The sequence below is a fragment of the Chryseobacterium sp. BGA-UO-ETr-SB22 genome, from assembly GCF_059567885.1.
The window spans coordinates 115,344-576,716 of the sequence record NZ_JCAQOV010000004.1 but is presented as its reverse complement, the minus strand read 5'-3'; the positions used below and the strand labels follow the sequence as shown (position 1 = coordinate 576,716).

Below are 461,373 nucleotides of genomic sequence, written 5' to 3'. Positions count from 1 at the left end.
AATGTGGAAAGAACAGTTTCCATTGAAAATCAGGAAATTTCTTTGAACGTTGACCTTAAAGAACAGATCAGCGAAATTGATGCAGTAGTCGTTTCTGCAGGCTCTATTGAAGCAAGCGATAAGAAAAGAGCAACAGCACTGCTTTCCCCAATTGATATTTATACCACTGCAGGAGCAGACGGGCAGATTTCTTCAGCCTTGACTTACCTTCCGGGAGTACAGAAAGTAGGGGGAACTGAAGGGCTGTTCATCCGTGGAGGGACAGGTACGGAATCTAAAATTTTTATGGATGGAAGTCTTATCAATAATTATTTTTCTAATTCTGTTCCGGGAATTGCAGGGAGAGATCAGTTCAATACTTCTCTTTTCAAAGGAAATATATTTTCGAGCGGCGGTTATTCTGCGCTGTACGGACAGGCTCTTTCAGGCGCTTTGATGCTGGAAAGTGTTGATCTGCCGGATGAAAGTTCTTACAGTTTAGGAATTTCACCTATTTTCCTGAGCGCTGGATTTCAGAAACTTGGAGACAATAAAAACTATTCTTATGGAGCTACAGCCGGGTATTCTCTTCTAACTTTGATGCAGAAAGCCTTGAATTTTAATACCGATTTTATTGAAGCTCCACAAGGTCTTAATGGAGATCTGAATTTCAGATTTAAAACAAAGTCAGGAGGCTTTTTCAAATATTACGGAATGTTCAACACCAATAAAATGGGAGTAAGATCAGAAAGCCTTGAGCCCGGATATGATTTCAGTCTGGTAAAGCTTAACGGTAAAAATACATTTCATAACCTCTCTTTTAAACAGAAATTTGGAAAATACCTTTTGAATGTAGGAGGTTCATACTCTTACAACAGATCCGATCTTCATTTTTCTACAGAAACCAATGATATTGAATCCAACAGGAATCAGCTTCTTACAGATGGGAACTATTTAAATTTCAAAGCTGTTCTTGAAAGAAAAATCAACAAAATCAGTGCTCTGAGAGGAGGATTTGAGTTGAATAATACGGATGAAAACCTGAACTTTGAAGCAGTGCAGAAGCATTATAAAGATTTGATCTCTTCCGCTTTTCTTGAAACAGATCTGGGATTTAGCAATGCTTTATCAGCGAAAATAGGAGTAAGGGCTGAGCATTCTTCCTTTTTAGGAAAGAGTAATATTGCCCCCCGTTTTGCCATTGCATACCGTTTGGCAAAAGACTGGACGACTTCCTTAGCCTATGGTCTTTTCTATCAGAATCCTGAAAGTAAATACATCAATGGCCCTGCAGATCTTGGTTTCCAGCAGTCTCAGCATTATATTTTTCAGGTTCAGAGAGCTTCGGAAGGGAGAACGCTGCGTTTTGAAGCATTTTATAAAAAATATGACCAGCTGATTAAAACATTTAATGTTAACCAGAATAAAGAGCAAAATCAACAGACTCAGTCCGCATTAAATAATAGTGGATACGGCTATGCAAAAGGGGTAGAATTTTTCTGGAGAGACAATAAAAAAACGTTTGAAAATATTGATTACTGGATCAGTTACTCCTATCTGGATTCCAAAAGAGATTTTCTTAATTATCCGGTCAGCCTGCAGCCAAGTTTTGCCGCTGAACACACCCTTTCTGCAGTGGCAAAAAGATTTATTCCGGAATGGAAGCTTGGGGTAAACTTATCATATACCTATGCAAAGGGACGTCCTTATTACGACATTGCCTCTACTTTTGAAAATGGAAAAGCAGTGAATTATACAAGAAATGAAGGGAGATTAAAAGATTATAATGCTTTGAATTTCAGTATCAATTATCTTCCTAATATCGGTAAAAAAGATGCGAAAGCTTTTCCGGTATTTGTATTGAGCGTCAGCAATATTTTAGGGTCAAAAAATGTATATGGCTATAATTTCTCTTCGGACGGATCCAGAAGTTCTGCTGTGGTGCCACCTGTCAATACTTTTGTGTTCATAGGAGCATTTATAAGCTTTGGAGTAGATAAAACGGATGATGCCATCAACAATAATTTATAAAAAACATATCTTAGGACAAACAAATAGACTAACTTTTAAAATTTAATATTATGAAAAAATACCTTTTAAGCTTTGCTTTAGCTTTTGTGAGCTTAATAGCTTTTGCACAGGCAGATTACGACAAAATAATGGCCGAAAAAATAGGAAGAATTGAAGCCTGCAAAACAGCAGAGGATTTCCAGACTCTGGCCAATGATTTCCAGAGAATTGGGAGTAAGGAAAGCACAAAATGGCTTCCGGCATACTATGCGGCATTTTCTTATATCCAGAAAGGAAGAACCTTGATGAGAGACGGAAAAATGCAGGAACTGGATGCTATCGCAGATCAGGCTGAAAAACAGCTTTCAATGGCACAGAACCTTGCCGGAGCAGATAATGCAGAAATTCACCTGTTGAGAAAAATGTCTTATTCCCTGAGAATGATGGTAAATCCGGCACAACGTTATATGACTGATGGTGCCAGAGCTGCTGAAGAACTTACTGCTGCAGAAAAATTAGAGCCGGCAAATCCAAGAATCGCCCTTATCAAAGCAGAGGATGTTTATTTTACTCCTGAACAGTATGGAGGCAGCAAAACCAAAGGATTGGAAATGTTCAAAGATACACAGGCAAAATTTAAGGCCTACAAACCTAAAACAGCTTTAGATCCTAACTGGGGAAAAGGAGAAGCCGATTATTTCCTTAGCCTTCCTGCAGAAAAAGCAAAATAGATCTCCCGATCTACTTTTCGCATAGCAATCAACCTTCATTCGTGAAGGTTTTTTTAATACCGTTCAGGGAAGAAAATCAGCCCTTCGGTAAGAATTAATTTTTGATACCTTTAATAAAAACTAATTTTGAGTCAATAAAGCAGATCATGAAACGTAAATACTTTAGAATATTACTTTGGACGTCATTAGGAACCACATTGTTTTTCTTTTTGTTTTTTAATAATGAAAAGACTTTGCAGAATTTTCTGATCACACTGCTTCTTTCTACCATGTATTCTTTTGTACTGGGATTTGGAAACGGATTCATCAATGAATTCCTGAATAAGAAATTCCCCTGGTCAGAAACAACGCGTACAAGAGCGGTCTTAAGTATTGTTTCCATCATCATCGGGAACTTTATTCTGGTCTATTTCTGTAATTATATGAACTATGTTGTGATTCAGAAAACGGCTACCATACAAGAGTTCTTCTCTGCAAAATATGGAGTAACCAATTGGTTTATGATCAATATTGCTCTTCTGATTTCTGCTTTCCTTCATGCAAAAAGCTTCATGGAAGAACTGAAAAAGACTTCCAGAAAAGAAGTGGTAGAGCAGAAGCTTATTGCCAAATCAGCAAATGCACAGTTTGAAAGCTTAAAGAATCAGCTGGATCCTCATTTTCTTTTCAATTCTCTGAATGTTTTAAGTTCACTGATCGATGAAAATCCACGCCAGGCTCAGAAGTTTACTGCTTCAATGTCAAAGATTTATCGCTATGTACTTGAACAGAAAGATAAAGAACTGGTAACAGTGGAAGATGAAATAGAATTTGCAAAAACCTATTGTGACCTTTTGAAAACAAGGTTTGAAAGCAGTGTAGATTTTACTTTTGATGTTGCCAAAGAAGACTACCAGAAATATGTTGTTCCACTGTCTTTGCAGCTGCTGTTGGAAAACTGTATCAAGCATAATTTCGCGACATCATCAAAACCTTTGACCATTAGAATTTTTTCAGACGGAAACACACTTTGCATTGAAAACAACTTACAGGTAAGAGAGCAGATTAAAGAAAGTTCAGGAATTGGTCTTTCAAATATCGTACAGCGTTATTCTCTGCTTACCGATCGAAATGTCTTCATAGAAAAATCTGAAGATCATTTTAAAGTAAAACTACCAATGCTTTTGGCTAAGCCGCATATTTCCAGTGCAAAACCTGAAGATGATTCTGTAGCTTACAAGCGTGCGCAAAAGAGGGTAAAAGAAATTAAAGGATTCTATATGAATCTTATTTCTTACTGCACCGTATGCTCCTTTTTAATCTTTATCAATCTTTTTACAAGCAGCAGAAATCATTGGTTTTGGTTTCCGGTACTGGGATGGGGAATTGGGGTTGCTTCCCATGCTTTTCAGGTGTTTGGAGTAGGAGAATCATGGCAGGAAAAGAAGATTCGTGAAATTATGAACAAACAAAAAAAATAAAGCGATGGAAAGATTTGACGAAAATGATATTGAATACCAACGTGCAAGAAGACAGGTAGAAAGATTAAGAGGATTTTACGGGCATTTATTCGCCTATATCGCAGTGAACGCAATGATTGTTGTGTATAATTGTATGAACCTGAAACCTGGTGAAAGTTATTTTCAGTTTAAAAACTTTTTTACAGCCACTTTCTGGGGAATAGGACTTGCAGCACACGCTCTCACTGTTTTTTTACCCCGAGTTAATTTTATCAGGAAATGGGAAGATAAGAAAGTTAAAGAACTGATGAATAAACAGAAAGATCAGTAAAGGAATTACCAATTTTTAATCAAAACACTTTTAACCTTAAAAACTAATTATAAATGAACACTTTATCAACTTTGTTCTACATTTCAATGGGAGCTTGGTTTGTCACTGAATTTCTTTACAAAAACATGCTGAAATCCAGTAAAGAGGATCAAAAGAACAAAGATAAATCAACCTTGAATATTCTATGGCTTGCCATCCCTTTTTCTATAATGAGTTCGATATTCATATCTTATAATACTCATTTTATGATTGTTGATGGAAGCTGGATTCTTTATCTTGGAGAGCTTTTTATTTTTATCGGGATTATTTTCAGATACATGATCATCAGATCATTGGGGAAATATTTTACGGTAGATGTTACCATCAGACAGGATCATAAAATCAAAAAGGAAGGATTTTATAAATACCTGAGACATCCTTCTTACGCCTTCTCTCTGCTCACCTCTCTTGGGCTTGGTTTGTATCTGAATAACTGGCTGTCATTAGTCTTTGCTTTTGTACCTCCGTTTTTAGCTTTTGTCTACAGGATTAAGATCGAAGAGCAGGCCTTGATAGAACAGTTCGGGGATGAATATCTTGAATACAGAAAAAGTACAAAGAAACTGATCCCGTTTATCTATTAATTACCCCTTTTTACGATTCGGATAGCATAATATACCATTCGGTAATATAAAATTGATTTGAAGCCTTTTCCTGACCTACCTTTGATTCAAGAAAAAAACAAATTAACCTTTTAAAACAAAATATTATGGAAATTTTACCAAATAAAGAGACCATTGCTTACAGAAAAGCTTCAAGAAGAGTAAAAGAATTAAAAGAGTTTTATGGAAACCTTACTTCTTATTGTATCATTATTCCATTTTTAGCACTATTGAACCTTATGACAGCTCCCGGGCACTTATGGTTTTTTTGGCCGGCGCTGGGTTGGGGAATAGGACTTGCGTTTCATGCAATAAGTGTATTTGGAATTGGAAAAAACTGGGAAGAAAAAAAAATAAAAGAACTGATGGAGAAAGATGAAAAAGGGAAAATAAAAACATTCTAAACAATAATCATAACTAAAAAATTATACGATCATGGACTACGAAACTGCTTCTACAAGAACAAACAGCATTAGAAAATTCTATAAAAGCCTTTTTATATTTGCGATTTTTGCTGCTCTTATCATTCCTGATGATATTTTTGGCGAAAAGATTAATTTTCGATTGTTTGACAGATATACGATCCTTGCAATCTGGGGATTCATTATTCTTATAAAAGCCGCAAAACTATTTCTTTTTGATTCCGAATGGGAAAGGAATATGATTGAAAAGGAGCTTGAAAAAGAGAAAAAGCCAATAAAATATTAAAATATGTCCGCTTTTATCTAACTTTATTTCCTAAAATCTAAAACCAAAATTAAAGCTCAATGATCAAAACTGTCATTATAGAAGATGAAAAACCTGCTTCAAGGAAATTAGAACGTATGCTGAGCAATTTTCCTGAAATTGAGATTGTTGCGAAAATAGAATCAGTAGAAGAAGGAGTGGCCTGGTTTTCTGAAAATGAACATCCGCAACTGATCTTTTCTGATATTGTTTTAGGTGACGGGCTGTCTTTCGATATCTTTGAAAAAATTCCGACAAAAGGATTCATCATCTATACCACAGCTTTTGATCAGTATACTTTGAAAGCGTTTAAGCTGAACAGCATTGATTATCTTTTAAAACCCATTCTTGATGAAGATCTGGAAGGAGCGGTGGAGAAGTTTAAATCTTTTATTCCTGCCAATGATACCAATGGCTCTCAGGATATCAAGCAGCTGATCAGAAAAGAGAAATCTACACTGTCCAGGGTTCTGGTAAAAATAGGGTATAACCTTAAAATTATCCAGACTCAGGAAATAAGCTGTTTTTTCAGTGAAAATAAAATCGTCTATCTTCAGACGGAAGACCGGACCTATCCATCAGATTTTACGCTTGATGAGCTGGAAGATGTTCTGGATGAGAAAAAGTTTTTCCGCGTAAACAGACAGTTTATTGTAAGTTCAGATTATATTAAAAATATCCATACATCGCCTTACTATAAAGTGGATATGGAGTTTCAGCCTGAAGAAGAAATTACGGTAAGCAGAGACCGCGTCAAAGATTTCAAAGATTGGCTGGTCAGTTGATAAACAAGGAAGAATTTTAGCTTCCTCATCATACAAAAACAAACACCATGGATCTTATATTATTGATTTTTAAACTGTTCCTTTCCCTTTTTTATACCTGAAACAGGAATAATCAGGAGTTGTAAAAGTTACTTGCAGATTGTACAAACTGGTGAAAAGCTTCTGTAACTTCTTTCTTATGCTTGTGAGCAAGAGGAAACGGAACCATATGGGAATATTCATATGGGAAATCTCGGATTTCTACATCTACATTTATATTCCTGTAGCCTCCGCGTAAAGTATTCAATGCTTCCATTGGAGGGGCAACAGTGTCTTTTTCCAATACATACGCTTTTATCTGGGACTGTATTTGATGAATTCTTTCTTCCCTTTCCTTTTGAAAATAATTGTAGCGGAGCATTTTTTTGAACCAGCTTTCCTGCGGATGCAGATCTTCATTCTGATAATGTTTCAGACGGGTATCTGATTTAAAATCAGAGCTCAGGAGTTCAGTGAAGACAGACTGCATTTTAATGGTTGCCTGTGTATCCATGATGTATTTGGATATTGGAAACATCCGATCAATAGTCATTCCACCACAAAAACAGAAAACCTTAGACTGTGTAAAGTAATGGTTGGGATCTGCCATTTTAATAATCATTGAAAGAAAAGATCCAATAGAATATCCAAATAAATCCAGATCAGCTTCCGGGGAAATCCCTGTTATTTTATCGTTTTTAATGTCTTTTACTACTTCAGTAATGTCGGAATAAGTCTGCAGCCCGGACCAGAAAATCCTTTGCGGATGTGCTTCCAGCCTTGAACTTATTGCAGCATTTACATAGGAGAAATTCATGTTTTCCGGATATTTTTTCTTCCTGAAACGAACCACTTCCATCATGTGATGGCGGTCACTCCAGATAGGCTCTGCACGATCCATATGAAAAGCAATAGGAAACAGAATAATGGCTTTCTGTGTTCTTTGGGCCAGTTCATATGCCCATGGCAGATATTTGTCCCATTTCTTTTCATTCAGGCCATGAAAGAAAAAGATACATCCTTTAGCCGTTTCTATATCTGTGTTTTTCAGGATATAATAGGTAAATCTGTTATTGCATTCAATATCGAAATCCTTGATATCTACAGCGGGCTGACCGTAAAGCAGATAGCTTTTTTCGTTAATTTCAAGTGGTTGTCCATGTTTGCTGCAATGTTGATGTTCTGAGCCGTAAAGCAGATCAGAAACCTTCGATTCAAAAGGAACAGATTCAATGGTTACGTTCAACTCTTTTATTTCAACCCTTTCTTTTCCGGAATCAAAATGACTTTTCAAAACTTCATACAATTCATAATATTCCATAGCAAGACAATTGAGGGATTAGTATTTAGAACTATCAATTTAGATAATTATTGCAGTAATCTGTTGATTTTTAAGGGTTAAATGTATTCTTGGCATAAGACAAAATATACCCCGGAATAAGATTATTCCGGGGTAATAGATATATAAATTGATAAGGATGTTTATTCTTCTGTGTCAGCTTTTTTACCATATTTCTGTAGGGTAACTGCTGTAAGGACGATCATGATAAGACATAAGGTGAGATCAGCTTTTTCGGGATGAAAGATTTCCTGGTAGATATTATATCCTACAAGCATTGAGACGAAAAAGATAAGAGCGTTATTGGCGGACGCATATTGGTTTTTAATCGTTGTTTTCATAATGATGTTTTTTATTGTTATTTATCCAGTAAGTATGACAATTCAAAATACGTTACAACAATTTTATTTTTTTATTTCAGATTTGGTATCTATCTGTAATCAATCCTGTTAGATTCAGTGTCTTCAAGTTGTTTAAGAATGGATTCTGGAATTTCATCGCTGTCAATGGGTAAGCTGATAGAGTCTGAAATAAAGTTTTTTCTGTCTGCTTTCCGGAAGATTTCAAACAAGGCTATCGGTTCCTGATTGAAACTTATACAGGTGCTTATGAAGTGGATTTCGTGGAGTTTATAGTCCGGGTTCTTAAGCTTTTCTTTAATATCTTTTATTCTTGAAATAAAATGCCGCTGACGGATAAAAGTATTGCTGTTCATGATGATAAAAACATAGTCGGAATAAGCCGTTACTTTACCAAAATACTTATGCTTGTCGCCCCCGCTTCGTTCAATAAAATACTCACCGGTTGTCTCCGACTTATAAATTTCCATTGCTGAGCGCCATATGCGGTCTTCTTTTGCCATTAAAGGATTGTCAGGTAGATTTCTGTTATAAGAATACCAACAGCCCACTAAACGGTCTAAAAGAGTCGTATTCAGATTTACATTATTCATATCAATCCTCAGGTCATTAAAGTTGAACGATTCCGTAGTGGAATTGATGAAATCTATATAATTGGAGTAGCCCAGAACTTTTACAATAAGACTCAGTTTGGCGAGGTTGGGTCTGCTCAGAACTGCACTTTCATTCTGTCTGAATTTTTTCAGTTTATTGATAATCAGATGCTCATACAGGTAATTGGTTCCCAGAAGATCCGGATCTTTTTTAATTTCTTTCTCTGAATGATCACTGATAATGAGGTCGTTGAGTTCTGCGCTGATGTAAGACCATTCGGTTTTGGTGACATCTTCCCAATGATTTTTCTTCAAAAAATGACGGCTTAAGAAGTTCATGAGCTTCTCAAGATGCAGTATATCTTCCTTTTTCATCTGTTTATTTTTTATGGTCAGATTAATGTTAGTTTATAAGACTAATTTAAGATTTTAATCAAACCAAAAAAGACTTTTGAGAGATTTTTATATTTTAAAATCCATTGATATTTGAATAGAAAAACAAAATTTAAAACAATGGAAACAAGAATGTTATTAAAAGACGAATCTCTCTGGAACCGAATACAGGGATTTTCTCTGGATGCTCCCGGCGCAGCTTTTCCTTTTTCAAAAAAACTGGCAAAAGAAGAAAGCTGGAGCCTTGATTTTGCAAAAAAAGCAATTGAGGAATATAAAAAGTTTGTCTATCTCTGCTGTATTCTTCCCAACGGGGCTTCTCCCAGTGAAATAGTAGATAAAGTGTGGCATATGCATCTGATCTATACCCAGAATTATTGGGAAGAATTCTGTCCGAATATTTTAAAAAGAGTGCTTCATCATCATCCTTCTCAAGGTGGAAATACAGAGAGAGTGAAACATGAAAATTGGTTTGAGGATACAATGTCAGGTTACAGGAATGTATTTCAGCAGGAAGCACCTGAAGAAATCTGGAAAGGAGAGAGGAAAAAATCTAAACTAAGGATCTGGATGAGAAAAATGGCTTTTTTTGCTCCGATCTTTATTTTACTGCTGCTGTTCTCTTGTTCAGAAGGAGGTGGTTTCACTGGATTGCTGGTCACAGCAGTGGTTTTTGCCATTGTTTTTATTTTGGGAACAATAACATCAATCATAGGAGGAAGTGACGTTTCTGATCCTAATAGAAAAGATAAGCAAAGCAGTGATGGAGGAGGAGGAAGCTGTGGAGGATCCAGCTGCAGCGGAGGAAGTAGTTGTGGTGGCGGCTGCGGTGGTTGTGGTGGATAAAAAAACAATCAACATGAAAAAACTAATCATTCATTCAATTCCCACTGTAGTAAGCTTTATATGGCTTTTCGCAGTATGTCAGACATTCAATCCTCTTATTCTTAAAGGGCCTGATTTCCTGAAGTTTTATCTCATCCTGGTTCTCGGATTCTATGCTTCAATCTTTATTTTAAATTCTTTGAGGGAACCCCTTTCGAAAACTACATTTTATTTCACAGGCTTTATTTTTTTATTGGGAATTATAAAACTGATAAGAGGAATCATATTGGGAAAACCAGTAGGATTTCTGAGTATGATTTTAATTCTGGAATGTATTGTGGCAGTGTTTCTTATCATGAGCCATGTCAACAAGAAAACGAAGTAATTGTTTCATAAAAAACAAACCCGAAACAAAACTGTTCCGGGCTTTATAATAAGGTATTGAGATCAAATCTCTTACTTTTTTTCTTTTATGGGCTTGTAACCATATTTTCGAACCATAATGGAGGTGATCACCACTAAAATGAGACTGATGCCGATATTCGAGCTTTCCGGATGTACAATTGCCTGATAAAGGTTATACCCAAAAACAGCAGATACAACTGAGATCAGGATATTGTTTACATAAGCATATTGGTTTCTTGTCGTTGTTTTCATAGTAGTTTTTTTATTGTTATTTACTCAGTAAGTAAGACAACTTAAAAAACGTTACAGAAAAATTTAAAAAAATATTTTCTTTTAAAAAAACTTCAGCATCTTCAAATCCATACTCCGATATTTCCGAAACATGAACTTCGAATCCCTTACGCAATTACACCACTTCCGATAAGTTCCTCATCAATATACCATGAAGCAAACTGTCCTTCTGCAATAGCAGACTGAAGTTCATCAAACTCAATATATAATGCATTTTCAAACTGATACAGGGTTGCTTTCTGTAAAGACTGTCTGTATCTGAATCTGGACATTACTTCCATAGATTCACCATTCTGAAGTTTCATGTCTTCACGTACCCAATGCAATTCAGAATTATCAATTTTCAGTGCTTTTTTGTGAAGTCCAGGGAAGTGGCTTCCTTCTCCTACGAAAATGATATTGTTTTCCATCTCTCTGGAGACAATAAAACAGCTTTCTTTGTGCCCGCCTATTCCAAGGCCTTTGCTTTGTCCGATCGTAAAAAACTGGGCTCCCTGATGTTTCCCGATTACTTTTCCGTCAGATTTTTTATAATCGATTTTTCTTGATAAAAACTCAAGCTCTTCTTCTTTAGAAGCGAGTTCCGGTTTTTCTTCAGAAAATAAGGGTGAATCTTTAAAAATTTCTACGATTTCTCCTTCGTTAGGTTTTAATTGCTGCTGTAAAAACTGTGGCAGGCTTACTTTCCCGATAAAACATAATCCCTGAGAATCTTTTTTATCTGCAGTTACCAATCCGATCTCTTTTGCGATTTCTCTTACCTGAGGTTTTGTAAGTTCTCCGATAGGGAATAACGCTTTTGAAAGTTGATCCTGACTTAGCTGACAAAGGAAATAAGACTGGTCTTTATTGTTGTCTTTTCCGGCAAGAAGGTGGAAAATTTCTTTCCCGTTTTCATCAAAAGTAGAATCTACCCTTGCATAATGGCCTGTTGCCACCTTATCTGCTCCTAATGACATTGCGGTCTTCATAAAAACATCGAATTTTACTTCTCTGTTACACAATACATCCGGGTTGGGAGTTCTTCCTTTTTGATATTCTGCAAACATATAGTCCACAATACGTTCCTTGTAAAGGTCACTCATGTCTATCACCTGGAAAGGAATTCCAAGCTTCTGTGCCACCATAAGGGCATCATTACTGTCCTCAATCCAGGGACATTCATCTTCCAGAGTTACGGAAGCATCGTTCCAGTTTCTCATAAACAAAGCCACTACTTCATGGCCTTGCTGCTGCAGTAAATACGCTGCAACACTAGAATCTACACCTCCGGAGAGGCCTACTACTATTTTCATTGTATTTCAATTTTACGAAACTCTTAACGGGAGTTCTTAGTTTGATGCGGCAAAAATACAACTAAATATATTCGTAAAAAAACCATAATTTTAAACATTGATAAAAACGATAGTAGTACTAAATCCTATCATAAGGCACCATAACAAGTGATAGGAGTGTGCAAATATCATCAAAACAAAAAATATCTACATATGAAAAAGAGTATTATTTCAATGATGCTGATCATCTCAGGTTTAGCATTTTCCCAGGTTTCAGTGGGCACCCAGCCACAGGAAAGCAGCAAATGGACGTTTGGAGGAGGAATCGGATTAGGATTCGGGAGTAACAGTGCTTTTAATCTGTCTGCTTCACCAAGAGTGGGATACAGACTTACGGATGATCTTGAAGCAGGGGTTGTGGGAAGTGTATCCTGGCAGACTTCCGATTATTATAAATCTACCATGTTTGGAGTAGGTCCGTTTGTCAATTATTATTTTGCCAGATCATTTTATGTGGGAGCAAACTATCAGCACTATTTTGTTGATTACAAGGATAAAAACTTTGATTATAAATACAATACAGAAGAAAACGCGTTGTATCTTGGAGGAGGATATATGCAGAGAATCGGGAATAATTCTTTTATGCAGTTCGGATTAATGTATAATGTGCTTTGGAAGCAAAATTCAAGTGTATTTTCAAGCGGTCTGATCCCGAATATCGGATTTGTGGTGGGACTTTAATCTTGTGATTGTGTCAACCAGGAACAGTCTTTAGCCAAAACTTATAAAAACAAAAAGCCCCGGGAAATTTCCCGGGGCTTTTCTATTGAAATTAAATTATTTATTCAATTATGATTGAGAAGATTTCTCAGCAGCAGATTTTTTCGTTTTCTGCGTTTTTCCAATCAATCCGTCTTTAGCCTCATTAAGGTCAAGAACTACGGTTTCTCCTTCATTCAATTGCTTGTTTACCAGCATTTCTGCCAATAAGTCTTCAATATATTTCTGGATGGCACGTTTCAATGGTCTTGCACCGAAATCTTTATCCCATCCTTTTTCAGAAATGAAGTTTTTAGCATCTTCAGTTAAGTCAACTTTATATCCTAATTTTTCAAGTCTGCCATACAATTTGTTTAGTTCAATATCAATGATTTTCTTGATATCATCCTGAACAAGAGAGTTGAAGATCACAATGTCATCAATTCTGTTTAAGAATTCAGGAGCAAATGCTTTCTTAAGAGCACTTTCAATAGTACTTCTTGCTCTTGTATCTGAACTTGTCTTTTTAGCTGAAGTTCCGAATCCTACACCATCTCCAAAGTCTTTAAGATCTCTGGTTCCGATATTGGACGTAAGAATGATAATCGTATTTCTGAAGTCGATTTTTCTGCCTAAGCTGTCTGTAACGTGTCCTTCATCAAGAATCTGTAACAGAATATTGAATACATCAGGGTGAGCTTTTTCAATCTCATCCAAAAGAACCACAGCATAAGGTTTTCTTCTTACCGCTTCAGTCAGCTGACCACCTTCTTCGTATCCTACATATCCCGGAGGCGCACCTACCAATCTTGAAACTGCGAATTTCTCCATGTATTCACTCATGTCAATTCTGATCAGAGATTCATCGGATTCAAAGAGTTCTCTTGCCATTACTTTAGCCAGCTCGGTTTTACCAACCCCGGTTGTTCCAAGGAAAATAAATGTACCGATAGGACGGTTTGGATCTTTAAGACCTGCTCTGTTTCTTTGAATTGCTTTCACAACCTTTTTCACAGCATCTTCCTGACCAATTACTTTTCCGTTCAGTTTTTCATCCATCTGGGCAAGTTTGTCCAGCTCGTTCTTACCAACTTTTGTTACAGGAACTCCACTCATCATAGAAACCACTTCCGCTACATTTTCTTCCGTTACGGTTTCTTTTTTCTCTTTTACATCTTTATCCCATTTTTCCTGAGCAACATTCAGTTCCATCTGAAGACGTTCCTCTTCATCTTTAAGCTTTCTTGCCTCAAGATAATCCTGAGCTTTTACAGCTTTCTGCTTCATTTCTTTAATCTCTTCGATCTTCTTTTCAAAATCAATGATTTCGGTAGGAACTTTCATGTTTTTGATGTAAACACGTGATCCGGCTTCATCCATTGCATCAATCGCTTTGTCCGGTAAGAAACGGTCTGTAATATATCTTGATGTCAGATTAACACACGCCAGAATCGCTTCCGGAGTATACACTACATTATGGTGCTCTTCATACTTATCTTTGATCTGGTTCAGAATCTGAATAGTTTCATCAATAGAAGTAGGCTCCACCATTACTTTCTGGAATCTTCTTTCTAAAGCACCATCTTTTTCTATATACTGACGGTATTCATCCAGAGTTGTTGCCCCGATGCATTGAATTTCACCTCTTGCCAAGGCAGGTTTGAACATATTGGAAGCATCTAAACTTCCTGTAGAACTTCCTGCTCCTACAATCGTATGAAGCTCATCAATAAATAAGATGACATCTCTGTTTTTTTCCAGTTCCGTCATGATGGCCTTCATTCTTTCTTCAAACTGACCACGGTATTTAGTTCCGGCAACTAAACTTGCCAGGTCTAAAGTGATCACTCGTTTTCCGTAAAGAACTCTAGACACTTTTTTCTGTTGAATTCTTAATGCTAAACCTTCAGCAATGGCAGATTTACCAACTCCCGGTTCTCCGATAAGAAGAGGGTTGTTTTTCTTTCTACGGGATAAGATCTGAGAAACTCTCTCAATTTCTTTTTCACGGCCGATTACCGGGTCTAATTTTCCATCTCTGGCCAAAGAAGTAAGGTCTCTACCAAAGTTATCCAAAGTAGGCGTTTTACTTTTTGCAGAACCTAGATTTCCTGTAGGCTTTCTCATCTGCTCAAATTCTTCTCTCTCATCATCATCATCATAAGCACTCATCTGTGGAGACTGGCCAGAATTTTTAAGCATAGTCTGGTATTCTCTTGAAACTCCTTCATAATCGATGTCGTAAGCTCCCAGAATATTTGAAGTAGGGTCCTCATATTTATAAAGAATACCTAAAAGCAGGTGAACGGTATTAATTTCATTGCTCTTATATTGTCGGCATTCTAGCTCCGCACGCTTAATGGCATGATCCGCCATCTTGGTGAAAGAAATATTGGTAACCTCTTCAGAAATAGGATTTAGACTTGCTGTATTTAAAGTTTCAATTTTTCTTCTGATTTGTGTTAAATCCGCATTAAGGTTTTGAAGGATTTCTTTTGCAGAGTTTTCCGTTTTTATAATACCTAAAAGTAGATGTTCTGTATTAAGAAATTCACTTTTCAGCCTTTTAGCTTCGCTTTTGCTTTGTTTGAACACCTGGCTCAAACCTTGTGAAAACTTATAATCCATAATATATCTCATTAGAACAAAGGCAACATTACCTTTTATTCATTATCTAAATTACAAATATTTTACCAAAAATCAATTAATGACTTTATGGCAGTAAAAAATTTTATTATCTTATTGAAAATGATTAAGTTTGTTATCCTTAAAAATTTCTCATGAGCCCCGAATCTACTACTTATATCGGATATTCTGCCTCAGTTTTTATCGTGCTGAGTTTCATACTGAAAGATGTAAGAAAAATTAGAATTGTCAATATGATTGGCTGTTTTTGTTTTGTCATTTATGGCTTTTTTAGCGGGCCGTTATGGCCGGTTATCATTCCAAACGGATTGATCTGCCTTATCCAGATCTATCATTTAATACTAGGCAAGAAAAAGGAATGAGGAAAAAAGTAATCACTTCAGCTTTTAGCAGCCTGTATACGGACCAGCGAATAGAAAAGGTGTGTAAAACCCTTTTTGATAATGGATATCCAATAGAACTTATAGGAAATGACTGGGAAGGAAATGAGAAAATGGAGCGTCCTTATCCTTTTTCCAGAATAGAATTGACGTCAAAAAGTCTAAAGACTGCCTATTTTGAATTCAACTGGAAGCTGTATAAGGAGCTAAAGAAAAAAGCTGACAAAGATACTATCCTTCATGCCAATGACATAGATGCACTTCTGCCAAATTATCTCATTGCCAAAAAACTTAATATCCCGTTGGTCTTTGACAGTCATGAAATTTTCACAGAAATGCCATCAGTACAAAACAGGTTTTCACAGAAATTCTGGAGGGTGCTGGAAAGAAAACTAGTTCCTCATGTGAAATTGATGATGACAGAAAGTGAAAGCTACGCCGAATGGTTTCACGAAAAATACAATGTCAACCCAGTAGTTGTCAGAAATATTCCGAGAAAAATTCTTTCTGCTCCTGAAATTCCGGAAAATCATCCTAAAATTATTCTGTATCAGGGAGCGATTAACCAGTCCAGAGGAATTGAAAAAATGATTGTTGCCATGCATCATATTAAAGGCGCTGTTCTTAAAATTGCTGGTGACGGACCGAAGAAAAAAATATATGAAGAACTTGTCATTCAGGAAAAACTGCAGGACAAAGTTTTTTTCCTTGGTAAACTGAAACCGGAAAATCTTAGGGAAATAACGAAAACAGCAGATGTAGGATTTAGTCTTGAAGAGAATAACGGAGTCAGTTATTATTATTCACTTCCCAACAAGGTTTGTGATTATATTCAGTCCAGAGTACCGCTTGTTATGATCAATTTTCCGGAGATGCAGCGTATAAAAAATCAGTTTAATGTAGGAGAGATCATTACAGATCATCAGCCTGAAACGATTGAAAAAGCAATTAATCTGGTTCTCGAAAGAGGAAGACTGTACTATCAGAGTGAACTTAATAAAGCTGCAGATGTATTTTGCTGGGAGAATGAGGAAACAAAAATTCTTCAGCTTTTTGAAAAAGCATCCCGGTAATAAATTTTACAAAATTGGTTATCTTTGCAAAAGTAATTTGATTAAAAATGACCATTAAAGAAAAACAGCAGGAAATAATCGACGAGTTCGCTTTTCTTGAAGATTGGGAGCAAAAGTATGAGTACATCATTGATCTTGGAAAAGAACTGAAAGGCTTGCCGGAAGAGAGTAAAACTGAAGAAAACCTGATTAAAGGCTGCCAGAGTAAAGTTTGGATTGATGCTGAATTTAAAGATGGGAAACTTTTCTTTAATGCAGATTCTGACGGTATTTTACCCAAAGGAATCGTTTCTCTTTTAGTAAGTATTTACAGTGGACATTCTACTCAGGAAATTCTGGATTCTGATTTTGATTTTATTGCTGAAATAGGATTACAGGAGTTTCTTTCGCCATCCAGAGCAAATGGACTGATGGCAATGACCAAACAAATCAAGTTTTATGCAGTTGCCTATCAACTGAAATCATAGCCGTGACAAAAATTTTAGCATATCGTTTTTCCGCATTCGGAGATGTTGCGATGACTGTGCCTGTTTTCAGAGAATTTCTGGAGCAGAACCCCGGTGTGGAAATTATTATGGTCTCCAGGAAGAATTTTGAAGCGTTGTTTGCGGGAGTTCCTAATGTGACTTTTAAAGGAATTGATCTTGATGATTATAAAGGCCTCTTTGGATTGAGAAAACTGAGCAATGAACTGATCAGGGAATTTAATCCGAATTGTATTGCTAATCTTCATGACGTAATCCGGACCAAGGTTTTAGACAGAATATATAGAAGAAAAGGACTTAAAGTTTTCAAAATAGATAAAGGTAAAGAGGAGAAAGAACATCTTACGGATGTATGGAACCTTGAGAAAGTACAGTTAGAGAAAACGGTGGAGCGTTATGCTGATGTATTCCGGAAAATGGGATTCAAAGTTGAGCTATCCCATCAGCTCAAACGGACTTCAGAACATCAATCAGGAATTGGGTTTGCTCCTTTTGCCCAACATAAGGGAAAGATGCTTCCTCTGGAAAAATCCTATGAACTGGTGAGAATTCTGGCTCAGAAACATACGGTGTATTTCTTTGGAGGCGGTAAAACAGAAACAGAAACCCTTGAAAGATGGGAAAGAGAGATTCCTAATACGAAAAATCTTTCCGGAAAACTAAACCTTACCGAAGAGCTCAATCATATTGCCGGGCTGGAACTGATGATTTCCATGGATTCTGCGAATATGCACCTTGCAAGTCTTGTAGGAACGAGGTGTGTTTCGATTTGGGGAGCTACTCATCCCTATGCCGGATTTTTAGGATTCGGGCAGAGTGAAGAAGATGTGGTTCAGGTAAAAGACCTTACCTGCAGGCCGTGTTCTGTTTTTGGGGATAAAGAGTGCTATAGAGGAGACTGGGCTTGTCTTGAGGAATTCAATATTCAGAAAGTGATAGACCGGGTTAATTTTTAAAAATAATCTTGACGATCTGTTCGGCTTTAGCATGATCCGAATGTGTTTTTTCTAAGATTTCCTTTCTCTTTTCATTGTCATCATAGTTTTTTTCAGCTGAGGTAATAATCTGTTGGCGAATTTCGCCCATATTGGCCCCATACAAGCATAAATTTGTCAAAACGGGGTCATCTGTAATATTTCCATTAATAATCACAAAACGGCTGTTGTAAAGAGTGTTGAAAAGCTTCACTTTGGTTCCTGAATTCTGATAAGAGATCAGAATATTGGCATGAGCATTTTCCAGAAGATGATGAAGGTTTTCTGTGGTCAGGATAGGAGTGAGGCTAATGTTTTCAACCGCTGAAATTTTTCTTTTAATATCTTCACTGGCACGGTCGGAGGCAACAACAAGCTTATACTGTGGAAGGGTTTTGAATAAATCAATAGTCTCAATCAGGGCTTTTTTGTTATCAGCAGTGGTAAGGTCTCCATGAAAAAGAAAATAATCTCCTTTTTTATCCAGCTGCTTTACCGATTGATTGCCATGGAAAATATGAATCAGCCGTGCATTTTTTGAATGCGTCTCTACTTCATCATATTCCTTTTCAGACAGACATAATACAGCATCAAACTTCTTTAAAAGCTTTTTTTGATATCCTTTATGCTTTAAGGATTCAATTCTGTACACAATCTTTTTGAATATGTTTTTTTCTGATGATGAAAGACCTTTATAATACTCTGTTTCGTTGTTATGATAACGGAGGTATAGTTGGTGTCCGCTATCCTTCAGAAACCTGATGATATGTGCTGTCTGCAGTCCTTCGAATAATATCGGAGCATTGATCTTTTCCAGGTTTTTAAGAAGTACATCAGAATCTCGTATTGCAGCTGCGAAAGGAATTCCTGAGAAATAGAGGAGTGGATTCTTTTTCTTTTCATAAAAAAAGACATTTTCTGTGATTTCTTCTATTTCCTGATCAATTGTTTCAGGAACCTGATCAACAAAACAGTGAAGGTGGATTTTTATTCCCAGGTCAGATAAAGCCCTGATCTTATAATACACATCAATGATCCCGCCATAAGAAGGAGGGTAGGGATAGTTGAATGATATGATATGGAGTTCCTTCACGTAGGATAAAATTCAAATGCAGGCAAAGATAAGGAAAAGTGAATGAGAAGCTTTGTGATTTGCTTAGGAAACAATCTCTCAAGAATTGAGAGATTGTTGTTTTATTAATTAATAATATATTTAAATATAGGATTATTTTAAGATCTTATAAGATGTATAATCTTTAATGGTTTTTAGCTCATAAACTTCTTCTTTATCAGCATCTATAATCCTGATATTATCTAAAGGAACATTTTGGCAATGGATGAAACTAATGAATTGCCATGCATTAAATTTACCTTTAACTATAATATCAAAACCTTTTTCTGTTTCTAAAGAACTATACCATTCCCACTCTCTTATTTTTTGGAATTTATATATGGATAAATCAATATCTTTTAACAGCTCATCATATTTATAGTCATCATCACTCAGTTGCTTGATTTTGCTTACAATTCCCTGTGGAAGCCGTTTTTCCCATTTTGGATCTTCATAGTGAAGAGTTTTATTATTTAAGAATATTAATACAGCATTCTTGAAGTTATCTAATACCTCTTTAGCATTGGCTATATTTCTTACCCTAACAATCTGATAACCTTTTAAAGGTTTTTCACCTTTTACATTAAGTTGTATGTTTCCTTCCTCTGTCATCATTTTGTTTAGAAATATTAATTACTTTATTTTAAGATCTTATAAGAAGTATAATCTTTTATGGTTTTTAACTCATAAAATTCTTGCTTATCAGCATCTATAATCCTGATATCTTCTAAAGGAACATTTTGGCAATGGATAAAATTAATGAATTTCCAACTATTAAATTTGCCTTTAACAATAATATCAAATCCCTTTTCTACTTCTATTGAGCTGTACCATTCCCAATCTCTAAGTCTTTGATAATCATCGATATTTGAATTGACGCTGTACAAAAATTCATCATATTTCTTATCATTATCATCCAATTGTTTTATCTTGTTTACTATACCTTGCGGTAATAATTGTTCCCATTTAGGATCTTCATCACTTAAGGTCTTATTTTTTAATATTGTTAGAACTGCATTCTTAAAATTGTCTAATACCTCTTTTGAGTGGGCTATATTTCTCACTCTAACAATCTGATAGCCTTTTAAAGGTTTCTCTCCTTTTGTGTTATACCGTATGTTGTCTGATTCTGTTATCATTTTATCATTGTAGTTAGAGAGTCTTATGGCTGAAAACCATTCTCTACTGTAATTCAAGAATGGTTTTGTTTAGAAATATTAAGTTATTTATTTTAAGATCTTATAAGAAGTATAGTCTTTTATGGTTTTTAACTCATAAAATTCTTGTTTATCAGCATCTATAATCCTGATATCTTCTAAAGGAACATTTTGACAATGGATAAAACTGATGAACATAGCATTAAAATCACCTTTTACAATAATATCAAATCCTTTTTCTGTTTCTAAAGAACTATACCATTCCCATTTTTTAATTTCTTGAAAGTTATAGATAGTCATATCTATATCATCCAATAGCTCATCATATTTATAATCAACATCATTTAATTGCTTGATTTTGCTTACAATGCCTTGTGGGAGTAATTCATTCCATTTAGGGTCTTCATAATGAAGGGTTTTATTTTTCAAGAATGTTAGCACAGCCTTTTTAAAATTCTCTAAAACTTCTTTAGCGTTAGCTATATTTCTTACTCTAACTATCTGATAGTCTTTTAAGGGCTTTTCTCCTTTTGTGTTATATTGTATGTTTTCTGATTCTATTATCATTTTATTTTTACAGTTAGAGTGTCTATGATTGAAAGCCATTCTCTACGATAATTCAAGAATGGTTCTGTTTAGAAATATTAAATTATTTTATTTTAAAATCTTGTAAGAAGTATAATCCTTGATAGTTTTTAGCTCATAAAACTCTTGTTTATCAGCATCAATAATCCTGATATCATCTAAAGGAACATTTTGACAATGGATGAAACTAATGAACTGCCCAGCATTGAACTTTCCTTTAACTATAATATCAAAGCCTTTTTCTGTTTCTAAAGAACTATACCATTCCCATCTTCTGATATCTTTATCAAGAAAATTATCAACACTTGAATGGACTCTATATAAAAGTTCATCGTATTTGTAGTCATCATCACTTAATTGTTTTAGCTTGTTTACAATTCCCTGTGGTAGTAGTTGCTCCCACTTAGGGTCTTCATCACTTAAGTTCTTATTTTTTAAAATTGTTAGAACAGCCTCCTTAAAATTGATCAATACCTCTTTAGCATTGTTTATATTTCTTACTCTCACAATTTGATAACCCTTTAAAGGCTTTTCACCTTTTACATTAAGTTTTATGTTTCCTTCCTCTGTCATCATTTTGTTTTATAGTTAAAAAATATTCTAAACAAAACCATTCTTGAAGTATCGTAAAGAATGGTTTTGTTTAGAAATATTAATTACTTTATTTTAATATCTTATAAGAAGTATAATCTTTAATGGTTTTTAACTCATAAAATTCTTGCTTATCAGCATCAATAATCCTGATATCATCTAAAGGAACATTTTGGCAATGGATAAAATTGATAAATTGATGAGCATTGAACCATCCTTTTACAATAATATCGAATCCTTTTTCTGTCTCTAAAGAACTATACCACTCCCAATCTTTTATATCTTGAAATTTATAGACACTTGTGCTTAGCCTATATAAAAGTTCATCGTATTTGTAGTCATCATCACTTAATTGTTTTAGCTTGTTTACAATTCCCTGTGGTAGTAGTTGCTCCCACTTAGGGTCTTCATCACTTAAGTTCTTATTTTTTAAAATTGTTAAAACTGCATTCTTAAAATTATCTAATACTTCTTTTGAATGAGCTACATTTCTCACTCTAACTATCTGATAGCCTTTTAAAGGTTTTTCCCCTTTTGTATTATATTGTATGTTTCCTGCCTCTGTCATTGTTTTATTTTTTAATAATTACTGCTCTTTCTTTAAATATTCTTTTAAAATCTTCAATATTCATTTTGTATGAAGCACCTTGATTCATAGGTAAGGGGTCACGTAAAAATACTTTACCATCTTCCACTTTCTCCAGTACTACTGCATGTCCTTTAAAATGTTCTGTGCCAATACTCACAACTGCTTTATCTCCGTCTTCTAATTTTTCTAATAACTTTGATAACTTAATATCTTTTTCAGCAATAGCTGTTACCTGATCTTCCAATCTTTTGAAATATAGAGCCTCAGGGATATCTAAAATTGAAGCCCCATTAGTATCAGTTTTTAATGCTCTTGCCAATTCATCTTCTAATAGTAAAATACCCTTGTCATGTAATGTCATTCTCAAAGAAGTAGCAGCACAAGTATAGTCTGTAGATTGTCCAAAGACCTTAGCTTCACTTAAAAATCGCTCTATCTTAATTCCTGCATTCTCAGCAAAAGACTTAGTTGCATCACCGCCTCCTTTTTGAAGTTTTCTTCCTTTGATTATTACTTCCTCTATATCATGGATTTCATCAGCCAGTTCCTCTGCTTTAGCACCATTCTTAGCACCTTGTAATAATTCTTCAATGAATCTGGTAAAGCCGGCAAACCCTTTAGCACAAGCCTTTCCAAATCTAATAATAAATCTTGAAAGAAAAGCCAGTAAATCTGTAATTCCTAATGTAGCCACAGAAACAGTTTCCCTTGCCAGAACCTTTAATAAACTTGCTGCTTTTTGTACATAAGTAGTTCCTTTTACTACATTCCCTGCGCCTTCTGTAAAAATGAGAAGGAGAATGTTTATAAGAAGTTCAAAAGCAAAAATACCTATGTAAAAAGCTACCGTATATCGTGAAATGTCCCCAAAGTATTCTTTCATTTTATCCAATACTCCTTCCATGTCAGATTTTGAAATATTTCCACTGGCTTTAAAAAGGTCTTTGACTCCTTGTAAGAATTTAGGTACATTCTCTGTTACCCAATCCAAGACATCTTCTGCTTTTTCCATTAAATCTCTTCTTTCAAGATACTGTTGATAAGAAAAAGCAGTTATGGGCTGTAAAAGAAATTCTAAAATATAAAGTAAGCATTGGATAAGGCTGATCAATCCATTATTAACACCACAATAGAAGGCATTAGCTAATTTAAGAACCTCTACCCCCTGTTTTACCAATTCACTAAGATCATCTGTTACATTGGTAAGAAAGGATCTAATATCAGTAATAACTCCTGTAATTTTATTAATCAATTTTTTAAAAGCATCAGGAAGGTGGTCTATAGAAGCATCCTTAACTTTATTAGCTGCCTGTTTCACCATAGCCCATACCTTTGAAAAAGCAACTTCTGCTCCCTGAACAAAAGGATTGTCACCTAAGCTCTCAAAGAACTGTGCAGCTTTATTTATATTAACAGGAACTGCAACACCTCCTATAATAGGGATTAATGGAGAATAATCTTTAGCCTGAGGATTATAATTCTTCTCTGTAGGCTTAAAAACTTCCAGCTTTTCAGCACACCATCCAATGGCATCAGCAGGAATAGAAGAAATATTTCCTATAATCTCTTCAAACCTTCTGTCTCCTGTATAAAACTGATATTCTCTCATTAAAGCCTGATGAACAAGGGTAGCATCTATTTTATCCTTCTCAAAAGTATAAGCTAGCTGTGTCAAGTAGGCAGCTTCATCTTCCATAGAGGTAATATTCCTAAAAAACTGACCATTTACATTGGAAGGTAATGGTTCTGGAAATCTCTTAAAGAGCTGTACAAAGTAATCTCCCATCTTGGCAATGTAAAAATCACCAGAGAAGTTTGATTTGTTAGGATTAGGTTTCTCATAGAACAGAAATAAAGCCTGTTTCTTCCTTGCATTACCCTTATAGCTTCCGTATACCTGTGAACCTGTTTCACAAGGAAGAACTTCTGCATAATACTCATATCCCTTTTCTCCTTTTTCATTGACACCTGTTGAAGAAAAAACAGATACAGGATTGTCGGTAAGATAGGAATATCCTAAAGGAGTATTTCTATAATCATGGAATGGACTTCTGTAATCAGGAGAGTTATCTTTGTTGATTATATGATCACCCAAAGCATTTTTATCTCCTACAAATCCCTTGTTTAAATCTTCTATGGAAATGACTTTATATCCTGGAAGGTCACCTTCCCAATCATCGTCAAATTCTTTTTTCATAAGCTGTATTTTAGCAATTAATAATTGTTTTTAATGTTACTAAAGCAAAGCTAATTCTTACTCACGCCAGAACTTGACGTGTTAAATTATAAATGAATTTTAGATGAAAAGTAATCCGATCTCAAGCTTATTGGTTAACTGATAGCTAAGAAAATCTATACTCACAATATTGTAAATTACTATGATAGAGTAGAAGGATATAAAATAAAAAATCTCCCAGTTTCCTGAGAGATTTTTGTGGGCCCTGAGGGATTCGAACCCCCGACCCTCTGGGTGTAAACCAGATGCTCTGAACCAACTGAGCTAAGAGCCCTGAAATTTTTTGAAAGGCTTCAGTATCCTTTTTGTGGGCCCTGAGGGATTCGAACCCCCGACCCTCTGGGTGTAAACCAGATGCTCTGAACCAACTGAGCTAAGAGCCCCTATAACTTGTTTCCTCGTTTAGAGTGGTGCAAATATACAACTTATTCAGATATCTCCAAATTTTTTTCTAAAAAATCTCCAACAACAAAGTTACTTCCGCCAATAAAAATCATTTCTTCGTTTGTACATCGTTCTTTTGCAGATAGATATGCTTCTTGTACAGAATCAAAAATTTTATAAAAAATTTTCGCCTCCTGAAGCAGATTTTCGTAATCTTCCGGGTGTCTTCCCCTGTTGACGGATGGTTTTGCAAAATAAAACTCAGAATTTTCAGGAAGTAATTTCATCACATCATCTATTTTTTTGTCATTCACAAACCCCAAAATGATATGTTTGTGCCTGTCAATTGAACGTAGTTGTGAAAAAACATACTCCAAACCTGCCTGATTGTGTCCTGTATCACAAATTGTAAGCGGTTCTTTTGAAAATTCAAACCAACGGCCAATGAATCCTGTATTCTGATGAACATGGAGCAGGCCGTTTGCAAGATCTTTGTCGGAAATAGATACTTCCAGTTTTCTTAATTCTTCTACCGCAGCCAATACCACTCTGAGATTCTTTTTCTGATAATTTCCCTTCAGATCAGAGTCGAGATCAGTCTCAATAAAAGTTGCGTCTATAAACGGGGCATTTTCTTTTGCTGCTTTCTCTCTGATAATATTTTTGACTATTTCATTTTCATCACCAGAGATTACAGGAATGCTGTTTTTAATAATTCCTGCTTTTTCTGCAGCAATTTCCTCAATGGTATCTCCCAGAATATTCTGATGATCCAGCTGAACATTCGTAATAGCAGAAATCAAAGGTTGAATAATATTGGTAGAATCCAGTCTTCCTCCCAACCCAACTTCAATAATGGCAAAATCTACCTGCTGCTGATAAAAATATTCAAAAGCCATAATCGTAGTAAACTCAAAAAAAGAAGGTCGGATATCTTCCGGAAGCGTTCTTAATTTTTGAATAAACTCAAAGACAAATTCTTTATTACAGTTTTTTCCATCAACCTTAATGCGTTCTGTAAAGTCTATCAGATGCGGAGAATTGTATAATCCCGTTTTATAGCCAGCTTCCTGAAGAACGGATGCCAGCATATTGCTGGAAGAGCCCTTTCCGTTAGTTCCGCCGATATGGATACATTTTATTTTATCCTGCGGATTTCCAAAGAAAGCACAAAGCTTTGTAATATTGTCAAGCCCGGGTTTATAAGCCTTCTGTCCATCTATCTGATAGTTGGGCATCTGTACGAAAAGCCAGTCGATAGCTTCCTGGTATTGTTCATTTGTCATGGTACAAAATTCCCAAAAGTTTTCTTAAAAAAAAATATAATTTTTCAATCTGTAACTTTTTTATATTTAATTCGTCTAATATTGAAAAATCTTAATATGAAGTCGCTGTGATTTGCAAGGTACAATACTGATGAAAATAACACGATTCCATATGACCATTAAAAACAAATAAACATCTACATAATATGAAAAAAGTTTGGATCATCGTTTTTGGATTAGGATATCTGGGTTTGAGCGCTCAGAAGAAATGGTCCTTAAAAGAATGTGTAAGCTATGCAGTGGAGCATAATCTTCAGGTTATCCAAAATCAGTATAACAAACAGTCACAGGACGCCAATCTTAAAATTGCGAAAAAAGGATATTTACCATCCGTTTCTGCAAGCTTGGGGAACACGGTAAGTTTTGGACAAACATCATTTGGTACGGGGAGTTTGAGAAACGATAGATTCAGTAATAATGCCAGTCTTGGAGCTGATGTTTTGGTGTATAATAATGGCAGACTCGAAAAGACCGTTAGAAAAAGCCAGTTTGATCTGGAGGCAAGCCTTTATGATATAGAAACCATTAAAAATGACATCTCATTACAAATTGCCCAGCAGTACTTAACCACACTCTTGAATAAAGAAATTGTAAAAATATCTGAAAGTGCTGTAAGTAACGCTCAAAAACAATTTGACCGAGCCAAAATAACAACAAACGTCGGAACAACAGCACAAACTGTTTTAGCAGAGGCAGAAGCAGCTTTGGCAAGAGAAAAGCAAAATTTAAAAACGGCTGAAGTAAATGTAGGACGTAGTTTGTTTGCTCTTGTTCAACTTTTGCAGCTGTCTGACTATAAGGATTTTGACGTAGATGATGTATCCGTTCCGGATCAGCTGGCACCAGAGCTAAAATCGGTTGATGAAGTTCTGTCTATAGCCTATGAGTCTCAACCTCAGATAAAGGCAGCTGTAAGCAGAATCAATTCGGCAGAGGCGCAAACAGAGGTTTCCAAAACAGCATTTTGGCCTACCATAACAGCAAACGTAGGGATAGGAACTTTCTATAATAATCTTTTAAATACAGATAATATAGGAAATGAATTTGTGTATGTGAAGGAAAAAGGATTTTTCCAGCAGTATAAGGATAACTTCGGGCAGCAGGCCGGCCTTTCTGTAAATATTCCTATTTTCAATAAGGGAATCACAAAACTTCAGGTAGAGCAGTCTAAAATAAATGAAAATATTGCCAAAAATACCCTAGAGCAGAAGAAGCAGACCGTAAGACAGAATGTACAGAAAGCTCAGTTTGATGCAGATGCCAATTATGAAAATTACCTGGCAGCTGTGGAAGCTGAAAAAAGTTCTAAGCTGGCTCTTGAATTTGCTGACAAAAGTTATGCTGCTGGTAGAACAACCATTTACGATGTGAATGTCGCAAGAAATAATTATGCAAATGCACAGGGATCAGTAGCGCAGGCAAAATATAATTATCTTTTTAGTGTTAAACTACTGAACTTCTATGCAGGAATTCCATTAAGTTTGTAAAATGCCTATTCAATCATTAGAAAAATATTTACCTAAAAACAATACTCTTAAATATTTAAGAATCTGGTTTTCAGATTACTATATTCATATAAAAGTTACAAGAAACAGGAATTCAAAACTGGGAGATTACAGAAGGCTTCCGGACAATTCTCATGAAATTACGGTAAACTCTACGCTTACCCCGCAGCTTTTTTTCTTTGTGCTAACCCATGAACTGGCACACTTGATTGCATTTGAAAAATATGGACGAAGAATCTCTCCTCATGGCAATGAATGGAAAGAAACTTTCAGAAATATGCTCCTTGAAAGCCTTGAAATTTATGATGAAGAGTTGAAACCTATCATCGTAAAGTTTTCAAAATCACCCAAAGCAAATTTCATGGCAAGCCCTGATCTGGTAAGATATTTCCATACTGAGAAACAAGATGATACTCTTCATTTTATCGAAGAACTTCAGAAGGGTGAGTTTTTTATATACCGTAACGAAAAGTATTTATTAGAAGGTCTAGTTAAAAAAAACTATCTTTGTAAGAACCTGGCTACTGGAAGGAAGTATTCTTTCAAGCCATTAGCTAGGGTAGAAAAATGTAGCTAAGAATGTTAAAATCAGATAGATACTGCGTTATAATGGCGGGAGGAATCGGGAGCCGGTTCTGGCCGATGAGCACGCAGAAATTTCCAAAACAGTTTCAGGATATTTTAGGTACCGGGCGTACTATGATTCAGCAGACCTATGACAGAATCAGCAAGGTAATTCCTAAAGAACAAATATTCGTGATTACGAATAAGGAATATGTGGCTCTTTCCCATCAGCAGCTTCCGGAGATTCCTGAAGAAAACATTGTGGGTGAACCACTTATGAAGAATACGGCTGCTTGTAACCTGTATATGGCCAACAAGATTGCTGAGATCAATCCAGATGCAACAATGATTGTGCTTCCGGCAGATCACCTGATCCTTAAAGAGGATGTATTTTTGGAAAAAGTGGGGCTGGCATTTGAGGTAGCTTCAAAACATGATTATCTGGTAACATTAGGAATTACTCCAACAAGACCTGATACGGGCTATGGCTACATTCAGTTTGTAGAAAAGAAAGGGTCCGAATATTTTAAGGTTAAAACATTCACAGAAAAGCCGATTCTTGAAATTGCTCAAAGTTTCTTAGAAAGTGGCGATTTCCTTTGGAATGCAGGTATTTTTATATGGAATGTAAAAAGTATTCACCATGCTTTTGATCTTTATCTTCCGGAGATGATGCAGCATTTTATGGCTTGTGAATACAATTCAGAAAAAGAAAACAGCTGTATTGAAACCATTTATCCAAAGGTTCAGAAAATCTCTATTGATAACGGAATTTTAGAAAAAGCAAAGAATGTGTATGTGATTCCATCAGACTTAGGATGGAGTGATTTGGGAACCTGGACATCTGTGTACGAAAATACAGAAAAAGATAAAGAAGGAAATGCGGTGAAATTAAAGCACTTACTTTCCTATAATTCAAAAGGAAATATTATCCGTTTAAGAAACAATAACAAGGCGGTAATCATTGACGGCCTTGAAAACTACATTGTTGTAGATACAGATAAAGCGCTTCTTATCTGCCCGCGAGATAACGACCAGCTTATAAAAGATTATGTTCTTGACTTAAAGAACTTTAAGAAAGGAGATAAGTTTATGTAATATTTGGTATATTTTCTGCTGATTTTTATATTATGATTAAAGCTGCAACCCGATTTACAATTCTTACATTTTTACTTTTGGGAATCTTAGGATATTCTCAGGAGAAGAAAAAATTTTCAAGCATTCCGAATATTTTACAGCAGGTAAACCCAGGTAATAGGGTAGACTCATGGGTATTGGTATACAACAGCTATGGAAAAGGTGAGGAAATAAAGATTTCGGGTAAGGTAAATTATACCCCTCAGTTCTCTGGATTCAACCTTTTTCCCAGTGAAGACAGCTTTTATTATATTGCTTATTCGGAAGGAGGTAAAGTAAATTATGTTACCGATGTTGAAGGACTTAAGAAATTTATAGACCGGATTGATAATGCTCAGGAAGCCGCTGTAATGCTGGCTGCTGAAGGATATATGGTGGATGAGGAATTCAAGGATCTTGCGGGTAATTATCATGAAGACAAATCGAATTATTATCTGGACCTTGGAAAACTGACCTCAAAGGAGTGTCCTTACCAGAAAACACATTATACGGTAACTGTAAATAAATCAACAGGTACTGTAAGCAATGTGAAGGACAATGGAACCTATATTGAGCTTTATAATAAAAAGTGTACTAATAACCCGAGACTTTTAAAAATCGAAAAAAAAGAAGAACCAAAGAAAGATGAGCCTAAAAAAACACCCAAGCGCAAATAATACTTATGAGACAGAGCGATTAATACTTCGTCCAATGTCTCGTGAAGACAGAGATTTTATCTTTGAGCTTTATAACAGACCTAAATTTATTCAACATATCGGCAACCGCAATGTTAATACTATTGAAGATGCTGAAAATTATATCCTGAACAGATTTGCTCCACAGATTGAAAGACTGGGATTTGGAAACTATCTTTTAGTAACTAAAGAAGGGAATGAAAAAGTAGGAGCGGTAGGAATCTTTGAAAGAGAAGGGCTTGATATCGTGGATATAGGATATTCTCTATTGGAAGAGTTTGAAGGAAAAGGATATGCTTTTGAAGCTGCTCAGAAGGTCAAATCCATTGGGATGGATGAGTTTGGGCTATCAAAAATATCAGCTATTATTTCAAAAGATAATGTTTCTTCCCAAAATCTGATCGAAAAATTGGGATTAAAGTTTAAAAAGCATGTGACTCTTCCCGGAGAGACCGAAGAATTAAACTATTACGAAACAGAATAATAAATCCATAAAAAAATCTTTTCACAAATAACACAATTATGTATCTGTCTTATTTGTGAAAAGATTTGTGATATCTGTGTTTTAAAAAAAAAAATTATCCTTCCAGAATCTGCTCAGCAGCAGTCTTTGAAGTCACTTTCTCAATCACTCTTGTACAAATACCATTTTCATCAAAAATAAAAGTGGTTCTTACAATTCCCATATAGGTTTTTCCAAACGTTTTTTTCTCCTGCCATACCCCGAATTTTTCAATGATACTGCGGTTTTCGTCCGCAATAAGATCATAAGGGAAAGCAAATTTACTATGAAAATTTTTCTGTTTTTTTACAGAATCACCACTTATTCCCAGTAACTGAAATCCGGCTTTTTTAAGCTTCGTATAGTTATCACTCAGGTTACAGGCTTCCACGGTACAGGTTGGCGTACTTGCTTGTGGATAAAAGAAAACCACGAGTTTTTTTCCAATTAATTTTGATGAGGTTACTGTTTCTCCGTCCTGATTGAGTTCTTCAAATTCAGGTAATTTATCTCCAACTTTCAGCATAATGATTTAATTTTGTTCAAATTTAAGCGTTACATGACAAAAAAACAAAGAGCTCAGCTCGTTCAGATAGAACTGGAAAAATTATATCCTACAACGCCTATTCCGTTAGATCACACCGATCCGTATACATTGATGGTTGCAGTGGCACTTTCTGCACAAACCACAGATAAAAAGGTAAACCAGGTTACGCCTGATCTTTTTGCAGTAGCAGGAACGCCGCAAAGAATGGCTAAGTTGGAAGAATTTGAAATCAAAGAACTGATCAAAGAAATAGGATTATCCAATACGAAAGCCAAAAACTTAAAAAGAATGGCCGAACTTTTATTGGAAAGACATAACGGTATTGTTCCCCAGACTTATGAAGAATTGGAAGCCCTTCCGGGTGTAGGACACAAAACGGCTTCGGTTGTAATGAGTCAGGGCTTCGGATTTCCCGCTTTTCCTGTGGATACACACATTCACCGTCTGATGACGCAGTGGAAACTTACCTCCGGAAAAAATGTGGTAGAAACTGAACGTGATGCAAAGAGTTTATTTCCTGAAGAAGTATGGAATAAGCTTCATCTTCAGATTATTTTCTACGGAAGAGAATATTCTCCGGCAAGAGGAAAAGGAGAGAAGGATTTTATTACGAAAATGATGTTTGAAAAATAACCTATTCTAACTTAACGCTAAGTTCGCCAGGGTTTTGTGAAAAATGATATCAAAATAGTTCGCAAGGGCACTTTGTTCAGCCAAGACAAGGGTGTCCTTGCTAAGTAAAACGCCCTTGCGAACTAAAATAAAACGCAAGAACTACTTTGTTATCGTTGCGCTTATTTTAGTTTTTTTATAGGTAATGGATTTAAATATCCAGTAATCTTCTGTGATAATTGATCTGTCCCAAATGATAATCCAGATGGGCAATCAGGTGGATCAGGAAGTAATCTGTGGTCATTTTATTTTCAAAAACAACAAGAGGATATTCTTTTTTCAGGTCGTCTTCCGATAATTGAGAAAGAGTAGAATTTATCATTGTTGCAGTTGCTTCTATTTTTTCAATAAGTTCGGTTCTTGGAATGTTTTTTAAGGAAAATTCCAGGTCACGTTGTCTCACATATCCTGTATTTCCAAGATGTGTTCCTATAAAATGGTTGAGATTTCCAACCAGATGAAGGACCAGATTTCCCGCAGAATTCGCGATACTTTTATCGATTATCCAAAGATTTTCTTCGCTTTGATAGGCTTCTATCTCTGTTTTTAATTTATTTAAATCTCTGTTGTAAAGAGAGATCAGGCTTTCTGTAATCATATCAATTTTGTTGTATTGTAGTTTTAAAATATCCTCTGAAGTGTTTATAAACCAAACTGTCAATCCGGCATTTGTAGTCTATGAATCCATAAATGCTATCATTTTTTTTGAATATATTGGTGTTTAGAATCAGTTTCTGTTCTGAAACTTTTGATTTTATGAATTTTTTTTCACCTTTTAAGGTTTTAGGATCAATATCTTTTATATAAAACTGATTATTGAAGACTTTTACTAGAACGCCATTTCCAAAATATCCATTATCGTTGTTTAGCAAGATATTTAAAGTGTCGTTCTGATATTGAGCTTTACACTTATAATCTTCAAACAGAAATGATCCTTTAAGAAGTCCGTCATAATAAAATGCTTTCTGAATAATGTAAGCTGTTCTTGTTTTACTTTCAATAATTTCACTGTTATATAATTTCAGCTCAGGATACTTTGACAGGAGCTGAATGGTATCATAAGTGGATAATCTTTTGTCAACAATAAAATTTTCAAAATTTTGATCCTTTTGACAGCTTAAAGCGGTCAAAAAAATAAGCATAAAAAACAAAAATAGTTTCATATGAAACTATTTTTGTTTTTGAGCCCAAAGCTCCATTTTTCTGTTAAGAACATCCAATGGAAGGCATCCCTGGCTTAATACTTCATCGTGGAAGCTTGCCAGATTGAATTTCTTTCCTAGTTCTTTTTGGTATTTTTCTCTAAGCTCACGGATTCTTAATGACCCTATTTTGTAGCCTAAAGCCTGTCCCGGCATTGCCATATATCTTTCTACTTCCGCTGTGGCAGATCCCTCATCATAAGAAATGTTGCTTAGGAAATATTTGATGGCTTCTTCTCTTGACATTTTTCCTGTGTGAAGTCCAGTGTCTACTACAAGCCGTACTGCTCTCAGCATCTGATCACTCAGATATCCCATTTTCTGGTAAGGATCAGTATATAAACCGAATTCAGGGCCTAATGTTTCACAATAATGTGCCCATCCTTCACCATAGGCTCCGAACCATCCGAATCTCATAAATTTAGGAAGTTTTGTGTTTTCCTGCTGCAGAGAAACCTGGTAATGATGTCCTGGGATGGCTTCATGAAGGAAAAGAGATTCCATTCCTGAAGTAACATTGAATTTTGTAGGATCAGGGAGTGGAACATAAAATATACCCGCTCTTTTACCGTCAGGAGTTCCCGGAATGTACTCTGCGCTGGCACTAGCCTCTCTGAATTTTTCTGTCTGTCTGATTTCAAACTTTGTTTTCGGAGTAACGTTAAACATCGTTTTAAGCTTCGGAGTAATCTTCGTCAGAATACCATTGAAGGCATTTAAAACTTCCTTAGAGGTTTTATAAGGCATCGCTTTTGGATCCGTTTTCACAAAAGTGATAAACTCTTCCAGAGTTCCGTTAAAACCTACCTGCTGCTTTACTTTTTCCATTTCTGCACGAAGCATGGCTACCTGCTGTAATCCAATCTTATTGATCTCTTCAGGAGATTTCTTAGTCGTTGTCCAGCTTTTTACATAATAGCTGTAAATTTCGTTGCCGTTGGGAAGACTGTTGTATCCGTCAGTATCTCTTGCTTTTGGAAGATAATCTTTTTCTAAAAAGACACCCATTTTAGTATAGGCAGGAATAATTTTTTTCATGATAGCTTCTTTATAAAGTGCTGAAAACTTGTCTTTCTGATCCTGCGTGAAGCTTTTTGGGAAGTTCCTTACTGGCCCGTAGAAAATATTCTTTTCCATATCGGCAGTTGTGATTTCCTCTGCTTTCATCTGAGGTATCATTTTAATAACCAGTTTTTTAGGAAGCACTATTTTATTACTAATTCCGTCACGGAAGTTGTCTGCTGCTGCATCCATCCATTCCGGAAATTTTTCCATTCTTTTTAGCCAGTCACTGTAATCTTTTTCAGTTTTGAAAGGCTGGCTGCCCTGTCCGCTCCCGTACAATGGAAAAGTAAGCGGAAGACCTCCGAATTGTGTGAAAGGAATATATTCCGGGTGATAGGCATAGGCTTCAATTTTATCTTTTAAAGTATAATCCAGCACATCATACACCACTTTATCTTCGTCAGTAAGAGCTTTGTAATCTACATGCTCCAGTTGTTTCTGTACAGAATTATAGAAAGCGATTTCTCCTGAGATAAAATCTTTATCAATGTTGATAGGAAGCTGGTCGTTGTATCTTGTATCCCCCTGAGAAGTAGCATCTAAAGGGTATAGCTTAAGGTACTGCTCATAATAGTTGGAAGCAATAGAATCCAGGTTGCTAGGCGTTACTTTGGTAAGAGGAGAGTCCGTTTTTTTGCATGAAGCAAGACCAATCATCAACCCTAATCCCAGAATACCTTTTGATAAAATATTTTTCATTTTCAGAATCTTTATGAAAACAAAAGTAAGTATTATTGGGATATTCAGTATTATTGTATAAGCCGATTTTAAAAAATTATTTTCAAAATACTTTCAACTTTGAATCAATTTTTTATCTTTGTCTAAAACGTTTAACAATCATATTATTACAGTTCTTTTTTAAGAAAAAATGAAAGGGATTTTAAAAATTTACCATCCGGAGGAGACGCTAAAATACAATATCAGAAATACTTATTGTAAAGCGGTCTACAGCAATCAACAACATTTTTTAGAGGTTGAAGTTATTACGGATGACAGTTTGGATCACGTAGACGATGATTCACTACAGTACAAGTTTCCGCAGCTTTCACTTGAAGTTTTCGATTTGCCTATTGAATCGACGGAAATAGAAGGAAAAACAATCAAAATCAATGACTCTGATGAAGAAACCTACACAGAAGTAGATCTTTTCGATGACGAAGATGCTTATATCTACGACAACGAGCTTCTTTTCGAAAGAAATGAAGAGGGAGAGCTTCAGGTCATCTGGAAGGGCACCATTGATGATTTCTATACCGGATCTGATACACCGATTCCTTTTAGATTAAAATGCGAATTCAAGCAGGATGATATTGAGGTAGACGAGGATTAACAGAAGCCTTGTTCCTTTTTTACTATCGAATTTCTTTTCAAAATTATTTTTTGGAAAGAAATTTGCTATCGGTAAATAATAACAAATTTTAAGTTGTTTTTAAGCAATTTTTAAGAGTTCAATTCATAATATTCTATTACATTTGTCGTTGAAACTTTAATAAAATTCACATTTAATGCTGTTAACGGAACTTTCTCAGATTTTATTTGCACAAATCGCTACACCTGCAGTTGCTGCAGACAACTTAGAGTTCTCATTCTGGAAAATCATGTTCCATGGGGGTGCATTCGCTAAAATAGTGATGGCCATTGTGTTGCTGTTGGGGATATTTTCTCTCTATCTGTTTTTTGAAAGATTCTTCTTTATCAAAAGGCTGACTTCAAAAACGGATTCCAACTTCATGAACAATATTGAAGACTTTATCAAAGCAGGAAAAATAGAGGCTGCAGCTGATTATTGCAAAACACAGAATTCTCCGGAAGGACGAATTTTAGAAAAAGGAATTTCAAGATTGGGACGTCCTGTTTCTGATATTGTAAGTGCTATGGAATCACAGGCCCAGGTAGAGGTTGCCAATATGGAGAAAAACCTGAACCTTCTGGCGGTAGTACCGAGTATTGCACCAATGTTGGGACTTTTGGGTACGGTAATCGGGATGATTATTGCTTTCTTTAATTTATCCCACGCTACAGGATCTTTCTCTCCGAAAACACTTTCAGAAGGTATTTATACCGCGTTGGGACAGACCGCTGTCGGTTTGGCAGTAGCAATTCCTGCAAATTTCTGTTACAATATTCTATTGACAAGAATAGATAAATTTGTACTGAAGGCTCAGAATATGTCAGGAGAATTTTTAGACCTTATCAACAAACCTTTATAAATCTTTCTTACGATGAAAATTCAGAGAAGAAATAAAGCAAACCCGGAATTCAGCTTAGCAGCGATGACAGACGTCATCCTATTGATGCTGATATTCTTTATGATCACATCTTCTGCGGCCAATCAGAGCGCCATTGATGTGAATCTGCCGAAAGCCGGAGCTGTTGACGATACTATACCCAATCCAGTGACAGTAAGCATCAAGCCGGATGGCTCATTCTTTGTGGATGACAATCCTGCCGGTAAAGGGGAACTGGAAAAGATTATTGTAGATAAATTAGCCGGGCAGACCAATAAGTCTTTCACAATCAGAGCCGACGAAAATACGTTGCATAAAGATGTTGTTTTTGTAATGGAAATTGCTGAAAAATATAAGTTTAACATTGCGATTGCAACCGTTAAAGATAAATAACAAATCCGGATTTCCGGAAAGAATTACCTGTTAAGATGAGAAGCTATACAGCAAACAAAAACGAAGAAAACAAAGATAGGATAAAGAGCGCTCTGCTTTCTGTTCTTATCTGGGCTGCTATTTTGCTTTTTGTTTTTTTGTATAAACTAAAACCTGAGATTGACAAAGATCCTGAAGTGGTTACTACCATGTTGGTGAACTTCGGGGACAATAGAAATGGGAAAGGTATTGAAGAACCTGCTGAGCAGCCGGGAAGTCTTGCTGCAGCTACTGAAGAAGTGACCCCTGAACCTGCAGAAACCCCTGTTCCGGAAACAAAAACCATTGTAAAACCAGAACCGGCTCCTACCCCTGAACCCAAAAAAGTAGAGACAAAGGAGAAGGTCATCACAGGAAATTCAAAAGCAACAGTTCCTAAAAAGGAAGATTCAAAAAAAGCTGAGAAAAAAGAAGCAACAAGTACCAGCGCTTCTAAAAATACCAAAAAATCCGGAGCAGCAACAGCCAATTCAAAAACAGGAAATGGAGATGGAAAAGGAAATGCCGCCATTGGAAACCTGATCAAAGGAAGAGGCACAAAAGCGGGAAGCCAGGGAACAGGAGAGGGCATAGGAAATGCAGGAGATCCCTTAGGTGGAGACGGAAACGGTGATAGTAAAGTAGGAATCGACAGAAAACTGACGGGTTATATTCCGGGGACAATGGGAAGAGGAGGAGCGCAGCCATCTCACAGCTGTACAGCAAGCGGATCAATTACCATTGCTTATACTGTAGATAAAGCAGGAAATGTGGTGTCTGCAAGAAGATTAGGAGGTGTTTCAGATCCTTGTGTATCATCTACCTCAGTAGCCTGGGTGAAGAAATATGTAAAGGCAGAGAAAGCCAGTACTTCTTCTACCGGAACTTATAAAATTACATTCTAAAAATACAAAAGCACTTTATTCAAGTGCTTTTTTTAATTCGTTGATTCTATTGATGATCGGAAGGGCAAAAATACCGCTGGTCTGAAGATACAGCTCGTAGAAAGTCTTTGCTTTATCCTGAAAATCTTTGTTATGCTCATGTCTGCTGTTAAAGTAGAACAGATTTCCCAGCATTTCGTAATAGTCTTTGTGATCTCTTTCCTGTCTTTCATTGACAATGGCAATCATTTCTTCCTTGGTTTTAGAAGAAACTTCTGTGAAGCTCATCTTGAAAATGTCTCTCATCAAGGTATCAAAATCCAGTTCTTTCTGCATTAAACTTTCTTCGGGTTTATCCAGGATCAGTTTTTCCAAAGCCTGGGTTAATTGACGAATAAGTCGTAAGGTAAATTCTTTATCTGTAATCATAATGGGGTATTTTGTTGCTAGTTGCTGGTTTGGATTAGGTTCGCCAGCTTAATTGGACATATTTTATAAAGTTATTGATTTTTCCTCCTAAGAGTTTATATTGCTCTGATTTTTCTTTAAAATCTGAGTGTAATTCCGGATAAAGCCTGGTTATTTTTGATAGATGACATATTGTTTCGTCGCAACTTGCTTGAGAGTAAGTGAGAAATCTAATAAAATCACCTTTATAGCTATTTCTTCCGTATCCCTCTGCAATATTTGTAACAATTGAATCGGCTGATCGTCTCAATTGGCTGCCCAATTCATATAATTCGTAGTGAGGTAGTTTGAGTGACAATTTATGTGTTTCAATAAACAATTCAAAAGCAATATTATAAATGTCAAGTTTTTCGTAGCTCATTAATATCTTTTTTCACGGTTAAAAAAACTAGAAACCAGCAACCAGCAACTCTTTTATTAAGCAAAGAACAAATAAGCTAATGCAATTGCAGTAATAACACCGACTAAATCGGCAAGAAGCATAGCGATTACCGTATATCTTGTATTCTTAACGGCTACGGCGCCAAAATAGACTGCAATCACGTAAAATGTCGTATCTGAACTTCCCTGAAGTACAGCGGCTAATTTCCCCTGAAAACTATCAGCTCCAAACGTTGTCATTGTGTCTACCATCATTCCTCTTGCTCCTGAACCGGATAAAGGCTTGATTAAAGCTGTCGGAAGTCCGTCTACAAATCTTGGATCCATATTGGCAACATTAGCAACCCATTTCATTCCATCAATGATCACATCAAAAACACCAGAAGTTCTTAATAGTGAAATAGCAATCAGCATCCCAACCAGGTAAGGAATAATCTTGACACAGGTAGTGAAGCCTTCTTTTGCTCCTTCAATAAAGGCATCAAAAACGTTGATTTTCTTGTAAAGGGCTCCAAGTACAATAGCAAGGAAAATGAAAAGAATTAAACCATTGCTTAATACTTTGCTGAAATCATCCAGCTGATCTTTGCTCAGCTGTACAAGATAGACTACCAATAAGGCAATCACTGCTGAAATTCCCCCTACATAAGCGATAACTACAGGGCGAAGCAGATTAATCTTCTGATAAAGAGAAACGATGATCATTGCTGCCAATGTAGCCGCAAAAGTAGCAATCATACAAGGCAGGAAAATATCTGTAGGCGTTTTAGAGCCCATAGATGCTCTGATGGCAATAATGGATACGGGAATCAAAGTCATACCTCCGGCATGGAGACACAGAAACATAATCTGTGAATTACTGGCTGTATCTTTATTAGGATTTAAAGACTGGAGACTTTCCATGGCTTTTAATCCAAAAGGAGTTGCTGCATTATCCAGCCCCAGAAGGTTGGCACTGAAATTCATCAGCATATGTCCAAATGCAGGATGGTTTTTGGGGATATCAGGAAATAATTTCGAGAAGAAAGGCTGAATCAGACGGCTTAAAAGGTTGATACCTCCTGCTTTTTCTGCAATACTCATAAATCCCATGAATAAGGTCATGATTCCGATGAGACCAATACAGATCTTCACGGCAGTTTCTGACGTTCCAATCACTCCATCAGCTTCCTGAACACGGTAAACGTTTACATTTTGTTTTAAAGAATCTGTTTTATAATGAATTCTGCTGTCCGCAAAATCATTCTTTTTCATCAGGCTGTCTCTGATAACAGGAGAGAGGCTGTTCATCGGTTGAGATACAACCTTCACAGTATCACCACCTTTACCTACCACCATATCATTGAAAATGGTTTTATAGTGACCTGAAGAAACGTATTTTATACTGGCAATGGCAATGGCAATGATAATGAAAGCCGACCAAATTCTGCTGAGAACCATTTGATTGATTTAATTGTTTAAACTTATCAAAAATACTTTAAACCACAAAAATAACTAAAGTCTTTTGTTATTCTGATGTGAAATAGAATTAATGATGGTTTCAGACCTTAGACCATTTTAACGCAATGTCCGCAAAGGTTTCTAAAATGATGTTTTTTGTTAGCACTAAGCAAAGAGAACTTAAATAAGAGAACATCGCTGAATGAAATGCCATTGCGAACAAAAAATATACACTAAGTTTTTAGATTTTCCTTGCGCTCCCTAGCGTTTAAAACTAAAATGATTTACTCCTTCAGGTAAACAAGATGCCCTTCAAAATCATCATCAAGATTCTTCAGAACTTTAGCTTCATCCATTTTTTTGACCAAAGCCTCTACAAAAAAGCTTTTTTCAAAAAACTGACGGTGAATACCCGGAAGAAGTTCCATGAAATAATCCATTCCGATTTTATTGTTATGAAGATCCATTTTTGTTTCCAGGGGCTCATTCGGGAATAGTTCTTCATGCATATCTGTTATTCTTTTGCAAAAATCCAGCGCTTTTTTAGGAGAAGATACTTTGCAGCAGTACATCATGATGAAGCAGCACCACAGAGCATGTCTGAAAGCATTTCCAATTCCGTTGTTGGAGGCTGTCTCAGGGAATTTTGTCTGGGCAATGGTAAACGCTTTTACGGTGGCATGAAAGCTTAGCAGGGCAAAAAGAGGATGGGGAAGGATAAGTGATAAAAGACGTATAATCTTTTTGAAACTCATGCTCCGGATGGTATTGAAAAATATCTTAAAAGTCCTCATAAATAAAAATCTCTCCCTAATTAGAGAGAGATTGTATTGTTTTTGTTACAGATATTATGCGTTTACAGCTAATAAATTAACTGTTTTTGCTACAGTATCCTGAATTTCAGTTCTTTTTACGATGAAATCTACAAATCCTTTTTCCTGTAAGAATTCTGATGTCTGGAATCCTTCCGGTAAGTCTCTACCAATCGTTTCACGGATTACTCTTGGTCCCGCAAAACCGATCAATGCTCCCGGCTCTGCCATGATGATATCAGCAGTCATTGCGAAAGAAGCTGTGATTCCTCCAAATGTAGGGTCACAAAGATAAGCGATATATAAAAGTCCTGCTTCAGAAAGCTGAGCCAGCTTAGCCTGAACTTTTGCCAACTGCATCAAAGAGTAAGTGGCTTCCTGCATTCTTGCTCCTCCGGACTGACAGATAATCATATACGGAAGTTTGTGCTTGATACAGTAATCTACTGCTCTTCTGATCTTTTCTCCCATTACAGAACCTAAAGATCCACCAATGAAAGCAAAATCCATACAAGAAACTACCATTTCAGTTCCTTTTACAGTTCCCACAGCATTTCTGATAGAGTCAGTAAGCTTCGTTTTCGCTTTTACTTCTTTCAAACGGTCTTTGTAAGGCTTTGTATCTTTGAAGTTTAAGATATCAATACTTTCAACGTTAGCATCCATTTCGGTAAATTTACCACCGTCAAAAAGGATGTCAAAAAATTCCGCACTTCCTATTCTTACATGAAATCCGTCTTCAGGAGAAACATAGTTATTTCTCTTTAGTTCATCATGTTCCACAACTTTTCCTGATGGAGTCTGATGCCAAAGGCCTTTGGGAACGTCCTTTTTTTCATCAGTAGAAGTGGTAATGTTTTTTGCTTTTCTTTTAAACCAGTCGAATGCCATTTTTGCTTGTATTAATGTATAAATGTAAAATGTACCAATGTAAATGTATTTCTTATGAATACGTTTTACATCGGTACAAATGTACAGTTCTTATTTTAAAGTATTTACGTTATTTAAATCTTCAAATGCTTTTACCAATCTTGTAGAGAATGTTTCCTCACCTTTTCTTACCCAAACTCTTGGGTCATAGAATTTCTTGTTAGGTTTTTCTTCTCCTTCAGGATTTCCGATTTGAGCTCTTAAATAATCAATATTATTTACCATATAATCTCTAACGCCTTCTGTATATGCAAACTGAAGGTCAGTATCGATATTCATTTTGATAACTCCGTAGTCGATAGCTTCTCTGATCTCCTCTAAAGTAGATCCTGAACCCCCATGGAATACAAAGTTGATAGGTTTAGCAGCCGTTCCGAATTTCTCCTGAACATATTTCTGAGAATTGTCAAGGATTTTCGGAGTTAGAACTACGTTTCCTGGCTTGTAAACTCCGTGTACGTTACCAAAAGCAGCAGCAATGGTAAAGTTATCAGAAATAGCTTTTAATTTTTCATATGTGTAAGCTATGTCTTCAGGCTGAGTATATAATTTAGAGTTATCAACGTCTGAGTTGTCAACACCATCTTCTTCTCCACCAGTAACTCCGATTTCTACTTCAAGAGTCATCTGAAGCTTAGCCATTCTTTCGAAATACTGAGCCGAAATCTCAAGGTTTTCTTCCAAAGATTCTTCAGAAAGATCTAGCATGTGAGAAGAGTAAAGAGATTTTCCTGTCTGCTTGAAGAATTCTTCGTTAGCATCCATCAATCCGTCGATCCAAGGAAGTAATTTCTTTGCACAGTGGTCTGTGTGTAGAATTACAGTTGCTCCGTAAGCTTCTGCAAGGGCGTGGATATGTTTTGCACCAGCGATAGATCCTAAGATTGCAGCCTTTTGTCCGTCATTGTTTAATCCTTTCCCTGCGTTGAAAGCAGCTCCACCATTTGAAAACTGAATAATTACAGGAGAGTTCAATTTCGCTGCAGTTTCCATCACAGCGTTTACGTTGCTTGATCCAATTACGTTTACTGCAGGTAATGCAAACTTGTTTTCTTTAGCATACTGAAAGATATCAGTAACTAACTGACCTGTGGCAACTCCTGCCGGAAAAATTCTGCTCATGTTTTACTTTTTATTATAAATTTATTAGGTGTTTTAATTTCGTGTAAAGGTAATCATTTTTAAGAAATTACTAATTTCTTTTATCTCTTCCCCAAAGTAGCTTCTGACGGATCGTCTCATAGAAACTTAAACTGTTGGGCTGTACCAGAAGAAGCTGGAAACCTGCCTTTTTAATGATAATTTCCTTATCAGTTTCTATATGGATCAGTCGGGAGTCTAAAGAAAGAGAGTATTGAGGTACACGGCTTTCCACCCTGAATTTTATTTCTACTTTATCGTTCACCACTAAAGGTCTCACATTCAGATTGTGAGGGGCAATAGGAGTGATGACGAAATTTTCGTTGTTTGGAGAAATGATAGGGCCTCCACAGCTCAATGAATAAGCGGTAGAACCGGTAGGAGTGGAGATGATAACACCATCACCCCAGAATACATTCAGAAACTCATCATTGATATAAGAGTCTACTGTAATCATTGATGTGGTTTCTTTTCTGGAAACCGTAACATCGTTCAGGGCATAAGGAAAAAATCCCTCCAGATTGGGAGAAACAACTTCAATAACCGAACGGCGGCTCGTCTTTACATCTCCTTTTAAGATGGAATCAAGCTCTTTAAAAGCTTCTTCTTTGGTGAAAAAAGCCAAAAATCCAAGTCTTCCGGTATTCACTCCCACAACAGGAATTTCAAGATCTTCAATGAAGGTTAAAGAATTTACAATCGTTCCGTCTCCACCGAAAGTGAAAAACAGATCAACTTCCTTATCAATAAGATCCTGCTTACAGTTGAAGGTTTCGAAAATTTTTGAGAACTGAAGTGCTTCAGCCATTTCATCATACAGAACAGATTTTACATCTCTGGCTTCAAGTTCAGAGATAAACTTGCTTAAATATAAAAAAGTATCAAGATCTTTTTTCTGAGAATATATGGCTGCCTTCATGTTATATTTCTATGAATTTTTGTAAAAAACCAAATCGGTCTTTAAACAGATCGGATTTCTCATCAGAATAGTATTTTTCAACAATTCTGTAGTCATACCGGTCAAAAGTTGAGTCTATCGAGGCCAGGTTTTCATTGCTGATCTTTATTGTTATTTGGACCACTTCTTCAGACATAAAGCTTATAAACCCTCCATAAAACTTCGAGTTGTTGCTTTCTACGATGTTGGTAATTTCCGTCATAGAATATTTTCTGGCAGGAGTTTCTACAGTAAGAATAGCTCCTGTTTCCGAAAATAAAGGATATCGGGAAAGGTCCTGAAAAACATCTTCACAGGTAATATACCCCAGATATTTTTCATTTTTATTAATCACCGGGATCACATTGCTGCTGAAGGTATAAAACAGACGGATACTGTCCATAATATTGCTGTCCTCCAGAATAGCAAACCGTTCAATCTGGTGCTCAAGATCTTTCAAAGTTCCCCCATCTTCTTCATATAAGAAGTCCACTGCAAGAGCTCCGTAAAAATGATGGGATTTTTTGATAAAAACATGGGAATATCCAAAATCCTCCAACATATTTCTGGCTGACTCTATGGAGTCAGACAGGCTAAAACATGGAAAGTCTTTTGAGATATAGTCCTTGATAAACATTGTGCTAATTTATAAAAAATTAAATGAAACTTTTTCTGAAAACCCGACTTTTTTTAAGCTGAAACAAAAAAAATGCCACTAAAATTTGATTGTAAAGAAAAAAAAAGTACCTTTGTCGCCTTTCATTTTTACTTTTTATTAGATTTATTTCAAACTGCACTGTCTACTAAGGACATATGCAGTTTTTTTATTTTAACGCTTTTGCAAACTCCCACATCACAATTCCGGCACATACACTTACATTCAGAGAATGCTTTGTTCCAAGCTGTGGAATTTCTAAAAATACATCAACATTAGGGAGAACTTCATCACTGATTCCTTCCACTTCGTTTCCTAAAATCAAGGCGTATTTTTTTGATCTGTCAATCGTAAAATCGGTAATAAGCTTGCTGCCGGTCGTCTGCTCAATTCCGATGATTTCATATCCTTTGCTTTTCAAATCAGCAATAGCGGCGTTCGTGTCTGCTTCATGAGACCAGTCTACACTTTCTGTAGCGCCCAGCGCTGCTTTATGGATCTCACGGTGAGGCGGCTGCGGTGTAATTCCGCAAAGAATGATTTTTTCAATTAAAAAGGCATCTGCCGTTCTGAAAGCTGCACCTACATTGTGCATGCTTCTGATATTATCTAAAATGATGACCAACGGAATTTTTTCAACCTTCTTAAATGTTTCTACATCTATTCTGTTAAGTTCTTCCAGTTTTAGTTTCTGTACCAATTGTATTATTTTGTTGAGATTAATTTTCCGTCTTTATAGACCTCTGTTTTTTCTATGCTTCCGTCTTCACGGTAATGAACCCTGTTGCCGTTTCTCTTATCGTTGGCAAGCTCAGTTTCACGCTGTAGTTTTCCTGATGGATAAAATACTTTCCATTTTCCGGTAGCCAGGCCGTTGTCATACTGCCCGATGTCTTTCACAGATTTTCCGTCTTCATGGAAGGTTTTGCTTTCCCCTTGTAATTTATTGAATTTATAATTGGAAATTTCAGTGATCTTACCTGCGGGAGAAAAAAATGTAGCGGTGAGGCTGTTATCATAAATATTCTTGTCTCCGTTTCTGAAAGCTTCTTTGGATGTAAGCACTCCATTTTTATCAAAATAAGACCATTCTTTTACTTTGAATCCTTTTTTGTATTCTCCTTTAGACTGTATTTTTCCGTTATCATAATAAAAAACAGCATCTCCGTCCCACTTTCCTTTTTCCCATTCTACTGTGTTTTTTATCTGTCCGTTGTCATAAAACTCTTTGCAGGATCCTTCCTGTAATCCGTCTTTATATCCACATGGTTTCTGTGCCATCACAATGACAGAAGTGGAGAAAAGGAATAGAAAAACGTACTTCATAGCTATTTTTATTTCAAAAATAGTAAAATACTTATATTTGACTCAAAAATATACTATGAAAAAATTATTCACATTATTCATTCTGATGTATGGGTTTGTGTATCTGAGCGCACAAAACACCTATTATCCGCAGGTTTTTTTTGATAAAAAGATGGCCAGAGATATGCTTGGATTCGGGAATTCTACGATTGAAGGAGTTGCTTCTACCAAACAAAAAACAGCATTAGGAATTAAACCTCTGCTTGGAGAGAAGCATTATGCAAAAGAAGGAACTGTAGTGATGCTTTTCCCGGTGACTCCTTATTTTGAAGAGTTTTATGATATGAGAAGGAAATATGAAAACAAAAAGACCACTGTATATATGTCTGAAGAGGCTTTTAAATATAGAGTAGAGGCTTTAACGGATAATCGCGGAAGGTTCAAATTCGAAAAACTGAAGCCAGGTAAATATTATCTTGAAACAATTGTGAATTTTACGGCAACGGCAAGCTATCAACAACAGACAGGAACTTCAAATACCTATAATGGATATGGAAACTATCTGTATTCTAACCCAATCTACAGCACATTTTTCTACGGATATTCTGCTGCAAACAGAGAAAGTAAATTTGTCGAAATAAAACAGGACGGTGAACTCAAAGAAATCAAGCTTTAAAAGCTTGATTTTTTATTTTCTGTTCATAATCTGATGTACATTTTTTTCGATATTCTGTGCTAATGTTTCCATAGGGATATCATTCTCATCATTATTGAAAGGGTCTTCAATCTCTTCTGCAATAAGCTCAAGGCTCATCAGTACATAATATACAAAAACAGTAAGCGGAATCATGAAAAGGCCAATGGTGATAACATAAGCAATGGGTAAAGCAAAAACGTACAGAATAATAAATTTCTTGATGAATGAAGAATAGGAATAAGGGATCGGAGTGTTTTTAATCCTCTCACAGCCTCCGCATACATCCAGAAATCCTGACAGCTGAGTATCTAAATACAGCATTTCAATTTCTGAAATTTTACCTTCTTTTTTCAATAAATTCAATTTATGAGTCAGCAGAATAACAATTTCGCTCGGACCATGGTTTTTCAAAGAATTTTCTATTTCAGAATAATCTTCATCCAAAGCGAGTCTTGTGGATTCCTTAGAAAGATGTTTGGCTAAAAAATGAGGGAAATACTTTAAATATCTTGCAATCTGCTCAGCATCCTGACGGTTGTCCCCAAGAATGGTATTGATTTTTATGGCAAAATTTCGGGTGTCATTGACCAGTTTTCCCCAAAGCTTTCGGCCTTCCCACCATCTGTCATAGGCAGTGTTGGTCCTGAAAACCAATAAAAGTGAAAGTACAAAACCCAACAGAGAATGAATCATTCCCACGTTACTGATTCCTGATTTTGAGGTAAGGTGCAGATATTCTACTTCCAGGTACTGAATTCCCCAGGAATAGAGTCCTATTAGAACCATACTTGGGAAAAGGATTTTCAGTGTATCACTTTTGTGTAAACTGAAAAGAATTCTAAGGAAATGTTTGGTATTGTAGACTCTCATAAATTCACTTGTTACCACAAATATAATTTTTTTCACTCAGTTCCGGCTGATGAAAACTTGTGAGATCTAATTTTGGAGGGCTCTTTTTTTAATTTTTGCAGGTTTCAAAAAAAGACTATTTTTATTTCGCATTAAATACAAAATACATGATCCTCGAAAACGTAGATACTGTAAATGATATCAGTAAAGAAGATTTTCAGAAGAATTATTTTAAAAAGCAGAAACCTCTTTTAATCAAGAATTTTGCGAGTCGATGGGATGCTTTCGACAAATGGAATCTGGCCTATATTCGTGAAAAAGCGGGAGATCAGGAGGTTCCGTTGTATGACAACAAGCCTGCGGATGCGACCAAAAGTTCTGATGCTCCGGTAGCCCAAATGAAAATGAAGGAATACATTGATACCATAAAAAAAAGGTCTTCAGATTTGCGCATTTTTTTCTATATCATTACAGACAGACTTCCTGAGCTGCTGAAAAATTTCACCTATCCGGATTTGGGAATAAAATTTTTTAAAAGACTTCCGACATTATTTTTTGGAGGGAGTGAAGCTCATGTTTTAATGCATTATGATGTGGATTTGGGTGATTTTATGCATATCCACTTTGAAGGAAAGAAAAGAATCCTTTTGTTTGATCAGAAACAGTCTCCGTTTTTATATAAAGTCCCTTTATCTGTTCATACAGTTTATGAGTTAGATTATGAAAACCCTGATTATGAAAGGTTTCCGGCTTTACAATATGCCAAAGGGTACGAAATTTTTATGGAACATGGGGATGCTCTCTTTATTCCAGGGGCTTTCTGGCACTTCAATAGATACCTGGAGCCTGGTTTTTCACTTTCATTACGAGCGCTTCCCAATAAACCGAATGTCTTTGCCAATATGCTGTATCATGTCTTCATTATGAGATACACGGATAAGCTCATGAGAAAATTATTCAAAGCCAAATGGGTAAACTACAAGCAAAAATGGGCCTATAAGAAAAGTTCTGAGGCTTTGGAGAAACACCTTAGAACAGGAAGATAAAAATTACATCTTAGATAATTTTAACGCAAAGAAGCAAGTTTTAGTTTTATTGCTGCTAAGAGCCCGTAAAGATGTTTCACTCAGCGAAGAAGCTTTCAATTGCTAAATGGAATGCCTTTGCGAACGAAAAATAAGGTGAGTTAATTCATTTTCTTTGCTTCTTAGCTTTAGATTTTGAATCAATTTATTTATTGATAAGCCCAAAGATTGTGGCATCCACAAATTTTCCTTTTTCAAAAAAATAATCTTTCAACGTTCCTTCTTTGCTGAAATTTAATGAAGACAGCAGCTTTTCAGAAGAAATATTGGAAGGATCAATGAATGCGTCTACCCGGTGAAGCCTCATAGTTTCAAATCCGTAAGTCAGGATAGGAAGAATGGCTTCTTTCATATAAGATTGCTGCCAGAATTTTGGATTGAGCTCGTAGCCGATTTCGGCTCTGAAATGTTCCCGGTACCAATTGTGGTAGCCGCAGGTGCCGATCACTTTCTTTTCAGATTTCAGTTCAAGCGCCCATCGGAATCCTTTTCCTTTTTCAAATTCACTGTTAAAGTGCTGAATAATGCGCCGTGAGTCCTCTTCTGTTTTGAAAGTCTCCAGATCATAATATTCCATGACTTCATCCAGAGAAAAATACTCGAACAAGTCTTGGGTATCATTGAAAGTAAGCTGACGTAAAATAAGCCTTTCAGTCTCTAAAACAGGAAATTCCATGAATGATGTGATTTGATGGTGAAAATACGATTAATTACTGATAAAGAAAAGTATAGAAGATTAACCCCTAAACAATTCTCTTACCCTGAATTTATTTTTCTAAATTTGGGGCTCATTTTTTACTATGGCAAAAGCAGCGAAGAAAGAAACCCCATTAATGACGCAGTACAATACCATCAAGGCGAAATACCCTGATGCGCTATTATTATTCAGGGTTGGGGATTTTTATGAAACTTTTGGGCAGGATGCTGTCAGAACTTCTCAGATTCTGGGTATTGTGCTTACTAAAAGAGCCAATGGTGATGGGCATATAGAGCTGGCCGGATTTCCACATCACTCTGTAGATTCTTATCTTCCAAAATTGGTAAGGGCAGGTATGAGAGTAGCGATCTGTGATCAGCTTGAAGATCCTAAAATGGTAAAGGGTATTGTGAAAAGAGGTGTTACTGAATTGGTTACGCCGGGAGTTACCTTCAATGATCAGGTATTAAATTCCAAAAAGAACAATTTCCTTCTTTCTTTACATAAAGAAAAAGAGAAATATGGAATTGCCCTTGTAGATATCTCTACAGGAGAATTTCTGGTAAGTGAAGGAAACCTGGAGAAGCTATTGCACATTGTCAATACTTTTGATCCCAGCGAGATTATTTACCAGAGAAGTGTGCAGATTCCGGAGCAGATTAAGAATAAAAATGCCTTCAAACTGGAAGACTGGGCTTTTCAATATAATTTTGCCTACGAGAAATTAACGAATCATTTTAAAACCAATTCTTTAAAAGGATTTGGGGTAGAAAATCTTCCCTTGGCTATTACAGCAGCAGGAGCCATTTTTGCCTATCTGGTAGAAGATACCCATCATAATCTGCTTGCCCATATTACCAAACTTCAGATCATTCCACAGGAAGATTATCTGATGATGGATAATTTTACCCTTAGAAACCTGGAAATTGTTTATCCAAGCAATCCACAGGGGAAATCTCTGCTGGATATCATTGATAAAACCTCTACTCCGATGGGAGGAAGGCTTTTGAGAAGAAGAATCATTCTTCCTTTAAAATCAGTGGACGAGATCATGAGAAGACTTTCTCTGATTGATTTCTTAAACGAAAAAGATACTCTTAAATACGAAATTTGCCAGCTTTTGAAATCGATTTCTGACCTGGACCGATTGATGGGCAAACTGGCCGCAGAGAAAATTTCACCTAAAGAACTGGGATATCTTCGCCAAAGTTTAATTAATATTCATACAATCAAAGCTTTATTGCATCCTCATGCAGATGTGCTGGCGTGGCTGGAACCCTTGTTTGACCTTGAAGAATTGATTAAGTTTCTGCAAAATCATCTTAATGAAGAACTTCCGGTAAGTATTGCCAAAGGAAATGTCATTAAAGAAGGAGTTTCTGAAGAGCTGGACAGATTGAGAAATCTACAGAGCAAAGGGCGTGGATTCCTGGACGAAATGTGCCAGAGAGAGATTGAAAGAACAGGTATTACAAGCCTTAAAATTGATTTTAATAATGTTTTCGGATACTATATTGAAGTTCGAAATACTCATAAAGATAAAGTTCCGGATGACTGGGTAAGAAAGCAGACCTTAGTGAATGCGGAGAGATATATTACTGAAGAATTAAAGGAATACGAAAGCCAGATTCTGGGTGCCGAAGAAAAAATAGGGGTTCTGGAAACCTCGCTGTACAGAAACTTATGTGCAGAAACAATGATTTATATTGATCAGATTCAAGGGAACTCCAATATCATTGCTCAGCTTGATGTGGCTTCCGGATTATCTGAACTGGCTGTTTCTGAAAGCTATACAAGACCTGTTTTGAATGACGGTTATGCTATCGATTTAAAAGAAGCCAGACACCCGATCATTGAGAATGCACTTCCTCTTGGGGAAAAATATATTCCGAATGATATATTTCTGGATAAAGATTCTCAGCAGATTATCATGGTGACAGGGCCGAACATGGCCGGTAAATCTGCCATTCTGCGTCAGACGGCTATTGTATGTCTTTTGGCTCAGATCGGAAGTTTTGTACCTGCAAAACATGCTGAAATCGGATTACTGGATAAGATCTTTACAAGGGTAGGAGCTACAGACAATATTTCTGCAGGAGAATCTACTTTCATGGTAGAAATGAACGAGGCTGCTAATATTTTGAATAATATTTCAGAACGAAGCCTGATTCTGCTGGATGAAATCGGCCGTGGAACTTCTACTTACGACGGGGTTTCTATTGCATGGGCAATTGCAGAATATCTTCATCAACATCCTACGCAGGCTAAAACCTTATTTGCAACACATTACCATGAGCTGAATGAAATGACGGTTAATTTTGAAAGGGTAAAAAATTTCCATGTTTCTATTCAGGAAAATAAAGGAAATATCATCTTTCTTAGAAAACTGGTTCCCGGGGGAAGTGAACATAGTTTCGGTATCCATGTTGCAAAACTGGCGGGAATGCCTTCTAAAGTGGTCAACAGAGCCAATGAAATTCTTAAAACACTTGAAGCGAGCAGAACTCAGGGCAGTGGAAGCACTTCTGAGAATATCAAAAGAGTGACAGAGGAAAATATGCAGCTCTCTTTCTTCCAGCTGGATGATCCCGTTCTGGAAAATATCCGCGAAGAACTGACAAAAATAGATATCAACACGCTGACACCTATTGAAGCTTTAATGAAGCTGAATTCGATAAAAAAAATGATTGGAGGTTAATCCAATCATTTTTATTTAACAATATTCTGTAAGATTAACAGCAAAATCCATCCTGCATGCCAGGAACTCCGGAGCGTTCTTCTCCTGTGTGCGGATCTGTACAGCTTATTACTCTTGGGCAGATAGGTCTGTTGGCTCCGCCGCTGATCTCTTTTAGCTCACTTTTGTTAAGCTTTCTTTTTTGATTTTTTGAATTTTTCATAGTAATTTGAATTTGGTAAAAGCGAATTTACATAATATTTTTATTGATTCAAAATATTGTTATTCAAATTGTTAAGTTATGTTTTTGATAATGGCCTTATCATTCCTGAAGAAGCTGCATTCCATAAAAAAAGATTGAGGGGCTGCCTCAATCCTTTTTAATTTATCTGATAAGTTTGCTGATATTAGCAGCAAAATCCATTTTTGTCACCAGCACCAAGCTGCCAATCTTCAAATTCTCCCATGCGGCAGAATCCATCAAAGCATAATCTTCCGCTTCCTTTAATATCTTTCAATTCACTTTTTGTCAATTTTCTTTTTTGAATGTTTGATTTTCTCATGATAATCTTAGTTTTGATTTGATTTTTCTTGAAATTTTTTGATTAGCAACAGAATCCGTCTTTTCCTACAAGACCCGGAACCATTTCTCCTGAATCAGGATGTGTACAGAACCCTCGAAGACATCTTGGAGGAAGTGCTCCACCATTAATTTCTTTTAGTTCGCTTTTGTAAAGCTTTCTCTTTTGAATGTTTTGTTTTTTCATGGTAAATTTAGTTTTTGATTCTACTCAAATATACAAAATCATTCATATAATTCTACTGGTTGTGAAAAAATTAACATATCTGTGTATGGAAAATAAAAAGAGCGCTTTAAGCGCTCAGTGTTTTATAAATGATTGTATTCGTATAAATTAACATCAGTGGAACCTGTAGGTGTATTTCCTGTTTTATCATAATAGCTTCGGATTTCTTTTGTAGGATAGCCGCTGGCATTGTATTCAAAATTAGATTTGAATATTGTCCATTCAGTTCCGGTTCCATTATTATAACTGACGATGTGATTGTAGCTTAATGTATTGTGAGCAGATCCGCTTTCATCTTCATTATCAACAATCTTTAGGTATCCGGTTATATTTTTTAAAGGAGCATTTTTTGTATCATATACTACTGTTTTTAAGGTAGAAGTTGCTGTTTCAGTAGTATTATTTTGAGTTCTTGAAAGAGTACCGGTCCAGCTGCTCATAGAGCCATCAGCATTTAGTACAGCATTTCTTGTTTCATTTCTTGTTGATGCTGAAGTAGATGCAGTATAAAGTATTTTTACATTATTATTGGCTTGATAAGTATAGTTGGATTCTGAACTCCACTGTCCGCCGAAATCAATTCCGTTAATTGTCTTTTTTGATAATCTGCCATTTCCGTCGTAGGTAAATTTAGTAGTAAGAGAGGTATTTGAGCCATTAACTACAGATTGTGTGATAAGATCACCAGAATATATAAATGTAGTTACACTTCCTTCGGTAAGATTTTTGATCTGAGAAATTTTTGAACCGTTATAGGTAAACGTTAAGACATCTCCGTCCATCGTCATTTTCGTTACTAAAACCGGATTGTTATCATTGTTGTTCCCGTTGTTGTTAGATGAATCATCATCATTGTTACTGCTAGAGCATGATGCCAAAAAGAAAATTGGCAGAAGCAAATAAGTTTTTTTCATGGTTTTAAGTTTAAGGCTGTAAAAGTATTAAAAAAATGTATTGGTGATAAAAATAAGTTGTTCATTTGTAGATAATTTATGAAATAAGAAAAAGTCATTTTTTATATATTTTTGAATTGTAGTGTTTTATGGTTTTGAATATGAAGAATTTAATAAAGATATTAGCAGTATTTATATTTTGTACGGTTTGTAAAGCCCAGCAGACTGATGTTTCTGTGATAAAATATGAAGATCTGGAAAAGCGGATTCAGCAGGAACAAGATAAATTATTGGTTGTAAACTTTTGGTCAACAACCTGTGGGCCATGCGTAAAAGAACTTCCTCATTTTATGGAAGTGAATGCTGAGTTTACGGATAATCAGAAATTTAAAATGATTTTAGTTTCACTGGACAGGCTGGCAGATAAAGAAAGAGTATTGAAATTCGTTAAAAATAAAAACCTTACCGCTGAGGTTCTCTTACTGGATGATATCAAAAGAATGAATACCTGGATTCCAAAGTTTGAAAAAGACTGGGATGGGAATATTCCGGTAACGCTGTTCTATAAAAACGGGGTGAAATTTCACTTCAATGATGGTGAAATGAGTAAAGCAGACCTTGAAAAAACAATTAAAGAAAATCTACAATAAATAATCGATTATGAAAAACCTGAAAATTTTAATGACCGCATTCATCGTTGGACTGGGATTACTGAGTTTTACAACGAAAGATCATGATAAAAACAAAAGTCATAAAGAAAATATTGCTGCTAAAGGCTATGAAGTAGGGGATGAAGCTGCTGATTTTAAGCTTAAAAATATTGATGGCAAAATGGTTTCTTTAAGCGATTTTAAGAGTGCAAAAGGATTCATTGTGGTATTTACATGCAATCACTGCCCATACGCCAAGAAATATGAAGACAGGATTATTGAGCTGGATAAAAAATACAAAGCTCAGGGATATCCGGTTATCGCAATCAATCCTAATGATCCTAATGTACAGCCGGAAGACGGTTACCAGCAGATGATCGAAAGAGCAAAGCAAAAGGGGTTTACTTTTCCGTATCTGGTAGATGAAGGGCAGAAAATTTATCCGCAGTATGGAGCAACAAAGACACCTCATGTTTTTGTTCTTAAGAAAGAAAACGGGAAGAATATCGTGAAATATATCGGTGCTATTGACAATAATTATGATAACCCGAATGACGTATCCGAATATTATGCTCAGGATGCTGTAAATGCTCTGATAAAAGGTGAATCGGTAAAAATGACTAAAACAGTAGCCATAGGATGTACAATTAAAGTAAAGAAATAATATATTTGCTTATATATAATAGATCGGTGTTCCTTGAATACCGATTTTTTATGCCTAATCCCTTTTGAAATGAAATTACAATTCAGCCTGAAATATCTTCTTCTGACCCTATTTATTTTTCTTATAGAAGTATTGATAGCCACCAAACTGAGTCATGTTTTCTTCGTAAGAGCTTATCTCGGGGATGTTATTGTGGTGATGCTTCTTTACACTTTCGTAAAGAGTTTTGTAAAGGTAAATAATGAAAAACTGATTCTGGGGATTCTTATTTTTTCCTTTCTGATAGAATTTGCTCAGTACTTCCATATTGCAGAAAAATTAGGCTTCCGTCCTGGAAGCCTGATGTATATTGTTATCGGAAATTCTTTTTCATGGATTGATAACCTGTGCTATGCTGTAGGATGTCTGCTGCTTTATCTTTTCGTAAGGATGACAAAAAGTGAAAACTTAACCTCAACCCCTAATCCCTAACAGCTGCAACCTAATCCCTATTGTTTATCTCCCAAAACTATCATATTTATCCTCTGCATACTTGGTAAAACGGTTCAGTAAAGCTACATTTTCCTTTTCCATAGGAGAAAGATCATTATCTACATTGCTGGAAACCGGGATGTACCAGTCTGTTTGTTCAAAGAAATTTCTATAGGTTTCTTTTTTGAAAGAGTAGCCATGTCTTGCAAATACGGAATTTTTGATGATCTCAAGATCAAGTTTTCTTAAGTTTTTAAGATCTTTTTCCGTCAGTTTCTGCTTGGAGGCATTCAGTTTGAATATGGCTTCTGAAGCGACACGGTTTTTGGATGTTTTATAGCTTTCTGTCTTGCCTGTTTCTTCATCCTTGTACTTTTCTGTGAATTCTTTAGGATTGGACCAGTCTACCAGGTCAGAATCTTTATCCAGCATAAAGTTGGGATTATACACAAACTCTTTTTTAGTAAGCTTGAGTGTTTTGGAAGGAGCTTTGACTGCTGTTTTGTTAAAGACATTCCATTTTCCGGTTAAGCTGTCTCCTTTCAGTTTTACTTCAAACCTTCCGTCAGTTTTGTCATTTCCCGGTTCATCCAGAACAAAAGACGCTGAAGCCTCATTGAAAATCCCTCTGAATGGACGTTGATTGCCATTCACAATACTTTGTCCGTAAACGCTGTCCTTGGTGATTCTGTTGATCTTTAAAGAAATTCTTTTATAATTATCAACGTCATATTCCGAACCATCTGTTTCGTCAACGACCTTTTCCATTCCGGCAAATTCTCCGGTATAGATTCCGTAATATTCTTTGTGAACTTCAGGAATAACAACAGAATCTTTTTTTGCAGTCAGAGAATCTTTCCCCGATTCATTGGTCTTTCCCTCTTTTTTACAGCTTGCCAAAGAAACTGCCAGTAAAGAAATCAATGTGTAATTTACAATTTTCATATATGTTTTTTTGTGATTAAATATTCAATAATAAGGATATTGGGAATCCAGCCCAGCCATGCAATGATCTGATAAACATCCATAGGATTGGGATGAAATAAATATACAATAATAACTTTCCACATTCTCAGGGTAATCGCAGATAGTGTAAAAGCAAAACTGCGCCACATCCATTGTTTGTGTTCTTTAAACTTCTTTTGTCTTGCCAGCTGATACGCTTTAAACGTTGAAAACCACCATAAAAAGCCCAAAATAATAAACGAAATCTTTGATAAAAGACCTCCATTGGCGAATATCCCCATATAAATTCCTGAAGGTGCAGCGAAGATCAGAATGAGAAAAATATACACTTTTCCCATATTCCGGTGGAAGTTTTTTACTCCAAAATCTTTTCTCAGTATAGCTAAAAACCCTGAGAGAAGAACAAAAATACTCGTATAAACGTGAGTATAGAAAAATGTGAGATATTCAGGTCTTTCTACCACTTCCGTCTGCTTAATCATCAGAAAACTGGCTTCAGGATTAAAAGGAATATATTCTAACGTAATCTTTAGCATCAGCCAAAAGAAGTATCCAAATCCTATGACGAGAAGGATTTTAAAAAGGATAGATGTATTTCTTTTAGCAGAGAGCATTTAATTATTCAAAATTGATAGTGAAAGGGACAGTAAACCAAATCAATGCAGGATGTCCTTTGTACTCTCCGGGAGTCCATTTGGTTTTCATAGATTTCATTGCTCTTTCCACTTCATGATTAAGAGATTCATTTTCTCCTGTTACAATAATAGTTTCTATATCACCTTTAGCGCTGACTGAGAACTTTGCGTTGGAATGGGCTTTACCTTTTGGTCCCTTTATTCGGTTAGAATTAATTTTTTGACTTACATCCCGCATGAATGCAGAAATTCCACCAGGATATTCTGCCTGCTTACTTTGTTCAGACTTATATTCATCTCTGGAATGATCTTCGGTAGGTTGTGTTTGGGCGAAAGTGAGCCCAAATCCAAGACATAAAATGAATGCTAGTACTTTTTTCATGATTATAGGTGTTCAGTTTATTTATTTTCAAAGAAGTCTATGACTAGTTCATTGAACAATTCCGGTTTTTCTTCAGGAACATAATGATTTGCATTTGGGATAATAGCTAATTGTCCTTTTGGGATAGATTCTGCGATTTTTACCGTATGCTCTGTTTTTATAAGATCATTATCACCAGCAATGATCAATGATGGGCACTGAATTTTATTCAGGTCTTTATACTTCCATTGAGGATACTTCAAATCCAGATTGAGAAGATCAATAAAGATGTCATTTTTATGGTCTTTATTCTCTTTAGTAAGATTCACGAGCATTTCTTTCATGGATTTTAAATCATTATCTTTGACTCCTTCCGGAAATATATTGGCTCCTGAGCATGCTATTTTGTCTACCATCTCCGGATATTTCATTGCCATAGAGAGCGCGAGGATTCCTCCGTCACTCCAGCCAAGAATTTTTGTTTTTTTGATGTTCAGCTTCTCTAAAAACTGCTTGAGATCTTCTGTCTGAATATCAAAAGTAAGTTCTTTCGTTTTGTCATACGTAGATCTTCCCCGTTCACGGCAATCGACAATGATTACTTTATATTTTTTAGCAAATATATCTTTTTGATTCATAAAGGCACTGATGGATTGGCCATTGCCATGAAGCATAAGAACTGGTTCACCTTCTCCATAGACTTCATAGTATAATTTGATACCATTAACGTCCATAAATTTTCCTTCCGGCATTGTTCCAATAATACCACGACCTTTAATCAACAAAGATTTGTTGCCACTGAATGGTTTGTAATCTGAAGTTTCAATTGTAAAATGTTTTACGTGCTTTATTTTCTGAGAACGGATTCCTTCAAACCAACCATTTGAAGATGCAATCTCTTTTTCAAAACCTGAGTTTTCCAGCGGAATTTCAGTCCATTTTTTTGACTTTCCATCATTGAGTTCCAGCTTAAAATTGTCAAAATAAAAATCCCCGTTGCTTTGTGCAAAAGCTCCGATATTCATGGTCTTCGCAGATGGACTGATAGTGCCTTTTATTTCGTAGGTTTTCCATTCATGGGTTACTTGGATTCCATAATATTGATTTTCAAAGAAACTGGTAGACTCATCTTTATTATCTATTCTGCACCATAACCCACAATTGGAACCATTATCCTCATTATCTTTTCTGATTTTTGCGGTGATACGGAAGTTCCAATTCTGTTTATTCTCTATATTGACAGCTTGCGTGAATGAAGTCCAGTCAGAGACAATCGTTTTTTCCTGGCTGTATCCTAAACAGAACAAGAGTAGAAGAAAGAACCCGAATTTTTTTTTCATGTATTTAGTTTTTATTAAAAGTAATATTTTTTTATAAGCTGTTGAGATCCTGTGCAATCAGCCATCCTTCACTCCAGCAAGCCTGGAAATTGAACCCACCTGTCACGGCATCTATATTGAGAACTTCTCCGGCAATATAGAAATTAGGAAGAAGTTTTGAAGACATGTTTTTGAAGTTAATTTCCTTTAAATCAACCCCTCCAGCTGTCACGAATTCATCTTTAAAAGTTGATTTTCCAGTTACCTGAAACTTCTTTTTGCAAAGATTTTCAAGAATTTTCTCCATTTCCTTTCCGGAAATATTAGCCACCTGTTTGTTGAGGTCAACTTTTGAAATATCTAAAATCTTCTGCCAGAACCTGTTGGTAATATCAAAAATCTTAGACTGCCCAATAGTCTTTTTAGGATTACTTTGTTTAAAGTTATTGAAGAGTTCTTCTGCTTCATCCATTTCTATGGAGATAAAATTAACTTCAATTTCAAAGTTATATTTTAGTTTTGCAAGACTTATGGCTTCCCATGCAGAAATTTTCAAAACAGCAGGTCCGGAAAGTCCCCAGTGGGTAATAAGCAGCGGTCCACTCTCCTCAGTTTTTAGTTTTGGAATAGAAATTCCTGCGTTTTCAAAGCTTGTTCCCGGAAGATCTTTTAGCAATTCATCTTTAATATTGAAAGTAAAGAGGGAAGGAACAAGATCTACAATCTTATGTCCCAGATTTTCAACCATTTTTAAAGACTTTGGAGAGCTTCCCGTTGTATACACGATATAATCTGCCTCAAAATCCCCGGAATTGGTTTTTACGATATATTTTTCATCCTGCTTTTCAATCTCTTTTACCGTACATTTTGTTCTTACGGAGACATTTTTCTTTTGGGTCTCATTCAGAAAAGTATTGATGATCGTCTGAGAAGAGTTGCTTTCAGGAAAAGTTCTGTTGTCATTTTCAATTTTCAAGGGAACATTACGCTGATCAAACCATTCCATCGTGTCACCAGGCTGAAATTTGCTGAAAACACTTAGCAGTTCCTTGTTTCCACGAGGATAAAACTGAACAAGCTCTCTGGGGTCAAAGCATGCGTGAGTCACATTACAACGTCCGCCTCCGGAAATTTTAACTTTCTGAAGGACATCTGAGTTCTGTTCTAAAATCGTAATTGTATATTTCTTTTCGTCAAGATTGGATGCACAGAAAAAGCCTGCAGCACCGCCTCCGATAATAATGATCTGTTTCATGTATATGTAATCCTATGCGGAAGATTATTTTTTCAAAAGTACAATTTTTATAAACCATCTTATTTGAGTATTTTTGAAGATTATAATTTTAACGAGACCAAAAACGATTTTCAAATGATTTTCTACCATAAATTTGAAGTGCGATGGAGCGATCTTGATGCTAATAAGCACTTAGCCAATTCATCCTATGTACAATATTGTGCGCAAGCCAGAATGGCTTTTATGACTAAAGAGAAAATGGGAGTTACCCAGCTAAGCAGATGGGGAATAGGTCCTGTAATCCTGCATGAAAGATATTCTTTCTTCAAAGAAATCTATGCAGATCAAATTGTCATTGTAAGTGTGGAAATAGACGGATGTGCAGAAGATTCTTCTATCTACCGTTTCGTACACAAATTCTATACACCGGATGGAATGCACTGTGCGACTGCAGAAGCTACAGGAGTATGGATTGATATGATGCTTAGAAAAATGACCACTCCGCCGGATGATGTAGTGGAAGCAATGAATAAGTATAAAAGTCCGGAAACGGTTGTATTATCGAAAGAAGATTTCAAAAAATTTCCTTTTCACCCACACAATATCGACCCGGCAGAAATTAATATATAAATGATGAATGATGATTGGTCAATGACAGCGATGAAATATTGTATTCTTGATGCATCAATTATCATTTATTAATGATCACTTATAAACAGAAATTATGTTTGAAGATAAATCACAGGAGCTGACGCCCATTTCAAAATTAGGAGAATTCGGTCTTATTAAACATTTGACAGAACATTTTCTGCTATCCAATGAATCTTCAGAACTTGGAGTAGGAGATGATGCAGCAGTAATCAATCCTGATAACAAAAAAGTAGTTCTTACTACAGACGTACTGGCAGAAGGAGTACACTTTAATCTGGGATATGTACCCTTGAAGCATTTAGGATATAAAGCGGTGGTGGTAAACCTTAGCGATATTGCAGCAATGAATGCAACACCTACACAGATATTGGTTTCCCTTGCAGTTTCCAACCGTTTTCCGGTGGAAGCTTTAGAAGAAATCTATTCCGGAATTCAGGCTGCCTGCGGAAGATACAAAGTGGATTTGATAGGAGGAGATACAACAAGTTCCAATTCAGGGCTGGTAATGAGCATTACTGCTGTAGGAATTGAAAATGATGAAAATATCGTCAAAAGAAGCGGAGCAAAACCTAATGATCTTCTTGTGGTAACAGGAGATTTGGGTGGAGCTTATATGGGATTACAGATTCTTGAAAGAGAGCATGCTGTATATCTTGCAGATCCAAACATGCAGCCGGAAATGGAAGGCTACGACTATATCCTGGAAAGACAACTGAAACCTGAAGCAAGAACAGACGTTAAAACGATTCTGGAAGAACTGGATATAAAACCAACTTCTATGATTGATATTTCTGATGGGCTGGCTTCTGAAATTCTTCACCTTTCTGACCAGTCAAAAGTAGGATTCAGATTGTATGAAGAAAAAGTACCATTGGATAATCTTACCATCTCTACCGCGGATGAAATGAACCTGAATCCGGTAATGACTGCTTTAAGCGGAGGTGAAGATTATGAACTTCTGTTCACGATTTCACCAGATGATTTTGATAAAATTAAAAATCACCCGGATTTTACCATTATAGGACATGCTGTAGAAAAAGAAGAAGGAAACTTTATGGTAGCAAGAGGGTCTAACCAGCTGGTAGCGCTGACTGCTCAAGGTTGGGATGCCTTTTTAAACCAATAAAACCGAAAAATTATATTTAATTTTAAATATTGTAAGAAAACCGCAGCACTTTTTTTGCTGTGGTTTTTGTTTATAGCTAATTATTTTACAACAGAGTAATGATTACAGCAGAAAAAGAAATCCCGGTTCACCATCTCACTTCTGAAGAATTTCAGATGAGTACTTTGAGTGCTGCAGGCCCAGAGAACTTTCATGATGTTCACCGGCATAATTTTTTTGAAATTATCTGGTTCAGAGAAGTCTTTGAAAACAGCCGTTTAGAACTGGATTTTGAAAGCTATAAACTGGAAAATAATCAAATCTGTATCATTGCACCAGGGCAGGCATTCAATATGAAACTGGAAGGAGAGGAAGGATATGCAATGGCAATAAGCAGAGAAATTTTCAATGAAGCCTGTGATATAGAATCGGTACTCACAGGAGGAGAGCTTCCCTTTTTTTTAAATCCCAAAAATGAAAAAACCTGCAGTACGATTATAGCACTCATTGAGCAGGAATATAAAGCGACATCAAGAACGGAACTTTTAAAGGCATACCTGAAAGCTTTTTGTATCATCATTGGGGAGCAAATTCACAGCCAGCAACCTTTATTGAATGACCGTCAACGCATTCAGGAACTGGTGGGACTTATTGAGAGGCATTATATAGTACATAAAGAAACAGGTTTCTACGCTGATCAATTGAAGATAAGCACACATCATCTTAATGATATTGTACGTCTTTTGAGAGGGACAACAGTAAAAAAAATGATTTCCCAGCGTCTTATCCTGGAAGCGAAAAGAGAACTTAGTTTTGGTGCTTTAACAGTGAAAGAGATTGCTTTTAAATTGGGTTTTAGTGACGCTTCCTACTTTTCACGCTTTTTCAAAAAACATACAAACCAGAATCCTGATGGGTTTAGACCTGGAAAAAGCTAATCCTCAGAATGTTCCTTTAAAATATTCATAATGGCTATAGTTAACAAGCGAAATCTTCAGTTTGTGCTATCCTTCCTTCAGTTCTTTTATTGAAAAATAAAGCTTTTTACATCAACTTTGCAGCTGAAAAACCGCCTGTGAAGGCTTATATTATTTATGAAGAAGAATTTGAATATTGTAGTGTTTATTTTAGCACTGCTCAACACATTGGAGTCGCTAAGTATAGATCTTTATCTTCCTGCTTTCCCAAGTATGGCTAAAATCTTTAATACCGATATCGGTCATATCCAGATCTCCATTTCGGTGTTCTTTGCCGGGTTTGCTTTCGGACAATTACTATGGGGACCTTTATCAGATAAAAAAGGAAGAAAACCCATGCTGTATTGCGGGCTTTTACTTTTTATTATAGGAGCTACAGCCATCTATTTTACCTCAGATATTTATGTTTTATGGGGCATGCGTTTTCTGCATGCGTTCGGTGGAAGTGCCGGAATTGTTATTGGTAGAGCGATCATTATTGATCTTTATGATAAACAGAAATCGGTAACGATCTTTTCCCAGCAGTCTCAGATCAGTGGGATAGCTCCCATTGTAGCACCGTTATTGGGAAGTGTTTTCCTTAAATTCTGGGGCTGGAACAGTTCTTTCGCCTTTTTATGCATCATGGGACTGATTACATTTTTTATGGTATACAAATATGTACCGGAAACCAATGCCAGAATCAATCTTTCTGATGAGGAACTGATGGATGAGAAAGGATTAAAAGACCAGCTGAAAATGATCCTTTCCAACAAAGATTTTATCAACAGTACAATGGTAGGGAGCCTTGCTTTTGCGTCACTGATTATTTACATTTCAAATGCACCATTCTTATTTATGGAAATCCATGGTTTCTCAAGCACTGTGTTCAGTTTTATATTTGCTTTTAACTCACTGGCTTTGATAACAGCGGCTTATATTACTCCTAAACTGATCAAAAGAATAAGCAATTCAACCCTTTTATTTACAGCAACGATTGTGTTGCTGGTGGTATGTTCCCTTCATATTCTGGTTGCTGCTGAAAACGTTTCTGTAGCTCTGGAAATTGCAATGCTTTATCTGTCGTTACTGGCTATTGGTATTTTGTTTCCTATTACATCCGCTCACGCGCTGTCTCCATTTAAAGAAGGAAGAGGAACAGCAGCGGCTTTACTTGGATTCATGCAGTTGATGGTTACCTTCTTAATATCGGGACTGATTGGGCTTTTGGAAGCAGACTCTATCCTCCCGATGGTAATAACACGTTCTGCAATGGCATTAATCGCGGTTTGGTTCGGATACCGAATTTTTAAGACTCAAAAAGCAGCAGCTTAGGAAACCTGTTCTCCAGAATATTGGAAAACTAATCCTCCTATTTGATCCTGTTGTCATACAATCCGGACACTTAATCAAGTAATTTTTGTAAAAAATAACCAAAGGGCTCTCTTTGCATAAAATTTAAAATATGAAAAGAACCCTTTCGACGGTTTTATGTTGTTTATTGCCATTAGGATACTGGGTAAATGCACAATCCGGGATTTCTGCAGAGCTGAAAACAGAATATATTCCGGGCTCAAACTATATCCGTCCAGAAGACAGCACAAAAACGAATTCTAAAAGTGATTTTAAAAGGATAGATCTTAACCTGAGTATTCCGTTATCCGTAAAAAAGGATACCGATGGGAAGGTAAGATCGTGGTCTATGCTACTCAGCGGATCTTATGCAAAGATGAGCCACAAAAATTATGAAACCCAGTTATTTCCGAATGAGATGCTGAATGCGCAGGTCGGAATACAGCATATGAGACCTTTGGGCAAAAAGTGGAGTATGATGATGAATGCATCTGTGGGAGTGTATACAGACCTTGAAAGAGTCAATTTTGATGATGTACTGGGGCAGGGAGGAATTTTGTTTATCAGACATTTTAACCCCAATCTTTCATTAGGAGGAGGGCCGGTGCTTACTACGGCGTTTGGAGTTCCTATGATTTTACCATGGATCTATTTTGACTGGAAGACCAACGGAAAAATTAAATTCAATATCAATTTCCCTCAAGGCATGGAAGCCGGTTATATGTTTTCAGAAAAATTTGCTTTAAAAGCTGTTGTAGATCTCAATGGGATGACGGTAGAGAGAAATGTAGGCGGAAAATCTATGCTTCTGGGTTATCAGCAGATCACTGCTGGGCTCAGACCTGAATTGAAAATCAATGATAAACTTACGTTACGTGTAACAGGTGGAACGGCAATACTGAGAAGTTTCAGCGAAAATGACAGGAAAATCAGTAGCATCTTCAGAGACAAAAAAGTAGCAGATCCAAGATTTGCCAGTACATTCTATGCTGCAGTATCACTGCGCTGGAATCTGCCATAAAAATAAGAAAGGGAAGGCTTGTAAAGATATTTTACGCCTTCCCTTTTTTGATACGTTATTTCTTCTTTACTTACTGATCAGTTTCTTATATACCACCTGATTAAGCAATTCCTCTTTTCGGGTACGGGAAATGGGAAGCTCAATTTTATTAATGAAAAGCCTTCCTCCCGAAATCATATCAATATGGGTGATATTGATGAGGAAAGATTTATGGATCCTGAAAAAATGATCTGAAGGAAGAGATTCCTCAATCGCTTTCATCGTCTGATGAATAATCAGCGACTTATCTTTAAAATGAAGCTTGGTGTAATTCTGCATACTTTCAATGTATAGGATATCTACCCAGGAAACCTTAATAAAGGAGTCAGACTGCCTCACATACAGAAAAGGATCATCCAGAGGGGTATTCTTTTTCAATTTTTCACTGATGATAAACTGTTGCTGTGCCTTATTTACCGCCTGATAAAAACGGTTAAAAGCAATAGGTTTTAAAAGATAATCTGCTACCTGCAGACGAAATCCCTCCAAAGCATATTCAGAATAGGCTGTGGTAAGAATACATAACGGTGGGTTTTCCAGCTGTTCCAGAAATTCCAGACCGGTAAGATAAGGCATATTGATATCCAGGAAAAGAAGATCTATTTCACTCTCCTTTACTTTGGCGTCTGCTTCCAATGCGGTGGCACAGGTTCCTTCAACTGATAAAAAATCAATTTGATCAGCCAGTTCTTTAAGATGGAATCTTGCAAGAGGTTCATCATCTATAATCAGGCATTTCATTTTAGGAATATTAGAGCTCATGATGGTCAGATAAAGTTAAAATTAAAGTTATTTTGAAAATATGATGATCTGATTCAATTTTTAGATCATGAGAGTCGGGATATTGCAACTTTAAACGTTTTTTTACATTCTGAAGGCCAATTCCGCCCGCTCCGTCTTTCTTTTTGTAGGTAGCCATATCGGAATAGGAATTTTCAACATAGAAATAAAGATTGTTGTCTTTTTCTTTGCAGGAGATTTTCACATATCCTTTATGCCCGGGAAGCCTGCAGACATATTTAAAGGCATTTTCGATAAAAGGCACCAATAGCAGAGGAGCAATATAAGCTTTCCTGTTATTAATTTCCCAGGAAGCTTTTACATCCAGTTCATTTCCCCATCTCAGTTTTTCTACCTCAACAAGATTTTGAAGATACTCAATCTCTTTATCCAAAGGAACTAATGGTTGATTACAATGATACAGCTGGTATCGTAGAATATCTGAAAATTTCATCAGTAAAAAATCAGCAAGCTGTGTGTCTGTTTTCATCAGAATATGAATATGGTTCAGGATATTGAATACCACATGAGGGTTGATCTGATCCTGCAAAAGTTTAAGCTGGTTTTCCAGATGGGCTTGCTGAAGAAGAATATGATCACGCTCTATCCTTCCATGTTCTTTATAAAATTTTATACCACATGCTGCTCCGTTGATCAAAAATGAAGCAGGCAAGGACATATAAAAGCCTTTCCACAAAAAAGGAAGCTGGTCTGGGAAATTCGGTGGAAGCTCATTTTTTGGAGCCACTTCAAGATAAGTGAAAATAAAAGCGAAGATAAGGCTCAACATGAAAATAACGATTACAGCCTGTATCAGAAACTGTTTCATCTTTTTTTCCCGTAAAGCTTTCGGAAGAAGCTTATTGGTTAAAAAATGAGTGAATGTAAATGAAGAAACCGCAATAATAACGGCTTGGATCATAGCAATATATTGCTCAGTGGTAGTCTGAAAATTACACCACAGTACAATAGCCAGAACAAGCCAGAAACTAAAAGTAAATAGATATTCTTTAAAGGCAAAAGATTTTGTCATGGAACTTGAAATAAGTTGATAAAAAAATTAGAAACTGCAGGGAAAACAGTTTCTAATAGGTAAAGATAATTTAAGTTTTTTAGAACAGGAAATAACCTATTCCCAGGGAAAAACTATGGGGTTTGGACTTAAATTCTTTACTGATGCCTGAAAGACCTGTTTCATACCTAAGATCTACCGTGAAGTTTTTATAATCTACCCCAATACCTCCTGTAATTCCAATATTGGATTTGTCAAACTTTTTAAAACCTTCCTGCAAAGCCTTAGAGGAAGATAAATTATTATTAAAGGCATAGCTGTAAACACCTCCTGCGAATGCTCTTACATTAAAATCATCAGTTTTAATGAATTTATATCCTACCACTACAGGAATATCAATAGCGTTCCATGAAAGTTTTGAAGAGCTTCCGTCTTGGGAGGTGTATGATGTCTTCCTTTTGTTGAACAGAGCTTCTCCCTGTACATACAACCTTCCGATGTCCATTCTTGTCATTACTCCTGCCTGATAACCGAATCCATATTTCCCTTCCAAAGAAGACTCTGTTGAGGTTTTTGTAAAGTTTGCCCCTCCCTTGACCCCAATGTGAAAAGCGGGAGTCTGCTGTGCTTTAGTTTCTATACTGCAAAAAATGCATAATAACAATGCACTTAGCGCTAAAAATTGCTGCTTCATAAATTAATTGTTGTTAAAAATCTGATGCAAAACAACAATGATCAAGGCAGAAATGAAATTTTATTTGATGAATGGCAGAAATGCTTTGACAAGGATCTGTTTTCGGGTGAAAATAAAAATCGGAAGTATCTCTACTTCCGATTTTCTATCATTAAAATGGTTGTTCTTCACATCTGGAAGGAGGATTACATCCGCCGCCGCCTGGATTTCCACCACCTCCTACGGCGATGCATTGTCCGGGATTTTCGTTTTCATACATTTCGCATGCATATCCCCAGGCACATTGGCAATCGTCCTGACAATTATAAGAGTTGCCTCCCATATGACAGCCGTCTATTCCGCTGCCCAGAATTGTAGATAAGTCTTTTCTCAAAAGTTTTTTGATTTTTTTCATAGTTAAGTTGGTGTTAAATGTTATCGTTTATAAATTGTACATCTTTGTAAATATAATGAAAAGTATTAAATAGTTGTAGGTTAATTATATGTTTGGGTATTTTTTATGTAAAAAAACCACTATTTAAGTGGTTTTGTATTAATGTATAAATATTATGTTTTAGAAACTAAAATCCTTTTGATACAGCATATATTCTTTTTTGAAAAGAGGGATCGTTCCTTCATATCTTAGAGGAGCTATTCCAAAACCATAAAACATATCAGCCTGGATTTTGCCTTTTACAGAAAACACGCCTTTTCTTTCAGGAATAAATGTCAATCCTAAAGACGAAAGGGCAGAAGCTCTTCCTCTTAATCCGGAATTGGCAATAGGAATAGAAATAAACATCAGTCCTACAGCTCCTTTTGCTTCTAAGCCTGCTTCAGCAGATAAGTTCCCTTCTGCACTGGTGATGGCAGGTTCTGATTTCTTTTGAAGATTAATATTAATCGCCGGATTTTTGCTTACAAGAAAGTTGGCATTTCCCTCAAGATCCAAAAGTTGTGCCTGTACTTTCCCTGTAGCCTGTACTCCAAGGAAAGGACCAGCAGAAAGAGTAGGACTTAAAATCAGTCCTGTAGGCCCTAAAACGATTGGAACAATAGGTATATTTAGATAGTCTGTAGTGCTTGCCGTATAGCCCAGACTTCCCACAATACTCGCAGTGCTCTGAAGCTTGATATCATCCATAATGAGGTTAACATAGAAGTTGGATAAGTGTCCCCATGAGAATGTGATATTATAATCAATCTTTGGTGTGAATCCTCCTTGTACATTTACAGTGGATGTTCCTGCTGAAGAGAGAGGAAACGAAAAGGTTTTATTGAAATTATAACGGTTGAAGGTAATTAATTTCTGGTTTTGAAGGTTTTTCGCTTCAATAGAAAGTATCTTTTGGTTGATTTGTTCAGAGACCATACCTTCTACAGGGATGTAATTAACCATTCTTCCATCAATATTAACGGGAGCTTTACCGGATGGGTCATATACTCCGCTTAACGTTCCGCTATAGATAAATTCTTCAAGTTTTGCGCTGGAGGTTTGTACGGTAAACTGATTATTTGCTTTAGAAACAAAGCTTACTTTTGAAAGAATTGTGTTCACCTGATCACCTTCTATTTTAGTACCTACAATTACGGTTCCTACCGAAATACTGTCTGTTTGCGGGGTCATACGGCTAAATGTAATTTCCCTGTCATTATGAACGGAAATTGCATTGACAGATTCATCATTCAGAATAATAACATTCTTCTGTAAAGTAAGATTTCCCAAAGTTTTCATTTGAACAGACTCTGCAGGTTTTTCAACAGGAGCATCCGCCGGATCATCCTGAGAACAAGACGTTAAAAGAAACAAACAGAAAATAGAAAAAAGAAGAGAAAAATAAAACTTTCTGTTGATTTTGAAGAAATTAGATTTCATTTTCATAAGCAGTGATTTTAAGTTTTTCTCTAATTTAGGTGAATTATTTAAAGCTTACAAAAGAATCATGTTAAATTAGTGTCAATAACATAATGATTTTCAATGAGATTTAGATGTTCCTCACGATGATGTTTCTGAAATATGGAAAAGAAAAACCCGCTCTCATTGGAACGGGTTCATTATATTATTTTTTAAAAGTTAATACTAAAGGAATAGAAACGTTTGATGACACTGGTTTTCCTTTGTCTTCAGCCGGTTTCCACTTGCCTTTATCTTTTATGCGGTAAAAAGCCGCTTCAATAAATGCATTCACATCTTCATTATTTCCTTTTACATTAGGATCCAGAGCATTTCCTTTAGAGTCAACTACAAAAGTTATTGTTGCTTTGTAGGCATCCGGAGAAAAGTTTAAAAAACCAAGATCAACAGCTTCATATAAGGCCTTTTGGAAGGCTGCTTTGCCTTTATCATACTCGGCTTCTTTAGTGACTTTTGTTTTTACAGGAGGATCTGCAGCGATCATTTTCTGATCCTCAAGAGAAGCTTTATCTAAAGCGTCTTTGTAAGCTGCTATTTTCTCTTCTGTCAAAAGCCATTCTTTCTTCGTTTTTAAATCATTAGGCTTAGGATATTTGTTATACAGAGCCGTTTTCTTTCTTTCATAGCGGGAATCTGCCCTTTGAAATTCAGAAATCTGGGCACTGCCGAAAATAAAAGTGAAAATGAGTGCTGATGCTAAGACCTTTTTCATGATTTATTAAGCTTTTACAATATTAATAATTACTTCAGTTGCTTTTTCCATACTTTCCAAAGCTACATATTCGTAGGGTCCGTGGAAGTTGATTCCTCCTGCGAAAATATTAGGACATGGAAGTCCCATATAAGAGAGCTGGGCACCGTCTGTTCCTCCTCTGATCGCTTTGATCTTAGGCTCGATACCTGCTTCAGTCATTGCTTTTGCAGCAAGATCTACAATGTGCATTTTACCTTCAAACTGCTGCTTCATGTTTCTGTATTGCTCTTTGATCTCCACTTCAGCAGTTCCTTCGCCGTGCTTTTGGTTGAATTCAGCTACTTTTCCTTCCATGAATTTCTTTCTGGTTTCAAATTTATCTGCATCATGATCACGGATAATGTATTGAAGTTTAGCCTCAGAAATATCTGCTGTAATATCCATTAAATGATAGAATCCATCAAAACCTTTTGTTGTTGAAGGCGTTTCATTAGCAGGAAGCATTTGAGCAAATTCAGCCGCTAAAAGAGCCGCATTGATCATTTTTCCGTAAGCATAACCAGGGTGAACGCTCAATCCGTGGATTTTTACTACAGCTCCTGCTGCGTTGAAGTTTTCATACTCCAATTCTCCAACTTCTCCACCATCCATTGTATAAGCCCATTCTGCACCAAATTTAGCAACGTCAAATTTATGCGCTCCTCTTCCGATCTCTTCATCCGGAGTAAATCCTATAGCAATTCTTCCATGCTTAATTTCTGGATGGGCGATAAGATATTCCGCAGCCGTCACAATCTCTGCACAACCCGCTTTATCATCAGCACCAAGAAGCGTATTTCCGTCAGTAGTAATTAACGTTTTACCGATATATTTTTTTAAACTTTCAAATCTTGAAGGAGACAGTGTGAATCCTGTCGCCTGGTTCAGAAGAAGATCATTTCCATCATAATTTTCCCAAACTTGAGGTTTTACATTTTCCCCGCTGAAGTCCGGTGAAGTATCATAGTGTGAAATAAATCCGATGGTAGGTCTGTCATCATTTTCAAGGTTAGAAGGAACATACCCCATAATATAACCATGCTCATCAATTGAAACATTTTCCAGGCCGATTGTTTTCAGCTCTTCAGTGATGTAATTGGCAATATCCCACTGGCGGGGAGTAGAAGGTGTTGTTTCACTCTCTGCATCGCTGGTTGAATATATTTTTACATAGCTAAGAAAACGGTTCAGTAATTTTTCTTTCCACAATGGGTTGAATTCTATTGTACTCATCAGATATCATAAATTTTAACAAAGTTAGCAAATTTGATGCTCAGAATATGTTATTTGCGACTTAATATCAATTATTGAAATTATAAATCAGATATAAATCTTTGAAAATCAAAATAGTGTTAGCTTTGTATGTACAGTATACCAAGTAGTTTAGTTTTATTATATTTGAGAAAATCAAAAAGTAACAATGTTTCTTACCGAATGTCCTAGAGATGCCATGCAGGGATGGGGAGAGTTTATCCCTACCGATAAAAAAATAGATTATATCAACTCCTTGATGGATGTTGGCTTTGATGTATTGGATTGTCTGAGTTTTGTTTCTCCGAAAGCAATTCCACAGATGGCTGATTCTGATGAGGTAGCCGAAAATATCGATAAATCTCGTTCCAAAACGAAAGTTTCCGCGATTATCGGCAATTACAGAGGTGCTGAAAAAGCACTGAAACACCAATCGGTTGATATTCTGGGTTTTCCGTTTTCTATTTCCGAAACTTTTCAGCACAGAAATACCAATAAAAGTCAGGAAGAAGCTTTTGATGAAATTATTAAAATGCTGGAACTGACAAAAAGTGAGGGAAAACAGCTTAACATATATTTTTCCATGGCTTTTGGAAATCCATATGGCGAAATGTGGAAGTGGGAAGATGTAGACCATTGGGCACAGCGATTTTCAGATATCGGAGTGAAAGATATTTTATTGTCTGATACTACAGGAGTAGCAACTCCGGAAACGATTGCTCTTTTGTTTGAAAAAATACCTTCAAAATATCCTGAAATCAACTTTGGAGGGCACTTTCATAACCGTTATGAAGATTCTTATTCAAAATTAAAAGCAGCTTATGATAAAGGCTGCAGAAGATTCGACAGCGCGATCAAAGGTATCGGAGGATGCCCTATGGCTAAAGATGATCTTGTAGGAAATATGCCTACAGAGCAGGTTATCAACTTTATGAGCGTTGAAAAAGCAGAGCATAAACTGAATCTCCTGAACTTTGAAAGTTCTTACAATAAAGCGAAGGATATTTTTCATTTTTAAGATATGAAGAGTTTATTTGCATTGCTGTTTCTTTTTTTAAGTTTTGTAATAAATGCTCAATTAAAAGAAGTAAAACAATTGAAATCGATAGAAAAAAAATATGATTCTATTTTGATTTCATATCAAAAAAAAGCTAAAGACTCATTGTCATATCTTAAAAAGAGCGATAGAAATGAGATTATGGCAAAAGAAGAGGGTAGAATTTATCAAATGAAAAAAGAAGATGAATACGCCCAATTAAAAAAAATAAAAGAAGAAGAACAAGAGTTGGTAAAATTGAATTTGCCGGAAAAACATATAAAGTGTGATGAAGGAGCTGGTATTCAAATGCCTGATCTTCTGATAAAACCAAAATACAAGCCTACTGTTTCAAGAACCACTAAGCAAACTTCAAAAGGAGATAATAGTGAATTAACAACTGTTGTTACCTTTAGTGTTAGTGCTGATGGATATATTAAAAAAGTAAATGCTGTTGGGAATGATGATGATTTTAATAAGCAGTCGGAGTTAACACTTTATAAAATTGAAAAAATGACACCCAGATGTATAGGAGGTATCTCTAGAGCTACAATCTATAAATTGCCGGTAAGAATGACTTTTAATAATTAATTCTATTCTATGATTTCTCCAATAATCTTATCATCCGAACTCAAAAATATTCCAGCAGAAAACCTCATCATTCTTGATGCAAGAACAGGAAAAGAAGTAAAGCAGAACTATCTTGAAAGACATATTAAAGGAGCAAGGTTCATTGATCTGGATAAAGATCTGGCTGAGATAGGAGAGGATGCCGCTTTTGGGGGAAGACACCCGCTTCCTTCAGTAGAAAAATTTGCTGAAACACTTTCCGGTCTTGGAATCGATGATAATTCTCACATCATAGTGTATGATGATAAAAATGCTTCTAATGCTGCGGCAAGAGCCTGGTGGATGCTAAGATCTTTCGGGTTTGAAAAGGTACAGGTTCTGGATGGGGGAATGCAGGCTGCAGAAAAGAATGGGCTGGAATTTTCTTCAGGAGAAGAAATATTTGACAAAGCTTCTTTAATAAAAAAGGATCAGTGGCTTCTTCCTGTTTCCGGCTTGGAAATTGTTGAAAATGAGCTGATAAACAATTCCTCTACGGTCATTGATGTAAGAGATTCCTATCGCTATAAAGGTGAATCTGAACCTATTGATCTGGTTGCAGGCCATATTCCGGGAGCAATTAATATTCCTTTTTCTGAAAATCTTGATGAAAACGGAAATTTCCTGAGCCCGGAAATTTTAAAAGAAAAATACAGCCAGTTATTAGAGAGTAAACCTGAGCATCTGATCATTCACTGTGGTTCAGGTGTTACTGCATGTCATACTATCTTAGCTCTGGATTATGCAGGATTCCCGATGCCGGCTCTCTATGTAGGTTCATGGAGTGAGTGGAGCAGGAGAGAAGGAAAAGAAATAGCAAAAGAAAATTAAATAAAAAAAAGGATGTCTATCAGGCATCCTTTTCTTGTATGGTACAGTATTGTGTTCAGTTGTACTTACTTTTTATTTAAGTGAAGCAGTGAAATAATGATAAATCCTATCCCAGTAATAAAAGGAGGCTGTGCTTTCATCTGCGCTCCTAAATAAAGCATATATATTCCAAGGAAAGCAAGAGCTATTACGGCAATTTTCTTTGTCATTATATCCTGAATGTTTTATAGCATTCCCAGCTCAAACTTCGCCTCTTCGCTCATCATATCCTTATTCCAGCTCGGTTCGAAAGTAAGCTCTAAATCTACACTATTCACAAGCTCTACTTCAGCCACTTTATCTTTTACTTCCTGAGGAAGCGTTTCTGCAACAGGACAGTTGGGAGTAGTAAGGGTCATTATAATTTTTACGTCAGCATCATCGGAGATCTGAACATCGTAAATAAGCCCTAATTCGTAAATATCTACCGGAATTTCGGGGTCATATACGGTTTTCAGCACACCAATGATTTCCTCACCAATGTCAGCAATTTGATCGTCTGTAAATTTCATTTTTTAATCTAGATTGATATTCCTTTTCAACAAATCTTCCTGACGCATGCGCCGGAAAATATTTGCCAAAGTTAAGACATCTTTTTCACAATAGTCTACAATTCTCTGCAAGTCTTTCTCTATGTAGTAAATTGATGAAACCATTGAGCCGTCAATATCATCTTTCGGAGTAGGAATACCAAAGACATGAGCCAATAATTCTAATGATACAAAACTTTTATAATCCCCAAACTTCCACAGTTCCATAGTGTCTATATGAGGAATTTCCCAGGGTTTCTTACCAAACATTTGAAAAGGAGCCGGGGGCTGCATGCCATTGATAAGGTATCGTCTGGCAATCCATGGGAAATCAAATTCCTTTCCATTATGAGCACAAAGAATGACATTGTAAAGTCTTGGGCTGTTGAAGATTTCTCCAAACTCCTGAAGCATTTTTTTCTCATCATGCCCGGAAAAACTTTTTATTTTCAGCGTTTCATTCTTTTCAATCATCCCGATGGTAATGCAGATGATTTTTCCAAACTCGGCCATAATACCGGCACGTTCATAAAACTCTTCTGCCGAGATCTCTTCTTTTCTCTGAAACCGGGTTTTCTTGTCCCACAGATATTGCTCTGTTTCAGATAAGTCGTCCCAGGATCCCGACTGCGGAACGGTCTCAATATCAAGGAATAAAACTCTTTCTAAGGGTATGTTCTGTATCATATGTGTTTTTATTTGCTGTCTATCCTACCTGCATTCCGTTTTTTGTAGGCAATGAAGGGGTTAAAAGAGTAACATCTTTTTGATCTTCACCATATAATCCCAGCACCAGGCACTCACTGAAGAAGTTGGCAATCTGCTTTTTAGGGAAATTCACTACTGCCAAAATCTGTTTTCCGATAAGTTCTTCTTTTTCATAAAGAGAAGTAATCTGTGCGGATGATTTTCTGATTCCTAAATCTCCAAAGTCTATTTCCAGTTGATAAGATGGATTTCTGGCCTTTTCAAAATCATTTACTGAAAGGATTGTTCCACATCTGATATCTATTTTTTCAAAATCTGCCCAGGTGATGTCTGGTTTTACTGTCATGCTAATTCGTTGATTAAATGTTCTACTTCTGTTTTCTGTTCTGCATATTTTTGTTGTAGTTCTGAACCTTCACCCATTCTTTTGTAATATTCCAACGCTTTTCCGCCGAAGAATTTTTTATGAAAATCTGAAACCTCCGGAATCTGCGGAAATACTTTGTGAAAAAGCATCTCATAATAGGCCTGAAATTCTCTTTCATTTTTGTCTTCAATGACATGCCCTGGAGCTTTCTGTCTTACATGAAGCATTTCGTGAGCCACCATATTAAGGACAAGGTTAAGGTCGAAATCAAATAAATTTCTCGGAATCATTACTGTTTGCGGCCCTCCCAGCTCACCTTCTGCAGTAAGAAGCATCGAGGTGGGAGAAAGTTCTTCCCTGAATCCAAATCCTGCAAAATTTTCATGCTCAAGATCAAAAGAATGAATCAGGTATTTTGCTGCATCCAAAATCTGATCGTGTTCTTTATAGGCTTCAAGGTGTAAATTGATCTGCTCGAAATTCATCTGAAATATGTTTTAAACAAATGTATTAAAATATTGAGAATACTATGACGGATTAGTTAAAAATGCTTTAAAATTGGAGTGGTCTTAAGATAAAAACTAAAAAGCCCACCCCGAAAGGCAGGCTATAGATTTAAGCTAAAAAAAATAAATTAAGGATGTTCATTTCTAGCTCTGATGACCAGATTTACTAAATCTGAGCCGCCACTTGCAAAATTATCGCTTGGATTATGCGCGCTTTGAGTAGCAACAGCATACGGAGAGCCGTCCCAATATCCCCAAAAAGGACCTCCGCTTTGTCCAGGCCAGATATCTGCTTTGTGGCTCATGCTTTCGTTGTCATCAGCACTCCAGAAATCTCCATCCAGTGCGATACCTGTTTGGTAGGTTGGTCTTTGAGTTCCTGTAAGATCTCCCGGATATCCTGCGTGAGTCCAGTAAGCACCTCCATCCCATGAATCGGAATAGGATTTTGAACCCAGCCATCCCGTGCTGTTTCCGATAGGTCTGTCTAACACAATCACTACATAATCGTATTGTATCTCTGTTGAATCAATAGATGGGCCTGCCACTTTATACTTGTAATAAGTCAATGTACCCCAGGCAGTTCCGTAAGGAGCGCTTCCGTTATAATACATTGGAGTGAACTTCAGCCATCCTGTTGTGTTATTAGGCTGCCAGTCAACAATATGAGAACAGGTAAGAAGATGTCTTGGACCGATCATTACACCGCTTCCTGAGCCTAAAGAACTTTCCACTCTGCCAACACATCTCCATGGATAGGCGGTAGAATTATATACTTTTCTCTGATCTGCTCCAAAAATAGTTCTTGCATTTTCCGGAGTCAGGAAAGAGTCTCTGTCAATGAATTTTGGTTTACGGTCTCTTTTCGGTTCCAGTTTTGGATTGTATTCAAAATCAGCATGGTTAGGATAGAAATGATCGGTTTCCAGCGATCGGATTTCAGCTGTTTTTTCATCCATAGGCATTCCTATTGTTTTCATCCCTTTCGGAAAAGATCTTCCGTTGATGGTTTCCATGGCGGGAGCCTGGCTGAATAATTTTTCAATAGCTGCTGGTTTTTCAGTTGATTTTGCTTTAACAGTTCTAAGTCTTAAAACTTCTTCGGCTGTCATTGGGTTGTTGTTTTCAATTTTTGACATGATTATTATTTTTAATCTGGTATATTCCTACTCTTTTAATGGCTTTTCGGATTCCGCCGGTAATAATTATATGATTAAGTGAATATTTTCTGTGAAAATTCTGCGGTGATGCTTTCAGTCTGGTTGATCTGAGCTGCTCCCATAGCTGCCAATGCAATAGCAACCTGTTTATCAAGCGTTTTTCTAACAATACTGCCGTTGGTAGCGCGTAATATTTTGCAGAAATGATAAGTGAAATAGCCTCGTATCTGCCCACTGATATTACCTTCCATGGATACCTGATTGTCTTTCGCAGCAGCCCATAAAGTATGATTCATTCCGGCAACAGGGATAAGAGCTTTAGTGAGTACCGGTGATGTTTTAGCATTTTTAGAAGATTCCATTTCACTGGCATAAGTCAGATAAAATTCATCTTCGAGCATGGGCGGAATATAACGGGCGGTTTCGTTGAGAAGATCTGCTTCCAGTCCCAGATCCATTTTTCGGGTTCCAGTTCCGGAATAACAGCAGTCGAAGATAACTTCCATATTGACTCCCGCTTTAAGCTTGCTGAGAACTGTTTTAAAATCATCATCACGAATGACACCAGTGTTTGCGTAATCGTGCGGACAAATAGCTTCATCCAGACCATCCAGTTCCAGATCAGATCCAATATTAGCCACTCTGGTTCCGTGCCCCGAATAATAAAAAACGAGGGAATCTCCTTTTACACTTGTACTGATCAGAGTCTTCAGATAGTTCAATATATTCGCTCTTGTTGCATTTTGATTGGTCAGAATTTTAATCTTTGCCGGACTAAAACCACAAATAACCAATGTGTTTGCCATATCTCTTGCGTCATTTACACAACCATTAAGATCTGGTCCTCCGTATCCGATGGGTGCATAATCATTAATACCTACGATAAGTGCTTTTTTCATTGTATTAGTTTTAAAAATATTCCCTACTCTGTTCCGGCTTTTCGGGTTCTGCCTTTCTGTATTTTTTTCTATGACAAAATTCTATTATTCTGCAGGACGAAAACAGAGGAGAAAACCGTATTTTGAAAAAGGAAAAACACCTTTTAGTTTGTTTATGAGTATGTTATGAATTAAAAATCCGGCAGCTTTGCAAGCTGCCGGATACGTAAGTGTGATGTAAAGATATCTGTTTTTAGATCAGAAGTAAGAGGAATAATTGAGATAAAAAATCAACACAGATCGTGTTTCAGTGCAAAAAGTACCAGACCTGCTCTGTTTTTTATATCCAGTTTTACAAAAACTGAATCTCTGTATCCATCTATTGTTTTGGGACTCAGGCACATCTTATCTGCAATTTCTTTATAGGTAAGTTCACTGCATGCCCACTTTATAAACTCTTTCTCTCTGTCTTTCAACTCCGAAAGCAGGGAGGCATTTTTTATTTCTTCTGTTTTTACTTTCAATAATTTCTGAGCCACAAAATCAGTATAAAAACTACCTTTTTCAAATACGGTATCTATGGCCTGGAAGAGGATAGAAGGCTGCATGTCTTTCAGTAAATATCCTTTAGCACCTGCCTTCAGCATTCTGATGAGAACTTTTTCATCATCATCCATTGTCAGGGCAATGACTTTGATGTCGGGATAATGTTCGGTAAGCCATTCTGTAGTTTCTATACCGTTTTTATAAGGCATATTAACATCCATCAGTACTACGGCGGGTAATTCAGAAGCTTTTTCCACACCTGCAATAAATTCTTCTCCGTTGGGATGATTCATAATTACCCGATATTGAGTGTTTTCTGTGATCATATTCTCCAATGCTTTGGAGATTAAAGTATGATCATCAACGATCGCTATGGGAATAGTTTTCATAATAAATTTTTGTGATAGGTTATCAATGTTTGTGTTCCTTTATTTAGTTCTGAGTGTATAGACAATTCGGCATGAATCAGTTTTGCTCTCAGCTCCATGTTTTTTAATCCTGAGCCATCCTGAATACTGCTGGTATCAAAGCCTCTTCCGTTATCGGAAATACTGATGTGCAATTTTTCACAGTCATCTTCCATTTGTATGGAAACATTTTTGGCTTTGGAATGTTTCAGAATATTGTTGATACTTTCCTGGATAATTCTGAAAAGGATCAGACCATGTTTTGGTGAAATATCAATATCCTGCTTCTGGGTAATAAATTCTATTTTTAATAATTTCAGTTTTTTGATCCGCTGAACTTCTCTTTCTATAGATTCTGCCAATCCGAAGTGAATGATCTGTTCAGTAATCAATGTTTTAGAAAGGTTTCTTATATCCTGTATGCATTCACCCAATAGCTCATTGAGCTCTATCAGATCTTCTTTTTCATTGTTTTTTAATTTGGTAATCAGTTGGTTTTGCCGCAGCCGTACCACGGAAAGTTTTTGCCCCAGATCATCATGTAATTCCTGTCCGATGTAGTTCAGGGTCTGCTCCTTCATTTCTACCTGTGAGGTGGCGAGTTCCTTTTCAAAACGCAGATCTTTTTCCTTTTGCTCTATCACCAGTGTTGTTTTTTTCTTGATGAAGACCGTATAGATGAAGATCATTGTCAAAACAATGATGAATAAGGTAATGGTAAAGATGATGACCAAATTATTTTCTTCCATATCTAAGAAGTATTTATCTGATTTTCTCCTGTTTGTTCCCAATCAAACCCCATATGAGTATGCTGTTACTGATCAGATTCAGCATAAATAAAATGAAGAAATAAATACTCTCCGAAACAGTGGTTCTGAAAAAAAGGATCGGGATACTTCCGATAAAAAAGATCAGCAAAGCCACTGAAATCCAGAAAGGCAGATAATTATTAATTCCCAATATCTTATCTGAATTAAAAGTTTGGTACAGGAACAAAATAATAGAAAATAACAACAGAAGAATATCTACATACAGCATATTAAAAGAAAAATGATGAAGCAGATCATCTTCTATGTAAAACATGAGAGCAATATTAAGGACAAAAAGAATCAGGATGAAGGCCTGGATCTTTTTGAGCACCGGAACATACAATAATTGGTAATAATAAAATAAGTACAAAAAGAATACAATCATCAAAAAACCAATTACATAAAATAGGTCCGTAGGCAGTCTGGTCAGGTCGAAGTAGAAATAACAGAAAATATCAATCAGGGAAAACAACAGATATCCAATAATAAAAAATAAATTTTCCTTTCCGGTTTTTCTATATTTTATGACCATTAAAAGCATCACTATGATGGATAGGATCATCGATATCTGTTTCCCTGTTTCAATATTCCAGTTCATAATTTTGTGTTTTTAAGGCATTGTTCCTGACAAGGTTTTTGGAGGAGGTGCAAGATTGGTCATGTTCATAGATTCTATGGATGGTACATCTGTATTTTCCTCCGTGCTGGCTGATCTGGACATTGCCTTGTCTCTTTCTCTTTTTTGAGCGGTAGGCACTAGAAATATGGTTTGATAGCCTGCGTATTCAGGTTTTGCCATTCTGTTTTTAGGATGATTCATCGGGTATTTTCCCATATAAATTCTAATTCCTGGATTTTTTAATTTCTGTTTTTTGGCATTTTCTTTTACATACTTAATGTATCCTTCCATGTCTTCCAGTGAAAACCAGTACCATCGGGAATCAGGTTCACCATTTCTGTACTTCATGAGAATTTCATGATTCGTTCTGGTGTATTCATCAAAAAGGACCCTGCCTTCACGGTAGCTGATCAGTTTCTTTTTATAACTGTTACTAACGGGTTCTTTAGGGGGTTCAGAGCAACGGGTGCAGCTTAACAGACAGAGAGTTAGAATGAAGGCTGCACAGAGCAAACTTAAAGTCTTAGTAAAAAAGGAAGTTTTCATTTTTATGGTTTTAATTTTATGTAACAAAATTAGCTAACGGCACAACTATAAAAAAGGGTGAAAACACTGTTTTTATCCTTTACTAAATTTACGGCTTTTTGATATTCAGACCAGTATGAATTGTTGATTTATTTTTATTTTCAAGAAGAGATATTAATTATGAATGTTAAAATGATAATGTGTATTTGAGTCCGGAACTGGGTATAAAAAACAGGGCCGGAAATCTCTTCCCGGTCCTGTCAAACAAGATTAAGTGTAAAATTTAGCCTTTAAAGGCAAAAAGGATAATTCAAATTGTGTTCAGATTTTTATTGATCTTAATCTATATTGAGTGGAATTGATAGTAATGGTACTTTATTTTTGTAAGCCATAATAGCTGTTTTACTGCGGTGGAAAAGAGATTCTACAAGATTGTATTTGTAGGGAACCATCGTAAGCAGATCCGGATTTGTCAGTCTGATTTCCTCCTCAATAGCCTTGATGACCTCGATGGATTGAATCATTTTAAAACTGTATTTGATATCATCCAGATCATATCCGGAATTCAGGTCAACATCATGAATAACCTCAGCAAAATCTTCCAGCCTTTCACTTACATTGAAAACCTCAACTTCAGCATTAAATTCATTAATGAAATAATAAATATCATTCATTGCAGTCCAGGTCATACTTTTATGGGTATCATAGGCAAAAAGAATTTTCCTGATTCCTGCATATTCTATATGAGCCGGAACTATTAATATCGGTTTTTTTATTCTGTGGATAGCCCTTGTTACACTGTTGCCCAAAAGCTTTTGTTCAAGCGTTTTTTCTGCCATTCCCATGACAATAAAATCACATCCGTGGATCTGCATACAGTTTTCAAGCTCTTCAATGAAATTACCGGAAGCCAGATGATAGTTGGTTTCTATAGTATAGAGTGTTGCAAGCTCAGCTGCCTTGTCTTCCAGTTTTTTCTGATTTTTAAGCGTCTGGGTATAGAAAAAGTCTGCTGAGGCCTGGGCATTCAAAGCATGAATAGAAACGGTTTGCAGGTTAAAAAGTATGATTGTATATTTATTTTCTTTAGCCATAGATGCTGCATAATGAGTGGCATTTTCAGCTTCGTGAGAAAAATCTGTGCAGACAATTATTGTTTTCATTGTACCGGATTTAATACTGCAAAACTATCATAGACAAGGGTTGTCTTATCATAAAAATAGGGTGACGTTGCATAAAATGATGATGAAATGTCTTTTTCAGGTGATGAACCGTAACATCCATTTGAACACTTCTATTTTACGTTTCAGGGACGGTTTTGGCGGTCTCGTCTAAAATAGAGAATACTCATATAAAATCTATTTCTATATTTACATTCACAAAGTCCCAGATATGAATAGGATTTCTACCATCAGGAAAAATATAGTACGGAATAAGAAGATTCTTTCCACCATGAAAAGAAGGCTCGTGATTTGGGCAGTAGCAGTAGTTACCTTCTGTGTTTTTTCCTACCTTATTGACCCGTTTGATCCCGTTTGGAAGGGATATCTGGTTGCTCCGCTGCAGATGATTCTGGAAGATGCTTCATGGATTATCTTTTTTTCTATCATCATTTCAGAGGTCAGTATATTTATTGACAGAACGCTCAATAAACTGCTTCCCTGGAGAGACAGAACCGTAAAACGATTGTTTATTCAGTGCTTGCTGCAGATTGTGGGAAGTGTGATGATTGTTATTATTATCAATGCAATTGTAGACTGTACCTCAGTAACATTACCCGAGATGGATTCCCGTAGAGAGTATACACTTCTGGGACAGTGGATTGCAACCAATATTGTAATATCATTGATTATCAGTGCATTTAATACCGTGGATTATTTACTTGAAAACTGGAAAAAAACAGCAGTAGAAGCCGCACAGCATAAACTGAGGGCTTCCAAACATAAACAGGCTGCTATGGCAGCAGAGCTGCAGGCACTTAAACTGCAGATAGATCCCCATTTTATATTCAATAACCTAAGTGTATTGTCAGAACTTATCCTGGAAGATCAGCAGCTGGGCTATGACTATTCGGAGAAGTTTGCAAGGGTATACCGATACTTGCTGGTGAACTCCAAAAAAGACATCATTGCAGTAGAAGAGGAACTGAAATTTTTAGAATCCTATATCTTTCTGATTGAAAAAAGAATTGGTGAAGGAGTAGTCTTTAAGATTGATATTCAGGAAGAATTTAGATCCAGATTTACACTTCCACTGTCTTTACAGCTGTTGGTGGAAAACGCCATTAAACATAACCAGACCTCAAAGGTAAACCCTCTTGAAATAGAGGTATATACAAATCCCGAAGGAGAGCTGGTGGTTTCCAATACATTTCTGCCCCTGATCAATAAGCCGGATTCCTCCGGAGTAGGGCTTACCAATATCGTTGCACGGTACGAAATTTTAGGATATCCTAAGCCCGTGATTGAAAAAACTGAAGATAAATTTATTGTAAAACTTCCATTGATATGAAGATTAATAAAATTTTAATAGTTGAGGATGAAAGACCCAATGCTGATAGGTTGAAAAGACTGTTGCTGAAGTTAAGACCCCATATCGAAATTCTGTCTGTAGAAGACTCAATTATCTCAACGGTACATTGGCTGGAAAATAATGTGGTTCCGGATATTATTATGATGGATGTGCGGTTGGCAGATGGGCTCAGCTTTGAAATATTTAACAAGCATGAGATCAAAAGTGCCGTCATATTCACTACAGCATACGATGAATATGCAGTACAGGCCTTTAAATACAACAGTGTAGATTACCTTCTGAAACCTATTGAAGAAGAAGAGCTGGATGCTGCTTTAAAACGCTACGAAACCTTTATGGAATCCGTTCCTGTTTTGGGAACAGCAATCGAGGGGCTGCTGAATTATATCCAGCCGAAGGATTACAGAAAACGGTTTCTTATTGCCCACAGAGATGGATATAAAACGGTTCTTGCTGAAGATATTTTATACTTTTATACCGAATTGGGAATCAGCAAAGCCATGTTGAATACCGGAGTGGTAGAAAATGTTCCGCAAACCTTGGAAGAACTTGAAAAACAGTTAGATCCTAAATTTTTCTTCAGAGCCAACAGACAATTTATTATTCACATCAATTCAGTGAAACAGATTTTTAATCACTTTAACGGAAAATTGAAGCTGGAATTGAGAAAACAGCCTGATGTGGAAGTAATCGTAAGCCGGGAAAAAGCTTCCGTTTTTAAATCCTGGATGGATTATTGATTATTAGCTGACAAAATAATATAGAGTACATGAAGTTGCCTTTTCAGGGGCAACTTTTATTTTTCTATAAGATTCGGCATGATAAAAAATGATCTCCTCAAATTTTATGAGGAGATCAGAAGTATACATGTAAAAAGCGGATCAGGAAATTTACTTTTTATGATTTAGCCTTTTAGCAATCTAGCTTTACAAAGGAATAGCATAACCCAAAGAAACAGTAAAACCTCTGTTTTTCACATCAACTCCTTTTTCATCAGAAATATTGCTTAATCCCAAATTATATCTTCCATCGATAATCATTTTACCAGGACCGGCCGGAATTGCTATACCAGCACCCATTTGTACACCGAAATCTATAGTCTTGGTTTTCCCATAAGCCAACTTTATTTTATCACTTTTCCCCATCAGGAAGCCAATAGAAGGACCTGCATTCACATATACCGGACCAAAACTGTATTTAGCCAATACCGGAACCTCTATATAATTGAAATTGTAAGTCTCGTTTCCAAAGCTGTTTTTAAACTTGGTTCCCTTGCTGATAAAGTTCACCTCTGGCTGTATGGAAAAATTCTTTACGCCTGTCTGTATATTGACCCCTAAACCTGCCTGGAAGGATACTTTGGATTTTTCTCCATTCACATTTTTAATAGACTGGTTGGCAAAATTGATTCCCGCTTTAGGAATCAGTTCTATGCCGGAATCTTTTTTCGTTTCTTTTGTCTGTTGTGCCTGTACTCCCAAACCGAATACAAGAGCTGTGATTGCTAAAAATTTTTTCATTTGATAAAAATTTAAATTAATAACTTATTTTTTGTTGTATTGATACTGCGAAATTATGTCCGTAAATGTCCTGAAACGAGAGTTTTAAATGTGAACCGTATAAATTTGAATCTCAGCCGTACTTTTGAAATATTCAACCGGAAAAGAGGTTTTTTTATCATTTTTATATGCTGAAAAGCATGTTTTCTTTTCATTTTTGGTATCATACGCTTCACCTGCGATTAATTACGCTTCACCAGATTTCTGCATGAATATCCTTATTATATGAAGTTATTTTGCTCCTGTAAAATTTAAAAACTCATGTTATGAATTACAGAAAAGGATATCTGGTACTTTCACTTACAGCTGCAGCGATATTGTCCTCATGCGGTTCCGGGAATGGCCAGGAAAATGCCCAGCAGATGCAGCAGGCACTGCCTACAGATTTTATCCAGGTGAAATCCGGAGATGCAGATGTCTCTACGGGATACCCGGGCAGTATAGAAGGGCAGGACAATGTAGATATTAAAGCACAGGTGACAGGTTATCTGGAAGCCGTATATATCAAAGAAGGACAGTATGTAAGCAAAGGACAGACCCTTTTCAGAATAAACCCATCAGTATATAATGAGCAGGTAAATACCAATGAAGCGGCTTTGAAATCAGCTATGGCGGCACAGGAAACAGCCAAGCTTGAAGTAGAAAAACTGAAGCCTCTTGTAGAAGGAAAAGTAGTTTCTGATATGCAGTTGAAAACCGCTCAGGCAAGCTATAGAGCAGCTTCGGCACAGGTTGCGCAGGCACAGTCTTCTTTAGGATCATCAAAAATTAACGCCAATTTTGCTTACATCAAAGCTCCTGTGAGCGGATATATAGGAAGAATTCCAAATAGAGTTGGAAACCTTATCAGTCCATCAGATGCAGCTCCATTAACAACGCTTTCAAGCATAAACAGTGTGAATGTGTATTTCTCCATGAATGAAGCTGATTTTATTGCCCACAGCAAAGCTTCAGGATCGGGAAATAACGCAGAAAATGTAGAGCTTATCCTTGCAGACGGTTCTACTTATTCTCTTAAAGGAAAACTTGAAAATGCCAGTGGAAACTTCGACAGAAATACAGGGAGTATTCAAATGAAAGCTGTTTTCCAGAATCCTGATCAATTATTGAGAGCAGGAGGGACAGCAAGAGTGATGATTCACAACGCATTGAATGGTGTTGTCAAACTTCCGAAAACATCTGTGAAAGATATTCAGGACAGATTCTTTGTCTATAAACTGAATGGCAAAGACAAAGTGAAAATGACCCAGATTACCGTTTCAGGAAGCACCTCTCAGGATTACTTTATCAAAGAAGGAGTAAATGCCGGAGATAAGATTGCCATCAACAGAATTGATGCCCTTACAGACGGAGCACAGGTTGTTGCGACAACAGTTCCTTTGAAATAGTTGTATAACCATTCTTAGAAAATTCAAAAATGTTAAAAAAGATAATAGACCGTCCGGTACTGGCGACGGTAATATCCCTTATTATTGTCATTTTAGGGATAATAGGATTAAACCAGCTGGCGGTGACCAGATTCCCGGATATTTCTCCTCCTACCATCACCGTTTCAGGATCTTATCCGGGAGGAAACAGTGAAACGGTGATCCGTTCCGTGGTAACTCCGCTGGAAGAACAGATCAATGGAGTGGAAGATATGGAGTACATGAAATCTTCTGCAAGTAATGATGGTACATTCTCTATCTCCATTATATTCAAGCAAGGAGTGAATGCCGATCAGGCAGCTGTAAATGTGCAAAACAGAGTACAGCAGGCCACCCCGATACTTCCACAGGAGGTGGTGAGAATGGGGTTGACCACCTCCAAACAGCAAAACAGTATGGTGTTGATTTTCAATATCTATACGGAAGACAACAAACAATATGATGAGACCTTCCTTCAAAATTATGCAAATATTAACCTTATTCCGCAGGTCAAAAGGGTAAAAGGAGTAGGACAGGCCATGGTATTCGGGTTGAAAGATTATTCCATGAGAATATGGCTTAACCCTCAGAAAATGTCATCTTATGGCCTTGAACCTGCAGATGTTTCCAGAGCAATTGCAGACCACAGTTTAGAATCTGCTCCTGGTAAACTTGGGGAAGAATCAGATGCTGCGTTGGAGTACGTCATCAGATATAAAGGAAAGAAAAACAAACCGGAACAATATGAAAATATTATTGTTAAAAATACCGGAAGCCAGGTAATCAGGCTTAAAGATGTAGCCCGTGTGGAATTTGGAGCTATTTCAAATACAGGAGATAACCTTTCCAATGGGAAAAATGCGGTTACGGTAGCGATTATGCAAACCACGGGATCCAATGCCAATCAGATTGAAATAGGAGTCAATAAAGCTCTTGATCAATTATCAAAATCATTCCCTCCGGGTATCAAATACACGAGTGTAATGAGTACCAAAGAAAGATTAGATGAAGCTACAGGACAGGTGAAATCTACTTTGATAGAAGCATTTATACTGGTATTTATCGTAGTATTTATTTTCTTACAGGATTTCAGATCTACCATTATTCCGGCAATAGCAGTTCCGGTAGCAATTATTGGTACTTTCTTCTTCCTTCTGGTCTTAGGATTTACCATCAATGTACTTACCCTTTTTGCCCTTGTATTGGCCATCGGTATTGTTGTAGATGATGCCATTGTAGTGGTGGAAGCCGTTCACAGTAATATGGAAGGAACTAATCTTTCCGGAAGAGAGGCTACTCACAAAGCGATGAGTGAGATCACAGGAGCTGTTATTTCTATTACCTTGGTAATGTCGGCAGTATTTATACCAATCGGGTTTATGTCCGGATCAGCAGGATTATTCTATAAGCAGTTTGCCTATACATTGGCCATCGCTATTATTATTTCGGCTGTGAATGCATTGACTTTAACTCCAGCTTTATGTGCTGTATTTTTGAAAAATAACCACGCAGGAGAAGGTAAAAAACCGAAAGGATTCGGACAGAGATTTGCGGTAGCATTCAATGCAGGGTTCGGTAATATGACCAACCGCTATGCGAAAGGAGTTCGTTTTTTAATCGGGCGAAAATGGATTGCAGGTGGATTGGTTGTCGCTATCATTGGTGTCGCAGGTTGGCTGATGTCAAGCACTCCTAAAAGTTTTGTGCCGATGGAAGATGATGGATTCTTCATGTACACCTTAAGTATGCCTCCCGGAACAGCATTGACAAAAACTACCGAAGTTTCCAATAAGATCAATGAAATCTTAAAAGGAGTAGATGCAGTGAAGGAAAACACTTCCATTACAGGATACAACCTGCTTAGCAACAGTGCAGGACCGGCTTACGCCATGGGGTTTGTTAAACTAAAACCTAAAAAAGAAAGAGGCGAAGTTCAGGATATTCAGGCGGTTGTAGATATGGCTAATGAAAAGTTGGGAGTCATCAAGGAAGGAAGTGTAATGACCTTCAGAATGCCTCCGGTAGAAGGATATGGTATGACAAATGATGCAGAAATCGTACTTCAGGACCGTATGGGAAGAGATCCTCAGGTTCTTAAAGCTAAAGCAGATGAATTGATTGGTCAGCTGATGCAGGTTCCAGAAGTAGGATTTGCCTATACCATGTTCAGAGCAGACTATCCTCAGATGGAGCTTGAAGTGAATGAAGATAAGGCAAAACAACTGGGAGTAAGTATTTCAAACTTGCTGGGAACGGTTCAGACCTATTTCTCAGGAGACCAGTCTCAGAATTTCTCAAGATTCGGGAAGTTTTACAGAGTAAATATTAAAGCTGAAGGGGTTTTTAGAATGGATGAGCAGGCCTTCAATGATATATTCGTAAAGAATGAAAAAGGAGATATGGTACCCGTAAATACACTTATTACTTTGAAAAAAGTCTACGGCCCGGAATCCGTTCAGCGTTATAACCTTTACAACTCATTAAATATCAACGTATCTCCAAAACCAGGAGTAAGTAACGGAGAATTGATGGGTAAACTAGAAAAGACTTTAAGCAAATTACCTTCTGACTACAGTTACGAATGGACAGGATTGAGTTTGGAAGAGAAATCAGCAGGAAATCAGACGATTGCCATCTTCGGGTTATGTTTACTTTTCGTATATCTTTTGTTGGCAGCTCAATATGAAAGTTATATCCTTCCTCTGGCAGTAATGCTTTCTATCCCAACAGGAATTGTAGGAGCGTTCCTAGGAATAAAAGCGATTGGTTTGGATAACAATATTTATGTACAGGTAGGATTGATCATGCTTATCGGTTTATTAGCCAAAAATGCCATCCTTATCGTTGAATTTGCCATCCAAAGGAGAAAAGCAGGACTTTCAATTCTGGATTCTGCGCTGGAAGGAGCAAAAGCCAGGCTGCGACCAATTATTATGACCTCATTGGCTTTTATTGTAGGAATGATTCCACTGATGATTTCTTCAGGAGGTATGGCTTCAGGAAACAAATCTATCAGTACAAGTGCTGCAATGGGAATGCTGAGTGGAGTGGTTTTAGGGGTTTTTGTAATTCCTGTACTCTACATGTTCTTTCAGTATCTGGACGAGAAATTCTCTACCAAGAAGAAGTATAACACGATAGAAAATCAATTGACAAATGAGAATATTTAATATAAAGAATTTCCTTATTTCAGGTGCAATGGCATCACTTCTGATGTCTTGTGCCGTAGGGAAAAAATATACAAGAACAGATCTTCAGGTTCCCGAAACGTACAAAGAATCTGTACAGGTAACAGGAGATACAGTGGTGCTGCCATGGAAGACCTTTTTCAAAGATCCTAAACTGATTGGGTTAATAGACAAAGCCCTTTCCAGAAATAATGAAGTGAATGTTGCCCTGAAAAATATAGAACAGCTGGATCTCGTTTATAAGCAGGCCAAATTGTCTTTGATGCCCACGTTGGACCTCAGTGCAGGAGCCAACAGAAGCTGGGCTTCCAAAAATACCCTTAACGGTTCTCTTAATGAACAGTTTGTAGGGACAAAATATATGGATGACTTTAGTGCTGCCCTAAGACTTTCCTGGGAAATAGACATCTGGGGAAAAGCTAAAATGCAGAAAGAATCTGCCGCTGCAGAATATTTTGGACAGAAAGAAAACCTGAATGCGATAAAAAGCAGAATTGTTGTACAAGTTGCGCAGGCTTACTATAATCTTATAAGTCTTGATGAGCAGCTGAAAATAGCTGAGCAGAATATTGAGCTGAGTAACAATACCCTTACAATGATGAATCTGCAGTTTACCGCAGGGCAGATTAATTCGTTGGCCGTTCAGCAGTCAGAAGCGCAAAAGAAAACAGCAGAACTGTTGATTCCTTTGGCAAAACAGAATATTTCCATTCAGGAAAATGCATTGAGTATTCTTTGTGGGGAATATCCTGCGAAGATAGAAAGAGAAGGAAACCTTAAAACAATGATTCCTGAAAATAATCTGTCAGAAGGATTACCGGCACAATTGCTGAGCCGCAGACCGGATCTGAAGGTTGCAGAATTTAACGTTATTAGTCTGAATTCAAAAACCGGGTTGGCAAAAGCAGCTATGTATCCGAGTATCAGTTTAAGCCCGCAGATAGGAGTAAACTCCAATAAGTTCAGCTCATGGTTTGATATTCCAGGATCCATTACCAAAGCCATTGCTGCAAATCTGGCCGCCCCGATTTTCCAGAAAAAGCAACTGAAAACAGCTTATGAAACCGCTTTGATTGAGCAGGAAAAAGCAGCCATCAACTTTAAACAATCTGTAATGACTGCCGTTGGAGAAGTATCCGATGCCATGGCCAGGTCTAAAGGCTCTTCAGAAAGACTGCTGCTTTTAGACCAGAGAACAGCTATTCTTGATAAAGGAATTAATGATGCCCTGAAACTGTATAAAAGTGGTATGGCAACCTATCTTGAAGTGATTACTGCTCAGAACAACAAACTTCAGAATGACCTGGAAGCCATTAATGTAACCCTTGAAAGATTAAATGCTGAAGTAGATTTGTACCGATCACTTGGTGGAGGAGTACAATAAAATGGAAAAGGATAAATAATAAAAGGAAGCTAGATTCACGTAGCTTCCTTTTTTGTTATTTCTGAGGCTAAATACAGTTTCGTTTTTACATCAGGTCCGAAATTTGCAGAAGAGTGGTGGAATTTTATATTCATTAAATCAGTTGTTTATGAAAAATCTTGCATCTTTTTTTCAAAATAGATGCAAGATTTTTGAAAAATGAGATTTATATAGATGAGTACTCGAAAATAATTAATGTTTAACGAAAAAAGTAATGCAATGAAAAGATTGACAGTACCCCGATTTTTTATAACAGTTTTAATGGTTTTGGTAGGATTTACGCTATCCTCTTGTAATGATAATGACGGACCGGATATTCCACCTGTGAAAATGGAAGACTTAAAAGGAAACTATAAAGGTAAGCTGGTTATTGTACAGGGAAATAGCAAAAGAGAAGGAGTAAAAGAGTTTAAAGTAAAAAAAGACACCATCTCATTTGCTGAGTTTCCAATAGAAGAAATTGTAAAGACTGTGGTGAAAAACCCTGCAAAAGCAGAAGCCGCATTGAAATCAATGGCAAAAGTGAAGTATGACCTTAAGTATGCTGCCGTAATTAATACAGCAAATAATGTGATAGAACTTACTTTAACTCCAAAAACTATGGAACTTCAGATTCCTGTAGACGGAGTGAATAAAAAGACTGTTGTAGAATTTGTATCTAAGCAAAAAGGATATTATGTAGGATTGGATCAGACACTTAGATATGCTATCACAGCAGAAAAAATTACAGTAGACGGTACATTGGTTACTCCTTACCAGGTGATTGACTATAACTTCCCGTTCTGTATAAAAAATTAATTAATAGATATTATCATCAATGGATTGCGCTTTATTATTAAGATGCAATCTATTTTTGCTTGACAGTTTTAAAATATCCCACTGGGTACGGCCGCAGCATTATATGGAAGAAAGTAAAGAACAGATTTTGGTAAAGCACCTTCTGAAGAAGGAGGAAGCTGCCTGGAAAGAGCTTTTTGGAGCTTATTCCGGAAATCTGACCTATGTCTGCTCCCGTTATGTGGCTGAGAAAGAAGATGTACATGATGTGCTTCAAAACAGTTTTATCAAAATGTTCCGTTCGATAGAGTCTTTTGAGTACAGAGGAAGTGGTTCTTTGAAAGCCTGGATGACCCGTATTACTGTCAATGAATCTTTGAAGCATATCAAACAGAAAGGGGATTTTAAATCTGCGGTGGAAGTAGATGATCTTCCTGATGTTCCTGATGAAGAAGAACCGGATTTTGAAGAGATCCCGCGTGATGATATTATGATGATGATAAAATCTCTTCCTGAAGGGTACAGAACTGTTTTCAACCTGTTTGTATTTGAGAAAAAAAGCCATAAGGAGATTGCCGGACTGCTGGGAATTGCAGAAAATTCTTCTGCATCTCAGTTTCACCGTGCAAAAGGACTGCTTGTTCAGAAAATAAAAGAATTTAAAATGTCAAAAAAAGCACAATATGAATAATGAATGGCTAAATAACCTGCGAAGCAGAATGGATGACCATGAAGAGGACGTTCCGGAAGGATTGTGGGATGACATCAAAGGTGAACTATTCTCCGGGGAAGAGAGCAACAGCATTCCCGGGTTTATTCCTGAAATTCATGAAGGTGGAGCAGACAAGAAAGAAAAAGGATTCAGTAAAGGACAAAAACCCTTATTCTATCGTCTCGGAGGTGTTGCTGCTGCCATTGCATTGCTCTTTTTGCTGACGAAAATACTGCCACAGGATCATACAGACAAAACTCTGTCTCAGAAACCTGCAGATGTGAAAAAAGAAAAAGAAAAAAAATCTTTAAAACCTCTGGAAATTGATCCTGTATCAGGAAATGAAGTGACATCAGAGACAGTGCCTTTTTTAGCTGAAAATAGATCGAATACAGACGCTCCGAAGAAAACGCAGACACAGAAATATTTTAATACTGAAGGAAAAAATGAAGTAGGGAATAATCAGAATATTCAGGAAATCATCAAACCGCCGGCTGTTGTGGAATTATTTCATCAGGAAAGCAGGATCGCTCAGAAAGTATCTCATGCTGATGATACAGTAAAAGAAACGGTCATAGAGAAGACTTCTGATGAGGTTCTTTTCAAACAGGAAGAATTGAAAGAAGTATATGCTGAGAATACAAAACATACTGCTGCAAAATCCCGTGACAAAAAATCCTGGATGTTGAGTATGCTTACAGGAAATGTTGCCTCCAACTCTGCAGAACAGCAGTTTCCGGGGTATGCTTCCATCACTGGAAAAGCAATGAATGTTGAACAGGTATGGAGTACTTCCGAGTACCATGATGATCCTCTGACTGCCGTATTACTGGCGAATCAAAGTCAGCCGGTAGAAGCAAGGATCAGACATAAAGTACCGGTTACGTTCGGATTATCCCTTTATTATAATTTAGGAAAAAGATGGGGAATAGGAACGGGACTGAATTATACCAAACTGGCTTCTGAACTGCATTCAGGTACCGAGAACAATTATATTAAAGGAGATCAGACGGTTCATTACATAGGAATTCCTGTCCAGGTCAACTATAATCTCATTCAGAAAGGACGGTTTACAGGATATATTACAGGAGGGGCACTCGTTGAAAAACCAGTGTCGGGAAGTGTTACAACAACCTATGTGGTGAATGATGAAATAAAAGATAGTTCAAAAGAACGTCTTGATCATAAGCCATTACAGTTTTCTGTTAACACTGCAGTAGGATTTCAGCTGAAGGTCATAGACAAAGTTGGAATTTATGCAGAGCCAGGGATAGGATATCATTTCAAGGAAGAAAATGCTCCTAATACCCTTTATAAAGAAAAACCGCTTCATTTTAATATGAAATTCGGGATCAGAGTGCTGTTGGATTGATGTAGAGGATTTTTAGTCTAAAAATCACACTTAATAATCTATATATGAAAACAAAACTAATTTTTTTAGTGGTTTTATTATTCAGCATTATGAATATAAAAGCACAGTGTACCCCTACAATTACCAGCCCAAGGCTTAACCAGCAATATTCTGGAACCATCTTATTCTGTAATACGGAAGACGAAATACTTTCCACTATACAGACTTACACCAGTTATCAATGGTACAAGCAGGAATGGACCTGGCAGACACCCAACAACAACCCTTGGGTAGCCATTCAGGGAGCTACATCGCAACATTTGACTGTTAATGGAAGTGAGCAGCTGAATTATTTTAAAGTTAAAGTTACAGAAGGAGACTGCACAGCAGAAAGTCCGGCTGTATTAGCAGACGGATTTGTATATGGCCTTCCAGCTATGATGACAACCTATACTCCTGGAACGTATCAGGAAAATGGAGGAGTAGTGAGTGTATGCAATGGTGCTTCTGTACAATTTGATAATATTTTTCCTGTAGTATATGGCAAACATATCTGGTTCAGATGTGTACCCAGCAGCAATCCTCCGGTGGCAGGAGAACCTTGCATCATCCCTGGAGTGATAGGAGATACTTATGTGGCGACAAGTTCCGGAAAATATGGGTTTTATGCCTGTACAGAATATTGCCCGGACGAATGTCAGATGCTGGCTACATTTGCATTTGTTGAGCTAAATTTCGGGGATTGGGATTTTTGTACCAATTTGGGAACAGGAGAGACGAAGAGTAAAGATAATAATCTGAAAATCTATCCCAATCCTACAGCCCAGCATCTTTATATAGGAAAAGAATCAGACAAAATTTATAAGGAAGTAATCATTATAGATATGTCCGGAAAGCTTGTCCTAAAGAAAAATGACCATCAGTATAATCAGGCGATTGATGTAAGCCAGTTGGTACCAGGGAACTATATCATTGTTTCTAAAAGCGCAGATGGAAAAGAATATAAAAATAGATTTATAAAGAAATAAGATTATATAGTCTGAATATGTTAAAATATTGATTGTGGGAAGGAAGATTGGATGTTAGAAGAGGGATGTTCCTTGTCTTGAAGAAGAACTAGAGTAATTTATTTTAATACTTTACGCTCAATAGATAAAGTTTCATCCTTGTTAATCTATGACGGTCATAATTACCCCAAAAGGAACCCTCTCTTTCCGGCATCCGGCTTCCTGACTCACATTTGGTCATTTTATCCAAAATTCAGATGAAATAATTTCTTTCGTTAGTTTTTAATAATGGTTGGATCGGTACAAATCTTTTTGTGCCGATTTTTTTATTTCATCACCAGTGGAACCTTTTCTGTACTAAACTTTCCATGGGAAATTTTAATATGATTTCTTCTTAAAGAATCCAGATCGGAAGGAGTCAGCTGTTCTTTGATAATTGTGCTGTCAAAGTCTACCACAATTTGAATAAAATATTTCCTTCCTTTTTTTGATAGGATAATAAAAACTTATATCAGGAACCTGATTGGCCAAAAGAATGGAAAAGATACCCGAAGAGCTGTCAGCTTAGGTTTTGTGTATACCCTTTGCTGGCTAACTTCTGTCTTTTGGATCTATAGGGTGACTATTTTCTAGCGGTATGTTTTACTTTTCATATGACTTTTTTCATACATAGAGAATTTAGTAGCATAATGTTTTTATATTTATATCTGAATGTGAAGCTGTTATGATTTTATAAGAAATTTATAAATCAATCAATTTTAATTATAATTAGAACAATTAAAAATAAAACTCTTTTTCCTTTGGGAATTAACAAGTGAACCTTTAATTTTGCTATTTGTAATAATTATAAATAATGAAATTGTATCAGCGTATTTTTATTTTTCTCATTTTTACCCTTACAATTTCCCTCATTAAAGCACAGGATGCTGGTTTTATGGTTCAGGGAGTTGTACAGGATCATACAATGAAGGGATTAAACGGAGTAAATGTTTTTGTTGAAAACACAAAAATAAAAACAAAAACCGATCAAAACGGAAATTTCAAGATTAGTTACAAGAAAGGAGAAGCTACATTAGTATTCAGCCTGGATGGCTATAAAAAACTCAAAAAGAAAATAAATTTCGGTAGCGAAGAATCTCCATTAAATATCCAGTTAGCAGAGGATCATGCGGCTGTACAAGAAGTTGTAGTACACGGTAAAGGTAAAGTAAAAGCACTGCAAGACGGTGCTTTTACTGTTAATGCTATCGATGTTGCTAAATTAGCCAATACCACGGCAGATCTTAATCAGGTTCTGAACAGAACGACAGGGATTAAAGTCCGTCAACAGGGAGGTATAGGTTCCGATTATAACTTCTCTATCAACGGAATGTCTGGTAAAGCCGTGAAATTCTTTATAGATGGCGTTCCTCTGGAAATGCTTGGAAAAGGAGTGGATCTGAGTACATTGCCTGTAAATATGGCAGACCGTGTTGAGATTTATAAAGGAGTAGTTCCTATCCATTTAAGTACAGATGCAATGGGTGGAGCGGTCAATATTATTACTCCGTCAAGCAGCAAAAATTACCTGGATGCAAGTATAAGTCTAGGTTCTTTTAATACTCAGCGTATCAATTTGAACGGACAGTTTAAAGATGATAAAACAGGAATTATCATGCGTATCAACAGTTTTTATAACCATTCGGATAATAATTATCTGATGAAAGATATGAAAATCTGGAATGCTGCTAAAAACGAATACGAACTAAAAGACCTGAAACGTTTTAATGACAGATATCAATCTGTTTTTGGAATGGCTGAAGTAGGATTAGAAAACAAAAGCTGGGCAGATTCTTTCTTTGTGGGAATGTCACAATCCGTTTTTGATAAACAGATCCAGACCGGTTCCAATCAGGAAGTAGTATATGGCGGGGTAAAGCAAAACGGAGAGGCTCATAATTACTTTATGAAGTATAAAAAAACAGGTCTGTTCAATGATCATCTGGATGTGAATGTATATGCAGGTTTCTCAAAAAGCGTTCAGAAAGCAACAGATACCCTTATGCGTAAATACAGCTGGGATAATACCTTTGAGCCATCTGCTACAAGTGAAAAAGGAGGAAGAACTATCATCATGCAACATGAAGACCGTCTTTACTCACAGGTAGGAGCCACTTATAAAATAGTTGAGCATCACAAGCTTATCTTCAATTATGTTCTCGACTATCTTAAGAATACCACATTCAATCAACTTGAAGAGGAAAAAAAGAATGTACCTCCGGCGAAGATGACCAAACAGATCTTGTCTATGGCTTATCAACAGGAGTTTTTCAATAAACATTGGACTAATATTTTCTTTGCTAAATATTACCAGGTAGGACTTCAAAAAATGGTATTCGACCCAGTGACCAGAACTGATAATCCGGCAAAAGATCATTTTAGCAGTTGGGGCTACGGCTTCGCTACCACAGTGAAAATTACAAAAGGATTGGGAATAAAAGGATCCTTTGAACGTTCTTATCGTTTGGTAGAACCACAGGAAATTTTCGGAGACGGGGTTGCTGTAACCAGTAATATGAATCTGAAACCTGAAACCAGTAATAATGTAAACGTAGGTTTGTACTATGGTCACCATTGGGGGCAGCATGCTTTCCGTATAGAAGGAGCAGGATACATTCGGGATACAAAGGATTTTATTTATACCGTTCCTAATTTATATAACAGTACTTTCAAATATGAAAACCTGTCTAATATCTTTACACGCGGACTAGAGGGAGAGATAAGTTACCAATACAAAAGACTCCTGAACGTGTTAATGAATGTGAGCTACAACAAAGCTTATGACAATACAAAATTTGCCAACAACAGTGAAGATGTTGTTTCGGCTACTTATAAAAAAGATGTTCCCAACCAGCCTTGGTTATTTGGAAATGTAAATGTAAGTCTTGGTAAAGACGATTGGTTTCAGAAAGACAGCAGGATAGAGCTTTACTACGGTCTGCAGATGACAGAATGGTTCTACAAAAACTGGAAATCCTATGGAAATCCAAAAAACATTCCGATTATCCCAAGACAAACCCTTCACAACATAGGTATAAGCTATTCCATGAAGAACGGGAGATATAATTTGGCATTCGATGTAAGCAACGTTGGGGATGCACTGGCTTATGACAACTTCAAACTTCAGAAGCAGGGACGTGCTTTCTATTTAAAATTCAGATACCTACTTAAGTAAAAGATCATGACACAATATTTCAAAAACAGTATATTTTTAATACTTGCATGTTTAACCATTTTTAGCTGCGAACGAGAACCTGGTTTCAGTGACTCTGAAAGTGGTGAGAAAGACTATAAATATTTTTTACTTTCCGCTCTCGGAAGCTGGCCCAATACGGTACATTATATGACAGCCACCAACGACCTTACAAAAGGTGAAATGGATATTACCAAAGAAGGGGATGAAATTAATTCCAAAGGAACTTACTCCTATATTGTAAAAAATGGTTTTATCTACAATTATAAAACCGATCAGGGTATTTTCAAAAAATTTAAATATACACAGGATAGACTGACGACTGTAAAAGAAGTGCCTTATACCTACATCAGTGATATTGCCAGCTATGTTTGGATAGATGATCATACTTTGGTTATTGTAGGAGATACAGGGGATGGCCAGCATATCCGCTATACTGTTTTCAATGCTGCTGACCTTAGTATTGTCCGTCAGGGTGAGATCGAAGGATTTCAGCCTTTCCCAAGTGCTTATAACTTTTATTCGCTGGGTGCTATGACCTATATGGATGGACAGATCTATTTGCAGTATAGCTTCCGTGATGGTAAATGGCTCACTCCTGAATATTACAATTTTGCTGTAATAGATTATAAAACCTTCAAAGTAAAAAATTCTATAACAGATAACCGAAGTTCTGGTGTAGCCAATGGCTCTCCCTATTTCAAAACGACTTTTACAAAAGATAAAGAAGCTTTTTATTATACATGTTTTCCACGTGCAGGAGCAGGAACAAGCGATATTTACCTTTTCAGGGCTCTAAAAGGGGAAACTTCGCCTGATGCAGGATATCAGATCAATCTTACCAATATTGTTGGGAACAAGCCTCTGGAAACAGTTATCGATTATATTGGTAACAATAAAATGGTTGTCCTGTACCGCGATCCGGCATTAGGAGGTAGCTACAATGGTCGATATGCTATTATAAATATAGAAACCAAGCAGTTGGTAAGGGTCTTGGACGAACTACCAGGGGATGAGCCTTACGAACAAGGTATGTTTGTCCAAAATAACAAATTATACATCGCTGTAAATACCAATAAAGGAGGAAACTATGTTTGGATTTATGATCAGCAAACGGATAAAGTAACTAAAGGAATGAAACTTCCCAATAGTATTTCAGGATTTGCACGTTTTGATAAATTATATGACTAATTAAAGCATATAAATTTCATAGAATATTTGTTTGATTAAAAACCGGGTCTCAAAAATTTTTGAGACCCGGTTTTTGTTAAATGATTACAGATTATTGCAAGCTGTCTGAGAACTTTTATTTCTATAACTTGGTCTTTATTAAAGCTTATAATTGAATGAAAGCGTTACCACTCTGCTGTCTAAATTGTATTTTTGTCGGGTGGTAGAGCTGAAGTTATTTCCTGTTACACGGTAATTATTGGTCTTTAATAAGTCTGTCACAGCAAGTTTTAAGGTTGCTTTATCCTTTAATAATGTTTTAGAAATCCCAAGTGTCAGGTCAAAATAAGCATCGCGGATAAACAAACCAATATTAGATTTCGAAAAATACTGCCCATTAGCCTCTGCTTTCAATCCTTTTGCAATACTAAAACTATTTTGTGCGTTCAACGTAAATGCCAGTTGTGAACTGTTGACCGAGTAATTCTGATAATCGCCTTTATATTCATTGTTGAATACATTCAGCATAGAAGTAAGCGACCACCATTTAAAAAGCTTTGTAGTAGCCGTAATATTGGCACCATATACATAAGATTTGTTTAGATTGTCCTGAGTTTTTACAAGAATTCCTGTGTCTGGCTGATAGTTGTATACTTCCGTCATTACATCGTTTGTGACACTAAAATAGGCTGATGCAATAATGTATTTGCCCCAGGTATACCCCAATTCTGTTGCGTGAGTAAATTCCGGATTCAGATTCGGGTTTCCTTGCCAGTAGTTAAAAGGATCATCATAAAAACGAAACGGATTCAAATCAAAGTGACTCGGTCTGTTGATTCTTTTACTGTATGAGGCATAAAATCCATGCTGATCATTCATCTGGTATTTGATGGATGCACTTGGAAAAAGGTTTGTATAATCTCTTTTTCGTTGTTCCTGAGAAGTTTTCTGGTTGATATCCGTATGGGTTATTTCTGTTCTTAGCCCCAGCTGGAATGTCCATTTCGTCAGATTAAGCTTGTAGTTGGCATACAATGCATGTATCTGCTCTTTGTATGCATATTCATTACTTGCTTTATCATCATTGATCCATTCGTCTCCTTGTTGTATAAAATACTCCGAAGGGTTGTTATTAGACTTTATAGTAGATTTCAAACCTGTTTCCAGATTATGAATTTCACTAAAAGGCAGGGTAAAGTCTACCTTAGCATTGAAAACTTTCAAACGGGAAGCAATACTGCCTTTTCTATTGTTGAATTTCTCTGTTCCCAGATTCACCAGTGCATCTGAAATCTGATTCTGACGGGATAAGAAACGAGAAGTTTCGTATTCCAAATCCACATCTACCTTATAATCCTTATCATTGAAGATGTGTGTCCCCTTTAAATTATAGGTATAATCATACCAGCTTTCCTTGCTTTTATTATCTGAGAGTACATGAGCAAACAGGTTATCTATTGGCTGAAATATTCTGTTTTCCCCTTTAGAAAAATCTTCATATCTCCCTATTTTAGCATCAAATAAAGCACCAATAGTTGTTTTGTCACTAAAAGCATAATCAGCACCAAACTTAAAGTTATTAGAAGTTAAAGGCTCATTGGTCATGGAGTTCTGATTTGTTCTCCGGGTCATTTGCTGAGGTTGCTTTTCATCGAAGAAAATCTGACTAAAGTCCCGTTTTTCTTCCTCACCACGAAAAGTATAGCTGTAATCTCCGTGTAGAGAGAGCTTGTTATGCGTATAGTTCAGGCTCAATCCTGTATTTACTCTGTTTTTGCGGCCTCTTCCTCCGTTCACATAATAGTTGCCACTCAGCCCTTCCGATGAACTTTTTTTCAGAACAATATTAATGATGCCGGCATTTCCCGCAGCATCGTATTTAGAGGAAGGATTAGCAATTATTTCAATATTTTTTACCAGTGTGGAATTGGTGGAGCGCAACAGGTTGGCAAGTTCCTTTGCGGAGAGCGAGCTCAGTTTACCATTAATCATCACACTTACTCCTTTTTTGCCACGCAATGAGAGTTCTCCTTCTTGCGAAACTACCACACCTGGCGTTTTGCCAAGCAATTCCAAAACTGTGGTACCATCAGATAACACACTATTTTCTACATTAAAAATCATTTTATCAGCTTTTTGCTGAAAAACGGCCTTGCTCCCTTTTACTACAATGCCACTGATCTCTGAGATTTTATCTGTCTGTAAAGAATCGTTTTGATTTTCAGTCTGTCCGTAGGCATTCAGGCTCGCCATTAAAGGGAGCCATATATAGTGTTTCTTCATGATAATAGATTTAGGTTGTTGGTTTTTTTTTATTTTTTCTGCCCCACCAGATCATAAATCCGGTTATGGGCAATGAGGCACAGAATAAACTCATGATAAAGGCAAGAATTTTTCCGGGCATTCCAAAAAAAGCTCCCACATGAAGATCATAGGTAGCATCTGTAGCTCTTTCAGCCATAGGTTTATCTCCGTGGGGATGGTTAAATAGAAGTTTCCCGGAGTGCTCATCGAAAATCATCATCGAAGACTCGGCATAAGTGAACTCTTTATCCTTGATCCAGATGCTTAAATTATCGTGTTTGTGATCTGCTTCAGTATGGTCTTCCAAATCAATTCCAAAAGAATAAGCTTTTGGATAATGAGTTTTTACCTGTTCTATGATACGGTCTATAGTTGTTACAGTCTCCACGGATTCCGGAGCGGTTGTTTTATATTGACTATAATCTGGGGTAGTAGAGGAAAAGCCATTGAGTAATGCATAAACCCACACTTGGGTAATACGAAACGAATACATAATACCTGTGATGGCTACAACAATCGCAAGAAAAGAGGCATAAAACCCAAGAATATTGTGTACATCGTAATTTTTACGTCGCCAGCCTTTTACCTTCTCCCAACGGAACCATAGACGCTGTTGACGCATTTTTTTATTCTTCGGCCACCATAGGATAATTCCAGTAATCAGCATTATGACAAAGATGATGGTAGCTACTCCTACGATAGTACCGCCAATTTTATTGCTTAGAAGCAGCGAGCGGTGCAGAGTCATACAGATAAAGAAAGGATTATTTTTTACATCATATATGGCGAGTACCTTCCCGGTGTATTGGTTTACATAAACGTTTTTATAAACAATAAAGGTATTGAAGTGATTCCAACCCTCTTCATTAACTTTAATCAGTCCGAACTGATAAGAGCGTGCAGGATCTATAGGAATGGTGACTTCATCTGTTTTTACGATTTCATTTTTCAGTTGGGCGTTCACAATATCTTTTAATTCGCGTATAGGAATGGGCTTTTTATGCTGAATATCTTTTTCCCCATGAAAAGTATTTTCTTTACGAAGGGCAGCGGTAATATCTTCATTGAAAACAAAAAATGCACCTGACAAAGAAACTACTAGTACAATGATTCCTGAAAGCAGTCCGAGCCATAAATGAGCTTTCAGAATATATTTTTTGAAGGATCCTTTGGATTTTTTATTACCGGTCTGCTGCATTTTATATCTATTTAGTCTTATTAAAAATAAATAAGCTACAAATATAACTTTATTTATACCAATTCTAAACAGTAATATGGCTTTATTTCTCCTTTAAAACCTGATTTTTATTAGGATGTATGCTATCTGAACAGCATGAAAACCTTTAGTTTTAAAGAACCTATCTCAATGCTCTTTTATTAATATCTTTTTAAATATACTTATTTCTATAGAAAATCATTCGTTTAACTATCAGGTTTTCAAAATATTATATTGTTTACTTTTACTTCAAAAACACACCATGCTGATCAAAATTTATGGAAGTGCCATTCATGGAGTGGCTGCACAGACAATAACAATTGAAGTGAATGTAGATACCGGAGGAGTAGGATACCATCTTGTGGGTCTTCCCGATAATGCCATTAAAGAAAGTGGTTATAGAATCTCTGCGGCACTCAAGAATGTAGGATATAAAATTCCCGGAAAGAAAATCACCATCAATATGGCTCCGGCAGATCTCAGAAAAGAAGGTTCTGCCTATGATCTGAGTATTGCGATTGGTATTTTAGTGGCTTCGGATCAGATTTTGGCAGAGGAAGTTGGGAATTATATTATCATGGGTGAGCTTTCTCTTGATGGAAGTCTGCAACCTATCAAGGGAGTTTTGCCTATTGCTATTCAGGGTAGGGAAGAGGGTTTTAAAGGAATTATTCTTCCTAAGCAGAATGCCAGAGAAGCCGCCATTGTAAATGATCTTGAAGTATATGGAGTAGAAAATATAAGAGAAGTAATTGATTTTTTTAATGAAGGAAAACCTCTTGAAAGGCTTATTCTGGATACCAGGAAAGAATTTCATGAAAAGATCAGCGATTTTCCTTTCGATTTCTCCGAAGTGAAGGGTCAGGAAACAGCCAAAAGAGCCATGGAAGTAGCTGCAGCAGGCGGACACAATATTATTCTTATCGGCCCTCCGGGAAGTGGGAAAACCATGCTGGCTAAAAGAGTGCCCAGTATTTTACCTCCATTGACTTTGAAGGAAGCTTTAGAAACAACAAAAATTCATTCCGTAGCCGGGAAAATAGGAACTGAGTCTTCATTGATGACCGTTCGCCCCTTCAGATCCCCGCATCATACAATTTCAGATGTAGCCTTAGTCGGTGGTGGAAGCTATCCACAGCCAGGTGAGATTTCCCTTGCCCATAACGGCGTATTGTTTCTTGATGAAATGCCCGAATTTAAAAGAACAGTCCTGGAAGTGATGAGACAGCCTCTGGAAGACCGTGAAGTGACGATTTCAAGAGCCAGATTTACAGTGAATTATCCTGCAAGCTTTATGCTGGTAGCCTCTATGAATCCCAGCCCAAGCGGATTCTTCCCTGATGATCCTAACAACACCTCATCTGTTTATGAAATGCAGCGGTACATGAATAAGCTTTCAGGACCGCTTTTGGACAGGATTGATATTCATATTGAAGTACAGAAAGTAGAGTTTGAACAGCTTTCTGAAAAAAGAAAAGGAGAAAAAAGCAAAGACATCAGAAATCGTGTACTGAAAGCCAGAGATATTCAGAATAAAAGATACCAAAGCCTCAATATCAGTAGTAATGCGCAAATAGGACCTAAAGAAATTGAGGCCTTTTGTGAATTGGATGAAACCTCTTTCGGGCTTATCAAATTAGCGATGGAAAAACTTAATCTTTCGGCAAGAGCTTATGACAGAATCCTGAAAGTAGCCCGAACAATTGCTGACCTTGAAGAATCTGAGAATATTTTGTCTCACCATATTTCCGAAGCCATACAATACAGAAGTCTGGATCGTGAATTCTGGAATGGATGATCATTCCATATATGTGTTTATAAAGAAACAAACAAAAGTAGTAGTGCTTTTTTAAATCATAACAGATTAGAATTCAGTCTTTTTATTATTTCATTTCTTTTACAATATCAATTTCAGGATGTGGTAGATGATCGTAATTATGTAACACATAGATTAATTTATTATGTTAAGTTTGATTACCCAATCATTAAAAATATTACATTATGAAAATAAAATCTTCAAGCACGAGGTGATGATCGTTTTAACTTTCAGAAGAATAGGTTAAACATATTCTTCCCTCTTTTCGATTGCAATAAATAACGTTTAAGTGTTGTTTACGTTTAGCTCATTGAGTAGATCGTTTCAAGCTTCTGTATCATTCGGTTTTTCCAAAACTACAATAAAAACACATTTAGTAAGTAAACTGTGGCTATCTCGTATGCCCTTTTATTTCTGCTTTGATAGTTTAAAGCGAAACTTACTGATGATAGAAGCTCACGATTACAAAATTTTTAACCAAATTACATTATTACTATGTCAAACACAATTCCCTCATTAGAAGCTTTATCCATAGGTACAGCTGTATTACTGTCATCCGAAGACAGAGAAAAACTTTTAAACGGATTCAATAAAACCGACTGGGGCTATGATCATGAAGAAACATTAGAATCTCTTTTCCGAAAACAGGCACTCCTTCACCCCAATAAAACAGCCGTTGTTTTTCAGGATCAGGAAATTACGTACAGTGATTTAGATCAGAGAAGTACCCAGGTTGCCAATCTATTATTGAGCCGGGGAATCCAAGAAGGAAAATATGTTCCTGTCTGGCTGGATCGTTCTGTAGAATGGATTGTTGCTGTTCTTGGTGTGATCAAAACAGGTGCAGCATATGTTCCTATAGACCCCGCTTATCCTGCTAAAAGAGTAGAATTTATTCTTTCAGATACTGCTGCTGATATGATCATTACCAATCAAAATCTTAAAGATCTTTTATCCGAAAATGAAATAAGAAAAGTTTTTGATCTGAGCAATATGGAAAATCTTAATCATTTACCTTCAGATGATTTGGAAATTAAAATTAATGAGAAGAGCCTGGCATATACAATTTATACTTCAGGATCTACCGGAAAACCGAAAGGGGTAATGGTAAGCCATCAGGCTATCCAGCATTTGGTAACCTGGCATAATCATTATTTTCATGTAGATCACAGCTCAAAACTGACTCTTGTAGCAGGACTGGCATTTGATATATCCGTATGGGAAACCTGGTCAGCCCTTACTTCCGGTGCCACTCTTTTTATAGCAGATAATGAAGATAGAACAGATGCGCATGCATTGGTAGATTATTATAGGAGAAATCAGATTACACACGGTTTTGTACCCGCTGTTCTGGCTCCCCCGGTCGTTCATTGTAGCCGGAATTATAATGATCTAAAATTGAAATATCTCTTTACCGGAGGTGAAAAACTGAAACCTGTGCTTACTACGGAATTAAGCTACGAACTGATAGATTATTACGGACCTACGGAATGTACTGTATTTACAACATTTAAAAAAGTAAAAGATATCAATGGAGAATATGTCTCCTCAATAGGGAGGCCTATTGCCAATGCAAAAGCCTATATTTTAGGTGAGAATAAGGAACTGCTGCCCGTAGGAGCTGTGGGAGAACTATGTATTGGTGGAAATGTTTTAGCAGATGGATATCTTAATAATAAAGAACTTACAGATTCTAAATTTATCGCTAATCCATTCAGGGAAACAGAAAAATTGTATCGCACCGGAGATCTGGCCAAATGGAAACCGGACGGCGATATTGAATTTCTGGGAAGAATAGATAATCAGGTGAAAATTCGTGGATTCCGTGTTGAATTAGGAGAAATAGAACGCACTATGATTCACCAGCAAGACATCAAAGAAGCCGTAGTCATTAGCAGAGATGCAGAAGGAAGTAGTAAATATCTGATTGCTTTTATCGTTTCAAAACCTGAAACTGAGAAAGATATTTCATCAGTTAGGAATGCATTGAAAGAAGAGCTTCCAGGTTATATGATTCCTGCCCAGATTATTTTTATAGATAAAATTCCGTTAACGGCAAATGGGAAAACAGATACTCAGGCTTTAAAAGACCTGGCAGATAAAGAGGCAAAAGAATTGATTTCATTGGAGCCGCCAACTAGTGAGACAGAACGGATTGCTGTTGATGTCTGGTCTTCAGTATTGGAACGTCCAGTTATTAATATTACAGATAATTTCTTTGATATTGGTGGAAACTCCCTGTTGGTAGCAACCGTGGCCGTGGCATTACAAAGAAAGCTGGATATAAAAGTATATCTGCGGGATATTTATCAGTTTCCGGTATTGCAGGAGCTCTCGGAAGCTCTTATAACCAGATCCAGAGAAACAAGAGAAGCTGTTCCAATGGAAGATGTAGAGCCTTATGTTGCCTTACAGAAAGATGTTTATCTCGCTCCCGGAACTATTTTTGCAGGTGGATTTGATCCTAAACAAGTAGAAAATCCAACCACAATATTTTTAACAGGAGTTACCGGATTTGTAGGAATTCACCTTTTGCAGGAGCTTTTGGATACTACAAATGCTGATATTTACTGCCTTGTAAGAGCTCAGGATCCATTTCATGCGATGGAAAAGATAGACAGATGCTTTAAACAATATCATATTCCTCAAAAAGAAGAACAGAAATCGAGAATTATTCCGATCATTGGAGATCTGGCATTACCTGCATTGGGATTGTCCGATGAAATATTCACAAAACTGGCAAAACAAACCGATCTGATTTACCATTCCGGAAGTTCAGTAAACTTCATTGAACCCTATTCTTACATGAAAGCTCCAAATGTAGAGGGATTAAGAGAAATTATCAAATTGGCAGGGGCAGAAAGGACGAAATGCCTTGCTTTATTATCCACCATTTCGGTATACAGCTGGGGACACGTGTTTACTGGAAAAACAGTGATGCTGGAGTCCGACGATATTGAACAGAACTTAATGTCTGTAAGCAAAGATATTGGCTATGTAAGAAGCAAATGGGTAATGGAAGCAGTGGCAGATCTGGCCGCAAAAGAAGGGCTGCCATTGATTACTTATCGTCTTGGATATGCCATGTGCCACAGCGAAACAGGTGCAAGTGCTTCCTATCAATGGTGGTCCGGATTGGTGAAAAACTGTATAGAATTCAAATCTTATCCAGCATTGACTGAGCTTAGAGAAGGTCTTATCACAGTAGATTATATGACGAAATCTATGGCTCATATCACCAAAAATAAAGAGGCGATAGGAAAAAAATTCAACCTGATTGCCCGCCCGGAAACCAATCTTACGCTGGAAGGATTTTTCGAACTTATGAAAAAGTATTATCCTTTTACCCTGAAAGATCTTCCTTATAAAGAATGGAGAAAACAGTGGGAAGATGACAGTAAAAACCGTTTGTATCCGCTGACGAGTCTTTTCAGAGACAATATGCATGAAGGTTTATCTACTGTTGAGCTTTATCAGAATACCTACATATGGGATTGTTCCAACGTGATTCAGTTTCTGGAAGGCTCGGATATTCAGGAACCTGTATTTGATAAAAAAGTACTGGATTCTTATTTGACATACCTTGGAATTCCGGTTGAATAGCATTTGATCATTGAAAGAGCCCTAACAGATTCTGCTTGGGCTTTTTAATTTTTGTTGAATACATACGTCAAGTTTTGTCGTAATGCCGAATGATATTTGTGCCAAGGGAAAAAGAGAGATTGTTTCTCAGTTTTTTTTAATTACCGAAAAGCAAATAATAATAAATGAGTAACATAATTGTTTTGTCTAAAGATTTTGCAGCCAATGAAAGTGCAGTGGTAGATATTAAATCCTTGGGATTTATAAATCCATTGTGGGCTCTTATATTTCAAAATAAAACCGGCCAGTCTGCAAAGTTTCTCTGGCAGGGAGATATAATCCATACTATAGAGAAAGCTGGATATTTTAAAGAAATAACCAATGATTTAGGAGTGAAAGTGAGTCATTATGATGGGTTCATAACAGTTACCAATGGAGGGGGAAATCAACACCTGGAAGGAGAATTAAAAATATAAGAAGACTATCATCCATTCCCGGGATCATGATAATTTTATAATTAAAAAGGTCAGACAATATTGATGAATGTCTGACCTTATTTTTAACGTAGATTAATTCACGGTTACTTTAATCACATTCTGAGCGGCTGGAACCGGATATTGAGTTCCAACTTTAGAAATAACCATATTTTCACTTTGTGGAGTTCCTCCAAATAACGCCTGGTGATTTCCTGCCCCCGGATACTGATCAACACCTGTACCTGAATCAAAAAGCATTGTTTTTGAAGTGAAATCACCTTTGGTATTTGCATCAATATTCTGTTCATTAGCATAAAACCAGTCATTGGAAAATCCGAACATCGTTGCATAAGCTATTTTATCTCCAGGATCTGCATTGAAATTTGTTGTCACTTTATTTCCCGGTGTTACCGGAGCATTACCTGCAATGTAAACCCCTTTTACATTCGGTAAAGATTTCAGGCTGTTTTGAAGTTTCGTTACATTTCCGAACTGTGCAATGTCTTTTAATCCCATTCCGCTGTCTGTTTTTCCCAATTCATAAATAGGATTTTTATCACCACGGTAAATGACTACCAATGTAGGAGAAAGCCCTGTCATAATGCCTGTATTGGCATTAAGCTTGGTCATCATTTTACTGATATTCCCCATTTGAGCAATATCCGTAATTTCTGGATTTGAGAGTGCATTAGGTGTAAAAAACGGGGCATTATTTAGCAATTGAGAACCGTTATAGTTTGATACGGCCCATACTCCGGGAGAAAAAGGAGTTTCGTTGGCAGTTCCTGCAGACGTATTGGTAATAGTAAGGGTGAATTCTGAAGTTACATCATTGTAAGCCAGACTGAGTTTCATAAGCTGAGATGCGTTCACATTGGGAACCTGCATGATGGGTTTGCTTTCTGTCTGCCCAGACGTATTATCTTTGGTTCCGTTGTCCCATAATAATACACTGGAAGAAACGTCTCCTGTTATCGCATTTCCATTGGAGTCAAACAATTTAATTCCCGGCTGTTGCGAAGCAAAAAACCAGTCTTTTGAAGCTCCATACATTGTTGAAAACATCAGGGCCTGCGTTTTTCCTGCATTGAATTTAAAAGAAACAGATTGTCCGGGCATAATGATGGGAGGCGTTCCGGTTCCCTGGAAACTTCCGCTTTGTACAAAATCCTTAGGAGTTACAACGTTTTCTACAGTGATTGTCCGTTGAAAAGACATATTCATCATACCGTCATCCGAATCATTGCATGAAGAAAGTGTAAATGCAGCTGAAGTAACGGCTGCTAAAACTGTGGTTCTGAAAATAGACTTGTTCATAAAGTATTTTTTATAGTTATAAATGATATTTGTAACTATAGTCGGTGACTTTTGGAAAGCCTGACAAAAAAATATTTTATTAATTCACTTTCTTTTCAATGCATGATATAATAAGCTGCATATCCTTAAGTGTAAAATGTAAGACAGCTAGCTTATATTCCCTTTTTCCCATCCAAAATCATCTGAATCATTTTTATCTTTCTGTTTTCTCTTGTTTCAGGTTTCTTGGCCTCTTCTATCCAACGGATATATTCTTTTTTGTGAGTGTAACTCATTTTGTCAAATAAATCTTTCGCTTCCGGATTTTCATTAAAAACAACGGTGATGTCATCCGCAATAGCAACCACTCTTTCCTCTTTGTCTTCAGTAAGAGAAACGGAGATCTCATCACCAAAGGTTTTACCAAGCTGTTTTCTGACCTCTTGAGTAAGGCCTAAAATATGACAGTCAGATTTCATTTTGACAAGGCTTCCGCGGTATTTCACATTGCCATCAAATAGAGCGTTAATTTTTACCTGTCCTTTTTTATTAAACAGCTCTTCTGTAGAAAAAGGAAATTCTACAAACGCAGCATTCATCTCTCCGTTTTGCTGAATGATAGCAGAAAATTTGATTGTTTGAGGATCCATAATGAAAGATTTTAATAGTCAAAAATAAAAAAACCGTGAAAGTAAATTTCACGGTTTGAAAAATAAATCAATTAAGATTATTTTTTATTGATTTTCTTAGGTGTTGTTGTAGTACCTGAGTTTTTAGTTTTTGTATCAGCTGGAGTGTTTTCTCCTCTTACAAGCTTCAATTCGTCAACAATTCTTCTTGCACCAGCAAACTTATCAATTGTCCAAAGAACGAAACGAACGTCTACGTTGATTGTTTTCTGCCATTCCTGCTCGAATACAATATCACCGCTTAATGCCTCACTGTTACCATCGAAAGCAATACCGATAAGGTTTCCGTCTCCATCAATTACTGGAGAACCAGAGTTACCTCCTGTAATATCATTGTTAGAAAGGAAGTTTACAGGCATATAACCCGCTGCATCAGCATACTGTCCGAAATCTTTAAGGTTGTAAAGATCAATCACTCTTTGAGGAAGATCAAACTCTTCATCACCTTTCTTGTATTTTCCAACAAGACCGGTCATGTCTGTATAATAGTTATCAGTAACACCGAAATAGTTTCTGTCATTTCTGATAGGTAATTTATCTACAGTACCATAAGTTAATCTCATGGTAGAGTTAGCATCCGGATAGAATTTTTTCTCAGGCATAGCCTTCATAAGACCTGCTAAAAACAAACGGTTATTTTTCGCAAAATTATCATCTATTTTTACAAATCTCTCAGTGCTTATTTTTTGATCAGCAACGATACCGTTAGCTGCTTTCCAAAGCGGATCAGCATCAAGTTTTAATGCATCTGGATTTAACAAGAAGTTCGTTGCAGAAGTCTTGTTAGCAAAGATTGAAGAATACGCTAAATTAGAAACTGTTTTAGCATCTAATCCTAAAATAGTAGCAGAAGCAACATCAGGATTTTTAACTCTTGCCTGGTAAAGACTTGTCATAGCTGCAAGCATTTCACCTTCTAAAGATGGATTGAAGTTTTCATAAGCAGCTTTGATCGCCGCTTCAGTTTTAGCTTTCATTGTAAGTCTTCCCTGCATATCCTGAGCAGCATAAGCTTTCAGTACAGAACCTACCTGCATAGCAAGGGTAATGTATTTTGCATTTCTTGAAAATTGTGAAGCATAGTTTCTTTCAACGTTTCTATCAGAAACTTGCTTGTAATATATCCCAATGTCTTCTAAAACACCGTTGTATACATCGTTTCCTGGCATTGCAGCCCATTTGTTGTAAGTTTCCTCAATCTTTTGTTTGTCAGAAATGGTTCCGTTTTTCTCTACGGCATCAATAGTACCTTGTCTGTTTTTCCAGTAGTTAGCTACAGAAGCATATTGAGAAGCATAGTTAAGCTGAGTTGCTTTATCCTTGTCCATATACTTTTTCATTACATCCATGGCAAGTTTAGAAGCCTCAACCCAAGCCGGGTAATCTTTAGTTACCATTTGCTGAATTCCGTAAGAAGTCAGGTAACGGTTTGTTCTTCCAGGGTAACCTAAGATCATTGAGAAATCACCAGGCTTGATTCCTTTAAGAGAAACCGGAAGGAAATGCTTAGGCTTCAAAGGAGTGTTGCTAGGAGAATATTCAGCAGGGTTTCCTGCAGCATCAGCATATACTCTGAAAACCGTGAAATCCGCTGTATGTCTTGGCCATTCCCAGTTATCCGTATCTCCTCCGAATTTTCCTAATGATGAAGGTGGAGCACCTACCAATCTGATGTCTTTATAATCCTGATATACGAAATAGTAGAATTCATTTCCGTTGAAGAAATCTCTTACTACTACAGTATATTTCCCGTTCTCAGAGTTTTCTGTCTGGATAGCTTTTGTTTCAGCATCAATAACAGCTTTTCTTTCTGCTCCGGTCATATTGTTGTTTAGTTTAGAAGTGATTCTCTGCGTAGCATCGTCCATTCTCACTAAAAATCTTACATAAAGATCTTTTGCATTGAATTCGTCTTTCTGTTTCATTGCCCAGAAACCGTTCTTCAAATAATCTTTTTCTGGTGTAGAAGCCGCAGCAACAGCACCATAACCACAGTGGTGATTCGTAAAAATAAGTCCTTTATCAGAAACAATTTCACCTGTACAGAAACCACCGAAACTTACGATAGCATCTTTTAAGCTTGAATTGTTTACAGAATAAATTTCTTCAGGCGTAAGGTGTAGACCCTCTTTTTGCATATCAACACCGTTAAGTCTTTTGATGAGCATTAGCAGCCACATCCCCTCATCCGCCCTCATCTGAGCAAAGCCCAGTAAGAAAGTGAATAGTAGAAATAGTCTTTTCATTTTATAAAATAATTTTTGTGTCGCTAATTTACTAATTTTTACGAGATTCTGTCCCGGATTGGTATGAAAATGGGATGATAGTCCGAATGAAAAAGATACTCTTATCAATTTTTGCAGTTTTACTTTTAGGACTTGTTTTGAATTGTTCCGCAGTGCCGGATAAAAATCCTTCCCTTCAAAGGCAGTGGATGCTGGTTTCCTTCGATGGTTTTTCAAAAGAGCAGCTCATTGCGAATAAAGCAGAAATTAATCTGACAGCCAGTATCGTTGACGGTAAAATTCAGGGGAATGCCTATATGGGATGCAACCAAATATCTTTTGTTTCTGAATTTAAAAAAGGAGGAAAAGTGAAAATTTCAAATGGAATAAGTACTATGAAAGCATGTCAGGATATGAATCTTGAAACCTCTTTTCAGAAGAAGTTTGAAACGATGACAAAATATTCGGTAGAAGGGCATTTCCTTACCTTAAATGATGGTAATGGAAATTCAATGAAATTTGTAGCAGCTGATTGGGATTAATTATGCATTCATACAATATAAATAAAAGTCCGCTTTGCAGCGGACTTCTTGGTTTGAAAAATCTAGTTTGGTTATCAGCTTTTTGAGGTTATTAGCCTTTGAGAGTCATTAGTTTTTTGGAATTGTTTTTTTTATTTCTTCCAGGGTTGCTGTATTAGGCAGCCCGGTAACTGTCATTTTTGTGTTCCTAGAATTTATAGTATTATGATATGCCTGTCTGTTGGGGATTGTTTTTTTTATTTCTTCAAGACTTGCTGTATTGGGAAGTAATTTTCCTGAATTGTCAGCTGCCTTTGGTTTGGATTCTTGTTTTTTAACAGTAAGACTATGATCAGAAGGTAATCCGGTATTTACAGTTTTCTTTTCGTCTCTTTCCTTTGCTTCCTGCATTAGGATCGCCTGTTGTTCTTTGGCCTGTTTTACAACCAGTGCCTGATCTTCCATCGGAACAGCCTGCTTATTTTCTTGAGCATAAATAATAGTGCTTAAAAATAATAACGGGATAATATATGCTATTTTCATGACGGTTTATTTTATGTTGACTAATACTTGAATTTTTCCGATCTCTTTTTGGTCATAATCCTGAAGTGCTTTTCCGATTACTTGTCCTATTCTTACCTTTTTGATATCCGCTTTCATGGCAACGCCTGCTTTGGATGAAGTTACCAAAAGGTCTCCTCGTTTTATTTTTCCGTTCTCAAGACATACTTTGGTAGGAATTACCCCAATGACACCCATGGGTGCTTTATCGGAAATATCAGTATCAATATGTTCTTCCGTAAGTAGTACACCCGGTTTGGTAGCGTATACACCTGCAACAAGACTGGAATAAGGTGTTGAAGATTTTTCAACAGTTCTGTCTGCGGTGGTTGAGATGACCAGAATATCACCCGGTTCATACTGAGAAATACTTCCGTCTACATCAAAGACTTCTGCAACGTCAGCACCGCTGTTTTGAGTTCCTCCGTTAAAAAATCCACGTCCAGCTGAATTGATTCTTGCCACATTCACCGTGCCCGGATTTCCGGATTTAAATAGAGCGATAGAACCGGTGCTGTGAGTTTCTACTGTAAGGGGCGGGTTGGTATTAGAAGTATTGAAATTAACAAATCTTGCAGCCCGGCCATTCCCGAAATTAGGAACCCAGGCAAAAATGGCATTTCCTGTTCCATCTGCCGTTGTTTCCACTCCGTCTCCGGTATTCGAGGCATTGGCGGTGATCCCATTTCCATTTCCATCTGCAATAGCGACTAATGCTGGTCCATTTCCGGCAGGATTAGAAGCGTGGAACAGACCTGCATACCCTCCGGTTCCTGAAGATATCGCATAGATTCCTGCAGTACCGAAATTAGCAAACTGTGAATTTACTTCAGCTTTTATGGCTGGGGAAGTTCCTGTAGTTCGGTCTACTTTAAAATTCCCTGCAATACCGTTTCCAATAGTGGTTGATGTTATAACATCACTAGTATTATTATCATTGAATATTTCAAATCTTGCGGCACGTCCGGTAGCAAAAGAAGGAACCCATGCATAAAGCGCATTTCCGGCTCCATCAATGTTGGTTTCCACTCCGTTACCATCTTTTCCTGCATTGGCAGTAATGGCGTTACCGTTACCATCTGTCAGGGCAATCAATGAAGCTCCGTTTCCGGCAGGATTGGAAGCGTAGAATAATCCTGCACGTCCTCCTGTTCCTGAAGAAATTCCAAAAATACCTGCTGCACCAAAGTTTCCGAAAATAGTGTTTACTTCCCCTCTTACTGCTGCACCGACACTATTGGTGTTGTCAACTAGAAAAGAGGCTGCATTTCCCTGTGTGTTGTCCGGAATATTTCCGTTTCCATTCGTTTCTACCTCAAAAGTATTTCCTGTAGTATTTGTCTGGTTAAAATTTTCAAATCGTCCGGCACGGCCTGTACTGTTATTTAAACCTACTTGTCCATAAACACCTATACCGGTTCCGGATGTGTTGGTAGCAACAAATCCTCTTACTCCATATCCTCCCCCGTCATTACGGCCTACTACAGCTCCGGCAATATCACTGGTTGTTCTACCAACGATGGCTTCACCAGCTCCGGTATTATCACCAACAATACCTGCAGAAGACTGAGAAGAGGTGGAGCCATGTACCCCAAATCCTGCTGCAGTAGAACTTCTTACTCCGGCTCCGTTTCCTGAGGTCGTAACATTTACAACCGTACCATTTCCTACACTGGATGCATTAAGAGCAACATTATTATTCGCGTTATTGAGGATTGCAATACTTGCAGGGATTCCATTATTACTGGTAGCATTAAGACCTGTTCCTGTATTACTGTTTGCATATACTCCATAACCATTTCCTGTGGCATTTCCGTAGACTCCTAAGCCGCTAGGTGTTGTGCCGTAAACTCCCCATCCGCTTCCGGCCTGGCTTCCGTATACACCTACTCCCAGTCCGCCGGTTCCGTTATTAATCCCGCGAACTGCTGAAGAAAATCCTCCGGGAGCTGTATTGGTGACGATTCCTCTTACTGCTGCAATATTGGACGTAGTCGTGCTGTTATTGCCTTCTAAAGATGTTCCATCCCCATCATTGGTTAATGAAAATAAAGTAGAAGCATTATTGACAGTCGTGGTATAAGGAATTGTAAAGCTTCCGCCACCTCCGCCTGCAGATTTGGCATACATAGCATAAGGAACACTTAGCAGCTGGCTGGTTCCTACTATAGTATAGCTGGTTCCTCCGGCAGGGTCAGTTTCTGTTTTTAAGTAATAGCTCCCTGCAGGCCAGTCGATGGTGGCAAATGTTCCTGTAAGTACAGTTCCTGTTCCTATTTCAAGGCTGATAAGTCCGTTGGCATTGGTATTTCCGGTGAGTCTTTCTGAATAGACTGCGGCGCCGGCAGGAGATCCCTGCAATACGCTGACTCTTACGGCTATAGCTTGATTGACTAAGAGTTGTCCGGAACCGTTTCTCATGACAGCCTGGTAGCTCATTTTTTCCGGAGCCTGAGAAAGTCCCATAAAGAAACCGGTCAGGATCCAAAACAATAATAATATTTTTTTCATGGCATTTTATTTTTTGATGATTTTAAATGTTTTAATATTTTCTCCATTTTGAGTAATCCTGATGATATACATCGCAGATGGAAGTGAGGAGAAATTAAGCTCAGATTTTGATTGTGAAATCTTATCTTTTTTTACCAGCTTACCTTGGGCATCGAATAACTGATACTCTGATCCTTTAAAATTATTTGAGGTGAAATCCAGATACAAATAATCTCTGAAAGGATTAGGGTAAAGCAAAATGCCTGTGAGTTCAGAAGAAGTTTCAAGGGAAGTAAGAGTGATAATTTCGTAAGGCTGTTGAACGCCTTCGAGAACCTGTCCTGTTCCTTTTTCAAGGTAGGTCGTCTGGCCTACACTGTAAGAAACAAAACCATTAGCTGCTGAAGCATCCAGTCCGGTTGCCAAAACTGCAGATTGTGCGTGCAGTATGGGGACAGAAAAGACAGACAGAATAATACAATAAATAGATATTCTTTCCATGGATAACAGTTTTTGGTGATTAATAGATGTGTTTTTTAAGGGAATTTTGGGAAGACTAAATTACCACCTATCTCAATTGAATGGTGGGAAAATAGACCAACGGCAGAAATAATCGACCAATGGCGTTTTGTGAATTATTATTGGGGTTTATTTAACCTTTTAAGGATTGAAAAAAGAAAGATTATCCTTATAGGTTCGTCCGATGGGGAGCTTGATGTGATGAGCCAGTTCTATTTCGTGGCAGTTTTTTCCACGGATGAGGTGGCGCGGTACTGCATAGCTTCTGTGTATTCTAACAAAAGAATCAAAAAAGTTTTTTTGCAGGAGATTGCCCAGAGAATTTAAAATACAGTGATTTTTTTCAAGAGTAATGATCCTTGTATAGTCTTTCAGGGCTTCCAGATACAGGATGTCTTTCATTTTGATTTGAAAAATGTTTCCACCTTCTTTTATTTTAATGCAGTTTTCTCCTACCATGGCATCATAGCATTTGCACTTCTCTTTTACTTCAAAAAAATCGAAAAGTCTTTCCATAGAATAATGAAAACGTTCTGCAGTAAGTGGCTTGGTAATAAAATCTAAAGTGTTTGTTTCAAAAACTCCGGCAGCCAGTTCCGGATGTGAGCTTACAAAAATACAGGCCGGGATTTTATGGGCCAGCTTCCGGAATTCGAGTCCGCACATTCCCCGTAAATTAGTTTCAGTGATCAGAAGGTCTGTGGGGAGATCAAGATAGGGAATCGCCTTTTCTGCAGAATCAAAAGAGGCAACAATCTCAATGTTTTGGTATTGTTTGATATAATGCTGAAGAACCAGTCTGTCCAGTTCATCATCATCAATAATCATACATCTAATATGGGTAATCATGATATTCCGGAGATTAGTTTTAGTTTAAATATTTAATAATCAGAAATTTATTACATAAAGTTATTGATTTTTTGTAAAACTTTCATCAGTAAACTTAAATTTATATTAAAATATGTTATTAAATAAAAATTGATTTTGTTTTTTTTCTGAAAAATATTAACTTGTAAAAATCATAAACATAGATAGAACTTAATGTTAGAAAAGAAAGAACATAACTATGAGAAAGCGGTCTTGGTGGGTGTTATTACCCAGAACCAGGACGAAGAAAAACTGACAGAGTATTTAGATGAACTTGAGTTTTTAGCTTTCACAGCCGGAGCAACCGTACAAAAGCGTTTTACCCAAAAACTGACTCAGCCGGATTCCAAAACCTTTATCGGAAGTGGAAAAGCAATTGAGATAAAAGAATATGTAAAAGAAAACGAGATAGGAACTGTAATTTTCGATGACGAGCTTTCTCCTTCCCAGCTTAAAAACCTGGAAAGAGATATGGAGGTTAAGATTTTGGACCGTACCAATCTTATTCTTGATATTTTTGCCCAGAGAGCTCAGACTTCTTATGCGAGAACTCAGGTAGAACTGGCACAATATCAATATCTTTTACCGCGATTGACGAGAATGTGGACCCACCTTGAACGTCAGAAAGGGGGAATTGGAATGAGAGGTCCTGGGGAAACGGAAATTGAAACTGACCGTCGTATTATCCGTGACAGAATTACATTACTGAAAGAAAAATTGAAGACCATTGATAAGCAGATGGCAACCCAGCGTAATAACCGTGGGAAAGTAGTTCGTGCCGCTTTGGTAGGATACACCAATGTTGGAAAATCTACTTTGATGAATTCTATTTCAAAATCTGAGGTTTTTGCAGAAAATAAACTATTTGCCACTCTGGATACCACAGTAAGAAAAGTGGTGATCGGAAACTTACCGTTCCTGCTTACAGATACGGTAGGATTTATCAGAAAATTGCCTACTCAGCTGGTAGAATCATTCAAATCTACTTTGGATGAGGTTCGTGAAGCTGATCTTTTGATTCATGTAGTGGATATTTCGCACGAGAGTTTTGAAGATCACATAGAATCTGTAAATCATATTTTGATGGAAATCAATGCCCATCAGAAACCGATGATTATGATTTTTAATAAGATTGACGATTTCAGTTATGAGAAAAAGGATGAAGACGATCTTACCCCTTCAACCCGTAAAAATATTTCTCTGGAAGAGTGGACGAAAACATGGATGGGAAAATCAAAGTATCCAACTGTTTTCATTTCTGCTTTAACGAAGGAAAACTTCCCGGAAATGAAGAAAATGATTTACGATGAGGTGATGAAGATTCATATTTCCAGATTCCCATACAATGATTTCCTTTTCGAATATTTCGATAACGACGAGGAAGAAGAAAGCAACAATTAATGAAATATCACTTTTTCCTTTTATTCATCATGTTTTCGGTTTTTGGTTTCAGCCAGAAATCAAAACTTGATTTAAAAGCTGTTGAGAAAAGTCTCAAAAATTCTGATTCTCCCTACAATTATGAGAAGCTTATTTTTAAATTTAAGGGATATCCAAAGTCTTTGGACAGTATAGAGTCACAATATCTTTACTATGGAAGAAATTTCAGGAAAGATAAAGTAAGCACGTCAGATGATAGCTTTAAAAGCCTTGCTGAAGCCTTTAAGCAGAACAATTTTGCAGACTGTATCAAGCAGGGGAAAGCTTTGTATGATAAAGATCCTACGAACCTGGATGTTTTGCTGATCCTTCTCAGAGCCTATGATTCTGTGAAGGATGGCAGCAATTTTATACATCACCTGAATCAGTTTCGTTCGCTTACGGAAGGAATAAAAGTCTCAGGAGACGGAAAATCTGAAAAAACAGCCTATATCGTCAATTCTGTAGGAGATGAATACATTCTTCTGAACATTCTGAATATAGGTAAGGATTATACGAGAAGCTCAAAACCCGCTAAAGACGGTATGTTTGATGTTTGGGAAAAAGAAGGGCAGCAGCTCTATATTAAAATACTCTATTTAGAACTCACCAATTAATCATAAAATAAGAAACACTTAGTGGAATTATATTATTCATTTTCAGCATTAATCGTATTAGCATCAATATTTGCATATCTCAATTACAGGTTTTTAAAACTTCCAAGTACCATCGGAATTATGGTGATCGCCATTGTGGTATCTATTTTTCTGGTAATGTTTGGAGAAACAGTACTTCCGAGAACTTTCGGACATCTTCATAATCTGATGGACAGTATCGACTTTACAGAGGTTTTGATGGGGGCTATGCTTAATTTTCTTCTTTTTGCAGGAGGAATTCATATTAATATTAATGACCTGAAAGAACAGTTCAGACCTGTAGTGATATTTTCCACGGTGGGAGTTGTGATCTCTACCTTTGTGGTAGGTTTTGGAATGTTTTATTTACTGCCTTATGTAGGTGTTAAACTTCCTTTCATCTACTGTCTTGTCTTTGGAGCATTAATTTCGCCTACCGATCCGGTGGCGGTTCTGAGTGTTCTGAAACAGGCTAAGGTGTCCAAATCACTGGAAACAAAAGTAGCCGGAGAATCTCTTTTCAATGATGGTATGGCGGTTGTGGTCTTTACAGTAATTTTGCAGCTTGCCGTTGGAAAAGAAGTGGATCTGGGAGTTGAAACCATCGGATTACTTTTGCTTAAAGAAGCGGGAGGAGGCCTTCTATTGGGAGTTCTGCTAGGATGGGTTACTTCGAGATTGATGCGTGAAGTGGATGATTATATTATCTCGGTATTAGTAACACTTTCTGTAGTGATGGGCGGTTATCTTATTGCAAGACAAATGCATATTTCCGGGCCGCTGACTATGGTCGCAGCAGGATTGTTTATGGGAAACTTCAACAGAAGCTTTAAAATGAAATCTGTCACTCAGGATTATCTGATCAAATTCTGGGAACTGATTGATGAAATTCTGAATGCCGTATTATTCCTGTTCATTGGTTTTGAACTTTTGATGATCAAAGACCTTAAGCACTTCATGATTCCTGGATTACTGGCAATCATTGTGGTTCTGCTGGCAAGATTTATTTCAATCTGGGGACCTACGAAATTTACTTCTTTGAGAAAAAGTTTCAGTCCGCAGACGGTAAAAGTTCTGGTTTGGGGAGGAATCCGTGGTGGAGTTTCCATTGCATTGGCGATGTCTATTCCTAAAAGTGAATACAGTGAGATTATTTTAAGTATTACCTACTGTGTTGTCGTATTCTCAATCATTGTTCAGGGGCTTACCATTGCCAAAGTGGCCAACCCTAATAAGATTGCAAAAGAAGAGGAAGAACAGGAGAGTATTGCCCTGGAAGAGAAAGCGTAAATTATAAATAGAAGTCATTTCGGATATGAGTATTGTTAAAGAAATACAGGAATCACTGGCTGTTTTATCCATCCCTGAAAAGGCAGAATTCTTTCCAAGGTTTTTCAAAACGGGAAAAGGAGAATATGGGGAAGGGGATTTGTTTCTGGGCGTAAAAGTCCCGGATCAGCGGTCTGTTGCCAAAGAATATTATCCGAAAATAAATTTAGAAGAACTCAGTACATTACTCTCTTCCAAATACCACGAACATAGACTGACAGCGCTTTTTATGCTGATTTCAAAGTTTGAAAAAACAAAAGATAAAGCTGTAAAAGAAGAAGTGATTGCATTTTATCTTCATCATCTTCCTCATGTCAACAATTGGGATCTGGTAGATTCAAGCTGTTATAAAATTCTGGGCAGGTATGCTTTTGAAAATCAGAAAGAAAACCTTCTCAGAGAGCTTTCGGAATCTGAAGAAATGTGGCATAAGAGAATAGCCGTTGTGGGGACAATGCATTATATAAAAAAGGGGTCATTTGATCTTACTAAGGAATTCGTTACCCGAAATCTGAAGCATCCTCACGATCTGATGCATAAAGCAAACGGATGGCTGTTACGCGAAATGGGGAATAAGAATGAAAGCGAATTGATCAGCTATCTGAATTTATATTACAAAGAAATGCCCAGAACCTGCCTTCGGTATGCTATTGAAAAGCTGGACGAAGATCTTCGTCAGGATTATCTGAAAGGACGTATTTAAAAAATAGTATACGGAATCGTACCGTATTTTCCCCTAAAAAAGTACCGGGAAACAGCTATTTATGGCCAAAAAATCAAAGATTGTAAGGATGTAAGGTCAGAATTGAGTAATTTTGTGCTTTTAAACCCAATCATGAAAAATTTTCTCAGATTATTTCTTTTATGTGTCCCTTTGCTGTTCCTGACAAGCTGTTTCGACATTCTTGATAAAGTGAATGTAAAGGCTGACGGTACAGGAGAGTATACGATTATTTTGAATGGCAGCAAAAGCAAGACAAGGCTGGCTTCAATCTCCAAAATGGAAACTATCAATGGTAAAAAAGTTCCCAAAAAGGCTGATATTGAAAACAAAATCAATGAAGCAGCAAAAATTTTCAAAGGAACTCCCGGAATCAGCAATGTGAAAACATCCATGGATTTTGATAATTATATCATCAAACTGAGCTGTAATTTCAAAAAAATTGAAAACATCAATGCCGGACTGGAAAAACTTAAAGCTCAGAACATATTGGGTAAAATGATTCCTACCCAAATTTACAGTCAGAATCTTACAAAAAAGACATTGACAAGAAATAAAGTCAATACATTCAAAACAGATTATGACAAGATGAGCAAGGCAGATAAGGAAGTTTTTAATGATGCCAGATATACTTCCATCATGCAGTTCGAGAGTACGGTGAAATCACAAACAAACAATACTTATGTGCTTTCTCCCAATAAAAAAGCACTCAAACTGGAGGCTGATATTCTGGATTTGATTCTTCAGAAAAAACAAATACAAAACACAATCCTTTTCCAATAAATTTCTAAACTATAGTCATGAAATCTATCTTATTAAAAACACAAAAAATTATTTTTGTACTCTTTGGTTTTACACTGGTTTTTGCCCAGAATAGTATGAAAATCCCTACGGATGCCGTATTTTATATGGAAGTCAACGGGAAACAGCTTAATAACAAAATCAACTGGAATAAACTGAATCCTTTGCTGCATGAGCTGAGTAAAAAGAGTAAAGAAGCCCTTTCGTGGACAGATTATTCAAAAACCGGAATCAAGTACGACGCCGTTCAATACCATTATGCAAGCTTTAATGACTCTATTAAGGCTTACAATACTCATTTTATCATTGATAATAAGGAGAAATTTCAGGAATTCATTAATTCTGTCAAGAAAAAAGGACAGGAAGTTTCTAATAAAAAGAACTATTCTTACGTAGATATTGATGATGATATTTTTGTTGCCTGGAACGGAAGCCGCGCAGTTCTTAGGATGATAAGCTATACCAAACCTTATAAGGATCTATGGACTACAGAAGCTGTTGCAGACAGTACAGCGGTTGCGGTTGACAGCGTTGCAGTAGATGCCGGAGATAGCGCTTATACTGATGAGCCGGAAAAGCCTTTTAATTATAAAGAGGAAATCAAAAGCCTTAAAGATGATATTAAGTATCTGAAAGAAAGCATTAAAGATAATAATAACGAGATCGCAAGAATTCAGAAAGATATCAAGTATCTGCAGAAACACCACCAGTATCCTGCAGAGAAAGAAAGTGCCGAAAACTCTGAAAACGGGGAAGAAATGCCTGAAGCAGCGTATGACGAGGAAGAAGAGACATCTTACAAGAAAGAACAGGATTCTATCCGCAGAGAAAACTTTAAGATCGTTAAAAAGAATGCTGAAGATCATTTTGACCAATACTTCAGTTCAAACCTTGAAATTGAAGTTCCTAAAGAAATGCTGTCATTCAGAGATTCTAATTCTGATGTTTTTGTCTACACTGACTACGGGAGAATTGTGAATGAAGGAATCTATGGCAAGATGACGAAATTCTATAGTTATGGACAGTTCTTTAAGAATATGTACAACTCCAACTACTCTTACAATCTGTATTTTGATAAAGATAAAGTAAGACTTGTTAATAATTATCAACATAAAAACGCTGATATTCAAAAGAATATCTCAGCTATTTATAAAGGAAAGAAAAATAAAAAGCTGCTGGAACTGATCAATGAAAAAAGCGTTGGATACTATGCAATGAACGTGAATGGTGCCAAATGCTTTGATATGATGTACAGCCTGCTTCAGGATTCCGGAGAAAATGAGTACAAAAAAGAAATGGAACTCATTATGGAAACCATGAAAATTGTCCTGGATGAAGAAGCCATTACCAGAATAGCACCAGGAAACGGAATTTTTGTTTTGAATGAATTAAAATCTAAAAAAGTAGAATACACCGATTACGAATACGATGCTGATTTCAACGAAAAAGAAGTAAAGAAAACCAAAGATATTGCTGTTCCTAACTTTACTTTTGCATTTGCAACAGAAAATGAGGGTTACTGGAACCGTATTTTTGATTTATTGACTACCAATAAAAAACTGGCTAAGAGATTCTCTAAAAAAGGGAACCTTTACACCTTTAAAGATGAAAAGGATGGAGGATATATTGATCAGCTGTTCTTTACAGTAAAGGATGGGGTTGTATATCTGATGAGCTCTGCTGACAATATCTTATCCGTAAACCAGTCTGATATTTCCAGAAAATGGGCAAAAGATTCTGCAAAATATCCTTTATCAGGAAGATTGGATATCCAAAAGCTTTTAACAGGTTTAGATAAAGAATTCAAGAGCCCTAAAGAGAGAAAAGCCCTGGATGCGATCAGAAAAAATGTAGGGGAATTATATTATAAAACAGAGGTGAAAGGAGAAAGCATTCAGACTGAAATGAATTATAATATTAAAGATTCTTCAGAAAATAGTTTAATGTATTTCTTTGATGTATTCGATCAGGTTTTTAAAACAAAAGAAACAGAAGAGAAGCCACAAATTTTATAGATGAATAAAAAGAAGATTATTGTCCCGTTATTTTTATTGCTCGCAGTTGCAGTATATTTTGTGGTTTTTCATAAAAATAAGAACCTCAGATATATTCCTGAAAACGCAGATGCGGTAGTTTTAATTGATATTAAAAAAATAACGGGACAGTATCTCTTCAGCCTGGCAACACATCCTTCACATTGGTCAGGAAACAAGTCTAAAGGCAAAAGTGCAGGCTCACTGAAAGATTCAGGAATCAGAATTCCGGATTTCCTGCAGATTTTCCATATTAAAGACACAAAGCTTTCCGAATGGTACAGTGTTTTAGAGCTTAAAGATTCTCAAAAGTTCATTGCTTTTTTAAAAAAACAGAACTTTGTAGATAAAGGAAACAACCGTTTTCAGAAGGATCAGATGTTTATCATGATCAATGGAGATCATTGTATTGCTGGAACCTCAGATCTGGCTTTTGAAAACATTCAAAAAAAACTTCTTCAGACTTCTGAAACTCCTGTTTGGGATGCCGATAAGCTGATTCATAATACATCAGGGAGTATTTCTTTCATTTCAGGACAGAAAATTCAAAATTTTTCTATTGAGTTAAATGATGATGAAATTGAAATAAAAAACAATTCAACTCCGGAAATTCTTAGTTCTATTGCTTCTAAACTCCAGACGGGAAATCACTTCCTGGAAATGGAACTGGACAAAGAAAATATCAGAAAATTTTCCCATCTTTTCAATAAAAGTATAGCAGATTCCTCACAGGCTGTTTACTTGAAAGCAACCGCGGATATTGAACAGGTCAATGACACGATTATCAGTTATGAATATGATGATAATTTCAATGAAGTTGAAAAAAAGGCCTTTCAAAAAATAACGCAGCCTAATTATATTATTGATATTCAAAGTAATGATTCAAAAAAAACCTTGGAGTATTTCCAGTCTAAAAAATGGGTCAACAGTGAAAATCAATTTACAGCAATTCCTTTCCAACCCAATACAATCAGTCAGAATAACAGTGGAGTGGTAATACACTCAACCAGAAAGCCAATATCACTTTCACCACGTTCAAAAGAAAACTACATCTTTATCAGAAACAGTGCTCTGCTGTATTCTTCTCTGAAAACGCTGGGAAATGCTGAAAAAAGAATCATTTCAAACATAGATTATGTGTTGTATGGAAATAAATCACAGGATTATTGGGTAAAAATAAAAGCAAAAAACGGAGAATTACCCTTAATTTTACGGTGGTAACTTTAGAAACCGAATAAATTATTCATTAATGGCTCCATCTGACATCGCATTGCTCAAAACCTTTACTCATTATTTTTTGCATCTCGTTTTTCCGGTCTTTATTGCATTGATTTTTTATCGTAAAAACTGGAAGAAGGCTTATTTTATTCTTCTTGCTACGATGCTGGTAGATCTGGACCATCTTTTTGCTAATCCTATTTTTGATCCGTCAAGAGGAAGTATAGGTTTTCACTTCTTACATTCTTATTATGCCATTGCGGTGTATTTTTTGATGCTGTTCTTTAAAGGAAATATCAGAATTATAGGAATTGGACTTCTGTTTCATATGTTGACAGATTATCAGGACTTTAACTTCTGGCCTCATTAAAATATCATTAATATTTTCTTTTGATATTGAAATTTTCATAGATTTTTTGTATTTTGTAGTCACTTTATGAGACCTAAAGAATTTTTACATTATACCTATATTTTTCCTCTTCTTGCAGTAGGGTACTACTTTTCTGGACTGATGGGAGCGGGAGTGCTTTATGATATTCTTGCGGGAATTTTATTGATTGGAAGTGTTTTATCAGCAGTACACCATGCAGAAGTAGTGGCTCATAAAGTAGGGGAGCCTTTCGGAACCATTATTCTTGCTCTTTGTATCACCATTATTGAAGTCGCGCTTATCATCTCACTGATGGTGGCCGGCGGAGATCAGGCGATCACGCTGGCCAGAGATACGGTTTTTGCCGCTGTAATGCTTATTCTTAACGGAATTCTGGGAATATGTATTCTTGTAGGTGGTGTTAAATATCATGAGCAGTTCTTTGCAAGAACTTCAGCAACTACTTATCTGGTGAGTATTGTTTCAATCCTTGTACTTACCCTTGTTCTTCCCAATTTTACTTCAAGTGTCAACGGACCTTTCTATAACGAAGCTCAGCTTATCTTTATATCCATTGCCTGTCTTGTCATTTACGGGATTTTCCTGATGGTACAGACCGTTCGTCATAGAAGCTACTTTATCGTTCCAGATGAACATCCGGATGAACATTATATCCCCTCATTGGCAAAAACGCTTATCAGCTTTGGTTTTCTGGTGGTTTGCCTTGTTATTGTAGTGCTTATGGCAAAAGGATTATCTGATACAATAGAAGGTATGGTACAAAGTCTGGGAGCTCCAAAATCTTTGGTAGGGGTCATTATTGCAGCCGTTGTTCTTCTTCCTGAAGGAGTAGCCGCAATCCGGGCTGCAAGAGCCAATCAGATACAGTCCAGCTTAAATCTGGCATTAGGTTCTGCACTGGCAAGTATCGGATTAACGATTCCTGCAGTGTCAGCAGTGTGTATCATGTATGATATTCCACTGGTACTTGGTTTGGATAAAAAAGATATTATTCTGCTTTCTTTATCTGTATTTATCGTAATGCTTTCATTAAGCCGTGGTAAAACAAATGTTCTTTATGGGACCGTTTTATTAGTCAACCTGGCAGCATACATCTTTACGGTAATCGTTCCTTAAATAAGAAGGAAGCCTGATTAAAATAGATACTCAGCATCTCGCGTCCAGTATCCCGTAACTTACTAAAGTCTTCTCGCCAATTCCATCTTGAAAGCCATTAGTTTTGCTATATTTTCGGATTTGTAGATGGCCATATCTGCGTTTTCTCCTACGAAGTTTTCTTCAATGGTGGTACGCCAAAGCTCAAGCCATCGGTCAAAATGTTTCTGTTCCATGGCCTGTATTTCATTAATGGGGAAATGAACGCCCATTGGATTTCCTTTATAAGACATCTGCCCGAAAAGAATAGATTCCCAGAAAGAATACATTTTAGGAAGATGTTTATCCCAATCTACTTTAGCGACATCATTAAAGAAGAATCCTATGGTTTCATCCTTAATGACCTTTGTATAAAATGCGTTAACGAGGTGTTCAATATCTTCTCTTGATTCAAGCTTTTTCATAGCTCAAAGTTAGTATAAATCATGTAAACAATTCCAGTCGGTCAATTGATAAATTTCATATAAACAGCATTTTAGAGAAAAGCACAAGATAAGAAGAAAAAAATTAGGAAAAATTAAAATTTGATTAATTCGCAAAAAAATGGCTTTAAAGAACCTGAGTTTTGGTAAATTCAACTATTAAACACTAAAAAATTATTAAAATGATTAAAAAAATCAATTCTTTTTGGTTTCTCTTATTGATGCTTTCGGTATCATGTTCAAGAGATGAAGTGAATGTAATGAATGATGATTCAGAAAAGGTAAATTCTTCTGAAGTAAAGAAAGTACAGCTGACAGAAGCTGAGATGCTGCAGAAAGGCTGGAAAATTGTAGATGAGTTTAAACTGTCAGATAATAATCTGGGTGTAAACAGATCGGCTAATGAAGAGCGCGAAATCCCTTTCAAGGCTAACCATTTGAAAGATATGGGATATGATATCAGCTTTTCTGGTGAAAAAACGAGGTTAAAAAATGTTTTTGCCTACGCTGGCCAGGTTCCGGATGGAATTATATTTAATCCTGATCTTTCTGTAGATGGAGATACCCGGAATACAGCTCCCAATCCGAATGTTTCTATTGTTTTAGGCACCCCTCAGGTAACAATAAAAACTGACGGAGTAGATTTACCGGATAATGCTTATACTACGGAGGCTATTAATAACGGAGACCGTGAAAGCGAAATTACAGTGTCTTATTCTTACAAAAAAGGATATTCAACTTCGTGGAAACGTACGGTCTCAGGGTCATTTGAGGTAGCGGCTTCCGTATCTGTTGATATTCCGCTGGTTGCAAAAGCTTCAGCAAGCACAAAAGTTGTGGTGGGAGGAGATACAACGGAAGGTACAGAGAATTCTGAAGAAATTACAGAAACCAGTACCTACAAGACTATTGTTCCGGCGCACTCTAAAAAGACCATTTCTATCCTTACGAAATTAAAAGGATCTTCTGTAGAATACTTTGTCCCTATGAAGCTGAATGGAAGATTGCAGGCCAACTTTCCTTCTCCGGTCAATGGTCATTATTACTGGGCTTTTCCTATCGAAAATTTCCCTGATTTTCTTTCTACTATACATGGAGAATCCGGGACAGTGAAATCGGTCAGCAATGTAAGTGTTACGGTGATGGAATCTCCTGCACAAACTATATAAAACCATTTTAGTAAATATTGTACAAACAGCAGAGGTTCAAAATCTTCTGCTGTTTTTGTAGGTGTTATTTTAAGTAAAAACATCATAAAAGGGTATGGAAAAAAATCTGTTATCCGAATGATTACTAAAAAACATAACTTTGCTTTTTTAAATAATATAAAACAGAGGAAAAGAGTTGATCATTATCAGCGTATTTGCAAAGGAAAATCATAATATAACACAGTCAAAATGATTAAAAAATGACAGGAGGATTCAGAAAAAAGATCCGTCAGAAAAACGCGGAGAACAGTGGATTCGGAACGAATGCCTCCGGAAGATTTATCAACAAAGACGGCCTTCCGAATGTTCAAAGAAGAGGGGTGAATGTTTTTAACAGGTTAAGCTGGTACCATACCATGCTGAATCTTTCCTCGTTTCGCTTTATTTCTTATCTGGTCATAGCTTATATTCTGATCAATCTTGTTTTTGCAATGATCTATTATCTGATTGGTGTAGAGCATCTTACCGGAATAGATAAAAGTGATCCGTTGAATGAATTTATTGACGTTTTTTTCTTTAGCTCTCAAACATTTACAACCGTAGGATATGGAAGAATAGCACCTGTGGGGTTTTTGGCAAGTCTTGTAGCTACTTTTGAGGCTTTTCTGGGATTGCTTACCTTTGCCATTGCAACGGGACTTTTTTACGGAAGATTTTCAAGGCCGAGAGCATATTTGCGATTTTCTGATATAGCAGTTATTGCCCCTTTTCAGGAATCCTCAGCATTAATGTTCAGGCTGGCTCCGTATAAGAATAATGCATTGACGGATGCAGACGTAATTGTATCTGTCGCCATTGAAGTGATAGAAAATGGGGTTGCAAAAAGTAATTTTTACAGGCTTAATATTCAGATGAGTAAGATTAATACGCTGGCTCTTAACTGGACTGTAGTGCATAAAATAGATGAAAACTCTCCGTTTTATGGCTTTTCAGAAGAGGATTTTAAAAATACTGATCTCGAGCTTATTGTGCAGGTACGTGCATTTGATGAAGTATTTTCCAATACAGTGGTCCAGCGGTCATCCTATACCACCAGAGAAATTGTATACGGGGCTAAATTTGTTCCGATGTATTATCCTAACAAAGAAAATCTCTCGACAGTTCTGGACCTGGATAAAATAAATGAATATAAGAAAGAAGATCTTCCGGATTCAACGGGAAATAATGAATAAATGGATTTAGATTTTTATAAAAAACAAGCAATACAAAAGCAGAAGGAACACAAGAAATTTCTGGACGGATTAAAGAAAAAACCGCCCAAAAACCTTGATTATGTGGTACAGGAAACCCACGATGAAGTTTTTGATGAAATAGACTGTTTACAATGTGCCAATTGCTGCAAAACAACCGGTCCTTTGTATACAGAAAAGGATATTGAGCGTATTGCCAAGCATCTCCGTATGAAGTCTGCAGATTTTGAAGCCAAGTTCTTAAGAGTAGATGAAGACAATGATAAAGTACTGCAGAATCTTCCCTGCTATTTCCTGAATAGTGATAATACCTGTTCTATCTATGAAGTAAGGCCCAAAGCCTGCCGGGAATATCCTCATACAGACCGGAAAAAGATCTACCAGATTAATGATCTGATGCTGAAAAATACAGTGATCTGTCCGGCCGCCTTTGAATTTGTAGAAAAAATGATGAAGAACATAGCGAAGTAGGTTTCACGGATAGAGCTTGGGAGAAGGAAGTTGTTATACCAAAGAAATGATGGTTCAACTGTGATAAACTTCAAGCTTCAAGCTTCGTTCCTCCAGCCAAATTCGTTAGAATTATTTTTTGCAAATTCCTCTTAAATAATTATAAAGTACGTTAAATAAGCTTATTGCATATAATTTTATAAATGATGCCTCGTTTAAGTTAAACAATCATTTAAATATTACATTATGAAAAAGTTATTTTTAACGGCAGCGTTTACATTAGTCGGAGTAATCGCAGTATCAGCACAATCAACACCACAAAAGCCAGCCGATACTTCTACTAATAACCCAACGACAACTCAAACACAACAACCGAATACACAGACTACAAGTCCTTCGGATTCCAAGACTCAACAGGAAAAATCACCTGCTACCACAATGGAAACTGCTCCTGCAACTGACCCAACTGTAAGTACAACACCTACAGATGCGACTAAACCTGCAGATGCACCTAAAGAAGAAAAGAAAGACAAAAAGAAGAAAAAGTAAAGTACTTTAGCAAACACTAGTTGGAATCCTGAAATCTTGTATTTCAGGATTTTTTCTGTTCAATTTCCTCTACTTTGAACTGAACAATCTTATTGACCAACTCTAACGGAAGGTCATCTGAAATAGGAAACTGTACAGCTCCTTTGGAAAATGTATATTTTCTTTCCTCAAAATCTTTTTCAAAATTACGGATCCCTTCCGCCCCGGGATAAAAGCCAATGTGTTTTTTATACGCGGCAAAATAAACCAAAGGTTTTCCTTTATACCTGAAAGCTGGCATCTGATATCCAATATACTCTTCCAAGTCAGGAACCTGTGAATGGATGGCTTGTCTCAAGTCAAGCAGTTTTTGCTGTACTTCTATTGGGAACAGAAGAATATATTCATCAATATTTTTAAAAGTGTTTATCATGATATAAAAATAAAAAAAGCGCTGCATATAGCAGCGCTTTCTCCTTTCACTTTTTACTTTTTTCCCATTATCCCGGGAACAGGCTATATCAAAAAAGGTCGGGAATTTTTCCCAACCTTTATTTTTTCTGTTACACAACTCCTTGAGCCAACATTGCTTCTGCTACTTTTACGAAGCCGGCAATATTTGCACCTTTTACGTAGTTTACATAACCGTCTTCGTCTTTTCCGTAGTCTCTACAAGCTTTGTGGATACCGATCATGATTTCCTTTAATCTTGCATCAACTTCTTCAGAAGTCCAGTTAAGACGGATAGAGTTCTGAGTCATTTCTAATCCTGATGTAGCAACACCTCCAGCGTTGGAAGCTTTACCAGGAGAGAATAATACTTTATTGTCTAAGAAATAGTTGATTGCATCTAATGTAGAAGGCATATTAGCCGCTTCAGTTACACAAACACATCCGTTTTCAACTAGTTTTCTTGCATCATCTAAATCTAATTCGTTTTGAGTTGCAGAAGGGAAAGCAACATCACACTTAATATCCCAAGGACGTTTTCCAGCGTGGAATTCAGCAGATGGATATTTTTTAGCATAATCTTCAGCTCTGTTGTTTCCTGAAGATCTAAGTTCTAATAAATAATCGATCTTTTCTCCGCTGATACCATCTTTATCGTAGATGTATCCGTCAGGACCAGAGATAGTTACTACTTTAGCGCCTAATTCAGTTGCTTTTTTGATAACTCCCCAAGCTACGTTTCCGAAACCTGATACCGTTACTGTTTTACCTTCGAAGTTCTGTCCGATAGTCTTAAGCATCTGCTCAGCAAAGTATACTACACCGTATCCTGTAGCTTCAGGACGGATTAATGAACCTCCATAAGCAAGACCTTTTCCTGTAAGAACTCCGGTAAACTCATTTCTGATTTTCTTGTACTGTCCGAATAAATATCCGATTTCTCTTGCTCCAACGCCAATGTCTCCTGCAGGTACATCTGTTTCAGGACCAATGTGCTTGCACAATTCTGTCATGAAAGCCTGGCAGAAACGCATTACTTCCATATCAGATTTTCCTTGCGGATCGAAATCTGAACCTCCTTTACCACCTCCCATTGGAAGAGTTGTCAAAGAGTTTTTGAACACTTGTTCGAAAGCTAAGAACTTAAGAACTGATAAGTTTACAGTAGGGTGGAAACGGATTCCTCCTTTGTATGGTCCAATAGCAGAGTTCATCTGAATTCTGAAACCTCTGTTAACCTGAATTTCTCCTTTATCATCAACCCATGGAACTCTGAAAATAATAATTCTTTCAGCTTCAGCCATTCTTTCAAGCAGCTTCATTCCGGTGTATTCTTTTTTAGTAGCAATGAATGGAATTACGGTTACGGCAACTTCTTTTACAGCCTGTAAGAACTCCGGTTCGTTAGGATTTTTTGCTTCAATTTTTGCAATAAACTCTTGGATTTTCTGGTCAATATTATATTGTTCCATATATTAAGGTTGAATATTATTGTCAACAAATTTAATTTTTTTTTCAAGATTCACAACACTGTATTTCAACATTGTTAAAAATTAAATAATAATGTTTCGTAATATTATTAAATTGATAATTTGTGTTCAAATTTTATTAAAAATGAAATGTTATGTGTGAAATAATGCAATATTAAGAAATCGTTAAATCTTAAATTACGATAAATTGCCTCCCGGAAAATGATTTTACTTTCCCTAAAAGTTCCAATTCCAAAATTATTGGCAATATTTTGTGAGTGGGAACCTCAATCTTCTGAGCCAGATCATCCAAAGAAATCTGAGGTTGGTCTTTAATAGATTGGTATATTAAATTCTGATTATCAGATAATTGTATTGTAGTCTCACTATAAGGAAATAACTCTTCAATTTTTTCTTTAGGACCATTAAATCCCAGCATGCTGATAAGATCTTTTAGGGTAGAAATGGCTGTCGCTTTGTTATGGAAAATCAGCTGATTACATCCCTGACTGCAGATATCTGTAATTTTTCCGGGAAGGGCGAAGACGTCACGATTATAATCATTGGCAAAAGCGGCTGTACTTACAGAGCCTCCTCCAAAAGCGGTTTCCACTACAATAGTTGCCGGAGATATTCCCGCCACAATTCTGTTTCTCTGGATAAAGTTTTCCCGGTCCGGTTTTTTAGAAGAAGTGAATTCTGTAATTAATGCACCTCCTTCTTGAAGGATTTTCTCAGAAAGTTTCCTGTTTTTTGCCGGATATAAATATTGAAAACCATGTGCAAGGACTGCTACGGTTGGTTTCTGATGACGAATAGACTGCTCATGAACCTCTTTGTCAACTCCCAGAGCGAGACCACTTACTGATACATACTTTGAAGATTGTGAAGTTTCAAAAAAATCTTCAATAAACTGCCTGCCATAAGACGTCATATTTCTGGTTCCAACAATGCTTACTTTTGAAACAGCATCTTCAATATTCCCTTTTTGATAAAGAATAGCGGGTGCATCATTGCATTCATTGAGGAGGAGAGAGGTTTCACTAAGATGTTTTAGCCTGATTTGAATATTATTCTTTTCACAAAAATTTAACTCTTCTTCTGCGAATTTCAAATGATTGTTATTTCCAATATCTGAAACTGTTTTTTGCCCTATGCCTTCCAGTTTTTTATATTCTTTCTTTGCTCTTTTCCATGCTTCCTGAGCACTTCCAAAAGTACGGACAAGTTTATGAAAATGAATGTCGCCAATCTGGCTGCACTCGCGGAGGGCGATTGCGTAAAGGTATTCTTCGGAAATCATGTGTGTTTTTTTTCAAATGTAGTGAAAATAAGTTTTTATCTCTTCCTCAATTGATCCAAATGATCCCAGATATCATCTCTTTTTTTGTAAGGAAGTTCCATAAAATCTTCGGGATGATTTTCCTTGTATTCCTGCCACAATTTATCATCTTTTTCACTATAATAATTAGGGAATTCCCAAATGAATTTTTTCTTCTTTTCCCCAACATTTTTAAAAGCAAAGGCAATAATACTTCCAACTACAGCTCCGGAAAGATGGGCCTGCCACGAAATTTTACTTGGTTCCTGCATATTATAGAACAGCTCTTCCGGCAGCATTCCCCAGACTAAACTTCCATAATACAGCACAACAAGCATTGAAATAGTCAGAAGTTTTGTATTCCATTTGAATACCCCGCTGAAGAAAAGGAAGAACGCAAGTACATAGACTACACCACTGGCTCCTATTGTACATGTATACATATATTCGCCGGAAAGAATGTCGATAGGAGGAAGAAGCCATACCAAAAGGCCTGTTGCCAGCCAGCCGATAATAAAAACTTTGTTTGCTACCAAAGGGTAAAACTGATAGAGCAAAAACATAAGTGCAGCTATCGGAATAGAGTTTCCTATAATATGATCTATATTTCCATGCAAAAGAGGAGAGGTAATTATACCGAGAAGCCCTTCAGGCAAAAGCGGAATAATCGCTCCAAAGCAGCTTTGGAAAAAGCCCTGCATTTGTAAAAAATACCCGAGCCACATCGCAGAAAGCATCAGCAATGGGTATATAATCGCTCTTTTGGAAATTGCATTTTTAAACATGATGATTTTACGTCAAATCAAAAGCCAATGGTAAATTTCGGAAAATTTGTCGATGAATCAATTTCTACTCACCTGATTTTAAGACAAAAGGTATCAAATATTTTTCAGACTTATTATTTTGGCATTGATTTTATAGAGATATCTTATTGTTAGGTAATTAAACTTTAATGAAACAGGATTCTTTAAAGCTGAATTTGCCTTTAAAAAAAATTATATTAATACTTTTGCAGTGAAAATTATTTGAGTAATGAAGAAGTTTTTATTGATTCTTTCCTTTTTTATAGGGATTTATGCAAGTGCACAAGAAGAATTGAAGAAAGATTCGGTTGTGGTGGACACAGTAAAATACTGGTCAGTGATTGGAAAAAACACATTAATGATCAACCAGGCTGCCTTTTCAAACTGGGTAGGAGGGGGAGCCAACAACGTAGGATGGCTTGCCGGGATCAATTATAACCTGACGTATGAAAAAGACAACGATCTGTGGGAGAATATCATTATTCTGGGGTATGGACAGAATGATACCAAAGGATTGGGAATAAGGAAAACCCAGGATGTTATCAATGTTTCTACCAACTACGGACGGAAATTTTCAAAAAGCTGGTATTTCTCTGGTGGAGCAGGGCTGCAGTCCCAGTTTGCTGCAGGGTATGAAGATGGGAATAATCCTGAGGCAAAGAAAATATCGAATTTTATGGCACCAGGTTACGTGAATGTCGGTATGGGTATCACGTACAGACCTAATGATGATCTTACAGTCACTTTACGTCCTACCAACGCCAGATGGACTTTTGTATTGGATAAAGATCTTCAGACGGCAGGAAGTTATGGTTTGAAAAGTGATGGTGATTCTTCATTATTACAGTTTGGTTTTCTGGGAACGGCAATTTATAAGCTGAAAATAATGGAAGATATTTATTTAACGAATACTGCTTCTGTCTTTTCAAATTATCTTGACCGTCCGGATAGACTGGTTCTTGCGTATGGAGCACTATTGAACCTGAAAGTAAACAAGTATATCTCATCCAATGTGACATTAGATTTATTGTACGATCACAATCAGATCGAAAAAACACAGATGAAACAAACCCTTGGAATCGGATTCGCTTATACCATAGATAATGGTGTGAAACGTTCTGAACGTAAGGACAGTCAATGGTGGATTAAAAAATAGTATAGAATACATCAATTTTAATAGAAAAACGCTTCAGAAATGAGGCGTTTTTTTGTTTTTAAAATACTGTGGTTTTAAGTTGGTTTAAGTTTGTGACATAATATGGGGTAGTTTAAATAGTTTGTTTTCATTGTATTATAAGCGAAAAATCAACTATATTCAATTCATTTTAAAGTGAATTTTATTTAGACGTAGATTATTATTTATACATTTGTAAAAATCATTATTATGAAAAAACTTTTATTGATCAGTTCCATTTCTTTTGGAGCGATGGCTTTGGCGCAAGAAACTAAAACAGATGCTCCGGCAGCAGACACTGTTAAAGCCTGGTCTATTCAGGGACAAAACACATTAATGCTTAACCAGGCGGCCTTTTCAAACTGGGTAGGAGGTGGAGCCAACAATGTAGGATGGCTTGCTGGTGTCAATTACAACCTGACGTATGAAAAAGGGAAAGATCTTTGGGAAAATATCATTATTCTGGGCTATGGACAGAATAATACCCAGGGAACAGGAGTGAGAAAAACTCAGGATGTGATTAATCTTTCTACAAACTATGGTAGAAAATTTGCTGAAAGCTGGTATTTCTCTACAGGAGCCGGTCTTCAGACTCAGTTTGCTCCGGGATATGAAGATGGCAATAATCCTGATGCTAAAAAGATTTCCAATTTTATGGCTCCCGGATATGTAAATGTGGGTGCAGGGGTTACTTACCGTCCTAATGATAATCTGACCGTGACTTTACGTCCGGCGAACGCAAGATGGACTTTTGTGTTAGATAAGGATCTTCAAACCGCAGGAACTTACGGCCTTAAAAATGATGGTGATTCATCGCTTTTCCAGTTCGGTTTCCTCGGGACTGCTATTTATAAGATCAAGATCATGGAGAATATTAACCTGACCAATACAGCGTCTGTATTTTCTAATTATCTGGATCATCCGGATAGATTGGTATTGGCTTATGGAGCGATCTTAAATATGAAGATCAATAAATATATTTCATCCAATATTACCCTGGATCTGCTGTATGACCATAATCAGATCTGGAAAACACAGCTGAAGCAGACATTGGGAGTAGGTCTGGCTTACAATTTTGATAATGGTAAGAAACGTTCAGATAATAAGGATAACCAAGGCTGGTTAAAAAAATAAACAGAAATAACATCTGTAAGAAATATAAAAGCACTTCAAAAAGAAGTGCTTTTGCGTATCAATATATATAAGTCTTAGAATTCTATATCTACTTCTAGTTTCTCAGCCAATAGCTTTGAAATTTTCTCTTTTAGAGGTTCTATATCAATGTTCTGCATGGCATCATTTGCGAAAGCATATAAAAGCAATGCCTGAGCTTCTTTTTTAGAGATTCCTCTTGCTCTCAGGTAGAATAAAGCATCTTCATTCAGCTGTCCTACTGTACATCCGTGAGAACATTTTACATCATCTGCAAAGATTTCCAACTGAGGCTTTGTATCAATGCTTGCTCCTTCACTTAGCAACACGTTGTTGTTTTGCTGATAAGCGTTTGTTTTCTGAGCGATTTTATCTACAAAAACTTTTCCATTGAAAACTCCGTGGGCATTGCCATCGAAGATTCCTTTATAGTTCTGATAACTTTCACAGTTCGGGAAGTTATGGTGAACTGCCGTATGGTGGTCTACCAGCTGATCTTTCCCGATGATGGTGATTCCGTTCATGAATGAATTGATGTTGGATCCATTATGAATAAAATCAAGGTTGTTTCTTACCAGTTTACCTCCGAAAGTGAATGTATTTACAGTTGTTAAGCTGTCTTTCTCCTGTCTTGCGAACGTATTGTCGATAAGATATGTTGTGTTGTTGTCATTCTGAAGCTTGTGCCAGTCAGCCTTTGCATTAGGATATGTAAAGATCTCTGTTACAGAGTTTGTCAATACATAAGTGCTGTCAAAATTATGGTGGCTTTCAATCACTTCTACTTTTGCGCCTTCTTCTACGATCAAAAGGTTTCTTGTATTGTAGAATGTATTTTCTTCCTGATTCTGAGAAATATAAAAAATGTGGATTGGTTTTTCAATCACTACATTTTTAGGAACTTTTAAAAAGAAACCGTATTTGCAGTAGGCAAGGTTTAAGTTCGTAAAAGCTTGTTCCTTAGAAGCAATGCTGTTGAAATACTTTTCAAAAACTTCTTTATGCTTTGCATCATTCAGTGCATAGTTGAATGAAAGGAACTCTACATTTTCAATAGAAACTTTTGAAAGTTCTTTGTGAAGTTTACCATTTACAAAAACAATCCAATCAAAATTTTCTTCACCAAGGTGCAGTTCATCAAACTGTTCTTTAGTGATATTGTGGCTCTCTTTCGGGAAGAAGTTGTAGCTTTTTTCCGTGATTTCCTTTAGATTGGTATATTTATATTCTTCGTCTTTTTTTGTCGGAAAACCAACGCTTTGAAACCTTTGAAGAGCTGCTTTTCTGCTGTCATCCAAAAATCGGTGACGAAGACTCTCCAAAAATTCATTATGGTTCTCTATAATTTGTTCTTTTAATGCCATTACTGGTATATCTGTGGTTTGCACCATTTTTTCTTTTTTTATTAACTAAAATATTGTTATTCCGAGGAATAGGGAACCCAATTTTTAATAGTAGAGATTTTTATTTTCCCGTGATTTCAAGAATGACTGCGAAAAAAGTAATCTCTGAAATAATATATTTTCTTCTTAGTTAAGAAGCCAGTCGTAACCTTTTTCTTCAAGTTCTAACGCTAAAGATTTATCACCGGTTTTGATGATTTTTCCATCCGCTAAAACGTGAACGAAGTCAGGTTGAATATAGTTAAGCAATCTCTGATAGTGAGTAATCAAAAGAACTGCATTTCCTTCATTTTTAAAGTGATTTACCCCATCTGCTACGATTCTTAAAGCATCGATATCCAATCCGGAGTCGGTCTCATCAAGAATAGCCAGTTTAGGATTAAGCATCATCATCTGGAAGATCTCGTTTCTTTTCTTTTCACCTCCGGAGAATCCTTCGTTCAGTGATCTTGAAAGGAAGTCTTTCTTGATGCCTAGTTTTTCAGATTTTTCACGGATTAATGCAAGCATTTCTTTTGCCGGCATTTCTCCCAATCCGTTTGCTTTTCTTGTCTCGTTTAAAGCAGCTTTGATAAAGTTCGTTACAGAAACTCCCGGAATTTCCACTGGATACTGGAAAGAAAGGAAAATTCCTTTGTGAGCTCTATCTTCAGGAGCGTCTTCAATGATGTCTTCTCCCTGGAAAAGAATCTCTCCACCAGTCACTTCGTAATCTTCTTTTCCAGCGATTACAGAAGATAGGGTAGATTTCCCAGCTCCGTTCGGCCCCATGATAGCGTGAACTTCGCCTGGCTTTATTTCAAGATTAATACCTTTTAATATTTCTGCGCCATCTTCAATTTTGGCGTGAAGGTCTTTAATTTGTAACATTCTTGCTAACTTTTGCTTTTATAATTGTGTGAGCTTCTTCTCTGTAAGTATAATAATACCTATTATCTGCAGTATTCTCAACAGACGAAGAGAAGCTTTTTATATTTTATGTTTGTCATAATCCTCTGTGAAGATTAGAACTTATATTTCCGTATGTAACGGTTTTTGATCTGATAAAAACGCTGAAAACCTTGCCATTAATCAGTTTGTTTGTATCTAATAGATCTTTTTTTAAGGATTATCCTACTGAACCTTCCAGTGAAATTTCCAACAATTTCTGTGCTTCAATAGCGAATTCCATAGGAAGCTTGTTTAAAACTTCTTTACTGAAACCATTTACGATCAAAGCAATGGCTCTTTCTGTATCAATACCTCTTTGGTTACAGTAGAAAATCTGATCTTCCCCAATTTTTGAAGTCGTTGCCTCGTGCTCTAACTGTGCAGTAGGATCTTTGATTTCAATGTAAGGGAAAGTGTGAGCTCCACATTCATTACCCATCAATAAGGAGTCACATTGAGAGAAGTTTCTTGCTCCTTTTGCTGAAGGCATTACTTTCACCTGTCCTCTGTATGAGTTTTGAGATTTTCCTGCAGAAATACCTTTTGAAATAATCGTTGATTTGGTATTCTTTCCAATGTGGATCATTTTCGTTCCTGTATCTGCATACTGGTGGTTGTTGGTTACCGCAATAGAGTAGAACTCTCCGATAGAATTGTCACCTTTCAGAATACAAGAAGGATACTTCCATGTTACTGCTGAACCTGTTTCTACCTGTGTCCATGAGATTTTTGCATTTCTTTCGCAAAGTCCTCTTTTCGTTACAAAGTTGAATACACCTCCTTTACCTTCTTCATTACCCGGATACCAGTTCTGAACGGTAGAATATTTAATTTCGGCTCCATCTAAAGCAATAAGTTCCACTACCGCAGCGTGAAGCTGGTTTTCGTCTCTTGACGGTGCTGTACAGCCTTCAAGATAAGAAACGTAACTTCCCTCATCAGCTACAAGAAGGGTTCTTTCAAACTGTCCTGTTCCTGCCTGGTTGATACGGAAATACGTGGAAAGTTCCATTGGGCATTTTACGCCTTTAGGAATATAACAGAAACTTCCGTCAGAGAATACTGCGGAATTCAATGCTGCATAAAAATTATCTCCTCTTGGAACTACTTTTCCAAGATATTTTCTTACCAGATCTGGGTGATTTTTAATAGCCTCAGAAATTGAACAGAAAATAATTCCTTTCTCTGCCAATGTATCCTGGAAAGTGGTTTTCACAGAAATTGAGTCCATTACGATATCTACAGCAACTCCTGAAAGTCTTTTCTGCTCTTCAATATTGATCCCTAATTTTGCAAATGTTTTCAATAATTCAGGATCTACCTCGTCAAGACTTGCCAGTTCAGGCTTTACTTTAGGAGCAGCATAATAACGGATTGCTTGAAAATCTGGTTTTTCATACTTGATATTCGCCCAGTTAGGCTCTACCATTTTCAACCAGATTTTGAAAGATTCCAGTCGCCATTCGGTCATCCATTCCGGCTCTTCTTTTTTAGCAGAGATGGCACGGACGATATCCTCATTTAAACCGATCGGGAAGTCTTCATAATCAATCTTCGTTTCCCAACCGAATTCATATTTTTTATTTTCTAGATCGACTCTTAGATCGTCTTCTGTATATTTACTCATTATTTTTTTTTAGATTTTAGATTTTAGATTTCAAAATTCAGAATGATTCTGAGGTCTGAAGTCTAGGATCTAAGGCCTTTTCTCTAAAGACTAAATGATTCTCCACATCCACATGTTCTGGATGCATTCGGGTTGTTAAATACAAACCCTTTTCCGTTCAATCCTCCTGAATACTCAAGAGTTGTTCCAGCCAAATAAAGGATGGATTTCTTATCTATAATAATTTTGATGTTATTATCTTCAAATATCTGATCCGTGTCTGTTTTTTGGTTATCAAACTTTAAAACATACTCTAAACCAGAGCATCCGCCGCTTTTCACCCCTACTCTTATATAATCTTCAGCAGGGTTAAAACCATCTTCAGTCATCAACTGGATAGCTTTCTCCTTTGCATAGTCTGATACTTTTATCATTGTATTTATTTAGAATGATTTAATGATGCAAAAATACGAACTAATTTCCGCAATCTCAAATCGAAGATATCTATTTTAATGATTCTGATATTAATAGCGATCTTGAAGGGGGTGATTTATGTTAAAATTAGATAAATTTCTTATCCTGATGTGAAGATTTTACTTCTGATTTTAACCTTGAATCGTATTTTCTATCTATAAAGAAAATTGGTAATGGGACAAAAAATAATATTTTTTTTTGTATTGTTTTTCACCGTAGTGTCTTACGGACAGACTACAAGATATGTTTATGAAACGCTTGTAAACCCAGATTCTATTAATCTGGTAAGTATGAAAAGTGAAAGAACTTTTCTGGATGTTAAGGGAGAGCGGTCATTATTCATCAGCGAAAATAAACTGAAAAGAGACTCTCTTTTTACTTCTCTAAGATCAGAAGTAAAAGAAAATGATAAAAAAGAAGAAAAAGATTTTTCAAAGTTGGAAGGAAAGAAACATTTTGAACCTACTTTTTTTGAATATTTTATTTCTAAAAGTATTCCGGACCAGAAAGTATATTATTATGAAAGAGCGGCCGGAAAACAGATTTACTATCAGGAAGACAGACCTGTAAAATGGGAAGTGACAAATATTATTGAGAAGCAAAATGGATATTCTGCCCAAAAAGCAGTTACAGAGTTTGGAGGAAGGATCTGGACGGCATGGTTCACAAAAGAGATTCCTCTATCTGACGGACCTTATAAGTTTTCTGGATTACCGGGGTTGATTGTGAAGCTGGAAGATGATAAAGGAGATTACAAATTTGATCTTGCTCAAAAAATTATCATTAAAAATGCTTTTGAAGAACAGATAAGCTCTGATGCTAAACAAAGTACAAGAGTTAATTTCCATGGAGATAAAGCTGCTCTGGAACTGGAGTTTGGTAAAAATAGAAAAGCGATGGCTGGAAATAACGGAGGCGGAAATATGAATTTCGGAGGTGGAAAACATGGTGGCGGCATGGGCGGTGGAATGAACGGAGGAGGAATGAGGGGCGGAGGCCACGGAGGTGGCGGAATGCACAGAGGCGGAATGGATGGTGGAAATCAGGGTTCTCCTATGTTACAAAGTTCGTCTGTAGAAAGTCCTTCCTTTACTAATACAGTCCAAAACCCAATTGAGTTAAAATAAATAAAAAAATATAAATGAAAAAATTAGGTATTATCGCATTGGCACTCTTTATACAGAATGTTTCTGCACAGGCAAACAGGTTTGTGTATCAGGTGACTATGAAACCTGATGCAGAAAATAAAACAGACATTAAGACAGAAAATGCTTATCTGGACATTTCTCCGGAAAAATCTGTGTTTTATTCTGAAAACAGGATCAAAAGAGACTCTGTCATGCAAAAAGCATTTCAAGGTGGAGGCGGAAGAGGAAGTATCAACAGAGATCAGATGGAAGGTTTGAGAACGAATATCAATTATTCTGTAGAAAAAGATAAAACAAACCAAAAGACTTACTTTAAAGACAGAATTGGCAGAGATATCTATTCGTATGAAGAAGACCGACCTCTGAACTGGAAAATTGAATCAGAAACAAGAAAAATAGGAGAGTATAAAGTTCAGAAGGCTGAAACTGATTTTGGAGGAAGAAAATGGACTGCCTGGTTTACAACAGATCTTCCTTATCAGGATGGGCCTTACAAGTTTGGAGGGCTTCCGGGGCTGATCGTAAAAGTAGAAGATGAGAAAGGTGAATATTCTTTTGATTTAATGAAAAATTATAAAATTGCTGAGTTCCCGACTTTGAACCAGTTTGGAAATACTTTAAAAGTGAAAAGAGCAGATTATTTAAAACAGCAGCAAAAGTTTAAAACTGATCCCATGTCATTCATGAATCAAAGTGGTGGACAAGGTGGGTTTGCGACTACAATGAGAGTAGGCGGCGGCGGAAGAGGCCCTGGAGGCGGTGGAGGAAATCAGAGCCCTGCCGATATGAGAAAAAGAATGGAAGAAAGGGTAAAGGAAGAAGCCAAGAAAAATTCTAATCCTATTGAATTACAATAAATAAAAAATGCGGTCTTAAAGTAAGACCGCATTTTTATTTTGTATCATCTTGATTCTGATAAACTATTTTAATAGCTGGTTGAAAGTATCACCCTGTCTGATATCTCCGGTGTTATAGCCTTTCATAAACCATTCTTTACGTTGTGCAGACGATCCGTGAGTAAAGCTTTCCTGATTGACATATCCCTGGCCTCTTTTCTGAATGTTATCGTCTCCAACGGCTTCTGCAGCATCTATGGCAGACTCAATGTCTCCAGATTCCAGTATATGTTTGGTGTCATTGGTCCTTTTCGCCCAAACTCCGGCATAGAAATCAGCCTGTAATTCTGTAGCCACGGATACTCTGTTCATCTGTTCTTCAGAATATCTTCCGCTCCTTCTTAATTGATCCACTTTTTGAGTGGTTCCTAAAAGAGTCTGAACATGATGTCCTACTTCGTGGGCAAGAACATAAGCTACCGTAAATTCCGTTACTTTAGCTCCGAATTTTTGCTGAAGCTCACCGAAAAAACTCATATCCATATAGACTTTCTGATCTGCTGGACAATAGAAGGGCCCCATGGCAGCCTGAGCTGTACCACATGCTGAAGAAGTTGTATTTTCAAAAAGAACAATACCCGGATCAGTATAAGTCATCCCATTTTCTTTGAAAATCTGGGTCCAGGTCTGGCTATTCCATGCATCCATCATTTTTACCATTTCCCCGATCTGTTTTTCACCAGTTGTAAGTTCTCTTTGTTCTCCGGAATTTCCTGAAGACTGCATACTGCCAGAATTCAGAATACCGGATGGATCACCTCCCAAAAAGAACACGATAGCTGCTATAATTAAAGTTCCAAGTCCTCCGCCTACGATCATACCTCCATTTCCACCTCCGGAACCACGGCGGTCATCAACGTTTCCGCCTCTGTCGTCTGTCCATTTCATAGTAATAAATTTATTCGTTAATTTAAATATTTTAAGCCAAACTATAAGCGAAAAATATCTAGATCTTTATCTGTTAAGTTGTTTCGTTTTTAACCAGTAGGATGTAGATTGATATGCTGATACGGCATCATCTACCAATTTCTGGTCTGTATTTTTTAAGAGTTTCTCGTTGTAATAGAGTTTAAATGCCGGAGCTAAATCACTTTTTTCCAGTTCTAAAGAATATTGTTTTGCCTTTTTTACCGGTGAAATAATGGTAAGACGGCCGTCTTTTACAAGTCCTAAATCCTGGTACGTTGCAATATAGGCCTTAGGCTGGAATTCTTTTTTGAAGACATCCTGACCCAAAAACTTAGATTGGTAGCTGAAGTTCAATAGTCCTAAAACGGTTGGCATTACATCGATCTGGGACATCAGTGCATCAAACTTTTGAGGCTGAATAAACCCTTCTGAAAATACCATTGCAGGGATTCTGTATTTATCCATTGGAAGTTCAGTTTTTCCGGCACTCGAAGCACAGTGGTCTGCAATGATAACGAAAACAGTGTTTTTATACCAGTCTTGTTTCTTAGCCATATCAAAGAACAGTTTAAGAGAGTAATCGGTATATTTTACACCACCTTCACGGGATTTTGCAGTTCCTGGAATATTTATTCTTCCGTCAGGATAAGTAAATGGTCTGTGATTGGAAACCGTCATCCAGTGATTGAAAAATGGTTTTCCTGATTTTGCTTCAGCATTCATTACCTGAATAGCTTTTTTAGCCATATCTTCATCAGCAACTCCCCAAACATTGGCAAAAGTGATTTCTTCAGGTTTAAAGTTATTTCGGTCTACAATTCCGTAGCCGTTTCCGCTAAAGAAGTCCTGCATATTATCAAAATAGCTGTAACCACCATATAAAAACTTAACATCATACCCTTTGGATTTAAATACATTTCCGGTTGTGAATTTGTTTTTATTGTCATCTCTTTTGATGATACTTTCTCCCGCTGTAGGAGGAATACACAATGTTAAAGCTTCCAGTCCGCGTACCGTTCTGTTTCCGGTAGCATACAGATTGGTAAACATCAGTGATTTTTCGGCAAGGCTGTCCAGGAATGGCGTTATTTTTTGTGTATTTCCATAGTGTTCCATGAAGTCGGCAGAAAGACTTTCAATGGAGATCAATACTACATTTTTATTGGTTTCAGGCTGTTCAGCAACGATATTTCTTGATAATGTCTGCTGTGGATACTGGCTAAGGAAATTCTTTTCGGCCTGCTGCTGATTGATCTGGGAATAAAACTGGAAGTAATCCAGCTCATTATGAGTAAAGGCCCAATAGAACTTCGGAAGTCCGTTGGCTTCAATTTCGTCAGCAAAAACATTATCTGATTTGATCTGCATTAAAGATGGTATTGCCAGCATACTAAGAGCGCAAAGGACGATAAAACTACCCAGAAGAACCATTTTTTGTTTAAAATCCGGAAGTTCAAGCAGCTCATCTTTCGTTTTCTTATAAATGAACCATGTGATGGTAAGTGTAACGATCATTATCCCGGAAAACAATGGAACAACAGGATAACTTTCCATAATATTCCCAATGACTTCATTGGTATAGATAAGATAATCTACTGCAATAAAATTATAACGAACTCCGAATTCATTGTAAAAGAAGTATTCACTTACTCCGTTGAAAATAATCAGAAGAACATATAATAATAATGTGATGAAATATAGGGTGTTACGAATCTTTATTCTTTGTGTAGGAAGGAAGAGCATCAGTCCGAAGAAAAGAGTCTTTATACCTACAAAAGCAAGGGCCACTTCTGTTACAGAACCTCCATATTGCTTGAAAATGTTGTTGGGAATAAGCCAGATATAGAGTAAGAATAAAACCAGTGCTCCAAAGATAATGTAGCCATAAGGTTTTTTATATTTTGAATTGGAAAGGAAGAGAAAGTAAAGCGCGAGAATAACACTGGCAAGCATGAATACAAAAATATCATTCACCAGGCCTATTAACAGGACTTTTATAACTTCGAAAAATCCAAAACTAGCGGTAGTAATAGGATGAAAAAAGAATACTGTTCTTATTATCAATGAAATAATAAGATAGAAAACTCCTAAATAGAGGAACGGTTTTATTTTTCTTAAAAACATGTATTTACTGTCTATATTAGTTTCACAAAGATAGTTTTTGTACTTTACTTTTGATGGAAAAAAACAAAAACATCCTGTTTATTAATAAGATTTTAGATTTAAAATTGTACCAATAAAAAAGGACTATTAAAAAATAGTCCCTTTGTGTTGGTTATGGTTGATTTTCGGTTAAGAATGTCCGAAACCTATATTTCCTTTTTTATCAGATAATTTCTTTTTGAAATCAATCATTCTTAAAGCTGTAATGGCTGCTTCTACCCCTTTGTTTCCAAGGTCACCCCCGCTTCTTGCGATAGACTGCTCCTTTGTATCATCTGTCAATACACAGAAAATGGTAGGCGTATCAGTCATAATGTTGCAGTCTTTTATTCCCTGTGCTACTGCAGAACATACGTAGTCAAAATGAGGCGTTTCTCCACGGATTACACATCCGATAGAAATTACTGCGTCATATTTTCTCTCTTTGCAAAGCTGCATGCTTGCATAGTTGAGTTCAAAAGCTCCGGGAACAGGGAAAAGTTTGATATTTTCAGGTTTTACCCCTTCTTTTTCAAGAATTTCCAAAGCTGCATCACGAAGATTGTACGTTACAAAATCATTCCACTCAGAAAAAACAATGCCGATAGAAAAATCTTCGGCATTAGTTATATGAAGTGGCTTGTAATCGGAAAGATTAACTGTTGCCATTTTTTAGTAATATTTAGTCATTTCAATATAAGAATCAGACATTCCGTTGTCGTAGTCCTGATATTTCTCATCAATTGCAGAGAAGTATTTTTTAGCTTCTGCATTTTTCTTTAACCCTAAAGCAACAATACCTGCTTTTCTTGTAAAATAGTATGCTGTGTAAGGATCATCAGAAGCTGTTGCTGCTTTGTCTAATAAAGCCAGAGCTTCATCATTTTTGTTAAGACCTGATTTTGCATCTGCCATAGCTCCGAATTTCATTGCTACTAAAGTTTTGTTGTCAGATGAAAATTGATCTAAAAGATCATAAGCTTCCTGGAATTTTCCTTCTTTGAACTTCAGTAAACCAGCGTTATAAGATGAAAGCTTACCGATTTTAGTAGAAGAATATTCGTTATATGTACCTACAAAACCTGGGTTGGCTGCAGATTTTCCTCCCAAAGCATCTTTATCTTTGCCTTCAGTAAGGCTTTTCTGAGCAGAAAGGAAACTTTTCACAGCTTCAACGTTCTTTGGAGCAACTACAAATTGCTTGTAAGCGAAGAATCCTAAAACGGCTAAAATTAATGCTCCAAATACAAAACCTAGAGGTTTTGAATATTTTTCAACAAATCTTTCAGTGTTTAAAGCTTCTCTGTCAAGGTCTTTAAAGAACTCAACCGTTTCTTTACCTTCTTGCTCGTTCTGAGCACTCTTTCCCAATTTTGCCATAAGTTTTTAAAAATTGAAATGCAAATTTAATTGTTTCTGAGAGATTTACAAAATACTTTGTGAGTATTATTGATGAAATTTTGTGAATTGTTAATGGTGAATGATGAATTTATTAAAAAAAGATGCTTCGGCAAGCTCAGCATGGCACTTCTAATTTCACAGTAAATTATTAGTATTGTCATGCTGAGCTTGCCGAAGCATATATGTTTTAACTTTAATATCCTAAAATATGATACACTTCTGCACCAAATTTTTTCAGCTTTTCATCACCATTCAAGCCTTTTAAGCCAATCAGGAAACTGAATTGGGCAACTGTTGCTCCCTGTTTTTCTACCAATTTGGCTGCTGCTTCAGTAGTTCCTCCTGTTGCTAAAAGATCATCATGAATCAAAACTCTTTGTCCCGGCTTTATCTGCCCTTCACGGGTTTCAATAATGGCACTTCCATATTCCAGGTCATATTTTTCTGAAATGATAGGGGGAGGAAGCTTTCCGGCTTTTCTGATTAAAATGAATGGAACTTCCAGTGCTACAGCAATAGCGATTCCGAACAAATAACCACGGCTTTCAATTCCGCAGACTGCATCTACTTTCCCTTTACTGAAGGCTGCAAGATCTGCAATCACGTCTTCATAAAGTTTCGGATCTAAAAAGATGGGTGAAATATCTTTAAACTGTATTCCCGGAATCGGAAAATCAGGGATATTTTCAATTGTTTCTTCTAAATTTTTGATCAGTTCTGCTGAAGCCATTTATTAATTGATTTTATAGCTGGAAATTTTCCAGTCTCCGTTTACATTTTTAAGCCCAAATGTTACTTTTAAAGAAGTTGTTTTACCACTTTTATCTGTTACATCATAGGTCGCATTTACGCTAGCACTGTTGGTTGTAGCACCGCTTGTTGTAATATTCTTTACGCTCACATTTTTCACAGATCCGAAACCTGAAGTAGGATTTGAGAAAGACTCATAGCTTCCCCAGTTTGGATTGCTGGCTGTTTCGTATGCCGCTTTTAAGTTCTGTGAACTTACACTGTTCAAAAATTTGCTTACTGTATTCTTAGGATCTGCGGTTGGCTGTTTTGGAGCTGCTGGTGTAGCTGGAGTAGCTGTCGCAGGATCTGTAGTTGTTCCAGTGGTAGCAGATGGGTTATTTGGATCTATTACAGCATTTGGTTGTTCTGGTACAGCTGTTGTATCGGTTTTAGGAATGGCAGGAACTTTCAGAGCTGCCGCATTCACATCAAGACCGATTTTTGACATTTTGAAGGTTTTCGCTGTCGTTTTTACAGAAACCGTGATATCGATTTTGTTGTCGATAACCTTTGCTGCCGGAATGGAAGAGAACTTCAGGTTGAATCCTTTGAAGTTATTATCCTGCATCAGGTTTTTGGCTGTAGCAAGTCTTACTCCATTACTGAAGACTTCCAATGTAGCTTCCAGACCTGCACCAGTAAAGGCTACGGGTTTTCCAGCCGCATCCACAAGTCTTGGAACGATCTGAATTGCAGTAGGTGCTCCAGATCCATCATCTCCTGTAGGGTTTGTTATAAGGGTTAATGAGCCGGCCTTAACGTCGTTAGGGTCACTTTCTTTGGCTTTATCATCGCCGAAAATATTCATTTCTCCAAGTGATGGTGGGGCAGTGCTGGCCCATTCTATTCCGTTTTTTTGTGCAACTTCGTCTGCAAGTGCCATGACTTCAGGAACTTTTTTCCCGTTGATCAATTTACCAAGAGCTTTCAATTCATTGATATCACCATCTGCCTCTACGCCAAATGTTTTAAGGATATAAAGAGCTTCATTAAACTTAATCTGCTTAATGGTAGGTAAACTGGAAGTCATATCATTGATACTTGACTGCAGTGTTTTAGTATTCGTAGCATCTACATGATCTTTCTTACATGCTGTAAAAAGCAACAGACTGAAAACAAGTAGAAAAGAAAACTTTTTCATTTTTATTTGGTTTGTTGCAAATTTAATAAAACCTTTATTAATACTGGATTTTATTTTTTACTTTATGTTTTTTGCTTATTTATTACTTTTTTATAGGAATGGATGCTGTTCTTTTAATTTTAGAATTCAATATTGGTATTTGTACTATTGAAAGTGATCATGAAAAGGATTCTTATTATTTTTTATTTGTTTGCTCTTTTAAATCATCCTTGAAAAAGGTGCTGAAAATAGTCTGCATGTTGGGAAATGAAGAATCCTGCCAGTAGGATGTTTTGTAATTGCTGTTGTCTTTATCAAACTTCACTTTCTCAATATCATTATCATTGCTGAAGTTAAGTTCTGTGGGATAAAAATTAGTATAAACTGCTATCTGATTGTAATTCGGTTCGCTTTTATGTTTCAATTTTATAAAAACAAGTTCATTGTACTCCAGGAAATCTTTCAGCGTTTTTTCTGAGCCTTTTTCGAAGGACATATTTAGGATTGTTCTTATGTCATAAAATCTATATCCAAAGAATGAAAATTCTTTATCCTGCAGGGCACCGCCAGTCACTTCAATCTGATCTTTGCGGTCGCCTTTTAATTCTTTAATGATATTTTTTGTTGTTTTATATTCTTCAGGATTTCCTACGTTTTTGAGTTTTGGAAGCTGAAGAGAGTTGCCATAATCCCATGATGAAGTTTCTTTTTTCTCATTTTTAGATTCTGCCAATCTGAAAATTCTGTACTGTTCAACATTTGTACTTTTCAGCTTTTTGGATTTATTATCAAAAATGTAGGTTACAATTCCGTCAGCATAGCTGTTCAGTTTATTGTTTACCGTTACATAGGCATTAAAATTTCCCTTGATGAAAATATATTTGGCTGGTTTGCTATTTTTAATAACAACGGTTTCAATTTCTTTTACCTGGTCGTTTATTTTAATGACTGGCTGATCAAAATCGGAATAGGATAGGGTGGCGACCGGAAAATTATTATAGACCAGCTGAAATTTTTCCTGAGCAGGAGACAGTGACTGCTTGTCAATCTTGCCATCAATATCAGAGTAGGCAAGTATGCTTCCGTCTTTGCCAAATACAGAAACTCTGGGAAGAGGATTATTACTTTTTTCAGAAACGAAAGTTATGACCTGTGCATTCGTAAATACGGAAAGCAGACAGAACAGAAGGTATAGAAGATGAGTTTTTTTCATAGCAGTATTTTGGTTTCGGTGTTAATAATAAAACAGACTTTTATATAAAGACGGGAAAAGTAGAAAATGGTTGCCTGAAAATTCTTATTTGCGTCATTGCATAAAAAAAGACTGATTGTTTAACAATCAGTCTTTTATAATTTTATTTTGTTACAAGTCCTTAGAAAGGATACTCATAAATTTCAGATTCGTGTAGGTATGGGTTTCCTGTAGGAATCAACTTCAGTTTAGATAAAGCTGAAAGTACAGTAAACATAAATAGTCCAGCTACGAATAGAACTGCTCCCAGAATTAATAAGAATACTTCAGGAGTGTTCCAGTATGGTCCTACCGTTCCCGGCATTACCATGTTGAAGTAATCTAAAAGGTGTCCTAAGATAACGATTACAGCCATTGTGGTAACCACTTTGTAGTTTCTCTTGATGCTGCTGCTTACTAATACCAATAGTGGTAATAAGAAGTTTACAATCAGCATTGGTAAAAACGTAGTACCATAGTGCTGGAATCTACCGAAGAAGTAGTTAACCTCTTCCGGAACGTTTGCATACCAGTAAAGCATGAACTGAGCGAACCATGTATATGTCCAAAGCATACTTGTAGCGAAAAGGAAAACTCCTAAATCGTGTAAGTGGTTGTCATTGAACTGTGGTAAGAAACCATTTTTCTTAAGATAAACACTTAATAAAATGATTACAGCAATACCACTTGAAAGGCAGCTAACCATTGAATACCAGATATACATTGTAGAATACCAGTGAGGGTCAATAGACATCAACCAGTCCCAAGCCCAAGCTGCAGAAGCAAATCCGAAGAATGCGATATATCCTACTGCCCATCTGTAAAGCATTTGATACTCTACTTTAGACTTAGTTTCATCTACTTTTTTAGACTGAGCTTTTAATTTCCAAGCAAAGAAAGAAGCACCAATCACGTAGATTAAAGTTCTTATTGCATAGAAAGGAATATTTAAGAATCTTTTCTTTTCAAATAGGATCACATCAAAATGTGCAGATTCCGGGTTTGTCAATTCAGGGTCCATCCAGTGGAATAAGTGACCATTATGAGTGATGTTCAAGATCATCATGATAACCAGAATTGCCCCACCGTAAGGAATATAAGAAGCAATAGCTTCCATTACTCTTGTGATGATAATAGGCCATCCTGCGTGAGCTGCGTGCTGAATACAGTAGAAGAACAGTACAGCGCAACTTACTCCAAAGAAAAAGACAGCTACAAAGTGCAGCGATGCTAATGGCTGGTTGTGAATCTGAAGCTCAGCATGCTCTAAATGAGCTGCGTGATCCTGTGGTCCAACCATTTCACTTGAGTGTGTAGGAGCATCATGACCAGAAGCATGAACAGCTTCCATCATTTGTTCTATTTTCTCAGTAGAAATTCCTTTGTTCATAAAGAAACCAATACCGAAAAGAACTAAACCTACAACAAGAAGTATTATAGAAGTTGATTTTAATTTTGGTGAAAAACTATACATTTCTTTTCTTATTTTTTAGTTTCGGTAGTCGTTTCAGTTGTTGCTGGTGCCGCCGCTGTAGCTGCTGCCGGTGCTGCTGCTCCTTTCTTGAAAGCACTCATCACATACAATGCTACTCTCCATCTGTCTCCTGCGTTCAGTTGTCCCGCATAAGATCCCATTGCATTTCTACCGTTTGTTAATACATAATGAACAGATCCTACAGTAATTTCTCTGTCTGCATAGTTGGGTACTCCAGAGAATGCCCCACTTTGTACGATAGGTCCTTGTCCATCACCTCCTGTTCCGTGACATGCCGCACAAGTGTGATCAAACAATATTTTTCCTCTTTCAATATCCTTAGCTGCATTAGCCGGATTTAGAGGAGATACTGTAAGTTTTTTGGAAGCGTCATACCCAGCGTTGTACTCGTCAACATTCTTAGGTAGTAAGCTTTCTTCAAAAACTCCATCTTTATTTTGAGAAACTGATCCTTCTACTGGAGCAAGACCTGTCGCGCCACTATTTTTAACAAAAGCAGGAATTTCATTTTCATGATCTGAATAAGCATCCTGTGCTTTCATCAATGGATCATAAGCTACCGGAAAATACATGTCCGGGAAATATACCAACGGAGTATTCTCCTTTGGTCCACAAGAGTTAAGTAAAACCGTTGTTAAACCTAAAACTGCTGTAATTTTTAATACATTCTTTTTCATTTTAAGCGTCTTTAACAGTTATTTCTTCAACTCCAGTTTCAATAAGCAACTGTTTTACAGATTCTACATCTTCAGTTACAAATTCCATCATGAATTTATCATCAGTAGTTCTTGGATCTGGGTTCTGAGCTGGAGCTCCCGGATACATTTTGTTTCTAACCAAGAAAGTTAAAGACATCATGTGAGCAGCACAGAATACCATTAATTCGAACATTGGAACTACGAATGCCGGCATGTTGTGTGCCCAGTCAAAAGCTGGTTTACCACCAATATTCTGAGGCCAGTCATGATTCATCACATACCAAGTTACAGTAGCACCGATAGTAACACCGTAAAGAGCATATAAAAATGCGGCATCAGAAATTCTAGTTTTCTTTAACCCTAAAGCCTTGTCTAGTCCGTGAACCGGAAACGGAGTATATACTTCGTTTATAGCGATTCCTTTATCGTTGAATGCTTTAACGCCGTTCATTAAATCGTCGTCGTCAGCATAAAGTCCGTATACAATTTTAGTGGTGCTCATCTCCTTCTTTTGCTTTATAAGTTTCACCTGAAATTTTCAGAATCGATTTTAATTCAGCCTGTGCAATTACAGGGAATGTTCTTGCGTATAGTAAGAATAATACAGAGAAGAATCCGATAGTTCCCAAATATACACCCACATCAATGATCGTTGGCTTAAACATTGTCCATGATCCTGGTAAGTAGTCTCTTGAAAGGTTGATAACGATAATATCAAAACGCTCAAACCACATACCGATGTTGATGATCAATGCAACAATGAATGTCCAGATAATGTTCGTTCTAAGTCTTTTGAACCAGAAAGAAGCAGGAACCACAAGGTTACAGATGATCAATGACCAGAATGCCCACCAGTAAGGTCCTACAGCAGCACCTGGAGAAAGATATGTGAAATCTTCAAATCTAGATCCTGAGTACCATCCGATGAAATATTCAGTAGCATAAGCTACGGTTACCATACCACCAGTAAGAACGATTACGATGTTCATAATTTCGATATGATACATTGTAATATATTCTTCTAAGTGACAAACTTTTCTTGCAATTAACAATAGTGTCTGTACCATTGCAAATCCTGAGAAGATCGCACCAGCTACGAAGTAAGGAGGGTAGATTGTTGAGTGCCATCCTTTAATAACTGAAGTTGCGAAGTCAAAAGATACGGTAGTGTGTACTGAGAATACAAGTGGAGTTGCCAAACCTGCAAGAACCAAAGAAAGTTCTTCGAATCTTTGCCAGTGTTTTGCTTTACCACCCCAACCGAATGCTAGGAATGTATAAATTTTCTTAGTCCAAGGGGTTTTAGCTCTATCTCTGATCATTGCAAAGTCAGGGATAAGTCCCATGAACCAGAATACAGTTGATACTGAGAAATACGTTGAGATCGCAAATACGTCCCAAAGTAGAGGAGAGTTGAAGTTCCCCCAAAGAGAACCGAATTGGTTTGGTAAAGGGAATACCCAGTATCCAACCCAAACTCTACCCATGTGAATTACAGGGAAGATTGCAGCCTGTACAACCGCAAAGATCGTCATCGCCTCTGCAGATCTGTTTACAGACATTCTCCATCTCTGTCTAAATAATAATAATACTGCTGAGATTAGGGTTCCGGCGTGACCGATACCTACCCACCATACAAAGTTGGTGATATCCCAACCCCAGTTAATAGTTCTGTTAAGCCCCCATGCTCCAATACCTGTCCCGATAGTGTACGCAATACAGCCGAATCCATAGAGGAATAGAACTAGTGCAGCATATAGTGAGATCCACCATAATTTACCTGCTCTTTCTTCGATAGGTCGTGCGATATCTTCCGTAATATCGTGATAAGTTTTGTGACCAATAATTAGAGGTTCCCTTATCGGAGCTTCGTAATGTCCTGACATTTTTTACCTATTTATTATTTAAACTTTATTTTTCTACTCTGTTTCTTACTTTAGTGTGATAGAACACGTTTGGCTTTGTTCCGATCTCCTCTAGTAAATAATATCTTCTGTTAGAAGCATACTGCTCTCTAATTGAAGAATCTTTATCATTCATGTCTCCAAATGTCATTGCTCCTGTAGAACAAGCTTTAGAACAAGCAGTCTGGAATTCTCCATCCTTCACTTTTCTTCCCTCTTTCTTAGCCTCAAGAATAGTATTCTGAGTCATTTGGATACACATTGAACATTTCTCCATTACCCCTCTAGTTCTTACAACTACATCCGGGTTAAGTACCATTCTTCCTAAATCGTTGTTCATGTTGAAATCGAACTTTTCATTTAGGTTATAAGTAAACCAGTTGAAACGTCTTACTTTGTACGGACAGTTGTTTGCACAATATCTTGTCCCGATACATCTGTTGTAAGCCATATGGTTTTGACCCTGCTTACCGTGTGAAGTAGCCGCTACCGGGCATACAGTTTCACATGGAGCGTGGTTACAGTGCTGACACATTACAGGTTGGAAGATTACATCCGGGTTGTCTGCAGGGTGGTTTAATGCACCTCCGTCTCCGAAAGCAGTACCATACAATTCAGGTACAGCCATTCCTTCTTTCAATCCTTCGTATACTTCTACTTTCTGTCTTGAAGAATAATAACGGTCAATTCTTAACCAGTACATATCTCTAGACATTCTTACCTCTTCTTTACCTACTACAGGAACGTTGTTCTCTGCCTGGCAAGCAATAATACATGCTCCACAACCAGTACAAGAGTTCAAGTCGATAGATAAGTTGAAGTGAGGACCATCTGTATCATCGAAAGCATCCCAAAGGTCGATTTTTCTCGCTGGAAGTGCTCCACTGATCGTGTGGTATTCCAAAGGCTTATTCCATCCTTTGTGTTCATCATCAAAAGCAACGTTAATGAATTCAGCTAAAGGAACTTCCTTCGCGATCTCATAACGACCCATTAATGTATTTTGAAGCTGGATACCTGCAAATTCGTGATCTTCTCCTGTCTTCTCGATTTTAACACCTGAAAGAGCTAAGTTAGAACCATCAAATAAAGGATAAGCATTTACCCCTGTATCTGCAGTTGCTCCTGAGTTTTTCTTACCATAACCAAGTGCAAGACCTACAGATCCTTCAGCTTGTCCTGGCTGTACGAATACAGGAACGTTTTCTATTTTTACTCCGTTTACAGTAAGGTTTACAATAGAACCATCTAACTGCATTCTCGCATTAAGATCGTTGTCAATTGCAAACTTCTCTGCATCTTTCGGAGAAATTGTAAGGTAGTTATCCCAAGACATTCTAGTAATTGGGTCAGGTAATTCTTGCAACCAAGGGTTGTTTGACTGAGTACCATCTCCCATTGAAGTCTTAGTATATAATACTAATTCTAATTCAGAAGCTTTGAAGTTTCCTAATTCAGCAACCGCTTGTGCAGCGTTTCCGCCTGCGTAAGATAAAGTTGCTGCGTTTGTAGAAGCGTTGATACCATTATACAATGCTTTGTTGAAAGAAGTACCACCTAAAAGTGAAGCTGAGCTTGCTTTTAAATAATCGTAGTAGTTGTTTGCTGCATTGTTTTTACCATTCTTCCAAACCAATAGAGATTCTTCAATCTGTCTAGATTTGTAGATTTTCTGGATCGTAGGCTGCATCAATGAATATACTCCTGTCTGTGGTTCGATATCTCCCCAAGACTCTAGCCAGTTAGCTACAGGAATTACAGCTTTCGCTGCTTTGTACATTTCATTTTTCTTATCTGCTACAGCAACTACATAAGGAACTTTTGATAAAGATTTTTTGAAATCTTCTCCTTTTGGATGAGAGTAGATAGGGTCTACGTTGTTGGTAACTAATACACCAACTTGTCCACCATTTACCCATCCCAGGAATTCCTGGTATTTAGCACCGTTAAATTCTTTAAGGAAGTTTGCTTTACCAGTGAAAGCTACTGAACCTAATTTTTGGTTGATTAAGTGTGCTAAAACCTGTGCTCCTTTAGAACCGTCAGCGAAAACAACCGCTTTGCTTCCTTTTGCTTTCAATTCGTTAGCAATTTCAGTGGCAGTCTTATCAGAAGTCCCTGCACCTACAATTGCATTGTAAACTTCAACTAACGTTTTGTTTACAGCACTTGGTTTTAATCTATATCTTGAGTCAGCATTAGCACCAGTTAATGACAAGTTAGATTCCACTTGGATGTGTCTCAACATGCTTGCTCCTGGTTTTCTAGCTGCTGCATAAGAAGTTTCTAAGCTTGAAGCATTATAGTCTCCTAAGAAATCAGCCTGGAAAGCAACTACCAATTCAGAACCCTTAAGGTCATAAACAGGTAATGCTCTTTGTCCGAATACTTCCTGAGCTGCATCTAATCCTGCAGAATAAGGGAAAGCATCATAAGTTACTAATTCAGCTGTAGGATATTTAGCTTTGAATTCAGCAAATAACTTTTTGAAAGTTGGTGAAGCAAAAGAGTGTGATAAAACCACAATCTTTTTGCCAGACGCTTTAGCTTCTTCCAAACCTTTAATAACAAAACTGTCTACTTTATCGAAAGTTTCATCTTTACCGTCTAGTTTAGGCTGCTTTACTTTATCATTATCATAAAGAGAAAGTACACTTGCCTGAGCTCTTGCATTAGTTTTACCTAAATCACCACCAGCTGGGTTTGGTTCAATTTTGATAGGTCTCCCTTCACGGGTTTTTACTAAAACACTAGCAAAGTCGAAACCGTCAAAATATGTTGAAGCGTAATAATTAGGGACTCCCGGAATAATGTCATGCGGCTTTACCACATAAGGAATCGTTTTGATTACCGGAGCTTCGCAGGCAGCTAATGTAACTGCTGCTGTAGAGAATCCTAATAATTTCAGGAAATCTCTTCTTGAAGTACTAGATCCGTTTTTCTCAGCATCTCCAAGGAAATCTTCTACCGGAATTTCTTCCTGAAACTCTTTCTGAGCCAGCTTATTATTCAAAGCTGGATCTTTAAGTTCATGAATACTTCTGAATTGTATTTTGTTTGAAGCCATTTATACTTCTAATTTTTTAGTTATTAATAATGACATTTACCACACTCAAGACCTCCAATTGCATCTACAGTAATCTTACCTCCATCTTGTGGATATTGTTTTTTCAACTTGTCATGTAGATTTTTGAAGTACTCTTTATTATAACCGTTGTTCATATCAACTTCAGTCGTTCTGTGGCACTCGATACACCATCCCATAGTAAAGTCGTTAGCCATTTGAACAACATTCATTGTATCAATTTTACCATGACAAGCTTTACATACAACATCAATTTTGTTGGTAGGATTCTTTTTGTTGAAAGAATTGATGATCGCTTGTTCTCCAGCAATTACGTGCTGAGAGTGGTTGAAGTAAACGAAATCTGGCATGTTGTGGATTCTTGTCCATTCAACCGGCTGTGTTTTTCCTGTGTACTGTTGTTTTGCAGGATCCCAACCTGTTGCAGCGTAGATCTTCTGGATTTCTCCGTCATAGAATGCCTTATCTTTTCCTGGCTCCATGTAGTGATCTGCGTTGTATTCAGAAATTGTTCTGTGACAGTTCATACAAACGTTCATAGAAGGAATTTCAGATACCTTTCCGTATTTAGCACTAGAGTGGCATAGCTGACAATCAATTTTCTGTTCTCCAGCGTGAATTTTGTGAGAGAAGTAGATAGGCTGCTCAGGTTTGTACCCTTTGTAAACCCCAATCCACATCAACCAGTTCCATACTCCATAGGCAGCTAAAATAGCAAGAATTGCTAACAGCCCTTTCCCAATGTAGTGGAACTTCTCATACATTTCACTGAAAGAACGAACTCTTGATTCGTTGAGTCCAGCTAAGTCTTCAGATTGACCCAGTTTTACCAATTGTCTTAGTTTTACCAAGATCCAAACTAGTAATCCTGCGATCGCTAAAAGTGAAATGATAACAACGTTTGTCGTAGTTTTGTCTGCAGGTGCTGCCGCAGTAGCGTCAGTTGCAGGGGTTGCTTCCGGCTTTTTCTCTTCCGGAGCAGGAGGATTAGTAGTGAAAGCTAAAATGTCGTCAATATCCTTATCTGTAAGATTAGGAAACTGCAACATCTCAGTTTTATTATACTTTTCAAAAATTTCATTGGCGTATTTATCCCCAGAAGCTCTCAGAGCTTTGTTGTCTTTGATCCACTTGTGAAGCCAATCTTTGTCTACACCGCCTTCTGTCTTTACACGTTCTACAACCCCTTTTAATGGAGGTCCAATAACTTGTTTGTCCAGCGCGTGACATGCAGTACAATTCGCTTTGAAAAGTTTCTCTCCGTTTTTAGGATCGCCGTCTTGCCCGTAAAATGAAGCACTGGTTGATAGCAATAATCCTATTGCGATCAACGTTTTTTTATAATGCTTTCTCCAACTAATCATTTAAATTATCTTATGTTAGTAAAATATTGAACATATCAATCCCGCAAAAATAATATTTTTAACAGGAATTTAACGGTATAAGGAAAGGGGAAAATATCATTTACGTTTAATTTGTATTGATTCTAAATAACTCTGTTTGGTATAGTTTTTTAATTTGTATAAATTTGCGAAAACAAGTTTAAATGAAAAATTTGATTAAAATATTTTCGATATTATCATTATTTGGTTTTTATAATATTGAGGCACAGCAGGTTGTTAAAAAAGACACTCTTTCAGGAACAGAGCTTGTTATGACAATGGACTCCAAAATAAATGCTGCTTTGGAAGGAGTGGAAGGAAAATGTGCGAAAGTTACTCCTACAAATTTTCCTAAAGATTCCGGATCCAATGATATTGGAATTTCTACAGGGATAAGTACAAAGCCTCCTAAAATCTTTGTGCCGAACAGAGAACTTACCAATGCTGAAATTTGTAAGAAAAATCCTAGAATTTTAGGGTTTAAGATTCAAATTACAACGGTAAAAAGTAACGAAGAAGCTAATGAAGTAAAGTCTTATTTCAGAAAAAGATTCCCTAACCTGAAAGTGGAAACGGATGCTTCTTTAAGACCTAACTATAAGATTTTAGCTGGAAGTTATTTCACTAAACAAAGTGCAGCGAGCGACCTTTCTAAAATCAGAGAGTATTTCAAATCTGCTGTAGCAGTACAGTACAGAATTTTCTGTGCGGAAGCAAAATAGAAGTGATTCATTTCAACATAAAAACAAAAAAGCTGAGAAATATTCTCAGCTTTTTTTATTGGTAATACGTTTCCATAAACCAGAAAAATTCTGTCATTCGAAATAGGTTGTTGAGTAGCAGATAGACAAATAGTAAAACCACAGTTAATGTTAAAACTGACAATATTTTCGGGGATGATCTGTAAGCATAAAAAAGCCATCCCAAAAGTAGTGGATATACGAAAACAAAATGTCCTCCGTAGATAGAGGAAGTATGAAGCCCGAACCTCATCACACAATGGATCACAATATCAACGAAAAAAGAAATGGCAATAACCTGAACCCATTTGTTTTTGAAATTTTTAAAATAACTCCAAACGAGCAGGATCATTAAAATTGCTGTAAAAATGTAAGGAAAAGCAGATGAATAAAGGTCCATATAAAGCCCTTTAAAGTCAAATCCCTTCATATTATGTTTATCTGAAATAATGAATCCCGGGAAAAGAATGTTGCCTCCGAAAAAGAATGAAAGAATCATATCCCAGGTGGGCATTGATTCTACATTAGAGAATTTTTCATATTGCTGATTGGTTTTGGAAAAGATATTCTGATATTTAAAATCAATTCTGTTTAAATAAAGCAGCACAAAGCAAATGGCAGCAACAGCTACTCTAAGCACTGCATTTCCGAATTTTCTCCAGTCTTTGAAAAGATTTTTTTCAAAAAGTAGGGGAATGAAAACCTTTACAAAATTGGTAATAGTAAGTCCTCCGATCGTAATTCCGGCAAGCGAAAGAGCGACAGCTGGTGTTTTTTCCTCCTTTCTAAGTTTTATTGCTGCATAGTAATTGTATAATGAGAGTAAAAATAGAGTGTAGGTAAAGTTTTCCGGAGTAAAGGACAATATAATATTGGTTGAAAAAGCTCCAAAAAATAAAATAATTAAAACACTCAACCATAGCGGAAGACAGATAATGTTCTTTAGATATTTGAAAACCTGAACGATGTTTAAGCTGATGATAATATTGCTAAGCCATGCCAATGTAAGCCTGAAGTTTGCATCCATTTTTCCCCCTGAAATAAATAATGAAAATTCTCTTACCCAGTTGAAAAAATAGTAGGATAGAGGGTGTCTTTCAAAACTTCCCCCAGTCATAAGGATAGATTTGTTATCAAAACTGAAATAAGCATCCCAAGGAATTCTGCTGTCAAATATAATCCTGTAATGAAGGGCGATATATGAGCCTAAAATTCCATAGCAGATTATAAAAAAGAGAAAAACTGCCAGCTCAGTGTAAGTGGAAGGAAAAATCAGTTTAAAGAAATTGATGATTTTTGTTTTAATAAAAGACACGTGTAGGATTTTTTGCAAAAGTAAAATAAAAAAACCACCAAAAGTTGGTGGTTGTAGAAGTTTGTATAAACGGTATTATTGTTTGATTACTTTTTCTGTAGTAGAAGTTCCGTCAGAGAAGTCTATTTTTAATAGATAGTTTCCTTTTGGAAGGGAAGAGATGTCTATTCTTTCGGAAGTGCTATTGAGTAAAGATTTTCCGCTGATATCAATTACTGTGGCAGATTTGATTTTTTTATCTGTTTTGATATTAATTTCTCCTTTTGTTGGATTTGGATAAACGTCAGTGATACCTTTTGCTTTAGCAATTGTTTCTTGTGTAGATAATGTAGCACTTGATAAAACCTGTACATCATCTATTGAAAGACTATCTGCATCATTGGCAACATAGTGGAATCTGAATTTAACATTTGCCTGTCCGGCATATGGTGTTAAACTAACTGTAATTGCCAATGTTTCATAATCAACAAATACTCCATAGTCTTCTTCAACCCATACTTGATTCCATACAGTTCCTCCGTCTGTGGAAACCTCTACTTTTAAATCTCCGTTAGGATTGGGATCAACCATGTATTCGTATCCTATTTTGGCATTAAACTTAAGTACCGGATTGGTTGTTCCGACTAAGCTGAAAGAAGGACTTGTTAAATGAGCGTCCTGTGCCTGTGCAATCCATCCAATACCTGCCGATTTTCCTCCATTAATATTAAATGTGAGCTGTCCGGATGCATTGAAGATGATTGTTGTAAAACCCCAAGGTCTGGATGCTACATTGGTGCCTGTTGTCCATCCCGTAGGGGGAAATGTTGTACCTTGGAAAGTCTCTGAGAGAATTTGCGCATTCCCAAATATAAAAGAGACTAAGAACATGAGTAGTAATTTTGTTTTCATTTTTTTTGGTTTTAAAGTTGTTAGTAAATGTAATAAAAAAATGAAAATAATTACTTGTTTTTGTGTTATTTGTGAATATTTCTTATTTAAGAACTACAGGAAAGTGTAGAACATCCTGCAGTATCATCATAACCAGATGGTCTTTTAATAGAGAACTCAGGGTATATTTCCTGATAGGGAAATTCTAAAGCTTTGGTGAGTTTCTCCAGCATTTCTTTTTTACCGTTACTGATCTCTTCAATGCATTCGTAAAGAAGATAATTTCTCAGGATAAATTTTGGGTTTGTTTTTTGCATAATGGCTAATGAAGCCTCTCTTGAAATAGAATTTAAATCTAGCCTCGCTTCATAATTCTTAATAAAATCTCTAAGTTTTTCCTGCATTTTTTCATTCAAAACGATATAAGAAACATCTTTAAAATGCTCTTTGATATCCGTATCTTGAGTTATTTTTTCCAGCTGAGTGAAAAACAGGGTGTAGTCTAGCTGAAGCTCCTGCATTAATCCCTGCCAGTTAGTGAAAAAATCCTCATCTTCTTTTTGAAGCTTATCAAATCCAAATTTTTTACAAAGCATTTGATCATGAGCTTCCCAAAAAGAAGTTCCAAAATTATTTAAGGTATCTTCTAAAAATTTTTCATCTTTAATTAAGGGATGAAGTGCATTAGCAAGCTGCCAAAGATTCCATTGGGCAATCTGTCCCTGCTTTCCGAACGCATATCTTCTTCCGGGCAGGTCTGTGGTATTGGGGGTGAAATTCAAATCATATTCATCCATCATAGAATAAGGTCCGTAGTCAATAGTTAATCCCAGAACAGACATATTATCAGTATTCATAACTCCATGTACAAATCCTACTCTGAACCATTCAACCATTAAGTTTGCAGTACGCGTACAGATATTTTCAAAGAAGTCTCTGTATTTCTGATTGTCAGATGATGTTATTTCAGGAAAATAATTTTCAATGGTAAAATCAGCAAGTTCCTGCAGGCTGTCGTACTCTCTTTGAGCTGACATTAGTTCAAAGTGTCCGAAGCGGAGGAAACTTTCAGCAGTTCTGATAACTACTGCACCTTTTTCAAGTTGAGGATTTCCACTGTACATAATATCGCGCATTACATCTTCACCGGTAAAAGCGAGACTAAGTGCTCTTGTTGTAGGAACGCCTAAATGATGCATAGCTTCACTCATCAGATATTCCCGTACAGAAGATCTTAATACGGCTCGTCCGTCAGCATGTCTGGAATAGGGGGTAGCTCCGGCACCTTTCCATTGAACTTCTGTCTTTTTTCCAGCTTCGTTTGTAATCTCACCTGCGAGGATTGCTCTTCCATCTCCGAGCTGTCCTGCCCAGTTTCCAAACTGATGTCCTGCATAAGCTGTAGCATATGTTTTAACGTTTTCGGGAAGGTTGTTTCCAACCAGAAAGTCCAGATCTTTATCTTCAAATTTCCCTAATCCTATTTCTTCTGATAAAATTTCATTAAAAGCAATCAGTTCAGGCTGATCAAAGCCAGCGGGTTTGATAGTGGCGAATAAAACCTTTGGAGTATTTCTCTGCATTGCGTTGTTGGAAAAATCACCTGGAAAATTCTCAATAAAAGGTTGTCTGATACGTTCGATATTCATAGGTCAAAGGTATTAATTATAAAAGAAAAGACCTTCCAAATAATTGAAAGGTCTTGTGTATTTCTAAAAGAGAATTTATTTATTGAAATCTACTTCATCATTAGAATGAAGGTTTTCATTGATGTTGTCCTCTTTCTTTTCTGTAGGTTTTTTAGGAGTAGGATCTGCCGGTCTTGGATTTTTGATCTCATCAATCGTCTGAAGACTTCCATCATCTCCATATCCTCCGCTTAAGCCTTTAAGGTTTGAACAGCCGTCTTTCCAATCAGAAGGTTTTACAAACTTATCATCAGGAGTAACTCCTAAGCTTTTGTCTGCCCATACTTTCTTCATGAAGATTGCCCATATTGGCAATGCCATTTTTGCCCCCTGACCTTCACCGGTTCCAAAGAAGTGAGTGGCTCTGTCTTCCCATCCAACCCATGCTCCGGTTGCTAATTTTGGTGTGATTCCCATAAACCATCCATCGGAGTTGTTCTGAGTTGTTCCTGTTTTAGCAGCAATTTCTACTGCTTTTGAAATTCCTCTTCTTCCAAGCTCTCCGGAAGCGGTTCCGTATTGTGCAACACCTTTCATCAGTTCGATCATGGTGTAAGCATACATTGGGTTCATTACCTCTTTTGGCTCTACATTTACTTCTTTGATAACTCTACCATTGGCATCTTCAATTCTCCAGATCATTTCCGGTTTATTGTGGTTACCATAGTTGGCAAAAGTACTGTAAGCTCCTAACATTTCATAAATAGTAATGTCTGATGAACCTAAAGCAATTGTATTGTTTCTTGGAATATCTTCTGTTACTCCCAGATCTCTTGCAGTCTGGATTACAGCATCTACTCCTGTCATTTCAATAAGTCTTGCAGCAACAGGGTTTTGAGAGTGTGCCAATGCATCTTTTAAAGTAAGCATTCCTCCTCTTCCCGGTACATGCCATCCGTTATGATCGTAAGTTCCGTTAGAAACAGCAGAACAAGGTGTCATTCCCAGTTTCATGATAGCTGTTGCATACACGAAAGGCTTGAAGGTAGATCCTACCTGTCTCTTACCTTGTTTGATGTGGTCATATTGGAAGTGCTGCCAGTCAATACCTCCTACCCATGCTTTGATCTCTCCGGTTCCAGGAACCATAGACATCAGACCTGCCTGTGCAATTTGTTTGTGGTATCTGATAGAATCCCAAGGAGACATCTCTACTTCTTCTTCACCGTTCCATGTGAATCTTGAAGTTTTGATAGGTTTCTTGAATTCCATCATGATGGAGTCTTCCGGCATTCCGTCAGCTTTTAACAGCTTGTATCGGCCTGTTCTTTTCATTGCCTGAAGCATCACATCTTTGATCTGTTTGTCATTAAGATAGTAGAAAGGTCTGTTCTTTCTTCCTCTTTGTTCTGCATCAAATCTTTTCTGAAGATCCGTTAAGTGTTCCCTGATTGCTTCTTCTGCATACTTCTGCATTTTAGAATCAAGAGTAACATATATTTTTAAACCGTCTTTGTAAAGGTTAAGTTTTTTACCGGTTTCTTTTTCATGAGTTTCAAGATACTTATCAATCTCTTTTCTCAGATAGAATTTGTAATAAGCTGAATATCCGTCAGTAATGCTTTTGATAGGGTGGAAGTCTACTTCTATTGGAGTGTTGGCTGCTTTTTCATAGGTAGCAGCATCAATGTATCCGGTTTTCTGCATCTGATCCAATACAACATTCCTTCTTTCTTTTGCCTTTTCAGGATATCTGTAAGGGTTGTTTTTTCTTGGGTTTTCGAGCATTGCTACAAAAGTTGCAGCTTCAGGTAATGTAAGCTCCGAAGTCTTTTTGTTAAAATAAACTCTGGAAGCCATTTCAACACCGTTAGCATTGAAAAGAAAATCAAACTTATTGAAATAAAGAGTAACAATCTCTTCTTTGGTATATCTTTTCTCAAGGCTTACTGCAACAACCCATTCTTTTAATTTCTGGAATGCTCTTTCAAACTTATTTTGAGATGCATTTCCTGTGAAAAGAAGTTTTGCCAGCTGTTGGGTGATTGTAGAACCACCACCACGTCCACCACCATATGCTACGGCTCTGGCAATAGAATACAAGTCGATTCCTGAATGTTCTTTGAAACGCTCATCTTCTTTAGCCTGAAGGGCATAAATAAGGTAAGGAGGAAGATCCTTATAAACAATGGGCTGTGTTTTTTCCTTTTCGAATTTACCCAACATAACCCCGTCTGAAGAAATGATTTCAGAAGCGACAAAGATGTCAGGGTTTTCAAGTTCTTTTACATCAGGCATTTCCCCAAGGAATCCTTGAGAAACCGCAAAGAAAAGTCCCGAAATTCCCAGAACTACCGCAATGAGTCCAATCCAAATAAATGAAACCCATTTTTTCCAGGAGGTATCTTTCTTTTTTTTGGGAGGCAGAGGAAATGTTTTCCCCTTATTTCCTGCATTTTTTTTGTTTTCTTCCATTTATGGTTACGGTTTAGCCGTTTCTATTTTTATCCCAATATCCTCAATTCCTGAAAGGTTATCGTTTCTCATCGCCTGGGTCAGGCCGATTTCGTATTTTCCTTTTACCGGAAATTGATAATTCCATTTATACTGAAACAAAGTTTCCTTTGTATCACCAAAGCCTGTACCAAGCCATTCTCCATTTGGTTTTGCCAGTACATAATTCAAGGTGTCTGTTTCCTTTTTTTTAGTCTGGAGATTGGTGAAATTCACAATAAACCTGATATTGCTGTAAGGATAATCACTATTATTCCTTACAACAAATATAATATTTTTAGGATTCTGCGGATCTGAAATTTCAAGATTAAATTTTTGCTCATTTTTCTTATTCCATTTGTTATCAACGGAATTCATGATGACATCTCCTCCTGAGGAAGAGTTACAGCTAAAGAAAAGGATAAGGGAAAATAATCCTAAAATTTTATGCATTATTATCTTTTTTTGGAGGATATTTCTTTTTAAATTTCTTCTTGTTCGGGTTGTTTTGTGGCTTATTATCAGCATCAGAACTACCCTCTACTTTCTCCGCAGGTGCTTTTTGCTGAGGATGTTGTTTTTGAGGTCTGGGCTGATTTCCAGGCTGAGCATTAGGGTTTTCAGGCTTTTCAGATCTTTCCGGTCTGTCTTGTCTTTCCGGTCTGTTTCTTTTCTGCCCTTGCGGCTGCCCTTGTTGTCCCTGTTGGTGGTTGCCTTGCTTGTTCTGATTGTTTCTGTTTCTGTTGTTACTTCTGTTTTTCTTTTCAAAACGATCCACACTGTTTTCCTGGATCAAATCAATATTTTGAGCAGAAGGTTCAGGTTGTTTCAAGTCTTCCAGAGGAAGTATCTTTTCTCCTCTTTTATTTTTTGAAATCAGTTTTTTAACAAGATCAATGTCGAAATCATACCAGGCAATGGAGCTGTCTACATAAGCAAACCACATTTTCTTTTTGAAAACATCAATTTTAATACAAAATGCTTTTCCTTTCTCTGTTTCTAAAGTAGTTGAAGAAGAAGGGAAATTGCTTAATGCATCCAAATAGCTGTCAAGCTCGTAGTTAAGACAGCACTTAAGCTTACCACATTGTCCGGCCAGTTTCTGAGGATTAATACTCAATTGCTGATATCTTGCCACATTGGTGTTTACAGATCTGAAATCTGTAAGCCATGTAGAACAGCAAAGTTCACGCCCACAAGATCCGATTCCACCTACTTTTGCAGCTTCCTGTCTGAAACCGATCTGTTTCATATCAATTTTAGTACGGAATGCTCCGGCGTATTCTTTGATTAACTGTCTGAAATCCACTCGGTTTTCAGCGGTGTAATAAAAGGTTATTTTTGAAGAGTCCCCCTGATATTCCACATCGGTAACTTTCATTTCAAGGCCTATTCTTTGGGCAATTTTTCTTGCTTCAAGCTTTACACCATCTTCTTTTTTTCTTGCTTCCTGCCATACCTCAAGATCTTTTTGGTTGGCCTGTCTGTATATTTTGAGTGCCAATTCTTCAGAAAATTTTTTCTTTTTCATCTGAATCTTTACTAATTCTCCCGTAAGGCTTACAACGCCTACATCGTGTCCCGGACTTGATTCTACTGTAATTACGCTACCAATATGTAAAGGAATATTATTTACATTTTTATAAAACGATTTTCTGTCATTTTTAAATCTAACTTCTACAAAATCACACCTGTTAGGTGCCGGATTGTTGATGTCAGAAAGCCAGTCAAAAACACTTAATTTATAACTATTCCCGCAGGTATTTACACTTTCACAGCCATTTGCGGTTTTTTTAGGGCCGCAAGAATGTGCAGAATCGCCGGATGTTTTACATCCACAACTCATATTACTATTATTTATAATCTGCAAATTTATGTATTTTTATCTTTATGCAATTCTAAAATACTTAAATAACCTGAATTCGGGACAAAACATTGATGTATTTTAAGTAAGAATAGAAGCGGGAGACTGAAAGAAGCTTGTTCTAAAGGAAATTTTTAATGAAAAGATTTTTCAACTTTAACATTTATTATCATTTGATACCCTGTTCTGAAATTTTGAGGTAAGATAACTTTAAAGTTAAACAATTGTTTAATGTTAAACACTTAAATATGGATTGTTTAAAAATATTCTTAAATGTTTAATAATGAAAATTTTGAGTTTTGTTTATATGAAGGTGTTATTTTAAACATAGTTTTCTTTTGAGATATTGTTTAAAATATTAGCAAATATTAACAGACGTATTCAAAATAATTTTATATTTGGCTTATATAATAATAGTCTATGAAAAAAATATTAGTATCAACTGCTTTATTGGCGGGAGTTCTATCTTACGCAGGAGGCTTCAGAGTTTCCCTGCAAGGGGTAAAACAATTGGCAATGGCGCATACTAGTGCTCATGCCGAAGACGCGAGTGTGACATTCTTTAACCCTGCGGGTATGTCATTTATCCCTTCCAAGCTGAGTGTAGTGGCAGGAGGGTTTGGTGCAAGTAATAAAGTTACTTTTCAAAACTTCAATACTTTACAAAGCGCAGAAACGGATAACCCTATAGGGACTCCTTTCTATGCGGCGATTACTTATAGACCAATAGAGAAACTTACCGTAGGTCTTAGTGTTACAACACCTTTTGGAAGTACAATAAAATGGCCTGAAAACTGGGAAGGTAAAGAATTGGTTCAGAAAATGGAACTGAAAAGTTTCTATTTCCAGCCAATGGTCTCTGTGAAACTGGCTCCTTGGGTATCTTTTGGTGCTAGCTATATCTACGCAAGAGGAAAGGTAGATTGGGACAAAGCGGTAACACAGTTCGACGGGAAAGTTAATATTAATGATGAAAATGCAACCGGACACGGATACGGATTTGGTTTCTATTTCAGACCTGACCCGAAATTGGACGTGAGTATTGCCTACCGTTCAGCAATAGATATGAAAGCTAAAAGTGGAACGGCTACATTCCAGTTTCCGTCACAATCTGTTTATACACAGCTAAAACTGAATGCAGCAGGACAAGATGGTTTCTCAGCAGTTCTTCCATTGGTTGAAGAATATACAATCGGTTTAACCTATAAAGTGACACCGAAATGGCTGGTTTCTGCAGACTTTAACTACCATGGATGGGAAAGATATAGCAAACTTACTTTAGATTTCGAGAATGCTCCTATTGGAAATAATCCATCGGATCCTACTATTCTTACCAATCCTAAGAACTTCAGAAATTCCAAGACATTCAGATTGGGAACTCAGTATGCGTTCACTGATATGATCTACGGACGTTTGGGAGCTTATTATGACGAAGCACCTTATACAACAGATAATTTTATTCCGGAAACACCTTCATATGATACTTATGTAGTTACAGGTGGGGTAGGATTTAAACTGAAGCATTTCGGGATTGATGTTGCCGGAGGATATGCAATGCCTCAGTACAGAACGGTAAATAATGTTAATATAGGGCTTAACGGACAGTCAAAAGCAACAGCTTTCTACTTTGGTCTAGGTTTCTCTTATAATCCATTTTAATTTTAGAAGACTATGAAAAAAATTATAATATCGACAATTGCAGTTTCTGCACTTCTTTTTACAGTAACAAGCTGTAATACGGATTTCGATACGGATGTGAAAGATATCCAGGTAACAAAAGGTGACGCAGACTTTACAAAATATATTTCTTTAGGAAACTCTCTTACTTCAGGATATCGTGATGGTGCTCTTTATAGCAGTGGCCAAAATGAATCTTATCCAAGTATGATTGCTGCACAGATGAAACTTGCAGGTGGAGGAGACTTTAAACAACCGTTGATGCCTAATGATACCGGAGGGTTTACTAATTTATTTAACCCAACAACAGGAGATTTTGCAGGTAAGTATGTGCTAAGTGTTGTAAATGGTGCTTTAACTCCAGGTCCAACAGCTCCTGGAGGTGCACTTGACAATATTTCTTCAGGAGGTCCTTACCAGAATATGGGGGTTCCAGGGGCAAGAGTAGCTCATTTATTGGCACCGGGATACGGAAATCCGGCCGGATTAGTTGCTAATCCAGCTACTGCTAACCCATATTTCGTAAGATTTGCATCATCCACATCAACTTCTGTATTAGAAGATGCGTTGAAGCAGGATCCTACTTTTATTTCTTTATGGATAGGAAATAATGATGTGTTATTGTATGCCACCTCAGGGGGAGCTGATCCAAATGTTCCGATTACTCCTGTAGATGGAGCAATAGGAGTAGGATTCAGTAATACCTATGCTTATTTAGTCGATAAATTATTTCCTGCCGGTACAAAAAGAAAAGGAGTTATTGCTAACATTCCAACCGTTACCAATGTTCCTTACTTTACAAGAGTTCCTGCTATGCCTCTTACAGGATTGACAGATGCTCAGGTAACTCAGCTTAATACAGGATATGCTCAATATAATGCAGGATTACTTCAGGCTAAAACATTGGGAGCAATCAACGATGCGGAATATCAGAGAAGGTTAATTAAATTCACTGCTGGGGCAGCTGTAAATGGCGCTGTAATTGCAGACAAAGATTTGTCAACAGTTCCAGGGCTTCCGAAATACAGACAAACTACAGCTAAAGATTTAATTCTTTTGCCGGCAAGTAAAGTTCTTACCCCACAGGCTGGAGGAGGTACTTCGGTTCCTTTAGAAGATAAACTGGTGCTTACTGAAACTGAAACGGCAAAAGTACTTACCGCAACTGCTGGTTATAATGCCGCTATTAAAAAAGCAGCAGCTGATAAAGGTCTTGCTTTTGTAGATATGGATGCTAAAATGTTGGAATTGAATTCTAAATCAGGAATTGTTTGGGATGGGGTGAAATATACTGCAGCATTCGTTACAGGAGGATCTTTCTCACTTGATGGAGTTCACCTTACTGGTAGAGGATATGGTATTGTTGCTAATGAATTTATTAAGTCTATCAATACTAAATATAAATCTACACTTCCACAGGTAGATCCGAACAAATATTCAGGAGTTAAGTTCCCTTAATAATTGATAAAATAAAAACTTAGAAACCACAGGAGTAATTCTTGTGGTTTTTTTTTAAATTTGCAAAATCTTTTAAAAAGTAAAAATGGCCGATCAGTTAAGTTATCTATTTTGTACAAGAACCAGCAGGGACTTGGCAGAGAAAATTGCCCAGAATTATGGGAAAGAATTAGGGAAAATCAACTTTCAGGAGTTCAGCGACGGGGAATTTGAACCTGTTTTGGACGAATCTGTAAGAGGAGGAAGAGTTTTCCTAATCGGATCTACATTCCCTCCTGCAGACAATCTTTTAGAACTTCTTCTAATGATTGATGCAGCAAAAAGAGCTTCTGCAAAGAGCATTACCGTTGTAATTCCTTACTTCGGACTTGCCAGACAGGACAGAAAAGACAAACCAAGAGCGCCGATCGGTGCTAAGCTGGTTGCTAACCTTCTTACAGCAGCAGGAGCAACAAGAGTGATGACAATGGACCTTCACGCAGATCAGATTCAAGGGTTCTTCGAAATTCCGGTAGATCATTTGTATGCTTCCAGTATTTTCGTAGATTATATCAGATCTTTAAATCTTGATAATCTTACCATTGCTTCTCCGGATATGGGAGGTGCAAAAAGAGCTAAAAACTATGCAGGCCACTTAGGTGCTGAAGTAGTAATTGCTTATAAGGAAAGAAAAAAAGCAAATGTTGTAGAAGAAATGTTCCTTATTGGGGATGTGACAGGTAAAAACGTAATCCTTATTGATGATATGATTGATACTGCTGGAACACTTTGCAAAGCAGCAGATATCTTGATTGAAAAAGGAGCGAAAACAGTAAGAGCTATGGCAACTCACGGAGTGCTTTCAGGTAAAGCTTACGATAATATTGAGAACTCACAACTATTGGAAGTTATTGTAACTGACTCAATTCCTGTTAAAAATAATTTGTCATCTAAAATAAAAGTGCTATCTTGCGCCCCGTTATTTGCTGATGTTATGACTATGGTTCATGAGCACAAATCAATTAGCAGCAAGTTTGTTATTTAATTGGTTTTAAGCAAATTACAAATTAAATCAGAATAATTTTTTAAATTTTTATAAATGAAATCTATTACAATTCAAGGTACAAAAAGAGAAAACGTGGGCAAAAAGTCTACAAAAGCTTTACGTGATGCTGAATTAGTTCCTTGTGTTGTTTATGGAGGTGAAGCACCTTTAAACTTCTCTGCTGAAGAGAGAGCTTTTAAAGGATTAGTATACACTCCTGAAGCACACACGGTATCTATTGAAGTTGACGGAAAAACAATTCCAGCTGTTCTTCAAGATATTCAGTTTCACCCAATTACTGACAAAATTCTTCACGTAGACTTCTTCCAATTATCTGACGATAAGCCAGTAGTTATGGAGGTTCCTGTAAGAATTACTGGACGTTCAAAAGGTGTTGTAGCTGGTGGTGTTTTACGTCAGTCTTTCAGAAAGCTAAAAGTAAAAGCTATTCCTGCTAACTTGCCAGATGAGATCGTTGTAGATGTTACTCCATTAAGAATTGGTAACAAACTTTACATCGGTGGTATCAAAGCAGAAGGATATTCTTTCATGCACCCGGACAATGCAGTAGTAGTTGCTGTTAAGATGTCTAGAAATGCAATGAAAGGTGGTGCAGCAATGGAAGATGATGAGGATGAAGAAGAAGTTGCAACTGAAGAAGGAGCAGCTCCAGCAGAAGAAACTGCAGCAGAATAAGAATTGCTTATTTAAACAATATAAAACCCGTCATTTTTTGACGGGTTTTTTTGTGCAGTACTAAAAGCCCAATAAGAAGATTCCTTTTTACTAAATAGTCTTATCTGCTTTTTTTACTATACGCCATCGAATATTTCTATCAACTGATAACGATCAGCGGTTAGCCCTATGCTTCCTTTCGGAAAAAAAGCCGTAAATTTGAAGTGTTCTAAATAAGAACATCTTAATTTAAAAAATAAATAAATGTTTGACATTCAGGAAATAAGAAGCCAATTTTCTATATTGGACAGGGAAGTGAATGGTAAACCATTGGTTTACTTGGATAATGCAGCTACATCTCAAAAGCCAAATTCAGTTTTAGAAGTCTGTCACGCATATTATACAGAACTTAATGCCAATGTTCACAGAGGGATTCATACTTTAAGCCAGCTGGCAACAGAAGAAATGGAGCTTTCAAGAAGGAAGATCCAGAAATTCATCAATGCTGAACATGATTTTGAAGTAATTTTTACAAAAGGAACAACAGAAGGGTTGAACCTCATCGCTTATATTTTAACACAGAAACTGCAGAAAGATGATGAAATCATTATTTCATATCTGGAGCATCATTCTAATATTGTTCCGTGGCAGATGCTTTGTGAAAGAACCGGAGCAAAACTTCGTGTGATTCCTATTGATGAAAACGGAATTCTTCAGATGGATCACTTTGATCAGTTTTTAAATGAAAAGACAAAGGTTGTTTCTGTAAACCAGGTTTCTAATGCACTGGGAATTGTAAATCCTATTGAGGAAATTATCGAAAAAACAAGAAAGAATACTGATGCGTATGTTGTAATCGATGGTGCTCAGTCTGCTCCGCATTTCAATATAGACGTGCAGAAGCTGGATTGTGATTTCTTTGTGTTCTCTGGTCATAAAATGTATGCTCCAATGGGAACAGGTATCCTATATGGAAAACGTGAAATATTAGAAGCCTTACCACCATTTCATGGAGGAGGAGAAATGATTGCAACATGTTCTTTTGAAGGAACTACTTATGCAGGTCTTCCGTTTAAATATGAAGCGGGAACACCCAATGTAGGAGGAAATATTGCTTTAGGAGCTGCTGTTGATTTTATGAACAAAGTAGGACATACCAATATTCAAAATCATGAAAATGCTTTATTGGAATATGCACAAAGACAGCTGTTGGAAATAGAAGGAATTAAAATCTATGGTGAAAAGGCAAAGAGAACCGGGGTTGTGTCCTTTAATCTTGAAGGAGTGGGGATTGCTTCTGATGTAGGAATGATCCTTGATAAAATGGGAATTGCTGTAAGAACGGGACACCACTGTACACAGCCTATCATGAACTTCTTTAATATTGCAGGAACGGTAAGAGCAAGTTTTGCTGTTTATAATACTTTCGAGGAAATTGATATTCTGGTAGAAGGAGTGAAGAAGGCACAACGAATGTTGAGCTAATTAATTCTTTATCATATAAAATAAAAAGCAGCCGTTGAGCTGCTTTTTTTATTACTCCCATGGAATACAATAACATCGACCATCAATAATGACCTGATAATATCCGATAGCACATTCAAGGCAGATTTCTCCACCTGCCATAATGCTTTTCATCTTGTCTTTGTTTAATTTTTTCATTTGATGTAATTTGGAGATTAGATTTAAAGATATAACTAATATATGAAAGAATAATTTTTTTTATGTTAGTTTTTATAATATATTGATTTTCATATTTAATTATGTTTTATAATAAATTATTTACTAATTTTATACAAACATCAAATATTTTATTATGAAAAAATTATTTATCCTCTTTTTATCCATTTATGGAATATGTGATGCCCAGGTCTTTTCCGAAAACTTCAATGGTAATGGTTTGCCAACCGGATGGACGGTAGAAAATCCGGATACAGCTTTTAATTGGAGTGTGGGTGCACAAAGTGGTTTTGCCAGCTTTCCCGACGGGGCAGCTTTTTTTGATGATGATGATGCAGGTCCAACCGGATTAAATTCAAATGCCAGGTTGGTTTCTCCAGTGATCAATCTTACCGGGTTCGTAAATCCTAAGCTTTCATTTAATTATGCCAATAAAATTTATGATCTTGACTCTACTTTAAAAGTTGAAGTGTTCAATGGGACCTCCTGGGTTCAGGTTTTCACCTTTTCGGGTGATGCAGGCGTTTGGGATATTGATTTTAATACCTTATCATATGTGGTAACGTCTTATGCTTCGGCGGCAAATATAGATTTAACACCCTATGTGAATGCAGCTTTTAAGCTAAGGTTTGTATATGATGACCTCGGAGACTATTCGTTCGGTGTGGTGGTAGATAATTTGACTATTACAAACGGAGCTGCTTTGGCGACATCAGAAGTTTCACATTCAGCTAATATAGAGATGTACCCCAATCCGGTAAAAGATAATATTCATATTAAACTGGATTCCCGAAATAAAATAGAAAAAGTCAGTATTGTAGATATGTCCGGGAAGCTTGTAAAAACTTTTGATAAAGCATCAGATTCATATGATTTATCAGATATTCCCAAAGGGGCTTATATCATAACAATTACAAATAATGATAAAGAAGTGATAAGGAAGAAGATAATAAAGGAATAGACTTAAGAATAAAATAATAAACGATTAATTGCAAAAAGCCCTTATAGAATTTCCTATAAGGGCTTTTTTATATTTTTAAAAGAAATAATCTTATAAATTCGGTTTCCAGTCAACGACTGCTCTGATGAATGCTTCAGCATTTTCTACAGGAACATTAGGTAAAATTCCGTGACCTAGATTCGCAATATATCTGTCTTTTCCAAAGCGGTTGATCATTTCATTCACCATTTTCTTGATGGTCTCAGGAGTAGAATGAAGTCTTGCAGGATCAAAGTTACCCTGTAAAGTCATCGTATGATTGGTAAGTGTTCTTGCGAATTCCGGCTTAATAGTCCAGTCTACACCAAGAGCGGAAGCTTTAGACATCGTCATATCTTCCAATGCGAACCAACATCCTTTTCCAAATACAACCACATGGGTAAGCGGGCTTAAAGCCTCAACAATCTGGTTGATGTACTGCCATGAGAATTCCTGATAATCCGTAGGAGAAAGCATTCCTCCCCATGAATCAAAAATCTGTACAGCAGAAACTCCTTTTTCTACTTTTCTCTTTAGATAAGCAATCGTAGTATCTGTAATTTTCTGTAATAATAAATGAGCCGCCTCAGGCTGTTGGAAACAGAAAGACTTTGCAATATCAAACGCTTTACTTCCTTTTCCTTCTACACAATAACAAAGGATTGTCCATGGAGAACCTGCAAAACCGATCAATGGAACATCATTGTCCAGTTTCAGAAGAGTAAGTTCAATAGCATCAAAAACGTAGCCTAAAGTATCATTTACATCCGGAGTTTCAATATTCTGAACCTGTTCCATTGTTCTGATAGGAGTATCTAACCATGGCCCTACGGATTCTTTCATTTTGAAATCAATACCCATTGCCTGTGGAACTACCAGGATATCAGAAAACAGAATCGCTGCATCCAAAGGAAATCTGCGGATAGGCTGTAATGTAATCTCAGCCGCAAGTTCAGGGGTCTGACATCTTGTAAAGAAATCATATTGATCTCTCAAAGCAATGAATTCCGGCAGATATCTTCCAGCCTGCCTCATCATCCAGACAGGAGGTCTTTCAACGGTTTCTCCGCGAAGTGCTTTTAAATATAGGTCGTTTTTTATCATAATCTATTTAAACTAATATTACCGGCAATATTTCGGTAACGGATATTCTAAATTCTACTTCTGATTTCTCTTCTTATCAGTTCAAAGATCGAAGTCAGAGTATTTTCTTCAGAAGTGAAAATTTCTTCCTGCGTATAATTTCTTAGCTCACTGGAAGTGGTTTCGCCAATTGAAAAAAGGGTCATGCCTTCCAGAGAATTTCGCCTTGCAAAACTACGAACTCCGCTCGGACTAAAAAATACTGCAGCATGATATTTTTCATTTATTAAAGGATGAGTTTCCTCAGTATTGTATATCGTAACTTTTTTGTACTTAATGTTTTGTAAAGGAAGCTCTTGATCCAGGACATTTATAGCAAGGTTGCCGCAGAAATGAAGAAACTGTTCATGCTGGCATTTTCCAATGATGAACCTTGAAAGCGTTTCAGCATTTTTCAAAACCTTAAATGTTCCGAAGCCATGTTTTCTTAGCTCCCTCTTCGTTTTTTCACCAACACAATAGATCTTGTTGTAATTTTTCGCTGTAAAATCCTCATTAGGTTTAAACCTGTTTTTAAAAAATGAAATGACTCCATTGGCACTGGTGAAAATCAAAGAGTAATTTTTCAGATCAAAAGGACTGATCATAATAGGCTTGGTCTTAATTACCTCAACACAGTCAGCCAAAGTATCCTCTCCTAATTCTTTGGATAGTATTGTCTGGTCTATATTTTTGGTAAATAAGATTTTCATGTCTGTACAATTAAGAAGATGAAAAGGGCAGTGAAAGAAATTGACAATCTGATAGGTTAGATCTGGCTTTTGATTTCTGCCATTAATTCTTTTCCTCCGTTTTCAAGAACGATTTTTGCAAACTTTTCTCCAAAATTTTCTGTTGGAGTATACACAAAGTTTTCGTCTACAGAAATGCAGTTTTTCCCATCCAAAGAGCAAAGAGCTGCTTTGAAGCGGATCTGATCTCCGATGATTTCGGCAAAAGCTCCGATAGGAGCAGTACAGCCGCCTTCCAAAGTACTTAAGAAGTTTCTTTCAATCTCTACACAGATTTGGGTAGGATTGTGGTTGATTTCACGTAGAATCTCGTTGATCTCCGGTTTGTCAGTATGTCCCGCTACGGAAATTACCCCTTGTGATGGAGCAGGAATCATGAATGGAATCATCTCGTAATCAATTTCCATTTTCATTCTTTTGATTCCGGCCAATGATAGAATAGTTGCATCAAAATTTCCGTCTTCCAGTTTTTGAAGTCTGGTTTGAATGTTTCCACGGATATCCGAAAAATCAGTATTCGGATAATTTCTCAGCCAGAAAGCTCTTCTTCTCAAACTACTGGTTGCCAGTTTAAGCTCATGAAATTCTTTATTCCTTGCAGATTCTTTTCTGATCAGAATGTCCTGTGGATAGTCTCTTTCCAGATAAGCGATCATCTCAATATTTTGAGGCAATTGAGTAGGAACATCTTTTAAAGAATGTACGGCAATATCAATTTCGTCATTCAATAAGGCAATATCAAGGTCTCTTGTGAAAACCCCGGTGATTCCTAAAGAATATAAAGGTTGATTGAGATTCTTATCACCAGAAGAAATGATAGGAACAATCTCCGTTAAATAATTGTTGTTCTGAAGGTGCCTTGCAACCTCTCTAGCCTGCCAAAGTGCAAGTGCGGAATTTCTTGTTCCGATTCTAATGCTTTTCATTGAATTCGTTGTTTGGTTGTTCAACTAATATTTCGTGCATTAATTTACTAATTTCTTCGGCTTTCAAAGGATTATCGATGATGTATTTTGCAAAACGGTTGGTGATTTTCTGTATCATTTTGTCAGAAAGTTCCATGTCCGTGATGTTTATGTATTTATTCTTTTTATAAAAATTATGCATTTCATTGCGTTCCATGTTCTTTAAAACGGCTTTGAAATGATGGATATTTGGTGCCAGCTTTCTCTTTTTTTCCCATTCAATAAAGTCTTTCATCAGTTCCTTGATGATTTTTTCAGCTTTTGGGATTTCTCTTTCACGCTGTTGAATCGTTTCCTGGATCTGTTTTGAAAGCTCATCCACATCAATCAATGTTACGTTTTTATTTTCGGTAACATTCTTTTCAACGTTATGAGGAATAGAAAGATCAATGATCAGTGTTTCTTTTCCGTTCGGGAAATGAGACTGGTTGACAATAGGATGTTTGGCTCCTGTTGCCACAATAAGAATATCAGTGTTTTTTAATTCCTGGTCAAAATCAGAATAATCAACGTGAGGAATATTATATTTCTGGGAAATCTTTTCAGCTTTCTCCTGAGTTCTGTTTGCAATTTTAATTTTCGGCTGGAAGACATGCTTTACCAGATTTTCAACAGTATTCTGCCCAATTTCACCTACTCCTAAAAGAAGGATGTTCTTTTCAGCAATTCTTTTCTGACTGTTTAAAATATAATGAACTGCTGCATAGGAAACAGAGGCGGCCCCATTGGAAATACCGGTTTCATTTTTTATTCTTTTCGAGATCTGAATAGCAGCATTGATGGCTCTTTCAAGATAAGGATTAGAATTTTGTCTCTCTTTTTTGAAACGGCTGTATGCTTTTTTGATCTGTCCGATAATTTCAAAATCTCCGATAATCTGACTTTCAAGTCCGGCAGCAACTCTGAAAAGATGGATCAGTGCTTCCTCCTTGGTGAGAATATTGGCAAACTGAAGGAAATCCGTAAGATGTACTCCAATGGTTTTGCAATACTCTTCAGCCACTAAAAGGTAATTGGGAGAAGTGGTATAAATTTCGGTCCTGTTACAGGTGGAAACCACAAATGCATCCCCAAGATCTTCCTGGTGGACCCTGGAAACAAAGTTTTTGATGTTTTCATCAAAGAATGCAAACTTTCCTCTCGTTTCTACGTCGGCTTTCTCGTAGCTTATAGAAAGCACGGCGAAATTTGACGTTCGATGAATGTTGGAATACTGTAACATAAGCAGTCGCAAATTTACGCTTTTTTTAATTAATCACTCTCAGATAGTGTATATGATAATTATCGTAAAAAACTATAAGATGATAAAAAATGAAAGGCTGGATTGTTGAAAAATATGAATTTACTTCTAGATGGAGGTTTGCTAAATTCTACATTGATTATTTTGCTAATTATTTTTTCAGAAAAATCAATAAATCTTATAAATGTAAAGCAGAGTTGCTTAGAAGTCCATTTTTCTCCTCTTTATCTGCCTTTTTGCACTGTATCTATTTCGCTTTTTCACCCTTTTAACAACCCATTAATTTTAGTTTAACTCAAAGTCTGTAATTATCTAAACTGAAAGTTAATAAAGAATTATAAATTTTAATAAAATTTTAACCAAATTAAGTTGGTGGGAAATTTCTTTAGTAGTGTTTAATTTATATCTTTGTAAACTTAAAATCAGAAGAAAAATATGAGTTTATTTGATATGTTTACGCAAGAAATTGCGATAGACCTTGGAACTGCTAATACCCTAATCATCCATAATAATAAAATTGTTATAGATCAACCTTCAATTGTTGCAATTGAACGTTCATCGGGTAAGCCGATTGCCGTCGGAGAGCAGGCCAAGCATATGCAGGGTAAAACTCACGAGGATATCAAGACAATCCGTCCTTTGAAGGATGGGGTTATTGCCGATTTCCACGCTTCTGAACACATGATTAAGGAATTTATCAAAAAAATTCCAGGAATCAAAGGTAAATTCATACAGCCAGCATTACGAATTGTAATCTGCATCCCTTCTGGTATCACTGAAGTTGAAAAAAGAGCGGTAAGAGACTCTGCTCAGAAAGTAAACGCAAAAGAAGTAAGATTGATCTATGAGCCAATGGCAGCTGCAATTGGAGTAGGGATTGATGTACAGAAGCCTGAAGGAAACATGATCATCGATATAGGTGGAGGTACTACGGAAATTGCTGTAGTAGCTTTAGGAGGTATCGTATGTGATAAATCTGTGAAGATTGCAGGGGATGTATTTACCAATGACATTGCTTATTATCTGAGAACTCACCATAACCTTTATATCGGGGAAAGAACAGCTGAAAGAATCAAAATTGAAGTAGGTTCTGCAGTAGAAGATCTTGATGTAGACATCGAAGATATCCCGGTACAAGGTAGAGACCTTATTACAGGTAAGCCTAAAGAAATTATGGTTGGATATAAAGAGATTGCCCGTGCATTAGACAAATCGATCATCAGAATTGAAGATGCTGTAATGGAAACTCTTTCTCTTACGCCACCGGAACTGGCAGCTGATATTTACAAAACAGGTATTTATCTTGCCGGAGGAGGAGCGTTGCTAAGAGGTCTTGCGGACAGAATCCACAAAAAGACAGGTCTTCCTGTATTTGTTGCGGAAGATCCGTTGAGAGCTGTAGTTCGCGGAACAGGTATTGCCCTTAAGAATATGGATAAGTTCAATTTCTTAATTAAATAATTTTAACTTTTTACGACTTTATATCTGAATGGGATTTTTGCTGAGATTATTTTCGAAGAATACTCTTTTCGTCTTCTTTATATTTCTGCAAATTATTGCTCTGGTTTTGATATTCTCCAGAAATGCCATGCAGAAATCCTGGATAGCGGGGCAAACTGCTGCGTTTAATTCCTGGGTTTCCGGATATATTGATGAAGGAGTTTCTTATCTGAAACTAAAACAGATCAACGAAGATCTTGTGGTTCAGAATAAAGCCCTTATGACTGAACTCTACGGAAAAGACGGATCAAAGAATCCTGTTTTCAAAAGAGTTCATGATACCATTGGTGGTGGGCAGATTTATACTTTTGTTGATGGAGAAATTGTTTTTAACAGTATCAACAGGAGAAATAACTATTTTACAATCAACCGTGGCCGAAGAGACGGTGTCTTTCCTCAGATGGGAGTGATGGCGCCAAGAGGTATTGCGGGAATTGTAATCAATTCTACAGACAGTTATGCATTAGTTCAATCGGTCTTAAGTGTAAACAAGATCAGAATTAATGCAGCACTCAAAAACTCAGGATATTTCGGTACTTTAACATGGAATGGTGATAACTCCAGGGTGATGCACCTTGCGGATATTCCAAAATATGTTGCATTGAAAGTGGGAGATACTGTCGTTACAGACGGTAAATCTGCAATCTTCCCTAAAGGAGTGACGATAGGTACCATTGCGGGATATTCTGTAGACAATAAAACCGGCTTTTGGGATATCTCCGTGGAGCTGAGTGAAAAAATGGGAGCGTTGAACAAAGTGTATGTAGTGAAGAATCTTAAGAAAGCAGAAGTGCAGAAGATTCAGGACACTATGCAGGCTGTAATAAAAAAAGAAAATGATTAGCAGGACTTTATTTACTGATATATTGATCATTATTTTTCTTGTGGCATTACAGATATTTGTATTGAACAGGATTATGCTTTTCGGGAAATATACTCCGGTATTATATCCTGTATTTGTCATGTTCTATCCTTTTTTCAGAAATAAATTTCAGTTCCTGGCATTAAGCTTTTTAATAGGACTGTCTATTGACGGTTTTCTTTATTCATGGGGGATCAATGCATTTGCGACAACGCTGATTGCTTATTTCAGAACGTTGATCTTCAGGACTTCTACTGATACGTCTACGGACTTTTTCTCTTTTCAGTCCCTTCAGTGGGCACAGTTTTTACTGTTTTTATTTTCTAGTATTTTCCTGCACCAGCTTTTAGTGCAGTATATAGAATTCTTTAAGTTTAGCAGATTTTTCGAAATATTGTTTAATGTGTTGGTGACTAGTGTAATTTCATTTATATTTATAGTCATTTACGCACTAATATTTAAAATCAAACAAAAAGTTTGAACACACGTTATTTTAAAATTTTTTCCATCCTCGTTGTCATCGCCCTTATTTTTGTGGCGAGGCTTGCGTATTTACAGTTGTTTACAGACCGTTATGCATTAAATGCAGCAAATACTTCTATTAAAACCGAATATGTCATTCCACAGCGTGGAGTTATTTTTGACAGAAATGGTAAAATCATGGTAGGAAACCAGCCTGCTTATGAAGTCTCTTTTACGCAGGCGTTGATGAAGCCGGATTTTGATACTCTGGGTTTCTGCAGCCTGATGAAAATTACCAAGGCTGATTTCATCAAAAGAATTGCTGTTATCAAAAAGGAAAAATATTATTCCAAACTGACTCCGATGACTTTTTTGAAGGACCTCAGCAGGGAAGATATTGCAAGAGTTCAGGAAATTATTTTTAAATATCCTGCTTTTACAATTGTACAGCGTCCACAGCGTCAATATGAAGTGTCCACATCAGGAAACCTTCTGGGATATACCAGTGAAGTAAATGAGAGAGAGATCAAAAAAGATTCTATTTACTATTTACCTGGAGACTTTATCGGAAAAACAGGAGTGGAGAAATCTTATGAAATAGAACTGCGTGGGGTAAAAGGAATTAAATATATCCAAAAAGATATCAGGCTCCGTAATATAGGATCTTATAAAAACGGAACATTAGATAAAGACGTTATTACAGGTAAAGATATTACCTTGACTATTGATTATGATCTTCAGAGAACAGCTGAAGAAATGCTTGTAAACAAACACGGTGCAATTGTAGCTCTAGATCCTAATAACGGGGAAGTACTGGTTGCTGCTACCGGACCGGATATTGATCCGAATCTCTTTACAGGACCTAATAAATCAAAAAATTTATATGCTCTTTCAAGAGATACTCTTTACGAAAATAAACCCACTTTTGATCGTTCTTTACAGGCGGGATATCCTCCGGGATCAACATTCAAATTGTTGACTGCACTGGCTGCTATGCAGATGGGAGTAATGGATGAAAAGACAATTTTCCCTTGTGGAGGTGGATTTTTCTATAAAGGAAAAAGAATTAAAGGCCATGGTGGAGCAGATCCGCTGATTCCTTCAATTCAGGTTTCCAGTAACTGTTTTTTTACCTATGCATTTATTGCAATCATCAAAAAATATCCGGGAAATCCTTCAAAAGGTGTTGATGAATGGAAAAAAATCATGAGCAGCTTTGGAGTTGGTGAGTTTTTAAATAATGATTTTGCCGTGGGGGCAAAGGGACGAATTCCTTCCGGAGATTTTTACGAGAAAAGGTTTAAAGCCATCATGAAAGCAAGCGGTTCCAAAAGAACTGATTTTAAGAATTGGGATGAGATGTCAACAGGTGCTATTTATAATGGAATGGGGCAGGGAGATGTTTTGGTAACCCCTATTCAGTTGGCAAATTATGTAGGTGCTATTGCTAACAAAGGATGGTATTATACCCCTCATATCGTTAAAGCAATTGATGGAAAGCCAAACCCTGATCCAAGATTTAAGGTTAAACATAAAACATTAGTTGATCCAAGGCATTTTGAACCCGTTTTAAAAGGGATGGAAGCTGTGGTTTTAAGAGGAACTGCAAGAGGATTGAAATCCAATGACTTTACACAATTAGCCAAAACAGGAACAGCGCAGGTTCCGCAGGGAAAAGATAATTCTATCTTTGTACTGATTGCTCCTGCTGATAAGCCTAAAATTGTGGTGGTTGCAGTTATGGAGCATGCCGGATTTGGTGCTACATGGGCTGGCCCGGCTTGTACAGTAATTGCAGAAAAATATATTACAGGTGATCTGAAACGTGAGAATCTTTATAAAAAGATGATTACTTCCAGCTTTATGCCGGAATATAAGAGACAATGGGTTATTGACCTTAAACGTAAAGGGTTGTATGTTGATCCTAAACCGGATTCAATTAAGCAAAAAAGAATAAAGGACAGTCTGGATCTTGTTAAACAACAAAAAGCCAAGCTGCAAAAGAAAATAGAAGAGGAGAATAAAAAGAATAACACTGCTAAAAAAACTGTCAAGCAATGAAATGGACTGAAGGAATAGATAAACTGGGCCTTGGGCTGTACTTCCTGCTTTGCATTTTTGCCATTGCAAATATTTATAGTGTTGACCAAAAACTTGGGGAGAAACAATTGGTCTTTTTCTGTATTTCACTATTTGTGGGACTGATCATATTTTTCAGCAGAAGTAAGTTCTTTGAAAATATGGCCGGGATTATTTACATTGGTGGAGTCTTATTACTTATCGGACTTTTTCCCTTTGGAAAAGAAATCCTGGGACAGAAGAACTGGTATAAATTTGGAAGTTTTACCATGCAGCCCGTAGAATTTGCGAAGATAGGAACAGCGCTGATGCTTGCCAACTATGTTTCCGGACCTGATTTTAATCTTAAAAACAGAAAGTCTCTATGGACTACTTTAGCCATTATTGGTGTTCCGGCGGCGGTTGTTCTTGCTATTCCGGATGTAGGTTCCATGCTTGTGTTTATTGCATTTTTCATTGCTTTATATAGAGAAGGGCTGAGCGGTCTTTTGTTTGGAGTAGGATTTCTTTTTGCCGGAGTTTTTCTGATTTCGTTGGCTGTTCCTCCTGTTTATGTTGCTGTGGCTGTTCTGGTGATTGCCGGAATTCTGATAGCGATGAATTATCATAGAATGTCCTGGGATGTCATTTCTATTTCAGGAATTTCAGGATCCATTCTTTTACTGTGCGGGCTGGCTTTTGCCTCTCCTTATATTTTAGAAAAACTTCCTAAACACCAGAGAGAAAGAATTGATGTTCTTTATAAAGGTGAAAAGGCATTTAGAGATACTTCAGGATACAACTTATTATATTCCAAAACAGCTATCGGATCCGGTGGGCTTTGGGGGAAAGGATATCGTGAAGGGTCAGTTACCCAAGGGAAATTTGTACCAGAGCAGGAAACCGATTATATCTTTTGTACAGTAGGAGAAGAATGGGGCTTTTTAGGAAGTGCAATTCTTATCTTGTGTTATATGGTCTTTATCGGAAGAATATACTATCTGGCAGAAAGGCAGAAGTCTACTTTTAACCGGGTCTTCGGATATTGTTTTGCCTCGATTCTGCTGATGCACTTTTCGATCAATTTAGGGATGGTTATGGGGCTTTTCCCTACAGTTGGGATTCCTCTTCCGTACTTCAGTTATGGAGGAAGTTCTTTATTGGCCTTCTCTATGATGACTTTTATTTTCTTTAAACTTAATTATTCAGATAAAAACAGCTTAGTGTAATGGTCTTTTAGATCAAAAAGACAGCTGCAAAAGCTAAAGTTTATTCTTGTTGACCAATCTGCCTGAGGGTGGAGTATACCGCCATCAATAAATCATACCATATGAAAGAATCTTATTTCCTTGATCAGGATTTTGAAAATACTGACTTTTCTCAATTGGAAAAAGGAGAGTACGAAAACTGTACTTTCCGAAACTGTAATTTTGAATATGCAAATCTTTCCGGATTCAGCTTTACAGACTGTGAATTTATAGAATGTAACCTCAGCATGACCAAGCTTGTGAAAACGGCTTTTCATGATGTGATTTTTAAAGGTTGTAAAATGTTTGGGCTTCAGTTCAGTGATTGTAATGCATTCGGGCTGTCTTTTACATTTGATGGATGTGCTTTGAATAATTCTGTTTTCTATCAGACATCCATTAAGAAAACGGTTTTCAAAAATTCCAGGTTAATTGAGGTAGATTTCACCGAGTGTGATGCGTCTAATGCTGTCTTTAGCAACTGCGACCTGTCAGGCGCTGTTTTCGATGCTGCAAACCTTGAAAAAGCAGATTTCAGGACTTCGGTCAACTATTCAATAGATCCGGCTTTAAACAGGCTTAAAAAGGCCATGTTTTCTCTTTCTGAAATATATGGACTGTTGTATAAATTGGATATTGAAATTGATAAGAACAGCTAATGTCCGTAATAGGGTATTGATTACTGTAAAAATATAAACATTGATTCAATTGGTTCTTGCTGAAACTTACTACAAATAATATACATAAAAAAGCCATCAGAATTCTGATGGCTTCATTATTTAAATCAATTATTTATAAAATTAAAAATTTGCTGGTGTAGCGGGAGTAGTTGCTGCTAAGTTGTTGTAGTTTTCTCCTTCTTCGTTGATTACTCTTTTAGCGAATCTGAACTTAGGTCCCCAATAAGAATCATTCAGTGAAGAAATCATTACTCCTTTTGATGTTGCTGCGTGGATAAACTTGATCTCACCCTCTTCAGTAACACTTTCTACAATACCTACGTGAGAAATTCTTCTTCCATGAGAAAAGAAAATCAAATCTCCTTTCTGTAGTTCTCCTTTTTCAATTCTCTCTCCTTCCTGAGCCTGAGATGCTGCTACTCTAGGTAAGCTAAGCCCTGCTGCAGCTCCGAATACAGAAAGAACAAAAGCTGAACAATCTATACCGTTTCTTGTAGTTCCTCCATATCTGTAAGGAGTTCCAAGGTATGTTTCAGCTTCTTCAAGGATACCGTCAATGGTTTTATTATGTTTGATTGCTTTTGCAATCTCAGAATTCTTAACTGCTTTTTTAGCACTAGCGATAGATGCAGCCTTTTCAGCCAGGAAAGAGTCGATAAGTTTCTGCTTATCCTGCTCCATTCTTTTGTTATCTATAGAGGCTAGTTTGGCATCTGTTTTGTATTCTTTTGTGTAAGTTGCTGGTTGTGAAACCACATAATTTGTAGCACACGATTGCAATGAAACTGTAGTAACTAGAGCAACTAAATAAAACAAAACTCTTTTCTTCATATATATTTGATTATCCGTGTTAAAAAGGAATATTTATTTTCAAAAGCAATACAAAAGTAGAGATTCCGAGCAAAAGACCCCTGATATGATAATTGTCAGGATCTTATTTTAACACATTTTAACATATAATTTACATATGTTAAAGAAAAATAAACCGCAACGGCCTATTTTTGGTAAGTGTGCGGTTTTTTTTATTAAGATTCTTTAACAAACTAAATCGATTTTCTTCTATATATAAGGGTTTGTAATTTAAAGCCCTCATTTTCAAAGGTGTTAATAAAACAAAAAAATTCCCCGGAAAACCGAGGAATTTAAACTAATATGAACTTTACAGGTGTTATTTTGTGAACAACATTTCTCTGTATTTTGTCATCGGCCAAAGCTCATCATCTACCATCATTTCCAATGCATCAGAAGCATCTCTGATAGGATCAAATAGTGGTTTTACTTTGCTGCAGTATTCTTCTGCCTGCTTTTGGCTGTTTGATATGCTTTTTGCCGCTTCTCTGGCTTTAATAAGATCTTCCACACCAAGTTTAATTTTTGAAACATTTTCAGAAATGCTTGTAATTAAACTCATCTGCTCTTTTGCTAAAGATTTGAATTCTTTATCACCAAAGATCTCTTTAAGGCCTTTCACGTTTTCAATTAATCTGTTCTGATAATTTAAGGCAGAAGGAATGATGTGGTTTCTTGCGATATCACTTAACACTCTTGCTTCAATATCAATAACGGTAGAATATTTTTCTAATTTAATTTCGTTTCTCGCCTCAACTTCTCTGTGGTTGAAAATTCCCATCTCTTCATATAGATCTAAGAATTTCTTATCCATTTCTTGCTTTAATGCTTCCGGAGTTGTTTTAAGGTTGTTTAATCCTCTTTTCTTAGCTTCTTTTGCCCAGTCATCAGAATATCCGTCACCTTCAAACATAATGCTTTTACACTGCTTGATGTATTCTCTTAATACATTAAAGATCGCTTCGTCTTTCTTAAGACCGGTTTCAATTAAAGCATCAACTTCTTTCTTGAAATCATTAAGCTGTTTTGCTGCTATGGTATTCATTACCGTCATAGATTCTGCGCAGTTTGCAGAAGAACCTACCGCTCTGATCTCAAATTTATTTCCTGTAAATGCAAATGGAGAAGTTCTGTTTCTATCTGTGTTATCTAACAAGATTTCAGGAATTTTTCCAACTACGTTTAATTTTAATTCTGTTTTCTCCTCAGGAGATAATTTCCCGTTAGTTACTTTTTCAAGTTCTTCTAAAACGCTGAACAGCTGACTTCCGATAAATACGGAAATAATTGCTGGCGGCGCTTCATTAGCACCAAGTCTGTGGTCATTACTTGCAGAAGCAATACTTGCTCTTAAAAGATCTGCGTATTCGTGAACCGCTTTAATCGTGTTAACAAAGAACGTTAAGAACTGTAAGTTTTTCTTTGGGTTTCTTCCTGGGCTTAGAAGGTTTTCACCTGTATCAGTAGCTAAAGACCAGTTATTGTGCTTTCCGCTTCCGTTTACTCCTGCGAATGGTTTTTCGTGGAACAAAATATGGAAATGGTGTTTGTGAGCTACTCTTGCCATGATGTCCATCAACAAAGAGTTGTGGTCTACAGCAACGTTTACTTCTTCAAACATTGGAGCAAGCTCAAATTGGTTTGGAGCAACCTCGTTATGTCTTGTTGTTGCAGGGATACCCAATTTCATACATTCAATTTCCAACTCTTTCATGAAGTTCATTACTCTTGTAGGAATAGAACCGAAATAGTGGTCATCTAATTGTTGTCCTTTTGCAGGAGAGTGTCCAAGTAATGTCTTACCTGTTAACACAAGGTCAGGACGAGATTGGTATAAAGCTGAATCTACAAGGAAATATTCCTGTTCCCAGCCTAAAGTAGGGGTTACTTTTGTAACATTTTTGTCAAAATACTGCATTACGTTAGTTGCAGCTTCGTCTACAGCGCTCAAAGCTCTTAAAAGAGGTGCTTTGTAATCTAAAGTTTCTCCTGTATAAGAAATAAAGATAGATGGGATACACAATGTAGTTCCCATGATGAAAGCAGGAGATGTAGGATCCCAAGCAGTATATCCTCTCGCTTCAAAAGTATTTCTGATACCTCCGTTAGGGAATGATGAAGCATCAGGTTCTTGTTGGATCAATAAGTTTCCACTGAATCTTTCAATAGCTCTTCCTCCTTCAATAGGTGTGAAGAATGAATCATGTTTTTCCGCAGTCGTTCCTGTTAAAGGCTGAAACCAGTGTGTATAATGTGTTACGCCTTTGCTCATTGCCCAGTCTTTCATTGCTACAGCTACCTGATCAGCAATATGTCTCTGGATTTTAGTTCCTTTCTTTACAGCATCCATAATAGAGCTGAATGCTTCCTTTGTTAAATATTCTCTCATTGTCTCTTCTGAGAAAACATTTGTACAGAATAATTCTGAAAGTTTTGCAGGAATCTCAACAGAGTTATCTTTTCTGAAGTCCTTAAATGGTAGAGTTTCTAATGCTTTGAATCTTAAGGTTGACATGTTTGGGTGATTTTTGATAGGGCAAATTTACAAAAAAAATGAATCCAAAACATTTTAACCCTAAAAATTTTAGGGGTGTTTTGAAATTTCATATAATTTAAACAGGTGTTTGGGTGTTTTTTGATGGGGTAGTTTTGTTTTTTATGGTTAAAAGTTGACATTCGCAGGCTTGAAAAACCAAGGACATTACCTTTAACTGTACAAAAAAGAAGATACAGTCCGATATAGAAATAGAATTGTATAGCATTAAAATTACAATTATTTTAAACTAATTCCTGATTTTTTTTCTGAAATAAATAAAAAGATGGATGTAGAAACAGAAAATGAATAGGAGAAAGGCTAAAATAATATGACAATAAGCATCAGATAAAATAATAATATGATTCAGAATACTCCAAAATAAACCTGCTTATCCCTAGGTTTTAAACAACTTATTAAAAGATAGTTAAAATAAGTTGAGTGGAGATTTTGTATATTTGTGTGAAATTTATTTTATGACAAATTCTAGAGCAAGAGAAACAACGGAGGCTATTGAAAGACTATACATCTCTATGAGACACTTATTTTATAGAGGGTTTTTCAAGCCAGGAGGAGTTTCAGGAGAGAGCATCAGAAGCTTGCTGAAGACAATCAACCCAGAAATTTATGGTACCATGAATATTCCAAGTAAATTGGAGCTTGACGGGTTGATGTATGTTTTAGACAGACTTCCGGAAGGAATTGAGGAATGCGCTTTTATTCATCTTACATCAGATGAAGGGTTTGATAAAGGAAGTTTCGAACCTATTGTTCCAAAGAAAAGAAGAAGAAACTGTTATAGAATAGACGAACACCAGATGAATATTGAAGTTCTTTTGGGACGTTCCGAAATTTATGACATTCTTACCCACCTTACATTCCTGTTTATAGAAGCTGATAAAATCCGTAACCTGGCATTTATCCAGGATGAAAACTGGAAGCCGACACGCGCCTTTAAGATTATTGAAGAGGTTGTGAAGGGTGAAAAGAAATTCAGCAGAAAAGAAAAGGAGGTGGCACTTATTCATCTTTCTTCTTTAATAGGAAGATCTTTTGATGAAACGTTAAGAGCTTACAATACTTTCGGTGATGATCATAATCCTGACCGTTTATTCAAAATCATCTATAACTTAGGAAAAGTAAGTCTTGAGGATGCCAAAAGCAGCAGAGAAAGAGAAATTCATTTCAGTTCTATATTGAAGGAAAGAGTAGGGCACCATTATTTTGGTGAAAAATGGGCGAATAAAGTGAAAGAAGTCTTATTTGAAAATAATCTTCATATGAGACCTTTGCATATTATTTCTGCCAATATGCACTCTGTGAAAAATATGCTGTATGCCAATAACGCTCTTAAAAAGAAACAGCATCATGAGATCGACTATAAGTTATACGAAGACATCTCCAATAAAAAAGAACTTCGTGACAAAGTATTAAAATATGCTTTGGATGAAGGGATGATCCATATTGCTGATAAAAGTGGGAGTAATATCGATGTTCAGATCATTGACCTCAGCAAAACAGATCTAAAGAACACACCATTTGCTGACAGTAAGTTTACAGGAGATGATGTGATCATGGTATTCGATTATGCTTTCGGAGAGCAGGCTTTTGAGGTGATGGACGAGCTTTTGAGACCTTTTGAGCATAAGGGAGAAATCTATATGATGAAAGTGAAATCTGTCTCTATTATGGGTAAAGCAGGAATTCTGACAGGAGAAAAGGGAGATATTATGATTCCTACTTCTCATATTTTTGAAGGAACTGCAGATAACTATCCATTTGAGAATGCCTTGAAGCTGGAAGATTTCGAAGACGATGAATTGAAAGCTTTTGAAGGTCCAATGATTACTGTTCTGGGAACTTCACTGCAAAACAGAGATATCTTATCCTACTTTATGAACACTTCATGGAAAGCGATTGGTCTTGAAATGGAAGGAGCTCATTATCAGAAAGCCATTCAGGTAGCCTCGAAGATCAGACATCACATTTCACCGGATCTGTTTGTAATGTACGCTTACTATGCTTCAGATAATCCGCTGGAAACAGGAAGTACATTGTCTTCAGGAGGGCTGGGTCTTACAGGAGTAAAACCAACCTATCTGATCACTTTAAGAATCCTTGAAAAGATTCTAAGAAACAATAAGAAAGAAGTTTCTGCTAAAAAATAATGGTAATTTAATTATTATAATATGAGCCTCAAATGTAAAATACATTTGAGGTTTTTTTTAATATGAATGACAGAATGTGTTGCTTGCTATTGAAAAGCTATTCTCCCTTCATCAATGGTGTCAAAATAATTACTCAGAGATAAAATACGGTCTTTATTTACAGGATTAATATATCGTAGAAACATTTGTTCGGTACTGTGTCCGGTGGCTTCCATCAGAAGCGGTGTCGGTATTTTTCCATAAAAGTTAGTAGCAAAGCTCCTTCTTCCTATGTGACTCGAGAGGGTTTCCCATTTTTCTGATTGTACTTCTCTGCTTCTGTACCCGATTCTTTTTCTGGATCTTAACGATTCATTCAGGTGGGCTAGTTTTGCAATTTCTTTAATGGATCTGTTATATTGTTGGATATCCATTATTTTAGGAAAGTGATTTTCGTTCTTTTCAATGATATGTAGTACTTTAGGATGTAGGGGCAGAAAAATTTCTTTTTTTGTTTTCTGCTGTGCAAAGGAAAGGCAGGTCTTTCCTTCTATAATTTGTACTTGCCGCATATTGAAACGTATAAAATCTGAAAAGCGCTGGCCTGTATAACAGCTGATAAGCAGCCAGTCTTTTGCAGCTTGTAGTTCTTTTGGAACATTCGTTTTCTGTATTTTGATGATCTCCTTTTCTGTAAGAGTTACCACTTCTTTCTTTTGCTTTTCCCTGCGCAGCTCCAGTTCTCTTACACGAGTTCTTATGCCTTTTCTTTCTACAAAATTTAAAATAGTTTTGATAAAATGAATGGTGCGGTAGATTGTATTTTCACTATATTCTTCTTTCTTTCCAAAAATCATGAAATCACTTATGAAATCAGAGTCAACATTTTCAATATAAATAAATTTACATGAGAATCCTTCAAAACGTTCCAGGAGACGAAAGAAAACTTTATATCTTTTATAAGTGGAGTGGCAGATGAGATCCTTTTTGCTGTCAATATACCATTGCATGTAATAAAGGAGTGTGTTTTCCTGTGGTAGATCTTCCATTCCTGTACATATTTCTTTTATTTTAAATGCTATTTTGCGTCGGAGAACTTTTTTATAATCAGTTTCTTGATGATCAATATATGCGGTTATTTTCTTTTTTATACAATCCAGTTTTGTGTTAAGGAGTTTATTTTTTTTCAAATAAATATTATTGGGGCGTTGTTTTTCTTTGTCCCAGTTTTCTTCAGAAATAGTAAGCTGGGTAAGGAAATTGTATATTTTGTTCTGTTGGTTATCAGTAATTCTAAGGTTGATGTTTTTTTGTGAATTGCTGTTTTTAGATAAGAAAAATTGGAATGTCATTCTGCCGAGTTTAACGATTACTACAGGCTAAGTTAAAACAAAAAAAGTAGTCCTCTTTAGACTACTTTTTCAATGCAAATATAAACTTTTTTTTGAGAATCCCAATAATTTAAAAACCTGTTTTCTAGTTTGTTGTAAGTGTTTTATTTTATTGATTTATTATTTATGCGTTAAAAAAACACAACAAAAGACCTATATTGGTGTTAATTCTTCATTGCGAAGTTATTGATTTGTAAATCAATGGGTTAAATAATAGTCTAAAGAGGACTATTATTTAATGATATGATGAAAAACATTCTGATGAAAGAAAGTTTGTTTCCAATAGCATACCGTAGATGCGGTATGTCTATTGGCTTTTTTCTGCAGTTCATCTCTGTGTTTTTATTCTCTCAAACTTTTAATAAAAATAATCCGGTAGTAAGCATACAGAATGGTGTTATTTTTTATACAGCACATGACTTTTCCGGCGAAATTAAAGATCTAAGTATTCGGGAAACAAAAATCGATACCGGCAAAGCTAAAATTTATATTGCAAAAGATGTCAATATATATGGCGTAGAACATTTTGGAAATTCAACATTTAATAAAGAAAAGACGATTGCTTGCAGATCAGAAAAAAGAAAAGCTGATGTAAAGCCAAAAGATCAAAAAGCAAAACTTTATAAGGATGAGAAAAAAACTATTGCTACTTCTTTTATAAGTTCCTCAGAAAACAGTCGTACATTCTTTGTGTTGTCCGAAAGTTATCTGGGATTTGCCGTATTAAATAATAATCCTGTTATCCAAAAATTTCAGATCGTATATGAAGATTTATATGTGCCTGCATACTCTGTTACTAAGGAAGCTATCATCATATTTTCAGCCCATTCATCTTCTCTTGTAAAAGAAGAAGTGCTGGCTCATTATTCCAGGCCACCACCTTTCATTATGTTTTTTACTGTTTAAGCCTTTACAATTCCTATCAAATTTAAAAATCATGAAAAGGGAAGTAAAGGATTTCTAAGATAACAATATTCGAGTTTAAAAAACGCAAAAAATATAATTAGTTTAAAATATATATTATGAAAAACAAGTATTTATTAATTTTATTCGTGATGCTATTTCAAGTAGCAAATAGCCAGGTCGGAATCGGAACAACAGCACCCAGAGGCGCATTAGATATTAATAAACCAACCACCTATAATATGGGCTTGGTATTGCCTACCAATGCGTCTACCGGAAATATTATAAACCCTCAGGGAGGAAATGTAGCAGAAGGAACAATTATTTATGACAGCAGTATGAAATGTGTAAAAGTATTTAACGGCACAGCATGGTCAAACTGTTTATGTGATGCTTGTTCTACTACTCCTACTATAGCGGCGGACTGTACTCAAAGCGGCTTTCAGGGTATTTATACAGGAGGTGTAGCATTATCTGGAGCCACATTTTCTGTAACACTTACCAATAACTCCTTTTCCACGGCTACGATTGGCTTTCAGGCCAGCGACCTTACTTTAAGTGGTGTAACCGGAGTAACTGTTGCTTCTGTAACCCCTGCATCGGCTACTCTTAACGCAGGGCAATCACAAGTAATTACTTACAACTTAAGCGGAACCCCTTCCGCATCCGGAACCTTAACGGGAGCATGGGCTAAGTTAAATTTAAGCTGTTCAAACTCTGTAGCTGTTCGAAAAACAGTTCGTTTTGCCTATTGGTCTACCTATGCAATAGGAAGTGCTGAACAGGCTGCGTACAATTCGCAACTGAGCAATGCTGCTAATTATGGAACTGCCGGAACATATACAGGTAATTTCAATGGGTTTACTTTTACAAATATCACCTCTACTTTATCAGGGCTTACAGTGGCAAACTTATTAAGTAACTATGATGTTATAAGTACAGGATTCGCCAATATGACGGCTGCTGATGCTGCTAAAATTAAAGGATTTGTAGATGGAGGAGGAGTTGCAATCATCCTTTTTGATTCTGGTGTTGGAACCGGTCTGTTTAATGCATTCGGAGGTACAGGTGCTGTAGGTGCTGGTGTGGCAACTGCAACAACCAATATCAATGCGATCAACAATGGAATATTTGGGAATACAACAAATACTCTGATAACAGGTCAGGGAACATATGGTGCGGTCACGACTGCTCAATTGCCTGCAGGATATACGCTTTTGGCTGCTAATGGAGCTGCTCCTCAAATATTTGTTGCTGGAAATCAAGGGAAAGCTATTTTCTTCTGGGATGAAGGGACTTTCAGAGATACCTCAGTGGCAGGTACTGTGATTGACACTCAACAAGAGAGATTCTTGCATAATATCATGGCTTATGCATTAGGTAAAGCTGGGTTTTAATCTGTAAATCAGGTTTTGAATTTTGATGCAGTGCTTCTTTCTTTAATATGATGAAAAGAATATTGAAAATTGAAGGCTGCATCTTTTTAATAATCTAAAAAGCTGTACAATGACAAATTTTAAGGAAATACATATAGGAAAGATGATTGAAAAAAGAATTACAGAATGTGGAACGGACATATCCCGTATCTGTAGCTTTATGAAATGTTCAAAGGAAGAAATAAACAAGATGTATGAAGCCGAAAGTTTAGATGCTGAGGTTCTACTCCGTTGGAGCAAGCTTTTGGAATACGATTTTTTTAGAATTTATACACAGCATCTGATATTATATGCCCCGCCCTCTTCTGAAAAGAGCAACCACAAAAAGACATCCCTTCCTCAATTCAGGAAGAATATTTACACTAGAGAAATCATAGATTTTGTCCTTGAGCTTATTGAAAGTGGAAAGAAAACAAAATTTCAGGTAATAGACGATTACAGAATACCTAAAACAACCCTTTACAAATGGATAGAAAAATATAGAAAAACAACAAATATTTAAGCTTAAGCCTAAAAAATTACTATGAAAAAATCTACTATCAATTATCAGCAAATCTTCATGGATATTCTTGACGCCAAATATCCTGAGAAAAAAGCAGCGTGTCTTCCTTTACTGCAAAAAGAAAATCTATCAGAAATAGATATCATAACGCTTAATCAGAAAATATTTGGAAAAGCAGATAAAAAGATAGAAAATCTTAATCAGAAACACCGCTCTTATGGTAAATCTGCGATTCTGAAAATACTGGACTTTCAAAAAAAGAATAATATGAATAACCTTGAGCTGGCGAGTTATTTTAACCTTAGCAGAAATACAATCACAAAGTGGAAGAAAATTTTCTACGTAACAAATTCGTAAATAATCAGTATTATGATTTCATAAGAGTATTGAATGCTGTCACCATGATTCCCCAATACAAATGTCAGTTTTCTAAAAGCTGACATTTTTTTGATATCTACAAAGTCTATGGATCTTAGAAATTATTATCCAATTACTTATCTTTAGAAAAATAAATAGCTTGCCCATGAGTTCAGTGTCAGAATTATCAAAAAGATTCAGAGAAGTCCTGCTTGATGGTCTCTGGATTGCCAATACCAATTTTAAAGACCAGCTTTCAGATGTTACCTGGGAACAGGCGGTGAAGAAGATAGATTCTTTAAATACCATTGCTATGCTCACTTTTCATATCGATTATTATATTGCAGGCATTGTCAATGTTTTTGAAGGCGGTGGTCTCGAGATCAAAGACAAATTCAGTTTTGATCTTCCTCCCATAGAGTCTCAAAAACAATGGGAAGATTTGTTGAATAAACTTTGGTCAGATTCTGAAAATTTTGCAATGTTGCTGGAACAGATGCCAGATGCTAAACTTGATGAGGTTTTTGTAGATGAAAAATACGGAACTTACCAAAGAAATATTGACGGAATGATTGAGCATTGCTACTATCATCTGGGACAGATTACTTTAATCAAAAAACTGTTGAAAAATAAGTAGAAACGCCAATTATCATACTATCAAAATCACCTATGAAAATCTGTGCTATTGGCAGCTCATATAATCAATCACCTCATCTTTATAAATTTCTATTTTAACAATTCTGATTAAAATCTATCTAAAACCATATTAAACAGAATAAAATCTCAGAATAACTCCTATTTGAGGGTCTTATTTAAATTACCTACCTTTAAAAAAAATAAAATTTTAAATGAGAAAATCGGCTGCAATCATTTTTGCGTTTATCATTTCACAATTTCAGGCTCAGCAAGGAGCTTATTATCAGCAGGCTGCGAGGTACAAGATGGATATTGATGTCAATGCTGAAAAATTTACCTATCAGGGAAAACAGACTTTAGAATACACCAACAATTCACCAGATGAGCTGAATGTGGTTTATTTCCATCTATATTGGAATGCTTTTAAACCTAATTCTATGATGGATCAAAGAGTAGCTTCCCAAGGCAAAAATGGTGACGGAAGACTGCAGAAAGATGGTATCTCAAGATTGGCTTCCATTCCTAAAGATCAGGAAGGAGCTCAGAATATCCACTGGATCAAGCAAAATGGGAAAGACCTGAAGTTTGAAGTTCAGGAAACCATTATGAAAGTATACCTGGCAGAGCCTATCAAACCGAATTCTACCACTACTTTTACGATGGACTGGGATTCTGTGATTCCTCAGCAGATCAGAAGAAGCGGCAGAAACAATAGGGAAGGTGTAGATATGACGATGACGCAATGGTATCCGAAAATTGCAGAGTATGATTATGACGGCTGGGCAACTTTTGATTATCTGGGAAGAGAATTTCATGCGCCGTTCTCAGACTTTGATGTTACTATTAAAATCAACAAAGATTATGTTGTAGGAGCAGGAGGTATTCTTGAGAATCCAACAGAAGTAAAAGGGTATGATACCAATGCTAAAATAAAAACCGAGAAAGACAAAAAAGCAATCTGGAAATGGACTGCAAAAAACATTCTTGATTTTGCCTGGAGTGCAGACAGAGATTATTCTGTAGAAAGTTTTGATGTTCCTGAAGGTCCGAAAGTATATTTGGTATACCAGAAAAATGACAAAACAAAAGCATGGAGCGAATCACAGCCTTATATCACCAAGTATTTCCAGATCATGAATGCTCACTTTGGAAAATATGTGTATCCTACCTATGCATTCATTCAGGGAGGTGATGGCGGAATGGAATACGGAATGTGTACCATGATTTTAGGTGAAGCGAAAAATGTTAAAGATTTACTGGGGCTAATGGCTCACGAAGGATCTCACTCATGGTATCAGCAGATGCTGGCTACCAATGAATCTGTACGTCCATGGATGGATGAAGGTTTTACAAGCTATGCAGAAGGATATACCATGTATCAGCTATTCCCTGAAGATTTGCCGAATCCTTTTGTTGAAAGATTGGATGCTTACAGAAAGTTTATTAAAAAAGGAATCGAAGAACCTGCTGTCTGGCTAGGAGACCACCATGATAACGGAACGGCTTACACGTATGCATCTTATGTAAAAGGGGAATTATACCTGGTGCAGCTTGGATACATTATGGGTGAACAGAATCTTGCTGAAACCTTAAAACAGTATTATGACCAGTGGAGCATGAAGCATCCTTCAGACAGAGATTTTCTTCACATTGCACAGAAAGTTTCCGGGATGGATCTGAAGTGGTTCCATAATTATTGGATCAATACGACAAAGACGATAGATTACGGAATAAAGGATGTAAAATATGATGCAAAATCTACAACCATTACCTTAATCAACGATGGTCAGGTTCCAATGCCGATAGATTTCGGAGTGATGACAACGGATAAGAAAATAGTGACTTACCAGATTCCATTGAATATGACTCATACATGGAAAGAGAAGGATATCTACGGTGATTTTAAAACAATGCCTTACTGGCCTTGGACACAGAAAGAATATACTCTTACCATTCCTTACACCAAATCTCAGTTGTCTGTCTTGGGAATTGATTTCAGCCAGAGAATTGCAGATGTAAACATGGAGAATAATTTTGTTGAAGTAAAATAATTATATCACAGATAAAAAAATCCACAGATGAGTCTGTGGATTTTTTTTATTTTATTCCGAATTGCAGTACCATCCAATGATTCGGATGATTTTTGATAAGATCCTGCCTCAAGGTTTCATCTTTCGTGTTCAAATAGCTATAAACCTTTAAAGGAACAGAATCAGGATATTCCTTTAACCCGCTTGCAACGGTTATTTTTGCTTCCTCTTTTTTTTGACCTCCATCTAAGGCTTCAGCTTTAAAAATGTAAATGATTGCCGGGATTTTTCCATACACATCTTTTGTTTCATTTTCCAGAAGACTCATGATTTCAATCTGAAATTCAGGATTGGGACTTGTTCCTTTTGTTACTGCCTGGCTGATATGCTGCTGATACATCAGGAGAAGATATAATAAGTGCATATTTTTGGTGTCAGTATCAGAGACGGCTTTTTCCATTTTATGCATAAACTCAGGAGTCATTTCGTCATTTTCAGCCTGAAGATTCTTTTGATAAAGCTCCTCCATCAGATCATAAACTACTTTATCATTAGGGTCAATTTTTGACAGATTTTTTATTTTTTGAAAAACGGTTGTTATTGCAGAGCCAGACTGCGCAAAAATAGAGACACTAAGGCATAATAAAGTACCGAGGATCAGTTTTTTCATGAGTTGTTTTGAATAATGTTTTGCAATTAAATATACTGATTTGTTTCAAAGAAAGAAAAAATAAGTGTGTCATTGTAATTTAGTTTTATAATGGCAGGTTCTTTTTCTTAAAATCATTAAATTTAGTCCCTCAAAATTAAGCAGGAATTTCAATTATAGAGTAATGAATTTCTTCTGAAAAATATGTCAATGAATTCAATTGTAATAAACGTAGGAAACAGCAATATCAGATTTGGTCTTTTCAATGGTGATAATTGTGATATTTCGTGGGTAATCAATACAAAACCTTACAGGACGGCAGATGAACTTTATGTACAGATGCTGATGCTTTATCAAACCTATAAAATTGAGCCAACGGAAATTGATAAAGTAATTATTGGGTCAGTAGTCCCTCAGCTTACCAAAGTAATGAGTTCCGGGATCAAAAAGATTCATGGAGTTACTCCCGTGATTGTTGACCGGGCAACTCCTTCAGAGGTTCAGGCAAAATCTAAGCAGATGGGAACAGATATCTATGCAAACCTTGTGGCGGCACACAATCTGTACCCGAACAGGAAAAAGATTGTCATCGATTTTGGAACAGCTCTTACAGCCAGTTGTGTGGCAGAAACAGGAGAGACTTTGGGAGTGATTATTGCTCCGGGAATTGTTACTTCCTTAAATTCGTTGATCAACCAAACTGCACAGCTTCCGGATATTGAACTGAAAAAGCCAAAAACTGTTTTGGGATTGGATACCGTAACCTGCATGCAAAGTGGAATGGTGTATGGCTTCCTGGGAATGGTAGAAGGTTTTGTGAACCGCATCAATGAAGAGGTAAATGACGATTGTTTTGTAGTGGCGACGGGAGGCGTTTCCCATGTCTATAAACCTCTTACGGATAAGATTCATGTGATGGACAGGCTTCATACATTGAAAGGTCTTTATTTCCTGGGGAAAGATTTATAATAAAAGATTTAGGCTGGACTTGCTTCAGGTTATACTCTTACTCTCAACTTTAATTTTAATAGAATGGAAAAATTTCCCATAATAGAAACCGAAAGACTTATTCTTTCACAGCTGGAAGAGAAGGATGTTCCTTTTATTGTTGAATATCTTCAGCATAGGATTTATTCTGACCTTACCTCCAATATTCCTTATCCTTATACAGAAAATGATGCTATATCCTGGTTGAAAATGTCAAAAGAAGCTTTTGAAAATCATAGTGGCTATACTTTTGGGATCCGTAATAAAGAAGGGCATATCATTGGAGCTATTGGTCTTCATGACCGGGAAGATGATAAAGCAGAAATGGGGTACTGGATAGGAATGGCCTACTGGAATAAAGGATATGTAACTGAAGCCGCAAAAGCAATCGTAGATTTCGGTTTCAAAAAAATGGAGTTCCATAAAATTTTTGCTACCCATTTTCTTCACAATCCGGCATCTGGAAGAATAATGGAGAAGATAGGAATGGAGCAGGAGGCTGTTTTAAAACACGAAATAAAAAAAGATGGAGAATATTTTGATATCGTGAGATATTCTATTTTTAAAAACTGATTCAAAGGAATATCAATACATTCCGGATTCTATAAAAACAAAAGGCAGAGGATATTTTTACTATTCTCTGCCTTTTTTGAAAGGTTTATCTTTTACTTTTAAAAAAATCTTTAACAATAGAAGAACATTCGGCTTCCATAATCCCTGTGATAATTTCGGTTTTCGGATGCAGAGAAAGATGTTTATTGATAAATCCCCTTTGTTCATCCCGTGCACCAATTACTACTTTTGAAATCTGAGACCAGGAAAGTGCACCAGAGCACATGATACATGGTTCCATCGTTACATACAATGTGCAGTCTTTCAGATACTTTCCGCCAAGGAAATTGGCTGCTGAGGTGATGGCCTGCATTTCTGCATGAGCGGTAACATCATTAAGTGTTTCGGTAAGATTGTGGGCTCTTGCAATAATCCGGTTATTGGAAACCACAATACAGCCAATAGGAACCTCATCTTTTTCCAGTGCGGCTTCTGCTTCCTGTAAAGCCATTTTCATGTAATATTCGTCAGTAAACATTTAATCGGTTATCGTTAAAGTTAAAGGAAGTTTAAAATAATAGGTAGTAGGAGCTCCTTTTATCATTGCAGGAGAAAATTTTTCTGCCAGAGAATATAATGCAATTTCTGCCTGTCTGTTGAAGGTGAAATTATCGCCCTGTGCATGAACATTGCTGACTGTTCCATCTTTTTCTACAATAAAATCAACATCTGTCTTTATCATTTTTTCTACAGAATAGACACCGTCAACATACAGCAGATTGGCCACTTCCTGCCTCAAAGAATTAAGCCCTCCGGGATAATCTGCAATCTTTTCTGCTATTGAAAACTTTTCAGATGAGGTTAATGTAGGATTTTTGATGGTTTGGAGGTCTTCCAGGTTTCTTACTTTCAATAAAGCTCCGATCAGCGCATTGTTTTCAATGCTGTCCATTTTCTTCATGAAAAAAAGAAAATCTCCTTTTATTGCTCCTTTTTTTACCGTATTGGATTCGGAATCAAACTTTTTTTTGAACTCTTTATTCAGCATATTTCTATGCTGGTTGTAATAGTTTTTTACAAGCCTGAACTCTTCTTTCTGCTGTGATAGTAAAAAGGAAGAAATAAAACAGGTGATGCCAATGAATAACGTTTTCAATAAGGAGATATTTATGTAAATATAACAAAAAATATGAAATTTATTTTTTATAATCAGCTTTCAAGATAGCGGTTCAAAGATTCCTGCAAATGATTTCGGATGTCATCAACTAAACCTTTAGGTTCCAGAACAGTAACTTCTTTTCCAAAAGAAAGAATCTCCTGCATAAAATCATAAGTAGGATGTAGAAAGAACTCAAAATAGATCTCTTCCGGCGTTTCTTTGGTTTCTTTCTGCGATTGATGAAGAGGAAAACTTTTGATATATTCACCCTGATGACGGCTGCATTTCAATACAATATTCTGTGGTTTCTGCTCCGTCAGATTCATGACTCCGAATGCATTTTTAAAATGCTCTCTGAAATTGTATTTATACTTTTCTTTGAACTGGTTTTTAGCTACATCCAGATAGTTGATTCTATCCAGTCCGAATGATTTTAACACTTTATCTTTTGTATCAATGGCGATAAGATACCATCTGTCTTTGGATTCTTTTAAAGCTAAAGGATGAACTTTTCTGGAGGTCATCAGTTTGTTTTTGTAATTGTAATGTTCAAAGCTTACAACCCTTTTATTTCGGATGGCGAAAAAGAGGTCATAAAAATTTTCCACACCCGTTGGCTTCCGGCTTTCAAAAAATATAAAATCTGCGAAATCGGGGTGGGTATTCATGGCATTGCTCACCTGAAAAGATTCGAGTAACTTTTGGTTGTATTCATCCACTTCCATGATCGGGCGGCTTTCGATGTAATATCGGTTGTCCCCCTTTTTCTTGTTGTGAATGGAGAGATTAAAAAGATCGGAAATCTCACGGATATCCCTCTGCAGGGTACGGATAGAATAACTCTTGATGTCTGCATCCTGAAATTCAAAAGAGTTTAAAAGATAGTCCTCCAGCTGAGAATAAGTTGCCGGAGAACTTTCTAATCTTTTTATAATTAAGGCATATCTTGTCAGATAAAAATCTTTTTTCATTTGTCTATTTTTATAGTGCAGCAATGCTGCGTTTCATGGTGAATTTTATAAGACAAATATATATGCTTAATGCGACAAAACGTGTCGTGTTTTATTTTTTGTTCTAAACTTATTGTCCGTAATCTATGAAAGAATTCTTATTTATGAATAAGTGAAACATACTGGTTGTAACTTCTATCTTTGAAATGGGGCTATTGGAAATAATAAAAGTTGTTTTATTATTTTGTTCATTTTCTGTAAATGATTTCCCTTGTAAATGCGTTTTTACAATATCTTTAAACACCTGAGAAGGCGTTTGGAACTCTATAACTAAGTTGTCCAAATATTCAGTATTTCCTCCGAAGTCAGTTTTTACACCATCTTTAAAATCGAATTGTATTTTTTTGATATCTTTTCTTTTTGATGATTCTTTTTTTGTTTTCATGTCATAATCTACAATTCCTGTCCAGATAGGTAGTGGATTTGCATATTTATTTTTGAATACTTTGATAATGGTTGCCAATAAATCATTTAAAGAACATTGTAATAACAATTCTTCCAAATGTTCTTCTTTATTCATATTTTCCAATGTATTAGGATCATGTATTTCCTGATCAAGTGCAGTTAATCTGTACTTTTCAGGAGTAGTATAAAATAAAATTTCTAAATCTTTATCTGTTATCATAATTTATAATGTTTTATAATGAATATATTCTACCCTATCACCAAAGTTTTCTATCAATTTATTTACAACATCTTGGTATAAAAATAGAAAAGGTAACTGTAAGTTACCTTTAAAGATTAAAGATTATTTATAATGTTCTTAAATTATTTAGCCTAAAAGTTAATATCCTCTTTGGGCAAACAAAATGGATTTATCTACCAATTCATCAACAAATTGACTGAAAGTATCATTTAGTTTGATAAGTATATTAGGATCTTCATCATCTTCTCCGTAAGTAGTGAACCATACAGCGGGATTTTCTGTTCCCTCGTTAAGATAGAAGAAGAAAAACTGCTGAAATCCATCTTTCTCTGAGATTACCCAAAAAGGCTTGTTGATCGGTATTTGAAACTGTTCTATTGATTTCTCCAGTCTTTTTCTTACATCATCTTTCACCAGCATATCTATACTGCTATTGCCTTCAGCAAGTCTCAAACCACCAGTATAATCTCCCGCGAGATATAAAAATTCTTTATAAACAAGAGGAAACTTTACATTCAGCCTTTTCTCTATTTTTTTTATTGCGTCTTCGGAAACTCCCTTAATTGTTCGTCTGTTAATTGTTGGGTTTTCTTTTAGTTTTTTTAGATATTCTATTGTCATGATTTTTTGCACAACCTGTTTTTATTATAAACTTATTGCCCGTAATCTATGAAAGAACTCTTATTTATGAATAAATGAAACGTGCTGGGTGTAACTTCTATTTTTGAAATAGGGCTATTGGAAATAACAAAAGTTGTTTTGTTATTTTGTTCATTTTCTGTAAATGATTTTCCTTGTAAATGAGTTTTTACAATGTCTTTAAACACCTGAGAAGGCGTTTGGAACTCCATCAATAAGTTGTCCAAATATTCAGTATTTCCTCCGAAGTCAGTTTTTACTCCATCTTTAAAATCGAATTGTATTTTTTTGATATCTTTTCTTTTTGATGATTCTTTTTTTGTTTTCATGTCATAATCTACAATTCCTGTCCAGATAGGTAAAGGATTTGCATACTTTTCCTTAAAAATTAGTATTAAAGTAGAAATTAATTCAGAGAGAGAGCATTTTAATAATAATTCTTCCAATATCTCTTCTTTATTTAAATTCTCCATTGCTTTGGGATCATACTTTTGTTGATCTAATACAATAGCTCTGTATTGTTTTGGTGTTACATAATATAACACATCATAATCTTTTTTTGTTATCATTTTATAATTTTTTATAATGAATATATTCAACCCTGTTTTTTAATTTCATAAGCTGTTCAATATAGAGATCTGCAACTTCTAAAGAATTATCGGAGAGAGTTGCCGAAAACATTTTTTTCTCATTTTTAGCTTTTACTATTTCCTTTATAAGAAGTCTAATCTCCGTCGTAGTTAGTGGTTCTCCTACATATTTTAACACAAATACACTTTTGTCGGTTGCCGATATGGCTCTAAGTTCTTTTATTTGATTAAATAAAAATGCTCTAATATCTCCGGTACTTAAACTGCTTCCTGCAGGGTGATTATGTGTAACTATTGACCCTGGTAAATGTTCAGAATGAGGAGTCAAATCTACTTCCTTACGTTTTCCACTTGTAATACCTTCAATCATTTCTCCTGTGGATTTCTTAATTCCCGCATATTCATCTGCAAACTCAAAAATCTTCTTTTCGTATTCAAGAATTTCAGCAGGTGCAATATCAGACGCTATATCCACTATTTTTACTAAGGTACTTCTAATTTCATTTCCCGCACCTTCATAAAGAAGTAGTTTTTTATTATTTGAAAACCAATCTGCGATTTTTTTCCAAAGATTATTTACAAAATCCTGTAATTTCTTTCCTCCTTCTTTAATCAGAAGTATGAGATCTTCTAGGGCTTTGCTTACTTTTTGATAAGCTTCAGCAGTTTGGATTTTTACAAATTTAGTAGTTTGAGAGATTGTTTTTCCAATTTCAGAGTTAATTTTTGCAAGGATCTCTCCCATCTTTCCAACTTCAGATACTTTTGCTGTATCTGCTATCGGAATAAAAAACGTACCTATAAATGAAATGGTGAAACCGGCAGCATAATTAATTCTAACCCAATTCAAATCATTACCGTCTTTACTGGTAAGATATTCTTTGATTTTTTTTACACCTTCTTTTATGGCTTCCCATAGATTTTCAAATAGTGTCATATCCAGCATATCCCAGAAATTATCTATCATTTCTAAAGTATGTTGAAAATCTTTGCTAATGTCAAAAGGTGCTTCTAACAAACCTCCAAAGAATTTAAGAGTAGAAGCAACAAAGTCTACCAAGCCGTTCCATATTCCACAAAGTAAAGCAATGTTTTCAGTCAAATTCTCTTTTAAAGACCCTGCTAGTGAGTCAGATGGTTCGAAGAATTTTTCTATTTGTTGTTTTACATAGGTATTATATTTGATTATAAATTTTTCAATGCTATCTAGCTGATCGATAATCAAATCATCTAAAAATTTTGGAGTAAGATCAGCAAGATCGAATCCTTTTTTATCGGTGAAAAGATTGCGTAAATATTTTAATTTTTCTGTTGGAATTGTAAACGCTTCTGTTAATTTGTCCTTTTTGAAAAAATAACCTTCAATCTCAGTATCCCAGAAGTTATCTGAAATTTTTAAATAGTCGACACCTTCTCCAAGTTTCTTTAATACCCAGCCTAATGCTTTGGCAGGAGCGGAAACTCCCAACATAACATATCTTAAAAGGCTAAAGAATCCGCTTTTTATTTTACTTTCTTTGATGTAGCCATTCTTCATTAATTCTTCTACAATTTCCTGATTTACACTATCTGTATTTTTTAATACAGCTTTCATAATCTCATTATCGAAGAGATTACTTTTAAGATTACCCTGATCATCAGTAAATTGTTTTCGAACTTTTGCAGACATTTTTCCGAATAAAACATCTTTGCTTAGCTCTCCTGAATCACTTTCCAGGAATAAAATGACTTCATCATCTTTGGGCTGTACAGTCTCATAGCATTCTCTAACTTTATTTCCATCATTTGAAACAAATAATAATAATTTAAAAGCCAGAAGATCTCCTTCATCTCCATATTTTGAGTTCCTGTTATTGTCAAAGTAATAATTATAGGTGCTGAATTTATATTTATTTTTAACAGTAATATTTATATCTTCTATAATATTGGTATTGCCATTGGTGGTTATATTTCCATCCGGATAATATTTTTTAAGTATATCTTCAGTTGACTGATTGAAAATCTTCACCGTTGCCAACGGACTCACATTATTCATTCCTCGGATATTTTCACCTATGGTAAAAGCATTTTGCATTGAAGGAAATGAAAATTTATTATCCATAGACAAAGCCTCTTCACCAACATCAAAGACATTTTTATAATCTGTGTTTTTCATTTTTAATAATTTTAAAGATTAATAAAAAAGGCAGAGTAAAATACTCTGCCTCATGAAGTATGATTCAACAGAATTATTGCAATGCCTGCTTTAATTCAGATAATGGTAATGAAGCGATAACTTCTTTAGGATTATCATCTGTCGTTAACTCAAGGAATCCGTTGTTAAGTTCAATTTTGTCTACAAACTTATCGTCTCCTGCATTTAATTTAGAGTCAACAATAGAAAATTCAGTTTCTATAACAACATCTGAAGGAACTTCGAAATCTTCAGGGTTTTCCTTTGTGAATGGCAATGCCGTAGTAGTTTTTAATCCAGCGGAATCTTCCTGTAAAATATTTAGGGAAGTAGGAAGTACAGTGATCCATGCTTTTCCTTGTTTTATTCCTACAGGTTCACGCATTTCGTCAACAATACTCAGATACATCGGATCTCCGATTACAGGTACTTCGCCTCCGTTCCAGATTCTTCCGGTAGACATGAAGAATTGTACAGCATCTTCAAATCCTGGTTTTACAGTTACAATTACTCTGGCCATTCCTGCCTGCAGGAAGTTTCTGAATAAAGGATCTGTACTTTGAGACAGATACATATCCTGCCATTTTGCTTTGTCACCCCAGTAATAAGGGTAGAAAGTATAATCCATAATGCTCCATTCAAAAGCTTGCTCCATGAATTTCGCTAGTGCGGTATATTGTTCAAGATCTTCACCTAACACGATACTGAAATCCTGCATTCTTTCTGCTCCATTGGTGAAGTTTTTCCCCAGAGAAGCATAATCCTGTAATAAATAAGCAATACAGTTATGTTTCAGAATGACAGACTCCATGTTACGGTAGAAGTTGCTTGAGTTCAGCTTTTCTTTATTTTGCTCTTCCTCTTCCTTCGCTTTTTTCTCAATTTCTGCTTTTTTCTCCAAAAAGACGGCATAAGCTTCATCGTAAGCTTTGATGATTGCGGTGAAGTTTTCTAAGAACCATGATGTCATGTATGCTGAAGAAAGTTTACAAGTGATTTCGAATGCGATATTGACAGAATCAATATTTTCGCATCTATATACAAAATCATATAAACCAGTTACATTCTGTGGAGTAAAGTAAGCGGTACTATCAACAGAAGGATCCCAGTTTTCAAAAGCAATTGTGCCTCCGGCAAAATTGTTGGTATATAAAACGCTTTTCCCTCTTGAATCCCTCTCAAAACCGTAGAACATTTTTATAGCACTTGCTTCATAGTTATCAGGGATATCAATTTGTCTGTGTCTGAATTCTCCGTTTCCATCTACTTTTTCCCATTGTTTTCCTAGAATAAGATTGATAGGAGATTTTGGCTGCTCAGTAAGTTTTACATTATAGTAATTTGCCCAGTATTCAATCTGTTGTTGAGTAGCTTTTTGAGCGCTTGGCATATTCCATTGTCCAGTAACTGTTCTAGGATCTAAAGGAGGCGTTAATGTATCAGATTTTGAAGCAGCGGTTGCAAGCGTGTGAAGTCTTGCAGGTTCAGGAACCATAAATTCAAACATAGTACGTTTACCGTAGTTGAAGATCTGGTTTTTCATTTTCTTATCAACCCATCTGTAAACTCCTACTACATGTTTATTTCCGTTTCTATTATCAAAACCATGAGCATTGTTTTCTTCAAATTCCTCAATGATTTTTTCAATTCTTTCTTCTGCAACTTTAGTAAGAATTCTTTCGGTCGCTTTTTCTGTAATTTCCTGAGATTTTGAAATAGCCTGTCTTGTGCTGTTTTCTTTAGAATTTCTGGCAGCAAAGCTTCCTCCCACTTCAAAAGATTTACCCATACCTCCATATCTGAAATGTGCCTCAGTATTGATATCCTGTTGGATAACATTTGCAACTTCAGACTGCATGTCATTTCTGGTTGTGGTGGTTGTATCACTCAGAGTTTCTCTCTCAGTAGACTTGGAAGTAGTGGTTTGGATCTCACTTCTTCTCAATCTACGAGTCGATTTTTGTTTAAACTCTTTTGCCATGATGTTTTCAATATGAGTCACCTCACCTGGAACATAAGCGTGTGTTGTCTGAACTACTTTCAAGTAATCAGCAATCCCTAATCTTTTTACTCCAAAATGTTTAGGAATAAATGTTCCCGGTTTATATCCGCCGTTTCCTTCAGATGGATCTCCTGTTTCATCTTTTGTTTCTTCAGTATAAAGGATTCCTGTGAAAGTTCTGTTGATTTCAATTTCAGAAAGCTGTAATGAAGCTTCTTTCCCGTTATTGAAATAAATTTTAATGTCCATGGATCTGATGAACTTACCAAACTTATCAACTAAGAACAGAGGTAATGCAACTTTTCCATCTAAGACTTCAATATTGGAAAAACTTTCTTCAAACAATCCAAAATCAGTGCTGGCATTGATTCTTACAGAAGCAGCTCCCCATGCATTGCTTTCAGCCTGATAATAGAATGTGGTTGTTGCAGGCATTCTTGAATATAGTGGTTCATACGATGTTTTCAAATAGTATGATCTTGGAACAACTCGGGATGAAACACTGTAAGAAGCAACAACAGGTACCAATACACCTCCTACACTTGCATAAGTCTGTTCATTAACTGGTGATTTCTGAAATAAAGTCTGAACTTTTGAAGTTGTTTCTTCATCCAGTTTTTCAAAAATTTCCGGATACGTGTCAAACTCGTCAGTAATGGAAACTTCAATTCTTCCTAACTGTAGTTTTCTTTCATTTAAAACAGTGATTGTTGAGAAATCCAATCCGTTCTCAGGCTTTTCTTCGCTGGTTACTTTGGTGAAAATATTGACAAACAGTTTAAAAGAATTCAATGAAAGTTTCTCTTTCAGATCTTCAAAATTAATTTCATTTTTATATTCAAATTTGAACGGCGGAACTTTTAATGCTTCCAATGAAGCATACAAAGCATCTATTTGCTCCTGGGTTAATCCCCCTTTTGAGATTTGAGCTTTAATACTCTCCTGCAAGTTGTTGTATTTTTCAATATCTGTCTGATAAGTATCCATATATTGTTTATAGGCCTTATCATATGCTTTTGCCCTTAAAGTATAGAATAATTTTTGAGTAGCTTCCAGTTCAGACCTCAATTGTAACATCCCATCTTTCTCAAAGGTAAGATATGACAATTCTGAGATTCTTTCTCCTTCTTCTTTTAATTGCTGCTGTACTGAAAATGAAAGGGGAGTTGTACCATTGATAATTCCTTCTCCAATTTTAGAGAGATTTACCTCAAAGGCATTGCCTGAAGGATTTGATGCAGAACTTTCTCCTTCGTATCCATCTCCAAACAGCTTCATAGGTAACACAACTCTTGCTTCCAGTGCTTTGGCTTTTAGATCTTCACCATTGATTTTTACTAATTCCGGTGTGGAAGGTAAATCAAAAACATATCCAAAGTGAATAGCTCTTAAAATGTGAACTAAGGCTTCTTTTACATAAAAATTTTCCTGGGTAACAGTCTGATAAATAAGGTTATCCCAAATTTCTCCCATTTTAGATTGGATAGCGCTACTATTATATAAATTTTTAGCTGTGATTTCATCTGCGACAGAAATTGCTTCTTTTTTTGCGATTTTTCGTCCGATTTTAAGTGCTTCAGAAAGAGGACCACCTTCAATTTCAATTTCGCTTTGATAGCCTACAGGATTGAAAGACTTAGCAGCACGTTCTAATGCCTGGAATTTTTCTAAAGCTGTACTTCCCGGATTAATTGCGGTGTCAAAAGAAGTTGTAAGCTGTGATGGTCTGTGAATGAATCCAAGATTTACTTTTTTAGTTTCTGTTAATTCAGGATTTCTTAAGCTTACAAATCTAAATAAGGTTTGTGGAGCGCTATTATTTGTTTCGTTTGTTGCCATTTTTAATATTTTGTTTTTATTGTGTCTAGTCTTTATTTAATGAGCTGCTATTACAAGGGGCTGTCATTTTTTTTAGTGTATTCAAGAGTTAGGGTAAATGAGTTGATAAGAGAATAATTGTAATCAGGGACATTCATAAGTTCAATAATTGCTCTTTCCCTTTCAATGGTGATGTAGGTTTTTGTACGCCATTGATTTCCTGCAAATGCGGCCTTGATATCATCCCACTCTGTAAACATCTCATTGGAAATAATGGTTTCAAGATCTGGGAATTCAGGTCTTAAATCGATTTCACCTGTTCTTGGAATCTGATCCAAATACAAGGTTTTTTTGTAAACAGGTTTGCCATTGATCCATTTTCCGCCTGTTCGTTCTTCCTTGGTTGTATAAGAATGCTGTTTGTCTGCATATTGTTTTTGAATATAGCTTTCATTTTGATAATAATCTCCATAGTAGCTTCCTCCTTTTAACCCAGAGAAATTAGGACTATTAGAACCTACCGTAACATCATTATGGTAAACCCGTAGTATGGTTTTTATATCTTGGCCTCCCATCCAGTACATATGTGGTGTTAATGCACCATCGTCTTCAATATCAAAGCCTGCTTTCTCAGTGTCTGAATGACTGCTGTGAAATCCGAATGAATTGATACCTGTTGTATCATTTCCTTTATATTGAATAGCTCCGGTTAAAGGATTATTCTGTTGTGTTCCTGTCAGCGGAACAAAATCAGTAAAGTCTGATAAGTTTTTATATCCAAATACATTACCGGCATTCAGAACAGCTACTTTTGTATAAGTGTTGTCAGCGAGAGGAGTTCTTCTTGCAGAAACAACAGCATCAAAATCAAGTGTTCTTGCGGCAAAGTCACCACCAATTAGAGGCGTAACAAAATCATGACGTCTTGCTACCGGATTTGATTCAATAACCAGCTTGTTAAATGTTGAACCTCCTAGTGGGGCATTACAGCCGATGACAACGTTATTATCTCCCCAAACCCCCATAGCATGAGTGGTAGAGGCTGCATTATATCCAATAAAAGTATTGGAGCCCCAGGCACCTGAGGTAGTAACTTTTCCATGAGTCTGACCGGCATAAGCTCCAAGGAATGTATTTTGAACTCCATGAGTAAGCCAGTATCCGGCTCCAACTCCTAAAGCAGTATTATATTTTCCATCGATATTTTTAACACCTGATTCATCTCCAACATAAGTACATGAGAGAGCAGATGTTGAGTTTTTACCAGCTTCAGTTCCTATCATTACATTATAGTTTCCGGTAGTTAAAAGAGAGCCGCTATTTACCCCAATAAGAGTATTCCAATCTCCTGTTGTTAAATTTGCACCTGCAAACCCTCCTATAGCAATATCACTTAGCCCTGTTGTTAGCTTTGGCAAAGTATTGTATCCGATTCCGATTCCATATGTTCCGGTATGATCTGTATTCATATTTCCGAACCATAAAGAGTAAGTTGTAGGACTGAAATTTATTTCACCTGCTCTTCCTTCGCCCGGTTGAAAAATAATAGGTTTAGTTGTTCCGTTACCTCTGTCAATGACATTTTGTAAATTATCATTCCCACTAAAAGTTGGTTTATCAGAAAGATCATTATAGCTTCCTGTTACGGCTACTTTTTTCAGAATGACTTTTTCCTGTCCTTCCTGAGACAACGTTACGCTTCCATCAGAATTGGTCGTAGGAATGATACTGAATTCCGAAAGATTGATGTGAAAGGCTGAACCATCATTTTGGGTAATCGTAATAATATTTTGAGAAGCATCATATACCGCATTCTCAATATTGATATCACGGGTGATCAAACTGCTTAAATCTACTGATTTACTTTGCTGAACACCATTCTCTCCTGTATAAAACACAGTTAAGGCATTTCCGTTCAATTGAGGAGCCTGAATAGTTGTTTGAGTTTCAATTTTATCTTTCCAAAGCTGAGCATTCTGCGGACTTAGATTAGATGCATTTACATTTGCTTTTTGAGAGAGATCATAGTCTAATTTATCTGCTGGAATTTTTTCATCCTTGTGCCAATAAGAATCCTGCCACTCCCAGAATTCTTCCTGTACTGGAATATCTCCGTTTTCGAAATATTTTTTTAATTCTTGTTTTGTTTTCATTTGTTGATTTTAATAAGTTTAGACAATAGCTTTTTCGTGAAGGTATTCTGAAAGGGCATCATTCTTCTACGATCCTGTCCAGAATAAGTGCTGTTGCTGGGATTCCTGCGTCTCTGATATCCAATCCTATAGGTTTTGCTACAGTCTGAAGAGAGGAGATGGCAAATGCATTTTTTCCAACAAATTTTACCGAATTAGGAATGTCTAAAAATGTTATAGAACTTCCCGGTAATTGAAATGCTCCGTCTTCAATAGTTTCAATGCCATTTTCCAATATGAGTTCTGATACATTAGAAATACCCGTTGCGAACGCATACGATTCTACTGTCTTACATGCCCCTGGAATTGTCAAAGTTCCTCTCAGATTTTGCCCATTAAATGCTCTTGTCTTTATTCTTTCCAAAGATTTTGGGAACTTAATTTTAGATATGCGATTTTGATATGAAAGTGCGAAATTAAATCCTCCAATAATTTTTATTCCTTCAGGAAAAATCATAATTGAATCAAGCCCAGTGACTTCAGCACTGTCTGTTGGTGAATAAATAAATTCGTTATAAGGAGTTAAATTGAGATGGGTCTTATCTAATTTTTCATTCTTATGCCAATAAGAATCCTGCCATTCCCAAAAATCTTCTTGTTTTGGAATATCTCCATTCTCGAAATAGAGTTTTAATTCTTCTTTTGTTTTCATATTTGTTTTATCTATAGGTAATTGTGGCGGTAGCAGGGATTCCTGCATTGCTTAAATCCAGTCCTGCAGGAGCAGAAATTGTTTTTAACGAAGGGATTGCAAATGCGCTTTGTCCAACAGATGTTACTGTATTTGGAATGTATAAATCTTCAATAACAGTAGCCCTGGGGCAATTAAATGCTTGTGCTCCAATAGTTGTTAAGCCTTCATTCAGGATGATTTCTTCTAATGAATCAGGTCCATTAATACCGTTGCTTTGATTTGCAAAAGCTTGGTCTTTAATTATTTTTAATGTCGAAGGTGTTTTGATACTTTTAATGTTTTGTCCCAAAAAAGTAGAGTCTCCTATTTCTTCAAGCCCCTCGTTGAAAATTACTTTTATGATTTGATATGACATTCCTGTATAAGTAAAGGCACCATAAAGGATTTTTTTTGTAGCGACAGGAATAGTAAGTACTACTGCTGAACCAAGCAATCCATTCTCATTGAAAAATGGAACTACTTTCTCGTAGTTTTCAATGAAGCTTTCGGAAATTCTCTCACTCTTATGCCAGTAAGAGTCCTGCCATTCCCAAAAGTCTTCTTGTTTTGGGATATCTCCATTTTCAAAATAGAGCTTTAATTCTTGTTTTGTTTTCATATTAATAATTATTATAGGTCTACATAGTATAATATTGTTGCTGTTGATGGAATACCAGCATTGCTGAGATCTAAACCTCTCATAGCAGAAACTGTTTTCAGAGAAGAAATATTGAATGCATTTTGCCCCACTGATTTAACTGATTTCGGGATGTGTAAATCTGTAATGGTCGTATTTCCAGTAAGTTGAAAAGCAGAATTATCAATGGTTTCAATACCATTTTCTAAGATGAGTTCAGAAACTCTGGAATTTGAACTGCTAAATGCCGATGCTTCAATTATTTTGCATGATCCGGGTATTCTTAAAGTTCCGGTTATGAATTGGTTACTAAATGCAACCGATTTTATTCTTTCCAGTGTCTTTGGAAAATTTACATAGGTAATAATATTTTTTGCCGCTGGCTGATACTGAAAACTAGGTCCTCCTGGTATTGTACCAATAACTTTAATACCCTCAGGAAATGCAATTCTTTTCCCAATTCCTACAATTTCTGTATTGTCAGTAAGAGAAAATACGAATTCTTCATATGCTGGCAGGTGAAGAGAGTTACTGCCTAATTTTTCATCCTTATGCCAGTAAGAGTCCTGCCATTCCCAAAAGTCTTCTTGCTTTGGGATATCTCCATTTTCAAAATAGAGTTTGAGTTCTTCTTTTGTTTTCATAAAACGTTGTGTGGTTTATTGGTTAATACATTGATTGTTGTGGCCTGTTTTTAGGGAAACAAATTCCACTTTTTACTATATTTTCAGACATAGTTCTGGCTGTCCAGCATTTTGTGAATGGTGAATTCAAAGGTGTGAGAATGTTTAATGAGATTGCTGTGCGCGTATTATAGAGATTTCAAAAATAGTGTCGGACAGCGTCAGAACTTGTCGTGTTTTATTTAGAGAGTATCTTCTTCAAGTACTGCTTCTTCAAAATCTTCTCTGAAGAAGTTTTCAATGTCGCTGAGATAGTTTTCATAATCCATCTCAGTATTTTCAATGTCACTCCATTCTATTGTGTAGAGGCCTTCATCGAAGAGAATGTTGGTATTGGTTATTTCCATGTTTTGTGTTGTAAGATGTTTGTTATATTTTGAACATATTTCAGGCTGTTCAGCATAGGTAAATGTTGAATTCAAAGGCTATTTAAAAATTTTATTGATGGTTGTTTTGTGTCTTTCTGATACTCCAAAGATAGTGGGGTGAAGCGACAAAACTTGACGTGTTAAAAAAAAATTTTTATAATTTTAAATATAATCTTCAAAGCTTATATTAGGTCATTATAAGGTTTAGAGCTTATACTTTGTTTTTGATGAGTTTTTGAACAATCTGATTCAAAGTTTCTCTGTTATCATCAATATAACCCAATCCAGCTTGTATCAGGTTCTCAATATTAGATCTTCTTACATTATCCATTGCTGGAGAAGCATTTTTCAGTGAAGGATTTAAACGGTAATAGTTTTTCTGATTTCTTAGACCTAGTGTCTGAAACATCTGTTCCAGCTGATAATCTACTGTTTCTGCATTGGCAGACATTAAAATGTCAATGATCGGGCTTACCCAGCCAATTTTTCCGGCTTTTTCCAGTTTTTTAAAAGGATAAGGTCTGGCTTCAATTCCTGTTCCGATAGAAACAATAATTATATCATTTACACTCGGATGGTTGGCTTTCTGATGATTTTTCAAAACTTCTGCAAAAGGAATTTTCCTTGCTTCTGCATAAGCACAAAGAGCGGGATTATTAGCAAACATTCCTCCATCAATCAGACTGAAGATCTGTCCATACATTGATTTGATCTGTACCGGACTAAAATACGTAGGAGCTGCTGAAGTTGCTCTGCATATATCTTTTACATAGAAGTTATCTGTGCTGAGGTTGGCTTTCCATGAGTTGAAAAGCTTTGCTCTTCTGTTCTCAATGTCGTAACTTGTTATTAGACATGGTTTTATTAATTCTTTTAATTCTAAATTTCCAAAAAAGTCATTTAAATTCCTTTCAAGTGATTCCTGTGGAATTTTTTCATTCAATAATCCGAATGGATTAACCAGCTTTTCCCAAAAGGAAACCTGGAAGATATCGCCGCCCTTTTCCGCATACAATTCTAATCCTTTCTGAATAGAATATTTTGCTTTTCGGGTTTCGTCGGGACATAGAATAATAGATGCAATCAGACCTCCGGTACTGCTGCCTGCCACCAGATCAAAATAATCCCCAAGCTTTGCTGCGGGTTTATCATAATACTGGAGCTGTTCTTCTATGTAGCGTAGAATAATGCAGGTGATGATTCCCCTTATTCCGCCCCCGTCCAAAGAAAGAATGGTTGTCTTTTTCATGTTATTTTTTCATTTTTTTAAGGAAACATTTGGCAGCTTTAGACAAGTAAAACCAATAGATTTCCGAAAAAATGTCTATTGGTTTCAGCTTATTATTAGGACTGCTTTCTGGTGTTTTCTTATAAAGCAAAGATAGATGGGGGAAGCGACAGAACTTGTCGTATTACAAATGATTTCAATTAATTTATCAAAAAAAATAGAACTTTAAATCAGTGAGTTAGGTGGGTTTCGTTTTTTTATTTTAAATAAATGGAAGCTAAAAAACAACATAATTCTGCTTGTCTCTGGGCATCTTCAAAAGCGTTCTCCAGCTGGTTTTTACTGGCCCTTTTTTAGAAGGAATACTCTTTTTTTCGAAGTGGGGAAGATCCTTGAACGTTTTCCAGTTTCCGCCCCAGTCCCAGCCATGGCGGGCAAAGATCTTTACACACTCATACCAATCGGCAACTTTATCATTATCCCAGTCTTTTGCGGTATCCCAACTTGCTGTTTTTCCGTCAATCATCAGACAAATATCTACGGCAAGACCATAATTGTGTATGCTTTGTCCTGCCTTAGCATTGGTTACCTTTTTTCCAGATGTAATTCTTCCAATTGCATAAAGTTTTTCCTGTTCTTCAAAAGATCTTAACCCTTGAGTGATCCGTATCTTGGCTCTTCCGGTGAGTGCTTCATCACATTCCTTTACAATCTGCTTCACTTCATCTCTTACCAGCGGGTGAAGCTTCTCAATTCGTTCTAAGGTTACTCTGTCCATATTTCTTATTTTGTTATACTGCAAAAGTATAGAACGGAAGCGACGAAACTTGACGTGTTTTATTTAATTTTTATTGAAAATTCTATCATATTCAACCTGAGTGAAAAACATAATATACAAACAGATTTATAGCATTTGAATCAATTGGTAAGTATTAAGAGGAAGAAAAAATTGCTTTTAAATTTTCAAAAACCAAATAGAAGTAGTAAATAGGGTGAGCAAAAACACAATATCAAATGCATACCATCTTACCCTTTTTATTGGCCATGATAGCGGCCATTGTGCTGTTAAATATGTGGGCGGTCAAGTTAAAAATTGCATACCCTATTTTACTTGTTGTATTTGGGCTGCTAGTCAGTTTTGTACCAGGCTTACCGGTTGTAAAGATCAATCCGGATCTTATCTTTTTTATTTTTTTACCCCCATTATTATTTGAAGCAGCATGGTCTATTTCCTTTAAAGAAATGAAAAGATGGTGGCGTATTATTGGGAGTTTTGCCTTTTTGGTTGTTTTTTTTACAGCGCTGGCAGTTGCTGTGACAGCTAATTATTTTATTCCCGGGTTTACTATCGCTCTTGGATTTCTGCTGGGAGGAATCGTATCTCCGCCTGATGCAGTAAGCACGGGAGCGATCATGAAGTTTGTAAAAATACCATCTACTACATCCGCTATTCTTGAAGGAGAAAGTTTGTTGAATGATGCGTCTTCACTTATTATATTCCGCTTTGCCTTAATTGCTGTAGGGACCGGACAGTTTGTATGGCAGGAAGCTTCATTAGATTTTTTATGGATGATTATTGGAGGTGCCGGAATTGGTTTAGCCCTGGCATGGATTTTTGTACAGGTTCACAAAAGACTTCCTACAGAAGCTGCTTCAGATATTGCCTTAACCATCATTGAACCTTATCTCATGTATTGGATTGCAGAACAGTTTCATGCTTCTGGAGTTTTAGCTGTTGTTTGTGGAGGTTTGTATATGTCAGGTAAACGATTGATTTTTTTAAACAGTACCAGCCGTATTATGGGATATAGTGTGTGGCAGAGTTTTGTATTTATTCTGAACGGTATTGTATTTCTAATTATAGGACTCGAACTTCCTGAAATTGTTGGTGGGCTTCGATGGGAAGGAATTCCTTTGAAGGTTGCCATTCAATATGGGGTTTTGGTAACAGGTGTTCTCATTGCGGCCAGAATAATAAGTGCATACGCTGCCATGTTGGCTACGTTGATTTTTCGGCCAAGTGTAGCACCGCGTGCATCCTCTGCAAGAAGGCGTTTGCTGATGCCGCTTCTGCTTGGATGGACGGGCATGAGAGGTGTTGTCTCCCTGGCAGCTGCATTGGCAATTCCCATTACTCTTGAGAACGGACTTCCTTTTCCCAACAGAAACCTTATTCTGTTCATTACTTTCGTTGTGATTCTGCTTACATTACTTGTACAAGGGCTCACATTGCCATACCTTATCAAATATGGACATATATTTGATGACTTTACAGATGAAGAAAAAGACAAGCAGGCCAGAGAAGAAATAAAGCACAAACTGAAACAGCACGTTTATCATTTTCTTAAAAGTAAGCATGAAAATGAACTAAATAGCCACGCGGGGTTAGAAAGAATGCTGAAACATTGGGAGGAAAAAATACAGACCAATGATACGGAATGGATGAACGAAAAAACAAAAGATATCTTTTTTGAAATGCTGGAAAGCCAGAGACAATTTCTTTCCGAACTGAATAAAGATATTGACGTGAATGAAGAGATTATCCGCCATCAGCTTTATCAGATTGACCTTGAGGAAGAGCGCTTGAAAATGATTTAATCTTCAGCGCAATAACTGTTTTTGAACACAAAATTAAATCACTAATGCGACAAAACGTGTCGTGTTTAAGAATTTTATCCATTTGTTTTTCAGATTGTTAAATATGATGTTAATTATGGTCCAAAAGATTATTTTATTCTTTAAAAGCTCTAATTTTGTGTAGATATTTACTATGCAATTATCATGTACGCACTCGTAGATTGTAACAACTTTTTTGTTTCCTGTGAAAGGACTTTAGATCCTGATCTTGAGGGCAAACCCGTTGTGGTTCTTTCCAACAACGATGGGTGTGTTGTATCCAGAAGTAAAGAAGCAAAAGACTTAGGCATTCCTATGGCAGCCCCGGCATTCAAGTACAAGGAGCTTTTTCAAAAACATGATGTGAAAAGCTTTTCTGCAAAATTTGAGTTGTATAATTACAAAAGCCAGCAGGTTATCAATATTGCCAAATCTTATGTTGTTGATCATGAAGTCTATAGTATTGATGAGCTTTTTCTTGATTTGACAGGGTTTAAGTATATCGATATGTATGAATACTGCCTTAAAATCAAAGAAGAGATTGATGAGAAAGAAAACCTTCCGGTAAGTATAGGAATCGCTCCTACAAAAACCCTATGCAAAGTCGCCAACAGAATTGTAAAAGATTTTCCGGAGAAATTTAATGGAGTGTATATTCTGAATACTCCTGAGAAAATTGAAAAAGCCCTGAAATGGCTTAATATCGGGGATGTTTGGGGAATCGGAAGAAGACTGGCTGTCAAAATGAATGACAATGGCGTCCATAAAGCCTGGGATCTTCTTCAAAAACCTGAAATGTGGGTTCGGAAGGTGATGGGAATTCATGGGGTAAGGATGATCAATGAACTGAAGGGAATTCGTCAGCTGGAACTGGATGCACCTTCTCCTAAAAAATCTATAGCGGTTACCCGAAGCTTTATGCAGATGCTTACGAAAAAAGAAGAAGTACGGGAAAGGGTAGAAACTTTTGGAATGTATTGTTCAGAAAGATTAAGAAAACAGAATACCTGTTGTAAAATGATTACCGTTTTTGTACAGACGAACCGCTTTAGAAAAGATCTGCCTGAATACAGAAACGCAATGACCCGGATTCTTTCCAATCCTACCAATTCCTCAATTTTAATAGGAAGAGTGGTTAATGAACTTTTTGAAGCCATCTATAGAGACGGATTTCATTATAAAAGAGCAGGAGTGCTGGTGAATGATTTTGTACCTGAAGATCAGAGACAGATCAGTCTTTTTGAAGAAGATATACAAAACCAGCATCTTCCTGTAATGAAAGCTATGGATGCCATGAACAGGAAATATGGTAAGGATAAAGTACGTCTTGGAAGCATGAGTGGTGAAAATACCTTTGGACGTGCAAAACTATCTCCAGAATATGAAGCATTCCTGAAAAAGAATACATTGCCGGAAGCTAACTTCAGGTTTCATTAAGATTGTTTTTAATTCAAAAATTCTGTTTATTTTTCGTCTTTCTTTCTAAATGATGTCATTATTGAGGAACTGGAAACAGGTAAAATGTTGAAATCGGAAGACAATAAATCATACACCGAACTTATTCATGAACTTCAATCTTTTTTCTAAATAGGCTTTCGAAATAATTTTTTTCTTTAAAAATTCTATAAAAATTTCCCATAAAATAGGATGGTGGTTTTATTTTAAATAGCAAAATTCCGTATTTTGACAATGTGAAATAAGAAGTTATTTGTCTTATTTACAGTATGTTGTGTGTTTTTGGTTTAAAGACTGCTATTGTATGTAATGTGCTTTTGCATTTATCTTTGGCCAAGAATTGTACACGTTTTAAACCACAAATTAAATGAAAAATCTAAGTATTTGGATGAAGGGGATATTGATTTCCTTGTGCTTTACCATAAGTTATTCAAAAGCGCAGGTAGGTATTAATACTCCAAACCCTCAAACCACTTTCCATGTGGACGGGGCAAAAGATAATCCCGGATCCGGAGTTCCTTCCGCTGCCCAGGCTGCCAATGATGTTGTGATAACTTCTACAGGAGAAATGGGAATTGGAACATTATCTCCCGCTGTTAAAATAGATACACGGTCCACATTTAACACAGACAACTCAATCGGAATAGGAGAGACCAGTCAGACAGCTTCAGCAGCAGGTGGAGGTGCTGTAAGATATAATCCGCTGAATGGTGGAAAAATGCAGTATTCGGATGGTATTGTATGGCAGGATCTTATTTCTTCTCCCACCAAAGCGGTAGTGGTAGCTAATATTCAGGCAGCTAACTTTGCCGTTAAAATTCCTTATCAGGTTTCTACAGGGATTGCCGGATGGACGGAAATTTCCGATCCAACAGCAAACTTTACTCCCGGAACAGGTGTTTTTACAGCACCAAGAACCGGAGTATATCTTGTTTCTTTTACGTATGATTTTGTAAGAATCCCTATAGCTTCAGGCTATTTTTCAGAGGCGAGATATGTAGTGAACGGAAACAATACCGTTAAAAAATGTGTGAAATCCTTCTCCAATATTTCAAAACAAGCCCAAGTTGCAGGTGCTTGCGTAGCCGGAGTGCAGCTGAATAAAGGCGATACTCTTCAGCCCTATATCTACCAGTCTGTTTATAATGGTAACCTCAGTCTGAGAACAGACCTAACTTCTGCAAGCAATGATTATGGCTTTGTAAATCTTTCTATTTTAGAACAATAACACACTTGATATGAGAAAAAAATTAGGACTGGCTTTATTCATTTGCTGTGGCATAGGGATTCAGGCCCAGATAGGAATCAATATGTCTGCCCCGGAAGGAACAGTACATATAGATGGACAGAAAAACACAAATGTCTCAATACCTTCCAGTTATTATGATGATGTAGTGATTACTCCCGCCGGAAATGTAGGAGCAGGAACAAAATCCCCCAAAACAAGGCTGGACCTTAGATCCAATGAACGTTTGAATGCAATCGGAATTGGGGGAACTTCGCAATCTGCTTCTGCAGCAAAGGCCGGAGCGCTGAGGTATAACTCCGGAACACAGGATCTTAGCTATTCTAACGGAACTTCATGGGTCACACTGGCTCATAAAACTTCCAATGATTTTGTAGATGCAGAAAACTCTTCGGTACAAAGCTTTGGTGATGGAGTGCAGACTGCTGTTATTGGCTGGACTAAAAAGACGGATGTGAACAGCAGTTTTAATGCCGGTACAGGAACTTTTACAGCCTCAAAAACTGGAGTATATATTGTAGCCTTTACCTTTTCATTAGCATCCGGAAGTATTGCGAATGATTCAAGATATGAGACTTTGATTCAAACCAATTCAACGTCCTCCACCACCAATAAAGTGTTCAAGTGTGTAGGAAGCTATCCCGGAACCAATACCATTGGAAACCGTGTTGCGGGAAACTGTTCAGGAATTTTTAACCTGAACCAAGGGGATAATATTACCGTAAGCCTGAATCAGAAACTGGGAAGTTCAAAAACTTTGGATACTGATGCTACACTTACTTCTTTAAGTATTTTCGGATTATAAAAAGACAGATGATGAAAAAAAATTGTTTACTGATTTTAATGACTTTAAGCTTCCAATGTGCATTTTCACAGGTTGGAATCAATACTCCAAATCCACAGGGTATTCTGCATATTGATGGACAAAAAGATAATCCTGTTTCAGGATCAACGTTTACTCCAGTTCAGCAGAGCAATGATATTCTTGTGAACAGTGCCGGAAAAATAGGAGTGGGAACGCTTACCCCGGTTACAAAAGTTGATGCCAGAAATTCAGGAAACGGAGCCATTGGCTTTGGAGCTTCTTCGCTTACGGCGCTTGCGGCTGATGAAGGAGCAGTACGTTATAACAGTGGAGTGGAATATTCTAACGGGAATGAATGGCTTCCTTTACTCACCGCGCAGCCCACAAATAATAAAGTAATCGTTATTGCAGCCAAAACGAATAATAATGTAAAGCTGGCAACTCCGTCTATTCCGACGATAACTGCGGGTTTACAAAACAGGGCAAGCAATTATCTTGTAGACTGGAGTAAAACCTTTGAAAGTAATTCCGGAACGAATTTTAACGCTGCCACTGGTATCTTTACCGCACCCCGAAACGGAATTTACGTAGCTTCTTTCACTACAGATCTGGCTCCATTGGCAATTAATTATACTACGGATCCTTTAAATCCAGTTCAGATAGAAGCAATCTGGCAGCTGTATGATAATACGGCAGGATTAGCGGTCACCAATATCGTCAATACCGTAAAATGTGTTAATACCATGTCCTCAAACAGTGTAGGAAACATTGATGCAGGAAGTAACTGTACCGCCTCATTCTACATGACAGCAGGGCAGAGGCTGATGCCTTACATTTGGTTTAATTTAAATAATTCACTCGTTGCTAATTTCTCATTAAATAATACGGGCGGGTATAATAACCTTACAATAGCAGAACAGTAATCAGGAGATTTCATCCAGCGTTTTGATAAATGCAGACGGATGCAGCCCTGTGATCTTTTTGAACTCAAGAGAAAAAGCACTGTGAGATGAATATCCCGTGATCTCAGAAAGATGATTGATCTTATACTTTCTGTACTGCGGTTCGTTTTTTAATTGATTGACAATATAATTGATCCTCAGATGATTAATATATTGGTTGAAATTAAATTTCTTATATTTCTTAATAACCGCTGAAAGATATTTTGTATTGATATTCAACGTGTTTGCAAGATTGTAACGTGAAATATTCTTGTTGTTAAACTCAAGGTTTTCTTCAAATATTTTTAATCCGTGTAATATGTTTTCCTCTACTTCAGGTGAAATTTTTATTTCTGTTGGAGTAGGGGTATTTTTATGTTGGATATCATCAGAAACTTCCTGGGGATCTTCTTCATAAACCACCGGAGAAATACCTTCTCTGTAAATTTTGGCAACAGCTTCTTTATGCTTTTTACGGAGACGGATGCTGTTTAAAATGACAATTCCCAAAACAATGATCAGACCAAGGCATGCTATAACAAGCCCTTTTGAAATGGAATGGCTCTCATTGAGCTGCTGATCAAAACTTTCCTCTTTTTTGGATAATGTTTTGTTGACGGCCATTGATTTATTATAAGCAATGCTGTCTTTTAATTTAAGATTTTCAAGTTTATATTTCTCTGTATTGGGTTCATCGTGAAGCTGAGTGTAGGCTTCCTCAAGATTTTTCGTGATCTCAATCTTTTTTTCATTGAAACCATACTGATCTGCAATGGCTAATGCTTTTTGATAATAAACCACAGCACTGTCAGGCTTATTCTGCTCCGAGAATGAGAATCCAATATCATGCAGGATATTAGACCGGAGATAATGATTGTTTTCCCCAACCAAAGAAAGGGCTTTTACGAAATAGTATTTAGCCTCCTTAAATTTTTTCACTTCCGATAAATTATACCCCATGTTGGTATAAGCAGAGATCAGGAGTTCATTTCGCCGGGCCATATTTTTAAGCTTCTGAAATTCCTGAATGGCACTTTTAGAATAAAACTCTTTCTCTTTGTACTGATTCTTATTGAGAAGGATTAAAAAAGAATTAAAGATCATTCCTTTCAGCTCATGTCCTTCCTCTGTATTGTTATTTTTTACTTCAGACAGGGCATTGTGAAGACTTGTAGAAGATTCCTCAAGCAGTCCGAGCTTTGCATATTGAGTACCCTGCATCCTGTAAGCCAGTGCTTTCCCGATAGGATAATCGCTTTGGACGGATATCTTAAGGGCTTTATCTGCAAAATCAAGACTTTTCTCAGCATCGGATTGTAAATAGCTGTTGAATGATTTTAAATAATAAGCTTTTGCAAGAAATTCAGGGAGGTTTCTTCTCTGTGCAGAATCTATCATCTTATTCAGAACGATTTCAGAACTGTCCGGATTCCTGGATGAAAGAGTACGGGCATACTTGTACTGTCCCTCAAAATCAAATGCCTGAGAGAATGTAGAAATCGAAATAATAAGGAAGAAAAAGAGAATAATTTTTTTCTTCATCGTGTTTTTTGTGTTTTATTTTTTTTGGTATTTCCAGTTACGGCCTTTACCTTCTGCTATCCACTCCAAAGATTGTTCCAATCTTTTATTTCGGGTGGCTTCAGTTTTCGCTTCTGTTACCCATGCAATATACTCTTTTCTGAAAGATGGTGAAGCTTTTTCAAAAATATCCGAAGCCTTTGGATGAGCATGTAAAGCAGACTGAAAATAATCAGGAACTTCCATTTCTGTTCTGGAAGGAGGGGCCTTCTTCATCATAACGCCCATATCCGTAAGTTCCATAGCTTCTTTAATTGCTTTTTTCAGCTGAGGTTTCGAGGGAAGATCTTCAATCTTTGTGATCTTTCCAAGACTAAACATAGAGTTCTTCTCAATATCCTGAGTAATTTCCTGCATGGTTTTCATCTCTTTTTCCAGCCAGAAGCCAAATGTACAGTGTTGCTTGAAAGAAGCCATAGCACAAAGGTTTTTACCCTTGTAGATAAAATGTGGAAAACTCCACTTCATCGTTTCTTCTGCATCAGGACAACATTCATGAACAGTTTCCCGGAGATAATGAAGAATAGGTTGAGCAAAGTGGTGGGACTTTTCAATATAGTTATCTATTTTTGAGCTGTGCTTTTCCATAGTGTTTATTGGAATAATTGTACAATTTCATTTACAAAGAATTTTACCTGATCAGGTCTTCCTCTGTCATTTTTAGGATTGTTGGAGTAGCTTCCGGTTTTTACAACGACGATATTGTGTTCCGGAACCATAATAATATACTGCCCCTGTAATCCCAGGAAATAATAATGCTTGATGGGATTGTCATGGTTGATCCAAAGCCCCATTCCATAAATGTTTTCGGACTTTTCAGTGGGAGTTCTCATCTGTTCAATGAAATTAGTGTTGAGAATCTGCTGATCCCCGGCCTTTCCATCGTTCAGAAACAACTGTCCCAGTTTAGCAAAATCTCTTGCATTGGAATGAATGCAGCAATACGTTTTTTCCATTCCGTAATCGTCTGTACTCCATTTGGCATTCTGTTCCATTCCCAAAGGAATCCAGAATTTTTCTGATAAATAGCTCGCCAATGATTGATTCAGAGCCTTTCTGAGGGCAAACCCAAGAAGCTGCGTAGAACCGCTCTGGTATTCGAATCTTGTTCCCGGTTCTTCTTTAAATTTTCTTGAGAATACAGCTTTTACAAGACTTTTTCCATAATAGGCTTTGGCATTGGGAAGAAATGGGTTATTGTAATTTTCATCCCAGTCTAACCCGGATTCCATGAGAGCCAGATTTTTGAGGGTAACCTGATCTCCGAATGTTTTATTTTTAAATTCCGGATAAAAATCTGAGAACTTTTCATCAATAGTAGGAATAATGCCTTCTTCCAATGCTTTTCCCAGCAGCATCACAGTCACTGCTTTTGCCATTGAAAAAGAATTGGTTTGTGAAAGCTGATTATAGCCATCCCAATATTGCTCATGAAGAATTTTTCCATTCCTTATCACAACAAAAGCAGCTGTTTTGGAATGTTTTAAATCATCAACTAAATGTTTAGGTAAATCCTTTTTGTTGTAATCTGGATCTTCTTCCCAGAGTTCAGGTTCCTCTGTGGCAATAGGATTGCTCGGGAAAAGATTTCCGTCATCAATATATGCACTTGATTTTCCTTTAAGATAGGTTTTGGAAATACCACTAAATAAATAATCATATCCCAGAAAATAAACGGCTGCCGCACCAGCTACCGCTCCACCTATCATATACTTTAGTATTCTCATTTTTTCATGAATGGGTCTCTAACAAATTTAGAATAATTTGGCTATAAAAATTAAAATGAATCATCAAATAAGTTATTTTTGTTCTTATTGATGAAAACTATGACCAGAAAACTTATTATATTGGGGTACTTCCTATTTTCAATCATGGGAATAGCCCAGATTTATAAACCGATAGATACCGCAGATTATATACAGCGAAAAGATTTTTTAAAGAGTTTTGAAGGGAATAATGAAGCAACCGTAAAGAAATTAAAATCTCAGTATTCTGGGAAAACAGGCTCTGAATTGTCCAAAATTTATAAAGAATTTGGAACAGACTTTCAAAAGCAGGTGAAAAATAAGGATTTTATCTTTAAATCTGAATTTGAAACCAGCATACAGCTTATGATTCAGCGTCTTAAAAAGAATAATCCTACGATTCCTCAGGATTTGAAAATTCTGATCGCAAAAGACAATACTCCCAATGCTTACTGCCTTGCTGACGGAACTTTTGTTATTAACATGGGGCTTTATAGCTGGCTCAACAATGAGGAGCAGATTGCGGCTGTGATTTCTCACGAGCTGGGTCATAAAATAGAAGAACATTCCCTGAAAACCTTTCTGAAAATTATCGAACAGGATAAATTGGATAAAGTATTGGTGGAGAATATCAAATCTACCACCACAAGCCGAAGCCAGAGCCAGAATCAGAAAGCTTTCGATATCTTTAAAAATACAGTGTATAAAAAAAGTGTGGAAAAAAGGCAAAGCGAAATGCAGGCAGACTCTTTAGGCTATGTCATTTTTAAAAACAGTGATTTCAAAAAAGCAGAATTTGTAAATGCACTTCAGAGGCTGCAGGATTTTGATACTATTTCGCCAAGAGAGCTGAAGATGGAAACCTATAAAAAGCTGTTTAACCTTCCAAAGCAAGCTTTCAATGAAAAGTGGATGAAGAAGGAAGATTTTTCACTGTACAATTATAATTTCTACAAAGAAAAGCTGAACAAAGATTCCCTTGCCTCACATCCAGAAGTGTCCAGAAGAATTGAGATGCTTAAAAAAACGTTTGCAGAACTTAAAAGCCCAATTGCTCCGGAAAAACCTTCCGACCTGTTTGTCACATTAAAGAAAACAGCAAGAATGGAAATTTTGCCCAATTATTTCCATTCGGAAGACTATGGACAGGGAATTTATGCTGCCATGCAGTTTCTGCAGGATGAAGAGGAAGAAAAGTATTATAAAAGTTGGCTGGGAAGATGCTTTTCCAAAATATATGAGGCTAGAAAAAACTACAACCTGAACAGGTATCTGGACCGTATAGAACCTAAAAATCAAAGTGAAAGCTACCAGCAGTTCCTGAACTTTATGTGGAATTTAAGTTTGGATGAAATAAAAAATATTGCAGACTATTATAAAATGAATGAAACCCTAGCAAAAGCAAACTAATTTTATTATCAACGATTTAAATATCAATAGGAACGGGCTTTAGCCAAAACATAAAAGAAGACCCCTGATGTTTCATCAGGGGCCTTTTTATACTAGTAATTTAATTTCTCCAAACGGATTTTATTGAATTTCTCTTTCTCATTATACTCCCGAAGAAGGATATAACCCTCTTTTCCCACATAAGGCGTTACCGTATAATTGTCTTTTTCAGAAATAGGGATGATCTCCTGTTTGAATTTCCCGTCAATAATGGTATTGATGAATAAATTCCATCTTTTCTGCTTTGTTACTTCATCTTTCTGATAGTCACGATAGAAAAATACGACATCTTTTCCTCCATTGAGATATTGTGAAAACAGATAATCACTGTTTACCCATTTTGATTTTTCTTTTTCAAAGACCTGAACATTTTTCACTTTGAAATCTTTATCGGTGTAAATGTAAACAAGGTCTGTTGTTTTGGGAGCGTTGTATTGTCCTGCCGGTTTATATTTTTCAGATAAGATTCCCACGCTTCCGTCATTCATAAAATACATGTCTTTGGTCTGAAGCATATATCCGTTTTCCACCATTCCGTTTTTATTCACTTTTGGAAGGAATGCGGAAATATTAGGCTCGTAATTGATTGTTTTAGTATCTGCCGTAAAGTTTTTTTTGTCTACCATCATTCTTGCAAATCCTACTGACTCAGAGTCATCATAGTTTCTTCCCAGCAGAACCACTTTATCATCGAAATTCTTATCATTATCAATCTTTCTGTAATTGGAGTAGAAAGATTCAATATTGTCTATCGTATCATCGGATAACCCTGTAACTGGTTTGTTGGAAGTTTCTTTTCCTGTTTTCATATCAAGAACCAGAAGGCTGAACGTTTTCTGCTTGTCATTCACTTTCTTCAGAATGCAGTACATGTAATTCTCGTCTCTTTCCAGAACAGATAATGAGGTGTAAATTTTTTTGCTTCCGTCTGTATTGTATTTATATCTCCAAACTTCCTTTTTGTTTTCATCAAACTTCATAAGGCTGTTGTTATTTTCATACTTTCCGTAATCTTTATACTCCACAGCAAAGTAACCACCTTCTTTCAGTTCACCTACAGCAGAAACGTAGTTGTATCCTTTGTCTTTTTTCTCATCACGATTTTCCTTACGCTGTTCTTTCCAGCTCTTCGGTTCGTTGATTTCTTTGAAAGTACCGTTTTCCAGATAATCATAATATATTTTTCTGGTAATAGAGTTTGTTTTAGGATCAATCACCATAGAAACCGGTGTAAATACTTCTCTGCTTTTTACCAGAGAATAATCCATCATTGATGGTTTTAAGATGATCTGTCCTTTAAAGTCGACATATCCTAAATAAGAAGCAGCAGTGATATCTCCTTCAAACTCTTTATTGGCAACAGGGTTGAGGTTTTTGTCTAGAACTACATACTCAAATTTCTTGGTCTTATCACCGGATTTTCCGTAAGAATATAGAGAAACGTAACCGTAAAGATTGTCTTTATCATCGAATAGAGCATTCATTCCCACGTGATCCCCGGCAGCGAGTGTTGTCAGGTCCTGGGTTTGGGAAAATGCAAATGTCTGGATCAGTCCAAACACTATGAGTGTTATTTTTTTCATGGTTAAAATTTGAGGGATAAAAATAATAAATTAACCCATATGTTGAAAAATAAAAAAGCCCTGTTTCCAGGGCTTTTAAATTATAATTGAGAAAGTAAATTTCTGAAGTTCGTTTTCTCATCGATGATTCTTCTCAACTCTGAAACAGGAACTCTTTCCTGCTGCATCGTGTCTCTGTCTCTGATGGTTACGGTGTGATCAGTCAAAGAGTCATGGTCAATAGTGATACAGTATGGAGTACCAATAGCATCCTGTCTTCTGTAACGTTTTCCGATAGCATCTTTTTCTTCGTAGAACAGGTTGAAATCATATTTCAGATCATTAAAGATTTTTTCTGCATACTCAGCCAAACCGTCTTTCTTCATTAATGGAAGAATAGCTGCTTTAATTGGCGCTAATGCCGGAGGTAAAGATAAAACCGTTCTTTCTGAACCGTCTTCCAATACTTCGTCTTTTAAACAGTGAGAGAATATAGAAAGGAATAATCTGTCTAAACCTACTGAAGTTTCCACTACATAAGGAACGTAATTTTCATTTCTTTCAGGATCAAAGAACTGAAGCTTTCTTCCAGAGAATTCTTCATGCGCTTTTAAATCGAAATCCGTTCTTGAGTGAATACCTTCCAGTTCTTTAAATCCGAATGGGAAGTTAAATTCAATATCTGCAGCAGCATTCGCATAGTGAGCCAATTTCTCATGGTCATGGAATCTGTAGTTATCATTTCCTAGACCTAGAGCCAAGTGCCAGTTCAGACGTTTTTCTTTCCACTTCTCATAGAACTCAAGTTCTGTTCCCGGAGCTACAAAGAACTGCATTTCCATCTGTTCGAATTCACGCATTCTGAAGATAAACTGTCTTGCAACAATCTCATTTCTGAATGCCTTACCAATCTGCGCAATACCGAAAGGAAGTTTATGACGTGAAGTTTTCTGTACATTTAAGAAGTTTACAAAGATACCTTGTGCTGTTTCAGGTCTTAAATAAAGATCCATTGCACTGTCGGCAGAAGCTCCCAGTTTTGTACCAAACATCAGGTTGAACTGTCTTACTTCTGTCCAGTTTTTAGAACCGGTATCAGGATCTGCAATTTCTAGCTCTTCAATCAAAGCTTTTACATCAGCAAGATCTTCATTTTCCAGAGATTTTGCCAGTCTGGAAAGAATAGCCTCTCTTTTTGCTCTGTATTCCAAAATTTTTGGATTCGTCGCCTCAAACTGAGCCTTATCAAAAGAGTCACCAAATCTCTTCGCTGCCTTTTCGATTTCTTTGTTCTCTTTATCTTCAATTTTCAAACAGTAATCTTCTACCAAAACATCTGCTCTGAAACGTTTCTTAGAATCTTTATTATCAATCAATGGATCGTTGAAAGCGTCTACGTGGCCTGATGCCTTCCATGTTGTTGGGTGCATAAGGATCGCCGAATCAATACCCACAATATTCTCGTTAAGCTGTACCATAGCTTTCCACCAGTATTGTTTGATATTATTTTTAAGTTCGGCCCCGTTCTGTCCATAATCATAAACAGCGGATAAACCATCATAGATCTCACTTGATGGGAAAATAAAACCATATTCTTTAGCGTGAGAAATCACTTTCTTGAAAACATCTTCTTGCTTTGCCATAATTTTTTTACGTCTGATGTGCAAAAATAGCAAATTGGATCCAAAATCATGAGATTCAATAAAAAAAGCAGTTAATAAACAGACAAATATTTACATTTTAATTTTTCAGGAGCCGGGAACCTGCTTTTCACTCTATCTTTTGCTTAGCAAAAGGATGCCGCTACAATCAGGGCTAGATCGATTGAAAATTTCTACTTTTGCACCATGTTAGAAATTCTTTATCGCGACGAGCATATTATTGCTATCAATAAACCAAGTGGATTATTGGTTCATAAATCGTATTATGCCGGAGAAGCTGATACCTACGCTATTCAGGAACTGAGAGACCAGATTGGACAATATGTTTATCCTGTACATCGTTTAGACCGAAAAACTTCGGGTGTTTTGCTGTTTACTCTAGATAAAGATACTTTACGGATAATGAGTGACCGGTTTGCACAGCGGCAGGTTGAAAAAAAATATCTAGCAATTCTTCGGGGCTGGACAAAAGAAGAAGAGACAATTGATTATGATTTAATCAATGAGGATGAAATTCAGCAGAATGCCATTACCTATTATCATCGTTTACAGACTTCAGAAATAGATTTAGCTTTTGGAAAACATCAGACATCACGGTATTGTCTGGTAGAAGCTATTCCGGAAACGGGTAGAATGCATCAGCTGAGAAAACATTTTAAACATATTTTGCACCCTATTTTGGGATGCCGTCCTCATGGCTGCAATAAGCAGAATAAACTGTGGCTGGAAACTTTCAATATGAACAAACTGATGCTTCATGCTCATCAATTGATTTTTAATCATCCCGTTACCAACGAAAGAATGACAGTCAACGCTACTATAAATGACGAATTTAAAAGGGTAGGGAATATTTTAAATTTCGATTTGAGTTCGTATTCTTAATTTAATAAAAAGATATCTGGCTCTATTCAATAGATAATGGAGATATTGGTCTCTTTTAGATTTTATATATAAAAGACATTTTGATAAAATATCATAGGTTAACCATAGATTAATTTTAAATTGAGTATTTTTGTAAAACTTTTTTTCAATGTACAAATCGCTCATCCGTCCGATTCTTTTCAAATGTGATCCCGAAGAGGTTCATCACTTTACATTTTCAATGCTTAAGAATTTTGGATTCCTTACTAAATTATTTTTCCCAAAACCTATTGAAGACAAACGTCTGGAAAGAGAAGTTTTCGGATTGAAATTTAAAAATCCTGTAGGACTGGCTGCCGGTTTTGATAAAAATGCAGTTTTGTTCAACGAATTGGGAGATTTAGGTTTCGGATTTGTAGAAATAGGAACTGTAACCCCAAGAGCTCAGGTAGGAAACCCTAAGAAAAGATTATTCCGTCTCATAGAAGATGGTGGAATTATCAACAGAATGGGATTCAATAATGACGGTCTTGAAGCCGCTATTGAAAAACTGAAATCCAACAAAGGAAAAATAATCATCGGTGGAAACATCGGAAAAAATACAGATACAAGCCCGGAAAACTATACCCAGGATTATCTGGACTGTTTTGAGGGTCTTCATCCTCATGTAGACTACTTTGTACTGAATGTAAGCTGTCCTAATGTAGGAAGCCACGCCAAACTTGAAGATGTAGAATATCTGAGAGAGCTGATTACAGAAGTGAAAAAGATCAACCAGTCAAAATCTGTACAGAAGCCTATACTGCTGAAAATTGCACCAGATCTTAATAACAATCAATTAGACGAAATTATTGATCTGATTGCAGAAACAAAGATTGATGGTATTGTAGTTTCCAATACTTCTGTCAACAGAGAAGGTCTGAAGACTTCTCCGGAAGTTTTAGAACAGATAGGAAACGGAGGTCTGAGCGGAAAGCCGATTCGTGAAAGAAGTACGAAAATGATCAAATACCTTTCTGATAAAAGCAACAGAGCATTTCCAATCATTGGAGTAGGAGGAATACATTCCGCAAAAGATGCCATGGAGAAATTGGATGCGGGAGCCAGCCTGATCCAGCTGTACACAGGATTTATTTATGAAGGTCCGGAACTGATCAACGAAATCAATCAGGAGCTTCTTAAAAGAGCAAGCAGATTACCAAGATAAAATAAAAGAGAGTTTACATAACTCTCTTTTTTATTTCGATTTTATAATAGAAGCATTGTTTACATCAACTGTAAGAGTATAAGACGGAGAAGTGGCAGTTTTGTTGATCTTATATTTTAATGTTTTTCGGTCTTTAGATTTTGTCTTAGTCGTGTCGTAAATGTTTTGCAGGCAGCTTTCAGTCAGGAATTCTTCATAATTTTTATAGTTCCAGTCCTTTGTAAAGTACAGGATTCTGTACCCTTTTTCGCCTTCACTTGCTCCACACATTCCGCATGCGTTGAAATTAGACATTCGTTCAAAATATAAAAGAACTCTGTTTCCTGCATGGTCAGATTTATAGGATATTAATTCATTACCGCCATATCGGTCAATGAAATCGTATGTATTTATTTTCCTATTGTTAGGGAGAATCAGGTAATTGTTAAACCTATAAATCATATTGTCTACAGTAAATAATTTTACAGCATAAGTTTTATCTTTCAAATGAAAATTTCCGGTAATTTCTGTATGCAAATCTTCATTGGTAAAGTCAAAGACTTCTTTAGGTTCCAGCATTTGGGAAATACTATCTGTTTTTTCTATCAACTGGGGAGAAGTAATCTTTTCCTGAAGTATTTTAAAACTTTGCTTTTGTTTATTTCCAAAATTGTAGAGGTAGAGTTTACCATAATCATAAATTCCGGACAAAGGAATCTTCTTTTGATGCTTGTTGTAATAATACCAGCCTTCTACAAAATGCTGATATTGACTGCAATCTACAATTCCGGTGTAATTTAATTGCATAGTAATTGGTATTCCTGCAATTTCTCCTCTGAAAACCTGCGAGGAATCCGTTACCTCCTTAAGTTCAACTTTCTGACAGAGAAAAAATGCTAAGCTTAAGGAAAATAATAAAGTAAAAATTTTTTTCATGGTTGGGTTATCAATAGTATTCGTTTTTTAGAGGAAGAAATGGGAAATAGTGTAGATAATGAGCCCTACCAGGCCGCCAACCAGTGTTCCGTTCACCCGGATAAACTGAAGGTCTTTTCCCACTTCCAGTTCCAGTTTCTCGCTTAATTCCTTACCCTGCCAGTTTCCTACGGTAGAACTGATGAGGTTTCCAAATTGGTGGGTGTTTTTAAGGATATATTTGTAGGCGGTTACTCTTACCCAGTGGTCGATCTTATTCTGAAGATTTTCGTCTGTTTTTAAATTTTGAGAGAATTCATTCAGGTTTTTAGTGAGGTAGCCTTTTAAAGAGGACTGATCATCCTGTAGTTCTTTCATCAATGTCTTCTTGATGGAAGTCCAGATATCGCTGGCATACTCATCCAGTTTATCATTTTTAAGCAGTCCGTTTTTGATGGTTTTAAACTCCTCATCCCATTTCGGGTCTTCTTTCAGATCCATAGAAAACTCATGAATCTTTTGAGTTATCAATCCTCTTACTTCATGTTGCGGGTCTTCTTCTATTTCTTTAAAAAAATCAGAAAGGCCATCTGCGATTTTATCTGCAATTTTATTATCTACAAAAGAAGGGATGAATGTGTAACTGCCTTTTTTTACGCGGTCTTTGATCATTTCATCGTTCTCAATGATATAATCTTTGATCTGTTTAGAAAGATTGGTAATGATTCTCTGATGGTCATTTTTTTCCAGAATATAACCGATTCCGTTTCCAACCACTTTATTAAGCTTAATATCATCCGTCATTTCAGACACCTTTTTGCTGATAAACTGGCTTACCGTGGAATCATCCAGTTTATTAAGAATATCAAGAACGATATCTGAAAGATTTTTAATCAAAATATCCTGACTCTTTTCCTTACCCAGCCATTCTCCAACAAAATTGGAAACTTTAAGCTTCTGGATATAAGGTCTTATATTTTGAGGAGAAAGAAAGTTACCTACTACAAAATTACCAAGGTTGTCTCCTAATCTCTGTTTGCTGTTTTCAATCAGATTGGTATGAGGGATCGGCAGCCCGAGAGGATGACGGAATAATGCAGTTACAGCAAACCAGTCAGCCAGAGCTCCCACCATAGCAGCTTCGGCAAAAGCCCGTACATAACCGACCCAATGAGAGGTATTAGACTTCTGTAAAATAGTGGTAACAATGAAAATAATGGCCATCAGGACAAATAATCCTGTAGCAAATGCTTTATATTTTCTTAGTTGTTTTCTTTTTGCTTCGTCATTCATATTCTCAAATTTACTAAATTTGGTCATGAAACCGTTTAATCTTAATAAAAGCTTTTAAACCTCAAAACTTTTGCAGGTAAAGAATGAAATTTACGATGAAATTTTTAGTTTCAGCCATCTTACTATTTTTTCTGCAGGCATGTACGCAGAAATATGAACCTATAAAAACCTCCTCTATGGAAAATACAGAAGCAAAAAACAATCCATACTATTCGAGAACCGATACTACAAAACTCAATATTTCCAACGATGAATGGAAAAAAATACTCGCCCCGGACTTGTATGCAATCGCCAGAGAAGCAGCAACAGAAAGAGCTTTTACCGGAAAATACAATGAGTTTGATGAGATAGGAGATTATTATTGTGCTGTTTGTGGAAATCACCTTTTCCGTTCTACATCAAAATTTTCCAGCAGCTGCGGCTGGCCGAGTTTCTTTGAAGCGGATAAAGAAGGTGTGTATTACAAAAGAGATACAGCCTACGGAATGGATAGAGTAGAGGTGCTTTGTAAAAGGTGTGATTCCCATCTGGGGCATGTTTTTGATGATGGTCCGAAGCCTACAGGATTGAGATACTGTATGAATTCTGTGAGCCTGGAATTTGTGGCTGATGCTCAAAAATAAGACGTTTAATTCACAGAATCAGGACGTTAAAGTTTCTTAAATAGCGTTAAACTTTTTAGAGTTATAACCCCTTGGTAATTATGTTTTTATAATTTTGCCCCACTAATTTGGATTTACATATTATTGAATGAAAGGATTTTATAGCGTATTAGGCCTTGTTTACATGGTGACGACTTCATTCTACATTTCTCCAAGAATAGCGGTGAAAAGTGAGAATGTCAATACAACGAAAACGGAAAAAGTAGCTGAAACGAAATCTGAGAAGAGCACAGCAGCTGTATCTTCATCAGAAGCATTATACCAATCAATTGCATTTGACCCTGAACATGAATTGAATTATGAAGTGTTCTCAAAAGCATTGACTGGGTTTGAAAATTTGAAAAAAGCAGGATTGCTTACCCAAGAGTCGCATTTGTTGACTATCTGCGATTTTTCTATGTCTTCTAACACAAAAAGACTTTGGATCATTGACCTGGAAGACAAAAAAGTTCTGTTCAACTCATTGGTAGCACACGGAAAAAATACAGGCGAAGAATTTGCGACGAATTTTTCTAACAGGGAAAGTTCGTTACAGAGCAGCTTAGGATTTTATATCACGGATGCAACTTATCAGGGTGACAACGGATATTCTCTGAAGTTATTGGGAATGGATAAAGGTTTTAATGATGCCGCATACAAAAGAGCTATTGTATTACACGGTGCTGATTATGTAAGTGATGCATTTGCATCCATGCACAAAAGAATCGGAAGAAGCTGGGGATGCCCCGCGGTTCCAAGAGAACTGACACAATCTATAATCAATACGATTAAAGGAAAAAATTGTCTCTTCATCTATTATCCCGATCAGAATTATCTTTCCTCCTCAGAGTGGTTGAAAGCATAAGATAAAAAGAGCAGTCAGATTTGACTGCTCTTTTTCTTTTAAAATAAGTCCTGTAATTCGAAAATAACAATTAAATTTATATAACCCTTTTAGCATTAAAGTATCATAGAATGATGAATGGACAAGATGAAAACCACGAAAATATAAGTGTAGCTCTGCAAACCTCTATCAGATTCATTCCAGCCATAAGACTGATTAATAATCCTGATGGCTCATGTACTTTTGAGAAAGGTAAAATGCCCACTCTTAAACCTATCAATGCAACGGTTTTCTGGATGAGTAATGAAACGGAAGAATGGGAAAAAAACGCACATCCGGCTCCCAGAAGACAATATGTTATTACGATCAAAGGGAATATAAGGTTTAAAGTAACAGATGGTACTACATTTATAATTAAACCGGGAGTTATCCTTTTAGCTGAAGATCTTAAAGGTGCCGGACACAGTTGGGATATAGTGAAAGATAAAGAGTGGGAGAGACTTTATATCCCGATTTCAGAAAACGAAAGTGATTTTTTCATTCCTGATGCTGATTGTATGTAATAGTTAGAGATAAAATAAAAAATCCCTGTATGACTTTCATGCAGGGGTTTTTTTAATTATTTTTTAATTCTGATTAGCTGAATTTTTTGAAAACCAGAGTCGCATTATGTCCTCCGAATCCAAAAGCATTGCTTAAAGCATAAGTAATCTCTTTTTCCTTTGCTTCTCCAAAAACAATATTGATATCTTGTGGAATGTTTTCATCAATACTGTTAAGGTTGATTGTTGGCGGAATAATTCCGTTTTGAATCGCTTTAATAGAAAGAATCGCTTCCACCGCACCGGCAGCACCCAATAAATGACCTGTCATAGATTTTGTAGCACTGATGTCAAGGTTTTTACTTCCTTTAAATAATTTATTAATTCCGTTCAACTCAACCAGATCTCCAAGAGGAGTAGAGGTGGCATGAGGATTAATATAATTAATATCATCTGTGTTGATTCCTGCTTCATTAAGCGCTAGCTGCATGGCTTTGATAGCTCCCACACCATCCGGATGAGGTGCTGTCATGTGATAAGCATCTGCTGTCATGGCTGCTCCTACTAATTCTGCATATATTTTTGCGCCTCTTGCTTTAGCGTGTTCATATTCTTCAAGAATCAATGTTCCAGAACCTTCACCCATTACAAAACCATCTCTGTCTGCATCGTAAGGACGGCTGGCTGTCGCGAAATCATCATTTCTTGTAGACATTGCCTTCATAATGGAAAATCCACCGATAGAAGCTGGAGAAATAGCCGCTTCGGAACCACCGCTCACGATCACTTTCGCTTTTCCAAGACGGATATAGTTGAAGGCATCCATCAATGCCGTATTTCCGGTTGCACATGCTGAAACAGTGGTATAGTTAATTCCCTGAAGACCATATTTCATAGAAATCATTCCCGAAGCCATATTGGCAATAAATTTCGGTACAAAGAAAGGATTGAATCTTGGCGTTCCGTCACTAGCAGCAAAATTCATCACTTCACTTTCGAAAGTCCACATTCCGCCTTGTCCCGTTCCCCAGATGACACCAATATCAAACGGGTCCATATTTTCCAGTTCAAGTCCGGAATCTTTAAGAGCTTCCGCAGTAGAATACATTGCATATTGTGAAAATAAATCACTTCTTTTGATTTCGTTGTGTGTTAAATGGAGTTTTGGATCAAAATTTTTAACCTCACAAGCGAAATGTACTTTAAATTTTTCCGTATCGAAATGGGTGATTGTATTAGCTCCACTCACTCCATTGATACTGTTTTGCCAAAATTCTTCGACATTATTTCCCAAAGGCGTCACAGCGCCAAGACCTGTAATGACAACTCTCTTCATACTTAGTTATTGATTTTGAATAAATTCGAGGTTCCTCTTGCGATTAATCGTGTTTTGTCTGCATTCCATATTTCGCATTGTGCGTTTACGAATTGCTTACCTCTTTTAATGATTTTAGTTTCAGCTACAATATTATCATTTTCTTTTGCAGTTGAAAAATAATCGATGACATTATTTATAGTAGTGATGAAAGAATTTTCATTTAAAGAAAACATGGTGGCCCCAATAATATCATCTACAATAGCTGCTGTAACCCCGCCATGAAGATTCCCTATAGGATTCAGCCACTCCGGTCTTACCGTATATTGAAAGGTCAATTGTCCTTCTTCAACAGAAAGAACAATAGGATTGAGCCATTTCATAAAAGGAGATGGTGACTGATCAAATTCTTTTCCGATGAATTGTTTTAATTGTGCTAATCTGTCCATACTTTCAATTTTTATTTCTCTAAAATCATAGTTACGCCCTGCCCACGCGCTGCACAAATGGATATAAAACCTTTTCCACTGCCTTTTTCGTGAAGTAATTTTGCCAGCGTTGCGATAATTCTTCCTCCTGTTGCGGCAAAGGGATGAGCTGCTGCAAGGCTTCCGCCTTTTACATTCAACTTATTTCTATCGATTTTTCCAAGAGCTTTCTCCAGTCCGAACTTTTTGGCAAGCTCATCATTTTCCCAGATTTTTATGGTGGCTAAAACCTGTGCGGCAAATGCTTCATGAATTTCATAATAGTCGAAATCTGATAGATTCATACCTGCTTTTTTCAGCATTCTTTCTGCAGCAAAAACTGGTGCAAGAAGTAGATCCTGTTTATTTTCAACATATTCTATCCCTGCCAGTTCCGAAAAACTGATATATGCTAAAACAGGAAGATTATTGGCTTTTGCCCATTCTTCACTGGCCAGTAAAACTGCTGAAGCTCCATCGGTAAATGGAGTCGAGTTTCCGGCTGTTAAAGTTCCGTTCTGCTTATCAAAAGCGGGTCTTAGCTGGGATAATTTTTCAATACTGCTGTCACGTCGAAGGTTATTATCTTTATCTAAGCCAAAAGCCGGAGTGATCATATCATTAAAAAATCCTTCATCATAAGCTTTTGCCATATTCTGATGACTTTTTAAAGCCAGTTCGTCCTGTTCTTTTCTTGGAATATTGTAATATTTCGCTGTAATTTCTGTGTGTTCTCCCATTACCAGACCTGTTTTGGGCTCCTGTCCTTTGTATGGAATAGGCATCCAGTCTTTTAATTTCGGGCTTAGCAGTTGTTTTAATTTTCCAAATGCTGATTTTTCTTTATTTGCTTTTAATAAAGCTTTTCTTAATCTGGGTGAAGATTCAAACGGGATATTGCTCATGGCTTCCACTCCGCATGCAATACCGCAGTCTATCTGCCCTAAAGCAATTTTATTTCCTATGTAAATAGCAGCTTCAATTCCTGTATCACATGCCTGCTGAAGATCACAAGCAGGTGTAGCAGGATCAAGACTGGTATTCATTACAGTTTCTCTGATGAGGTTACTTTCAGAAATGTGCTTTATAACAGCACCTCCGGCAACTTCTCCGAGTCTTTTTCCTTTGAGGTGATAACGGTCTATCAGTCCGTTCAGAGAAGCGAGCAGCAAATCCTGGTTTCCCTGCTCTGAATAAGCGGTATTCATTCTGGCAAAAGGAATTCTGTTGTATCCTACAATAGCCACTTTTTTTGTTTCCATATCGTATAATTTATGATGGAAGAATATTGAGTTCATGATCAATCATGTGAGCGATTCTGTCTAAAGAATGGTTTAGAAAACTTTGATCACCCATGGTTTTTGAAAGCAGGATTCCGCCTTCAATAAGCATAATAAATAAGGAGGCATACTGTTGTGCATTGATTCTTTTATCAATTTCACCCTTCTTTTGCCCCTCAAGAATGGCAGTTGCTACTTTTGACATCCATTGTTCGAATGACACTTTAACCTGGGTTTTTAGAGCCGGGAAAGAATCATCTGCTTCTGTTGCCGCATTCATTAACGGGCATCCACCGTTGGAAAATACTGCCTTCCAGTTTTTTCTATAAAAATCTACAAAAGCATGGAGCTTATCCAGCGAGTTAGGATATTCTTCACCAAAAGAACGGCCGAGGGTTCTGCTCAGCAATCCGGCATTGTATTTATACACCTCAATGGCTACTTCATCTTTATTTTCAAAATTTCCATAGATGCTTCCTTTCGTCAGTCCGGTAACCTGGGTAATATCGGACAGAGACGTAGAAATATACCCTTTTGTATTAAAAAGAGTTGCTGTTTTCTCGATGATATGCTGTTTTGTTTTCTCTGCCTTCGACATTTATGTTTGTTTTATATGCAAATATACAAAAATATACCACTTGGTATATTTGTTCCGAAAAGTTTACCTGAGAAAATGTTTTGGTCTTTAAGCTTTGGCTAAAGCCAATAGAATTACTTTTAAAATAGAAAACGGGCTAAAGCCCGTTCCTATTGATTTTGAATAAATACTTATGATTAATTCTCTAAAGTAGCAGTCAATGTAATTTCAAAGTTGAATGCTGCACTTACCGGACATCCTTCTTCAGCAATCTTAGCAAACTTCTGGAATTCTTCTTCTGAGATTCCCGGAACTTTAGCGGTTAAAGTCAGCTCAGATTTTGTAATCTTTCCGATATTTGGATCTAAAGTGATTACAGAAGTAGTTTTTAACTCTTCAGGATTGTATCCTGCCTGTGAAAGCTCTGCATCCAGTTTCATAGTGAAACATCCTGCGTGGGCTGCTGCCAGTAATTCTTCAGGATTGGTACCTACACCATCCGCAAAACGGCTGTTGAAAGAATATTGAGTCTGGTTTAAAGTTGTACTTTGAGTAGTTAAGTGCCCTTTTCCTTCTTTGATAGTACCGTTCCAAACGGCTGTTGCGTTACGTCTCATAATGTTTGTTTTTTGTATTTAATGTTGTTTGATTTTGATGTTACAAAGGTATGTCTGTAGGTAGTCCTTTTCAATAGATAAAAAGACTTAAGTATTGTACTTTTTTCCCGAGGAGTAATTTTTTTTGAAATTTGCTGGTGTGCTTCCTGTTTTATTTGTGAAAAGACGGTTAAAGTAAGCCGGATCTTCATAGCCAAGGTCGTAAGCAATTTCTTTTACAGGTTTATCCGTATAGAATAGCAGTCTTTTTGCTTCTAGTAAGATTCTGTTGATGATGAACTGATTCGGGGAATCCAGATTTAAATTTTTAAACTTATGCGTTAAGGTTTTTGGAGCCAGGTGAAGGAGGTCTGCATAATCTGCTACATGATGTTTTTCTCTGAAATGAATTTCCAGATGTCTGCTGAAGTCTCTGAAAACATCAAGTTCACTGCCTGGTATTCTAAGCGTGTCATGATCTAAATTCTGTTTTTTCCATTTTCGGGTGGCGCGGATGATGATCTGTTTTACATAGGTCCTGATCATTTCCTCAGCAGAAGAATCTTTCCACTCAAGCTCATCGTGAATATTCTGAAACAGACCTTTTATAAGAGTGGTTTCGGAAGGGTCAAGCTCTACGAAAGGAATTTCAAATACATTATGGAAAAGAAGCCCGTCACAAGCCACTTCTTTATCATGAATCTGAATGCAATAGAAATCACGGTTGTAGAAAAGAAGGATAGATTCATCTTTTCCTTTTTGAATGTTCAGATGCTGGTTGGTGAGAAAAAAAAGAGAGGGTTTCTTTGTCTTATAATGGTTAAAGTCTACCGTAAGTTCATATCCTGAAGGAATAAAAAAAACTTTGATATCAGTTCTGAATTGGTTTCCATTAAAATTCTCCAGATTATCTTCTGAAAATATTTCCAGTCCGAGTCTTTTATAGTGATCTTCAAAAATAAGCTGTTGCGGCATCCTTTAACTTTAGTTTAAAGATACAAAAAAGCATGATTTGAACTGTATTAAATTATTGAAACTCCAATTTCTGATGTCAGGCATATAGAATTGGAATAAAATAAATCGGAAATATGTTTTTACATTGATATTATTTTATCATTTTTACAAAGATTTGTATTACGATCTATATTAACCCTTTTTTCAAAACTGCCTGCATGAGCGAATTAGAAAATATTCTGAGAGAAATAACTCCACTATCTCCTGAGGACAGTTTTCTTGTGTTTGACAGGATCAAAGCGTCATTCGACTTTCCGTATCATTACCATCCGGAAATTGAAATCAACTTTATCTACAAAGGGAAGGGATACCGCAGAATGGTTGGAGATCACACCGGAGAAATAGGAAATATAGAATTGGTTCTGGTAGGGCCCAATTTACCGCATTGCTGGGCCAATTACAGATGCAAAAACAGAAAAACCCACGAGATCACGATACAATTTAACCAGGATTTCTTTCAACAGTCACTGATGGAGAAGAATATTCTGAAACCCATCAACAATCTGATGAAAGACTCCATCAGAGGAATTCTTTTTTCTTCAGAAACAGCTGAAAAACTAAAAGATTCGTTTCTCAACCTCTCAAAGATGAATAGCTTTGAATCTTTTATAGAGATAATGAAAATACTGAATGAGCTGGCGGTTGCAGAAAATAAAACGCTTTTGTCATCATACAGCATTGAGCTTGAAACCTTTGCTGATAATGATAAAATGAAGGTCGTTCATGATTTTGTACATAAGAATTTTGAAAATAAAATAACCCTGGACAAAGTAGCCTCATTGGTGAATATGAGCAATGTAACGTTCAACAGGTTTATTAAAAAAAGAACAGGAAAAACCTTTATCAATTATCTGAATGAAATAAGAATCAGCTATGCTGCACGCTGGCTGATGGAAAAAAATCTTACTGTATTTGAAATCGCTTTTGAAGCAGGGTTTAATAATATTGCCAACTTCAACAAGGTATTTAAGTCAATTAAAAAGACAACTCCTACTGAATTTAAAGAACAATTTAAGGGAGTGAAAAAAATTGAGTAATACGCTTTTGAAATTCACTTTTTCTACATAATCAGCTCAGAATTACAATAAAATCCGGATATAGATATTCGGATAATTTTTGCTGAAAACAACGATAAATCCCCTTTTTTTGATTGATTTCAATGTGGTGTATTTTGTTGATATGTAATGGTTTAATGGCTTTTAAATAAAATTGCTGAAAAAATAATATCGTTTTATGATAAAATAGTATTATATCAGACTGGCTACAAAATTTAGATTTGTGAATGTGAATTAAATCTTAACAAAACTTTAAATAATTTAATACATAAACGGTAAAATTTTGCTAAAAAAACAATAGTTTTTTTTGTATTGAAAAATAAAGCAATGTAATTGATTCTCAATTAAATCTAACGAATCTAAACCTTATGAGAAAAGCAGTTATACCTGTTCTGTTCGTTTTTTCACTTTCTGCGAATGCACAGGAGAAAAAATCGGCCGACACTACGAAGACAAACAGTATTGAGGAGGTCGTAGTCACCTCTTTGGGGATAAAAAGGCAGGCCCGCTCTTTAACGTATTCCAGTCAGCAGATTGGTGGAGATGAGCTTACCGAAGTGAAAACTCCCAATCTATTAAACTCGATCAATGGAAAAGTTTCCAACGTACAGATCAACAGAACCAATGGTGTAGGAAGCTCCGTAAGGGTGATTATGAGAGGTAATAAGTCTGTAAACAATGCACAACCATTATACGTAATTGATGGAATTCCAATTATCAACGGAACAGGAAAATCAGCGGATATTGGACAGTATTCCAATATGCCGGATCCGGGAGATGTGTTGAGCTCCATCAATCCTGATGATATCGAAAGCATGAACTTCCTGAAAGGTGCATCTGCATCTGCATTGTACGGTTCAGCCGGAGGTAACGGGGCTATCCTGATTACGACTAAAAAAGGACGTGCAGGTAAAAGTTCAATTACTTACAGCTCAAGCCTTACAGTAGACAGAGCATACAGTCTTCCAAAGCTGCAGCACAGTTATTTATCTTATGATCCATCTGTAGCAGGGTCACAGCCTGGGCAGGCCGTAGACAGTTGGGGAGCAAAAGGGTCTTCTAAAGATTATCTTAAGGATTTTCTGCAAACAGGAACTACGTGGGTAAACAGTCTTTCATTTCAGTCAGGAAATGAAAGATCAACAAGCTATTTCTCTATCGGAAATACTACCAACAAAGGAGTGGTTCCGATGTCATATTTTGATCAGTACAATGTCTCTTTCAGAAATTCAAGTAAGTTTCTGGATGATAAATTAACATTAGATGCTAATTTTATTGCTTCTTTACAGGAAAGTAAAAACAGACAGACTCCGGGAGCATCTTTTTCTCCTTTGACGAGTTTATATTGGTTACCAAGAGGAGTAGATTTTGACCAATATGGTGGTGATAATTATTCTTACCTGGATAAAACAAGATTCTTGCCGGCTCAGAACTGGTGGGAAGTAAACCCAGATGGAAGTTTCAAAGGAAATCCGGTAACACAGAATCCTTACTGGATCTTAAATCGAAATCCGGTTACAGTAAGCAATAAAAATACATATGGAGCTCTTTCATTGTCTTACCAGATCAATCCTTGGTTAACAGCAAGAGTAAGAGGAAACTATAGCTGGAATATTTCAGATAGCCAACGTGATATTGCAGCCTTTTCAGCACCAAGTTTACTGGCTAATGGTACTAATGGCAGAATGCTTAAAAATACCTATGAAAATTCTTCTACTTATGGAGATGTTTTGTTAATTGGTAGTCCTAAAATAAGTGAGTCTATCTCTTTAGATTTTACAGTAGGAGGAAGCATCAATACAACAAGAAATAAAATAGGGCAGATTGATAATGCTTATCTGGCAAATCCTAACCTTTTCACTTTGAATAACCTTCAGTGGAATGTAAACAGATCGCCGGGAGATGGATATCATAATACCTATACAAACATGAAAAAACAGGTACAGTCTGTTTTTGCGAGTGCTTCCGTAGGATACAAAAATATGTTCTATGTAGATATGACCTTCAGAAATGACTGGGATTCTACTTTGGCCTTAACAGGAAGAACAGGCTTTGACTACGAATCTGTAGGTGCTAACGCTATTCTATCTTCTATCTTTAAACTTCCGGAAGTGATTAATTTCTGGAAAGTAAGAGGTTCTTATGCAACTGTAGGATTAGGATTGCCTACCAACATCACCAATGCAATGGTTGAATATAATAAGGGATATGTTTATGGAGTAGATGCAGGAACAATTGTATATCCTAAAAGTTCTTTTGCTACAGGTGCTGGTTTTGAAGCACTACTTCCAAAGCCGGAACTTAACAAAACTTTTGAAGCCGGAACTGAGTTAAGAATGTTGAATAATAAGTTAAGTTTTGATATTACTTATTACAATTCAAATACAAGTAACCAGTTGTTGGAAACTACAATTCCTTCCTATTTAGGAGGATTGGCTCCTGGATCATATTATATCAATGCTGGAAAAATCAGAAATACAGGTTTTGAATCTTCATTATCCTATAAAATTTTTGGTTCAGAAAAATTTGGATGGACAGCTACTTTGAATGCATCGGCAAATAAAAACAAGATTGTTGAATTGTTACCAACAAGCATCAATGTTTCTAAAGACCTTACTTTCTCACTGACAGGAGGTGGGGATTATACAAGATTGAAACTGGGAGGTTCTTTTGGAGATCTTTATGGAATCAAATTCAAAAGAGATGATCAGGGACGTGTTCTTGTGAATGAGAAAGGTGTTCCTTTAGCAGAAAGTGTTCCTTCTTATCTGGGGAACCCGAACCCGAAATTTATTATGGGATTCAATAACTCTTTTAATATTGGTAAACTGGGAATTTCTTTCCTTATCGATGGTAAATTCGGAGGGAAAGTATTGTCTCTTACCGAAAAAGCGAATGATCTTTATGGGGTAAGCCAGACGACTGCTGATGCAAGAGATGCCGGAGGTGTATCAATTCCAAATGCAGTGTATGCACCAGGAACTCCAAATGCAGGACAAGCTTATACAGGTTTGACTAATACAAAAGATTATTATAAGGCAGTCGGAACAACAGAAGGATTTGGAAAAGGAGTTGATGAAGCTTATCTGTACAGCGCTACAACAATACGTCTACGTCAGGCCTCTGTCTCTTATACATTTGATGTCAATTCAAAATATTTGAAAAATGCAACAGTAAGCTTAGTAGGAACCAATTTGTTTTTCTTCTATAAAAAAGCACCGTTTGATCCGGAGCAGGTATCAGGGAATACACCAGGTGGAGTGGGAGTAGACTCATTCGGTCTACCGGTTACCAGATCTATCGGATTATCATTAAAAGCTAATTTCTAACTTTTACAATTACGAAAATGAAAATCAATACTATTAAAACATTGGTATTTGGAGCTGCAGTACTATTTTCTGCATCAGGATGTACCAATGACTTTGACCAATATAATCAGGAAAAGCTGGGCGGACCTGAAAATTTTTATGCTGATTTTATTGCAGTAGTTAATCCCCTGAAATCTATACAGAGAGGGTTACAGGCAGATTATCAGCTGTATCCTAATCTTAGTGCGGATATGTACAGTGGGATGTTTAGTACAGCTACACCATTCAATGGGGGAGTAAATAATATGACCTATTCTATGATGGACGGTTGGAATAATAGAATTATTGCCAGACAACAGGATATTTTCAATTACTCTATCATCATTGATAATGCAGCTAAAGGTAACTACCCAGGAGTAGATTTTACCGGGACTCTTGCTGTGAAAAAAATTCTGAAAGTCATTACGGCAGCAAGAGTTTCAGATAATCATGGTCCTGTAGTATACAGCAAATATGAGAAACCGAACCCTAATGGAGTTACCGATTTTGATTCTCAGCAGGAAGCATATAATTATTTTATTGCTGACCTTACTTCTGCTATTACTGATTTACAGACTGTAATTGTTACTCCTGCAACAAAGAATGTAGAGGATAAAACATCATTGAAAAATGCGGATCTGGTCTACGGTGGAAATATGGCACAATGGGCAAAACTGGCTAATTCATTAAAGTTGAGACTTGCCATGAGAATGAGCTATGCAGATCCGGCAAAATCTAAACAATATGCAGAAGAGGCGCTGGCTTCAACAGCAGGATTGATCACTGATAATGCAGACAACGCTTTGATCAGTGTAGGACAATCAGAATTAAGCTTTATCATTTACTCATGGGGAGACTGTTTGATCGGGGCACCTTTGATGTCTTATATGAACGGATATAATGACCCAAGACTTTCTGCATATGCTATTCCTGCATCTGACCCAGGTTTACAAGGAAAATACATAGGAATACGTCAGGGAATTGATTTATTAAACGGTAAATCAACTTACGGTGGATTTTCACAGCCACAGGCAAAATCTGCCAATGGAGATTATTTTTCCGGTACTGACGGTAAAATGAAATTATTCACTGCAGCAGAAACCTGGTTCCTGAAAGCGGAAGCTGCTTTGAGAGGGTATGCCGGAGCAGGAGATATTCAAACCAATTATACTACAGGTGTTCAGCAGTCTTTTGGAGAATGGGGGAAAAGTGCTAATGTTGCTACTTATCTAGCTGATACAACTTCTACAGAAGCACCTTATCTTGATCCAAAAAATGCGGACAATAACGTACTTGCTGGAAACCCTCAGTTAAGTACCATTACTATTGCATGGAATAACGGGGATACCAACGAAAGAAAATTAGAAAGAATCATTACCCAAAAATGGCTTTCTCTTTATCCAAACGGACCGGAAGCATGGGCTGAGCAGAGAAGAACAGGGTATCCGGTTCTTTTCAAAGTAAGAAAAAATGATAGTGGCGGAGCAATCAGTACAGAAGCAATGATCAGAAGAATTCCTTTCACTATTGATACTAAAACTTCACTTTATAATTATCAGCAGGCTGCACAAATGCTTAACGGCCCTGATACCGGAGGCACTAAGCTATGGTGGGATAAGAAATAAAAAATATTCAGAATCACTCATTAATAAAGAGACATCTCAAAATCAGATTTTATCTGTTCATTCATTGAGGCAGGAGAGTAAATCTCTAAAAAAATTATAGTTTCGTTTTTAGCCTGAATGAACTTTTGAGATGTTCTCTTTTATTTAGAATCTTATTTTCAAATATGGGAAAAAACAACTCCGGAACCCGTCGGATTCAGCCAATTCTCTGGATTTCCACATTATACTTTGCAATGGGTGTTCCCTTTGTAACCATTAATGCGGTTTCAGGAATTATGTATAAAGATATGGGTGTTTCGGATTCGCAGATTACATTCTGGACAGCCCTTATTCTATTCTCCTGGACTTTAAAGCCTCTTTGGAGCCCATTCCTGGAGATCTATAAAACAAAAAAATTCTTTGTTGTTTTTACTCAGTTTGCCATAGGAATTCTGTTTGCATTATTGGCCTTAAGCCTGCCAATGCATGATTTTTTCAAATACAGTATCGCCCTTTTTGCAGTAATAGCATTTTGTGGAGCCACTCATGATGTGGTAGCAGACGGAACTTATATCGGTTTTCTTACCAATAAAGAGCAGGCGAAATATATCGGATGGCAGGGCGCTTTTTACAATCTGGCTAAGATTATCAGCAGTGGGGCATTGGTTTATTTTGCGGGCTTTTTAGAAAAGACAAAAGGAGTTACTCATGCCTGGATGATTATTATGGTGATCTACGCATTGCTGTTTTTTCTATTGGCTATTTATCACTATTTCATTCTGCCGAAAGAAAATAAAGAAGAACTGAAAAAAGAGAAAACAGCCGGAAATGTTCGTAAAGAACTGTTGGAAGTTATTACCTCTTTCTTCACCAAAAAGAAGATTTTATGGTGTATCCTGTTCATTATTTTGTATCGTTTTGCAGAAGGATTTGCGATCAAAATAGCCCCTTTATTTTTTAAAGCTCCAAGAACTTCAGGAGGATTGGGACTATCCACTTCGGATATCGGACTTATCTATGGAACATATGGTTCTGCAGCATTCATTTTAGGATCTGTACTGGCAGGATATTTTATCTCAGCCCGCGGACTGAAAAGATCTTTGATATGGCTATGCTGTGCATTCAATATCCCATTTGTGGTCTATGCATTATTGGCTCACTATCAGCCGGATACCCTTTTGCCAGTAGGAATTGCTGTGGTAGTGGAATATTTCGGTTACGGATTTGGTTTTGTAGGGTTAATGCTCTACATGATGCAGCAGATTGCACCCGGAAAACATAAAACTGCGCACTATGCATTTGCCACAGGCATTATGAACCTTGGAGTGATGATTCCCGGAATGTTCAGCGGGATGATCAGTGACTGGATCGGATACAAAATGTTCTTTATCTGGGTGCTGATTGCTACCATTCCTGCATTTTTAGTCACTTTATTCGTTCCTTTCCCTTATCCGGAAAATCAGAAAGAACAAGAAATCAATTAATAAACAATTTTAAATAAAAAGTAAAAAATACTTTATGACAGCTCAATCAGTAATGATCCCATGGCAGGATCGCCCGGAAGATTGCAATGATATCATGTGGAGGTTTTCCGAAAACCCGATCATTAACAGATATGCGATACCAACATCCAACAGTATATTCAACAGTGCGGTGATTCCTTTTGAAGATGGCTTCGCTGGAGTATTCCGTTGTGATAACAAAGCAGTGCAGATGAATATTTTTGCTGGTTTCAGTAAAGATGGAATCAGTTGGGACATCAATCATGACCCTATTGAAATGCAGGCAGGAAATACAGACATGATTGAATCCGATTACAAATACGATCCCCGTGTTACTTTTATAGAAGACCGTTACTGGATCACATGGTGCAACGGATACAATGGTCCTACCATTGGAATTGGATATACTTTTGATTTTAAAGAATTTTTCCAGTGTGAAAATGCTTTTCTTCCATTCAACAGAAACGGCGTTTTGTTCCCTGAAAAAATCAATGGTAAATATGCGATGTTGAGCCGTCCGAGTGATAACGGACATACTCCTTTCGGAGACATTTATATCAGCTATAGCCCTGATATGAAGTACTGGGGAGAACACCGCTGCGTGATGAAAGTAACGCCTTTCGAAGACAGTGCATGGCAGTGTACAAAGATCGGAGGCGGACCCGTTCCTATCAAAACAGAAGAAGGATGGCTGCTTTTCTATCATGGCGTGATCAATACCTGCAGAGGATTCAGATATTCAATGGGAGCGGCTTTGCTTGACCTTGAAGATCCTACAAAAGTATTGTACAGAACGAAGCCTTATCTGTTGGCTCCGGCAGAATTGTATGAACTGACAGGAGATGTGCCGAACGTGGTCTTCCCTTGTGCAGCATTGACGGAAGGAGATAAAGTAACAGTGTATTATGGTGCCGCTGATACCGTGGTTGCTATTGCCTTTGGATATATCTCAGAAATTATTGATTTTATGAAAAAGAATTCAATCTAATTAGTAATATAAAGTTTTTAGGAAAATAGGTTAATCATCTTAATTTTCCCTTTTTTTGGGAATTTTATAATGGTTTTCCTATTTTTAAACCAACTTTTAAACAAAAAAATCTCCGATACCTCTCTTATCATGAAAAAAGAACTGCTTATCTGCTTTTTTACAGCCCTGATTTCTGTAGCAAATGCCCAGCAAAATAAAAACGATGTCTTATCCTGGGTAGATCCTTTCATAGGAACAGGCGGTCACGGCCATACGTTTCCGGGGGCAACTACGCCATTCGGGATGATACAGCTAAGTCCGGATCAGAATACTAAAAGCGGCGACTGGGACTGGTGTTCAGGATACCACTACAGCAGTAAGACGATCATGGGATTCAGCCATAACCATCTTAGCGGAACAGGTTGGGCAGACCTTGGAGATATTCTGGTAATGCCAACTGTAGGACAAGTAAAAATGGTCCCGGGATCAGAAGATAAACCGGAAACAGGATACCGTTCAAAATTTACGCACGATAAAGAAGTAGCATCTCCGGGATATTATTCCGTAATGCTGGACAGCTATGGAATAAAAGCTGAACTTACCGCTTCTCCAAGAGTAGGATTTCATAAATACACTTTCCCGAAAAGTGATGAGTCTAATATCATTATAGATCCTACCAATAAAATCTTCGGAAATATCTACCATACTTTAGTGAGTGTGGAAGGCAATAATAAAATCAAAGGTTACTGTTACAGCAATGGCTGGGGAGGTAAACGATTTGCTTACTTCGTCATGGAGTTTTCCAAACCGTTTAAGTCTTACGGCGTATATGCTGACGGAAAAATCAAAAATGATGAAAAAATTGCCCTTGCCAAAGATGCTAAAGCATTCGTAAGATTCTCAACTGAAGACCAGGAAAGCATTGAAGTAAAAGTATCTTTATCTCCGGTGAGTACAGAAAACGCACAGGAAAATTTCGATACTGAAGCTAAAAATGTAGATTTTGCGAAAGCAAAAGAAACAGCCCAAAAGACTTGGAGAGATCTTATCGGAAGATTCCAGGTGACAGGAGGAACAGAAAGTCAGAGAAAAATTTTCTACACAGGGGTTTATCATACATTCATTGCCCCAAATCTTTACATGGATGTGAATGGAGATTATGTTGCCGCTCAGGAAAACATGAATACCAAATGGTTTACCAACTACAGTACCTATTCATACTGGGACGGGTTCAGAGCAACGCACCCGCTTTTGACCATTATGGATCAGAAACATACGAAAGAATTTGCTAACTCGTTGATCAGTAGATATACAGATCGTAAAGACCACATGCCAATCTGGGAATTGTGCGGATATGATAACTTCTGTATGTTGGGCTATCACAGTGCATCAGTAATCTGGGATGCCATTTCAAAAGGAGTTCCGGGTATTGATGAAGAAAAAGCATTTGCAGCAATGAAAGATGCTTCTTTAACAGATAAAATGAGCAGCAGCGACGGAGGCGGTGGTCTTAATGATTATATCAAGTTAGGCTACACCCCATCAGAAAACGGTGCTTCAGTTTCTGCAACATTAGAATATTCATATGATGACTGGTGTATCCAGCAACTTGCAGAAAAATTAGGGAAGAAAGAGGAAGCAGAAGTGTATAAAAAACGTTCTATGAACTTCCTGAATACCTTCAATAAAGAAAATAATCACTTCTGGCCAAGACAAAAAGACGGGAAATTCTTAGCGGATTTCAAGCTTAATGATTGGAAAAAACTCCAGCCACACTGGGTTTCCGGAAATATCTGGGCGTATGATTTCTTTGTTCCACATCAGATTGATGAAATGATGAATCTGTATGGCGGGAAAAAAGGATTTGAAGAAAAACTGGATAAAACCTTTACAGAAGCGCTGCATATGGAAGGAGAACAGCATGTTGATATCTCTGGATTTATTGGATCTCTGGGATTTGGTGATGAGCCGGGACATCATGTTCCATATCTGTACAACTATGCAGGAAGCCCTTACAAAACTCAGAAAATGGTAAAATTTATCCGTGACAATATGTACGCGGCGAAACCGGACGGAATTGTAAATAACGAAGACTGTGGTCAAATGTCCGCATGGTATATTTTCTCATCATTAGGATTCTATCCTGTGACACCGGGAAAACCTGTTTATGCCATTGGAGCACCACAATTCCCGAAAGCATCATTAAAATTAGAGAATGGAAAAACGTTCACGGTGATCGCAGACAAAATTTCTGATAAAAATATATATGTTCAGAAAATGTTCCTGAATGGAAAAGAATATAAAAGCTGGGAGCTGAATCACAGCGATATTATGAACGGTGGCGAACTGAGATTTGTAATGGGAAGCAAGCCGGTAAAATAAGACTCATAAAAATAAACGAAACAAAAGTATCAATGGAAAGGAGAAATTTTATTAAAACAAGTGCACTGGCAGGAGCCGGATTGCTGTTTACTCAGAATGTTTTTGCTAAAAATTTAGTGCTGGATGATTTTCCTGTTGTCCGTGTTCCTAAAGATAAAAGACATTTTACCAGCGAATCCGTAGAAAATGCTATCGCTGCTTTTAAAAAGAAAGTTAAAAACAAAGAACTCAGCTGGCTCTTTGAAAACAGCTTTCCGAATACATTAGATACTACTGTTTTCTATAGTGAAACCAACGGAACGCCGGATACTTACGTCATCACGGGAGATATTGATGCGATGTGGCTTCGTGACAGTTCTGCACAGGTATTTCCTTACCTGCAGTTCTCCAAAAAAGATGAAAAGCTGCACAAACTGATCTCAGGAGTAATCCACAAACAGACTACTTTTATTCTGAAAGATCCTTATGCGAACGCTTTCTATAACGATGACCAAAAGATCAGTAAATGGAAAGAATATGACCATACTGATATGAAACCGGGAACCCATGAAAGAAAATGGGAAATAGACTCACTTTGTTATCCTATCCGTCTGGCATACCACTTCTGGAAAACAACAGGAGACACAAAACCTTTCGATGTCAACTGGCTGAAAGGAATTAAACTTACTCTGCAGACTTTCACAGAACAGCAGAGAAAAAATGATCTGGGACCTTACAAATTCGAGCGCACAACAGCGTGGGCAACAGATGGAGTTCCTATGGGAGGATATGGCTATCCAACAAAACCTGTAGGCCTTATCAGTTCTATGTTCCGCCCAAGTGATGACGCTACCATCTATGGATTCCTGATTCCGTCTAACTTATTTGCAGTAGTAAGCTTACGTCAGGCTGCGGAAATGGTTTCTCAGATTAAAAACGAAAAAACGTTGGCTCAACAACTGAACAGCCTTGCTGATGAGGTAGAGGCAGCCATCAAAAAATACGGAATTTACAATCATCCTGAATTTGGAAAAATCTATGCTTTTGAGGTGAATGGCTTTGGGAGCTACAACCTGATGGATGATGCGAACTGTCCAAGTTTGTTAGGACTGCCTTATCTGGATGCGGTGAAAGCTGACGACCCTGTATATTTGAATACAAGAAAATTTGTGTGGTCAGAAAACAACCCATTCTTTTTCAAAGGTAAACTGGCAGAAGGGATAGGAGGTCCACATATCGGACTAGACATGATCTGGCCAATGAGTATCATTATGAAAGCACTCACTACGAATGACAAAAGTGAGATCAGATGGTGTATCGATACCCTACAGAAAACGCACGGCGGGACAGGCTTTATGCATGAATCCTTCCATAAAGACGATGCCAAAAAGTTCACCAGAGAATGGTTTGCATGGGCAAATACGCTATTCGGTGAATTGTTATGGAAAACCTTTAACGAAAACCCTGAGCTACTGACATAGCCCTCCTTTTTATATGGTTTATTCATCTGAGGTACTTTCCTGAAAAGAAGGTATCAGGGGAAAGCTATATAAAATTTCAGACACCAAAAACACCTTAAAAAGATTATACAATGAAAAAAAAATCCATCCTTACCGCACTGATGGCAGTGATGCTTCAGTCAGGTTCTCTGATTAACGCACAGCAGCTTAATCCTACAGGAATTTGCTATGTGGAAGTGAACAACAACAACCTCCTGAATGCAGGAGCGTATAAACTGCAGACATCGAACAGCTATCTGTTCAATGTGGTGAATATTTTTGCGGCTAATATTAATTATGATAGCAGCCGTGGAAGAGCTTATCTGTATTCCAATAACAATGTCACGAAAGTGCTTACTAATGCGGATACTTACATAAAGCCTCTTCAGCAGAAAGGAATGAAAGTAGTACTCACTATTTTAGGAAATCACCAGGGAGCGGGAATCTGTAATTTTCCTACCCGTGAAGCAGCCAAAGACTTTGCTCTACAGCTTGCCAATACAGTGAATACCTACGGTCTTGATGGAATTGATTTTGATGACGAATATTCAGAATATGGAAATAACGGAACAGGGCAGCCTAACGACAGCTCTTTTGTAATGCTTGTTCAGGAGCTTAGAGCATTGCTTCCAGGTAAAATCATTTCATTCTATTATTATGGTCCCGCTGCTTCAAGACTTTCCTGGAACGGAGCCAGAGTAGGAGATAATGTAAACTACAGCTGGAATGCAATGTATGGAACGTTTTCCGCTCCTAACGTACCTCCTCTTACCAAAGCACAAATCTCTCCCGCAGCCGTATGGATGGGAAATACTTCCAATTCTACGACAACCAGCCTGGCAACTCAGACTAAAAACGGTGGTTATGGAGTATTTATGTGGTATGATCTGCATGGAACCAATGAAACGTCACAACTTTCAGCAGGAACTCAAACATTATACGGAGAGCCAACTGTTTTAAGCGGTACTTTACAGTCATGGACACAAGGTACAAACTGTGATGCACCTATCGGACTGTATACGAGCAATCTTACCGGAACAAGTGCAAAACTCAACTGGTCAGCCGTAGGAACCAATACCTATGATATTGATTATAAACCAGCTTCTTCAACAACCTGGACGAATGCGGTATCAGCAACAAGTTCTACTTCTGTAACGGTTTCAGGTTTAACAGCCAACACTGAATACGACTGGAGAATCAGAACCAACTGTAGCGTGAAAAGTGCTTATATGTTTGCCCCAAGATTTACCAGTACCTCAGGAACAACACCTACAGGTTCTTATGCATTATCTCTGGATGGAAGTACTGAATCAGGAGCCGCCGGAAGTATGAACTTGAGCGGTTCTGCATTATCTTTTGAAGGCTGGATCAAACCTTCTTCCTTTAAATCCGCTTCTCCTTATATTTCTTCTATTATGGGAACGGAAATAAGCGACAGCAATTCTGCATTCTTACGATTGGGAGATGCCAGTCTTGCCAACAATAAACTTCAGTTTGTCGTAAGTATTAATAATGTACAGCAAAAACTGGCTTCTGCAACCGCTTTGAATGCCAATACCTGGTATCATGTTGCAGCAACCTATGACGGTGCCAATATGAAACTCTACATCAATGGTGTTCTGGATGCAACTAAAGCACAAACCGGAAATGTAAACTCATCCGGAGCGTTCAACGTAGGATATCTATACAATACTTCCCGAAATTTCAATGGTAAAATAGATGAGGTAAGAGTTTGGAAACGTGCATTGAGCCAGACGGAGATCAGTCAGAATATGTGTAATGTATCTGTTCCGGCTACATCATTGGCGGCTTATTGGAAGTTTAATGAAGGCAGTGGTTCTACTGTTCAGGATACATCAGGAAATGGTGTGACCTTAACATTGACAGGGGTTGATGCTTCTAATTGGGGAACAGATCTGCCATGTACAACAGGAAGTTCACTATTGGCAAGAAATGGCGCGAGTCAAAAGGCAGTAAGTGCAGGACAGACCAGCATTAAGAATCAAATAAAACTATATCCTAATCCGGTAAGCAAATCTTCACCACTTACAGTTTCTGTTCCGGATGAATACAGTAAAGGAAAATTGACAGTTTATGATTTTAATGGAAGAATCGTAGACACAAAATCACTGAACTCAGGAGATAATCAAATTGAATTGACAAGACTTTCAGCAGGAAGCTATATTGTTCAGTTTGAATCTCATGATGGAAGTTTAAAACAATCCGAAAAACTAATTGTAAAATAACAAATTTAGTCATTGGGCTTCGGCCCAATGATTTTTCTACTACAAAATTAATATACTATGAGAAAAAAATCCTTTTTTATTCCCTTGATGGCCCTGATGCTTCTGACAGCTCCGTTGCTCAAAGCACAGCAGCTTGATCCTTTGGGAGTCTGCTATGTGGAAGTGAACAACAATAATATGCTGAATGCGGGTTCTTATACATTGCAGAACACCAACAGACAGCTTTTTGATGTTGCCATTATCTTTGCTGCGAATATCAATTATGATGTTTCCAAAAACAGAGCTTATATCTCAAACAATAATAACGTTACCAAAGTTCTGAATGATGTTAATACCTATGTAAAACCTTTACAGCAAAAAGGAATAAAAGTACTTCTGGATCTTCTTGGAAACCACCAGGGAGCCGGAATTTCTAATTTTCCTAACCGTGAGGCTGCAAAAGATTTCGCTTTACAGGTAGCGCACACAGTTTACACTTACGGATTGGATGGAGTAGACCTTGATGATGAATATGCAGGCTACGGAAATAACGGAACAAGTCAGCCCAATAACAGTTCTTTTGTTATGCTTTTGCAGGAATTGAAAGCAGCAATGCCGGATAAACTGATTACATTCTATTATTATGGCCCGGCTACAACGAGACAGACTTATAACGGGGATCTGGCTGGAAATTATATCGATTATACCTGGAATGCAATGTACAGTACATACAATGCTCCTGTAGTTCCTCCTCTTAATAAATCCAAAATCTCAGCTGCTGCGACCTGGATTCTTAATTCTAATTCAGGATCTACATCCGCTACAACACTTGCTAGTTTAGCGACCAGCACAAAAAATGACCAATACGGTGTGTTCATGTGGTATGATCTGGGTGGAACAAATGTTGCCAGTTATCTGAGTACAGGTTCCAATATTCTTTACAACGAAAATACGCTCCTAAGCGGTCAGTTATATTCATGGTCTCAAGGACAAACCTGTGATCCGCCATTGGGACTGGATATTTCCAATGTGACAGGAACTTCAGCAAAACTGAACTGGACTTCCAACGCTTCCCAGTCTTATAATATTGATTACAAACCAGCCAATTCAACGGTATGGACGAACGCGGCCAATAATTATTCAGGAAATAATATTGTAATCAATAATCTTACGCTGAATACAGACTACGACTGGAGAATACAGTCCAACTGCTCACCGACATTAACAAGTACTTATATTTTTGCACCAAGGTTTAACTCCGGAAGTGGCTGCACTACGCCATCAGGATTAACTTCCGGAAGTTTCCTTGGTAATACTGCTCAGCTGTCATGGGATGCAGGAAATGCAACTTCATATACACTGCAATATAAAACAACAGCAGCGGCAACATGGTCTGAAATTCCGAATATTACCACCAATTCCTATTCATTACAAAACCTGACTCCAAATACAAACTATGTATGGAAAGTGCAGGCAGGATGTGCGGGAGGAACTACAAGTACCTATTCAGGAGAAGGATCATTCAACAGCGGTTTTGCTCCTGTTACAAGTCCTGGTGCAAGATCTCTTTCTTTCAACGGAAGTACTCACTATCTGAATGCAGGCCAATTTAACCTGAGCGGAAATGCGATGACATTTGAAGGATGGGTAAAAGTAAATGCCTTCAAAACAGGATTCCCTTATATTTCATCAGTAATGGGTATTGAAGTGGGAGATAATAACTCGGCAATGCTTCGTTTCGGAGATGGAAACCTGGCCAATAACAAACTTCAGTTTATTTTGAGTTTCGGTTCATCTCAGGTGAAGCTTAACAGTAATACAGCATTTAATACCAATACATGGTACCATATTGCAGCCACTTATGATGGTGCAGCAATGAAAATATATGTCAATGGAACCCTGGATGCAAGCTCAGCAGTGACAGGTAATTTCAATGCCAACGGTATTCTTTATCTGGGTAGGAATTATGACAATTCCCGTACTATCAACGGATTCCTTGATGAATTCAGAGTCTGGAAAAAAGCCTTAACTCCTCAGGAAATATTGAGTAACAACTGTAATGTTCCAGCCAATTCCACAGGGCTTGAAGCCAACTGGAAAATGGATGAAGGTAGTGGTAATGGTGCTTTGGATGCTACTACAAATACCCATTTTGCAACCCTGATCAATATGACAGATGCTAACTGGAAAACAGATGTTGCCTGTGCTTCTAATCTTGCAGTGAAAGATGTTGAATCTGTGAAGGAGAACAGCGCAGTCTATCCAAACCCTGTGAAAAGAGGAACTGATATTCATTTCGTTATCAGTGACAGCTCAGCAAGTGAAGTGGCATTGTATGATGCTTCAGGAAAATTATTCAAAAAACAGAGCATTAATCAAAATAATAACGCAGTCAATACACAGGATTTAATCAGTGGTACTTATATTTACAAAATTACATCCACAAACAGTAAAGTACTATCCACTGGTAAAGTAATCGTAAAATAAGATTCAGATAATGAAATAGTTATCAGGATTAATAATATAAAGTCTGAAATATAAAGCAGACAGACAGGTGGTGTACTCCTGTTTGTCTGTTTTTTCAGTCAAAGGGATGTTTGAATTTAAAATAATAAATAATGCAGAATATAGTAGGAATAGATATCGGAGGATCGCACATCACGCTGGCTCAGGTAGACCCGGAAAAACGTGAAATCATTTCATCCACCTATGTAAGAGAACATGTAGATGCTTTTGAAAACAAAGAAATTATTTTCTCCGCATGGGTTTCAGCCATACATAAAGTGGCACATGACCTGGTAAAAGAAGACCTTTTAATTGGGATTGCAATGCCGGGGCCTTTCGATTATGAAAACGGAATATCATTGATGCAGCAGGGAAAATTTATCGATATCTATCAGGTGAATATCAAAGAAGAGCTGGCAAAAAGGCTGTCTGTTTCTCAGGAGCAGATTCATTTTGTAAATGATGCGGCTGCCTTTATGGAAGGAGAGGTATTCGGAGGATGTGCTCAGGGATTCAACAAAATTTTTGGTGTGACGCTCGGTACAGGATTGGGAACTACCTTCTTCAACGGGGAGTTTGCTACGGATGAAGACTTATGGGATTCTCCTTTTAGAGACTCTATCTGTGAAGATTATCTGGCGACTCGATGGTTTGTGAATCGTTATAAAGAATTGACCGGAGAAGAAATTTCAGGGACTAAAGATTTGTTGGATAAACCAGCGGAAATACAAACCCAAATATTTGATGAATATGCAGATTCTTTCTCTGAATTTATCGTGAAATATGTAGACCATTACAAACCGGAAGTTTTAGTTATAGGAGGTAATATTGCGAAGGCATACCCTTACTTTGAGCAAAGATTTATTCAGAATGTAACAAAGAATAATATTAACTTGCAGGTTAAAATTTCTGCCATATTTGAAGATGCAGCCATTCTGGGAGCTGCCAGCTATGCATTAAAAAAGCTTATATAAATTAACAAACGAAAACGATACAATGAAGTTTATATTTTCTACTTGCTTACTGCTGTTACAGGCATGGGCCCTGGGTCAGAACATATCTCCCGTAGATTATGTGAATCCTTTGATGGGAACGCAGTCCAAGCCTTCCTTATCCAACGGTAATACCTATCCTGCAGTCGGACTTCCATGGGGAATGAATATCTGGACACCACAGACTGGTAAGATGGGTGACGGATGGGCGTATAGCTACGATGCAGATAAAATAAAAGGATTTAAACAGACCCACCAGCCTTCTCCCTGGATGAATGATTACGGCGCATTTGCCATCATGCCGGGAGTAGGAAAAGTAAAATTTAAAGAAGACGACAGAGCGAGCTGGTTCAGCCACAAAGCTGAGGTGACAACTCCCTATTTCTACAGTGTATACCTTGCGGACATCAATGTTACTACAGAATTTACACCCACAGAAAGAGCTTCTTATTTTAAATTTGATTTTCCTAAAACGGACAGCGCTTACATCGTTGTAGATGCTCTGAACAAAGGTTCTTACATCAAGATTTTACCGAAAGAAAGAAAAATTATTGGGTATACCACAAAATATTCTACCGGGAAATATGATAATTTTAAAAACTATTTTGTCGTTCAGTTTGATAAAGATTTTGAACTGACAAAAACCTGGAAAGACGATAAACTGGTTAATGACCAATTAGAAATTACCAGCGATCATACAGGAGCTGTTGTAGGTTTTAAGCTTAAAAATAAAGAAACGGTTTATGCAAAAGTAGCCTCTTCATTCATCAGCTTTGAACAGGCAGAACTGAACCTGAAAAGAGAAATAGGAACCAAAAATTTTGAACAGGTAAAAACCGATGCTAAAAATATCTGGAATAAAACATTAGGCAAAATAGACGTAAAAGGTGGTACAGATCAGCAGATGAGAACCTTTTACTCCTCTTTATACAGAACTCTATTCTTCCCACAGAAACTATATGAAGTGGATGCTCAGAATACAATAAAACACTGGAGTCCTTATAACGGTAAAATTGCGGACGGGAAAATGTTTGCAGGAACCGGATTCTGGGATACTTTCCGTGCTTTGTACCCTTTCCTTAACCTTGTTTACCCAAGCATCAATGTAGAAATGCAGGAAGGATTGGCAAACGCTTACAAAGAAGGAGGATTCTTACCGGAATGGAGCAGCCCTGGATATTCTGATATTATGATCGGAAACAATTCAGCATCCGTTGTAGCAGATGCTTACATCAAAGGACTTCGCGGATATGATACGGAAGCGCTTTGGCAAGCTGTAAAACACGGAGCGAATAATGAAGGTCCTATAGAAGCGGTTGGTCGTGCAGGGGTAAAGTATTATAATGAATTGGGTTATGTTCCTTATGATGTAAAAATCAATGAAAATGCAGCAAGAACATTAGAGTATGCTTATGACGATTTTTCTATTTATCAGCTAGGAAAAGCATTAGGAAAACCCGCTTCAGAAATAGATATTTATAAGAAAAGAGCCTATAATTACAAAAATGTCTTTGATAAGGAAACAGGTTTGATGCGTGGTAAAAATAAAGACGGGAACTTCCAGAAACCTTTTAATCCTTTCAAATGGGGTGATGCTTTTACAGAAGGAAACAGCTGGCATTATACATGGTCTGTTTTCCAGGATATTGACGGTCTGTCAGAACTGATGGGTGGAAAAAAGAAATTTGAAGCTAAATTAGATGAGGTATTCTCATTGCCGCCTGTTTTTGATGACAGTTATTATGGAGGTGTTATCCATGAGATCAGAGAGATGCAGATCATGAATATGGGACAATATGCCCACGGAAACCAGCCTATTCAGCACATGATCTATCTGTACAATTATGCAGGATCACCTTATAAAACACAATATTGGGCAAGACAGGTGATGAATAAACTGTATCATGCTACTCCGGATGGATATTGTGGAGATGAAGATAACGGACAGACTTCTGCATGGTATATTTTCTCAGCGCTTGGGTTTTATCCGGTAACACCGGCAACAGATCAGTATGTGTTGGGAGCGCCATTATTTAAAGAAGCCACCATTCATCTTGAAAATGGTAAGAAAATTGAAATAAAAGCTCCGGAAAATACTTCCGAAAATCTATATGTAAAATCACTGAATGTAAACCAACAGCCTTATTCCAAAAACTGGTTAAGTCATAAAGAGTTGATGAAAGGCGCTGTGTTAGACTTTAAAATGGATAACAAACCGAATAAAGAAAGAGGTTCACAGGAAAAAGATTTTCCGTATTCAATGTCAAAAGAAGAATCAAGTAAATAATTTTTAATTTAAAAATATCGCTGTATGAGTACAGAAAAAAAAGAAATATTCGATAGAGTAGAGAACATGCTGCAGACACAAGGTTTTACTATTGCAGCTAAAGATGATACAAGACCATGGGGAGGTTTCTTTGTGATTGATGAAACGCAGGCGCAGGATTTTGCCAACCAGTATTTTGATGGGATTGATGTAGATAATCTGAGAATAGGAGGGAAGCTAAGCCCAAAGATTCTTATTGTTGCTCCGGAAGCAAGATTAAGCTGGCAGTATCACCACAGAAGAGCCGAAATCTGGCAGGTGGTAGAAGGAACTGTAGGAATCAAAAGAAGCAATACCGATGAAGAAGGAGAATTAGGAGAATACGGCCCAAAAGATCAGGTAAAACTTCAGCAGGGAGAAAGACACAGACTTATTGGTCTTGCAGGATGGGGAATCGTAGCTGAAATCTGGCAGCACACGGATGCATCCAATCCTTCTGATGAAGATGATATCGTAAGAGTACAGGATGATTTTGGAAGATAATCCAGAATAAGTAAATAGTACAAATCCCATTTTAGTAGGTCATAGGGCTCTAAAATGGGATTTTTTATTGAAGTGGAAATGGCAGACGAGTTCTTATTCTTCCCAGTTTTTTTCTATCTCTTCCAGTGTTTTTCCTTTCGTCTCGGGAATCATTTTCCAAATAAAGAGGAAAGTGATTACAGCAACAATCATATAAATCCAGAATGTATAAGCATTCCCAATAGATCCTATGAGGACGGGAAAGGTTTGAGATACTAGAAATACCGCCAGCCAAAGAAAGAAAGTAGCCACAGACATTGCCGTAGCACGGGCTTTTGTAGGGAAAATTTCAGCAATAACAACAAATGTCAAAGGCCCTAGAGACATGGCAAAGCATGCAATATAACCAAGGATTGCAATGAGTACAAGATATCCCTGCTGTTGGGTATAGAAGGCAAAACCTACAATAAAGAGGCAGACAGCCATCCCGGAAATTCCCAGAAGGAGAAGTTTTTTCCGGCCCCAGAGATCTACATATTTTATAGCAACAAAAGTGAAGATGAGATTGATAACTCCCACCAGAATGGTCTGTATAAAAGCAGAATCAGATCCTACACCCGTTGATTTGAAAATTTCAGGAGCATAATACATAATGGCATTGATTCCTGTAATCTGTGAAAATACAGCGAGTAAAATCCCGATAATAAGGGCTCGTTTTAATTGGGGTTCCTTTATCTCGGAAAAAGAAAAGGGAGTTTCGTCTTTCAGGGATTCATTAATAGATTCCAGTTCCTGCTGAGCCGCATTGGCTCCATTGATCTGTGTAAGAATAGCTAATGCTTCATCGTTTCGTTTCTGTTTTGCCAGCCAGCGTGGACTTTCAGGTACAGTAAGTAACAACAGAATAAAGATTATTGACGGAATAATTCCTGACCCAAACATCCAGCGCCATCCCGTAGAAATATTCCAGTTTTCATCATGGATACCGGCGATATAAGCATTCACAAAATAAATAACAAGAATACCTGTCACAATTCCCAGCTGAAAGATGGATATCAAACGCCCCCGAATTGCTGCAGGTGCCATTTCTGAAATATACATCGGAGAGAGCATAGAAGCAATCCCGATTCCCATACCTCCAATAATTCGGAATATGACAAAAATCCAGAGGTTAGGAGCCAATGCTGTACCTATAGAAGATACTGTAAACAAAAGGGCAGAAAGCATTAATACTTTTTTCCTTCCAACCCGATCACTAAGTTTCCCTGAATACAGAGCTCCGATGATACAGCCCAGTAAAGCACAGGAAGCTGCCCATCCGGTCATCACATCAGAAAGGCTGTAATAGACCTTCATAAAGCCGATAGCTCCCGAGATCACAGCCGTATCATACCCGAACAATAAACCGCCCACAGAAGCTACGAGAGTCGATTTATAAATAATATTTGAAGAGGTGTTTGTTGACATACCGTTTATTTTAAAACTTTATCTGCAATCATTTCCGTACGGACACTGGCTTTTATCGTAGCACATTCCTTGCCTGCACTTTCGCCATGAGGAGTAATGGTATAAGCACCTACATGAGCCGGAACAATAAAGGTTTCAGCATAATGAATGATATAAGGCTCAAAATGGCTATGCGGACTCTCAATAATTGCTTCACGGCCTTCTACAAGATTCAGAACGTTTACAACACCCTTTGTGTGATGATGAACTTTTTGGGTAAACCAATGTCTGCGGGTTTCAATAAATGACCAGGCATCCAGTCCGGTACGTTCTTCACGCCATCCTTCCCCTTCAGCAATCGGTTCCGTAAGATTGAGGATATGATCTTGGGTCCAGGAAGTGGTTCTGTCCCATTGTATTACATTTTTGCCATGTTCCAGGGATATCGGCCGTGGCTTACCATCCAGTCCCATTCTTCCCCAATCCCAGAGTTTAAATGTAAAAATATAAGGGGTTGCACTTATTTCCAGTACTACAGAATTTGCTCCAGAGCAATGTATGGTTCCGGCTGGTATAGATACATGATCATGTTTGCGGACGGGCCATTTTTGTACATATTCCTCAGCATCAAAAGTGAGATGATCATTTTGAGCTGCAGTAAGCGCTTTCATCATATGATCGGGGTTTACATTTTCTTTCAGTCCAAGATATACAAAAGCATTATCTCCGGCATCCAGCATATAATAACTTTCATCCTGAGTATAAGACATCCCAAACTTTTCTTTGATGTATTCTTTCATCGGATGAACCTGTAAGCTTAAATTTCCGCCTTCCATGGTATCAAGAAAGTCAAAACGGATAGGAAACTCATCCCCAAATCCTTCATAGACCTCTTTTCCAAGTAAAGCATCCGGCTGAAAAAATACAAGATTGATAGATGGAATTTCCACAACCTGATCTCCAAACTCTAATAACAAACTGTTTTCTTCCGGTACACAATCGAATCCCCAGGCAAAATTGGGCGCATTTCTGTCCAGATCACAAACTTCTTTCAGCCACTGTCCGCCCCATGGTCCCGGATCAAAGAAAGGAACCACTCTGAAAGGCTGTTGCACAGTCTGTTGAAGAGCTTCAAACAGCGCATGGGTACTTATCATTTTAGGCTGATGAGGAATGGTGGTGTCCAAAACAAAATGACAAGTCTTAAGAATTCTTTTTTTATAACGGTCACAGACGCGCCAGTCTACAAAATAGGCATGTTTGTATTGGTAAGAAAAAGCATCTGCATAATTAGTTCTGCCCAGATTACAGGCCGTATTGTTTCGGAAACGCATCTGTATTTCCCATCGCGGCATATCGGCATAAATAGCAAGATCAGGTTGGCTGGTAATCAAAGTGGCTCCTGGTCCTATAACTACTGTAAAGCCCTTGTTCTCATCAATTTTTTGTTGAATTTCCAATACTTTTGAAGCATGAAAATAATCTTCAAGTTCTAATGGTGTGATGTAGCCAAATACAGGATCATCCGTAACATATTCTTGTACCATTGCAGCAATATCATCTTCAGATTTCATTGCTTCTGAAGTATCAATGATCAATCCAGGGTTTAAAAGTTCCTGTGCTGAGCTAATGATCTCTTTGAGAAAAACACCTGGATAACATTCAATGGCAATTATTTTAGGCGTATTTTTTTTAATTTCTCTAAAAATATCTTCCCAACCTGTTATGCAGGTATGGTTTTGTATTCTGATGACAGGAAACTTATTGAAATTTGATTTCATTCTGATTTTTTATTAAAGATTGACAAGATGTGCGATCCCAAGTAAAGCTGCAGTACCTGGAAATGCACCTTCTTCGATATGTACCTTTCCCCAGGGAGTCCATGCGTGAGTGTCTATATAGTGTTTGATATAAGGAATAATCTGTGAGCTGCTGGCCATAATGCCACCCGTTAGTACAAGAACTTCTGGATCATAGGAATGGATGAGGTTAATGGCAGCTGCTGACCATGCCTGTAAACTTTGATCCCGCAGATACAAAGCCGTGGTGTCACCTTCTTCAGCAAGCCTGAAAACAAGTTCGTAATCAATAACGGGAGAGGCAGACGGCTTACTTTCGGTAAAATTTTTATGTAATTTTGCCATTGCAGGCAGACTCCATGTGGAAGCTTCAGTTTCTACACAGCCTTTATTTCCGCAGTTGCAGGAATCTCCTTTATAATTAATTACAGAATGCCCACCCAATATGCCGGCTGTAAAATGTTTGCCTTTCAGCAATTGTCCTTCCATGATTGCAGCACTTCCAACACCGGTTCCTAATGTCATTAAAACAACATTCTCATAACTTTTTGCATTTCCATATTTCCATTCTCCCAATAATGCAGAACGGGCATCATTTTCTATAGTAAAAGGAAGGTTGAATGATTGTAAACACCATTCTTTCAGATCAATATCAGGAGCATCTCCAAATTTTTTATCAATAGAAAGAATTTTTTTCTGAATACTGTCCACAATACCTGGAGAAGCTATCCCCAAGCCGGCAATATCAGCAGTTGAAAGTCCCTGCTGATGTAGCATTTTTTCCACAGTTTCCTGTATGGAAGGCAATCTCTGCCTGAGACCTTTATCGGAATTGGCATCAATGGATACAGAAGATAAGATAGTATCACTTTTTATGATTCCTATTTTAATTCTGGTTCCACCCATGTCTATAGCAATTACTGGCTTTGACATCTGATTTTGGTTTTAAATGTTTTAAAATAATATAACCTGTAAGATTTAAATCAAAAAACTAAGGAACTATTCTGATTTCTATCACATCCATTCCGGATAAACTAATCTTTTCGTCAGGAGATAATACTTTTCCGGTTTTAAGTTCAATAATCTTCGAAGGCTTCATTTGTTCCCATAAGAAAGCAGTTGTCTGCTCACTTTCAGAAGGGTTGTAAAGTCTGATAAGGAAACTCTTATCCTCTTGTGGAGTAACACTTGTCACAACAATATTGTCATTGTTCACACGGAAAAGGCTTTTTGCAACAGATGATTTATCTTTGACAGGAATTGCGATAAGAGGCTGTGTAAAAGCTGTTGCTGATTTTTCATTTTCTACAGCATCAAAAGCAGCATGAGGGCGCAGCGTATAATGATAATGTACAGGGCCTTCCTGATCTGCTTTATAATTGGTATGCCAGTAGTTATTCATTGCATAGCTGAACCAGTTTGTCGTTCCGGGGGTTCCCTGATCTTTCCATTTTTTGTGGCTGTTGTCAATAGTCATTCTTTCATCAATCATTTCTGCTGCTTCAATCAATGGCGTTTCCAGCATCATCCACTGCATTCCCTTTTGTCCGGAAGATGCATCTACCCAGCGGCGGCTGTACCAGTAATCCATATTGGAGCCTGGAAGCTGATCTTTAAGATATTTCATCGTTCCATAACCAGCATCTATCGTAATATTTTTAAAATCTGCATTGAAAGGAAAACCAAAATGTACAGATTCTTTTGTACGGACAGGTTTTTTATCCACAATATTCTCCAGCGCTACTTCATCACTTCCGGCTGTCAGCGTAATGATTCTTTCTAATTTTTTAACTCCTGGAGCTTCTGATGTAATTGAAACTTTAGCGATCACAGGACCATTTTCCAATACTTTTACTTTTACATCAGCATTTGATACCGCTTCTTTCGGGTCAGATCCCGGTACATACCAATAACTGTTCAGCCCCTGATCATTGAAGTTTCCTGCATAATTTGTTGAATTGTTATCAGTAAATCGGGTAATGCTTCCTGTTTTAAGATCCCATGTCAAAGAAACTTTTCCATTGGAGATCCCGGTATCCGTAATGGTGAAAGAGTTTTGAGTTGTTGCTTTATTTTTAATGACAGTATAGATCGCAGATCCCAATGCAGGAATATCTTTAGCAAAAAATACCATCGTTCCGTCCTGTAATTTCTGAAGAGGAATTTTATTTCCAGAGATATCCTGAACAGCGTTCCCAAAAGCCGTTTCCGGAATTGTGACCATACCGCTTCTTATCCATGATGAGGTGTTGAAAACAGCAATTGATTTGGAAGAAGGATCCGTGAGAGGCTGCAACAGTTCTTTTTCTAGCTTCTCTGCAAGGGAATTTCCATCAAGAGAAAACTGCCTTTTCACTTTCCATTGATCTGCCACAAATGGAAGATCAGGAGCGGTAATACTGTTGAAAGCTCCCCATGTATGCTCATGAAACAGAATCACATTTCTCCAGGCTTCATAAAAACTCTGATGATTATATTGAGCAGGGTTCAGCATAGCATAAAGTGTGGTAAGCTGCTGTAATTTCAGGCTGCTGTTTCGGTTGATGCCTTCTTCTTTCGCAGTTGACATGGCACCGTCTTCCCAATAAGGGCTGATATCACCTTTTACTACCGGAATCTGATCACCGTATTTTTTTTCAAATACTTCAAACATTTTTTCATTCGTGCTTAAGATGATCTTAGGCGAAGTATATTTTTTATTCCATTCATCTACAAATCTGGAAACGGAAGGATCTATCGGGCCATTGTCTGCTACAATATTATAGCGCCATTGTACCATATCATACGGATAATTGTTTTGGGTAAGATCATTCAGATACTCTGCAATTTTTTTCTGCCCGGTATCAAATACAGCTCCCGGATGTACACCATGCCATGAAGAATATCCTCTTCCAGCAGTCCAGAATAATATTTTTTCTTTTCCGGAAGGAGATTGCCACCACACAGGTTTATCACCCCAGTTTTTTACAAAATTTCCTACACGATCTCCCAGATAAGGATTCGTTTTTCCTAAATAATTAGGTCCGCTGGAAAAATATTTTACTCCAGATGAAGTTAAGGCCGGAACCAATGCCCAGGCAAATCCCGGTACATCAGACATCATCGCACTGTTGATTTTTAGGCCATATTCTTTTTCAAGTTTTTGGGCATACTCTGTATAATGGAAGAGTTCTTCCGGCTGGCTTAGCCCCGTTAAAATATTTCCGTACATGGCAGAAAGACCGATTCCTCCTTCTTTTACTGCTTTTACAAATGATTTTTTATCCTCGACAGTTGCATTTTTCATGAAATTTTCCACATCCCAAAGAGCTTCCACATTCCATTTGAAATGGGCTTCTTCCGGAAGGTTTTTGGTTTCTTCAACCATTTTGATGGCGTCATAGATATTTTGGGTATGAATTCTTTCTACCTCCGCCTGTAGATGAGAATATCCTACATCAGTATGGGAATGATGGATAAAATAGAGCGTGCGCGGAACTACTTTTCCAGCTTCAATATTTTTCCGAAGAAGCTCCTTTTTTCCTGAGGTTACAACCAATTGTAATGCTCCTCCTTCAGGCGACAAGGTAACCGGGATATCAAATGTCTTGATTCCATCTGGCATGGTGAAAGAATGGATGTCTTTACCATTTATTGTTGCTGTTATCTTTTGATCCGGACCAAAATGTAAAGTGGTAAGAGTGATCAGGCGCTTTCCATCTTTCAGGATAAAAGGAGTAGAAGCGGCGTCTATTTTTTCTTCAAAAGTAAATTTATAAGTCATAAACCAGTCCCTGCTGTTCTGGGCTTGTCCTACCAGTTTTAAACGGAGAGGTTTCCCTGGAGTTATTTTACTGACCGGAACACGTAAGTAGGCAATTCCATAAGAATCCTTCAGTCCATCCACTTTAGTTTGATGAAAGACAAAAGCAGTACTGTCAGCAGCTTTGGATATCCAATCCGGACGTTGATTGGCAGGGTAGGTAGTGAGAGTTAATGCCTTCTGATCATCGATGTACAGATCAAAATTTCGGTTTCCTCCGCTGGTTCCCGATGAATGTGATACCAACCAGTTAAAATATATATAAGGTCCAGTATTTTTTTGTGGTACAGGAGCCGTTTCCCATTCTATCGTTTTGGCTCCATCCGTAGTACGGGTAAGAAGTGCCCGGGTTGCATGATCGGGAAAGGCAGAAAAATAATCAATGTTTTCACCTGTTATTTCACGGTTGTATCCGTTAATGGCTTTTACATTGCCAAAATAGGGCACTTTTTTCTGACCATAGGCAATATTGCTTATCAGGAAAGATACAAGCAAAAGAAAATACCTGTTATACATAAGCTTAGTTTTTATAATTATATGTTAGAATGTTTGAACATATTGGTTGCTAAAAAAGAATTAACTTCCCGGAGATTTATTAATATCTATGGTATACGTAAACTTATCAGAACGGTAATACCCTACATTATATTCTACAGGTTTACCATTGATGTCATATACAAAACGTTCACGTTTCAATACGGGAAAAGAAGCAGATACTTTCAGTTTTTTTCCTATTACAGCACCTGCCTGGCAGGCACTTATGTTTTCCCGGGAACGATGTACGATTACCCCATGATTCTCCTGCAGCATACTATATAATGGCATATTGAAGTCATCATTTTTATCAATCCCGATCCTTGGGTGGAAATAGCTTTCAAAATAAACGATAGGATCTCCCGAGCTTTCCCCTTTTAACTTTGAAAGTTTGAATATTTTTTTATCCGGTGCACAATGAAAGAAATTACATATTTCTTCATTGGGCTGTACCATAGTTGTTTTCAGCAGCTGATTGATGACATGGATTCCTTTTTCATGCATTTCTCTGGTAAAACTGTACCAATGATCCAGACCTGTTACCAGACTTTTCTTTTCAGCAACACGGGTTCCGATCCCTTTTTTACGGAGGATCAACCCTTCGTTTTCAAGCTTGTTAGTCGCCTGACGGATCGTATTTCTGGACACTCCCCACAGATTGGCAAGATCAACCTCTTTGGGTAATAAAGCCCCTTTTTTATAAACATCCATTTGGATAAGTTTACGGAAAAGGTCCTCAACCTGTACATGCAGAGGGAGTTTGCTGTTATGATCAATTGTAAAATCGTGAGTAGGTATGTTCATACATATAAGAAAGTGTAAATATAGTATTTTTTTGATTTGATGATGATTTTTTTTAATAAAAATGAAAAAACAGTATCAATCTGATACTGTTTTCTACTATTTAAAAAGATCTGATGTGAACTTTATAGGTTTATGCAACCTATAAAGTTTTGTTTCTTAAGATGTTTCTTCTATTCAGGGGATTTAAAATGTCACATCCAGTCCAACATAGAAGTTCGCCTTCATGATTGGGGCATATACCATTCCTCCATCAAAATAATTCCCAAAAGGATTTTTAAAATCAACAATCGCATTTTTCTGATAATAGGAAGTCAGGTTTTCTCCACCTACATAAGCTCTTATTTTTTTATTGAAATTTCTTGAGATCTGAGCATTTAGAACCGCATAAGATTCCGAATATGTTGGTAATTGAAACTCTGCCGGATTACTTGAAGTATCAGGAAGTCTCTGTTTTCCCACCCAGTTTAAAGTGGTATCAAAGCTCCAAAATCCTCCATTGTTATTTTTATTGGTAGCATACGCTAAATTCACAAATCCTCTGTGTTTCGCCATGAAAGGAACTTCTCTTCTTCCTCCGATATAATCAGCCTGTACATCATAATACTTATAAGCAAGTCTTACATCAAAGTTTTTAAAAGGAGTGAAATCCCACTGAGTCTGAAATGAGTTTGCAAATGATTTTCCTTCCAGATTATAGAACGTAAGCTGCTGAGGAGATTTGTCAAGATCCACCAACACCTGATCCTGGAAATCTGTTCTGAAGAAATCAGCGATGATGCTGGATTTTCTTCCGAATAATTTGAATTCCTGTTGTAAACTTACGCCATAGTTCCAGGCGATTTCAGGTTTTAAACCGTAAATATTTCCTCCGTTAGATAAAATATTGATTGCTCTGTTCGATGCAAAATATTGCTGGCTTTCCGCAAATACATTCGCTGTTCTGAATCCTCTTCCCGCAGAAAGTCTTACAATAGTCTGAGGCGTGAAATCATACTTGAAATTTAACCTTGGTGTAAACTGAGTTCCTGCCAGATTGTGAAAGTCTACTCTGGTTCCTGCTACTAATGTATATTTTAACCCTGTTAAAGTATATTCAGCAAAAATTCCCGGTACAATTTCATTTCTTTTCAGGTCGTTCAATAAATACGTTTCCTTATAACCATCATATAAGAAACTTGCCCCGGCTTTATACTTATGGTTGGTATTTCCAATAATGCTTTCAAAGATTAAATTGGAATAATACGTGTGCTGCTGTCCTGCATAATTTCTCAGTCCGAAAAAACTATCCTGCTGGTGATACACATACTGGTTCATCCACCCGATGCTTTGGTAAGGTTTTCCTTTAAAGACATACCCGGTTTTATTCCAAACCTGAAATCTTGAAATATCAATTCCTACCCCATAAAACGGCTGTTTGTCCTGAGCCAGTTTCTTATCAAAACCAACTTGTCCTGCCGTTCTTTCATCTCGGATAAAATTAATTCCGAAGTGAGATCCGAATCCTGATTTTTCCAGATCATTATAATTCAATAAATAGGCAGCATTGATCTGAGTTCCTTTCGGTCTGTCCAGAAAACCGTCATCATTCATATCCGTATTCCCGAAAGTTCCGTTTCCGTGAAGAAGGAAAGTCTGAGACCATTTATCGTTGATAGGAGAGACATTGGTAATATTGACTTCCGCTCTTCCGTTGAAGTCAGAAAAAAGGTTCAGTGAAGTTTCCGGAGTTTTTGCATTTTTCAAAAGCTCAGTGTTAATCTGTCCTGTAATACTTTCGTAACCATTCGTCACAGTGCTTCCTCCCTTAGTAAGCTGGATGCTTTCAATCCATCTTCCCGGAATAAAATTTAATCCATAGGCAGAAGCTAAACCTCTGATTTCGGGTAACTGTTCTTTCGTTAAGCTGGTATATTTCTGATCCAGACCAAGCATTTTCAACTGTTTTGTTCCTGTAACAGCGTTGCTGAAAGAAACATCAACCGTTGCATTGGTTTCAAAACTTTCTGACAGATTACAACAAGCTGCCTTTAAAAGTTCTTTTTTATCAATATTAAAAACAAGCCCGGCTTCTTTTTTACTTAAAGCAGTTGCTGCTTTAGAACCTGTTACCACTACACCATCAATGTTTTTTTCATGTTGGGAATGGTCTTCTTTAGCTGGTGAAGTCTCGTGGTCTTTATGATCTCCCTGCTTTGCTTCTTCTTCGTAATGTACCTTTGGATTAGCTTCACCAAAAGTAAAATCTCTGTCATACAGGCAGCATCCCGGAAGTCCATTATACGTTGCATCCGAAGTCTTGTATTTTTCATTATCATGACCTGCATCGGCAATCGCTTTTAAGATCTTATCTGCTGAAGTTTTTGAAGGATCAAAATTTAAAATAACAGTTTGCTTTTCTGCATTCCATTCTGCGGCATCTGCACCTGCACTTTTTGATGCCTTTTCAATTCTTGCTTTACAAGAAGCACAGTTTCCTCTTACATAGAATTCATTTTCTTTTTTATCAGAAACATTAGCATTTGTATGGTGTTCGTGATGAGTTTCCGCCTGGGATGGCTGCAAATCTCTATTATACAGACAACATCCCGGAAGGCTATTGTAAACAGCATCCGAAGCCTTGAATTTCTCGTTATCATGGCCAGCTTCAGCCACTTTCTGCAGAATATCATCGGTAGATACCTTGTCAGTTTCTAAAGTTAAGGTTTGAAGATCAACAGAGTAAACTGCTGTTTTTGCCCCTGCTTTTTTGGCAGCACTTTCAATTCTTGTTTTGCACATTTCGCAGTTCCCTTTTACCTTGAACTGATTTTTTGAAAGTGTTTGAGCAGATATAAATTGTGTAAATAGGAATAATGCACCAAGTATAAACCTGGAAATATGTAATTTCATTTTGTTTAAAGTTTAAATTAATTAAAAAACAGTCCATTACATAATATAATGAACCCGCGGTGTTTTAATTAACCTATCTTAGGCGGCTGCCAGATTTCCTTTAAACGGTCTGAAAGATAAGGATCTGAATATCGGAACTGAGCATTCTTATTTGCTTTGTAATAAGACAGTTCCAAACGTAGATTTTTTGAAAAAGGAGTTTCAATAAAAGTGTAGCAGGCAACACATGATGAGCAGCAGTCATCAGTACATGATTTTGTTTTGTCATGCTTACTGTCTTTTTTTGAAGAATGGTTTTTGCAGCAGTCACTTTTTTTCGAAGATTCTGCTTTACAGCATGTTTCCTGCATTGCCTGCGCATAGAAATTGTCCTTGGGAATTAAAAAAACTCCCAGGCAAAGTACAATTGCAAGTAGATGAAACAGCTTCATATCTGCAAAAATAAGAAATTTATGGCAAAGGATCACCAACTTTTAGAGAACAGCTGTGCCAAGGTTCTCCGTGTGCCGGGTTTAACTTAGGTTTTTCTCCCATTGCCAGATTCTGTGCAGCAGGTGCTGGGGCAGGGGTAGTCTGTACTACATTTTGAGCTGGTTGAGGAGCTGGTGCAGGTTTGCTGTTTAATGGCTGCCCTACAGGAATGTCACATCGGTGCCCGGGCTGTCCGTGTGGAGGATTCATCCCCGGAGCAGTTTTTGCCTGCTTCCCGTTATTATCAAGGGTGATTTTTCCTGGTGCTACTGCATTAGGATCAATCTGAACAATATTATTTCCGGCTGTATTTATATTTTGTGTGGCAGGAGCTGCGGCTGCAGGCTTACTGTTCAGAGGTTGTCCTACCGGAATGTCACATCTATGGCCAGGTTGTCCGTGTGGAGGATTCATCCCTGGGGCAGTTGCCATTGGAGCAGGAGTAGAGGCAGATTGAATGCCAGACTGATCCATGAGTGTTGTTTTTGAGGTTGTATTAAGGGCTACGCTGGGTTGTCCGGCATTGGCTTCTTCTTTTAAATAAGTGGCTTTTTCATCCTTTTTACAAGATGCAACTAATAGTGATACGGCGATCAAACCTATAAATGTATTCTTCATATCCATGGGTATGAAACAAAATTAGCAAAACATTTTCAATTGTTTTGCTAATTTTATATTTATAATAAGATTTTTGGATTAATTTTTTACCAAAAGTCTAAATCCTTCTCCGTGAACGTTGATGATTTCCAATCCTTCGTCGTCTTTTAATAACTTACGAAGCTTTGCGATATACACGTCCATACTTCTTGCTGTAAAGTAATTTTCCTTTTTCCAGATCTTTCTCAACGCAAGATCTCTAGGCATGAAATCGTTTCTGTGAATGCAAAGAAGTTTCAATAATTCATTTTCTTTAGGAGAAAGTTTATATTCTTTATCACCTACTTTCAGTTGTCTCAGCATAGAGTCAAAGAAAATATTGCTGATTTTAAACTGCTCCTGTTCTTCATTTTCCAATGTAGAACTTCTCTGTAAAATAGCCTTTATTTTGTATAAAAGAAGCTCAGTATCGAAAGGTTTTGTGATATAATCATCAGCTCCCAACTGGTATCCTTTCAAAATATCTTCTCTCATATTTCTTGCTGTAAGGAATATGATCGGTGTATTTTTATCAATCTTTTTTACATCTTCAGCTAATGAAAATCCATCTTTTTTAGGCATCATTACGTCAAATATGCAGATGTCGAATTCATTTTCTGTAAATTCTTTAAGTCCCTGCTCCCCATCAGTGGCTAGCGTTACTTCAAAATTATTGATCGTCAAATAATCTTTAAGCACCGCCCCGAAACTCTGATCGTCCTCTACTAATAATATTCTGTTGCTCATAACTTTTTAATAATTAATAATTAACAATTAAGAATGAACTTCCTCACTCTATCTTCTATATTTTGATATTTGGTTTAAACTTTATAATTGATGAATGATAAATGATCGTTGATTTTGAAATCGTCCTTTGATCATTTATGGCTTATCATCGATCATTGATATTCTTTTCTAGCCCATTGGCAGTTTTATCGTGAACGTACTTCCATTTCCTTTATGGGAGTCTACGATAATCAGCCCTTTGTGCAGTTCTACAATTTTTTTCACATAGGAAAGGCCTAATCCCTGTCCTTTTACGTTGTGAATATTTCCGGTTTCTTCCCTGAAGAATTTTTCGAAAATTTTGGTTTTATTCTGAGTATCCATTCCCATTCCTTTATCGGAAATCTCAATGATATACCAGTGTCCTTCATTTCTTGTTTCCACATGTATTTCCGGTGCTTCAGGAGAATATTTATTCGCATTATCCAGTAAGTTGACCAGCATATTCGAGATGTGGAATTCGTCTATTTTAAAATTATAATGGGTGGCATTAAATTTCTGGGTAAGAGATCCGTTTCTTTGTTGTACAATCAGATTGAAAGATTCTGTAGTTCTTTTGATCAATTCCCTTACGTTGGTTTCTCTTAAAAACAATTCTACTTCATTTCTTTCAAGTTTAGACATATTAAGCACGTTTTCTACCTGCTTTTTCATCCTTAAGTTCTCCTGCTTGATCAATTCTGAGTAATATTTTACCTTATCCGGATTGGTGGCAATTTTATCATTCGCCAAAGAATCCGTTGCTACAGAAATGGTTGCCAATGGTGTTTTGAACTCATGAGACATATTGTTGATGAAGTCTGTTTTTACTTCAGCAAGCTTTTTCTGTCTCATCATATAATTGATGGAAATAATATAAATTCCAAGAATGGTAAGAAGAGAAAGAAATGTTCCTAAAAGCATTGGCCAGTTGTTCATCGCCAGTGAGTATTCTTTTTTAGGGAAAACCAATGCGAGGCTGTACAATGTGTTTTTTTTGTCTGCAAAAAGAGGAAAGCTGTAGATATTACTGTCTTTTTTCTCCTTATAAGCTTTATTCACAATGCTTGTAAGCTTGTTGTTGCGGTCTAGAACTCCATATCCGAACTTAGCAGATATTCCTCTGATTTTAAGTTCTTTAGCGATCACGGAGTCAAGCGTTTTCGGATCCACTCTTTTGGTGATAGGAAGATTGTTTCCATATACTTTCACAAATTCTTTCATGGAGTAATCTCCAGTCTCAATCTCCTGATTGATATCTGTGGTAAGAAGTTCACGGTTGGTGGTATCTCTTTTTATTTTATAGGCTGCTTCGTCTGTATATAAGGTTGTCAGCTTGATAGAATCTCCTTTTTGAGAAATCGGCAGCTGAGTTTTTTCAATAATATTTTTAGAGTAAATAATCTGTCTCTGAGTACCGGAGTCTTCTACCTGTTGAATAGTAGTTAAAGACGGCTGTTTGCTGTTGGCAAGAATATTTTTTCTGAAATCTTTATAATCCTCATTCAGGTATTTATCGGCTTCAATCTCTTCAATACTTTTTGAAGTACTTTCCAAAACTGCATATACTTTATTTGAAAAATCCTGTTCCAGTACGCCGTAATAGCCTTTCAACCAATAAAATTGGAGCGTCACAAAGACAATCAGTGAGATCGTCATAAACACTGAAATTATTGGGATGAATTTGTTATTCATTATTTAATTATATATGTTTTGGAAAAATGAATGTTAAAATTAATTGTTTTAAGACTACATAAACAAAAAACGAGCCAAATAATTGTTTTTTTTTTCTTAAAAGACTGTTTTTTAACAATTATTTATGAATTATCTTTTACTTGTCATATGAAAAGTCCCTTTCAATAAATAAAGTGCTAACTTTATTAAAAATAAAAATATATGGAATCTAATATCATTTTCAACAAAGATTTTGATGCGGCAAGTACATATGTCATGAAGATTTACAAGGCTGATGTTTCAAAAGTATGGGATCACTTTACCCAATCTGAATTATTGGATCAGTGGTGGGGGCCTAAACCCTGGAAATGCGAAACAGTAAGCCAGGACTTCAGAGAAGGAGGAATCTGGATGTATGCGATGGTAGGGCCAAACGGTGAAAGAGGTCCTATGTATGCTCAGTCTCAATATGGCGAAATTACGGAGCACAGAAGTCTGGACTGGATGAGTGCTTTTTGTGATGAAAAAGGAAATATCAATGAAGATTTTCCAAGGTCAAAATGGCTGATCGGCTTTACAGGAGTAGAAGAGGGAACCAAGGTCACGATCAATATTCATTACCATTCCGAGGAAATTATGAAGAAGATTATGGATATGGGATTTGAAGAAGGATTTACAATGGGACTGACCCAATTGGAAGAATTGATCAGCTCATAAAAATTGAGCATCGGAAAAATTTGAAGTGAAAAATGATGTTGCGTATTCATTTTATAATAAAAAAACAGGATGCTCATTTAAACATCCTGTTTTTTTATTAAATCAATTCTTCTTCCTGAAAGTATTGAATAATAGCCTTTTTCATAAGCAAAGTTTGCTCGTTGGGCTTTAATTCCGGAAGTCCTTCCAGCTTATCAAACTGTGGCCATCCATCTTCATAGTGTGTGAATTTATAATATCCAAACGGCTCAAGCAGTCTGCAGACTGCAATATGAATCAGGTTTACTTTGTCTTCCTTAGTGTATTTTTGCTGGCCGCTTCCCAGCTCCTGCAACCCAATCAGAAATAAAAGGGTTTCAATGGGCGGGTTCTTTTCAGTCTGGAAATTGTCTTCAAAGAACTGTTCTATTTTTTTCCAATATTCGGACTCGTTCATATGATTATAACTGCCATTTTATCATGACAGTGTCTTTTATAAATTGTTACTTTCTTTATTTTTAATATCTTCTTCTCTTGCTTTTTTCAGCAGATCCTGTATTTTTTCTTCTTGTTTGGTTTTAAAGTCTTCTCTCTTTTCCATCCTGGTAATTTTCTGTTTTTGGATCAGGTAATAGATGATAGCGATTGAAATAAAAACTAATAATAACATATACGCTGTATTTGAAAATTAGTGAAGAAAAGAATAAAACTATTTTTTATCAATCTTTAATAAAAAGGCATATTCTAATGCGTCTTCTTTTAGAGATTCAAACCTTCCGCTTGCTCCTCCATGTCCGGAGCTCATGTCAGTTTTAAAGACTAAAATATTATCGTCTGTTTTTAATTCTCTAAGTTTTGCCGTCCATTTTGCAGGTTCCCAATACTGCACCTGTGAATCATGGAATCCTGTAGTGATCAGCATATGTGGATAATCTTTAGCTTCTACATTGTCATAAGGAGAATAGTCTTTCATATAATGGTAGTATTCTTCATCATTAGGATTTCCCCACTCATCATACTCTCCGGTAGTCAAAGGAATCGTATCATCCAGCATGGTAGAAACTACATCTACGAAAGGGACCTGTGCTACAATTCCGTTAAATAACTGGGGTTCATAATTGACCACAGCACCTACCAACAGACCTCCAGCACTTCCACCCATCGCATACATATGTCTCGATGACGTATAATTTTCTTTGATTAAATACTTTCCAGCATCAATAAAATCAAAGAATGTATTTTTCTTGAATAGCATTTTTCCGTCTTCATACCATTCTCTTCCCAGGTATTCTCCACCACGGATGTGAGCAATAGCATAAATAAAGCCTCTGTCCAGAATAGATAATCTTACATTTGAAAAGCTGGCATCAACGGTATGCCCATAACTTCCATATCCATACAGAAGAAGTGGAGTGTCAGCTGATTTTTTGGTGTCTTTATGATATACTAAAGAAATAGGCACTTTTGTCTCCCCATCTCTGGAGTCTGCCCATATTCTTTCTGAAATATAATTTTCATGGAAATATTTCCCACCCAATACTTCCTGTTGTTTCAGGAGCTTAGTGGTTTTGTCTTTCATGTTATATTCGTAAGTGGAACTCGGCTGTGTAAGAGACGTGTAACCATAACGAAGAATCTCAGTGTCAAATTCAAGGTTGATTCCAATATAAGCTGTATATGTTGGATCAGAGAAAGGTAAATAATAAGATTCTTGCGTCTTCTCATCAATAATTTTGATCTGAAGCAAACCTCTTTCTCTTTCCTCAAGAACCAGATAATCTTTGAAAATTTCAAAGCCCTCCAACAAAACTTCAGCACGGTGAGAGATAACATCTACCCAGTTTTCCATACTGCAGTTGTCAATCTTTGCTTTTACAATTTTGAAGTTGATGGCATCATCAGCATTGGTAATGATGTAAAATTCATCTTCATAATGCTCTACTGAATATTCAAGATCATCTATTCTTGGCTGTATTATTTTCCATTCTGCAAATACGTTGTCAGAAGGGATGAAGCGGTGTTCATCAGAAATAGTACTTGAACTCGCAATGAAAATATATTGTAAGGATTTAGTTTTAAATACATTGACATCAAAAGTTTCATCCTGTTCGTGGAAAATCAGAATATCTTCGGAAGAATCTGTTCCCAGCTTATGTCTGTATACCTGGAAAGCACGCAGGCTTTTATCTTTTCTGATATAGAAGACATGCTGGTTATCATTTGCCCAAACTGCTTTTCCTGTTGTATTAGGAATAGTGTCCGGCAGAATTTCTCCGGTTTTTAAATTTTTAAAATTAAGCGTATAGATTCTTCTTCCTACATCATCTGAAGAAAAAGAAGCTAATTCATTACTAGGGCTTACCGCTAGACTTCCTACTTCAAAAAATTCTTTGCCTTCCGCCAGAATATTAACGTCAAGGACGATTTCCTCTTCATTGTCAAGACTTTTGTACTTTCTGCAGAAAATAGGATATTCCTTACCTTCTTCATAGCGTACAATATACCAGTATTCATTAAAGATATAAGGTAGAGATTCATCGTCCTTCTTATAACGCGCTTTCATCTCTTCAAAAAGTTCTTCCTGAAGAGCTTCTGTATCTTTCATGATGAATTCTTCGTAGGCATTTTCTTCCTCAATATATTGGGTGACTTCAGGGTTTTCCCTTTCATTCAGCCAAAAGTAATTATCGATCCTTCTATCGCCGTGGGTTTCTAATATTTTTTCTAATTTTTTTGCCTGTGGAGCTTTCATCCGGATATTTTGATTTTTTATTGAGCAGAGCTCGTCTTTATACTTTTCTTCTGAAAGAAAGCAACTTTTTATGCAGACGTCTCATCCAATGTTAATTTTCGTTCAAATTTAGGTAAAAAAAAACCATCTTTCCTTTATTGAAAAGATGGTTGATGGTATTTTTATAATTAAAGACTACTTATGAAGTGCTTTAATATACTTTTCAAGGGCCATTGTCATGGAAGGAGTTTCCTTCGTAGGTGCCATTAAATCTACTTTTAATCCAGCTTCTTCTGCAGCAGCCAAAGTCGTGTTTCCAAAAACACCAATCTTGGTTTCATCCTGCTTGAAGTCAGGGAAATTTTGTTGTAGTGATTTGATTCCTTGTGGGCTGAAGAATATCAACATGTCGTAATCTTTGACAGTGATATCAGTAAGGTCACTGCATACAGTACGATACATGATTGCTCTTGTCCAGTCTACATTAGAGGCATCCATGGTTTTTACAGTATCCGAACTTAGAACATCTGAAGATGGCAGCAGATATTTTTCAGTTGGGAATTTTTTGAAAAGAGGAAGCAGATCTGAGAAGTTTTTCTCCCCAAAGCTGATTTTTCTTTTTCTGTATACAATATGCTTTTGAAGATAGTTGGCAATTGCTTCCGACTGGCAGATATATCTCATTGTATCCGGAACGGCAAAACGAAGTTCTTCCGCAAGTCTGAAGTAATGGTCAATCGCATTTTTACTGGTAAATATAATACCGGTATACTGCGTCAGATCTATCTTCTGTGTTCTGAGCTCTTTATTGTCAACCCCTTCGACGTGGATAAATGGACGGAAATCAATCTTTATTTTTTCCTTCTTCGCTATATCCAAATATGGAGAAGACTCACTAGGCGCTGGTTGAGAAACCAATATAGACTTTATTCTCATCATTGACATTTATTAAAAAAATAACAACTTCCAAAGCAATAATAATGGTGCGATTTGGAGGGTGCAAATATACAAAAATTTATAATACCATTTTTCAGGAAGAATCTTGTTCTTGTGAAATAAGTAGAAAAAGACTTTGAAAATGAATACAAAAGAAAAGAAAGACAGATAATACAAAAACATTTTATTTCTGTCTATAGGGAAGTAATAGTGGGCTACACAAAGAATTATTAGCAAAAATGTAAGAATGAAATAAAATTTTGTAGAGGTAAAATAAAAAATAGTCCATTTTTTTCCGTCTCCTATACTTTGATAAAATAAAAACCCGAATGTTGATTTTATTAAATAAAAAAACAATACAGCCAGCAAAGTATACCCGAATTTATTAAGCTGATATCCAAAAAGCTGAAGATCGGCAATAAATTTTGGTACAATAGGAATGTATTGCGAAATCAAAACAGATAAGGTGAGGGTAGTCACACATGAGGTGATGATCCAGCTGGGAAGGTTGTTACTGGCATCAAAATACTTTTGAAGCAGAAAATCTTTGAGACTGGCATCTCTTTCTATGACGTTCATCATAAAAACATATAAAAATATACAGCCCACGAGGATAAAGATTACCCAGTCATTGTTCTCAGGTATTCTTACATGATTGATGAAGTGTTGTGATGATGGCAAAATTTAAGTTTTTATTATTTATTATTTAACTTCCTATAGCACAATCCGGCACAGATTTTCCTATCACCTGATTATCTATCCGTAGTTAAAATATTTGCTCTCATCGATTTTACGTGTTGTTCAGATCTTTTAAATAAAAGTTTCTGTTTCATCCGCCCAATCCCTGAGAAATATTTTTGCAAAATTATAGATTATTTTGTATAAAATAAAAAGGTTAAATAAACTATCTTTGCAAACTGAAATGAAAAAACTCGTCATTATCCCCACATACAACGAAAAGGAAAATATTGAAAATATTATTTCCGCAGTTTTTGCATTGGAGGATGACTTTCATATCTTAGTAGTGGATGATACTTCTCCGGATGGAACAGCAGAGGTTGTAAAAGAATTGCAGAAGAAACACCCCCATTATTTACATCTGTCAATAAGACACATAAAAGACGGGTTGGGAAAGGCATATATTCATGGTTTTAAATGGGCTATCGAAAATAAATACGATTATATTTTTGAAATGGATGCCGATTTTTCCCATAATCCTAACGACCTGCCGAAACTTTTTGAAGCATGTATAAATGCAGATATGGCCATCGGGTCCCGTTACTCGAAAGGAGTAAATGTGGTCAACTGGCCTATGGGAAGAGTGTTACTTTCTTACTTTGCATCAAAATACGTAAGGTTCGTATTAGGTCTTCCTATTCATGATACTACCGCAGGATTTGTCTGTTTTTCAAAAAAAGTATTGGAAGAAATAGGATTGGATAACGTGAGACTGAAAGGTTACGGGTTTCAGATAGAAATGAAATTCAGAGCATTTAAAAAAGGCTTTAGAATTGTAGAAGTTCCTATTATATTTACCAATAGAATTTTAGGAGAAAGCAAAATGAACGGCGGAATTATTCATGAAGCAGTTTTTGGAGTGTTAAACTTAAAGTGGAAATCAATCATCAATAGACTGTGAAACAATGTATAGGCAATTCTTCTCACATAGAGGAATATGTATATGCAGAGTTCCATCAGACCATTAAAAAATATAAAAATAAACTGATGAAAAAGCTAATCTTTATTTTCGTTTTGCTGGGCCTGTTTTCGTGCAGCGATTATATTGATAAGCCCAAAAATCTGATCGATAAAGATGTGATGGCAGAAATCATTGCAGATCTTGCGATCAACGATCAGGCTATCTATGTGTATCCTGATAAAAATATGGAAGCCGGTACAAGGGCTGTCCTGAAATCACATAAAGTAAAATCTGATGACTTTGTAGAAAGCTTCAAATACTATGTGATCAAAGAACAAATGGATGGGATCACCAATGATGCACAGGAAATACTGGTTAAAAAAGATCCCAAAGCAGATAAATATATAAAGGATAAACTGAAGCAAAATGGAGCTGTAATACCTTTGGTAAGGTAAAAACATCACCAGAGTTTCTAACCTATAAGAAATCACTGATAATAAGGTGAATTAAAAAAGTAGAGAGATGAAATTTTTTAATATTGAAAAAACCTCTGAAGGAAAAGCAAGAGCAGGGGAAATTACCACAGATCACGGGAAGATTCAAACTCCTATATTTATGCCTGTGGGAACTGTTGCAAGTGTAAAAACAGTTCATCAGAGAGAATTAAAAGAAGACATTAAAGCTCAGATTATTCTGGGAAATACTTACCACCTTTACCTTCGTCCGGGAATGGAGACGATGCAGGATGCAGGTGGACTACATAAATTCATGAACTGGGATCTTCCTATTCTTACCGATTCAGGAGGTTTTCAGGTTTTTTCATTGGCGAGTAACAGAAAAATGACAGAAGAAGGAGCGAGATTCAAATCTCATATCGACGGAAGCTATCATATGTTTTCTCCGGAAAGATCAATGGAAATTCAAAGACAGATCGGAGCCGATATTTTCATGGCTTTTGATGAGTGTACTCCTTACCCTTGTGAATATAACCAGGCAAAATCATCTATGGAGCTTACACACCGTTGGCTGAAAAGATGTATTGAATGGACTAATGATAATCCTGAATTATATGGGTACAAGCAAAGACTTTTCCCAATTGTTCAGGGATCTACCTATTCTGACCTTAGAAAAATTTCTGCAGAAGTAATTTCTGAATCGGGAGCCGAAGGAAATGCCATCGGTGGACTTTCTGTTGGAGAGCCTGAAGAGGAAATGTACAGAATCACAGATGAAGTGACAGATATTCTTCCAAAAGAAAAACCAAGATACCTGATGGGAGTAGGAACTCCATGGAATATTCTGGAATCTATCGGACTGGGAATTGATATGATGGATTGTGTAATGCCAACAAGAAATGCAAGAAATGCAATGCTTTTCACATGGCAGGGGGTGATGAATCTTAAAAATGAAAAATGGAAGCGTGACTTTTCGCCTTTGGATGAATTTGGAACCAGTTTTGTAGATCGTGAATATTCAAAAGCGTATCTTCGCCACCTGTTTGTATCTAAAGAATATCTGGCAAAACAGATTGCTTCGATTCATAATCTTGCATTCTATCTTGATTTAGTAAAAGTAGCCAGAGAACATATTATTGCAGGTGATTTCTACCAGTGGAAAAATTCTGTAGTACCGGTTCTTAGACAAAGACTGTAAGAGATTATGCTTAAAATTGTAGACAAATATATCATTAAAAAATACCTGGGAACCTTCAGTTTCATGTTGGTATTATTGTCTATAGTCGTACTTGTAATTGATGTTCAGCAAAAGATTCCAAGGATAGAAAATGCCAAAGCCATTGATCCGAAGCTGGATCTGATGTACTTTCTTGTACATTTTTATCCCTTCTGGATTATTAATCTTGTGGTGACCTTTCTTTCCATTCTTGTATTTATTTCGGTGATTTATTTTACCTCCAGAATGGCAAATAACACTGAAATTGTAGCCATTATCAGTAGTGGAGCAAGTTTTCACAGATTTTCAAAACCTTATCTGTATACATCCATTTTTATTGGTCTGATTGCCCTTGTGGTCTATCATATGGTGCTGCCATGGGCTAATATCAAGAAAAATGAACTGGAAGCTTATACCTATAACGCAGCCAATAAAGAAAAGATTTTAGGAACAGCTCCAGCCTCTTCACAGCTGAGCAAAACAGAATATATCTTTGTTGATTCCTGGAATAAAAGAGAAAAAAGAGGGTCAAGTTTTGTCTATCAGAAATATGATAAAGACAGAAAAATGATCTACGAGCTAAAAGCTAGTGAAGTCTATTGGGATAAGGCAAAAAAACAGTTTGTTTTAAATAATTATTTAGAAAAAACAATCAATAAAGACAATACCGAAAAGCTGAGTAACGGGATAGAATTAAGGAAAAACTACGGGCATTCACCGGAAGAACTTTTCCCTAATGAGCTTTTGGGACAAAATAAAACCACTCCAGAACTTTTAAAATTTATTGAAAGAGAAAAGGCAAGAGGAAACAGTAATCTGAACTCTTATCTGAATGAGCTTCATCAAAGAACATCAATGCCTGCTTCTATCATTATTCTGACATTTCTGGCGCTTTCCCTGTCTTCACAAAAGAAAAGAGGAGGGTTGGGTGTTAACCTTGCCATAGGGATCTCATTAGCCTTTGTTTTCGTGTTCTCATTTGAAGCCTTGAAAGTGGTTTCGGAAAATAAAAGTTTGTCTCCCGCTGTAGCTATGTGGCTGCCTAATATGGTGTTTCTGCCGCTTACCCTATATCTTTATATCAAAAGAGCCAATCAGTAAAGCAGTTTTACTTCCTTGTGATAAAAGGAATGCATTCCGTCTTCCAGTTCGATCCAAAGTTCTCCCTTCTCGTCTGCATTTCGGATAATGCCATTTTGTCGCTCTTTTTCAATTTCAAAGACAGAGATCTGATCCCTTCTGAAAAGGTTTGCATTGAATCTATCCAGAATTTCCTGATCATTAGGAATGTTTTTCAGTTTTTCAGACAAGTATTCATGAAGATCAAATGAGACTTTTTCAAGGTCAAATACAAGGCCTGTTTGCGTTAGAAGTGATCCTGCATTAGATATTTCATCAAATTTGTCCTGAAGAATATTGATTCCTGCTCCTATGATGAAATAATTATTTTGATTAATTTTTTTCTTTTCTATTAAAATTCCAACGATTTTTTTACCTTTAAGGATAATATCATTCGGCCATTTGATTTTTACCTCAGATTCAGACAATTTGGCAAGGAAATCCCGGATAACCATTGCGGTATAATAATTGAGTATAAAGTCAGAGCACAGGATGTTCTGAGTATTTACTGCCAGCGTATAAGCCAGGTTTTTTCCGGCAGTTTGAGTCCAGACATTTCCATACTGACCACGCCCTTTAATTTGATTAAAAGTATGCAGTCCAATAAAATCTGAATTTTTATAAAGTAAAAACTTTGATATTTCGTCATTAGTAGAAGAACATTCTTTCAGATAGAAGAGTTGGCTCATTTAAGAAAACTTTAAGACATTAAGAGGGTAAAAGTAAGGTTAAAGTAAAGAAAAAACAATAAATTTGCAGATTATAGTATTTTTTTAATGAATAAAACAGCAGAAAAACAGGCGTTAATAGATAAAATCGTTGAAGCTATCCAGGATGTAAAGGGAGAAGACGTTATGATCTTCGATCTTTCCAACATCGAAAACTCCGTAGCAGAAACGTTCGTGATATGTAGTGGAAACTCAAATACACAGGTTGCTGCATTAGCAGGAAGTGTTGAGAAGAAAGTAAGAAACGAACTGCAAGACAGACCTTGGCACGTAGAAGGTACTGAAAATGCAATGTGGGTATTGGTAGATTACGTTACAGTGGTAGTTCATATATTCCAAAAAGAAGTACGTGAGTACTACGATATAGAAGAGCTTTGGGGTGACGCAGTCATTACCAAAATTGAAAATGAATAATAAAAATTTAAAAAGTCTAAATGAATAATAAAGGATTCAACTGGTTCTTTCCAATTGCAATCATAGCACTTTTGCTTTTCTTTGGCTCCAATTTCCTTGGAGGTGATAGCGCAAAATCTATTGATGAAGATGGTTTCTTTAGAGAAATGCAGGCGGGGAAAGTCCAGAATATAATTATATACAAAGACATAGAGAAAGCTGATGTTTTCCTAACAAAAGAAGCAAAATCGGCAATGGTTTCCAAAGCCGGAAAAGAAAATAACCCTCTTTCTGCCTTCGAAATGGCTCCTAAAGCAGATTTTTCTGTAAAATATGGAGACCTTCAACTTTTCCTTCAGAAATTTGAGCAGGTGAAAGCCAGCAATCCGGTTATTAAAACATCGAAAGATTACGGAACAGGCAAAAGCGCATTAATGGACATTTTAGTTCCTGCGTTGGTTTGGATTTCTATTCTGGGATTATTCTACTTCCTTCTTTTCAGAAAGATGGGTGGAGGCGGAGGTCCTGGCGGACAAATCTTCTCTATCGGTAAATCTAAAGCAAAACTTTTTGACGAAAAAGAAAGAATTCAGGTGACATTTAAAGATGTTGCAGGATTAGAAGGAGCTAAAGAAGAAGTTCAGGAAGTTGTTGATTTCTTGAAAAACTCTGAAAAATATACAAAACTGGGAGGTAAAATTCCTAAAGGTGTCCTTTTAGTAGGCCCTCCGGGAACGGGTAAAACGTTACTGGCAAAAGCCGTTGCAGGTGAAGCTAAAGTTCCGTTCTTCTCACTTTCAGGTTCTGATTTTGTTGAAATGTTTGTTGGGGTAGGAGCTTCCAGAGTAAGAGACCTTTTTGCTCAGGCTAAAGCAAAATCTCCGGCGATTATCTTTATTGACGAGATTGATGCTATTGGACGTGCAAGAGGAAAAAATAACTTCTCTGGCGGAAATGATGAAAGAGAAAATACATTGAACCAGCTTCTTACCGAAATGGACGGTTTCGGAACAGATGTCAATGTTATTGTAATGGCGGCTACCAACAGAGCGGATATTCTTGATAAAGCATTAATGAGAGCAGGTCGTTTTGACCGTTCTATTTATGTAGACCTTCCGGAACTTCACGAAAGAAGACAGATCTTTGATGTTCACTTGAAAAAGATCAAGCTTGATGATAATGTAGACAGAGATTTCTTAGCAAAACAAACTCCTGGATTCAGTGGGGCAGATATTGCTAATGTTTGTAATGAAGCAGCATTAATCGCAGCACGATATAACCATACTTCCGTTACAAAACAGGACTTCCTGGATGCGGTAGACAGAATTATCGGTGGACTTGAAAAGAAAAATATGGCCATCAAGCCATCTGAAAAAAGAAGAGTTGCTTATCATGAAGCAGGTCACGCTACAATCTCTTGGTTGGTAGAACATGCATCACCACTTTTAAAAGTAACGATTGTTCCAAGAGGACGTTCTTTAGGGGCAGCATGGTATCTTCCGGAAGAAAGACAGCTTACCACTACTGAGCAGATGCTGGACGAAATGTGTGCAACACTGGGAGGTAGAGCAGCAGAACAGGTGATCTTCAACAATATCTCTACTGGAGCACTTTCTGATCTTGAAACGGTAACGAAAAGAGCTCAGGCAATGGTGACAATCTATGGTTTGAGTCCAAACATTGGTAATATTTCTTACTACGACAGCTCAGGCCAGTCTGAATATTCTTTTGGGAAACCTTATTCTGAAGATACGGCTACTAAAATTGATGCAGAGATCAAGTTGATTATCGAAGATCAGTATGAAAGAGCGGTAAGGATTCTTGAAGAAAATAAAGATAAACTGGATGCTCTGGCTAATAAATTATTAGAAAAAGAAGTGATCTTCCGTGAAGACTTAGAAGATATATTCGGAAAAAGAGCATGGGATCCTGAATTGACAGAGAAACCCGTTACCAATACTATTCCTGAAAAAGATCAGCCGGTAGTAGTGGAAACACCTCAGATCAAAGAAAAAGAAGAAGAAAGCGAAATACAGGCTCCAGAAAGCCCAACACAGCTTTAAGACTCTTAAAAAATAAACCTTACAAAAACCTGACAACCTCAAAATTGTCAGGTTTTTTCATATTTAAAGAGATATTTTGGACTCTATTGTAATTTATTTTCTATTTTTGTATAAAGTTGACTAAAAATAGATTAAGTTGAATTTATTCAAGAGGATTGTAAGCAAACTTACCAACCAGCCTGACGAAGAGGACAAACAGAGCCTGGAGAAGCTTGGGGATTCGCTGAAAAATGCGGATCTTGACTATAAGTTTGCGCAATTATTTACGCATTCGGGGGGATTTTTTAATTATTGTGCAGATGAAGCGGAAGCTCTACAAACTTTAAATCAAATTATCAAAATAGAAGGTACCCACAACCTTTTCTGTTGGGACAAGGAACTTCAGAACTTTTTAAACGTTGTGAGGACTTCTTACACGTCAGAACTGCAGCAGGCTAATGATGCCGCATTCATCACTTGTGAATACCTGATTGCCTATGACGGCAGAATCATGCTTTCACATAATAATATTCTTCATTATCATTCTTCAAGACTTCCCGATAAAATTATCATCATTGCCAATGTTTCTCAGATTGTAAACAACCTGAATGATGCCATGGGAAAAATAAAAAGAAACGGAAATATCAAGAACCTTACTTCCATCAGTGGAAGCCAGTCAAAAATGGACAGTTCTTCCAATTCCAATACAAAACTGTTTTTATTGCTGCTTGAAGATTAAGCAACCACTTCTAAATTTTAAATTTTGGACAAAAATCTCATTCAAAGAACCTTATCAGGTATAGTCTATGTAGCCATCATTATTCTTTGTTCTACTCCGTTGGGAGCGCAGCTGCTTAACAGCATTGTTCCTGGTCTTGTAAAGCAACAGTATCTTTATTACGGATTAATGAGTCTGCTGCTGATTGTGGGTACCTGGGAATGTGTCAAAATCATGAAATTTGGAAACGGATATGAAAAGTGGGTGGTATATCCATTGGTCATTTTTATATTCTATATTTTTTCCAAAAGATATTTTAATCACGACTTCTTTTTTGATTTCAGACTCAGTGAAATACTGGCGCTGGCGTTGATTGGGATTGCTGTGGTTACTTTATTCAAATATCCTAACGAATTATACTTCGACAGCGGAAAACTTATTTTTACCGTTATTTACGTAGCGCTCCCATTCAGTTTTGCATTGGGACTGCCAAAGTTTTCCAGCTTTAATGATACTTTCTCACTGGAGGTTCTCTTCCTGTTTATCCTGATCTGGAGTAGTGATACTTTTGCTTATCTGGTAGGAAAGTTCTTTGGTAAGCATAAAATGGCACCTAAAATATCGCCTAAAAAAACATGGGAAGGATATGCAGGTGGCGTAGTGCTAACATTGGTTTTATCCTACTTTATTGAACATTATCAACCTGAATTGAGAGGGAACTGGATGATCGTAGGATTTTTGATTGCTGCTTTTGCTCCGCTAGGGGATTTGGTAGAAAGTCAATTGAAAAGAAATTTCGGTGTGAAAGACAGTGGAAACATCATTCCGGGACACGGAGGAGTTTTAGATAGACTGGATAGTTTTATTATCTGCGTTCCTGTCGTATATTTGTACTTTATTTTAGAAAAATTTATTTAGTCTCATGAAATTACATAGAGAATCAAAAGGAACAATTACCGTTGCAACCCTGCTTTTTATCATTCTGGGTGTTTTAGCAATTTATTTCCTTAAAATGTGGTCCCTGCTGATCATTATGCCTTTGTTGGTTATTTACAGTTTAGTTTTCTGGTTTTTCAGAGTTCCGGATCGTAATATCCTTGACCACAAAGAAAACGTGATAGCTCCGGTGGACGGAAAAGTGGTAATGATCAAAGAAGTGGATGAAGATGAATTTATAAAAGGAAAAGCCATTCAGGTTTCTATTTTTATGTCTCCACTGAATGTTCACATCTGTAGATATCCGGTTTCGGGTGAAGTGATTTACAAAAAATACCATCCTGGAAAATATCTGGTTGCATGGCATGAAAAGTCTTCTACAGAAAATGAGAGAACCACTTTGGCGGTACAAACTTTAACCAATCATAAAGTAGTTTTCAGACAGATTGCCGGATATGTGGCAAGAAGGATCGTTTTCTACTGTAATGAAGGTGATAAAGCAAAAGCCGGGCATGAGTTTGGATTTATTAAATTTGGGTCCAGAATGGATGTATTCCTGCCTTTGGACACTGAGATTATCTGTAAGATCGGAGATATTACAAAAGGAGGTTTGGATGTTATTGCCAAACTGAAAGAAAATTAAAGAATTTTATAGTTTATAAACTGAAAAGAGAGCCTTTATGGCTCTCTTTTTTATTTAGTGAATAAGAAGGATGTTCTGCTCATTTGAGTTTAACTACGCGTGAGTAATATTGCGTATCAGGGAAAGATGTATTTTTTATTTGTATTAATAATTTTATTTGCTTAAAAAACACATGCTATTTATACTTTTAAATGAGATAAAACAAATCGATATTAATTTTTATAAAAATGCTTTTTTTTATTTGATGATTTAATGTCAGATTTTAGTAAATTGTAATTGAAAAACACGAATCATACTCTTTTATTACTAAAAATTACAGACCTATATTTTGTTTTGTGAGTTTTTATTTAAAAGCTATTAATATTGGAAAATTTATGCTATAAGTAGTACAAATGCCAACTTGAGCTTGTGAAAACATAAAAAACAACACGATGATTTATAAGTTTTTCTTTAAGATGATCAATGACGAAGCGGAGAAAATGGATGATGATTTTGACAGTAACTATCTCAATCTTATTAACCGTTATTTGCTTTTATTGTTTCTTATATTCCTGTTTTATTCCATTTTTATTATTGTTTTTTTTGGGGATATGTTGATCTCAACATTTCTTACAGTAATTACTTTTTTTTGGCTGTTATTAATGGCACTGAAAGGAAAGATGAAACGGTTCAGGAAGGTCTTGAAAAATTCTATTCTCTTTGTATTTGTCTTGCTGACTTTTATAGTAAGTTTTTTTAATATTTATACGTATAAAAATGCGGGAGTAGAGTATTTCTATTTCTGTCTTTTATTTGCTGTCCCGTTCTTTTTGAACTATAAAAAGGAGGCTTTTTCTATCTTTCTCATTACTTTTATGATCAGCATTAATTTTATTGTATGTCTGTATTTTGATTTTGATTTCCTGCCGAAGAGCAGATTTATAGAAACAGGGGATTTTAAAACAATAAAGTTGCTGAATATTTTATTTTCCGTTACCTCTTTCCTAATGGATATTGTGTTTATTACTCAAAAAGACGCGCTGATTCATGGTTTAATTTCTGATAAAAAAGAGAAAGATTCTACCATTAAAGATCTGGTAAAAACCAATACGGAGCTGATGAAACATCAAATGCTTATCAATCATCTTTCAGAAGAAAATATTGAAGAGATTTTAAATCTGGCAGGTAATAATTCACCGATGTTTTTTGAAAAATTCCAAGTGTTTTTCCCTCATTTTATCCCGGGTATTTTAAAAATAAATCCTAATCTTATTCATTCAGAGCTGTACTTTTGTGCATTGATGAAGCTTGATTTTGATACCAAAAAAATTGCACAGTGCACCAATAACAGTATTCGGGCGGTAGAAAGTAAAAAATACAGAATCCGGAAAAAACTGAATATATCCTCTGAGATCAATATCAACAGCTTTCTGATTAAAATTTAAACAAAATTCCGATTTTTGTTACTTATACGTAGTGTTGAGTATCGTTTGATGGTATTTTTTGTTTTTCTTGTCAATATTTTTACTTAAAAATATTGTGATGAATATTAAGAACATTCATATTGGAAGCCTGATCAGATCCAAAGTAGAGGAACATCAGATTTCAATAGAAAGAATCTCCCGATTTTTAGACAGGACAGAAGATGATGTAGAAATGATGTATCAGGCAAAAAGTATGGATACGGATATACTGATGAAATGGTGTAAGCTATTAAAGTTTGATTTTTTTAGATTTTATACCGGTCATCTTATTTTGTATGCTCCACAGTCAAGAATTGATAATGAATTCAGAGAAAAGGGAAGTACCATAGTTTTCAGGAAAAGTATTTATACCCAGGAGGTAAAGAATTTTATACTTGAAAAAATAGAAATGGGAGCAATGACAGCCAATGAAGTTGTTGAAAGATATAAGATTCCCAAAACAACTTTATACAAATGGATGAAAAAACTATAATATGATACCTGACTATAAGCAGATCTATACTGATATTCTTAAGGAAAAGTTTCCGGAAAAACTAATAGATATAAGCATCAAGAATAAGTTGGAAAGATTGCATTCAGCAATTGATGTTCTGAAGTTTAATCAATTGATTTTTGGTGAACCGGAATATGCAGTTGGGTTCAAGAGTCAAAGACTCCGCTCTTATGATGAAGAATCTATTTTGGAAATTCTCAGATATCAGAAAAAAAACGGACTTACCAATTTTCAGCTTGGCTGTCATTTTAAAATAAGCAGAAATACAATTGCCAAATGGAAAACTGTTTTTAAAATATGAAATGACATTGTAATTCATTGGGCTTAATTAAATTATTTTTTTTGATAAATAAATAATAATGGTTTTTGTGTTTGATTGGTTGTAATTTTTTGAATTTATTATTGAATTAAATGAAATAACTCAACTTTCTATCTGTATTTCTATGTAATCCTAATTTGCTGTGGTTTTGTGAGTTTTACTACGCGTGAGTAGTATTGCGTAGTGAGAATTAATTTGTAATTGTCTGAGGGTGATAATTTTGTGACGGTTAAATGACTTAGTCGAAAATTTTAATCATTAAACAATTATAACTTTAAAATGATGGAAACAAAATTTACAATTCCCCCAATCAAAGTCTTGCTGATAGCACTGCTCTTTGCCTTTGGAAAATTTTATTCACAAGCCAATAATGGCGCGGTAGGAATTAACACTACTACACCGAACGATAATTCTGTTTTGGATGTCATCTCAGGAAATAATAACAAAGGAGTGCTGATTCCAAGGCTTACAGAAGCGCAACGGAATGCAATCACAATCAATCAGACTAAAGATGATGGATTAACGATTTACAATACCACAGAAGATTGTTTCAATTACTGGAGTTTGACAGATAATGAATGGAAAAGTGTTTGCGGACAGATGGGAAAAGCTGTTTTTACGGTAGATTGTTCCTCTTCCAAGGCGATTGGGAGCTATGTGGAAGGTAAAGAACTTACCAATTCAAATTATCTGAGTATTGCTGTCAATGTGACAAAGTTGGGTAATTATACTATTTCCGGAACAACAACAAACGGGTATAACTTTTACGGAACAGGAGTATTTCTGAATACAGGAACACAAACGATACAGATTCCGGGACAGGGAACTCCTCAGAATATCCAGACAGATGACGTGTCACTTGAAGCAAATGGAACTGCTGTTACGTGTACTCCGGCGATCTCCATTACGGTATTAAGTCCTGCAGGAACATATACCATGAGCTGTGGAAATGCAACGGTAAATGGAGTGTACAAAGTAGGGACAGCTCTTACAGCTTCCAATACGATTACGTTGCCTGTAAATGTTTCAATATTGGGAAGTTACACCATTACATCCAATACGGTTGACGGAATTTCTTTCAGTGGGTCGGGAACATTTACTGCTACAGGAAATCAAAATATAACATTAGGCGGAACAGGAACACCATCTTCTACATCAGTGAAAACAATTACTATTACTTCAGACAGCCAGGGAGGAGTATCTACAACCTGTTCAGTAAATGTAGTGGTTGTAATTCCGAAGAAGACAGTACTTCATATCGGATTAGAAACAGCTTATGGCTATAGTGCTTACACCGGTCCTTCACGAAGTCTGATGGATGCCCCGGCAAACTTTGGAACAACAGCCTCAAGTATTGTTAAATATGAAGGTTTTACCCATACATCTCTAGGAAATTCACCTTCATCAGCGGCTCTTCAGACAGCTCTTAATAACAAACCTGATATTGTTGTCATTGGGTACAACTATACCCCTAATGCTACAGATGCAGGTTATATTGCTTCTTACCTTAATAAAAAAGGAGTTGTAATTGCTATGACAGATGATACAGGTACTGCACAGAACTTATTCAGAGGAATATTCTCTGATCCTACAATTTCAGCTTCTTATGGAGGTGGTGCAGGTTCTGTGTATGCTCTTACCAATTCTAATGATCCTATCCTTAACGGACCTTTTGGAGATGTAAGAGGTAAAAACTGGGGTGAAGATGCCTCTACAACCGTAAATATTTCAGGATTGACAAGTGGATTTGTTCCTTACAGCTATGCACAGCCTATCAACAGTACAACGGCGAGAACAGGAATTTCAGGATTAAGAAACACCAGTTTGAATTTTATCTGGTTTGGTGACGGTGGTTTTTTAAGTAATGAAAATGCGAATGGAAATCAATATGCAAGTAATACCATTGAACCTTTTGTAGCACCGAGTTCGGGAGGATATTTTCCGGTTCAAAAATCTTCTTATGGATATGCTGGAAACGGTTATGCAACAGGATCAATGCAGGTTCAGAATTCGATTCTTTTTGCCAATATGATTGCCTGGGCTATCAAACAGGCAGAATTCAGCGGAATAAACACACAATGATAAAGTTTTTTAAAGAGGGCTCCGGTACGATAATTCGTGCCGGAGTTTTTTATTTTATATACTTTTTAATCTCTTCTGTAAGGCTTAATATGAATTCTACAGGAAGATCTTCTTCAGCGTCAATTAAGAGGATTTTAAACTTCTTTCTGCCATCCTGAATAAGCTCCGGGTAATCCAGTTTGTCACCATGGTAAAAGCTGATATAATGTTTCCTGTATTTTTTGCTGTAATAGAAATAACACAGCATTTTCTTTTTGTATTTAATAAACGGAAGCCCGAAACTGAATGTTTCTGTAATATGTTCCGGATCTGAAGCTAAAATAGTATTGCGTAAAAATAAAAGAGTACTTCTTTCAGGCTCTTCAATTCTGTAGAAATACTCTTGTATGGGATTCATTTTATGATATTAAAATGTTAGTCAAAGTTTTGAAGTTCAACAAGCTTGTTATACATTCCTTTTTTAGCAATCAGGTCATGATGTGTTCCTTGCTCTACAATATCACCTTTTTCCATCACTACAATCCAGTCTGCTTTCTGAATGGTTGAAAGACGGTGGGCGATTACCAGAGAAGTTCTGTTTTCCATCATTTTCTCCAGTGCATCCTGTACAAATCTTTCAGATTCTGTATCCAGAGCAGAAGTTGCTTCATCCAGAATCATAATTGGAGGGTTTTTCAGTACTGCCCTTGCAATGGAAACTCTTTGCTTTTGGCCTCCGGAAAGCTTACCGCCATCATCTCCGATATTGGAATCATATCCTTCAGGAAGTCTTGTGATAAATGCATCTGCATTAGCAATTTTTGCGGCAGCAATCACTTCTTCTCTTGTAGCATCAGGTTTACCCATCAGGATATTATTGTAAACGGAATCGTTGAATAATACAGATTCCTGTGTTACCATACCCAAAAGCTTACGGTATTCATTTAATTTTAAATGTTTAATATTGGTGCCGTCAATCATGATTTCTCCTTCAGAAACGTCATAGAATCTTGCTAAAAGATTGGCAATCGTTGTTTTACCACTTCCACTTTGCCCAACAAGAGCAACTGTTTTTCCTTTTGGAATAGAAAGTGAGAAGTTTTTAAGAATCGTATGATCTTTATCGTAGTAAAAGCCAATATTATTAAACTCGATTGAGCTATTTAATGTTGAGATAGAAACAGGATTTGCTATTTCATCAATTTTTACATCAGCATCCAGAATGGCTAACACTCTTTCAAGAGAAGCTTCTCCCTTCTGTACATTGGAAATAGACTGAGACAAACTTTTCACAGGAGGTAAAATCTGGAAGAAAATTCCAAGGAAAACCAAGAAATCCGCTGGTGAAATACTTTGTTCTACAATGATTTGTTTTCCACCGTACCAAGCAATGATTAAGAAAGTTACCGAACCCAAAAATTCGCTCATTGGAGATGCAAGTTCCTTTTTTCTTCCTAATCTTATGGAACTGTTGATCCATTTCTGCATTGACTGCATAAAACGGTTATCCATTATTTTCTCTGCACTGAAAATCTTAATCACCTTTGTAGACTTCAATGTTTCATCTACAATGGAGAAAATAGTTCCCATCTCATTCTGAGCTTCGTGAGAGTCTTTTTTCAGGCTTTTCCCTATTAAAGCAATCATTGTTCCCATTACCGGCAATACCAGAAGTGAGAAAAGAGTCATCTCTGTACTTAAAAAGAAAAGAGTCACCAATGTGCTTATCAGCATAAAAGGTGCATTAATCAATTCCACTAAACTTCCCAGAATATTACCTTCTACTTCACCCACGTCATTGGACATACGGGACATCAGATCTCCCTTTCTGCTTTCCGTAAAAAAGGAAACAGGTAAAGCAAGAATCTTTCTGTACATCGCTCCACGAAGGTCTTTAGTAACACCTACACGATAATTGATCAATAAAAACGAACCTAAATATCTGAAAAGGTTTCTCAGTAAAAACATAAAAGCCGTTATCACGCAAAGCCACGCCAAAACGTTAAGGGCTCCATGCTCAGTTACTAAACTCTGAACATAATAATTGGCATATTCTTTTGCATAAGAGAAAAAATCTAAAATCTCACCCGAATAAACAGGTGGTTTGCTGTATTTTTTGGCCTCAATGGTTCCGAAAAGCATTCCCAAAACCGGCAGAATAGTTCCTAAGGAAGCAATCTGAAATACAGAATACATAAGGTTGAAAAACAAACTTCCGTAGATGTATTTTTGGTGAGGTCTTGCGAACTTCAGTATTTTAATATATTGGTTCATTCAATGAAAAAATTGGATAGCAAAATTACGTAAAATTAAAAGATAAGACGTTCTTAATCCTGTTTTACTTTAATGGATAAGTTTCAAAAAAGTTCTTTTTGTTACAACTTAGAGGTATTTTGAATTATTTTTAAAATAAATAAGCAGGGTAGTACCTAAAATGATGAGATAAAAGACTTTGCTTGTTTAATGAAAAAAACCGCTGAAACAGCGGTTCTTTATATGTTGGTTTAATTAAAATTTTACCTGATCATTGTACTTTGGAGTAAAGTTTTTAGGATTCAGTTTATCCAGCGTTTTTCCAAAGTTATTGATGATGTGTGTCATATTATCGAAATCTACAACATGAATATCATCATTTTCCTGGTGATAATGAGACGCTTTCGTCATATCAACGGTAGAGAATGAATGGGCAATGATTTTCTTTTTTACAAAGCTGACATTGTCTGAACGGTAGAAAAGCTGCTGTTTCGCATAGGGATCTGCATTGATTTTTAATCCGTTTACTGCATTTTGATTGAAAAGTTCATCAAGATCTGAGAATCCGTCTCCGGTCATATATAATGCATTTTTTCCCCATTGGGATTCTGTAGCTACCATTTCAAAATTGAAAAGAGCGGTCATCTTATTATAGATAGGATCCAGGTTTTTATCTGTTGAAATTGCTCTTGAACCCAACATTCCTTTTTCTTCTCCATTGAAAGCCATAAAAACCATTGAAAACTCAGGCTTTTTATTTTTAAAATAGTCGGCAATACCTACCAGAGTCGTTATTCCGCTGGCATCATCATCCGCTCCGTTATAAATATTGTCACCGCTTTTATCACTGGTTCCGATATGATCAAAATGCCCTGAAAATCCAAGATATTGATCTGTTTTTCCTTTTTTTACACCACAGACATTATATACTGTTTTCCCATTATAATCAAATGGTACCAGATAAGATTTTCCGGTGCAGTATTCCAGATTATTTTCTTTGAAAAGTTTGGCAATATAGTTGGCTGCATTTTCATTTTCCTGAGTTCCGATTTCACGGCCCTTCATTTCGTCTGATGCGAGAGTGGAAAGAACAGTCTTTACTCTTTCATTGGAAACTTCCTGTGCAAAAGTAAATATGGAGAATAGTGATAAAGTAAGATAGGTGAGCTTTTTCATTGTCTTTTATTAAAAGTTATATGATCTGTCGCGTTTTTGATTAAAAAGTTGCAATGAATTTACATAAATTAATTTATCTGACGGAGAAGACTTTATAAATTAAGGATAGGCAAATAAAAAACAGCTCCTTAAAAGAAGCTGTTCTCACTCAAAAAATCGTTGTAAGGTTATCGAAGTCTGTCTACAGATTTTACGAGCCTCTCATCTTTACGGATGTACATGTTTGCAATAAGCAGACAGATTACCGCAATTAATGGGAAAATCGGCTCAATACCCTTCTCAGGAAAATGAATTCCTCCGGATAAGTTTAGTAACCAGTACGCCAATACACCAATCAACAAAACGTTTATAATGATGCTGATGGTATTCAGCAAAATTTGTCTTTTTCTGTTTTTGAAACTAAAAATACTTAATGCTCCAATGATAACAAGCACTATACTGCCTATATTAAGTAGAGGAATACTGTCGGATATGACAACATCCTGTCCTGTTATAAAAAGGAAAACTGCGGCTAAAACTGCCAATAACGTCCATATAGTTTGTATTCTCTGTAGCATTGAATATTAAATTCTTGGCAAAAATAACATAAATTTTGCACAATTCAAAAATAAGTGTAGATTTGCATTATACAATGTACTTGAAAACAATAGTCACCGGACTTACTTTTCTTACTCACAATTAATTACATTTTTACATAAATATGTTTAACATAGAAACGTTAAGGTCAAAATCCGTAACGGAACTGACTAAAATCTTAAAAGATTTGGGCGTTAAAGTTGCAAGAACAAGCAATGACAATGACAAGATCTTTGCTATTCTTGACTTTCAGGCTTCTAACCCTAAAGTTGCAAAAGATTATTTCAACGCCACAGAACCCGCCAGTATAAATACTGAAGAGGCCCCAGCAGAGAAAACTGCTAAAGCCCCGGTAAGAAAAGCTGCTCCGAAAAAACCAGCAGCAAAACCAAAAACAAATGCGAAAGCTCCGGAAGAACCTAAAGCAGAGGAAAAAGTAGAAGAAAAGGTGCCGGCTCCTGAAGAAATAAAACAGGAAGAACCTAAAGCGGAAGCAGCAGCCATTACAGAAGATGTATCAGCCGCAGCTCAAGCTAAAAAGAAAAGAAAAAGAGTTACTACCAATACAGGTAACACAGAAGTATCTCAGGAAGCTGCAGTAGCTCCAAAAAACACAGAATCTCAAGAGCCTGCTCAGGCTGAAGAAAAGCCGAACAATCCCCCTCAACAACAGGCTAACAGACCTCAAAAAGGACACAATCATCCACAGAACAGTGGAAACCAACATAAAAATCAAAACCAGAACCAGAACCAAAATCAAAACCAGCATCAGCAGCATCAAAACCAAAATCAGAACAGACATTCTGAAAAGGCAGAGGAGCAGCATGACCATAAAAAAGAATTTAATTTCGATGGATTGGTAAGTATTGAAGGGGTTTTGGAAATTTTACCAGATAACTACGGATTTTTACGTTCTTCAGATTTCAGTTATATCTCTTCTCCTGATGATGTGTATGTATCTACAGCGCAGATTAGAAATTATGGTTTAAAAACCGGAGATACCGTAAAAGGGATTGTAAGACTGCCGAAAGAAGGAGAAAAATATTTTTCACTACTAAAACCTACAGAAGTTAACGGACGTGACCTTGCGTTCATTAAAGACCGTGTAGCTTTTGAATATCTTACACCGCTTTTCCCTGAAGAGAAATTCAATCTGGCAGGAAGCGAATCTACAATTTCTACAAGAATTGTTGACTTATTCGCACCTATCGGAAAAGGACAGAGAGCAATGATTGTGGCACAGCCTAAAACAGGTAAAACCATGTTGCTTAAAGATATCGCCAATTCTATTGCAGCTAACCACCCGGAAGTATATATGATGGTTCTTCTTATTGATGAACGTCCGGAAGAGGTTACTGATATGGAAAGAAGTGTAAATGCAGAAGTGATTGCTTCTACATTTGACGAGGCCGCTGAAAAACATGTGAAAGTAGCTAACCTTGTTCTGGCGAAAGCACAGAGAATGGTTGAGTGCGGACACGATGTTGTTATCTTACTGGATTCAATCACGAGATTAGCAAGAGCATACAACACCGTTACGCCTGCTTCAGGTAAGGTTCTTTCCGGTGGGGTAGATGCCAATGCTCTTCACAAGCCGAAAAGATTCTTTGGAGCAGCAAGAAAGATCGAAGGAGGAGGATCTCTGACGATTATTGCAACTGCATTGATTGATACAGGTTCTAAAATGGATGAAGTGATCTTTGAAGAATTTAAAGGTACAGGTAACATGGAGCTTCAGTTAGACAGAAAAATTGCTAACAGAAGAATTTATCCTGCTATTGACTTAATTTCTTCAAGTACCCGTAGAGATGATCTTCTTCTTGATGAAGTAACTTCTCAGAGAATGTGGATCTTTAGAAAATACCTTTCTGAAATGAATCCTGTGGAAGCAATGGAATTTGTAAATAAAAACATCAAAGGAACTCTTAATAATGAAGAATTCCTGATGTCTATGAATAAATAAATTTAATTATTGTTAAATAGAAAGCACGGGCCATTCGGTTCGTGCTTTTTGTTGTCATGTGGATAAATATTTAAAAACGTAATTCATTCTAAATCAATGTGTCAATGTTAAAGATTTATTAAAGTAATCTTCAATCCTTGATAATCCCTTAAATATTGGCTAATTTTGAGGTATAACATTAAAAATAAAGATTATGTCATTTGAATTACCAAAACTTGGATATGCATATGATGCATTAGAGCCGACTATTGATGCAAGAACTATGGAAATCCACCATACAAAACACCACCAGGCATATATTGACAATTTAAATAAAGCAATTGAAGGAACTGAACTAGCAGGAAAAACTATTGAAGAAATCTGCCAGACAGGAACTGATAAGCCAGCAGTAAGAAACAATGGAGGAGGACACTTCAACCACTCTTTATTCTGGGAAATTTTAACTCCAGGAGGAAGCAATGAACCTGTAGGAAATGTGAAAGCTGCTATCGAAAATTATGGAGGTCTTGAGAAATTCAAAACTGACTTCTCTGATGCTGCTAAAACTAGATTCGGTTCAGGATGGGCTTGGTTAGTAAAAAATGCTGACGGTTCTGTATCTGTTTCTTCTACACCAAACCAGGATAACCCATTAATGCCTGTAGCAGACGTTAAAGGAACTCCGGTTTTAGGATTAGATGTTTGGGAGCATGCTTATTATTTAAACTACCAAAACAGAAGACCTGATTATGTTTCTGCTTTCTTTGCAGTCGTAAACTGGGATAAAGTAGAAGAATTATTCAATAAATAATTTTCAGCTATTATAAAAATAAGAAGGTTCAGAATTACTCTGAACCTTTTTTATTGGGTGTGATTGTAAAACTACCTTATGGCATCGCTTCCGGATAACCCATTCATTTTTAATTTGTACTTCCAGTTGACATAGGCGAAAACCTGGTATAATTTATATTCAAATTTGATCCCGTAATTTTCCTGAGGATCATAATCTATCCCGGATTCTATTATATTTCTGTATCTGCCGGAATTGTAATAGCTGTTCCACTCATTGACCAAAAATGTATTTTTTGTTTTCAGATAGGATTCTGAATACTGGCTGATAGGTTTGGCAACAGCGCTCAAAAAATAATCGAATTGTGTATCAATGACTGTAAGTTCCCATTCTCCGTCTTCATTTTTAGAAGGCTTCATTTCATGCTGCTCTTTGTCTTTCTTTGTTTTTTCCTGAGAAAAACAGCTGAAAGGAACCAATGCAATCATTACTAATAAAATAATATTTTTCATGATGTAGGTATTTACATAAAAAAAGCACTCCAATAAGAGTGCCTAACTTTTTTATGGTTCTTTCTGAAGAACTACAAATGCCGGGAAGTGGTCACTGTAGCCTCCTGTAAACTGGTCTCCATTCCAGGATCTGAAAGGATAACCTTTATAATTTCCTTCTTTATTGACTAAATAAGCCGGGGCAAAAATTTCTGTTTTGTACACAGAATATTCTTTAGTTACCTGATCTGAAATGACGTTTTTAGAAACAATAATCTGGTCAAACAGGTTCGGTGCATCCTGATAAGCAAGAGATGCCACGCCTTTCTTATATAAAGGATACATCAAGTTCAGGTAAGGTGTTTCATCGCTTAAATCTTTAGGTGCTGCCTGAGCTTTCAGGTGGTTTTTTAAACTTGGGCTTACAGGATCGTCGTTAAAGTCACCCATTGCAAAAAGCTTCGTCGTTGGGTCTGCAGCTCTTACACTGTCCATCTGTTGTTTCAATAAAGCTGCTGCGGCATTTCTCTTAGGTAAAGAAATTGCTTCACCTCCTCTTCTTGATGGCCAGTGGTTCATAAAGAATGCCACTTTTTCATTATCTAAAAATCCTGTTACAACAAGGATATCTCTTGTATATTCTCTTCTGCCGTTGTCACCATAAATTTTCAGTTCTTTTTTTAATGAATTGGTAGGGGTGAATCTTCTTTTCTGATAGATCAGTGCAACGTCAATTCCTCTGTAGTCATAAGAGTTGTAATGAATGATTCCATAATCATATTTCTTTAAAGCAGGTTCGTTGATCAGATCCTGAATAACCTGTCTGTTTTCAACCTCAATTAAACCAACTACTGCAGGAGCTGTTTTGGTATACTGTGCCCCCATTTCAGAAATTACTTTGGCTTCGTTGGCCAATTTTGCTTTATAAATTTTAGTTCCGTAGTTTTTCGCACTTTTCGGGGTAAACTCTTCAGAACCACTTTGTTCTCTTACTGCTTTTTTACCAATTAAAGCACCATCACTCCATGGTCCGTCATATTTTTCAGCTTCCAGAAGTTTGATAGAATCTATAGGGATACTTCTGTGAAAAGCAGGATTTTTAATGTCTTTGGTTCCATCAATATAATCCGCTGAACGAATAGTGTCCCAAAGGTTTTCTACGTTTAAAAAACCTACAGTAGCTACTTTTCTCAGTTTTCCTTGTTGTTGTGAGAATGCCATGATCGAAATAATGATGGCAAACAGACTCGAAAATCTCTTCATCCTCTTTGAGTTATTATTAATACTATTTAATTTACAAATTTACTTTTTTTAATTAACTACGTTTTAAATATTTGTAAATTTAAGAGCAATTGCCTTAGCGTCACTTATATAATGATTCTTAAAAGCTTGCAGTCTTAAGGAAAAATATTGTTAAAAAAGTTGTGAATTACAAAATTTGATTAAATTTGTGCCCCCAACTTTTAAACTGTTGAAAATTAACAAGAAAAGTATTAAAAAAATAAATATAATCATGATTAAAAAATTATCATTGATCTCTTTATTTACTTTGCTGCCTGCGTCATATTATTATGCGCAGACAACTGTGTTTGCGTATCTTAAGGATGCGGAAGGAAAACCTGTTGAGCAAGCAAGTGTAGATTTAAAAGGAGCAGGAAATGATGCAAAGGCAGACAAAATCGGATATTTCCAATTTACGGATTTGATGCCAGGACATTATCAGATTATGGTTACAAAACCAAATTTTGAAACTAAAATTTTTGAATTTGACGTAACTACTAATGAGAAGAGAAAGGATCTTGGAGTAATTACTCTTTATTCTGCATTGAATGGTGCGGATCAGGGTCTTGCTATTGTAGAGGATTCGGGAGAAAGTGACAGCGGTGGTGCACAGCAAACTGCAACTGTAGGATTACTACAGTCTTCTCAGGATGTATTCAACAGAATTGCGAGTTTCGATTTAGGACCATACTGGTTCCGCCCAAGAGGAATTGATAGCAGAACAGGTGAGAATATGATCAACGGGATTTCTATGGCTGCTGCAGATAATGGAGACGTAGACTTCAGTACCTGGGGAGGATTGAACGAAATTACCCGTTACCCGGAAATTGCAGCTAATCATGCACCTTCCGAATATGCTTTCGGAGGAACTACCGGAGTATTTTATAAGAATACTAAAGCCAGCGAGTACAGAAAAGGAAGTCAGCTGACGTATTCTCTGACCAACAGAAACTATACCAACAGATTGTCTTACAGATTCTCTTCCGGAATGAATAAGAACGGATGGGCATTTACAGGAATGATCGCGAGAAGATGGGCACAGGAAGGGATTCAGGATGGTACTGCTTATGATGCATACAGTGGATATATTGGGATTGAGAAGAAATTCAGTGACAGTCATACGATGACTTTAAATGCTATTGGGTCTAAATACTCAAGAAGTTCTTCAAGTCCAAGTACTCAGGAAGTATATGATTTCAGGGGAGTTCACTACAACTCTTACTGGGGATGGCAAAACGGGGATAAAAGAAATGAGAGGGTAAAAAGAGGTTTCCAGCCAATGATTCAATTGCAGGACTTCTGGAAAATCAATAAAAATTCTCAGTTATGGACATCTGTTTCTTACCAGTTTGGTAAAGAGTACAGTTCAAGATTAGATTGGTACAGAGCCAATAACCCATCACCAACTTACTACCGTAATTTACCAAGTTATTGGTTAAATTATACAAACCCATCTCCGGAGCAGGCAGCCAACATCGGAATTACAAGAGACTGGTGGACGAATGATGATCAGTCACATACACAGATCAACTGGGATAATCTTTATAATGCCAACAGAAATGTAGCGTATAATGCTATGTTTGGTGGTAGAAGAGCCGCTTATTATCTTGTGGATGATGTAAAAGATGATAAAGTATGGAATCTGGCGACACATTATACTTATAACTTTAGTGACACATCCCGTTTCATTTTAAACTTATCTTACCAAAACTACAGATCTGAACAGTACAGAGAAGTAAACGATCTTTTGGGTGCTGATTTTGCCCTGAATATGGACCCGTTTGCATCTAATACAATGGCAGGAAGCGTTTGGGGTAAATTTAATACAAGAGAAAATGATACTGATGTTGCCAAAAGAGAAGGTGATAAAATAGGATATAGCTATATTTTCAGGAGACAGGAATTTAAAGTAAATCCTGCTTTCAAATTCTCAACAGGGAAATTTGATGTTTTTGTTTCCGGATTATTCGGTTATACAACGAACAGCAGGGAAGGATTATTCCAACATTATCTGTATGAGTCTTCTTACGGAAAAGGAGCAGACCAAAACTTCTGGAATGCAGGGGTTAAAGGTCAGGTTACCTATAAAATCAATGGTAGAAACTTCCTGGTTTATAACGGAGCTTACTTTTCACAATCTCCTTTCTTAAATGATATTTATTTTAATACCAGAGTAAGTGGTGTTACAACTCCGGGAATCAAAAACGTTGTTGTAGATGCAAACGATTTGAGTTATGTGATTTCTACTCCAGTAGTTAAACTTAGATTGACGGGTTACCTTGTTAATACTCAGAATGAAACAAGTGTACAAAGATACTTCGCACAGGGAGTTAAGCTGACTACTCTGACTGAAAGCGGGGATCAGACTCCTGTTCAGGATGGTGCTTTCATTACACAGGTATTGGCAGGTGCTAATAAGAGAAACATGGGGATCGAACTTGGTGCACAGGTGAAACTTACTCCTACTTTGACAGCAAGTGGATTATTAAGTGTAGGACAGTATACATATACAAACAATCCTACTGTTTATTTTGCATCTGATGCTGTAGGAACATTCAGAGAACTTGACGGAAACGGAAATATCGTTTCAAGATCTTACACCAATATGGGAGAGGCTACTCTTAAAAACTACAGACAAGGTGGAACTCCTCAGGAGGCGTATACTTTAGGTCTTAGATACAGCAGCCCTAAATACTGGTGGGTAGGAGCTACATGGAACTATTTCGGACATTCGTTCCTTGATCCGTCTCCGGTAACCAGAACAGAAAGATTCTATACCAATCCTAATACACCGGGAGTTCCTTATGATAACGTAACCGAGGAAGAGCTTGCAAGAATTCTGACTCCTACAAAATTACCTTCAGCATTCTTCTTCAATGTGAATGCAGGTAAATCCTGGATGATTGGTAAGTATTATGTATTGGTGTCTGGATCAGTAAATAATATCCTTAATAACAGAAACTTTATTACAGGTGGATTTGAGCAGACGAGAAACGTTAACTATACTGACTATGCTAATGATTATGACAGCGGAAACATGGTATTCGCTCCTAAATATTGGTATAACCAGGGTAGATCTTATTTTGTTAACCTTCAATTCAGATTCTAAAAAATTAAAATTAAAAATCGAAAACAATGAAAAATATATATTTTAAAGCGGCGATCTTTACTGCCATTTCAATGCTGGCGATCTCGTCTTGTGTAAAAACCGATGATTATGATGTGCCGGAAATCAAATGTACCAACAAATTTGCAGCGGCTAACCACCAGTTATCTGAGATTACAACCATTGCAAAAGCAAAACCCGTTGAAGCTGATATCATTAAAGAAGATTTCATCGTAGAAGCTTATGTTTCTTCAAGTGATGAATCCGGAAATCTTTACAAAATGATGTTCCTTCAGGATAAGCCTGAAAACCCAACACAAGGTATTGAGATTGACATTGATGGTGCAAGCCAATATCTTGATTATCCAGTAGGCGCTTTGGTAAGAATCAACCTTAAAGGATTGATCGTTCAGGGAGTTAATGGAAACATTAAAGTAGGTACTTATGATCCTAACTATCCTATCGGTAGAATCAATCCAAGTAAAGTTTCAAATTACATGGCAAGAGTTTGTGACGGACAGAAGCCTGTAGTAGCCGCAATGAAGCCATTAGAGTTCAACTTTATCTCTGATGCTCTGAAAAACGGTGCGCACATTAACCAGCTTGTGAAAATTAAAAATGTTCAGTTTGAAGAACCTGAATTGACAAAGAACTTTGCTGACGAATCAGCAACAGGAGACCGTTATATTACAGATAAAAAAGCAGGCAGATTAGATCTTCGTTTCAGTAACTTTTCAACTTTTGGAAAATCTCCGATCGCTCCTAAATATGAAAAAAGTGGTGATATCGTTCTTGTTTTAAGCCGTTTTACAAGCTCAAATAACGCAACGGTTTTCACAGATCAGGCTTATATAAGAGATCTTAATGATATTAACTTCCCTAACGCCAGATTCACCCCAGGTGAGCCGGAACTTCCATCTGCTAATGCTGTAAATCTTTTCCCGAGCTCTGATTTTGAAAACTGGCCATCTTTCCTATCAAGTTTAAATAGCTTTGGGCTTATGCCTTATGCATCTCAGGGTATTGGTTTGGGATATAACGGTACAAATTCCCTTCAGATTAAAGGTACACCTGCCAATAACGACTATGTATTTACAGCCAATGCTGCGTCAGGAGTACCAGCGGTTCCGAAGAGAATTACAATGTATATCAAAGGGACTGTATCAGGAAAATCACTTTCTTTCAACGTATATAGAGCAACGCCACTGGCTCCTAATACGTCTGCTTTCTATACCTTCAATTTAGGAACATTCTCTACAGGGGCTACTTTAAGCCCGGAAAGTGCTAATTCATATACAGGATCTATCAACACGAACGGACAATGGAGGCTGATTGAACTTACCCTTACAGGTCTTACCGATCTTAATACTACCGCTGGAAAACCAATGTTTGCCCTAAAAACAGGAAAAGACGGAATATATGATCTTCAGATTGATAATATCAAAATTGAGTAATTCATTAAGATTGAATATATTCTAACATACTTTATAAAACTCGGGCAGCTCGTAAGAGCTGCCCGAGTTTATTTTAATATTTTTTTGATTTCAAAAATCAAAGAATTTTATATTTTTAAAAACAGTTTTAAACCAAGAAGCTATATTTTACATGGAATATTTCATTTATGCATTGAATCATACCTATACCGATGATTCTCATACTGATACTAAGTTTCTGGGTTTTTCAAATAGCCTTGAGGATTTGGAAGAGCTAAAAGCAAAAGCTATTCTTATGCCTGGATTCAGGGATTATCCGGATAGTTTTGTTACGGATTGTTATATACTTGATAAGATACACTGGAATGAAGGGTTTAAAGAGGTAATTGGTGAAATAGGACGTGACTATATTGAAAAAGGTGATGAGATAGATGAAAATCATATTTCAATCAAAGAATTAGGTTTAAGTACTGTCTTTAGTGTCAGTCATTATTATACAATACATACCTTTCTGGATGACGAAAGATATATCGGAGTATTTTCATCTTTAGAAAAAGCAGAAAAAGCTATTGAAGAACTCAAAAATAAACCTGGCTTTAAAGATCACCATGATGATTTTGATATCAGTGAGCTGGATCTTGCAGTACTTTTATGGAGCAGTGGATTTGGGAGCATTTAAAAAAGAAAAACCACCGCATCAGCAGTGGTTTTATCTATTTTCGTTTACTTAACCGTAATTGTTGGATCCCAGTAAAAGTAACCGTACAGAACCTGTTTGTTACTGTCATTCGGGTCTAAAATATAAAGACCAAACTGTACATAGAAGTTCTCTTTTCCAGTAGATCTTACTTTTGAGTCAATACTGGCAAAGCTGATATCTGCAGAAGTGGCAGGGAGGCCGTTTAAAGAATTTACATCTGGTACAGCAGCTTGCTTTCTTCTCACAGAATTGTATACGAAATTATTAAAAACCTGATCTCCTGACCAGTATTTAATATTATAAATAATAACTGCGTCATCCGAATTCTGATAGATTGAAGTTCCTCTGAATGAAACTGTATCTCCGGCTCTTGCACTGAAATTGAGGTCAGCAGAACCTTGTCCTGAAATAGCGTTGGCATTGGAAACAATCATATGCTGACTGTTATGGTCAATCCCTACAGGTTTATTTGGATCCGTACTGGGGTTTTTATAATTTGCTCGTACATAATCCGTGTCAATGACAATCAGGACATCTATTGCCTGACTCGATGATTTAAGTGTTACGTCGTCCATGATATTTGGTTTTAGTTTGGTGGTTTCTTACTCATTTGGCTTTTCAGATTCTGCCCCGTTATTTAAGTGATTCCGGCTTCACGTTGTGGTTGTAATTACAATACAAATGTACATTGCTGTATTTTAATATGTTATGGTGTAAATGCTGAAATTAATGATTAAGTATTTGTACGTAATTAGTCTCTTTGATGTGATTTGTTTTTGAGTGTGAACAAAAAAATACCCTGAAAAGTTTTACTTTCCAGGGTACCCATTTTATAATGGTTAAATCTAATTCATGTTAAAAAGAAACCTCATTCACTTCTTTTCCTCTTTGAAAGTTCATTGTTTTCTGGCTGCCTTTATAGGCAATATTGACCAGATTGATCTGCTTAGGAAAAGCGCTTAAAAGAATCGTATTTTTAATCTTTAAGGTGTTGATATCTGAAACGCCTCCGGTTTCAAAATACACCCATACAGTTTCTCCACTGACCTGACTTCCTGTAAAGGTTATCGTTTTAGGAGCACCATTGACAAACACATCAAAATTATTGTTTACATATTTTTTTACCTCCGCTTCAAATCCAGCCGTGTTGGGGTTGATCTTGATCGCATCAGAGATGTGGCTTGTATTCATTTTTGTGGTAAACTTCAATGTCTTGCTTCCATCAACATAATCCACTTTGGTCATTGAAGAGAAAAAGTCTACATACATAAAACTCATTAACACAAAAAATGTTAAAATACCTGATATATATAAAAGTTTTTTCATCTTAATTAATAGATTTACAATCATTCTTGTTAGTTATAAGTCACAAATAATATGCCAATTAAAAATTTACATTCACAGAATATTTATCATAAAAGGCTTTAATATGTGCTACGGCCTCGTCAGCGGTATCTACCACACGATAAAGATCCAAATCATCTTCAGCAATCATACCTTCTTTTAATAAGGTTGCCTTGAACCAATCTAGTAATCCTCCCCAGAATTCACTTCCTACCAGAACAATTGGAAATTTTCCTATTTTGTTGGTTTGAATAAGGGTCATTGCTTCAGTAAGTTCATCCAATGTCCCGAAACCGCCGGGCATTACTACAAACCCCTGAGAATATTTTACAAACATTACTTTTCTCACGAAAAAGTAATCAAAATTCATGGAATAGGATTTATTGATGTAAGGATTAAAGTGCTGCTCAAAAGGAAGATCAATATTCAATCCGATTGATTTTCCTTTAGCGTTGAAAGCTCCTTTGTTTCCTGCCTCCATAACCCCCGGGCCGCCTCCGGTGATAATTCCGAAGCCTAATTTGGTGATCTTTTCAGCAATATCTACAGCCATTTCATAGTATTTGTTCTCCGGCTTTAGTCGGGCAGAACCAAATATAGAAACACATGGTCCAATCCTGGCCAGTTTTTCATAGCCATCTACAAATTCAGCCATGACCTTAAAGACCATCCAGCTGTCTTTGGCGATTGTCTCGTCCCAGGTTTTTTGTCTGAAACTGTTATGCAGTTTTGTTTCGTTAATATCAAGTTCCGGATTTACTAAACTCTCATCCCTAATTCCATCAATTTCCATTGCAAAATTTATTTAAAGTGTTTTTCGGCTTCTGTTACAGATGACGGTCTTCCGACGTCAATAAGAATACTGTCATGTACAAAACCGTGTATATGCTCGGTCTGCATGAGGTCCAGATATTCTTCCATAACAGAAAATTTGCCTGTTCTTTTTATTTTTTCGAAGATCTTGGGATTGATACAATGAATTCCGCTGAAAGCAAGAGCTTTAAAGCCTTTGTTGAATTCTGCCAGCCTTTGTTCACCAGTCTGTACATTGAGCCAGCCTCTCAAAACCATATCATCATTGAAAAGGAGTTTTCTCGAGCTTTCTCTGTCCGAAACCGCTAAAGTAGCAAAATCTTTTATCTTTTTGTGGTATTCTACCAACGCATTGATATTTAAGTCGGTGAGGATATCAGCGTTCATGATTAAAAAATCTTCTCCGTGATCAAGGAATTTTCTCGCAAAAATCAAGCCACCTCCTGTTTCAAGAAGTTCGTTGGTTTCATCAGAGATTTCAATCTTACATCCGAAATTATTGTTTTTATTTAAAAAATCAACAATCTGTTCTCCAAAATGATGGATGTTGATTACAAAATCCTTTATTCCGAAACTTTTCAGGTAAGTGATATTTCTTTCAAGAAGAGAGATTTCGTTTACTTTTGCCAACGCTTTTGGATGGTGATCGGTAAACGGTTTCAATCTGGTGCCTTTTCCTGCTGCGAAAATTAGAGCTTTCATAATAGTATGAGTAATGAGTGATAGATAATAAGTAATATATAAGCGTAATAAGAAGATTACTTATTGCTCATTACTGATTACTAATGTTTAGTTGCGGTTGTTCGTCGTGATGAAGAGTGATCTCGGTTCCTTCAGGATATTTTTCTCGGATAAATTCAGCGATTTTTATAGCAGAATATACCGATCTGTGTTGTCCGCCTGTACATCCGAAATTGATCTGCAGATGCTCAAACCCTCTTTCAAGGTAATTGTCAATATTGATAGAAACAAGAGATTTTGCCAATTCTAAAAACTTTGGCATTTCTGTTTTTGTTTCCAGATATTCCTGAACTCCGATGTCATTTCCGGTCTGAATTTTATATTCTTCAATTCTTCCGGGATTTAAAATTCCACGGCAGTCAAAAGCGAAACCTCCTCCGTTTCCTGAATTGTCTTTAGGAATTCCTCCTTTCTTGTATGAAAAACTGTGTATCTCGATGTGTAGCATATTCTTTCTTTCTTTTAAATTTTAAACCATTAAGGTTCATTTAGTTTTTAAGGTAAGTTAAGATTTTGATAAATCAAAATTTAGTCAGGAAGTTCTTTAAAAAAATCATTAATAAAGGGTTTCATTGACTTGGTAATATTGTTCGTGAAAAAGTTAATAAGAAGGCCTTGTGGCTTTTTAAGAACTTTCATGTAAGTGAGTAGCTGTGCCTCGTGTATTGGTAAGACTTCTTCTACAGCTTTTAACTCTATAATAATTGTATCATTGACGAGGAGATCTACAACAAGCTTTGTTTCAATTTCTATCCCTTCATAATTAATGGGAAAATACAACTGCTGTTTGACATCATAACCATTTTTAATAAGCTCAATTTTTAAGCATTCTTCATAGACACTTTCAAGGAGGCCAGGACCAAGAGCTTTATGGACTTTAATAGCAAAGCCTGTAATTTCATATGACAGTTGGGTAATTTCTTTTTTGGTCATAACCTTAATATTCTTAATGACTTAAAGCTTCCTTAATGGTTTAAATTTATTATCTCTTTAATTTTTTCTTGGGCTTTATCTGATTCTAATTGCTGAATTACTTTTTTCAGTTCAGGATAATCATTCATTGGCTCCCATGCAGAAGCAAATTGTGTAATATTCTGAATTCCTTTTTCCAAACTGGCTGTAAAGTGCTGCTTTCTCTGAATTAATCCCCGGAATCCGTAAGCTCCCAAAACCTGTAAAAATCTCATCATCTGAACAGGCATCACCGCATTTTTTAGTTGAATCTTTGTTTCAGGATTTTCAAACTGTTGAATATAAAATTCCAGCATTTCCTGTTTAAAATCATCGGTGAAGTTTGCTTTAGCCTGAAAAAGGAAAGAGATGACGTCATACATTAACGGACCTTTCATTGCAGATTGGTAGTCGATGAAAGAAACTTCATTCTTTTCATTCACCATGATATTTCTTGCCTGAAAATCACGGATCATAATTCCTTTAGGCTCAATACTTTCAATGAGTGAAGCAATCTTTTTGAATTCCTTTAAAAGTGTCGATTTGTTGTATTCAAGCTCCAGGACATCAGCCACAAAGTTTTTAAAATAATAAAGATCATGAATCACAGGCAGTTCATCATAACTTTCATATTCAAAGGTTTTTGAAAAATCAATTTTCCCCTGTGTCTGTGTCTGCATTTGGAAAAGTCTTTCCAATGTCTGCTGTACCAAAGATCTTACAGTAGAAGATTGCTGTTCTTTTGTAATCACCTCCGAAAGAGTTTGCTGCCCTAAAAATTCCTGGACGTACATTGTTCTGTCATCAGAAACAGCAAGAATGGAAGGAGTATTAAGGTTCAAATTTGAAAATAGCCCCGAATAGTAAAGAAAACTTTCATTTTCCGGAATATTTTCATTGTACGTGATGATGTATTTTTCAGTGCCGGCAGTGGCCAGGAAATTTACCCTCGCAGAGCCGCTTTGAGCTAATGTGACGAATTCGGAAGATTTTTTACCCAAATGGTTTTCAAAAAATCGTTTTGCGTTTTCAGAAGTCATAATATGGAAACAAATATACTAAATTAACATGAGTTGGGAATTATAGTTTAAAGAAGTGAAAATGTGAAAGGAAGAGACTGTTGTAATGAGGGTATAAAAGAAGTGTTGAATATTTGTTTTACTAAGTATTTTAAAGAAAATTTTTCACTGTTATAACCAATAATCGATAGATCTGATGGATGATTTTTAAGTTTCTTGATTCAAATTCAGGATATTACAGGCTAATTTTTATCTTTGCAGTATGCTGAAAGACTTTAAACCTGTTTTAGGTATCTTATTGCGTTTCATTATTATTTACCTGGTACTGCTTTTTGCCTATCAGTTTTACCTGAATAGCGGTAAAGATTCCGGGTTGGATTCTTTTTCAAGAATAATTGCCAATCAGGTGGCTGCTCTGCAGAATACGATAGGCTATCCTACGGAACTTTATGATGATGTAAAGAATGAGCAGGTTTGGTTTTATGTAAAACAGCGTTATGAGACGAGAATGGTGGAGGGCTGTAATGCTGTTTCTGTTATCATTCTGTTTGTCTCTTTCGTTTTTGCTTTTTATAAAGGGGTGAAGACTTTTGTCTTTGTTGGAGTAGGATTGGTTATACTGTACATAATGAATCTTCTGAGAATCGTAGGATTAAATATCGTCATGACCGATTATAAGGAGTATGGTAAAATGTTCCATGATTTCATTTTTCCTGCTATTATTTATGGAAGTGTCGTTGTACTTTGGCTGGTCTGGATTAAATTTTTTGCTTTAAAACATGAAAATTCTTAATTGGCTTCTGGTTATAGCCGGCATCTGCGGATTAATAGGGGTGAGGGCTCTGGAGAATACTCTTTTTTATGATCCTTTCCTTGGTTACTTCCATGAAGCGAATAAACATATTGAATTCCCTGCATTTGAATGGGGGAAACTGCTTGGTGGGCATCTGTTTAGATTTGTTTTAAATCTTTTGTTTTCCTGCCTGATCATTTATGGTTTATTCAAAAACAAACAATGGGCACTGCAGGGTGCTGTGATGATGGTTATTGTGTTTGTGATCTCTCTGCCTATTTATCTGTATTGTATTCATGATAAATTCGAAATAGGATATCTTTTTTCTTTTTATATGAGAAGGTTTGTGATCCAGCCTTTGATTATACTATTGATTGTCCCGATGTTTTATTACAGAAAACAGATGATGGATAAGGAGGGTAAATAAGCAAGTTTATTTATTCTACGGTGTGTTTATCTATACTGGTTACATTTTCCGGAGTCCATTCTACACGTTTCACAAAGTCTTTTTCACGGACAGGACAGTCTTTGATCTGGCAGACCGGGCATGAAATCGGTTTACAGTCATCCATGTGAAAATTGAACTCAATACTGCGCTTCATATTTTTGGCAAGAAGGATAATTACTTTTTCCATCTCACTATGGGCATCACGAAGATCATAATACCAGGGAAGGGTAATATGGGCATCAATATGCAGAGAAGACCCGAATTGCTGTATTTTCATATTGTGTACATCAATCCATTCTATTTGTCTGTTTCCTTCAAGAATTCTAATGACCTGATTCAATATTTCAGGATCCTGTTCATCCATAATACCACTTAAGGATTTTCGGACGATTTTATAGCCTACAAATATGATATAAAGTCCAAAAGATAGGGCTACTGCTGAATCCAGCCAATAGATTTTAGTAAAATAAACAATCACTAAACTTGCAACTACTCCAAGGGTGGTAATGGTATCAGACTGAAGATGTTTACCGGATGAAATAAGAACCAGAGAGTTTTCTCTTTTTCCTTTTTTTATAGAGATATATCCCAATAAATAATTAATAATTGCCGTTGCAGCAATGATCCATATCCCAAGATCTATTTTACTCAGAGTTTTTCCTACGATAAGGCTATGAACCCCTTCATAGATAATCATAATACCGGCAATAGCGATAAGAGCTCCTTCAATACCGGAAGTCACAAATTCTACTTTCCCGTGGCCGTATGGATGATCTTCATCTTTAGGCTTGGCTGCAAGATGGAGTGAATACAGTCCCATGAATGCGCTGATGACATTGACGATACTTTCCATGGCATCAGAAAATACAGCATCAGAGTTGGTAAGTTTCCAGGCAATAATCTTTCCGATAAAAAGGATGATTCCAAATATAGCTATGAGCTTTTGGAATCCTATTTTCTCTTTGTGGGTATTTTTCTGGGTATTCATATTAAGTTTGATAAAAAAAAGAATCTCAATTTTGAGACTCTTTTTTATTTTGTTAGTTTATACTAAGTTGTTTGCTACAAGGTATTCTGCAATTTGTACAGCGTTGGTTGCTGCTCCTTTCCTCAGATTGTCTGCAACGATCCAGAGGTTGAGCGTTTTGGGCTGTGACAGATCCCTTCTGATTCTTCCTACGAAAACTTCATCTTTTCCTTCCGAATATAAAGGCATTGGATATTGGTTGTTTTTCACATCATCCATTACGATTACCCCAGGAGTTTCGGATAAGATTTTTCTTACTTCATCCAGTTCAAATTCATTTTCGAATTCAATGTTTACACTTTCAGAATGTCCTCCCTGAACCGGAACTCTTACTGCTGTTGCTGTCAGGTTGAAGGTATCGTCTCCTAAAATTTTCTTAGGCTCCTTCATCAGTTTGATCTCTTCTTTCGTGTAATCATCATCAGAGAATACATCACAGTGTGGTAATGCATTTTTGAAGATCTGATAAGGATATACTTTTTCAGTAGATTCATCTCCGCTGATTTCACCGTTTAACTGGTCTACAGCGGCTTTCCCTGTTCCTGTTACGGACTGGTAAGTAGAAACAATTACTCTTTTTAAATCATATTTTTTGTTCAAAGGTCCCAGAACCATTACCAATTGAATGGTAGAACAGTTCGGATTTGCAATGATTTTATCTTCTTTTGTCAAAACATCAGCATTGATCTCAGGAACAACTAATTTTTTATCAGGGTCCATTCTCCAAGCTGAAGAATTATCAATTACTGTGATTCCTGCTTCTGCAAATAAGGGTGCAAATTCAAGAGAAGTAGAACCACCTGCAGAGAAGATTGCAATATCCGGTTTGGCAGCTATAGCGTCCTTCATGCTTACGATGGTAAATTCCTTCTGTTTATACTTCACCTTCTTGCCTACAGATCTTTCGGATGCTACCGGGATTAATTCTGTTACAGGGAAGTTTCTCTCCTCCAAAACTTTAAGCATAACTTGTCCAACCATTCCTGTTGAACCTACTACAGCTACTTTCATTGATTTAATTAAAAATTTAAGATTAAACTATTTATAAATTATAACGCATATAATTTCTTTGTCTTTTTTAAGCTCCAAAGACTCTTAGCCAAGGGAACGCGAATGCAAATAGACCTGCCGCGATCAATCCCATAATAACTACTCCAAGAGAGATTGTGTCGTTGGATTTTACTTTTTTGTTGATAATGGTCATTAATACTGCTGCGATTAACATAGAGAAAGGGTGCTCAACAAATGTCTGTCTGCTGTAAGCATCTTTCATTAATGTTCCTGCATCTAAAGCAGCTTTGAAACCTGGAGAAAATATGAATAACAAGCATATTCCTATTAAAAACTGAACGTGGAAGAAAATCATCGTAAAGAGAGTAGTCTTCTTTAAAAATTTGTTCACTTTTCCACTGAAGCCAAACATAGTAGCTAAAAGTGCAATGATAAATAATGCAACTAAAAGAAGTTCTAAATACCCGAATCCTTTGTGTGCACTAAGAAAAATCTTGTAAAAATCCATAATCCTATTTTTTTGTACACAAAGATAACAAAAATCCCGGCTCAAAGCCGGGATTGATATTTATAAAATCTAATATTGTGATATTATTAGAAGTTGAATGATAATGTTGCTGCCCAAGTAGTTCCGAAACCGAAATAAGCACGGTTACCAGTTGCTACACCATTGTACATTCTACCAGCTTCTTCGTAAGTTTTTCCTTTATCAGGATCGTTGTTTGCTGTAATTTTATCTGTTCCAAAGATGCTTGTTGCAGAATCGGAAATATAAATTTTATCAAACAGGTTATAAACGTTAGCTCCAATAGTGAAATACTGAGCTTCGTTCTGTAATCTGATTTTGTAAGAGAAGCCTACATCAAATAAGTTGAAATCTGGTAATTTCAATACACCTCTTTCCTGTGCGGAAACATTTGTGAATGTTCCAGGATCAACAGTAGAATATAGTTTACCTACATATCTCCACGTTCCAAAGATATTAAGGTCTTTTACTGGTTTTACAGTAAGTCCTAATGATGCAGTCATCTGAGGAATACTGTTGTTACTCGATCCACCCACTTTTACTTTATCAAGGTATAATTCGTTTCCAGACGCACCAGCTAAAGTTACTGGGTTGTTGTTGTCATCAAACGCTGCTACAGAAGCATTTCCTTTATAGTAGTAATCTCCCCAAGAGAACATTCCTTGAATTTCTAAGAAACGGTTAGGTTTGTAAACTCCGTCAAATTCCACTCCCTGGTGAACTTCAGTAATACCGTTGATCTCAGCATAACCTGTAACTGTTGAATTATCAGGCAATGTAAATGTCTGGTTAGTTTTTCTTAACCATCTGTCTTTCCACTGTGTTCTGTACACGTTAACGTTTGCACTGAATTTAGCAGATCTGAAGCCATATCCAATTTCAGCAGAAGAAATCTTCTCGTTAGTTAGAGTTGGGTTGATAAGCTGTTGGTTACTTGGATAAACTGTGTTAAGGAAAGGCTGTTTGCTATAGTAACCTAAGTTTGCAAAAACGTTATGTTGCTCGTTGATGTTATAGTTAGCACCCCCTTTAATATTATATCCAAAAAGGTTTTTGAACCCTGTTTTAGTATTTACCGTCTGACCTTTTAATGTACTTCCGTCTACAACATAGTTGTCAATTCTCTGATACCCTTGGTTAGATACGGAACCTTGCAAGAATGCAGATAAGTTATCTTTAGTATATTCTACTTGTGCAAATCCACTGTACCAAAGTACTTCTCCGTCATTGCTATATCCTACCTGATCTTCAGCTGGAGCCATTTTACCTCCGAAAGGATTCCACGAAAGTTTTTTGTAATCATAAAGAGTATTTACGATTCTTGGTGCAGGTAGGTTTTTGTTAGCAGCATCTTTATATCCTGAAGCTCCATAAAGGTCTGTAAGAACCTGATAGTGGTACCCATAGTAATATCTGTCATCTGTACCTATTGAGAAGTTCCAGTTGTCATTGATTTTGTGTTGGAAGTTAGCCAAGATACCATACCAGTTGTGAGAGTTGATATTTGATCTACGAACCAAAGTACTTCCTGCACCTGCAGTATTTAAGTTAACTGCTGCGTTAGCTGCAAAAATAGCATCATAGTTGAAGTGACCTGCTGTATCATAGAAATCAGTGATTCCTTTTCCACCTACTCTACCAAGTTCACCAGTTCCACCACCTCTACCATTGGACATGTATAAAACCGTACTTAACTTAGACTTTTCATTCATTGTCCAGTCCCAGTTCAACATCATTACCGGCTTAGCATAGTAGTTTGATCTGTTTGCTAAGGCAACTTTATTTCCGTTTGCATCCGTATAGTATCCAAAATCTGAATTATATCTTCTATAAGGAGTTCCATCATGGTCAGGATTATAGTTGATGTAATTTTGAATTGTTGGAGCAAAAGTTCTTTGATCGTGCCATTGAGGAGCAGAAGTTACAGTAAACTGTAAGTTATGTTTTTTGTTGATTTCATAACCTAATGCAAAGAAATATGCATAAGATTCATAATCTGTATTTTCAATATAAGTACCTCCGGCTTGTCTGCTCATTAAGAATGATGCTGAAACACCATCTTTAGATTTTCCTGTATTGTAAGAAAAGGAAGTTTTTAAATAATCGTTGTTACCAACACCTAATCTAATTACCCCTCCTCTTTTCATATCAGCAGAACGGGTAAGGAAGTTAACTGTTCCTCCTACAGAAGCAATAGCTAATTTAGAAGAACCTAAACCTCTCTGAACCTGTAATGTGCTTGTTACATCAGATAAACCAGTCCAGTTTGAGAAATAAACAGCACCACCTTCCATATCGTTAACTGGCATACCGTTTACCATTACAGCAATGTTTCTTGATTCGAAACCTCTGATTGTAAGACCTCCATCACCAAAACCACCTCCGGATTTTGTAGCGTAAACAGATGGAGTAGTGTTCAAAATCTCAGGTAGCTCTTGGTTACCTAATCTTTCTGCAAGTTGTGCTGCTTTAATGGTAGAAGCAGCAACTGGTGTCTTTCTATCTTTAGCGATATCCGTTACACCTCTTAAGATTACCTCGTCAATATCCTTGGACTTTTGTACTGTGTCCTGAACTTGTTGAGCGTAATAAACACTAGCTGTAGATAAAGTAATAACCGCAGTTAGTATCGATTTGTTGATTAATTTCATAATCGTTAGTAATAATTAGTAATAATTAGATTTAATTTTCTGCAAAATTCGCAAAATAAAATTTAACTATTATTAACTCAATGTTAATTTTTAATTATTCTCAATAACGTTAATGTGTTGAAATTCAGCATTGTAACTAAAAACTGGGTTTTTACATGAAAAAAGTCATGTTATTGAATTTTTAACAAAGTGGGGGTGTTTTTGTTAAAAATTCAACGCTATTTCACTGCTTTGAGACTCAAATCTATATTCTCAGCAGAGTGTGTAAGGGCTCCTACAGAGATAAATGTGACCCCTGTGGAAGCAATTTCTTTCAGCATATCACGGGTAATTCCACCTGAAGCTTCAGACTCAGATGAACCGTTGATCATTTTTACAGCTTCCTTCATGGTCTTCACATCCATATTATCAAGCATGATTCTGTCAACTTTTGCATTGATCGCTTCCTGAACTTCCTCAAGGTTTCTTGTTTCAACCTCTATTTTTAACTTTTTCTTATTCTTTTTAACATAGTCCTTCGCCATTGCCACTGCATTGGTAATGCTTCCGTTGTAATCAATGTGATTATCTTTCAGCATGATCATGTCATAAAGACCGTATCTGTGATTGGTTCCTCCACCTATGGCAACTGCCCATTTTTCACACATTCTGAAGTTAGGAGTCGTTTTTCTTGTATCTAAAAGTTTAGTTTTTGTCCCTACCAATCTTGAGTCCCAGTCATGGGTAAGGGTAGCAATACCGCTCATTCTCTGCATACAGTTAAGAACGAATCTCTCAGTGGAAAGAATAGACCTGGCGCTTCCTGTTACAATAAGTGCAACATCCCCGAATTTACAAGGCGTTCCATCTTTAATGAAAACTTCCACTTTCAGATTTTTGTCAAAAGTATTGAAAATGATTTCCGCCAGCTCAACACCTGCCAGAATACAGTCCTGTTTTACTAAAAGCTTAGCACTTTGTATAAGATCCTGCGGAATGGTAGACAGGGTAGAGTGGTCTCCATCCTGAATATCTTCTTCAAGAGCATTTTTTATAAATGTCTTTAGTGTTTTATCTGTTACGTATGCTGGTCTTTTCATAATTTTGATTTTAATAATAAAAGGAGGATCTTTTTCCGAATAATAAATCGTGAATAATGAAGAGTAAAAGGACTTCATTTTCCTTTGCATCTATTTTTTCAAAATCTATATTGTCTTTTATATTTATATTGTTTTGATTAATACCTTGAAACTCTAATACTCGTTTTTCGTTTCGTCCTTGTGGTATGATTTTATAATTCCATTTAAAATGATCCCAATTATATTCCTGAGTGTAGTAAGTGATTTTTTCTCTATTGAATGTTAAAATCGGATATTGAGGATTATTGATATAGTATAGTGTTAAGCATAACTTATTATCTTTAATGATATTATTTAAATCAAATTTTAGACTTCCATAATAATTCGGTTTTCCCAACCCTTGCATATTGCATAAAAGATTTAAAGCTAAAGGGTATTTGGATCTGGGAACAATAATCTTTTTTAATAATGTGATTCCGTATAATCCGAAAAAAAGGCCCAAAAGTATTATTCCTGCAAGGATGGCTATATTTGAAAAAGTATCAATTTTTTTATCTTGCTCCCAAAAACTCAATAATACTAAACCACAAGTCAATGAAAGGATCATTCTTGAATAGAATAAAATATTGACTGTTGTAAGAATATTTAAATTCAGGGTTTTCATTTGTTTAATTAAAATTAAACCAAATCTTTATTATAAAATGCTCCCTTATTCTCTGTCATTTCCATGGATTGGGTAATGATGAGGTGGGCAACGGTTGTAAGATTTCTTAATTCCGATAATTGTGGAGAAAGAATAGAGTAGTGGTAGATCTCATCTACGGCAGCCGCAATTTCCTGGTGTTTCTGCAAAGCCATATTCAGACGTCTGTCACTTCTTACAATACCTACCAGATCGCTCATCATTTCCTGGAGCTGCTTTCTGAGATAGCTTACGATTACCATTTCGTCCATGATTTTCATTCCTTCTTCATTCCATTCCGGAACGGCTTTCAGATCATCAAAGTTGAAATTGTTTTCATTCAGAAGGTCTACTGTTTTCATGGCAGCATTGTGTCCGAAAACCAAACCTTCAAGTAGTGAATTGGATGCCAGTCTGTTGGCTCCGTGAAGTCCTGAGTTGGTACATTCTCCTACAGCAAAAAGATTTCTGATGGAAGACTGTCCGTCTCTGTCCACTTCAATACCGCCCATTAAATAGTGGCAGGCCGGTACAACAGGGATGAGTTGAGTGAAAGGATCAATTCCTTCGTCTCTGCATTTTTTATAAATATTGGGGAAATGTTCTAAAAATTTTTCATGGTTCATTTCCTTACAGTCTAAACCAACAAATTCGTCTCCGGTAATTTTCATTTCGGCATCGATGGCTCTGGCAACAATATCTCTGGATGCTAATTCTTCACGCTCATCATATTTATGCATGAATTTTTCGCCTCGTTTGGTTCTTAATTTTGCTCCGTCTCCACGAACAGCTTCAGAAATTAAAAACAACATTCCATCCATTTTGCTGTACAAAGCTGTTGGGTGGAACTGATAATACTGCATATTGGAAACTTTTCCTTTTGCTCTGGCCACGAAAGCTATTCCGTCTCCTGTAGCAATGGTAGGATTGGTGGTGTTTTTATAAACATGTCCCGCGCCTCCTGTTGCAGCCAGTGTTATTTTAGAAGTGATTTTTTTGATGGTCTTGGACTTTTCATCCAGAATATAAGCGCCATAGCAGTGAATGTCTCCTTCATTAAGTTCTTTTCCGGGAACATGGTGCTGGGTAATGATATCGATTACATAATGATGGTCGAGGATTTCAATATTCGGGCTGTTATTGGCTGTTGTCAGCAATGCCCGTTCAATTTCAAAACCTGTAATATCTTTGTGGTGTACAATTCTGTTTTCGGTGTGGCCGCCTTCTCTTCCTAAAGCAAATTTGCCATTTTTCATATCGAACTGAGCGCCCCATTCTACAATTTCGTTGAATCTTGCAGGAGCTTCTCTTACCACCATTTCTACAACATCACGCTTGTTTTCTCCGTCTCCGGCACGCATCGTATCGTCAATATGTTTTTGAAAATTATCATTTTGAAAATCTGTAACAACAGCCAGACCGCCTTGTGCGTATTTGGTATTGCTTTCGTCTTCGTCAGATTTTGTTACGATAATGATTTTGGCATCAGGGAGCTGTTCAGAAACTTTAATGGCATAGGAAAGTCCGGAAATGCCGGAACCAATTACTAATACATCCGCTTTTATCATATGCTTGCTTTAGGTACAATCGTTTGAAAACGATTAAATAAATTTAAACAATTTTTCGTTTGGTTTCCTTACTTTTTTCATGTGCTGAAAATGGTCTTCTTCAGAACGGTAGCCTAAAGCGAGGGTGACGGTTACTTTTTCTGTTTCAGGATTGATATTCAGAATTTCTTCTATAATATTCTGGCGAAAGCCTTCCATAGGGCAAGAATCTATACTTTCAATAGCAGCGGCATACATAAGATTGGCCAATACGATATAAGATTGTTTTTCTGCCCAATTGAAAATTTCATCCTGTGTTTTCTGATTGATATGCTGGCTGATGCTGTTTCTGAAAGGATCCAGTTTTTCAACAGGAGTATCTCTTACTTCAGATATGTGATTAAAATATCCCCGGATATAGTTCTCCTCAATGACTTTTTTTGAAATAATGACAATAAGATGAGAACAGGTAGATATCTGAGAAGGATTATAGAAAGCCGGAATTAATTTCTGCTTCATTTCCTCACTCTCAACAATAACTATTTTATAGGGCTGAAGTCCCAGAGAACTGGCAGACAGCTTTCCTGACTCAAGAATATTGTGAAGAGTTTCCTGAGGAATAATCTGATGATTGAATTTTTTCACAGAATATCTTCTGCTTAAAGCTTCCAAATAATTCATAGGACAAATTTAAGAATTGAATATGAATAAAGAGTCTTTAAAATGAAATATCTCCGCCCTGTTAATACAAAAAATCACCCCGGCTGGCGGGGTGATTCTTTTGATGTGATGGAAAGTGTAATTATTCTCTGTTTTTTACAACAATCCAACCTGAGAATTTTATCGGAGTACTGTTTTTATTATTTTCATTCCATGAAACAGAATACCAGTAATTTCCTGTAGGAACTTTTTTGCTTCCATTAGTGGTACCTGCCCATTTGTAGCCATTGGTTTTATCAGCCTGGAACATTTTGTAACCGTATCTGTCGAAGATTCCTATTTCCAGATTCTGTTTGTTGGCAAGAGCAGAATAATCAACAAAATCATTAATACCGTCATCGTTAGGAGTGATCACGTTGATCAGGTTAGGTACAGTAATATTAACTTCAACAGGGATACAATTGTATCCGTCTCTTACATATATTTTGGCTTCACCTCTGGCAATATTGGTAAAAATGTTAGAATCCTGCCAGTTGATATTATCCATAGAATACTGATAAGGAGGAGTTCCGCCGTTTACAAATACTGTAACCGTACTTCCTGAAATATCAACAGTAGTGACAACCGGATTATCAGAAGGATATACCGTTACTTTTTGTAATGCAATACAATCTCCGGTTTTAAGTTTTACCCAATAAGTACCTACACCTACATTTTTGATTGATTGAGTGGTAGCTCCTGTGCTCCATTCATAACTTTTGAAGCCGGCCCCTGCATCTAATATTGTAGTATTTTCTATACAAATAGTCTGATCAAGTAATGTTCTTGAGAAAACAGGAGGGATTACAGTGAGAGTAACTTTAGCAATTGAATAACATCCGTTTGCACTGAATACTTTAATATAAACAACCCCATTAGGAGCAATATATGCCGCCGGAGTGGAGATTGCATTAGTTCCGCTGATTGCATCAGCTAATGATGGGTAATATTCTTTTGTAAGTCCGCCTTGAGAAACGATGGCTCCCGTAAGATTAAAAGATGCCATAGATGGATTGGTTTCTATAAAGCAGGATTTTATTTCAACATCATTGACAACCACAACAGGATAGATGTTAAGTGTAATTTTAGCTGTACTTACACAACCTTGAGGAGTAGTTACCCTTACATATATTGTAGCTGCCGCAGAAGCATAAGCTGAAGGGTTAGTAATTTGGTTGGTTCCATTATTGAGATCAAATAAAGTGGGATAGAACTCTTTGGTAGTTCCTGCTACGTTCGTTACAGTGGCAGTGTTAAGATCAAATGTTGCCGTTCCCGCATTGTTATTATTACAGCCTGTAAGACTTGCATCGGTTGCAGCAAATGGAGTAGGATTAAGCTGAATAACCCCATCACCATTATCACAAAGAGTGGAAGTAGGGTCTTTTACAATAACCTTAATGGTAGTGTTTCCTGAATACTGGAAACTTGCAGGATTAGCAATAGGCGTAGAGCTTCCCAAAACATAATAAGTGAAAACGTAGTTTGCAGGATTATTTACAAATTGAGAGTTGAAAGAAGTAAGATCCACTACACCATTTCCGGTAGCGGGATTTGTACATACGAAAGGACTTACCGTATTACTTAAAATAGGAACTTTATCTACAAATACTTTTACATCTTTAATAGAATGTCTTGCGCTGGCACCTCCTGTTGCTGCAGAAAAACCGAAATATCCCTGTGACATTCCTACTGCGCCTCCGGAAGGAGCAAAAGACTGATCTGCGATAAGCACACCGTTGATTCTTACTTTGATAATCCAGTTTGTTGGATTGGTAAGGTCTGTTTCTCCGTTTACTTCAACATGTCTGTAGGTATCTCCTACAAACGGCTGAGTGGCAATAAGGTCTGGAGAATGGAATGTGCTTCCTGCGGTAGTATTGTATTCGATATTGTTACCAGCTGTATTATTGGTGCCGTAAAGAATATGAACTTTACTCATCTGACCCTCGGTAGTGTTGTTGAAGATATCAAAACCAACCATTAGACCGGAAGCATTCGCCGGGATACCAAGCCCTCCTCCTGAAACGAATCCTGTTGGTGGATTGGCAAGATACCAGAAGGTAAAGCCGTCTCCTTTTCCGAACTGTGCAGTTCCGTTTCCGTCAATTCTGAAATCGAATTCCACTTTCCATTTATCACAATAGCTCAAGGTGATAGGAGTGGATAATTTTACAGCCCCGTATCTGCTGGTCTGATCGGTTGTAAGTCTTACAAAGTCTCCGCTTACTACAGCATCAGAGACCAGATCCCAGCCTGTTGTATTTACAGGGTTTCCGGTAAGCTGGTATGTTTGTGAAAACACCCTTCCCGGCAAGCATAATAAGATAGTCAGTAAAAAAATGAGTATATCTTTTTTCATAGTGGATGGATTGTGATGTTATTTGTTTTTTTTGATATAAAATTGATTTTGTTACATGTTTAATTTGATCATAAAAGCAATATTTAATTTCAAATTCAGGAGGCGAGAATGCTTATTTTAATACCAAAACTACCCCATATGAGGTAGTTTCGGATACTAAATTTATTCTCTGTTTTTAACCAATACCCAGCCTGAATATTTGGTTTCTGTATTGTCTTTATTGTTCTCGTTCCATGAGATGGTGTACCAGTAAGTTCCTGTAAGAACTTTTTTACCGGAAGCAGTTCCGTCCCATGTGAAGTTTCTCATTTTTCCAGCCTCATATAATTTGTTACCATATCTGTCGTAGACGATGAATACCAGGTTTTTCTTGTAAGCAAGTGCTGAATAGTCAATGAAGTCGTTTACGTTGTCGCCATTTGGAGTGATGGCATTAATCAGATTAGGTACGGTGATCTGAACTTCAATAGGAGTACAGTTATAGAAGTCTTTTACATACACTCTTACTTCTCCTCTTGCCAGTCCGGTAAATATATTGCTGGTCTGCCAGTTGACTCCATCCAGAGAGAATTGATACTGAGGTTTTCCTCCGGCAACATTTACTGTGATGGTGTTGTTATCAATATCAATGCTGGAGATCACAGGGTTTGCAGATGCATTTATTTTTACAATCTGGGTAGTGATACAATTCCCTGTTTTAAGCTTCACCCAATAAACACCTACTCCCAGATCTTTAATAGATGAGGTAGTTGCTCCGGTGCTCCACTCATAGCCGTCAAAGCCAGGACCTGCATCCAGATCTGTTTTTTCACCAATACAAATGGTTTTATCTTTCAAAACCGAAGAGGTTACAGGTGGTAATACAATAAGATTGATTTTGGCAATATTAAAACATCCGTTGGCATCCGTTACTTTTGCATACACGGCAGTACTCGTGGATAAGTACTGAAGAGGATTCATGATCTCATTGGTTCCGTCTAAGGCATTAGCAATGGAGGTGTAGTATTTTTTTGTCGCTCCGGTAGTTAATGTAGTAACATTCGCTGTGGTCAGATTAAAAATAGCACTGGTAATATTGTTTTCAATAAAACATGATCTAAGTGTAGCTTCTTGCACAGGAGTGTCAGCATAAAAGGCCAGCGTGATTTTTGCTGTACCTGTACATCCCTGAGGAGTTGTTACTTTTACATACACTACTCCCGGAGCAGATAAGTAGTTGCCGGGATTTTGAATTTCATTCGTATCCGCGTTGAGATCTGCTAATGTTTTGTAATATTTTTTAATAGCTCCCGGAACACCTGTTACATTTGCTGTATTCAGGTTGAAAGCGGCACTTCCGGCTTTGTTATTATTACATACCGTAATGGTTTTATCCTCCGCTTTAAAAGGAGCGAGAACGAGTAAAATCTTACCATCCGGGTTATCACAGAGCAATCCTGCATTATCTTTAATAACAACAGTAACTGTTGTATTCGCATTGAATTGGTAATTGGCAGGATTAGCAATAGGAGTAGAACTTCCCAGTGGATAATAGGTAAATGTATAGTTTGAAGTATTGTTGACAAACTGTGAATTGAACGAAGTCAGGTTTACAGATCCGTATCCGGTAGTGGGATTAGGACAGAAAGACTGCGTGGCCGAGTTTTGTAAAATAGGAACTTTATCAGTATAAATTTTTACATTTTTAATAGAATGTCTTGATCTTGCACCTCCTGTGGAAGCTGAAAATCCAAAATATCCGACTGTCATTGCAGCAGCTGTTCCGGCAGGAGCAAAAGACTGATTACAAATTACATTGCCGTCTATTGTTATTTTTAAAATCCAGCTTGTAGGAGCCGCGGGATCTACCTGTGCGGTTACTTCAACATGTTTAAAGGTGGTACCCTGAAAAGGTTGTGTAGTGTTCAAATCCGGTGAGTGAAAGGAACTTCCTGCAACATTGAAAAATTCAACGTTATTGTTGTCAGTTGTATTTTGAACCTGTCCGTAAGCAACATGAACCTTGCTCATTGTAGCAGTGGTTGTATTGTTGTAAGTATCCAATCCTACGATAAGTCCAACTGCGTTTTGAGATACTCCGAGTCCGGATCCTAATACGCTGGCGACAGGTGGATTAGCTAGATACCAGAAGGCGATTCCATCTCCGTTGGAGGTTTGGTTAGAATCCATTCTGAAATCAAATTCTACTCTCCATTTGTCACAATATTTTAAGTTGATGGGGTCATTCAGCCTGATAGAACCGGATTGGTTGTTGGTGTCCGGGGTGAGCTGAATAAAATCTGTGTTTACCTGGGTAGGGGAAACCATCGTCCATCCAGTAGTCGTCACTGGGTTTCCGATAAGCTGATAAGTCTGGGCAAAGGACTTCCCGGCTATGCAGAGTAAAAAAACAGATAAATACAATAATAGATTTTTATTCATTTAAATGGGACTTTGATTAATGTGTAAAGATATTAAATCCCGATTAAATAATATGTATTTAGTGTTAATTTTGCTAAAATTTTAATAATATTTTAAAAAAATAATACTTATTATGAGGTAATGGTGAATATTGTAGTATTGATTACGTATTTATATGAATTAAATTAAAATAAGGAATTGCTATCCAAACCCTCAAAATAAGTATCAATTTCGAGATCAGGAGAGCTGGCGGCTGCAACCGCTAATTTGTCGCAAAGTTCGTTCTCAAAGTGCCCTGCATGGCCTTTTACCCAATGCATTTTAGGGGTGTGTTTATTATATAACTCAACAAATCTTTTCCAGAGATCAGGGTTCTTTACATTCTTCCAGCCTCGTTTGATCCATCCGGCAATCCAGTTTTGGTTTATCGCATCAGATACGTACTTACTGTCGGTATACACATGAATGTCATTTTCTGTAGATTTCAGTTTTTCCAATGCGGTGATGACCGCCAGAAGTTCCATTCTGTTGTTGGTAGTTTTTCGAAATCCTTTGGAAAACGTTTTCTGATAATTTTTTTCGGGAACGCGCATAAGAATTCCATATCCGCCTTTTCCCGGATTTCCGCTGCAAGCTCCGTCGGTATAAATTTCGATTCTCAAATCTGCTTTTTAAAAAATTGAATTATGGTTTGGGAATTAAGCTGAATTTAGTTTAAGCTTCAGTTTTCAACTTAAAACGGAAAATCATCATCATCATCAAAGTCATTCATTGATGATCCGGAGAGTTTTGAGCTGTCCGGAAGGTCAAATGCTGCTCCTGGCTGAATGGTGGTTTTTATTTTGTCAAAGCCGCTTGGTTCTCCAAAGTTGGAAGGGTATCCTCCTCCGGCTCCTTCCATTGCTGCTTCAATATCAGCAAATTTTGCAAAATGTTTTAAGAAAGATAATCTGACATCTGCAGTAGCACCATTCCTGTGTTTTGCAATAATCAGCTCGGCCTGGTTTTCTGTAGAAGTTTCCTGTCCTTCCTCATCATTATCCCAAACAGTAATTTTATAATATTCTGGTCGGAAGATGAAAGATACGATATCCGCATCCTGCTCAATCGCCCCGGATTCCCTCAAGTCAGAAAGCTGAGGTCTTTTTCCTGGACGTGCTTCCACACTTCTTGAAAGCTGCGAAAGTGCAATTACCGGTACGTTAAGTTCTTTTGCAATGGCTTTTAATGAACGTGAAATCATGGAGATCTCCTGTTCACGGTTTCCAACTCCTTTTCCTCCGCTGCTTCCTGCTGTCATCAACTGAAGGTAGTCGACCATGATCACCCTTACTCCATGCTGCATGACAAGTCTTCGGCATTTTGCACGGAAATCGAATATGGAAAGGGAAGGCGTTTCATCAATATATAAAGGAGCATTTTCCAACTCAGATACATTAGAGAATAGTCTCTGCCATTCTTCATCATCCAGGGTTCCTTTTCTTAATTTCTCAGAAGAAATTCTTGTTTCAGAAGCAATCATTCTGGTGATAAGCTGTACAGACGCCATCTCGAGAGAGAAAAGAGCCATAGGAATTTTGTGTCCTACTGCAATATTTCTGGCCATGGAAAGAAGGAATGCTGTTTTACCCATCGCGGGACGGGCAGCAATAATGATAAGGTCAGAATTCTGCCATCCACCGGTTTCCTTATCTACATCTCTGAATCCTGAAGGAACACCTGAAAGTCCTTCCTTATCTTTTAAAGATTTAATCGTATCAATTGCCTGTTTTACTAATGAATTGGCCGTATCAAATCCTTTCTTAATCGTTCCGTTGGTGATTTCGAAGAAAGATTGTTCTGCTTTGTCCAGAAGTTCAAAAACATCCGTAGATTCTTTGTAGGAAGAATCTATTACATTGGCAGAAACATTGATAAGGCTTCTTAAAATATATTTTTCAAGAATGACACGTACATGGTATTCAATGTGGGCAGATGAACTTACTCCCATAGTCAGATCGATGATATAGTGGTCACCACCTGCCTGGCTCAGTTTATCTTCTTTTTTTAATTCCTGAATAATGGTCATTAAGTCTACCGGATGGTTGCCTTCATAAAGCTTTAAGATGGTAGAGAAGATGACCTGATGTCTTGGATCATAAAATACTTCTGAAGTAAGGAGGTCAATGGAGTGGTCAAGACCTTTTTTGTCAATCAAAAAAGTTCCGATAACAAGTCTTTCAAAATCCACTGCATTGGGAGGCATTTTTCCATCCGCAATAGACAATTCTTTTGCAAAGTTTCCGTGTGTCAGGGATGATAATGTTTCTTTCTGCGCCATGGTGCAAAGATAGTTTATTTAAAAAATAATAAAAAAATAGTATTCAACAAATTATTAGCAGTCTTTCGGAAAATGCTGTAAATAGGAGATTGATCTTGTTGATAAAAAAAATCACCTCGGTCTGAGGTGATTTTTTCAAAAAGATTGAGTATAACTTATTCTTTATTTTTTACCAATACCCATCCTGAATATTTGGTTTCTGTATTGTCTTTATTGTTTTCGTTCCATGAGATCGTGTACCAGTAAGTTCCTGTTAGGATTTTCTTACCGAAAGCAGTTCCGTCCCAAGTGAAGTTTCTCATTTTGTTGGCTTCATGAAGTTTGTTTCCATATCTGTCATACACAATGAAGATAAGGTTTTTCTTGTATGCCAGTGCAGAGTAGTCGATCACATCATTTACGTTATCTCCGTTTGGAGTGATAGCATTAATAAGGTTAGGAACAGTAACGGTCACCTGAATAGGAGTACAGTTATAGGTATCTTTTACATAAACTGTATTCTCGCCTCTTGGAAGTCCAGTAAATGTATTGGAATCCTGCCAGTTGATGCCGTCTACAGAAAATTTATATGGAGGAACTCCACCTGTAGCGGTAACAGTAATGTTGTTGTTTGAGATCTCTATTCCTGAAATCACTGGCTGAAGGCTTGCATGTACACGTACTTCCTGAAGAGTGAAACATTTTCCAGTCTGAAGTTTTACAAAATAGACTCCTACACTTACGTTATTGATAGATTGTGTAGTTTCTCCTGTGCTCCATTCATAGCTGTCGAATCCAGGTCCGGCATCCAATGTGGTTTTACTTTCAGCACAAATCGTTTTATCTTTTAATACTGCAGATTTTACAGGAGGTAATACTTTCAGTTCAATCTTAGCAATTGCATAACACTGCTTGTCATTGTTTACTCTTACGTATACCGTTGTGCTTTCTGAAAGATAATTAAGCGCTGCCGAAATTGGGTTGGTCTGAGCCTTGGCATCAGCTATCGAAGTATAATACTTAATGATAGTTCCTGTAGGTGTTGGTACAGGTACTCCGATATCAGCTTTAGAAAGGTCGAAAGTTGAACGGGTAACATCATTATCAATATAACAGTTTTGAAGTACAGCATCTTTTAATACTACTGTAGGGTAGAACAATAGTCTGATAGTAGTAGTTGCTTTACATCCAAAAGTGGAAATTACTTTTGCGTATACAGTTGCTTCCGGAGAAATATAGTTAACAGGGTCAGTAATCTCGTTGACTTCTGCATTCATATCATCAACCGTAGTGTAATACTTAATCGTTGCTCCGCCTCCGCCGAAGATATTGGCTGTTGTTAAATCATATTTAGCTGTACCGGCTCCATTGTTATTACAAGAATATAAAGTGGCAGTATTGGCTGAGATGCCTACATTCACAAATTTAAATTTCCCGGTTATGAAACATCCGTTGATAGGGTTCGTTGGGTTATTCGGATCTTTATATACAATTCTATAATAGTATATTGTTGTCCCATCTACAGTTGCTATTGTAAGAGGGTTTTCTCCTGTAAGGGCATCATTGGTTGTCTTGTGATACGTAACCTTGAAGTTAGAACTGTTACCATTAATGATTCCTGCTGACAGGGTTGTAAAATCAAATTGTGAAGGCAATGAACAAACCATTACCTGCATTGGGTCATTAGGAGTTGCTCCAGGAATTCCCGGTGGAATGAATGGATTAGGAGAAAGAAGAGGATCGTTAAATGCAGAACTTAAACTTGCAGTACCTGACCATTCCATAGAAAAGCCATTAACGGATCTACTGAAGTTATCAATAACCAAATAATAGGTTTGTCCTGCTAATACATCCATATAAGGACTCCATTTACCATTGTTCATACTGGCTGTAGTACCAGGAGGATTGGTAGGGAATACTGCAGGTGGAGCAAGAGTAAGATCAAGTCCTGTATCTCCCGGAGTACCGCTATAGTTACATCTTATAGGCTGTATGAACACGTGATCTGCATTCTGTAAAGAAGCACAGCCGTTTGTTGTAGGTCCATAGACTGCAAAATCATAATCATCAGTTTGGTCATTAGGTTTTATTTTAAATGCAAGTGTACCTGGTGTAGATACAGTGAAAGTATACCAAACGGTATATCTTTCATTGGTGCCAAGACACCCTCCGTTTGCATTAAGAATTTCTATAATATTTCCAGGTCCTGAAGGGGTGTAAGAAATGTCAGAGTTACCACAGATTGGAATGGCTGTGATACAATCTGACTGTGAGTAGACTATCTGTGTTATCAATAAAATAAAAAGAAGTAGTATTTTTTTCATTGTTAAAACGATTTTTGTTAAACAAAATTGAGATCAATTAATTTTTCATGGTTTAGTTAAAAGAAAAAGCCGCCAAAGCGGCTTTTTCATATTATATAAGGGTTATTCTCTGTTTTTTACAACGATCCAACCTGAAAACTTGAACGGAGTATTCTTCTTGTCATTCTCATTCCATGTTACAGAATACCAGTAGGTACCTGTTGGAATCTTCTTTCCTGCAATAGTCCCGTCCCATTTGTATCCGTTGGATTTGTCTCCTTGGTGGATTTTTGTTCCGTATCTGTCAAAGATACTCAAAACTAGGTTTTGTTTGTCAGCAATGGCAGAATAATCTACAACATCGTTCACACCATCTCCGTTTGGAGTAATCATATTGATCAGGTTAGGAACTACTACCGTAACTTCAATAGGGTCGCAGTCGTAAGCATCTTTTACATATACTTTGTATGTTCCTCTTGCTACATTCGAGAATGTATTCGAAGGCTGCCATATGATTTTATCCATAGAATACTGGTAATCCGGTGTTCCTCCTATGACATTGATTGTTAGTGTAGTGTTAGAAACATCAATGCTTGCTACAACCGGCTGATCAGAAGGATATACTGTTACCGTTTGAGTGGTAATACATTCTCCTGTTTTTAATTTTACCCAGTAGATTCCAACTCCTACATCTTTGATAGACTGAGTTGTAGCTCCAGTGCTCCACTCATAGCTTTTGAATCCAGGTCCGGCATCTAAAGTTGTTGTGTCTTCTATACAGATGATTTTGTCTTTCAGAACATTAGATTTTACAGGTGCAAGGACTGTTAAACCAATTTTTACAACTACAAAACATCCTCTGGTATCAGATACTCTTACGTATACCAGACCACTAGGTGCAATATAATTTGCATTTAAAATTTCATTAGTTGCATCCACAGCATCCGTTAATGAAGGGAAATACTTCTTAGTAATACCAGCTTGCGGTGTGATGACAGCCGCATTGTCAAGGTTAAATAATGCTGTAGAAGGATTTGCTTCAATAAAACATGATCTTAATTCAGCATCTTTTGCAATAATAGCAGGGTAGAACTTAAGGGTAATCTCTGCAATATCAGAACATCCAAATACGGAGGTCACTTTTACATAGATTTTACCTTCAGCTGAAACAAACTGATAGATGTTGGTAATCTCATTGATTGAGTGATTCAGATCATATAAAGTATAATAATATTTTTTTGTAGCCGTAGGATCTGCAAAAACATCTGCTGTTGTAAGATCATAAGTTGCTGTACCTGCATTGTTGTTATTACAGCTTGTTAAAGTAACGTTCGTTGCCTTGATCGTACCATCTTTAAATTTAAATTTACCCGTCTGTCTACATTTATTAATAGGACTGTTGGGGTTAGTAGGATCTGTGTAGTTAATACTGTAGAAATAAACACCTACAGGAGTAACTGTTTGAGGGCCAACAAGAGGGTTATTGCCTGTTAAGGCATCATTCTGGCTTGTATGATAAGTGATATTGAAGTTCGGGTTTCCATTAAGGATTCCTGCCGTTAATGAAGAGAAATCAAAACTTGCAGGGTTTGCACACACCACTACTTCTCTAGGATCTGCAGGCGTTGCTCCTGGAATTCCCGGTGGAATGAACGGGTGAGGCTGGATATTCGGATCCGTGAATGGCGAAGATAAAGTAGCTGTTCCACCCCATGACAATTTGAATCCGTTAGCGGTTTCTCTGTGGTTATTTACAATTAAATAATAAGTCTGACCAGGTAATACGTCAAGGTATTTCACCCATTTGTCTCCTGAGGCATCCTCACTAAGATCTGTAGCGGTCATATTAAGACCTGTGTTTCCACTTTGTCCTGAATAAGAACAACGGATTGGAGCTCCAAGGTTGCCACATGATTTGTTAGGACCATATACCCCGAAATCATAATCATCGGTCTGGTCATTAGGAATGATTTCAAAAGTTAGGGTTCCGGCTGTAGCTACCGTAAAAGAGTACCATACAGAGTATTTTTCATCGGAAGTTAAACATCCGCCGAGGTCTTCGGCAATGTCTCCATGCCCGCCCGGAGTATATGAAATATCCGAGTTACCGCATACTGCCATTGCAGTAGTACAGTCTGATTGGGCAAAGAAAAGATGTGAAAATATAATTGAGAAAACAAGTAATGCTTTTTTCATAAGAGTTGATTTTAAAAACAAATAGTAAATTGTTTAATTACTAAAAAAATACAGTGCTTTATCTGATACAAAATAATGTTTCTCTGAACATTGAATAATTTAAAAACCTTTCATATCAAATAGCAACCTGACCACCCAGTTTACTCAGGAGATCATGCATTTTCTTACTGTTAATTTGTTCCGATCAGCTGTCTTCCCCAGTTAGGTGAACTGGATGAGGCGTTTGATGTTTCGAATTCTTTGACTGCCTTTTGATAAAGTTTAATAGCTTCTGCCTTGTTACCTTGTTTTTCAGCCATTTCAGCTTTTAGGAAAGAAAGTCTTGGATTGTTCTTTACAGTTGTTTCCGCTTTCGTCATGAAGCTTGTAACTGTCTTTAGTTCCTTCTGAGCATCTGCAGCCGTTTTTATTCTGATTTTCTGAAAATGAATAAGAGCAAGAAGAATATTTACTTCTCCATTATTCTTTTCAGAAGCCAGAGCTTGCATAGCCAGTTTTCTTGCAGATTCATTAGGTTCTCCAAGAGGGCTGTTCGGGCTGTTCTTTAAAAGGAAATTTGTTTTAAGATACAAAGTTGCAGCAGCATAATAATTAGCCTGCCATTTTTCTGTTTTAGCCTCTGAAAACTTAGAAAAAAGAGTATCATAATCATTTTCTGATTTTGCAGTATTCAGCTGCAAAGCAGATTGCTGTAAGGTTTGATCTGAAAAAAATTGAGCATTCATCAGCGAACCTGTGACGAAAAAACTCAAAATTAGTAAAAGTTTATACATAGGGGATATTTTATCAAGCAAATATAAAAAATTATTAACGTTAAATTAAAGATTTTGAGATATATTTAATGAAAGTAATATATTGATTTCTAATATTGTATTTTATTATTTAAGTGAAATTATATAGACATCGTAAAGATATTAATGATTTCACTGAATATTTGGGATTTAATCTTCTGAATGGTTTTGAAAAAATGCCTATAAAAGTAAAATCAGAATAGAAAACGTTCTATTCTGATTTTAAGTATTTCGGATTGTGATTTTTTTTAATATTAAATTTGAAATGGATTGATAAATAATAAGTTAATATTGCATTTTTCTTAGTTTAGGATTGGTGCTTCCTACAAGTAAAGCAATCAAAACAGTCATACATCCTCCAAATACCACAGAGCGTACAACGCCTAATAATTTGGCCATCACACCACTTTCGAACTGTCCCATTTCATTGCTGGACATAATGAAGATTGAGTTGACACTGAGGACACGTCCTCTTATATGATCAGGTGTTTTTAACTGTACAATGGTGCCTCGGATAACTACGGAAATTCCGTCAAGCATTCCGCTCATTACAAGGAACATGAATGACAGCCAATACAATTTAGATAAGCCAAACCCAATAATGCAAAGCCCGAATCCTGTAACAACTGCAAGAAGTATTTTTCCCTGATTTTTTCGAAGAGGAACAATGGATAAAATAGTAATGATACACATGGAACCGATATCAGATGCCGCATTCAGCAATCCGAAACCTTCAGCCCCTGACTTTAAAATATCGGTAGCAAATACCGGGATCATAGCGACTGCACCACCAAAAAGTACAGCAAACATATCAAGACACAATGCTCCCAATATCTCTTTGGTTTTAAAAATATAAGAAATTCCTTCACGCATACTCTCCGCTACATTTACAGTTTCCTTTTTGTACTCTGAATACTGTTTGTGAAGCTGCCAGAAAAATAGTGAAGCAACAAATATTAATGCTAAAATTGCGACCAATGTCCATTTTACACCTATAAACCCAATAAGAATACCGCCTACCGCATGTCCACAGACAGAAGATATCAGGAAAGTAGCCTGGTTCAAAGTAACTGCGTTGGGAAGGTTTTCTTTCTTTACAATTTTAGGAATCATAGAAGGTACAATAGGGCCAATGAATGCTCTTGCTATTCCGGTAAAAAAGATAACTCCATAGATATAATAAGTAATCTGATGGCCTGTAAAGTGCATTTCTACATCAAGGAATGCGGGAACCAACAGAAGTCCGATCAGAAAAATATAAGCATAATTGCAGATGAGAAGCAATCTCTTTTTCTCATTCATATCAATAACGTGTCCGGCATACAGCGCACAGCTTACAGCAGGAATTACCTCCGAAAGCCCGATAAGGCCTATAGAAAAAGGATCTTTTGTTAATTGATATACCCACCATCCTAATAAAGTGGCCAGCATTCTGAAAGCTAAAACAATAAAAAATCTCCCGGTGAGAAGATTTCTGAACTCAACATTTTGTAATGTTTGTAACGGGGTAAAGGAAATCATGAACAAAAATAGCCCTAAAAATTTATTTAGGACTATCCATATGACAATTTTTGAAAGATATATTAAATATATCTCAAAAGATAAAATCTATTTTAGTCAGCTCTTGAAGAACTGATTACGATGGCAGCAACACCTGCAGCCCCAATAATAGTAGCTCCGGCAGCAATTCTTGCTTTTCTTCTGTCTTTTACAGCCGCTACATTCGATTTAGGAATGACCACTTCCGTACTGTCTTTCTTACCTGCTGTACCTACAAGATTATCACCCACCATGTTTCTGAATAAGATGGTCTGTTTCGGAGAGCCGTCTCTCATAGTTACTTTATATACTTTTCCGGCTTCAAGATTAGAATAGTTGTTTTTTGAAATATCTTCGCTGTATTTTGTCGTTGCACAAGACGTGATAACAAATAAAGAGGTTAGTAAAGATGATTTTAACAGTACAGATGCTTTCATTATTTTCTTTTAGTTTTTCAAATTTATAATTTTTTTCGAATATACGTTTTTGGAATTGAAAAAATATGATTATTTTTTGTAAATTTCTAAGAGATCTGCAATGTTTCTGTCATTAGCCAATCTTGGAGTCTTGTTTTGCCCTCCCAATTTACCCTGAGATTTAGCATATTCATGAAAGGCATTTTTCTTTAGTCCTGTGATATGCAGTTTCTGTAAAATATTCCCGGAAATAAGATCATCATAATAGGTGTTTCTTGCTCTCAGCTGCAGATCCAGCTCATCTCTGAATACCTCTAAACTCTCCGGTTCTTTTTCAAATTCAATCAGCCACTCGTGATATGGAAGTCCTTCACCTGGGTTTACCTGAGGGGCAAGATGGAATTCTGTAATTTGCGCAGGGTGTTTTTCAAGAGTAGCTTTCATCGCTTCTTCTACCTCAAAAGCAATCACATGTTCCCCGAATGCCGAAGTAAAATGTTTGGTTCTGCCGCTTACCAGAACCCTGTAAGGATCTTTACTGATAAATCTTACAACATCTCCGATAGAATAAGCCCACAGTCCGGAATTCGTAGTAAGAATAAGGGCGTAATCTTTATGAAGTTCAATATCTTTCAATGTTAATCTTCTTGCTCCAGGCTTGCCATATTCTTCCAAAGGAATAAATTCATAGAAAATTCCATGATTGGTCAATAATAGAAGACCTTCTTTTGTATAATCATCCTGAAAAGCAAAAAAGCCTTCAGAAGCTGGAAATGTCTGAATAATATCCACTTTTCCTCCCAGCAGATCTTCCATTTTGTCCCGGTATGGTTCGTAATTGACACCTCCGGTAACAATAAGCTGCAGATTCGGGAAAAGCTGTTTGATTTTTTTGCCGTGCTTTTCTGTTAACTTCTCAAAATACATGATCAGCCATGGCGGAATTCCTGAGATCAGGGTCATGTTTTCATGTTCTGTTTCTCCAATGATTTGATCTACTTTGGCTTCCCAGTCTTCCATAATATTGGTTTCCCAGCTTGGCAGACGGTTTTTTTGAAGATAATTGGGGATATGATGTGCTACAATACCAGATAACCTTCCTGTTTTTATTCCAAAAACTTCTTCCAGTTCAGGGCTTCCCTGTAGAAAAATCATTTTACCGTTTACAAAATCAGCATTGTTCTTTTTACTGATATAATGAAATAGAGCACTTTGAGCACCTGCAATCTGAAGTGGCATTCCTTCTCTGGAAATCGGAATATATTTAGATCCGGAAGTTGTTCCCGATGTTTTGGCAAAATATTCAGGCGTTTCCGTCCATAGAATATTGCCCTGACCCTTTTTTACCCGCTCTATATAAGGTTTCAGATCTTCATAGTCTGCTACAGGAACTCTGTCCTGAAATTCTTTTACAGAATGAATGCTTTCAAAATCATGTTCCCGCCCAAAAAGTGTTTTTTGAGCTGTATTGACTAGAGAAAGTAATAAGTCTTCCTGGTTTTTCTCTGCATTTTTTTTGAATTCCTCCGCTTTTTGGACATGTTTCTTTGCCCAGATAAGCGCTGCATTTTTCTTGAAGAAGTTTAACATGGGTCAAATTTATAAATAAGTAGAGAATATGGAGTCATTTTTTAATAAGCTTCACATAAAAAAAACCGATGGAACAAGTTCCACCGGCTTTTTCGAAATTTGATTATGAAAATAACAACTATATGTTAATGTTATGCTTATTTGTTTGCTTTGTATCTTTTATCTGGAGTACCGTCTTTTTTCAGGTGCTTATTGTCTTTATATCTCTTATCTGGAGTTCCATCTTTCTTCATTTTCATTCCTTCTGCAGATGTAGGGGTAGAGGCTACTGCTGGTTTTGCTGTTTTTACTTCAGCTGCTTTTAAAGCTTTTGGTGCTTGTTGAGCGGATTTAGAAACTTTTGCCGGAGCACTTTTAGTAGCGGTTGCTGGAGCAGTTTGCTGAGCAGTTGCAAGTCCTAATCCAAGGATCAGTGACATTGCTGATAAGAATTTTTTCATAAGAATTATTGTTTGTTTTTTGTTGAATAAAGATATACAAAAAGCAGGCTAGAAAATTTAGATTTTCAACCTTAACTAAAGTTTATTACTGCTTAAAAAAAAATTAAAACACTTCATTTACAATAGAAAAGCCTGTCTTCAGAGGAAAACAGGCTTGCAATAATATATAAATAGACAGGAGGTTAGCGTGTACAGTTGGCTGTCCACGTTTTACCATCCTTTGCGTATAGGATTTTTAATGTATTGTTGTCAATTCTGATATAAGAGGTTGCCGTAGAACCAATCATAACAAGGGTATGATCTCCTTCCTGATTAAACTCTATTCCGTTAAGATCCGGAATGCTGTTTGAGAAAGCGAAATTATACTTGGTGCCGCTGGCAATCTTCGTTACAAAAACACTTCCGTTATCTGTACTTACATTAGTAGATCCACCATCGTTATAAGAAACACTGCCTTTATATGTTCCTGCAAAGAATTCATTGTTTACCGGGTCATCATCCTTGCTGCACGACGAAAAAGATAATGCTGTAAATACCAGCAGCATCATAACTCCTAAGATTTTAATTGCTTTTTTCATAATACTTAAATGTTTGGTTAGGCTTAAAATCCCAAACACTATGCCATGAGGGAAAAATTGGTTTTTTTTAACGGGTTCTTAAATAAATTTGTAAAAAATTAAGATTTATTATGCTAAGTCATTCATTTTAAATCCGAAAGTCACTCAGTTTTTTAAAGGAAGAAAAAAATATCCGTACCTTTGTACATCATAAACGGTTTCGGAAAACTCCCGAAATCGCTTTTGTCGTTTATACCATACTATTTATGCAATTAAAATCCATCAACGAAAAGTTTCTTCCAGATCTGATGCAGAAAGAGTTCGGGAAAGAAATTTTCACCCAGCTAGAAAACAACCAGCATATTGCCGTAAAAGGGAGTGCAGGATCTTCGGTTTCTATTTTTGTGGCTGAGCTTTTTTTGGTTCAAAAGAAAAATATTCTTTATCTGGTAGATGATAAAGAGGATGCATTGTATGCCAATACGGAGATGGAAGATCTTCTTGGCAAAGAAAAAGTGCTGTATTTTCCTGCGACCCATCTTGAGCCTTATCAGGTAGAAAAGACGCAAAATGCCAATCTGGTTTTAAGAACTGAGGTTTTAAATAAAATCAATTCCGGAAGATCTCCAAAAGTTATTGTGGCTTATGCCGGAGCTTTATCTGAAAAGGTATTGAAAAAAGAAGATTTTAAAGCCATTTCTCATCATATAAAAGTAGGAGACCAGCTGGACTTTGATTTTGTAGACGAACTGCTCACTCATTACCATTTTCAGCAGGCCGATTTTGTTTCAGAACCGGGAGAGTTTTCAGTAAGGGGAGGAATTGTGGATGTGTTTTCTTATTCATATGAGAAACCATACAGGATTACATTCTTTGGGAATGAAGTGGAAAGCATTAAAACTTTTGATATTGAAACCCAGCTTTCTATAGCTAAAGTAAAGGACTTTCAATTGGTTTCCAATATGAACTTCTCTGTTACAGGAAGCAGAGTGTCATTGCTGCAGCTATTGCCAGATGGGAGTTTTGTAGTTTCTAAAAATGGAATGATAGGAATGCAGAAGATTAGAACATTCTATGAAAAGTCTCTGGAAAAATATGATACATTAAGTAAAGATATTGCGCACAGAACTCCTCAGGAGCTATTTATTTCTGATCAGGAGTTTTTATTTGATTATAAAAAATTCAAAACTGTTGATTTTGGAGGGTCAGTGATTGAAGGGTTGAAAGAAATTACTGAAGTCAGAATGGAACAGCTTCCACAGCCTTCTTTCCATAAAAACTTTGAACTGCTGATTGAAGATATTGAAGAAAAACAGAATAGCGGATTTGATACCTGGATTTCCTTTTCAACAGAAAAACAAAGAGAAAGACTGGAGTCTATTTTTGAAGAACTCGAACATGAACTTCCTTTTAAAAGTTTTAAGTCTGAATTGCATGAAGGATTTGTTGACAACGGACACAAGCTGCTTGTGTATACAGACCACCAGATTTTTGACCGTTATCAGAGATATAAAGCGAAGAATACTTTTGCAAAATCAGAGCAGCTTACCCTGAAAGACCTGATGTCTTTAAAAATTGGAGACTATATTGCCCATATCGATCATGGAATCGGGAAATTTATGGGGTTGGTAAAAGTAAATAATGATGGTAAGATTCAGGAATGTTTTAAACTGACCTATAAAAACGGTGACTTGTTGTATGTAAGTATTCACTCTCTGCATAAAATTTCGAAATATAACGGACCGGATGGAAGAGAGATTGTTTTGAGCAAACTTGGTTCTCCGACCTGGAAATCCTTAAAACAGAAAACAAAAGCGAAGGTAAAACAAATTGCTTTTGACCTTATTCAATTATATGCGCAGCGAAAAACAGCAAAAGGATTTGCTTATACACCGGATTCTTATCTTCAGAATGAACTTGAAGCCAGCTTTATCTATGAAGATACGCCGGATCAGGAAAAAGCTACAGTAGATGTAAAGAAAGATATGGAAGCCGATACTGTGATGGACAGGCTGGTTTGCGGTGATGTTGGTTTTGGTAAAACGGAAGTGGCAATCCGTGCCGCATTTAAGGCAGCAACAGACGGTAAACAGGTTGCTATATTGGTTCCTACAACCATTCTTGCTTTTCAGCATTACAGAAGTTTTAAAGAAAGACTTAAAGATTTTCCGGTAAATGTTGGCTATGTCAACCGATTCAGAACGGCGAAGCAAAAATCTGAAACCTTAGATGCTTTAAAGAATGGAAAAGTAGATATTATCATTGGAACACACCAGTTGGTAAGCAGTTCTGTAAAATTTAAAGATCTGGGCTTGCTGATCATTGATGAAGAGCATAAGTTTGGGGTTTCAGTAAAGGATAAGCTGAAAACACTTAAAAATAATGTGGATACGCTTACCCTAACGGCAACTCCTATTCCAAGGACTTTACAGTTTTCATTAATGGCAGCAAGAGATTTATCTGTTATCAAAACACCACCGCCTAACAGGCAGCCTGTAGATACACAATTAATCGGATTCAATGAAGAGATTCTTCGTGATGCCGTTTCTTATGAGCTTCAGAGAGATGGGCAGGTGTATTTCATCAACAACAGGATTGAAAACCTGAAGGATATTGCCGGACTTATCCAGAGGCTGGTTCCGGATGCGAGAGTCATTACGGGGCATGGGCAGATGGAAGGCAGGCAGCTGGAGAAGAATGTGTTGGATTTTATGGAAGGAAAATATGATGTTCTTGTGTCTACTACCATTGTAGAAAGTGGGGTGGATGTCCCGAATGCGAACACTATTTTCATCAATGACGCACAACGGTTTGGGATGGCAGATCTGCATCAGATGAGAGGAAGGGTGGGACGTAGTAACAGAAAGGCATTCTGCTACCTGATCACTCCTCCTTATGATATGATGACTTCAGATGCCAGAAAACGTCTGGAAGCCATTGAGCAGTTTTCCGATCTGGGAAGTGGTTTCCAGATTGCAATGAAAGATCTTGAGATCCGTGGTGCCGGTGATCTTTTGGGTGCTGAACAAAGTGGATTCATCAATGAAATGGGTTTTGAAACGTATCAGAAACTAATGCAGGAAGCACTTGAAGAGCTTAAAGATGATGCTGATTTTGAAAACCTGTTTGAAAATGAAGAAGACAGGCAGAAGCTTTTCAAATCTGTGAAAGATGTCAATATAGATACTGATCTTGAATTAATGCTGCCTGATTTCTATATTTCGAATACAGAAGAAAGGCTGCTGCTGTATCAGAAAATAGCAGAGATTAACAATGAAGTAGATCTTCATCAGTTTGAACTTGAACTGATTGACCGTTTTGGAGCATTGCCGAAAGAAGCCGTCAATCTGTTGAAAAGTGTTTCTCTGAAATGGCTTGCTGCGGATATAGGTTTTGAGAAGATTGTTATGAAAAATGGCGTGTTCTTAGGATACTTCCCGGGGAATCCTCAGGATAAATTCTACCAGACGGATAGATTCCGACATATCATTAATTATTTAACCCGAAATCCTGCTGAGGCCCAACTTAAAGAGAAGTCCGGAAAAGAAGGTAATCAATTGATGATGAGGAAAGAAAGAGTGAAAAATGTAGATGAGGTCAATATGTTACTGAAAGCTATTATTGAACATAATTAAATTATAGGTTCTGTTTGTTATAAACAAATTTGTAAAAGATGTGAAAAGCGTATAAAAATCTAAGATTTTTATACGCTTTTTTGTGATTGTTATCATGTTTTTATTGGGTAATATTCCTTGAGATGGGAATTAAGGCCGTTTTAAGGGGGTTAAAATCACTTTTTAATGAGTAAAAATATCCTGCAAATCCCCGTACAGTAAGGGTTTGAGATCTTAATTAAAAATTTAAAATCTGAAAAGTAGAGTTATGTAGAAATAATTCTACTTTTATGTGTGATTAATTCTATGTTGTAATGTGTTTATTTCTATAGGTTTATGGATGTATAACTGGAATTTTTAGGACTTCATTGCGTACCTTTGCAGTCCTTATTATGAAAAAAATTATATATTGCTGCGCGGCTGGACTTCTTTCACTCTGCGCTAACGCACAGGTGGGAATAGGTACTGCAAAACCTAAATCTGTTCTTGACGTGAATGGAAAAACCACCTTAAGAAAAGAACTTAGAGTAGGCGGTACTTCAACTCAGGCTGGAAATGCCGGGTTAAACGGCCAGGTTTTGGTTTCTCAGGGTGAGGGTTTACCTCCCGTGTGGAAATCTTTGAACATTTCCTTTATGGAAGAGGGACAGTATAAGTTGATCAACTCTTATCTGTCGTCAGATCAAGCAGGGATTATATCACTTACCAATGGTACTGCTGGTGATGGTATTTATAAAAACAGTGTTGGAGATAATATTACTGATGCTACTAAAGGAGCCTGGAAAAAGATTGATGGGCTTCAAAATACCTTTACCATCAAAAATGGTAAAAACAGACTTACCTATCAGTTCCAGACAGGGGTTGAAATCAAAGCACCTACCTCTACAACGATAGAAAGTGTAAGATTTACCTGCGGTGTTTTCAGAAACGGAACTCTGGTTGCTGTACGTCCGGATAGAATTGCTTCTAATAATAACAGTGGGAAAAATGGTCTTCAGGACTATATCTTTACCCTTAATTATACCGAACAGAACGTTCCCGTTGGAGCTCATACGATCGAGATTGCCTGCAGAAAGATTGATACTTCAAATTCTACCTCACAATTTGCTATCGGGCGTAATGTACAGGCTTCAAACGGAGCTTCCAGTGCATTTACTTTAGAATCTACAATGAAAATGGACGTTATTGAATACGTGAGCTATAAAACAAACTAATGATGAAAAAACTATTATCAACACTGTTTCTGGCCATAGGACTTTTGGTTTCAGCTCAGGTAGGAATAAAAACTGATACTCCAAAAGCAACTCTTGATGTAAACGGAGATGTCAACTTCAGAAATAAAATTGCAGTTCTTAACACTACCGATAACTCAATTTCTCAAGGAAATAATGACCAATTGCTGGTTTCTCAGGGAGAAGGCTATGCCCCGATCTGGAAATCGCTTCGTATTCCTGAATATGAGCCTAATAAATTTTACCTGATCTACAACAACTCTTTTTCAGATAAAGTAGGGGTTTCATTTACTTCTTCTGATGATTCATCGGTAGGTTTAGCCTCTAGAGGGGGAACTTTTACCAAAGGAAAAGATATCAGCAGTCTTACTAATTTTAAAAAAATAAACAATCTTTCGCAAGTGATCAGTGTGTTCAGTACTCAGAGTAAAGCTTACTTTCAGTTTGAAACGGTTGTACAGGCAGACTTCGGAGGCGTGGGTTCTACAGATACTTCAATAGATTATGCCTGTGGTATTTTTGTAGACAATAAACTGGTGAATTTGAGACAGAGAAACTTAAAAGCAATCAGTACTTCATATCCTTTCCTTACCCATACTCAGATTGGTATTGTAGATAATCTTGCGAAAGGAAATCATACCGTAGATGTTGCCTGTACAAGATTGGGTTCTTACGGAGCGTCCAACAATACCCTTACGATAGGAACTAATGTATATACTAATATTAATGGATTTATTTCACAATCATCTCTTAAAGTAGATGTGTATGAAGTTCCAGAAGTGTTTAACACGATTATAAACTAATGCAGATTATGAAAAAAATATTATTTGTAACAACACTTCTGTTAACTGTTGCAGCTTCTGCCCAAGTGGGTATTAATACACCTGATCCGACTAATATGCTGGATGTAAATGGAGATCTGAATGTTGGAAAAGAATTAAGAACAGGAGGTACAGATGTATTGAGAGGATCTGCCGGAACAGCAGGTGATATATTTCACAATAATGCCAACCTGACTACCAATGACTGGAAGGCGATAAAAATTGCAGATGGGCAAGGAAGTATGTCTGTTTTTTCAATCAATACAGTTGCTGATAAAGCGGGAGTTACTTTTGTTGCACCAAACGGGGCTACTACTCCTTATAGCGATGGAGATGCTTTAGCTGGGAACTGGACCGTGCTTCCAGGGGCAGTGGATACATTCTCTGTAACCAATATGGTGAATAAAGCTACATTTTCCTTTCAGACTACGGTTCAAAAAACAGGAACAAACTCTGCGAGTTTTGCCTGCGGTATTTTTATAGATGACAAACTTAGAGCAGTAAGAACGGATGTTTTATTAGGAGATAGTGGTGCATATAAGATTTTTAATCTTAATGCTACTCTTGCGAACCTTACTCCTAAAAACCAATATAGTGTGAAAGTGGCTTGCATCAAAAGAGCCATCTCAGGAACAACTCTGGGAATAGGAAAAGCTGTTGATGCTACTTATCTTAATAGTGATATGTCACAATCTGTTTTGACAACATCTATATTGCAGCCTTATTAATTTTTATCATAATACAATAATTATAAATCTAAAAACGTTATGTTTTTAGATTTTTTTTGATTATTAACTCTATTTCTTGTGAATTTGTCCAGATAAAGTGAAGTGTATTATCGAAAATTGAATTATATTTGGGCAAGCTAAAAAAATTCTATATGGTAAAAAACTATTTTTTTAAAATGTTTGCCAGTATTGCTTTTCTTGGGCTGCTGACAGCATGTAATACTACCTCAGATCCTACAGAATCTATCCCGAATCCGGATGATGGAGCACCGCCTAAAAGAGTGTTATCAAAGGTGGGAGCAAACAATGTTTCTCAGGAAGAATATATTACAACTGCCGGAACCGGAGATTTACAGGCTGCAATCTCTAAAGATGAATCTGCTGGGGGAAGTGCTTATTATACCGGAACGGTAACGTATACCAACAAGAATATTACGAAGGTTAAATATGTAAGCTCTGCAACATCCAGTCTGGTTTATGAATTTAATATTGTTCCTGATGCTACAGGTAAAAAGATTTATAATGCCACTTCTACAACTACAGGTGCCACTCCTTCGGTCTCTGTTATAAGTGACTATACTTTTACTTATAACTCAGTTACCAATAAACTTACCAAGATTCTTGAGAAGAGAAAAGAAGGTGGAATCAGTGCTTATAACAAATTTATAGACTATACTTTTGTGTATAGTGGTGAAAATGTTATTCAGGTAGTTTGTTCCAAAGGAATATTGGATATCAACGGAAGCCCGAATATGGGTACTGCAGTAGTAAGCAAATACAGCTTTCAGAACTATGATTCTCAGAAAAGTCCTTACTCTACACTTCCATCCGTCTATTTCATTACACGAAGTCTGATAAACCCGGCTCAATTCTATAAAATTTCTCCGAATAATCCTACTTCAATGTTTATAGAATTGCCTTCACCAGCTGCTCCTGTTAATACAGCTCAGAGTTACTCTTATGATAATCAAGGGTATGTAGTAGTTGAGAAAAATCAGAATGTTACTTTTACCTATAAAAATTTATAGGGGAAGGAGATAATTACTAATCTTACCAGAATATAAAATAATCATATAATTTTTAGGTAAAAAAAATTATATTTGTCAAAAAAATAATCAATTACAAGGAAATGAAGCAAATTTTCTATTTTATTTTACTAATCGCAGGTTTTTCCTCAATACATTCCTGCAAGAGTTTACTAGATGAAGATGGGAATCCATTATTGGATCTTAATAATACAGGAGGATTAAGCGGTCCCAGAGCATTATACAGAGAAATTACAGATAAAGATACTATCGCAGAATATCAGTACAGCGGGCTTCTGGTAACTAAAGTGCTTACAGACAGTGCTTCAGTTACTAATATTATGTACAGTGGAGATAAGATCAGCCAGATTAATTTCAACGGCTTTTTGGATCTTGACGGAAACGGAAAGCTTGATAAGGACAGTGTATCATACACTCAATTATTTACTTACGTTAATAACAATAAGCTTCAGACTATTTCTGAAAACCGTTCTATCTTCAGAAGACCTCCGCCAATAATACCGGGAGATCCTCCGGGACCACAGACATTACTGAAAAAAGAGAAGAGTCTTTACAGTATTAAATATAGCACAGCTACAGGAAAGCTGGATTCTATCATCATGAAGAATGGTCCGGATGTAGCGGGAGTGCCGCTTGCTTTCACAGATTATTCTAAAACAGCTTACACATATGTAGGAGACAATGTATCTAAGGTAGCAAGATACTATGGAACAATGGCAGGAGGTGCATTTGGTGCGGTTACAGGAAAGTATAGTTATGAATATTATGCATATGATGATCAGGTGAGCCCGTTCACATTATTGCCACACGTATATAAGATTTCAAGACTTTTATCTACGGTAATCAATGATAAAGAAAGCCTTATTTTATCTCCAAACAATCCTAAGAGATGGTCGGTGACAGATCTTTCGCCACCTATTCCAACTCCGATTGTAAAGAGTACCAATTACGTTTATGATCCTCAGACTTATATGACAAAAGGATATGGTGTTAATTACATCTACAAACCACAATAGAAGACTTTTTTAACAATATTCAAACTCAATCTTTCATAAGATTGAGTTTTTTATTTTTTATCCCTTAATTTTGCAAAAAATTTCTGATGAAATATTTAATCGTCGGGCTTGGTAACAAAGGCTCAGAATATGAAAATACACGACATAATATAGGCTTTAAAGTAGCTGAAAAAATAGCGGAAACTCTTGAAGTATCATTCAACACCTCCAACTTTGGATGGCTGGCAGAAGGAAAGCATAAAGGCAGAAAAGTTTTTATCCTTAAACCAGATACCTACATGAATCTTTCCGGAAATGCAGTGAAATACTGGATGCAAAAAGAAAATATTCCTTTGGAAAATGTACTGATCGTGACGGATGATCTTGCCCTTCCTTTCGGAACGTTAAGATTGAAAGGAAAGGGGTCTGATGCAGGCCACAACGGGCTCAAAAACATTAATGAAGTATTGCAGACTCAGAATTACGCAAGGCTTCGTTTTGGAATATCTGCTGATTTCTCTGCCGGGAGACAGGTTGACTATGTATTAGGAACCTGGAATGAAGAAGAAGTGGCAACACTTACTGAGAGAATTGAAACCTTTTCAAAGGCAAGCCTTTCTTTCGTATTTGCAGGATTGAATAATACAATGTCTGCATTTAATGGGAAATAGTTGAGAGGTAATGGATTATAGGTGTCAGGTGATAGGGAAGTGACAGTTTTTATTCTGGCTTGTCTCTGCACCATTGCATAATGAAAAAATAAATGCCACCGGATTCCGGTGGCATTTTCTGTAAATTATAATTGAAATTTAATGAGTTTTATCTTTATAACCAGCTTACTGCACCTGTTTCAACATCGTAATTGGCTCCAACAATTTTAATTTTACCTTCGTTTTCAAGGTTTCTAAGTGTTGAACTTTGTTTACGGATATCTTCAATTGCATTTTTTACATTTTGCTGATTAAGCCTTTCCAATAGAGAGCTGTTTTTTGATGAACGCTCTTCATTTTCTTCAATAATATCATTGATGATAGGGTTGAAATGATTGATCAGGTGGTTAAGATTATCCATCCCCAATCCTTCAATCTGTGCAGCATCAAGACCTCCTTTCAAAGCGCCGCATTTCGTGTGTCCTAAAACTACAATAAGTTTAGAACCGGCAACGTTACAGCCAAATTCCATAGATCCAAGAATGTCCTGATTAACAAAATTACCGGCAATTCTGATACTGAAAACGTCTCCTAATCCCTGGTCAAAGATAAGCTCCGCAGAAGTACGGCTGTCTATACAGCTCAAAACTACGGCAAACGGCCATTGTCCTTCACGGGTAGCATTCACTTGTTCAAGAAGGTCTCTATTTGCTTTAAGGTTGTTTACAAATCTTTGGTTTCCTTCTTTTAAGAATTCTAATGCTTTCTCTGGAGTGATAGTAGACTGTGTTTCGTATGTATGTGCTTTCATATTATGTATTGTTTTCGAATTTAAAGTTAAAAAAAAATTAATTGTAAATGGAGATTACATGGCTCTTTTGTGAGTAACCAAAATATGGGAATCCTCACTTCTTTCGTAATCTCTGTATGAAGTTTTAAAGCCTAGAAGTTCTACGTTGATGTCCTGTTCTTTTGCGCGGATATTGGCAAAATCCTGAATCATTTCCAGTACATCTGTGGCGATGTATGAAGTGCTTCTTGCATCAATGATAACCGTTGAGCTTGGTTTTATATTTTTAAGTGTTTTTTTGATAGCTGCCTTATTTAAAAATGATACTTCTTCAGCTAGTTTTATATTGATTCCATCTGCATCATCCAGCCTTTCTCTGCTTAAGTAATAAGCTCTTTTCATATTCCCCTGAAGAATATAGAAAACTGAGATGGTAAGACCAATTCCTACTCCTTTTAATAAATCTGTTGCCACAACAGCTACCACTGTTGCTACAAACGGAATAAACTGGAATTTTCCTAAATGCCAGAAATGCTTGAACGTAGCTGGCTTTGCCAATTTATATCCCACTAAAATTAATACCGCTGCCAAAGTAGCTAATGGGATTAAGTTGAGAATAACAGGAATAGAAAGTACACAGATCAATAAGAATATCCCGTGAATAATAGCTGAAGCTTTAGAAGTTGCGCCGGCGTTAGCATTAGCAGAACTTCTTACCACAACAGATGTCATTGGAAGACCTCCAATAAATGAGCTGATAAGGTTTCCGATTCCCTGAGCCTTAAGCTCAAGATTGGTATCCGTAATTCTTCTCTGTCTGTCTAATCGGTCTGATGCTTCTATACAAAGTAACGTTTCAATAGAGGCCACAATAGCAATTGTTGCTCCTACGATCCATACTTTAGGATTTGTGAAACCATTAAAGTCAGGAGTGGTAATCAGGTTCTTGAAATCATCAAAAGACTTGGGAACAGGTAAAGAAACCAGATGCTGGGTTTCGATAGCCAGAGAGCTTCCGGACATCTTAAAGAGCTGATTCAAAAGAATACTTACAATTACCGCAACCAAAGCTCCGGGAAGCATTTTCAGCCTCTTCAGAACATGGATTTTATCCCATGCAATAAGAACTGCCACTGAAACTAAAGTAATCACGATAGCTCCAGGATGAATAGCCCCAAATAATTCTGTAAAATATCCGAAGTTTAAACCATTGTCAAAAATAGATTCATGACCTTCATAGTCTTTATCGAATCCTAGAGCATGCGGAATCTGTTTTAAAATAATAATGATTCCTATAGCAGCAAGCATTCCTTCAATCACATTGTTCGGGAAATAGTTGGAGATACTTCCCGCTCTTACAAACCCTAAAATCAATTGAATAAGTCCTGCAATAATCCCCGCACAAAGGAAAAGTTCAAATGCGCCAAGATCTGTTATAGCGGTTAAAACAATTGCCGTTAAACCCGCTGCAGGTCCGGAAACTGAAATATTAGAATTACTGAGTGTTCCTACTACCAGGCCGCCTATAATACCGGAAATAATACCTGATAATGGGGGAGCACCTGATGCTAAAGCAATTCCTAAACACAACGGAAGTGCTACTAAAAATACCACGAGTCCTGAAGGAAAATTCTCCTTGATTCCTCCTATTAATGATGTCTTTTTCATAATGTGAAGCTGTAAAGTATAACCGGCTTATTTCATTGTAAATAAGTCAATTATAAAAAGTTGAGAAAAAAAATAATTTTTAAAGTACGTGTGTATCCGATATCAAAAATGATATGGAAATAGTATCAAAAAAATCTAATGATAGGAGTTACGCTTCCGGAGGGGGAGAAAATATAGTAAGTAAAGGTGAAAGATGAAAAGAATCATCTATCAGTACAAAAGACACGCCCTGAAAATCAGGCTCGGAAAACTTCAGGTAGTCGAAAACGTCCAAAGGTTTCGGAATAGTCTTTTCGTAAACAATGAATGAGGATGGGTGAGAATGTGGTTCTTCTTCGTTGATTATTATATTCGTTCTTGCAATATCCCAGCCCGCTACCGCAGCAATGCCTGGCAGCGCTGTAAAATTCAGAAAAAACGTTAATACAATAATACTCCAGAATTTCATTTTACATTCTTTTTAGAAAAACTACTTGGTCTTTCTGCTCATTACCCAATCTGAACCTGTAAGGTTGTAGATCTTTTGGATGTCTTTTAAGGTTTTCTCAAAATCAATTTCCAGATCAATGATCTTACCTGTTCTAAGGTCAAATACCCAGCCGTGTACAATAGGTTGTTCTTCTAAAATATACCTTTCCTGTACGCAGGCCATTTTGATTACGTTGATGCACTGCTCCTGAACATTAAGTTCTACAAGTCTGTCATAACGCTTGTTTTCGTCTTCAATAGAATCCAGCTCTGCCTGATGTAATCTGTAAACATCACGAATGTTTCTCAGCCAGGGATTCAATAATCCCAGATCCTGAGGAGTCATCGCTGCTTTTACACCACCACAGTTGTAATGTCCACATACAATAATGTGTTTCACTTTCAGATGTTCTACAGCATATTGAATAACCGCTGTGGAACTCATATCTAAAGTATTGACAACATTGGCAATGTTTCTGTGAACAAAAACTTCGCCCGGCTTTGCTCCCATCAATTCTTCTGCTGTGGCTCTGCTGTCTGAACATCCGATATAAAGGAATTCAGGATGCTGAGTTTTTGCAAGTTCTTTGAAGAAATTCGGGTCTTCAGCTACTTTGGATTCTACCCATTTTTTATTGTTTTCAAAAATAACCTCGTACGATTGTGACATAATTTTAAATTTTTAAAAGCTTATAATTATTTATTTCGTTTAAATTATTTCCAAAATCAATAGACTAAATCAATAATTGTACAAAAATATACTTTTTGTTAAAAAATCAATCACTTTTAACAAAGTTTAATATTAAAATATGCTTAAAATCATATCCCATATTCCGATATACTTTGCTTTGCAGCCATTAGGCTCTATATAGGGTAATCCAAACGCTCAAAAACCACGATAAAATTACGAAGTATAAATTAAAATTCAAGATTTGTGAATTAAAATATTCTTAATTTATTGTCAGATAATCGAACTGTTTTGGAAGGGCTATTAAAAAAGCTGTTATATATCTCAAAAAATGAATAATTTAACACCCTTATTAATCTATCAATCTGATGTCTGATTTTGGTCTGCAATCCTTATCACCACTATTTTACTGGGCAGGAATTTTTATTGCCTTTTTTTCATCTTTTCTGATATTGGGTAAATCCAAAAAAGTGACGGCAGATTATGTGCTGGCGATATGGTTTATGATCATAGGGGTGCATCTCATTTTTTTTGTTTTGTTTCGCGCAGAAGGTTATTTGCATTTTCCGGCTCTCATTGGTTTCGAGATTCCTTTTCCTTTCATGCATGGGCCGATGCTGTATGTATATATTTTGTGTGTCACCAACCAAAATTCCGGCAAAAAGATTTGGCTGCTGCATTGGATCCCGGTTCTGTTCATTTATATCGCTTTGTTTCAGTTTTTGATGCTTTCTCCTCAGGATAGATTAGCTGTTTATCAGAATAAAGGTAAAGGATATGAAACATTGAGCCAGGTGATCAAAATTCTTATGATTATCTCCGGAATTCTATATGTAGGACTAAGTCTTCTTGCTGTCAGAAAATACAAGAAAGAAATCTCTGACCAATATTCAAATACTGAGAAAATCAATCTGAATTGGGTGTATTATCTTATTATCGGTATAGCACTGATATGGGTGGCTGTTATTATAAGAAATAATATTCTTATTTTTTCTATGGTAGTTTTGTTTATCCTGGTTGCCGCTTATTTCGGAATCAGCGGAGTTGGAATTCTGGATTATTCAGCAATAAAGATGGAGAAGACGATGGAAAATATTCCGGTTGAAAATCATTCTGAAATTCCAAAATATGAGAAAACCTTTGCCGGAGAAGAAGCAATACAGGAGATTTATAATAAGCTGGTCATTCAGATGGAAAAGGAAAAGCTGTATAAAGATCCCGAATTGAACCTGAACTATGTTGCAAAGCTTTTGGATGTTCATCCCAATATACTTTCCCAAACCATCAATTTTGTTGAAAACAAAAACTTTTACGATTATATCAACCGTCAGCGGATTGAAGAATTTAAAAGGATAGCAGTATTACCTGAAAATGGAAAGTTTACGTTTCTTTCATTGGCATTTGAGAGTGGGTTTAATTCAAAAACGTCATTTAACCGGAATTTTAAGAAATACATGGACTGCTCACCTAGAGAATTTCTAAAAAGTCAGAGCATTACTATGGAATAACCCGTTAGTTGATTTTTTTAAACGTAAGTTGTTGTTTTATAGTAGTTAGTGAATTTGTTCCACCTTTCATTTTGGAACAGATGAAGCATTTATATTCCTCATTTTTACAGAAAAATTGAATCAGATCTTTATGAGAAAATTATTATTTGTAATCATGTGTGTGTTAGCATTGCTTATTGGTGCTTATCCTCTTATTTATGCTTTTGTGGAGCATAAACATACCTTTTTAGGATCTAAATCTCCTGAAATACTTCATAATATCATCTGGAAAACAGCCTTTTTTGCCCATATTATTTTCGGAGGGCTGGCGCTTTTTATCGGTTGGCGGCAGTTTGGCAGTTCATTCCGGAACAAATACCTCAAAATTCATAGGAAAATTGGAGGTTTCTACGTAATTGCAGTGATCATAAGTTCTGTTTCTGCTATTTATATGAGTTTTTACGCTAATGGTGGACTCATTTCCACAATAGGATTTATCAGTTTAGGATGTACCTGGCTCATGACAACTCTTGCTGCAGTTGGGCAGATAAGAAAAGGAAGTGTTGTGATGCATCAACAGCTCATGATTTATAGCTACGCTTGTACTTTTGCTGCGGTGGCACTGAGATTGTGGTATCCTTTGTTAACCAATATTACCGGAGATCCTGAGAACTCTTATATTGCCGTTGCATGGTTATGCTGGGTCCCTAATCTATTGATTGCTTATTTTATCAATAAAAGAATGACTGTGATATAGTTTTTCTTTCTCAGTAGAGATTATATTTTACTCCGGCAGCTGTCTATATTCCATACTCTTCATCTCTAAATTTAAATATTTATTGCCTTCATTTTTATAATGCTGAGGAACCTCAAGACCCATATATTTCATAATCAGAGGATAAATATAGGTCGTTTGGGTCTGCTTGGTTTCATGTCCGGTAATTCTATACGCTGCAGGAACTTTATCTCCATACCACACAAAGAATGGAACCTGGGTAGATTCTTTAGAGTCTACATGCAGTAATTTGTCTCCCTGTATTTTAAGTCCATGATCTGATGCATAGATGACTACGGAATTGGTGTTTTTCAGCGTGCGGAAAATATTATTGAATACATAATCAGTGTATTTTATGGAGCTGTCATAGCAGTTTAGATCCTCGGAGTTCCAGTTGGGAGGAAGTCTGTTGCATGGATTGGGGTGGCTTCCCATGATGTGAAGAACCACAAATTTATCCTCTTTCTTCTGAATAACCTTCTCCAATTCCGGAACAATTACTTCGTCATAACCGTTTACCCATTTTTTATTTTTAGACATCGAAGCGATGGCTGTTATCCCTCTTGCGCTCGCCTGTGTGCTGAGCCAGAAAGAATTGTATCCGGTTTGATTGGCCAGATTGATAATATTGTATGATAGTTTGTCATAACGATATCTGAATTCATCAGGATGAATGCTGGACAACATTAAAGGAACACTCAGATTGGTAATTCCTGCAGGAGAAACGGCATTGTCAAAGATCATCATGTTCTCAGCCTGCTGATCCGTATAAGGAGTTGTCTTTTTAGAATAGCCATACAGTGACATATTTTGCTTTCTTTCAGACTCTCCGATGATCAGAATTACATTTTCTATTCCCGGCTGTATTTTCTTGATGTTGAAAACGGGAACGTTTTTTTTGATTTCATTAATATCTTCCTGAATTTTCAATGCTGTGTTGAAATCAGAATAATGATAATACACACTTTTGATCATTTTTCCACCTCCTTTATTGCTTACATATCTGTGTTTAAGATAAAAAGTAAACGGCATAAGAAGCCATAATAAAGCAATAATGATGAACTTGATATTGAATGTAACTACATTTTTTTTCAGGTAATTGACAGAGTAAAGTAACAATCCCAGAAAGATAAAAAATAAAATTCCCGGCAGAATAAACATATAAGACATACTCATAGCCTCATTCACGTTAGATTCCAGAATACTGATAGCCATTCCCACATTAAACCCTGAATGGTAAATGAAAAAACAGGATACGGATATCAGAAAGTTGATACTTAATAATATGCATAGAATGACAGCGATGGCAGTGGTATATTTATTCTTAAAAAGAAGTGCACAGAATACAAGGAAAGAACAAAACATAATTCCATATTCAAAAATATTCCGGATGCTTTCCAGCTTTTCTGCCCCGAATAGATTATCAAAGATATAAGGGAAGGAAAGAAGAAAACCTGTGAGATAGATTAAAATAAGAAAAATCGGAATTATTTTTTTGAGCATGGTTGTATATATATTTTCAGGGCTGTTAAGATCATTTTTTAATAATCTTTCTTAAGAGTCTTTCGGGTAAGAGTCTGCTGAATATCAGAATCATGTATGGCATGAGAAGAATTAATGTCAGATAATAATTCTTAGGTGTTACAGATATTGTATCAACTCAAAAAGAAACTTTTGAAAGATAATTGTTACAGTTGCATGGCGGAGAGTTATTTCTGTCCGCTTAGATTTTCAATGATGGTAGAAAATGTAACTATAGAGCTGATAGTGCAGATAGGGAATGGGGAAAATGCGGATGTATTTCTTTCATCAAAAATTATTTTTTAAATTAATTAAGCCTGGGTTGTGTTTTTAATATTAAGCGATTTTTATCAGAACAAGTGACATTGATGGATTGAGGCCATCCGGATCATAAAACTTACTATTGTTTATAAAACCGATTGATTGTATCGTTATTTCATAACCAAACAATGCCTTTTTTACAAATGTACACGAAATTACCGATAAATGCAAGTAGAACTTTTACTATAAGTGCTGGAATTACTACACTTTACGGTTGATATAATCCATTGTTGCATTGGGAGTAGGGATGATTTTTGCCGGGTTTCCTATAACAACAGAATTAGGGGGAACATCAAAGTTGACATAAGAGTTTGGAACAATCAAAACATTATTTCCAATAGTGATTGCCCCTACAATAACGGCATTGGTGCCTATCCAGACTTCATCACCAATGATTGGGGAACCTTCATTTTTTCCACGGTTTTGCTGGCCAATGGTAACTCCCTGTGCAATATTACAGTTTTTACCAATGACTGTTTTCGGATTGATGACAAGACTTCCCCAATGACCCAGATAAAATCCTTCGCCAATCTGGGTTTCAGGATAAATCTGAAATCCGTATTTGATTTGATAATGTCTTAATACAATTCTCCAGAACGTATTCAAAAGAGGATTCTTCTGATACTTCTGAGCCTTTCTCAAAATGTAAACAAAATGAAGATTGGGATTAATACATTTTTTCCAGATCTGAAAGGTTGAAAGCCACTTTCCGCTTTCCCGGTAAAAGTCTTTTTGAATGATAGAATAATCAGCCATTGTCAATGTTTTTATACTTCATCAATTATTTTCTGAAGATGTTCCACAGATTTTTCAAGCACAAACGGCAGCTCGGTTACTGAGATCTGTTTTTTGTATTCTTCAGTTACATTTTTATCAGTAAGAAACTTTTTCATTCCCTCATATATTCCCTCTTCGGAATTTGCAGTAATATTGCCCAGTTTTCCGTTTTGCAGGAGATCTCTGATGCCGGAAATATCCGTTGCAGAAATAGGTTTGTTGAGAATAAGTGCTTCCGCTATGATGGTAGGGAATCCCTCATGCCTTGATGACATTATATAGAAATCCGCTTTTTTCATATACGGATATGGATTACTGCTGAAGCCCAGCATTTTTGCAGTATCCTGAAGCCCTAGTGTATTGAGCTGATCCTGAGTTTTCTCAAAATCATAACCATCACCAATGATCAAAAGCTGATGCTTTAACCCTTCATCAATCAGTTTTTTATGAACATTCAATAATCTGTCGTAGCCTTTTTGTGGATATACAGTTCCTACCGTTACAAAAGTAGGAAGATCACTGTTGAAAGGATAATCATTGATCTCAATATCTGCCTTTCTTAAGGTATCATTCTTATCAATTGGATTAAAAATCTTGATCACAGAAGCCTTTTCCGCCTCATTTTTGGCGAGATTATGCATTCCTTCCTGCAGTTTGTTGGAAATCACAAGGATTCTGTCAAACTTGAAAAACTGTCTGATGACTTCCGGAGTGTATTCTTTCAAATTGAAAATGTCATTCTGCACCCAGATAATCTTTTTAGAATCTTTTTGAGGGCTGGACAGTATTTCCTGGTGCATAGCATGGATGGCGGCAATCTCTACATCGTATTTTTTATTTTTTAAAACAAATTTATAAAGTAGAGAAGGAAACCAAAGAAACATTTTCTGATAAAGAACCCTGTAGGCTTTCACAGGAATATCCTGAGGCCTGTTAGTTGTTATCATTTCCCCTTTTGTCAGATAGTATAAAGTTACCCATGACGGAACCTCTTTAATGTATAATCCCGAATAAAGGTTGACCAGAAGGTCTACTTCATATTTATCGGAAGGGAGATTTTTCAAAAAGTTGATTAATACTTTTTCTGCACCGCCATGACGTAATGAACCTATACGAATGAGGAGTTTTTTCTTTTTCAATTTGTTTCTTTTATGATTTTACAAGATTAAATTTATTTAATTTTTCTTGCTTTTTTATACTTGTGAGGAAGATTTTCTTTGATATAGGCATCCAGTTTTTTCCTGTCTTTCTCCAGTTCGCGGGGATATTCCGGGTTGTTTTTAAGAACAATATCACCATAATCTTCAATGGTGCAGAGAAATTGCGCTGGATTCCCGATAAAAACCGTATTATCAGGCATAGATTGTGACAGCACAGAGTTGGCCCCCAGAATACAGTTGTTACCAATCTGTACATCCTGCATAATTACAGCATTGAGACCAATTGTACAGTTGTTTCCAATCTTTATTCTTCCAAGAATTCTGGCATCTTCATATCCGGGAAGTCTTCTCAATAGAGTAGTGGTTCCGCCGTGATTTACAAATCTTACGTCTCCGGCAATATTCACATTGTCACCAATCTCAATAAGGTAAGGTTCAGTTCCAAAATACACTTTATCAGGCATATTGAAGTTTTTTCCTACCTTCATACCTCTATATTTAGCCACTTCAAGACTGCCTCTATTCAAAAAAGATTGATAGAGAGCGTCTATTTTTAATAGGATTCTGAATATAAAAATCATCACAAGTGTAAAGTTGTTTTCGTTACTTTTGCAAAGAAAGAGAATTTATTAATATGATGAAAATTTCAAAAATAGAATATTATCTGCCTCAGCAGGTGTTAACTAACGAGGGTCTTGAAAAATTGTTCCCCGAATGGAGTTCAGAACGCATCAAGGAGAAAGTAGGTATTTCCCAACGTCATATTTCTTCAGACAACGAAACGGTGCTGGATATGGCGGTACAATCTTCAGAAAAAATTTTCGAAAACTATGACCGGGATAAAGTAGATTTTATTTTGTTCTGTACCCAAAGTCCGGAGTATTTTCTGCCTACAACGGCCTGTATTTTGCAGGACAGACTGAGACTTAGAAAAAATATCGGAGCTATAGATTTTAATCTTGGCTGTTCAGGATTTGTATATGGACTGGCTTTTGCGAAAGGATTGATTGCTGCAGGAATTGCAAAGAGTATTCTTTTGGTTACTTCAGAAACGTACACTAAACATATTCATCCCGATGATAAAGGAAACCGAAGCATATTCGGGGATGCTTCAGCTTCAGCAATTGTTGAAAAGGCAGAGGGTAATGACTACCAATTCTGTCTGGGAACAGACGGAAGCGGTGCCGAAAACCTTATCGTGAAGAAAGGGGCTTTCAAAAAAGACTTTGAACTGAATCCCGAGCATGAATTCAGTCCTGAAAATATTTATATGAATGGTCCTGAGATTTTTAATTTTACGATTGAAAATATCCCGGGATTGGTAAAGGAAACCCTTGAAGTAAACGGAATGACGATGGATGATATTGACCATTTTGTTTTTCACCAGGCCAATTCTTTTATGCTGAATTATTTAAGAAAGAAAACAAAAATACCGGCTGAAAAGTTCTATATTGATATGGAAAATACCGGGAACACTGTTTCTGCAACCATTCCTATTGCTCTTAAAAACATGATGGATAAGGGAATGCTGAAGGAAGGAGATAAGGTTTTAATGGCAGGCTTTGGGGTAGGATATTCATGGGGTGCCACTATTATGGAAATTTAAGATAACAAACATTTAAAATTATAAAATATGAAAACATCCGTTTTTTTAGAAAAACTACAAGAAGAATTGGAGGAAGATGAAACATTGACCACTGAAACGAATTTAAAATCTTTGGAAAGCTATGACTCTATCAGTTTGCTTTCTGTTATTGCGTTTGTAGACGAAAATTTCAGCAAAAAAATTGATACCAAGCACTTTAAAGATATCGAAACTGTTTCAGATCTGATGAATGTTATAGGAAAAGAAAATTTTGAAGATTAATGGTTGCTTTCTCATTAAAAAATAAAATTATTCTCATTACAGGCGCTTCTTCCGGGATCGGGAGAAGTTGTTCTGTAGAATGCAGCCAAAGCGGTGCAGATCTGATTCTCGTGGGAAGAAACCAGGAAGAACTGATGAAAACCGTTTCTCTGCTGAATCCTGAAACCAAAGTTGAGATCATTGCTGAAGATATTACCCAATCTGACAATCTTGAAGCAATCATTGCTGATAAAGTTTCAGTTTTAGGTAAGATTTCAGGATTTATACACTGTGCCGGTATCGAAAAAACATTACCATTAAAAAAGCACAATCCTCAGTTGTATCAGGATATATTTTCAATAAATGTTATCGCCGGTCTTGAAATTGCTAAAATTTTATCTCTAAAAAAATATAAAGACGAAACCTCCAGTTTTGTATTTATTTCTTCCGTTGCCGGAATGGTAGGAGAGGCTGGAAAGGCTGCTTATTCTGCAAGTAAAGGAGCTGTGATTTCAGGAGCCCGTTCGTTGGCTATGGAACTTTCCAGAAGTAAAATCCGTGTCAACAGCATAAGCCCTGCAATGGTAAATACCCCGATTCTGGAAAAAATGTTTGAAGATATTGGTGAAGAAGCTTCATCAGAAATCATAAAAAAGCATCCGCTGGGAATAGGTGATCCTAAAGATGTAGCGAATGCTTGTATTTTTCTATTGTCTGATGCCTCAAGATGGGTTACAGGAACTAATCTTGTAGTCGACGGAGGATATTCCGCACAGTAATTTATTTTTTGTACAGCGTTTCAATAATATTTTCTACGCTGTCAAATATTTTCTTATTGTCAAACTGACTTTCAATATTTTTAAGATTTTCTCTGATATGGAGAACAAGGCTGGGATCGGTAAAGAATGTCTTCATTGCCGAATACATTTCATCCACCTCATAACTGATGAGGTATCCCGTTTCCCGGTCTTTGATCATCAGCCCTACATCACCTACATTCGTTGCAATAATAGGTTTCTGGAGGATTAATGCTTCAGCAATGACCAAAGGCCATGCTTCAGATTCCGAAGAAAGGATGAAATAATCGGCCTTTTTGATGTACGGATATGGGTTCATCTGATTTCCAGCCAAAATAAATGTTTTTTCAACGTTATTTTTTGCGACCTGAGCTTTAAGGTTCTTCATTTCGTCGCCATCACCAATGACGATGATGCTATGATGGAATCCTTCGTTGATAAGCCTTGTATGGGCTTCAATAAGTTTATGATATCCTTTTCTTGAATGAAGTCTTCCGATAGAAGCGAAAACAGGTCCTTCAGGGAAACTGTCAAGTTTTTCTTCAGCTTTACGTTTTATTTCCTCGATAGGAATAGGATTGATAATAACACTCTCAGCGGGATAATTGAGATTCGGATAATACTGATGCATCATATCCTTTATTTTATGAGAGCAATACACCATATGATCAAACTGCGGAAAACTCTTTAAAATATCCGGAACCAAAGGTTGAAATTTTGGAACATTGATTTCAGAGTGAAACCATCCGATTTTTTTTGAATTCTTATGGGTAGAACTAAGAATCGCATCATAATCCCTGTAATCCATCCCGATTTCTATATCAAAAGTATCATTGATAAGTTTGTCTGCAATGGAAGGGTTGTTTTTCAGTTTACGAAGTTTTAACCTTCTCTTGACAAGCTGAAGTTTCTGTAAGAGAGCGTTGTCGGAAAAGTCCTCTTTTCCATCAGTAAGATATATTTTTCTGATATGTTTCGGAAGTTCATCACGCAACTTACCCTGGTTGAGGGTAAGACATACTGTCATTTCAAATTTGTCAGGATTCAGGTTGTTGAGGAGCCCCAACAATACTTTTTCTACACCTCCCATTTCCATGGAGCGGTGTCTGAACAAAATTTTTATTTTTTTTTCTACCATTATCCGAAGATTGATTGTAAAGTAATTTTTATTTTTTTCTTGATACGGAAAGGAAGCTTATGCTGATATTGCAGCAGGCCAAATATTTCATCTGCCCCTGTATAATGATCAGGAATTTTCTGGCCGTTGATGGTTGTAAGCCCTCTGCGTTTCATGGTATTGAAAATCACCTGCGCAAAATACTCATGGGATTTCTTTTTATTGTCATTCTGGGAAATTCCTCCCTGATGAGTTCTGTACAGATAGTTGGTGTCATTAATGAACTGAACTTTCCCTTTTTCATACATCTTAAGGTACAGATCCTGGTCTTCTCCGATTTTTAAATCCGGATTCATTTTTTCAGTCTGTTCATATACTGCTTTTCTGAAAGTAACAAAATGAGCAATCTGAATCGGGAAATTAAAAAAATAAGGATCACCATTCGGGACCTGCATTGCAGATCTGAACGGAGAAATAGGTTTCAGATTCTGATCACAGGCCATAAACCTTGAATAGGTAAGGACTGTGTTTTTTTTAGTCTGAAAGATCTCCATACATTTTTCAATGGCCGTCGGGTGTATAGCATCATCAGGATCCAGGAATCCGCAGATTTCCCCTTCCGCCAGCTCAATCAGTTTACTTTTCGTAACACCTACACCGGAATTTTTTTCATTTTCAAAAAATCTAAACCTTTTATCATTTGAAATCATTTCCCGGATCATTTTCTTTCCGCTTTCAGAGGAGGCGTCATCAAGAATAATGGCTTCCCAGTCTGTATACGTCTGTTGAAGTATGCTTTCAAAACAGTCTTTGAAGAAATGAGCGTTATTATAATGGGCTATAAGAATAGAAAACTTCATTAGTGTTCCTTAAAGATTAATTCCTGATGATTGATCACGGTGGTATTGGAAGGCACATCTTTGTAAATGGTACATCCTGCCCCAATAATACAGTTATCCCCAATGGTAACTCCTTTTAAGACGGTAACATTACTTCCGAGCCAGCAATTGCTTCCGATTTTGATGGGAGCTGTGGTGAATTCAGCGTGAGACAGTTTAAAATCCGGATGGGTCTGATATGCATGGTTATGATCATACAGTTTTACATTTTCTCCAAATAACGTATTGTCACCTATTGAAATGCTGTCCAGACAGTTAATGGAACAGAAGTTATTCATGAAAAAATTGTTTCCGATTTCTAAAGTGGCATTCTGCTGCACAAGAACGTGTACATAGTTTCTGAAACTGACTGCATTACCAATGGTCACCTTCTTTACATTTTCATGCAGAATAAAATGATCACTGATCCCAAGCTTTATCCCCTTGAAAGAAACATGAGGATGTTTTTTGAGGATAGAAATCTGGCTTTTCCGTTGAAGTTTTGCTAAAATTTCATAAAGCATACCTAAATTTATTTTCACATTTGTAGCCTACAAATATAATTTGTTTTACATAATTATAATAATAAATCTTATTTTTGTGCCTTAAAATTAATACTTTATATCAAATAAAAGCAGCCTTCAACGTTGAGTCTGCCGTGTTTTGATAAAGTAAAGCATTTTGCGATTCTGTGAAGATAAGTCAGATTACATTTACCAGGTTTGTTGCCGCAATGGCAATTGTCATTTCTCATTTCAATAAAGATCTGTTTTTATATAAGATAGATTACATTTCCAATCTTTTTTTGAGAGCGAATGTAGGGGTAAGCTATTTCTTTATTCTTTCAGGGTTTATCATGATCATTGCTTATCATAAAAAGGATAAGATAGATTATCTTGAGTTTTATAAAAACAGGTTTGCCAGGATCTATCCGCTTTATATGCTGGGGCTTCTGCTGTATTTTATGACAAGATATGAAATGTTTGATTGGTATAAGCTGGTTTTATACGGATTGGGCATTCAGAGCTGGATATCAGGAGAAGCTATGATTCTTAATTTTCCGGGATGGTCTATCTCTGTAGAGTTTTTCTTTTACCTGCTTTTTCCGTTTTTATATAATTATTTTTACGCGAAGAAAAATAAAATGATCTGGGTATTTGCTATTGGACTCTGGCTGATTACTCAGGTATTTTCAAACCTTTATCCGATGTATGGGGCGTATGAAGGACCACACACGAAAAGTCATGAGTTTCTTTATTATTTCCCTTTCTGGCATCTTAATGAATTTCTGATCGGAAATCTGGCGGGAATATTTTTCGTGAGAAATTATAAGCAGAAAAATTACGACCGTCAGGTGGTTGCAGTCTTTATATTGATCCTTGTATCGCTGATGTTTGTTCCGCTTTTCTACCACAACGGTTTGATGGCTTTACTTTTTGTACCTGCAATTCTTCTGATTTCTGCTAATAACGGTTGGGTCAGCAAGCTTTTTTCATTGAAGCCGATGGAATATCTGGGAGAAATAAGTTACGGAATATACATTACTCATATCCCTGTTCTTTATCTTGTTAGGGAGTTTTTAAAATGGCAGGAATACACGTTCAGCATTGATATTGTATTTGTGATCTACATTATTGTTATGCTATTCAGTTCTGCGGTTTTTTATCAGTTTATTGAAAAGCCAATGCGGGATCTTTTAAGGAAGATCCATTTTACTAAACGATAAAAATAAAGTTTTTTTAAAACTAAATATCTAGTTTAGTCCTGCAATTAGAATAAATCGTTTCTAAAATTAATATTATAAAGTCCAGAGCGTATACTTTTATAATCGGTAAGAAGATATTTTGTAATCATTCCCCATTTTTTCAAAAACGGAGCATTGGCGATTTGGAAACTTCTGTAGACTCTTTTGATATGAATCTTAACATCATCAGGAATAGTATTTTCATTCTCTGCCCAACGGTTGACCTCCTTCCACAATACAACTCTTGTGGAGGCTGGCTTAACTTCTCTGGAATCTATTTTGGTAATTCTGTTATTCTCATGAACTCCTCTTACGGCTACTGCCTTATCAAGAATTCCCGGATATAAATTCAGATAGTAGGAGAGTCTGAATAAAAATTCAGTGTCCTGATGAAGCTTTAAATGAGTTTTAAAGAAATACTCCATGTTTCTCAAAGAACTTTTACGGATGGTCAATGCATCAATGCTGAAAAGTCCGAAAGTTCCTCTCATATTAAGCTGTCCCGGAAATACATCTTTTGGGGAATGCTTTTTATAAACCGTAGTCAGACGGTCACCAAAGACCTTGTAATATTGTTCCTTTGCTTTCTCAGAATAATAGTGAACCCCAATTGCACCATACACTCCATCTACATCTTTATTGACAAATAATTCTTTTTCTGCATCAAACCGGTTGGAAAGGTAGTAATCATCAGCATCCAGGAAAGCAATAAAGTCTCCTTCCGCTTTTTCCAGTCCTAAATTTCTGCTGGCACCCGCTCCGTGATTGCCCTGATCAGGATGCTGAAAAAGTTTTACCCTATCATGTTTTTCAGCAAGTTCCTTACAGACCTGCAGTGCATTGTCCGGAGATTTATCCTCTACCAAGACCACTTCATATACCTCTTCAAACTGAAGAGCAGAATCTACAGCCTGTGAAACATATTTTTCTGCATTGTAAACGGGAATAATTACTGAAATTTTCATTTGTATCGGATTATGCTTTTAATTTAATTTTTAAATAATTGGTTACTCTTTTCTCAACAAAATAATACAGAAGTGATGCCACTATAATGACTATGACAATTTTAAAAAGGAAAAAGGGAATGCTGAGGTAGCCTTCAACTTTAAATCTTTTTAGAACAATTTCTACAAAAGGATGTGACAGATATAATGAATAGGAGATGTCTCCCAGAAAAATTAATGCCTTGTTTCCTTTAAAACGAAATACATAATCAAAAGTTAAGAAAGAAAAGACAAACAGGGAAATAATGGCCAGCTTTATCATATCATTATCTATAGGAATAATGCTAAGCAGTACCAATATAAATAATACGATTCCTGTTACAGAAAGTAATGCTGCCCAGTTTTTTGGAATTGTAAATCTATTCAGTAAAAGTGAAAAAAGGATTCCCACCACAAAATAAAGGTTCAGAGAATGGGTTACCATTCGTAAATACGGGTTTTCAAAATGGATAAAATATCCTAAAATTGAAGTCAGAATAAAAAAACCTGCAATGAAATAATATCTTTTTTCTTTAAAAAATAATGAGAGTCCGAATATTAGATAAAAGAACATCTCAAAATTTAAGGACCAGCCTAAGAAAAGCACTGGAAATTCTTTCCTGGTAGGAAGGAATAGTAGTGAATGAATAAGCTCATAGAGTCCTGCTCCATGAAAATACAGGAGAAAGCTGCCTCCGGGTATCATGGCAGCAAATGTCAAAAGATAATACAGCGGGACAATTCTGATCATCCTTCTTTTGTAAAATAAAGTAATCTGCTGAAAAGAATCTTTACTGAAATTTATTTTTTGAGTGGTGAAAGCCATGATAAATCCACTGATAATAAAGAATACGGGAACGCCAATACTCCCTTTTTTAAAGAGAATATTACCAAGATCCAGCCCGGGCAGATTTATTGTTTCACGGAAATGAAAGCAACAGACCAATAAGGCGGAGATCCCTCTTAATATCTGGAGGTTGTTAAGTTTCATGACAGAATGAGTCTTATTTTTTAAATATCTTTTTCAAAATAAGTCCCATTACAAAAGGTACTCTGGCAATATTATGCTGAAGTGTCTTGAACCCGTCTATTGTAAATTTGGTATCTTCTGTCATCCCATATTCTGAAAAATCTACTTCAGGAACGGCTTTATGTTTAAAGGTAACATTCATTAAGTTGTACTGATGGATCACCTGGATGTACATCTCCTTACTGTCTTCCACAGAAAAATTAGGGTAATGACGATAGCTGTTGTGCGCTCTTTCTTTCAGCATTGTTTTGAAATTATCTACACTTTCTGCTAAACTTACAAAAGGGTTTACTGCCTCATTATAGACATTCACAACTGCTTTACGGTCCGGAAGCATGGTAAGTTGATATCCTCTTCTTAAATCTATTACCAGATCATGGATGGGTTTGAAATGTTCTTGTACCGTTTTTATATAATCCTGATGCAGCATGTCGTCGTTATCCAGTTCGCTGGTGATCACAAATTTTGTGTCTGGAGTAAAAAACTGTGGGATTATCTCTACAGCTTTCGTTTTCATAACATCAAAATCTTCTACAAATACCGCTTTGAAAGTAGGGTATTCTGTTTCAATTTCTTTGATGATTTTTCTAAACTTATCAGATGTATTGGTATCGAAAAATGTAAGCCAGACGTAGTTTTGATTGGTTTGATTTTGATAAGAAGGAAGTACATAAGTTCTGAATAACCTGAAACGGTCATCCAGCCATTCTTCAGTAAGAGGTTTATATCCTGAACGTGTTTCGTTCCAGCCTTTTGTAGGAACATTGAATCTTGTCATTATCACGTGTACAAATTGACTCATCTAAATAAATTTATTTAAAGTTACATAATTTTACAAGGGTTTCTGCTTATATCTGTTTGGCAGTACCCAGCTCATTTGTGTAGTTTTTATGGAAATATAGTTGTCTGAAGTACATTGAACGCAGGTTTAGCCATCTACTTTCTTTCTGAAAAGCTTGTAGTAAAATCTTTTAAAAGAAAGATATTTTGCAACTACAGCCAGCGGAATCATTTTTTGAAATTCCTTTCTTTGCTGTACAAGTTGTGTTGTACGAACTTCTATGATTTGATAAGCCAGCTTGTCATGAACTTCTTCACCGTAAAGTTTTTTTAATGTCGGTAAAATTTTAAGACGCTGTTTCATGATCTTGAGCGGATCAGCGGACATATTATCATTCACATCTTTTCTGTAATGAGCCAGGGGTTCATTAATCAGAAGAGCATCAGGATTGTCTTTGGTGATATAAATCCACATTACCCAGTCTTCACAGCTGGTAAGAGTGGTGTCAAAAAGGAATCCTTCCAAAAGCTTTTTATGTATCAAAGCACAGTGGATAGGAATGGAAAATCTGAGATCCCAGCCATATACAATTCCATCAAATGTAAGAAAACTCTGTTCTACATCTTTATAGCCCGGAAGGTGGGTTTGGTTTCTGTAGATGGTATACTGACTTACAATCAGCGGGTATTCTTTGTCTCCTGCAAAGCTCTTTGAAAACTTTTCACGGTGTATAAGGTCATCGGAATCCAAAAACTGTATATAATCTCCGGTAACGATTTCCAGAGCAGCATTTCTTGCAGAAGATAAGCCGCCGTTTTCTTTATAAAGATATTTAAAACGACTGTCTTTTTTTACCCATTTATCAGCTACTTCATCAGTATTATCGGGTGATCCGTCATTGACAATGATGCATTCCCAATTTTCATAAGTCTGATCCAGTATAGACTGCAGACATTCATCTAAAAACTGAGCCTGTTTGTAGCAGGGAACAATTACGGATATTTTGGGATTCATTTTCATTTTTTATTCAATAGGTTTAATGTGTTTTTTATTCTTCAGTTGGTAATAAAACCTCCGCTTTTTCGGCTTTAATGATCTCTGAAATTTTCTGGTCGAAGGTACAAAATTATTTTTTCGGCACAGAATGGTATCTTTCAGAAGCAATCATATAAGATCTTCTATAAATAAGATGAATAGATTTTTTTTAAGTATTCATCAGGAGACAGACCGGCGAAAAAATCTTCTGTAAGGCTGTTGAATTCTATATTATAAAAGGAACCTTCATCCACTGTTTCATAATCTGCATTTTTTGCAAGATGATTTTCCAGCTGAGACAAAATCTCCGGTAATGAATACTGGTAAGGATAGGCCAAATTGACAATCTCATTGTTGAGGTCTTGCATATACTTCCCGACAAATGATGCAATATCATCTGTACCAATCAGGATTCTTCTTGCATTGCTGTGAATGGTAAGCTTATTTTCTGATAAAATTGAGTTTTTAAGAAAGTTGATCAGTGTATTGGGATTTCCTCCGCGGCCTACAGCGTTTCCTACCCTGAAAATAATAAAGCTGGAACATTGCTCAGCAATTATTTTTTCAATCGTAATTTTATGAACAACATAAGGGCTGTCTGTTTTGGTGGGGTCATAAATACTGCATGTGGAAAAATAGATCAGCTTTTTATCTGGATGCTGGCTAATAACCAATTTCAGCAGAGATATTTCTCTTTCAAATTCAGCAGGATTTTTTTCCAGCGAATTGGAAACTCCTGATGCAAAAAAAACAACATCCTCTTTATCATAAAGTCTTACGGCATTTGCCAGAATTCCACTACCAATAATCATATGCTTCTTTTCTAATTAAGATGTTAGTTTTAAATCTTTTAGGTACATCAACAGATTTAAAGTTTTTTAAAGATTTTAAAAAGTCCAATTGTATTCCCCAATTTTGCCCATCTTGAATTTTTTACATGATTCAATTGGTTAAGTGCCTGGTCATATTTCTTTTTCGGAACATAGCTCTGAAGAAAAAGATCTTCAACACTTATGTTTCTTCTTTCTGCCATTTTGATCAGGGCAACCCAGTGCCAGAACAAGGCTTTTTCTGAATTTTTGGTCGTAGAAATCCCATTATCATGGATTCTGTATAAATATAAATCTTCATCAATATATTTAACCGGGGCTATTTCGCACATTTTCATGTACCAGTCTTTATCTTCAGCAATTTTTAAGAAAGGATCAATGCCGGACGTTTTTTCATAAATCTTCTTTTTGAAAGTAACGAAATGTGAAATCTCTGCATTGAAGTTAAAGTAAGACTGATCCAGTTCTGTGATTTGTTTTGCTTTATGAACAGACAGAGGATTCAGGTTTTCATCACAACGGACAAAATTTGAATAAACCAAACCTGCTTCCGGATAATCGGAATGTGTTTTTAAAACAATTTCCAGAGCGTGAGGAGCCAAAGCGTCATCAGGGTCCAGAAAACCACATATTTCTGATTCAGCAAAATTTATTAATCTCTTTTTTGTATATCCGATTCCTCTGTTTTGGTCATTCTGATGTATTTTAAACCGGGAATCATCACCTATAATCTTTTTAATAACTTCAAGAGAATCATCGGTAGAGCCGTCATCTAAAATTACCGCTTCCCAATCTGTTTCAGTCTGCGCAACTAAGCTTTGGCAGCATTTTTCAAAAAAATGTCCATTGTTGTAATTGGCAATAAGTACACTGAATTTACTCATTTCGACTGTGTTTATTCAATATTTTTTTTAATGCATTCAGATATCCGAAACCATGTTTTCTATCTGGTTCCAGAATATTTCCTTCTGCCCATTCGTTCCAGGATTTAACAATTAAAAACTGTTCAGGATAGTCTTTTTTATCTTCAAGATATTTTGCAGCTTTTTCAACCTGCTGTTCAAATATTTCCGGGGAATTATTAGCAAGTATAATGCCTCGATAGCCGCTTCTTGGAGTATTGTCCCAATTAGGCAGGATACATGGATAGGTAGGAACGTTGCTTTCTTCAAACTTTAAATCGTTGACTACCGCCTGGGCGTCCTGAATTCTAACTTTAGGCTGTTCTTTTTTCTTAATTCCGATTAATCCTTTTATCCTGTTTTTATAATATTGAGAATGGGAGATATATTCTTTTTTATCAATATGAGGTACCCATGCTTTCTGAAAAGCATTAGAAATCTTACTGTCATATCCCATAGACTGAAAATCAAGGTCATCACGGAGCTTATTGGATGCCATCACATATAGACCATCAAATCCGTTTTCTTTTGCAAGCTCTCTGAATCTGGAAATATAGTGTGAATCTCCATCATTTAAATGGTTGGGATCATAGATGATTAAAAGAGGTTTGTTGTCCACTTTTATATACCTCTCATCTTTAAAGAAAGGAAGAAGATATTCAAAATGGGCAATTAAGTCCTGTTCGTTTGGGTAAACCTGTTTTGCCAGTATTTTTTCTGACAACCCGTGCCATATTCCTGACCATGTTTCATTGGCCCAGCAGAAGCAAAACGGGAAATCTGGCTTTCCTGATTTTAAAACATCGTTTGCAACACGTTCCAATAGTTGTTTGCCATTACCAAACCAGTAGTGATAATAGATAAACCCGTGTACTCCATAGTCTTTTGCCATCTGAGCCTGCTGCTCTCTTACTTCAGGAACCCGTAGATCATAATATCCCAGATCTCCAGGATATATAGGTTGTTCATGCCCTTCAAATAAAGGTTGGGCTTTTCCTACATTCGTCCATTCTGTGAATCCTTTTCCCCACCATTCGTCATTTTCAGGGACAGGATGGTATTGAGGGAGATAAAATGCAAGGGGCTTTATTTTTTTTATCATTGATTTAAGAATAATGTTACCAACTTTTATAATAAACTTTTTGAAGATAAAGCATTGTATTGTAAGTAAACTTTCCTACATTCTTCAGTATTAACTTCTCGCTAAGTGTTTTATTATCAAGTTCTCTAAGGTATTTTTTATGACTTTCCGTCAATTTGTTTTCTTTATAAGCCTCATGAATAAGTTTTAGAATTTTCTTTTTCATTTCAGGCTCTTCTTTGTGTTTCATATAAATATCAAAGAATGATACATCTAAAAAGTTTTTCTTTTTATGAGAATTCGTGGCGTGCATTCTATAGCTGCAGGATTTGTTGTCATCATAAATGAAGTCATATTTCTGACTTAACCTCAGCCACATATCATAATCCTCAAACGTTAAAGTTTCATCCCATCCTCCAATCTCTTTTATCAAAGAAGATTTTGTGACACATGACATTGCGGGAAGAAAATTATCTTCAAGCAATCTTTTGTAAAAGTTTCCTGATTCAATACTCAGATATCTATGAAAATAAGGAATAAAAGTGTTTTGAAAGCGTACAGAATTATCGTCTATTATATGGGCATTTGAAAATACAAGAGCTTCGTTAGGGGACGATTTTTCAAGAATAGACACATGCCTTTCAATTTTATCAGGCTCCATAAGATCATCAAGGGCTATCGTAATAATATACTTACCCTTTGAGATATTCAGAAGTTCATTCAAAGATTTACAAATTCCTTTATTCTGAGAATGAGGAATAAACTGGATATTCAGTTGGGGATTGTCTTTGATCCAATTACTGATGACTTCTACAGAATTGTCTTTAGAACAATCGTCACAAATCAGGATCTCAATATTATTATAGTTCTGAGATTTGAAACTTTCTAAGGATTCTACTACAAACCGTGATTGATTATAGCTAAGACATAATATAGAAACCAATGGTAATTCGGACATTTTTTTTTGTTTAGAATTATTAATAATTTAAAGTATTAGTATGGCTATTCTAGTTGTTCTTTAGCACCTTCAATACCCAGTAAACTCTGTATTTTTTTTCCTTCTTCATCTAAAGAATAAATCAACTCTTTTTTATTCCCCTTTACTAAATAAATTTCAGAGGGAACTATATTGGCATTATCGATAAATTCAGGAATAACTAATTCCAATGTGTATCCATCTAAGAATTTTTCATTTAAAAATTCGGGTTTAATATGTATTGTTGGATTTAAGCTGTCAACAGAGACTCTATTTAGTTTTGTTGCTACCAGTTGTGAATGTATAGGACTTAAGCCAATACGAAATAATTTATTTTTTGTGATGTAATGATATCCGTTTTCTTCTAAAGTTACCGGATTATGATATACCATCTTTTCAAGATGTTTTAAAAGACCTTGAGAATGGTATACTGTGGCATCAACGGAAAAAGGAAATGTCCAATGATGAAATTCAGAGTCAGAATAATAATCCCATTGATAATATCCATCTTTTTTTTCTATATAACTTGGATGTCCATCAAGGTTTTCCCCAACATACATTCTATAGGATGCGTTTTCCGGATTGTCTCTGATAATATTAAAAACTTCTTCAGGGATATTTACTTCTTCATAAAAAACACCATCATCTGTATTGAACATTACAAATTCACAATTGCTTTCACGAATTATTTTTTGAAGAAGTCCCTTGAAGTTATCACTTTTTTTATTGAACAGATTTTTTTCTTTAAAAAACTTCCAGTCTTTTTTAGAGTTTAAAGCTTTAATATAGGAAGAATCAAAAAATACAGGTTTTCGTTCAACAAAAGAAATACCTTTGTCTTCATACTTTCTTTTTAACAGTTCATAGCCATCTTTATGAGCTCCGGTCGTGTGGTAAAGAATTACAACTTTAGAATCGGTTTTAAAACGATCCAAAATAGACTGGATAAGATAATCCAGCTGAACTGCACGGTTATAGGAAAAGATTACATTAAGTACCATTAGCTAAAAGAATTTAAGGTGTTGATTATTTGGGTAACTTCATTGTCTGTCATTACAGGAGAAATCGGTAAGCTTAATACTTCATTATGAATTTTCTCTGTAATGGGCAGCTGCAATTCCTTAAGATTGGAATAAGCTTCCTGGTGATGAGGTGGAATAGGGTAATGAATCAAAGTTTGTATACCGTTTTCTTCAAGGTATTTCTGAAGATGATCTCTATTATCGGTTCTGATAACAAAGAGGTGATATACATGGCTGCTTTCTTCTATTTTATGATGAGGAAGTATAATTTTTGGATTTATTATTTCCGTAAGATAACGATCTGCAATTTCTTTTCTTCTGTTATTCTCTTTATCCAAATATTTAAGTTTTACAGAAAGTACCGCTGCCTGTATTTCGTCTAACCGCGAGTTATACCCTTGATATTGATTGATATATTTCTTCTGAGAGCCATAGTTGGCTAATGTTCTGATGCATCTTGCAAGTGCCTCATCTTTGCAGGAAACGGCGCCTGCATCACCTAATGCTCCTAAATTTTTTCCAGGGTAGAAACTGAAGCCTGCGGCATCTCCCAGACTTCCGGATTTTTTGTTGTTCCAGACAGCGCCGATAGCTTGTGCATTATCTTCAACTATTTGTAGATTATATTTTTCGGAAACAGTTTTAATTTCGTCTGAAAAAACAATGCTTCCGTATAAATGCACCAAGAGAATGGCTTTGGTTTTGGAGGATATTTTTTCTTCTATTTGAGCTAAATCTATATTGTAAGTTTCAATATCTGGTTCTACTAAAACGGGAACTAATTTATTATCTGTAATGGCAAGAAGGGAAGCAATGTATGTATTGGCGGGAACCAAAACTTCATCACCTTCTTTCATGATTCCAAGTTCTATATATGCTCTGAAAATCAGTCTTAAAGCATCAAGACCGTTAGCAACTCCAATTGCATGGGGAACATTACAATAGGTTGAAAGTTGTTTTTCAAAAGCCTGTACTTTTTCACCCAACAAATACCATCCAGAACGGAAAGTCTGTAATATGGCATCTTCAATTTCCCGCTGATGAGAAAGGTTTACTGTTTGTAGGTCTAGAAATTTAATCATTGTTGTTTTTCTTTAAAAATTTTGCAGGATTTCCTACCCATATTTCATTGTTGGGAACATCTTTTGTAACGACACTTCCTGCTCCAACAAGGGCATTTTCTCCTATTGTTACTCCTGCTAATATTGTGGTATTTGCACCAATAGATGCTCCTTTTTTTACTAAGGTTTTTACTAATTTAAAATCCTTATTTTTGGATTTTGGAAACAAATCATTTGTAAAAGTTACGTTAGGACCAATGAAGGCATCGTCTTCAATTGTTATTCCGTCCCAGATTTGTACACCGGGTTTTACTGTTACGTTATCACCAATTACAGCTTGATTTTCAATCAATACCTGACAATTGATATTACAGCCTTTACCAATAGTTGCATTTTTTAATATCACACAGAATTGCCATATAGAAGTACCCTCACCGATATTTTGAGACTGAACGTCTGCTAAAGGATGTATCATTTTGTATAACTTTTAAATTCATCAAAATCTCTGAAGTAATCTTTTTCATCATATAATTCCGAAGCTAAGCATAATAAAACTGCACTATGGCTGAATTTGATATCTCTCCATATCAGTTTGGGGATATAAAGTCCTTTTGAAGGAGAATCTAAAATGAAACTTTCTTTATTTCCCTTTAGATCTAAGGTATTAAACTCAATAGTTCCGGAAACCGCAAATATGATTTGCTGAAGTTCTTTGTGGGCGTGTCCTCCACGGATAACATCCTGAGGTGTATAATAAGTCCAGTAGACTCTTTTGATTTCAAAAGGGACATTTTTTTGATTTTCAGCTACAGTAATGTATCCTAAATCCTGAGAACCAATTTTAGAAAAATTTATTATATGAGGACTATCCATGTGAATATGGGTTTTTAATAATGCTGATAAATGTATAAAATTATTAGCTATGAAATTATTGTGGTTTTATTCAGATTCTTTCAACTTTGTGCGTGATACGTGGAAACAAAATTCCTGGCGACTTTATGATTTCACCAAATTGATTCTGCATTCCATGTACTTCAAACCCAAATAATTCTGTTCTAAAAGCTATGTCAGATCTATTTATTCCCCAAAAGAAATCAAAATAATAAGAATCTTCATTAATTGTGTAGGGAGGGATTTCAAAGCTTACAGTGTAATCTCCTTTTTCTGAATTTTTATTTTGACTTACCATCATTCCTGTACTCATTACGGTAAGATCATGACTGTTTTTTAAAAAGAATGAAAGATCAATATCTACACTCTCCAGTTTACTCATAAAAGTAACGGTTACTCTAATTCCCGATTTAATATTAATCATATCACCATTGATGGGCTCCGCTTTATATGATTTCACTAAAATCTTGTTATTTTCAACTTTTATCTCGTCATTTGAATAGTCATAAAGAAATTTAATATCGCTGTTTTTTTGATATTCAATAATACATTTATTGATGTCACCCTGAGCCACAAGATTTCCTCTGTCCAGTAAAATGCCATAATTACAAAGCTCTTTAATTGCTGTAATATTGTGGCTTACAAAAAGAATTGTTCTTCCTTCTCCTTTAGTAACATCCCCCATTTTTCCCAAACATTTTTTCTGAAATTCGGCATCACCTACGGCAAGAACTTCATCTATGATAAGAATTTCGGATTCGAGATGTGCGGCAACTGCAAAGGCTAAACGAACATACATCCCTGAGGAATATCTTTTTACGGGAGTGTCTATATATCGTTCTACTCCTGAAAAATCAACAATTTCATCAAACTTTCGTGTGATTTCTTTTCTTGTCATTCCAAGGATAGCTCCGTTCAGATAAACATTTTCACGTCCAGTCATTTCAGGATGAAAGCCTGTTCCAACCTCCAGAAGAGAAGCAATTCTTCCATTACTGTATATTTTACCTGTGGTAGGTTTGGTAACCTTACTCAAAAGCTTCAGTAATGTAGATTTGCCCGCACCATTTCTGCCAATAATTCCTACAGCGTCTCCCTGCTCTATTTCAAAGTTGATATTCTGTAGTGACCATACATATTCTGAATCTCCTTTTGTTGCTCTGTCATTGGCTTCTCCAATTTTCAGATAAGGATCTTCTTTTCCTCTTACTTTATGCCAGAATCTGTTGAGGTCATGAGAAAGAGTTCCTGTTCCGACTTGTCCCAGACGGTATTGTTTAGATATATTTTCTGCTTTTAAAGACAGCATATTTTGAATAATTTAAAATTAATAAAAAGGCACTAGTAAACATTATACTGTATCCATAAAGCTTTTTTCAACTTTATTGAAGACAAAAATTCCTATCATTAAAAGAATAAGAATGATAATTGTGCTGATTCCAAGCATCGCGGGAGAGAAATCTCCTACACCGATCCACGCATATTTAAAGCATTCAAAAATACCTGTCAAGGGATTATAATATGCCAGTTTTTTGAAAAATCCCGGTAATGAGGAAACTGGATATATTACTGGAGTTGCATACATATATAAGCTTACCCCAAAACCTAAAAGCATTGCTAAATCTTTATATTTCGTAGTAAGTGAAGAAAAGATCATTCCAACACCTAATGCAAAAAGTGCCATCAGAAGTATGAGAAATGGAGTTGCAAGAATCCAGATATTGGGATGGGCTTCTCCTTTATAATAATAATACCCCCAGGTAAGGATGAATAAAACAAACTGCACCCCAAACCTCATAAGGTTGGAGATAACAATAGATAGTGGCGTTACCAGTCTAGGAAAATATACTTTTCCAAAAATTCCGGCATTTCCGGTAAAAGTAGAGGATGTTGCCAATAATGAGGAAGAAAAATAATTCCAAAGAGTGACACCGGCCAGATAAAAAAGAAGAGGCGGAGCTCCATCTGTTGGGAGCTTGGCAATTCTTCCAAAAATAATTAGGTATACAATGGTTGTTAGAATGGGATTGATAAAAAACCATATAGGTCCTAAAATAGTCTGCTTAAAACTGGATATAAAGTCTCTTTTTACAAACATATAAACAAGATCTTTGTATCTCCAGACTTCTTTTAGCTTCAAGTCAAATAACGAATGATCTGCATCAATCGTCTCAGTCCACTTCTGTTGTGGTTCATTCATCTGTGTAAGTTTTTGCAAATTTATAATAATTAATTCTTACCATATCTTTTAGTTTATAAATTTTCATGATAAATAAAACTAAAAAGCAACAACTAATATATTGATATTTGGTGGTATGAACAAAAACTATTGGCTATAAAGCCAATAGTCTATGATTTTTATAAATTGTATTTGTTATTTACCAATAAGTTGTTTCAGGTATTCACCATAGCCGCTTTTGCCATATTTGGCCGCGGTTTCAAGAAGTTTCTCTTCATTAATGAATTTATTTCTGAATGCAATTTCTTCAATGCATCCGATTTTAAATCCTTGTCTTTTTTCAATAACACTTACAAATTCTGAAGCGTCATGAAGAGAATCAAAAGTTCCGGTGTCCAGCCATGCAGTACCTCTGTCCAGAACAGCAACTTCAAGCTTTTCGTTTTTTAAATAGACATTGTTGATATCGGTAATCTCCAGCTCACCCCTTGCAGAAGGCTGAATGTTTTTAGCGATTTCTACTACATTATTATCATAAAAATAAAGACCAGGTACGGCATAATTTGACTTTGGATTTAGAGGTTTTTCTTCAATAGAAACAGCCTTTAAGTCTTTGTCAAATTCTACAACACCATATCTTTCCGGGTCGGCAACGTGATAGGCAAAAACAACTCCTCCATCCGGATTGGTTTTATTTTTTAGTAAAGTTCCCATTTCGGAACCGTAGAAAATATTATCACCCAGTACCAGTGCAGCAGAATCATTGCCAATAAACTGGTCACCCAAAATAAATGCCTGTGCAAGACCGTCGGGGCTTGGCTGTACAATGTATTCTATATTACAGCCGATTTGAGAGCCATCGCCCAGAAGCTTGATAAAACCAGCCTGGTCATGTGGAGTAGTGATAATCAGAATATCCTTGATTCCTGCTAAAAGTAGCGTAGAAAGTGGATAGTAGATCATAGGTTTGTCGTAAACAGGCATCAGCTGCTTACTTACTGCAATAGTTAGAGGGTAAAGTCTTGTTCCGGATCCTCCGGCTAATATTATTCCTTTCATTTGGTGGTGCGTATTACGCTTATTTCTTTTGTGTTGTAAGTTGAATTTCTTTTGCTATTTATAGATGGTTATTAAAGAATAAAAGGTTGTTTCGGCTATTCTTTATCTTTTCTCAATAGCTGAGTGATTAGCTGTATTGCTTGCTATAGTAATCCTGATAGTTTCCTGAAGTTACATTTTCAAGCCACTCTTTGTTTTCAAGATACCAGTCAATTGTTTTACCCAATCCTTCTTCAAAGGTTACTGACGGTTTCCATCCTAAATCTTTATTTAGTTTTGTTGCATCAATAGCGTAACGTTTGTCGTGGCCTGGTCTGTCTTTTACAAACGTAATCAGTTTTTGAGAATAACCTTCCGGTTTTTCAAGTTTAGCATCTATTTGCTTGATGAGTTCCTTTACAAGATCAATATTCTGCCACTCATTGAATCCTCCGATATTATAAGTCTCACCAGTTTTTGCTTCCATAAAGATTTGATGAATCGCTTTGGCGTGATCAATTACAAATAACCAGTCTCTGGTGTATTTTCCGTCACCGTAAATAGGAAGAGGCCTTTCGTTGATAATATTTGAGATACAAAGAGGGATCAGTTTTTCAGGAAAGTGATTGGGTCCGTAATTATTTGAACAGTTGGAAACGATGAACGGCATTCCATATGTATTTCCATAAGCTCTTACCAAATGGTCAGAAGCTGCTTTTGAAGCAGAATACGGAGATTGAGGGTCATATGAAGTTGTTTCTAAAAAGAATCCTGTTTCCCCTAAACTTCCATATACTTCATCAGTTGAAATATGGTAAAAAAGGTTTGTTCTTTTTTCATCTGGGAATCTGCCATGAGTATGGTCAGGATTTAATGTCCAAAACTCTTTACAAAGATTCAGAAGATTAGCTGTTCCGTTTACATTGGTGTTGATGAACGCCATTGGATCGGTAATACTTCTGTCAACATGACTTTCTGCGGCTAAATGTACTACAGCATCAGGATTGTATTTTTCAAAAACTTTTCTAAGTTCTTCAGGTTGCGTGATGTCTGCTTTTTCGAAAACATAATTAGGCTCATTTTCTATGTCCTTTAAGTTTTCCAGATTTCCGGCGTAGGTAAGAGCATCAAGGTTGATGATCGTAATGTCCGGGTTGTTCTTTACAAATTCTCTTACAACATGGGAGCCAATGAAGCCGGCGCCTCCTGTAATGATAATGTTTTTCATTTATTTATTTTGAGATGGTCTTTCTTCCTATACTTTTATAATGAAATCCATTTTGTTCAGGGATTTCCAGCGGATACATATTTCTGCCGTCAAAAATGACTTTATTTTTCATTTTTTTCGCCATAAGCTCAAAGTTTGGATTTTTGAACTCAGGCCATTCTGTAGCAATAAATAATGCGTCAACATCTTCCAGTGCATCATACATTCCTTTGGCATATTGTATTTTGTCGCCAATAAGTTTCTGAACATTGCTTTCTGCAACAGCATCATACGCTATAATCTCAGCGCCCTTTTCTAGTAAAAGAGCAATATTGTCTAAAGATGAAGCTTCCCTGATGTCATCTGTATTTGCTTTGAAGGCAAGTCCCCACATGGCAATTTTCTTTCCTTCTATATTTCCTCCGAAATATTTTTCAATTTCAGATACCAGAATTACTTTTTGAGTGGTATTTACATTTTCAGTAGCTTCAAGAATCTGAAAATTAAAATCTTCCTGTTTTCCGGATTTTATAAGGGCTTTTACATCTTTAGGAAAACAGCTTCCTCCATATCCTATTCCAGGGAATAAGAATCTATGCCCGATTCTATCATCGCTACCCATTCCGAGTCTTACCTTGTCTACATCTGCACCTACTTTTTCACAATAGTTGGCAATTTCATTCATAAAGGTAATCTTTACTGCTAAAAAAGAGTTTGCTGCATATTTTGTTAGTTCCGATGACTTCTCATCCATAAAGATGATCGGGATTCCTGTATTGGTAAAAGGCTGGTAAATTTTAGACATAATGTCTTTTGCCCTTTCTGAGCTGGCGCCTACAACTACTCTTGAGGGATTCATAGAGTCTTCCACAGCAAAACCTTCTCTTAAAAATTCAGGATTTGAAACTACGTCAAAAGGGAGTTTGGTTTTAGATGAGATTGTTTCTCTTACCCTGTCTGCAGTTCCTACGGGAACGGTACTTTTATTGACAATAACTTTATATTCTGTCATCAGCTCACCAATATTATTGGCTACATGAAGTACATAAGATAAATCTGCCGAACCGTCTTCTCCTGGAGGAGTCGGTAATGCAAGATATATGACTTCGCTTTTGTCTAAGGCTTCTTTAAGATCGGTCGTGAAAAATAATCTTTCAGATTGGATGTTTCTTAAAAACATTTCTTCAAGGTTCGGCTCATAGATGGGAACAATGCCGTTTTTCAAACCTTCTACTTTTTTTTCATCAATATCAACACAGTATACTGAATTGCCAAGTTCTGCCAGAGTAGTTCCTGTAACTAATCCTACATAACCTGTTCCTACAATCGTTATATTCAAAATGTTTGTTTTTAAATTCTAGAGACAAAAGTAATAAAAATCCTGTGACATATTCCTTTAATTTATTGTAAATGAATCTGGCGCTATTTGCTTGATACTTAAGATAATTTTGTGTTTTTAGAAAAAATGCGTATATTTGCAATGGATTTACGGGAAAAAATGGGAAGGCTTCGGAAGAAAGCCTTTTTTCGTACTGTAAATCAAGATAAAATTATATGGAGTTTAGAAAAAGAATTGATGAATTATTAAATGAATTCCTTGAGACCAGAAAAGATCTGTTTCTGATTGATCTTAAAATTTCTGCAGGGGATGATATTACAGTGATTTTAGATGGTGATAATGGAGTTTCACTGCAGGACTGCCTTGATGCAAGCCGTGCAATAGAATTCAATATGGATCGTGAAGAGCATGACTTCAGCCTTCAGGTGATGTCTGCCGGATTGAGCGAGCCATTATCCACACCAAGACAGTTCGGTAAAAATATTGGGAGAGAAATTGAGGTGATGCTGGAGGATTCTTCTAAAATAGAAGGAGAATTGTCAAAAGTAGATGATGAGAAGATCACACTTACTTTACGTTACCGCAAGCCGAAAGATATCGGAAAAGGGAAAGTAGATGTAGAAGAGGAGAAAGAGATTTCTTACTCCGAGATCAAAAAAGCGTTAGTAGTAATTAAATTTTAAAAAGAAAAAAGAATAGATGGATAATATAGCGTTGATTGAATCCTTTGGTGATTTTAAAGACGAAAAGGGGATCAGTAAAATTGATCTTATGGCAATTATTGAAGATTCACTGAAGACTCTTTTGAGAAAAAGATTTGACTCAGATGATCATTTTGATGTGATTGTAAACCCGGATAAAGGAGATTTTCAGATATTTTTAAATAAAACAATTGTAGAGGACGAAATGTCTGAAGATGATGATTTGGAAATTGAAATTTCTGAAGCAAAGAAGATTGACCCTACCTTCGAAGTAGGTGAGGACTTTACAATGGAAATTCCTGTGGCACAATTAGGAAGAAGAAATATTCTTACCCTTAAGCAGATTCTGGCTACAAAACTTCAGGAGCACAATAATGCAATGCTGTACGAACAGTTTAGAGATAAAATTGGGGAAATTGTTGTTGGGGAAGTTCACCATATCCGTCACAAGCACGTGATTTTGTTGGATGATGAAGGAAATGAATTTATTTTACCAAAAGAAAACCAGATCCCATCCGATTTCTTTAAAAAGGGTGAGAATATCAGAGCTATTGTTGAAACAGTAGACTTTAAAGGTTCTAAACCACAGATTATTATTTCCAGAACTGCACCTAAATTCCTTGAGAAATTATTAGAGCTGGAAATTCCTGAGATCCAGGACGGAACAATTATGCTGAAAAAGGTAGTAAGAATTCCTGGTGAAAAGGCGAAGATTGCAGTAGATGCTTATGATGACAGAATTGATCCGGTAGGTGCCTGTGTAGGTGTTAAAGGATCTAGAATTCACGGGGTTGTAAGAGAGTTGAGAAATGAAAACATCGATGTTATTCAGTGGTCTAAAAACCCTGAGATTTTGGTGAAGAGAGCTTTAGGAAATGTTACCGTCAATAAAATTGACATCAATGAGGAGCAAAACTATGCATTAGTATATACTCCTGTTGAAGAGATTTCTAAAGTAATTGGAAAACAAGGACAGAATATTAGACTGGCTTCTTGGTTGTCAGGATATGAAATTGATGTATACAGAGAGTCCAGCGAGGATGACGATGTTGAATTGAGAGAATTTAATGACGATATCGAGCAGTGGATTTTGGATGAGTTTAAGAAAGTAGGACTTACAACTGCAAAATCAGTATTAGATAAAGAAACTGAAAGTCTTTTAAATATGGTAGACCTTGAAGAAGAAACAATCGAAGAGGTGAAACGTGTTTTGAGAGAAGAATTTGAAGATTAAAATTTAAATAAATTTTAATAAACAGTAAAAAGGAAATACTTTAATTTTAAAAATTAAAAAACAGTAAATAATATAGATGCCAAAAATTAGATTAAATAAAGCGGTTAAGGAATTCAATATTTCGATGTCCAGATTAGTAGAATTTTTACAGTCAAGGGGTTTCGTGGTTGAAAGCAATCCTAACGCTCAATTGGAAGAATCGGCATATTCTGCATTGGAGGCTGAGTTTGCTAAGGATGGCGAACAAAGAAAGGCTTCCCATGAGGTGGTAATCACTAAAGTTCCGGAAGAAAAACTGGAAATTGAAGAAAAGAAAACCCCTGAAGTGATAAGAGCTAAAGCAAATAAACCAGAAACTAGAATTTTAGGTAAAATAGATTTAGAACCTAAGAAGCCTGAAGTTGAGGAAGCTCCTGCAGCTCCTGTGGCTCCTGTTGCTACACCGGTTGAAGAAAAGAAAGAAGAAATCGTGAAAGAAGAACAACCGGAAGTGAAAGCAGCTCCTGAAAAACAGGAATTCAAAGTTTTGGATAAAATTGATTTGTCTCAAATAGAATCTAGAAACAGACCTGTGAAAAAAGACAAGCCAAAAATGGAGGAGAAAAAAGAAGAAGTTAAACCTGTGGAACCAGTAAAAGAAACTCCTAAACCCGCTGTTGTAGTGGAGAAAAAAGTGGAAACTCCAAAAGTAGAGGCTGAACCTGAATCTCAGGAGCCTCAGAAAATTGAAACAGTTTATCAGAAACTTGACGGTCCTAAGATCGTTGGGGAGAAGATTGACTTGACTCAATTTGCACCAAAACCAGGTTCTGGAGCAAAAAAGAAAAGAAAGAGAATTGAAAAACCTGGTGGCCCGAATAACCAACAAGGTCAAGGGAATAATCAAAACTCAGGAAATAATAACAACCAAGGTGGACAAGGTCAAGGCCAAGGAAACCGTCCGCAGAATAATGGTGGACAAGGTGGTAACCGTCAAGGTCAGGGAGGACAAGGAAATCGTCCTCAAGGTCAAGGAGGTCAGGGTGGAAACCGTTTTGGAAATAACCAAGGTGGTGGAAATCGTCCTCAAGGTCAAGGTGGTGGCGGCTTCAAAAAAGGAGGCCCTAACAACAGACCTGGACAAAGAGTTATGCCAGTTGAGTTAACTGACGAGCAAGTTAAAAATCAGATTAAAGAAACATTAGAAAAACTTACTAACAAAGGAGGTAAATCTAAATCTGCAAAACACAGAAAAGACAAAAGAACTTTCCGTAGAGAGCAGGATGAGCGTCAGCAGGAGCTTGAAGCACAAGACAGAACTCTTAAAGTAACAGAATTCATCACTGTAGGTGAATTGGCAAGTTTGATGAATGTTTCTCCAACTGAAGTAATCTCTGCTTGTTTCTCATTAGGTGTAATGGTGACCATGAACCAAAGACTTGAAGCTGATACTTTATTATTGGTGGCAGATGAATTTGGTTATAAAATTGAATTCTCGGATGCTGATCTTGAAGAGACAGACAGCGAAGATGAAATTGATACTGAAGAAAGCTTAGTTTCAAGAGCACCAGTAGTTACTGTAATGGGACACGTTGACCACGGTAAAACTTCATTATTGGATTATGTTAGAAAAACTAACGTAATTGCAGGTGAATCCGGAGGTATTACCCAGCACATTGGTGCTTATAATGTGAAACTGGAAAACGGTCAGAGAATTACATTCTTAGATACTCCTGGTCACGAAGCCTTTACGGCAATGAGAGCGAGAGGTGCACAGATCACGGATATTGCAATTATTGTAATTGCTGCTGATGATGATGTAATGCCACAGACAAAAGAAGCTATTGCTCACGCCCAAGCTGCACAAGTGCCTATGATTATTGCAATCAATAAGGTTGATAAACCAAATGCAAACCCTGATAATATTCGTCAACAACTTTCAGGCTTAAACCCTCCGGTTTTAGTTGAAGAATGGGGAGGAAATGTTCAGGCGCAGGAGATTTCAGCGAAGTTTGGTAATAATGTAGACGTATTATTGGAGAAAGTTTTATTACAAGCTGAAATGCTTGAATTAAAAGCGAACCCTGAACGTTCTGCAAATGGTGTTGTTATTGAAGCATCTCTGGATAAAGGTAGAGGTTATGTTGCTACAATGTTAGTACAAACTGGAACCTTAAAAGTAGGAGACTATGTAGTAGCAGGTAAAAATCATGGTAAAGTAAAAGCTTTGCTTGATGAAAGAGGGAAAAACCTTACAGAGGCTGGTCCTTCAATTCCTGCAACAATCTTAGGTTTAGACGGAGCACCTACAGCTGGTGATAAATTCCGTGTATACGCTGACGAAAGTGAAGGTAAAGCTATTGCAAATAAGAGAGAACAACTTCAGAGAGAACTTTCTATTAGAACGAAAAAACATACAACGCTTGAAGAATTAGGTAGACGTATTGCTTTAGGAGAATTCAAAGAATTGAATATTATTCTTAAAGGTGACGTGGATGGATCTGTGGAAGCACTTTCTGATCAGTTACAAAGATTGTCTACAGAAGAAATCAGCGTGAAAATTCTTCACTCAGGTGTAGGACAGATTACAGAGTCTGATATCAACTTGGCGGCAGCATCAGATGCTATTATCATTGGATTCAACGTGAGAGCTGGAGCTAATGCAAAAGAGCTTGCAGATCGTGAGGAAATTGAGATCAGAACTTATTCTGTAATCTATAAAGCAATTGATGAGGTAAAAGAAGCAATGGAAGGAATGCTTTCTCCTGAAATTCAGGAGCAGGTAATTGGTAATGTTGAAATCCGTGAGGTATTCAAGATTTCTAAAGTTGGTTCAATTGCCGGATGTATGGTTCTTACTGGAAAAGTTACAAGACAGTCGAGAGTACGTCTATTGAGAGATGGTATTGTTAAATTTGATGGTGAACTTGAAAGCTTGAAGCGTTTCAAAGACGATGTTAAAGAAGTCACAAAAGGCTACGAATGTGGTCTGAACCTGAAAGGTTATAATGATATCGAAATCGGAGATATTCTTGAGGTATACGAAGAAGTAGCTGTTAAGAAGAAACTGAAATAAATATATCCTAAATATGTGAAAACCACTTTTTTATAAAGTGGTTTTTTTATTTTTCATACTCTTCTAATTTGTAATAGATCTAAATAATATTTTTTGGATTGTTAATAATTCGCTAAAGTGAATTCAGAAAAGAAAAAAAATATTATTTTTTAAATAAAAACCGCTTATTATTATTGAATCCTATTTTATTTACATGTTTTTTAAATGAAACATTAAAAAAATCAAGTGTTTGAAAGTTAGTTTAATTTGTGGATGTTAATATTTATTAACATATTTGCTCATTAAATATATTAAAATTTGTTAATATGAATGTTAAACTAAGTGTATTAACGGCTGGTGTCTTGTTTTTTTCAGGGCAAGCTGTGTTTGCTCAAACCGACACGACTAAAAGTACCAAACAAATTGAGGAGGTAGTTGTTTTAGGGTATAGCAAAAAAAGTACTAAAGCTAAGTCTACTGCTGCATCAGTAACAATTGACTCTAAAGCTCTTGAGAATCGTCCGAATGTTTCATTTATTAATTCTCTTCAAGGAAATGCTCCAGGTATTAGTATTAATTCAACTTCTGGATCTCCTGGTTCTGGAAAGATTAATGTTATGGTACGTGGTCTATCTTCAATCAATGCATCAACAGATCCTCTTTATGTTATTGATGGATTAATTACTTCTGCATCTCAATTTAGAAACTTAAATCCAGAAGATATTGATAATATCAGTATTCTAAAAGATGCACAAGCTACTGCTATCTATGGTAACAGAGGTGCTAATGGTGTTGTTGTTATCAATACTAAAAATGCCAGATACAATAGTGGATTAAGAGTAACATATGATATGCTTACTTCATTCTCTGTATTACCTAAGACTAAATACAATATGTTAGGTGCAAAAGATTTATTGAATCTTGAACACCAATATGAAGTTGGGCAAGGAGGAGATATGACTCAAGATGAAATTAATGCTTGGACAACTGATACAGATTGGAATAAGCAGTTCTTTCAAACGGCTATGCTACAGCAACATACATTAGGGATAAGTGCTGGAGGGAAAAATATTAATAATTATACATCTTTAGGATATTTAAATACTGATGGAACATTCAAGTCCACAGATTTCCAAAGATTTACTTTAAGAAATAATTTAAGTGGTAAATCGGATAATGGAAAGTTAACTTTCGGGATGCAATTAGCTGTGGGGTATTCTAAGCGTCATCAGCTGGATCAGGAAACCAATGATAATATTTCTGCAAACATTATTCAAAACCCATTATTTGGTTCTTTAAGAACCCCAGGTTACATGGAGCCGTATCCATTTATTAATGGACAAGATATGTTTAACCAAATTGGTGGAGCTGGGGGAAATTATCCAGGTTGGGTTCTTTCGGATATTGTAAGAGGAGGAATTATTAATCTATTCACAGAAACTTCAGTACTTGCAAATGCAAACGTAAACTATAAAATTACAGATTGGTTATCTGTAGGAAACAGAACAGGTATGGACTTTAGAGAAAGTGACCGTACTTTTGCACGTCATCCTACTGGTTATCTTTCTCTTGCAGCAAGAGCAGCAGGAGCTCAATATGGAGGTTTCGAGCAGATGACAAATACAAAAGATTTGACATTTAACTCTGTAACTAACATTACATTTGATAAAAAATTTGGTGAGCATTCATTAACAGTTGCTGCTTATTTAGATTATCTGAAAGCTCATTACTTATTTAAGAGTAATACCCAAAATGGATTAGATCCTTTTAACTGGGCATTTGGTTCGGGGACGGGATATATTCCATTTAATCCTGCAACACCATCTTTATATGTGCCACAAGTATCAGCAGGTAAAGTTAATGCAGGAACATTAGCTGTAATCGGAACATTAGAATATGATTATGCTGGTAAGTATGGAGTTAGTGCAACAGTGAGAAGAGATGGATCGTATAGATTCCCTAAAGAGAACAGATGGGAAACATTCTGGTCAGTGGGAGGACGTTGGAACATTGAAAAAGAAAGCTTCCTTGAAGGATCTACTGTAGTAAACATGTTAAAGCTTAGAGGATCTTACGGTACTACAGGTAACCAGAACTTAATACAACCAGCAAATAATGGTAACCCATTATTTGTAGGTACAAACATATATACCGATTTAATTGCTAGTAATACAGGATATATGAATTCTGTAGGTTACAATGCTGTTTTAGGTAACCCAAATGTTAGATGGGAAAAAGTAAGCCAGGCTAATATTGGAGTAGATTTTGGTTTGTTTAGAAATTTCGTAGAAGGTACTGTTGATGTTTATAGAAAAAAGACAGAAAGATTATTCAATTCTATTACATTATCTGCTGTTAATGGACAGTATACAATCAATGGTAACAATGGAGAACTTGAAAATAAAGGTATTGAAGCATCATTAAAATTCAATATTCTTAAAAATAAGGACTATAGTGTGTCTATATTTGCTAATGGTGCTTATAATAAAAACAAGATTTTATCTTTCGAAGGAGCAGATCTTTCAGATGATAATGTAAATGCTGCAGGAGGTCCTATCGGACAATGGAATTTGTATCATTATGCAGGCGTTAATCCAGCTACAGGAGAACAGCAATTTATTGGAAAAAATGGGCAGATGACAGAATCTCCTTCTCCAGATGATAAGGTATTAACAGGAAAATCTTATGTTCCTAAATTTACTGGAGGATTTGGTGTAAATGCTAATTACAAAGGATGGTTTGCTGATGTATTATTTAGTTATCAAGCTGGAGGATGGATGTATGATAACGTTTATTCTTGGTTAATGGATCCTAGCTCTTTAGGTACCGGAGCAAATTTTGCCGGAGATATCTTAAACTCTTGGACACCTGATAATCAAAACACAAATATTCCATCTATGACAGCAAATAATACAGGGTTGGAAGGTTCTTCAGATAGATACCTTTTCAAAACTGACTTTATTCGTCTGAAGAATATTACTTTTGGATATAACTTTAGTAAAGATTTATTGAAAAATCTTCCAATTACTGGAATTAAAGTATTTGTTCAGGGTGAAAATTTAGCAACATTTACAAAGTGGAAAGGGTATGATCCTGAACCAATGTTTGCATATTCATTAGGTGTTTATCCAAATCCAAAAACGATTTCAGTAGGACTTAATGTGCAATTTTAATAATAAGTTGAAATGAAAAAATTAATTTTAAATATATCTATAATTGGTTCTGTTTTAGTTTCTTTAGGAACGTTACAGAGCTGTAATGATGCAATTGAGACGAATTTGCAGCCAGGGACAGTTGAAGATAATGGAACTCCATTTACGACTACTGACGCTCTTTATAATTATTTAATGGGTAATGTTTATGGTACACTTGAACCTCAATACCCAATCTATACTACTGCTGTACTTTCTGATGAAGTAAAACCAGGTGCATCTAGTGGAGGTCAGGAATTTCAATTACACCGTTATTTTTTAACTTCACAGGAAGTAAGAGTGGCTGAAATTTGGCAAAATAATTATGCAGTTATTAACCACGTTAATCGTCTGATAAGAGGTTCTGCAGGGATTACCCCTCTTAATGCTAATGATCAGATAAGATTGAACCAAATTCTGGCTCAGGCAAGAACTTTAAGAGCATTTGCTTATTTACAATTAGAATCTCTATTCTCAACAAATATGGCAGATCCTAATGCTCTAGGAGTTATTTTACTTAAAGATGTTCCGGGCCTTGATTCTAAACTTCCAAGATCAAAGAATTCAGATATTTATACTTTTATTGAGGCAGATTTAACGTATGCAAGAAGCTTTTTTGCAACTGCAAACCTTTCTGCCGCTATAACTAATCCCAACCAATATTTTATTGGGAAAAGTGCTGTAGATGCGATTTCAGCTAGATATTTCCTATACAAAGGAGATTATGCACAAGCTAAAACCTACGCACAAGCAGTAGTCAATAGTGCTTCTGCAAACGGGTTCCCATTAGCATCTGCTAATCCTATTACGACTACTGCGAGTGGTCCTAATATTGATAGTGGTACTTGGAGAGGTCAGTTCTACGCGGTTGGAGCATCTTTCAATCCTTACAGACAAATGTGGGTAGATCAAAGTAGGGGAGAAGCTGTATTTTCTTTAGGACGTATTGCACTTGGAGGAAACGGATTAGCTATAGGTTCCGTTTGGAATACGAATAGTTCTGCTCTTAGTGGATCTCCAATGTGGTTCTGGGGACGTAACTTGTATAATTTGATGGAGTCAGCTTATGGACCAAGTGCTACCCCTGGAGGAGCACCTACTGGAGGAGATATTAGATTTTTAGTAAATAGAGACCCTACAAACTCTCCAAATCCAAACTATGCAACTTTATATCCTAATAATTTAGGTCAGACAAGAAGTACAGACCGATTAGTAATTGATAAATATCCAGGTAAGACAGGTACGAATACTAGAAATGATATCAAGTTGTTCAGATTATCTGAAATGTATTTTATTTTAGCTGAATGTGCTGTGAATGATGGGCAGCTTCCTACTGCAGCCGGATATATCAAAAATGTAAGAGATGCAAGAAACTTTATTGCTCCAGTAGCATTACCAGTATATGCTAGTGCTCAGGCTGCTTGGGCTGATGTACTAAAAGAAAGACGTGTTGAATTAGCTATAGAAGGACATCGTTATATAGATCTTAAGCGTCTAGCTGTTAAAGCAGGTGTATCTATGGATAGAAATAATACAGATGATATCGTGTTAACTTCGAATTTAACTAATGGAGATTATAGATATACACTACCAATTCCATTATCTGAAACTTCTGGAAATCCAAATGCACAACAAAACCCTGGTTATTAATCATACAATAATCATTTGATATAGAACCCCTGCTCAAAGCAGGGGTTTTTTATGTCCTTTTATTTCTTATTTTTGCTGTACAATAATGAATAATGAAGTACATCCTTTTCATACTCTTCTCTTTAAGTTTTGTAGCCAAGGCTCAGGTTGTTAATAAAGCTGATACCAAGCCTCAATCTAAAAAAGAAGATACTCTTGTGATAGACTCAGGGAAAAAAGATTCTCTGAAAATTTTCAAGCCTACTATTAATGATTACCTGTATCAGACTCAGTTTTCTGAAAAGAAAGTTTTTGATACCGTAATGACTTTTGATAAAACTTATATCTTTTCACAACAAAATAATAAAGATAACTTCGGAAGAGTGCAGACTGCCAATATAGGATCAGGATTCAACCCTCTGGTATTTGAGGTGAATGATGAGCAGAATCTTTCCTTATTGCCATCTAATAAATCTTATATGATCATTGGGGCAAATGATGTGAAATACTATGATGTAAAAACACCTACCGCTACATTTGTTTATCATAATGCCATGCGAAACGGGGCGGCTTTAACATCTACTTACACCCAGAATATCGGAAAAAGATTCAATTTTGCTCTTGAATATATGGGACTTCGTTCTCAGGGCCTTTACAGAAACTCATTAGCAGCGAATAATAATACATTGTTTTCAGGGCACTATATTTCAAAAAGTGGAAACTATGAACTTTTTGCTCACTATCTTCATCAAAACGTAAACAATCAGGAAAGTGGGGGTATCACTGAAGATAATCTGTTTATGAATGGGGACAGTAATTATAGCAACAGACAAAACGCTCAAGTAAACCTTGCGTCTAGCAGTTCACAGTTTTCTTACAGAAGATACTACCTTAGCCATCAGTTTACGCCTTTCAATTCTGAGAAATTTCCTTTTAGCATAAGACATATTATTTCTCATCAGGGGAATAAATATTATTATAACCAGTCAGGGTTAGAGTCTTATTGGTATGATGCTCCTACCGAATTAGTTAATGGCTTCCCATTAACAACAAAAAAATATTCTGAAAATTTAAGTAACACAGTAAGTTTAATTTTTAATAATAAAAACTTCAAACTGGATGCTGGTGTACGATATCAGATGATCAAATTGGGAATAAGAGATGTTGTTGCGCTTAATGGTGTTCCTTTCCCTGGTGAACTTAAAGAAAACAGAATCGGAGCCGTAGGAAATTTACAGGTAAAACTTTGGGATAAAATTCAGCTGAATTCATTCCTTGAATTTTCAAACGGAAGCCAGTTTAAAAGCTATCTTAAAACAACCAATAACCTGAAGTTCGAGCCTATCAAAGATTATTTCGTTAATGCTAAAGTAAATTTCCAAAGTGCTTATCCTTCATTTAATTATTTGTTGAATACTTCTGTTTACAATAATTTCAATTATTATCTTGAAAATGCAAAGAACCAGTCTGTAATGGAAGTAGGAGGAAGCATTAATTTGAAATGGTTTAAAACAGAGATTTTTGCCAACTATTTCAGAATAGATAACTTTACTTATTTTGACAGCAACGGAAATCCGAAGCAAAGTGATAATTCTGTGAATATCTCTCAGATCGGTGGTGACGCTACATTCAGCTTCAACAAATTCCATTTGAATACAAGGGTGCATTTCCAAAATACTTTAACGAATAAAGAATTACTTCCTATGCCAAGTTTCATTGGTAGAGCCAATTTCTTCTACCAGACACAAGCATTCAAAAAAGCAGCGGAAATTCAGGCAGGTATTAAAGTATATTACTTCTCTAAGTTTGCATCAAGAGATTATTTCCCTGTTCTTAATGAATATATCCTTCCCAGAGCAGATTCATTTTCAATTGGAGGACAGCCTATCGCCGATATCTATATCAATATGAAAGTGAAAAAGATGTTCTTTTTCATAGAAGGGCAGCAGATAGGAACGGTTATCTCTAATAACAAAGCATATGCATTTCCACATTACCCGGTATATGATTTCAGATTGAACATCGGAATCGTGTGGTATTTGTTCAACTAAAAACTGTACAGGTTGAAAACAATAAATAAAATATCATTCAACGATATAGAAAGCATTCCTCAATTAGTAAAAGATTTTTTAAATCAGAAAATTGAGGGTTTTGAAAATAATACATTTTCTTTAGATCATTTTAAACAACAGATACATCTGAAAAAAGACTCTTTTTCATCAAAGAAAAGAGATGTTTTATCTGACGTGTTTGAAGGCCAGCTTTCAAGCCTTTCCCTTTCTTCAAAGCAGAGAGAAAATCTTGAAAATCTTAAGCAGCCCAATACATTTACCATTACAACAGGACATCAGCTGAACCTGTTTTCTGGGCCTGTTTTCTTTGTCTATAAAATTCTTCAGACCATAAAGACATGTACCTATCTGAAAGAAAACTTCCCCGATTTTAATTTTGTTCCGGTATATTGGATGGCTTCGGAAGATCATGATTTTGCTGAGATCAATCATTTTAAAACCGAAAGTAATTATTACGAAACCAATGAGAAATCAGGAGGTCCGGTAGGAAGAATTGAGATCAGTGATACTTATTTTATTTCTGAATTTGAAAAAGAATTCAAAGATTCTATTTTTGGAACCGAGCTGATCTTAATGATGAAGGAAGCGTATAAAGTTGGAAATACTTTGACAGAGGCTATTAAGATTCTTGTTAACCGTCTTTTTTCAGAATTCGGACTTTTGATTTTAGATGGAGATTCTAAAGAACTTAAAAATCAGATGAAAGAAGTTTTTAAAGATGAACTTCTTCATTTCAGTTTACAAAAAACATCTGAAAATAAGGTCGATTTTCTGACGGAAAAATACGGTAAAGTTCAGGTGAATCCTCGTGAAATTAACCTTTTCTATCTTTCGGAAACAAGAGATAGAATAGAATTTAATGGACAGAAGTATAGTATCGTAGACAAAACGACTCAGTTTACAGAAGAAGAAATCCTGGCTGAATTGGAAAATCACCCTGAAAAATTCAGTCCCAATGCATTAATGCGTCCGGTATATCAGGAAAATGTACTTCCGAACCTGGCTTATATTGGAGGAAATGCCGAAATCATGTACTGGCTGGAACTGAAAGACTACTTTTCAAAAATTAATATTCCTTTCCCTATCCTGATTCCAAGAAACTCTATGCTTTTCCTGAAAGAGAAAACATTAGGGAAAATTGAGAAACTGGATCTTAAAATAGAAGACTTCTTCCAGAATTTCACGGTACTTACCAATCATAAGATTTTAAAAGATAATCCCATTTTACAATTGCTGGATGAGAAAGAAGAGTTGCTGATCAGCAATTTTTCAGCATTGAGAACTTTGGCAGAAACCACTGAGAAATCTTTTGGAAATATGGTGAAGGCAGAAGAAGTGCGACAATTAAAGTCATTCAAAAGAATGAAAAAACGACTCCTTCATGCCGAGAAAATAAAACAGAATGAATTGCTGGAAAGACTTGAAAATCTGTTTTTAGATTTTCACCCAGCTAAAACATGGCAGGAGAGAGTCTATAATTTTAGTGTATTCTTTTCAGATTATGGCTATTCGTGGCTTGAAAATTGTTTGGAAGAAATGGTGGTTCAAGATTCCAAATTAATAATTGTTGCCATTTAATTTTAAAGAAGTATTTTTGTAAATTATAATTATCGAATATGATAAAGAGGTTTTTTATTCTATCCAGTTTATGTATGGTTTTGGGAGTTTCAGCCCAGAAATCACATACGGTTGTGCAAGGTGATAATCCTTACAACATTGCCAAAAAGTATGGAATGACTGTAGATGAATTGCTGAAGCTAAACCCAAAAAATAAAGATGGTAAACTAGCTATCGGAGATGTTTTAACTATCAAATCAGAAAAAACTGCCACTCCGGTTGCCACCAAACCAACTCCAGTAGAAAAAGTAACTTCAAACACAAGTGCTTCTTCTGTGGGGAAAATTGTTTTGCAGCCAAAGCAAACGATCTATGGTATCACAAAACAATACAGAATTTCTGAAACTGATTTGAGAAAATTGAATCCTGAACTGGATTCTCATATGAAAATCGGAGACGAGATCGCATTACCTCTTGCCAGTATTAAAAAATATGGAGGGACTCAACAAACTGTAACAACAGAAAAACATGCTGAACCTTCCGTTGAAAAAACAACTACTACGATTACTCCTACAGTTGTTACTGCTGCCGTAGAAGGAGAATCTTATGTAATCCAGACTAAAGATAATTACTATAGAATTACAAAACAGTTTGGAATCAGCCAGCAGGATCTTTATGCTTTAAATCCAGGATTGGAAGAAAAAGGCCTTAAACCTGGTGAAACTATTAAAATAAAAACATCCCATACCAATACAAACGCTGATACTGTTGCTGAACCTGCAAATCCAAAAGCAAAAATGGATTCAGGGAACGAGAAATCAACAGCCTCTTCCAATATTGTTGCAGGAGATGATTATGTAACCTATACCGTTCAGCAGGGAGATACTGTATTTTCTATCGTGAATAAATTCGGTGTTTCTATAGATGAACTTATTGCTCTTAACCCAGACCTTTCTCATGGATTGAAGACCGGAATGGTTTTAAAGATCAAAAAACAGGATGCTGCATACATCAAGAAAAATGGTGATGCCCTTAGTGTTATCCTAATGCTTCCATTTGGCTACAGTACAAACGAAACTCAGTACAGAGCAATGGCACTGGACTTCCTAACAGGAGCTAAACTTGCTATTGAAAGAAATGCCAGAGGAGGACAAAAGCTGGATGTCAAAATTGTAGATTCAGGAAATGAAGCGTCATTCAAAAATTCTTTGACACAGATCAATCCTGACAATACAGATCTTATTATCGGTCCATTCTTTAAATCAAATGTAATTGATGTTCTTGATTTTACCAAGAATCAGAAAATCCCAGTTGTAGCGCCATTTGCCAATACTCCAGAATTATATAACTACAATAATCTTATTATCGTTGAAACAAACAATCAGACGTATGCAGATAAGATTGTAGAAGAAGTAAAAGGAATTTATTCTGACCAGAAAATATATGTAGTGGCAGATGCTAAAAAAGAAAATGCTAATTACATCAAAGCAGGACTCGAAAAAGCGGTAAAAAATCCTAATATCATTATTGTGAACTCTCCGGCAGATATCCAGCCAGATCAGAATATGATGACGGGTCAGTCTGCTCCGGTTATTGCCATTTTGGCGAATGATGACAATGCAGCAGGTGATGCTTTTGCCAACAGAATCATTGCTATTTCTAAAGAAGTACAGGGCGTGAAAGCGTTCAGTATGTTCTATTCTCCAACTTTTGAGAAAAGAGTTGACGAGCTGAGTCAGGCAAGTCTGGTATATCTTATGGATAGAAAGATCAATACTGATGGTGGTTTTGAGAAAGAGATTCTGGCTGCTTATAAAAGCAAATACTGTAAAACTCCTCCCAAATATGCTATCGTAGGTTTTGATGTAGTAAACGACATGTTGACCAGAGAAAATAAAAAAGGAGAGATCTTTAAACAGATGAATAAAGTTCAGACTCAGCTTGCTACAAAGTTTGAGTTTGTAAAATCTAAAGCTAACGGTGCTTATGTAAATACCGGTTACAGAGTAATCAGGTTAGTACCTTAATGATTTATGTCTCTTAAAAAGAATATTGTTAACATTATAGTTATATTTGCATAATATTTAATTCAATACATGAAAGCACTTGTATTTCCAGGGCAGGGTTCTCAGTTCGTAGGAATGGGAAAAGAGTTGTATGATTCTAGAAAAGATATTAAAGATCTGATGGAATCTGCCAATGAAATTTTAGGTTTCGACATTCTTTCCATTATGTTTAACGGAACGGACGCAGATCTTAAAAAAACAGAGGTTACCCAGCCTTCAATATTTATACATTCAGTAGCAGCATTAAAAGCCGTAAACGGTCTTGGTGCTGAAATGGTTGCAGGACACTCTTTAGGAGAGTTTTCAGCTTTAGTTGCCAACGGAGTTTTATCCTTTGATGACGGTTTGAAATTAGTTTCCGAAAGAGCAAAAGCGATGCAGGCAGCTTGTGATGCCAATCCTAGTTCTATGGCTGCTATCTTAGGATTAGATGATGCTAAGGTTGAAGAAATTTGTGCACAGATCAGCGGAATCGTTGTTCCTGCAAATTATAACTGCCCAGGGCAATTGGTAATCTCAGGAGAAACACCAGCAGTAGAAGAAGCTTGTGCAAAGCTGAAAGAAGCAGGAGCTAAAAGAGCATTGTTATTACCAGTAAACGGAGCTTTCCATTCACCATTGATGCAGCCTGCACAGGAAAGACTGGCAGCCGCTATCGAAAAAACAAAATTCAGAAAAGCAACTATTCCTGTATATCAGAATATCACTACAACAGCGGTAACGAATCCTGACGAGATCAAGCAAAACCTGATCGCTCAGCTTACCGGTCCTGTAAAATGGACTCAGTCTGTTCAGAATATGATTAAAGATGGGACATCCAACTTTGTAGAAGTAGGACCAGGAAAAACTCTTCAGGGATTGATCAAAAAAATTGACGGATCAGTAGATGCAGTTTCTGCAATCTAATTAAAAATATATGAACGCGATATTTTCACCGGGCAAGCTTATGCTTACTTCAGAATATTTCGCAATTGATGGAGCTCTTGTCTTAGCGGTACCTACCAAGCTGGGACAAGAGTTTTTCTTTGAAGAAAAAGAAGATGGGAAGTCACTTATTCTTTGGGAAGCCTATCATCAGAATACATTATGGTTGAAAGCTGTCATTGACTATGAAAACTGGCAGATCCTAGAAACCAACATTCCATCAAGCGCTGAGTTTATTGTCAAAACATTAAAAAATGTTCAGCAGCTTTCTACTACTAAATTCAAGACCAATCTTACTTACCATTTAAAGACCAATCTTCAGTTTCCTGCAGACTATGGCCTTGGAAGCAGTTCTACTTTAATGAACAATCTTGCAGAATGGGCTGAAATAGATCCTTTTTATCTTAATACAATCAGCTTGGGAGGCAGTGGATATGATATTGCCGTTGCAAAAGAAAAATCTGCGGTCCTTTTCCAAAGTAAACCTGAGATTAAATATGAGAAGGTAGATTTCAATCCTTCTTTTAAAAATGAATTGATTTTTATTCATTTAAATCAGAAACAGGATAGCAGAGAAGGAATCAGCTTTTATAGATCAAAAAAGAAGTCTCCGGAATTGGTTGGTGAATTTTCAGATATCACAAAAAAAATATTGTTATGCAATGAATTGGAAAATTTTTCCGAATTAATGATGATTCATGAGCGTAAAATTGCTGATTTTCTTGAAATATCCACAGTTAAGGAAAAATTCTTCTCAGATTGCCCTTCTTTTGTCAAAAGTTTGGGCGCATGGGGGGGAGATTTTGTAATGAGTGCCAAATTTGGGGGCTTTAAAGACTATTTTTGGGAGAAAGGTTTTACAACTATTTTTGAATGGGAAAATATAATTAATTTATAATCAAACCCTTACGATCCTGTTTTTTTATTTGTCATTCTGACTTATATCAGTATATTTAAACCACCTTTAACAAATAATTAATATTATTTTTGTTGAAGTCAATAAAGAAATAGAAAATATAAGTAAAATGAAAAACACTAAAATCATCCAGGATTTAGAGAAATTAGGGATTAAAGGGAACTATGAAGTAGTGTACAATCCTTCTTATGAAGAATTATACCAGGCTGAAGTTTCTTCTGAAAATCAGGGGTTTGAGAAAGCGGAACTTACGGAATCGGGCGCGGTATCAGTAAAAACAGGAATTTTCACAGGTCGTTCACCTAAAGACAGATATATTGTTCAGGATGATGTTACAAGAGATACTATTTTCTGGGATGGTAAAGTAAATTTACCTACATCAGCAGAAATTTTCGGTTCTTGTAAAGAACTAGTGCTGAACCAGCTTGCTGAATCTAAAAAGATTTATGTAGTAGATACATTCTGCGGAACGAATGCAGATACGAGACTTAAAGTAAGATTTATCGTAGAAGTAGCATGGCAGGCGCATTTTGTTACTAATATGTTCATTCGTCCTTCTCACTATGAGCTTGAAAACTTTGGAGAACCTGATTTCACAGTAATCAACGGTTCTAAGACAATAAACCCTAACTGGGAAGCTCAGGGATTGAATTCTGAAAACTTCATCATGTTCAACCTTACTGAAAAATTACAGATCATCGGAGGTACCTGGTACGGAGGTGAAATGAAAAAAGGGATGTTTGCAATGATGAACTATTACCTTCCATTAAAAGGTATGGCTTCAATGCACTGTTCTGCTAACGTAGGTGAAAAAGGTGATGTAGCTTTATTCTTTGGTCTTTCAGGAACAGGAAAAACTACTTTGTCTGCAGATCCGAAAAGATACCTTATCGGTGATGACGAGCATGGTTGGGATAACAATGGAGTATTCAACTATGAAGGTGGATGCTACGCTAAAGTTATCGACTTATCAGAAGAAAAAGAACCGGATATCTTCGCTGCCATCAAAAGAGATGCACTTCTTGAAAACGTTGTAGTAAACAATGGAGTAGCAGATTATACAGACGGATCTATCACTGAGAATACAAGAGTTTCTTATCCAATCTATCATATCAACAAAATTGTATTACCATCTAAGGCTGGTCATGCGAAGAAGATTGTTTACCTTTCAGCAGATGCATTCGGGGTACTTCCTCCGGTTTCTATCTTAAATGAAGATCAGGCTCAATACCACTTCCTTTGCGGTTATACATCAAAATTAGCAGGAACAGAAAGAGGAATTACAGAACCTCAGCCATCTTTCTCTCCAGCATTTGGAGAAGCATTCCTTACACTACACCCAACAATGTATTCTAAAACATTGATCGGTAAAATGCAGGAGCACGGTGCTAAAGCCTATTTGGTAAACACGGGTTGGAATGGTACAGGAAAGAGAATTTCTTTGAAAGATACAAGAGCAATTATTGATGCAATCATTGACGGTTCTATCGATAATGCACCTAAAACTCTGGTTCCAATCATGAACCTTGAGATCCCTACTGAATTACCAAACGTTTCTACAGGTATTTTAGATCCTAGAGATACGTATGAGAGTGCTTCAGAATGGGAAGAAAAAGCAAAAGATCTTGCTTCAAGATATATTAAGAATTTTGAGCAGTACTGCGATACTGAAGAAGGTAAGAAATTAATTGCTTCAGGACCTCAATTACAGGAACAAACTATCTAATAGTTATCAAAATATACAGAAAAGCCTCATCATTGATGAGGCTTTTTTATTTTTTACTTTCGCACATTTACTTTTGTATCTGTGCAATCTGTATGAAAATTAACCGGAATTATTTTAAACTTAATAAAGCCAATCTATATCCATCCATCCCGAAACCTGATAAAACTGCGTCAGTGTTAGCTGCTGTCACAGATTTTTGTCTGAATTCTTCTCTTTTGTAGATATTGCTGATATGAACTTCTACTTTTGGTTTCTGAATATTTTTTAAACAATCAGCAATAGCATAAGAATAATGGGTAAAAGCGCCCGGATTGATCACGACTGCATCAAAATCGTCTTCCTGAAGCCTGTTAATAAGCTCGCCTTCAATATTAGACTGATAATATTTTAATTCATAAGACTGAAACTCGGATCTTAAAATTTCCAAATAGTTTTCCATAGAGACATTTCCATAGATTTCCGGTTCTCTGGTACCTAACAGGTTGAGGTTAGGCCCGTTTATAATCAAAACTTTCATACTATAAAATTAAAAACTTTTTTTAATTAATGATCAAAAATTTCCGCACAGATTTTCTTTGGTTCAATTAAATTATTGACAATGATATTTGTCATGTCTGTTAAAATGATAATGGTTGCAACTCCTTATAGTAATGAGTTTTATTAAAATCTTATGTTAATTTTTGAAAATTCATCATGAAAAATTTATAAGTCTACTTGTTTTATAGACTAAAAGTTTTTAGCTTTGCAACCATATTTCGATCGGCTTATAAAGAAAGATGGAGGGAACTGACCCTATGAAATCTTGACAACCTACCCCGAAGGGCAAGGTGTTACGTTCAGCCTTTAAAGGAAAAATAAGCATTTGGTTTATCGTATTTATCGATGCCCTTTGCTGACTTTTCTGCAAAGGGCAAAATTTTAATATACGATAAATAAAATTGATTATGATTAGTAATAATTTATTCACTTCTAAAGCTTGGATTCCTCCGGTTGCAGCATTTTTTCTGGGAATTACCAGTGTGAAAGCACAGAATTCTAATCCGAAAAAGGATAGCCTTCATGAAAAAGAGATTGATGAAGTTGTAGTAGTTGCTTATGGTAAGGCTAAAAGAAACAGCTATACCGGTTCTGTTGCTACAATTTCCAGCGATAAAATCAATAACAGACCTGTAACCAATATTACCAAAGCGCTGGAAGGGCAGGTTGCCGGTATTCAGACTACCAGTTCGTCAGGACAGCCTGGTGCCGTTTCTACCATCAGAATCAGAGGAGTTGGTTCAATAAGTGCTTCCAATGATCCGTTATATGTGGTAGACGGAATTCCTTTTGATGGAAATATTAACTCTATAAGCCCAAGTGATATTGAATCCATCAGTGTTTTGAAAGATGCTACAGCAAGTGCGCTGTATGGATCGAGAGGAGCAAACGGGATTATCATTATTACCACAAAATCAGGTAAAAAAGGAGAAGCGAAAGTTAATTTTAATATCAGTCAGGGGTTCTCAGGAAGAGCTGTAAAAGATTACGAGCAGGTAAATACAGACCAATACTTTCAATTATATTGGGAAGCTTTGAGAAATGGATACCAATCCGGAAAAGTGTCATCTCAGCAAGCAGCTCAGATGGCAACAGATAATCTTGTTTCGACTCTTGGGATCAATCCATATGGAACTGCTTATCCAAAACCGGTAGGAACTGATGGAAAATTATTACCAGGTGCATCGCCACTTTGGAATGACGACTGGAGAGATATTCTGCAGAGAGTGGCTTCAAGAAATCAGGTAGATCTTGATATCAGCGGAGGAAGTGAAAAAAGTAATTATTTCTTCTCATTAGGATATCTGGATGATAAAGGGATGGCGATTGAATCAGGATTTAAAAGATATAATACCAGATTAAAGATCAATTCTGAAGTGAAAAAATGGCTGAATGTAGGGGTGAATTTAAGTTATACAAACAGTATTCAACAAGCGCCGACTTCTTCAGATTCTAAGGCCAGCAATATCATCAATGCCGCAAGATTTATTCCTTCATTCTATCCTTATTATGAAAGAAATGAAGACGGGAGCTATATTTTAGGGGCAGACGGAAACCCTACATATGATTTTGGAAAGTACAGACCTACCAATGCGCTTCAGAATCAGAATGCAGCTGCAACGCTGCCATTAGATAAAAACGAAAATAAAGAAGATAATTTCTCAGGGAAAGGATTCATGGAATTCACTTTCTTACCGGAACTGAAATTCAAGACGAGTTTTTCTGTTGATTTGGTGAATTACAACGGACATTATTACTCAAACCCATTGCTGGGACAGGGCGCTGAGATTGGAGGTTCAGTAACGAAAACCAATACCAGAACACTTTCTTATACCACAAGTAATATTCTGACCTATGATAAAAAGTTTGGAAAACATCATGTAAATGCTCTGGCAGGACATGAATTCTATAAATATGATTATCAAACTATTTCAGGAACAAGAAGTCAGTTTTCTCTGCCTTATTACTATGAGCCAGATGCAGCGTCTCTACTGGGAAGTTTCAGTGGAAACAGTAATACATTAAGCTTATTGAGTTTCCTTGGAAAAGTAGAATATGATTATAACAATACTTACTTTTTATCAGCATCAGGAAGAGCAGATAGTTCTTCAAGATTTGCAAAGGATAACAGATGGGGGAGATTCTGGTCAGTTGGAGGTTCATGGAAGATTTCAAATGAAGAATTTGTAAAAAGCCTGAATGTCTTTAATCAATTGACATTGCGTGCCAGCTACGGAGGACAAGGAAATGATAAATTACTTAGACCAAACGGGCAGCCGCTTTATTACGCTTATCAGGAGTTATATAGGTTTATCAGTCTTGGTGGAGAACCGGGAACAACACTTGAAAAAACATCTACCAATAATGTAAAGTGGGAAACCAACCTTAACTTAAATGTAGGATTGGAATTTGCGATTCTGAATAACAGAGTTAAAGGAAATATTGAATACTTCAAAAGAAAAAGCCAGGATCTTCTGTTTAATATGCCCGTTGCACCGTCGTTGGGAATCAGTGATTATCCAGCGAATATCGGAACGATTCAGAATACAGGATTTGAATTTTCATTATTCACAACTCCCGTTAAGAATGATAATTTCCAGTGGAATGTAGATGTAAACCTGAGTACTTTAAATAATAAAGTGACCAAGTTGCCTGGTGGCTCTCTTGTGGTAGGAAGTAAGTTATTAACGGTAGGAGGTTCTGTATATGATTTCTTTATTCCGGAATGGGTGGGTGTAGATCCAAGCAATGGAAAACCATTATGGAAAACCGTCTCTACAGATGCCAGCGGAAATTCAGTAGAAGGAACTACTTCAGAATATTCAAAAGCAACAAAACTATTGCAAGGTTCTGCGTTGCCAAAATTGACCGGAGGAATCAGTACAAGCATTACGTATAAGAATTTTGATTTTTCAGGATTACTGACATTCAAAATCGGGGGAAGAATTCTGGATACTGATTATACTTCCATCATGCACAACGGAAGTGCCGGCGGACGTGCATGGAGTGCAGAAATGTTGAACAGATGGACCCCTGAAAATCCTTATACAGATGTTCCCGGATTGAGTACGACAACGAATAACTGGACCTCAACATCTTCAAGATTCCTTTATTCTGGAACCTATGCAAGGCTTAAAAATGTAAGCTTAGGATATACACTTCCTGAAGATTATTTTGAGAAAATAGGATTGAAGAAGTTCAGAATTTATATCCAGGCAGAAAATCTTCTGACCTTCTATAAGCACAAAGGAATGGATCCTGAGCAGGCCCTGGATGGGACAACGTATTACAGATATCCTGCAATGAGAACGATCACTTTTGGTCTTCAGGCCACACTTTAATCTTTAAAATTGGAACAATGAAAAAATTAATATATCTATCGTTTGCACTCATCGGATTTTTATCGCTGACAAGCTGTGAAAGTGAACTGGACACTGCTCCGACTGATCAGGCCAGCAGCATAGAAGTTTTCAAAACAGCAGAAAGTGCTGAAACTGTGGTGAACGGTACCTGGGCAAAATTTAATAATGACGGAACAACCTATGCTAATATCGGGTATTCCACTGTTTTAAGAGCCAGTGATGCAATGGGAAGTGATGTAGCGGTGCTAACCAACAAGTATGGATTTGCTTCTACTTATGCCTTTACGGAAATGGTAAACAGTACGGCAAGCAGACCTTTATTTATCTGGTCTATGCTGTATTCTGCGATCAATAATATGAATAATGTTATTGCAAGAATTGATGGAACGGAAGGCAGTCAGGAGAAAAAAAATCAGGTGAAAGGACAGGCCAAAGCATTACGTGCTTTCTGTTATTTGAATCTGGCAAGCTTTTACCAATTCAGCTATCTGAAAGATAAATCAGCGTTGACTGCTCCAATTTATACTGAACCTTCCACAACAAGTACAATAGGGAAGAAGAGAGCAAGCCTTGAAGAGATTTATACTTTGATAAAAAGTGATCTTACTGATGCTGATAACCTGTTGAAAAGTTATACAAGAAATAATAAAGATAAGATTAACCGTGCTGTAGTAAACGGGCTTTTAGCAAGAACCTATCTGAATACTGGTGAATGGAGTAAAGCTTCAGCATCTGCAAAAATTGCGAGGGAAGGTTTCCCTCTAATGGCTCCGGAAAAATATAAAGATGGCTTTAATGATATCAACAATGCAGAATGGATTTGGGGACATGGGCAGACTCAGGAACAGTCTGATGCAAGTTATGCCTTCCACTATCTGGATGTGTCTTCATCGGGAAGTTATTATTACAGCTTTATGGCAGACCCTTATTTTAAAGATTTTTTCGATACTAATGACATCAGGTCCCAGTTGTTTTCATGGGATGGGCAGAAAGGAAGAGAAGGATTGCTGAGGTATGCTAAGTTTAAATTTAAACCCACTCTTATTGCGGATATTGTTTACATGAGAGCTGCAGAAATGTATCTGATCGAAGCTGAAGCCGAAGCCAGAAACGGAAATGTTTCTCAGGCTGTGACAGTCTTGAACCAGTTGAAATCGGCCAGAAATGCCAATGTTTACGCTGGATCATTATCACAGAATGCGGTAGTAGATGCAGTTCTGATTGAAAGAAGAAAAGAATTATTCGGAGAAGGGTTCTCCCTGTCAGATATTATCAGAACGCAGGGAACGGTAGTAAGAAAACCATTTGTAGATGCTGATGGTAAACCTATAAAAGTTCAGATCACTACACCGGATGGTACCGTGAAAACAGTAGACGGTAAAGGACATTCTGTTCTTGATTTTCCAGATAAATCTGCTTTCACTCCAAATAGCAATTATTATTTATTCAGCATTCCACAGAGAGAAGCCGAAAATAACCCAAACTTATAAGGAGACCTACTTATAATTAGATTTGATTTTTTAAGCCACTGCTTTTGCGGTGGCTTTTTAATAAAAAACCGTTGCCAAAAGAGCAACGGTTTCTGTTTTTAAAATTATTTTCATAAGTCATGGAAAAGTATCCACTCCCAAACTAAACATGTTGTTATTTTATGGGTGAATTTCTTCTTTTCTCAAAAGCAGAAACTAAACCTTTATTAAAGATAATTTTATTGTTTTCTATTTTACCATTAGTTATTCTCCTGGTATACCATTTTGTTCTACCTTGAGAAGCGGGGAGAAATTCTTCAATAAAAACCTCGTTATTTTTTATTTTATATTTTCCTCCGTAATAAACAGAATTTTTTCTTCTATGTTCATCAAATTTCCCAAAATACATAAGCGATTCATTCTTAAAAAAACCATCATTATGAAAAATGATTATCCTTGGATTCTTCATTTCTTTTTCATTATAATATCTACCCTCAAAGACCTGGACATAATATGCTGTAGTGTCTATTGTCTTTAAATCTTCTTCGGTTGGCTTTTCTTTAATTGAATATTGTGCTTTATCATTTAATAAAGGCTCGCCATATTTATCTTTTTCTATTTTATATAGTTTTTGTCCGGAACTGTTGAGAAATCCCATCATACAGAATATTGAAAAAATATATTTTACCATGTTGTGAACATATTTTTGGTTTGTCTTGTATCCCACATATAGTGCTATGAATCTGTAACTTGTTCCTTTTTTATGTACTAAGCCATGCAGATTTTATACCTAAAAGAAAGTTGAGTTTATCTTTCAGTTATTAAAGGGTTTGCTGTTTGTTTTTTAATAGCCAGTGGTTCGTAATTGTTGGCTGCCATTCTTTAATCTTACCTACTTTAATCGAATCTTCTTTTATGAGAAAAGAACGATCAAAACAATTAAAATACATTATGCTATCACCTTTTATTACATAACATTGATTCGTATTAGGTAATTTCTTAAAGTACATTCCTTTTTTATTTTAGGACGTACCTCAGAGTTCATTACAGTAATATCATCATCGCCGTTTTGAGTTTGCATCATTAAAGCTACAGAACCTCCTTTTATTGGCATCATATCATAAATTTTGCCTTGTAGATAATCTGGAAAATAATCTTCTTTCAAATGATCTGCGAAAGAACTTGAATTATTATAAATTATAACAATAATAAATAATAATACGAGAACTAAGTATTTAATATTCTTTTTCATTTAGTGTACAAAATTAAACTTTTGATTATTAATTAGAGGCCTTTCCGGATTGAGCGGCTTCTATAAAAAACAGTCATTATTATTTATTCAGTATTCCACAGAGAGAAGCTGAAAACAACCCGAATTTATAAGAGGACATACTTATAATTAGATTTGATTTTTAGCCACTGCTTTTGCGGTGGCTTTTTAATAAAAACCCGTTGCTTTTTAGCAACGGGTTTGTTTTCATGAATAAAGGGTATTTGTTACAATGGTTATACTATTTGTCAGAAATACCAAGGTCTCTAAGAGCTACTATACATCCTATATCTTTGAGTTTAGCTCCTTTTTTCAAATAAAATAGGACATATTCCTTTTCGCCCTTATTCAACTTATTAAAAATTGATAGATCATAATGTTGAGTCCCTGGAGCCTGTTTCAGTCCAATTATTTGTACAAAGATCTCATGACAGGCATCTCCGTTATTATATTTATCTGCCATTAAAATTGAGTAGGGCAAAGTTTCATTATGAAATGGTGAGTTAAGATAATATAGTGTTAGTTGTTTGTAAGCATCAATATTGCCATTCATCAGAATCTCTTTTTTATATTTTTCTATTGGGATATCCTTAGGTTTATTTTGGTCTTTAATCTTTGAACAGCAGACGTGTAATGAAAATAGAAATATCGCGATGATTTTTGTTACATGTTTAATTTTCATAATCTTAATTGAAGTGTTTTTCTGATCGGTAATATACCAAAGAATCAAAAGTCTTCAAGAACTTTTTAAATTTTTCACTTTTGATACTATCAAACTTTTCCTTTTCACCAATGAAGAACCGATACTGTACAGATAAAAGCCTTTTGTTGGTTTTGATTTTAATCTTATGCGGCATATAGATGGAATGTACCCTTTCCCCAATTTTTGTAGTGTTGTTAATCAGGTAGAGCTGATTCTTCTCAAAACTTTCATTTAAAATAGCCCAGTCCTTATCCGTAAGCTTGAAGCGGAGAGTTTCTGAAGTATCAGGTTCTGTATATAATAGGGTATTATAGATATCAGTGCCTTTGAGAGTTGATAGATTCCTGTTTGGCGTTACAATTGAAATGTCTTTGGTTAGTACTTCTTGATGTTCACAGGATAATATAATGAAACAAAAACAGGTTGTGATAAATAATTTTGATATAAACAGATTCATTCAGAGGTTTGATTTGTAATGGGAATTTATTGTGCTTATATTTTATTTCCTGGAAAATCCTTAGGGATAAACTCATCTAATTTAGAAATATCAATCTTCTCACTTTGCCAAAAATGCTCAATTTTCATAAGTCGATCCAAATCCTTCCATAAGATCAGCGTGCCTAAAAATCTGGAATAATATTGGGCAATATCAATTCTTATTTTTTCAATTCCAACATGATATTTTCTGAGATCTGAACGAAGCGCTTCGTCAAAATCAAGTAAGATTTTACAACAATATAAAATTTCATCCTGTTTTAAAAAGAAAGTTTGAAAAATTATAGATTTTAGCCTATTAAATAAAGGCTTTTCTTCGGGTGTAAAATTGAAATTCTTAAAATCCGTTTCAGGCAAATGAAAATTATCGATAAGATATTGCGAAACAAGATTTGGTGATATAATATTTTTAAAATAATCCTGCAGTTCATCCCAGGTAGTCCATCTGTTTCTGTCAAGTGAGAGATCAACCAGTCTGAGATAGGCATACAAAAATAATAATTGTGAATAGTTAATTTGAATTTTTTTCATCATAAAATAGAATTCCAAATGTATGAACATTATTTTGAGGTTGAAGAAAAAATAATAAAGTGCTTGTTATTGATAATAAATAAGATGCATTAAATAATTAAAGCTTTCACCCATTTTAGAAAAAATCTCTACCTTTGTAACAATGAACCTCTTAAGATGGATACTTGCATTTTATTTCATGGCATTATCATTGATGCCATGTGAAGACACGTCCCATCCGCTGAATTCAGGAGATAATAAGATTGCATTAAGCATTAATAGTGCTCATTCTACAGAAAAAGGAGATATCTGTTCTCCGTTGTGTGCATGCAGCTGCTGTCAGATGACGGTTTCAGCATTTAAAATGGACCCTCTATTGGAGATTCCTGAGCAGATTCCAGCTTACTTTTCAAAGAAGATCTTATTTCATAAAAACGACTTTGCTTACCAGATTTACGATCCTATCTGGCAGCCTCCTAAAATTTAATTTTTATTGACTGTTAGAAAGCTTATGCTTTCTGATTTTAAACTGTGCTTGAAACTTTGCAATACCATTGCAGAGGTTTTCAGGATATTTTTGCTGCAGCATTGTAATGCTGTGTGCATTCATTTTCAATAAAAATTAAATATCAATCGTGTTAGATAAAATCATAAAATTCAGTATCAAAAACAAGGCTGTCATTGGTATTATGACACTGGTACTGATCATCTGGGGAACTTGGAGTGCTACCAGATTACCTATAGATGCCGTGCCGGATATCACCAACAATCAGGTGCAGATCATTACCGTATGTCCTACACTGGCGGGACAGGAAGTGGAACAGCTGGTTACCTTTCCTATTGAGCAGAGTATTGCCAATGTTCCCGATATTCAGGAGACAAGAAGTATTTCGAGATTCGGACTTTCAGTAATTACCGTGGTGTTCAAAGAAAATGTAGATGTTTACTTTGCGAGACAGCTCATTAATGAACAGCTGAAAAATGCTGTGGAAGAAATTCCAAAAGGAGTGGGAACTCCTGAGCTGGCTCCTGTGAGTACAGGTCTAGGAGAAGTGTATCAGTATATTCTTCACCCTAAAAAAGGAAGCGAAAAAAAATACAATGCCAAAGAACTCCGTACCATGCAGGATTGGATTGTTCGCAGACAGCTAAACGGAACTCCGGGAGTAGCTGAGATCAACAGTTTTGGAGGAGAATTAAAACAATATGAAGTGGCTATTGATCCCAATCGTTTAAAAGCAATGGGAACAAGTATTACCGAAATATTTACAGCCCTTGAAAAAAATAATCAGAATACAGGAGGCGCTTATATTGATAAAAAGCCCAACGCCTATTTTATCCGTGGAATCGGATTGGTGACTTCTCTGGAGGATATCAAAAATATTGCAGTTAAAAATGAAACGGGAAGTGTTCCTATTTTTATAAAAGATGTTGCCGATGTCCGGTTAGGAAGTGCCGTTCGTTACGGAGCATTAACATATGATGGAAAAGTTGATGCCGTAGGTGGAGTAGTCATGATGTTAAAAGGTGCGAACAGTAATGAAGTGGTTAGCAGTATCAAAGCAAAAATTCCGACCATTCAGAAATCTCTTCCCAATGATGTCATTATAGAGCCGTTTCTGGACAGAACAGACCTTGTAGATAGAGCCATCAGCACCGTTAAGAAAAACCTCATCGAGGGTGCATTAATCGTGATTTTCGTTCTTGTCGTTTTCCTTGGAAATTTAAGAGCCGGACTTATCGTAGCTTCTGCCATTCCGCTTTCCTTACTGTTTGCGCTGGGAATGATGAATGTTTTCGGAGTCAGTGCCAACCTGATGAGCCTTGGAGCCATAGACTTCGGATTGATTGTGGATGGAGCCGTCATCATTGTAGAAGCCACATTACACCATTTGGGAGTAAGAAAATCTGTCCGCGCATTGACGCAGTCTGAAATGGATGAAGAAGTATTCCTTTCCGCATCAAAGATCAGAAGCAGTGCTGCATTTGGAGAAATTATCATTCTTATCGTCTACATCCCAATTCTTACATTGGCAGGTGTAGAAGGCAAAATGTTTACCCCAATGGCAAAAACTGTAGGATTCGCAATTCTGGGAGCTTTGATTCTATCTCTGACCTATATTCCGATGATGAGCGCGCTGTTTTTATCTAAGAAAATATCCCATAAAGAAACGTTCTCTGATAAAATGATGAACAGCCTGCAAAAGGTATATCAGCCTTTGTTACACAAAGCTGTTAAAGTAAAATATATTATTGTTTCGGCGACAGCTGTAGTTTTCCTTATCTCTGCTTTTATTTTTAAAAATATGGGCGGTGAATTTATTCCGCAGCTGCAGGAAGGTGATTATGCATTTCACTGTATTTTACCACAGGGAAGTTCACTCAGTCAGAGTATAGAAACCTCTATGCAGGCCTCAAGAATTATCAAGCAGTTTGATGAGGTGAAAATGGTGGTTGGAAAAACAGGATCTGCTGAGGTTCCTACAGACCCGATGCCGCCTGAAGCTACCGATATGATTGTAGTATTAAAACCGCAAAGCGAATGGAAAACCAAAAAATCCTATAACGAACTGGCAGATGAGATCAGTGAAAAGCTGGAAACTATCCCGGGAGTATTCTTTGAAAAAAACCAGCCTATTCAGATGCGTTTCAATGAGCTGATGACAGGGATCAGACAGGATGTTGCTGTAAAGATCTTTGGAGAAAACCTGGATTCCCTGGCGGTATATGCAGATAAGGTTGGAAAGATTATTCAGACTGTTGATGGGGCTACGGCACCTCAGATTGAGAGAGTAAGCGGTCTTCCACAGATCAACGTTCAATATGACAGAACAAGAATCGCCAATTATGGATTAAATATTGAAGATGTCAACAATGCAGTAAGCACAGCCTTTGCAGGGAAATCTGCCGGGCAGGTTTTTGAAAATGAAAGACGTTTTGATCTGGTTGTCCGTCTGGACAGTCTTCACAGAACCGATATTTCAGATGTGAATAACCTGATGATTACTTCCAACACGGGAGCGCAGATTCCATTGTCACAGGTAGCGAATATAAGTTACAAACTGGGGCCTGCACAGATCAGCCGTGAGCAGGGAAAACGTAGAATTGTTATTGGATTCAATGTAAAAGGACGTGATGTGGAAAGTGTAGTGACAGATATTCAGGCAAAACTGGATAAAGTGAAACTTCCTTCCGGATACTACTTTACCTATGGAGGACAGTTTGAAAACCTTCAGGAAGCCAGCAAACGTCTGATGATTGCTGTTCCGGTATCATTACTTCTGATTTTTATGCTGTTGTATTTCACCTTCCGCTCATTCAAACAGGCTGCACTGATTTTCACAGCGATTCCTATGAGTGCTATCGGTGGGGTATTCGCACTTCTGGTAAGAGATATGCCTTTCAGTATCAGTGCAGGGATTGGGTTTATTGCCCTCTTTGGAGTAGCCGTACTAAACGGAATTGTCCTTATCGGAACATTCAACCAGCTGGAAAAAGATGGTGAGACGGATATTCTGAAAAGAGTATTTGAAGGAACAAAAACCAGATTGAGACCTGTATTAATGACCGCTACAGTAGCTTCATTAGGATTTTTACCAATGGCTATTTCCACCGGAGCCGGAGCAGAAGTACAGAAACCTCTGGCAACAGTAGTGATTGGAGGTCTGGTAACGGCAACATTCCTTACCTTATTCGTTCTACCAATGCTGTATATCATTTTTAACACGAAGATTTTGAAAAGAAAAAATAATAATACGGGAACAATTACTGCCGTTCTTGTTTTAGGATTTATGATGATGGGGCAGACTTTTAAAGCACAGTCCAGCCCCATTTCAGTAGAGCAGGCAGTAGAACAAGCCGTAAATAATAACTTAACCTTACAGTCAAAAGACTTAAGTATTAAATCTGCTGAAGCATTGAGGGCAACAGCAAAAGAACTTCCCAAGTTAAGTTTTGAAGCACAGCTCGGTCAGTACAACAGCCCGAAGTTTGACCAGTCGTTTGCGATCTCCCAAAGCATTCCTTTTCCTACACTTTTTAAAGCAAGAAAAGATTTGATTAATGAGAATATCAAAAGCAGGCAGATTGATAAAGAAATCACGGCCAATGAACTGATAAAACAGGTGCGTACTTATTATTATCAGATTGAATATCTTCAGTATAATAAAGCACAGCTGACCAGTCTTGACAGTTATTATGAAGAATTTATCAGAATTGCAACCGTAAGATTCAAAGCTGGTGATATCAAAAAGATTGAAATAAGTACAGCGGAAACTCAGAAAGGAGAAATTGATCTGCTGCTGAGGCAAAATGAAGTTTTTCTGAATAATGCTTATAAGAATTTAAAGATTCTTATAAATACTTCGGAAGATATTGAAGTTCCGTTTAATAAAAACTATGAACCTTTAAAAGCAGAAAATGTACTGGACAGCGCTGTAGTAGCTAATAATCCGTCTGTAAAGGCTTTCTATCAGGAAATGGAGATTGCTGAAAAAAATAAAAAGGTTGAAAAATCTCTCGGACTGCCTGATTTCAGTTTAGGATATACCAACCAGTCTTTGATAGGACTTCATACCATCAACGGACAGGAGAATTTTTATAACTCCGGGAAACGGTTTCAGTCAGCAACAGTAGGAGTGGCTATTCCTCTCACATTTGGAGCTACAAAAGCAAGAATTCAGGCATTGGAATATAACAGACAGGTAGCTGAAACCAATGCGAAAATGCAGCAGAAGCAGCTTACAACACAGTTGGAAAATGCTTTCAGCCAGTATCAGCAGGATACTCAGCAGTATAATTATTATACAAGTCAGGCACTGCCGAATGCTGAGAAAATCGTAAAAGCAGCTCAGCTAGGATATAAAACAGGAGAGATTTCTTATGTGGAATATCTTTTTGCTCTGCAGACTGCCACCAATATTCAGCTGAAATATCTGGAATCTATTCAGCAGGTGAATCAATCTGTAGTGACCATTAATTCAATCATTAATAAATAATATGAAAGTGCTGAAATACAGTATCAGACAAAATACATTCTTACATATGAAACTCAAATATAATATCATACCCCTTATCCTGATCTCAATGCTGCTTGCAAGCTGTGGCAAAAAAGAAACTGCAGAAGAGAAGGTTCCTGAAAAAACAGAGCAAAAAGAAGATGCCCATGAAGAAGCTCCGGCAACCATTGCTTCACTCACGGAAGATCAGATGAAATCTGTAGGAGTTGCGTTGGGAACGGTAGAAATGAAAGAACTGACCTCTACTATAAAAGCCAATGGTCTGCTGAGTGTTCCGAACAGTAATAAAGCAACTATCACTTCGCTGTACGGAGGAATTATTAAAACCATCAATATTCAGGTAGGTAGTATTGTAAAAAAAGGACAGGTGATAGCAACCATTGCCAATCCGGAATACATCCAGCTTCAGGAAGATTATTTGACTACAAACAGCAGAATAACCTATGCAGAACAGGAATACAGAAGACAAAGAGAACTTTTTGATAATGATGCAGGAGCCAAGAAAAACCTTCAGAGCGCCGATGCTGAACTTAAAACCTTAAGGACAAAAAGAGCTTCCCTGTTGAAACAGCTTCAGATGATGGGAATAAGCCCTGGAAAAGTAAGCAACGGAAATATGAAATCCGGTTTGGTGATCACAGCACCTATCAGCGGAACGATCAGCAGTATTACAGCACAGATCGGAAGTTATGTTGACATTTCTTCTCCTGTTGCTACAGTGATCGACAACGGTTCTATCCATCTCGACCTTCAGGTATTTGAAAAAGATCTTCCTAAAATGAGAGTAGGGCAGATTGTTCATTTTAAACTGACCAACAATCCGGAAACCGAATATGATGCAAGAATTTACAGCATAGGATCTTCCTTTGAGAACGAAAGTAAAACCATTTCTATGCATTGTGAAGTGATCGGAAATAAATCTGGTCTGATTGACGGAATGAATATCACCGGAATTGTAAGCCTTGATAAAAGTACAACCCCTGCAGTTCCTACAGAAGCCATTGTAGAAGCAGATGGGAAATATTTTGTATTTGTTCAGACCGATAAAAAAGCGGAAGAAGAACACGAAGAAAAAGGAAAACCACACCCAAAGACCTTAAACTTTGAAAAAATAGAAGTGGTAAAAGGAACATCCGATATGGGATATACAGCCATAACATCTGTAGGAAATATTCCTGACAATGCAGAAATAGTGGTGAAAGGTGCCTTTTTTGTGAATGCTAAACTGGTGAATTCAGGCGAACACGAACATTAATGAAAGCAGCCGGAACCAGTAAAATGTCGATTTTTATCCTTAAATTAGAGCTGTTTACGGAATTGTTTTATTGAAGAAAAGCGGCTGGAAAAGAGTAAAGATTATCTCACCGAATTTTAATAAATAACCTGATTATGTTATTAAACAAAAAAATATCAGTCTGGTATTTCATCCGTGAAATAAAATCCCAAATTCTGTTTATCGGAATATTTGCCATAGCCATTGGTCTTCTGGACGAATTGCCCTGGTTTCGCAAGATTTCATTGCCGTTGAATATTCCTGCATTGCTGGGAACTGCAGTATCCTTACTGTTGGCATTCCGGACTTCCCAATCCTACGAAAGATGGTGGGAAGCCAGAACCGTTTGGGGAGCTATTGTGAATGATTCCCGAACTTTTGTGAGACTGATCATTCAGTTTATGCCTGCAGGAAATGATCGCATGGTAAAAGATTTTGCCGAAAGACAGATCATCTGGACCTATGCCCTTGGAGAAGCTCTGAGAAAACTTCCGTTTTCTGAGAAAGTTCAGCAGTATTTGGATAAACATCAGATCAAAGGAGCAAATATTCCGAATGCTATTCTGGACGAACATTCCAGACAGCTGAAAGAAATTGCTGCTTCCAAAGGATTGACCGATTTCCAGCAGATGCAGCTCAATGATATCATCACAAGGCTTTGCGACAGTATGGGAAAATGTGAAAGACTCAAGAATACGGTTTTCCCGCGTTCTTACAGTGTTTTAGTTCATATTTTGATCTATGTTTTTGCCGCTATACTTCCGTTTGGACTTGATGATTCACAGCTGGCCGTAGAAATTGCGATTACTTTCCTGGTTCCGGTTACATTCATTGCGATTGAAAAAACATCAATCATCATGCAGGATCCGTTTGAAAATGGTCCTGTAGATACTCCGATGACTTCTCTTGCGCAGACTATAGAAATCAATATCAGACAAATGATTGGTGAACAAAATGTTCCGCCTAAAAAAGAAAATACATCCTATTATGAAATGTAATTAAACCATACATACAATATGGAAAACACACCAACACAAACCGTTTCTGCAGGAAGCAGACATAAAAAGAACCTCCTGATCGTACTCTGCCTTAGCGGTACCTATCTTATTGCTGAGGTGATAGGAGGTATTGTTACCAACAGTCTTGCGTTATTGGCAGATGCAGCTCATATGCTGACAGATGTAGTAGGATTGCTGCTGGCATTTATAGCAATAAAAATAGGAGAAAGAAAAGCAGATCCTTCCAGAACATACGGTTATTACCGAACTGAAATACTCGCAGCAGTAATCAATGCGGTTGTTTTACTGGGGATTTCGATCTATGTTTTATTTGAAGCATACAAACGTTTTCAGAATCCACCCGAAGTTCAAAGTAAATCAATGCTGATCGTAGCAGGAATCGGATTGATCGTCAATATTTTCGGAATGATGATTCTAAGAAAAGATTCTGAAGGGAGTCTGAATATGAAAGGCGCCTATTTTGAGGTACTTTCAGATATGCTTACTTCAGTAGGAGTAATGATTGCTGGAGTAATTCTGGTATTACGCAGATCCATTGATTTCAGCAGCAATTGGACTATTAATTTTCCCAAGAACCTGGAAACTATTGAAAGAAGCCATTAATGTTTTATTGGAAGGAACACCTAAAGATGTGGATATTCAAGAGCTTCGTCAATCTTTGGAAAAAACTCCCGGCGTGAAAAATGTTCATGATCTCCACGTGTGGTCCCTTACATCCAGCGTAAATGCAATGAGTACCCATGTGGTAAAAGAAGCCGGATATTCTCAGAATCAATTATTAAAAACATTGACGGATACCACTCTTAATAACTTTAAAATAAGTCATACCACTTTTCAGATAGAAGACGAAGGATATGAAGAAAATGAAGTCCATCTGTAAAATTTTAAACAATGAAAAAAGATATAGAACACAAACTCATTGATAAAAATACCAAGCCTACAAGCATGAGGATTTTGGTCTATGATTTCTTAAGCTCTCAGGAAGCAGCTTTATCCCTTTCTGAAATAGAAAATCATTTTGAAAATGCTGACAGGATTACCATTTACAGAACATTGAAAACCTTTGAAGAAAAAGGAATTGTTCACAGCATTCAGGAAAATACAACCACAAAATACAAATTATGTGAAGACGATTGTGACGAAAAAACACATAAAGACTGGCATCTGCATTTCTACTGTAAAATATGCAAACAAACCACCTGCAAAGAGGATATTTCCTTCCCTGAAAATATTCAGACCAATTTCAGGATTGATGAAATACGTTTATTTGCTAAAGGAATCTGCGAAAACTGTCTTGAAAGTTTGCAATAGCATTGCACCTTTCTCACCATTAAATTTGTATAAAAATATCAGTTATGGAAAAATGCTGTAGTACAACCCCGGAAAAACCAGATACAAAAGGACACCAACACAATCATACAGAAGGTGATGGTCATGACCATGACGGCCATGATCACTCTCATGATTCCGGAGATCAGACGGTCTTTCAGATGTTCCTTCCTGCAATTATATCCTTTGCCATCTTATTATTAGGAATTGCTTTTGATAACTATATAAAACCCGCATGGTTTACGGGCTGGGTTCGCTTAGTATGGTTTCTGATAGCTTATATTCCTGTAGGATTTCCTGTATTGAAGGATGCTTATAAGAGTATCATCAAAGGAGATGTGTTTTCAGAATTCTTTTTGATGGGTATAGCAACTATCGGAGCTTTTGCTATCGGGGAATATCCTGAAGGAGTAGCAGTAATGCTGTTTTACGCAGTAGGAGAGGTATTCCAGTCTATGGCAGTGACCAGAGCCAAAGGAAATATAAAAGCGTTATTGGATCAGCGTCCTGATGAGGTGACGATTATGGAAAATAATCAGCCAAAAACAATGAAAGCCAAAGAAGCTAAAATAGAAGACATTATTCAGCTGAAACCCGGTGAGAAACTGGCGCTGGATGGTGAGTTGCTTTCAGATTCTGCTTCATTCAATACCGCAGCCTTAACAGGTGAAAGTAAACCTGATACCAAAAATAAAGGCGAAGTTGTCCTTGCAGGAATGATTAATATGAACAGTATTGCTTTGGTAAAAGTAACTACCGCTTATGAAGACAGCAAGCTGAGTAAAATATTAGAAATGGTTCAGAATGCCACGGCTCAGAAAGCGCCTACAGAATTATTCATCAGAAAATTTGCGAAAGTATATACCCCTATCGTTGTATTTCTGGCTATAGGAATCTGTTTACTGCCTTATTTCTTTGTAAGTGACTATCAGTTCAGAGACTGGTTGTACAGAGCATTGATATTTCTTGTTATATCCTGTCCTTGTGCATTGGTGATTTCAATCCCTTTGGGATATTTTGGAGGAATTGGTGCGGCAAGCCGAAACGGAATATTATTCAAAGGAAGTAATTTTCTGGACAGTATTGCAGAGATTCAGAATGTAGTGATGGATAAAACAGGAACCATGACGGAAGGCGTATTCAAAGTGCAGGAAGTAAGCATGAGCTCTGAATTTAATAAAGAAGAAATTCTTCAGATGGTCAATGTTCTTGAAAGCAAGAGTACCCATCCGGTTGCAACAGCTATTCACAATTATGTAGGAGATATTAATCACGCGATCCCTTTAGAAAATGTAGAAGAAATTGCAGGCCATGGGCTGAAAGCAACCATTAATGGGAAAGAACTTCTGGTAGGAAATTTTAAACTGATGGATAAGTTCAATATCAGTTATGATATCAACCACGCCAATATTGTGTACACGGTGATCGCAGTAGCTTACGATAAAAAGTTTGCAGGATATATCACCATTGCAGACAGCATAAAAGAAGATGCCAAAGAAACCGTGGACAACCTCCACAAGATGAATGTAAAAGCCACGATGCTGAGCGGAGATAAAAGTACCGTTGTAAAATATGTAGCAGATCAGCTGGGAATAGACAATGCGTTCGGAGATTTGCTGCCTGAAGATAAAGTAAATAAGGTTAAAGAAATCAAAGCTAAAAACCAGACCGTAGCTTTCGTAGGAGACGGAGTAAATGATGCACCCGTAGTTGCATTAAGTGATGTAGGAATTGCGATGGGAGGTTTGGGAAGTGATGCTACCATTGAAACGGCAGATGTAGTGATTCAGGATGACAAACCAAGTAAAATCCCAATGGCTATCAACATCGGAAAACAAACGAAAAAGATCGTTTGGCAGAATATTATCCTTGCCTTTGCTGTAAAAGCCGTTGTTCTGATCCTCGGAGCAGGAGGGCTGGCAACCATGTGGGAAGCCGTCTTTGCTGATGTAGGAGTAGCATTGCTGGCTATTTTAAATGCGGTGAGAATTCAGAGAATGAAATTTTAACAAGCAAATAATAAACACAACTCAATTATATTCAATAAAAGCTCTGCTGAATTTCAGTGGAGCTTTTGCTTTAAATTACACATTATGGCAGTCATTTTATTAAAATTCATATGCTATTGAGACTCCTGCGGAGTGACAAAGAGAATGTATAAATTATGACTGACAATTACAACTAGTATAAAAATGATACACACAGTTTGTCATTCCGTAGGAATCTAATGATCAGCCTCATTATTATCAGGTTTAAATTTTATCGCAGATAAAATCCTCGCGCCTTAAAACAGTAAGTATTAAAAAAAACTTGCGTCTTTGCATTTCCAACATCACATACACATCAAATTTAACTTAAAAGAGATACCAGATTTTTTGTTGGAAAACGCAAGGACGCAAAGGAAATAAAATTGTGATTTTTAGGACGCAAGAAAATCAAAAATTTTCAGCAAGGGTAATTCTTAATTGACAGTTTCATTCAAAAACAGTAAGTATTTGAGTGCCTTTGAGAATCCCAACAAAATAAGAAAAAGCTCTGCCAAAAACATCAGCAAAGCTTTTATCAACAAGATTAAATTGTATATAAAGAACTAAATTTTTATTTAGGTCTAAAGTCTTACTCAAAGGTCGGAATAATATTATACCGGTGACAGGCACAGTTTTGTGATTTTTATAGGTAACAGTAGATAAGCATAATGACATTCATCATAAATCTGTTATAAAACAATTTTGAAGTAGTATATTTGTAACAGAGAACTAAATCGTTGAGGTTATTGATATCCATATTCATCATTTTTACCGTTGCAGTACGTCCCGTTTTGCCACTGGTAAATTATGCCGTGAACTATGATTATATTGTGAAAAACCTTTGTGAGAACAGAAATGTACCACAGTCAACATGTAAAGGAAAGTGTTATGTGGAAAAAGAACTGGCCAAAACAGAAAAACAATCCAATAGCTCTCAAACGATAAAGATTGCCGGCCTGGATGTCTTTATTTCCCACGATATTCTTTCTTTTTCAGCTCAACCAAACTCCGAATTGCGTACTGAAGTTCCGGATTCAAGCTACTTTAATTCTCATTCTTCAGAATACTTCTCCAGAATATTCCATCCTCCTTTAGCTTAACTTTTATTTTAAACTATAATTTTAGTTTGTAAAATGTGAGTTCTTATACTTTCATTAAAAAGTCGTTCAAGATATGCTGGACAATTAAAATCAATAATTGTAAGCTGTAAAAAATACAGGAATTTGTTTTCAGAAATCTTGTGTTGCTAGGCTTACTGTTCATGAATTTTAGACTTGTGCTTTGCATTATAATCTTATTTAACATTATTAATTTCAATTTAACATCAAAATGAAATCTCCTATTATTTTGACTGCTCTGCTGTCAATATCACTATGGTCTTGTGCAAAGGAAACTCCTCAGGTAAAGCATAAAAGCCACATGAGTTCTTCCGCAAAAAATATAGAAAATGTACAGGTAGTGAATGAAAAAGATCCGATATGCCATATGGAAACTGCCGGATTTCTAAAAGATACCGCTGTATATAAAAGTAAAACGTATGGTTTTTGCAGTTCTTACTGTAAAGATGAATTCAAAAAAAGCCCTGAGAAATATGCCCAAAAATAATAAGACCAACAATAAAAGTAAAGTAATTATACCCATTGCGGTTATTGCATTACTTTTCGTAGGAATCGGTATAGGAATGGGGTATTTTAAAAAGAACCTTTATACCGTTATGAAAGTTCCTGATTTTGAACTGACCGATCAGAACAGTAAAAAAATCACCAATAAAGACATGTTAGGAAAGGTTTATCTGGTAGAATTTTTCTTCAGCAAATGTCCTACGATATGCCCTGTAATGAATACCAATATGAAGGCTATCCAGAATCAGGTCAATGATCCCAACTTCGGGATTATCTCCATCAGTATTGATCCGGAAAATGATACTCCATCAGCTCTTAAAGAGCATGCTGAAAGAATAGGGGCAAAATCTCCCAACTGGCATTTTCTGACCGGAGACCGTACATACATTGGGGATCTTGCTGATCAATTTAATATCTACGTTGGTGATAAAGAAAATGAAGGAGAAAGTCTGAACCACAGCGGAATGATTGCCCTGATAGATCAGGACGGAAATATCCGTTGCAGGTACAACAAAGAGAATATGCCTATTCTGTATTATTCAGGATTAAATTATGAAGATCCGGAAGGAAAAACTCCCAAACTGACCGGGAAATACCATCCTGACAGAGAAATCCTGATTGAAGATATTAAAAAGTTATTGAAGTAACGGATTTTTTCATTCCCGTTGCTGATGAAAGAAAAACATTGTTCAACCATAAACAAAAAAGTTATGAAGATTATGAAAATAGCTGCTTTAAGTGCAGTTTTCGCGGCTCAGTTTGCACTGGCTCAGTTTAAGCAGACGCCTCTGCCATATGCTTATAATGCTCTGGAGGGAAATATTGATGCCCAGACTATGGAAATTCATTATTCAAAACATGCTGCAGCATATGTAGCCAACCTGAATAAGGCTATTACAGGAACTCCACAGGAAAAAGAAACGTTGTTTCAGATTCTTTCCCATGTTTCAAAACTGCCTGCTGCGGTGAGAAATAATGCGGGAGGACATTACAACCATGAACTGTTCTGGACGGTACTTACTCCTCAGAAAAACACGCAGCCTTCTGCAAAATTAGCAAAAGCCATCACTGAAACTTTCGGAAGTATGGATGCTTTTAAAGAAAAAATGGCTAAAGCCGGAGCAGACCGTTTCGGTTCAGGATGGGCTTGGCTTTCTGTAGGAAAAGACGGGAAATTGTTTGTTTCCTCTACTCCTAACCAGGACAATCCTTTGATGGATGTAGTGGAAGAGAAAGGAACACCTGTTTTCGGGATTGATGTCTGGGAACATGCTTATTATTTAAAATATCAGAATAAAAGAGCAGATTATCTTACCGCTATCTGGAATGTTACCAACTGGAAGGAGATCAGCAGAAGATATGAAGAAGCTGTAAGCAAAAAATAATCTGATGAAATTACTTTACAGCATACTTTTTACTTTTTATATGGTGCTAAGACCTTTGGTGCCATTGGTAGAGTATGCTGTAAATTATGATTATATCACCAAAGTCCTTTGTATAAATAAATCAAGGCCGGAGGTACACTGCAACGGGAAATGTTACCTGAGTAAAGAATTGGCCAAAACCAATGATTCAGAAACTTCCCCTTTTCAGAAATTCAAAAACTCAGGACAGAAGATCCTTGATACCTATATCCTGCCTGAAACTGCAGAGATCATGACTACTGAAAAACACCCGTTTTTCAATTTCAACTTTATCTACGAAACAGCCTATTATTTTCTGTTTCTTACCCACATTTTCAAACCACCGGTTTTTTAAGTTATTCATATCATGATTCAACCATAAAAGTCACTTAATAAACTTAAGTGTAAAAAATTTGTGCCTTTTGTGGTAAAAAAGAATGTTTTCACATTTCAAAAATATAATTCAACTTAAAAAATCAACAATGAAAATTTATAAATTTTTATCATTATTCTTTATTGCCTTTACTTTATTCTCTTTTGTATCCTGCGAAAGCAGCAGGGATGACGATAATTCACAAGATACCACACCCGGAAAACTTCAGATCAAATTTCAAAACGGCTTTAATAATGTAGGAGATGTTATTTTAAATCAGACAGTGCAGACTTCTTCTCAGGGACAGAAACATAATTTTTCCGCGTTAAAATATGTCATCAGTAATATTACACTGATTGATGAGAACGGAAATGAATTTAAATACAACGAAAACAATCCTGATAAAGGAGCATTTATTGTGGATCAGGCAGATGCTGTAGCTGGAGTGGTCTATTTGAATCTGGATGGTATTCAGAAAAATAATTATAAAAAAATAAGATTCGGATTGGGAATCAGCCAGAAAGCTTACTTGCTGGGACAAGACGGGCAAGCTGAATTCTGGACGAAAGCTAAGCAGAAAGGGATGTCGTGGTCATGGGCTGCAGGATATGTTTTTGTGAAACTGGAAGGGAAATATGGTGCAGATTCTCCTTCTAAAGAATTCATGAATCATACCGGAAATATGGGAAATGTTATAGCTAACGAACAGCCCGATTTATACCGTGAAATTACATTGAACCTCCCAACAACAGCGAGAGTGACGGGACAAATTCGTCCATCTATTCATATTCTGGCAGATCTTAACCAGTTCTTGAGTGGAGATAAAGCACTTACTCTTACAACTGCCAATGATATGCTGATGGGTTCAAACCAGCACCTGGTAGATGTTACCAACAATCTTACGAAAATGTTTAAAGTAGACCACGTTCACAATGATTAATTTTTTTGTTAAAACGATACTGGTTCTGCTTGTATTTCTGTTGAGTTGTATTTCCTGCTCTGATGAGGTGATACAGCCGTTGGAAAAAGATAAAGCATATAATCTGCAGTTTCCTTCTTATTTTCCCGAAATGACATTCGATAAATCCATTAATCCGGTGACAAAAAATGGAGTAGAACTGGGGCGGAAACTATTCTATGAAGGAAGACTTTCCAGAAATAATACCATCTCATGTGGGTTCTGCCATATTCAGGAAAATGCTTTTACCCACCACGGGCATACTGTAAGCCATGGTGTAGATGACAGAATCGGAATCAGAAATGCACCACCCATTCAGAATATGGCTTTTTTGAAAAGGTATATGTGGGACGGAGTGATTCATAATCTTAATGAACAGCCCATCAGTCCTATTACAGATGTTAATGAAATGGACAGCTCCATACCGGAAGCGATTTCGAAAATAAAAGATGACCAGAAGTATAAAAAGCTTTTCCGAGAAGCTTATGGAGACGAAACCATTACCGGAGAACGAATTCTGAAAGCGTTATCTCAGTTTATGGCTTCACTGATTTCTGCAGATTCAAAATATGACAGATTCAAACAGGGAAAGGAACAATTGACTTCAACCGAATCTCAGGGAATGGCATTATTCGGGCAGAAATGTGCCTCTTGCCATAGCGGTGAACTGTTTACTGATGAAAGTTTCCGGAATACGGGAATGTATTACAATACGGAATTCAAGGATGCAGGGCGTTACAGAGTGACCCTAAATCAGGTTGATTGGATGAAATTCCGGGTTCCGAGTTTAAGAAATGTAGAATATACAGCTCCTTACATGCATGATGGAAGATTTTACACCCTAGATGCGGTACTCAACTTCTATTCAGATCAGGTAGAAGATAATGCCAATCTTGACCCACAGCTGAAACAGAACGGTCATATAGGAATTGCCATGAACAGTCAGGAAAAACAGTCGATCATTGCATTCCTGAAAACACTGTCTGACAAAAGTTTTATATCCAATCCAAAATTTGCAGAATAATTTATAGAAAACATGAAGAAGATTATATTGATAGTAAGTTTGATTCTGTTTAGCCAGAATCAGGCGAAGACCATTAGAGACAGCGCTTATATTTCTCCGGAAACCTTTAGCAGGTTTGATTTTGATGATGATTGTGACGCTTGCGGTTGTGCTGCAGGAAACGGATCATCCGGCTTTGAGTCTTTATTGAATCCACAGTTTATAGGGATCAAATACTTTGCACAGCATTACAAAGCAAAGGAGAACCTATTTGTAAAAGACCTTACACAGGATCAGTATTTCAATACCCTGCAGATTTGGGGGAAAATTCCCTTAACTAAAAAGCTGAGTGTATATGCAAGTCTGCCCTTCCATTTCCATGAAAAGAAAACCATGCAGGGAGATATTAAAATCAATGGAATTGGTGATCTGAACCTGATGGGAATTTACCAGCTGATGAGTTCTAAAGATAATTTCCATCACCTGAGTGGAGGTTTGGGCGTGAAAATTCCTTTGGGGAAATTTGATGAAAAAGGAATCTCCGGTGTCAATCCGAGTTTTCAGCTTGGAACCGGAAGTTGGGATTATCAGGCTGCTTTGAATTATAAATTTCAGAAAAATAAAGTAGCCGTATTGGTCAATACAGACTATACGATCAAAACGGAAAATAAGAAAAACTACCGTTTCGGAAATCAGTGGAACTATGCTGCAACAGGGTTTTATCAGGTTGCAGGAAACGAAAAATCGATATTTTCTGTAAAAACAGGAGTTCAGGGAGAAGTCTATGCTCAGAATAAACAGTTCGATGAAGCTTTACCCAATACTGCAGGAAGTGCGTTGTATGGGAAATTAGGATTTGAAGCTTCTTATAAAAAACTGAGTTTGGGAAGTGAACTCATGCTTCCTATGTACACCCGCTTGGCAGGAGGAGACATTGAAGCAAAATCCAGGTTCAGTATTTTCCTGAATATCGGAATTTAAAATAAACCCTCTTTTTAATACTGTTAAAGCTCCTTCGGGGGCTTTAATTGTTTCTGAATCATGATTTTAATTGGGGGTTAGGAATAATTTTTTATCTTTGCCGAAATTTGGTGAGCCCTAAAAAGCTCTTAAAAGGGAATCCGGTGAAAATCCGGAACAGACCCGCTGCTGTAAGCTCCACACCAAAATTTTTGAAGAATATATCCACTGTTTTTTAATGGGAAGGATTTCAAAAATGGAGTAAGTCAGAAGACCTGCCAGACCATAATCGTTTGACGCTTTCGTGGAATAAAGCTTAGGACATCAATGATTCTGTGCAGTAACAGCTGTGCTTTGTCGTTGTTTTCTTACATCCATTAGCGTCATCATTATCCTAAATGAGCTAATGGCGGCAAAACTGACTACTTCTACAATTCATAAAGCTGTTTTCACAATACTGGTGATCGCATCTCAGCTTTTATATTCCCAAAAAAAGAAAAATGATACGCTGAAGGAAGAATCCATCAAGGTGATCAGTCTCTACAAAAAGAACTTTAAGGAAATCGTTCCGGCACAAACATTACAGGGAGAAGAGCTGGAAAGACTGAACAGTCATTCCGTTGCAGATGCTCTTCGGTATTTTTCCGGAGTTCAGATTAAAGACTACGGTGGTATGGGTGGACTGAAAACCATTAACGTCCGAAGTCTTGGAAGCCAGCACGTGGGTGTTTTCTATGACGGAATTCAACTGGGGAATGCACAGAACGGGCTTGTTGATCTTGGAAGATATTCATTGGACGATCTTGAAGAAATATCATTGTATAATGGTCAGAAAAGTGAGATTTTCCAGCCTGCAAAAGATTTCGGCTCTTCGGGATCTATCTATTTACAGCCTAAAATACCAGTATTTAAAGGAACAAGGAAAACCAACCTTGTGATAAGAGCCAAAAGTGCCTCCATTGATCTTTTTAATCCGTCATTCCGATTAGAGCAGAAAGTATCAGACAGGGTTTCTGCCAGTTTCAGTGCTGAATTTATGCAAAGTGATGGAATCTACAGATTTCGATATGCCAAGAAATATCCTGATGGGCAGCAGGCTTATGATACCATTGCAAAAAGACAGGATTCGGATATTAAAGCAAAACGCTTTGAAACTTCCTTAAACGGAACTTTAAATAACGGAAGCTGGAACATCAGAGGTTATGGTTATATTTCAGACCGTGGAATGCCTGCACCCATTGTGAACGGCCGCTTTGAAGGTAGAGGTGCCAGACTTTCTGATGAGAATTATTTTATACAGGCCAACCTGAGAAAAAAATTGTTTCCCAAATTTGAAACACAGCTGAAAGCAAAATTTGCCTACGATTATACCCATTTTATGGATACAGTCCGTTCGCAGTCTATTATGTATACGGATAATGTGTACATCCAAAGAGAGGTTTATCTTTCCTCATCCAATGTCTATTCTATCACTCCCAATTGGGATGTCAGCCTGAGCGGAGATTTTCAGTACAATAATCTGGATGCCAACCTGGATAACTTTTCTTATCCTACGCGCTATACAACATTAGTCGCTTTAGCTACAACTTACCAGTGGAACAGGTTTAAAATTCTGGGAAGCCTTTTGGGAACATTTACGTTTGAAGAAGTAAGAAAAAACAAAAGACCCGGAGACAGCAGAGAATGGACACCTGCTGTATTTATGAGCTATCAGCCTGAAATCATTCCTGAGCTTACCCTCAGAGCTTTCTATAAAAGAATTTTCCGACTGCCTACTTTCAATGACCTTTATTATACCAATATCGGAAATACTTACCTGAAACCGGAATTTACCAATCAGTATGATGTAGGATTTACTTACCAGAAGAATTATAATGACCATTTCTTTAAATCCTTTTATGCTAAAGTAGACGGTTATTATAACAAAGTACAGGATAAAATTGTCGCAGCTCCTAACGGAAGTATGTTCCGTTGGCTGATGATGAATCTTGGATTGGTTGAAATCATTGGTACTGATGTAAATGTTCAGGCAGAAATGCAGTTAGGAAAAGTAAAACTGAGGCCATTACTTTCTTATACCTATCAAAGTGCAAGAGATATGACAGATCCGGAAGATACATTCTACAAAAATCAGATTCCTTATACGCCATGGCACAGTGGTTCATTTACCCTGATGGCAGATTACAAAGACTGGAGTTTCAATTACAGTGCGATGTATGTAGGAAAACGCTACGATGTGAACCAGGATAATATTCAATACAATTATGTACAGCCTTGGTACACTCACGATCTGTCTGTTCAGAAAAAAATCAACTGGGCGAATCATCAATTTAAAGTAAGCCTTGAGATGAATAATATCTTCAACCAATATTATGATGTGGTGATCAACTATCCAATGCCGGGAAGAAACTTTAAACTTATTCTAAACTTCACCTTATGAGAAAACTAAACTTTTATTTTCTGTTTCTTGTATTAGCTTTTCTTACTTCATGCCGTACAGATGATGTCATTGTCCGCCAGGAAGTGGTGGAAGGACTTCCCTCAGAAAATACAGCTATAAAAGGCTTTTATATGCTGAACGAAGGGAATATGGGAAGCAACAAATGTACACTGGATTTTTTTGATTATACCAAAGGAACCTACTACCGGAACATCTATGCGGAAATTAACCCCAACGTGGTAAAAGAACTGGGAGACGTAGGAAATGATATCAAAGTCTATGGAAGCAAACTCTATATCGTGGTCAATGTTTCCAACAAAATTGAAGTTCTGGATGCCAAAACAGCCAAACGAATTACTTCTATTCCGTTGCAAAACTGCAGATATTTAGCCTTCAAAGATGGGAAAGCGTATGCCAGCAGCTATGCAGGTCCGGTAGATATTAACCCTAAAGCACCCAAGGGAAAAGTAGTGGAAATTGATACCACCTCCCTTTCTATCAATCGTGAAGTAACGGTAGGATATCAGCCAGAAGAAATGGAAATCGTTGGAAACCAGCTTTTCGTTGCCAATTCCGGAGGATACCGTGCTCCCAATTATGACAAGACCGTTTCCGTAATAGATTTGAACAGCTTTACAGAGATCAAAAAACTGGATGTAGCGATCAATCTTCATCACATTAAAAAAGACAATTACGGTGATCTGTATGTAAGTTCAAGAGGGAATTATTATGAAGTTGCTTCCAGTTTATATTTATTAGATGCAGCAACAGGTGCTGTCAAAAAAGACTTTCATCTCGCAGTGAGCGAAATGACAATTGTGAACGATAAGCTTTACTTCTATGGAAACGAATTCAATTACAACACCCACAGTTACAAAAAAAGCTTTGGGATCATTGACGTAAAAACAGAACAGATCATTGCCAACAGAATTTTTGACCAACAATATGAAGCAGCAATTAAAACACCTTACGGAATTACAGTAAACCCCATTACAGAAGATATCTATATTACAGATGCAAGGAATTATGTTTCCCTGGGATTTGTGTATTGCTTTGATAAAAACGGACATTTTAAATGGAAAACGGAGGGCGGAAATATCCCGGCTCACTTCGCTTTTTTATACAAATAATCAAACTTTAAGAAATGAAACGAAATACCTTTACTTATTTGAAAATCGGAGTATTATCATGTTTCCTGGTAGGTGTGATAGCCTGTAAACATGATGATGAAGATGAGTTTACCTTTAATGGTCTTGATGATTCTTATTCCATTGAGCGTTTTAAGGTTTTGAGTATCCCAACCAATGCGTCAGGATCCGTAACATGGAGTATCAATGATTCTATTATCTCTCAAAATTCAGAACTTGAATTTATCCGCCCAACGGCGGATGCTTATCCTCTGACTTTAAAAATTAATAATAAAGGGAACGAGCAGGTATATCATTCTAAAATCATCGTTACCAAAGAAAAAACGCCCTACAGTAAATATATCGCCAAAGTATTGGAATTCCGTCCTGCCGTAGGACAGTTTATGAATGAAATTCCTGAATATTTACCCGGAAATACCGCAGCAAATATGCTTCAAAAAGCAAACGAGTCGTTGGTGGGAGGCAATTCCAGTATGATCAGTCTGGGAGGATATGGTGGATATGTGGTTTTTGGTTTTGACCATACTGTTCCGAACCTGAATGGAAGAGATTTTAAAGTGCTTGGAAATGCATTCTTTGGAAATGATGCCAGTGATCAGCGTTCAGGATCTTGTGAACCGGGAATTATTATGGTGGCCTACGACAGAAACAAAAACGGAAAACCTGATAATGATGAGTGGTACGAAATTGCAGGCAGTGAATATTTTAAAAATACAACGGTAAAAGAGTACAGTATAACGTATCATAAGCCTGATGAAAATAAAACCCCTGTAGCCGGAACTGAGTTTTGGCAGACCGATGTAGAATATATCAAATGGAATGACAATCTGGGGAATCAGGGTTTTAAAACAAAAAATACTTTCCATGCACAGAGCTATTATCCTTTATGGTTTACAGATAGTTCTTACGGTTTTTCGGGAACAAGACTGGCGAACAATTTTTACGATCAGAACGGGGACGGATCTTATTGGGTAGGAAAGTCATATGATTTCGGATATGCTGATAATGCTCCGAATAATGATGAAGCTTCCAATATTGATATTTCCTGGGCCGTAGACAGAAGCGGAAAATATGTAAAACTTCCTGGGGTAGATTTCATGAAAATATATACAGGAGTCAATCAGGAAGCCGGCTGGCTGGGTGAAGTTTCTACAGAAGTGGCAGGAGCTTACGATTTACATTTCAAATAATATTACAATCTATTTAAATTAATAAAGAATGAAAAAGTTTTATCTTTTTATGATGCTTTTTCTGTTTGCATGCGTATCGAATGCACAGATAAAAGTTCAAGGTGTACCCCGAAATGATATTTCAGGGATCAGCAATCTTAATACCACTACGATCAGTTTTTCTGATATTCAGTATTGGGTAGGATCCGGAGCGAACCAGGCTGCTTTTGTAGTACAGTGGAACGACAGCAAAAACCCTGATGCGATGGTTTGGGGATTCAAATGGGACGGAAATGCCACAGGAGAAGACATGCTGAAAGCGATTGCTAAAGCAGACCACAGATTATATACATTGCTGTATCAGGGAACACAATTTGGATCAGCAGTAGGAGGGATAGGTTTTGACCTGAACGGCCAAGGGACCAATGCACTGATCAAAAGTGGAAATACCACTTATCCGTTATATCCGGTGAATGGTTTTGTTAATACAACAGCTTATGATTTTGACAGCTATACCATCGTAGATGCGGCTAATGATCACTGGCAGTCCGGATGGACTGTGAACGGATATTGGTCTTATTGGGTAAAGAACCCTGCAGATGCTGATTTTGGATATTCTAGCGTTGGAGCTTCTTCACGTGTATTGGAAAACGGTTCATGGGATGTCTGGAATTTCAATGTAGGATTTAATCAAACACCTGTCTCTTCTACCATCACTCCTGTATCACCGTATGTCGCTTCCAATAACTTTACGAACGGATATTTCATGGTGAACGAAGAATGGTTTGGTCACACCAATGGTTCTGTTAATTTTATTGACAATAACGGTCAGATCAATTACCGTGTGTACAGCAACGCAAACAATAACCAGGCTTTCGGAGCGACTACACAATACGGAACAATCTATGGAGATAAATTCTATTTCATATCAAAACAGGCTGCCGATGGAGGAGATACTCAATATACTCCAGGCGGAAGACTTGTAGTTGCCAATGCGCAGACCATGCAGAAAATTGCCGGTTTTAATACAATCGGTGGCGGAGACGGAAGATCATTTGTAGGAGTAAATGAACATAAAGGCTACATTGGTACTTCTACCGGAATTGTTCTTTTCAATATTGACAATCTGCAGGTAGGTTCTCTGATTGCCGGAACAGGAGGTAACGGACAGATCGGAAATATGATCCGTACTTCACAATATGTGTTTGCAGTGAAGCAAGGAGCAGGAATTTTGGTTATTAATCCTGCTACAGATACCGTGATCAGTACGATAGCTGGAGGTTTTTACTCAGTAGTTCAGGCTAAAGACGGAAGTGTATGGGGAATTCAGGATCAGAAGCTGATCAACATCAATCCTACTACTTTTGCAACACAGGTTTATAATATTCCTACGACCAAATATATGGGAGACTGGGGAGCATGGCATGCAGGTAGATTTACAGCAAGTAATAAAGAAAATGCTTTATACTGGATCAATTCAATCAGCAGCTGGAGTTCAGGAACGCAGATTGTAAGATTTGATGTAACCGCTAAAACATTTAACGAAAACTTTGCTGCCATTCCGGGACAAACAGGACAGTTTAAGCAAATCCCTTACGGGGCGGCTCTTCGTGTAAATCCTATTACGGGTGAACTTGTTCTGAATACAACAGAAAGCGGATATGGTGCACACTATCAGAAAAACTGGATTCATACTTATAATATGACCGGAACTCTTATCAATACAAAAACGTTGAATGATTACTATTGGTTCCCATCACTGACGGTATTTACCAATAATTCAGTTCCTGTGGTAAGCAATACTTTACCTTCACAGCTTACAGCCGGAAGTACTACTGCAATTGATCTGAAAACAATCGTTTCTGATGCTGATAATATGGCGGTATCTGTAGTGAAGTCTATCAAATCAAACAGTAATCCTACAGCAGTTTCTGCAGTGATTAACGATAATGATGAATTGGTGCTGATTCCGCTTGTTTCAGGAACTTCTGATATTGTGATCAGCTTTAACTCAAATGGTAAGCTTGTAGAAAAAACAGTGAGTGTAAATAGTTTAGGCGCTACTTTGGCAGCTGCTGAGGTGAAGAAGCTTGAATTCGGTATTTATCCGAATCCGGTTACCGATATTCTTATTCTTAAAACTCAGGAGAAAATCCAGACTGTTTCTATGTATGATGCTTCAGGCAGAGTGGTTAATGCACAGCTGAACAACGGACAGATCAATGTAAGTGCTCTTCCAAAAGGTATTTATATTCTGAAAGCTGTGACAGATAAAGCTGTATACCAGCAAAAAGTAATTAAAAACTAATACTATTTTAGATAGTAAATCTTGTTAATATAACCCTGACCAGTCTTGGTCGGGGTTTTTTAATGAAGTGACAGATTTATTATGAAGAATGGGAATACATTATTCCTATAAAAAACTCGGCAAGCTTGAAAAGCTTGCCGAGTTTGATCTGTAATGGATCTTCCTTATTTGATGATCACCTTTTTAGAGTATGTTTTTCCTTCTTTTGTAGTAAGATTCATAATATATACTCCTTGTGGCTGCTTTGTTTCAAATGTATTAGACGTCAGCTTAGAACGAAATACCTCTTTTCCTGAAGTATTGGTAAGACTAACCTCGGAACCTGGCGCCGAAATATTTTTGTCAAGAGTAAACTGTCCATTCTGACTGTGAGCCATGAAATTGATGAACGGATCTTTATACTGATATCCATAATATACTCTAAGCTCACCGCCAATATTCAATAATCCTGAGTTCACATTGATTTTGATACGGTCAAAAGGAATGTTCATGGTAAGCTCAATCTCACCTTTGCTTGGGTCGCCAGCTCCAAGGTTGAGCAGACTGGTAGTAAGGCTTTGACGATCGTTGTTGGAAACCTCTCCATTGAATGTCTCAATGGATACACCTCCCAATATCTGAGCAGATAGTGGAGTGCCGTTTGAACCAATTCCAATGACAAGCTTATTGGTGTTGTTGGCGATGTTGGTAGTTGGGAAGATCAATGTCTGTTCCGTTCTTGCCAAAAGACCTACTGAAACCTGGATCGTAGAGTAGTCAGTTTCGTTACTTCCTACTGCATTTTGAGGATTCAATACTCCGCAGCCCAAGCATACTCCCAATACCTGATTGGTTTGGCTGCTTGCATAGGTTTTTACAATCTGTGCAAAAGACGTTGTGCTTGTTAAAAATAAGAATGATGCCAAAACTGCAGCTTTCATTGTGCGTTGGCCAAGTAATAAATAAGTTTTCATATGTAGAAAAATTTTGGGTTTTAGTTTTTTGTAAATTTATAAATAAAATAATTATGTTGCTTATTTTATTTCATATTTATGTGATTTGTTAATAATTTGTTGATATTTATAATTATGAATTTGTTTTTATTAATACTTTGTTTATTGTATTTCTCTGAGCCTGAATGCAAAAAAAATACGGCAGCTTAAAAGTCTGCCGCATTATTGTATCGCTTATTTAATTACTTAATTAAAATTTTTCTGGAATATGTTTTTCCTTCTTTAGTTTGTACATTCATTATATAAATACCCTCAGACTGTCTGGGTTCAAAAGTGTTTGATTTTAATGTAGAGCGGAATACTTCTTTTCCGGAAGTATTGAACAATATAACCTCTGAACCTTCTACTGGAACATTTCCTGCAAGAGTAACCTGGCCGTTTTGGCTGTGAGCCATAATGCTGATCAATGGATCCTGGTAAGCATAATAAATTCTGAATCCGCCTCCAAGACTTAATACACCTCCTGTCAAACCGATCCTTATTCCATCATAAGGTTTTGCTGGCTTGAATTCTACTGTTCCTCTGTTTGGAATAGCTCCCAGTTTAAGAAGACTTACGTCTATCGTTCTGCGGTCTTCATTAGAAGTTCCTCCATTCATGGTTTCAAGAGTTACTCCGCTTAATAACTGTACAGATAATGGAATGTTGTCTGTTCCGATTCCTACGACCAGTCTTGTATCTGATCTTAGGTCAGGAAAGATAAGTGTTTGTTGAATTCCTCCTAACAAAGCTGTTCCCAATACCATTGTTGAATAGTCATCTTCGTTGTACCCAACTGCATTTAAAGGATTGTCTATACGGCATCCCAGGCATGCGACTCCAAATACACCTGAGCTTTGAGCGTGTGCGTAAATTCTGTTTTGTGCAAAAGATAATGTGCTGGCTGAAAATAGAAATAAAGCCATTAATCCGGCCTTAAAGTTTCCCATAAGTAAATTAATTTTCATGTTATTTATTTTAGTGTGAATAGTTTTAGTCAAATTTAAGGATTAATAGTCAGGTAAAAAATAATATTTCCATTATTGGTGATATTTTTAATGAAATTTAATATTCTCCTGTTATAAGGGGGCGTGGACTATTGATAGATCAAACGTAAAAGTTGGGAAACGGAGTATTGTTTGTATAGGGCTCAATGAAATTTATGAAATCATTTTTTCTATTCAAATGAATTGAAACCTTTATTCCTTCCCAAGCTTTGAGATTGATCCCTATTGATTCAATTTGGATTGTATAATAGATAGAAGGAAAACTAAGAGGATTTTTCTGTTGGTATTGTCAGGTATAATTCAATGAATAATTCCCAAAATGGAAGGGGAGTGTGGTAATTCAGATAATGCAGTGATCAAATGAATAAAGATACTGCAGATAAAAATTGTCTGAATGTTCATACATAGAAACGAAAAAAGGACTTTCGAAAAAGTCCTTTTGTAGCCCGTAGGGGAATCGAACCCCTCTTACCAGAATGAAAATCTGAGGTCCTAACCGATAGACGAACGGGCCCTCTATCTTCCACTACCGAAGTAATGTGTTAGTTTTTTTGTTTTTATAAGTATCAACTCTTAATCTTGTAGCCCGTAGGGGAATCGAACCCCTCTTACCAGAATGAAAATCTGAGGTCCTAACCGATAGACGAACGGGCCGGTTAGATTGATTGTGTAAAAAATAGCTTTCCTACTTTGTCTTTATAAAACCACTGTTTTATCAGTGGTTTTATAAGATTTAAGTAGCCCGTAGGGGAATCGAACCCCTCTTACCAGAATGAAAATCTGAGGTCCTAACCGATAGACGAACGGGCCAGCTATATTTTTACGCTAATTTATTAACGTGCTTTGTCAATTTGCTTTTCAAGTTAGCCGCTTTGTTCTTGTGGATAATATTTTTCTTAGCTAATTTATCCAATAAAGCGATAACTTTTGGCAGTTGTTCTGTAGCAGCAGCTTTGTTCTCTTCATTTCTTAAAGTCTTTAAAGCTGTTCTAGCAGTCTTGTGGTAATATCTGTTACGAAGTCTTCTAGTTTCGTTTTGTCTGATTCTTTTTAGTGCTGATTTATGATTTGCCATATCGTTTAAATGTGAGTGCAAAACTATAAACTTTTTTTAAAACTACCAAATTTATTTTCAAAAATTTTAATTTTCTTCTGAAAGGTACTTTCTTAGTTTATTTATTGCTTGTTCTATTTTTAAATTTTCTTGTTCTTTTTCTAATTTTTTGATCGTATTTCCCAGCATGATCAATGCATTATTCCATTCTCCAGTGGTGTTGGTGAAAGTGAGTCCATCAATTGTTACTTCAAAAGCAACCCTCTCTCCAGTCCTGTAAAGTCTGAAACTGATTTTATCATCTCTGCCTGTAATCCCGTCTTCATTGATTTGTAAATCGTAACTTTTTGGGTTAGAGTGGATTTTCTTAAAAAGCAATTTTGCTTCTTGTATTTTTAAATCCGGCATGATATAAAATTTGGTAGCCTGTAGAAAACTACAGACAATGATTTATCAATAATATTTTTCATCAGTGTTGCCATATCCGGGTGACCAACTATGACTAAAATTTTTGCAAATATAATGCTTTTGTGACATATAACGTAAATGGAATGAATTTTTACAACAAAAGTAAAGGCTCTATATTATAATGATATTAATTTCAGGTTGTTAGGATGTTGTAATTTTTAATGATTTTCTCAGGTTCACTATGGAAATCCGTAAGATGTTTACCTTGTACAGCATTTTTTTTAAATATCTAAGCTGATTTTGAACGCAAACTTAACTCATAAAAAAAACCTTTAACAGATCTGTTAAAGGTTTGTAGGTTGTAGCCTATAGGGGAATCGAACCCCTGTTGCAAGAATGAAAATCTTGAGTCCTGACCACTAGACGAATAGGCCAAATTTTGAGGTTGCAAAAGTAATCATTAACTTTTTAACTTCAAAATTATTTTTTTTAATTATTTATAGACTTTTTGTATCACCGTGTTTTTGACACCTTTAGCCTCAAGTTCTTTTTGAAGCTTTGCCGCATCTTCCAACGTGTATACTTTTCCATAGGTATAATAAAAAACGCCATTGTCTTTCTCTCTTTCTACGTCTTTCAGATTCTGAAGGATATAAGAATTACCGTTCAGCTTATCTCCGGAGTATACTTCTATGGTGTAATACCCCATATTAATCCTTTGATTAGGCATAAATCCAACGGCAAAAGCATTTCTAAAGCCTGCATCCTTAGCTGTTTTAAGATTAATGTCTTTTACGGAAGCCATATTCGTTACAGCATAGTAATACTTGTATTGTCCGTTTTCCTTAAGAGTAAGAATGTAATTCAATCCTTTCAGAGCAGGATCATTTTCATTGTATTTCGTAGGCGAACTCATCAATAGAATTCTGAAATCATTTTTCAGAGGAGTTTCAGCTGGTTTTTCCGGTTCTGGCTTTTTGATCGCAATAGAACCTCCGGATTTTCTGTCAACCGCTTTTTTGTAATCTATGATTGCGTTATAGATACTTTCTGAAATCTCAGTCTGTCCTTTGTCTGAAGCAATGTAGTGGCTTTCTTCCGGATGGTTGATGAAACCTGTTTCTATCAGTACAGATGGCATGGCATTCATACGGAGAACGTGAAGGTTCTTCTGGAAAACACCTCTTGAAGAACGTTTGTCTTTATTCACAAAGTTGTCTTCTACCAATCCTCCCAAAAGAAGACTTGATTCCAGATATTTGTTCTGCTGAAGTTTTAAGGCAATTAATGACTCCGGAGAATCAGGATTGTAAGAACCGAAGGTCTGTTTATCTTTTTCATCCAGGAAGATCACATCATTTTCCCTTTTGGCTACCTCAAGGTTTTCATTATTCTGGTTAGGTCCCTGTACATAGGTTTCTGTACCATATGCTGTAGGTCTTTGGGAAGAATTACAGTGAATGGATACAAAAAGATCTGCTTTACTCCTGTTGGCCAGGTTGGTTCTGTCAGATAGAGAAGGATATTCGTCAATCTTACGGGTATATATGACTTTGAAATCTCTGTTTTTCTCTAACATTGCGCCTACTTTTAACGTAATGGCAAGTGTAATGTCTTTTTCCGCCACTCTTCCAATGTCGGAATAGGTCCTGTTGGCCCCATGATCACTTCCTCCGTGTCCAGCATCCAGAACGATAGTAAACTTCTTCTGAGAGAAAATAAAGTTGCTCGTAAGGATAAGGAGAAATGATAAAATTATTTTAAAATTTTGTTTGTGCATCTTACAGTTATAAAAATTATATTAATTTTGGGCCTTAATTATATATAATAAAATTGGCCAAAACCGTCCTCAAAAATATATTACAAATTTTAATTATCCTAATTTTTAACAATTTTTTAGCACAGAAAACTCCTGAAAAATTGCCTAAAAATGCGGTTAATGATACTATTTCCAAAAAGGATACCATAGTTGTAAAAAAAGAAACTTTAGATGATGTTCTTCGCACAAAAGCTGATGATCAGAGAAGAGACATCCCTAAAAAGATGACTTTTCTGAACAAAAATGCTCAGGTGAAGTACCAGGATATGCAGATTGATGCAGACTATATTTCAATTGATGATAATAAAAATCTGATCTATGCCAGAGGAAAACAGGATTCTTTAGGAAAAATTATTGAGCCCGTAATTACCACGCAGGCCGGGAAAAAGTACGAAACCAATGAATTCAGCTATAACACAAAAACCAAACAGGCTATTGCTTTCAATGCGAGAACAGAAGAAAGTGAAGGGGTAATTATAGCGCAGAAGACCAAAAAATATAATGACTCCGTATTCGCGATGAGAAAAGCGGATTATACAACGGATGATTATTTCATTAAGAAAAAAGATACAGCTGCGGATTATTTTATGAGAGCTTATAATATTAAGCTAATTAAAACCAAAAGCAAATCTCAGATCGTTACAGGACCTATCCAGATGTTTATAGAGCAGGTTCCGACTCCTCTTTACCTTCCATTTGCTATTTTACCGTTTTCAGATAAAAGAGCGGCCGGTATTCTGATTCCAAGTTTCGGAGAAAGGGAAGATGTAGGGTTTTTCCTTAACGGTATAGGATATTACCAGCCAATTGGAGAACACTTTGACGTTAAAGTTCTTGCTGATATCTATACCAAAGGAAGCTGGAACTTACGCCCTCAAGTAAATTATCAGAAGAAATACCGTTACTCCGGAAACTTTACGGCGGATATCGGAACCATGGTAAGAGGTATTAAAGGGCTGGATGATTATACAAAAAACAGTACCTATAGAATCAACTGGACACATTCCCAGGATTCTAAAGCGAATCCTTTCCTTACATTCAGTGCTTCTGTGGATATCGTAAGTACGAAGTTTTACAATAATCCGCTTAATAACAACTATATTTTCAACCAGAATGTATTGAATACCCAGCAGAACTCTACGGTAACTCTTACCAAAAGATTTCTGAAACTTCCGGCAACAATTACAGGAACGGCTTCATATTCACAGAACTTTGCAACAGGATTGGCAGACCTTCGTCTTCCACAGATGAACGTAGCGATTAACCAGTTTTATCTGTTTAAATCAAGAACAGGAATAAGACAGGGACTTCTTGAAAATATTACAGTGAATACAGGTTTCAATCTTACCAATTTCGTTAATACTCAGGAAAACGAACTGTTTAAAAAAGAAATGTGGGACAAAATGCAGACGGGTCTTAAAAATAATATCGCATTGGCTACCAATACCACAGTGGCAAAATATTTTACTTTCAGTTTAAGTGCGAATATCGACAATGCATTGACGACAAAAACACTGAACAGATTCTATGATCCGGTAAAGAACGTAACAGTAGACGAGATCAATAAGAACTTTACAGGATATTCTACATTCTCTACTTCAGCCAGTCTTCAGACCACACTTTTCGGAATGATGAAATTTAAAAAAGGATCTGCAGTAGAAGCAGTAAGACATATGATGACACCAAGTGTCAGCTTTACCTATTCTCCGGATTTTTCAAGTCCTAATTTCGGATATTATAAAAATTACTACAATGCAACCGGAGCGCTTACTCCTTATTCTATTTTTGAAAAAGGAATCATAGGAAGCCCGTCAAGTGGTATGCAGGGAGCTTTAGGTTTCAATATTGGTAACAATATCGAGATGAAAGTAAAATCTAAGAGCGATTCTACAGGAGTGAAAAAAATCAAGATATTTGAATCTTTGAATCTTTCAGGAAGCTACAACTTCGCTGCTAAGGATCACCCTTGGTCTGTGTTCTCAATCAACGGACAATCTTCTTTCTTTAATAATAAACTTACGGTAAATACCAGTCTTGCACTGGAACCTTATAAAATCGATTTCTCTTCCGGTCAGGATTCGGGAGTAAGAACAGAACAGTTCGGACACTTCAGTGTACAGGGATTCAATGTTCAGCTGTCTTATCCGTTAAGCAGCGAAATTTTTGGAGAGAAAACAGATTATGCTAAGAAATACTCCTCAAAAGGAGAGGTCCGAAATGAAAATTATTATTTTGATGATGATCATTATGCCCATTTTGACCAGGCATGGACTTTAAATATCAGCGCGAACTATGCCTACTCAAAAGGATTGAGCAAATTTGCTAACAAGATTGCTTCCATAGGATTAGATGGAAGCCTGAAGCTGACTCCTTTCTGGAATATCACGGGAAGTACGCATTATGATATGGTGACTAAAGAATTGGCGTATACAAGAATTGGTTTTTCAAGAGATCAGCGAAGTTTTACGATCAATTTCAACTGGGTTCCTTTCGGACAGTATAAAGTGTATGACTTCTTTATCGGGATCAAAGCCAATATCTTAAGTGATGCATTGAAGTACAAAGACAGAAGCTTTACCCAGCCTAATGCACCTTTCTAATATCAGATTGGCATTTGATAATATAAATTTTATATTTGCAACCAAAATAAATTCTAATGAAATCACTGCTGAAGAAATTTTCTTACTGACAAAAGTGATGGCATATGACCTTAGAAAAAAATAAATATCCGCTATGAAACAAATAATCAACACAGTTAATGCACCTGCAGCTATCGGTCCTTATTCACAAGCTAATATGGCAAACGGAGTTTTGTATATCTCCGGACAGATTCCTGTAGATCCTGCAACTGGTAAATTGGTAGAAGGAATTGAAAAAGAAACGCACCAGGTAATGAAAAACCTTGAAGCAATTCTTACTGAAGCTGGAATGACTTTCAAAAACGTTGTAAAAGCAACTATCTTCCTTAAGAGTATGGATGATTTTGCTGTAATGAATGATATCTATGCATCTTACTTAGATTCAGAAAGCTATCCTGCCCGTGAAACAGTACAGGTTTCTTGCCTGCCTAAAAATGTGGATATCGAAATTTCTATGATCGCACATCAGGATTAATGAATTTTATAAGAAATACAATTGCGGTTCTGGTAGGTCTTGGTATTGCAGGGCTTATTATTACTCTTGGTATAAGGGTTTTTCCGCAATGGATAACTTTTGATGCTTTTGCTCCGTTTGAGCACTGGCAGAGGTTTCTTTTCAGTATGAAAGATGATCAGGCGTTTTTCGGCTTCCTATTGTTTATTTCCGGATTGGGAACTACTATTGGGGGCGTTGCAACAGCCATCATCGTTAAATATGCTAAAGTAGCTTATGCTATTCTGATCGGTTTTATTATGCTCTTTATTGCGATGTTGGATGTGATTATATTTCCTTATCACCCTACATTTTATAAGATCTCTATTTTCCTTACATTCTTTCCGTTTTCCTGGATTGGAGGTAAGATTGTAGAAATTATTTATGAGCGGAACAAACAGAAAAGAATTGCTGAAAAAATGAATAAGCCTAAATAAATAATAAAAAAAAACGCTGCAGATCTCTGCAGCGTTTTTTGTTGATATGAAAAACTAATTTTGTTTTCTGATTAAGGCATTTTGAATCCTTTTGTATAAATTCTTCCGTAGTCATCTACAAATTTCACCTGTACATTTCCCTGGTATTTATCCAGGATCTTTTCTACGTCTTTCTGAGAATTCACAGGCTTGCCGTTTATTTCAATAATGATATAGTTATCTACGATTCCTATTTTAGCCATTTCGCTGCCTTCAGATACGCTTTTGGCAACAACACCACTGTTTAGTCCATATTCTGTTTTGAAACGCTCTGTAAGCGGGTCAAATTCAGCTCCTATTTTTTCAGTTACACTAAGATCAGCTTTAGTTCTTGTAGAAGTACCTCCTTTCTGGTCTCTAAGCGTTACAGTAGCAGTTCCGTCTTTACCATTTCTAGAATACGTTACCTGAACTTTATCACCTGGACGCTTGCTTCCGATTGACATAGAAAGATCAGCAAAATCTGTAATATCGTAGTTATCTACTTTAGTAATAATATCTCCTTTTTTCAATCCTGCATCTTCAGCACCGCTGTTTTCGCCGAATCCTGTAATATAAATTCCAGAACCTATTTTCAGACTCGTTTTGAACTGTTTGTTGTATGAAGTTACCAATTGATCATTCGAAAGATCTAAAGATTGTACTCCTAAGAATCCTCTCTGTACAATTCCGAATTTCTTGATATCCTCAACAATTTTTCTGGCTAAGTTAGAAGGAACAGCAAATCCATATCCCTGATAATATCCTGTAGTAGACTGGATTGCAGAGTTGATTCCGATAAGTTCCCCATTAGTATTCACCAAAGCTCCTCCCGAGTTTCCTGGGTTGATCGCAGCATCCGTCTGGATAAAGCTTTCAATAGGATTAGTTGCTTTTCCCTGGCCTCCTAAGATTCCGATACCTCTTCCTTTAGCTGAAACAATACCTGCTGTTACCGTAGAGTTTAATCCCAATGGATTTCCTACCGCAAGTACCCATTGTCCTACGTCGATATTGTCAGAATTTGCAAAATTTAAATAAGGAAGACCTTTTTCTTCAATCTTTAATAGAGAGATGTCTGTATTAGGGTCTGTTCCTACCAAAGTAGCGATATATGATTTTTTGTTGCTCAATACTACTTCCAGTTTATTAGCACCTGCTACCACGTGGTTATTGGAAATAATGTAACCGTCCGGAGAGATGATGACACCTGAACCCATTCCCGATGGCATGTTGTCAGGAGCCTGTTGCTGTTTCTGTCTCTGCTGGCCCTGGCCTCTTCCACCGAAAGGATCTCCGAAGAAAAAGTCAAATAAATCCTGCTCAGAAGCTCTGCTTGCTGTTCTGCTTTGGTAATTTTTAATGGTAACTACAGCCGGAACGGTGGTTTTGGCTGCTTTCACAAAATCGTCACCTACTGCTCCCGTATTCATTCCTGCGAATGAGGTATTAGGTGCTGATGCTGTGAAGTAAGATTGATCTCCATTGTTGGAGTTGTGTCCTAAATATTGTATGGCTCCAACGGTAGTAGCTCCGGAAATTACTCCTACTACTGCAAATGGTAATAGTTTTTTTAAAGTACTCTTCATTGTATATCTTTCTTGTTTATTAATTAATTTCTTTTTTATGTTTTTGAGTAAACAAATTTAATGTTAAATAAGTAAGCAATTAGTATGCTATGTTTCAATTTTAACTAAAATTTAACGGCTATTATATCATTTTATGCCTTATGTCATAATTGTTAATGTCAGAGTTAACAAAACTTAAAAAAAAATTAAAGAAAATATGTCAGTTTGTAAGCATAAAGTATACCCTGTTTGGTATTATTTATTGTCAATTATTCACTGTTGGTCACTCCTCATTCATAATCTGTGATTTGTGTCATAAAGATACTTAATTCAAAAATGATTATCTTTGCAAAAATTTTATTCTCACTTAAAACGTTTATAGCATGCAACTGTATAACACCTTAAGCGCAGAAGAAAGAGCTCAACTTATTGATGAAGCCGGTAAAGACCGTCTTACTTTGTCTTTCTATGCGTATGCCAAAATTGAAGACCCTAAAAAATTTCGCGACGAATTATTTATAGCCTGGAATGCACTGGATGCACTTGGCCGTATTTATGTAGCAAAAGAAGGAATCAATGCTCAGATGAGTGTTCCTGCGGATCAGTTTGAGGCTTTCCGAAATACGCTGGAAGTGTATGACTTCATGAAAGGAATCCGTTTGAATGTCGCTGTTGATCAGGATAACTATTCTTTTTTAAAATTGACAATTAAGGTTAGAAATAAAATTGTTGCTGATGGTTTGAATGACGAAACTTTTGATGTTACCAATAAAGGAATTCACTTAAAAGCTCAGGAATTCAATAATCTACTTGATGATCCCAATACCATAGTAGTAGATTTCAGAAATCACTACGAAAGTGAAGTAGGTCACTTTGAAGGGGCAATTACTCCGGATGTGGAAAATTTCAGAGAAAGTTTACCGATTATCAACGAACAGTTACAGGACTTTAAAGAAGATAAAAACCTTTTGATGTACTGTACCGGAGGAATCCGTTGCGAAAAAGCCAGTGCTTACTTCAAACATCAGGGGTTCAAAAATGTTTACCAATTGGAAGGCGGAATCATTGAATACACCCGCCAGATTAAAGAAGAAGGAATAGAAAGTAAGTTTATTGGTAAAAACTTCGTATTTGACCACCGTTTAGGAGAGAGAATTACAGACGACATTATTTCACAATGCCACCAGTGTGGAAAGCCATGTGATAACCATACCAACTGTGCTAATGATGCCTGCCATTTATTATTTATCCAATGTGATGAATGTAAGGCAGCAATGGAAAACTGTTGTTCTACAGAATGTTTGGACACTATACATTTGTCTTGGGATGAGCAGGTGAAATTAAGAAAAGGACTACAGGTAGGAAATAAAGTGTTCAGAAAAGGAAAATCTGACGCCTTGAAATTCAAAAACTCAGGAGATTTACCAGATGCACCATTAGCAAAAGCTGAAACAAAAAATATCCGCCAAAAAATTGCTGTCAAAAAAGAATTGATTGGTAAAGCAGAACATTATTATTCAAAATCGAAAATTGCACAGTTCTTAATTGAACTTAAGGATCTGTCAGTAGGAGATAAAATATTAATTTCAGGGCCTACAACCGGAGAACAGGAAGTGGAGGTTACTGAAATGTATGTAGATGGCGGTCCTTGCGAAACTGCAAAACCAGGAGATCAGGTTACTTTTGAACTTCCATTCCGAGTTCGTTCATCTGATAAACTGTATAGAATTGTGCAAAACGCATAATCAGGAACAAGCGATAAAGCTGCAAAAGCTTGTCCGGTAAAAATTATTTCAGTTAAAATAACTTAATAATTATGCTAAAAGCTGAGCTTAGAAAAAAATATACCCAAAAAAGAAAAGCCTTGTCTCCAGATGAGGCTTTCTTGTTATCTGAGAAGATTTTTGAAAATTTCATTCATCATTTCAATCCTAAAGGTGGAGAAAAAGTACATGTTTTCATCCCGATTCCCGCAAGAAAAGAAATTGATACCCAAATCTTTATTCACTATTTTTTATCTCAAAATATCCGCGTTTATGTTCCTAAAATTGTGGGTGATAAGCTAATTACTATTGAAATCTTTGAAGATACTGTTTTTGAAACCAGCAGCTGGGGAATTTCAGAGCCTGTTTCCAATGAGGATTCAGGTGAAAATAACTTTCAATATGTGATTACGCCATTGCTGTACTGTGATAGAAAAGGGAATAGAGTAGGATATGGGAAAGGTTTTTATGATAGATTATTCCAAAACATATCAGTTGAGACCAAAAAAATCGGAGTCAATTACTTTGACCCCGATGAATATGTGGATGATGTCTGGGAAAATGATATTCCCGTGGACTATTTGGTTACTCCTACAGAAGTACTGTCTTTCTTAAGCGGCTTGGAATAAAAATCTAAAAAGTAAAATTTAAATTCCTTTTTGAGTTTGGAAGTAGATAACAGAATGTATTGTGCATTCTTTTCAAAGCTTCCCAACGACTTGTTTTTATTATCAAAATATTCTACACTGAACTTAGCATAGTCTAATGTGTCTTTTTTATAAAACTCTTTATATACATTCAGATTGCTCACCTTTGCTGTTTTTACTTTCATGCTATCCAGCTCTTTCAGTAATCTTTTAAACGTCAAAGAATCCGGTTTGTGAAAGTAGCTTTCCATTTGTGAATAAATAACGGTGTCTATTTCCGTGTTTCTGTTTCCGGATAGGTATAGAGTAGACAGGTCAAATAGTTCCTGAACTTTCTGTTTGGTAATGGAGTTGATTGCCTGCATGCTGTCCATCTGTACTGCTGGATAGCTCTTTTCGTTGTTGCTATTTCGTAGTTTGTCGAGGTCGCTTACCTCTGAGGTTTTATTATTACAGGCAATAAATAATGTCAGAAGTACGGCGAAAATTAAAAAATTACTTATTATTTTCATTTGTGGTAGCAATTTTAAATTTGATGGATACAATCTTACCTTTGTTATCCTTTTTCATTTCTATTACATTCAGGTTTTTCAGTGAAGTCGTTGGAGTGGTTACCAGAGTGATGTATTTCTGCTTATCCAGTCTTTCTATCCCGTAGGTATCATTGTCGTATACCTGGTAGATCACGGCATTACTGCTGATTAAATTTTCCAGCTGATTTCTTTTCTGTTTAATGAGAGCAACCTGTTCGTCCGGATTTCCTCCTTTGATATCTTTTATCGAGAAATAGTACACTGCCATCTTATAATCATCCGGCTTTAGCTCTATTTTTTCCTCTTCGGGTGCATTCTCAAGGTTTCTGTTGACTTCCAGAGGCTCATAGAAAGGAGCACTGATGCGCATTTTTAAATTTTTATCCTTAGTAGAATAGTAAAAACACTCCCCTGGTTTTATTTTATACATCAATGGAGACTCATTTTCCTTCACCACCATTATTTCTAAAGTGTTGATTACAGAAACTCCTCTGTCTTTATCGATGAAACAATATTTATAGGTTTTTGAAAAAAGTACGTCTTTAAATCCCAAAAGGCCGGTAATTGTAATCAAAACGGAAGTAACCAATGCCCAGGCGTTCTTTTTGATAAAATTTTTCTTAGGCGGGACAGGAGAAATTTCAATTTCCTGCGTTGTTTTTATATTTTGGTTAACTTGTTGATTTTCAGTATTTGATTTTTGTAAATCAACGTTTTGTGTGGGCGTGTTTTCTGCTTTTTTAGGTTGGAATTCAGTTTTTGGAAGTTCAAGAGCTGCAGAAACTGTTTTTTCAAGTTCATTGATTTCTTCTTCTTCCAGATTTTCATTTTCCTGTAGCAGTTCGCCTGCAAAAAGATGCAGTTTCTTGAACTCATACCATGAGTCGTAACCCGTATAGATACTCAATAAATTGAGCATGTCTATCCTTGGTAATTTCGTAACTGGCGAACTTTTGAAATAGGTGTAAAATGACTTTTCACTGATGTTGCCTTTTGCCTTTTTGCGTAGGTCTTCCTGAAAATATATAATATCTATACCCTTCCACTTGGATATATCATCCTGCGAAGGGGTATGTTCTTTTAAGTATTGGCCCTGAACATCCTTTTTTAGCTGCTCAAAGTGTAATAGATCTAAATCTGTCAATTTTTCAAAAAATAATTAAATTGTTGATTATCAGCTATGTTTTTTTGTAAAACTATTTTACAAAGGTATTACAATTATTTTTCATAAACAAATTTTCTAACTGCTATACCTTTGTCTTGTTCAAATAACAGAACAGAAGAAAATTTTATAAAACAATATTAACAAAATTAAATTTAATTTATTATGAAAAAGTCATTATTCGTAGCTGCTATCGCTGCAATCTCTCTAGTTGCTTGTAAAAAAACTGAAGCTACTTCTACTGAAGGAACAACTGATTCTGCTGCTGCTACTGTAGCTGATTCTGCTGCTGTAGTTTCTGACTCTGCTGCTAAAGTTGTTGATTCTGCTGCAACTACTGCTGTAGAAGCTACTAAAGATGCTGCTGCTGCTACTACTGCTGCTGGTGCTGAAGTTGCTAAAGATGCTGCTAAAGGAGCTGGAGAAGCTGCTAAAGGAGCTGCTGATGCTGCTAAAGGTGCTGCTGATGCTGCTAAAGATGCTGCTAAGAAATAATTCTAGCATAAGCTTAACAATAAAAGAACCGTTTCACCCAGTGAAACGGTTTTTTTATGCTTAGTCATTACCAGCCGAAGACGAAGCAATCTCATTGAAAATAAAGTTCAGCCTTATTTATCAATAGCCTTTATCCTTTCTTTTGTTTTAAAGATTCATAGCAGGTAATAGCTACTGCATTACTCAGATTTAAAGAATCAATACTTCCGGCCATAGGAATCAGCGTATTTTTTCCTTTTCCGATCCAGAAATCACTCAATCCCGAATGTTCCGTTCCAAATAATACTGCAGAACGCTGTCTGAAATCTCTCTTATAAAGATCTTCAGCACTTTCGTCCATCAATGTAGTGTAGATATTGAAGCTGTTTTTTTGCAAAAATTCCAATGTTTCTTCATTTTCAGCCTGATATACTTCCATACCAAAAAGACAACCTACACTGGATCTGATCACATTAGGGTTGTAAAAATCAGTTTTTCCGTCAGCTACAATCAATGCATCTACCCCAAATGCTTCGCAACTTCTTAAAATAGCTCCAAGATTTCCCGGTTTTTCTACTCCTTCAACAATAATTACCGTAGAATTTTCTTTAGGAGCGAATGATGAAAGTAGAGTCTCCTTCGCCTGATAGATCCCAATAATTCCTTCGGAACCTCCTCTGTAAGCTATTTTTTCATATACTTTTTCACTCACATAATGGATTTTTCCCTCGGGAAGGATTCCTTTAAAGATATTTTCACATACAAAGAATTCCAGCGGTTCAAAATCATACTGCATGGCTCTTTCATTTTCCTGCTGGCCCTCTACTACAAAAACTTTTGATTTTTTACGAAATCTGTTGTCAGTAAGGAGCTTAGTGACATTTTTTATTTTTTCGTTTTGAAAACTTTCTATCAACATTCCGCAAAATTATGCAAAATTTATGATTGAACTTCTCTGGTTTTGATAAAAAGACTTTTCCAGGTTATCTTAAAAGGGAGTTTATTTTTTCTTTTTAGATAAATAACAAAGGATATAATAGCAGCAATAGAAAATAATTTATAGATATTTCCATAAAAATTACCGGAAACATTCTCCGAAACAGTAAAGATTTCCCAATACAGATTCATAAAGAAATGTAGGAATATGGCTGTCCAAAGATTATATTCAGATTCAAAATAAACCCAGGCAAAGAATAAAGATCCGAGAAATGTAATGGTAAATATTTCTATAAGCTCTTTTATATCCTGGCTTTGGTATAAATGGACTTGTGCAAAAAGTAAAGATCCCAATAAGGCTGATGATAAAAAGCCAAGCCTGGTAAACCGATAGAGTACCCCAATAAGAAAGGCTCTGAAGATGATTTCTTCAAAAAAAGCCGAAGATGCGGTGTTGATAAAAAGGGACCCAAAATCTATTTTGCTGATGATTTTAAAATGAATCAGATATCCAATAAGCATGGGAAGTGTTCCTATAAAAGCTAATGCAAATCCTTTGATAATAGATTTGTTTAAAGAAAACAGACCTAAAATATTTTTTTTTGGCAGCAGAATTTTAAAAGTAATGATCAATGGAATAAGAGTTGCCAAATAAGCAGATACGTGCGCTATAGCTTTGCTATGGAAAAGGGTTCTTGAGAATGTCTGAATGCTTTTAAAACAGAAAAGATCAAAGAAATAATAGGCTGTAAACCCAAGTATAAAGATTAAAAAGAAGCGGTTTTTTTTACTCATGTTAATTCATTTTTGAGCAAAAATGCAGCTTTAAACCTATGCTGTTAAATTAAAGTGATGAATGACAAAGAATAGTGACGAATGACAAATTTCACAGATTCTTTTGCTGAAGCTGAGGGATAATTGCCGAAATGAAACTTCTTGAAACCGGAATTTCAAAATCAAGCTCCGGAATAATTAATTTATAACCCTGAGCATTTCCTTTAAGATTTTTTACCCTTCTAAGGTTTACAATATAGGAACGATGACATTTTTTAACGAAACCAGTTTCAATTTGTTTCAGAGCATTAGATAAACTTATTCTGATCAACAGCTTTTTTACTGTATTGTTTTCTAAAAAATAAAATGTACAGTAATTTTCCATTGACTGAGCACATAGGAAATCGTTTTCATTTATGACAAGTTCCATATTCTGTGCAGATAATTTCAACGTTCCGTTTTGAAGATCTGGAATAGTTGATGTAAGATGCTGTGAAATATCTCTTGCCTTGTTTTCATGACTGTTTTTTAAATAAATATATCTTGATAAAATATATATAACTGAAATAGGGATGCCAACTGCCAAAGAATAAAGAAACATATAGAAGTAATTGTCAAGATCAAGCTCTACATTACTTAAAAATAACGAATTGTAAAAGTAGGATGCTACAGATCCCAGAAATAAAATGAAGATTAGTTTTAAAAGTTCCGCACCAATATTCCAGTTGTTAAAATGGGAAACCACAAGATTGGCAATGAAAAATGCAGTTCCAAAAATAATGCAATAGGGGAAAAGTAATAAAAATTTATAGGGATGATGGAAGTTCTCTGTGCCGAAGGGCTGAAAAATAATCAGAAACAAATACACTGAAATTCCTGCTCCCAGAGAAGAAATGAAAATTTCTTTGAAAGATTCGGATTTTGGGTATGGATAAGAGGTAAATGAAAACATAAAATCCGGATTTAGATTTCAGATGGTTCAATAAGATTGCTATTGTCAATAAGACTTTGAGGCAGGTCTTTTTTGTTTTTGATGCCCAACGATTTCAGCTTCTGAGTCTGGATGACAAGGTTGTCATTTCCGGTATGAAGCTGCTTGTAAGCATCATTATATACATTTTTCGCCTGGTCAAGATTTCTCCCAACTTTCTCTAAGTTATCTACAAAACCTACAAATTTGTCATACAATCTTGCTCCCCGTTCAGCAATCTCTATGGAATTTCGGTTTTGGTATTCACGTTTCCAAAGATCAGCAATCAGTTTAAGGGAGGTGATCAGGTTACTGGGATTCAGCAGCAGAATTCTTCTTTCGTAGGCATAGTTCCAAAGATTCTGATCAGCCTGCATGGCTGCAATATAAGCCGGTTCGCTGGGAATAAACATCATCACAAAATCTAATGATTTTCCGTAGTCATCGTATGCTTTTTGACTCAATTGATTAATATGATTCTTGATAGATCCAAGATGCTGGCTCAGTTTTATAGCGTATACATCAGCATCGGTTTCGTCTACCAATTCGGTAAACGCAGTCAGAGAAACTTTAGAATCAATGATAACATTTCTTTCATCCGGATATTTTATAACGGCATCCGGGCGCATTTTCTTTCCTGAAAATTCGGAGAATAAAGCATTGTTATCTTCGTCACGCAATTCATGCTCCAGGAAATATTCTCTTCCTTTTACAAGCCCTGATTTTTCAAGAATACTTTCCAAAATCATCTCGCCCCAGTTCCCCTGAGTTTTACTTTCCCCTTTCAGAGCGCGGGTTAGTTTTTTTGCATCTTCAGAAATCTGTTGGTTCAGCTCTGCCAGTTCTTTTACTTTTTCGGCAAGGGAGAAACGTTCTTTATTTTCCTTTTCATAGGCTTCGTTGACTTTGTTTTTTAAGTCGGCAATTTTCTCCTGGAAAGGTTCAAGGATGTTTTTTAAATTATTTTGATTTAAAGCAGTAAACTTTTCTGTTTTTTCCTCCAAAATCTTATTCGCCAGATTCTCAAACTGAAGTTTGGATTCTTCTTGGATTTTTACAATTTCTTCCTTTTGAGTATCCAGAGACTTCTGTAGCCCTTCATTTTTTGCAGAAAGCTCTGAGTTTTTGGCGAAGATATCCTGTTTTTCAATGATGTGTGCTTCTATTTGAGAGGTCTGTCGCTGATTGATTTGTTTCAATTCCTGAAACTGGATGTTTAAAGAAGAATATTCAGCGGAGATTTTAGAGAATTCATTTTTCAGATCATCCAAAAGATCCTGCTGTAACATATTGGATTCTTTCTCTTTGCTGAGATTTTGATTAAGTTCCTGAATTTTCAGGGTTGAATTTTCAAGATCAGACTGAGTTTTAATAGATAAGGTATTCAGCCCGTCATAAGAACTTCTCGAAACCATTGATGATTTCAATGCAAAATACAATATCACCGCTCCCAGCACGCCACCGGCAACAAACCCAATAATTAAATATATCATCTCCATCTTCCAAAATTATGAAAAAAGGGTGGAAGTTACTATCAAACATATTTCAACTTTCATGAGGTTGCTTACGGTTTGTTTCCTCTATGTTTTCCCAAAGATTACCTATATTTATGGGAAATTTCAGAGACTTATGAATATTTTGTTGGTAGAAGATGATCAAAGAATCAGCAATTTCCTGATAAAAGGCCTTTCCGAGGCTGGTTACAATCTGACCCTTGCAGATTCCGGAGAAAAGGCACGCGAACTTCTTCATACCTATGATTTTGATCTTATTTTAATGGATATTATGCTTCCGGGATTGGATGGGATGCAGCTTACGCAGCTTATAAGATTTAAAGGAAATTATACACCAATTTTGGTTTTAAGTGCCCTAAATAGTCCGGATGATAAAATCAAGATGCTGGATATGGGAGCCGATGATTATTTATCAAAACCCTTTCATTTTGAGGAACTTATTTCCAGGATTAAAGCTTTAACCAGAAGAAATAAATTAAGTTATCAGAAAGAAGATCAATACCTGTCATGCGGCAATATTACGATTGATACAGACCTTCACAAGGTAACGCAGGACAACAGGGAAATTGAATTTTCTCCCACAGAATACAAACTTTTTACTTTCCTGATGGAGAATAAAAACAAGGTGCTGAGCAGAACCCAGATTTTGCATAAAGTGTGGGGAATTGATTTTGATAATACAACGAATGTAGTAGATGTTTATATTTCCTATGTGCGTAATAAGATTGACGAAACAGAACAGAAAATTATTCATACGGTAAAAGGAACCGGATATCTAATTAAAGACTGAAAATGACTCTCAGAAGCAGGTTTACCCTTATTTCAAGCCTTTCATTCGGCATTGTTTCTATCATCACATCAGCGGTGATATTTTTTGCTTATTATGACAGTACCAAGATTTTTTATTTTGAAAAGCTAAGGAATACGGCTCTTATTTCTGCTATTTATTATCTTGATAAAGATGAACTTCCAAAAGACCGCCATGCCCAGATCAAAAAAGAATACAATCATCTGATTCAGAATAACAGAGTAGCGGTTTACAACCAGAACAATGAGGTTACTTTTGGACAGAACCTTAATGATAAGAATATCAAACCTTTTCACCTGCAGGCAGTCCGGGCTAATAAAGGCATGCAGTTTATGTCGGATAACCAATTCTACTATGGGATTTTCTATCCGGATAACCAGGGAGACTTTGTGGTTTTTGTAAAATCCCCTAATGACTCGTTTCAGTCACAGATATTAAGGCTTGCTATTATTATGCTTTCTGTATTGGTGATTGGGCTGCTTGCTATTTATTTTCTGAGCAGGTATCTTTCAAAGGTGGTTTACAAACCTATTTCCAATGTAGTGGAGCGCATCAATAAAGTGGATTATAATAATATTTCTACCGCAATTATAACATCTGCCAATACGAATGATGAAATTGAGGATCTGATAAAATCCTATAATAAACTGCTGGGTAGAATTTCCGAAAATGTACTCTTGCAGCAAAACTTTATTAATTATGTTTCTCATGAATTTAAAACTCCTCTTGCGGCAATCTCCGGAAATCTGGAAGTTTTTGCCCAAAAGGATAGAACTCCGGAAGAGTATAAGGAAGTAGCAAAAGAATCATTGGAGAATGTATATGAGATTGAAAATATTCTCAACAATCTTTTACTGATGTCCGGAATGACCAAACTTGAATCTTCTCATCAACCAATGAGAGTGGATGAACTTATCTGGAAAATTTACGAGAAACTGGATACTAAAGCAAAAGAAAAGAATTCATCCATTAAAATACAGCTTCAGGTAACAAATCCTGCTTTGCTGGAGTTTCCAGGAAATGAAACGCTGCTGTACTTAGCGTTATATAATATTGTTGAAAATGCGATTAAGTATTCCTATGATCAGCCTGTAGTGCTTACCTTGTCCGAAAAAGATAATCAATTGTATATTGAAGTCAGAGACGAAGGAAGAGGGATTCCGTCAGATGATCTTGTAAAAATATCTGAAACTTTCTACAGAGGAAAAAATGTAGATACCGTGAAAGGAAGTGGAATTGGTTTATCCCTTTCGAAGAGTATTTTCGATCATCATCATATTGTAATGAAAATTGATTCTGCTGTCAATGTTGGAACTACTGTCCTTCTTAAATTTCCGATTCACTCATAATCGTGTTTTTTGTGTTTTAAAAGTTCTAATCAAACTCTAATGTTGAACTAACCGAATTTTAATTTTGTTTAAAATTCCCTCTAATATTAGACAAATAGCTTTGTAGTCTTAAATAAAAGACCCTTGAAGAAGCTATTTTTAACCCTATTTTATATTCCCTGTTTCAGTTTCTTTTCAGCGCAGATTTCAGATACTATGAAAATCAGCAGAAAGGAAGCTGAAACTATTTTTCTGGCTAAAAACCTTAACCTTATTGCACAGAAGCTTGAAATTTCACAAGCTGAAGCTCGTGCTGTTCAGGCTAAATTTTGGCCCAATCCCAAATTAAGTATCAGCGAAGTGAATCTATGGAGAACCTATGATATAGAAGAGCAGCCTGCATTGATAGGAAACTGGGGAAAAAATACACAGATCTCCGCTGAGATAGAGCAGGTGATTCAGACTGCCGGAAAGAGAAGGAAAAATATTGAGCTTCAGAAAATAGAAGTGGAAGGAGAGAAGTATGAACTGCAGGAAGTATTGCGTGAGCTTAAGAAAACACTGAGAAATACGATCACCGAAATTCTTTACAATCAGGAACAGCAGAAAATCTACCAAGGGCAGATTGCTTCCATTGAGAAACTGACAAAATCCTATAATAATCAATTAAATCTTGGGAATATCAGTAAAGCTGAATATGTCCGGTTGAAAGCACAGGAAATTGAATTCAAGAAAAAACTGATTTCTTTAAAACAGGAAATTGAAGATCAGCAGGTAGAGCTGAAAGCCTTATTGATGCTGCCTTCTCAAACGTATCTGGTGATTTCGGATTCATTTGTCATGCCGGAGAAACAACTTTCAGAATTGGAAGTGAACCAATGGATGGAGAAGGCAAAAGAAAACCGCCCCGATATTCTGATCTCGAAGAATAAAGAGAAACACGCAGCCAAAAATCTCGAAATACAAAATGCTATGAAAACTCCCGATGTGGCTGTTTCCATAGGGTATGACCGTGGGGGAAATATCATGAAAGACTTTATAGGGCTGGGAGTATCTGTGGACCTTCCCATTTTCGATCGCAATAAAGGAAATATCCAGGAAGCCACACTTGAAATTGAAAAAAGTAAAATAGAAACCCGTAAAAATATGTTGAAATCTGAGAACGAAATTGTCTCCGTTTTTAGAAACTATATCCGGACACAGCAGGTTTCAGAAGAAATCGATGAAAGCTATGAATCTACATTGGATGGATTGCTGGTAAGCCATGAGAAAAATTTCAGACTAAGAAATATCAGCATGTTGGAATACATGGATTTTCTGGATACCTACATCGGGAATAAAATGATCATACTGGATACTAAAAAAGAACTTAATCAATACTACGAAAACCTGCAGTATGTTGTAGGACAAGACTTATAAGATATGAACAAGAATACTACCAAATACATTGCTGCCATTTATATTTCTGCGCTGGTGATCCTTGCGGGCTGTACAGAAAAAAAGGAAAATACCGAAGCCGAAAAAAAATACTGCATCAATAAAGAACTTAAAAAAGATATAAAACTTGCTAAAGCTGAAATGCTTCCTATAGAAGAAAGTATCACGCTCACCGGAGAAGTAGAAAGTAACTCAGATAAAACAGTTCCTTTTGTAAGTCTTGTGGATGGAGTGGTTACCGATACTTATTTCTCTTTAGGAGATTATGTGAAAAAAGGACAAACGCTGGCGAGTGTAAAAAGTACAGCTGTTAACGAAATGCAGGATGATACCCAAACTTTACAGGCACAGCTGGCAGTAGCAAAAAGAAAGCTGTCTTCCGTAGAAGCGATGTATAAAGATGATATTGCTTCTCAGAAAGATTTGCAGGAAGCAAAATCTGAAGTAGCCAT

At 36.5% G+C, this 461,373-nt stretch carries 420 protein-coding genes, 6 tRNA genes, 1 pseudogene and 2 riboswitches (2 of these 429 running past the window's edge); of the genes and pseudogenes, 192 read left to right on the top strand and 235 right to left on the bottom strand.

What is annotated here, in order from left to right; genetic code table 11:
• From AC57AW_RS06420 to AC57AW_RS06385, 8 genes are all read left to right on the top strand, one after another.
• Nucleotides 1–2,010 carry the 3' portion of a TonB-dependent receptor gene (locus AC57AW_RS06420; RefSeq protein ID WP_496351240.1) on the top strand. 237 nt of this gene lie to the left of the window's left edge, so only the last 2,010 of its 2,247 coding nucleotides appear in the window; its start codon lies off the left edge, out of view; it ends in the stop codon at nucleotides 2,008–2,010.
• 50 nt (nucleotides 2,011–2,060) lie between these two features.
• Nucleotides 2,061–2,720 (top strand): hypothetical protein, encoded by a 660-nt coding sequence (locus tag AC57AW_RS06415; protein ID WP_496351239.1) that lies wholly within the window; start codon nucleotides 2,061–2,063, stop codon nucleotides 2,718–2,720.
• Between the two features lie 146 nt (nucleotides 2,721–2,866).
• Nucleotides 2,867–4,180, top strand: a complete 1,314-nt coding sequence (locus tag AC57AW_RS06410; RefSeq protein WP_496351238.1) for a 2TM domain-containing protein — start codon at nucleotides 2,867–2,869, stop codon at nucleotides 4,178–4,180.
• Between the two features lie 4 nt (nucleotides 4,181–4,184).
• Nucleotides 4,185–4,490: a 2TM domain-containing protein gene (locus AC57AW_RS06405; protein ID WP_318847643.1), complete on the top strand. Its 306-nt coding sequence runs from the start codon at nucleotides 4,185–4,187 to the stop codon at nucleotides 4,488–4,490.
• Nucleotides 4,491–4,543: 53 nt separating this feature from the next.
• Nucleotides 4,544–5,113: a methyltransferase family protein gene (locus AC57AW_RS06400; RefSeq protein ID WP_496351237.1), complete on the top strand. Its 570-nt coding sequence runs from the start codon at nucleotides 4,544–4,546 to the stop codon at nucleotides 5,111–5,113.
• 125 nt (nucleotides 5,114–5,238) lie between these two features.
• Nucleotides 5,239–5,535: a 2TM domain-containing protein gene (locus tag AC57AW_RS06395; RefSeq protein ID WP_496351236.1), complete on the top strand. Its 297-nt coding sequence runs from the start codon at nucleotides 5,239–5,241 to the stop codon at nucleotides 5,533–5,535.
• 31 nt (nucleotides 5,536–5,566) lie between these two features.
• Nucleotides 5,567–5,839, top strand: coding sequence for a 2TM domain-containing protein (locus tag AC57AW_RS06390; protein ID WP_318847640.1), 273 nt, complete (start codon nucleotides 5,567–5,569; stop codon nucleotides 5,837–5,839).
• Nucleotides 5,840–5,898: 59 nt separating this feature from the next.
• A complete protein-coding gene (locus AC57AW_RS06385) occupies nucleotides 5,899–6,642 on the top strand; it encodes a LytR/AlgR family response regulator transcription factor (protein WP_081996709.1) in 744 nt (247 codons plus the stop codon).
• A 112-nt stretch (nucleotides 6,643–6,754) separates the two neighbouring features.
• On the opposite strand, the gene AC57AW_RS06380 is transcribed toward AC57AW_RS06385, so the two are convergent.
• The 3 genes from AC57AW_RS06380 to AC57AW_RS06370 form a co-directional block, all read right to left on the bottom strand.
• Nucleotides 6,755–7,981 (bottom strand): DUF6051 family protein, encoded by a 1,227-nt coding sequence (locus AC57AW_RS06380; protein ID WP_496351235.1) that lies wholly within the window; start codon nucleotides 7,979–7,981, stop codon nucleotides 6,755–6,757.
• 161 nt (nucleotides 7,982–8,142) lie between these two features.
• Complete coding sequence (locus AC57AW_RS06375) at nucleotides 8,143–8,340, bottom strand: hypothetical protein (protein ID WP_496351234.1); 198 nt, start codon at nucleotides 8,338–8,340, stop codon at nucleotides 8,143–8,145.
• 89 nt (nucleotides 8,341–8,429) lie between these two features.
• Entirely contained in the window at nucleotides 8,430–9,326 is an 897-nt protein-coding gene (locus AC57AW_RS06370; protein ID WP_496351233.1) for a hypothetical protein, read from the bottom strand.
• A 138-nt stretch (nucleotides 9,327–9,464) separates the two neighbouring features.
• Between AC57AW_RS06370 and AC57AW_RS06365 the strand changes: the two genes are divergently transcribed.
• Nucleotides 9,465–10,190, top strand: coding sequence for a glycine-rich domain-containing protein (locus AC57AW_RS06365; protein ID WP_496351232.1), 726 nt, complete (start codon nucleotides 9,465–9,467; stop codon nucleotides 10,188–10,190).
• Between the two features lie 13 nt (nucleotides 10,191–10,203).
• Nucleotides 10,204–10,554, top strand: coding sequence for a hypothetical protein (locus tag AC57AW_RS06360; RefSeq protein ID WP_496351231.1), 351 nt, complete (start codon nucleotides 10,204–10,206; stop codon nucleotides 10,552–10,554).
• Between the two features lie 71 nt (nucleotides 10,555–10,625).
• Here AC57AW_RS06360 and AC57AW_RS06355 read toward each other — a convergent pair whose 3' ends face one another.
• Together AC57AW_RS06355 and mnmA are read right to left on the bottom strand one after the other, a co-directional pair.
• The gene (locus AC57AW_RS06355; protein ID WP_318847633.1) at nucleotides 10,626–10,826 is read right to left on the bottom strand and encodes a hypothetical protein; all 201 of its coding nucleotides are present in this window, start codon (nucleotides 10,824–10,826) and stop codon (nucleotides 10,626–10,628) included.
• A gap of 146 nt (nucleotides 10,827–10,972) precedes the next feature.
• Nucleotides 10,973–12,160, bottom strand: a complete 1,188-nt coding sequence (gene mnmA / locus AC57AW_RS06350) for a tRNA 2-thiouridine(34) synthase MnmA (protein ID WP_496351230.1) — start codon at nucleotides 12,158–12,160, stop codon at nucleotides 10,973–10,975.
• A gap of 192 nt (nucleotides 12,161–12,352) precedes the next feature.
• Between mnmA and AC57AW_RS06345 the strand changes: the two genes are divergently transcribed.
• On the top strand, nucleotides 12,353–12,880 hold the full coding sequence (locus tag AC57AW_RS06345) for a hypothetical protein (RefSeq protein WP_496351229.1): 528 nt from the start codon (nucleotides 12,353–12,355) through the stop codon (nucleotides 12,878–12,880).
• Between the two features lie 108 nt (nucleotides 12,881–12,988).
• Here the strand turns inward: AC57AW_RS06345 and AC57AW_RS06340 are convergent, their stop codons facing one another.
• Entirely contained in the window at nucleotides 12,989–15,526 is a 2,538-nt protein-coding gene (locus AC57AW_RS06340) for an ATP-dependent Clp protease ATP-binding subunit (RefSeq protein ID WP_496351228.1), read from the bottom strand.
• Between the two features lie 152 nt (nucleotides 15,527–15,678).
• On the opposite strand from AC57AW_RS06340, the gene AC57AW_RS06335 reads away from it, so the two are divergent.
• The 4 genes from AC57AW_RS06335 to AC57AW_RS06320 are packed head-to-tail and all read left to right on the top strand — an operon-like array spanning nucleotide 15,679 to nucleotide 18,438.
• Nucleotides 15,679–15,906 carry a uroporphyrinogen decarboxylase gene (locus AC57AW_RS06335; protein ID WP_109737861.1) on the top strand — a complete coding sequence of 76 codons (228 nt, stop codon included), beginning with the start codon at nucleotides 15,679–15,681 and terminating at the stop codon, nucleotides 15,904–15,906.
• Entirely contained in the window at nucleotides 15,903–16,997 is a 1,095-nt protein-coding gene (locus AC57AW_RS06330; protein WP_496351227.1) for a glycosyltransferase, read from the top strand. Before AC57AW_RS06335 ends, AC57AW_RS06330 begins: the two co-directional genes overlap by 4 nt.
• A gap of 47 nt (nucleotides 16,998–17,044) precedes the next feature.
• Nucleotides 17,045–17,464: a SufE family protein gene (locus tag AC57AW_RS06325; RefSeq protein ID WP_318847628.1), complete on the top strand. Its 420-nt coding sequence runs from the start codon at nucleotides 17,045–17,047 to the stop codon at nucleotides 17,462–17,464.
• 50 nt (nucleotides 17,465–17,514) lie between these two features.
• Nucleotides 17,515–18,438, top strand: a complete 924-nt coding sequence (locus AC57AW_RS06320; protein ID WP_496351346.1) for a glycosyltransferase family 9 protein — start codon at nucleotides 17,515–17,517, stop codon at nucleotides 18,436–18,438.
• On the opposite strand, the gene AC57AW_RS06315 is transcribed toward AC57AW_RS06320, so the two are convergent.
• From AC57AW_RS06315 to AC57AW_RS06270, 10 genes are all read right to left on the bottom strand, one after another.
• Complete coding sequence (locus AC57AW_RS06315; protein ID WP_496351226.1) at nucleotides 18,428–19,549, bottom strand: glycosyltransferase family protein; 1,122 nt, start codon at nucleotides 19,547–19,549, stop codon at nucleotides 18,428–18,430. The two genes, AC57AW_RS06320 and AC57AW_RS06315, sit on opposite strands and share 11 nt — an antisense overlap.
• A 132-nt stretch (nucleotides 19,550–19,681) precedes the next feature.
• Nucleotides 19,682–20,179: a hypothetical protein gene (locus tag AC57AW_RS06310; protein ID WP_496351225.1), complete on the bottom strand. Its 498-nt coding sequence runs from the start codon at nucleotides 20,177–20,179 to the stop codon at nucleotides 19,682–19,684.
• Between the two features lie 26 nt (nucleotides 20,180–20,205).
• Nucleotides 20,206–20,706, bottom strand: coding sequence for a hypothetical protein (locus AC57AW_RS06305; protein ID WP_496351224.1), 501 nt, complete (start codon nucleotides 20,704–20,706; stop codon nucleotides 20,206–20,208).
• 87 nt (nucleotides 20,707–20,793) lie between these two features.
• On the bottom strand, nucleotides 20,794–21,291 hold the full coding sequence (locus tag AC57AW_RS06300) for a hypothetical protein (RefSeq protein ID WP_496351223.1): 498 nt from the start codon (nucleotides 21,289–21,291) through the stop codon (nucleotides 20,794–20,796).
• An 87-nt stretch (nucleotides 21,292–21,378) separates the two neighbouring features.
• On the bottom strand, nucleotides 21,379–21,885 hold the full coding sequence (locus AC57AW_RS06295) for a hypothetical protein (RefSeq protein WP_496351222.1): 507 nt from the start codon (nucleotides 21,883–21,885) through the stop codon (nucleotides 21,379–21,381).
• Nucleotides 21,886–21,970: 85 nt separating this feature from the next.
• Complete coding sequence (locus tag AC57AW_RS06290; protein ID WP_496351221.1) at nucleotides 21,971–22,468, bottom strand: hypothetical protein; 498 nt, start codon at nucleotides 22,466–22,468, stop codon at nucleotides 21,971–21,973.
• Between the two features lie 4 nt (nucleotides 22,469–22,472).
• A complete protein-coding gene (locus AC57AW_RS06285) occupies nucleotides 22,473–24,686 on the bottom strand; it encodes a cysteine peptidase family C39 domain-containing protein (RefSeq protein WP_496351220.1) in 2,214 nt (737 codons plus the stop codon).
• Between the two features lie 238 nt (nucleotides 24,687–24,924).
• Nucleotides 24,925–24,999: transfer RNA gene (locus tag AC57AW_RS06280), tRNA-Val, on the bottom strand.
• 34 nt (nucleotides 25,000–25,033) lie between these two features.
• Nucleotides 25,034–25,108: transfer RNA gene (locus AC57AW_RS06275), tRNA-Val, on the bottom strand.
• Between the two features lie 42 nt (nucleotides 25,109–25,150).
• Complete coding sequence (locus AC57AW_RS06270) at nucleotides 25,151–26,395, bottom strand: bifunctional folylpolyglutamate synthase/dihydrofolate synthase (RefSeq protein WP_496351219.1); 1,245 nt, start codon at nucleotides 26,393–26,395, stop codon at nucleotides 25,151–25,153.
• Nucleotides 26,396–26,580: 185 nt separating this feature from the next.
• Here AC57AW_RS06270 and AC57AW_RS06265 point away from each other — a divergent pair, with 185 nt between their 5' ends.
• Genes AC57AW_RS06265 through AC57AW_RS06245 form a run of 5 tightly spaced genes read left to right on the top strand, consistent with a single transcriptional unit; the run spans nucleotide 26,581 to nucleotide 30,798 of the window.
• The gene (locus tag AC57AW_RS06265) at nucleotides 26,581–27,921 is read left to right on the top strand and encodes a TolC family protein (RefSeq protein ID WP_496351218.1); all 1,341 of its coding nucleotides are present in this window, start codon (nucleotides 26,581–26,583) and stop codon (nucleotides 27,919–27,921) included.
• A 1-nt stretch (nucleotide 27,922) separates the two neighbouring features.
• Nucleotides 27,923–28,516 (top strand): SprT-like domain-containing protein, encoded by a 594-nt coding sequence (locus AC57AW_RS06260; RefSeq protein WP_496351217.1) that lies wholly within the window; start codon nucleotides 27,923–27,925, stop codon nucleotides 28,514–28,516.
• A gap of 2 nt (nucleotides 28,517–28,518) precedes the next feature.
• Nucleotides 28,519–29,601 carry a mannose-1-phosphate guanylyltransferase gene (locus tag AC57AW_RS06255; protein WP_318847622.1) on the top strand — a complete coding sequence of 361 codons (1,083 nt, stop codon included), beginning with the start codon at nucleotides 28,519–28,521 and terminating at the stop codon, nucleotides 29,599–29,601.
• A gap of 32 nt (nucleotides 29,602–29,633) precedes the next feature.
• Nucleotides 29,634–30,296 (top strand): hypothetical protein, encoded by a 663-nt coding sequence (locus tag AC57AW_RS06250; protein ID WP_318847621.1) that lies wholly within the window; start codon nucleotides 29,634–29,636, stop codon nucleotides 30,294–30,296.
• Entirely contained in the window at nucleotides 30,265–30,798 is a 534-nt protein-coding gene (locus tag AC57AW_RS06245) for a GNAT family N-acetyltransferase (protein WP_496351216.1), read from the top strand. Before AC57AW_RS06250 ends, AC57AW_RS06245 begins: the two co-directional genes overlap by 32 nt.
• 94 nt (nucleotides 30,799–30,892) lie before the next feature.
• On the opposite strand, the gene bcp is transcribed toward AC57AW_RS06245, so the two are convergent.
• Nucleotides 30,893–31,342 carry a thioredoxin-dependent thiol peroxidase gene (gene bcp / locus AC57AW_RS06240; protein ID WP_496351215.1) on the bottom strand — a complete coding sequence of 150 codons (450 nt, stop codon included), beginning with the start codon at nucleotides 31,340–31,342 and terminating at the stop codon, nucleotides 30,893–30,895.
• A 33-nt stretch (nucleotides 31,343–31,375) separates the two neighbouring features.
• Here bcp and AC57AW_RS06235 point away from each other — a divergent pair, with 33 nt between their 5' ends.
• Nucleotides 31,376–31,996 carry an endonuclease III domain-containing protein gene (locus AC57AW_RS06235; protein ID WP_496351214.1) on the top strand — a complete coding sequence of 207 codons (621 nt, stop codon included), beginning with the start codon at nucleotides 31,376–31,378 and terminating at the stop codon, nucleotides 31,994–31,996.
• A 190-nt stretch (nucleotides 31,997–32,186) separates the two neighbouring features.
• On the opposite strand, the gene AC57AW_RS06230 is transcribed toward AC57AW_RS06235, so the two are convergent.
• Genes AC57AW_RS06230 through AC57AW_RS06220 form a run of 3 tightly spaced genes read right to left on the bottom strand, consistent with a single transcriptional unit; the run spans nucleotide 32,187 to nucleotide 35,001 of the window.
• Nucleotides 32,187–32,633 carry a DinB family protein gene (locus tag AC57AW_RS06230; protein ID WP_496351213.1) on the bottom strand — a complete coding sequence of 149 codons (447 nt, stop codon included), beginning with the start codon at nucleotides 32,631–32,633 and terminating at the stop codon, nucleotides 32,187–32,189.
• A gap of 1 nt (nucleotide 32,634) precedes the next feature.
• Nucleotides 32,635–33,198, bottom strand: a complete 564-nt coding sequence (locus AC57AW_RS06225) for a hypothetical protein (RefSeq protein WP_496351212.1) — start codon at nucleotides 33,196–33,198, stop codon at nucleotides 32,635–32,637.
• A gap of 6 nt (nucleotides 33,199–33,204) precedes the next feature.
• Nucleotides 33,205–35,001 (bottom strand): DUF885 domain-containing protein, encoded by a 1,797-nt coding sequence (locus AC57AW_RS06220; protein WP_496351211.1) that lies wholly within the window; start codon nucleotides 34,999–35,001, stop codon nucleotides 33,205–33,207.
• 169 nt (nucleotides 35,002–35,170) lie between these two features.
• On the opposite strand from AC57AW_RS06220, the gene AC57AW_RS06215 reads away from it, so the two are divergent.
• The 4 genes from AC57AW_RS06215 (at nucleotide 35,171) to AC57AW_RS06200 (ending at nucleotide 37,846) form a co-directional block, all read left to right on the top strand.
• The gene (locus AC57AW_RS06215) at nucleotides 35,171–35,632 is read left to right on the top strand and encodes a hypothetical protein (RefSeq protein WP_236852277.1); all 462 of its coding nucleotides are present in this window, start codon (nucleotides 35,171–35,173) and stop codon (nucleotides 35,630–35,632) included.
• Between the two features lie 175 nt (nucleotides 35,633–35,807).
• Nucleotides 35,808–36,512, top strand: a complete 705-nt coding sequence (locus tag AC57AW_RS06210) for a MotA/TolQ/ExbB proton channel family protein (protein WP_109737859.1) — start codon at nucleotides 35,808–35,810, stop codon at nucleotides 36,510–36,512.
• A gap of 12 nt (nucleotides 36,513–36,524) precedes the next feature.
• A complete protein-coding gene (locus AC57AW_RS06205; RefSeq protein WP_496351210.1) occupies nucleotides 36,525–36,923 on the top strand; it encodes an ExbD/TolR family protein in 399 nt (132 codons plus the stop codon).
• 35 nt (nucleotides 36,924–36,958) lie between these two features.
• Nucleotides 36,959–37,846 (top strand): ferric siderophore ABC transporter substrate-binding protein, encoded by an 888-nt coding sequence (locus tag AC57AW_RS06200; RefSeq protein WP_496351209.1) that lies wholly within the window; start codon nucleotides 36,959–36,961, stop codon nucleotides 37,844–37,846.
• Nucleotides 37,847–37,861: 15 nt separating this feature from the next.
• Here AC57AW_RS06200 and AC57AW_RS06195 read toward each other — a convergent pair whose 3' ends face one another.
• From AC57AW_RS06195 to AC57AW_RS06150, 10 genes are all read right to left on the bottom strand, one after another.
• Entirely contained in the window at nucleotides 37,862–38,254 is a 393-nt protein-coding gene (locus AC57AW_RS06195; protein WP_496351208.1) for a hypothetical protein, read from the bottom strand.
• Between the two features lie 34 nt (nucleotides 38,255–38,288).
• Nucleotides 38,289–38,654 carry a four helix bundle protein gene (locus AC57AW_RS06190; RefSeq protein ID WP_496351207.1) on the bottom strand — a complete coding sequence of 122 codons (366 nt, stop codon included), beginning with the start codon at nucleotides 38,652–38,654 and terminating at the stop codon, nucleotides 38,289–38,291.
• Between the two features lie 56 nt (nucleotides 38,655–38,710).
• Nucleotides 38,711–40,114 carry a nucleoside recognition domain-containing protein gene (locus AC57AW_RS06185; protein ID WP_496351206.1) on the bottom strand — a complete coding sequence of 468 codons (1,404 nt, stop codon included), beginning with the start codon at nucleotides 40,112–40,114 and terminating at the stop codon, nucleotides 38,711–38,713.
• 284 nt (nucleotides 40,115–40,398) lie between these two features.
• Complete coding sequence (locus AC57AW_RS06180) at nucleotides 40,399–40,908, bottom strand: DUF6973 domain-containing protein (RefSeq protein WP_496351205.1); 510 nt, start codon at nucleotides 40,906–40,908, stop codon at nucleotides 40,399–40,401.
• Nucleotides 40,909–40,962: 54 nt separating this feature from the next.
• On the bottom strand, nucleotides 40,963–41,817 hold the full coding sequence (gene accD, locus AC57AW_RS06175) for an acetyl-CoA carboxylase, carboxyltransferase subunit beta (RefSeq protein ID WP_318847609.1): 855 nt from the start codon (nucleotides 41,815–41,817) through the stop codon (nucleotides 40,963–40,965).
• Between the two features lie 90 nt (nucleotides 41,818–41,907).
• On the bottom strand, nucleotides 41,908–42,978 hold the full coding sequence (fbaA, locus tag AC57AW_RS06170) for a class II fructose-bisphosphate aldolase (RefSeq protein WP_496351204.1): 1,071 nt from the start codon (nucleotides 42,976–42,978) through the stop codon (nucleotides 41,908–41,910).
• A 70-nt stretch (nucleotides 42,979–43,048) separates the two neighbouring features.
• Nucleotides 43,049–43,915 (bottom strand): NAD kinase, encoded by an 867-nt coding sequence (locus AC57AW_RS06165; protein ID WP_318847608.1) that lies wholly within the window; start codon nucleotides 43,913–43,915, stop codon nucleotides 43,049–43,051.
• Between the two features lies 1 nt (nucleotide 43,916).
• Nucleotides 43,917–44,570: a CBS domain-containing protein gene (locus tag AC57AW_RS06160; protein WP_318847607.1), complete on the bottom strand. Its 654-nt coding sequence runs from the start codon at nucleotides 44,568–44,570 to the stop codon at nucleotides 43,917–43,919.
• A 187-nt stretch (nucleotides 44,571–44,757) separates the two neighbouring features.
• Nucleotides 44,758–45,288: an RNA methyltransferase gene (locus tag AC57AW_RS06155; protein ID WP_496351203.1), complete on the bottom strand. Its 531-nt coding sequence runs from the start codon at nucleotides 45,286–45,288 to the stop codon at nucleotides 44,758–44,760.
• A 5-nt stretch (nucleotides 45,289–45,293) separates the two neighbouring features.
• Entirely contained in the window at nucleotides 45,294–45,914 is a 621-nt protein-coding gene (locus AC57AW_RS06150; RefSeq protein WP_318847605.1) for a toxin-antitoxin system YwqK family antitoxin, read from the bottom strand.
• 55 nt (nucleotides 45,915–45,969) lie between these two features.
• On the opposite strand from AC57AW_RS06150, the gene AC57AW_RS06145 reads away from it, so the two are divergent.
• The gene (locus AC57AW_RS06145; protein WP_318847604.1) at nucleotides 45,970–46,569 is read left to right on the top strand and encodes a hypothetical protein; all 600 of its coding nucleotides are present in this window, start codon (nucleotides 45,970–45,972) and stop codon (nucleotides 46,567–46,569) included.
• A gap of 12 nt (nucleotides 46,570–46,581) precedes the next feature.
• Here AC57AW_RS06145 and AC57AW_RS06140 read toward each other — a convergent pair whose 3' ends face one another.
• Nucleotides 46,582–47,478 carry a bestrophin family protein gene (locus AC57AW_RS06140; protein ID WP_496351202.1) on the bottom strand — a complete coding sequence of 299 codons (897 nt, stop codon included), beginning with the start codon at nucleotides 47,476–47,478 and terminating at the stop codon, nucleotides 46,582–46,584.
• 128 nt (nucleotides 47,479–47,606) lie between these two features.
• On the opposite strand from AC57AW_RS06140, the gene AC57AW_RS06135 reads away from it, so the two are divergent.
• Nucleotides 47,607–48,485 (top strand): cupin-like domain-containing protein, encoded by an 879-nt coding sequence (locus AC57AW_RS06135; RefSeq protein ID WP_496351201.1) that lies wholly within the window; start codon nucleotides 47,607–47,609, stop codon nucleotides 48,483–48,485.
• Nucleotides 48,486–48,669: 184 nt separating this feature from the next.
• On the opposite strand, the gene AC57AW_RS06130 is transcribed toward AC57AW_RS06135, so the two are convergent.
• Nucleotides 48,670–49,200, bottom strand: a complete 531-nt coding sequence (locus AC57AW_RS06130; RefSeq protein WP_496351200.1) for a GNAT family N-acetyltransferase — start codon at nucleotides 49,198–49,200, stop codon at nucleotides 48,670–48,672.
• Nucleotides 49,201–49,324: 124 nt separating this feature from the next.
• Here AC57AW_RS06130 and mutS point away from each other — a divergent pair, with 124 nt between their 5' ends.
• Entirely contained in the window at nucleotides 49,325–51,919 is a 2,595-nt protein-coding gene (gene mutS, locus AC57AW_RS06125; RefSeq protein ID WP_496351199.1) for a DNA mismatch repair protein MutS, read from the top strand.
• A gap of 34 nt (nucleotides 51,920–51,953) precedes the next feature.
• Here the strand turns inward: mutS and AC57AW_RS06120 are convergent, their stop codons facing one another.
• The 4 genes from AC57AW_RS06120 to AC57AW_RS06105 all read right to left on the bottom strand — a co-directional run bounded on the left by AC57AW_RS06120 (nucleotide 51,954) and on the right by AC57AW_RS06105 (nucleotide 53,618).
• Complete coding sequence (locus AC57AW_RS06120) at nucleotides 51,954–52,121, bottom strand: hypothetical protein (protein WP_318847599.1); 168 nt, start codon at nucleotides 52,119–52,121, stop codon at nucleotides 51,954–51,956.
• A 184-nt stretch (nucleotides 52,122–52,305) separates the two neighbouring features.
• Complete coding sequence (locus AC57AW_RS06115) at nucleotides 52,306–52,461, bottom strand: hypothetical protein (RefSeq protein WP_318847598.1); 156 nt, start codon at nucleotides 52,459–52,461, stop codon at nucleotides 52,306–52,308.
• Between the two features lie 42 nt (nucleotides 52,462–52,503).
• The gene (locus AC57AW_RS06110; RefSeq protein WP_318847597.1) at nucleotides 52,504–52,665 is read right to left on the bottom strand and encodes a hypothetical protein; all 162 of its coding nucleotides are present in this window, start codon (nucleotides 52,663–52,665) and stop codon (nucleotides 52,504–52,506) included.
• Nucleotides 52,666–52,787: 122 nt separating this feature from the next.
• Nucleotides 52,788–53,618, bottom strand: a complete 831-nt coding sequence (locus AC57AW_RS06105; RefSeq protein ID WP_496351198.1) for a hypothetical protein — start codon at nucleotides 53,616–53,618, stop codon at nucleotides 52,788–52,790.
• 140 nt (nucleotides 53,619–53,758) lie between these two features.
• On the opposite strand from AC57AW_RS06105, the gene AC57AW_RS06100 reads away from it, so the two are divergent.
• The 3 genes from AC57AW_RS06100 to AC57AW_RS06090 all read left to right on the top strand — a co-directional run bounded on the left by AC57AW_RS06100 (nucleotide 53,759) and on the right by AC57AW_RS06090 (nucleotide 55,382).
• The gene (locus AC57AW_RS06100) at nucleotides 53,759–54,247 is read left to right on the top strand and encodes a TlpA family protein disulfide reductase (RefSeq protein WP_496351197.1); all 489 of its coding nucleotides are present in this window, start codon (nucleotides 53,759–53,761) and stop codon (nucleotides 54,245–54,247) included.
• Nucleotides 54,248–54,257: 10 nt separating this feature from the next.
• Nucleotides 54,258–54,911: a thioredoxin family protein gene (locus tag AC57AW_RS06095; protein ID WP_496351196.1), complete on the top strand. Its 654-nt coding sequence runs from the start codon at nucleotides 54,258–54,260 to the stop codon at nucleotides 54,909–54,911.
• 69 nt (nucleotides 54,912–54,980) lie between these two features.
• The gene (locus tag AC57AW_RS06090) at nucleotides 54,981–55,382 is read left to right on the top strand and encodes a ribosomal maturation YjgA family protein (RefSeq protein WP_496351195.1); all 402 of its coding nucleotides are present in this window, start codon (nucleotides 54,981–54,983) and stop codon (nucleotides 55,380–55,382) included.
• Nucleotides 55,383–55,406: 24 nt separating this feature from the next.
• Here the strand turns inward: AC57AW_RS06090 and AC57AW_RS06085 are convergent, their stop codons facing one another.
• The 5 genes from AC57AW_RS06085 to AC57AW_RS06065 are packed head-to-tail and all read right to left on the bottom strand — an operon-like array spanning nucleotide 55,407 to nucleotide 59,918.
• On the bottom strand, nucleotides 55,407–56,327 hold the full coding sequence (locus tag AC57AW_RS06085; protein WP_496351194.1) for a YARHG domain-containing protein: 921 nt from the start codon (nucleotides 56,325–56,327) through the stop codon (nucleotides 55,407–55,409).
• Entirely contained in the window at nucleotides 56,324–56,962 is a 639-nt protein-coding gene (locus AC57AW_RS06080; protein WP_496351193.1) for a DUF2306 domain-containing protein, read from the bottom strand. Before AC57AW_RS06080 ends, AC57AW_RS06085 begins: the two co-directional genes overlap by 4 nt.
• A 4-nt stretch (nucleotides 56,963–56,966) precedes the next feature.
• A complete protein-coding gene (locus AC57AW_RS06075) occupies nucleotides 56,967–57,365 on the bottom strand; it encodes a hypothetical protein (protein WP_496351192.1) in 399 nt (132 codons plus the stop codon).
• A 17-nt stretch (nucleotides 57,366–57,382) separates the two neighbouring features.
• The gene (locus AC57AW_RS06070; RefSeq protein WP_496351191.1) at nucleotides 57,383–58,684 is read right to left on the bottom strand and encodes an alpha/beta fold hydrolase; all 1,302 of its coding nucleotides are present in this window, start codon (nucleotides 58,682–58,684) and stop codon (nucleotides 57,383–57,385) included.
• A 31-nt stretch (nucleotides 58,685–58,715) separates the two neighbouring features.
• Nucleotides 58,716–59,918: a BaiN/RdsA family NAD(P)/FAD-dependent oxidoreductase gene (locus AC57AW_RS06065; RefSeq protein WP_496351190.1), complete on the bottom strand. Its 1,203-nt coding sequence runs from the start codon at nucleotides 59,916–59,918 to the stop codon at nucleotides 58,716–58,718.
• A gap of 114 nt (nucleotides 59,919–60,032) precedes the next feature.
• Here AC57AW_RS06065 and AC57AW_RS06060 point away from each other — a divergent pair, with 114 nt between their 5' ends.
• The 5 genes from AC57AW_RS06060 to AC57AW_RS06040 all read left to right on the top strand — a co-directional run bounded on the left by AC57AW_RS06060 (nucleotide 60,033) and on the right by AC57AW_RS06040 (nucleotide 64,983).
• Nucleotides 60,033–60,527, top strand: coding sequence for an acyl-CoA thioesterase (locus tag AC57AW_RS06060; RefSeq protein ID WP_047422103.1), 495 nt, complete (start codon nucleotides 60,033–60,035; stop codon nucleotides 60,525–60,527).
• A 94-nt stretch (nucleotides 60,528–60,621) separates the two neighbouring features.
• A complete protein-coding gene (thiL, locus tag AC57AW_RS06055; RefSeq protein WP_496351189.1) occupies nucleotides 60,622–61,674 on the top strand; it encodes a thiamine-phosphate kinase in 1,053 nt (350 codons plus the stop codon).
• A gap of 98 nt (nucleotides 61,675–61,772) precedes the next feature.
• A complete protein-coding gene (locus tag AC57AW_RS06050) occupies nucleotides 61,773–62,591 on the top strand; it encodes a helix-turn-helix domain-containing protein (RefSeq protein WP_496351188.1) in 819 nt (272 codons plus the stop codon).
• A gap of 156 nt (nucleotides 62,592–62,747) precedes the next feature.
• Nucleotides 62,748–63,944 (top strand): multidrug effflux MFS transporter, encoded by a 1,197-nt coding sequence (locus AC57AW_RS06045; protein ID WP_496351187.1) that lies wholly within the window; start codon nucleotides 62,748–62,750, stop codon nucleotides 63,942–63,944.
• Nucleotides 63,945–64,074: 130 nt separating this feature from the next.
• Nucleotides 64,075–64,983 carry a DUF6268 family outer membrane beta-barrel protein gene (locus AC57AW_RS06040; protein WP_496351186.1) on the top strand — a complete coding sequence of 303 codons (909 nt, stop codon included), beginning with the start codon at nucleotides 64,075–64,077 and terminating at the stop codon, nucleotides 64,981–64,983.
• A gap of 66 nt (nucleotides 64,984–65,049) precedes the next feature.
• Here the strand turns inward: AC57AW_RS06040 and AC57AW_RS06035 are convergent, their stop codons facing one another.
• The 7 genes from AC57AW_RS06035 to pepT all read right to left on the bottom strand — a co-directional run bounded on the left by AC57AW_RS06035 (nucleotide 65,050) and on the right by pepT (nucleotide 71,368).
• Nucleotides 65,050–65,784 (bottom strand): LytR/AlgR family response regulator transcription factor, encoded by a 735-nt coding sequence (locus AC57AW_RS06035; protein WP_496351184.1) that lies wholly within the window; start codon nucleotides 65,782–65,784, stop codon nucleotides 65,050–65,052.
• Nucleotides 65,774–66,835: a sensor histidine kinase gene (locus tag AC57AW_RS06030; RefSeq protein ID WP_318847583.1), complete on the bottom strand. Its 1,062-nt coding sequence runs from the start codon at nucleotides 66,833–66,835 to the stop codon at nucleotides 65,774–65,776. Before AC57AW_RS06030 ends, AC57AW_RS06035 begins: the two co-directional genes overlap by 11 nt.
• A 79-nt stretch (nucleotides 66,836–66,914) precedes the next feature.
• A complete protein-coding gene (locus AC57AW_RS06025) occupies nucleotides 66,915–67,508 on the bottom strand; it encodes a porin family protein (protein WP_496351183.1) in 594 nt (197 codons plus the stop codon).
• A gap of 151 nt (nucleotides 67,509–67,659) precedes the next feature.
• On the bottom strand, nucleotides 67,660–67,902 hold the full coding sequence (locus AC57AW_RS06020) for a hypothetical protein (protein ID WP_496351182.1): 243 nt from the start codon (nucleotides 67,900–67,902) through the stop codon (nucleotides 67,660–67,662).
• Between the two features lie 159 nt (nucleotides 67,903–68,061).
• Nucleotides 68,062–69,369 (bottom strand): hypothetical protein, encoded by a 1,308-nt coding sequence (locus AC57AW_RS06015; RefSeq protein ID WP_496351181.1) that lies wholly within the window; start codon nucleotides 69,367–69,369, stop codon nucleotides 68,062–68,064.
• Nucleotides 69,370–69,547: 178 nt separating this feature from the next.
• Nucleotides 69,548–70,114, bottom strand: a complete 567-nt coding sequence (locus AC57AW_RS06010; protein WP_496351180.1) for a hypothetical protein — start codon at nucleotides 70,112–70,114, stop codon at nucleotides 69,548–69,550.
• A gap of 6 nt (nucleotides 70,115–70,120) precedes the next feature.
• Nucleotides 70,121–71,368, bottom strand: a complete 1,248-nt coding sequence (pepT, locus tag AC57AW_RS06005; RefSeq protein ID WP_318847578.1) for a peptidase T — start codon at nucleotides 71,366–71,368, stop codon at nucleotides 70,121–70,123.
• Nucleotides 71,369–71,555: 187 nt separating this feature from the next.
• On the opposite strand from pepT, the gene AC57AW_RS06000 reads away from it, so the two are divergent.
• From AC57AW_RS06000 to AC57AW_RS05990, 3 genes are read left to right on the top strand one after another with little or no spacing between them, the layout of a single operon-like run.
• Nucleotides 71,556–72,404: a hydroxymethylglutaryl-CoA lyase gene (locus AC57AW_RS06000; protein ID WP_496351179.1), complete on the top strand. Its 849-nt coding sequence runs from the start codon at nucleotides 71,556–71,558 to the stop codon at nucleotides 72,402–72,404.
• A 3-nt stretch (nucleotides 72,405–72,407) separates the two neighbouring features.
• Nucleotides 72,408–73,013 carry a hypothetical protein gene (locus tag AC57AW_RS05995; protein WP_496351178.1) on the top strand — a complete coding sequence of 202 codons (606 nt, stop codon included), beginning with the start codon at nucleotides 72,408–72,410 and terminating at the stop codon, nucleotides 73,011–73,013.
• Nucleotides 73,014–73,022: 9 nt separating this feature from the next.
• Nucleotides 73,023–73,862 carry a sulfurtransferase gene (locus AC57AW_RS05990; RefSeq protein ID WP_496351177.1) on the top strand — a complete coding sequence of 280 codons (840 nt, stop codon included), beginning with the start codon at nucleotides 73,023–73,025 and terminating at the stop codon, nucleotides 73,860–73,862.
• 65 nt (nucleotides 73,863–73,927) lie between these two features.
• Here AC57AW_RS05990 and AC57AW_RS05985 read toward each other — a convergent pair whose 3' ends face one another.
• The 12 genes from AC57AW_RS05985 to AC57AW_RS05930 form a co-directional block, all read right to left on the bottom strand.
• Nucleotides 73,928–74,071, bottom strand: coding sequence for a hypothetical protein (locus tag AC57AW_RS05985; protein WP_318847574.1), 144 nt, complete (start codon nucleotides 74,069–74,071; stop codon nucleotides 73,928–73,930).
• 15 nt (nucleotides 74,072–74,086) lie between these two features.
• Complete coding sequence (locus tag AC57AW_RS05980; RefSeq protein ID WP_318847573.1) at nucleotides 74,087–74,413, bottom strand: SUF system Fe-S cluster assembly protein; 327 nt, start codon at nucleotides 74,411–74,413, stop codon at nucleotides 74,087–74,089.
• A gap of 3 nt (nucleotides 74,414–74,416) precedes the next feature.
• Complete coding sequence (locus AC57AW_RS05975) at nucleotides 74,417–75,118, bottom strand: 3'-5' exonuclease (RefSeq protein WP_496351176.1); 702 nt, start codon at nucleotides 75,116–75,118, stop codon at nucleotides 74,417–74,419.
• Between the two features lie 19 nt (nucleotides 75,119–75,137).
• Nucleotides 75,138–75,485, bottom strand: a complete 348-nt coding sequence (locus AC57AW_RS05970) for a tRNA-binding protein (protein ID WP_496351175.1) — start codon at nucleotides 75,483–75,485, stop codon at nucleotides 75,138–75,140.
• Nucleotides 75,482–75,991: a hypothetical protein gene (locus AC57AW_RS05965; RefSeq protein WP_496351174.1), complete on the bottom strand. Its 510-nt coding sequence runs from the start codon at nucleotides 75,989–75,991 to the stop codon at nucleotides 75,482–75,484. The genes AC57AW_RS05970 and AC57AW_RS05965 overlap by 4 nt, the downstream gene beginning before the upstream one ends.
• 149 nt (nucleotides 75,992–76,140) lie before the next feature.
• Nucleotides 76,141–77,151 (bottom strand): trypsin-like serine peptidase, encoded by a 1,011-nt coding sequence (locus AC57AW_RS05960; RefSeq protein ID WP_496351173.1) that lies wholly within the window; start codon nucleotides 77,149–77,151, stop codon nucleotides 76,141–76,143.
• A 74-nt stretch (nucleotides 77,152–77,225) separates the two neighbouring features.
• A complete protein-coding gene (locus AC57AW_RS05955; protein WP_496351172.1) occupies nucleotides 77,226–78,071 on the bottom strand; it encodes a caspase family protein in 846 nt (281 codons plus the stop codon).
• Between the two features lie 269 nt (nucleotides 78,072–78,340).
• A complete protein-coding gene (locus AC57AW_RS05950) occupies nucleotides 78,341–78,985 on the bottom strand; it encodes a response regulator (protein ID WP_309873685.1) in 645 nt (214 codons plus the stop codon).
• Nucleotides 78,982–79,752, bottom strand: coding sequence for a sensor histidine kinase (locus AC57AW_RS05945; RefSeq protein ID WP_496351171.1), 771 nt, complete (start codon nucleotides 79,750–79,752; stop codon nucleotides 78,982–78,984). Before AC57AW_RS05945 ends, AC57AW_RS05950 begins: the two co-directional genes overlap by 4 nt.
• 13 nt (nucleotides 79,753–79,765) lie before the next feature.
• Nucleotides 79,766–80,410 (bottom strand): hypothetical protein, encoded by a 645-nt coding sequence (locus tag AC57AW_RS05940; protein ID WP_318847566.1) that lies wholly within the window; start codon nucleotides 80,408–80,410, stop codon nucleotides 79,766–79,768.
• A gap of 12 nt (nucleotides 80,411–80,422) precedes the next feature.
• A complete protein-coding gene (locus AC57AW_RS05935; protein WP_318847565.1) occupies nucleotides 80,423–80,977 on the bottom strand; it encodes a hypothetical protein in 555 nt (184 codons plus the stop codon).
• A gap of 317 nt (nucleotides 80,978–81,294) precedes the next feature.
• Nucleotides 81,295–82,119, bottom strand: coding sequence for a universal stress protein (locus AC57AW_RS05930; protein ID WP_496351170.1), 825 nt, complete (start codon nucleotides 82,117–82,119; stop codon nucleotides 81,295–81,297).
• Nucleotides 82,120–82,348: 229 nt separating this feature from the next.
• Between AC57AW_RS05930 and AC57AW_RS05925 the strand changes: the two genes are divergently transcribed.
• Nucleotides 82,349–83,467, top strand: a complete 1,119-nt coding sequence (locus AC57AW_RS05925; RefSeq protein WP_496351169.1) for a sensor histidine kinase — start codon at nucleotides 82,349–82,351, stop codon at nucleotides 83,465–83,467.
• A complete protein-coding gene (locus tag AC57AW_RS05920) occupies nucleotides 83,464–84,228 on the top strand; it encodes a LytR/AlgR family response regulator transcription factor (protein ID WP_496351168.1) in 765 nt (254 codons plus the stop codon). Before AC57AW_RS05925 ends, AC57AW_RS05920 begins: the two co-directional genes overlap by 4 nt.
• Nucleotides 84,229–84,414: 186 nt before the next feature.
• Here AC57AW_RS05920 and AC57AW_RS05915 read toward each other — a convergent pair whose 3' ends face one another.
• Nucleotides 84,415–85,008: a porin family protein gene (locus AC57AW_RS05915; protein ID WP_496351167.1), complete on the bottom strand. Its 594-nt coding sequence runs from the start codon at nucleotides 85,006–85,008 to the stop codon at nucleotides 84,415–84,417.
• A 305-nt stretch (nucleotides 85,009–85,313) separates the two neighbouring features.
• On the opposite strand from AC57AW_RS05915, the gene AC57AW_RS05910 reads away from it, so the two are divergent.
• The 7 genes from AC57AW_RS05910 to AC57AW_RS05880 all read left to right on the top strand — a co-directional run bounded on the left by AC57AW_RS05910 (nucleotide 85,314) and on the right by AC57AW_RS05880 (nucleotide 94,932).
• The gene (locus AC57AW_RS05910; protein WP_496351166.1) at nucleotides 85,314–86,435 is read left to right on the top strand and encodes an efflux RND transporter periplasmic adaptor subunit; all 1,122 of its coding nucleotides are present in this window, start codon (nucleotides 85,314–85,316) and stop codon (nucleotides 86,433–86,435) included.
• A 29-nt stretch (nucleotides 86,436–86,464) separates the two neighbouring features.
• The gene (locus tag AC57AW_RS05905; RefSeq protein ID WP_496351165.1) at nucleotides 86,465–89,623 is read left to right on the top strand and encodes an efflux RND transporter permease subunit; all 3,159 of its coding nucleotides are present in this window, start codon (nucleotides 86,465–86,467) and stop codon (nucleotides 89,621–89,623) included.
• Entirely contained in the window at nucleotides 89,610–91,025 is a 1,416-nt protein-coding gene (locus tag AC57AW_RS05900; protein ID WP_496351164.1) for an efflux transporter outer membrane subunit, read from the top strand. Before AC57AW_RS05905 ends, AC57AW_RS05900 begins: the two co-directional genes overlap by 14 nt.
• Nucleotides 91,026–91,283: 258 nt before the next feature.
• Nucleotides 91,284–91,862 (top strand): DUF4840 domain-containing protein, encoded by a 579-nt coding sequence (locus tag AC57AW_RS05895; RefSeq protein WP_496351163.1) that lies wholly within the window; start codon nucleotides 91,284–91,286, stop codon nucleotides 91,860–91,862.
• A 103-nt stretch (nucleotides 91,863–91,965) separates the two neighbouring features.
• The gene (locus AC57AW_RS05890; RefSeq protein WP_496351162.1) at nucleotides 91,966–92,532 is read left to right on the top strand and encodes an RNA polymerase sigma factor; all 567 of its coding nucleotides are present in this window, start codon (nucleotides 91,966–91,968) and stop codon (nucleotides 92,530–92,532) included.
• Nucleotides 92,525–93,925 carry a porin family protein gene (locus tag AC57AW_RS05885; protein WP_496351161.1) on the top strand — a complete coding sequence of 467 codons (1,401 nt, stop codon included), beginning with the start codon at nucleotides 92,525–92,527 and terminating at the stop codon, nucleotides 93,923–93,925. Before AC57AW_RS05890 ends, AC57AW_RS05885 begins: the two co-directional genes overlap by 8 nt.
• 44 nt (nucleotides 93,926–93,969) lie before the next feature.
• Nucleotides 93,970–94,932, top strand: coding sequence for a T9SS type A sorting domain-containing protein (locus tag AC57AW_RS05880; RefSeq protein ID WP_496351160.1), 963 nt, complete (start codon nucleotides 93,970–93,972; stop codon nucleotides 94,930–94,932).
• A gap of 305 nt (nucleotides 94,933–95,237) precedes the next feature.
• Here AC57AW_RS05880 and AC57AW_RS05875 read toward each other — a convergent pair whose 3' ends face one another.
• Complete coding sequence (locus tag AC57AW_RS05875; protein ID WP_496351159.1) at nucleotides 95,238–95,369, bottom strand: hypothetical protein; 132 nt, start codon at nucleotides 95,367–95,369, stop codon at nucleotides 95,238–95,240.
• Between the two features lie 395 nt (nucleotides 95,370–95,764).
• On the opposite strand from AC57AW_RS05875, the gene AC57AW_RS05870 reads away from it, so the two are divergent.
• Entirely contained in the window at nucleotides 95,765–98,125 is a 2,361-nt protein-coding gene (locus AC57AW_RS05870; RefSeq protein ID WP_496351158.1) for a TonB-dependent receptor, read from the top strand.
• 6 nt (nucleotides 98,126–98,131) lie between these two features.
• Complete coding sequence (locus AC57AW_RS05865) at nucleotides 98,132–99,334, top strand: DUF4374 domain-containing protein (RefSeq protein ID WP_496351157.1); 1,203 nt, start codon at nucleotides 98,132–98,134, stop codon at nucleotides 99,332–99,334.
• Between the two features lie 138 nt (nucleotides 99,335–99,472).
• On the opposite strand, the gene AC57AW_RS05860 is transcribed toward AC57AW_RS05865, so the two are convergent.
• Entirely contained in the window at nucleotides 99,473–101,596 is a 2,124-nt protein-coding gene (locus AC57AW_RS05860) for a TonB-dependent receptor domain-containing protein (RefSeq protein WP_496351156.1), read from the bottom strand.
• A gap of 10 nt (nucleotides 101,597–101,606) precedes the next feature.
• On the bottom strand, nucleotides 101,607–102,815 hold the full coding sequence (locus AC57AW_RS05855) for a PepSY-associated TM helix domain-containing protein (RefSeq protein WP_496351155.1): 1,209 nt from the start codon (nucleotides 102,813–102,815) through the stop codon (nucleotides 101,607–101,609).
• A 280-nt stretch (nucleotides 102,816–103,095) separates the two neighbouring features.
• Here AC57AW_RS05855 and AC57AW_RS05850 point away from each other — a divergent pair, with 280 nt between their 5' ends.
• The 3 genes from AC57AW_RS05850 (at nucleotide 103,096) to AC57AW_RS05840 (ending at nucleotide 108,707) form a co-directional block, all read left to right on the top strand.
• Nucleotides 103,096–104,631, top strand: a complete 1,536-nt coding sequence (locus AC57AW_RS05850; RefSeq protein ID WP_496351154.1) for a YifB family Mg chelatase-like AAA ATPase — start codon at nucleotides 103,096–103,098, stop codon at nucleotides 104,629–104,631.
• A gap of 513 nt (nucleotides 104,632–105,144) precedes the next feature.
• On the top strand, nucleotides 105,145–108,252 hold the full coding sequence (locus AC57AW_RS05845) for a non-ribosomal peptide synthetase family protein (RefSeq protein WP_496351153.1): 3,108 nt from the start codon (nucleotides 105,145–105,147) through the stop codon (nucleotides 108,250–108,252).
• A 164-nt stretch (nucleotides 108,253–108,416) separates the two neighbouring features.
• Nucleotides 108,417–108,707 (top strand): hypothetical protein, encoded by a 291-nt coding sequence (locus tag AC57AW_RS05840; protein ID WP_496351152.1) that lies wholly within the window; start codon nucleotides 108,417–108,419, stop codon nucleotides 108,705–108,707.
• Nucleotides 108,708–108,800: 93 nt separating this feature from the next.
• Here the strand turns inward: AC57AW_RS05840 and AC57AW_RS05835 are convergent, their stop codons facing one another.
• The 3 genes from AC57AW_RS05835 to AC57AW_RS05825 all read right to left on the bottom strand — a co-directional run bounded on the left by AC57AW_RS05835 (nucleotide 108,801) and on the right by AC57AW_RS05825 (nucleotide 112,938).
• Nucleotides 108,801–110,024 carry a spondin domain-containing protein gene (locus AC57AW_RS05835; protein ID WP_496351151.1) on the bottom strand — a complete coding sequence of 408 codons (1,224 nt, stop codon included), beginning with the start codon at nucleotides 110,022–110,024 and terminating at the stop codon, nucleotides 108,801–108,803.
• A 152-nt stretch (nucleotides 110,025–110,176) separates the two neighbouring features.
• Complete coding sequence (locus AC57AW_RS05830; RefSeq protein ID WP_496351150.1) at nucleotides 110,177–110,653, bottom strand: DUF1905 domain-containing protein; 477 nt, start codon at nucleotides 110,651–110,653, stop codon at nucleotides 110,177–110,179.
• Between the two features lie 77 nt (nucleotides 110,654–110,730).
• Nucleotides 110,731–112,938, bottom strand: a complete 2,208-nt coding sequence (locus AC57AW_RS05825; RefSeq protein WP_496351149.1) for a S46 family peptidase — start codon at nucleotides 112,936–112,938, stop codon at nucleotides 110,731–110,733.
• Nucleotides 112,939–113,024: 86 nt separating this feature from the next.
• On the opposite strand from AC57AW_RS05825, the gene AC57AW_RS05820 reads away from it, so the two are divergent.
• Entirely contained in the window at nucleotides 113,025–113,459 is a 435-nt protein-coding gene (locus tag AC57AW_RS05820; protein ID WP_496351148.1) for an META domain-containing protein, read from the top strand.
• A 108-nt stretch (nucleotides 113,460–113,567) separates the two neighbouring features.
• Here AC57AW_RS05820 and AC57AW_RS05815 read toward each other — a convergent pair whose 3' ends face one another.
• From AC57AW_RS05815 to AC57AW_RS05800, 4 genes are all read right to left on the bottom strand, one after another.
• Complete coding sequence (locus tag AC57AW_RS05815; protein WP_496351147.1) at nucleotides 113,568–113,981, bottom strand: hypothetical protein; 414 nt, start codon at nucleotides 113,979–113,981, stop codon at nucleotides 113,568–113,570.
• Between the two features lie 6 nt (nucleotides 113,982–113,987).
• A complete protein-coding gene (locus AC57AW_RS05810) occupies nucleotides 113,988–116,510 on the bottom strand; it encodes a beta strand repeat-containing protein (protein WP_496351146.1) in 2,523 nt (840 codons plus the stop codon).
• Between the two features lie 6 nt (nucleotides 116,511–116,516).
• On the bottom strand, nucleotides 116,517–116,990 hold the full coding sequence (locus AC57AW_RS05805; RefSeq protein ID WP_047376109.1) for a T9SS type A sorting domain-containing protein: 474 nt from the start codon (nucleotides 116,988–116,990) through the stop codon (nucleotides 116,517–116,519).
• 159 nt (nucleotides 116,991–117,149) lie between these two features.
• Entirely contained in the window at nucleotides 117,150–117,857 is a 708-nt protein-coding gene (locus AC57AW_RS05800) for a LytR/AlgR family response regulator transcription factor (RefSeq protein WP_318847522.1), read from the bottom strand.
• Nucleotides 117,858–118,049: 192 nt separating this feature from the next.
• Here AC57AW_RS05800 and hflX point away from each other — a divergent pair, with 192 nt between their 5' ends.
• The 9 genes from hflX to AC57AW_RS05755 all read left to right on the top strand — a co-directional run bounded on the left by hflX (nucleotide 118,050) and on the right by AC57AW_RS05755 (nucleotide 127,538).
• Nucleotides 118,050–119,276 carry a GTPase HflX gene (hflX, locus tag AC57AW_RS05795; protein WP_318847521.1) on the top strand — a complete coding sequence of 409 codons (1,227 nt, stop codon included), beginning with the start codon at nucleotides 118,050–118,052 and terminating at the stop codon, nucleotides 119,274–119,276.
• The gene (locus AC57AW_RS05790; RefSeq protein ID WP_496351145.1) at nucleotides 119,276–119,911 is read left to right on the top strand and encodes a DUF4919 domain-containing protein; all 636 of its coding nucleotides are present in this window, start codon (nucleotides 119,276–119,278) and stop codon (nucleotides 119,909–119,911) included. The genes hflX and AC57AW_RS05790 overlap by 1 nt, the downstream gene beginning before the upstream one ends.
• A gap of 21 nt (nucleotides 119,912–119,932) precedes the next feature.
• Nucleotides 119,933–121,219 (top strand): cation:proton antiporter, encoded by a 1,287-nt coding sequence (locus AC57AW_RS05785; protein ID WP_496351144.1) that lies wholly within the window; start codon nucleotides 119,933–119,935, stop codon nucleotides 121,217–121,219.
• Between the two features lie 25 nt (nucleotides 121,220–121,244).
• Entirely contained in the window at nucleotides 121,245–121,961 is a 717-nt protein-coding gene (locus AC57AW_RS05780) for a DNA alkylation repair protein (RefSeq protein WP_496351143.1), read from the top strand.
• Between the two features lie 132 nt (nucleotides 121,962–122,093).
• Nucleotides 122,094–122,762, top strand: coding sequence for a hypothetical protein (locus tag AC57AW_RS05775; RefSeq protein WP_496351142.1), 669 nt, complete (start codon nucleotides 122,094–122,096; stop codon nucleotides 122,760–122,762).
• 17 nt (nucleotides 122,763–122,779) lie between these two features.
• A complete protein-coding gene (locus tag AC57AW_RS05770) occupies nucleotides 122,780–124,795 on the top strand; it encodes a hypothetical protein (RefSeq protein WP_496351141.1) in 2,016 nt (671 codons plus the stop codon).
• Complete coding sequence (locus tag AC57AW_RS05765) at nucleotides 124,796–126,034, top strand: hypothetical protein (RefSeq protein WP_496351140.1); 1,239 nt, start codon at nucleotides 124,796–124,798, stop codon at nucleotides 126,032–126,034.
• Between the two features lie 28 nt (nucleotides 126,035–126,062).
• Nucleotides 126,063–126,401 carry a DUF6122 family protein gene (locus AC57AW_RS05760; protein ID WP_318847514.1) on the top strand — a complete coding sequence of 113 codons (339 nt, stop codon included), beginning with the start codon at nucleotides 126,063–126,065 and terminating at the stop codon, nucleotides 126,399–126,401.
• Nucleotides 126,402–126,467: 66 nt separating this feature from the next.
• Nucleotides 126,468–127,538 carry a calcium:cation antiporter gene (locus tag AC57AW_RS05755; protein WP_318847513.1) on the top strand — a complete coding sequence of 357 codons (1,071 nt, stop codon included), beginning with the start codon at nucleotides 126,468–126,470 and terminating at the stop codon, nucleotides 127,536–127,538.
• Between the two features lie 62 nt (nucleotides 127,539–127,600).
• Here AC57AW_RS05755 and AC57AW_RS05750 read toward each other — a convergent pair whose 3' ends face one another.
• The gene (locus AC57AW_RS05750; RefSeq protein WP_496351139.1) at nucleotides 127,601–127,981 is read right to left on the bottom strand and encodes a group III truncated hemoglobin; all 381 of its coding nucleotides are present in this window, start codon (nucleotides 127,979–127,981) and stop codon (nucleotides 127,601–127,603) included.
• A 200-nt stretch (nucleotides 127,982–128,181) separates the two neighbouring features.
• Here AC57AW_RS05750 and AC57AW_RS05745 point away from each other — a divergent pair, with 200 nt between their 5' ends.
• The 4 genes from AC57AW_RS05745 (at nucleotide 128,182) to AC57AW_RS05730 (ending at nucleotide 131,396) form a co-directional block, all read left to right on the top strand.
• Nucleotides 128,182–129,168: a hypothetical protein gene (locus AC57AW_RS05745; protein ID WP_496351138.1), complete on the top strand. Its 987-nt coding sequence runs from the start codon at nucleotides 128,182–128,184 to the stop codon at nucleotides 129,166–129,168.
• A 239-nt stretch (nucleotides 129,169–129,407) separates the two neighbouring features.
• A complete protein-coding gene (locus AC57AW_RS05740) occupies nucleotides 129,408–130,379 on the top strand; it encodes an ion channel (RefSeq protein WP_496351137.1) in 972 nt (323 codons plus the stop codon).
• Complete coding sequence (locus tag AC57AW_RS05735; RefSeq protein ID WP_496351136.1) at nucleotides 130,380–130,868, top strand: YkgJ family cysteine cluster protein; 489 nt, start codon at nucleotides 130,380–130,382, stop codon at nucleotides 130,866–130,868.
• Nucleotides 130,869–131,093: 225 nt separating this feature from the next.
• A complete protein-coding gene (locus AC57AW_RS05730) occupies nucleotides 131,094–131,396 on the top strand; it encodes a hypothetical protein (RefSeq protein WP_496351135.1) in 303 nt (100 codons plus the stop codon).
• Between the two features lie 43 nt (nucleotides 131,397–131,439).
• Here the strand turns inward: AC57AW_RS05730 and AC57AW_RS05725 are convergent, their stop codons facing one another.
• The 4 genes from AC57AW_RS05725 to AC57AW_RS05710 form a co-directional block, all read right to left on the bottom strand.
• Nucleotides 131,440–131,808 (bottom strand): iron chaperone, encoded by a 369-nt coding sequence (locus AC57AW_RS05725; RefSeq protein ID WP_496351134.1) that lies wholly within the window; start codon nucleotides 131,806–131,808, stop codon nucleotides 131,440–131,442.
• A 130-nt stretch (nucleotides 131,809–131,938) separates the two neighbouring features.
• Nucleotides 131,939–133,297: an NADP-specific glutamate dehydrogenase gene (gdhA, locus tag AC57AW_RS05720; protein WP_318847506.1), complete on the bottom strand. Its 1,359-nt coding sequence runs from the start codon at nucleotides 133,295–133,297 to the stop codon at nucleotides 131,939–131,941.
• A gap of 190 nt (nucleotides 133,298–133,487) precedes the next feature.
• Nucleotides 133,488–134,597: a DNA-processing protein DprA gene (gene dprA, locus AC57AW_RS05715; protein WP_496351133.1), complete on the bottom strand. Its 1,110-nt coding sequence runs from the start codon at nucleotides 134,595–134,597 to the stop codon at nucleotides 133,488–133,490.
• 35 nt (nucleotides 134,598–134,632) lie between these two features.
• Nucleotides 134,633–135,400 (bottom strand): rhomboid family intramembrane serine protease, encoded by a 768-nt coding sequence (locus tag AC57AW_RS05710; RefSeq protein WP_318847504.1) that lies wholly within the window; start codon nucleotides 135,398–135,400, stop codon nucleotides 134,633–134,635.
• 247 nt (nucleotides 135,401–135,647) lie between these two features.
• Here AC57AW_RS05710 and AC57AW_RS05705 point away from each other — a divergent pair, with 247 nt between their 5' ends.
• Nucleotides 135,648–136,574, top strand: coding sequence for a DUF3078 domain-containing protein (locus AC57AW_RS05705; protein ID WP_318847503.1), 927 nt, complete (start codon nucleotides 135,648–135,650; stop codon nucleotides 136,572–136,574).
• Between the two features lie 228 nt (nucleotides 136,575–136,802).
• A complete protein-coding gene (locus tag AC57AW_RS05700) occupies nucleotides 136,803–137,726 on the top strand; it encodes a DUF3078 domain-containing protein (RefSeq protein WP_496351132.1) in 924 nt (307 codons plus the stop codon).
• Nucleotides 137,727–137,800: 74 nt separating this feature from the next.
• Here AC57AW_RS05700 and sufD read toward each other — a convergent pair whose 3' ends face one another.
• From sufD to AC57AW_RS05680, 4 genes are all read right to left on the bottom strand, one after another.
• Entirely contained in the window at nucleotides 137,801–139,108 is a 1,308-nt protein-coding gene (gene sufD, locus AC57AW_RS05695; RefSeq protein WP_318847803.1) for a Fe-S cluster assembly protein SufD, read from the bottom strand.
• A 165-nt stretch (nucleotides 139,109–139,273) separates the two neighbouring features.
• Nucleotides 139,274–140,017: a Fe-S cluster assembly ATPase SufC gene (gene sufC / locus AC57AW_RS05690; RefSeq protein WP_318847501.1), complete on the bottom strand. Its 744-nt coding sequence runs from the start codon at nucleotides 140,015–140,017 to the stop codon at nucleotides 139,274–139,276.
• Between the two features lie 238 nt (nucleotides 140,018–140,255).
• On the bottom strand, nucleotides 140,256–141,704 hold the full coding sequence (gene sufB, locus AC57AW_RS05685) for a Fe-S cluster assembly protein SufB (protein ID WP_496351131.1): 1,449 nt from the start codon (nucleotides 141,702–141,704) through the stop codon (nucleotides 140,256–140,258).
• An 83-nt stretch (nucleotides 141,705–141,787) separates the two neighbouring features.
• On the bottom strand, nucleotides 141,788–142,117 hold the full coding sequence (locus AC57AW_RS05680; protein ID WP_027372006.1) for a HesB/IscA family protein: 330 nt from the start codon (nucleotides 142,115–142,117) through the stop codon (nucleotides 141,788–141,790).
• Nucleotides 142,118–142,330: 213 nt separating this feature from the next.
• Between AC57AW_RS05680 and AC57AW_RS05675 the strand changes: the two genes are divergently transcribed.
• Together AC57AW_RS05675 and AC57AW_RS05670 are read left to right on the top strand one after the other, a co-directional pair.
• The gene (locus tag AC57AW_RS05675) at nucleotides 142,331–143,284 is read left to right on the top strand and encodes a GLPGLI family protein (protein WP_496351130.1); all 954 of its coding nucleotides are present in this window, start codon (nucleotides 142,331–142,333) and stop codon (nucleotides 143,282–143,284) included.
• Nucleotides 143,285–143,298: 14 nt separating this feature from the next.
• On the top strand, nucleotides 143,299–144,162 hold the full coding sequence (locus AC57AW_RS05670; protein WP_496351129.1) for a GLPGLI family protein: 864 nt from the start codon (nucleotides 143,299–143,301) through the stop codon (nucleotides 144,160–144,162).
• A 63-nt stretch (nucleotides 144,163–144,225) separates the two neighbouring features.
• Here AC57AW_RS05670 and ypfJ read toward each other — a convergent pair whose 3' ends face one another.
• The 13 genes from ypfJ to AC57AW_RS05605 form a co-directional block, all read right to left on the bottom strand.
• On the bottom strand, nucleotides 144,226–145,089 hold the full coding sequence (ypfJ, locus tag AC57AW_RS05665; protein ID WP_496351128.1) for a KPN_02809 family neutral zinc metallopeptidase: 864 nt from the start codon (nucleotides 145,087–145,089) through the stop codon (nucleotides 144,226–144,228).
• 66 nt (nucleotides 145,090–145,155) lie between these two features.
• Nucleotides 145,156–147,234: an LTA synthase family protein gene (locus tag AC57AW_RS05660; RefSeq protein ID WP_496351127.1), complete on the bottom strand. Its 2,079-nt coding sequence runs from the start codon at nucleotides 147,232–147,234 to the stop codon at nucleotides 145,156–145,158.
• A gap of 168 nt (nucleotides 147,235–147,402) precedes the next feature.
• Nucleotides 147,403–147,921 carry a 6,7-dimethyl-8-ribityllumazine synthase gene (gene ribH, locus AC57AW_RS05655; RefSeq protein WP_496351126.1) on the bottom strand — a complete coding sequence of 173 codons (519 nt, stop codon included), beginning with the start codon at nucleotides 147,919–147,921 and terminating at the stop codon, nucleotides 147,403–147,405.
• 3 nt (nucleotides 147,922–147,924) lie between these two features.
• Entirely contained in the window at nucleotides 147,925–148,632 is a 708-nt protein-coding gene (locus AC57AW_RS05650) for a YfgM family protein (protein ID WP_318847495.1), read from the bottom strand.
• A gap of 214 nt (nucleotides 148,633–148,846) precedes the next feature.
• Nucleotides 148,847–149,383 carry an adenine phosphoribosyltransferase gene (locus AC57AW_RS05645; protein WP_496351125.1) on the bottom strand — a complete coding sequence of 179 codons (537 nt, stop codon included), beginning with the start codon at nucleotides 149,381–149,383 and terminating at the stop codon, nucleotides 148,847–148,849.
• Nucleotides 149,384–149,386: 3 nt separating this feature from the next.
• Nucleotides 149,387–150,586 carry a hypothetical protein gene (locus AC57AW_RS05640; RefSeq protein ID WP_318847493.1) on the bottom strand — a complete coding sequence of 400 codons (1,200 nt, stop codon included), beginning with the start codon at nucleotides 150,584–150,586 and terminating at the stop codon, nucleotides 149,387–149,389.
• Between the two features lie 175 nt (nucleotides 150,587–150,761).
• Nucleotides 150,762–151,778, bottom strand: a complete 1,017-nt coding sequence (locus AC57AW_RS05635) for a hypothetical protein (protein ID WP_496351124.1) — start codon at nucleotides 151,776–151,778, stop codon at nucleotides 150,762–150,764.
• A 160-nt stretch (nucleotides 151,779–151,938) separates the two neighbouring features.
• On the bottom strand, nucleotides 151,939–153,270 hold the full coding sequence (locus tag AC57AW_RS05630; protein ID WP_318847491.1) for a quinol:cytochrome C oxidoreductase: 1,332 nt from the start codon (nucleotides 153,268–153,270) through the stop codon (nucleotides 151,939–151,941).
• A gap of 8 nt (nucleotides 153,271–153,278) precedes the next feature.
• A complete protein-coding gene (locus AC57AW_RS05625) occupies nucleotides 153,279–153,968 on the bottom strand; it encodes a c-type cytochrome (RefSeq protein ID WP_047380199.1) in 690 nt (229 codons plus the stop codon).
• A gap of 1 nt (nucleotide 153,969) precedes the next feature.
• A complete protein-coding gene (locus AC57AW_RS05620) occupies nucleotides 153,970–154,491 on the bottom strand; it encodes a DUF3341 domain-containing protein (protein ID WP_047376185.1) in 522 nt (173 codons plus the stop codon).
• Nucleotides 154,478–155,875: an NrfD/PsrC family molybdoenzyme membrane anchor subunit gene (gene nrfD, locus AC57AW_RS05615; protein ID WP_047380200.1), complete on the bottom strand. Its 1,398-nt coding sequence runs from the start codon at nucleotides 155,873–155,875 to the stop codon at nucleotides 154,478–154,480. The genes AC57AW_RS05620 and nrfD overlap by 14 nt, the downstream gene beginning before the upstream one ends.
• A 25-nt stretch (nucleotides 155,876–155,900) precedes the next feature.
• Nucleotides 155,901–158,960, bottom strand: coding sequence for a TAT-variant-translocated molybdopterin oxidoreductase (locus AC57AW_RS05610; protein WP_496351123.1), 3,060 nt, complete (start codon nucleotides 158,958–158,960; stop codon nucleotides 155,901–155,903).
• Nucleotides 158,961–158,983: 23 nt separating this feature from the next.
• Complete coding sequence (locus AC57AW_RS05605) at nucleotides 158,984–160,342, bottom strand: c-type cytochrome (RefSeq protein WP_318847489.1); 1,359 nt, start codon at nucleotides 160,340–160,342, stop codon at nucleotides 158,984–158,986.
• Between the two features lie 182 nt (nucleotides 160,343–160,524).
• On the opposite strand from AC57AW_RS05605, the gene AC57AW_RS05600 reads away from it, so the two are divergent.
• Nucleotides 160,525–161,082, top strand: coding sequence for an SPOR domain-containing protein (locus AC57AW_RS05600; protein ID WP_496351122.1), 558 nt, complete (start codon nucleotides 160,525–160,527; stop codon nucleotides 161,080–161,082).
• A 55-nt stretch (nucleotides 161,083–161,137) separates the two neighbouring features.
• On the opposite strand, the gene AC57AW_RS05595 is transcribed toward AC57AW_RS05600, so the two are convergent.
• From AC57AW_RS05595 to AC57AW_RS05570, 6 genes are all read right to left on the bottom strand, one after another.
• Nucleotides 161,138–162,415 carry a DUF6080 domain-containing protein gene (locus tag AC57AW_RS05595; protein ID WP_496351121.1) on the bottom strand — a complete coding sequence of 426 codons (1,278 nt, stop codon included), beginning with the start codon at nucleotides 162,413–162,415 and terminating at the stop codon, nucleotides 161,138–161,140.
• A gap of 75 nt (nucleotides 162,416–162,490) precedes the next feature.
• Complete coding sequence (locus AC57AW_RS05590) at nucleotides 162,491–163,306, bottom strand: T9SS type A sorting domain-containing protein (RefSeq protein ID WP_496351120.1); 816 nt, start codon at nucleotides 163,304–163,306, stop codon at nucleotides 162,491–162,493.
• A gap of 86 nt (nucleotides 163,307–163,392) precedes the next feature.
• Entirely contained in the window at nucleotides 163,393–164,934 is a 1,542-nt protein-coding gene (locus AC57AW_RS05585; RefSeq protein ID WP_496351119.1) for a protein adenylyltransferase SelO, read from the bottom strand.
• A 75-nt stretch (nucleotides 164,935–165,009) separates the two neighbouring features.
• Nucleotides 165,010–167,388 carry a transglycosylase domain-containing protein gene (locus AC57AW_RS05580; protein ID WP_496351118.1) on the bottom strand — a complete coding sequence of 793 codons (2,379 nt, stop codon included), beginning with the start codon at nucleotides 167,386–167,388 and terminating at the stop codon, nucleotides 165,010–165,012.
• Nucleotides 167,389–167,394: 6 nt separating this feature from the next.
• Nucleotides 167,395–167,859, bottom strand: a complete 465-nt coding sequence (locus tag AC57AW_RS05575) for a gliding motility lipoprotein GldH (RefSeq protein ID WP_496351117.1) — start codon at nucleotides 167,857–167,859, stop codon at nucleotides 167,395–167,397.
• Nucleotides 167,852–169,252, bottom strand: a complete 1,401-nt coding sequence (locus AC57AW_RS05570) for a PSP1 domain-containing protein (protein ID WP_496351116.1) — start codon at nucleotides 169,250–169,252, stop codon at nucleotides 167,852–167,854. Before AC57AW_RS05570 ends, AC57AW_RS05575 begins: the two co-directional genes overlap by 8 nt.
• A 438-nt stretch (nucleotides 169,253–169,690) precedes the next feature.
• Between AC57AW_RS05570 and AC57AW_RS05565 the strand changes: the two genes are divergently transcribed.
• The 5 genes from AC57AW_RS05565 (at nucleotide 169,691) to AC57AW_RS05545 (ending at nucleotide 175,589) form a co-directional block, all read left to right on the top strand.
• Nucleotides 169,691–170,929, top strand: a complete 1,239-nt coding sequence (locus tag AC57AW_RS05565) for an OmpP1/FadL family transporter (RefSeq protein WP_496351115.1) — start codon at nucleotides 169,691–169,693, stop codon at nucleotides 170,927–170,929.
• A gap of 12 nt (nucleotides 170,930–170,941) precedes the next feature.
• Nucleotides 170,942–172,405 (top strand): SGNH/GDSL hydrolase family protein, encoded by a 1,464-nt coding sequence (locus AC57AW_RS05560; protein WP_496351114.1) that lies wholly within the window; start codon nucleotides 170,942–170,944, stop codon nucleotides 172,403–172,405.
• Nucleotides 172,406–172,490: 85 nt separating this feature from the next.
• Complete coding sequence (locus AC57AW_RS05555) at nucleotides 172,491–173,429, top strand: ribose-phosphate pyrophosphokinase (protein WP_318847479.1); 939 nt, start codon at nucleotides 172,491–172,493, stop codon at nucleotides 173,427–173,429.
• 54 nt (nucleotides 173,430–173,483) lie between these two features.
• A complete protein-coding gene (locus AC57AW_RS05550) occupies nucleotides 173,484–174,125 on the top strand; it encodes a 50S ribosomal protein L25/general stress protein Ctc (protein WP_318847478.1) in 642 nt (213 codons plus the stop codon).
• A 243-nt stretch (nucleotides 174,126–174,368) separates the two neighbouring features.
• The gene (locus tag AC57AW_RS05545) at nucleotides 174,369–175,589 is read left to right on the top strand and encodes an aminotransferase class V-fold PLP-dependent enzyme (RefSeq protein ID WP_496351113.1); all 1,221 of its coding nucleotides are present in this window, start codon (nucleotides 174,369–174,371) and stop codon (nucleotides 175,587–175,589) included.
• A gap of 51 nt (nucleotides 175,590–175,640) precedes the next feature.
• Here AC57AW_RS05545 and AC57AW_RS05540 read toward each other — a convergent pair whose 3' ends face one another.
• Nucleotides 175,641–175,766 (bottom strand): GNAT family acetyltransferase, encoded by a 126-nt coding sequence (locus tag AC57AW_RS05540; protein ID WP_318847476.1) that lies wholly within the window; start codon nucleotides 175,764–175,766, stop codon nucleotides 175,641–175,643.
• A gap of 154 nt (nucleotides 175,767–175,920) precedes the next feature.
• Between AC57AW_RS05540 and AC57AW_RS05535 the strand changes: the two genes are divergently transcribed.
• Nucleotides 175,921–176,745, top strand: coding sequence for a T9SS type A sorting domain-containing protein (locus tag AC57AW_RS05535; RefSeq protein WP_318847475.1), 825 nt, complete (start codon nucleotides 175,921–175,923; stop codon nucleotides 176,743–176,745).
• A gap of 90 nt (nucleotides 176,746–176,835) precedes the next feature.
• Here AC57AW_RS05535 and hemE read toward each other — a convergent pair whose 3' ends face one another.
• From hemE to hemA, 4 genes are read right to left on the bottom strand one after another with little or no spacing between them, the layout of a single operon-like run.
• Nucleotides 176,836–177,867, bottom strand: a complete 1,032-nt coding sequence (gene hemE, locus AC57AW_RS05530; RefSeq protein WP_318847474.1) for a uroporphyrinogen decarboxylase — start codon at nucleotides 177,865–177,867, stop codon at nucleotides 176,836–176,838.
• 47 nt (nucleotides 177,868–177,914) lie between these two features.
• Nucleotides 177,915–178,598 carry a uroporphyrinogen-III synthase gene (locus AC57AW_RS05525; RefSeq protein ID WP_496351112.1) on the bottom strand — a complete coding sequence of 228 codons (684 nt, stop codon included), beginning with the start codon at nucleotides 178,596–178,598 and terminating at the stop codon, nucleotides 177,915–177,917.
• A 56-nt stretch (nucleotides 178,599–178,654) separates the two neighbouring features.
• On the bottom strand, nucleotides 178,655–179,563 hold the full coding sequence (gene hemC / locus AC57AW_RS05520) for a hydroxymethylbilane synthase (RefSeq protein ID WP_496351111.1): 909 nt from the start codon (nucleotides 179,561–179,563) through the stop codon (nucleotides 178,655–178,657).
• Nucleotides 179,550–180,824 carry a glutamyl-tRNA reductase gene (hemA, locus tag AC57AW_RS05515; protein ID WP_318847471.1) on the bottom strand — a complete coding sequence of 425 codons (1,275 nt, stop codon included), beginning with the start codon at nucleotides 180,822–180,824 and terminating at the stop codon, nucleotides 179,550–179,552. Before hemA ends, hemC begins: the two co-directional genes overlap by 14 nt.
• A 453-nt stretch (nucleotides 180,825–181,277) precedes the next feature.
• Between hemA and AC57AW_RS05510 the strand changes: the two genes are divergently transcribed.
• The 6 genes from AC57AW_RS05510 to AC57AW_RS05485 all read left to right on the top strand — a co-directional run bounded on the left by AC57AW_RS05510 (nucleotide 181,278) and on the right by AC57AW_RS05485 (nucleotide 187,630).
• A complete protein-coding gene (locus tag AC57AW_RS05510; RefSeq protein WP_002982450.1) occupies nucleotides 181,278–182,303 on the top strand; it encodes a rod shape-determining protein in 1,026 nt (341 codons plus the stop codon).
• A 28-nt stretch (nucleotides 182,304–182,331) separates the two neighbouring features.
• Entirely contained in the window at nucleotides 182,332–183,186 is an 855-nt protein-coding gene (gene mreC, locus AC57AW_RS05505) for a rod shape-determining protein MreC (RefSeq protein ID WP_047376236.1), read from the top strand.
• The gene (locus tag AC57AW_RS05500; RefSeq protein ID WP_318847470.1) at nucleotides 183,179–183,685 is read left to right on the top strand and encodes a rod shape-determining protein MreD; all 507 of its coding nucleotides are present in this window, start codon (nucleotides 183,179–183,181) and stop codon (nucleotides 183,683–183,685) included. Before mreC ends, AC57AW_RS05500 begins: the two co-directional genes overlap by 8 nt.
• Nucleotides 183,682–185,727 carry a penicillin-binding transpeptidase domain-containing protein gene (locus AC57AW_RS05495; protein ID WP_318847469.1) on the top strand — a complete coding sequence of 682 codons (2,046 nt, stop codon included), beginning with the start codon at nucleotides 183,682–183,684 and terminating at the stop codon, nucleotides 185,725–185,727. The genes AC57AW_RS05500 and AC57AW_RS05495 overlap by 4 nt, the downstream gene beginning before the upstream one ends.
• Complete coding sequence (rodA, locus tag AC57AW_RS05490; RefSeq protein ID WP_496351110.1) at nucleotides 185,724–186,953, top strand: rod shape-determining protein RodA; 1,230 nt, start codon at nucleotides 185,724–185,726, stop codon at nucleotides 186,951–186,953. Before AC57AW_RS05495 ends, rodA begins: the two co-directional genes overlap by 4 nt.
• Before the next feature lie 101 nt (nucleotides 186,954–187,054).
• Nucleotides 187,055–187,630, top strand: coding sequence for a pentapeptide repeat-containing protein (locus AC57AW_RS05485; RefSeq protein ID WP_496351109.1), 576 nt, complete (start codon nucleotides 187,055–187,057; stop codon nucleotides 187,628–187,630).
• A 141-nt stretch (nucleotides 187,631–187,771) separates the two neighbouring features.
• Here the strand turns inward: AC57AW_RS05485 and AC57AW_RS05480 are convergent, their stop codons facing one another.
• Both AC57AW_RS05480 and AC57AW_RS05475 read right to left on the bottom strand, forming a co-directional pair.
• The gene (locus tag AC57AW_RS05480) at nucleotides 187,772–188,482 is read right to left on the bottom strand and encodes a C40 family peptidase (RefSeq protein ID WP_318847466.1); all 711 of its coding nucleotides are present in this window, start codon (nucleotides 188,480–188,482) and stop codon (nucleotides 187,772–187,774) included.
• A gap of 337 nt (nucleotides 188,483–188,819) precedes the next feature.
• Nucleotides 188,820–191,015 carry a glutamine synthetase III family protein gene (locus tag AC57AW_RS05475; protein WP_318847465.1) on the bottom strand — a complete coding sequence of 732 codons (2,196 nt, stop codon included), beginning with the start codon at nucleotides 191,013–191,015 and terminating at the stop codon, nucleotides 188,820–188,822.
• Between the two features lie 494 nt (nucleotides 191,016–191,509).
• Between AC57AW_RS05475 and AC57AW_RS05470 the strand changes: the two genes are divergently transcribed.
• A complete protein-coding gene (locus AC57AW_RS05470; RefSeq protein ID WP_318847464.1) occupies nucleotides 191,510–193,201 on the top strand; it encodes a DUF6909 family protein in 1,692 nt (563 codons plus the stop codon).
• A gap of 86 nt (nucleotides 193,202–193,287) precedes the next feature.
• Here the strand turns inward: AC57AW_RS05470 and AC57AW_RS05465 are convergent, their stop codons facing one another.
• The gene (locus tag AC57AW_RS05465; protein WP_496351108.1) at nucleotides 193,288–194,532 is read right to left on the bottom strand and encodes a phage integrase SAM-like domain-containing protein; all 1,245 of its coding nucleotides are present in this window, start codon (nucleotides 194,530–194,532) and stop codon (nucleotides 193,288–193,290) included.
• 300 nt (nucleotides 194,533–194,832) lie between these two features.
• Here AC57AW_RS05465 and AC57AW_RS05460 point away from each other — a divergent pair, with 300 nt between their 5' ends.
• From AC57AW_RS05460 to AC57AW_RS05435, 6 genes are all read left to right on the top strand, one after another.
• Nucleotides 194,833–195,477: a hypothetical protein gene (locus tag AC57AW_RS05460; protein WP_496351107.1), complete on the top strand. Its 645-nt coding sequence runs from the start codon at nucleotides 194,833–194,835 to the stop codon at nucleotides 195,475–195,477.
• 116 nt (nucleotides 195,478–195,593) lie between these two features.
• A complete protein-coding gene (locus AC57AW_RS05455) occupies nucleotides 195,594–196,871 on the top strand; it encodes a hypothetical protein (RefSeq protein ID WP_496351106.1) in 1,278 nt (425 codons plus the stop codon).
• Between the two features lie 109 nt (nucleotides 196,872–196,980).
• Nucleotides 196,981–197,412 (top strand): transposase, encoded by a 432-nt coding sequence (locus tag AC57AW_RS05450; RefSeq protein WP_496351105.1) that lies wholly within the window; start codon nucleotides 196,981–196,983, stop codon nucleotides 197,410–197,412.
• A gap of 21 nt (nucleotides 197,413–197,433) precedes the next feature.
• Nucleotides 197,434–197,769: a helix-turn-helix domain-containing protein gene (locus AC57AW_RS05445; protein WP_496351104.1), complete on the top strand. Its 336-nt coding sequence runs from the start codon at nucleotides 197,434–197,436 to the stop codon at nucleotides 197,767–197,769.
• A 166-nt stretch (nucleotides 197,770–197,935) separates the two neighbouring features.
• Nucleotides 197,936–198,406: a DinB family protein gene (locus AC57AW_RS05440; RefSeq protein WP_496351103.1), complete on the top strand. Its 471-nt coding sequence runs from the start codon at nucleotides 197,936–197,938 to the stop codon at nucleotides 198,404–198,406.
• Nucleotides 198,407–198,617: 211 nt separating this feature from the next.
• A complete protein-coding gene (locus AC57AW_RS05435) occupies nucleotides 198,618–200,456 on the top strand; it encodes a M1 family metallopeptidase (RefSeq protein WP_496351102.1) in 1,839 nt (612 codons plus the stop codon).
• 46 nt (nucleotides 200,457–200,502) lie between these two features.
• On the opposite strand, the gene AC57AW_RS05430 is transcribed toward AC57AW_RS05435, so the two are convergent.
• Entirely contained in the window at nucleotides 200,503–201,105 is a 603-nt protein-coding gene (locus AC57AW_RS05430; protein ID WP_496351101.1) for a hypothetical protein, read from the bottom strand.
• Between the two features lie 189 nt (nucleotides 201,106–201,294).
• Here AC57AW_RS05430 and AC57AW_RS05425 point away from each other — a divergent pair, with 189 nt between their 5' ends.
• On the top strand, nucleotides 201,295–202,053 hold the full coding sequence (locus tag AC57AW_RS05425; RefSeq protein WP_318847459.1) for a type III pantothenate kinase: 759 nt from the start codon (nucleotides 201,295–201,297) through the stop codon (nucleotides 202,051–202,053).
• Nucleotides 202,054–202,116: 63 nt separating this feature from the next.
• Complete coding sequence (locus tag AC57AW_RS05420; protein ID WP_496351100.1) at nucleotides 202,117–202,644, top strand: GNAT family N-acetyltransferase; 528 nt, start codon at nucleotides 202,117–202,119, stop codon at nucleotides 202,642–202,644.
• 85 nt (nucleotides 202,645–202,729) lie between these two features.
• On the opposite strand, the gene AC57AW_RS05415 is transcribed toward AC57AW_RS05420, so the two are convergent.
• From AC57AW_RS05415 to AC57AW_RS05345, 15 genes are all read right to left on the bottom strand, one after another.
• The gene (locus AC57AW_RS05415) at nucleotides 202,730–203,161 is read right to left on the bottom strand and encodes a nucleoside deaminase (RefSeq protein ID WP_496351099.1); all 432 of its coding nucleotides are present in this window, start codon (nucleotides 203,159–203,161) and stop codon (nucleotides 202,730–202,732) included.
• Nucleotides 203,162–203,779 (bottom strand): hypothetical protein, encoded by a 618-nt coding sequence (locus tag AC57AW_RS05410; protein ID WP_496351098.1) that lies wholly within the window; start codon nucleotides 203,777–203,779, stop codon nucleotides 203,162–203,164. It lies immediately after the preceding gene.
• Between the two features lie 53 nt (nucleotides 203,780–203,832).
• A complete protein-coding gene (locus AC57AW_RS05405) occupies nucleotides 203,833–204,753 on the bottom strand; it encodes a helix-turn-helix transcriptional regulator (protein ID WP_318847454.1) in 921 nt (306 codons plus the stop codon).
• Nucleotides 204,754–204,862: 109 nt separating this feature from the next.
• Complete coding sequence (locus tag AC57AW_RS05400) at nucleotides 204,863–205,417, bottom strand: hypothetical protein (protein ID WP_496351097.1); 555 nt, start codon at nucleotides 205,415–205,417, stop codon at nucleotides 204,863–204,865.
• Nucleotides 205,418–205,576: 159 nt separating this feature from the next.
• A complete protein-coding gene (locus AC57AW_RS05395; RefSeq protein ID WP_496351096.1) occupies nucleotides 205,577–206,059 on the bottom strand; it encodes an SMI1/KNR4 family protein in 483 nt (160 codons plus the stop codon).
• A gap of 32 nt (nucleotides 206,060–206,091) precedes the next feature.
• The gene (locus AC57AW_RS05390) at nucleotides 206,092–206,646 is read right to left on the bottom strand and encodes a hypothetical protein (protein ID WP_496351095.1); all 555 of its coding nucleotides are present in this window, start codon (nucleotides 206,644–206,646) and stop codon (nucleotides 206,092–206,094) included.
• A 1-nt stretch (nucleotide 206,647) separates the two neighbouring features.
• Nucleotides 206,648–208,822 carry a zincin-like metallopeptidase toxin domain-containing protein gene (locus tag AC57AW_RS05385; protein ID WP_496351094.1) on the bottom strand — a complete coding sequence of 725 codons (2,175 nt, stop codon included), beginning with the start codon at nucleotides 208,820–208,822 and terminating at the stop codon, nucleotides 206,648–206,650.
• Nucleotides 208,823–208,895: 73 nt separating this feature from the next.
• Entirely contained in the window at nucleotides 208,896–212,681 is a 3,786-nt protein-coding gene (locus AC57AW_RS05380) for a hypothetical protein (protein WP_496351093.1), read from the bottom strand.
• A gap of 50 nt (nucleotides 212,682–212,731) precedes the next feature.
• Nucleotides 212,732–214,813, bottom strand: a complete 2,082-nt coding sequence (locus AC57AW_RS05375) for a hypothetical protein (protein ID WP_496351092.1) — start codon at nucleotides 214,811–214,813, stop codon at nucleotides 212,732–212,734.
• Nucleotides 214,814–214,871: 58 nt separating this feature from the next.
• On the bottom strand, nucleotides 214,872–215,504 hold the full coding sequence (locus AC57AW_RS05370; protein ID WP_496351091.1) for a leucine-rich repeat domain-containing protein: 633 nt from the start codon (nucleotides 215,502–215,504) through the stop codon (nucleotides 214,872–214,874).
• Between the two features lie 7 nt (nucleotides 215,505–215,511).
• Entirely contained in the window at nucleotides 215,512–216,144 is a 633-nt protein-coding gene (locus AC57AW_RS05365; protein ID WP_496351090.1) for a leucine-rich repeat domain-containing protein, read from the bottom strand.
• Between the two features lie 11 nt (nucleotides 216,145–216,155).
• Nucleotides 216,156–216,806: a leucine-rich repeat domain-containing protein gene (locus tag AC57AW_RS05360; protein WP_496351089.1), complete on the bottom strand. Its 651-nt coding sequence runs from the start codon at nucleotides 216,804–216,806 to the stop codon at nucleotides 216,156–216,158.
• Between the two features lie 221 nt (nucleotides 216,807–217,027).
• Nucleotides 217,028–217,192 (bottom strand): hypothetical protein, encoded by a 165-nt coding sequence (locus AC57AW_RS05355; protein ID WP_496351088.1) that lies wholly within the window; start codon nucleotides 217,190–217,192, stop codon nucleotides 217,028–217,030.
• Between the two features lie 232 nt (nucleotides 217,193–217,424).
• A complete protein-coding gene (locus tag AC57AW_RS05350) occupies nucleotides 217,425–218,462 on the bottom strand; it encodes a patatin-like phospholipase family protein (RefSeq protein ID WP_496351087.1) in 1,038 nt (345 codons plus the stop codon).
• Nucleotides 218,463–218,718: 256 nt separating this feature from the next.
• The gene (locus AC57AW_RS05345; protein ID WP_496351086.1) at nucleotides 218,719–219,219 is read right to left on the bottom strand and encodes a M15 family metallopeptidase; all 501 of its coding nucleotides are present in this window, start codon (nucleotides 219,217–219,219) and stop codon (nucleotides 218,719–218,721) included.
• A 236-nt stretch (nucleotides 219,220–219,455) separates the two neighbouring features.
• On the opposite strand from AC57AW_RS05345, the gene AC57AW_RS05340 reads away from it, so the two are divergent.
• From AC57AW_RS05340 to AC57AW_RS05320, 5 genes are all read left to right on the top strand, one after another.
• Entirely contained in the window at nucleotides 219,456–221,039 is a 1,584-nt protein-coding gene (locus AC57AW_RS05340) for a Na+/H+ antiporter (protein WP_496351085.1), read from the top strand.
• A 183-nt stretch (nucleotides 221,040–221,222) separates the two neighbouring features.
• A complete protein-coding gene (locus AC57AW_RS05335; protein ID WP_496351084.1) occupies nucleotides 221,223–222,494 on the top strand; it encodes a Y-family DNA polymerase in 1,272 nt (423 codons plus the stop codon).
• 385 nt (nucleotides 222,495–222,879) lie between these two features.
• A complete protein-coding gene (locus AC57AW_RS05330) occupies nucleotides 222,880–223,740 on the top strand; it encodes a complement C1q domain-containing protein (protein ID WP_496351083.1) in 861 nt (286 codons plus the stop codon).
• 10 nt (nucleotides 223,741–223,750) lie between these two features.
• Entirely contained in the window at nucleotides 223,751–224,563 is an 813-nt protein-coding gene (locus tag AC57AW_RS05325) for a hypothetical protein (RefSeq protein ID WP_496351082.1), read from the top strand.
• An 11-nt stretch (nucleotides 224,564–224,574) separates the two neighbouring features.
• Nucleotides 224,575–225,486, top strand: coding sequence for a hypothetical protein (locus tag AC57AW_RS05320; protein ID WP_496351081.1), 912 nt, complete (start codon nucleotides 224,575–224,577; stop codon nucleotides 225,484–225,486).
• On the opposite strand, the gene AC57AW_RS05315 is transcribed toward AC57AW_RS05320, so the two are convergent.
• The 3 genes from AC57AW_RS05315 to AC57AW_RS05305 are packed head-to-tail and all read right to left on the bottom strand — an operon-like array spanning nucleotide 225,487 to nucleotide 228,812.
• Nucleotides 225,487–227,046 (bottom strand): tetratricopeptide repeat protein, encoded by a 1,560-nt coding sequence (locus AC57AW_RS05315; RefSeq protein ID WP_496351080.1) that lies wholly within the window; start codon nucleotides 227,044–227,046, stop codon nucleotides 225,487–225,489.
• 15 nt (nucleotides 227,047–227,061) lie between these two features.
• Nucleotides 227,062–227,673: a YdeI/OmpD-associated family protein gene (locus AC57AW_RS05310; RefSeq protein ID WP_496351079.1), complete on the bottom strand. Its 612-nt coding sequence runs from the start codon at nucleotides 227,671–227,673 to the stop codon at nucleotides 227,062–227,064.
• Nucleotides 227,674–227,678: 5 nt separating this feature from the next.
• The gene (locus AC57AW_RS05305; protein WP_496351078.1) at nucleotides 227,679–228,812 is read right to left on the bottom strand and encodes a serine hydrolase domain-containing protein; all 1,134 of its coding nucleotides are present in this window, start codon (nucleotides 228,810–228,812) and stop codon (nucleotides 227,679–227,681) included.
• A 99-nt stretch (nucleotides 228,813–228,911) separates the two neighbouring features.
• Between AC57AW_RS05305 and AC57AW_RS05300 the strand changes: the two genes are divergently transcribed.
• Nucleotides 228,912–230,240, top strand: a complete 1,329-nt coding sequence (locus AC57AW_RS05300; protein WP_496351077.1) for a M48 family metalloprotease — start codon at nucleotides 228,912–228,914, stop codon at nucleotides 230,238–230,240.
• A gap of 92 nt (nucleotides 230,241–230,332) precedes the next feature.
• Here AC57AW_RS05300 and AC57AW_RS05295 read toward each other — a convergent pair whose 3' ends face one another.
• Together AC57AW_RS05295 and AC57AW_RS05290 are read right to left on the bottom strand one after the other, a co-directional pair.
• Nucleotides 230,333–231,862, bottom strand: a complete 1,530-nt coding sequence (locus AC57AW_RS05295) for a hypothetical protein (RefSeq protein WP_496351076.1) — start codon at nucleotides 231,860–231,862, stop codon at nucleotides 230,333–230,335.
• 80 nt (nucleotides 231,863–231,942) lie between these two features.
• On the bottom strand, nucleotides 231,943–233,484 hold the full coding sequence (locus AC57AW_RS05290) for a glycine--tRNA ligase (protein ID WP_496351075.1): 1,542 nt from the start codon (nucleotides 233,482–233,484) through the stop codon (nucleotides 231,943–231,945).
• A gap of 204 nt (nucleotides 233,485–233,688) precedes the next feature.
• On the opposite strand from AC57AW_RS05290, the gene AC57AW_RS05285 reads away from it, so the two are divergent.
• Together AC57AW_RS05285 and AC57AW_RS05280 are read left to right on the top strand one after the other, a co-directional pair.
• Complete coding sequence (locus AC57AW_RS05285) at nucleotides 233,689–234,384, top strand: pseudouridine synthase (protein WP_496351074.1); 696 nt, start codon at nucleotides 233,689–233,691, stop codon at nucleotides 234,382–234,384.
• Between the two features lie 148 nt (nucleotides 234,385–234,532).
• A complete protein-coding gene (locus AC57AW_RS05280; RefSeq protein ID WP_496351073.1) occupies nucleotides 234,533–235,570 on the top strand; it encodes a quinone-dependent dihydroorotate dehydrogenase in 1,038 nt (345 codons plus the stop codon).
• A gap of 30 nt (nucleotides 235,571–235,600) precedes the next feature.
• Here AC57AW_RS05280 and AC57AW_RS05275 read toward each other — a convergent pair whose 3' ends face one another.
• Both AC57AW_RS05275 and AC57AW_RS05270 read right to left on the bottom strand, forming a co-directional pair.
• The gene (locus AC57AW_RS05275) at nucleotides 235,601–236,485 is read right to left on the bottom strand and encodes a hypothetical protein (protein ID WP_496351072.1); all 885 of its coding nucleotides are present in this window, start codon (nucleotides 236,483–236,485) and stop codon (nucleotides 235,601–235,603) included.
• A gap of 27 nt (nucleotides 236,486–236,512) precedes the next feature.
• On the bottom strand, nucleotides 236,513–237,757 hold the full coding sequence (locus AC57AW_RS05270; protein WP_496351071.1) for a DUF445 domain-containing protein: 1,245 nt from the start codon (nucleotides 237,755–237,757) through the stop codon (nucleotides 236,513–236,515).
• 95 nt (nucleotides 237,758–237,852) lie between these two features.
• On the opposite strand from AC57AW_RS05270, the gene msrB reads away from it, so the two are divergent.
• The 3 genes from msrB (at nucleotide 237,853) to AC57AW_RS05255 (ending at nucleotide 239,805) form a co-directional block, all read left to right on the top strand.
• Complete coding sequence (gene msrB, locus AC57AW_RS05265) at nucleotides 237,853–238,380, top strand: peptide-methionine (R)-S-oxide reductase MsrB (RefSeq protein ID WP_496351070.1); 528 nt, start codon at nucleotides 237,853–237,855, stop codon at nucleotides 238,378–238,380.
• 127 nt (nucleotides 238,381–238,507) lie between these two features.
• Nucleotides 238,508–239,263: a murein L,D-transpeptidase catalytic domain family protein gene (locus tag AC57AW_RS05260; protein ID WP_496351069.1), complete on the top strand. Its 756-nt coding sequence runs from the start codon at nucleotides 238,508–238,510 to the stop codon at nucleotides 239,261–239,263.
• Nucleotides 239,264–239,373: 110 nt separating this feature from the next.
• On the top strand, nucleotides 239,374–239,805 hold the full coding sequence (locus AC57AW_RS05255; RefSeq protein WP_496351068.1) for a cupin domain-containing protein: 432 nt from the start codon (nucleotides 239,374–239,376) through the stop codon (nucleotides 239,803–239,805).
• Nucleotides 239,806–239,878: 73 nt separating this feature from the next.
• Here the strand turns inward: AC57AW_RS05255 and fabF are convergent, their stop codons facing one another.
• The 6 genes from fabF to AC57AW_RS05225 form a co-directional block, all read right to left on the bottom strand.
• Complete coding sequence (gene fabF / locus AC57AW_RS05250) at nucleotides 239,879–241,120, bottom strand: beta-ketoacyl-ACP synthase II (protein WP_496351067.1); 1,242 nt, start codon at nucleotides 241,118–241,120, stop codon at nucleotides 239,879–239,881.
• A 2-nt stretch (nucleotides 241,121–241,122) separates the two neighbouring features.
• A complete protein-coding gene (locus AC57AW_RS05245) occupies nucleotides 241,123–241,548 on the bottom strand; it encodes a PaaI family thioesterase (RefSeq protein ID WP_318847425.1) in 426 nt (141 codons plus the stop codon).
• Nucleotides 241,549–241,559: 11 nt separating this feature from the next.
• Nucleotides 241,560–242,828, bottom strand: a complete 1,269-nt coding sequence (locus tag AC57AW_RS05240; protein ID WP_496351066.1) for an acetyl-CoA C-acetyltransferase — start codon at nucleotides 242,826–242,828, stop codon at nucleotides 241,560–241,562.
• Nucleotides 242,829–242,838: 10 nt separating this feature from the next.
• Nucleotides 242,839–243,444: a TetR/AcrR family transcriptional regulator gene (locus AC57AW_RS05235; RefSeq protein WP_496351065.1), complete on the bottom strand. Its 606-nt coding sequence runs from the start codon at nucleotides 243,442–243,444 to the stop codon at nucleotides 242,839–242,841.
• Between the two features lie 176 nt (nucleotides 243,445–243,620).
• Nucleotides 243,621–244,040 carry an OsmC family protein gene (locus AC57AW_RS05230; protein WP_318847422.1) on the bottom strand — a complete coding sequence of 140 codons (420 nt, stop codon included), beginning with the start codon at nucleotides 244,038–244,040 and terminating at the stop codon, nucleotides 243,621–243,623.
• Between the two features lie 87 nt (nucleotides 244,041–244,127).
• Complete coding sequence (locus tag AC57AW_RS05225) at nucleotides 244,128–244,994, bottom strand: helix-turn-helix domain-containing protein (RefSeq protein WP_496351064.1); 867 nt, start codon at nucleotides 244,992–244,994, stop codon at nucleotides 244,128–244,130.
• Nucleotides 244,995–245,191: 197 nt separating this feature from the next.
• Here AC57AW_RS05225 and AC57AW_RS05220 point away from each other — a divergent pair, with 197 nt between their 5' ends.
• The 12 genes from AC57AW_RS05220 to AC57AW_RS05165 all read left to right on the top strand — a co-directional run bounded on the left by AC57AW_RS05220 (nucleotide 245,192) and on the right by AC57AW_RS05165 (nucleotide 265,899).
• On the top strand, nucleotides 245,192–246,070 hold the full coding sequence (locus tag AC57AW_RS05220; protein WP_047376302.1) for an AraC family transcriptional regulator: 879 nt from the start codon (nucleotides 245,192–245,194) through the stop codon (nucleotides 246,068–246,070).
• Between the two features lie 386 nt (nucleotides 246,071–246,456).
• Nucleotides 246,457–249,417, top strand: a complete 2,961-nt coding sequence (locus AC57AW_RS05215; RefSeq protein WP_496351063.1) for a SusC/RagA family TonB-linked outer membrane protein — start codon at nucleotides 246,457–246,459, stop codon at nucleotides 249,415–249,417.
• A 17-nt stretch (nucleotides 249,418–249,434) separates the two neighbouring features.
• Nucleotides 249,435–251,060 (top strand): SusD/RagB family nutrient-binding outer membrane lipoprotein, encoded by a 1,626-nt coding sequence (locus AC57AW_RS05210; RefSeq protein ID WP_496351062.1) that lies wholly within the window; start codon nucleotides 249,435–249,437, stop codon nucleotides 251,058–251,060.
• Between the two features lie 164 nt (nucleotides 251,061–251,224).
• Nucleotides 251,225–252,523: an MFS transporter gene (locus AC57AW_RS05205; protein WP_318847418.1), complete on the top strand. Its 1,299-nt coding sequence runs from the start codon at nucleotides 251,225–251,227 to the stop codon at nucleotides 252,521–252,523.
• Between the two features lie 34 nt (nucleotides 252,524–252,557).
• Nucleotides 252,558–253,529, top strand: a complete 972-nt coding sequence (locus tag AC57AW_RS05200) for a glycoside hydrolase family 130 protein (RefSeq protein WP_496351061.1) — start codon at nucleotides 252,558–252,560, stop codon at nucleotides 253,527–253,529.
• Between the two features lie 129 nt (nucleotides 253,530–253,658).
• The gene (locus AC57AW_RS05195) at nucleotides 253,659–255,890 is read left to right on the top strand and encodes a GH92 family glycosyl hydrolase (protein ID WP_496351060.1); all 2,232 of its coding nucleotides are present in this window, start codon (nucleotides 253,659–253,661) and stop codon (nucleotides 255,888–255,890) included.
• Between the two features lie 32 nt (nucleotides 255,891–255,922).
• Nucleotides 255,923–257,350, top strand: a complete 1,428-nt coding sequence (locus AC57AW_RS05190) for a glycoside hydrolase family 125 protein (protein WP_496351059.1) — start codon at nucleotides 255,923–255,925, stop codon at nucleotides 257,348–257,350.
• Between the two features lie 110 nt (nucleotides 257,351–257,460).
• Complete coding sequence (locus tag AC57AW_RS05185; RefSeq protein ID WP_496351058.1) at nucleotides 257,461–259,614, top strand: endo-beta-N-acetylglucosaminidase H; 2,154 nt, start codon at nucleotides 257,461–257,463, stop codon at nucleotides 259,612–259,614.
• Between the two features lie 57 nt (nucleotides 259,615–259,671).
• On the top strand, nucleotides 259,672–262,080 hold the full coding sequence (locus AC57AW_RS05180) for an endo-beta-N-acetylglucosaminidase H (RefSeq protein ID WP_496351057.1): 2,409 nt from the start codon (nucleotides 259,672–259,674) through the stop codon (nucleotides 262,078–262,080).
• 131 nt (nucleotides 262,081–262,211) lie between these two features.
• Nucleotides 262,212–263,072, top strand: a complete 861-nt coding sequence (locus tag AC57AW_RS05175) for an ROK family protein (RefSeq protein WP_318847413.1) — start codon at nucleotides 262,212–262,214, stop codon at nucleotides 263,070–263,072.
• A 22-nt stretch (nucleotides 263,073–263,094) separates the two neighbouring features.
• On the top strand, nucleotides 263,095–265,377 hold the full coding sequence (locus AC57AW_RS05170; protein WP_496351056.1) for a GH92 family glycosyl hydrolase: 2,283 nt from the start codon (nucleotides 263,095–263,097) through the stop codon (nucleotides 265,375–265,377).
• Nucleotides 265,378–265,401: 24 nt separating this feature from the next.
• A complete protein-coding gene (locus AC57AW_RS05165) occupies nucleotides 265,402–265,899 on the top strand; it encodes a cupin domain-containing protein (RefSeq protein WP_149834060.1) in 498 nt (165 codons plus the stop codon).
• A gap of 93 nt (nucleotides 265,900–265,992) precedes the next feature.
• Here the strand turns inward: AC57AW_RS05165 and AC57AW_RS05160 are convergent, their stop codons facing one another.
• The 10 genes from AC57AW_RS05160 to AC57AW_RS05115 form a co-directional block, all read right to left on the bottom strand.
• Nucleotides 265,993–267,345, bottom strand: a complete 1,353-nt coding sequence (locus AC57AW_RS05160; protein WP_496351055.1) for a sugar porter family MFS transporter — start codon at nucleotides 267,343–267,345, stop codon at nucleotides 265,993–265,995.
• A 5-nt stretch (nucleotides 267,346–267,350) separates the two neighbouring features.
• Nucleotides 267,351–269,105 carry a class I mannose-6-phosphate isomerase gene (locus AC57AW_RS05155; protein WP_496351054.1) on the bottom strand — a complete coding sequence of 585 codons (1,755 nt, stop codon included), beginning with the start codon at nucleotides 269,103–269,105 and terminating at the stop codon, nucleotides 267,351–267,353.
• A gap of 12 nt (nucleotides 269,106–269,117) precedes the next feature.
• On the bottom strand, nucleotides 269,118–270,056 hold the full coding sequence (locus AC57AW_RS05150) for an ROK family protein (RefSeq protein ID WP_496351053.1): 939 nt from the start codon (nucleotides 270,054–270,056) through the stop codon (nucleotides 269,118–269,120).
• A gap of 58 nt (nucleotides 270,057–270,114) precedes the next feature.
• Entirely contained in the window at nucleotides 270,115–273,441 is a 3,327-nt protein-coding gene (locus tag AC57AW_RS05145) for a glycoside hydrolase family 38 N-terminal domain-containing protein (protein ID WP_496351052.1), read from the bottom strand.
• A 60-nt stretch (nucleotides 273,442–273,501) separates the two neighbouring features.
• Complete coding sequence (locus AC57AW_RS05140) at nucleotides 273,502–274,263, bottom strand: GntR family transcriptional regulator (protein ID WP_318847407.1); 762 nt, start codon at nucleotides 274,261–274,263, stop codon at nucleotides 273,502–273,504.
• A gap of 183 nt (nucleotides 274,264–274,446) precedes the next feature.
• Nucleotides 274,447–277,152, bottom strand: a complete 2,706-nt coding sequence (locus AC57AW_RS05135) for a TonB-dependent receptor domain-containing protein (RefSeq protein WP_496351051.1) — start codon at nucleotides 277,150–277,152, stop codon at nucleotides 274,447–274,449.
• A 68-nt stretch (nucleotides 277,153–277,220) separates the two neighbouring features.
• Nucleotides 277,221–277,583: a hypothetical protein gene (locus tag AC57AW_RS05130; RefSeq protein ID WP_496351050.1), complete on the bottom strand. Its 363-nt coding sequence runs from the start codon at nucleotides 277,581–277,583 to the stop codon at nucleotides 277,221–277,223.
• Nucleotides 277,584–277,602: 19 nt separating this feature from the next.
• A complete protein-coding gene (locus AC57AW_RS05125; RefSeq protein WP_496351049.1) occupies nucleotides 277,603–278,247 on the bottom strand; it encodes a hypothetical protein in 645 nt (214 codons plus the stop codon).
• Between the two features lie 72 nt (nucleotides 278,248–278,319).
• Entirely contained in the window at nucleotides 278,320–279,006 is a 687-nt protein-coding gene (locus tag AC57AW_RS05120; RefSeq protein ID WP_002982671.1) for a response regulator transcription factor, read from the bottom strand.
• A gap of 168 nt (nucleotides 279,007–279,174) precedes the next feature.
• The gene (locus AC57AW_RS05115; protein ID WP_318847403.1) at nucleotides 279,175–280,719 is read right to left on the bottom strand and encodes a sensor histidine kinase; all 1,545 of its coding nucleotides are present in this window, start codon (nucleotides 280,717–280,719) and stop codon (nucleotides 279,175–279,177) included.
• Nucleotides 280,720–280,920: 201 nt separating this feature from the next.
• On the opposite strand from AC57AW_RS05115, the gene AC57AW_RS05110 reads away from it, so the two are divergent.
• Entirely contained in the window at nucleotides 280,921–281,415 is a 495-nt protein-coding gene (locus tag AC57AW_RS05110) for an SRPBCC family protein (protein WP_318847402.1), read from the top strand.
• Between the two features lie 97 nt (nucleotides 281,416–281,512).
• Here the strand turns inward: AC57AW_RS05110 and AC57AW_RS05105 are convergent, their stop codons facing one another.
• The 5 genes from AC57AW_RS05105 to AC57AW_RS05085 all read right to left on the bottom strand — a co-directional run bounded on the left by AC57AW_RS05105 (nucleotide 281,513) and on the right by AC57AW_RS05085 (nucleotide 285,742).
• A complete protein-coding gene (locus AC57AW_RS05105) occupies nucleotides 281,513–281,851 on the bottom strand; it encodes a hypothetical protein (RefSeq protein WP_318847401.1) in 339 nt (112 codons plus the stop codon).
• Nucleotides 281,852–281,887: 36 nt separating this feature from the next.
• A complete protein-coding gene (locus AC57AW_RS05100) occupies nucleotides 281,888–282,064 on the bottom strand; it encodes a hypothetical protein (RefSeq protein WP_496351048.1) in 177 nt (58 codons plus the stop codon).
• 39 nt (nucleotides 282,065–282,103) lie between these two features.
• Nucleotides 282,104–284,146: a S9 family peptidase gene (locus AC57AW_RS05095; protein ID WP_496351047.1), complete on the bottom strand. Its 2,043-nt coding sequence runs from the start codon at nucleotides 284,144–284,146 to the stop codon at nucleotides 282,104–282,106.
• A gap of 174 nt (nucleotides 284,147–284,320) precedes the next feature.
• Nucleotides 284,321–285,061 carry a uroporphyrinogen-III synthase gene (locus AC57AW_RS05090; protein WP_318847801.1) on the bottom strand — a complete coding sequence of 247 codons (741 nt, stop codon included), beginning with the start codon at nucleotides 285,059–285,061 and terminating at the stop codon, nucleotides 284,321–284,323.
• Nucleotides 285,062–285,073: 12 nt separating this feature from the next.
• Nucleotides 285,074–285,742, bottom strand: coding sequence for a DUF4271 domain-containing protein (locus AC57AW_RS05085; RefSeq protein ID WP_496351046.1), 669 nt, complete (start codon nucleotides 285,740–285,742; stop codon nucleotides 285,074–285,076).
• A gap of 241 nt (nucleotides 285,743–285,983) precedes the next feature.
• On the opposite strand from AC57AW_RS05085, the gene AC57AW_RS05080 reads away from it, so the two are divergent.
• The 4 genes from AC57AW_RS05080 to AC57AW_RS05065 all read left to right on the top strand — a co-directional run bounded on the left by AC57AW_RS05080 (nucleotide 285,984) and on the right by AC57AW_RS05065 (nucleotide 289,472).
• Complete coding sequence (locus AC57AW_RS05080; protein ID WP_496351045.1) at nucleotides 285,984–286,700, top strand: polyprenol monophosphomannose synthase; 717 nt, start codon at nucleotides 285,984–285,986, stop codon at nucleotides 286,698–286,700.
• 86 nt (nucleotides 286,701–286,786) lie between these two features.
• Entirely contained in the window at nucleotides 286,787–287,155 is a 369-nt protein-coding gene (locus AC57AW_RS05075; protein ID WP_496351044.1) for a DUF4296 domain-containing protein, read from the top strand.
• Between the two features lie 67 nt (nucleotides 287,156–287,222).
• Nucleotides 287,223–288,353, top strand: a complete 1,131-nt coding sequence (gene tgt / locus AC57AW_RS05070) for a tRNA guanosine(34) transglycosylase Tgt (RefSeq protein ID WP_318847395.1) — start codon at nucleotides 287,223–287,225, stop codon at nucleotides 288,351–288,353.
• Nucleotides 288,354–288,359: 6 nt separating this feature from the next.
• On the top strand, nucleotides 288,360–289,472 hold the full coding sequence (locus tag AC57AW_RS05065) for an LptF/LptG family permease (protein WP_318847394.1): 1,113 nt from the start codon (nucleotides 288,360–288,362) through the stop codon (nucleotides 289,470–289,472).
• Here the strand turns inward: AC57AW_RS05065 and AC57AW_RS05060 are convergent.
• Nucleotides 289,466–290,179: a biotin--[acetyl-CoA-carboxylase] ligase gene (locus tag AC57AW_RS05060; protein ID WP_496351043.1), complete on the bottom strand. Its 714-nt coding sequence runs from the start codon at nucleotides 290,177–290,179 to the stop codon at nucleotides 289,466–289,468. The genes AC57AW_RS05065 and AC57AW_RS05060 overlap by 7 nt on opposite strands.
• Nucleotides 290,180–290,266: 87 nt before the next feature.
• Here AC57AW_RS05060 and rsfS point away from each other — a divergent pair, with 87 nt between their 5' ends.
• The 9 genes from rsfS (at nucleotide 290,267) to AC57AW_RS05015 (ending at nucleotide 299,307) form a co-directional block, all read left to right on the top strand.
• Nucleotides 290,267–290,632 carry a ribosome silencing factor gene (gene rsfS / locus AC57AW_RS05055; RefSeq protein ID WP_318847392.1) on the top strand — a complete coding sequence of 122 codons (366 nt, stop codon included), beginning with the start codon at nucleotides 290,267–290,269 and terminating at the stop codon, nucleotides 290,630–290,632.
• A 20-nt stretch (nucleotides 290,633–290,652) separates the two neighbouring features.
• Complete coding sequence (ftsH, locus tag AC57AW_RS05050) at nucleotides 290,653–292,674, top strand: ATP-dependent zinc metalloprotease FtsH (RefSeq protein ID WP_496351042.1); 2,022 nt, start codon at nucleotides 290,653–290,655, stop codon at nucleotides 292,672–292,674.
• 136 nt (nucleotides 292,675–292,810) lie between these two features.
• Nucleotides 292,811–293,392, top strand: a complete 582-nt coding sequence (locus AC57AW_RS05045) for an LUD domain-containing protein (RefSeq protein ID WP_496351041.1) — start codon at nucleotides 292,811–292,813, stop codon at nucleotides 293,390–293,392.
• A 24-nt stretch (nucleotides 293,393–293,416) separates the two neighbouring features.
• Nucleotides 293,417–294,289, top strand: a complete 873-nt coding sequence (locus tag AC57AW_RS05040) for a phosphatidate cytidylyltransferase (RefSeq protein WP_496351040.1) — start codon at nucleotides 293,417–293,419, stop codon at nucleotides 294,287–294,289.
• Nucleotides 294,290–294,293: 4 nt separating this feature from the next.
• A complete protein-coding gene (locus tag AC57AW_RS05035) occupies nucleotides 294,294–294,950 on the top strand; it encodes a phosphatidylserine decarboxylase family protein (protein ID WP_496351039.1) in 657 nt (218 codons plus the stop codon).
• A gap of 431 nt (nucleotides 294,951–295,381) precedes the next feature.
• Nucleotides 295,382–296,374 carry a helix-turn-helix transcriptional regulator gene (locus AC57AW_RS05030; RefSeq protein ID WP_496351038.1) on the top strand — a complete coding sequence of 331 codons (993 nt, stop codon included), beginning with the start codon at nucleotides 295,382–295,384 and terminating at the stop codon, nucleotides 296,372–296,374.
• 97 nt (nucleotides 296,375–296,471) lie between these two features.
• The gene (locus AC57AW_RS05025; RefSeq protein WP_496351037.1) at nucleotides 296,472–296,885 is read left to right on the top strand and encodes a transposase; all 414 of its coding nucleotides are present in this window, start codon (nucleotides 296,472–296,474) and stop codon (nucleotides 296,883–296,885) included.
• Between the two features lies 1 nt (nucleotide 296,886).
• Nucleotides 296,887–297,207, top strand: a complete 321-nt coding sequence (locus tag AC57AW_RS05020) for a helix-turn-helix domain-containing protein (protein ID WP_496351036.1) — start codon at nucleotides 296,887–296,889, stop codon at nucleotides 297,205–297,207.
• 300 nt (nucleotides 297,208–297,507) lie between these two features.
• The gene (locus AC57AW_RS05015) at nucleotides 297,508–299,307 is read left to right on the top strand and encodes a phage tail-like protein (RefSeq protein WP_496351035.1); all 1,800 of its coding nucleotides are present in this window, start codon (nucleotides 297,508–297,510) and stop codon (nucleotides 299,305–299,307) included.
• Nucleotides 299,308–299,356: 49 nt separating this feature from the next.
• On the opposite strand, the gene AC57AW_RS05010 is transcribed toward AC57AW_RS05015, so the two are convergent.
• The 4 genes from AC57AW_RS05010 to AC57AW_RS04995 form a co-directional block, all read right to left on the bottom strand.
• Nucleotides 299,357–299,704 carry a DUF1801 domain-containing protein gene (locus AC57AW_RS05010; protein WP_496351034.1) on the bottom strand — a complete coding sequence of 116 codons (348 nt, stop codon included), beginning with the start codon at nucleotides 299,702–299,704 and terminating at the stop codon, nucleotides 299,357–299,359.
• Nucleotides 299,705–299,721: 17 nt separating this feature from the next.
• A complete protein-coding gene (locus AC57AW_RS05005; protein ID WP_496351033.1) occupies nucleotides 299,722–301,560 on the bottom strand; it encodes an ABC transporter ATP-binding protein in 1,839 nt (612 codons plus the stop codon).
• A 234-nt stretch (nucleotides 301,561–301,794) separates the two neighbouring features.
• Nucleotides 301,795–302,715, bottom strand: a complete 921-nt coding sequence (locus tag AC57AW_RS05000) for a M28 family peptidase (RefSeq protein ID WP_496351032.1) — start codon at nucleotides 302,713–302,715, stop codon at nucleotides 301,795–301,797.
• 167 nt (nucleotides 302,716–302,882) lie between these two features.
• Nucleotides 302,883–303,272, bottom strand: coding sequence for a DUF4293 domain-containing protein (locus AC57AW_RS04995; protein ID WP_318847380.1), 390 nt, complete (start codon nucleotides 303,270–303,272; stop codon nucleotides 302,883–302,885).
• Between the two features lie 143 nt (nucleotides 303,273–303,415).
• Here AC57AW_RS04995 and rho point away from each other — a divergent pair, with 143 nt between their 5' ends.
• Both rho and AC57AW_RS04985 read left to right on the top strand, forming a co-directional pair.
• Nucleotides 303,416–305,254, top strand: coding sequence for a transcription termination factor Rho (gene rho, locus AC57AW_RS04990; protein ID WP_496351031.1), 1,839 nt, complete (start codon nucleotides 303,416–303,418; stop codon nucleotides 305,252–305,254).
• A gap of 193 nt (nucleotides 305,255–305,447) precedes the next feature.
• The gene (locus AC57AW_RS04985) at nucleotides 305,448–306,044 is read left to right on the top strand and encodes a superoxide dismutase (protein ID WP_318847378.1); all 597 of its coding nucleotides are present in this window, start codon (nucleotides 305,448–305,450) and stop codon (nucleotides 306,042–306,044) included.
• Nucleotides 306,045–306,115: 71 nt separating this feature from the next.
• Here the strand turns inward: AC57AW_RS04985 and AC57AW_RS04980 are convergent, their stop codons facing one another.
• A complete protein-coding gene (locus tag AC57AW_RS04980; protein WP_496351030.1) occupies nucleotides 306,116–306,535 on the bottom strand; it encodes a DUF6146 family protein in 420 nt (139 codons plus the stop codon).
• Between the two features lie 51 nt (nucleotides 306,536–306,586).
• Entirely contained in the window at nucleotides 306,587–307,777 is a 1,191-nt protein-coding gene (locus AC57AW_RS04975; protein WP_318847376.1) for an endonuclease/exonuclease/phosphatase family protein, read from the bottom strand.
• A 250-nt stretch (nucleotides 307,778–308,027) separates the two neighbouring features.
• Here AC57AW_RS04975 and AC57AW_RS04970 point away from each other — a divergent pair, with 250 nt between their 5' ends.
• From AC57AW_RS04970 to AC57AW_RS04960, 3 genes are all read left to right on the top strand, one after another.
• Nucleotides 308,028–310,904 carry a carboxypeptidase regulatory-like domain-containing protein gene (locus AC57AW_RS04970; protein ID WP_496351029.1) on the top strand — a complete coding sequence of 959 codons (2,877 nt, stop codon included), beginning with the start codon at nucleotides 308,028–308,030 and terminating at the stop codon, nucleotides 310,902–310,904.
• Between the two features lie 26 nt (nucleotides 310,905–310,930).
• On the top strand, nucleotides 310,931–312,355 hold the full coding sequence (locus AC57AW_RS04965) for a DUF5689 domain-containing protein (RefSeq protein ID WP_496351028.1): 1,425 nt from the start codon (nucleotides 310,931–310,933) through the stop codon (nucleotides 312,353–312,355).
• Between the two features lie 151 nt (nucleotides 312,356–312,506).
• The gene (locus AC57AW_RS04960; protein ID WP_496351027.1) at nucleotides 312,507–313,013 is read left to right on the top strand and encodes a DUF7336 domain-containing protein; all 507 of its coding nucleotides are present in this window, start codon (nucleotides 312,507–312,509) and stop codon (nucleotides 313,011–313,013) included.
• Nucleotides 313,014–313,057: 44 nt separating this feature from the next.
• Here AC57AW_RS04960 and AC57AW_RS04955 read toward each other — a convergent pair whose 3' ends face one another.
• The 7 genes from AC57AW_RS04955 to AC57AW_RS04925 all read right to left on the bottom strand — a co-directional run bounded on the left by AC57AW_RS04955 (nucleotide 313,058) and on the right by AC57AW_RS04925 (nucleotide 317,923).
• On the bottom strand, nucleotides 313,058–313,609 hold the full coding sequence (locus AC57AW_RS04955; protein WP_496351026.1) for an inclusion body family protein: 552 nt from the start codon (nucleotides 313,607–313,609) through the stop codon (nucleotides 313,058–313,060).
• 280 nt (nucleotides 313,610–313,889) lie between these two features.
• Nucleotides 313,890–314,360: a DUF6702 family protein gene (locus tag AC57AW_RS04950; protein WP_228408605.1), complete on the bottom strand. Its 471-nt coding sequence runs from the start codon at nucleotides 314,358–314,360 to the stop codon at nucleotides 313,890–313,892.
• 58 nt (nucleotides 314,361–314,418) lie between these two features.
• Nucleotides 314,419–315,171: an LOG family protein gene (locus AC57AW_RS04945; RefSeq protein WP_318847372.1), complete on the bottom strand. Its 753-nt coding sequence runs from the start codon at nucleotides 315,169–315,171 to the stop codon at nucleotides 314,419–314,421.
• A gap of 8 nt (nucleotides 315,172–315,179) precedes the next feature.
• Nucleotides 315,180–315,893 carry a nucleotidyltransferase family protein gene (locus AC57AW_RS04940; protein WP_496351025.1) on the bottom strand — a complete coding sequence of 238 codons (714 nt, stop codon included), beginning with the start codon at nucleotides 315,891–315,893 and terminating at the stop codon, nucleotides 315,180–315,182.
• A 70-nt stretch (nucleotides 315,894–315,963) separates the two neighbouring features.
• Nucleotides 315,964–316,380, bottom strand: a complete 417-nt coding sequence (locus AC57AW_RS04935) for a RapZ C-terminal domain-containing protein (RefSeq protein WP_496351024.1) — start codon at nucleotides 316,378–316,380, stop codon at nucleotides 315,964–315,966.
• 80 nt (nucleotides 316,381–316,460) lie between these two features.
• On the bottom strand, nucleotides 316,461–316,865 hold the full coding sequence (locus AC57AW_RS04930; RefSeq protein WP_142717226.1) for a GxxExxY protein: 405 nt from the start codon (nucleotides 316,863–316,865) through the stop codon (nucleotides 316,461–316,463).
• A 32-nt stretch (nucleotides 316,866–316,897) separates the two neighbouring features.
• On the bottom strand, nucleotides 316,898–317,923 hold the full coding sequence (locus AC57AW_RS04925) for an aminoglycoside phosphotransferase family protein (RefSeq protein WP_496351023.1): 1,026 nt from the start codon (nucleotides 317,921–317,923) through the stop codon (nucleotides 316,898–316,900).
• A gap of 241 nt (nucleotides 317,924–318,164) precedes the next feature.
• Between AC57AW_RS04925 and xrtF the strand changes: the two genes are divergently transcribed.
• Nucleotides 318,165–318,695 carry an exosortase family protein XrtF gene (gene xrtF / locus AC57AW_RS04920; RefSeq protein WP_496351022.1) on the top strand — a complete coding sequence of 177 codons (531 nt, stop codon included), beginning with the start codon at nucleotides 318,165–318,167 and terminating at the stop codon, nucleotides 318,693–318,695.
• On the top strand, nucleotides 318,682–319,122 hold the full coding sequence (locus tag AC57AW_RS04915) for an exosortase F system-associated membrane protein (RefSeq protein WP_496351021.1): 441 nt from the start codon (nucleotides 318,682–318,684) through the stop codon (nucleotides 319,120–319,122). The genes xrtF and AC57AW_RS04915 overlap by 14 nt, the downstream gene beginning before the upstream one ends.
• Before the next feature lie 10 nt (nucleotides 319,123–319,132).
• Here AC57AW_RS04915 and AC57AW_RS04910 read toward each other — a convergent pair whose 3' ends face one another.
• The 20 genes from AC57AW_RS04910 to AC57AW_RS04815 all read right to left on the bottom strand — a co-directional run bounded on the left by AC57AW_RS04910 (nucleotide 319,133) and on the right by AC57AW_RS04815 (nucleotide 345,258).
• Nucleotides 319,133–320,131, bottom strand: a complete 999-nt coding sequence (locus tag AC57AW_RS04910; RefSeq protein WP_496351020.1) for a cation diffusion facilitator family transporter — start codon at nucleotides 320,129–320,131, stop codon at nucleotides 319,133–319,135.
• Nucleotides 320,132–320,188: 57 nt separating this feature from the next.
• Nucleotides 320,189–321,181: an aspartate-semialdehyde dehydrogenase gene (locus tag AC57AW_RS04905; protein ID WP_318847365.1), complete on the bottom strand. Its 993-nt coding sequence runs from the start codon at nucleotides 321,179–321,181 to the stop codon at nucleotides 320,189–320,191.
• A gap of 67 nt (nucleotides 321,182–321,248) precedes the next feature.
• The gene (locus tag AC57AW_RS04900; RefSeq protein ID WP_318847364.1) at nucleotides 321,249–321,689 is read right to left on the bottom strand and encodes a hypothetical protein; all 441 of its coding nucleotides are present in this window, start codon (nucleotides 321,687–321,689) and stop codon (nucleotides 321,249–321,251) included.
• An 86-nt stretch (nucleotides 321,690–321,775) separates the two neighbouring features.
• Nucleotides 321,776–324,358: a TonB-dependent receptor gene (locus AC57AW_RS04895; protein ID WP_496351019.1), complete on the bottom strand. Its 2,583-nt coding sequence runs from the start codon at nucleotides 324,356–324,358 to the stop codon at nucleotides 321,776–321,778.
• A 218-nt stretch (nucleotides 324,359–324,576) separates the two neighbouring features.
• On the bottom strand, nucleotides 324,577–325,437 hold the full coding sequence (gene nadC, locus AC57AW_RS04890) for a carboxylating nicotinate-nucleotide diphosphorylase (RefSeq protein WP_496351018.1): 861 nt from the start codon (nucleotides 325,435–325,437) through the stop codon (nucleotides 324,577–324,579).
• A 10-nt stretch (nucleotides 325,438–325,447) separates the two neighbouring features.
• Nucleotides 325,448–326,080: a hypothetical protein gene (locus AC57AW_RS04885; protein WP_496351017.1), complete on the bottom strand. Its 633-nt coding sequence runs from the start codon at nucleotides 326,078–326,080 to the stop codon at nucleotides 325,448–325,450.
• 14 nt (nucleotides 326,081–326,094) lie between these two features.
• Nucleotides 326,095–327,666 carry an L-aspartate oxidase gene (gene nadB, locus AC57AW_RS04880; RefSeq protein ID WP_318847360.1) on the bottom strand — a complete coding sequence of 524 codons (1,572 nt, stop codon included), beginning with the start codon at nucleotides 327,664–327,666 and terminating at the stop codon, nucleotides 326,095–326,097.
• Nucleotides 327,667–327,699: 33 nt separating this feature from the next.
• Nucleotides 327,700–328,326, bottom strand: a complete 627-nt coding sequence (locus AC57AW_RS04875; protein WP_318847359.1) for an NAD(P)H-dependent oxidoreductase — start codon at nucleotides 328,324–328,326, stop codon at nucleotides 327,700–327,702.
• A gap of 121 nt (nucleotides 328,327–328,447) precedes the next feature.
• Nucleotides 328,448–330,706: an FIDD domain-containing protein gene (locus AC57AW_RS04870; protein ID WP_318847358.1), complete on the bottom strand. Its 2,259-nt coding sequence runs from the start codon at nucleotides 330,704–330,706 to the stop codon at nucleotides 328,448–328,450.
• A gap of 162 nt (nucleotides 330,707–330,868) precedes the next feature.
• Entirely contained in the window at nucleotides 330,869–333,127 is a 2,259-nt protein-coding gene (locus AC57AW_RS04865; RefSeq protein ID WP_496351016.1) for an FIDD domain-containing protein, read from the bottom strand.
• Between the two features lie 164 nt (nucleotides 333,128–333,291).
• Nucleotides 333,292–333,768, bottom strand: a complete 477-nt coding sequence (rnhA, locus tag AC57AW_RS04860; RefSeq protein ID WP_318847356.1) for a ribonuclease HI — start codon at nucleotides 333,766–333,768, stop codon at nucleotides 333,292–333,294.
• A gap of 71 nt (nucleotides 333,769–333,839) precedes the next feature.
• Nucleotides 333,840–335,426, bottom strand: coding sequence for a replicative DNA helicase (gene dnaB, locus AC57AW_RS04855; protein WP_318847355.1), 1,587 nt, complete (start codon nucleotides 335,424–335,426; stop codon nucleotides 333,840–333,842).
• Nucleotides 335,427–335,581: 155 nt separating this feature from the next.
• Nucleotides 335,582–337,729, bottom strand: a complete 2,148-nt coding sequence (locus tag AC57AW_RS04850; RefSeq protein WP_496351015.1) for an FIDD domain-containing protein — start codon at nucleotides 337,727–337,729, stop codon at nucleotides 335,582–335,584.
• A gap of 102 nt (nucleotides 337,730–337,831) precedes the next feature.
• Nucleotides 337,832–339,904 carry an FIDD domain-containing protein gene (locus AC57AW_RS04845; protein WP_496351014.1) on the bottom strand — a complete coding sequence of 691 codons (2,073 nt, stop codon included), beginning with the start codon at nucleotides 339,902–339,904 and terminating at the stop codon, nucleotides 337,832–337,834.
• A 170-nt stretch (nucleotides 339,905–340,074) separates the two neighbouring features.
• Nucleotides 340,075–340,677 carry a tetratricopeptide repeat protein gene (locus tag AC57AW_RS04840; RefSeq protein ID WP_496351013.1) on the bottom strand — a complete coding sequence of 201 codons (603 nt, stop codon included), beginning with the start codon at nucleotides 340,675–340,677 and terminating at the stop codon, nucleotides 340,075–340,077.
• A gap of 303 nt (nucleotides 340,678–340,980) precedes the next feature.
• On the bottom strand, nucleotides 340,981–342,216 hold the full coding sequence (locus AC57AW_RS04835; RefSeq protein WP_496351012.1) for an MFS transporter: 1,236 nt from the start codon (nucleotides 342,214–342,216) through the stop codon (nucleotides 340,981–340,983).
• Nucleotides 342,217–342,308: 92 nt separating this feature from the next.
• Complete coding sequence (locus AC57AW_RS04830; protein ID WP_318847350.1) at nucleotides 342,309–342,671, bottom strand: hypothetical protein; 363 nt, start codon at nucleotides 342,669–342,671, stop codon at nucleotides 342,309–342,311.
• A gap of 69 nt (nucleotides 342,672–342,740) precedes the next feature.
• Nucleotides 342,741–344,240 (bottom strand): GH3 auxin-responsive promoter family protein, encoded by a 1,500-nt coding sequence (locus AC57AW_RS04825; RefSeq protein WP_496351011.1) that lies wholly within the window; start codon nucleotides 344,238–344,240, stop codon nucleotides 342,741–342,743.
• A 137-nt stretch (nucleotides 344,241–344,377) separates the two neighbouring features.
• Entirely contained in the window at nucleotides 344,378–344,680 is a 303-nt protein-coding gene (locus AC57AW_RS04820; protein ID WP_496351010.1) for a hypothetical protein, read from the bottom strand.
• 182 nt (nucleotides 344,681–344,862) lie between these two features.
• A complete protein-coding gene (locus AC57AW_RS04815) occupies nucleotides 344,863–345,258 on the bottom strand; it encodes a hypothetical protein (protein ID WP_496351009.1) in 396 nt (131 codons plus the stop codon).
• A 245-nt stretch (nucleotides 345,259–345,503) separates the two neighbouring features.
• Between AC57AW_RS04815 and mfd the strand changes: the two genes are divergently transcribed.
• From mfd to pth, 7 genes are all read left to right on the top strand, one after another.
• Complete coding sequence (gene mfd / locus AC57AW_RS04810; RefSeq protein WP_496351008.1) at nucleotides 345,504–348,872, top strand: transcription-repair coupling factor; 3,369 nt, start codon at nucleotides 345,504–345,506, stop codon at nucleotides 348,870–348,872.
• Nucleotides 348,873–349,243: 371 nt separating this feature from the next.
• A complete protein-coding gene (locus AC57AW_RS04805) occupies nucleotides 349,244–350,065 on the top strand; it encodes a hypothetical protein (RefSeq protein WP_496351007.1) in 822 nt (273 codons plus the stop codon).
• Nucleotides 350,066–350,067: 2 nt separating this feature from the next.
• A complete protein-coding gene (locus AC57AW_RS04800; RefSeq protein ID WP_496351006.1) occupies nucleotides 350,068–350,886 on the top strand; it encodes a hypothetical protein in 819 nt (272 codons plus the stop codon).
• 8 nt (nucleotides 350,887–350,894) lie between these two features.
• A complete protein-coding gene (locus AC57AW_RS04795) occupies nucleotides 350,895–351,632 on the top strand; it encodes a hypothetical protein (RefSeq protein WP_496351005.1) in 738 nt (245 codons plus the stop codon).
• Between the two features lie 152 nt (nucleotides 351,633–351,784).
• Nucleotides 351,785–352,660: a hypothetical protein gene (locus AC57AW_RS04790; RefSeq protein ID WP_496351004.1), complete on the top strand. Its 876-nt coding sequence runs from the start codon at nucleotides 351,785–351,787 to the stop codon at nucleotides 352,658–352,660.
• 101 nt (nucleotides 352,661–352,761) lie between these two features.
• On the top strand, nucleotides 352,762–353,694 hold the full coding sequence (locus AC57AW_RS04785) for a hypothetical protein (protein ID WP_496351003.1): 933 nt from the start codon (nucleotides 352,762–352,764) through the stop codon (nucleotides 353,692–353,694).
• 86 nt (nucleotides 353,695–353,780) lie between these two features.
• Nucleotides 353,781–354,344 (top strand): aminoacyl-tRNA hydrolase, encoded by a 564-nt coding sequence (gene pth, locus AC57AW_RS04780; RefSeq protein ID WP_496351002.1) that lies wholly within the window; start codon nucleotides 353,781–353,783, stop codon nucleotides 354,342–354,344.
• A 154-nt stretch (nucleotides 354,345–354,498) separates the two neighbouring features.
• On the opposite strand, the gene AC57AW_RS04775 is transcribed toward pth, so the two are convergent.
• From AC57AW_RS04775 to AC57AW_RS04760, 4 genes are all read right to left on the bottom strand, one after another.
• Nucleotides 354,499–355,134 carry a carbonic anhydrase gene (locus AC57AW_RS04775; protein ID WP_413228593.1) on the bottom strand — a complete coding sequence of 212 codons (636 nt, stop codon included), beginning with the start codon at nucleotides 355,132–355,134 and terminating at the stop codon, nucleotides 354,499–354,501.
• A 54-nt stretch (nucleotides 355,135–355,188) separates the two neighbouring features.
• Nucleotides 355,189–356,781, bottom strand: a complete 1,593-nt coding sequence (locus tag AC57AW_RS04770; RefSeq protein ID WP_318847339.1) for a SulP family inorganic anion transporter — start codon at nucleotides 356,779–356,781, stop codon at nucleotides 355,189–355,191.
• A gap of 148 nt (nucleotides 356,782–356,929) precedes the next feature.
• Nucleotides 356,930–357,229 carry a hypothetical protein gene (locus AC57AW_RS04765; protein ID WP_047380370.1) on the bottom strand — a complete coding sequence of 100 codons (300 nt, stop codon included), beginning with the start codon at nucleotides 357,227–357,229 and terminating at the stop codon, nucleotides 356,930–356,932.
• A gap of 21 nt (nucleotides 357,230–357,250) precedes the next feature.
• A complete protein-coding gene (locus AC57AW_RS04760; protein WP_496351001.1) occupies nucleotides 357,251–357,919 on the bottom strand; it encodes a carbonic anhydrase in 669 nt (222 codons plus the stop codon).
• Between the two features lie 386 nt (nucleotides 357,920–358,305).
• Here AC57AW_RS04760 and AC57AW_RS04755 point away from each other — a divergent pair, with 386 nt between their 5' ends.
• Nucleotides 358,306–359,445, top strand: a complete 1,140-nt coding sequence (locus AC57AW_RS04755) for a helix-turn-helix domain-containing protein (protein ID WP_496351000.1) — start codon at nucleotides 358,306–358,308, stop codon at nucleotides 359,443–359,445.
• Between the two features lie 130 nt (nucleotides 359,446–359,575).
• A complete protein-coding gene (locus AC57AW_RS04750; RefSeq protein WP_496350999.1) occupies nucleotides 359,576–360,181 on the top strand; it encodes a DUF2306 domain-containing protein in 606 nt (201 codons plus the stop codon).
• Nucleotides 360,182–360,208: 27 nt separating this feature from the next.
• Here AC57AW_RS04750 and AC57AW_RS04745 read toward each other — a convergent pair whose 3' ends face one another.
• The 4 genes from AC57AW_RS04745 to AC57AW_RS04730 form a co-directional block, all read right to left on the bottom strand.
• Complete coding sequence (locus AC57AW_RS04745; RefSeq protein ID WP_496350998.1) at nucleotides 360,209–361,702, bottom strand: phosphoethanolamine transferase; 1,494 nt, start codon at nucleotides 361,700–361,702, stop codon at nucleotides 360,209–360,211.
• Nucleotides 361,703–362,242: 540 nt separating this feature from the next.
• Complete coding sequence (locus AC57AW_RS04740; protein ID WP_496350997.1) at nucleotides 362,243–362,797, bottom strand: serine O-acetyltransferase; 555 nt, start codon at nucleotides 362,795–362,797, stop codon at nucleotides 362,243–362,245.
• An 11-nt stretch (nucleotides 362,798–362,808) separates the two neighbouring features.
• Nucleotides 362,809–363,957: a glycosyltransferase gene (locus tag AC57AW_RS04735; RefSeq protein WP_496350996.1), complete on the bottom strand. Its 1,149-nt coding sequence runs from the start codon at nucleotides 363,955–363,957 to the stop codon at nucleotides 362,809–362,811.
• A 32-nt stretch (nucleotides 363,958–363,989) separates the two neighbouring features.
• Nucleotides 363,990–364,466, bottom strand: a complete 477-nt coding sequence (locus AC57AW_RS04730; protein ID WP_228408609.1) for an acyltransferase — start codon at nucleotides 364,464–364,466, stop codon at nucleotides 363,990–363,992.
• 146 nt (nucleotides 364,467–364,612) lie between these two features.
• Here AC57AW_RS04730 and AC57AW_RS04725 point away from each other — a divergent pair, with 146 nt between their 5' ends.
• The 3 genes from AC57AW_RS04725 to AC57AW_RS04715 are packed head-to-tail and all read left to right on the top strand — an operon-like array spanning nucleotide 364,613 to nucleotide 366,603.
• Nucleotides 364,613–365,584, top strand: a complete 972-nt coding sequence (locus AC57AW_RS04725; RefSeq protein ID WP_496350995.1) for a 3-oxoacyl-ACP synthase III family protein — start codon at nucleotides 364,613–364,615, stop codon at nucleotides 365,582–365,584.
• A gap of 27 nt (nucleotides 365,585–365,611) precedes the next feature.
• The gene (locus AC57AW_RS04720; protein WP_047380387.1) at nucleotides 365,612–365,845 is read left to right on the top strand and encodes a phosphopantetheine-binding protein; all 234 of its coding nucleotides are present in this window, start codon (nucleotides 365,612–365,614) and stop codon (nucleotides 365,843–365,845) included.
• Nucleotides 365,845–366,603, top strand: a complete 759-nt coding sequence (locus AC57AW_RS04715; protein ID WP_318847331.1) for an SDR family NAD(P)-dependent oxidoreductase — start codon at nucleotides 365,845–365,847, stop codon at nucleotides 366,601–366,603. The genes AC57AW_RS04720 and AC57AW_RS04715 overlap by 1 nt, the downstream gene beginning before the upstream one ends.
• Nucleotide 366,604: 1 nt before the next feature.
• Here AC57AW_RS04715 and AC57AW_RS04710 read toward each other — a convergent pair whose 3' ends face one another.
• The 3 genes from AC57AW_RS04710 to AC57AW_RS04700 are packed head-to-tail and all read right to left on the bottom strand — an operon-like array spanning nucleotide 366,605 to nucleotide 369,140.
• Nucleotides 366,605–367,759, bottom strand: coding sequence for a glycosyltransferase (locus AC57AW_RS04710; RefSeq protein WP_318847330.1), 1,155 nt, complete (start codon nucleotides 367,757–367,759; stop codon nucleotides 366,605–366,607).
• A complete protein-coding gene (locus AC57AW_RS04705) occupies nucleotides 367,759–368,598 on the bottom strand; it encodes a glycosyltransferase family 2 protein (RefSeq protein ID WP_496350994.1) in 840 nt (279 codons plus the stop codon). The genes AC57AW_RS04710 and AC57AW_RS04705 overlap by 1 nt, the downstream gene beginning before the upstream one ends.
• Complete coding sequence (locus AC57AW_RS04700; protein ID WP_496350993.1) at nucleotides 368,598–369,140, bottom strand: acyltransferase; 543 nt, start codon at nucleotides 369,138–369,140, stop codon at nucleotides 368,598–368,600. The genes AC57AW_RS04705 and AC57AW_RS04700 overlap by 1 nt, the downstream gene beginning before the upstream one ends.
• A gap of 167 nt (nucleotides 369,141–369,307) precedes the next feature.
• Between AC57AW_RS04700 and AC57AW_RS04695 the strand changes: the two genes are divergently transcribed.
• Nucleotides 369,308–370,342 carry an acyltransferase family protein gene (locus tag AC57AW_RS04695; RefSeq protein ID WP_496350992.1) on the top strand — a complete coding sequence of 345 codons (1,035 nt, stop codon included), beginning with the start codon at nucleotides 369,308–369,310 and terminating at the stop codon, nucleotides 370,340–370,342.
• Between the two features lie 44 nt (nucleotides 370,343–370,386).
• Here AC57AW_RS04695 and AC57AW_RS04690 read toward each other — a convergent pair whose 3' ends face one another.
• The 17 genes from AC57AW_RS04690 to AC57AW_RS04610 all read right to left on the bottom strand — a co-directional run bounded on the left by AC57AW_RS04690 (nucleotide 370,387) and on the right by AC57AW_RS04610 (nucleotide 386,715).
• Nucleotides 370,387–371,325 (bottom strand): glycosyltransferase family 2 protein, encoded by a 939-nt coding sequence (locus tag AC57AW_RS04690; RefSeq protein WP_496350991.1) that lies wholly within the window; start codon nucleotides 371,323–371,325, stop codon nucleotides 370,387–370,389.
• Nucleotides 371,326–371,335: 10 nt separating this feature from the next.
• A complete protein-coding gene (locus tag AC57AW_RS04685; protein WP_496350990.1) occupies nucleotides 371,336–372,334 on the bottom strand; it encodes an acyltransferase family protein in 999 nt (332 codons plus the stop codon).
• A 13-nt stretch (nucleotides 372,335–372,347) separates the two neighbouring features.
• Entirely contained in the window at nucleotides 372,348–373,175 is an 828-nt protein-coding gene (locus AC57AW_RS04680) for a glycosyltransferase (RefSeq protein ID WP_496350989.1), read from the bottom strand.
• Nucleotides 373,176–373,301: 126 nt separating this feature from the next.
• Nucleotides 373,302–374,168 (bottom strand): glycosyltransferase family 2 protein, encoded by an 867-nt coding sequence (locus AC57AW_RS04675; protein ID WP_496350988.1) that lies wholly within the window; start codon nucleotides 374,166–374,168, stop codon nucleotides 373,302–373,304.
• A 164-nt stretch (nucleotides 374,169–374,332) separates the two neighbouring features.
• Nucleotides 374,333–375,001: an NAD-dependent epimerase/dehydratase family protein gene (locus tag AC57AW_RS04670; protein ID WP_496350987.1), complete on the bottom strand. Its 669-nt coding sequence runs from the start codon at nucleotides 374,999–375,001 to the stop codon at nucleotides 374,333–374,335.
• Between the two features lie 56 nt (nucleotides 375,002–375,057).
• A complete protein-coding gene (locus AC57AW_RS04665; RefSeq protein WP_496350986.1) occupies nucleotides 375,058–375,903 on the bottom strand; it encodes a glycosyltransferase family 2 protein in 846 nt (281 codons plus the stop codon).
• Nucleotides 375,896–377,023, bottom strand: a complete 1,128-nt coding sequence (locus AC57AW_RS04660; protein WP_496350985.1) for a glycosyltransferase WbsX family protein — start codon at nucleotides 377,021–377,023, stop codon at nucleotides 375,896–375,898. The genes AC57AW_RS04665 and AC57AW_RS04660 overlap by 8 nt, the downstream gene beginning before the upstream one ends.
• A 16-nt stretch (nucleotides 377,024–377,039) precedes the next feature.
• On the bottom strand, nucleotides 377,040–377,960 hold the full coding sequence (locus AC57AW_RS04655; protein WP_496350984.1) for a glycosyltransferase: 921 nt from the start codon (nucleotides 377,958–377,960) through the stop codon (nucleotides 377,040–377,042).
• Nucleotides 377,961–378,004: 44 nt separating this feature from the next.
• The gene (locus AC57AW_RS04650; protein WP_496350983.1) at nucleotides 378,005–378,913 is read right to left on the bottom strand and encodes a hypothetical protein; all 909 of its coding nucleotides are present in this window, start codon (nucleotides 378,911–378,913) and stop codon (nucleotides 378,005–378,007) included.
• A 65-nt stretch (nucleotides 378,914–378,978) separates the two neighbouring features.
• Nucleotides 378,979–380,082 carry a DegT/DnrJ/EryC1/StrS family aminotransferase gene (locus AC57AW_RS04645; protein WP_496350982.1) on the bottom strand — a complete coding sequence of 368 codons (1,104 nt, stop codon included), beginning with the start codon at nucleotides 380,080–380,082 and terminating at the stop codon, nucleotides 378,979–378,981.
• Nucleotides 380,075–380,536, bottom strand: a complete 462-nt coding sequence (locus AC57AW_RS04640) for an acyltransferase (protein WP_496350981.1) — start codon at nucleotides 380,534–380,536, stop codon at nucleotides 380,075–380,077. The genes AC57AW_RS04645 and AC57AW_RS04640 overlap by 8 nt, the downstream gene beginning before the upstream one ends.
• The gene (locus AC57AW_RS04635) at nucleotides 380,533–380,934 is read right to left on the bottom strand and encodes a sugar 3,4-ketoisomerase (RefSeq protein ID WP_496350980.1); all 402 of its coding nucleotides are present in this window, start codon (nucleotides 380,932–380,934) and stop codon (nucleotides 380,533–380,535) included. The genes AC57AW_RS04640 and AC57AW_RS04635 overlap by 4 nt, the downstream gene beginning before the upstream one ends.
• Before the next feature lie 70 nt (nucleotides 380,935–381,004).
• Complete coding sequence (locus tag AC57AW_RS04630) at nucleotides 381,005–382,261, bottom strand: ABC transporter ATP-binding protein (RefSeq protein ID WP_496350979.1); 1,257 nt, start codon at nucleotides 382,259–382,261, stop codon at nucleotides 381,005–381,007.
• A 42-nt stretch (nucleotides 382,262–382,303) separates the two neighbouring features.
• A complete protein-coding gene (locus tag AC57AW_RS04625) occupies nucleotides 382,304–383,152 on the bottom strand; it encodes an ABC transporter permease (RefSeq protein WP_496350978.1) in 849 nt (282 codons plus the stop codon).
• Between the two features lie 174 nt (nucleotides 383,153–383,326).
• Nucleotides 383,327–384,190, bottom strand: coding sequence for a glucose-1-phosphate thymidylyltransferase RfbA (rfbA, locus tag AC57AW_RS04620; protein ID WP_318847312.1), 864 nt, complete (start codon nucleotides 384,188–384,190; stop codon nucleotides 383,327–383,329).
• A 127-nt stretch (nucleotides 384,191–384,317) separates the two neighbouring features.
• Nucleotides 384,318–385,397: a dTDP-glucose 4,6-dehydratase gene (gene rfbB / locus AC57AW_RS04615; RefSeq protein ID WP_496350977.1), complete on the bottom strand. Its 1,080-nt coding sequence runs from the start codon at nucleotides 385,395–385,397 to the stop codon at nucleotides 384,318–384,320.
• Between the two features lie 4 nt (nucleotides 385,398–385,401).
• Nucleotides 385,402–386,715, bottom strand: coding sequence for a UDP-glucose dehydrogenase family protein (locus tag AC57AW_RS04610; RefSeq protein WP_496350976.1), 1,314 nt, complete (start codon nucleotides 386,713–386,715; stop codon nucleotides 385,402–385,404).
• A gap of 215 nt (nucleotides 386,716–386,930) precedes the next feature.
• Between AC57AW_RS04610 and rimP the strand changes: the two genes are divergently transcribed.
• The 11 genes from rimP to pckA all read left to right on the top strand — a co-directional run bounded on the left by rimP (nucleotide 386,931) and on the right by pckA (nucleotide 405,765).
• On the top strand, nucleotides 386,931–387,398 hold the full coding sequence (rimP, locus tag AC57AW_RS04605; RefSeq protein WP_255813581.1) for a ribosome assembly cofactor RimP: 468 nt from the start codon (nucleotides 386,931–386,933) through the stop codon (nucleotides 387,396–387,398).
• A gap of 16 nt (nucleotides 387,399–387,414) precedes the next feature.
• Nucleotides 387,415–388,650, top strand: coding sequence for a transcription termination factor NusA (gene nusA / locus AC57AW_RS04600; protein ID WP_496350975.1), 1,236 nt, complete (start codon nucleotides 387,415–387,417; stop codon nucleotides 388,648–388,650).
• Between the two features lie 76 nt (nucleotides 388,651–388,726).
• Complete coding sequence (gene infB, locus AC57AW_RS04595; RefSeq protein ID WP_318847308.1) at nucleotides 388,727–391,705, top strand: translation initiation factor IF-2; 2,979 nt, start codon at nucleotides 388,727–388,729, stop codon at nucleotides 391,703–391,705.
• Between the two features lie 305 nt (nucleotides 391,706–392,010).
• Nucleotides 392,011–394,857 (top strand): SusC/RagA family TonB-linked outer membrane protein, encoded by a 2,847-nt coding sequence (locus tag AC57AW_RS04590; RefSeq protein ID WP_496350974.1) that lies wholly within the window; start codon nucleotides 392,011–392,013, stop codon nucleotides 394,855–394,857.
• 12 nt (nucleotides 394,858–394,869) lie between these two features.
• Nucleotides 394,870–396,525 (top strand): RagB/SusD family nutrient uptake outer membrane protein, encoded by a 1,656-nt coding sequence (locus AC57AW_RS04585; RefSeq protein ID WP_496350973.1) that lies wholly within the window; start codon nucleotides 394,870–394,872, stop codon nucleotides 396,523–396,525.
• Between the two features lie 92 nt (nucleotides 396,526–396,617).
• A complete protein-coding gene (locus tag AC57AW_RS04580; protein ID WP_496350972.1) occupies nucleotides 396,618–398,555 on the top strand; it encodes a putative porin in 1,938 nt (645 codons plus the stop codon).
• Nucleotides 398,556–398,567: 12 nt separating this feature from the next.
• Nucleotides 398,568–400,154 carry a bacillithiol biosynthesis cysteine-adding enzyme BshC gene (gene bshC / locus AC57AW_RS04575; protein ID WP_496350971.1) on the top strand — a complete coding sequence of 529 codons (1,587 nt, stop codon included), beginning with the start codon at nucleotides 398,568–398,570 and terminating at the stop codon, nucleotides 400,152–400,154.
• A 38-nt stretch (nucleotides 400,155–400,192) separates the two neighbouring features.
• Nucleotides 400,193–402,160, top strand: coding sequence for a LysM peptidoglycan-binding domain-containing protein (locus AC57AW_RS04570; protein WP_496350970.1), 1,968 nt, complete (start codon nucleotides 400,193–400,195; stop codon nucleotides 402,158–402,160).
• Between the two features lie 69 nt (nucleotides 402,161–402,229).
• Nucleotides 402,230–403,105, top strand: coding sequence for an ACP S-malonyltransferase (fabD, locus tag AC57AW_RS04565; RefSeq protein ID WP_496350969.1), 876 nt, complete (start codon nucleotides 402,230–402,232; stop codon nucleotides 403,103–403,105).
• Between the two features lie 10 nt (nucleotides 403,106–403,115).
• The gene (locus AC57AW_RS04560) at nucleotides 403,116–404,021 is read left to right on the top strand and encodes a GYDIA family GHMP kinase (RefSeq protein WP_496350968.1); all 906 of its coding nucleotides are present in this window, start codon (nucleotides 403,116–403,118) and stop codon (nucleotides 404,019–404,021) included.
• Nucleotides 404,022–404,148: 127 nt separating this feature from the next.
• The gene (gene pckA, locus AC57AW_RS04555; protein WP_496350967.1) at nucleotides 404,149–405,765 is read left to right on the top strand and encodes a phosphoenolpyruvate carboxykinase (ATP); all 1,617 of its coding nucleotides are present in this window, start codon (nucleotides 404,149–404,151) and stop codon (nucleotides 405,763–405,765) included.
• Nucleotides 405,766–405,874: 109 nt separating this feature from the next.
• Here pckA and AC57AW_RS04550 read toward each other — a convergent pair whose 3' ends face one another.
• A complete protein-coding gene (locus AC57AW_RS04550; RefSeq protein ID WP_496350966.1) occupies nucleotides 405,875–406,282 on the bottom strand; it encodes a type II 3-dehydroquinate dehydratase in 408 nt (135 codons plus the stop codon).
• Between the two features lie 244 nt (nucleotides 406,283–406,526).
• A riboswitch (SAM riboswitch) is annotated at nucleotides 406,527–406,626 on the top strand.
• A gap of 83 nt (nucleotides 406,627–406,709) precedes the next feature.
• On the opposite strand from AC57AW_RS04550, the gene AC57AW_RS04545 reads away from it, so the two are divergent.
• Both AC57AW_RS04545 and AC57AW_RS04540 read left to right on the top strand, forming a co-directional pair.
• Nucleotides 406,710–409,643, top strand: a complete 2,934-nt coding sequence (locus AC57AW_RS04545) for a SusC/RagA family TonB-linked outer membrane protein (RefSeq protein ID WP_496350965.1) — start codon at nucleotides 406,710–406,712, stop codon at nucleotides 409,641–409,643.
• A 17-nt stretch (nucleotides 409,644–409,660) separates the two neighbouring features.
• Nucleotides 409,661–411,154 (top strand): RagB/SusD family nutrient uptake outer membrane protein, encoded by a 1,494-nt coding sequence (locus AC57AW_RS04540; protein ID WP_496350964.1) that lies wholly within the window; start codon nucleotides 409,661–409,663, stop codon nucleotides 411,152–411,154.
• A gap of 154 nt (nucleotides 411,155–411,308) precedes the next feature.
• Here AC57AW_RS04540 and AC57AW_RS04535 read toward each other — a convergent pair whose 3' ends face one another.
• From AC57AW_RS04535 to AC57AW_RS04515, 5 genes are all read right to left on the bottom strand, one after another.
• The gene (locus AC57AW_RS04535; protein ID WP_496350963.1) at nucleotides 411,309–411,824 is read right to left on the bottom strand and encodes a hypothetical protein; all 516 of its coding nucleotides are present in this window, start codon (nucleotides 411,822–411,824) and stop codon (nucleotides 411,309–411,311) included.
• Nucleotides 411,825–412,100: 276 nt separating this feature from the next.
• Complete coding sequence (locus AC57AW_RS04530; RefSeq protein ID WP_496350962.1) at nucleotides 412,101–412,385, bottom strand: hypothetical protein; 285 nt, start codon at nucleotides 412,383–412,385, stop codon at nucleotides 412,101–412,103.
• Nucleotides 412,386–412,644: 259 nt separating this feature from the next.
• Complete coding sequence (locus AC57AW_RS04525; RefSeq protein ID WP_496350961.1) at nucleotides 412,645–413,085, bottom strand: hypothetical protein; 441 nt, start codon at nucleotides 413,083–413,085, stop codon at nucleotides 412,645–412,647.
• A 4-nt stretch (nucleotides 413,086–413,089) separates the two neighbouring features.
• The gene (locus AC57AW_RS04520; protein ID WP_496350960.1) at nucleotides 413,090–413,563 is read right to left on the bottom strand and encodes a hypothetical protein; all 474 of its coding nucleotides are present in this window, start codon (nucleotides 413,561–413,563) and stop codon (nucleotides 413,090–413,092) included.
• A 35-nt stretch (nucleotides 413,564–413,598) separates the two neighbouring features.
• Nucleotides 413,599–414,135, bottom strand: coding sequence for a hypothetical protein (locus AC57AW_RS04515; RefSeq protein ID WP_496350959.1), 537 nt, complete (start codon nucleotides 414,133–414,135; stop codon nucleotides 413,599–413,601).
• A 139-nt stretch (nucleotides 414,136–414,274) separates the two neighbouring features.
• On the opposite strand from AC57AW_RS04515, the gene AC57AW_RS04510 reads away from it, so the two are divergent.
• From AC57AW_RS04510 to AC57AW_RS04420, 19 genes and pseudogenes are all read left to right on the top strand, one after another.
• On the top strand, nucleotides 414,275–414,598 hold the full coding sequence (locus AC57AW_RS04510; protein ID WP_496350958.1) for a DUF6660 family protein: 324 nt from the start codon (nucleotides 414,275–414,277) through the stop codon (nucleotides 414,596–414,598).
• 148 nt (nucleotides 414,599–414,746) lie between these two features.
• Nucleotides 414,747–419,108, top strand: coding sequence for a CusA/CzcA family heavy metal efflux RND transporter (locus tag AC57AW_RS04505; protein WP_496350957.1), 4,362 nt, complete (start codon nucleotides 414,747–414,749; stop codon nucleotides 419,106–419,108).
• A 46-nt stretch (nucleotides 419,109–419,154) separates the two neighbouring features.
• Complete coding sequence (locus AC57AW_RS04500) at nucleotides 419,155–420,384, top strand: efflux RND transporter periplasmic adaptor subunit (RefSeq protein WP_496350956.1); 1,230 nt, start codon at nucleotides 419,155–419,157, stop codon at nucleotides 420,382–420,384.
• A 134-nt stretch (nucleotides 420,385–420,518) separates the two neighbouring features.
• A complete protein-coding gene (locus AC57AW_RS04495) occupies nucleotides 420,519–421,400 on the top strand; it encodes a bestrophin family protein (RefSeq protein ID WP_496350955.1) in 882 nt (293 codons plus the stop codon).
• A gap of 18 nt (nucleotides 421,401–421,418) precedes the next feature.
• Nucleotides 421,419–422,301: pseudogene (locus AC57AW_RS04490) on the top strand (cation diffusion facilitator family transporter).
• 11 nt (nucleotides 422,302–422,312) lie between these two features.
• Nucleotides 422,313–422,732, top strand: a complete 420-nt coding sequence (locus AC57AW_RS04485; protein ID WP_034691375.1) for a Fur family transcriptional regulator — start codon at nucleotides 422,313–422,315, stop codon at nucleotides 422,730–422,732.
• A 44-nt stretch (nucleotides 422,733–422,776) separates the two neighbouring features.
• The gene (locus AC57AW_RS04480; protein ID WP_496350954.1) at nucleotides 422,777–424,759 is read left to right on the top strand and encodes a heavy metal translocating P-type ATPase; all 1,983 of its coding nucleotides are present in this window, start codon (nucleotides 422,777–422,779) and stop codon (nucleotides 424,757–424,759) included.
• A 755-nt stretch (nucleotides 424,760–425,514) separates the two neighbouring features.
• Nucleotides 425,515–425,877, top strand: coding sequence for a hypothetical protein (locus tag AC57AW_RS04475; RefSeq protein WP_496350953.1), 363 nt, complete (start codon nucleotides 425,515–425,517; stop codon nucleotides 425,875–425,877).
• A gap of 229 nt (nucleotides 425,878–426,106) precedes the next feature.
• Complete coding sequence (locus AC57AW_RS04470) at nucleotides 426,107–426,382, top strand: YHS domain-containing protein (protein WP_318847284.1); 276 nt, start codon at nucleotides 426,107–426,109, stop codon at nucleotides 426,380–426,382.
• Nucleotides 426,342–427,046: an SCO family protein gene (locus AC57AW_RS04465; RefSeq protein WP_496350952.1), complete on the top strand. Its 705-nt coding sequence runs from the start codon at nucleotides 426,342–426,344 to the stop codon at nucleotides 427,044–427,046. The genes AC57AW_RS04470 and AC57AW_RS04465 overlap by 41 nt, the downstream gene beginning before the upstream one ends.
• Before the next feature lie 63 nt (nucleotides 427,047–427,109).
• Nucleotides 427,110–427,784: a superoxide dismutase gene (locus AC57AW_RS04460; protein WP_496350951.1), complete on the top strand. Its 675-nt coding sequence runs from the start codon at nucleotides 427,110–427,112 to the stop codon at nucleotides 427,782–427,784.
• A gap of 4 nt (nucleotides 427,785–427,788) precedes the next feature.
• On the top strand, nucleotides 427,789–428,157 hold the full coding sequence (locus AC57AW_RS04455) for a hypothetical protein (protein ID WP_496350950.1): 369 nt from the start codon (nucleotides 427,789–427,791) through the stop codon (nucleotides 428,155–428,157).
• Between the two features lie 127 nt (nucleotides 428,158–428,284).
• Nucleotides 428,285–429,115 (top strand): MbnP family protein, encoded by an 831-nt coding sequence (locus AC57AW_RS04450; RefSeq protein ID WP_496350949.1) that lies wholly within the window; start codon nucleotides 428,285–428,287, stop codon nucleotides 429,113–429,115.
• Nucleotides 429,108–430,157 (top strand): cytochrome-c peroxidase, encoded by a 1,050-nt coding sequence (locus AC57AW_RS04445; RefSeq protein WP_496350948.1) that lies wholly within the window; start codon nucleotides 429,108–429,110, stop codon nucleotides 430,155–430,157. Before AC57AW_RS04450 ends, AC57AW_RS04445 begins: the two co-directional genes overlap by 8 nt.
• A gap of 12 nt (nucleotides 430,158–430,169) precedes the next feature.
• Nucleotides 430,170–431,117, top strand: coding sequence for a transporter (locus tag AC57AW_RS04440; protein ID WP_496350947.1), 948 nt, complete (start codon nucleotides 430,170–430,172; stop codon nucleotides 431,115–431,117).
• Nucleotides 431,118–431,208: 91 nt separating this feature from the next.
• Nucleotides 431,209–431,393: riboswitch (cobalamin riboswitch) on the top strand.
• A gap of 109 nt (nucleotides 431,394–431,502) precedes the next feature.
• On the top strand, nucleotides 431,503–433,536 hold the full coding sequence (locus AC57AW_RS04435; protein ID WP_496350946.1) for a TonB-dependent receptor plug domain-containing protein: 2,034 nt from the start codon (nucleotides 431,503–431,505) through the stop codon (nucleotides 433,534–433,536).
• Nucleotides 433,533–434,666: a YncE family protein gene (locus AC57AW_RS04430; RefSeq protein WP_318847276.1), complete on the top strand. Its 1,134-nt coding sequence runs from the start codon at nucleotides 433,533–433,535 to the stop codon at nucleotides 434,664–434,666. The genes AC57AW_RS04435 and AC57AW_RS04430 overlap by 4 nt, the downstream gene beginning before the upstream one ends.
• A gap of 14 nt (nucleotides 434,667–434,680) precedes the next feature.
• A complete protein-coding gene (locus tag AC57AW_RS04425; protein ID WP_496350945.1) occupies nucleotides 434,681–435,874 on the top strand; it encodes a cell surface protein in 1,194 nt (397 codons plus the stop codon).
• Between the two features lie 28 nt (nucleotides 435,875–435,902).
• The gene (locus AC57AW_RS04420; protein WP_496350944.1) at nucleotides 435,903–438,161 is read left to right on the top strand and encodes a DUF5074 domain-containing protein; all 2,259 of its coding nucleotides are present in this window, start codon (nucleotides 435,903–435,905) and stop codon (nucleotides 438,159–438,161) included.
• A gap of 164 nt (nucleotides 438,162–438,325) precedes the next feature.
• Here the strand turns inward: AC57AW_RS04420 and AC57AW_RS04415 are convergent, their stop codons facing one another.
• From AC57AW_RS04415 to AC57AW_RS04375, 9 genes are all read right to left on the bottom strand, one after another.
• The gene (locus AC57AW_RS04415; protein WP_318847273.1) at nucleotides 438,326–439,114 is read right to left on the bottom strand and encodes a T9SS type A sorting domain-containing protein; all 789 of its coding nucleotides are present in this window, start codon (nucleotides 439,112–439,114) and stop codon (nucleotides 438,326–438,328) included.
• 221 nt (nucleotides 439,115–439,335) lie between these two features.
• On the bottom strand, nucleotides 439,336–440,100 hold the full coding sequence (locus AC57AW_RS04410) for a T9SS type A sorting domain-containing protein (RefSeq protein ID WP_496350943.1): 765 nt from the start codon (nucleotides 440,098–440,100) through the stop codon (nucleotides 439,336–439,338).
• Between the two features lie 481 nt (nucleotides 440,101–440,581).
• Nucleotides 440,582–440,653 (bottom strand) — tRNA-Glu (locus AC57AW_RS04405).
• A gap of 68 nt (nucleotides 440,654–440,721) precedes the next feature.
• A tRNA-Glu gene (locus AC57AW_RS04400) sits at nucleotides 440,722–440,793 on the bottom strand.
• Between the two features lie 84 nt (nucleotides 440,794–440,877).
• Nucleotides 440,878–440,949: transfer RNA gene (locus AC57AW_RS04395), tRNA-Glu, on the bottom strand.
• A gap of 10 nt (nucleotides 440,950–440,959) precedes the next feature.
• On the bottom strand, nucleotides 440,960–441,214 hold the full coding sequence (rpsT, locus tag AC57AW_RS04390; protein WP_076353226.1) for a 30S ribosomal protein S20: 255 nt from the start codon (nucleotides 441,212–441,214) through the stop codon (nucleotides 440,960–440,962).
• 66 nt (nucleotides 441,215–441,280) lie between these two features.
• Complete coding sequence (locus tag AC57AW_RS04385) at nucleotides 441,281–441,601, bottom strand: hypothetical protein (protein ID WP_047380487.1); 321 nt, start codon at nucleotides 441,599–441,601, stop codon at nucleotides 441,281–441,283.
• 362 nt (nucleotides 441,602–441,963) lie between these two features.
• A tRNA-Glu gene (locus AC57AW_RS04380) sits at nucleotides 441,964–442,035 on the bottom strand.
• A gap of 59 nt (nucleotides 442,036–442,094) precedes the next feature.
• A complete protein-coding gene (locus tag AC57AW_RS04375; protein ID WP_318847271.1) occupies nucleotides 442,095–443,381 on the bottom strand; it encodes an N-acetylmuramoyl-L-alanine amidase family protein in 1,287 nt (428 codons plus the stop codon).
• Between the two features lie 53 nt (nucleotides 443,382–443,434).
• On the opposite strand from AC57AW_RS04375, the gene AC57AW_RS04370 reads away from it, so the two are divergent.
• The 3 genes from AC57AW_RS04370 (at nucleotide 443,435) to AC57AW_RS04360 (ending at nucleotide 446,989) form a co-directional block, all read left to right on the top strand.
• Entirely contained in the window at nucleotides 443,435–446,020 is a 2,586-nt protein-coding gene (locus AC57AW_RS04370) for a putative LPS assembly protein LptD (RefSeq protein WP_496350942.1), read from the top strand.
• Between the two features lie 133 nt (nucleotides 446,021–446,153).
• Nucleotides 446,154–446,534 carry a RidA family protein gene (locus AC57AW_RS04365; protein ID WP_034694591.1) on the top strand — a complete coding sequence of 127 codons (381 nt, stop codon included), beginning with the start codon at nucleotides 446,154–446,156 and terminating at the stop codon, nucleotides 446,532–446,534.
• Nucleotides 446,534–446,989, top strand: coding sequence for a hypothetical protein (locus tag AC57AW_RS04360; protein ID WP_318847269.1), 456 nt, complete (start codon nucleotides 446,534–446,536; stop codon nucleotides 446,987–446,989). The genes AC57AW_RS04365 and AC57AW_RS04360 overlap by 1 nt, the downstream gene beginning before the upstream one ends.
• Nucleotides 446,990–447,060: 71 nt before the next feature.
• On the opposite strand, the gene AC57AW_RS04355 is transcribed toward AC57AW_RS04360, so the two are convergent.
• On the bottom strand, nucleotides 447,061–448,596 hold the full coding sequence (locus AC57AW_RS04355) for a trypsin-like peptidase domain-containing protein (RefSeq protein ID WP_496350941.1): 1,536 nt from the start codon (nucleotides 448,594–448,596) through the stop codon (nucleotides 447,061–447,063).
• Nucleotides 448,597–448,958: 362 nt separating this feature from the next.
• On the opposite strand from AC57AW_RS04355, the gene trhO reads away from it, so the two are divergent.
• Together trhO and AC57AW_RS04345 are read left to right on the top strand one after the other, a co-directional pair.
• Nucleotides 448,959–450,320, top strand: a complete 1,362-nt coding sequence (gene trhO / locus AC57AW_RS04350) for an oxygen-dependent tRNA uridine(34) hydroxylase TrhO (RefSeq protein ID WP_496350940.1) — start codon at nucleotides 448,959–448,961, stop codon at nucleotides 450,318–450,320.
• A gap of 71 nt (nucleotides 450,321–450,391) precedes the next feature.
• On the top strand, nucleotides 450,392–450,967 hold the full coding sequence (locus tag AC57AW_RS04345; protein ID WP_496350939.1) for a 5-formyltetrahydrofolate cyclo-ligase: 576 nt from the start codon (nucleotides 450,392–450,394) through the stop codon (nucleotides 450,965–450,967).
• On the opposite strand, the gene AC57AW_RS04340 is transcribed toward AC57AW_RS04345, so the two are convergent.
• Nucleotides 450,916–451,497 (bottom strand): hypothetical protein, encoded by a 582-nt coding sequence (locus AC57AW_RS04340; protein ID WP_318847265.1) that lies wholly within the window; start codon nucleotides 451,495–451,497, stop codon nucleotides 450,916–450,918. The two genes, AC57AW_RS04345 and AC57AW_RS04340, sit on opposite strands and share 52 nt — an antisense overlap.
• Nucleotides 451,481–452,662 carry a hypothetical protein gene (locus tag AC57AW_RS04335; protein WP_496350938.1) on the bottom strand — a complete coding sequence of 394 codons (1,182 nt, stop codon included), beginning with the start codon at nucleotides 452,660–452,662 and terminating at the stop codon, nucleotides 451,481–451,483. The genes AC57AW_RS04340 and AC57AW_RS04335 overlap by 17 nt, the downstream gene beginning before the upstream one ends.
• 183 nt (nucleotides 452,663–452,845) lie before the next feature.
• Here AC57AW_RS04335 and AC57AW_RS04330 point away from each other — a divergent pair, with 183 nt between their 5' ends.
• Complete coding sequence (locus AC57AW_RS04330; RefSeq protein WP_318847263.1) at nucleotides 452,846–453,175, top strand: hypothetical protein; 330 nt, start codon at nucleotides 452,846–452,848, stop codon at nucleotides 453,173–453,175.
• 130 nt (nucleotides 453,176–453,305) lie between these two features.
• On the opposite strand, the gene AC57AW_RS04325 is transcribed toward AC57AW_RS04330, so the two are convergent.
• The 4 genes from AC57AW_RS04325 to AC57AW_RS04310 all read right to left on the bottom strand — a co-directional run bounded on the left by AC57AW_RS04325 (nucleotide 453,306) and on the right by AC57AW_RS04310 (nucleotide 457,333).
• Complete coding sequence (locus AC57AW_RS04325; protein WP_496350937.1) at nucleotides 453,306–454,073, bottom strand: TrmH family RNA methyltransferase; 768 nt, start codon at nucleotides 454,071–454,073, stop codon at nucleotides 453,306–453,308.
• 20 nt (nucleotides 454,074–454,093) lie between these two features.
• Entirely contained in the window at nucleotides 454,094–454,885 is a 792-nt protein-coding gene (locus AC57AW_RS04320) for a CPBP family glutamic-type intramembrane protease (RefSeq protein ID WP_496350936.1), read from the bottom strand.
• 91 nt (nucleotides 454,886–454,976) lie between these two features.
• A complete protein-coding gene (locus AC57AW_RS04315) occupies nucleotides 454,977–455,816 on the bottom strand; it encodes a LytTR family transcriptional regulator DNA-binding domain-containing protein (RefSeq protein ID WP_496350935.1) in 840 nt (279 codons plus the stop codon).
• Nucleotides 455,817–455,827: 11 nt separating this feature from the next.
• Nucleotides 455,828–457,333 (bottom strand): DNA recombination protein RmuC, encoded by a 1,506-nt coding sequence (locus AC57AW_RS04310; protein WP_496350934.1) that lies wholly within the window; start codon nucleotides 457,331–457,333, stop codon nucleotides 455,828–455,830.
• A gap of 130 nt (nucleotides 457,334–457,463) precedes the next feature.
• On the opposite strand from AC57AW_RS04310, the gene AC57AW_RS04305 reads away from it, so the two are divergent.
• The 4 genes from AC57AW_RS04305 to AC57AW_RS04290 form a co-directional block, all read left to right on the top strand.
• Complete coding sequence (locus AC57AW_RS04305) at nucleotides 457,464–458,138, top strand: response regulator transcription factor (protein ID WP_318847260.1); 675 nt, start codon at nucleotides 457,464–457,466, stop codon at nucleotides 458,136–458,138.
• Between the two features lie 2 nt (nucleotides 458,139–458,140).
• A complete protein-coding gene (locus tag AC57AW_RS04300; RefSeq protein WP_496350933.1) occupies nucleotides 458,141–459,505 on the top strand; it encodes a HAMP domain-containing sensor histidine kinase in 1,365 nt (454 codons plus the stop codon).
• A 123-nt stretch (nucleotides 459,506–459,628) separates the two neighbouring features.
• On the top strand, nucleotides 459,629–460,903 hold the full coding sequence (locus AC57AW_RS04295) for a TolC family protein (protein ID WP_496350932.1): 1,275 nt from the start codon (nucleotides 459,629–459,631) through the stop codon (nucleotides 460,901–460,903).
• 3 nt (nucleotides 460,904–460,906) lie between these two features.
• Nucleotides 460,907–461,373 carry the beginning of an efflux RND transporter periplasmic adaptor subunit gene (locus tag AC57AW_RS04290; protein ID WP_496350931.1) on the top strand. The gene runs 649 nt beyond the window's last position, so 467 of the gene's 1,116 nt are visible here — the first part of the coding sequence; the start codon lies at nucleotides 460,907–460,909; the stop codon falls past the right edge of the window.

Bases quoted from the DNA above. Each gene is read 5' to 3' on its own strand.
- AC57AW_RS06415 (WP_496351239.1), top strand. From the start codon at position 2,061: ATGAAAAAATACCTTTTAAGCTTTGCTTTAGCTTTTGTGAGCTTAATA.
- AC57AW_RS06410 (WP_496351238.1), top strand. From the start codon at position 2,867: ATGAAACGTAAATACTTTAGAATATTACTTTGGACGTCATTAGGAACC.
- AC57AW_RS06405 (WP_318847643.1), top strand. From the start codon at position 4,185: ATGGAAAGATTTGACGAAAATGATATTGAATACCAACGTGCAAGAAGA.
- AC57AW_RS06400 (WP_496351237.1), top strand. From the start codon at position 4,544: ATGAACACTTTATCAACTTTGTTCTACATTTCAATGGGAGCTTGGTTT.
- AC57AW_RS06395 (WP_496351236.1), top strand. From the start codon at position 5,239: ATGGAAATTTTACCAAATAAAGAGACCATTGCTTACAGAAAAGCTTCA.
- AC57AW_RS06390 (WP_318847640.1), top strand. From the start codon at position 5,567: ATGGACTACGAAACTGCTTCTACAAGAACAAACAGCATTAGAAAATTC.
- AC57AW_RS06385 (WP_081996709.1), top strand. From the start codon at position 5,899: ATGATCAAAACTGTCATTATAGAAGATGAAAAACCTGCTTCAAGGAAA.
- AC57AW_RS06380 (WP_496351235.1), bottom strand. From the start codon at position 7,981: ATGGAATATTATGAATTGTATGAAGTTTTGAAAAGTCATTTTGATTCC.
- AC57AW_RS06375 (WP_496351234.1), bottom strand. From the start codon at position 8,340: ATGAAAACAACGATTAAAAACCAATATGCGTCCGCCAATAACGCTCTT.
- AC57AW_RS06370 (WP_496351233.1), bottom strand. From the start codon at position 9,326: ATGAAAAAGGAAGATATACTGCATCTTGAGAAGCTCATGAACTTCTTA.
- AC57AW_RS06365 (WP_496351232.1), top strand. From the start codon at position 9,465: ATGGAAACAAGAATGTTATTAAAAGACGAATCTCTCTGGAACCGAATA.
- AC57AW_RS06360 (WP_496351231.1), top strand. From the start codon at position 10,204: ATGAAAAAACTAATCATTCATTCAATTCCCACTGTAGTAAGCTTTATA.
- AC57AW_RS06355 (WP_318847633.1), bottom strand. From the start codon at position 10,826: ATGAAAACAACGACAAGAAACCAATATGCTTATGTAAACAATATCCTG.
- mnmA (WP_496351230.1), bottom strand. From the start codon at position 12,160: ATGAAAATAGTAGTAGGCCTCTCCGGAGGTGTAGATTCTAGTGTTGCA.
- AC57AW_RS06345 (WP_496351229.1), top strand. From the start codon at position 12,353: ATGAAAAAGAGTATTATTTCAATGATGCTGATCATCTCAGGTTTAGCA.
- AC57AW_RS06340 (WP_496351228.1), bottom strand. From the start codon at position 15,526: ATGGATTATAAGTTTTCACAAGGTTTGAGCCAGGTGTTCAAACAAAGC.
- AC57AW_RS06335 (WP_109737861.1), top strand. From the start codon at position 15,679: ATGAGCCCCGAATCTACTACTTATATCGGATATTCTGCCTCAGTTTTT.
- AC57AW_RS06330 (WP_496351227.1), top strand. From the start codon at position 15,903: ATGAGGAAAAAAGTAATCACTTCAGCTTTTAGCAGCCTGTATACGGAC.
- AC57AW_RS06325 (WP_318847628.1), top strand. From the start codon at position 17,045: ATGACCATTAAAGAAAAACAGCAGGAAATAATCGACGAGTTCGCTTTT.
- AC57AW_RS06320 (WP_496351346.1), top strand. From the start codon at position 17,515: ATGACTGTGCCTGTTTTCAGAGAATTTCTGGAGCAGAACCCCGGTGTG.
- AC57AW_RS06310 (WP_496351225.1), bottom strand. From the start codon at position 20,179: ATGACAGAGGAAGGAAACATACAACTTAATGTAAAAGGTGAAAAACCT.
- AC57AW_RS06305 (WP_496351224.1), bottom strand. From the start codon at position 20,706: ATGATAACAGAATCAGACAACATACGGTATAACACAAAAGGAGAGAAA.
- AC57AW_RS06300 (WP_496351223.1), bottom strand. From the start codon at position 21,291: ATGATAATAGAATCAGAAAACATACAATATAACACAAAAGGAGAAAAG.
- AC57AW_RS06295 (WP_496351222.1), bottom strand. From the start codon at position 21,885: ATGATGACAGAGGAAGGAAACATAAAACTTAATGTAAAAGGTGAAAAG.
- AC57AW_RS06290 (WP_496351221.1), bottom strand. From the start codon at position 22,468: ATGACAGAGGCAGGAAACATACAATATAATACAAAAGGGGAAAAACCT.
- AC57AW_RS06285 (WP_496351220.1), bottom strand. From the start codon at position 24,686: ATGAAAAAAGAATTTGACGATGATTGGGAAGGTGACCTTCCAGGATAT.
- AC57AW_RS06270 (WP_496351219.1), bottom strand. From the start codon at position 26,395: ATGACAAATGAACAATACCAGGAAGCTATCGACTGGCTTTTCGTACAG.
- AC57AW_RS06265 (WP_496351218.1), top strand. From the start codon at position 26,581: ATGAAAAAAGTTTGGATCATCGTTTTTGGATTAGGATATCTGGGTTTG.
- AC57AW_RS06260 (WP_496351217.1), top strand. From the start codon at position 27,923: ATGCCTATTCAATCATTAGAAAAATATTTACCTAAAAACAATACTCTT.
- AC57AW_RS06255 (WP_318847622.1), top strand. From the start codon at position 28,519: ATGTTAAAATCAGATAGATACTGCGTTATAATGGCGGGAGGAATCGGG.
- AC57AW_RS06250 (WP_318847621.1), top strand. From the start codon at position 29,634: ATGATTAAAGCTGCAACCCGATTTACAATTCTTACATTTTTACTTTTG.
- AC57AW_RS06245 (WP_496351216.1), top strand. From the start codon at position 30,265: ATGAGCCTAAAAAAACACCCAAGCGCAAATAATACTTATGAGACAGAG.
- bcp (WP_496351215.1), bottom strand. From the start codon at position 31,342: ATGCTGAAAGTTGGAGATAAATTACCTGAATTTGAAGAACTCAATCAG.
- AC57AW_RS06235 (WP_496351214.1), top strand. From the start codon at position 31,376: ATGACAAAAAAACAAAGAGCTCAGCTCGTTCAGATAGAACTGGAAAAA.
- AC57AW_RS06230 (WP_496351213.1), bottom strand. From the start codon at position 32,633: ATGATTACAGAAAGCCTGATCTCTCTTTACAACAGAGATTTAAATAAA.
- AC57AW_RS06225 (WP_496351212.1), bottom strand. From the start codon at position 33,198: ATGAAACTATTTTTGTTTTTTATGCTTATTTTTTTGACCGCTTTAAGC.
- AC57AW_RS06220 (WP_496351211.1), bottom strand. From the start codon at position 35,001: ATGAAAAATATTTTATCAAAAGGTATTCTGGGATTAGGGTTGATGATT.
- AC57AW_RS06215 (WP_236852277.1), top strand. From the start codon at position 35,171: ATGAAAGGGATTTTAAAAATTTACCATCCGGAGGAGACGCTAAAATAC.
- AC57AW_RS06210 (WP_109737859.1), top strand. From the start codon at position 35,808: ATGCTGTTAACGGAACTTTCTCAGATTTTATTTGCACAAATCGCTACA.
- AC57AW_RS06205 (WP_496351210.1), top strand. From the start codon at position 36,525: ATGAAAATTCAGAGAAGAAATAAAGCAAACCCGGAATTCAGCTTAGCA.
- AC57AW_RS06200 (WP_496351209.1), top strand. From the start codon at position 36,959: ATGAGAAGCTATACAGCAAACAAAAACGAAGAAAACAAAGATAGGATA.
- AC57AW_RS06195 (WP_496351208.1), bottom strand. From the start codon at position 38,254: ATGATTACAGATAAAGAATTTACCTTACGACTTATTCGTCAATTAACC.
- AC57AW_RS06190 (WP_496351207.1), bottom strand. From the start codon at position 38,654: ATGAGCTACGAAAAACTTGACATTTATAATATTGCTTTTGAATTGTTT.
- AC57AW_RS06185 (WP_496351206.1), bottom strand. From the start codon at position 40,114: ATGGTTCTCAGCAGAATTTGGTCGGCTTTCATTATCATTGCCATTGCC.
- AC57AW_RS06180 (WP_496351205.1), bottom strand. From the start codon at position 40,908: ATGAGGACTTTTAAGATATTTTTCAATACCATCCGGAGCATGAGTTTC.
- accD (WP_318847609.1), bottom strand. From the start codon at position 41,817: ATGGCATTCGACTGGTTTAAAAGAAAAGCAAAAAACATTACCACTTCT.
- fbaA (WP_496351204.1), bottom strand. From the start codon at position 42,978: ATGAGCAGAATTTTTCCGGCAGGAGTTGCCACAGGTCAGTTAGTTACT.
- AC57AW_RS06165 (WP_318847608.1), bottom strand. From the start codon at position 43,915: ATGAAGGCAGCCATATATTCTCAGAAAAAAGATCTTGATACTTTTTTA.
- AC57AW_RS06160 (WP_318847607.1), bottom strand. From the start codon at position 44,570: ATGTTTATCAAGGACTATATCTCAAAAGACTTTCCATGTTTTAGCCTG.
- AC57AW_RS06150 (WP_318847605.1), bottom strand. From the start codon at position 45,914: ATGAAGTACGTTTTTCTATTCCTTTTCTCCACTTCTGTCATTGTGATG.
- AC57AW_RS06145 (WP_318847604.1), top strand. From the start codon at position 45,970: ATGAAAAAATTATTCACATTATTCATTCTGATGTATGGGTTTGTGTAT.
- AC57AW_RS06135 (WP_496351201.1), top strand. From the start codon at position 47,607: ATGATCCTCGAAAACGTAGATACTGTAAATGATATCAGTAAAGAAGAT.
- AC57AW_RS06130 (WP_496351200.1), bottom strand. From the start codon at position 49,200: ATGGAATTTCCTGTTTTAGAGACTGAAAGGCTTATTTTACGTCAGCTT.
- mutS (WP_496351199.1), top strand. From the start codon at position 49,325: ATGGCAAAAGCAGCGAAGAAAGAAACCCCATTAATGACGCAGTACAAT.
- AC57AW_RS06120 (WP_318847599.1), bottom strand. From the start codon at position 52,121: ATGAAAAATTCAAAAAATCAAAAAAGAAAGCTTAACAAAAGTGAGCTA.
- AC57AW_RS06115 (WP_318847598.1), bottom strand. From the start codon at position 52,461: ATGAGAAAATCAAACATTCAAAAAAGAAAATTGACAAAAAGTGAATTG.
- AC57AW_RS06110 (WP_318847597.1), bottom strand. From the start codon at position 52,665: ATGAAAAAACAAAACATTCAAAAGAGAAAGCTTTACAAAAGCGAACTA.
- AC57AW_RS06105 (WP_496351198.1), bottom strand. From the start codon at position 53,618: ATGAAAAAAACTTATTTGCTTCTGCCAATTTTCTTTTTGGCATCATGC.
- AC57AW_RS06100 (WP_496351197.1), top strand. From the start codon at position 53,759: ATGAAGAATTTAATAAAGATATTAGCAGTATTTATATTTTGTACGGTT.
- AC57AW_RS06095 (WP_496351196.1), top strand. From the start codon at position 54,258: ATGAAAAACCTGAAAATTTTAATGACCGCATTCATCGTTGGACTGGGA.
- AC57AW_RS06090 (WP_496351195.1), top strand. From the start codon at position 54,981: ATGAAATTACAATTCAGCCTGAAATATCTTCTTCTGACCCTATTTATT.
- AC57AW_RS06085 (WP_496351194.1), bottom strand. From the start codon at position 56,327: ATGAAAATTGTAAATTACACATTGATTTCTTTACTGGCAGTTTCTTTG.
- AC57AW_RS06080 (WP_496351193.1), bottom strand. From the start codon at position 56,962: ATGCTCTCTGCTAAAAGAAATACATCTATCCTTTTTAAAATCCTTCTC.
- AC57AW_RS06075 (WP_496351192.1), bottom strand. From the start codon at position 57,365: ATGAAAAAAGTACTAGCATTCATTTTATGTCTTGGATTTGGGCTCACT.
- AC57AW_RS06070 (WP_496351191.1), bottom strand. From the start codon at position 58,684: ATGAAAAAAAAATTCGGGTTCTTTCTTCTACTCTTGTTCTGTTTAGGA.
- AC57AW_RS06065 (WP_496351190.1), bottom strand. From the start codon at position 59,918: ATGAAACAGATCATTATTATCGGAGGCGGTGCTGCAGGCTTTTTCTGT.
- AC57AW_RS06060 (WP_047422103.1), top strand. From the start codon at position 60,033: ATGATTTTCTACCATAAATTTGAAGTGCGATGGAGCGATCTTGATGCT.
- thiL (WP_496351189.1), top strand. From the start codon at position 60,622: ATGTTTGAAGATAAATCACAGGAGCTGACGCCCATTTCAAAATTAGGA.
- AC57AW_RS06050 (WP_496351188.1), top strand. From the start codon at position 61,773: ATGATTACAGCAGAAAAAGAAATCCCGGTTCACCATCTCACTTCTGAA.
- AC57AW_RS06045 (WP_496351187.1), top strand. From the start codon at position 62,748: ATGAAGAAGAATTTGAATATTGTAGTGTTTATTTTAGCACTGCTCAAC.
- AC57AW_RS06040 (WP_496351186.1), top strand. From the start codon at position 64,075: ATGAAAAGAACCCTTTCGACGGTTTTATGTTGTTTATTGCCATTAGGA.
- AC57AW_RS06035 (WP_496351184.1), bottom strand. From the start codon at position 65,784: ATGAGCTCTAATATTCCTAAAATGAAATGCCTGATTATAGATGATGAA.
- AC57AW_RS06030 (WP_318847583.1), bottom strand. From the start codon at position 66,835: ATGACAAAATCTTTTGCCTTTAAAGAATATCTATTTACTTTTAGTTTC.
- AC57AW_RS06025 (WP_496351183.1), bottom strand. From the start codon at position 67,508: ATGAAGCAGCAATTTTTAGCGCTAAGTGCATTGTTATTATGCATTTTT.
- AC57AW_RS06020 (WP_496351182.1), bottom strand. From the start codon at position 67,902: ATGAAAAAAATCAAAAAACTTTTGAGAAAAGACTTATCTACAATTCTG.
- AC57AW_RS06015 (WP_496351181.1), bottom strand. From the start codon at position 69,369: ATGAAAATGAAATCTAATTTCTTCAAAATCAACAGAAAGTTTTATTTT.
- AC57AW_RS06010 (WP_496351180.1), bottom strand. From the start codon at position 70,114: ATGAAAAAGGTCTTAGCATCAGCACTCATTTTCACTTTTATTTTCGGC.
- pepT (WP_318847578.1), bottom strand. From the start codon at position 71,368: ATGAGTACAATAGAATTCAACCCATTGTGGAAAGAAAAATTACTGAAC.
- AC57AW_RS06000 (WP_496351179.1), top strand. From the start codon at position 71,556: ATGTTTCTTACCGAATGTCCTAGAGATGCCATGCAGGGATGGGGAGAG.
- AC57AW_RS05995 (WP_496351178.1), top strand. From the start codon at position 72,408: ATGAAGAGTTTATTTGCATTGCTGTTTCTTTTTTTAAGTTTTGTAATA.
- AC57AW_RS05990 (WP_496351177.1), top strand. From the start codon at position 73,023: ATGATTTCTCCAATAATCTTATCATCCGAACTCAAAAATATTCCAGCA.
- AC57AW_RS05985 (WP_318847574.1), bottom strand. From the start codon at position 74,071: ATGACAAAGAAAATTGCCGTAATAGCTCTTGCTTTCCTTGGAATATAT.
- AC57AW_RS05980 (WP_318847573.1), bottom strand. From the start codon at position 74,413: ATGAAATTTACAGACGATCAAATTGCTGACATTGGTGAGGAAATCATT.
- AC57AW_RS05975 (WP_496351176.1), bottom strand. From the start codon at position 75,118: ATGATACAGAACATACCCTTAGAAAGAGTTTTATTCCTTGATATTGAG.
- AC57AW_RS05970 (WP_496351175.1), bottom strand. From the start codon at position 75,485: ATGACAGTAAAACCAGACATCACCTGGGCAGATTTTGAAAAAATAGAT.
- AC57AW_RS05965 (WP_496351174.1), bottom strand. From the start codon at position 75,991: ATGAATTTCGAGCAGATCAATTTACACCTTGAAGCCTATAAAGAACAC.
- AC57AW_RS05960 (WP_496351173.1), bottom strand. From the start codon at position 77,151: ATGTCAAAAATTGAAAACAACAACCCAATGACAGCCGAAGAAGTTTTA.
- AC57AW_RS05955 (WP_496351172.1), bottom strand. From the start codon at position 78,071: ATGAAAAAAGCACTTATCGTAGGTATTAATGATTATGCACCCATCGGA.
- AC57AW_RS05950 (WP_309873685.1), bottom strand. From the start codon at position 78,985: ATGAAAACTATTCCCATAGCGATCGTTGATGATCATACTTTAATCTCC.
- AC57AW_RS05945 (WP_496351171.1), bottom strand. From the start codon at position 79,752: ATGGAAGAAAATAATTTGGTCATCATCTTTACCATTACCTTATTCATC.
- AC57AW_RS05940 (WP_318847566.1), bottom strand. From the start codon at position 80,410: ATGAACTGGAATATTGAAACAGGGAAACAGATATCGATGATCCTATCC.
- AC57AW_RS05935 (WP_318847565.1), bottom strand. From the start codon at position 80,977: ATGAAAACTTCCTTTTTTACTAAGACTTTAAGTTTGCTCTGTGCAGCC.
- AC57AW_RS05930 (WP_496351170.1), bottom strand. From the start codon at position 82,119: ATGAAAACAATAATTGTCTGCACAGATTTTTCTCACGAAGCTGAAAAT.
- AC57AW_RS05925 (WP_496351169.1), top strand. From the start codon at position 82,349: ATGAATAGGATTTCTACCATCAGGAAAAATATAGTACGGAATAAGAAG.
- AC57AW_RS05920 (WP_496351168.1), top strand. From the start codon at position 83,464: ATGAAGATTAATAAAATTTTAATAGTTGAGGATGAAAGACCCAATGCT.
- AC57AW_RS05915 (WP_496351167.1), bottom strand. From the start codon at position 85,008: ATGAAAAAATTTTTAGCAATCACAGCTCTTGTATTCGGTTTGGGAGTA.
- AC57AW_RS05910 (WP_496351166.1), top strand. From the start codon at position 85,314: ATGAATTACAGAAAAGGATATCTGGTACTTTCACTTACAGCTGCAGCG.
- AC57AW_RS05905 (WP_496351165.1), top strand. From the start codon at position 86,465: ATGTTAAAAAAGATAATAGACCGTCCGGTACTGGCGACGGTAATATCC.
- AC57AW_RS05900 (WP_496351164.1), top strand. From the start codon at position 89,610: ATGAGAATATTTAATATAAAGAATTTCCTTATTTCAGGTGCAATGGCA.
- AC57AW_RS05895 (WP_496351163.1), top strand. From the start codon at position 91,284: ATGAAAAGATTGACAGTACCCCGATTTTTTATAACAGTTTTAATGGTT.
- AC57AW_RS05890 (WP_496351162.1), top strand. From the start codon at position 91,966: ATGGAAGAAAGTAAAGAACAGATTTTGGTAAAGCACCTTCTGAAGAAG.
- AC57AW_RS05885 (WP_496351161.1), top strand. From the start codon at position 92,525: ATGAATAATGAATGGCTAAATAACCTGCGAAGCAGAATGGATGACCAT.
- AC57AW_RS05880 (WP_496351160.1), top strand. From the start codon at position 93,970: ATGAAAACAAAACTAATTTTTTTAGTGGTTTTATTATTCAGCATTATG.
- AC57AW_RS05870 (WP_496351158.1), top strand. From the start codon at position 95,765: ATGAAATTGTATCAGCGTATTTTTATTTTTCTCATTTTTACCCTTACA.
- AC57AW_RS05865 (WP_496351157.1), top strand. From the start codon at position 98,132: ATGACACAATATTTCAAAAACAGTATATTTTTAATACTTGCATGTTTA.
- AC57AW_RS05860 (WP_496351156.1), bottom strand. From the start codon at position 101,596: ATGAAGAAACACTATATATGGCTCCCTTTAATGGCGAGCCTGAATGCC.
- AC57AW_RS05855 (WP_496351155.1), bottom strand. From the start codon at position 102,815: ATGCAGCAGACCGGTAATAAAAAATCCAAAGGATCCTTCAAAAAATAT.
- AC57AW_RS05850 (WP_496351154.1), top strand. From the start codon at position 103,096: ATGCTGATCAAAATTTATGGAAGTGCCATTCATGGAGTGGCTGCACAG.
- AC57AW_RS05845 (WP_496351153.1), top strand. From the start codon at position 105,145: ATGTCAAACACAATTCCCTCATTAGAAGCTTTATCCATAGGTACAGCT.
- AC57AW_RS05840 (WP_496351152.1), top strand. From the start codon at position 108,417: ATGAGTAACATAATTGTTTTGTCTAAAGATTTTGCAGCCAATGAAAGT.
- AC57AW_RS05835 (WP_496351151.1), bottom strand. From the start codon at position 110,024: ATGAACAAGTCTATTTTCAGAACCACAGTTTTAGCAGCCGTTACTTCA.
- AC57AW_RS05830 (WP_496351150.1), bottom strand. From the start codon at position 110,653: ATGGATCCTCAAACAATCAAATTTTCTGCTATCATTCAGCAAAACGGA.
- AC57AW_RS05825 (WP_496351149.1), bottom strand. From the start codon at position 112,938: ATGAAAAGACTATTTCTACTATTCACTTTCTTACTGGGCTTTGCTCAG.
- AC57AW_RS05820 (WP_496351148.1), top strand. From the start codon at position 113,025: ATGAAAAAGATACTCTTATCAATTTTTGCAGTTTTACTTTTAGGACTT.
- AC57AW_RS05815 (WP_496351147.1), bottom strand. From the start codon at position 113,981: ATGAAAATAGCATATATTATCCCGTTATTATTTTTAAGCACTATTATT.
- AC57AW_RS05810 (WP_496351146.1), bottom strand. From the start codon at position 116,510: ATGAAAAAAATATTATTATTGTTTTGGATCCTGACCGGTTTCTTTATG.
- AC57AW_RS05805 (WP_047376109.1), bottom strand. From the start codon at position 116,990: ATGGAAAGAATATCTATTTATTGTATTATTCTGTCTGTCTTTTCTGTC.
- AC57AW_RS05800 (WP_318847522.1), bottom strand. From the start codon at position 117,857: ATGATTACCCATATTAGATGTATGATTATTGATGATGATGAACTGGAC.
- hflX (WP_318847521.1), top strand. From the start codon at position 118,050: ATGTTAGAAAAGAAAGAACATAACTATGAGAAAGCGGTCTTGGTGGGT.
- AC57AW_RS05790 (WP_496351145.1), top strand. From the start codon at position 119,276: ATGAAATATCACTTTTTCCTTTTATTCATCATGTTTTCGGTTTTTGGT.
- AC57AW_RS05780 (WP_496351143.1), top strand. From the start codon at position 121,245: ATGAGTATTGTTAAAGAAATACAGGAATCACTGGCTGTTTTATCCATC.
- AC57AW_RS05775 (WP_496351142.1), top strand. From the start codon at position 122,094: ATGAAAAATTTTCTCAGATTATTTCTTTTATGTGTCCCTTTGCTGTTC.
- AC57AW_RS05770 (WP_496351141.1), top strand. From the start codon at position 122,780: ATGAAATCTATCTTATTAAAAACACAAAAAATTATTTTTGTACTCTTT.
- AC57AW_RS05765 (WP_496351140.1), top strand. From the start codon at position 124,796: ATGAATAAAAAGAAGATTATTGTCCCGTTATTTTTATTGCTCGCAGTT.
- AC57AW_RS05760 (WP_318847514.1), top strand. From the start codon at position 126,063: ATGGCTCCATCTGACATCGCATTGCTCAAAACCTTTACTCATTATTTT.
- AC57AW_RS05755 (WP_318847513.1), top strand. From the start codon at position 126,468: ATGAGACCTAAAGAATTTTTACATTATACCTATATTTTTCCTCTTCTT.
- AC57AW_RS05750 (WP_496351139.1), bottom strand. From the start codon at position 127,981: ATGAAAAAGCTTGAATCAAGAGAAGATATTGAACACCTCGTTAACGCA.
- AC57AW_RS05745 (WP_496351138.1), top strand. From the start codon at position 128,182: ATGATTAAAAAAATCAATTCTTTTTGGTTTCTCTTATTGATGCTTTCG.
- AC57AW_RS05740 (WP_496351137.1), top strand. From the start codon at position 129,408: ATGACAGGAGGATTCAGAAAAAAGATCCGTCAGAAAAACGCGGAGAAC.
- AC57AW_RS05735 (WP_496351136.1), top strand. From the start codon at position 130,380: ATGGATTTAGATTTTTATAAAAAACAAGCAATACAAAAGCAGAAGGAA.
- AC57AW_RS05730 (WP_496351135.1), top strand. From the start codon at position 131,094: ATGAAAAAGTTATTTTTAACGGCAGCGTTTACATTAGTCGGAGTAATC.
- AC57AW_RS05725 (WP_496351134.1), bottom strand. From the start codon at position 131,808: ATGATAAACACTTTTAAAAATATTGATGAATATATTCTTCTGTTCCCA.
- gdhA (WP_318847506.1), bottom strand. From the start codon at position 133,297: ATGGAACAATATAATATTGACCAGAAAATCCAAGAGTTTATTGCAAAA.
- dprA (WP_496351133.1), bottom strand. From the start codon at position 134,597: ATGATTTCCGAAGAATACCTTTACGCAATCGCCCTCCGCGAGTGCAGC.
- AC57AW_RS05710 (WP_318847504.1), bottom strand. From the start codon at position 135,400: ATGTTTAAAAATGCAATTTCCAAAAGAGCGATTATATACCCATTGCTG.
- AC57AW_RS05705 (WP_318847503.1), top strand. From the start codon at position 135,648: ATGAAGAAGTTTTTATTGATTCTTTCCTTTTTTATAGGGATTTATGCA.
- AC57AW_RS05700 (WP_496351132.1), top strand. From the start codon at position 136,803: ATGAAAAAACTTTTATTGATCAGTTCCATTTCTTTTGGAGCGATGGCT.
- sufD (WP_318847803.1), bottom strand. From the start codon at position 139,108: ATGGCATTAAAAGAACAAATTATAGAGAACCATAATGAATTTTTGGAG.
- sufC (WP_318847501.1), bottom strand. From the start codon at position 140,017: ATGTTACAAATTAAAGACCTTCACGCCAAAATTGAAGATGGCGCAGAA.
- sufB (WP_496351131.1), bottom strand. From the start codon at position 141,704: ATGAGTAAATATACAGAAGACGATCTAAGAGTCGATCTAGAAAATAAA.
- AC57AW_RS05680 (WP_027372006.1), bottom strand. From the start codon at position 142,117: ATGATAAAAGTATCAGACTATGCAAAGGAGAAAGCTATCCAGTTGATG.
- AC57AW_RS05675 (WP_496351130.1), top strand. From the start codon at position 142,331: ATGGGACAAAAAATAATATTTTTTTTTGTATTGTTTTTCACCGTAGTG.
- AC57AW_RS05670 (WP_496351129.1), top strand. From the start codon at position 143,299: ATGAAAAAATTAGGTATTATCGCATTGGCACTCTTTATACAGAATGTT.
- ypfJ (WP_496351128.1), bottom strand. From the start codon at position 145,089: ATGAAATGGACAGACGACAGAGGCGGAAACGTTGATGACCGCCGTGGT.
- AC57AW_RS05660 (WP_496351127.1), bottom strand. From the start codon at position 147,234: ATGTTTTTAAGAAAAATAAAACCGTTCCTCTATTTAGGAGTTTTCTAT.
- ribH (WP_496351126.1), bottom strand. From the start codon at position 147,921: ATGGCAACAGTTAATCTTTCCGATTACAAGCCACTTCATATAACTAAT.
- AC57AW_RS05650 (WP_318847495.1), bottom strand. From the start codon at position 148,632: ATGGCAAAATTGGGAAAGAGTGCTCAGAACGAGCAAGAAGGTAAAGAA.
- AC57AW_RS05645 (WP_496351125.1), bottom strand. From the start codon at position 149,383: ATGGCTTCAGCAGAACTGATCAAAAATTTAGAAGAAACAATTGAAAAT.
- AC57AW_RS05640 (WP_318847493.1), bottom strand. From the start codon at position 150,586: ATGAAAAAGTTTTCTTTTCTACTTGTTTTCAGTCTGTTGCTTTTTACA.
- AC57AW_RS05635 (WP_496351124.1), bottom strand. From the start codon at position 151,778: ATGAAAAAAACTCATCTTCTATACCTTCTGTTCTGTCTGCTTTCCGTA.
- AC57AW_RS05630 (WP_318847491.1), bottom strand. From the start codon at position 153,270: ATGTATAGTTTTTCACCAAAATTAAAATCAACTTCTATAATACTTCTT.
- AC57AW_RS05625 (WP_047380199.1), bottom strand. From the start codon at position 153,968: ATGAAAAAGAATGTATTAAAAATTACAGCAGTTTTAGGTTTAACAACG.
- AC57AW_RS05620 (WP_047376185.1), bottom strand. From the start codon at position 154,491: ATGAGCACCACTAAAATTGTATACGGACTTTATGCTGACGACGACGAT.
- nrfD (WP_047380200.1), bottom strand. From the start codon at position 155,875: ATGTCAGGACATTACGAAGCTCCGATAAGGGAACCTCTAATTATTGGT.
- AC57AW_RS05610 (WP_496351123.1), bottom strand. From the start codon at position 158,960: ATGGCTTCAAACAAAATACAATTCAGAAGTATTCATGAACTTAAAGAT.
- AC57AW_RS05605 (WP_318847489.1), bottom strand. From the start codon at position 160,342: ATGATTAGTTGGAGAAAGCATTATAAAAAAACGTTGATCGCAATAGGA.
- AC57AW_RS05600 (WP_496351122.1), top strand. From the start codon at position 160,525: ATGAAAAATTTGATTAAAATATTTTCGATATTATCATTATTTGGTTTT.
- AC57AW_RS05590 (WP_496351120.1), bottom strand. From the start codon at position 163,306: ATGAAAACAAAATTACTACTCATGTTCTTAGTCTCTTTTATATTTGGG.
- AC57AW_RS05585 (WP_496351119.1), bottom strand. From the start codon at position 164,934: ATGAATATCGAACGTATCAGACAACCTTTTATTGAGAATTTTCCAGGT.
- AC57AW_RS05580 (WP_496351118.1), bottom strand. From the start codon at position 167,388: ATGGAAGAAAACAAAAAAAATGCAGGAAATAAGGGGAAAACATTTCCT.
- AC57AW_RS05575 (WP_496351117.1), bottom strand. From the start codon at position 167,859: ATGCATAAAATTTTAGGATTATTTTCCCTTATCCTTTTCTTTAGCTGT.
- AC57AW_RS05570 (WP_496351116.1), bottom strand. From the start codon at position 169,252: ATGAGTTGTGGATGTAAAACATCCGGCGATTCTGCACATTCTTGCGGC.
- AC57AW_RS05565 (WP_496351115.1), top strand. From the start codon at position 169,691: ATGAAAAAAATATTAGTATCAACTGCTTTATTGGCGGGAGTTCTATCT.
- AC57AW_RS05560 (WP_496351114.1), top strand. From the start codon at position 170,942: ATGAAAAAAATTATAATATCGACAATTGCAGTTTCTGCACTTCTTTTT.
- AC57AW_RS05555 (WP_318847479.1), top strand. From the start codon at position 172,491: ATGGCCGATCAGTTAAGTTATCTATTTTGTACAAGAACCAGCAGGGAC.
- AC57AW_RS05550 (WP_318847478.1), top strand. From the start codon at position 173,484: ATGAAATCTATTACAATTCAAGGTACAAAAAGAGAAAACGTGGGCAAA.
- AC57AW_RS05545 (WP_496351113.1), top strand. From the start codon at position 174,369: ATGTTTGACATTCAGGAAATAAGAAGCCAATTTTCTATATTGGACAGG.
- AC57AW_RS05540 (WP_318847476.1), bottom strand. From the start codon at position 175,766: ATGAAAAAATTAAACAAAGACAAGATGAAAAGCATTATGGCAGGTGGA.
- AC57AW_RS05535 (WP_318847475.1), top strand. From the start codon at position 175,921: ATGAAAAAATTATTTATCCTCTTTTTATCCATTTATGGAATATGTGAT.
- hemE (WP_318847474.1), bottom strand. From the start codon at position 177,867: ATGATAAAAAACGACCTATATTTAAAAGCACTTCGCGGAGAAACCGTT.
- AC57AW_RS05525 (WP_496351112.1), bottom strand. From the start codon at position 178,598: ATGAAAATCTTATTTACCAAAAATATAGACCAGACAATACTATCCAAA.
- hemC (WP_496351111.1), bottom strand. From the start codon at position 179,563: ATGAAAAGCATTAGAATCGGAACAAGAAATTCCGCACTTGCACTTTGG.
- hemA (WP_318847471.1), bottom strand. From the start codon at position 180,824: ATGTTACAGTATTCCAACATTCATCGAACGTCAAATTTCGCCGTGCTT.
- AC57AW_RS05510 (WP_002982450.1), top strand. From the start codon at position 181,278: ATGAGTTTATTTGATATGTTTACGCAAGAAATTGCGATAGACCTTGGA.
- mreC (WP_047376236.1), top strand. From the start codon at position 182,332: ATGGGATTTTTGCTGAGATTATTTTCGAAGAATACTCTTTTCGTCTTC.
- AC57AW_RS05500 (WP_318847470.1), top strand. From the start codon at position 183,179: ATGATTAGCAGGACTTTATTTACTGATATATTGATCATTATTTTTCTT.
- rodA (WP_496351110.1), top strand. From the start codon at position 185,724: ATGAAATGGACTGAAGGAATAGATAAACTGGGCCTTGGGCTGTACTTC.
- AC57AW_RS05485 (WP_496351109.1), top strand. From the start codon at position 187,055: ATGAAAGAATCTTATTTCCTTGATCAGGATTTTGAAAATACTGACTTT.
- AC57AW_RS05480 (WP_318847466.1), bottom strand. From the start codon at position 188,482: ATGAAGAAAAGAGTTTTGTTTTATTTAGTTGCTCTAGTTACTACAGTT.
- AC57AW_RS05475 (WP_318847465.1), bottom strand. From the start codon at position 191,015: ATGTCAACCTTAAGATTCAAAGCATTAGAAACTCTACCATTTAAGGAC.
- AC57AW_RS05470 (WP_318847464.1), top strand. From the start codon at position 191,510: ATGACAAATTCTAGAGCAAGAGAAACAACGGAGGCTATTGAAAGACTA.
- AC57AW_RS05465 (WP_496351108.1), bottom strand. From the start codon at position 194,532: ATGACATTCCAATTTTTCTTATCTAAAAACAGCAATTCACAAAAAAAC.
- AC57AW_RS05460 (WP_496351107.1), top strand. From the start codon at position 194,833: ATGAAAGAAAGTTTGTTTCCAATAGCATACCGTAGATGCGGTATGTCT.
- AC57AW_RS05455 (WP_496351106.1), top strand. From the start codon at position 195,594: ATGAAAAACAAGTATTTATTAATTTTATTCGTGATGCTATTTCAAGTA.
- AC57AW_RS05450 (WP_496351105.1), top strand. From the start codon at position 196,981: ATGACAAATTTTAAGGAAATACATATAGGAAAGATGATTGAAAAAAGA.
- AC57AW_RS05445 (WP_496351104.1), top strand. From the start codon at position 197,434: ATGAAAAAATCTACTATCAATTATCAGCAAATCTTCATGGATATTCTT.
- AC57AW_RS05440 (WP_496351103.1), top strand. From the start codon at position 197,936: ATGAGTTCAGTGTCAGAATTATCAAAAAGATTCAGAGAAGTCCTGCTT.
- AC57AW_RS05435 (WP_496351102.1), top strand. From the start codon at position 198,618: ATGAGAAAATCGGCTGCAATCATTTTTGCGTTTATCATTTCACAATTT.
- AC57AW_RS05430 (WP_496351101.1), bottom strand. From the start codon at position 201,105: ATGAAAAAACTGATCCTCGGTACTTTATTATGCCTTAGTGTCTCTATT.
- AC57AW_RS05425 (WP_318847459.1), top strand. From the start codon at position 201,295: ATGAATTCAATTGTAATAAACGTAGGAAACAGCAATATCAGATTTGGT.
- AC57AW_RS05420 (WP_496351100.1), top strand. From the start codon at position 202,117: ATGGAAAAATTTCCCATAATAGAAACCGAAAGACTTATTCTTTCACAG.
- AC57AW_RS05415 (WP_496351099.1), bottom strand. From the start codon at position 203,161: ATGTTTACTGACGAATATTACATGAAAATGGCTTTACAGGAAGCAGAA.
- AC57AW_RS05405 (WP_318847454.1), bottom strand. From the start codon at position 204,753: ATGAAAAAAGATTTTTATCTGACAAGATATGCCTTAATTATAAAAAGA.
- AC57AW_RS05400 (WP_496351097.1), bottom strand. From the start codon at position 205,417: ATGATAACAGATAAAGATTTAGAAATTTTATTTTATACTACTCCTGAA.
- AC57AW_RS05395 (WP_496351096.1), bottom strand. From the start codon at position 206,059: ATGACAATAGAATATCTAAAAAAACTAAAAGAAAACCCAACAATTAAC.
- AC57AW_RS05390 (WP_496351095.1), bottom strand. From the start codon at position 206,646: ATGATAACAAAAAAAGATTATGATGTGTTATATTATGTAACACCAAAA.
- AC57AW_RS05385 (WP_496351094.1), bottom strand. From the start codon at position 208,822: ATGAAAAACACAGATTATAAAAATGTCTTTGATGTTGGTGAAGAGGCT.
- AC57AW_RS05380 (WP_496351093.1), bottom strand. From the start codon at position 212,681: ATGGCAACAAACGAAACAAATAATAGCGCTCCACAAACCTTATTTAGA.
- AC57AW_RS05375 (WP_496351092.1), bottom strand. From the start codon at position 214,813: ATGAAAACAAAACAAGAATTAAAAAAATATTTCGAAAACGGAGATATT.
- AC57AW_RS05370 (WP_496351091.1), bottom strand. From the start codon at position 215,504: ATGAAAACAAAAGAAGAATTAAAACTCTATTTCGAGAATGGAGATATT.
- AC57AW_RS05365 (WP_496351090.1), bottom strand. From the start codon at position 216,144: ATGAAAACAAAACAAGAATTAAAGCTCTATTTTGAAAATGGAGATATC.
- AC57AW_RS05360 (WP_496351089.1), bottom strand. From the start codon at position 216,806: ATGAAAACAAAAGAAGAACTCAAACTCTATTTTGAAAATGGAGATATC.
- AC57AW_RS05355 (WP_496351088.1), bottom strand. From the start codon at position 217,192: ATGGAAATAACCAATACCAACATTCTCTTCGATGAAGGCCTCTACACA.
- AC57AW_RS05350 (WP_496351087.1), bottom strand. From the start codon at position 218,462: ATGAAAAAGACAACCATTCTTTCTTTGGACGGGGGCGGAATAAGGGGA.
- AC57AW_RS05345 (WP_496351086.1), bottom strand. From the start codon at position 219,219: ATGGACAGAGTAACCTTAGAACGAATTGAGAAGCTTCACCCGCTGGTA.
- AC57AW_RS05340 (WP_496351085.1), top strand. From the start codon at position 219,456: ATGCATACCATCTTACCCTTTTTATTGGCCATGATAGCGGCCATTGTG.
- AC57AW_RS05335 (WP_496351084.1), top strand. From the start codon at position 221,223: ATGTACGCACTCGTAGATTGTAACAACTTTTTTGTTTCCTGTGAAAGG.
- AC57AW_RS05330 (WP_496351083.1), top strand. From the start codon at position 222,880: ATGAAAAATCTAAGTATTTGGATGAAGGGGATATTGATTTCCTTGTGC.
- AC57AW_RS05325 (WP_496351082.1), top strand. From the start codon at position 223,751: ATGAGAAAAAAATTAGGACTGGCTTTATTCATTTGCTGTGGCATAGGG.
- AC57AW_RS05320 (WP_496351081.1), top strand. From the start codon at position 224,575: ATGAAAAAAAATTGTTTACTGATTTTAATGACTTTAAGCTTCCAATGT.
- AC57AW_RS05315 (WP_496351080.1), bottom strand. From the start codon at position 227,046: ATGAAGAAAAAAATTATTCTCTTTTTCTTCCTTATTATTTCGATTTCT.
- AC57AW_RS05310 (WP_496351079.1), bottom strand. From the start codon at position 227,673: ATGGAAAAGCACAGCTCAAAAATAGATAACTATATTGAAAAGTCCCAC.
- AC57AW_RS05305 (WP_496351078.1), bottom strand. From the start codon at position 228,812: ATGAGAATACTAAAGTATATGATAGGTGGAGCGGTAGCTGGTGCGGCA.
- AC57AW_RS05300 (WP_496351077.1), top strand. From the start codon at position 228,912: ATGACCAGAAAACTTATTATATTGGGGTACTTCCTATTTTCAATCATG.
- AC57AW_RS05295 (WP_496351076.1), bottom strand. From the start codon at position 231,862: ATGAAAAAAATAACACTCATAGTGTTTGGACTGATCCAGACATTTGCA.
- AC57AW_RS05290 (WP_496351075.1), bottom strand. From the start codon at position 233,484: ATGGCAAAGCAAGAAGATGTTTTCAAGAAAGTGATTTCTCACGCTAAA.
- AC57AW_RS05285 (WP_496351074.1), top strand. From the start codon at position 233,689: ATGTTAGAAATTCTTTATCGCGACGAGCATATTATTGCTATCAATAAA.
- AC57AW_RS05280 (WP_496351073.1), top strand. From the start codon at position 234,533: ATGTACAAATCGCTCATCCGTCCGATTCTTTTCAAATGTGATCCCGAA.
- AC57AW_RS05275 (WP_496351072.1), bottom strand. From the start codon at position 236,485: ATGAAAAAAATTTTTACTTTATTATTTTCCTTAAGCTTAGCATTTTTT.
- AC57AW_RS05270 (WP_496351071.1), bottom strand. From the start codon at position 237,757: ATGAATGACGAAGCAAAAAGAAAACAACTAAGAAAATATAAAGCATTT.
- msrB (WP_496351070.1), top strand. From the start codon at position 237,853: ATGAAATTTTTAGTTTCAGCCATCTTACTATTTTTTCTGCAGGCATGT.
- AC57AW_RS05260 (WP_496351069.1), top strand. From the start codon at position 238,508: ATGAAAGGATTTTATAGCGTATTAGGCCTTGTTTACATGGTGACGACT.
- AC57AW_RS05255 (WP_496351068.1), top strand. From the start codon at position 239,374: ATGATGAATGGACAAGATGAAAACCACGAAAATATAAGTGTAGCTCTG.
- fabF (WP_496351067.1), bottom strand. From the start codon at position 241,120: ATGAAGAGAGTTGTCATTACAGGTCTTGGCGCTGTGACGCCTTTGGGA.
- AC57AW_RS05245 (WP_318847425.1), bottom strand. From the start codon at position 241,548: ATGGACAGATTAGCACAATTAAAACAATTCATCGGAAAAGAATTTGAT.
- AC57AW_RS05240 (WP_496351066.1), bottom strand. From the start codon at position 242,828: ATGGAAACAAAAAAAGTGGCTATTGTAGGATACAACAGAATTCCTTTT.
- AC57AW_RS05235 (WP_496351065.1), bottom strand. From the start codon at position 243,444: ATGTCGAAGGCAGAGAAAACAAAACAGCATATCATCGAGAAAACAGCA.
- AC57AW_RS05230 (WP_318847422.1), bottom strand. From the start codon at position 244,040: ATGAGACGTAACGCAACAGCCGTTTGGAACGGTACTATCAAAGAAGGA.
- AC57AW_RS05225 (WP_496351064.1), bottom strand. From the start codon at position 244,994: ATGCCGCAACAGCTTATTTTTGAAGATCACTATAAAAGACTCGGACTG.
- AC57AW_RS05220 (WP_047376302.1), top strand. From the start codon at position 245,192: ATGAGCGAATTAGAAAATATTCTGAGAGAAATAACTCCACTATCTCCT.
- AC57AW_RS05215 (WP_496351063.1), top strand. From the start codon at position 246,457: ATGAGAAAAGCAGTTATACCTGTTCTGTTCGTTTTTTCACTTTCTGCG.
- AC57AW_RS05210 (WP_496351062.1), top strand. From the start codon at position 249,435: ATGAAAATCAATACTATTAAAACATTGGTATTTGGAGCTGCAGTACTA.
- AC57AW_RS05205 (WP_318847418.1), top strand. From the start codon at position 251,225: ATGGGAAAAAACAACTCCGGAACCCGTCGGATTCAGCCAATTCTCTGG.
- AC57AW_RS05200 (WP_496351061.1), top strand. From the start codon at position 252,558: ATGACAGCTCAATCAGTAATGATCCCATGGCAGGATCGCCCGGAAGAT.
- AC57AW_RS05195 (WP_496351060.1), top strand. From the start codon at position 253,659: ATGAAAAAAGAACTGCTTATCTGCTTTTTTACAGCCCTGATTTCTGTA.
- AC57AW_RS05190 (WP_496351059.1), top strand. From the start codon at position 255,923: ATGGAAAGGAGAAATTTTATTAAAACAAGTGCACTGGCAGGAGCCGGA.
- AC57AW_RS05185 (WP_496351058.1), top strand. From the start codon at position 257,461: ATGAAAAAAAAATCCATCCTTACCGCACTGATGGCAGTGATGCTTCAG.
- AC57AW_RS05180 (WP_496351057.1), top strand. From the start codon at position 259,672: ATGAGAAAAAAATCCTTTTTTATTCCCTTGATGGCCCTGATGCTTCTG.
- AC57AW_RS05175 (WP_318847413.1), top strand. From the start codon at position 262,212: ATGCAGAATATAGTAGGAATAGATATCGGAGGATCGCACATCACGCTG.
- AC57AW_RS05170 (WP_496351056.1), top strand. From the start codon at position 263,095: ATGAAGTTTATATTTTCTACTTGCTTACTGCTGTTACAGGCATGGGCC.
- AC57AW_RS05165 (WP_149834060.1), top strand. From the start codon at position 265,402: ATGAGTACAGAAAAAAAAGAAATATTCGATAGAGTAGAGAACATGCTG.
- AC57AW_RS05160 (WP_496351055.1), bottom strand. From the start codon at position 267,345: ATGTCAACAAACACCTCTTCAAATATTATTTATAAATCGACTCTCGTA.
- AC57AW_RS05155 (WP_496351054.1), bottom strand. From the start codon at position 269,105: ATGAAATCAAATTTCAATAAGTTTCCTGTCATCAGAATACAAAACCAT.
- AC57AW_RS05150 (WP_496351053.1), bottom strand. From the start codon at position 270,056: ATGTCAAAGCCAGTAATTGCTATAGACATGGGTGGAACCAGAATTAAA.
- AC57AW_RS05145 (WP_496351052.1), bottom strand. From the start codon at position 273,441: ATGTATAACAGGTATTTTCTTTTGCTTGTATCTTTCCTGATAAGCAAT.
- AC57AW_RS05140 (WP_318847407.1), bottom strand. From the start codon at position 274,263: ATGAACATACCTACTCACGATTTTACAATTGATCATAACAGCAAACTC.
- AC57AW_RS05135 (WP_496351051.1), bottom strand. From the start codon at position 277,152: ATGAAATTACATATTTCCAGGTTTATACTTGGTGCATTATTCCTATTT.
- AC57AW_RS05130 (WP_496351050.1), bottom strand. From the start codon at position 277,583: ATGAAGCTGTTTCATCTACTTGCAATTGTACTTTGCCTGGGAGTTTTT.
- AC57AW_RS05125 (WP_496351049.1), bottom strand. From the start codon at position 278,247: ATGGATATGAAGAATACATTTATAGGTTTGATCGCCGTATCACTATTA.
- AC57AW_RS05120 (WP_002982671.1), bottom strand. From the start codon at position 279,006: ATGAGCAACAGAATATTATTAGTAGAGGACGATCAGAGTTTCGGGGCG.
- AC57AW_RS05115 (WP_318847403.1), bottom strand. From the start codon at position 280,719: ATGAATAACAAATTCATCCCAATAATTTCAGTGTTTATGACGATCTCA.
- AC57AW_RS05110 (WP_318847402.1), top strand. From the start codon at position 280,921: ATGGAATCTAATATCATTTTCAACAAAGATTTTGATGCGGCAAGTACA.
- AC57AW_RS05105 (WP_318847401.1), bottom strand. From the start codon at position 281,851: ATGAACGAGTCCGAATATTGGAAAAAAATAGAACAGTTCTTTGAAGAC.
- AC57AW_RS05100 (WP_496351048.1), bottom strand. From the start codon at position 282,064: ATGTTATTATTAGTTTTTATTTCAATCGCTATCATCTATTACCTGATC.
- AC57AW_RS05095 (WP_496351047.1), bottom strand. From the start codon at position 284,146: ATGAAAGCTCCACAGGCAAAAAAATTAGAAAAAATATTAGAAACCCAC.
- AC57AW_RS05090 (WP_318847801.1), bottom strand. From the start codon at position 285,061: ATGAGAATAAAGTCTATATTGGTTTCTCAACCAGCGCCTAGTGAGTCT.
- AC57AW_RS05080 (WP_496351045.1), top strand. From the start codon at position 285,984: ATGAAAAAACTCGTCATTATCCCCACATACAACGAAAAGGAAAATATT.
- AC57AW_RS05075 (WP_496351044.1), top strand. From the start codon at position 286,787: ATGAAAAAGCTAATCTTTATTTTCGTTTTGCTGGGCCTGTTTTCGTGC.
- tgt (WP_318847395.1), top strand. From the start codon at position 287,223: ATGAAATTTTTTAATATTGAAAAAACCTCTGAAGGAAAAGCAAGAGCA.
- AC57AW_RS05065 (WP_318847394.1), top strand. From the start codon at position 288,360: ATGCTTAAAATTGTAGACAAATATATCATTAAAAAATACCTGGGAACC.
- AC57AW_RS05060 (WP_496351043.1), bottom strand. From the start codon at position 290,179: ATGAGCCAACTCTTCTATCTGAAAGAATGTTCTTCTACTAATGACGAA.
- rsfS (WP_318847392.1), top strand. From the start codon at position 290,267: ATGAATAAAACAGCAGAAAAACAGGCGTTAATAGATAAAATCGTTGAA.
- ftsH (WP_496351042.1), top strand. From the start codon at position 290,653: ATGAATAATAAAGGATTCAACTGGTTCTTTCCAATTGCAATCATAGCA.
- AC57AW_RS05035 (WP_496351039.1), top strand. From the start codon at position 294,294: ATGAAATTACATAGAGAATCAAAAGGAACAATTACCGTTGCAACCCTG.
- AC57AW_RS05030 (WP_496351038.1), top strand. From the start codon at position 295,382: ATGATTTATAAGTTTTTCTTTAAGATGATCAATGACGAAGCGGAGAAA.
- AC57AW_RS05025 (WP_496351037.1), top strand. From the start codon at position 296,472: ATGAATATTAAGAACATTCATATTGGAAGCCTGATCAGATCCAAAGTA.
- AC57AW_RS05020 (WP_496351036.1), top strand. From the start codon at position 296,887: ATGATACCTGACTATAAGCAGATCTATACTGATATTCTTAAGGAAAAG.
- AC57AW_RS05015 (WP_496351035.1), top strand. From the start codon at position 297,508: ATGGAAACAAAATTTACAATTCCCCCAATCAAAGTCTTGCTGATAGCA.
- AC57AW_RS05010 (WP_496351034.1), bottom strand. From the start codon at position 299,704: ATGAATCCCATACAAGAGTATTTCTACAGAATTGAAGAGCCTGAAAGA.
- AC57AW_RS05005 (WP_496351033.1), bottom strand. From the start codon at position 301,560: ATGAACCAATATATTAAAATACTGAAGTTCGCAAGACCTCACCAAAAA.
- AC57AW_RS05000 (WP_496351032.1), bottom strand. From the start codon at position 302,715: ATGAAAAAGCTCACCTATCTTACTTTATCACTATTCTCCATATTTACT.
- AC57AW_RS04995 (WP_318847380.1), bottom strand. From the start codon at position 303,272: ATGCTACAGAGAATACAAACTATATGGACGTTATTGGCAGTTTTAGCC.
- rho (WP_496351031.1), top strand. From the start codon at position 303,416: ATGTTTAACATAGAAACGTTAAGGTCAAAATCCGTAACGGAACTGACT.
- AC57AW_RS04985 (WP_318847378.1), top strand. From the start codon at position 305,448: ATGTCATTTGAATTACCAAAACTTGGATATGCATATGATGCATTAGAG.
- AC57AW_RS04980 (WP_496351030.1), bottom strand. From the start codon at position 306,535: ATGAAAAATATTATTTTATTAGTAATGATTGCATTGGTTCCTTTCAGC.
- AC57AW_RS04975 (WP_318847376.1), bottom strand. From the start codon at position 307,777: ATGAAGAGATTTTCGAGTCTGTTTGCCATCATTATTTCGATCATGGCA.
- AC57AW_RS04970 (WP_496351029.1), top strand. From the start codon at position 308,028: ATGATTAAAAAATTATCATTGATCTCTTTATTTACTTTGCTGCCTGCG.
- AC57AW_RS04965 (WP_496351028.1), top strand. From the start codon at position 310,931: ATGAAAAATATATATTTTAAAGCGGCGATCTTTACTGCCATTTCAATG.
- AC57AW_RS04960 (WP_496351027.1), top strand. From the start codon at position 312,507: ATGGAATATTTCATTTATGCATTGAATCATACCTATACCGATGATTCT.
- AC57AW_RS04955 (WP_496351026.1), bottom strand. From the start codon at position 313,609: ATGGACGACGTAACACTTAAATCATCGAGTCAGGCAATAGATGTCCTG.
- AC57AW_RS04950 (WP_228408605.1), bottom strand. From the start codon at position 314,360: ATGAAAAAACTTTTATATATATCAGGTATTTTAACATTTTTTGTGTTA.
- AC57AW_RS04945 (WP_318847372.1), bottom strand. From the start codon at position 315,171: ATGGAAATTGATGGAATTAGGGATGAGAGTTTAGTAAATCCGGAACTT.
- AC57AW_RS04940 (WP_496351025.1), bottom strand. From the start codon at position 315,893: ATGAAAGCTCTAATTTTCGCAGCAGGAAAAGGCACCAGATTGAAACCG.
- AC57AW_RS04935 (WP_496351024.1), bottom strand. From the start codon at position 316,380: ATGCTACACATCGAGATACACAGTTTTTCATACAAGAAAGGAGGAATT.
- AC57AW_RS04930 (WP_142717226.1), bottom strand. From the start codon at position 316,865: ATGACCAAAAAAGAAATTACCCAACTGTCATATGAAATTACAGGCTTT.
- AC57AW_RS04925 (WP_496351023.1), bottom strand. From the start codon at position 317,923: ATGACTTCTGAAAACGCAAAACGATTTTTTGAAAACCATTTGGGTAAA.
- xrtF (WP_496351022.1), top strand. From the start codon at position 318,165: ATGCTGAAAGACTTTAAACCTGTTTTAGGTATCTTATTGCGTTTCATT.
- AC57AW_RS04915 (WP_496351021.1), top strand. From the start codon at position 318,682: ATGAAAATTCTTAATTGGCTTCTGGTTATAGCCGGCATCTGCGGATTA.
- AC57AW_RS04910 (WP_496351020.1), bottom strand. From the start codon at position 320,131: ATGAATACCCAGAAAAATACCCACAAAGAGAAAATAGGATTCCAAAAG.
- AC57AW_RS04905 (WP_318847365.1), bottom strand. From the start codon at position 321,181: ATGAAAGTAGCTGTAGTAGGTTCAACAGGAATGGTTGGACAAGTTATG.
- AC57AW_RS04900 (WP_318847364.1), bottom strand. From the start codon at position 321,689: ATGGATTTTTACAAGATTTTTCTTAGTGCACACAAAGGATTCGGGTAT.
- AC57AW_RS04895 (WP_496351019.1), bottom strand. From the start codon at position 324,358: ATGAAATTAATCAACAAATCGATACTAACTGCGGTTATTACTTTATCT.
- nadC (WP_496351018.1), bottom strand. From the start codon at position 325,437: ATGAAAAGACCAGCATACGTAACAGATAAAACACTAAAGACATTTATA.
- AC57AW_RS04885 (WP_496351017.1), bottom strand. From the start codon at position 326,080: ATGAAAACCCTGAATTTAAATATTCTTACAACAGTCAATATTTTATTC.
- nadB (WP_318847360.1), bottom strand. From the start codon at position 327,666: ATGATAAAAGCGGATGTATTAGTAATTGGTTCCGGCATTTCCGGACTT.
- AC57AW_RS04875 (WP_318847359.1), bottom strand. From the start codon at position 328,326: ATGAATTATTTGGAAGCTTTAAGCAGAAGATATTCTGTGAAAAAATTC.
- AC57AW_RS04870 (WP_318847358.1), bottom strand. From the start codon at position 330,706: ATGAAAAAAGATATACTCATTTTTTTACTGACTATCTTATTATGCTTG.
- AC57AW_RS04865 (WP_496351016.1), bottom strand. From the start codon at position 333,127: ATGAATAAAAATCTATTATTGTATTTATCTGTTTTTTTACTCTGCATA.
- dnaB (WP_318847355.1), bottom strand. From the start codon at position 335,426: ATGGCGCAGAAAGAAACATTATCATCCCTGACACACGGAAACTTTGCA.
- AC57AW_RS04850 (WP_496351015.1), bottom strand. From the start codon at position 337,729: ATGAAAAAAATACTACTTCTTTTTATTTTATTGATAACACAGATAGTC.
- AC57AW_RS04845 (WP_496351014.1), bottom strand. From the start codon at position 339,904: ATGAAAAAAGCATTACTTGTTTTCTCAATTATATTTTCACATCTTTTC.
- AC57AW_RS04840 (WP_496351013.1), bottom strand. From the start codon at position 340,677: ATGTATAAACTTTTACTAATTTTGAGTTTTTTCGTCACAGGTTCGCTG.
- AC57AW_RS04835 (WP_496351012.1), bottom strand. From the start codon at position 342,216: ATGATTTCCTTTACCCCGTTACAAACATTACAAAATGTTGAGTTCAGA.
- AC57AW_RS04830 (WP_318847350.1), bottom strand. From the start codon at position 342,671: ATGAAAGCATCTGTACTGTTAAAATCATCTTTACTAACCTCTTTATTT.
- AC57AW_RS04825 (WP_496351011.1), bottom strand. From the start codon at position 344,240: ATGTTAAACTTCTTCAAGAAAAATGCAGCGCTTATCTGGGCAAAGAAA.
- AC57AW_RS04820 (WP_496351010.1), bottom strand. From the start codon at position 344,680: ATGAAAAAATTCTTATCAGCAATGTCACTGATCCTTGGATTAGGACTT.
- AC57AW_RS04815 (WP_496351009.1), bottom strand. From the start codon at position 345,258: ATGAAAAAAGCAATTAAAATCTTAGGAGTTATGATGCTGCTGGTATTT.
- mfd (WP_496351008.1), top strand. From the start codon at position 345,504: ATGCAATTAAAATCCATCAACGAAAAGTTTCTTCCAGATCTGATGCAG.
- AC57AW_RS04805 (WP_496351007.1), top strand. From the start codon at position 349,244: ATGAAAAAAATTATATATTGCTGCGCGGCTGGACTTCTTTCACTCTGC.
- AC57AW_RS04800 (WP_496351006.1), top strand. From the start codon at position 350,068: ATGAAAAAACTATTATCAACACTGTTTCTGGCCATAGGACTTTTGGTT.
- AC57AW_RS04795 (WP_496351005.1), top strand. From the start codon at position 350,895: ATGAAAAAAATATTATTTGTAACAACACTTCTGTTAACTGTTGCAGCT.
- AC57AW_RS04790 (WP_496351004.1), top strand. From the start codon at position 351,785: ATGGTAAAAAACTATTTTTTTAAAATGTTTGCCAGTATTGCTTTTCTT.
- AC57AW_RS04785 (WP_496351003.1), top strand. From the start codon at position 352,762: ATGAAGCAAATTTTCTATTTTATTTTACTAATCGCAGGTTTTTCCTCA.
- pth (WP_496351002.1), top strand. From the start codon at position 353,781: ATGAAATATTTAATCGTCGGGCTTGGTAACAAAGGCTCAGAATATGAA.
- AC57AW_RS04775 (WP_413228593.1), bottom strand. From the start codon at position 355,134: ATGAAAGCACATACATACGAAACACAGTCTACTATCACTCCAGAGAAA.
- AC57AW_RS04770 (WP_318847339.1), bottom strand. From the start codon at position 356,781: ATGAAAAAGACATCATTAATAGGAGGAATCAAGGAGAATTTTCCTTCA.
- AC57AW_RS04765 (WP_047380370.1), bottom strand. From the start codon at position 357,229: ATGAAATTCTGGAGTATTATTGTATTAACGTTTTTTCTGAATTTTACA.
- AC57AW_RS04760 (WP_496351001.1), bottom strand. From the start codon at position 357,919: ATGTCACAATCGTACGAGGTTATTTTTGAAAACAATAAAAAATGGGTA.
- AC57AW_RS04755 (WP_496351000.1), top strand. From the start codon at position 358,306: ATGTCTGATTTTGGTCTGCAATCCTTATCACCACTATTTTACTGGGCA.
- AC57AW_RS04750 (WP_496350999.1), top strand. From the start codon at position 359,576: ATGAGAAAATTATTATTTGTAATCATGTGTGTGTTAGCATTGCTTATT.
- AC57AW_RS04745 (WP_496350998.1), bottom strand. From the start codon at position 361,702: ATGCTCAAAAAAATAATTCCGATTTTTCTTATTTTAATCTATCTCACA.
- AC57AW_RS04740 (WP_496350997.1), bottom strand. From the start codon at position 362,797: ATGGCTGATTATTCTATCATTCAAAAAGACTTTTACCGGGAAAGCGGA.
- AC57AW_RS04730 (WP_228408609.1), bottom strand. From the start codon at position 364,466: ATGAAGGTAGGAAAAAACTTCAATATGCCTGATAAAGTGTATTTTGGA.
- AC57AW_RS04725 (WP_496350995.1), top strand. From the start codon at position 364,613: ATGATGAAAATTTCAAAAATAGAATATTATCTGCCTCAGCAGGTGTTA.
- AC57AW_RS04720 (WP_047380387.1), top strand. From the start codon at position 365,612: ATGAAAACATCCGTTTTTTTAGAAAAACTACAAGAAGAATTGGAGGAA.
- AC57AW_RS04715 (WP_318847331.1), top strand. From the start codon at position 365,845: ATGGTTGCTTTCTCATTAAAAAATAAAATTATTCTCATTACAGGCGCT.
- AC57AW_RS04710 (WP_318847330.1), bottom strand. From the start codon at position 367,759: ATGGTAGAAAAAAAAATAAAAATTTTGTTCAGACACCGCTCCATGGAA.
- AC57AW_RS04705 (WP_496350994.1), bottom strand. From the start codon at position 368,598: ATGAAGTTTTCTATTCTTATAGCCCATTATAATAACGCTCATTTCTTC.
- AC57AW_RS04700 (WP_496350993.1), bottom strand. From the start codon at position 369,140: ATGCTTTATGAAATTTTAGCAAAACTTCAACGGAAAAGCCAGATTTCT.
- AC57AW_RS04690 (WP_496350991.1), bottom strand. From the start codon at position 371,325: ATGAAAATTTCAGTAATTATTCCCGTTTACAATGCAGAAAAATATGTT.
- AC57AW_RS04685 (WP_496350990.1), bottom strand. From the start codon at position 372,334: ATGAAACTTAACAACCTCCAGATATTAAGAGGGATCTCCGCCTTATTG.
- AC57AW_RS04680 (WP_496350989.1), bottom strand. From the start codon at position 373,175: ATGAGTCAATTTGTACACGTGATAATGACAAGATTCAATGTTCCTACA.
- AC57AW_RS04675 (WP_496350988.1), bottom strand. From the start codon at position 374,168: ATGAATCCCAAAATATCCGTAATTGTTCCCTGCTACAAACAGGCTCAG.
- AC57AW_RS04670 (WP_496350987.1), bottom strand. From the start codon at position 375,001: ATGATTATTGGTAGTGGAATTCTGGCAAATGCCGTAAGACTTTATGAT.
- AC57AW_RS04665 (WP_496350986.1), bottom strand. From the start codon at position 375,903: ATGAGTAAATTCAGTGTACTTATTGCCAATTACAACAATGGACATTTT.
- AC57AW_RS04660 (WP_496350985.1), bottom strand. From the start codon at position 377,023: ATGATAAAAAAAATAAAGCCCCTTGCATTTTATCTCCCTCAATACCAT.
- AC57AW_RS04655 (WP_496350984.1), bottom strand. From the start codon at position 377,960: ATGTCCGAATTACCATTGGTTTCTATATTATGTCTTAGCTATAATCAA.
- AC57AW_RS04645 (WP_496350982.1), bottom strand. From the start codon at position 380,082: ATGATTAAATTTCTAGACCTACAAACAGTAAACCTTTCTCATCAGCGG.
- AC57AW_RS04640 (WP_496350981.1), bottom strand. From the start codon at position 380,536: ATGATACATCCTTTAGCAGACGTTCAGTCTCAAAATATCGGTGAGGGT.
- AC57AW_RS04635 (WP_496350980.1), bottom strand. From the start codon at position 380,934: ATGGATAGTCCTCATATAATAAATTTTTCTAAAATTGGTTCTCAGGAT.
- AC57AW_RS04630 (WP_496350979.1), bottom strand. From the start codon at position 382,261: ATGCTGTCTTTAAAAGCAGAAAATATATCTAAACAATACCGTCTGGGA.
- AC57AW_RS04625 (WP_496350978.1), bottom strand. From the start codon at position 383,152: ATGAATGAACCACAACAGAAGTGGACTGAGACGATTGATGCAGATCAT.
- rfbA (WP_318847312.1), bottom strand. From the start codon at position 384,190: ATGAAAGGAATAATATTAGCCGGAGGATCCGGAACAAGACTTTACCCT.
- rfbB (WP_496350977.1), bottom strand. From the start codon at position 385,397: ATGAAAAACATTATCATTACAGGAGGCGCCGGCTTCATTGGCTCCCAT.
- rimP (WP_255813581.1), top strand. From the start codon at position 386,931: ATGGAGTTTAGAAAAAGAATTGATGAATTATTAAATGAATTCCTTGAG.
- nusA (WP_496350975.1), top strand. From the start codon at position 387,415: ATGGATAATATAGCGTTGATTGAATCCTTTGGTGATTTTAAAGACGAA.
- infB (WP_318847308.1), top strand. From the start codon at position 388,727: ATGCCAAAAATTAGATTAAATAAAGCGGTTAAGGAATTCAATATTTCG.
- AC57AW_RS04590 (WP_496350974.1), top strand. From the start codon at position 392,011: ATGAATGTTAAACTAAGTGTATTAACGGCTGGTGTCTTGTTTTTTTCA.
- AC57AW_RS04585 (WP_496350973.1), top strand. From the start codon at position 394,870: ATGAAAAAATTAATTTTAAATATATCTATAATTGGTTCTGTTTTAGTT.
- AC57AW_RS04580 (WP_496350972.1), top strand. From the start codon at position 396,618: ATGAAGTACATCCTTTTCATACTCTTCTCTTTAAGTTTTGTAGCCAAG.
- AC57AW_RS04570 (WP_496350970.1), top strand. From the start codon at position 400,193: ATGATAAAGAGGTTTTTTATTCTATCCAGTTTATGTATGGTTTTGGGA.
- fabD (WP_496350969.1), top strand. From the start codon at position 402,230: ATGAAAGCACTTGTATTTCCAGGGCAGGGTTCTCAGTTCGTAGGAATG.
- AC57AW_RS04560 (WP_496350968.1), top strand. From the start codon at position 403,116: ATGAACGCGATATTTTCACCGGGCAAGCTTATGCTTACTTCAGAATAT.
- pckA (WP_496350967.1), top strand. From the start codon at position 404,149: ATGAAAAACACTAAAATCATCCAGGATTTAGAGAAATTAGGGATTAAA.
- AC57AW_RS04550 (WP_496350966.1), bottom strand. From the start codon at position 406,282: ATGAAAGTTTTGATTATAAACGGGCCTAACCTCAACCTGTTAGGTACC.
- AC57AW_RS04545 (WP_496350965.1), top strand. From the start codon at position 406,710: ATGATTAGTAATAATTTATTCACTTCTAAAGCTTGGATTCCTCCGGTT.
- AC57AW_RS04540 (WP_496350964.1), top strand. From the start codon at position 409,661: ATGAAAAAATTAATATATCTATCGTTTGCACTCATCGGATTTTTATCG.
- AC57AW_RS04535 (WP_496350963.1), bottom strand. From the start codon at position 411,824: ATGGTAAAATATATTTTTTCAATATTCTGTATGATGGGATTTCTCAAC.
- AC57AW_RS04530 (WP_496350962.1), bottom strand. From the start codon at position 412,385: ATGAAAAAGAATATTAAATACTTAGTTCTCGTATTATTATTTATTATT.
- AC57AW_RS04525 (WP_496350961.1), bottom strand. From the start codon at position 413,085: ATGAAAATTAAACATGTAACAAAAATCATCGCGATATTTCTATTTTCA.
- AC57AW_RS04520 (WP_496350960.1), bottom strand. From the start codon at position 413,563: ATGAATCTGTTTATATCAAAATTATTTATCACAACCTGTTTTTGTTTC.
- AC57AW_RS04515 (WP_496350959.1), bottom strand. From the start codon at position 414,135: ATGATGAAAAAAATTCAAATTAACTATTCACAATTATTATTTTTGTAT.
- AC57AW_RS04510 (WP_496350958.1), top strand. From the start codon at position 414,275: ATGAACCTCTTAAGATGGATACTTGCATTTTATTTCATGGCATTATCA.
- AC57AW_RS04500 (WP_496350956.1), top strand. From the start codon at position 419,155: ATGAAACTCAAATATAATATCATACCCCTTATCCTGATCTCAATGCTG.
- AC57AW_RS04495 (WP_496350955.1), top strand. From the start codon at position 420,519: ATGTTATTAAACAAAAAAATATCAGTCTGGTATTTCATCCGTGAAATA.
- AC57AW_RS04485 (WP_034691375.1), top strand. From the start codon at position 422,313: ATGAAAAAAGATATAGAACACAAACTCATTGATAAAAATACCAAGCCT.
- AC57AW_RS04480 (WP_496350954.1), top strand. From the start codon at position 422,777: ATGGAAAAATGCTGTAGTACAACCCCGGAAAAACCAGATACAAAAGGA.
- AC57AW_RS04470 (WP_318847284.1), top strand. From the start codon at position 426,107: ATGAAATCTCCTATTATTTTGACTGCTCTGCTGTCAATATCACTATGG.
- AC57AW_RS04465 (WP_496350952.1), top strand. From the start codon at position 426,342: ATGAATTCAAAAAAAGCCCTGAGAAATATGCCCAAAAATAATAAGACC.
- AC57AW_RS04460 (WP_496350951.1), top strand. From the start codon at position 427,110: ATGAAGATTATGAAAATAGCTGCTTTAAGTGCAGTTTTCGCGGCTCAG.
- AC57AW_RS04455 (WP_496350950.1), top strand. From the start codon at position 427,789: ATGAAATTACTTTACAGCATACTTTTTACTTTTTATATGGTGCTAAGA.
- AC57AW_RS04450 (WP_496350949.1), top strand. From the start codon at position 428,285: ATGAAAATTTATAAATTTTTATCATTATTCTTTATTGCCTTTACTTTA.
- AC57AW_RS04445 (WP_496350948.1), top strand. From the start codon at position 429,108: ATGATTAATTTTTTTGTTAAAACGATACTGGTTCTGCTTGTATTTCTG.
- AC57AW_RS04440 (WP_496350947.1), top strand. From the start codon at position 430,170: ATGAAGAAGATTATATTGATAGTAAGTTTGATTCTGTTTAGCCAGAAT.
- AC57AW_RS04435 (WP_496350946.1), top strand. From the start codon at position 431,503: ATGGCGGCAAAACTGACTACTTCTACAATTCATAAAGCTGTTTTCACA.
- AC57AW_RS04430 (WP_318847276.1), top strand. From the start codon at position 433,533: ATGAGAAAACTAAACTTTTATTTTCTGTTTCTTGTATTAGCTTTTCTT.
- AC57AW_RS04425 (WP_496350945.1), top strand. From the start codon at position 434,681: ATGAAACGAAATACCTTTACTTATTTGAAAATCGGAGTATTATCATGT.
- AC57AW_RS04420 (WP_496350944.1), top strand. From the start codon at position 435,903: ATGAAAAAGTTTTATCTTTTTATGATGCTTTTTCTGTTTGCATGCGTA.
- AC57AW_RS04415 (WP_318847273.1), bottom strand. From the start codon at position 439,114: ATGAAAACTTATTTATTACTTGGCCAACGCACAATGAAAGCTGCAGTT.
- AC57AW_RS04410 (WP_496350943.1), bottom strand. From the start codon at position 440,100: ATGAAAATTAATTTACTTATGGGAAACTTTAAGGCCGGATTAATGGCT.
- rpsT (WP_076353226.1), bottom strand. From the start codon at position 441,214: ATGGCAAATCATAAATCAGCACTAAAAAGAATCAGACAAAACGAAACT.
- AC57AW_RS04385 (WP_047380487.1), bottom strand. From the start codon at position 441,601: ATGCCGGATTTAAAAATACAAGAAGCAAAATTGCTTTTTAAGAAAATC.
- AC57AW_RS04375 (WP_318847271.1), bottom strand. From the start codon at position 443,381: ATGCACAAACAAAATTTTAAAATAATTTTATCATTTCTCCTTATCCTT.
- AC57AW_RS04365 (WP_034694591.1), top strand. From the start codon at position 446,154: ATGAAACAAATAATCAACACAGTTAATGCACCTGCAGCTATCGGTCCT.
- AC57AW_RS04360 (WP_318847269.1), top strand. From the start codon at position 446,534: ATGAATTTTATAAGAAATACAATTGCGGTTCTGGTAGGTCTTGGTATT.
- AC57AW_RS04355 (WP_496350941.1), bottom strand. From the start codon at position 448,596: ATGAAGAGTACTTTAAAAAAACTATTACCATTTGCAGTAGTAGGAGTA.
- trhO (WP_496350940.1), top strand. From the start codon at position 448,959: ATGCAACTGTATAACACCTTAAGCGCAGAAGAAAGAGCTCAACTTATT.
- AC57AW_RS04345 (WP_496350939.1), top strand. From the start codon at position 450,392: ATGCTAAAAGCTGAGCTTAGAAAAAAATATACCCAAAAAAGAAAAGCC.
- AC57AW_RS04340 (WP_318847265.1), bottom strand. From the start codon at position 451,497: ATGAAAATAATAAGTAATTTTTTAATTTTCGCCGTACTTCTGACATTA.
- AC57AW_RS04330 (WP_318847263.1), top strand. From the start codon at position 452,846: ATGAAAAAGTCATTATTCGTAGCTGCTATCGCTGCAATCTCTCTAGTT.
- AC57AW_RS04325 (WP_496350937.1), bottom strand. From the start codon at position 454,073: ATGTTGATAGAAAGTTTTCAAAACGAAAAAATAAAAAATGTCACTAAG.
- AC57AW_RS04320 (WP_496350936.1), bottom strand. From the start codon at position 454,885: ATGAGTAAAAAAAACCGCTTCTTTTTAATCTTTATACTTGGGTTTACA.
- AC57AW_RS04315 (WP_496350935.1), bottom strand. From the start codon at position 455,816: ATGTTTTCATTTACCTCTTATCCATACCCAAAATCCGAATCTTTCAAA.
- AC57AW_RS04310 (WP_496350934.1), bottom strand. From the start codon at position 457,333: ATGGAGATGATATATTTAATTATTGGGTTTGTTGCCGGTGGCGTGCTG.
- AC57AW_RS04305 (WP_318847260.1), top strand. From the start codon at position 457,464: ATGAATATTTTGTTGGTAGAAGATGATCAAAGAATCAGCAATTTCCTG.
- AC57AW_RS04300 (WP_496350933.1), top strand. From the start codon at position 458,141: ATGACTCTCAGAAGCAGGTTTACCCTTATTTCAAGCCTTTCATTCGGC.